This is a genomic window from Flavobacterium ginsengiterrae, assembly GCF_039539785.1.
Lineage (GTDB): Bacteria > Bacteroidota > Bacteroidia > Flavobacteriales > Flavobacteriaceae > Flavobacterium > Flavobacterium ginsengiterrae.
This window is the reverse complement of sequence record NZ_BAABDU010000003.1, coordinates 946,655-1,408,027: the sequence shown is the minus strand read 5'-3', so window position 1 is coordinate 1,408,027 and position 461,373 is coordinate 946,655. Positions and strand designations below refer to the sequence as shown.

Here is a 461,373-nt window from a genome sequence, read left to right as displayed (position 1 = left end):
CGCTTTCTTTTTTTGCCGTTTTTATAAAGTAATAATTTGCAGAAAGATCTGTTCTTATATAATTTGGCATTTGAGCGTTATTATATCCAGAATATTCTTTGACAGGATTGTTATTTACAAAATACCATGAAGTTGGCATTGTGAATCTGTTTCCTGAACCAAATATCTGTGTTATTCCAAAATTCCATTTCGCATTTAAATCATACATTCCCACAACCGAAAGATTATGACGACGGTCGTATTTTGCAAAATAGGTTTTTCCGTTGTTTAACTCATCGAAATTTCTTTCAGACCAGCTCAAAGTATAACTTAGCCATCCGGTAAATTTTCCATTGCTCTTTTTCAGCATCATTTCAAAACCGTACGCGTTTCCTTTTCCAACATACAAATCATTTTTAAGCGTCGTAATTTCATTAAATTGAGTTATTCCATAGGGATATTCGAGCAAATTTTTCATCGAACGGTAAAAACCTCCAAAAGAAGAAGAAAAATTTCGGGTAATGTTTTGATTCGAGCCAACAGAAAACTCATTAGATAACTGTGGTTTAATACCGTTAGAACTGGCAATCCAAAAATCAGTCGGAATACCTACACTTGAAGTGGTTATTAAACTTAAATACTGATATTGTCTATTGTAAGAAGCATAAAATGAATATTTTTCATTAGCAGAATAATTCATTACAACCCGCGGCTGAAAATGAACATAAGAATCAGATCCTGAAGTATAATAATTAATTCTAAGTCCTAAATCAGCACTAAGATTCTCAAATAATTTAGGTTTAGCATTTATAAAAATTGCAGCTTCATTAGCATCAATTTTTCTTTGAGAATAATTATCTATGGTTGTTAGATTTTCTACATCTACTTTTTGAGGCTGTAAATCATGATAAGCATATTGCAATCCTGATTCAAACGGAATATTGTGAATTGAAAAATTTACAGCATTTGTAAACCCAAAATCCTTAACATAAGAAGAAACTCCAAATCGAATTGTGGCTTGTTCCATATGTAAATCATTTGAATATTGACTAAAATAAACAGAATTAGACATACTTACTTTTGGCGAAAAAGTAGTTGTTAAAGATGGAGAAACTGTAAAATTGCTCCACTTTAAACTGGTTTTAAGCGCTAGATTTTCATCTTTTATTTTGAGTTCATCTGCGCTAAAAAAAGCGGTTATCGAGAACAAATTCTTTTTTGAGACCTGTGATAAAAAAGTAATATTAGCATCAGAAAAACCATATTTCATATTTTGAACATCGTTATTTGATCCTGATTTTAATATAGGCCCTACAATTTCATCTATATAGGTTTTTCTTCCGGAAATATAGAATCCGGTTTTATCATCGACAGGAACAGCCAAAGTTAACTGCGATGCCAAAATTCCAACATTTCCCTGAATTGAAAACTCAGAAGGTATATTTTTATTAGGAAGTAAAAGCGTTGTAGAACTTAAACGTCCGCCATATTTTGCGTTTGAACTTGATTTGTCAAACTCCACACTTTTAATATGATCTGCATTGTAAAACGGAAAAATACCAAGTAAATGCGACATTCCATAAACCGGAGTTCCATTGTAAAGAATTGCATTATGACCGGGATCGCCGCCACGAACATACAAATAACCATTTGCATCGCCGGAATTTTGCACTCCGGGTGTTAATTGTAAAAGTTTTATAACATCTGTTGTTCCTAAAAGAGTTGGAACAGCATTTAATTCTTTTAGATTAAAAGAAAGTTTTCCGCCAGATAAGTTTTTGATTCCGCTTTTCTTTTCGTTTGAAATGATTACTTCTTTTAAATGAGAAATATCTTTTTCTAAAACTATAGAAATCACAGTATCACTAATGATATTGAAATTAATTTTTTTTGAAATGTAATCTAAATGATCAATTTTTATAAGTAATTCACCCGAAGAAACATTCTCTGAAAAATTGCCTGAAGAATCAGTTACAACTTGCATTTGTTTTTTATTGACATCTAAAAAAACATTTACGCCAGCAAGATTTCGGCTGTCAGAAGATTTTACATTTCCCGTTATCTTTACAGTTTGTGCAAAGATGCCGGAGAAAGAAAATAAAAAGAAGAGAATAACTGATTTCGACACTTAATTTTAATAAGAAAAGTGCGAAAGTAAACAATTATAACCCAATTACATCAGGTTATAATTGTTTTAATATAACTTATTTCAATTTATTTAAATACATATTTACTACATTATCTAAACCAAGATAAAGTGCTTCTGAAATTAAAGCATGACCAATAGATACTTCTAATAATCCCGGAATATTTTGCTTAAAAAACTGAATATTATCCAAACTTAAATCGTGTCCGGCATTAATTCCTAAACCTAATTCATTTGCAAGTTCTGCAGCTTTTACATACGGGTCAATTCCGTTTTTGTTTCCTAAATCATATTGATGTGCAAAAGCTTCGGTATACAATTCAATTCGATCTGTTCCTGTTTTTTTTGCTCCTTCAATCATTTCTAAAACAGGATCAACAAAAATCGAAGTTCTGATTCCGTTTCTTTGAAATTCCTGAATTACTTCGACTAAATAATCCTGATTTTTGACAGTATCCCATCCGGCTGAAGATGTTATAGCTCCAATAGCATCCGGAACTAAAGTAACCTGATCTGGCTTGCATTCTAAAACCAAATCAATAAAATTGTGCTGTGGATTTCCTTCAATATTATATTCTGTAGTAACAACTGCTTTTAAATCGCGGGCATCCTGATAACGTATATGACGTTCATCCGGACGCGGATGAATCGTGATTCCCTGCCCTCCAAATTTCTGAATATCGGCTGCTACTTTTAATAAATCAGGAACATTTCCGCCTCTGGCATTTCGAAGCGTTGCAATTTTATTGATATTTACACTTAACTTTGTCATATAAATAGATAATTAATTCTAGTAGTACTATATTTGTTATGACAAAAATACAAAGTAAAACGCAGCTGTTTTTGGTATTTTTTGATTATTTTGCATCAAATATCTTCAATTGATTTATGACAGAAATTACAAACTATATCACAAACGATTTCAGAGCGATTGATAGTCAGGAAACGATAGCCTCGGTTCAGGACTTTTTTATCGATGTAAATTTTTCTCATTTCCCGGTTTTAGAAGATGGGATCTTTATTGGAAGCATCTCTTCTGATGATGTCGAAACCTTTGACATAGATAAAAAAGCAATCGACTATAAATATACTTTAGAACGTTTTTTCGCCCGAAAATCAATGATTTGGCTGGATGTTCTTGAAATTTTCGCAAAAAACCACACTAACCTTCTTCCTATTCTTGATGAAAACAATAATTATATCGGCTATTATGAGATAGAAGATATTATGAAGTTTTTTCAGGAAACTCCATTTTTAAAAGAACAAGGAGGCATTATTATTGTTCAAAAAGGTCTTTTAGATTACTCTATGAGCGAAGTAACACAGATTGTAGAAAGCAATAATGGTAAAATTTTAGGCTGTTTTATTTCTGAAGCCGATGTAGAAAATGTTCAGATTACTGTAAAAATAGGTATAGGTCCAATTAATGAAATCATTCAGACTTACAGAAGATATGGTTATGAAATTATTTCAGAACATCAGGAAGACAATTATATTAACAGTTTAAAAGAACGTTCTGATTACTTAGACAAATATCTCAACATATAAATTATTAATTTGCCAATGAGAGAAATTAGTTAATTAGATAATTTTCTCATTTCTCTAATCATCTAATTGACAATTATCTAATTACAATGAAAATAGCCATTTACGGACAATATTATCAAAACAGTACTGAACCTATTATAAAAGACATTTTCTCCTTTTTCAACTCCAATAATGTGGAAATGGTAATCGAAGAAAATTTCCTTAATATGCTTTACGAAAAAGAACTTGTAAAAAAAGAGTATAAAACTTTTTCTCCAAGTACTGCCTTAGATAATAGTTTTGAAATGCTGATAAGTATCGGTGGCGACGGAACTATTTTAAGAGCTGCTGCTTTTGTTCGTAATTCAGGAGTTCCCCTTTTGGGAATAAATGCCGGCCGATTAGGTTTTCTGGCAAAAGTGCAAAAGGAAAACATTGAAAGTTTACTACAATATGTTATAGATCAAAATTATTCCACTTCAGAAAGAACTTTGCTCGGACTAAGCTGCGAACCTTATAATGAAGCTTTTGAAGAACTTAATTTTGCAATGAATGAAGTTACAGTGAGCCGTAAAGACACCACTTCGATGATTACTGTAGAAACGTATTTAAATAACGAATATCTAAATTCGTATTGGGCAGACGGCTTAATTATTTCAACACCAACAGGCTCTACCGGCTACTCATTAAGTTGCGGCGGACCTATTTTAACGCCGGATGTAAAAAGTTTAGTAATCACGCCAATTGCTCCGCATAATTTAACCGCCAGACCACTTGTAATTCCAGACGATACCGAAATTACACTTCGCGTAACAGGCCGAGAAGACCAGTATTTAGTTTCGCTGGATTCAAGAATTTCTTCAGTAAAAAATGAATCAGTTCTGAAAATCAAGAAAACCGATTATAAAATAAAAATGGTTGAAATCCCAGGCGAAACTTTCTTAAAAACATTAAGAAACAAATTACTCTGGGGAGAAGACAAGAGAAATTAAACTCTTTTCTTATTATAACTATACGATAATACTATATTTTCTCGTTCTGCATGTAGTGAATCATCATTAAATGTCTCAAAATCATAACGTAAATTGAAAAAAAAGCACATTTAACTAAAGGAACGTTGATTCGTATCGATAATTATTATATTTGCACGCAATTCTGAATTAAATGAAGAAAATTTTTAATTTATTGTTATGTTTATTCCCTTTTATTACACTGCACGCTCAAATCAATGAGCTTGGTGTTTTTATAGGTGGAAGTAACTTTGTTGGTGATGTAGGAAGTACAACTTACATTAACCCTGATAAAATAGCTCTTGGTGTTTTATACAAATGGAATAAAAGCCCTAGACACTCTTATCGTTTTTCTTATACTCAATCTACAGTTGCAGCAAACGACTTTGATTCTGATGAAACAGGGAGAAACAGAAGAGGATATCGTTTTAAAAACAATGTAAAAGAATTTTCTGCAGGTTTAGAATTTAATTTCTTCGATTTTAATCTCCATGATTATCATACAAAAGTTACTCCTTATATATATTCAGGTTTAAGTTTTTTTCTGTATGATGGTTTATACAGATATACAACAAACCCAAATGATATAAGAAGTATTAATTCAAACTCATTTGCTATACCTATAACATTAGGCATAAAATCAAACATAACACCACACTTTGTATTAGGAGCTGAAGTTGGCGCACGATATACTTTTACAGATAATATCGACGGAAGTAATCCAAACACCAGCAATCCTAATATTCTAAAATTTGGAAATTTAAATAATAATGACTGGTATGTTTTTTCAGGTATTACTTTAACGTATACCTTTGGACAAAAACCTTGCTACTGCGCAGAATAATAAAATGAATTTACTAGACTCAATAGATCAAACAAACTTACCAAAACATCTGGCCATTATCATGGACGGAAACGGACGCTGGGCCAAACAACAAGGCTTTTTAAGAGCTTTTGGCCATGAAAACGGTACGAAATCTGTAAAAAAAACAATTACAACTTGTGCCAAACTTGGTATCGAGTACTTAACCTTATATGCTTTTTCTACAGAAAACTGGAATCGTCCAAAATTGGAAGTTGAGGCATTAATGAAAATATTAATCAATTCTTTAAAAAAAGAACTGGTTACGCTTCAGGAAAATAATATCAGACTTAATGCAATTGGAAATCTTGAGAAATTACCAAAATCTGCACAAAAAGAGCTTTTAGATGTTATTGACAAAACTAAAAATAATACAAGACTAACCCTAACACTTGCTTTAAGTTACGGTTCCAGAGAGGAATTGGTAAACGCCGTTAGAGCAATTAGCGATAAAGTTAAAAATAATATAATTTCAATAGACACTATTGACGATTCAATTATAAATGAGCATCTTTACACGCAAAATTTACCTGACGTAGATTTATTAATACGAACAAGTGGAGAACATAGAATAAGTAATTTCCTGCTGTGGCAGATTGCCTACGCCGAATTGTATTTTACTAATGTCTTGTGGCCAGACTTTAAAGATCAAGATTTATATGAGGCTATTATTAGTTATCAAAAAAGAGAACGTAGATTTGGAAAAACCAGTGAACAAATTAAATAAGTTTTTAGTGTTACAAAAAAGAATACCACAAATAATCTGTACCCTTTTATTATTGGGTAGTTTTTCACAAGTTAAAGCTCAAGAAAGAGTTCCTTTTGATCAAGGAAAAAAATATATTCTGGCTAAAGTTTCTGTTGTTGGTAAAATAAGCTTCAATGAGCAAACCGTAGTAACGTTTTCAGGACTTCAAAAAGGTCAGGAAATTACCGTACCAGGTGAAGAAATTACAGGCGCAATTAAAAAGTTAGGTAAACTTGGTCTTTTTGACGAGATTGCTTTTTATATTAATAAGGTAGAAAACGATAGTATTTATTTAGACTTAAATATTATCGAACTTCCTAAATTAAATGATGTTAAAATAACAGGCGTTAAGAAAAGTAAAGTCGAAGGATTAATTAAAGACAATAATTTAACCAAAAATAAAATTGTCAACGAAAACTTAATCACGACAACTAAAAATTACATCGAAAACAAATACAAAAAAGATGGTTTTTATAACACAAAAGTTGTTATTACAACCACTCCTGATACTACTGCAGGAAATCATGTAAACATGCTTGTAAGGGTTGACAAAGGCGACAAAGTTAAAATCAGCAGTATTGATTTTACCGGAAACAAACAACTTACCGACAGCAAGTTAAGAGCGGCCATGAAAGACACTAAACAAAAAAATGTACTACGTGTTTTTAAAGCTTCAAAATTTATCCCTGAAAAATATAAAACCGATTTAGAAAAGGTTATTTCGGCCTATAAAGAAAAAGGTTACCGTGATGCTCGTATAATTTACGATTCTGTTACTTACAACAAGAAGAAAAATATGCTTGCCATTAAAATTGATGTAGAAGAAGGTAACAAATACTATTTCGGAAACATTAAATTCTTAGGTAATACTGTTTACTCAGATCAGCAGTTAAACCGTTATTTAGGTATTAAAAAAGGTGAAACATATAATGGTGTTTTATTAGAAAAAAGAATTGCTGATAACACAAAACCAGACGGAGAAGACATTACAAACTTATACCAAAACAACGGTTATTTATTCTCTAAAATTAATGCTGTAGAGGTAAAAACGGTAAATGATACAATTGACTTTGAGATTAGAATTACTGAAGGTCCAATTGCATATTTCAACAAAATATATGTTACTGGTAACGATAAAACAAATGACCACGTAATTTATCGTGAATTAAGAACCAAACCAGGAAACAAATACAGTAAAGAAGAATTAGTAAGAACAATTCGTGAAATTGGACAGTTAGGATTTTTCGACCCTGAATCTATTAAACCAGAATTCAGAAATGTTGACCCTGCTGCCGGAACAGTTGACATCGAATATCAATTAGTAGAAAAAGGATCTAGCCAGGTTGAGCTTCAAGGAGGTTATGGCGGTGGTGGTTTCATTGGAACCTTAGGTTTATCATTCAACAACTTCTCTGCAAGAAAATTATTTGACAAGGATGCATACAAACCGCTTCCAATGGGAGATGGTCAAAAAGTAGCACTGCGTTTACAAGGAAGTACATATTTCCAAACGTACAGTTTATCGTTCTCTGAGCCTTGGTTTGGAGGAAAAAAACCAGTACAGTTCAGTTCATCTATTTCATATAGTAAACAGTTCAATTACAATTATGCATCAAGAGATGTTAACAGAAGCCAAAGTTTTAATATTTTTACTGTACAAGTTGGTTTAGCGAAACGTCTTACAGTTCCTGATGATTATTTCGTACTTTCGCAATCTGTAAGTTACCAGCATTATGATTTAAATAATTACTTTACTGGATTATTTACATTTGGTAATGGAGCGTCAAGAAACTTAGCTTACACTATTGGACTTTCAAGAAGCAACAAAGGGGTAAATCCAATTTTCCCAACTTACGGTTCTGAATTCAGTATTTCTGCAAAAGTAACTCCTCCATATTCTTTATTCAATAATATTAATTATGGAGATTTAGAAAACCAAAAAGAATATAAAACTCAGTATACAGGAACTACTACAACAACAGGTATAGATGGACAGGCAATAAATCCGGGTGATTATACAAAATCCGAAACAGTAAATGGCCAGTCTGGAGTTGTAAGCGTTGGATCTGATTTTAAGAGTGCAGATACAGATGTTGGAAAAGTCGATCAAAAGAAATACAACTGGTTAGAATATTATAAAGTTAAATTTAAAGCAGACTGGTATACTAAGATTTACGGTAAATTAGTTTTAAGAACTTTAACTGAATTTGGTTTCTTGGGAGCGTATGATCAATCAAGAGGAGTTGTTCCATTTGAGCGTTTTTACTTAGGAGGAGACGGAATGGCGCAGTATTCTATGGATGGTAGAGAAACGATACAGTTAAGAGGTTATCCTAACAACTCGCTTACACCAATTATTGAAGACAGAAATAGTTCAAGATATGGACAGCAGATTGGAGCAACAATTTATAATAAATTCTCTATGGAATTACGTTATCCAATTACATTAAAAGCGTCAGCATCTATTTATGCATTAACGTTTTTAGAAGCAGGTTCATCATATCCAACATTCAGAGATTACAACCCGTTTGATCTGAATCGTTCTGCAGGTGCAGGTTTACGTGTATTCATGCCAGCATTTGGATTATTAGGTATTGATTTTGGTTATGGATTTGATGCTCTTCCGGGATCAACAACAAATAAAGCTAATGGTTGGGAAACACACTTTATCATTGGACAACAATTTTAGAAATAATACGTTTGGTTAAAAATCGACAAATAAAGTAATGTTATGAGAAAACAATTTTTATTTATATTTTTAGCCTTGATTGTAGCTAATACAAGTCAGGCACAAGGCAAGACAACTAGAATTGGTTACATTGATATGGAGTATATTCTGGAAAATGTTTCTGATTATAAAGAAGCAAAATCGCAATTGGAGTTAAAAGCCCAAAAGTGGAAACAAGAAATTGAAGCCAAAAAATTAAATATAAATTCTCTCAAAGAAAGTCTTAAAACTGAAAAAGCTTTATTGACAAAAGAATTAATCGAAGAAAGAGAAACTGAAATCAAATTTCAGGAAACTGAAATGATGGATTATCAGCAAAAGCAATTTGGAGCCGATGGTAACTTAATGCGTCAAAAAGCTGCTTTGGCAAAACCAATCCAGGATCAGGTTTTTACTGCTGTTCAGGATATTGCCGAAGCTAAAAATTATGATTTTATTTTTGACAAATCATCAGACTTAACAATGCTTTTCAGTAATAAGCGATTTGACATAAGCGATCAGGTGATTCGTATTTTAAACCGAACTGACAAAAGAGAACAATTGTCTAAAAAACAATTGAAAGAGCAGGAAGCCAAAGAAAATCGCGAAAATGAAATTGATGAAAATCCTGCAATGGCAGATCGTCAAAAAGTATTAGACGATAGAAAAGCGGCAAGGGAAAAACTAATTGAAGACAGAAGACTGGAACAGGAAGCTAAGAAGAAAGAATACGACGATAGAAGAAAAGCTATACAGGCAGAAAGAGAAGCGAAGAAAAATGGCACGGTTTCTGAAACTGCTAAAACAACAACCGAAGCGGCAAAAACAACAGAAGCGGTAAAAACAGATGCAACGGCAAAACCGGCATCAACATCTGAAACAACTACTGCGCCGGCAGAAACGGCAGCAAGTAAAGCAGAAGAAAGACAAAAACTTTACGAACAGCGTAAAAAAGAATTAGAAGAAAGAAGAAAAAAAATACTCGAAGAACGAGAAGCGGCTAAAAAAGCAAAAGAAGCCGAAACACAAAAAACAAATACGACCAATAATTAATTAATATTTTAAAAATGATGAAACAAATCAAAACTTTACTAATTGCTGCAATACTAGTTTTAGGAGCAAGTAACACAATGAACGCACAGGCGAAGGTTGCCCATGTTGATGTTAGCGAGATTATGTCGAAAATGCCTGCGATGCTTGATGCTCAAAATCAACTGCAAAAATTAAGTGGGACATATGATGCTGAATACAAAAAAATGGTTGACGAATACCAAACTAAAATCAAAAAGTACGAAGCTGAAGCTGCTACAGTTACAGAAGCTGTAAACGGTGACCGTTCTAAAGAAGTTCAAGATATGCAAAAAAGAATTGTTGATTACAGAGACAATGCACAAAAAGAACTACAACAAAAAGAAACTGATATCGTAAAACCATTAATGGAAAAAGTAAAAGCTTCTATCCAAAAAATTGGAAAAGCTAAAGGTTTCCAATACATCTTAGATGGTTCTACTTTATTATTAGCTGATGGTCCAAACATTACTGCTGATGTAAAAAAAGATTTAGGTTTCTAATAAAAACCTTAATTACATAAAAAACGGCTCAAGCTTAAAAAAGTTTGAGCCGTTTTTATTATGAAAATATATTAAATTCAAAAAAAAATGAGCCTGATACCAGACTCATTTTCTTCAATACTAAAAGTGTATTAAGTTCTTGGAGGACATTTAGTTCCTGATGGAAAACATTCCCAAATAGGTTTTCTATCTTCAAATCCAACAATACAAGCTATACCATAGCACTCAGGAGCATTTCCTCCATTAATTTTTTTAAGCTCTTCTTTTGTCAGCTTTTCAGATGACAGTTTTTCGATAATTTTCATAATGTTATTGTTTTTTGGGTGAAGTATAAATATAGTATTTTATTTACAATAAAATATCTTTTTATTTAAAAAAACCAAATTGCAGAGAAAGTAAAAAATATTAATTTTGTAGTATGACAAACAATAATCCTATAGGCGTTTTTGACTCTGGAATTGGAGGAACCTCCATTTGGAGTGCCATTCACGAGTTACTTCCGAACGAAAAAACCATTTATTTAGCAGACAGCAAAAATGCTCCTTACGGCCAAAAAACCAAAGAAGAGATTGTTGCGCTGAGCAAAAAAAATGTCGAATTTTTATTAGAGAATAATTGCAAACTCATAGTTGTCGCCTGCAATACTGCCACGACAAATGCCATTAGAGAACTCCGTAATGATTATGATATTCCGTTTATTGGAATCGAACCGGCCATAAAGCCGGCTGCTAATAATTCGAAAACTCAGGTTATTGGAATTCTTGCTACAAAAGGAACACTAAACAGCGAGTTGTTTAATAAAACTGCCGAGATGTTCCAGCATACAACAATCATTGAGCAGGTTGGGCATGGATTAGTACAATTAATTGAAGATGGCAACTTAAATTCGCCAGAAATGACTCAATTGCTTGAAACCTATTTACAGCCTATGATTGATGCTAATATCGACTACCTTGTTTTGGGCTGTAGTCATTATCCTTATTTGATTCCGCAGATAAAAAAAATACTTCCCGAACATATACAAATTATAGATTCCGGAGAAGCAGTAGCAAGACAGACTCAAAATATTTTACGTGAAAAAGTTGGATTTACAGATGCTGTAGATAATAATGATCCTGTATTTTATGTAAATTCAAATCCGGCAGTACTAAAATCTATTTTAGAAGACAAATATCCGGTAATCGAAAAAGATTTTTAAGTTTATTCAAATTTTCTTTTCACAAACCAAATTCCGTCTAAAGATAAATTAAGAGACAATTTATGATAGTTTTCTTTGATTAAATCATTTGATATTCTTCCTTTTTGGCCGTAAGAATAGGAAATATTTACAGCCGAAAAGGTGTTTTCAATTGGCAGTCTGATTCCAATAGAAATCGATGCATCATTTATCCTTTTGCCGTCAACTTCGAGATAGCCGGTATCAAAATTAGCGCCGGCAGAATACTGCACCCTATCCCAATACTTCCTGAAATTTCTTTTTTCATTAAAATAAGTAAGACCAAAAGCAAATCTGTCCTGATTTACAAATTCACCATATAAATCAGACTGTCGCGTATCTTTCCACAAACTTTTGTGATAGTCTAATGTGGCATTTACAACATTCTTAAATTTTTTACTAATCCCCACTCCTATTTCTAAAGGCAGGTAATAGTCATCAGTATCTGAAGCAATATCTGATTCTATAGAACTGTAAACATCATCCGCAATAGTTTCAACTGATTGTATTTTTGAACTTCTAATTTGCGATGGCAGCTTAACCGTTGCTCCAATCGTAAATGTTGAATCAATTTTATACTGCGTTCCTATAGTTGCCCTCAAACCATTATAATCTGTTTTTTTATGAATGTTTGTAACCGAGTTTAAAATTAAAAACGTTCTATCGTCAACAACATTTCCAAACAGCAAAGAAGCAGAAGCCCCAACTGATAATTTTTCAGTTATGCGATATCCGTATGAAAAATCAAAATTATTCAATCCGCCGGTACCGCCAGCCGTTAAATAATAAGATTCATTACTATCTGTAATAGGCAGTTTTAAATTAGAAATTTTATAGGATGCGCTTGAATACGGACGTAATGCAACGCTAAATCCAGATCTTTTTGTAATGGGAAACGCAAAGGCAAGATGCGAAAACTGGAAATTATTACGTTTTTCACTTCTGGAACTATTTTGATATGTTGTTGCAATTGCCTTTCCCCCAACATCCAGCATAAAATGATTCAACGGCATAGATCCTAATGAAGCCGGATTGAGGTTATTGATAAAACTACTAGACGGCAAAGCAATGCCCGAAGATCCAATTGAAGGAATGGAACCAAAATCAGAATCGTACAAACTGCCCACACCATATAACGAATATGGTGAACTTGATATACTTTGAGAAAATGAAGTAAGCGACATTAAAATGAAGCAGCTTAAAAAAACTATTCTATTTTTCATTTAATATGAGATGTAATAAACCTTAATTTGAATTTTATTTTGCGAATGCTTTTGATCTCCTAAAACAAGTCTGTTGACTGATTTAGAAATTCCCGGCAGGGTTAAGATCAATGCTGATCTTGAGTCTGATGTTTTTAGCATTTCTTTTTGAAGAAAATTTCCTAACGGAATTGTGTATCCAATATTTTCATTGAATTCGTCGCTTTTCTTATTTAAAATTCCATAAACAGAAGATCCGGCAGAATTAAGCAGAGTACTGCTGATTCTGTTTAAATTATCTCCCACGTAAACGCGTAAGGAATCAGCTAATGGATATTTAGTAGAATAAGAATTATTAACCGGCTTGAGAAATAATTGTGCATCGACAATAGCACCGTTATTAGAAATGTATTTAAACTGTTTTATGTTTGGAAAATCAATCCTGCAGGCCACTCCGGTTCCAGACTGAATAAAACCCTGGTTGCCGGTAAGCGAACTCGAAAGTCTTTGACTCGAAATAGGCAGATTCTGAATTATGGTTCCTGTTTTATCCAGCGAAACAGCATTAAATTGTTTCGAAATATCTGCAATCGTAAAATCCAAAATAAACGAAGCATCGTCATTGTCTGCCTGATATTTAGAATAATACAACCGGACTTTACTTGTTGAAACATTAAAACCTATCGCACTTGATGAATTTGTTCCTGACGGCACCAAAACCAGCCCTTTTAAATATTCAGTAAAATTGTCCAGACCTGTGATTTCTCTTTTTTTAATTTTTTGAAAAATATCTTCCCCAAAAACATCGCTCATTCTAATATTAATAGAATCTTTTTCGTTTGGTCTGGGTTTATATGAAATTGTTCCTAGAACCTCGTCACTGTAAGTCAGACTAGAATTATTATAAAAGCTTTTATCATCTATATTGGGTTTAACCTTTTGAGTTAAACGATGAATATCAAATTTTTGAACCTGCGTTGTATCGCCATAATAATAGTTATCATATTTTAAAATCATCGAAATAGAATCGAAAACAAAATTAACCGATTCTGTATCTGATCCTGAATTATTTAAAGTATAAGAACTTCCTGAAAGCTGGAAATAACTGTTCGATTTTACTTTCCCAAAAACAGGATCATCATAATTTCCAATTAAAATTCGGCTTTGACTGGAGGTTACAAGCGAATCGAAATTTATGGTAGACATTTCTACAGTAACAGTATCAACCATTACTACTTTATTATTGAGAGAAAGATAATCAGCCCCAACAACAAACTCTCCGGCATCAGTATCTGTACCGCATGAAAAAATAGTAAATGCAAAAAGCAGCATTAATAAAAACTTGCCCATAATCAATTTTTTGGGCAAATATAAAAGGCACTATTCTGCACTTCACTATAACATATACAGTCGCGCATATTTAGACTATAAATGACAATAAAACATCTACAATACACAAAGTGGTTCAAATATTAGATTCGACCTTAAAAAACGGGATTTAGTCTATCAAAAAGCTTCATACATATATCTTCTTTTTTTTAAAACCTTCACCAAACTACTTTTGAGCCAATAAATAAGTAATGAAAATAAGGTTTATAATTTGTTCCGTTTTTTTAATGTCTCTATTGAATGTGAAAGCTCAGGAAAAGTTTTCTTTTAATGTGGATTTAAAAACTGAACCAACCGATAAGGTTGATTTTAATGAAACAAATGCAGGTGTGTTTTTCAGCAAAACAATAAATCAAAAAAGCAGTATAAAAAACACACTGCAGTACACAAATCTGAATTTAAGTTATGATAAAGATACCTTTAAAAGCATCGATCAGTTACGCCAGATTCAGAATAAATTTGAGTTTTCGTATGAAATTTTTAAGGTATCAAAAGTGAATTTTTCGCTTACACCAACAGCTAATTTTCAGCATAATTTAGATTTTTCAGATGTGTCGCTTTTAGGAAGTCTTGAAATCAGCCGGCAGCTAAATTCTAAAACCGTTGTTAGTATTGGAGCCGCCAGAAGTACCGTTTTTGGAAATCCTAAATTTCTGCCTTTAGTCTCATTACATTATAACATAAACGAAAATGCGAATCTGCTCATTGGTTTTCCAGATTCAAAAATTTCATATTCAAATAATATCCGAAACAAGTTCAGCTTAAACAATAGTTTTAACGGAAGCTTTTACAATTTAGATGTTCAGAATAATACCAATAATAATGTTGCAAAAGCATCACTTTCGCAAATGACAACCTCATTTGAGTATGAAAGAAATGTCGAAAAAAACTGGTTTTTAAATTTTAAAGCCGGATATGATTTTGACAAAAAATACAAATTAACCGACAGTAAAGATCATACCATTCATGATTATAATATTGGCAATGGTTATGTTTTAGGAATTGGGATCAAATACAAACAATAAATAAATTTAAACACTATGAATAATTTAAAAAAAGGAATATTATTCGCAACCCTGCTTTCGAGCCTGTTTTTTGTAAGCTGCAGCAACGATAATGACGATGATGATTTGGTAGGAAACTGGATTAAAAAATCAGCTTTTGACGGCCCTGCGAGATCTAGTGCGACAAGTTTTGTAATTGGAGATTTTGCGTATGTGGCAACAGGTTATACCGGAGATGAATATTTAAAAGATTTATGGGCTTATAATTCTAATGGTGATTATTGGGAACAAAAAGCCAATTTTACAGGCGTGGGTAGAAGCTCTGCATCAGCATTTGCTTTAAATGAAAAAGGATATCTTGGTCTTGGTTATGACGGAACTAACAGATTAAAAGACTTTTACCAATATGATCCGTCAAACAATTCATGGACTCAAAAAGCTGATTTTGAAGGAACAGCTCGTTACGGTGCTGTAGGTTTTCAGGCTGCCGGAAAAGCTTTCTTTGGAACGGGTTATGACGGAAATTATCTGAAAGATTTTTATCAATATGATGACGCTTCTAATACATGGACTCTGGTAAATGGTTTTGGAGGTAACAAAAGACGTAACGCCGCTGTATTTGTAATCTCAGATAAAGCTTATTTAGCAACTGGAGTAAACAATGGTGTTTATAAGGAAGATTTTTGGGAATTTGACCCAGCTGCAAATACCTGGACCAGAAAAAGAGACATAGATAAAGATACAGATGATGATTATTCCTGGAATGATGATTATGCCATTACAAGATCAAATGCTTCTGCTTTTTCTATGAACGGATTAGGTTATATTGTGGGCGGTGAAAACATAAAAACTGCTTGGGAATATAATCCTTCTACAGACCTTTGGACAGAAAGAACAGCAATGGAAGGCGCTACCAGATCAGATGCTGTAGGATTTGCCATTAACAATCGCGGTTTTTACTTACTGGGAAGAGTGGGTTCAACTTACTTTGATGACGTTTGGGAATTTAGACCGCAAGATGAACAAAGTGACGATGACAATTAATACTCTTAAACCATTCTTCTGGAGTAAAATCCGGAAGAATGTATTACTCTTTCTTCTTCTTTTTACAATTGCATCTTGTGCAAAAAAAGAAGTATTAAAAACCGAAACATTTAAAACAAATTCAGGCTGGGGATATTCTATTTCATATCAAGATAAAATTATCATTAGACAATCGATAATCCCTGCTGTAAACGAAAATAAAAGCTTTTCGACACAAGAAGATGCTTTAAAAACAGCCCGACTGGTTGTTAAAAAGCTCAATCAAAACTTATCTCCAACGGTAACCGAAAATGAATTAATTTTATTAAAAATAAAATTATAAATGAAAATAGATACCATCAAGAACACGAACTCAAATAAAATATTGTTCCATTTTATGATTTGGCTTTTCTTTATCCTGACTTCTTTAATTCAGTTTTACGAAAGTCCTTTTAGGATCAATAATGACTTTTATGTACAATGGACAAGCGGCATTATCTTGTTTTATTTGAACTATTTTTACTTGGTGCCTGCCTTGCTTTTGCAAAAAAAATACTGGCAGTATTTTCTATTTGCCTTTACGATTATTGTCATTTTTATGGCGATAAGAATAAATTATTTTATTCCGGAATTCAGACATTTAAGACCAGACAATGTAGTTCCGGCAAGAATGATTCCCAGAGATCCTCATTTTATTCCAAACGGGAGAGTTATGAGAGTCGAAATGAGACAGCCGCTTTTTTTTAAAATAGGCCCTTCATTTTTTTACATTTTAATCCTGACGATAAGCGCTATTATTAGAACCTTAACAGAGTTCTACAATAATCAGCAGAATAAATTAATAGCCGAAACCCACAGAACGAATACAGAATTAATATATCTGCGCAAACAGACCAATCCGCATTTTTTATTTAATTCCCTAAACAGTATTTATTCTCTTGCGCACAAGAAATCTGATTTGGTCCCTGATGCCATCGTGACATTGTCTGAACTCATGCGCTATATGCTGTATGAAACAGATAATAAAACGGTGGCTTTAGAAAAAGAAATTAATTATATCCAGAATTATATTGATTTACAAAAACTCCGTCTCAACAATATCGAAGACATTTTTATAAACGTACACGGAGATACTAAAAATAAATTCATAGAACCTTTGCTCTTAATTTCATTTGTTGAAAATGCTTTTAAATATGGAACCGACTACAAAGGCGCGGCTCATGTAAGAATTAAAATTTTCATTTCTGAAAACGATCTTGATTTCTGGATTGAAAATACAATTGAAAATTATGTAAAGGATCCTGAAAATTCAGGAATTGGATTGGTAAATATTCAAAACCGACTTGATCTGCTTTACCCAAACGCGCATGAACTAACTATTAACCAGGATAATCAATTTTACCGAGTGCATTTAAATCTAAAATTAGATAAAATTCAAACCGCAGTAAATTAAACAATTTGATTATGGACAGAAAAAAATTTATCCGAAACGGTCTTTTAGGCATTACTGCTTTAGCCGGCGCCACTAAAATATTAGAATCCTGCTCAAAAAGCGACAACGATGATTCTGTTATAGATACTGATTCATCTTCCGGAGATGGAACCTGTACCGTTTCTCCATCAGAAACAAAAGGTCCTTTTCCTATCAAAACACCAAGTCAGCTGGTTTTAGAAAACATAAAATCTGACCGAGTGGGAATTGCGCTTCTTATAAATTTAAAAATTGAAAATAAAAACAATGATTGCGCACCGCTTTCTAATGTTTTAGTAGATGTATGGCATTGCGATAAAGATGGAAATTATTCTGAATACGGCGGTACCCAAATGCAGCAGACAGATTATACTTCTGTTCATTTTTTAAGAGGAAGACAAACTACAAATACCAGCGGAGAAGTTTCGTTTATATCTATTTATCCGGGCTGGTATCAAGGGCGCGCGCCTCATGTGCATGTCGAAGTTTTAACAAGCAGCGGTTCATCATTATTAGTTACTCAAATTGCTTTTCCTGAAACCATTTCAAGTGATGTATATTCGAGTACAAATTATGCGGCACATGGACAAGCCGACACATCGAACACAAAAGACAATGTTTTTGCAGACAGTCTTGCGAGTGAATTAGCCACAATAACCGGAAATTTAACTGACGGATACACGTTAACCAAAACCATAACGGTTAACGGATAATTTTAAACAAACCAGTATTTTATGATAATTTTAAAACTTAATTTACTGGTTTAAAACTACTTTTGACTGCCAAAATAAATTTAAAACTTAATTTTCTACAAATGAAATGTGTAATTATAGATGATGAACCTTTAGCAGTTGAATTGTTAGAAGATTTCGTGAAAAAAGTAGATTCTCTGGAATTAGTCAATACTTTTAATAACGCTATCGATGCTGTTTCATTTATAAATCAAAACAACATCGATTTGATTTTTCTGGACATTCAAATGCCTCATTTCTCTGGAATAGAGTTTTTAAATACAATAGAAAAAAAGCCTTTGGTAATTTTTACAACCGCTTATTCTGATTATGCAGTAGAAGGTTTTAATCTTGGTGCAGTAGATTATTTGGTAAAACCAATTCCGTTTCATCGTTTTCTAAAATCGGTTGTACGCGCACAACAGATAAATAATCCTGCAGCTCCGGTTCAGGCCGTTTCTGAAACCACTGCATCGCCAGAAGTTGAACAGGATTTTATGTTTGTAAGGGCTGAATATGAAAATGTAAAAATGAATTTTTCGGATATTTTATTTATCGAAGGTTTAAAAGATTACGTGAAAATTTACACCACAGACAATAAATTCACGCTTACTTTAATCAGTTTAATCAAATTAGAAAATCTGCTTTCCAGCAAAGGATTTTCGAGAATTCACAGATCTTATATCATCAATATAAAACACGTAAAATCAATTCAGAAAAATAAAGTTTTAATCAGCGATAAACGAATTCCTATCAGCGAAAGCTACAAGAATGCTTTCTTCGAAAAAATCAATTTATAGATTAAACTCTAAAAAATTCCAAATTCCAAATTCCAAATGAATCACGACTCTTGGAATTTGGAATTTTTATTTTGAAATTTTTACTGTTCGTTTTTAAACCAACCGGAATACATTACATAATTATTCGAAATACGTTCTATTTCGCCCGCAAAATCAGACTGATCTATATCTTTTACTTTTTTTGCAGGAACGCCCGCAAAAATAGTTCCCGACGGAACTACTGTATTTTGAGTTAAAACTGCTCCAGCCGCAATAATCGAATTACTTTCTACAACGCAGTTATCCATTACAATTGCGCCCATTCCAATTAACACATTGTCGTGAATCGTGCATCCGTGTACAATAGCATTGTGGCCAATAGAAACGTTGTTTCCTATAATTGTTGGATGTTTTTGATACGTACAATGAATTACGGCTCCATCCTGAATGTTTACCTTGTTTCCTATTTTGATAAAATGAACATCGCCGCGCACAACAGCGTTAAACCAAACGCTGCAAGAATCTCCAAAAGATACATCTCCCACAATAGTGGCATTTTCGGCAACATAACAATCTTCCGGTATAGAAGGTGCTTTTCCGTTTACAGATTTAATAACCATATTTTTTCTAATTAACTGCAGGACAATTACAATCGTAACGTTCCTTTCTGCATAATAAATTAATTCCTAAAGTAATCTGGTGATAACCGCCAGTATCAAACTTTACATCGCCTGTAACTTGAGAATATGTATAAGCAAACATAAAGTTTTTATAATTTACGCCCACAATTGGCGTAATGTATTGCAATTTTTGAGATGAAACGCCGCTTCCTGAACTAAACTGTGCGCCGTCAAAACTTCTTCTATATGATAGTGCCGCCCACAAACTTCCAAAGTCCATATTTTTATAAGCTTTCATATTCAAATCAATAGATTTTTGTTTAGTCTGATCGAAATACTGAAACAAAATAGAAGGTTCCCAGGTAATTTTATCTCGTTTTCCAAATACATATCCGGCACTAAAAAGAAACTTTCTTAAATTATCACTTTCATAATCTGTATACAATTCACGTCTGGTTTCTAAAACTCCCTGAACGGTTGCATGCGCATAAAAATCAAGAAAATTATACGAAGCTCCAATGTCTAAATTGAAATAAGAATCTTTTTGAATAGAGCCAAAAACAATAGGATCAAAAACATTTCCAAATTTGGTTTCGTCTAATTGATTTTGGATTAATCCGCCGCTAATACCAAATGAAAGCTGATTTAAATCGAGTTCGTCTCTCGAAAACATAATATGATGTGCATAAGTAAGCTTTACTCCTTTTTCAGAATGGTATCCGTTTTTATCATTAAAAACAATAATTCCAGCTCCCGATCTCTCGCCCACTCTGCCGTTAAAACTTAAAGTTTGAAGCGAAGGCGCATCTTCCTGACCAAACCACTGTTTTCTGGCTGTTAATCTGATTTTTGCACAGTTTGCAGCGCCCGCCATAGAAGGATGAATTAAATAATAGTTATCAGACAAATAATCTGAATAAACAGGAATTCCTTCTTGCGAATAGGTAAAGAACGTGGTAATTAAAAACACAAATAAAAACTTGATTTTTAATTTCATAATGGTTAGTTAGTTTAAATAATTTTTGCTCTCTTTATAATTTCGTACGAATTATTTGAAAAGAGTCTTAATTATTTTATTAAAAAATCAAATATAGGTATTAGTAGAAAATAACTTTATTAAATTTGCAAAAAATTACTACCATGACAAAAATCACTATAAAAGAGACTCAAAATCCAACGATATTGAAGTTTGAATTTGAAGATTTTATTACTCAAAATCAAAACTTTGAATTCAAAAACATTGACGAAGCACAAGCTTCACCTTTAGCACAGCAGTTGTTTTATCTTCCGTTTGTAAAAACTGTTTACATTTCAGGAAATTTCATTGCAATCGAAAGATACAGTATTGTAGACTGGGATGACGTAAAAGATGCCGTTGCAGAACAAATTACAGCATTTGTAGACAAAGGCGGTGTTATCATTAAAATTGACGAAACTAAAGCAAAAAAACAACCTATTACGGTTTACGGAGAAACAACTCCAAACCCTGCAGCTTTAAAATTTGTAGTCAGCAGAATGTTAACCAGAAATGCGGTTGAATACAAAAATATCGACCAGACTGCTTCTTCTCCGCTTGCGCAGGAATTATTCAAATTTCCTTATGTAAAAGAGGTATTTATTGACGAAAATTATATTTCGGTTACGAAATATGAAATCAACGACTGGCAGGAGATTACTTTAGAATTGAGAACATTTATTAAACAATTTATCGAAAACGGAGGAACTGTTTTAGATGAAAGTTTAATTCAGACTGCTGCTAAAAATGATGTAACCAAAGATGAGGCTTTTGACAAGCTTGATGTTACTTCTCAGCAGATTATTAATATTTTAGAAGAATACGTAAAACCAGCTGTTGCTGCCGATGGCGGTAATATTGCATTCGATTCTTATAATGAAGACGACAAAACGGTAAAAGTGATTTTACAAGGTGCTTGCAGCGGTTGTCCTTCTTCAACTTTTACTTTAAAAAGCGGTATCGAAAATATGCTGAAAAGCATGCTTAATGACGAGGCCATTAAAGTTGAAGCTTTAAATGCATAAAACTTTTTTAATAAGTATTAAAAAGCGCCTCAATCGAGGCGCTTTTTTTATTTCATTTATTAGCTATTTATTATTCTAAAGTTTAATTATAATTCTCGAAAAACAATTAATATTGTAATCTAAACTAACCAAATCAAAACCATGGGATTAACTTCATTTTTTTCTAATTTATTTGGCTCTGCAAAAGATACGACTAAAGATTTTGCTGAACACGCAGAAACTACAGTTGAAGAAATTAAAGATGCTGCAGAACCAATATTTGAAAATGCTGCCGATTTAATAAACGATGTATTTGATTCTATAAAAGAAGTAATATCAGAAAACACAAATCCTGATTATGAATTTGCTTCAGAAACGGTTGTCGATGTAAGCGAAGATGCGGTAACAGATTCTGATTCTGAAGAATCAGATAAATAAGCAGTTTTCAAATTAACAGATAATTATTTTATATTTGCCGCGCTAATATGCCTTCTTTATTTAGAAGGTTTTTTTTATATAAAATGATGTACATCAATCCTGAACAGTTAAGCAGTTACTTAACTAAGTTCATTAATCTTTTAATTGATTATTCGCCAAAATTAATCTCGGCATTTGTAGTTTTATTTGTTGGTTTATACGCCATTAAACTAATAAACAGAGTTATTAGAAAAATAATGGTAAAGAGAAATCTGGACCCAACATTAACAAAATTCCTTGCCGACATTTTATTATGGGCTTTACGAATTTTATTATTTGTAACATTTATTTCTAATCTCGGAATCGAGACTTCATCATTCGTTGCTATTTTAGGTGCTATGGGTCTTGCTGTTGGTTTATCGCTGCAAGGTTCGCTTTCTAATTTTGCCGGCGGTATGCTTATTATTGTTTTTAAACCTTTTAAAGTTGGCGATACAATCGAAGCTCAGGGCGTTATTGCTACGGTATTAGAAATTCAGATTTTTGTTACCAAAATGCTTACCGGAAATAATCAGACTGTTTTTGTTCCTAATGGAGCTTTATCTAATGGAACAATTATCAATTATTCTATGCAGGGAGAAAGAAGAGCAGATTTAACTTTTTCTGTTTCTTATGATTCTGATATTAAAAAGGCTAAAGATATTTTATTAGATGTTTTAAACAAAAACCCAAAAGTGCTTCAAAAACCGGCACCGGAAGTTTTTGTTAAAAATTTATCTGCAAGTTCAGTTGATTTTGCGGTACGTCCTTGGGCAAAAAATGCCAATTACGGATCTGTTTTTTCTGAAACTCTGGAAGATTGTAAAACAGCTTTAGATCAGGCAGGAATTTCTGTTCAGCCGTTTACACTTCAAAAATAAAAATAGATTACTGCTTTTTAGGCAGTGTCATCATAAAATCTTTTAAATAATAAGGTTCAAAATAAGCGACATCGACAGTGTCGCTTTTTTGGTATTTATCGTAACTGATTTTACTCATTTCGTTTGCCGAAGGATATTTGATTTCTTCTAAAAACACAAAGTTTTCTTTGGTTAAAACCGGTTTGCATTTTTCGGCACAATCACCAACAAAATAAAGTGTTTCTTTATATTCTGAAAAAGAATTTTCGTCTATTATTTCGGCCTGAATCTCTCTTTCCATTTCTAAACCGGCAGTAAAAATTTCGCTGTAAACTTCCATTCTTCTGGCATCCAGCATTGGAATAATTTTTCCTTCAGAAACATTTGCTTTTGATGCTAAAGTCTTCAATGTATCAACAGCAATTAACGGAATATTTAATGCATAACACAATCCTTTTGCAGCCGAAACTCCAATTCGTAATCCTGTATAAGATCCCGGACCCTGACTTACTGCAATGGCATTTAAATCCTTAACTAAAATTCCAGATTCAGCAATTACTTCTTCAATAAAAACATGAAGTTTTTCGGCATGCGAATATCCTTCTTCGGCAATTTCCTTACAGAGAATAGTCTGCCCGTCTTTTGCGATTGATACAGAACAATTTTTAGTAGCGGTTTCGATGTTTAGGATAAAAGACAATGTGTATGATTTTAAAATTAATTATGCTGTTAAACCAAGCGAAGCCGAAGCTTTTTACTTATCAGCATTCGACTTCGTTTAATTTTACAAATATCTTATTATTTTTTCGGAGTATCAGCTTTTTTCAGCTTTACTTTATCTCCGGAATTTAGTTCTTTAGAAACGGTTGTGTAAGGTCCCGTAATTACAATATCACCCGGTTTTAATCCAGACATTACTTCAATATTGGTATCGTCCTGAATTCCGGTTTTAATAATTCTTATTTTAGCTTTATCTCCTACTTTCACAAAAACGCATTCGAATTTTTTATCGCTTTTTGGAGTTACTTTTTTCTCGTTTGGATCTTCAACTTTAAAATCAGAAACGGCAGTTGTATCTGATTTTACAACAACAGAACTAATAGGTACGGCCAATACATTGTTTTTTGTTGTCGTAATAATATCTACCGTTGCGGTCATTCCTGGTCTAAAAGGCGAATAAGAATCTGGTTTTCCTTCTAATAAATCCTGATAAGATTCTTTTAGAATGCGTACTTTAACTTTAAAGTTGGTAACCTGATCTGATGTTAATGTTGTACTTGCCGAATTTGAAATACTGGTTACAACACCTTTAAATTTCTTTTTTAAATAAGCATCAACTTCAACATTTGCTTCGTCTCCAATTTTGATCTTTACGATATCATTTTCATTAACATCGACTTCAACTTCCATATTGTTAAGATTCGCAACTCTTAAAAGCTCTGTTCCGGCCATTTGCTGCGTTCCTAAAACACGTTCTCCTAATTCTACATTTAATACTGAAATTGTACCATCTGCAGGAGCGTAAATAGTAGTTCGGCCTAAGTTATCTTTAGCTTCAGTTACAGATGCCACAGCACTCTGAACATTATAGTAAGAAGATTGTTTGGTTGCTTTTGCAACTTCATAAGTCGAAATGGCTTTATCCCAATCTGATTTTGAAATCACTCCTTTGTCATATAACGTTTTATTACGTTCGTAATTGGCTTTAGCTTCTTTAAAACTAGCTTCAGACTGCACTAATCCTGCTTTTGTTCCAGATAAATTAGCTACAGATCTTTCTAGTCCTGAAGTATATAAATCAGGGTTTATTTTAACTAATAAATCTCCTTTTTTTACAACCTGACCTTCTTTTACATTTAACGCAATAATTTCACCGGAAACCATTGATGAAAGTTTTACTTCAATTTCTGGCTGGATTTTTCCGGTTGCCGAGACTGTTTCAATAATTGTCGAAGCCACAACTTTTGAAGTTTCGACTTCTTTTCCTTCATCTTTATTTCCTATTACTCCCGCTTTAGAAAGACCTACTAATAATGCAATTAGAACTACTGCCCCGCCAACTAAGAAGTAAACTGTTTTTTTTGACATAATAAATTATTTTGTAATAATTGGAACAATTGGAATTCCGAAATAGAATTCAAGTATTTTAATTTTGAACATGTAATCGTATTTCGTTCTAATAACGTCAGACTGAGCATTGGTAAGCAGAGTTTGTGCCTGTGTAAAATCAAATGAATTCATTAAACCTACATCGTACTTTTCTTTAGCATAATTGTAAGCCTGCTGTCTGGCTTCTAAAGTTACTGTTGAAGATTCATATGTGTTTAAAGCACCTTTTGCGTCTGTAAATGCAGTGTAAACGTTACGTTGCAAATCTAAACTTTTTTGCTCTAAATCTATTTTAGATTTCTCTAAACTTACCTTATTTCTTTCAACATTATTTCTGGCTGAGAAACCATTAAAGATAGGAACGCTTAACTGGAAACCAAAATTGTGTCCTTTGTTATCACTAAACTGAGTTAAAACCGGATCCGGACCTGCATAAATTGGGTTTCCTGCTCCATCGGTTCCAATTAGTCTGTCACTGTAACTGGCACTTGTGCTAAAAGAATAGAACCCCCTTAAAGTTGGCTGATAAGCTCCTCTTGCAATCGTAACATTTTTTTCGGCAATTTCAAGATTAGTCTGTGCTAATTTTAACTCTGTACGAGTTTCTTTTGCTTTATTATAAATATCAATTGGGCTTTGCGCCATGATATTATTTTCATCTTTTACGTTTGTATCGTCAATTACATCAAAGTCAGCAAATTCTTTTAATTGTAAAAGCTGTGCCAGACTTAATTTTGAAATTAATAAGTTATTTTCAGAAACTGTAATATTTTGTTTATCTGTAGCAACAGTAGCTTTTAAGTCAAACAAATCACCACGCGGAATTGTTCCTGCATTTACCATTTCTTCAGAACGTGCAAAACGTTTTTCATCAATAGCCAATTGTTCTTTTTTAACTTTTAAGTCTTCCTTATTTGATAAAATCTGCAGAAAAGCATTGGCTACATTTAATGAAATATCTTCCTGCATTTTCAACAATTGATACTTTGAAGCTATAATAGAAAGCGTGGCTCGTCTATATGCATTTTGATTTTGCAGACCTTTGTAAATATCGACATTTGCATTTACTCCTAATGAAGAATACTGAGTTGTTTGTGTAGTCGCAATATTGGTTACAGGGTTAACGTTCAAACCAATATTCCATGAATGTGAAGCATTACCATTTACAGTTGGCAGATAACTTCCTAAAGCTCCTTTTTTATCAATATTTGCTGTTTTTACATCCAGCTCAGATAATTTAATCGTAATATTATTGTCTAATGCATATCTTACGCATTCTTCAAGTGTCCATTGTTTTGTTTGTGCATTTCCGGCTAATCCAAAACCGAATAACATGGCAAAAACAAGGCTGTTATATTTATTTATTTTCATATATTTTGAATGTAAGCGCAGTAACCAGACTACGCAAATTTAACATTTTTTAAAACCAAAAAACTCTTTAGAATTTCAAATTATTTTTTCTCTTTTTCATCGATCAAACCCTGATTCCAGATTTTAATTTTATCTTTGTTTTTGATCCCGCTTTTAACCTGAACGTAAATTCCGTCGCTTACACCCAGAACTAAATCTCTTCTTTGAAATTTTTGAGGTGCAGTCTCAACTTCAACATACGGTTTTTGAGTTTTTTTATCAAACTGTACTAATGATTCTTTTATTGCCATAACCTTTTCGGCTTTTTCAAGAATAATAGAAGCATTGGCACTTAATCCGGCTCTAATAAATGTTTCGTCTCTGTTTTCTAATCTTGCTTTTATTTCAAACTGAATCGCTCCGTTTTCTACCACACCTTTTGGCGCAATATCTGTAAGAACTGCTTCAAATTTTTTGTTTTCGATAGCACCAACTGTAATTTCAATTGGCATTTTTTCTTTGATTTTACCAACTTCAGATTCGTCAATTTTTCCAATAAAAATCATTCTTCCCACATCGGCAACACTTGCAATTGTAGTTCCTTCGTTAAAATTATTACTTTCAATAACCTGATTTCCAACTTTTACAGGAACTTGTAAAACCATTCCGTTTACGGTAGAACGAATTAAAGTATTCGCATAATTTCCTAAAGATGAAGTTGTTCCTGTTTTTACGATATCTAAACTTTGTTTAGCCGATGCATAAGTCTGTTTTGCTTGTTTGTAAGCTACTTGTGCGGCATCAAAATCGTTAGCAGAAATTACATCTTTTTCAAAAAGTGTTTTTTGTCTTTGATAGATTTTCTCCTGATTATCTAAAGCAATTTTTGCAGTCTGCACCTGATTTTGTGTGCTGCTTACATTCGATACATTTGCTACAACTCGAATTTTAGCAATCATATCTCCAGCTTTGATTTTTTCTCCGGCTTTAATATAAACCTCTTCAATAATACCTGAAATATTTGGTTTGATTAGGACCTCTTCATCAGGCTGAATGTTACCAGTAGCAATTGTATTTTTTACTATAGTTTTGATTTCTGCTTTCTCCGTTTTAAAAATAATTGGTGATTCCTGGTTCTTCGCATATAAATAATAAAGCGCTCCAAAAAACACTACAGCAATTAAAATTAAAATGGTTACGGTTACTCCTTTTTTCATTTTGTTTTCGGTTTAATCGATTATTTTTGATTGATAATTTTATTCTGTTCGTAAAGCATCTACGGGCTTTACATTAATTGCGGTCTGCGCCGGAATAAATCCTGCCAGCAAACCAGATCCTACTAATATTATTAAGGCAACAAATACAACACCTAAATCAACACTTGGATTGGCAAACATAGTGTCGTTTCCTGCAGGCATTGAATCTAGCACCATATTTAAAATGGCTATAATTCCGGTGGCTACAGCAATTCCTAACATTCCTGAAATGATGGTTAAGAAAATAGATTCTGCTAAAATCTGTCCTCTAATCGCTGCCGGAGTTGCTCCTAAAGCTCTTCTAATTCCAATTTCTTTGGTGCGTTCTTTAACCACAATGAGCATAATGTTTGAAATTCCAATAACGCCCGAAATTAAGACTAAAGTTCCTACGAAATAAGCAATAATCTTTAGAATATTAAACAAACTCTGCACTTTATTAAATTGTTCATACAAATCAAAATTCCCAACTGCTCTGTCATCTGTTGGATTTACTGAGTGAAGTGCTTTTATAATTTCCAGAATTTTTGGTTTTAATTCTGTTATCGAAGTTTCATCTTTTGCAGTAAGCGCCATCCAGCCCACTTTATCGCCGTAATTAAATGCCTGCTGAAAGGTCGTAAACGGAATAAAAATATTTTTTTGTTCCTGTTCTGCATTTCCTCCCTGCTGTTTGGATTTATAAACACCGACAACCATAAAGTTAATGCCATTGATTTTTATATAAGTTCCAACAGCTTCTTCTTCTTTTCCGTAAAGTTCGCTGATAACTCCTTTACCAATTACGGCTACTTTTCGTTTTTCAAGAATATCCTGCTGGTTTACAAAACGTCCTTTTATAATATCCATTGGCTGTTGTTTAATCAGCTCCGGATAATCACCATAAATCGTAAATGCAGAAGTTTTTGTACCTCGAACCACATTATTAGTTCCGTTAAAATCTCCTAATTGGTTTCTTGGTGAAACATATAATAAATCCGGCAGTGCCGCTTTTAGAGCTGTAACATCGCTGTTTCTAAAATCGTAACGACGTGTTTTTGGAAGTCCTTTATACGCTTTTGATGTTGTCTGACTCCACATAAACATGGTGTTTGTAGCAATTCCGTCAAAACCTTTTTTAATACCGTTTTCAAGTCCGTTACCTGCAGCAAGTAATATTACCAAAATAAAAATTCCCCAAAAAACACCAAAAGCCGTCAGAATAGTTCTGAAAGGATTGGCCGTTAAGGCCTGTAAAATCTCATCCCAATTATCTTTCTTAAACATAATTATTCGTCTCTAAGTGCTACAATAGGTTTAATTTTGGCTGCTCTGTAGGCCGGAAAAAATCCTGCCAAAGCACCTGCAAACACTAATAAAAATAGTGTTGTTAATGCCACGCTGAAATCTACTTCAGGATTTCTAAAATATTCACTCTGAACCATTGGCCCCACAAATTCCAGCAATAATAAACTTGCCAAAAGACCAACAAAACCAGCAATTGTGGTAATAAAAATAGATTCGTGAAGTATCATGGCGATAATCGAAAACGGAGAAGCTCCTAAAGCTTTTCTAATTCCGATTTCTTTTGTTCTTTCTTTTACAATAATCAGCATAATGTTACTTACACCTACTACTCCCGCAATAATAGTACAAATACCAACCCACCAAAAAAACAATCTGATGTAAAGATTTAAATCATAAAACTGCTTCGCATCTTTTACTGAATTGTAAACTCCTACGCCACCGTCATCATCTGGAGCAACCATGTTTTTACTTTTCAATAAATCTTTTAAATCCTGTGTAAACTTTTCAGATTGTGCCAAAGCTTCATCATAATCACTTGTTTTCTTTAAAGTAAAAAACAAATTACTGATTTTATCACCTCCGCCAAAAGTTCTCTGCACAGTCGTCAAAGGCAGATAAGCTCTTGTTTCTTCTCTTTCTCCTCCCGGATCTGTAAAAACTCCAATTACTTTAAAACTAATATTGTTTATTAAGATTTCTTCGCCAATTGCGTTTTTGTCTTTCAATAAATCATTTTTCAGCTTCATTCCAATAACAGCAACCTTTTCGTTATTTTGTAAATCTTTACTGTTTACGTAACGTCCCTGAACTATTGTTAGGTTTTCAATTCCTCCATAATCAGGATCGACACCTCTAAATTGATAACTTCCGGATTCTTTACCATACGAAAAAGACTGTCCCCAATAATTTTGCGTAGAAGCTCTTAAATCTAGTTTATCTTCAAACTTTTGAGTAGACTGATTATAATCACTGTTTCGAAACTGAATCTGTCTTCCGGGATTCAATCCTTTATATTCTTTTGTTGTTGTACCAGACCAAACTTCGATAATTCCGGCGGCATCACGTTCAAATTGTTTTTCAATACCGTTTTGAAGTCCTTTTCCGGCGCCCAGTAAAATCACCAGAATAAAAATTCCCGACGCTACCGAAATTCCCGTTAGAAAAGTTCGGAGGCGGTTTTTTGAAATGGCTTCAAATATTTCCTGCCAGCGTTCAATATTAAACATAAGATGAAGCTCTAACTTGTTCAACCATTTTATCGTCTATGATTAGTCCGTCTTTCAGGACTACGTTTCTTTTGCACATTGCAGCAATATCCGGCTCGTGTGTAACGATTAAAATCGTTTTTCCTTCGTCATTAATGCCTTGAATAAGTTCCATAACTTCATACGATGTTTTGGTATCTAACGCCCCCGTAGGCTCATCTGCAAGTAAAACTTTTGGGTTAGAAGCTAATGCTCTCGCAATCGCCACACGTTGTTTCTGACCTCCCGAAAGCTCGTTTGGTAAATGGTGTGAATGAGATCCTAAACCAACTTTTTCAAGGTATTTCATTGCAATTTCATAACGCTCTTTTCTTTTTACACCTTGATAATACAAAGGCATAGCCACGTTATCTAATGCAGATTTGTAATTTATTAAATTGAAAGACTGAAAAACAAAACCCAAAAATTTGTTTCTGTATTTTGAAGCCAATGTTTCGTTTAATTTTTTAATTGGCGTTTTGTCTAAAATATAACTACCAGAATCGGCTTCATCAAGAATTCCTAAAATGTTAAGAAGAGTAGATTTTCCAGATCCGGATGATCCCATAATTGCGACTAATTCTCCTTCGGCTATATTAAAATTAATCCCTTTCAACACATGTAATTCCGAACTCCCCATTTTATAGGATTTGTGCAAATCTTTGATTTCGATCATGATATTGTTAAATTTTTAAAACAATAATAATATTTTTTATAAGTAAATTATGATAATAAAACGTTAATAATTTTATCATAGTTTTTAAATAAGACGGCAGTTGTTATCAAATGTTACACTTTCTTAAAATAATTTAATACTTTTCTTAATTTTGCTTCACTCAAAAAAATCATAACTATGAAATTTTTTTCAAAATTCTCTGTGTTTGCGGTAACTGCAATACTCTTCAGCTGTTCTACAACACAAAAGTTAGAAACTCTTAAACCAGAACCAGACGATGCCAGTCCTTTAGTTTATGATGCCAGCCCGTCGTTTATCAATCTTCCTATTACGGTTAAATTAAATGACATTGAAAATCAGACCAATTCAATTTTAAATGGATTGATTTATGAGGATAATGATATTGAAGACGATGATATTCAAATGAAGATCTGGAAACAGGCTCCAATAAAAATTCAAAATGACCCGGCAAATCCCGATAAGAAAATTAAAACAATCCTCCCTTTAAAAGCCAATATAAAATACCGAATTGGAACTAAAAAACTGGGCGTTGAACTTTATGATACACGCGAGTTTAACCTAAACGGCGTGATTACTTTATCCAGCGATGTTGCTTTAACAAACTGGAAATTAAACACTAAAACCGAATTTAAATCTCTAGACTGGAGCGAAAGCCCAACAATGACTGTTTTTGGAAAAAACATGCCAATTACTTATCTAATTAATCCTGCTATTTCAATTTTTAAATCCAAGCTGGAACATAAAATTGATGATGCAATCGAAGAATCTATGGATTTTAAACCGAATGTTTTATCGGCTTTAGAGAAAATCTGCACACCGTTTCAAATGAGTGATACTTATGAAAGCTGGCTTAGAATTGTTCCTGTTGAAATTTATTCTACAAATGCAAAACTTAAAAAAGATTCTTATGTGTTAGAAATGGGAATGAAATGCAACATGGAAACCATTGTGGGTAAACAACCGGAATCTAAGTTTAATGCCAGTAAAATTGTATTGAAACCAGTAACCAAAATTCCAAATCAAATTTCGGCTAATATTGCCGCTATTTCCAGCTATGTTGATGCTTCAAAAATTATGACAAAGAATTTCGCCGGACAGGAATTTGGTTCAGGAAGCAAAAAGGTTACTGTAAAAAATGTTGCAATCTGGCATAAAGAAGGCAAAATGATAATCGCTCTTGATGTTTTAGGCTCTATAAACGGAACATTGTATTTAAACGGAATTCCGCAATATAATGCACAGACAAAAGAAATTTATTTTGACAAATTAGATTATGTTCTGGATACCAAAAGCAAATTAATGCGAACAGCAAACTGGCTGGCACAAGGCTATGTTTTAAGAAAAATGGAAGAAAGCTGTCGCTATTCTATACAGCCTAATTTAGAAGAAGGCAAAAAAAGCATGGCTTCGTACCTTAAAAATTATTCGCCAATGCCGGGTGTTTTTGTAAACGGAAAAATGGAAGATATTCAGTTTGACAAAATTCAGCTGACCAATCAGGCGATTATAGCGTTCATAAAAATAAACGGAACGGTAAATGTTTCGGTAAACGGATTAAAATAAAAAAAAGGCAGAATAATTATTCTGCCTTTTTCTTTTTAGACTTGTACATTCTATAAATGAAATAACCAATTATAGCTACAAGTAAATACGGAATTATCATTAAAAAAACGATTCCGTCATTTACTGCTTCTGCTTTCTTAATGTTCGAATCTCCTGCAAGCGCGGCGCGGCACATGGCGCATTGAGCATTAGAAGAAATTCCTATTAGGAAAATACAAATTCCGAGAATAAAAGTTTTAATTCTCGAATTTGGCTTCTGAATAATATTTTTTTTAGTTTGCATAATAAGGTGAAATCATTAAAAATACAACCACTCCCGTTACAGCAACATAAAGCCAAATTGGAAATGTGATTTTAGCAATTTTTCTGTGCTTGTCAAACTTTTGCGCAAGTGCACGCACATAAGTAATTAAAACAAGCGGAATAATAGCTATTGAAAGTAAAATGTGAGTTATTAAAATAATAAAATACACTAATCGTAATGAACCTACTTTCGCGCTTTCTACAGCATCAAGAATTCCATCATGGTTTATATCGCCAAATTTAGTAGAGTCTGATGTCATGTGGTATGCAACATACATTACCAAAAATGCTAACGACAACGCAATGGCAAAAGTCATTAAACGTTCATGAAGCTTTAATTTACCATTTTTAACAGCAATAACTGCCCATACTAAGACTATTGCAGTAATACCATTTGTAGTAGCATAAATTGGAGGCAGAAATGAAAGCGGTTCAACATTAATTCCAAAATCTTTTAATTTGATTCCAAAAAGGATGGCTACAACAACCGGTATAACAATTGAAACAGCAACAATGTATTTATTGTATTTTTTCTCTAATGAATTATCTTCCATTTTATTCTTCTAATAGTATTTTTATGTCTTGTTGAATATCTCTAACACCTTTTTTATCTAAACCATCGTAGTAGATATTCGGGTTTCCAAATTCGTCTTTTCTACAGCGAATATTTCCGTCTTTATCAATTAAAGCAAATAATCCGGAATGTTCGAAACCGCCGCTTACTTTTGAATTTTCTCCGGCATAAAGATTAAATCCTTTGTTAGACAAATCCATAATCGTGGCTTTGTCTCCGGTTAAAAAGTTCCATGTTGAAGATCTCACACCTAATAATTTTGCATGATCTTTTAAAACCTGTGGTGTATCATGAACAGGATCTATTGTTATAGAAACAATTCCAAAGTTTTTGTTCCCGAAGAATGTTTTTTCGATTTCAAGCATGCTCATATTCATCTTTGGACAGATTGACGGACATGTAGTAAAGAAAAATTCCAGAACATATACTTTACCTTTGTATGTTTCATTTGAAATTTTAACGTTATCCTGATTCGTTAATTCAAATTTTGGAGCCGGACCAATCGTTAATAATTTAGCATCTTTTGAGCTTTTAGAACCTACATTATCTAATCGATTTCCTTTTACAACATCTCCGTTTTTAATTCTATCAACAATTTTTGGCACTGCATAGATTCCGAAAATCAAAATAATAAACGAAATCCCGATGTAAGATTTATTTTTGAACATTATTTAATAAGTTTAAAGTTGTTTTGTGGCATTGTGGTTCTTTTTTAAAGCAGCACGGTATTCATACAAAATGATTTTAAAATCATCAAGCATTTCATTACTCAATTCTGACGGATGGAAAGTGTCATATCCTTCTTTATACTCGTCCTTTTTATCTTTATCACTGCCTTTACGACCTCTTAAGTTTCTTTCTTTATCTACAATAAAAACATTTGAAGTTCCAAGCTTATCATCTAGTTTCCCTTTTAATTGCAGCTGATTATAAAATGCTTGTATTTCTTCTGGTGAAGCAAAAACAAAATTCCATCCCGAAACATCTGTAAAAGGCTTAAGAGCATCAACCAGTTTTTGAGCTTCTTTTTCTGTGCCAAGCGGACAGATAACTACAAACTGAAGATCTTCGAAACCATGATAGCGTTTGTAGATTTTTTCGTTAAGGTTAAAGTAGTTACCTCGGCTGCTTAAAATATCAGAACCCGAAAAACCTAAAACCGTAATTTTTTTATCGAGAGAAACTTTCTTGCCGTCAAGAGATTTCCAGTTTCCAAAGTCGGCAATTTTTGGAGTAATTACAGGAAGTTTTGTAAAACTATTTACACCTGATGCAAAAAACAAATAGGCTACAATTGGCAAAACAAAAAGTACAAAAAGAACTATATTTTTTTTCATTGTTTTAACAGAAGTTATTGAGGTACAAAAATAAAAAAAGCTCCGTTAAACGGAGCTTCTTTTCGAATTAATATCATGTTAAAAATTCCATTTAATAGTAGAATCTTTAAAAACCCCATAAATATAGTGTCCTTCTGTTAACAGGATGAACAATAAATATAATACTAGGAAAATAACTGGTGATACAACAGACCATCTAAGGCTGCTTTTTTCACCTTCCATGTGCATAAATGCCCATACAATATAATAAGCTTTGAATACTGTTAAGATATAAAATATCCAGTTTAACAAATTCAAACCGATAAAATGTGTAAACTCTAATGATTTTGGTTTATAGATACCTAAAATAACTTCTACTGTAGTTACTACTGATAGTAATGCGAAAACAAACCAGATTCTTTTTGTATTTGATACGTGCTCGTGTGACATAATAATTAAATTCTAAAATTAAACTAGGTAGAAAACTGTAAATACAAATACCCAAACTAAATCTACGAAGTGCCAGTATAAACCAACTTTCTCTACCATTTCGTAGCTTCTTCTTTTCTCGTAAGTTCCTAATAATACATTAAAGAAAATAATGATATTAATGATAACTCCAGAAAATACGTGGAATCCGTGGAATCCTGTAATGAAGAAGAAGAAATCAGCAAATAATTTATTACCGTATTCGTTTCTAATTAAGTTTGCACCTTCTACTACATATTTTGCCTCTGCTAAACGAGTTTCAGACTCTTGTCTTGTTAAAACTGTTTTCTTTTTATCTTTAGTAAGAGTTTCAGTTCTTACCAATATATCTGGATGTGCTTTAAAACCAGCCTGAATTTCTGCTACAGAATATGTTGGCAGGCTTTGTGCATCTTCCATGAACCAAGTAGTTTTGCTTCTTGTTAAAGCTTCTCTTTGTTCTGGCAATTTTACTGCAAAATCCGCAAGAGCAACTCTCGTTCCATCTGCTTTAACAAACTGCAATAAGCTTCCACCGTGTGTTTCAACTGCACCATATTCTCCTTTAATGAAGTTTTTCCACTCCCAAGCTTGTGAGCCCACGAAGATCAAACCTCCAATAATAGTTAAGAACATATAAACAGCAACTTTTGTTTTCTTTAATTGGTGACCTGCATCAACAGCTAAAACCATTGTTACAGATGAGAAAATCAAGATAAAAGTCATTAAGGCTACATAATACATAGGAGCCGAAACACCATGCATAAAAGGAAAGTGAGTAAACACTTCATCAGCCAATGGCCAAGTTTCAATAAATTTAAATCTAGAAAAACCATAAGCCCCTAAGAATCCTGAAAATGTTAAGGCATCTGATACGATAAAAAACCACATCATCATTTTACCATAACTTGATCCTAACGGCTGGATTTCATGACCGCCTCCCCAAGTTTTTTCGTCGTTGTTTGCAGTAGTAACTGTCGCTTCCATAAAAGATATTCGTTAAAAAGTTCCCAAATTTACGTTTTTTTCTTATTTAAAGAAATATAAAAACAAAAATAATAACACCCACAAAAGGTCTAGAAAGTGCCAATACATCGCACCTAGTTCTATTCCAAGAGTTTGAGTCGAATTGTATTTTTGTTTAAAATGATTATAAATTATAATTAAAAGTGAAATAAGTCCGCCCGCCAAGTGCAATAAGTGCATAAGTGCAATTACATAAAGGAAAGTTGTAGTAATAGAGCTACCCTGGCCTGTCATGTAATAACCACTGTCAATTATCTGTCCGAAACCTGCAAATTGCAAAACTACAAATGAAACACCTAAACCTAATGTTGCCAATAAGAAGGCTGTAGCTGCAGTTCTGTTATCTTTTTGAATTGCTTTTTTTGCCAGAAAAAATGTAACACTGCATCCAATAATAACTGCAGTACTAAAATAAAACGCAATTGGTATTTGAAAATTAGTCAACCAGTCTGCTCTTGATTTACTTACTACAAATGCACTTGTAAGTCCGGCAAACATCATGGTCATACTAACCATTGCAAATAACAAAATCAGCTTTGCCGATTTTGATTTTCTTACCTGCTCATCGTTTGTTGTTAATGTCATTTCCATAACTATCTTAAAAATTTATCTACTATAAACACAATCTGCAATAATGAAATGTATGACACACTCACTAACATTAATGTTCTTGCCGCTTTTGGTGTTCGCAATTGATACAAACGAACTGCATAAAACAACATCCATAAACCTAATAAAAACACTAAAACTGCAGCGACCGGCGAAATAAACAATTGTCCTGTATACCCTAAAACCGGTAACAAAGAAGCAATTATTAACCAAATCGTATACAAAATAACCTGTAAAGCGGTTTTTCTATCTTTTTTTCCGGTTGGAAGCATAAAGATACCTGCTTTTGCGTAATCATCATACAAAAACCAGCCTATTGACCAAAAATGAGGAAACTGCCAGAAAAACTGAATTAGAAAAAGTGTTCCGGCTTCGATGCCAAATTCTCCTGTTGCGGCAACCCATCCTAACATAAATGGAATTGCTCCAGGAAAAGCACCCACAAAAACAGATAATGAAGTTACGGTTTTTAAAGGTGTGTATATACTGGTGTATAAGAATATCGAAATCGCAGCAAACATCGCCGACTTAGCATTGATTGTATAAAGAAGCACAATTCCAATAATAGTAAGGAGACTTGCAACGATTAATGCTGTAACTTTTGACATGCGCCCGGAAGCAACCGGACGATTTTTTGTTCGATCCATTAATGAATCGATATCTTTTTCGATTACCTGATTGTAAGCATTTGAAGCTCCAACCATACAGTAACCTCCAATTGCCAAAATAATCAAAACACTCCATTGAAATGGATGTTCGTCATTAACTCCTAATAAATATCCGGCTATTGAAGAGAACAAAACACTAATAGCCAAACCAGCTTTAGTAATCTCTTTGAAATCCAGAAATATTGATTTTATTGAAAATGTATTTTTAGCAGCGTTCAATACCGTAGTCTTTGTATATTTTTTTTGAGTGCTGCAAATGTACAAATTAGATTGTAGAATTTAGACCTATAAATTTAGATTTTTTTCAATAAAACCTTTACAGAATAGGAACTTGCCAATCTTTAACACTATTATTTCGAAAAATCTTATTAAATCCTAGTAATCAAAATACCAATTAAAGATATCCGAACGCAATCCGATAGTAAACCATGTTGTACTTTGCTTAAAAGTTGTTGCCGTTTCCTGAGTTGGATCAAAGTTTCTGTAAATAAAACTTCCAAATAATTTTAAATTTGTTATTGGGTTTATTAAATATCCTCCCTGAATATCTGCTATAAAAACACTGGTTTTGTTACCCTGCCCTACTTTAACTCCTTTATCATACGGACGTTTTTCGTCATAACTTTTATAAATATTTCCTCCGTAATTATAGCTGTCCTGAGCATTATCAAAATCTAAACCTCTTGTTCCCATCGTAAATTTAGCATCGGCAAAAAGACGTCCTTTATGGTAGCGGCCAATTGCAACTAATTCATTGAAATTCCCGCCCCATTGGTGTCCAATACTTTGATTATTATGTCCATAATTTGTAATAACAGCACTATGAGAATACACATAAGGACGAACATGATTATATTCTAACTGCAGCAACAAGTCTTTAACTTCAAAGGCGTTAAAATATTTCGCTCCTAACTGATATCCAAATTTATTCTTCCAGCTTTGTTCTCCAGCTCCCATATCGCTTACAGAGAATTCATCAAGCAAGAACTGAGCATACAGATTTACATTATTGCTCCATTTATATTTCGCTGTTGCTCCTAAGAGAGCGTTTCCGCTTTTTGATGAAGAACCAAATTCGACTGAACGATAAAAAATAATCGGATTTACGAAATTTATATCAAAACCTCTGTTATTGGTATCTGTCCAGACTACAGACTCAAAGAAACCTAAATTTAATCTATTAGAAACATTCCAGCTTAAATAGTGATTAGCCATAAACTTTGTGGCATACGTTTTCTCTGCCGTTACTTCTGGGCGCACATCTTTAAGCCACATGTACGTATTTGTATATTTTATTTTCCAAAAAGTAGTATTGATTTTAAAATATGGATAAGGACTTGCTCCATCACTTTCCAGTAAAGAACGATATCCATCACCTATAAAATTTCGGCCGTAACCTAACTGAAAATCAAAAATTCTGCTTGGCGCAAATGTAATATTAGCTTCTGCCAAAGGAAAATCATAAGCATCTGTTTTAAATCGTTTTGCAATTCCCATTCCCGGAATAATCGCGGGATTCCCACCAGAAGGTTTTAAAGTTTCTGCATAATCATTATAATAACCTGCAAATCGTCCCTGACTTTCAAAAACTGTTGTGGTAAAGTTTATTTGTTTTCCTAAACCTCCTCTAAAATTTAATGCACGTGTATTAACATACGAATAAGAGGCATCTAGATCTGAAGCTTTTCCTAATTGCAAATCAACAATTGGATTTAACGCCAGCCAGTAATCTTCTCCCTGAATCTGCACCATATTTTCATTCCACCATTTTCTTCCAAGCCAGGTCGAAACATTTTTTTGCAGAGATTGATTTACTGCTTTTAAATTGTAATACTTTGAAACCTCGGCATACGTATACGGTTTTGAAGCGGTGTGATTATTACTTCCTACCTGATTCATTGCCCCGTCGAACTGCGCATAATAACTATGAGAGAATGGAATATTTAAATGACTATCAAATTCCGGCATATTGTATTTTTTATATACAATACTATCCAGCTCTGTCATTGGTTTTTCAATTGGCTTTAAAATTTCGGATGCAGCCAAAGCTTCGGCAGCAATCTGATCGGCATTTTTTAAAGGAATATCGATTGTAATGGTATATTTTGAGTAAGTAGGTCTTCCGTTATAAGTCGAAGGTTTAATTTTTGGAAACTTTCCAAAAACACGTTTTGCTTCTTCTGCCAGAGGATCGTTTATCGCATTTACATAAATTACTTTAAATTCACCATTTGCATCAACTTCAAAAAGTACTCTAACTTCACCTTTGTAATTATTTTGCTTAAGATCTGCCGGAACTTCAAAATTATTGTAGACAAAATCCTGCACTTCTCTGTAAAAACAATTTTCAAGATTTTTAGCCTGCAGGTTTTCACAGTTTGGAAAAACTGGAAACTGCTCAGCCGTAAAACCTTGTTTTATATTTGTTTCTTGGGAAAAAACAAATAAGGGAAAAATGATAACAAAAGATAAAAAAAACTTATTCACGTAAATTTGGGGCTTTTATTAGTATTGATTTGTGGTATTTTCTCGGTTCGCAATTGCTTTTGCCGCCGAAGTTCCAATTCGCTTAACTCCTAAACGAATCATTTGTATGGCATCTTCATAAGAACGCACACCGCCGGCCGCTTTAATTGGCAGAGGCGAAGCATTTTCTAACATCATAATTATTGAAGGAACCGTTGCTCCGTTTGGCAGATTGTTTTCTGTTTTATAAAAACCTGTAGATGATTTTACAAAAACCGAAGCATAATCATCTTCTTTAAAATTCGATATAACTACATTTTTTATTAAAACGCAAAGCTGAATAATTTCTTTATCCGTTAAGGCAGCTGTTTCAATAATCCATTTTACTGTTTTATTATTTGCCAGTCCTATTTGTGTACCAATTAAAACTTCTTGTTTTACTAAAGCAGTATCTCCATTTTTAAACGCTTCATAATTACACACAAAGTCTAAATCGTCGGCACCATTTTCTATGGCTTCGTTTGCTTCTTTAATTTTGGTTTCTAAGCTTGATTTCCCTTCTGGAAAATCAATTACTGTTCCTACAAGCAAAGTCGAATCTGCTTTCAGGATCATTTCTTTTGCCAGACTCACATATTCCGGACGAATCATTATAAGCTTAAATCCTTCCTGAATTGCTTCTAAAATTGCATTTTTAACAACAACATTATTTTCCTCTTCCGAAATTCCGGCCTGAGATGCTGTTTTTAAATACGTTGAATCTAAGTATTGCTTAATATTCATACTATTGAAGTTAGATCGAATGGCGCAAAAGTACATTATAATTCAGAAAAAATACGTTTTTCTAAAGCTTGATTTTTTTCCAATAAAAAACCCACCGAAGTGGGTAATTATATTCTTATATTCTGTCGATCTGTTTTTTTAAAGCTATCGCTGTAAAAACGGCCACAATTGCTCCGAGTGCATTTGCTAAAACATCGGTTACATCTGATGCTCTTGTTACTGTTAAAACACTTTGCAGGATTTCGATTGTTATTCCGAAAAAAACCGAAAATATAAACGAAATAAAGTAAGCTTTATAATCATTAACATCTTTTCCTTTTAGTTCTTTTTTAAAAAACACAATCCAGGAAATTGTAAAACCAAAATGAAAGCAAAAATGCACTATCTTGTCAATGCTGGGAAAATTAACTACAGGAAGATTACTTGAATCTGTTAAACAAAAATAAGCAATAACTCCTGAGCATAGTATTGCCCAGATTAACAATAATTGTTTAGGCACCGATAAGTTGTTTATAAGCTTCGTCAGATAATAAAGTATCTATTTCTGATGCGTCAGCAATTTTAATTTTAATCATCCATCCAGCTCCGTAAGGATCAGAATTTACCGTTTCAGGAGCACTTTCTAATTCCTCATTAAAAGCAATAATTTCCCCTGTTAAAGGTAAAAACAAATCAGAAACTGTTTTTACAGCTTCAACTGTTCCAAAAACCTCATCTTTAGTAAGTGTCTGATCTAAAGTTTCTACTTCAACATACACGATATCTCCTAACTCTTTTTGCGCAAAATGAGTAATTCCTACAGTCGCTACATCGCCTTCGATGCTAACCCATTCGTGATCTTTTGTGTACTTTAAATTTGCTGGTATGCTCATAATAGTATGTTTGAAAATTGATATTTTAATAATTCTGCAACAAATGTAATAATCTTCTAATAATAATGGTTTAGAAACCGAAATTTAATTTCCGAAATTATATCGAAGCGTAAAACCCGATCTGATATTTGTTAACGGGAATGATGTTGATATAACTGCTTTTGAAAACGAATGATCGTAATAGAATATTGCCGTTAAGTTTTTACTAAATGAATAATCTGCTGTTAATTTCAACGACCAGATATTCTGCCCCGCCGCAAGCTGATTATTATCGTAATCCAGGTAACGAACTAATGTCGCATTATTTCTTAAAGAAAAATCAGCTTTAATATTAATATCACTTTTAATGATTCCGGTAGGATTATCAGCCAGTCTTGATGAAAAAATAACATCTTTAAAACGGTATCCAAGACCAATTATATATTCCATTCCTTTTACCTCTGTCAATAAGTTATTATCAAAACTCATCGATAAAGCTCTGTCTTTTTTAATTTCAGAAAGAACGCGCAATGAGCTTTTCAACTCAAAATCCATTCTGATAAGCGGGCTAAACTGCTCAACTAAATTGACATTTGACATGATAATTTCATTGTAGAAATTGGTATTCACATCCTGCACTTTTGGTGAGCTGTTAAAGTCAAAGTTAGATCTAAACTGATTTATTGTATACGATGCTCTGTAATTATGCTGCAATGAAAAACGCTTAAACTTATCTTTGAAGAATTTGTAACGCATTAATCCATTATACTTAATACTCCAGTTTGGAATTGGGAAACTTCTAAAAATATTCGTTGAAGAACTTGAAGCATCTGCGCCTGTATATGCTGCTAAGAAAGCTGGCAATAAAACAGCCTGATTACTTTTTGTATACCCAATAGGATATCCCTGATTAGCTACATAAACAGCATAGTTTGGATCTGTTTCTGCCGGAATTGGATTATTAGCATCTCCATATCTCGGAATTGCCACTCCTGAACCATAATGTCCTTCTGCCAGACGATTGGCAATTACTAAACGATTATTTCTAAAATCATCAAATGCTGCAGATTCGTATTCATCACTTGTAGAAAATGCTGTTTTTATCATAACAGTCGATATAGAGAACATTCCGTAAGTGTAAGGTGATAATGGTTTGTATTCATTTGTTGACGGATCTACGCTGTATTGTTCTGAAGTGTTTTCAGAATATGAACGATCCATTGACAAATCAACTTTTAAATCCGGCAGTAAATCAATATTTGCTGTAACTTTTAATAGTTTATTAGAAACCTGTGTAAAGCTTTGATTGAAATCCTGATATGTTGTTAACCATCCTCTTTTTGCAGCTTCATAACGTACATCGTCCTGACTTCCAAAAATGAATCCTAAACTTGGTTTAGAAGTTCCTAAGAAACCAACACTTGGCGTATAACCCGGTAAAACAGTTCCGCTGTTTTTAGTATAGTTTATCTGAACGTTTTTAATACTTGTCAAAACACCAATTAAACCATCATAAAACGGACTAGAACTTACTACTGGTTTTGCTGTATTTACAATTTTTTCACCTGGTTTTGGCGGCGCTGCCGGTTTCGGTTTTGCTGCTTTTTTTGCTCCGGGCGTTAAACCCAAATATTTATACAGCATATTCATATTAAGGGTTGTGGTAAGTGTGTTTGAATTTGAATTCTGGATTGTATTTCCTAAATCAAAAACATTTCCATTTGGATCTTCGTATTCAGAAAATGCTGTCGAAGAACGCTGCCACATATAATCTGCCGTGTATGAATAACTAGCCTTAACAAAGCTGAAAATTGGAATTTTATTAATTGGAATTTCATAGTTTAAAACCAATTGCTGTGCATGCTGATTAGGAGTTCCCAAATCAAGATAATCATCCCAGATATTAAAATCTTCTTTTGGCGAATTATCATCATTTAAGAAATTTCTAACGATATTATTTGATGTTGCAGAATAATTTAGTTTTAAAGATTTGGTAAGATTAAAACCAAATCCGTATTGATAATTAAATGCAAAATTTCTTCTGTACAACGGATCAAGACCAATTCCCTCAACCTCAACTTCTCTAAACTGCTGACGGTTGCTTTGTCTTAAAATATTAGTATTAAAAGATATATTTGAAGGAAGGTAATTAAAATTGAAATCACTTAGCAGTTTCCAATATTCACTTTTCTTCATAAATTTATTACTCTTAAACGGAACCACCTCTTTTGGCTGAAACGTATAAGCATAATTTACAGCTGTATTTGATTGTTCATCTTCATAATCTGCAACTTCATAATCATGTCGTTCTACCTGATTGTATGATTGCGAGAAAGTAAAATTCTCCACATCATAAACATGCGGTTTCTGCTCTGGCGCTCTGTCTTTTCTAACACCAATAAAATTGATGCTTTTACGTTTTGTGTAATCTATAGCACGAGTTCTTATATTGTCTTTTTCTGCCTGATCTGTAGTTTCTCTAATTAACTGATCTAATTTAATATCCTGATTAAACGGATCGTATTCTGGTGTAATTACTTCTTCGCCAATTGCGTAATTAAACGGTAGGTTTATTCCCCATTTTTTAGGAAGTAATTTTCCTAAATTTAAGTTTGTTACAATATTATACTGTTGTACATCTTCACGATCTCGCTCGTTGGCACCTTGTTCTAATGAACCAAAACCAATTGTACTTTTTCTACCCGTTGCAGAAACAGTTGCAAAATCGGCCATATTGGTATCAATATTTAATATTGCCGCCATACCGCCTTTGTTTTCTAAGTCGGCCAAACGAAGTTCATTAAACCAAACCTCTCCTTTAATATCTTTATGGTCAGCCCTGCTTTTTACACCCACCATTAAATTTCGTACCAAACCAAAGTTAGGATTACCTTTAATACCTAAAGTTAACTTGCTGTCACCGTCACCACCATCTAAATCTGGATCATTATCTGGATAGTAAATTCCATTGATATCTCTTTTAGAAGAATTAATATCAATATTCATTGCTTTGATTTTCATTCTTGTTAATAAATCAAGAGCTAGATCAATACTGTTGGCATCCATCCAAACTAAATCTGGACTTATCGTACAGCTTCCTCCCGTTTTAGTAACTTTTAACGGAATTTCAACCTGATAGAAGTTTTGTGTAAAGTCATTTCCAAAACGAATAAAACCAATCATTTCGTCATCTTCTAAAGTAACCTCATTTGGCAGAGATTCTGCGTGTAAAAACATTTTCAGTTTTTTGTATTGACGCATGTCAACACTTACGTTTTTGAAAACTGCTCTCGAATCCTGATATTGTAATCCCGCACCGCCTACTCTAACTGCTAATGCCTGTTCGTTTTGATTAATAACCGTATTATTGTTATACAACTGCTCTCTTCGTACTCCTGGAGGCATTACATAATTTACAGGACATTTTGTTCCGTTTTCCTGAATATTAACCGCTGCAACATCAAATTCTACCCCGTCATCATCTGGGTTTTGATCGTTTGCATCAAGTGTTCCTGTATATCTTCTCCACTCGCCTCTTACTAAATCTAACGCTCCAAAACGAACAGTCATCTGATCGTTAAATCCAGTCATAAACATACGCATGAAACGAATAGATCTAAAATCTGTAATATTTCCAATTGTATTTTGCGGTTGTGAAACAGGAATTTTAAACTGAATCCATCTTGCATTTGTTGTTCCTCCGTTTGGAAGATCGACATTTGAGACTTCTCTAATATCAGTAACATAATTTTCTCCTACCTGCATTCCCGGTTTTACATCAATGCTGTATTCATAATATGCATTAATGGTACTCATGGTGTTGTCACGGTTAATATCCTCAACATCCGGAAGCGTTGTAGAACCACGATTAGGATCATTAATACTTACTGCTGAGTTTCCTTCGGTTCCATTATAGTTTTTATATCTTTCTAAAACACCGCCATCTGCATTTAGGTAATATGTATAATCATCTGCTGCGGGATCTGATTCTCCTGCATAATTAGTATATACAGAACCTTCTCTTGAACTTGGAAGACCATCTAAACCAACGTCCTGATTTTTTCTGTTATCTGGATTGGTATCAAAAGCATAAATTAACGACTGCGATGCCGGAACGTCTCCCCAAAGCGGCTGCGGATTTACCATAACCTGATCTGGACCCAATCCGTTTTCATATTGTTTTCTTCCGTCTTTTAAAACGTCTTCAGAAATCTCACCTAAATTGAAATAAATTTTACCCGCATTTGTTGCCGGAGACTGACCAGTTCCTACATAAGGATCGAGAACCCAAAATTGAATATATTCTACATTTCCCTGCTCAAAGTTAGTAGAGTTTAAAGCACGCATAATCCCTCCAAAATTGGTTGACGGATTACTTGATGAGAAACTTGGATTATTATTATATGGTCCTCTGTCTGACGGATAGTAGGTTAAGTCAAGTGTATTAACAACCTGAATTTGTCCTTGTGCAATATCTGTATTTGGATATAATTCTCGACTGTAAACTCTTCTGGTGGTATTTAATGATAAATCATCATTTGAAATACCTGATGGTTTTGAAGAATAAAATACCGGATCGATTGTATACCATGATAATTTTGCTCTTTTGTAACCATATTCTAAAGTATTAGAATTAGCGTTAAAAGTATTATCGTTTAATGAATTAATAAATGGTGTTGAAGCTAAACTCCACGCATAAGCAGAGCGCATATCAATTGTTGACTGCGAACCTTCGAAATCATCAACATAAATTGTAGCTTCTCCTTCAAACTCACTTGCTTTTGGCGCATCTGGTTTTAAGAAAGCAACTTCTCCTCGAATAGAAAGATTTGACGGTACATCTGTATCAATGTTTGGAAGTTTGTTTGCTAAACGAGTCAAGAATGGAACTTCTGTTGAATAGTTACCATTAAATCCAAAAATGGTGTTGTTTACAGATTCCTGACCATAACTTGATTTTTGAGTAAATGGTCTTTCTGTCATTTTTAAATAGGTACCGCCAATGACAAAATTATCAGAAATTTTATGTTCGATATTGAATCCCATAAATCTTCTGGTTTGCTGGCCAAAGATGGAATTGTTTTCAAGTGAAACTTCAATTGGTGTATTTGAGGCCTGAAGTGAAGGATCAAGAATTTGTACTCTTCCTAATTGATAATCCACACTGTAATCTATTCCCTCTACCAAAACACGTCCTGCAGCTGTAACCACTACTGAACCTTGCGGTACGTTAAAAGCACCAATTGGAATGCCGTTGCTTCCAGATGACTTGTATTTCCCTCTAAGTAAGAATTTGTTTTTATCGCTATCCTGCAAAGCTCCAGCCTGTGTATTTCGATACATATTTCTAAATACATATTTCTGCTGATTCGCATTATACGTTGTAGGATCGTTGTAATTTTCTCCTCCACTTGTTTGCAGTTTATTGAAAATCAATTCTCCAAAAGGTTCTTTTGTTGTAAAAATGACACGCCCGTTTTGTACATCGACAGTTACTCCCGGAATGTAATCGAAGAAACCATCTCCGCCGGCTTGCGGGTCATTATTATAATTTAAACGGTCTAAGTTGAAAACATTCAATAAAGGTGTATCTGCAACCTTCATATCTGCCGTTGGATTTGAAGGGAATGTCGATCCCTGAACTGGTGTAATATAGTTTATTGGCGACGGATCTGTATAAAGAATGTTTAATCTAAAATCATCCTGTTTAATTTGATATGCCTGAGGAATTTGATAAACGTTTTTCATCATCAGGTTCCAAACCGGATTTTTAACGTTTGTCAAATTACTTTTCAACATTTTTAAAACTAAACTCTGCGTAATAATCGCTTGATTTGTGTTGTTACTTCCTGTAACTACAGTTGCATCGACACCATCACTTCCAAATTCTCCAACCTGATATACTTTTCCTCCTACAGTATATTCAAAAGCTACAGCCAGAATTTCGTCATTTGCCAAACGCTGTTGCAAAGAAATATAACCCAGCTGCGGGTTGAAAGTATATTCGTTTGTTGTTAATTTTCTGGCATTTTCTAATACAGAGTAATCTGTGGCTTCACTTACGTTTGTATTATTGAAACCTGATTTTGCTGTTACGATTTCTCGAATATTAGAGTTCAGAAAAGATCCTGCCTGACCAATTGTAGCCGGATCGTATTTGTTATTGGTATTACTAGTTGGACTGTCAATTGGATTATTGAAGAATCCCGCTGTAGAACTTATTACAACAACTTCATTGTCTGGAACTCCAGTAACCTGAGCTTCTCCTAAATCCTGAAGTGCTATAATATTTCTTAAATTGTTTCCTCCTCCGGTTGTCGTTACACGATTTTGTTTGTTGGTTACCCAAATCTCTAATCTTGTAATTTGAACACGGCTGTCAATAAACGGATAATTTTTTAATGAAGCATCGTACTTATTTCTAAAATACTGTGAAAGAAAGAAGTGACGATCATTATCGTAATCGAGAGCAAACAAATCAAAGTTTTGAACTGTTCCTCCGTTTTCTGCTACTACGCTTTTTGTCTGTGATTTTTGTTCAGAGAAAACACCTGTAACGGTTGTTCTTCCAAACTGTAATTGTGTTTTTACCCCAAATAAACTCTGTGCGCCCCGAATAAGCGTACTGTTAAGAGGCATACTTACGTTACCAACTTCTACTTTTTGAATAATATCATCTTCAGAAGGAGTATAGGCCAGTTTAAACAGGTTTTGAAAGGCAAAAGTTGATTGTGTATCATAATTGGCATTTACTTCCAGTCTTGTTCCTATTTTCCCCATTAAACTCATACTGATTCGCTGGTCAAAATCAAAAGTAAGACTCGATCTGTTTCGGGGTGAAAATGCCGGGTTATCTTGTTTGGTGTATCGAACACCCAAGTCCATTTCGACAGAACCTGTAGGTTTTACATCAATGGTATTGCTTCCAAATACGCTTTCAAAAAGACTTGAATTAATGTAATATCTTGGCAGTAAATCTTTTTTGGCAGCTTCGGCTCCGGTTTTTTTACCGTCAATAGCATCCATTTTTTTTCTGAAATAATCTCTTCTTGATTCTTTCAAAAGTAAATCTTCGTATTCCTGCGGTGTTAAAACTAAAGGATAATCTATAGAAAAACCATCTACAGATTTGGTATAAATGTAGCGGTCTGTAACCGGATCGTATTTGTAAGCGGAAAGTATGCTTGGTGGATTTTCTAACTCCATTTTCCCTACAGAAAACTGAGTCTTTGTTGTATCTTGAACCGCCGGTTTTACTTGTGACCGCAAAACGTTACCACAAAATAAAACCAGTAAAAAAATACAAATTTTACGCATACAAATTGGTTATATAAATTGGTTTTATAAGCTTTTTAAAGCCTTTTTGATGATGGTTTCTACAGTAGCTTCAGGATCTTCTTTTACGATTTTCTCCACTACTTTTTCAGAAGTTTTGCGAACGAATCCTAAAACTTCCAAAGCAGATAACGCTTCATCTCGATTTGTATTGTTTTGGACAACAGAAACTTCGTCCAAATCGTACAACTTTAACACTTTTTCCTTTAAATCAAGGATTACTCTCTGTGCAGTTTTGTTTCCAATTCCTTTTATAGACTGAATTACGCCTACATCTCCTGAGGCAATCGCATTGATAATTTGTTTTGGTTCTATTGAAGAAAGCATCGTTCTGGCAATACCAGCTCCGATTCCTGAGACCGAAATAAGCATTCTAAATATCTCACGTTCAGATTTTTCGACAAAACCGTATAAAGTATGCGCATCTTCTTTAATTTGAAGATGCGTATACAATTTTATAAAATCAGCATTAGGAATTAATGAAAAAGTATGTAATGAAATATTTACATGGTATCCTACTCCGCCGCAATCAATTACAACTTCTGTGGGATTCTTTTCAACTAATTTTCCCTGCAAATGTGCTATCATAATATAATTTAGTAAGATTTCAAATATAGTAAAAATGCAATAAAAATAGGACAATATTATTTTGTCCTATTTTTTACTGGATTATTTTGCTAATTTGTTCTTTTTATTTTCTTTTTCCTGAGCGTCAATAACCGCGATTGCTGCCATATTAACCATTTCTTCAACGCTTGCTCCTAATTGTACAATGTGAACTGGTTTATCCATTCCCATCATAATCGGCCCGATAGAAGCTGATTTATTTAATTCTTTCATCAGTTTATAAGTAATATTAGCCGACTCTAAGTTAGGGAATACCAGCGTATTTACTTTTTTACCTGCCAATTTAGAGAATGGGAATTTTTCCTGAAGCATTTCAGAATTTAAAGCAAAGTCTGCCTGAATCTCACCATCTACGACCATATCCGGGTGATTTTTGTGTAAATAGGCAACTGCATCTCTCACTTTTGAAGCATTTTGATGAGATGATGAACCAAAGTTTGAGTAAGAAACCATTGCAATTACAGGCTCAATTCCGAACATTTTTGCCGTTTTAGCTGTCATAAGTGCAATATTTACTAAATCTTCAGATGAAGGGTTAATATTGATTGCTGTATCTGACAAGAACATTGGTCCGCGTGATGTAAGCATCATATTAGCAGTTGCTATAAGTGAAGCTCCGTGTGCTTTATCGATCAGTTGAAGCATTGGTTTTACAACACTTGGATAACTTCTAGAATAACCGGTAACAAGTGCATCTGCTTCTCCTTCGTTTACCATCATGGCAGCGAAATAATTTCTTTCGCGCATAAACTTCTCAGCATCAAGTTTAGAAACGCCTCTGCGCCCTCTTGACTGCCAGAAAGATTCTGCAAATCGGTTACGTCTTGCTTCTTCACCATCCGTTTTTGGATCAATGATTTCAAGCTCGGCATCAAAGCCTAATTCAGCTTTTAACTCTAAAATAGTTTCTCTGCTTCCTAATAAAACCGGAATACCAATTCCGTCTTCGTGCACAATTTGTGCTGCTTTTAATACATTTAATTGATCTGCTTCTGCAAAAACAACTTTTTTAGGATCTAATTTGGCACGGTTTGTAATTAAACGCACCATTTTATTATCGTTACCCATGCGCTCACGAAGTTTGTCTTCATAAGCTGCCCAGTCAGTAATAGGATTTTTTGCTACTCCAGATTCCATTGCTGCTTTTGCAACTGCAGGTGCCACAACGGTAATCAAACGCGGATCAAATGGTTTTGGAATGATATATTCTTGTCCGAAACCTAATTTTGTCGCTCCGTAAGCTACGTTAACCTGCTCTGGAACCGGTTCTTTTGCTAAAATAGCCAATGCTTTTACAGCAGCCATTTTCATAGCTTCGTTAATTTTTGTAGCACGTACGTCTAATGCTCCTCTAAAAATATAAGGGAAACCTAAAACGTTGTTTACCTGATTAGGAAAATCAGAACGGCCTGTAGCCATAATAACGTCTTTGCGGGTTTCTACCGCTAAATTATAATCGATTTCCGGATTTGGATTTGCCATTGCAAAAACAATCGGATTTTTTGCCATTGATAATAACATCTCAGGCGATAAAATATTTCCAGAAGACAAACCAATGAAAACGTCTGAACCTTTTACAGCTTCAACCAATTCAATTTTAGCTCCATCTATAGCATATTTTAATTGTAAATCTGAAAGTGAAGGATTGTCTTTTGTTAAAAGCCCTTTACTGTTGTACATTAAGATATTTTCTACTTTTACACCTAATGATACATATAAGTCTGTACAGGCAATTGCAGCAGATCCCGCTCCCGAAACTACCATTTTTACATCTTCGGCTTTTTTGCCTGCTAATTCAAGTGCATTGATTAGGGCTGCCGATGAAATAATTGCTGTTCCGTGCTGATCATCGTGCATTACCGGAATATCTAATTCTTCGATAAGTCTTCTTTCGATTTCGAAAGATTCCGGTGCTTTGATATCTTCAAGGTTAATACCTCCAAAAGTTGGAGCGATATTTTTAACCGTTTGAATAAATTCTTCTACGTTTTTTGTATCAACTTCGATATCAAAAACGTCAATATCAGAGAATATTTTAAATAATAAACCTTTTCCTTCCATTACAGGTTTTCCTGCTTCCGGCCCAATGTCTCCCAGTCCTAAAACTGCTGTACCGTTTGAAATTACAGCTACTAAATTTCCTTTTGCTGTATATTTGTAAACATCTTCAACGTTTTCTGCAATTGCTAAACATGGCTCTGCAACTCCCGGCGAATATGCCAGCGATAAGTCTCTCTGGGTTGCGTATTTTTTTGTTGGAACTACCTGAATTTTTCCTGGAGTTGGCTCAGCGTGGTACTGTAATGCCTCTCTTTTTTTACTCTCTTTGTTCATTATTTTAGCTTTTATTCTAGCTTACAAAGATATAAGTCTTAGTTTAAAATGGTGAGCTTTTACTGCTTTCTTTTGTTAAAATATCAAAATAGAATAATCAAAAAAAAATAGTCCGCAGCGAGGGGACTATTTTTAAAAGTATTTTTATAGAAGTGTTTATTGTGAGATATAAGAGTTTAAGTGATGAATTGTATCTTTTTGGATTTCTATAATAGCCTTAACAACATCGCTTATAGAGATAATTCCAACAACAATTCCGTTTTCTAAAACAGGTAAGTGTCTTATTCTTTTTGAACTCATGAGTTCCATGCAGTCATCAATATTATTTGAAAGCTGTACCGAAAAAACGTTGCTTTCCATAATTTCCTGCACCAATGTTTCTTTGGATGATTTGTCTTTTAAAACAATTTTTCGGGCATAATCTCTTTCAGATAAAATTCCTTTTAAGTCGGTTCCGTCAATAACAAGAATGGCTCCAATGTTCTTTTCGCCCATAACTTTTAAGGCTTCATAAACAGTTGTTATTGAACGTACTGAAAAAACATTTCTCCCTTTTGCTTTTAGTATTTGGTCTACTGTCATAATCTCAAAAATTTTAGTTTTATAAAGTTATGATAAAAACAGACACGATTTGCACCAAAAACTACTTTTAATACTTACAACTAATTCATTTTAAACAAAATACATCAAAATTTAGGTTTTCAAAATTATACATTAAAGAAAGAAATCATTTAGGGTTGTTTTTTGAAGAAATATGTTTTTTTTAACGTTTTGATTTGCAACATAAACCAATTCAATATTTTACACATAAATTACTGAATTGTCCCTACAGGACAAAATGGGTGTGGATATTTTGCTACCGACCAGTAACTCCTAACGGAGTTCTTTTTGAATTCTATAGAAGACTCCGTTAGGAGTTACAGGTTGGTAGCACAGTCGGTAGAAAAACATATACAACCCTGCCTCAAAAATATCCCGTAGGGATTTAATTGTAAAATAGTCTATTAATTTATTTGGGGTTTTCTGAAAATATCTTACTTATTAATACACTAGATTCTATTTTCAATGAATCTGCTATTGAAAAAAGCAGGCTGATAGTAATATTTTGCTGTCCTTTTTCAATACGCTGAATAGTTCTTGCATCAACATTACATAATGTTGACAATTGTTCTTGTGTGATCTTTTCTTTTACTCGAAGTTCCTTTATCAGTAGACCTAATTTAATAATCTCTGACTCATATTTATTATTTTCCACAATCAAATCTATTAAACTGTGGAAAAATTAAGCACGACATATATGTCGTGTTATTAAATATAGTCTTATATTTACAAAAAAAATATCATGCAAACCAATGAAATTAAAAATTTAGAATACCTTAAAAAGTTAACAGCAATATACTTTCGAACGCTAAAACCAGCGAATGATGAAACAGGAAATAATATAGCTAAAATTAAGTTTGTCAATTATTATGAATTAGGATGTGTAATAACCAATATGTTAAAAATGTGCATTTTGGCACTTGATCATGATGCACACAAAATTTCAATGACAAATCGAAATCAAATCAATGTATCTTTAATTTTGGAAACCGTTTTAGAAATGTTTCCTTTGGATGAATTTGAGTTTTTGAGTGAAATCAGCGATTTGGTTATTGAAGATTCTAAAAATGTTAATGCATAAAACTATAATAATATAATGTTACATTGCTAGGCTCAAAAACATATTGTCCCTACAGGACAAAATGCTTGTGGAAATTTTCTTGCTACCGACCTGTAACTCCTAACGGAGTTCTTTTTAATTTCAAATGTTTTCTATAAATATTTTACCCCGCTGGTGCTTTTGTTTATAAATATTAGGAATGATCGGATTTTTAAAATCATCTGATTGTTTAATATAAACTGAATCCTGATGCTCCGGAGGAGTAAAATATTTATAGATTAAAACATAGATCCCTGTAATAAAGCTCCTGCGGAGCGAAACATATCTCACCCAGCTGGGTCATGCACAATTCAGCCATTACAAACTTTATTTGCCTCGCTGAGGCTGATCGCAATTGTCTAATTGTTTTTTATAAAATATTATGTTTCTATAAATTTGTAGGAAATTAAAAAAGGCTGTTTGAAAATAATTTCAAACAGCCTTTTAATTTTATATAATTACAAACTCACGATTATAAACTCGCTTCGTCTGTTTTGTTGATGTTCTTGTTCTGTACATTTTACACCATCGGCACATTTATTTACTAATTGTGTTTCTCCAAATCCTTTTGCTGTTAAGCGGTTTTCGTTGATTCCTTTACTTACAAGCCAGTTTTTAGTTGATTGTGCACGTTTGTCAGATAAAATCTGATTGCTTTCTGTTGACGAACGGCTGTCGGTATGCGAACGAATATCTACTTTAATGGTTGGATATTGGTTTAACATATCAACCATTTTTTGCAATTGTGGTTCTGATGTTTTTTTGATTGTAGCTTTTCCAAGATCAAAAAAGTTCATTGGGATTTTTAAAAGTTTCCCTAAATCGGTTCCAACTGCAATTGTTACTTTAACCGGTTTAATCGAATTATTTGTTTTTATTACAACCGGAATTGCAGTAATTGGTTTTGGTTTCTTTTCTAAAGCAATTGGCAGAGAAACTGATCCTGTTGCTTTTTTAAGAGTCGTAGTAACTTCTTTAAACAAATAATCTTCTTTTGATGTTTTTATGAAATATTTTTTACCACATTTTACATTCGAAAAAACATAATTTCCATTAGCATCTGATTTTGCTTCGACTGCTGATTTTCCCATTTCATCAAATAAAATCAGGGCAACATTAGAAAGAGGTTCGTTTGTTTCCTGATCTGTAATTGTTCCAGAAATCTGCTGTTCGCAAATTAATCTTCGGTTTTCTGTAAATCGGTACACATCGTCAAGTCCGTGGCCGTTTGTTCTGTTAGAAGAGAAAAAACCGTTTCTGTTTTTGCTGTTAATGATAAAAGCAAAATCGTCTTGTTTGCTGTTTATGGGTTCTCCAACGTTTTGAACTTCATCAAAAGTTCCTTCTTTTGTTATTTTAGAAACATAAATGTCAAGTCCGCCAAGACCCGGACGTCCGTCGCTGGCAAAATAAAGTTCGTTTTCATCAGATATAAAAGGAAAAGTTTCTCTTCCTTCTGTATTAATTTCAGGACCTAAATTTTCAGGTTTCCCATAAGTTCCGTTTGATTCGATACTCACTTTAAAAATGTCCGAAAGCCCTAACGTTCCCGGCATATCTGATGCAAAATATAATGTTTTTTCGTCAACGCTTAATGCCGGATGTGCCACGCTGTATTCGTCGCTGTTAAATGGAAGTTCTTGTACTTCTTTCCATTCGTCGCCAATTAAAACGGCTTTGTAAATTTTTAAAAAAGTTACTTTATTTTCGTTTTGTCTTCTTTTGCCGTTTACAGAATTGTTTCTTGTAAAGTACATCGTTTTTCCGTCTTTTGTAAAAACAGGCGTAGACTGATTGAAATTTACTTTTAGGTTGTTTTTATGAAACAACATTGGTTTTCCTATACTTCCGTCTGGATTTAAATCGACTGCATATAAAGTTGAAATGGCTTTATTTGTCCATTTAAAATTTTTCTTTACTATAGAACCCGTGTCTCTTGCTGATGTAAATATTAATTGATTTCCTAAAATAGTGCTTCCGTAATCTGAGTCTTTTGAATTGATTCCGGCATCGGCAATATCAAATCGGCCTGAATTTGATTTAATATCTTCCAGATAATTTCTATTTTTTAAGAATAAAACGGCTCTTTTATCTGAAGATGCTTTTTGGCTGAATTTTTCTAAAATCTCGTCGGCTTTTGTGTAGTTTCCTTCTGATTTTAAACATTGTGCATATTTATACAAATATTCTGCTTCCTGATTTTCATTTAGAATAAATAATTCCTGATAATATTTTAAGGCTTCTTTTAATTCTCCTATGTTGTAATAGGAATTAGCAAGTCTTTGAAAAACTTTTTCGTCTCTGAATCCTTTTTCAACTAACTTTTCATACGCTTTTATAGCATCCGCGTAAGCGTAACTATCGTATTTTTTATCTGCATTTTTTATACTGGCTGTTTGGGCATTTGCCATGAAAAAGCAAAAGAACAAAAAGTGAAAAAGTAATTTTTTAATCTTCATAATTTATCAATTAAAAGAATCTTGGTGAGGTTAGTTTGCTGTAATTGTTGAAGAAATCAAAACGAAGGAAAATTTCGTGTGATCCTGAATTGTATCTTCTTAACTGAGTAGTTTCGTGATCGTAACCGTACCCAATGTACATTCCTTTTGTTACCTGAAATCCTGCCATGGCACTTACTGAAGCGCTCCAGCGATAAGCAAGTCCTAAAACGAATTTATCATTGAACATAAAGTTACCCGAAACGTCTACCTGCAAAGGTGCTCCTTCTACCATTTTTGTTAATAAAGCCGGTTTGAATTTGATGTATTCTAAACGATCAAGATTGAATACATAACCTGCCATAAAATAGTAGTTTATTTTTTCTTTGAAAATAGCTGTGTCATTATCATCGTAACGGTTGGTTTCGATAAAATTTGGAACAGAAAGTCCTACGTATGCTTTATCTGAATGCCAATAAATACCAGCTCCAATGTTTGGTGTAAATTTGTTTTTGATGTCCTGAAAAAGTTCGTCGTTTTGATCTTCATAACTAAGTTTACTAGCATCCAGATTAAAAAGATTTGCGGTGGCTTTAATACCAAAAGACAGTTTAAATGACTCTGAAGTTGGCACGCTGTAAGACAAATCAGCCGATAAAGTATTTTCATTAGTTGGTCCGATTTTATCGTTTACCAATGAAACTCCTAATCCCAGATTGCTGTTGTTTAAAGGTGTGTTTAAAGAAAATGTGCTGGTTTCCGGCGCTCCGTCAAGACCAATCCATTGGGTACGATATAATCCAAAAACACTCATTACGCCGCGCGAACCTGCATAAGCCGGGTTGATTTCGATTGTATTGTACATATATTGTGTAAACTGAGCATCTTGCTGCGCTGAACACACAATGGTAAAAAACATAAAAATTAAACCTAATTTTTTCATCTTAAAGATTTTAAAAAAACGGCTCAGCTGTAGAGCCGTTTGTATTTTTTATTTATTAATGTATAAATAGCCTGATTTTTCGTGCGGGTTTGAGTCGCTGTCTTTGTACTTCAGGATGTAGAAATAGGTTCCTACAGGAAGTCCTTCAGATTGTTTCATGGTTGTACGTCCGTATGAATATCCTTTGAATACTCGGTCTTCATTATTATATCCTGCTACATCAAAAACCAATACTCCCCAACGGTTGTAAATTTCTACCGTATTATCTGGATAACATTCTAATCCCTGAATATAGAAGCGTTCATTTTTCTGATCTCCGTTTGGAGAAAAAGCATTAAGAACTTTAATCATACATCCGTTTAATGGCAGAACTGTTGGTTTATCATCAGTATTGCTGGAATCGTCTGACTTATCTTCTACGGTAACACCTCTTTCACTTTTTCCTGTCGCTGTTGCCTGATTTGTTACGCTTCCTGCATTAATATCGCTTTGTTTTATCGTGTAAACTCCGGTAAAGTTATTTTCATCAACTTCATTCACATCTAAATTTATTGGCTGTCCTGTCATTACAATTCCCGGCAATAGATCTGAAATGGTAACATTTTTTAAAGCAACGTTTCCTGTATTTGTAATTTTAAACTTGTACGTAATGGTTTCTCCTGCATTTGCAACGTTATTGTTATTCTCGTCGTTGAATACGGCAGTTTTTACAACTGCTATTGCCGGAACTTCTACAAATACATTTAATGTTGCTGTGCTGCAGTTATTAGGATTTGCTTTTTCGCAAACCTGATATACTATCGTATACGTTTTTCCTGGTGTGTTTGGTTTTACGTTTACAGTTCCATCGGCATTAAATTCAAAATTTGAATCTCCAGACAGGTTTTTAATTACAACATCAACCGGATTAATTGGCAGTCCGTTTAATAAATCGTTGTCTAAAACATTTACAAATTCAAGAGAACCGTTTATTCCGTCAACAGCTACAAGAGCATCATCTGTTAAAACAAGTGTCTGCTGTGGTTCTACAGGCGTTACTGTATTCTGAACGACCACCGTTACAACTGCCTGAGCACAATTTGACGAATTTAAACTGCATATTTGATATGTAAGTTGATAACTTCCTGATGGCGTTCCAGCTTTTACACTTACAGATCCGTCAGCATTAAGAACTAAATTTGCATTTGGCAGAATCGTACTTAAACTTACATCTGATGGATTAAGCGGTAATCCGTTTAATTTGTCATTATCAAAAATATTAGTTCCTGTATTGTTTCCTTTGCTTGTATCTACCGGACCTGCTGTATCATTGTTTGCAATAATTATAAATGTTGGTCTTGCGTTACATTGCGCTGTTGGCTGCGGATAATTTACAGAAACACTTGCTGTAGGATTTACAGAGAATTCCATAGTAACACCTGTTCTTGTATTTTCAAATCCGTCTGCACCTTCTGTCCATTGTCCGTTTGCAAATAACCATCCCGGCCAGTCTACTCCGTTATCATTGCTGTCAACAACTGCTCCCGGCCATAAAACAGTACCACTTAAAGGCATATTTGTTTGAGTTGCCACAACATTATTAGCGCTGTCAATCCATTTAATCGTAACCAGATTCGTTGGCGTGAAATTATCAGCTTTCACAGTATAAGATACATACGGAACATTGTTAGAACAAAAACTATCAGCCGTAACAGTTATAGTTGGTTCGTCTACAGTAACTGTAACTACAGCTGAAGTGCAATTTGTATCATTTAATACTTCACAAATTTTATAAGTCAGTTCATAAGTTCCTCTTGGAGCATTTGGTGCTAAAGTAACTGTACCGTCAGGGTTTAATGTTAAGAAACCTTTTGGATCTGCAATTTCTATTGATAGTTTTACATCATTAGATTTAACTGGTGATCCGTTGTAAGTATCATTATCAAAAACATTTACAATAGTCTGCGGTTGATTTATTCCTACCACTGATAGATTTTCATCTGGGTTTGCAATTAAAGTTCCTACAGTAACTTCAACGGTACTTTTTGCCGTATCACAGTTTCCTGTATTGGTTACTTCACAAATTCTGTACTCGATTTCGTAAGTTCCTTTTGGTGTATTGGCAGGAATTGTTACTCTTCCGTCAGCTTCTAATACAAACCCCGCAGGAAGGTTTACTTTAGATAAAATAACTTCTCCAGAATTTTCTCCAATCACAGCCTGAGCTCCGTTTAATTTGTCATTTAAAATTACCGAAACTGTTGTTGTACCGCCAATACTTCCATTTACTGAGCCTAGGTTCTCTGCAACTGCAACGATTGCCGGAGCTGTAACCGTAACCTGTACTTTGTTTGTACTGCAGTTTCCAGTATTTAAAACCTCACAGATTTCGTAGGTAACTTCATAAGTTCCTGCCGGTGCGTTTGGTTTTAAAACTGCATTTCCGTCTGCTCCGATTGTTAAATATCCTTTTGGATCTGTACCTGCTGTCAGTTTTACATCTGATGGGTTTAGTTTTGATCCGTTGTAGGTATCATTATCAAAAATATTGATAAGGGTTTGAGATGAACTTCCGCCTGTAACTGAACCTGCGTTATCTAAGTTTGCTACTAAAACGCCTGCTGTCACCACAACTGTTGATGTTGTTGTTGAACAGTTTCCTGCATTATTGTTATCGCAGATTTCATAAGTTACATCGTAGTTTCCTTCTTTTACGCCTTTGGCTACGGTGATAGTTCCGTCGGCATTGATCGTTAATCCTGCTGGAGCTGTTCCTGTCAACGTTACTTCTCCGGGATTTGATCCGATAACTGCCTGAACTCCGTTTAATTTATCTGAAGCAATTAATGAAGTGGTTGTTCCTCCAACTGATCCGTTGATTGGACCTAAAGTTTCTTTTACGGCTAGGATTCCAGGTGCTGTTACCGTTACCTGTACTTTGTTTGTACTGCAGTTTCCTGCATTTAAAACCTCACAGATTTCGTAGGTAACTTCATAAGTTCCTGCCGGTGCGTTTGGTTTTAAAACTGCATTTCCGTCTGCGCCGATTGTTAAATATCCTTTTGGATCTGTCCCTGCTGTCAGTTTTACATCTGATGGGTTTAGTTTTGATCCGTTATATGTATCATTATCAAAAATATTGATAAGGGTTTGAGATGAACTTCCGCCTGTAACTGAACCTGCGTTATCTAAGTTTGCTACTAAAACGCCTGCTGTCACCACAACTGTTGATGTTGTTGTTGAACAGTTTCCTGCATTATTGTTATCGCAGATTTCATAAGTTACATCGTAGTTTCCTTCTTTTACGCCTTTGGCTACTGTAATAGTTCCGTCGGCATTGATGGTTAATCCTGCTGGAGCTGTTCCTGTTAACGTTACTTCTCCCGGATTTGATCCGATAACTGCCTGAACTCCGTTTAATTTATCTGAAGCAATTAATGAAGTGGTGTTGCCTCCAACTGATCCGTTGATTGGACCTAAAGTTTCTTTTACGGCTAGGATTCCAGGTGCTGTTACCGTTACCTGAACTTTGTTTGTACTGCAGTTTGTGTTATTTAAAAGTTCGCAGATTTCGTAGGTAACTTCATAAGTTCCTGCCGGTGCATTTGGTTTTAAAACTGCATTTCCGTCTGCGCCGATTGTTAAATATCCTTTTGGATCTGTACCTGCTGTCAGTTTTACATCTGATGGGTTTAGTTTTGATCCGTTGTAGGTATCATTATCAAAAATATTGATAAGGGTTTGAGATGAACTTCCGCCTGTAACTGAACCTGCGTTATCTAAGTTTGCCACTAAAACACCTGCTGTCACCACAACTGTTGATGTTGCTGTTGAACAGTTTCCTGCATTATTGTTATCGCAGATTTCATAAGTTACATCGTAGTTTCCTTCTTTTACGCCTTTGGCTACTGTGATTGTTCCGTCGGCATTGATCGTTAATCCTGTTGGAGCTGTTCCTGTCAACGTTACTTCTCCCGGATTTGATCCGATAACCGCCTGAACTCCGTTTAATTTATCCGAAGCAATTAATGAAGTGGTGTTGCCTCCAACTGCTCCGTTGATTGGACCTAAAGTTTCTTTTACAGCTAGGATTCCAGGTGCTGTTACCGTTACCTGAACTTTATTCGTGCTGCAGTTTCCTGCATTTAAAAGCTCACAGATTTCGTAGGTAACTTCATAAGTCCCTGCCGGTGCATTTGGTTTTAAAACTGCATTTCCGTCAGCGCCGATTGTTAAATATCCTTTTGGATCTGTGCCTGCCGTCAGTTTTACATCTGATGGGTTTAGTTTTGATCCGTTGTAGGTATCATTATCAAAAATATTGACAAGGGTTTGAGATGAACTTCCGCCTGTAACTGAGCCTGCGTTATCAAGGTTTGCCACTAAAACGCCTGCTGTCACCACAACTGTTGATGTTGCTGTTGAACAGTTTCCAATATTGTTGTTGTCACAGATTTCATAAGTTACATCGTAGTTTCCTTCTTTTACGCCTTTGGCTACTGTGATTGTTCCGTCGGCATTGATCGTTAATCCTGCTGGAGCGGTTCCTGTCAACGTTACTTCTCCAGGATTTGATCCGATAACCGCCTGAACTTCGTTTAATTTATCTGAAGCAATTAATGAAGTCGTGTTGCCACCCACTGAGCCGTTGATTGGACCTAAGTTTTCTTTTACAGCAAGAATTGCCGGAGCTGTAACCGTTACCTGAACTTTATTCGTGCTGCAGTTTCCTGCATTTAAAAGCTCACAGATTTCGTAGGTAACTTCATAAGTTCCTGCCGGTGCATTTGGTTTTAAAACTGTATTTCCGTCTGCACCGATTGTTAAGTATCCTTTTGGATCTGTGCCTGACGTCAGTTTTACATCTGACGGGTTTAGTTTTGATCCGTTGTAGGTATCATTATCAAAAATATTGACAAGGGTTTGAGATGAACTTCCGCCTGTAACTGAGCCTGCGTTATCTAAGTTTGCCACTAAAACGCCTGCTGTCACCACAACTGTTGATGTTGCTGTTGAACAGTTTCCAATATTGTTGTTGTCACAGATTTCATAAGTTACATCGTAGTTTCCTTCTTTTACGCCTTTGGCTACTGTGATTGTTCCGTCGGCATTGATCGTTAATCCTGCTGGAGCGGTTCCTGTCAAAGTTACTTCTCCAGGATTTGATCCGATAACTGCCTGAACTCCGTTTAATTTATCCGAAGCAATTAATGAAGTGGTTGTGCCTCCAACTGCGCCGTTGATTGGACCTAAAGTTTCTTTTACTGCAAGAATTGCTGGAGCATCAACTTTTACTTCTACTGTTGTTGTACTGCAATTTCCAGAATTTGCAATTTCACAAATTTTATAATCGAATGAATATGTTCCTTTTGGTGTATTTGGTTTTACTGTGACTTTGCCTGTTACAATATCAAAAGTTAAAACTGAAGGCAATGCAGAGGCTAAAGTTAAATCAACCTCACTTCTCACTACAGCATTACAATTAAGCAGATCATTTGCTAAAACATTTAAAATTGCTGTTCCTCCCGTGTATCCGTTAATTGAATTTACTTTATCTTCATTTGCTACAATTGGTCCTATAACTTTTACTGTCTGAGTACAAGTTTGTGTATTTCCTGCTGCATCTGTCGCTGTCCATGTTACTGTTGTGTTTCCTAATGGAAAGCTTGTCGGAGCGTTGTTGCTTACTGTCACTGCTCCACTGCAATTATCTGATGTTGTAGGAGTACCTAAAACTACTCCTGTTGCTGAACATGAATTCGCATCTGCTGAAACCGTGACATTTGACGGGCAGGTAATTGTTGGTTTTTGAGTATCATTTACTGTTACCGTTTGTGTACAAGTCTGTGTGTTGCCTGCAGCATCTTTTGCTGTCCATGTTACAGTTGTGTTTCCTAATGGAAAGCTTGTCGGAGCGTTGTTGCTTACTGTTACTGCTCCACTGCAATTATCTGATGTTGTAGGAGTACCTAAAACTACTCCTGTTGCTGAACATGAATTCGCATCTGCTGAAACCGTAACATTTGACGGGCAGGTAATTGTTGGTTTTTGAGTATCATTTACTGTTACCGTTTGTGTACAAGTCTGTGTATTTCCTGCAGCATCTTTTGCTGTCCATGTTACTGCTGTGTTTCCTAATGGAAAGCTTGTCGGAGCGTTATTACTTACTGTTACTGCTCCGCTGCAATTATCTGATGTTGCAGGTGTTCCTAAAACTACTCCTGTTGCTGAACATGAATTCGCATCTGCTGAAACCGTAACATTTGATGGGCAGGTAATTGTTGGTTTTTGAGTATCATTTACTGTTACCGTTTGTGTACAGGTCTGTGTGTTTCCTGCAGCATCTTTTGCTGTCCATGTTACAGTTGTGTTTCCTAATGGAAAGCTTGTCGGAGCATTGTTACTTACTGTTACTGCTCCGCTGCAATTATCTGATGTTGTAGGAGTACCTAAAACTACTCCTGTTGCTGAACATGAATTCGCATCTGCTGAAACCGTAACATTTGACGGGCAGGTAATCGTTGGTTTTTGAGTATCATTTACTGTGACTTTTTGAGTCGCTGTTTCAACATTCCCATTTCCATCATTAAAGCTCCAAGTAACAGTATAAGTCCCTTGTGCGTTATATGTTAATGGATCTGTAGTTGTTCCGGTAACTGTACCAGCACAATTATCTGTAGTTGTTGGAGCTGTTACTGATGCTGAGCATTGTCCGGTAACGTCTGCCAAAACTGGTTTTGCAGGTTTATCTGTATCACTAACTTTAACTGTTGAAGCAACAGAAGTTTGTTCACATCCTGTTGAACCGTTTCTTACTTTTACTTTATAATTTCCATCTGAATTTACAGCCAAAGTAGAAGCTGTTTGACCAGAAATAACAACATCATTTTTATACCACACATAAGTTGGCGAAGCAGCATTTGTCACTGCTGTTAAAGTTGTATTTAGACATGCTGTTAAAGCTCCGGTTATTGATGCTGTTGGTAATGGGTTTGGCGTTGTTGAAACACTAGCGCTGTTATTAGCAGGATTACTATCTGCAGTTGTTGCTGGCAATGAAGCTGTATTATTGTAAACCCCAGATGCATTAACTTTAGCAGTAATTTTTAAAGTTTCTGTAACTCCTCCGTTAACATCTCCAATACTCCAAACACCTGTTGTTGAGCTATAACTTCCTATCGATTGAGTTGAGCTTACAAATGTATAACCACTAGGAAGTAAATCGTTTATTGAAACCCCTGTTGCATTGTTAACTCCTAAATTATTCAGTTTTATTGTAAATTCAACATTAGATCCTACGCAAGGTGTTGCAATATCTACCGTTTTAGTAACACCTAAATCTGTACATAAAGTAACTGAAACTGGTTTTGATTGTGTCTGAGCGCCACAAGTTAAAGTTGAAGCTACTGAATATGCTCCGGTTTTAGTCGCTGTATAAGTATCTGAATTTGCACCTGCAATAGCCACACCATTTAGGTACCATTGATAAGGAGAAAGTCCAGATTGTGTTTTTAATAATGCTGAATTATTTGAACAGCCTCCACCTGAAATATAAGTAAAAGTTGGTTCTTCTGGCTGAACGGCAAAATTTGAGAAAAAGCCAGCCATAGAGAAACCTCCATCTTGCTGTACAATTGAAACCGTTAATTTAGCATTACTTTCAATAGAAAGAAAGTTAGGGCTTCCAATTTGTTTACTGTTAAAGTTAATCAAATACCAGCCTGTTGTTCCTATTTGATAACGAGCAGAAACGCCAGAAATAGTAGAAACATCTTTTCCATTTACCTTTACAACCTCGCTTCCGCTTCGTAAAAGTATATAACCGAAATAATCTAAAGTTCCTGATCCATAATTTCTAAATTTTGCTGTCTCTATAAAATTAGATCCACCGCATTCAGACACTGGTGCAATAGTTGAAATATCAACCTCACAACCTTGTGCAGTTCCTGAATAAACAGCAACTCTCTCACTTGCAACAATGTGAGATGCTGTAAAACTTACATCTTTAACTCCATTTATAAAAGTGTAAAAATTTCCTGCTTTTGCTAAAGTCACAGTAACTGGAGTACCTGATAATGTTCCGTTAGTCGTATAACTTTCTATTGTTACTTTTGTATTATCTTTTGTAGCCACAACAGTAGTCTGTTCTGCGATATTATTTCCTGTTCCTCGTTCCAAAAAATATTCTGTCCCTAAAACTGCTTCAGGCGGAATTTGATTATATGCGCTATCGCCACAACCACCTGGAGTATCAATAGCTGCTGAAGTATTCATTACGACAGGATTAGAAGACTCTACTAGTGATCCAATGTTTGCTTTAAATAAATAACTCTGCCCAGTATTTAATGTAGCTGTAACTACACCATTAATTTTTATTACTGTATTATTGGCTGTCGCCATAATGGTATAAATAGGGCGCTGGTCTCCATAACCATTAAAATTCCCTAAGGAACCATCTCTATAGTATCCTACCCTAAATCTTATTCCTAAGCCCGCATCTCCAAAGCTTGTCAAAGCTGCATTACCTTTAATATCTTTGTCAACATCTTTACCTGATAAAGCATCAGAAGCTACGTTTCTTAAATTAATAGATATTGGAGCACTTCCTCTTACAATTAATCCTGCTCCATCTAAAACCGTATCAAAAACATACGCTTTAGTTGTGCTCGGAGTGCCTATAAATCTATATACTGCAGGTGTTCCTTTAACTGCTGTTAAATTTGTTACTAATGTTCCATCACTTTTTGAGACACTAACACTTACATTAGTTGTAGAATTTGTCGCTATAACAATTTCATTAGCATCATTAAAATACTGCCAAGGTGCAGGTGCTATATAATGCGTAGTATAAAACTGAGCAGAGGCACTATAGCTCAATAAAAGAAATAATAAAATAAAGAAATTAGATTTAAAAAAATTAAACCCATTAAAAGTAGAGTTACGCATAGACAGACTCGGTATTAATTTGAGTAATAGAAATTATTGCTGAAATCCTTAAACTGGTTTTCAGGTTATAAACGAGATACGAAAAAATTGAAGGGATAGTTTTTAGATTATTGAAAATTGTTTTTTCAAAATCAAAAAAGTAATTATGCAGCGTTTTGACCATAATGTATTTGGCTCAAGACACAAATGTCTCTCGGTTAAATTAGTAGTTTTGGAGCAGCGAAAGTATATAAACACCTCATTACTAACTACATTAGTCGACAAACTACTTGGAAAAACGTTGAAATACACTTTTAGTTAAAATTAATTAACTTTAACAAGTCGATAAAGATGATAATTTGACAATAAAATAACAGAAATTTCTTAATTTTTTAAATAAATGTTAGTTTATTATAATTTCATAGATAAAAAAGCAAAATTATCTTACAATTAATATTCTTAAAAGAGTAATAAAAAACATTATATAATTCTGATTACCAACAATATAAATCAAAGCGATTTATAAAAATAGCAACAGTAATTTTTTATAAAAAGTAGGACTTAATTATTTCATTGTAAAAACTTAATGTTTCTTTTAAGTCCGTCAAATTTTGTTCTTTTAATGGGAGAATTTTTAAATACTACTCGAAAAGTTTCTTCGGTAATTTCGGTCCAATCCTTTTTAGAGAAAGAAAGTAAATCAGGATTTGGATTAAATAGTGGTTCTGAATGAGGTTTAGAAAATCTATTCCAAGGGCAGACGTCTTGACAGGTATCGCAGCCAAACATCCACTCATCAAATTTTCCTTTCATGTCATTAGGAATATTTTCCTTGAGCTCAATTGTGTAATAAGATATACATTTACTTCCATCTACAATATAAGGAGCAAGGATTGCTTGTGTGGGACAAGCATCTATACAAGCAGTACAAGAGCCGCAATGATCGGTTACTGCATGATCATATTCTAAGTCGAGATCTAAAATAAGTTCGGCTATAAAATAAAAAGAACCAACTTTTTGAGTTATCAAATTGCTGTTTTTTCCAATCCAGCCCAAACCGCTTTTTGCCGCCCAGGCTTTGTCTAAAACTGGTGCCGAATCAACAAACGCACGTCCGGAAACTTCACCAATATTTTCCTGAATCGAATGTAGAAATTCTTTCAATTTTTCTTTTATCACAAAATGATAATCCTGTCCATAAGCATATTTGGAGATCTTAAAACTCTCATCATTTTGAGTTTCAGATGGAAAATAATTCAATAAAAGAGAAACAACACTTTTTGCATCATCAACCAGCAATGTTGGATCCAGACGTTTGTCAAAATGATTTTCCATATAAGCCATTTGGCCGTTATGGTTGTTATTTAACCATTTTTCAAGACGCGGTGCTTCTTTTTCTAAAAAACCAGCTTTAGAAATTCCACAAGAAATAAAGCCTAATCTTTTGGCCTCTTCTTTTATAAATTTTGAATATGTTTCTTTAGAATTTATACTCATCGTTTACAGAATGAAACTTTCACGTTAACTGGTTTCAGCGTTATCAGCGGATTAAATTTAACTATATCATCATCTGATTTAATGACATATTTTTTTACAATTTGAGATATTGTAAGACACATTTCATAAATAGCAAATCCAGTTCCAATACACATTCTTGGTCCTGCTCCAAATGGATAAAAATACTGCATGGAATCCTTTTTTTGGTCACCAAGAAAACGTTCCGGAATAAATTCGTCCGGATTAGTCCAATATTTAGGATTTCTGTGAAGTTCATAAAAAGAAACCCCAATTAAAGTGTCTTTTTTTATTTTGAATTTTGCCAGAATATCATCTTCAAGATTCTGCCTGTCAGTAATCCATGCAGGCGGATACAGTCGCATAGATTCATTTAAAACAGCATTTGTGTAAACCATTTTTTGAAGCTGTTCGATAACATTATCCGTTTGTAATTCAAGCTCAATAATTTCATCAAAAATCTTTTGCTGCACCTCAGGATTTCTTCCTAATAAATGCAGTGTAAAAGTTAAAGCATTCGCAGAAGTTTCATGTCCCGCTATAAATAAAACTTTGATTTCATCAATCAATTGTTCTACAGACATACCTTCACCAGTATCTTCATATCTGGTTTCTAAAAGCATATTCAATAAATCATTTACTTCCTCTCCCGAAGCTTTTCTTTCTTCAATAATTTCTTTGATGATACTGTTATTTTCTTCTGCCAATTTAAGATGTTTCTTAACCTGACCACTCAAAGAAAACCACCAAGCTTTATGAGGAAGCCTGATTTCTTTAATTAAAAAATTCTGAACTTCCTCAATAATAAATTTTATACGACGAAATTTACTTTCTGCTGCTGAAAGCTGAAATAGAGATTTGGCAACTACATTAAACGCAAGCTGACTCATGACAGGAAAAAGATCGATTGATTTTTCTTCCTCCAAATTAACAAGTTCTAAAGCGATAACAGCATTCATATTATCAACAAGCTGATTCATTTTTTGTTTATGAAAAGCAGGTTGAATTAAACGTCTTTGTTTTAACCAAAAATCACCATCACTGGTTAAAAGTCCTTTTCCTAAATATTTAGAAAGATAAACTGATTGAAATTTAGACTTATGATAATTCTTTTGATTCTTAACTAAAATATGTTGTGCAACTTCATTATCTCTCGACAATATAATATATTTTGAAAAGCCAATTCTAATAGAAAAAGAATCTCCTAATTCTTCAAAATATCTTTTATGAAAAGGAATCGGATTTCTTCGAACGCCTTCGGCATCTTTAAAAAACCTTAATATTGATATTTTTTTAGGGTAAATATATTTTCCATTAACAGACATAACAACTAGAATAAACCTCCTTGAATGTTAGTGTTTATTTTTCCTAAGTGTTTATATGCTTTTTCGGTAACTTCACGACCACGCGGAGTACGCATAATAAATCCTTCCTGAATTAAGAAAGGTTCATATACTTCTTCAATGGTTTCACTGCTTTCAGATACTGCTGTTGCTAAAGTAGAAAGTCCAACTGGTCCACCTTTAAATTTATTAATAATAGTCAATAATATCTTATTGTCCATTTCATCAAGTCCATGAGCATCAACATTCAATGCTTTTAGAGCATATTTAGAAATTTCCAGATCAATAGTTCCGTTTCCTTTTATCTGCGCAAAATCCCTAACTCTACGCAATAAAGCATTTGCAATACGAGGAGTTCCACGACTGCGGCCAGCAATTTCTATTGCGGCTTCAAGATCAATAGGCATTTTTAAAATTCCCGCACTTCTTTCAACTATTGTAGTCAAAAGCTCTGTAGAATAATATTGTAAACGCGATGAAATTCCAAAACGTGCCCTCATTGGAGCCGTTAATAATCCAGAACGAGTTGTTGCACCAATCAAGGTAAAAGGATTCAAATTGATTTGAACTGTTCTGGCATTTGGACCAGATTCAATCATGATATCAATTTTAAAATCTTCCATTGCTGAGTATAGGTATTCTTCAACAATAGGACTTAAACGATGAATTTCGTCTATAAATAAAACATCTCTCTCATCAAGATTAGTCAGTAAACCAGCTAAATCACCCGGTTTATCCAAAACTGGTCCAGAAGTAATTTTAATCCCAACTTTTAATTCATTAGCCAGGATATTAGCCAATGTTGTTTTACCAAGTCCGGGAGGTCCATGAAATAAAGCATGATCTAATGCTTCACCACGCTGATTAGCAGCAGCAACAAAAACTTTTAAATTTTCTAAAACCTGGTCCTGACCGGCAAAATCATCAAATGACAGCGGACGCAATCTTTTTTCAAGATCTAATTCTTCTGAGTTATATCCTTTTGTTGTAGGATCAAGATTTTCATTCATCTTACAAAGATATAGAAAGTAATTAGTTTTGTAAAATAGTAAAACTGAACGTTTACAACTTTAACTAAACAAAAAAGACTGTCATTTCTGACAGTCTTTTGCAAATTTTATTTTAGTGGTGTAAAACTTGTTCACCTTCTTTCATTGGTACATTTTGAGGAACAAAATCTACATCATGATTTGGGTTACTGTAGTCATACGGCCAACGGTATACGTGAGGAATTTCTCCAGGCCAGTTTCCGTGGATGTGTTCAACTGGAGTAGTCCACTCTAAAGTTGTAGATTTCCATGGGTTTTGAACTGCTTTTTTACCGTAGAAAATACTGCTGAAGAAGTTATATAAGAACACTAACTGGAACGCACCTCCTACAAGAGCAAATGTTGTAATTAAAACATTCACATTTTGTAAATCATCGAATAATGGGAAGTTTGTATTTGTATAATAACGTCTTGGTAAACCAGCTAATCCAATAAAGTGCATTGGGAAGAAAACTCCATAAGCACAAACTGCAGTAATCCAGAAGTGAATATAACCTAAGTTTTTATTTAACATTCTTCCGTACATTTTAGGGAACCAGTGGTAAATACCAGCAAACATTCCGTAAAGTGCTGAGATACCCATTACTAAGTGAAAGTGAGCAATTACGAAGTAAGTATCGTGAACGTTAATATCTAAAGTACTATCTCCTAAAATGATACCTGTTAAACCTCCAGTAATGAAAGTAGAAACCATTCCAATAGAGAACAACATTGCAGGGTTAAACTGTAAGTTACCTTTCCATAAAGTTGTAATCCAGTTAAACGCTTTTACAGCAGATGGAATTGCAATCAATAGAGTTGTAAAAGTAAATACAGATCCTAAGAAAGGATTCATACCCGAAATAAACATGTGGTGACCCCAAACGATAGTAGATAAAAATGCAATTGCAAGAACTGACATAATCATCGCTCTGTAACCAAAGATTGGTTTACGAGAGTTTGTAGCCATAATTTCAGATACAAGACCCATTGCTGGTAAGATTACGATGTAAACCTCAGGGTGACCTAAGAACCAGAATAAGTGCTCAAACAATACAGGAGAACCTCCTTGGTAATGTAAAACTTCACCAGCGATGTAGATATCAGATAAGAAGAATGAAGTACCAAAACTTCTGTCAAAAATCAATAATAAAGCTGCTGATAATAATACTGGGAATGAAATAACACCAATAATAGCTGTTACAAAAAATGTCCAGATTGTAAGAGGAAGTCTAGTCATAGACATTCCTTTAGTTCTTAAGTTAATTACAGTAACAATGTAGTTTAGTGATCCCATTAAAGAAGAAGCAATAAAGATAGCCATTGAAACTAACCATAAAGTCATACCAGTTCCAGAACCTGGAATTGCTTGTGGTAAAGCACTTAATGGAGGGTAAATTGTCCAACCTGCAGAAGCTGGTCCAGCTTCAACAAATAAAGAACATAACATTACTACAGCAGATAAGAAAAACAACCAGTATGAAATCATATTCATGAATCCAGAAGCCATATCTCGCGCTCCAATTTGAAGTGGAATAAGTAAGTTACTAAAAGTACCACTTAAACCAGCCGTTAGTACAAAGAATACCATGATGGTACCGTGAATTGTAACTAACGCAAGATAAATATCATTTGCCATTACACCGTCTGGTGCAAACTTATCTCCTAATAAAACATTGAATATTTTAAAAGACTCTTCTGGCCACGCTAATTGCATTCTGAAAAGCAAGGACATTGCAATACCAATTACTCCCATAACAATACCAGTAATTAAGTATTGCTTAGCAATCATTTTGTGATCAATACTAAAGATATATTTAGTAATGAACGTGTCTTTATGATGATGTTCGTGCTCGTGATCGTGTCCGTGATCGTGACCGTGCGCTTCTGCTGACATATATGTGTACTTTAAATTTTCTTAATAATATTATTTCATAGCTACTTTAGCTACAGCTGCTTTAACAGTATCAACAACCGCTTTTACAGTATCTTTTACTTTAGCAGTAGTATCTGTTGCACCTTCAACTCCTTCAGCTGGTTTTTCAGCAGCAGCCGCCGCTTTAATATCCTGAGCTAAAGTTGTTTTTTCGCTTAACCATTTTTTGTAATCTTCCGGAGTATCAACAACAACTTTCATTTGCATGTTATAGTGTGAAGCTCCACAGATTTTATTACATAATAATAAATAATCAAATGTATAAGGATCTAAAGCAGTACCTCCTTTTGCAACTAACTCAACACTTTTTTCAGCTCTAAGTTTATTGATGTTTGCCACTTTTTCAACCATAAATGGCAACTCTCTATATTCTGCTGTAGTGTAAGTTGGAACAAATGCAAACTCAGTAACCATACCTGGTACACAGTTCATCTGCGCTCTAAAGTGAGGCATATAAGCTGAGTGTAATACATCTTGAGAACGCATTTTGAAATGTACTTTTTTACCTTTAGGAATATGTAATTCAGAAACTACTATATCATCTTGAGCGTTAGGATCTGACATATCAACACCTAATGTATTAATACCTTCAATTAAACGTACGTTAGCCTTTCCTAAAACATTATCTTGTCCAGCATATCTTGCAGTCCATTTAAATTGCTGAGCATATAATTCAATTTCGATTACATCTTCATCTTTATCAACGAACATGATGTTATTCCAAGCGTATAATCCATAAAGAATTAAACAAGCCAAAACAACAGATGGAATAATACTCCAGATTGCCTCTAATTTATTACTATCAGCAAAGAATAATGCTTTTTTATCTTTATTCCCTTTATATTTAAAAGAAAACCAGTATAATAAACCTTGTGTAATTACCTGAACTGTAAAGATTAAAACCCAAGTAATATTCATTAAACTATCTACTAAACCACCGTGCTCAGAAGCAGGAGTATGAAGTGCCAAATTACCCCATTTTAGTAAACCATAAATAGTAAATATATAAATGAATGCTAAAAAGCCAAACAAAATATATCCCTGAATGTTATTGTCATTATCTGATGCAACTTGAGAATCGTCCGAAGAAGATCCTACTTGAGTAAGATCAAATATCTTGGTCAATTGCCATAATGCAACTGCTAATAAAACTAAAACTATAATTACCAACAAACTTGTCATCTGTTTACTTCTTTAAATATTAATAATGAAAATGTTTACTTTCTTCAATGAAAGGATTTCTTTTTGCAAGCAAAGGAGATTTCGTTAATGCAGTAAATACAACAAATATAAATAATCCTAAGAAGAAAAGAATAGACGCAATTTCAGAAACTCCAATAAACCATTTGTCTCCAACTGTACCAGGCATAATCATATTAAAGAAATCAACATAGTGACCTAATAAGATTACAATACCTGCCATAACTACAACCCAGTTAAGACGTTTGAAGTCTGTATTAATTAATATTAACAATGGGAAAACAAAGTTCATAACAACCGCTCCAAAGAAAGGAAGGTTATACAATTGAATTCTTGTTACAAAATAAGTTACCTCTTCTGGAATATTAGCATACCAGATCAACATGAACTGAGAGAACCATAAGTAAGTCCAGAAAACACTAATACCAAACATAAATTTAGCTAAATCGTGAATGTGGCTGTTATTTACATACTCTAAATATCCTTTTGATTTTAAGTAAATTGTTATTAAAGCAATTGAGGTAATACCACTTACGAAGAAAGATGCGAAAACATACCATCCGAATAAAGTACTAAACCAGTGTGGATCAAAAGACATAATCCAGTCCCAAGACATGATAGACTCTGAGACGATAAAGAATACTAAGAATCCAGCAGAAGCTTTAAAGTTCTTTTTGTAGTAAAGATCATCATTTGCTTCATCTTGGGCTAAACAGTTTTTTCTAGAGATATAACGATATAAATTCCATCCCGCTAAGAAAATAGCAGCTCTAACAATCCAGAAAGGAAAATTTAAATATCCTGATTTTCCAGCGATGATAGCATCATAATTTGCACTCTTAGGATCAGTAACTCCTTCACCTAACCAAACAAATATATGGTTAAAATGTAATCCGCATAATACTAAAATTATGAAGAAAATTATAGAACCAGCAGGTAAGTAAGCTGTAATTCCCTGCATAACTCTAAATAAGACAGGAGACCAGCCAGCCTGAGCTACTTGTTGAATAGCATAAAATGCTAAAACTCCCATAGAAAGCAGTAAGAAGAAAATACATGCTACATATAATGCAGACCAAGGTTTGTTTTGCAACTGGTGCAATACGTGGTTTAAATGTTCCGTGTGTTCATCAGCAGCACCTACTTTTGCATGCTCACCACCTTTATGTTCTTCATGTGAAGCCTCTGCTGCTTCATGATGTCCTGCTTCTTTATGAGTAGCCTCTGCAGACTCTCCATGTGCAGTACCATGAGCTCCGTGAGCATCAGCTGCTAGTATTTTTTCAACTTCTTGAATATCTTTAGGTGCACTTAAAAAACCATACCCAATTCCTAATAGTCCTAGAACCATTAAGATGATAGAAAAAGTTTTTAATTTACTTGAAAATGTATACATATCTATTACGATCAGTTTGTTCAACAATTATAATTGGCTTTTTAGTTTCAGAACATAGTCAGCAACTAACCAACGTTCGTGAGCACTTAATTGATTTGCATGTGAACCCATTGCATTTAAACCATAAGTCTCAACATGAAAGATACTTCCTTCAGTGATTTCTCTGTCTTTATAGCTAGGCACCCCAAGAAATTTTTCTCTTTCAACCAATTTACCTTTACCGTTTCCAGTAGCACCATGGCAGCTGATACAGTAAATCTCGAAAAGTTCTTTTCCTTTTCCAGAGTTTTTATCTTCTTCAGTTAAAGGTGATTTTAAATTAGCTTTCGCTGCTTCATACCCTGCTGTCGAATTTTCATATTCATAAGGTTCAAAACCTCTATTTATAGTTCCTTCTACAGGAAGCTGTCCTTCTTTTCCTCCTTTAAATATTTTAGCTTCTGTATATGGCTCGTAAGCAACAGACTCATACATATTTGGGAAATACTGATAGTTTGGTGCCGAATTATTGTGGCAAGATGAAACTAAAATAGTTATACCAACTAAAAGTGTTATTTTATATATCCTTTTCATAGCTACAATTAATTCTTTTCAATTACTTTAACTTCTACAGCTCCAGTTCCTTCAAAGAAAGAAACAAGTTCTGCTTCGTTATCATTTACAGCAACCTCCATTAAGAAATGGTCATCTGTTGTTCTTACATCAGGATTTTCAGCCTGCTTAAATGGCCATAATCTACTTCTCATGTAAAAAGTGATTACCATTAAGTGCGCAGCAAAAAACACAGTCATTTCAAACATAATTGGCACAAAAGATGGCATGTTTTGAATGAAACTAAAACTTGGTTTTCCACCAATGTCCTGTGGCCAGTCATGAATCATGATATAACTCATCATTGTTGTTGCAACAGAAATACCAACACATCCATATAGGAAAGCACAAATTGCTAATCTTGTTGGTGCTAAACCCATGGCTTTATCCAATCCGTGAACTGGGAATGGAGTAAAAACCTCTTCAATATGATGATGAGCAGCTCTGGTTTTCTTTACTGCATCCATCAAAATATCATCGTCATTATAAATGGCGTATATTACTTTATTACTCATGATGTGAATCTTTATTTGCTCTTTCTCTAATGTAATTATCTCCTGTTCCTTTCAAAATTGTTTTAACCTCCGCCTGAGCAATTACAGGGAATGTTCTAGAGTATAGTAAAAACAATACAAAGAAGAAACCAATTGTTCCGATGAAAATTCCAATATCAACAAATGTTGGTGAGAACATTGTCCAAGAAGATGGAAGATAATCTCTATGTAAAGAAGTAACAATAATTACGAATCTTTCAAACCACATACCAATATTTACTACAATCGAAATAATGAATGAGAACATGATACTAGTTCTTAATTTTTTGAACCACATGAACTGAGGAGAAAATACGTTACAAGTCATCATAGACCAGTAAGCCCACCAGTAAGGTCCTGTAGCTCTGTTTAAGAATGCATACTGTTCATATTCTACACCAGAATACCAAGCTACGAATAACTCAGTGATGTAAGCTACACCAACAATAGACCCAGTAATCATGATAATGATGTTCATTAACTCAATATGCTGTAATGTGATATAAGCTTCAAGGTTAGAAACTTTTCTCATAACGATCAACAAGGTATTTACCATTGCAAATCCAGAGAAAACCGCTCCAGCAACGAAGTATGGAGGGAAGATTGTTGTATGCCATCCTGGAATTACAGAAGTAGCAAAGTCCATAGATACAATTGTATGTACAGAAAGTACAAGTGGAGTAGCTAAACCAGCAAGTACCAAAGATACTTCTTCAAAACGCTGCCAGTCTTTTGCTCTACCGCTCCATCCAAAACTTAAGATAGAATAAACTCTTTTGTTAAATGGAGTAATAGCTCTATCACGAAGCATAGCGAAATCAGGAAGTAGACCAGTCCACCAGAAAACTAATGATACTGAAAGATAAGTTGAAATCGCGAATACGTCCCAAAGCAATGGTGAGTTAAAGTTTACCCATAAAGATCCAAACTGGTTTGGAATAGGTAAAACCCAGTATGCTAACCATGGACGACCCATGTGAATGATTGGGAATAAACCTGCCTGAACTACTGAGAAAATAGTCATTGCTTCCGCAGAACGGTTAATAGCCATTCTCCAACGCTGACGGAAAAGTAAAAGTACTGCAGAAATCAAAGTTCCCGCGTGACCAATACCAACCCACCAAACGAAGTTAGTAATATCCCAAGCCCAACCAACTGTTTTATTTAATCCCCAAGTTCCGATACCGGTAGATACGGTGTAAATTATACAACCTAACCCCCAAAGGAAGGCTACTAATGCGATTGTAAATACAATCCACCATTGTTTATTTGCAGGTCCTTCAACAGGCGCTGCCACATCTACAGTTACATCGTGATATGATTTATCACCTATAACTAAAGGTTTTCTAATGGGTGCTTCGTAATGAGACGACATAATCCTTTATATTGTTTCTTAATTAATAATTTTACTAAGTGTTTCTAACTTTTACGTGATAGAAAACATTTGGTTTTGTACCAACATGTTCTAATAAATGATACATTCTATCGCTTTCTGCCAATTTAGCAACTTCGCTTTCTTTATCATTTACATCTCCAAATACCATAGCACCAGAAGAACAAGCTGCAGAACATGCACAAGCATTGTTGAACTCGTCTTTACCTACTACTCTGCCTTGACGTTTAGCTTCAAGGATTACAGCTTGAGTACTTTGGATACAGAATGAACATTTTTCCATAACTCCACGAGAACGAACGTTTACGTCTGGATTTAATACCATACGACCTAAATCATCATTCATGTGATAATCGAATTCACTGTTTTTGTTGTATAAGAACCAGTTGAAACGACGTACTTTGTATGGACAGTTATTAGCACAGTAACGAGTACCAACACATCTGTTATATGCCATGTGGTTTTGACCTTGACGACCGTGAGAAGTTGCAGCAACCGGACAAACTGTCTCACAAGGTGCGTGATTACAGTGTTGACACATTACAGGCTGGAATGCTACTTGCGGATTAGCTCCTGGTTTCTCCATTTCATTAAATGTAGATAATGAACTAGATAAACCTGCAATTCCTTCTTTTCTTTCGTTATCACCTTCAAAAGTACTTTCAGAAGAATAGTATCTATCGATACGTAACCAGTGCATATCACGGCTTCTTCTTACCTCTGCTTTCCCTACAACAGGAACGTTGTTTTCAGCATGACAAGCGATAACACATGCTCCACATCCAGTACAAGCATTTAAATCGATAGAAAGATTAAAATGGTGACCTGTAGTACGATCAAACGATTCCCATAAATCAACCGTAGTAGCTTCTACTTCTTGGTGATCTAAAGATACCATTGGCTGTTCGTTCCAATGTTTTGCATCTTGAGTATTGAAGATCTCTAAAGTAGTCTCTTTAATAATATCTCCTCTACCCATTAAAGTTTTCTGTCCTTGAACACAAGCAAACTCATGCTCTCCACTTGCCTTAGCAATGTTGATAGACTGAACACTATTGAAATTTTTATATAAAGCGTAAGCGTTTAAACCTACTTGCATTTCTTCTTTTAAAGCAGCTTTACGACCATAACCAACCGCTAAACCAACTGTACCAACAGCTTGTCCTGGCTGAACAATTACTGGAACATTGTCTAATTTAAGACCGTCTGCAGTAGTAATAGTTGCATAACTACCATTTAATCCTCCATTTGCAACAATTTCATTAGATAATTTAAATTTCTCAGCATCAGCTTGTGAAACTGTAACATAATTATCCCAAGAAACTCTTGTAATTGGATCTGGAAACTCTTGTAACCAAGGGTTGTTTGCATGCTGTCCATCTCCCATACCTGTCTTAGTATATAATACTAATTCTAGTTCTCCTGAAGACTTTGATTTAGAAAGCAAACTTGCAGCACCAGCGTAGTCATAAGAACCTCCAGCTAAAGCAGAAGACCCTACCACAAAAACTCCGTCATGTAAAACTTTATTCCAAGAAGAACCAGTAATGATTGTTCCAGAATTAGCTTTTAAATAATCATAAAAGTTTCCAGGTGTTCCATTTACTGACAATAAAACGTCTTGAAATTGTTTTGTATCAAAAATAGGACGAATAGTAGGCTGAGTTAAACTGTAAGTACCTTTTGTAATTTCAACATCTCCCCAAGACTCTAAGTAATGAGGCGCAGCAGCAGCGATTGTAGATTTAGCAGCAGTTTCATCTTCTTTTAAAGAGAATGCAACTGAAGTTTTAACTTTTTCTAACCCAGATACAAATGAAGCAGAATCAGCCAAAGTATAAACAGGGTTAACACCACTCATGATCAAAGTATGAACACTTCCAGCATTCATGTCTTTAATTAACTGAGCTACAACAGCATTAGAACCTTTTCTAATTTGTCTTGTACCAGCTGTACTAAAAGCTTCACTAGCTAATGCCTGATTAATAGCTAAAACTAATAATTGTGCGTTTTTATCTTCAATTCCAGATACTAAAACACCTTTTGTACCTGCAGCTTTTAATTGCTGTGCAGCTTTTACAACCTCTGCTTTAAATGCACCATCTAAAGCAACAGGAACAGAAGCACCAACAACAATATTGTATATTTGAACTAAAGCTTGTTTTTGAGCAGCAGTAGTCATTGGAACACGCTTATCAGCAGCTGCTCCAGATAATGTCATATTTGATTCAAACTGGAAGTGACGAGACATTTTTCCGTTTTGCGGAATACGTCCTTTAGCATATCCAGCATCATATCCACCACCTTGCCAGTCTCCTAAGAAATCAGCACCAACAGATACAATTAATGACGCTTTTGAAAAATCATAATCTACTAAAGCTCTCTCTCCGTATACAGTCTCGAATGCATCTAATGCATCAGAAGAAGAAACTGCATCATAAACAACATGCTTAGCATTTGGATTTTTAGCGATAAATTCAGCTATTAATTTCTCAGTAGTTGGGCTCGCTAATGTATTAGTCAATAATACTACTTGACCTCCTTTAGCTTTAGCATCAGCTAAGCTTGATTTAATTTTTAAATCAACTGCTGACCAACTGCTGTTTTTTCCATCCAATTTAGGCTCTTTCAAACGCATACTATCATATAAACCTAAGATAGACGCATGAATTCTTGCATTTGCCGAAAACTTAGCACCAGCAATGGTGTTGTTTTCAATTTTAATTGGACGACCCTCACGAGTTTTTACCAAAAGATTAGCAAAATCAAAACCGTCAAATACAGTAGTTGCATAATAATCTGCAACCCCAGGAATGATTTGCTCTGGTTGTAATACATAAGGGATAGACTTGTGCACAGGACCCTCACAAGCAGCAAGTGTAACTGCCGCAGTACTAAATCCTACGTACTTTAAAAAGTCACGACGTGAAGTTCCAGATGAAGCTAAAGCATCTGCATTCCCTAGAAATTCTTCTGTAGGAATCTCTTCAACAAACTCGTTATTTCTAAGCGCCTCAACAATAGAGCTATTTTCTAGCTCCTCAACACTTTTCCAGTATTTTTTGTTTGATGACATTGTATATATATATTAAAATCTTAATAATTCGATTAATAGTGGCATTTACCGCATTCTAAACCTCCCATTTGCGCTGCAGTTAATTTCTCTACACCGTATTTTTTAGAAAGTTCAGCATGAATTTTTTCATAGTAAGCGTTTCCTTCCATCTTAACATCAGTTTTTCTATGGCAATCAACACACCATCCCATTGTTAATTTAGAGTATTGCTTCATGATTTCAAATTCTTGTACAGGACCGTGACAAGTTTGACATTCAACACCTGCAACAGAAACGTGTTGTGAGTGGTTGAAGTAAACAAAATCAGGAAGATTATGAATACGAACCCATTTTACTGGCTGTGTTTTTCCTGTATAAGCTTGTTTAGTCTTATCCCATCCAACAGCATCGTATAATTTTTGAATTTGAGCATCATAAAATGCTTTGCTGTATTCAGCGGTAGCAGTAGTTTCAGCAACTTCAGAAATATTTTTATGACAGTTCATACAAACATTTAAAGAAGGAATACCAGCAGTTTTACTTACACGTGCAGCAGAGTGACAATATTTACAATTGATCTCATTATCTCCAGCGTGAATTTTGTGTGAATAGTGAATTGGCTGAATTGGCTCATAGTTTTGATCAACACCAACCTGCATTAAGTATCCGTATACAAAATAACCACTAGCCAAAAGAAGGAATATTGAAGTAACTAATACTAAAAATTGGTTTTTAGCAAAAGCTTTCCAGATTGGAGTTCTACCTTCTTTTGGAGCAACTTCAATTCCGTTATTACTAGCAACTTTAGTTAATACTTTGTTCACCATGAACAACATAACAACTAAAATAGCCATTACAAGAGCAAGAGCCCCTAAAATAATATTGTTAGAAATTCCGCCACCCTCAACGTTTGTTCCAGGAGGAGTAGCAGCACCGCCTGCAGCTGCAGCTGGCTCAGCTTTTACTTCAGAAGTATAAGCGATAATATTATCAATATCACCTTCAGATAATTGAGGAAAAGAGGTCATTACCGCTTTGTTGTTTTCCTCAAAAAGTTTAACAGCAACAGGATCTCCTGATTTAATCATATCAGAACTGTTGTGTACCCATTTGTAAATCCAGGCCATGTCATGCTTAGAAGCAACGCCTCTTAAAGCCGGACCAGTTGATTTAGCATCTAATTTGTGACATGCAGCGCAATTTGCATTAAAAAGTTCTTTCCCTTTTACCGGATCACCACCAGATGCAGCAGCCGGAGCAGCAGCTTCAGTCGCCGCAGGAGCTGCAGCAGGATCTTGAGCAAATGAAGTTAGGGAGAAAATTAACGTTAGCGATAAACTAAGTAATAATTTTCTTGAGATCGAATTATGGTTACCCACCTTTTTCATATAGTATAATAATTATCTACTAATTTTTGGTATGATTTTTTCTGTAGTAAATCAGACAAAAATTAATACCTTCTTTTAAAACTTGCACAAAAATACGACTTATGAACTATTCTCAAAACCTTAAAATACTCTTAAATATCAATTTATATCAATTCTAAATAATATTAAAATTTCGCATACAAACTTTAAATAGTATTTTTGCATAAAAACCATCACATTATGAGAATTTTAAGCTCTTCAAAAAACGTTTTCTTAACATTAACTTTATTCACTTTAGCATACAGTAATCATGCTCAAAGCCAAAATTTAACATTGAATCAAGATCCTAAATTTGAACAGTTATTGAATGACAAACGTAAATTTAACACATCAATAAGTACAAACGATTCTTATAGAATTCAAATTTTCAGCGGTAAAAGTGAAGAGGCCAAAAAGACATTATCCGACTTTAAAAGAGAATATACTAACATAGACGGAACTATAATATTCAACACTCCAAATTACAAAGTGATTGTTGGGAATTTCAAATCCAGAATCGAAGCAGAAAGAAATCTGATTGATATTAGAAAAAAATACAAGAGCGTATTTTTACTAAAACCAGGCAAATAATTAAGAATAAAAAAAGCGAGATAGTTATCTCGCTTTTTTTATGTCTACAAATACAATAAAGTACTTCACTGACACATCATTTCATTATATCAGCTCGTTTTATAATCACAATAAATCAACCACAACAACTACTATATCACAAGTCGTTTTCTACACAAAATACAACCACCTTTAGCAAATAAAAAAGTCTCAATTAAAATTGAGACTTAAAATTTATTAAGCTTAAAACTAATTTTCCCTATCAAAAAACTAGTTTACAACCTTAATGCCGTCTGCCAAAAAACGAACTTCTTCTTTCGGCAGATTGATAGCATCTATTTCAGCTTTGGTCTTTTTAGCGTCTTTTGCATAGTGTTTTAATTCATCAACAGACGTAACTTTTCTTTCAGCATTCCCCTGTAAAACCACATTTTTTCCTTTTAAAGTCGTTGGAACAAAAAACGCATAATCTTTCATCTTTACAAAGAAAGAAGAACCATCTTCTGTTTTAAGAGTTATCCAGCAGCCTCTTTTTTTACACACATCAGTCACCTCCCCTTTTACTGCAATTCCTTCTGCTTTTTGAGCACTTTTTAATTCTGCCTCTAATTTTTCAACAGATACCGCTTTACTAACAACAGCTCCCGAAATATCTGCTCCATAAAAATCCCCAACCAAGGCATTTCCTGCTGGCGGCGCTGCCTTTTCCACATCCTCTTGAGAAAAACACAAAGAAGAAAAACCAAAAAACAAAACGATTGAATATATTGATAATTTCATATTGTATAAATTTTAATTATTAGATCAAAAATAAGATTAAAATTCAACATCAGTAAACTGTTTTCAATTTAAAAAACTGTAAAAACAAAAACTGCAAAAAGACCATAAAAAAAGTCCCAATTTTCATTGGGACTTTAATATGAATTATTGAATATTATTTCAATTTCTTTTTGATCGCTACTTCGTGGTAAGCTTCAATTACATCGTTAATTTCGATGTCATTAAATCCTTTTATCTGAATACCGCAGTCGTAACCTTTTGTTACTTCTTTAACATCATCTTTGAATCGTTTTAAAGCAACTAGCTCACCTGTATGAACAACAACTCCATCTCTAATAACTCTAATTTTAGAAGTTCTAAGAATTTTACCATCAGTTACCATACATCCTGCGATTGAACCAACTTTAGAAATTTTGAAAATCTCACGAATTTCAGCCGTTCCTAAAACTTCTTCTTTCATTTCAGGAGCAAGCATTCCTTCCATTGCATCTTTTAAGTCGTCGATAGCCGCATAGATAATAGAATAGTAACGGATATCGATTTCTTCTTTATCTGCAAGCTGTCTTGCATTTCCTGCAGGACGAACGTTAAATCCAATAATAATTGCATCTGAAGCAGAAGCAAGGTTAACGTCGGTTTCAGTAATTGCACCAACTCCTTTATGAATGATATTAATTTGAACTTCTTCTGTAGAAAGTTTAGAGAACGAATCTGATAATGCTTCAACAGACCCATCAACGTCTCCTTTAAGAATTACGTTTAATTCTTTAAACTGACCAAGAGCAATACGACGTCCAATTTCATCAAGTGTAATATGTCTTTGAGTACGTACTGATTGTTCACGCATTAACTGAGAACGTTTAGATGCAATTTGTTTTGCTTCTTTTTCATCTTCAAATACATTGAACTTATCACCCGCAGTTGCAGCTCCGTCTAAACCTAAAACAGATACCGGTGTCGAGGGACCAGCAGTTAAAATCGTATGCCCTCTTTCATCATGCATCGCCTTAACTTTACCATGATGTTTTCCTGCAAGCATATAATCTCCAATTTTCAAAGTTCCTGCCTGAACTAAAATTGTAGAAACATATCCTTTTCCTTTATCTAAGTAAGCCTCAACTACAGTTCCCTGTGCCGCTTTATTTGGATTAGATTTTAAATCTAAAATCTCTGCTTCTAATAATACTTTTTCCAGTAATTCTTTTACTCCTAATCCTGTTTTTGCAGAAATATCGTGAGATTGGATTTTTCCTCCCCAATCTTCAACAAGTAAATTCATACCAGCTAATCTTTCTTTAATCTTATCCGGATTAGCATTTGGTTTATCAACCTTATTGATCGCAAAAATAATTGGTACACCAGCTGCCTGAGCATGGCTAATCGCCTCTTTTGTTTGCGGCATGATATCGTCGTCAGCAGCGATTACAATAATTGCAATATCTGTAACCTGAGCTCCACGTGCACGCATCGCGGTAAACGCCTCGTGACCCGGAGTATCTAAGAATGCAATTTTTTGTCCATTATCTAAAGTAACTCCATACGCCCCAATATGCTGCGTAATACCTCCAGACTCACCAGCAATAACATTTTCTTTACGAATATAATCCAGTAAAGATGTCTTACCGTGGTCAACGTGACCCATTACGGTTACAATTGGCGCTCTTGTTACTAAATCTTCTTCTTTATCCTCAACAACTTCAATTGCCTCCTCGATGTCAACAGTTATAAATTCAACATCATAACCAAATTCATCAGCAACAATTGTTAATGTTTCAGCATCCAGACGCTGGTTCATGGTTACCATGATACCAAGAGACATACAAGTTCCAATTACTTTAGTAATCGGCACATCCATCATAATCGCGATTTCACCAACAGTAACGAATTCTGTAACTTTAATAGTCTTACTTCCTTCGTCAAGAGCTCTTTGCTCATCATCAGATTTCTGACGGTGTGTTTCTCTTTTATCTCTTCTATATTTTGCCGCTTTAGATTTACCTCCTTTACCCTGAAGTTTTTCAAGAGTTTCTCTAATTTGGTTTTTCACTTCTTCTTCCGTAGGCTCCACTTTTGCTACAATTGCAGGGCGGTTTCCTTTTACAAAACCTGGTCTTGCATTTCTGTTAGCATTAAAACCTCCACCTGTATTAGGTGTAATTTTATTAGGATTTGGAGTTCCCGGCGCATTCCCTGCAGCAGGTTTTGGCGCCCCTGGCGTACCAGGTTTAGGAGCAATTCTTTTACGCTTATTTTTATTAGCATTGTTATTATTATTCCCAACACCAGGAGTTCCCGGTTTGTTTGGGGTAATTTTTGGATCTTCTTTTTTCTTCTTAGGCTTATTAAATTGAGACAAGTCAATAGTCTGCCCAGTAAGAGTAGTTCCTGATAACTTTTGATATTGAGTAGTGATCGTTTCCTCAGCAGTTGTTGGGTCCGTTGAAATAATCGGCTCCTGAGCTGTCTTAGAACTTTCAGCTTTTACTTCTTTCTTCTCAGTAATAATAGGTTTTTCTACCTTTTTCTCTTCGGAAACAACAGGAGCAACAGACTCAGGCTGTACTGTTTCTTTTTGAACAGGTTTTTCTGTTTGAGATGGAGTAACAGTTTTAGGCTCTTCAGTTTTAACCGGCTCTTCTGGAGTAACAGCAGGTTTCTTTGGATTTAAATCAATTTTACCCACTTGTACAGGTCCGGAAACAACCGCTCTTGCTTTGATTATTTCTTGTTGTTTTTGACGCTCCTCTTCTTGTCTGCGTTTATCCTCAATTTCTTTTTCACGCTCTACACGCAACGCTTCTTTTTCTTTTCTTTTTTCTTCTCCAACCTCTTTAGAAGCTTCTTTATTCCCCTTATCGCCCGCAAATTGGCTCTGAAGGATATTAAATTCACTGTCAGAAATTTTCGCATTTGGATTTGCATCAATAGCAATACCCTTATCTTTTAGATAATCTACAGCTCTTTCTAACGAGATATTTAACTCCCTTAAAACCTTGTTTATTCTTATTACTCTCTCTTCAGACATATAACCTTTTTATTATTACCTTTTTAGTTGTGTTGTTAGAGCAGACTTCAGCTATCGCTTAACTATCAAACTCTTCTTTTAGTATTTTCATAACATCCAGAATCGTTTCCTCTTCTAAGTCTGTTCTTCTTACTAAATCTTCTACGTCGTGTTTCAGGATACTTTTTGCTGTATCCAAACCTATTTTAGCAAACTCTTCAATTACCCATTCTTCGATTTCATCTGAAAACTCTGTCAACTCCACATCGTCCTCATCTGCAACAGTACCGGCAACATCTCCTTCACGGATAACATCTAATTCATAACCTGTCAGCTGACCTGCTAATTTAATGTTGTGTCCACCTCTACCAATTGCTTTAGAAACTTCTTCTAATTTCAAGAAAACTTCAGCTCTTTTTGCTTCTTCGTCAATTTTGATTGAAGAAACTTTTGCAGGGCTTAGCGCTCTAGTAATAAACAATTGAATATTGTTTGTATAATTTATTACGTCAATATTTTCATTTCCTAGTTCACGTACAATTCCGTGAATACGAGAACCTTTCATTCCCACACAAGCTCCAACCGGATCAATTCTGTCATCATAAGAATCTACCGCCACTTTTGCTTTCTCTCCCGGAATACGAACTACATTTTTAACTGTAATTAAACCGTCGAATACTTCAGGTATTTCCTGCTCAAATAATTTCTCTAAAAACTTCTCTGAAGTTCTAGACATAATAATTTGAGGTTTATTTCCTTTTAATTCAACGCTTTCAATAATTCCGCGAACATTATCTCCTTTACGGAAAAAGTCAGATGGAATTTGTTTTTCTTTTGGAAGAACAATCTCATTTCCTTCATCATCCACCAAAATTACAACTCTTGGACGTACATGATGCACTTCTGCGGTGTAAATATCGCCAATAATATCTTTAAATTGCTTATAAAGATTTGTATTATCGTGTTCGTGGATTTTAGAAATTAAGTTTTGACGCAAAGCCAAAATAGCTCTTCTTCCTAAATCAATCAATTTAACCTCTTCAGAAACCTCTTCACCAATTTCAAAATCCGCCTCGATCATTCTTGCTTCAGTCAAAGTAATTTCTTCGTTCTCAAAATCAAGATCTTCATCAGCAACGATAACTCTTCTTCTCCAAATCTCCATATCTCCTTTATCAGGATTTATAATGATATCGAAATTATCATCAGAACCGTATTTTTTCTTTAATGCATTTCTAAACACGTCCTCCAAAATTGCCATAAGCGTTACACGATCAATAAGTTTATTATCTTTAAACTCTGAGAATGAATCGATCAATGCTAAATTTTCCATGCGAATTCTTTAATTAAAATGTTACTGTAACAACTGCCTCTTTTATCTCTGTATAAGGTATCTGTTGTTCTTTTTGAACTGTTTCTTTTCCTTTTCCTACTTTTTTAGGTTCTCTTGCCTTCCAAGACAAAATTATAAAAACATCGTTAGCTTCTATCAATTCTGCTTCGATTTTTTCATTATTTGTAGTAACAATCAGCGTTCTACCAATATTTTTCTTGTATTGTCTTATTAATTTCAAAGGAGATCCTACCCCAACTGATGCCACTTCAAGTGAAAAATCCTGCTCTTCACGATCCAGATTATTCTCTATTGCACGACTAATATCAATACAATCCTGCAGCGCTACTCCATTATCTCCGTCTAAACCAACGCTAATTTTAAAAGAATCCGAAACAGCCAGATCAATCAAAAAGATCGATGGCTTTTCCAGAAGCGCTTCTGTAATTAATTCGTTTACCTTTTCCTTAAATGTCATAATTTTATAAAAAGAGGGGACACTTAGTCCCCTCATTATTTAGATTTTAATAAATAACGGTGCAAATATAGTGATTTTTTTATAAATCAAATAAATAGATTGCTGCAAAAATATTCGCTATCTTTATAATACCAAATATTAACAGATTTTTTAAACCCTTAACCCTAAAATCATGAAACGAATTTTAGTACCTACTGATTTTTCAGAACACGCAGAGCATGCTTTAAAAGTCGCTGCGCAAATTGCCAAGAAAAACAATTCCGAAATTATTATTTTGCACATGCTGGAATTACCACATCAGTCAAACGATGCAATATTTGGAGGCGTCAGCATACCAGAAACCATGCTTTTTATGCAAAAAGCAAACGAAACCCTGGACAAGGTTTCTAACAGTCCTTTTTTAGACGGAATTTCGGTAACTGAAATGGTAAAGATGGACAAACCTATTCACGGCATAACTCAGGTAAGCAAAGAACAAGACATTGATCTTATCGTTATGGGATCTCACGGCTCATCTGGCATGGAAGAACTTTTAATTGGATCGAATACTGAAAAAGTAGTTAGAAATTCTGAAATTCCTGTTCTTGTAATAAAGAAAGATATTTCAAATTTCAACATATCTAACATAGTTTTTGCTTCTGACTTTACAGAAGAGACTAAAAAACCATTTGAAAAACTTTTAAACTTCACCAAATTCTTTGACGCAAAAATACACTTAGTTTCCATCTGCACACCAAACAGCTTTAAACCAACGCATGTAACAGAAAAAGCATTACAAAGTTTTGTAGAAGGATTTAATCTTAGCAATTATTCAACACACATTTACAACGATACTAATATTGAAAAAGGAATAATCAATTTCTCAAACAGTATAAATGCAGACATTATCGGAATGTGTACACACGGAAGAACTGGTTTTGCTCACTTCTTTAACGGAAGCATCAGCGAAGGATTAGTAAACCATTCTGTAAAACCTGTTTTAACAGTAAAGATTTAAACGTTTTTTTTTCAGAAAAAATATTCCATAAAAAAAGCCTCTCATTTCTGAGAGGCTTTTTACGTTGGTCTACTAGGACTCGAACCTAGAAAGACGGCACCAAAAACCGTAGTGTTACCATTACACCATAGACCAGCAGTGCGGTTAAGCGGGTGCAAAATTAAAACTTTATTTCGTTTATGCAAATTTTCAGCAAAACTTTTTTTGCATAAAAAAAGCTTCTCATTTCTGAGAAGCTTTTATGTTGGTCTACTAGGACTCGAACCTAGAAAGACGGCACCAAAAACCGTAGTGTTACCATTACACCATAGACCAGCAGTGCGGTTAAGCGAGTGCAAATTTAAGGTTTTATTTAGTTTGCACAAATTTTTTAACCAAAAAAAATCACTTTTTTTGTTTTTTTTCACTTTCCAATTCTCATCAACATCAAAAACACCTTATACACAACACATTACTCTTAACATATAGTTTTATAGAATTTTTTGTTAATGCTCGTTTCTTTACATAAAAAAACATTTTCTTTGTAGGATTGAAAACATACAAAATTTTAACACCTAAATATGGCACAATTCAATTTCAATAAATGGAATACAATTATTGGTTGGTTTGCATTTGCAATCGCTTTAATTACTTACACACTAACTGTTGAACCTACAATGAGCTTTTGGGATTGTGGCGAATATATTGCTACAGCGGCTAAATTAGAAGTTGGCCACCCTCCTGGAGCACCTTTATTTCAAATGATGGGGGCTTTCTTTGCAATGTTTGCTATAGATGCCCAGCATGTAGCCGTAATGGTAAATATGATGTCTGTTTTTTCAAGCGCCTTTACAATTTTATTTATGTTTTGGTCTTCGTCTATGATTTTAAAAATGATCGTAGCACGTTTTGCAGAAATTGATCAAAACAATTCAATTGTTATTTTAGGAAGTTCTTTTGTTGGAGCATTAGCTTATACTTTTTCAGATAGTTTCTGGTTTAATGCTGTTGAAGCCGAAGTTTACGCAATGGCTTCTTTATTAATTGCACTGCTTTTCTGGCTGGGTTTACGCTGGGAGCAGGACATGGACAAACCAAAAGGAAACAAATGGCTTTTAATCATTTCGCTGGTTATTGGACTTTCTTTTGGAGTTCACTTCATGGCACTTCTAACAATTCCTTCTATTGGATTTTTATACTATTTTAAACATTACGAAAAAGTAACTATTAAAAACTTTATCATTGCTAATATTGTTGTAATTGGAATTTTATTATTTATTTTCAAATTACTTCTTCCTTTAACAATGGCTTCTTTTGGTAAAACAGAAGTTTTCATGGTCAACAGCCTTGGACTTCCTTTTAACTCAGGAACTATTTTTGTAGTTTTAGTTTTAATTGCTTTCTTCTATTTTGGATTAAAATTCACGAAACAAAAAGGATTAATTTTCTACAACACCATTATCCTTTGTATCTTATTTATATTAATTGGTTTCTCTACCTGGATGATGCTTCCGGTACGTGCAAATGCTAATCCGGTAATTAACGAAAACAAACCTTCTGATGCTGCCGAGGTTTTGGCATATTACAATCGTGAGCAATATGGTGTAAACCCTTTGTTTTACGGCCCTCAATACACAGAAGTTTTTGCAGGACTTGATGCTAAAACGCCATATTTAGACAAAAAGCCTAATTACGAAAGAGATTACAAAACAGGTAAATATATCATTACCAATAATTATAAAAACGCAGAACAAAATTCTGATGACAATCAAAAAACAATTCTGCCAAGAATGTGGAGCACCGAAACAGGACACATTCAAAATTACATCAGCTTTACAAATCCTCCTAAATTCAAAATCAATCCAAATTATGATTATGAGGATGATTTAGCAAAATATGGTATCGATGCAAGTCAGTTAACCGAAGAAGAATACAACAAAGCAATCGCCCAGCTTCGTAATGAAGTAGAAAAAACAGTTTCTGAATTTAGACACGCTTACGCTCAAAAACAAATTGACAATGAGGGTTATATTAAATTCTTAAGAAGCTACGGTGATTATTTAACAATCGAAAAACCAACAGCTGCCGACAATTTCAGTTTTATGTTCGAATACCAATTTGGATATATGTACTGGAGATATTTAATGTGGAATTTTGTTGGACGTCAAAGCGATGTTCAGGGAAAATACGACAACTTAGACGGAAACTGGATCAGTGGTATTAAAGCTCTGGATTCGCTTCATTTAGGCTCCCAGGACAACCTTCCTTCTGATGTATTAAACAACAAAGGACGAAATGTTTACTATTTCCTTCCTTTTATTTTAGGGTTAATTGGATTAATGTATCATGCCAATAAAGACCTTAAAAGTTTTTATGTTCTTTTAGCTTTATTCTTGTTTACAGGAATTGCATTAAAAATATACTTGAACGAAAGACCTTTTGAGCCTCGTGAAAGAGATTATGCTCTTGTTGGATCTTTCTATGTTTTTGCCATCTGGATTGGTTTTGGAGTTTATTCATTATATGAAAGCTTTAAAAAGTATGTTGCTCCAAAAATTGCCGGACCAGTAATCATTGCCGGAAGTTTATTAGCAGCTCCTGTTTTAATGGCTTCTCAAAACTGGGATGACCACGACAGATCAAACAGATATACTGCTGTTGCAATGGCAAAAGCATATTTAAGCTCTTGCGATAAAGATGCAATTTTGTATACTATTGGAGATAACGACACCTTCCCGCTTTGGTATGCACAGGAAATTGAACATTTTAGAACCGACGTGAAAATTGTAAATACAAGTCTTTTCATGACAGACTGGTATATCGATCAAATGAAGGCCAAATCATACGAATCAGATCCGCTTCCAATATCTTTTAATCACAGTCAATATGTGGGAGATAATCTTGATTATGTAGCGTATATTCAAAAAATTGACACTCGCTGGAACATTAAAGATTTTATTGATTTTATTAAAAATCCAAAATCTACTGTTGGGTTACAAAACGGACAGACAATTCATTTCTACCCTACCAATAAAATCAGAATTAATGTTGACAAAAACACCATTATCAAAAATAAAGTAGTAAACTCAAAATACAATGATTCGATTGTTCCATACATGGACATTACGATTAAAGGAAATGCACTTTACAAAAACAGATTAATGATGCTGGATATTTTGGCTAATAATGACTGGAAACGTCCAATTTATTTTAGCGGTGGTGCTTTTGACGATGAAGATTATTTATGGCTTAAAGATTATCTGCAATTAGACGGAATGGTTTATAAATTGGTTCCAATTAAAAACCCGCCATCTAAAGACGGAGGCCCTATGGATATGGGACAAATTGACGCTGATAAAATGTATGATATTGTAATGAAATGGGATTGGGGTAACAGCGAAAGTGAAAAAATCTATCACGATCCGGAAACAAGAAGAAACAGTATTACATACCGTACAAACTTGTCTCGCCTGATGAATGAACTTATTGCTGAAGGCAAAATCGATAAAGCTAAAAATGTTATCAATTTAGCCATTACAAAAATGCCTTTAGACAAGTTTGGTTACTACTCGTTAGTTGAACCATTTGCAGGAGGTTATTATAAAGTTGGCGAAACCGCAAAAGCTCACGATTTATTAGACAAATTAGTGAATAAGTACAGAGAAAATCTAGACTATTACAAAACGTTGAGCCCTTCAGACCAAACAGATTTAGCAATTGATATTATTACAGATATTGAGCGCTACAGAAGTTTACTGCATGTTATGAAAGAGAACAATGACAAAGTATTCTATGATAAACATAAAACAACTTTTAATACGTATGTAAATATTTTTGAGCGTTTTGGACGTGAAAAAGAATAATAATATACGAAAATTATATTGATTAAAAAAATGCAGCGCTTCTTGATATAAAGCGCTGCATTTTTTATTTTTACTGTATCTAAATCAATTAAAATGAGCTTTTATTGGGTAAAAACTAATTCATTTATAAAAAAGATATTTTCTAAATATTACTGGGATATTCCAAATAATGAAAAGAAAGTATACTTAACATTTGATGACGGCCCTACCCCAGAAATCACAGACTGGGTTTTATCTGAATTGAAAAAATTCGACGCAAAAGCTACTTTTTTCTGTATTGGAAAAAATATTAAAGCCAATTTATCTTTATTTGAAAAACTAATACGAGACGGACATTCTATTGGAAATCACACCATGAACCATGTAAACGGCTGGAAAATTCAAACTAAAGATTATATTGAAAATGTCAAAAATTGCGCTCAGATTTTAGAAGAAGAAATCAAACCCAACAATTTGATATTCCGTCCTCCTTATGGAAAAATCAAAAAAGCGCAGTCAAAAATTCTACGAAAATTAGGCTATAAAATAATTATGTGGGATGTTTTGAGCGCCGATTTTGACCAATCGATCACTCCTGAAAAATGTCTTGAAAACGTAACTAAAAACGTAAAATCTGGAAGTGTAATTGTATTTCATGACAGCATTAAGGCTTCACCAAATTTAAAATTTGCTCTGCCAAAAACACTGCATTTTTTAAAAGAAAATGGATATAAATTTGATATTATTCACTAATAATATCGTTTCAGAGAGATTTATTATACGTCGAATTGATCCTGTACAATTCCTATAAGTGTATTCGCATCCAATTCTCCGGATTGTCTCCAGATCATTTGTCCTTCCTTATATATCATTAAAGTCGGAAGTCCTTTAATTCGTAATGCTTCGGCTAATTCCTGATTTTTATCAACATCAATCTTAATTACCTTAGCTTTGTCGCCCAGCGCAGCCGCAACATCCTTTATTACCGGATGCATCAATACTGATGATTCGTTCCAATCTGTGTAGAAGTCAATTAACACCGGAACCTGAGCATTTATTAGTTCTCCAAATTTTGACATAAAACCAAAAATTTAATTCTTTTAATCTATTAAAAAGATATAATTAATACAAATGTAGCATTTTTAACGAATTAAGCCACATTCTTGCCCTTTTTTAGTTCAATCACTGTGATTTCAGGCATAATTCCAACTCTTCCCGGATAGGCATGAAAACCAAATCCTCGGTTAACATAAACGTATCTTCCGGCTTCTTCGTATAATCCCGCCCATTGTTTATAAATATATTGTGCCAGACTCCATTTAAAATATCCCGGAATTTCAATTCCAAACTGCATTCCGTGTGTATGGCCGGCTAAAGTTAAGTGAAAATTCTTAGCGTGATTTTTAATTTCGGCATCCCAATGGCTTGGATCATGACTCATTAAAACTTTAAAATCATCTTTATGAAGATTTTCTGAAGCTTTATTTAAATCTCCTGCTTTTTTGAAATTTACACCCCAGTTTTCGACTCCAACCAAAGCAATTTTATCTTCGCCTTTTTGAATGTATTTGTTTTCATTCAACATTAAATCAAAACCTATTTTCCCATAGAGTTTTTTAATTTCGGCGAAGTTTTCCTCTTTCTCTTTTTCAGAAGGCCAGGTTACATATTCTCCATAATCATGATTTCCTAAAACAGCAAATTTTCCGTATTTGTAATCTTTAATTCGGTTAAACGTTTCAAGCCACGGATGCATTTCTTTTGCATGAGTATTTACAATATCTCCAGTAAACAAAATCATGTCAGATTCCTGCTGATTAATCAAATCAATAGCATAATTAATCTTTTCAGGATTATCAAAACTACCGCTGTGCACATCTGAAATCTGTGTTATTTTAAATCCGTCAAATTCATCCGGAAGATCCGGAAAATAGATCGTCTGCTTAAATACTTTGAAATTATACTTGCCTTCAAAAATTCCGTAAATCAATGATAAAAACGGAACTGCTGCTAAACCCAAAGCTATCTGGCTGACAAACTTTCGCCTGTCCGGCATCATTTCTTTGCGCGGTGTATGATAAACGAAATAATTTAGAATACTTGCTCCAATTCTAATAATATCTTCGCCAAACATTATTAAGGTAAGAACAATTTTTGGCACATAAACCAACAACATTAATCCTGTAGTAAACATAAACTGTTTAGTCTGCCCTACTGAACGATCAACCTGAGAAAATGAATAGATAATGAATAACAGAATAAGCACACTTATGACCTGATAACTTATTAAAACCCATCTGAATTTAATTAAAGTGCGAAAGGCTTGATAGGAATAGAACTCAATAAATACTAAAAGAGCACATAGAATTATAAAACGAAAGATCATTTATTTACAGTTTTCAGCAAAGTAACAAAGAATGAAAATTTTATTGCTTTTTATTATCAAAAATTTAACTCAAATAATAGCAAAAGCCGATAGATTTCTCTATCAGCTTTTGCGACCAAATTATTCAAAACCTTTATTCTACAACAAGCCCTGTTGTATTATTTTTGAGCTTTTGCCGCTTCTGGCTTAGCTTCTGCTTTTTTAGCTTTTTTGTCTGCTTTTTTCTCTTTTTTAGCGGCTTTTGCTTCTTTTGCCGGAGTTTCTTTTACTGGAGCGGTTTGAGCGTTAACCATTGCAGTTGTTCCTAAAACTGCCACTGCTAATAAAATTAATTTTTTCATGATTGTAGATTTTTGATGATTATTTCATTATTTATACTTCAAAGGTAGAACTGGCAGATGAAGACAAAATGAAGATTAACCCAATCTGAAAAAATTAACTTTTAATTGTGTTTTTGCTCTTCGGGAAACAGCAATGTAAAGGTTGTCCCCTCATTTATAACCGAAGTAACTTTTATTTCAATATGATGAAAAACTGCAATACTTTTTGCAATAGCAAGACCCAACCCCTGCCCTTCCTGATCTGAACTTACTCTGGCAAAACGATTAAAGATATTTTCGATCTGTGATTCGTTTAACCCAATTCCAGAATCAGTAATAGAAATAAAATATTGATTTTCTGCAAATCCGTCAGATACTATAATACTACCTTCTGGCTTATTATACTTTATAGCGTTTGTAATTAAATTATAAATCAAAATATGAATTAGGGTTTTGTTTCCTTTAAAACAAAAATCATGTTCCATATTATTGATAAACTCAATCCCTTTATCTTCAATTCGGTCTTGTAAATCTTCTTGCAAATCTTGTATCATTTCCTGAAACATGACAACTTCATTTGCTTCATATTGATTATTTTCAATTCTGGAAATCAAGAGAAGATTATTGATGATTTTTTTCAGCATATCGAGCGTCTTCAGTGAACCGGCAATTTTATCAACCGCATTATCATCTAAAGAATCGTTCTGTAATAAATTTTCGAGTTTATTTTTTAATAAAGCAATTGGCGTTAAAAGTTCATGCGAAACATTCGAAATAAATTGTTTTTCTTTTTTAAAAAGTTCAGCAATACGATCCATCATTTGATTTAAAACCAAATCAAGCTCTCTAAAATCTCTGGATTTAGCATTTATAGGCGTATGATCAAAAACTTCCGGTTCGTTAACCCGTCTTATTTTGGTATCTATAATCTTGTAAAAAGGTTTTAAAAGATATTCGATATAAAAAGTATCTGCCAAAAAAGTCACTAAAAGAATAACAACCAAAACCACTATTATAAAAAGTTTTATAATAAAAGTAAGGTCTTTAACCTCGCTCAGACTGCTTCCAATTTCGAGTTGATAATCTTCGTTTTCATAACTAAAATGATGCTGCAGAATTCGATATTCATTTTCTTCACCTTCAATAATTCGATATTCATTACTAAAAGTAGTTTTCTTTTGATGGGGTTTAATAGGTGCTCTCGAAAGAACTAAAAACTCGCTGTGAAGTGTAGAAAACTGCGAGTAGGTTTCGGTCGAATCGTCTTCATTTTCAATAAAATCATTAATTTCCTGCTGATTTAAATGATCTATAAATTTCTTCTTCTTTTCAATTAAACCATTATTTATATGTCTGTAAACGACATTTTCGACCAAAATAGGAAGCATCAGCCATAAAATTAAAATCACCAGTAATCTGGTTAATGCGTTAAAAATGGCTAATTGATGTTTTATTTTCACAAAAAACTATTTATTCATTAATACGATAACCCACATTTCGAACTGTTTCAAACCAATCTATAGAAGTATGTTTGTCTAATTTTTTTCGAAGATTGCGAACATGAACATCTATAAAATTAGAATCTGAATTTACTTCAAGAATATCACCCCAAATATGTTCTGTTAACTGCAATCTTGTAATGACACGATTTTTATTTAGAACCAGATACTGAAAAATGTCAAATTCCTTTTTCGTTAAACTTAAAGGAACCTCATTAAAACTCACTTTATAATCCTGAAGCTGTAATAAAAATCCGTGAATACTTAGATTGTTTAAAGTAAAACCATGAATTCTGCGGATTACGGCAAACAATCTGGCTGCTAATTCTGTTAAGGCAAAAGGTTTTGTCAAATAATCATCAGCCCCAAGATGAAGTCCGTTAATTCTATCGTCCAGTTCACCTCGGGCAGTAAGCACAATTACTGCAATTTTTGATTTTGTTTTTCGAATTGTCTGCAAAACCTCAAAACCATCTCCATCCGGCAAACCAAGATCAAGCAGCATAACATCATAATCATTACTGCCAAATTCCTCCAGCGCATCGGCGCAGTTATGAGCAATTTTACATATATAACCAGCGGTGCATAAAAAGTCGTAAACTTCAACAGCAAGTTCTTTATTATCTTCAACAATCAAAACATTCATAAACAAAGGCATTTAAACGCAACTAAAATTAATCAATTATCAAAAGTCCAGCCGCACATTATTAAAAAATTAACGAATGAAAAAAGCTGATAAATTTCTTCATCAGCTTCTTCAATCGCATTCATCATAATTATTCCTGTTTTGCCTTCGTTACAATGCTTCGAAAACAAAACGAGAGCAATTATTATTTTTTTACGTTAGCAGTTTCTTCTTTTGGAGTTTCTGCTTTTGCTTTTTTATTGCCTTTATGGTGGTGATGTTTTGTAGCTTTTACTTCTTTTGCCGGAGCCGCCTGAGCTGGGGTTGTTTGAGCACTAACCATTACACTTGTTCCTAGAACTGCTGCTAATACAATAAATAAATTTTTCATGACTTTAAGTTTTTAAATTAATAACTTTTTTATTCTAAATTACTTTTCTGTTTATTTTTTTACTTTTGTTGTTTCTGCTGGAGCTTCACTTTTTACTGATTTTGTTTTTTTATCAGATTTGGTTTTAGCTTTTTTTGGAGCTTTAACTTCTTTTGCCGGAGCTGTTTTACCATCTTTTGCAGGAAATGCATGAACCATTGCACTTGTGCCTAAAACTGCTGCTAATACCATCAATAAATTTCTCATGATTTCTAAATTTTAAATTATAATTATTTTTATTTTACAGATCAAAATTACCTCTGTAAGATGAAGAGAAAATGAAGAAATCCCTGAATAAAAAAATTTAACTTGACATTAACTCTTTGCCGTTTCTAACACTATATAAGTAATAGAAGCGCATTAATATCTTTAATTAATTACAATCAATTTAGACGTATCACTGTGCGTCTCTACTAAAATGAACTTATATCACTTATATGGTTCAATCAAAATTAATTTTCAAAAGCAGCATCGTTTTTTAAAACCCAATTGTTTATTTTTACAGACTAATATTTTTAATATGTCAACTCAAAAACGCCTTTTTCTTCTAGATGCTTACGCACTAATTTTTCGTGGTTATTATGCCTTTATTAAAAACCCGAGAATCAATTCAAAAGGAATGGATACATCTGCAATTATGGGTTTTATGAACTCACTTTTGGATGTTATTAAAAGAGAGAAACCGGATCATTTAGCTGTTGCTTTCGACAAAGAAGGAAGTCATGCAAGAACAGAAATGTATTCTGACTATAAAGCTAACCGAGACGAAACTCCAGAAGCAATCAAAATTGCTGTTCCTTATATTCAGGAATTATTAAGAGCGATGCATATTCCGATTATTGAACTTGCCGGATGTGAAGCTGATGACTTAATTGGAACTATTGCCAAACAAGCCGAAAAACAGAATTACAAAGTTTTTATGGTAACTCCCGATAAAGATTTTGCACAATTGGTTTCTGAAAATATCTTCATGTACAAGCCTGCTCGTATGGGTAACGGAATCGAAATTTGGGGAATTCCAGAGGTTTTGGCAAAATTTGAAGTCGAAAGACCAGAACAAGTTATCGATTTTCTTGGAATGATGGGTGATGCTGTCGATAATATTCCAGGATTACCGGGTGTTGGAGAAGTTACTGCGAAAAAATTCCTTAAAGAGTTTGGTTCTATGGAAAATCTTTTGGCTAATACCGATAAGCTTAAAGGTAAAATGAAAGAGAATATCGAAGCGAATAAAGATAAAGGTATTTTATCTAAAAAGCTTGCCGCAATTATATGCGATTGTGATGTTACATTTAATGAAGAAGATTACGAACTTTCACGTCCAGACATCGAAAAAACCGATGCTATTTTTCAGGAATTAGAATTTAGAAGAATGGCAGAACAGTTTGATAACTTATTTAAAGTTGGAGGCGGGAATGAATTAAATAATAACACTCCTTCTGACGCCAAATTATACAAAAAACCACAGCCAAAAAACGAAGACCAGTTTGATCTTTTTGGAGGTGGAGGAACAACTCTTGACGAAAGTGCCGAAGCAGCAAGAAATTCATTTTATAGTACTTTAGAAAACACAGAACATTCATATCAGACTATTCAGGGCGATTTAGGAATTAAACTGCTTTTACAAAATTTACAAAAGCAAACGGCAGTTTGTTTTGATACCGAAACTACAGGAATTGATGCTCTGCATGCAGAACTTGTAGGAATGTCTTTTGCTTATGAAAAAGGAAAAGCATTTTACGTTCCGGTTCCGGAAAGTCAGGAAGAAGCTCAGGCTTTAGTTGATAAATTTGTTCCGTTTTTTGAAAATGAAAACATCGAAAAAATCGGTCAGAACTTAAAATACGATTTAAAAATCCTTTCTAATTACGGTGTTACTGTAAAAGGAAAACTTTTCGATACCATGATTGCGCATTATTTAATTAATCCGGATATGCGTCATAATATGGATATTCTGGCAGAAACGTATTTAAAATATTCACCAAAATCTATTGAAACTTTAATTGGTAAAAAAGGAAAAAATCAGCTTTCTATGCGTGATGTTCCTTTAGAAGATATTAAAGAATATGCTGCAGAAGATGCTGATGTTACTTTACAATTAAAAGAAATCTTTACAACCGAATTAGATAAAACCGAAACTAAAAAACTTTTTGATGAAATCGAAATTCCATTAGTAAGCGTTTTGGCAGATATGGAAACAGAAGGTATTCGTTTAGACGTTGATTTCTTAAAACAAATGTCTGGTGAAATGGACATTGAAATCAAATCATTGGAACAAAAAATCTATGAAACTGCCGGAGAAACCTTCAATTTAGCTTCTCCAAAACAATTAGGAGATATTCTATTTGATAAACTAAAAATTGGCGGCGCTAAACAAAAGAAAACCAAAACGGGTCAATATGCAACTGGCGAAGAAGTTTTGACGTATCTGGCAAACGACAATCCAATTGTAAAAGACATTTTAGACTGGCGTCAAATGGTAAAACTGCAGAGTACTTATATTCTAGCTTTACCGGAACAGGTTGACAAAAAAACACTTCGAGTTCATACTGATTATATGCAGACTGTTGCTGCAACAGGACGTTTAAGTTCTAATAATCCGAACTTACAGAATATTCCAATTCGTACCGAAAGAGGACGCCAGATTCGTAAAGCCTTCGTAGCACGCGATGAAAACCACACTTTAATATCTGCCGATTACTCGCAGATTGAACTTAGAATTATTGCAGCCTTAAGCGGCGAAGAAAATATGATTAAAGCTTTTCAGGACGGAGAAGATATTCACCGTGCAACCGCTGCAAAAGTATTTAATGTTGCCTTAGAAGAAGTTTCACGCGAACAAAGAAGTAATGCAAAAACGGTAAACTTTGGAATTATCTATGGTGTTTCGGCTTTCGGATTAAGTAATCAGACTTCCCTTTCAAGAAGTGAAAGCGCTGCTCTGATCGATGCTTACTATAAAACGTATCCTCGTTTAAAATCTTATATTTCAGATCAGGTAGATTTTGCTCGTGAAAAAGGTTATGTACAAACGATTTTAGGACGTCGTCGTTATTTAAAAGACATTAATTCTGCTAACGCCGTAGTAAGAAGCGCTGCAGAACGAAATGCCGTAAACGCGCCAATTCAGGGAAGTGCTGCCGATGTAATTAAAATCGCAATGATCAACATTCATAAAAAACTTCGCGACGAAAACTGGAAATCAAGAATGCTGCTTCAGGTACATGATGAGCTTGTGTTCGATGTTCACAACGACGAACTCGAAAAAATCCAGCCTATGATTAAACACGAAATGGAAAATGCATTTAAAATGTCGGTTCCTTTAGAAGTTGAAATTGGTTTAGGAAAAGATTGGTTAGAAGCACATTGATAATTTAGATTTTTACATTTTGTGTTAAATTTATATGACAGACGATTTTAAGCCACCTATAGAAACCCGAACAACAAAAGAATTACTAGCAATAGCCGGTGCTCCAAAAAAATGGAATTCGAGAGTTCATAAATTGGCAATAGATGAGCTTTATAATCGAAAAGTTGATTTAAAATTAATCAACCAAGCCAAATATATTGAAACAAAGAAAGAAAATCTTGAAGTTCTAAAAAAGGCAAAAGAAAGCTACGATATAACAGATTTCATTTTTAATTTAGGCGGAACGCTTATCGAAATTATCTTTTCCTGGGATTTAGAAAAAGAAGGATATTTGCGAAAAGCAGAGCAGCAAAAGAAATTTAGAATCGCATTATTATTTCTACTTGCATTTATTTTGCTTTTCATTTAAAATAAAAAAACCATTCCCTGCGGCGAATGGTTTTCTTATTTTATTTCTTTCTCGTAGACTCCAATCCCTATTTAAATTTTTCATTGATTTCTGACTCTCAAAACAATATTTATATAATCAAAAAAAGTAATATCACTATGTTTATCAATAGAAAACATTGAAAGCCATACCAACATTCAAATTTAATTTCTTTTTATTATAATTATAAAATTGTAAGAATTAAACTTCTTTTAAATACATTTGTTGACTTCAATAAACCCAAAAATTAAAAATGAGATCAAAATTTAAAACGTTTTTTTTCTATCTATGCTTTTTGTATTCCGCAATCGCTTTTTGTCAGGAAAAAGCATATTATTTAGAAGGAACTCTTGGAAAAAGCAGAATATTTATGAGATTTGAGATTTATAAAGATGATACTACTCCAAATGCTGTTTACTTCTATCAAAGCTCATTAAAAGACATTAAGCTGGAAGGAAAAATGAAGGACGATAATAACTTCACTTTTTATTTCAAACCTAATGAGACTGTCGTTGAAAAATTTTATTTGAAAAAATCAGGAAATAATTTCGATGGTTTTTGGTATGATGCAAAAGATAAAAAATTACCTGTTCATCTTGAACCTGTAAATTTCGCTAATTACAAATCGAATCTAAAAATTAGGTTTGATGACGAAAAACTAAACTTTGTAAAATACAAATTTCTTGATTTTAAAAAACAGAAAACCACAACTTATAACAACAAAGAATTTGTCTGATATTCTGAAAAACACTGCGATTCTGATTTCTTTAGGCTTGGAAACAATTTTTCAGATAAAAACAAAGCTGTCATTAATCCTATTTTAGAAGAAATTCATGTTCAGAATACATTAAGCCAGCTGAATTGTTCTTCAAATTTCGAGTATAGCAATGGTAATGGAATTGAAGGATCTGCAACTATCAATTTTTTAAATACAAATCTTTTAGGTTTTGAAATTTTCTCTTCTTATTACTGCGGAGGGGCGCATCCGGATTTTGGAGGAAGCGGCTATCTTGTTGATTTAAATAACGGCAAACAATATGAAATTGATGATATTCTTGCTTTTGATAAAAGTGTAACTGGCGACAAAGAAAATAATTTTGATGCTTTTTCAAAATACAGAAGTGATTTCTTTGCTCCTAAACTATTAGCTGTAATTAATTCTGAACATCATTTTGAAAAGCCAAAAAATGTTGATGATGATCCTTGCGATTATACTAACGAAGAATATTGGGACTTTCCTTCCTGGAGTTATACAGAGAAAGGAATTCAATTTACACCCATTTTTTATAGAGCGGCAAGAGCTTGCGAAGATTCTTTTTTAGTTCCCTTTGAGAAATTAAAAAAGTATAAAAATCCTAAATTCCCTTACGAACTAAAATAAAAAAAATCCATTCAAATGAATGGATTTTTTGTTTCTTATTTTTTTCGGGTTGATTCTCTTTCTTTCAATTTTGTTTTAATAACGATAGTTTCGTAATCAGACGTTTCGCCTTCAGGTTCTTCAAGCCTTTGAATAAGTCTTTTTGCCGCTACTTCTCCAATTTCAATTCCGTGCTGACTTACAGTCGTTAAACTTGGAGATAAACGTCTTGAAGCCAAGATTCCGTCTGCAAAACCAATAATCGAAATATCTTCCGGAACTCTAAATCCTTTTTTCAAACTTACTCTTAAAGCAGCAACCGAATCATTTTCATCTAAAGCAAAAATTCCGTCAACTTTCTCATCTAAAATTCCTTCAATTCTGCTTTTCATATCTTCTTCAGAATCTGTACGAAGTATGATTTTTTCGTTTACCGGAATATTATTATCCTTTAAAGCTTTCAAATAACCATCGGCTCTTAATTTTCCAATACTTAAATTATCTACAGAAGAAATTAGGGCAATATTTTTACATCCTAAGTTTATTAAATGCTGTGTCGAGTTTAAAGCCGAGTCGAAATCATCTACAACCACTTTATCGCAATCTACTTCATCTGCAATTCGGTCAAACATTACAATTGGCGTACCGTCGTTAATAATTTCAGAGAAGTGATTATAATCCTGAAGTTTTTGCGCTTCTTCTGAAACAGAAAGAATAAAACCATCAATTGTACCGTTGCTAAGCATTTCAAGTGTATGAACTTCTTTTTCTAAAGATTCGTTAGAAATACAAGTTATAACATTGTAACCTTTTTTGTCTGCTACTTTCTCAATACCGCTAAACACCTTTGCGAAAAAAGAGTTTAATATATTAGGTATAATTACACCAATTGTTTTGGTTTTTCTATTCTTTAAATTCAGACCAATAACATTCGGCTTATAATTTTTGAGTTTGGCATACTCCTTAATCTTCACCTTCGTCTGCTCACTTATTTCCGGACTGTCGTTTAGCGCCTTAGACACTGTTGACACAGAAACACCTAGTTCCTTCGCAATTTGTTTTAGAGTTGCTTTAGCTTTCATCTAATAAAAGTTTATGTAATTAATACAAATATAGTAGAATTACCGAAAATAAAACAAAAAACAACTACCAGTATTTCAAATTATGCTGTCTATTCGAAATAATTCTAAAAAAGAACGATTTTCTGAAACCGCACTTACAAAAATTTCGTTAATAACCTTAATACGATGTTATTAACCTTAATAAAAAACCTAAATTATGAAAAATGAAGTTAAAATTCATGAAGTTAACCCTTCACTGGATAGCAGAAGAAGCTTTCTAAAGCTCAGTGGATTAACGTTAGTTACCGCAGGTTTGGTTTTAGCTGGCTGCAGCGACAATGATAATGACAATAATATGGAGGACAATTCCTTACCCGGAGTTAAAAATGGTGTTTTTGACTTAGGATCTGGAGATTTTGGTGTTCTAACTTATGCTTATGCTTTAGAACAGCTGGAAGCCGATTTTTATACTAAAGTAGTAAACGCCTCAAGTTTTAATACTGTATTTAATGATACTGAACGTCAGGTTCTAACCGACTTATACCATCATGAAGTAATTCACAGAGATTTTTTTAAAGCTGCTTTAACCGGAGCACTTCCTGATCCTAGTTCTCAATTACTTCCTTCTTTAGCCTTTAGCTATGGCTCTTTAAATTTTAACAGCCGTACCGAAGTTTTAGCTACCGCAAAAGCACTTGAAGACACAGGCGTTGCCGCTTATAATGGTGCGGGCCGACTTATTAAAAGTGCAGATTATTTACTATTAGCCGGAAAAATTGTTTCTGTAGAAGCCCGACACGCTTCTGCAATTCGAAGTTTAATTAATCCTAATTCAAAAGATTTTGCAGGAGACGATATTGTGAGCACTTCAAGCGGATTAGATGCCGCAAAAGATCCGTCAAAAATCCTACCAGTTGCAGCAGGATTCATTACTACAAAATTCACGGCCAAATATTTACCTTAATCTTAACTAGCTAAAACTTAGAAATTATGAATATTTTAAAACTTATAGAAACCTTTACTGATGATAATTTAATGAAAAGCACTGGCTCAAGAAGAGACAGTTTTACTCAGTTTGGGAATATTGGAAAAAATCTGGCTCTGGCGTCAATTCCTTTCGGATTATCAGCATTAACCAGTAAAGCATTTGCAAAAGATATTACAGCAACTCCAGCCACACCAATTGGAGCTTTGCAGTTTGCTCTGACATTAGAATATCTTGAAAACGAATTTTATGCCATGGCATTAGACTCTGGTGTAATTCCGGCTTCTGAAAATGGCGGACGCGATTTAAAAGTTTTTCAGCAGATTGCTGCTCACGAATCAGATCACGTATCTTTTTTAATTGCAGGACTAGGCGGAACAGCAAGTGCCAACTTTGTTCCTAAACCTACTTTTGATTTTACAGTTGGCGGTGCATTTGATCCTTTTAATGATTATCCAACCTTTCTGGCATTGGCACAAGCTTTTGAAGATACTGGTGTCAGAGCCTATAAAGGTCAGGCAGCAAATTTGATATCTGCACCAGATTTACTTACAGCTGCTTTACAGATTCATTCAGTTGAAGCCCGTCATGCTTCAGAGGTAAGACGCTTACGCGGATTAAAAGGATGGATCTCTAATGCTGAAAGAGGTGCAGGAATGCCCGCGGCGACACAAGCAGTTTATGATGGCGAGGGCGTAACAATGCAGGCAGGTTTTAATACTGCATCAGCATTTGGCGCTGCGGCAGGTTCAGAAGCTTATGATGAGCCGCTTACAACACAGCAAGTAGTCGATATTGCTAATATATTTATAGTGTAATTAAAAAATAATTCAAAAGATTAAAGCACCTTTGCAGTAAAATGTCAAGGTGCTTTTTTTATGTCCATTTAATTCAAAAACTGAATGCCTGATTTTCAGCCAATAAAATATTCTTTAAGGTATTTGGTTTTAAAATAATTAATTGTACTTTTGCATCCCCTTTATTGGGGATGGAATGTTTAATTAAAATAATATTATGGACGCATTAAGCTACAAAACAGTTTCGGCAAACAAAGGCACTGTAACTAAAGAGTGGATTGTTGTTGACGCTGAAGGTCATAACTTAGGACGTCTTGCATCTAAGGTTGCTATGATCTTAAGAGGTAAGTACAAGCCAAGTTACACACCGCACGTTGACTGTGGAGATAACGTAATTGTTATCAACTCAGAAAAAATTAACCTTACAGGTACAAAATTGAATGACAAAATTTACATGCGTCATACAGGTTACCCAGGAGGACAAAGAACTTTAACTGCTAAAGTATTGCAAGCTAAAAACCCTGCATTATTAGTAGAAAAAGCAGTAAAAGGTATGTTACCTAAAAACAAATTAGGAGCAGAACTTTTCAGAAATCTAAATGTTGTTGTAGGAGCTGAGCACACTCACGGAGCTCAAAAACCTAGAACTGTTAACCTAAATGATCTTAAGTAATGGGAGTTATTCACAAAATCGGTAGAAGAAAAACCGCTGTTGCACGTGTATACGTTTCTGAAGGAACTGGAAACATCACTGTAAACAAAAAAGAATTCGCAACTTACTTTCCAACTGCAACTTTACAATACAAAGTTTTACAACCGCTTTCTATGACAGAAAACGCTAGTAACTTTGACGTAAAAGTAAACGTTTACGGAGGTGGTACAACTGGTCAAGCAGAAGCTGTAAGAATGGCATTAGCACGCGTAATGTGTGAAGTTAACGCTGAAAACAGAGCTATCCTTAAGCCAGAAGGTTTATTAACAAGAGACCCAAGAATGGTTGAACGTAAGAAATTCGGTCAGAAGAAAGCTCGTAAGAGATTCCAGTTCTCTAAACGTTAATATTACCTGTCTTGTTCAGATGGGACAAGACATTATCAATTATTTATTGAAATTAAAAAACACAGTTATTGTTGCTCTCCTATCGAGGTAGGATATAGTTTAGCATCTAAATGTATAAAGCCAGAGAAATCGCCATTTATACATTGCTAATCAACAGAACGTAAACTAGTACAAAAATGGCAAACAAAATAGAAGTAAAAGAATTACTAGAAGCAGGTGTTCACTTCGGACACATGACTAGAAAATGGGATCCAAACATGGCTCCTTACATTTATATGGAGCGTAATGGTATTCACATTATCAATCTATATAAAACTGCAGCTAAAATTGAAGAAGCTAACGAAGCTTTGAAAAAAATCGCTGCATCAGGTAGAAAAATCTTATTCGTAGCTACCAAAAAACAAGCAAAAGACATCGTTGCTGATAAAGCAAAAGCTGCAAACATGCCTTACATCACTGAAAGATGGCCAGGTGGAATGCTAACTAACTTCGTAACTATCAGAAAGGCAGTTAAAAAAATGTCTTCTATCGATAAAATGAAGAAAGATGGTACTTTCAACACACTTTCTAAAAAAGAGCGTTTACAAGTTGATCGTCTACGTGCTAAATTAGAGAAAAACTTAGGTTCAATTGCTGATATGTCTAGACTACCTGCAGCATTGTTCGTAGTAGATATCAAAGCTGAACACATCGCAATAAAAGAAGCTCAAAAATTAAACATTCCAGTTTTCGCAATGGTTGATACGAATTCTGACCCAAGAGAGGTTGATTACGTGATTCCTGCAAATGATGACGCTTCTAAATCAATTGACAAAATTTTATCTTTAGTAACTACTGCTGTAATCGAAGGTCTATCTGACAGAGGTGCAGAAAAAGAAGTTGAAGCTGCTGAAGAAGCTCCTGCTGTTGAAGCTGAAGCTGCTCCTGCAACTGAAGAATAAATCAAATTTTAAATTCCAATTTTAAATTCCAAAATCCAATAGAATTAAAAACGTTATGTTGATAATTTAGTAAAATTGGAATTTGGGATTTAAAAATTGGAATTTTTATTTTTAACACTTAAAATTCAAAATATTATGTCAACAATTACTGCTGCAGACGTAAATAAATTAAGACAATCTACAGGTGCCGGAATGATGGACTGTAAAAAAGCTTTAGTTGAAGCTGAAGGAGATTTCGATAAAGCGATCCAAATCCTTAGAGAAAAAGGACAAAAAGTTGCTGCTAACCGTTCTGACCGTGAGTCTTCTGAAGGAGCTGCTGTTTCTTTTATCAATGCAGACAACACTAAAGGAGCTATCATTACTTTAAACTGCGAAACTGACTTCGTAGGTAAAAATGAAGCTTTCGTAACTTTAGCTAAAGATTTAGTTGAAAGAGCTATCAACTTCTCTTCTAAAGAAGATTTCTTAGCTTCTGATTTCAACGGAATTACTGTTGCTGAAAAATTAATTGAGCAAACTGGAGTTATTGGTGAGAAAATCGAAATCGGTGGTTTCGAAATTTTAGAAGGTGCTTTCGTTGGATCTTACGTTCACGTTAACAAAATTGCTGCTTTAACAGCTATTTCTGCTAAAGTTGACAACGCTGAGACTTTAACTAAAGATATCTCTATGCAAGTTGCTTCTATGGGAGCTGATACATTATCTTACAAAGATTTTGATCCTGCTTTCGTTGAATCTGAACTTGCTGCTCGTATTGCTGTAATCGAAAAAGATAACGAAGAAGCAAAACGTTTAGGAAAAACTTTAAAAAATGTTCCTAAATACATCTCTTTCTCTCAATTAACTCCTGAAGTTATCAAACAAGCAGAAGAAGATGCTAAAGCTGAATTAAAAGCTGAAGGTAAACCAGAGCAAATCTGGGACAAAATCCTTCCAGGAAAAGTACAACGTTTTATCTCTGACAACACTACGTTAGATCAAGAAAAAGCGTTACTTGACCAAAACTTCATCAAAGATGACAGTAAAAAAGTAAGTGATTATGTTAAAGGATTCAACGTTGAAATCACTGGTTTCAAAAGAGTTACTTTAGGTTAATATATTATTTTTTCAATATTAAAAAGCCCCGAATATTTAGTTATTCGGGGCTTTTTTATTTTTCAACATTTAGTTTTCTATCGGAAAATTTCTGGCTCGCATTAACGCATCAGATTGAGGAGCGTGTCCTCTAAAGTTCTCATACATGGTTTCATTATCAATTGTATTTCCAACGCTCAATACAGTCTCATAAAGACGTTTAGAAACCACTTTATCAAAAGGTCCGTCTGCTTCAAGAAAAGCTTCGTAAGCATCTGCATTAATTACATCTGCCCATAAATAACTGTAATATCCTGCCGCATAGCCGTCGCTTGAGAATATATGCGCAAACTGCGGAATCCTGTGTCGCATTACAATTTCAGAAGGCATATTAATTTCTGCTAAAACTTTTTTCTCAAAATCATGCGGATTAATAGTTTCTGTTGTTAAATGCAGTTTCATATCTACAAACGAACTCGAAATTGTTTCTACAGTTGCAAAACCTTCATTAAAACTAGCTGCCTTTTCTATTCTTTCCACTAATGACTGCGACAGAGGTTCATTTGTTTTATAATGAAGCGCAAACTTATTCAACACTTCAGGAGTTGCCAGCCAATGTTCTAATAATTGCGACGGAAACTCCACATAATCTCTCGCCACCGAAGTTCCCGAAAGAGTTGGATACGTTACATTAGAACATAAACCATGAAGTGCATGCCCAAATTCATGAAACAAAGTTGTGGCATCATCCCAGGAAATCAAAGTCGGCTCATTGCTGCTTCCTTTTATAAAATTGCAGTTATTTGATACTATCGGTAATATCTTTCCGTTTATTTTCTGCTGATCGCGATGCGAATTCATCCAGGCGCCAGAACGTTTTCCTATACGGGCATAAGGATCAAAATACCATAATCCAATTGGTTCCCCAGTATTTTTATTATTCACTTCCCAAACTCGTACATCTTCATGATAAACCGGAACATCAAATAATTGTTTAAAACCTAAATCAAATAATTCTCCAGCAGTCCAGAACATTGATTCACGTAAATTTTCTAACTGTAAATATTGTTTGATTTCGTTCTGATCTAAATCGTATTTTGCTTTACGTACTTTTTCGGCATAAAAACGATAATCCCAAGGCTGGATTTTAAAATCCCCTCCTTCTCCATCAACCATTTCCTGCATCGCCGCAACATCATTCTTCACTTTATCAACTGCAGGTTTCCAAACAGATTCCATTAAATCCAAAGTCTTCTGAGGATCTTTAGCCATTTTATCAGACAAACTCCATTCTGCGAAGTTATTAAAACCTAAAATTTTTGCTTTTTCAGCTCTTAATTTTAAAATCGATACGAGAGTTTCATTCGTATCATTTTCATTCTTATTATCACCTCTTTTTATAAAAATATCAAAAGCTTTTTCTCTCAGATTTCTTTGATTCGAGAAAGTTAGAAATGGTTCAATTGAAGACCTTGTATTTCCTATACAACCCAAAATATTCAGTTTTCTTTCTTTTGCTTCGGCAATAGCTGCATTTTTAAATTCTTCCGGCAATCCGTCAAAATCAGCTTCGGTTTTTAATTCTAAGTACTGATTGTTTTCTTCAGCTAATAATTTCTGGCTGAACAGAGTAAAAAGCCCTGCCAGTTCCTGATTAATTTTAGCAACTTTTGCTTTATCCTCTTTATTTAACTGCGCTCCTTCTTTTACAAAATCAGAATAATAAACCCAAAGCAGACGCTTTTGTTCGGCATTTAAATCTTTATTTTCCGATTTGTACAAAGCATCAATTCTTGCAAATAACGTTTCATTTTGATATAATTTATCGCTGATTTCAGCGAGTTTAGGAGACATTTCTGTGTCAACCAAATTAAATTCAGGGCTGCTTAAATTTGATCTGTAAATTCCATAAACTGCATGAATCCTGTTTAATTTTTCACCTGAAAGCTCTAAAGCCGTCATTGTGTTTTCAAATGTTGGAGATTCAATATTGCTGGCAATTGCTTCAATCTCATCCAATTTTTCCTGAATAGCAAATTCAATTGCCGGTTTAAAATCTGAAATATTATATTTTGTAAAATCTGGAACGCCTCCGTATGGACCTGTCCATTGCTGAAGCAAAGAATTTTCTAAATTTACTTGTTCTTTCATAATAAATAATTAATTAAACTGCATAAAATTTTCTAACCTAGAAATCACAGCAGAATCTCAAAATTAATTAATCAAACTCAAACTTCAAATGAGACAGATTATAAAGATTAATCCTTTTCTAAGATTTGAATAAATAACTTAAATTTGAGCATCATTTTTACTACATCTTATGTTTAAAACCCGAAAAGAAATTGTCTTCGTAATTTTAGCAGGAATATTTATAACCAATGCCGTTGTTGCGGAACTTATTGGAGGAAAACTAATTCAGATTGGTCCTTTTGTAATGAGCATAGGAATTCTGCCCTGGCCAATTGTTTTTCTAACCACAGATTTAATCAATGAATATTTTGGAGAAAAAGGCGTAAAAAAGCTTTCATTCATAACAGCCTGTTTAATTGCCTATGCTTTTTTAATACTCTTTATGGCTATTACAATTCCTGCAGCAAAAGGAATTAGTCCGGTAAACGACGAACAGTTTCAGGCCGTTTTTGGACAAAGTATGTGGATTATTATTGGAAGTTTAATTGCTTTTATGGCTTCCCAGCTTATTGATGTCTGGATATTTTGGTTTTTTAAAAACAAAACCGGAGAAAAGAAAATATGGCTGAGGGCAACAGGATCGACCGTAATTTCACAATTGTTTGACTCTTTCATTGTACTCGGAATTGCTTTTTGGCTTCCGGGAAAAATTGATTTCGACACTTTTATATCTTCTGGCTTAATTGGATACACTTTTAAATTAGCAATAGCAATTTTACTTACTCCCGCTATTTATCTGGGTCATCATCTAATCAAGAAATATTTAGAAAACGAAAAAGAAGAAAAGTAATATAAATTCAAAAAAAGCATCTAAGAAAGAGATTACGATTTTAAAAACAGGTATAAATACGGGTATTGAAATTCAACAAGTTATAATTAAATGTTAAAGGAACACCAAAAAACATATTTTTTATTTGACCGAAATTTTATTTTTGCCAAAAATATTTAACAAATAAAATCGACCAAAATGAAAAAATTAAGCATTCTTTTCGTATCAGTTTTAACTTTAGGATTAGCAGTAACATCTTGCAGCAGTGATGATGATAATAGTGGATCAATTGAAGGAAAATGGGCTCCAGTAAAAATGGGAACACTTATCAATGGACAAGAACTTTTAGTTGCTATTCCAAATGAAGGGAAATGTGATAGTGATATTACAGAATTCAAAACAGACGGAAAATTCACAGAACTTTCTTATGAATTCTACGATAATAAATGTAACTCTTCAACTGATAACGGAACTTGGACATTAAAAGACAAAACTTTATCAACAACTTACAGTGGAGATACTACTGCAGAGACATTTGAAGTTCTAGAATTAACTAAATCTACATTGAAATTAAAATATACTGAAAAAATTGATAATAGCAATAGTATGATTCTTATCACCCTTTTTGAAAGAAGATAATAATATTTCCCCTAAATCTTACAAAACCTCAAATCGTAATTGATTTGAGGTTTTTTTATACATTTGAAATAAAAAAATGGAACCAATAAGATGCGGCTGGTGTACTTCTAGCGATTTATATAAAAAATACCATGATGAAGAATGGGGCGTTCCCGTGTATGATGATCCCACATTATTCGAATTTTTGATATTAGAAACTTTTCAGGCTGGCTTAAGCTGGATTACCATTTTAAATAAAAGAGAAAATTTTAGAATTGCCTTTGATAAATTTGACTATAAAAAAATAGCGAATTATTCTGAAGACAAGATCGAAGAGTTAATGCAGAATACGGGAATTATCCGAAATAAATTAAAGATAAAAGCAGCCGTTTCAAACGCTCAGGCTTTTATGAAAGTTCAGGAAGAATTTGGAACTTTTTCCGATTACATATGGAAATATACTGATGGAAAACCTATTATAAACAATCTAAAAACTTCAAAAGAAGCTCCTGCGACAACACCGCTTTCAGACGAAATCAGTAAAGATTTAAAGAAAAGAGGTTTCAAATTTGTCGGTTCAACCGTGATTTATGCCCACATGCAGGCTACTGGAATGGTAAACGATCACACCGAAGACTGCTGGACAAGAACGACTTAAAAGCAGTTTCAGGTTTCATTTTTTCAGCTCCGTTGATGAACTTGAAACCTGAAACTTGAAATTTTAAAACAAAATTTATATATTTGCTTCACACTTTAGGGGTGTCTGCATTATGCAGGCTGAGATTTTACCCTCTGAACCTGATCTAGTTCATACTAGCGTAGGGAAAAGTAAGATGACTTCTATGCGCGCGCCTGCGTGTATTTTGCAGCCATTCCTATTGTGTATCTATACACTAAATTCAAAAAGGAATGGAACTAAAAATCAATCAACAAATTAAACAATTCAATGTTGAATCGCTCAGCGTTCAGGCATTGCTCGATCTCGAAATTCCGCACAAACAAAACGGAATCGCCGTTGCGATAAATAATACTGTCGTTCCAAAAACTAATTGGAACCAACACTTCGTATCCGAAACTGACGAAATTTTAATTATTTCTGCTACTCAAGGGGGATAAATATTTTCAAATTCCTCCCGATAGCTATCGGGGCCAAATTCCAATTTTTTATTCTGTGTGTAGACGCACTGCTGTGCGTCTCTACGGAAACCTGAAACTTCAAACTTGAAACAAAAAAATTATGAAAGAAGAACAAATATCCAGAACCCCTTTTCCGAATTCAGAAAAAATATATATTGATGGAGAAATTCATCCAATAAAAGTCGCAATGCGTCAAATAAAATTAAGCGATACAAAACTATCTAATGGCGGAATCGAGAAAAATCCTCCCGTAACCGTTTACGATACCTCTGGTGCTTATACCGATCCAAATATTGAAATTGATATTAGAAAAGGATTGCCACGCTTACGCGAAAGCTGGATTCTTGACCGAAATGATGTCGAAATTTTAGACGAAATCACCTCAGATTATGGTTTAAGCCGATTAAAAGACGAAAGCCTGAATCATCTTCGTTTTGAATATTTACATCAGCCAAAACGTGCTAAAAAAGGCGCCAACGTAACGCAATTATATTACGCCAAACAAGGCATTATAACTCCAGAAATGGAATATATCGCGATTCGTGAAAACCAACGTATTGAACTTTTAAACGAGCAAACTAAAGCAATGCAATGTCAGCACAGCGGACATAGTTTTGGTGCCAATACTCCAAAAAGCAAAATTACTCCAGAATTTGTTCGTTCTGAAGTGGCTTGCGGAAGAGCTATTATTCCAAACAATATCAACCATCCTGAAAGCGAACCAATGATTGTGGGTCGTAATTTCTTAGTGAAAATTAATGCCAATATCGGAAACAGCGCTGTGACTTCAAGTATTGAAGAAGAAGTCGAAAAAGCCGTTTGGGCTTGTCGTTGGGGAGCCGACACGATTATGGATCTTTCTACAGGGAAAAACATTCACGAAACCAGAGAATGGATTATTCGTAACTCCCCTGTTCCAATTGGAACTGTTCCTATTTATCAGGCTTTAGAAAAAGTAAAAGGAATTGCCGAAGATTTAACTTGGGAAATTTTCCGTGATACTTTGATCGAACAGGCAGAACAAGGAGTTTCTTATTTTACGATTCACGCTGGAGTTTTACTTCGTTACATTCATTTAACTGCCAATCGCGTTACCGGAATCGTTTCCCGAGGCGGATCAATTATGGCAAAATGGTGTTTATTTCATCATAAAGAAAACTTCCTATACACGCATTTTGAAGAAATCTGCGAAATCATGAAACAATACGACGTGGCTTTTTCTTTGGGAGATGGCTTACGTCCAGGTTCGATTGCTGATGCAAATGATGCTGCACAATTTGCTGAATTAGAAACTTTGGGCGAACTGACAAAAATCGCTTGGAAGCACGATGTTCAGGTATTTATCGAAGGGCCAGGACACGTTCCGATGCATATGATTAAAGAAAACATGGACAAACAATTAGAACATTGCCATGAAGCTCCATTTTATACTTTAGGACCATTAACGACTGATATTGCTCCGGGTTACGACCACATTACTTCTGCAATTGGCGCAGCAATGATTGGCTGGTACGGATGCGCGATGTTGTGTTATGTAACGCCAAAAGAACATTTAGGCTTACCAAATAAAAAAGACGTAAAAGACGGCGTGATTACGTATAAAATTTCGGCTCATGCTGCTGATTTAGCCAAAGGACATCCGGGAGCACAATATCGAGATAATGCATTGAGCAAAGCTCGTTTTGAATTCCGTTGGGAAGATCAGTTTAATTTGGCTCTCGATCCAGATACTGCAAGAGAATTTCACGATGAAACACTTCCTGCCGATGGTGCAAAAGTGGCGCATTTCTGCTCGATGTGCGGACCAAAATTCTGCTCTATGAAAATATCTCAGGAAATCAGAGATGTCGCTACCGCCGAAAAAGGAATGCAGGAGAAATCAGAGGAATTTATTGAGCAAGGGAAAGAAATTTATATATAGTGAAATGAGATTTGTAAAATGTGAAATGTTTTTGATTTTCACATTTTACATCTCACAAAAAGCTTTTTACAAATATGATTGTGATTACTAATCCTGCTTTTGTTCAAGATGAAATTCAAATTCTGCATTCTTTATTAGAAGAAGGATTGTCTTTGCTTCATGTTCGAAAACCTGATTTTTCTAAAATAGAAATGGCAAAATTTCTTCATCAGATAAAATTAGAATTTAGGGATAAATTGATTTTACACAGTCATCATGATCTAGCAGAAGATTTTGGAATCAATCGAATTCATTTTTCTGAAAAAGAAAGAAGAAATCAAAGTTCTCCTGCAAGGTTTCCAAAACCTTGTAGGTATAAAAACATATCAACATCAACACATTCAATAGAAGATTTTAATTCATTAGAAAATTTTGATTATGCTTTTTTAAGTCCCATTTTTAAAAGCATTTCTAAAGAAAATTATTATCCTGAAAAAGATCTTTTTGGAGAAATCAAATTAAGAAAAAATAGAAAAACAAAAATGATTGCTTTAGGCGGAATTGATTCAGAAAACATTCAGCAGGTTTTAGAAAACGGCTTTGATGATGTCGCGCTTTTAGGAAGTATTTGGAAAAATGAAAATCCATTAAAACAATTTAAATTATGTCAAAAGATCGCCCTTTCGTACTCACAATTGCCGGTTTAGATCCTTCAGGAGGTGCCGGAATTTTGGCTGATATCAAAACATTTGAACAGCACAAAATCACTGGTTTTGCTATTTCAACAGCGAATACCATTCAGACCGAAAATCAGTTTTATGAGATTCAGTGGACTGATTTAAGCTTTGTACTTCGATCAATTGAAACATTGTTTTTAAATTATAAAATCAGCGTCGTGAAAATTGGAATTGTTTCTTCTTTGTATGATTTAGACCGAATTATTTCTACTATAAAAGAGTTTTCTTCGACAACAAAAATCGTTTGGGATCCAGTTCTAAAATCAACTACTAAATTTGATTTTATGGATATTAAAAATCATTTAGACTTAACTAAAATACTTTCAAAAATCGATTTAATTACACCTAATTATCCTGAAATGAAAATTCTTTTTCCTGATTTTATTTTAACGGAGAATCAATTTCCAACGAATGTTCTTTTGAAAGGCGGGCATAATGAAAAAGCACTTGGAACAGATCGATTATTTTTAAAAAATGAAGTTTTAGAATTGCTTCCGTCAAATAAAAACTGCTCTGAAAAACACGGTTCAGGTTGTGTGCTTTCATCAGCTATTGCTTCCAATTTAGCATTTAATCAAATGATAAAAGAAGCCTGCCAAAATGCTAAAATCTATATCGAAAATTACCTCAGTTCAACTCCAACCTTAATCGGATATCATTATGTATAGCAAACTTCAATATATCTCGCAGGGCGATACTATCGAAAAACAATTGTACAACATTCACAATGCACTTGACAACGGATGTACTTGGGTGCAAATGCGATTTAAAAACCAATCTCAAAAAGATGCTTTTACTTTAGCAGAAGCGGTAAAACCTTTATGCGAAAAATATGCTGCCAATTTTATTGTGAACGACAATCTTAATCTTACCAAACAAATAGATGCCGACGGAGTTCATTTAGGTTTAACCGATACCAAAATCGACGAAGCAAGAGTATTTTTAGGGACTTCTAAGGTCATTGGCGGAACGGCCAATACTTTTGAAGATATTCAAAATCACGTTAAAAATGGCTGTGATTATATAGGCTTAGGCCCTTTCAGATTCACAGCTACAAAAGAAAAATTAAGTCCGATTTTAGGATTATCTGGTTATTTTGAGATTCTTCAAAAACTGAAAAAAAATAAAATTGATATTCCTGTTTATGCCATTGGCGGAATTACATTAAGAGATATAAATCCATTAATGGAAACTGGAATTCACGGAATTGCCGTTTCTGGAATCATTACCGAAAGTGATGAAAAAGAAAAACTGATTCAACAACTAAACGAAAAATTATATGCAAACATCATTGTTTAATATAGGAGACAAAGCTTTCAAATCCCGTTTGTTTCTGGGAACAGGAAAATTTGGTTTGAATGAAGAAATGGAGCAGGCTGTTTTAGCTTCAGAAAGCGAATTGGTTACGGTTGCTTTAAAACGAATTGATTTTGAAACTGATACTGATGCTATTTTATCTCATTTAAAACATCCAAATATCAATTTATTACCAAATACTTCTGGAGCAAGAAATGCTAAAGAAGCCGTTTTTGCGGCTCAACTTGCTCGCGAAGCATTAGAAACCAATTGGGTAAAACTGGAAATTCATCCAGATCCAAAATATTTAATGCCTGATCCAATTGAAACTTTGAAAGCCACAGAAGAACTGGCTAAACTTGGATTTATAGTGTTGCCGTACATTCACGCTGATCCTGTTTTGTGCAAGCATTTGGAAAGCGCCGGAACTTCGGCTGTAATGCCTTTGGGTTCGCCAATTGGGAGTAATAAAGGTTTAAAAACTATAGATTTCCTTGAAATTATAATCGAGCAAAGCAATGTACCGGTTATTATTGATGCAGGAATTGGAGCTCCTTCTGATGCCGCAAAGGCAATGGAAATTGGCGCTGATGCAGTTTTGGTTAATACTGCAATTGCGGTTGCTGGAAATCCAAAATTAATGGCTGAGGCTTTTAAGGAAGCGGTTATGGCCGGGAGAAAGGCTTTTGAAGCTAAAGTTGCAAATCAGCAGAACTATGCCTCGGCTTCTAGTCCTTTGACTTCATTTTTGTATGACTAAAAATATTTAACCGCAAAGATCGCAAAGATAAGCGCTAAGAACGCAAAGCTTTGCGAACTTTGCGTAAATCTCCGCGTCTTTGCGGTTAAGAACGATGAAAACATTCAAATCTATTTTTGAGCAATATAATTGGGATGAAATCCAATCCAGAATATACAAAACAACTTCAAAAGAAGTCGAACGAACTTTGGCTAAAACCAAACGAAATCTCGATGATTTTTTGATTTTGATATCTCCTATTGCTCAAAATTATTTAGAACAAATGGCACAGCAATGTCATGAAATCACAAAAAAACGTTTTGGGAAAACGATTCAAATGTATGCACCACTTTATTTGAGCAACGAATGCCAAAATATATGCACGTATTGCGGATTTAGTTTAGACAATAAAATCAAAAGAAAAACCCTTTCTGACGCCGAAATAAAACTCGAAGTTGAAGCATTAAAAGAAACAGGATTTGACCATGTTTTATTGGTTACAGGCGAAGCGAATTATACTGTAAATATTAATTATTTCCTGAATGCGATTAATTTAATCAAAGAGAATTTCTCTATTATTTCTGTTGAAGTTCAGCCGCTTTCTACAGAAGATTACGAACGTTTGCATGAAGTGGGAGTATATTCGGTTTTGGTTTATCAGGAAACGTATCATCAGGATGTTTACAAAAAGTACCATACCAAAGGCAAAAAATCAAATTTTGATTACAGGCTAGAAACTCCCGATAGAATAGGTTCTGCCGGAATTCACAAAATTGGTCTTGGAGTTTTATTAGGGTTGGAAGACTGGCGAACTGACAGTTTCTTCAATGCCTTGCATTTGGATTATCTGCAAAAAAAATATTGGCAGACGAAGTATTCAGTTTCTTTTCCGCGTCTTCGCCCAGCCGAAGGAATCATTGAACCGAATTTTATTATGGATGATAAAGATTTGACACAATTAATTTGTGCTTATCGATTATGGAATGAAGATTTGGAAATTTCGATTTCAACAAGAGAAAATGAAAAATTTAGAAACAATATTATTCCAATTGGTGTTACGAGTATGAGCGCGGGTTCTAAAACCAATCCAGGCGGTTATGTTGTTGATCCGCAATCTTTGGAACAATTCGAAATCAGCGATGAACGTTCTGCTGAGGAAATTTCAAAAATTATAAAAAATAAAGGTTATGAACCCGTTTGGAAAGATTGGAGTAAAAGCTACTTTTAAAAAATTCCAACCTTTTTAAATTCCAAATTCCAATCAATCTAAAATCTAAAATCAGAAATCTAAAATTAAAACATGAGTATCATACAAGAATTCCTTCGTTACAACAGACAAACCATTCTTCCTGAAATTGGCGATGAAGGTCAGGAAAAATTAAAAAAAGCACGGGTTTTAGTCATTGGCGCCGGCGGTTTAGGCTGTCCAATTTTACAATATCTTTCGACAGCCGGAGTTGGTTTTATTGGGATTATGGATTTTGATATAATTGAAATTCATAATCTTCATCGACAGATTTTATATACCGAAAATGAAATTGGAAAACCTAAGGCGATTGTTGCCAAAGAAGTCGTTTATAAATTAAATCCGTTGATTGAAGTTGAAGCTATTGAAGAGAAATTAACTGCTGAAAATGCTTCAAAAATTATAAATCAGTTTGATATTATTGTAGATGGTTCTGATAATTTTTCGACTCGTTATTTAGTCAATGATACATGTGTAAAACTTAAAAAACCTTTAGTTTACGGAAGTATTTTAAAGTTTGAAGGGCAAATTGCAGTTTTTAATCATAATGGCAGTAAAAATCTACGTGATTTATTTCCTGAAATGCCCGATCCAAAAGATGTTCCGAATTGTAATTTGAACGGCGTTTTGGGAACTCTGCCAGGAATTATCGGAAATATGATGGCGCACGAAACCTTAAAATTGATTCTCGAACTGCCTTCATTAAAAAATGAAATAATAATTTTTAATACATTAAACTGGAATTTTACGAAGCTGAATTTCTAAAAAACAACCTCATCACCTACTTTTATAATTCCGGAATTCAGACTAACAATATCAGTACCAAACAAAACAGAATTATTAACGTTTCTGTATTTACTTAAAGTTTTAAGAGGTTCTTTTTTTACAATTCCTTTCTGCGGATCATTGTTTACCATAATACATCTGCCACAGGGTTTTATATTTTTAAACTGAACTTCTCCAATTTTAAAAGTCTTAAAATCATCTTCTTCATGAGCCCTTTTTGTACTCACAACAATATTGGGACGAAATCTTTTAACAGTGATTTTTTCTTCTAATTTTTCATTCAAAAAGTCAAGGCTTTCGGTTCCAATTAATAAATATGGGTAACCATCAGCTAAACTCACATTGTAAGTTTCCTGCGTTCTTGAACTTTCGTGTTTTCTAGCACCAATTTTATTGATTTTAACCAATCTACATTCAAAACCTAATTTATCACTAAACCATTTTGAGGTGTTTTGGTTTACTTCTACAACTTCACTTTTATCTTCCCAAACCTTAGTTTCTATGGGGTTTTCTAAATATTCGTTAATAGAAAATTCATGTGTTTCTCCTTCAAAAGTAATTTGTATTTTATCTCCTAAGATCTGAGGATAAAACTGACTCATTATTGGATATTCTCTTTGCGTAACATGAATATTTTCAGAGTTAATCAGCATCCATCTTCGGTCGTTTTCAAAGCCCATTTCTTCTGCATTGGCACTTTCTAAACTAATGCCTGCTAAACTTTTTATTGGATAGATATAAATTTCTTTTACGATATAAATTGCACTCATTTCTATTTACTTTTTAAAATAGTCATAAATTCTTCACGATCAATTTCGCGACAGCCCAAACTTTCCAAATGCGGATTATAAACCTGACAATCAAGTAATTTGTAATTTTCTTTTTTCAAATATAAAGCTAAAGCTATAAAAGCAGTTTTTGAAGCATTTGAAACTTTAGAAAACATACTTTCTCCGCAAAAGACATTTCCTTTTCCCAAATCAATTCCGTACAAACCTCCAACTAAAACATCATCCTGCCAAACCTCAACAGATTTAGCAATTCCTTCTTCATTCAATTTACAGTAGGCATCAATCATTTCATCGGAAATCCATGTTCCGTTTTGACCTTCTCGTTTGATTTTCTGACAATTAGAAATTACTTCTCTGAAATTTTTGTTATAAGTTACCTTAAACATTTTCTTATTCAGAATCTTTCGCATGCTTTTAGAAATGACGAGTTCATCAAAAAACAATACCATTCTAGGATCTGGTGCCCACCAAAGAATTGGCTCTCCTTCATTAAACCAAGGAAATATACCGCTTTTGTAAGCCAATTGCAGACGTTCTGGACTTAGATCGCCTCCAATTGCCAAAATACCTTCTTCGTCGGCTTCGGTAACTGGCGGAAAAAATAAATCGTTGAATAAGTAATACATAAGTTTAAATTCCAATTTTTAAATTCCAAATTCCAATCTTTAGAAAAACTTTATTAAAGTTATATTGAATACAAAAATTCCAAATTCCAAAGCTTTACTGTTTGGAATTTGGAATTTATAAATTGAGATTTGAATTTTCTTAGAACGGTAAATCGTCTGGTTCGTCTTCGTTTAAGTTTGTTGCTGGAGCGAAAGCTTCTGCTGCAGGAACTGAAGGCGTTTGTGCTGGTCCTTCTGGTGCCATTCTTTCGATTCTCCAACCTTGAATACTATTGAAATATCTGGTTTCTCCTTGTGGATTAACCCATTCTCTTCCTCTTAAATTGATAGAAACTTTTACTGCCTCTCCTTGTTTATAGCTGCTTAATAAATCGCATTTATCTTGTGTAAATTCGATTAAAATGTGCTGTGGATACTGCTCATCTGTAGTAACTACTAATTCTCTTTTTTTGAATGAAGCACTAACTTGCTGCTCAGGATTAACCACTTTTACTTTTCCTATAACTTCCATCTTCGTCTATAATTAATTATTATTTCTATTCTTATTTTTTAGCTAAAAGCACTTTCCAGGCAGACTCGACATCATGATTATCGAGATATTTTTTGGCTTCTAAATGAACTTTTTCCTGATCATCTGAGCTTAAAACTCCTTTTACTGAAAAATTTTCTTTCACAAATATACTAACTTCTTCTTTTGTAGGCAAGGTTTCGACATTGCCTAATTTTCCGAGGTCATTGCCGTCAAACACAGGACTTTCTCTAATAAAATTTGGTATTGCATCTACTCCAACTCCCAAAGTTGTTAATGGTTTTGCGACTTCAAAAAGGCCTTGATTGGATCTCGAATACCAATTTCCGCCAAGTCTTGAAACCAAATCTATTTTATGCTGATCGATTGAACCGTTTTCGTCTAAAATTGATTCATGAATGTGAATTTTTACTACTTCACACAAAATCAGATTTCCGGCACCTCCTTCTGTTCCTAACGGAATAATCTGTGTAATCTTGCATTCAAATTGTACCGGTGATTCTTTTACTCTATATGGTTTTACAAAATCTGAAGGAATCTGCGTTAAACCAGCTTTGATAAATTCATTTACACCATCTGCATATTCTGTACTTGCCAGCGATGTCTGCTGTACGATATCATAATTAACAACATTTATTACTACTTCTTTTGTAGCTTCGGCATTAATTAAAGTATGTTTTACGGTATTATCCCGAACACGTCTTGAAGGCGAAAAAACCAGAATTGGCGGATTAGCACTAAACACATTAAAAAAACTAAAAGGTGATAAGTTAGGAATTCCTTTCTCGCTTATTGTACTTGCAAAAGCAATTGGCCTTGGGCCTACAGCACTTTGAAGATAGCCTTGTAATTTTGCTGTTGGTATCTCTTTTGGATCGATGCTAATCATAATTTTTCTGTTTAACCAAACCTCATTTTGGTCATACAAAAGTATAGAAAACCTTCAATTCGAAGAAATAGTTTTAAAAGATAAAATCAAAAATCTTTTAAGGCCCTGCAAAATATAAAATGTGTTTATTTCGTTATATTTATACCTCAAAATTTAGTTTATGCGCTTTTCTGAAAGTAGAAATACAACTCGTTGGGTAATAATTTTCATATCCTTTTTAATCATCTCACTGATTCTCTGGAACACTTATACCTTTTTTCAAATTTTCAAGAACGAGGAACGTTTAAAAATGAAGCTTTTTGTGAATGCACAAATTACAATTGTAAATGCTGACGAAAATACCGATGTAGCGCTTCCTCTTCAAATTATTAACAACAACACCTCAATTCCGGGCATTGTTATACTGTTTGATAAGGTTGTGAGTGCCACAAATGTTCCGGAAGAAATTCTTAGCAACAAGAAAAAAAGAAACAATTACCTCAAAAAATTAAGAAACGAAAATGAACCTATAACTTTTGAATATGCTCCCGGAAAATATCAAACTTTATATTACGGGAATTCGGCTTTACTTAACAAACTTAAATATTATCCGGTAGCGTTACTGCTCATTATTTTCTTGTGTGTGGCTTTGATTTACAATTTTTACAAAAGCACAAAAATAGCGACACAAAATAAACTGCTGGCCGGAATGGCAAAAGAAACAGCGCATCAAATTGGAACACCTTTATCGTCTTTAATTGGCTGGGTTGAGATTTTAAAAACCGAATCTATTGATCAATCTATAACAACCGAAATTGAAAAAGATGTTGAGCGTTTACAGACGATTACAGATCGTTTTTCTAAAATTGGTTCTGTTCCGGTTTTAGAACCGCATGATGTTGTGGCAGAAACTTTAAATACTTACGAATATTTACAATCGCGTTTTTCTAAACAGGTCACTTTTTCTTATCAGGTTCCTGAAAAGCCAATTTTTGCTTTGATTAATCCAACACTTCACAGCTGGACTGTAGAAAATCTAGTAAAAAATGCTATTGACGCCATGAAAGGAAAGGGAACTTTAGACCTGCATATCGAGAAAGATGCTCATCATATAAAAATTAATGTGAAGGATTCCGGAAGCGGAATTGCTAAAAACCAATTCAAAACCATTTTTGAACCTGGTTTTACAACTAAAAAACGCGGCTGGGGATTAGGACTTTCTTTAACCAAAAGAATTGTAGAGGAATATCATAACGGAAAAATTAAGGTTTTGCATTCTGAAATAGGAAAAGGAACTACTTTTCAAATTTTATATGAAACCACGAATCCCGTTTAAAATCTGGAATAAAAAAAGCACCAACTTTGTTGGTGCTTTTTTTATGTTATGCTAAATCTTAAAGATTAGATTGAATATCTTTTGCTAAAGCTTCAAATTCTTCTTTTGAAAGTGATACTTTATTTTGAAAACGCATTTCATCCATATGGTTTAACGGAATCAGGTGTACGTGGGCATGAGGAACTTCTAAACCAACAACTGCAATTCCAACTCTTTTGCAGGGAACTGTTTTTTCTAAAGCTGCTGCAATTTTCTTAGAGAATTTCATTAAACCTAAGTACAACTCATCATCCATATCAAAAATCTTATCGATTTCTTGTTTAGGAATACAAAGCGTATGTCCTTTTGCATTTGGATTTACATCTAAAAAAGCTAAAAAATTATCATCTTCAGCAATTTTGTAAGCTGGAATCTCTCCGTTTACTATTTTAGTGAATATTGAACTCATTATTATTCTTTTATTTTTTAATCGTTTTACCGATTATAATATCAAATTTACTCTCTTGTAATTTCAAGAATTTCGAATTTCAAAGTACCGTTTGGCACTGTAATTTCGGCAATTTCACCAACAGATTTCCCTAACAAGCCTTTTCCAATAGGTGATGTTACAGAAATTTTTCCAGTTTTTAAGTCTGCTTCACTTTCTGCAACAAGTGTATATTTCATTTCCATTCCGTTGCTTTGGTTTTTAATTTTTACATTAGAAAGCACCAAAACTTTCGAAACATCTAATTGAGATTCGTCGATTAATCTAGCATTTGCATATACTTCTTCAAGTTTTGCAATTCTCATTTCTAATAAACCCTGTGCCTCTTTTGCAGCATCATATTCAGCATTTTCAGATAAATCTCCTTTGTCTCTTGCGTCTGCTATATCTTGAGATGCCTTAGGACGCATTACACTTTTTAAATGCTCTAATTCATCTTTTAATTTTTTTAAACCGTCTGCGGTGTAATAAGATACTTTACTCATAACTTCATCGTTTATATAAATAGAAAAAATCCCATCGGGACGGGATTTTGTATTACAAATATACTATTATTTTTAATAGTACATAATTATATGTTAATCATATAAAATTCAAATCTAAATAAATTATTTTTGTTTCACTAATTCTTATTAAAATAATGAAAAAAATCTGGCTCTTAATTCTTTTCGTTTCTGTACTTTTCTCATGCAGTGACAGCGAACGCAGTAATAAAAATCCGTTTATACCTAGTTATTCTGTTAATCTATCTGTAGATACGAATCTGCCTGCATATTCAAATCTTAAATATGTGAGTAATGCAGTAATTGTGCCTAATTATGGTGCAAAAGGAATTATCATTTTTAATGCGGGAAGCGGATATAATGCTTTTGACGCAGCATGTCCTAATCAGGAAATAAGTTCATGTGGTGCAATGACAATTGATGGCATCAATGCTGTTTGTTCATGCGATAAAACTTCTTACAGTTTATTTACGGGACTTGGTTCAAAAGAGTATCCTTTAAAACAATACAAAGTTCAGGTAAACGGAACAGTGATTCACGTTTATAACTAAAATAAAAAAAGCCTGAAAGTTTAAATTTTCAGGCTTTTTTATTTTTAGAATTTTAATGTTAATCCGGCTAAGAAATTAATTCCCGCCTGTGGATAATAGTAAGGATAAATATCCCACATTGCTCCATTTGAAACATATTTTTTATCTAAAATATTATTTACCAAACCAGTTATTGTAATAGATTTAAATACTGATTTTGGTTTTATTTCATAAGAAATATTCAAATCGTTTACGAAATAATCTGCCAGTTTCGCTTCTGGAAGTTCAATATTGTTCATGTATTGCTCTCCAACATACTTTTGCAATAACGAGATGTATAAGTTCTCAATAGGTTTATATACAATGATGTTTCCGGCAATAACTTCTGGCGAGTACGCAATTTTTGTTGTTCCGTAATATTGTCCTTCAACAGCCAGATCAACATTTTTATTACTGCTTAAAGTGAAATTTGGTCTAATAATGAATTTTTCTGAAAGCGAGATTGTTGCATCAAATTCAAATCCTAAACGGTAACTTTTTTCGGTATTAGCACGAATTGGCGCTCCAACATCATCTAATCTTCCCGTTAAAATTAACTGATCTTTATAACCCATATAATAGAAATTAGAATTCAACTGAACTTTCTCTGAATTAAATCTCCATCCTAATTCAAAATCATTAAGTTTTTCAGGTTTTACATTTCCACCTTCATAATCTGTTCTGTTTGGTTCACGATTTGCACGAGCGTATGAGAAGTACAATGTGTTTTTTTGATTAATTTCGAAATTTAGACCTGCTTTTGGATTAAAGAAATTGAACGTATCATCAACTATACCTGTTTCAGCACTATTGGCCTGGTAACGAACTCTACGGTATTGTAGATCGCCATAAAAGCTTAATTTTTCAGTAAGCTGATAATTTGCTTTTGCAAAAACATTTCCATCAGTTTTTGTTGAGTAATCATCATAATAGTGATCTCCTAATTCTGACTGCGAAGCATATCTGGCCCAGATTACTTTTCCAAAGTGATCACCTTCATATTTATTCCAGCCTCCGCCAAGAATAACATCCAGTTTTTCTTCTTTGTATTTTACAGAGAAAGTAGTTCCGTAAAAATCATTATCTAACCATTTCTGGCGAACTAAATCTGTTGTTGTAATGGCTCCAACAGGTTGTAAACCGTAGTCTGCCATATCTGCATCTTCTTTATAATTATCATAATATCCCTGCCCTTTCGTATAATGCAAAGCAAAATTAGTACTCCACTTATCAGAAAAAGATTCACTCCAATGCAATTGATAATGATTTTGTTTGTAATTATCAGTTTCATTGTCATAAAATCGGGTATTACCAAATTCATCTGTATACATTCCTGCAGAATTGAAAGTTCTGTTTTTATTTAAAGTTTCAGCATCAATTCCATTCCATGATTGGTATGTTTTTTCAGTTCCTCCAAAAACCAATGCTTTAATTAAAGTAGTTTTTCCAACATAAGTTCCTTGTAAGAAATACGATTTTAAATCAGAACTGGCACGATCTACATATCCGTCAGATTTAACGGTAGACAAACGTCCTGCAAGTTCAAAATGATCATTTAATAAACCTGTACTGAATTTTACAGTATTTTTATTGGAATTAAAACTTCCAAATGAGCTTGAAATTTCTCCGGTTGGCTTAGAAGCATAACTATCTGTAAGCATGTTTAAACTCGCTCCAAAAGCAGAAGAACCATTTGTAGATGTTCCTACTCCTCGCTGCAACTGAAGACTTTCTACAGAAGAAGCAAAATCAGGCATATTTACCCAAAAGGTTCCCTGACTTTCAGCATCATTGTAGGGAATTCCGTTGATGGTAACATTTACACGAGTTGCATCGCTGCCACGAACTCTGATCCCGGTATAACCTATTCCTCCTCCTGCATCAGAAGTTGTTACAACAGAGGGCAGATAATTCATTAAAACCGGAATATCCTGTCCCAGATTTCTATATTTAATTTCTTTTTTATCCATATTACTAAACGTAACCGGCGTTTTTGAAGTAACGCGAACAGCAGAAACTAATACATCGTCAAGCTGATTAACTTTAGTTGAATCTTTTTCCTGCGCAAATGAAGAAAGAGAAAAGAGAATAGAAAATAGAGTAAAGAGAATAGATTTAGTTCTATCAGGTTTTTGAACCTCAAAATCTTTACAGCGTAGTACCTTGGTACCTTTAAAAAAAGTTTTCATCCGTAAATAAATACGAATAAAAGGGGGAATTATTCTTTTGTTAAATTAATAAATGTGTTTCACGACAAAACAAAGTGTGCACGCTCGATAGTGTCGTTTTTTCCCTTAGCAACATTACTCGCTCAGGTTCTTTGGGTATGATCTCAGCTCGTTATTTAGAGCACCCCTTTGAGACAGTGCAAATATAATGTTAAAAATATTTAAAAGCACAAAAAACAAATTCCAAATTCCAAGTATTTGAGTTTTGGAATTTGGAATTTGAAATAATTGGGATTTAATCTAGATTTGGTTTTCTTCTTGATTGTTTCAAATCAGATATATTCTTTTTATCCTTAATTCTTTTTTTAATTACTGCCTTTGGCACTTTTGTCGCTTTTCTGATCTTAGGAACATGCAGGCCTTTTTTAATAATATCAAAAAAACGCTTTGTAACGATTTCTTTATTTTTAAGCTGACTTCGGTCTTCATCACAGTTTAAAATCAAAATATTTTCTGAAGTTAATCTTGCCGATAAATTTTCTTTTAGCAAAAGTTTTTCATCATCAGACAAAGCTTGCGAGGCTTCTAAATCAAAAGTCAAAACAACTTTAGACGAAACCTTGTTCACATTCTGTCCGCCAGCGCCACTGCTTCTTACGGCTTTAAAATTTAATTCTGATATGATTTTATCGTTATCCATTATTGTGGCTGATGCGCCGGTTTTAATAAATCGTTTACCGTTTTTACAGGATTAAAAGTAATTAATGGCACAGCCACAAAAACTGTTAACCAATTTGCCATAGATCCATTCCATAGACCTGGTAATTCGTAACTTTTTACAGCTTTTCCTTCAACACTTTTCTCAACAATAAAACCAGATTTTTGATCTACGAATTGTTTAAGGTTGAATTTTTGACCTTTATAATTTTTTATCCCGCAGACTAAATCTACCGGATTAAAGTGTGTTGCTTCGGCTAAAATTTCGAGTTGTTTCTTGTTAGTTAAATCGACCTGAGAAGTTTCGACAATTTGTAAAGATACTTCTCCTTTGTCATTCATTACCCAAAATGGTCCGCCGCCAGGTTCACCTTCATTTTTAACCATTCCACATACACGAATTGGTCTATCAAGAAGTTCTTTTATTTTCTCAATTTGATTTTCCAATGTGAATTTATTAAAGTCACTTGATAAATCAGTATTTAACCTTACTTTTAAAAAGCTTGTAATTTCTGCAATTCCTTCTTTATGAATTTCCTTTTTTTCTATCGCTTTTAAATAGCCAAAAACTTTTTGCTGAATAGTAATTAATATTCCTGCCAAAGCTTTCTTATATAATGTAATTTCGTTTATATGATTTTGAATTACATTATCGATATTCTTGACAAAAATAATATCGGCGTCAAGTTGATTTAAATTATCAATCAAAGCTCCGTGTCCGCCAGGTCTAAAAACTAATTTGTTATTTTTATCCCGAACTAATTTGTTATTTACGTCAACAGTTACAGAATCTGTTTTTTTACTTTGATATGAATAACCAACATTTATTTCAATAGCAGATTCATTTTCAATTTTCTGTTTGAGTAATAAAATAGATTCTTCAAACAAATTTTGATGTGCTTCAGAAACAGTAAAATGCAAATTAGAAACTTTCTCAGAAGTTGCATAATGCACGCATTCATTTAAATGTTCTTCTATAGGAATCGCAATATGAGTGTTATATTCGTGGAAGGGCAAAACTGCCTTTGGTTTATTTGCAAAATCAAAATAATCTGAAGACAATAATATTTTTATAAAATAATAATTTTTATAGTCTCTGCTCAAAGATTCAAAATTAGGATAAATTTCTCTCAGCTTTTGATCTACTGATTTAAAGAATGGAAACTTCTCCATTGCCACAATAAAAATTGGAAGTTCACTATCTTTCTTTCTATTGATATAAGCATTGATAGTTTCGTTGTTGATATCAAAATCATTTAGAAAAGCAGTCAGAAACTTAAACATTCGGCTTGCTGCACCAGATGCGGGAACAAATTTTTTAAGTTTAAATTTTGATTTCTCAGCATCGTAAAAAAGAGCTTTTTCCTGAAATTCATTTTCAGAAAGACTTAAAATTCCATTATGTGTTGTAGCTGGACTTACCAGATTACTTTTTGGAATTCCGTTTTTAAAAATATCCAATTGTTTAAAAACATTTTCAAAATCAGTTCCATTATTATAAATCTCAACAAAATCCTGCGATGATAGTCCTCTTTCTTTTGCCAATGTCAAATTATTAATAATGGCAACAGCTATTGCTAAACGAGTTTCTTTATCGCCGGATAAGGGTATAAAAGGTTTTTTGTTATCTATTAAAGTTTGTTTAAATACAGAAAAAACGGTTTCTCTACCTTCTGCTTTATCTCTAATATCATCTTTTTCCCAAGGAACATCAATATCAGTAAGGAAAAATAAATCATAATCGTGTTTTAATGCTGCTTCATTTAAAAGCGGATCGCAAAAACCATAATACACTTCAGAGAAAACTTTTGTTACCATCAAATTAGTGTCGCAAAACAGATACTTTTTGGCTTCGGCAATCTTTTCATTCTCTAATGCCATTTGTCCGTAAGCAATAGGCATCATATCATCAGCCGTACATATATGCTGATTTTCTTCCCATTTTTCTTGTAAATAGTCGCGTGCAAATTCAGGAACCCATTCGGTTTCGTAATACTCTGCAAGCTGTTTTGCTAAAGTTGTTTTACCTGTACTTTCAGGTCCGAACAAAGCAATTTTTATGATAGTTGTTTTTTGCTGTCTAAGATCTTTCTCCATTCTAAATAAGCTGAAATAGCCAAAATTGTAAAAATTATATATTGAAGTGACAGCATCCCTAAGCCCCGATAAGCATAAAGAGGCACAACAATAATATCACCTATAATCCAAAGTGTCCAGTTTTCTATTTTTTTTCTGGCCATATACCACATTCCGGCAAAAAATATTCCAGATGAAATCATATCAACGTAATTGTCGGGATGAATTTCGTAATCAAAATATTTATAAATGCCGAAAACTACAAAAATGGTCACAATAAACAGTAAGATTCCGATTATTTTTTCATTAAAATTTGTACGGGTAATCGGCAGATTATCTTCAACAGTTCCTCCTTTTGCCCAAACATACCAGCCGTAAATACTCATTATAGAAAAATACGCATTAATAATCATATCTCCAATATAACCAGCCACATAGAGTAAATAAACCGATATTGCCGTTGCAATTAATCCTGTTGGATACACCCAGATATTTTCTTTTTTAGCAAACCAAACACTCAAAATACCACAGACAAATGTTATAAACTCTAAGGCAATATGCCATAGCGGAGCATTTTTGTAACTATCTAAAAAGAAATCTATCATTAAACTGGGTATTTAGGCGTTTATTGTTCAAAAAAACGACTGTTGTTTTCAAAAGCAGTTCCTATAACAACAAGATCTGCGCCAGCCTTATATGCTTTTTGAATTCCGTGCAAATCTACGATTCCTCCTCCAACAATAACAGGAATTTCAACATTTTGAGAAATCAGTTCGATCATTTCTGTTGGCACGGGCTGTTTTGCACCGCTTCCAGCTTCTAAATAAATCAATTGATTACCTAACATTTCTCCTGCCTGTGCGGTTGCCAGAACCAAATCAAGGTTTTCACGACTCAAAGGTTTCGTTTTGCTAACGCGTGCAACAGCAGTTTCGTTACCACTTTCGATTAAAATATATCCTGTCGAAATGACTTCCAAATTTGTTTTTTTCAAAATTGGCGCTGCCTGAACCTGATATTCGATTAAATAATCCGGGTTTCGTCCGGATAATAACGATAAAAACAAAATACCATCGGCCTGAGGAGAAATCTGCGAAGGATCTCCTGGAAACAGTATAACCGGCAAATTGGTTTTCTTTTTTAGTTCTGAAATCAATTCACCTAAAATATTATTCTGCACAATACTTCCGCCAACAAAAATATGGGTTGCCGGCGACTGATTAATTTGATCAATTAAATGATTTAAATTTTCCAGTATAATTTTATCCGGATCTAAAAGTACCGCCAATAATTTCTGACCATTACTTTTAGCCTCTAAAATTTGTTGTCTAATAGTGAGTATTTGTCCTTGCATTGCGGGTGTAAAAGTAAAAGTTTTTTAATGCAGAAGAACTATTTTGAATGAATTATATTTGTCAAACGTCTTTTAATAAAATAAATAATACATTATGATTACAGTTGAATTATTAGAGAAATATGGCGTAAGCAAAAAAACTTTTGATCGAAATGATATTATTTTTGAAGAAGGAAATCTGCCCTTAAACTATTATCAGATTATTTCTGGTGAAGTTAAAATGAGTAATTATAATGATGATGGACGTGAATTTATTCAGGGAATATTCTATAAAACCCAGTCTTTTGGTGAACCTCCTCTATTTTTAAACCAAAAATACCCGGCAAATGCAATTGCGGTAGAAAATGCCGAGATTTTTATTCTTCCTAAAGAAAACTTCATGAAGCTTTTAGAACAAAATCCAAAAGTGAGCATTAAAATAATCGAAAATCTTGCACAGCGATTGTATTATAAATCAGTTATGGCTGCTGAAATTTCAACGCACGAACCAGAGCATCGTGTATTAAAACTAATTGATCACGGAATTGCATATTTCAATTTTCAAAAAGATAAAAACGGTTACCTAATCAATTTTACAAGACAGCAAATTGGAGATTTAACTGGCTTACGTGTAGAAACCGTTATAAGAGCAATTAAGGCACTTGAGAAAAAAGGCGAACTGAAGATTATTAATCGAAAAGTATACAGATAAAATAATTCTCGTTTTATGATTTTAATCATAAAATGAACATCGAATGTGGGCGTACATTTGTCATATAAAAATCTGAATATCATGACACTATATCAAACCACATTCGACATTTTCAATAAAAATTATATGGGTTCTGCTGCAATGGCAGTAATTGGGCAAAGCTGTTTAGGAGGCGCTGCTGCAATGTACGTTTTATCAAACGGAACTTCTATTCTTCAAATGGTACAACTGGCAATTATTGTTTTAGCTTGTATATTTGTAAACACTTCAATTTTAGCTCAAATGAAACATAAAGTTGTTTTTAATCTTTTAATTTTGAGCTCAGTTTTAAGTGTAGTATTTATTCTTATAAACACTTTATTGCTGTGAAAAAACAAATAGAAAATAGAGCTGACGTAAATTTTTTAGTCAACCATTTCTACGATAAAATAAGAGCCGATGAAGAAATCGGCTTTTATTTTAACGAAATGATTTCTGATTGGGATGCACATCTCGAAAAACTAACAGATTTTTGGGAAACCAATCTCTTTGGGATCCGAAAATACAAAGGAAATCCGCACGCCGTTCATAATGAAGTGGACGCTCATTTTGACGAAAAAATCACCGCAAACGAATTTGGAATCTGGCTTAATCACTGGTTTCAAACAATAGACGAATATTTTGAAGGCGAAAATGCCGATACTTTAAAAAGACGTGCCAGAAAAATGAGCACTTTTTTGTTTATGAGTATGTTTCAGCACAGACAAAAAGAAAGCGAAGTTTAGCTATTTATGTCTACCTTTTGAGGGACTTGGAATTTGGAATTTTCAAATTGGAATTTCAATTTTCAAAAGCATAAACCAACGTAAAATTCTCTATTTCGAGATAATGCACATCAAAATCTTTTACTAAATCATCAAAATACAGACTTGCAGAAGTCTGTTTTTCGTTTAAAGAAAAGTCTTCAACACAAATATGATCTTTAAAACTAATTCCTTTTTCATTTCTGATTTTAAAGATTGCTTCTTTGGCTCCCCAGATTACGGTTAATTTCTTTATATAATCTTCCGTTAAATCTGGCTCCAGATAACTGCATTCATAATCAGTAAATTTATCCGCGATTCTGATGATTTTTTCACGTTGCAATTCCATATCAATTCCAACAGTTTCTTCACTAATAATTATCGCTGCATAATTGTACGAATGCGTTATTGAAATATAGTTATGGCAGTCAAAATAAGGTTTTCCGAATTCATCATAATGTAAATCCTTATCTGTAAAACCCATTTCCTGAATCAGCATTCTCACGCTTAAAAAAGCACGCTGATGAAGTTCCGATTTCATTCCGTCCAATCTTCGTTGAGTCTTTTCTTTTAAAGTCACTTGACTGTACAATTCGTCAAAAGATTCTGTAATCTTCCAAATTAAAATCTTGGTGTTCTCGTTGAATTGTATGGTTTGAAATAGAGGCATTTTGAACTGTTTGTTGTTTTTTTAATAAACCATAAAAGTTATATAAGAGAATATAACTTTGGGCTAAAATATTTATTAAGTAAATTTAAGTATCTGTACTAAATCTGCACTTTAAGAAAAGCAAAGATACATTTAAGAATCTTTTTTTAATGAACTTATATCACTTATATGGTTAAAAACGATTCCTAAACTAACATTCTAAAGATTAAGAAATTAAAGATTTCACAAATCTTACAGAAAGTAGTAAAAATAAAAAGCTATTATGTAAATTTGCAAAAAATTATACATATACAAATATAATATAAATGAGTACTACAACTACGCCTTATGTGGCTTTCAAAGTAAAAGATATTTCTCTAGCGGCTTGGGGAAGAAAAGAAATTGAATTGGCTGAGGCTGAAATGCCAGGTTTAATGGCACTTCGTGCTGAATATAAAGATGAGCAGCCTCTTAAAGGTGCTCGTATTGCTGGATGTCTTCACATGACTATTCAGACTGCAGTTTTAATCGAAACTTTAATCGCTCTTGGTGCAGAAGTTACTTGGTCATCTTGTAACATTTTCTCTACTCAGGATCAGGCTGCTGCTGCAATTGCTGCTGCCGGAATTTCTGTTTACGCTTGGAAAGGTCTTAACGAAGAAGAATTTGACTGGTGTATTGAGCAGACTTTATTCTTTGGTGAAGACAGAAAACCATTAAACATGATTCTTGATGACGGTGGAGATTTAACAAACATGGTTATCGATCGTTACCCAGAATTAGTTCCTGGAATTAAAGGTCTTTCTGAAGAAACTACAACTGGTGTTCACAGACTTTACGAAAGAGTAAAAGCTGGAACTCTTCCAATGCCTGCAATCAACATTAACGATTCTGTTACTAAATCTAAATTTGACAACAAATACGGATGTAAAGAATCTGCTGTTGATGCTATTCGTCGTGCAACTGACTTAATGTTGGCTGGAAAAAGAGTAATTGTTTGCGGATACGGTGACGTAGGAAAAGGAACTGCAGCTTCTTTTAGAGGTGCTGGTTCTATCGTAACAGTTACTGAAATCGATCCAATTTGTGCTTTACAAGCTGCAATGGACGGTTACGAAGTTAAAAAATTAGATACTGTAATTGCTAATGCTGATATCATCATTACTACTACAGGAAATAAAGATATCGTTGTTGGAAGTCATTTCGAAAAAATGAAAGACAAAACTGTTGTTTGTAACATCGGACACTTTGATAACGAAATCGACATGGCTTGGTTAAACAAAAACCACGGTGCGTCTAAAATCGAAATCAAACCTCAGGTTGACAAATATACTATTGCTGGAAAAGATATCATTATCTTAGCAGAAGGTCGTTTAGTAAACCTTGGTTGCGCTACAGGTCACCCAAGTTTCGTAATGAGTAACTCATTTACAAACCAGACTTTAGCTCAAATCGAATTATGGAACAATGCTGCAGCATACAAAAATGAAGTTTACATGTTACCAAAACATTTAGATGAAAAAGTTGCTGCTTTACACTTAGCTAAATTAGGCGTTGAATTAGAAACTTTACGTGAAGATCAAGCAGCTTATATTGGTGTAGAAGTTCAAGGTCCATTCAAACCAGAATACTACAGATACTAAGAAATTTTAGATTTCTAAGTTTAGATTTCAGATTTCTTTACTATATCAAACCCGACAGGTTTTAAAACCTGTCGGGTTTCTTTTTTCTAATTTAATTTAACAAGACATTTACAGCTTTTTTCATTTATAACTTTAAATTTGAAATTCAATTATAAAAATGACAGAAGAAAAAATCTTGCCCGATGCATTCAAATTAAACGCCGAATTAATAGATAATATTAATACAATGAATTTCGAGAATTTAAAAAACAATTTCGGAATCAATACGGCTGTTTTTGAAGAAATCAAAGAAGAATTATTCGAGTATTTTGAAACTCAAAATTTACCAAAACTCAAAATTCTTAAAACTCATTTCAGTATTTTCAAATACGATTCATCTGAAAATTTTGGTATTGAAGCAAAAATTTTCACTGCAGATCACAAAGAAACCGAATTAACTTTACATACCGAATTCTGCAATAATAGCTTACAATTCAAGTTAATTGAAGTAATGTAGCATTACCTTTAAAATTTAAAATACTAATAAATGATCGAGACAATTATATATGATTTACATGGTTCAAAAGAAATGTCTTTTACCTGCATTCATATCGCGGCTGCAATAGATTCAAAAAATCAAGTTGGATTTTTCTATTCAGAAGCCGAGGAAGATCTTCCTCAAATTGCTTGGTGTAGTTCTTGTGAACAATACCTGCTGGATAATAATGAAGAATGGACTGATACTTTTGAAACCTTAGCCGATTTTAAGATGTTATGCTCTGATTGTTTTGAAGAAGCAAAAAACAATGAATTACAAGCCTATATCAGATAAATATATTTTTATGAAAAAAGTTATCATCCTCGTTTTACTTCTCAGTTTGAACTCTTCAGCATTTGCTCAAACCAATGATATTTGGACGTCTTTTCCAAATAAAGACACTACACTTATTGGTTTTAAAGACAAAAACGGCACAATAAAAATCGAACCAAAATTTACAGGTTTTACAATTGCCCGTGAATTCGAAAATATCATTGCTGTTTCTGAAGAAGAAAACGGAAAATGGAAAAGTTATTATTTAACCAAACAAGGAAAAGTTGTTGGGAGAGACAGTTTGTATGTTTTTGATAACGGACCAGATTGTGAAAATGAAGGCTTCATAAGATTTACAGATCGTAAAACGGATAAAATGGGAATCTTTAACAGCGAAGGAAAAATTGTAATTCCTGCCGAATATAACGGAGTATCAAAAGTGCAAAACGGAATTATTGCTGTTCTAAAAGATGCTGAAAAAAAGCAAGACGGCGAACATTATTTCTGGACTGGCGGAAAACAGTTTCTAATAGATATAAATAACAAAATCCTGGTCGAAAATTTCAAAGACAGTAACGATCTAAATTTTTATTCATTAGAAAAATCAAAAGAACCAAGTAAAGACCAAACTAGAGAAAGTTTTCTGGGAGTCGACGGCATATATTATTCATTTATTAATTATGATAAAGATTTCAAACATTGGCTTAAAAGCACTTTTTTACCCAATTTATCCAAAGCTGGTTTAGAAAACCATTCTTTTGATAAAATTACCTATTGGAAAGAACCCGACGGCTGGATAAACGAATCTAAAACCAAATTTATAGAGCAGAATTACACTCTTTTAAAACTAAAATTACAGCAGTTAAATGCAAAAAAAACAGATTACTTTATTTCTTCTGATGGATTAAATCAGTTTATTTATGAATCTGAGGAATACAGCATATATTTCAACAATTGTAACGAATCTAAAGACTGGCAATATCCCACTATGGATATTGTAATAAATCCGAAAAACAAACTTGATTCCGGACAGGATCATTTTGAATTTTTAAGAACCGAAAACGGCTATAAATTGATTAGTGTTTCTTTTGCAAAAAATGATCTGAAATAATCTTTTTACTCCGCCTTTTTGTAAGATTAATATTTGATATTTTTGTAGTAAAATTTAAAATCTTAATCAATGTGGTACAATATCTTGACTTTTTACAGCAAGCAAGAAGGTTTAAAGGAAGAATCCAAAATAAGATTTGACGGCAAGAATTCACTCCCAAATGAAATTTACATCCCAGAAGAATTATTTGAGTTATTAAAATTTTCTAATGGTGGAGGAATTATAAATAATGAAAGGGAGTTTGGTTATTTTTCATTAACTGAAATTGAGAGTTTTTATAAGGAATACCAATTTGATATTTATACCCCTTTATTTTTACCTATTGCATTTAATGGAGGTGGAATTTTCTATGTCTATGATTTTAGAAACCAAATTGATATAAAAATTGCTGCGGTAAGTTCTGGTGATTTGGATTATGAAAGCGCTGTAATTATAGGTAAAACATTAAAGGAAGTCCTGAGCAAAACAAACAATATAGAAGATGAATTATATACTTCTATGTAAAAACGAAAGAGCTTTTTTTTAAATAAAGTTAGAAAAAGAATCTTTAATCAATCCACCGCATTTTGTGTCTCTTCTAAATACATAGTATTTTACCTTTGCAAAAAAATAAACCATGAAGAATTTTCTATTTCTATTTCTTGCTATAATTTTTGAAATCATCGCAACCTCAGCATTAAAAAAGTCTGAAGAATTCACTAAACTTCTGCCGAGTATTATTACTGTAATTGGTTATTGCGGTGCGTTTTATTTTTTGAGTTTTGCTATTAGAACAATTCCTGTTGGTTTTGCTTATGCAATTTGGTCTGGTGTTGGCATTGTTTTAATCACAATAATAGGCGCAGTTTTCTTTAAAGAGATTCCGGATTTACCGGCAATTGTAGGTTTAGCACTAATTATACTTGGCGTTATTGTGATTAATGTTTTTTCTAAAACTGTGGTCCATTAAATTTAAATTTTCAAAATGATTTTTAGAAACGCCACATTTTCTGATTTGGAAGAAATGCAAAAACTCTATGTTGAAACCATTCAATCTGTCTGTAAAAATGATTATAACGAAGAACAAAGAAAAGTCTGGAGTTCAGGAATAAATAATACCAAAAGATGGATTGAAGTTCTAAACACACAATTTGTTCTATTGGCTATAATCGAAAATCAAATTGCTGGTTTTGGAACTTTAAAAGATGGAAATTATATTGATTTTTTCTATATTCATAAAGACTTCCAAAGACAAGGAATTGCAGATAACCTTTTGAATGAATTGGAAGTCGAAGCCAAAAAACATAATTCAAAAATCATAACTTCAGATGTCAGTATAACTGCAAGACCATTTTTTGAAAAGAAAGGATTTGTTGTAAAAACTGAACAAAAAAATATTCGACAGAATGTTGAATTGATTAATTATAAAATGAAAAAGAGATTATGAATTCTTTTAAACCAAAATATCAGGAATTTATAAACGAAAACTTTAAAGGGCTAAAGTTAAGAAAACCATTATTTTACAACTGGAAATTTGGACTTCGTTTTAACCTGCAAGCGGAAAATATAAACACTGAGAAATACTTTGAAGAAGTAAACAAACGTGCAGTGGCAATTTTTGAAACTACTTTTTCTAATACCGATAACATTTTCTTAATCCTTACAGATTACAAATTCAGAAGAAAAAAAATAAGATTTTCAAACTATATATTCAACCAAATTGACAACCTTAAGAAACAAGAGATATCTTATTCAAAAGTCAAAAAATTATATGAGCCAAATGATGAATTAGATATTAGAAATATTGCCGCTATAAAACTTACTACTAAAAGATTGAACTATAGAAATATTTTATCTGCAATTGCAAATTCAGATTTTCTATCAAGACAACCAAGATATGATAAAAGAGGAGTATTTACAGATGCTGAAATTTACATTATAAATATTGACAAAAAAATAATATTCAACATGTATGATGATCGTGGACTGGATATTATATGTACAGATAAAGATACTATTTTTCCTATTTACAAAAAATATAATGATTGGATACTAGACTTTGATAGAAAAAAAATAGATAATCTATTTGTATAAATTAATTTGTACTTTTTCGTTTGTATTAATTGAAATGATTGTGATGAATGTTTTTTCTAAAACTGTGGCGCATTAAGACATATTGCCGCAAAGACGCTAAGACACAAAGTTTTTAATTTTAAGCTTTTACCAATCTTTGTCGAGCTGCTTGCGGTCCTTCGACTTCTCTCAGGATGACCATACTGAGAAAAAGAACTTTGTGTCTTTGCGACTTTGTGGCAAAAAAACTTTGCGAACTTTGCGTAAAACCTTGCGCTCTTTGCGGCTAAAAAAACAAAGCAAGTTTCGGATTTTATACCTCTCAAAACCAATCGATATTTGTATTATAAAATTGAATGAAGATGAACACACAGGAAAACATCAATTATAATCGTATCGCCGAAGCTATAGATTATATCAAAGCAAATTTTAAAGATCAGCCCAATCTTGATGAAGTGGCCGAAAAAGTACATTTGAGCCCGTTTCATTTTCAGAGACTTTTCAGCGAATGGGCAGGTACGAGTCCGAAGAAATTTTTGCAATATACCAGTATCGAACACGCAAAAAAATTACTAAAAGAAAATCAGATTTCTGTTTCTGAAACGGCTTTCGAAACCGGACTTTCCGGCACAAGCCGTCTCCACGATTTATTTGTAAACATAGAAGGAATGACGCCTGCCGAATATAAAAACGGTGGAAAAAACCTTTCTATCAATTATAGTTTTGCCGAAAGTCCGTTTGGGAATATCATTGTCGCTTCAACTCAAAAAGGCGTTTGTTTTATGGCTTTCGCCGAAGATGAAACCGCTGGATTTATTGTATTAAAAGATAAATTCCCAAATGCTCAATTCTCTAAGAAATTGGATCTAGCACAACAAAATGCACTCTTTATTTTTCAAAACGACTGGAGTAAATTATCTGAAATCAAACTGCATTTAAAAGGAACCGATTTTCAACTGAAAGTTTGGGAAACTTTGCTAAAAATCCCAATGGGACAACTCTCGACTTATGGTGCAATTGCAAATCAAATTGATAAACCAAATGCTTCACGAGCAGTTGGAACAGCGATTGGAAGCAATCCTGTTGCATTTCTAATTCCGTGTCACCGTGTGATTCAGTCTTCAGGAACATTTGGCGGTTATATGTGGGGAAATACTAGAAAAACAGCTATTATCGGTTGGGAAGGCGCGCAACTAAATCTATAATTTTTTCGCCACAAATTCGTGAATTGCTTCGCCAGTTCGCTATCGCTCGAGTCGTGGCGGAAAAACTTACTCCAAAACACCGCAAGTTTCGGATTTTTTAGCTTTTTCTATTTTAGAAACTTTGTATTCTAAAATCATAGAAATGGAAAAATTAAAAAACAAAACTGCTTTTATAACTGGCGGAACCAACGGAATGGGATTTGCAACAGCACAGGAATTCATAAACAATGGTGCAAAAGTAATTATAACCGGACGCAGTGAAAAAACCGTAAATAAAGCTGTTGAAGAATTAGGCAAAAACGCCATCGGAATTGTATCGAATGCAGGACAATTATCAGATATTTTCGAACTGCAAAACCAAATAAAAAAGTATACTGACCAAATAGATATTTTGTTTGTAAATGCAGGATATGGTAAATTCAATTCTATTGAAAATGTAAGCATCGAAGAATTTGACGAGGTTTTTAATATGCTGGTAAAAGGAACATTTTTTACTGTACAGCAAATTTTACCTTTAATGTCTGAAGGAGGTTCGATTATTTTAAACACTACTTTTTTAACTGATATCGGGCAACCCAATATGTCGGTTTATACAGCTGCAAAAGCTTCGGTTCAATCCTTTATCAAAACCTTTGCTGCTGAATGTACTTCAAAGAAAATCCGGGTAAACAGAATCAGTCCGGGGTATATTTCTACTAACATTTTTAATAATACCGGCATGAGTCAGGAAAACATTAAAAGTACAATTGATGCTGTTACACCTACTCTTCCGTTTAAGCGTTTTGGAGAACCAGCCGAGATTGCCAAAACCGCTTTATTTCTTGCCTCAGACGACGCTTCGTACATTCATGGAATCGAATTAAGAGTCGACGGAGGTCTATCAAAAACAAACTCATGAAAACAAAAATAGAATCTCTTAATTGGGAAAATATAACCGAATCTATGCACGAAAATGGATTCGCCATTATTCCGAATGTATTGAATAACGAACAATGTGAAGACTTAAAATTTGATTATGATAATCCAAATTTATATCGAAAAACAGTTGTTATGGAGCGTTATCGGTTTGGTTTGGGCGAATACAAATATTTCAATTATCCGCTTCCGGATTTAATTCAAAATATCAGAACTTCTATTTATCCAAATCTGGCTCCAATTGCTAATGCCTGGATGAAAGCTTTAAATATTAATACCGTTTTTCCTAAAACGCATGAGGAACTTTTAAAACAATGTCATGAAAACGATCAATTAAAAGCAACGGTTTTGATTCTAAAATATGGCAAAAGCGGCTTCAATACTTTACATCAGGATTTGTATGGCGATGTTTATTTCCCGATTCAAATTGTGCTTTTTTTAAATGAACCTGATAAAGATTTTACGGGAGGCGAATTTGTTCTAACACAGCAAACGCCAAGAGCGCAATCTAAAGCTATTGTTTTGAAACCTAAAAAAGGTGACATTTTAGTTTTCACAACCAATTTCAGGCCTGTAAAAGGTTCAAAAGGATATTATAGAGTAAACATGAAACACGGTGTAAGCGAAGTTCATTCGGGAGAAAGATTTACGCTTGGGATTATTTTTCATGATGCGTTAACTTAAGGTACAGAGAGACAAAGTTACAAAGGTGCAAAGATTAGAGCCTTTGTAACTCTGTTCCTTTGAATCTTTGCAACTTAAAAAACAATGATTCAACACAATAAAATTTCAGATTCTGATCTTCGGAATAAAATTAAAAATGGCGAAATTTGCTTTGGTGGCAATCGAAAGCTAAAAATCTACGGAACTTTAAAATGTTCTTCTGGAAAACGAATGAGACGCGAAAATCGGGTTTTCTTTTTATCTGAAAGTGAAGCCAGACAAAATGGTTTCAGACCTTGTGGACATTGCATGAAAACCGAATATCTAAACTGGAAAAATGGACTTATTTAATCCTCAAATAGACGAAACAACAAATCTGCTTCCGAAAGATGGAACAGTAAATTACTATGGAAAACTGTTTTCAAGAAAAGATGCTGATTTTTACCGTGATGTTTTATTAGAAACAATCGAGTGGAAAAATGACGAGGCCATTATTTTTGGAAAATTGATTTTAACCAAACGAAAAGTAGCCTGGTACGGCGATCAGGAATTTGAATATACGTATTCAAACACAACTAAAAAAGCACTGCCGTGGACAAAAGAGCTTTTAGAATTAAAAAAAATCATTGAAGAAAAAACCGGCGAAACTTTCAATTCCTGTCTTTTGAATTTATATCATTCTGGCGAAGAAGGAATGGCGTGGCACAGCGATGCCGAAAAAGATTTAAAGAAAAACGGAGCAATTGGTTCTGTTAGTTTTGGCGCCGAACGCAAATTTGCTTTTAAGCATAAAGAATCTAAAGAGACCGTTTCTATGATTTTGGAACATGGAAGTTTATTGGTTATGAAAGATGAAACTCAGACGCATTGGTTACACAGACTTCCACCAACTAAAACAACCCAAAAACCCAGAGTAAATTTGACTTTTAGAACTATTGTAAGATAGAAATGTTACTTCTTTTTTGCAGCAACATTTTCATACGAACGTATTAAAGCATCTTCAAACATTTCTGGTCTTACTCTCGAAAGTTCGACAATTGTCCAGCCCTGCTGTCCCCATTTATTTGGAACGGGATAAAATATCTTTTCGCTGGAAGAACAAAAAACTGATTGATCTATTTCGTTTAATTTTAAAACCGCTTGATTATTTTTTTCATCAAAAGTGGCAAAAATCTTTTTCTTAATTCTAAAAGAAGTTTTCTCAAAGTGAGGTTCTTCCGCTGCATCTGGAAATGACATTGCTAATTTTCTAAATTCTTCAATTGAAACCATAATTATCATTTTTAAAGATTAAAGCTTATTTTTTACCAGCCTTGATTTAGTCCGTTTTTAAGAACTTCATCGTATTTTTCTTTATCAAAAGAATACAAGTTTGGGGCTTTGTGTGCTACATTACTTTTCTTTTCGTCCAGTTTCTTTAAGATGCCGATATTGGTGATTTTTCTAAGAAAGTTTCGTCTGTCGAGTTTTTTATCTAAAATGGTTTCATACAATTTTTGCAGTTCAGGAATTGTAAATTTTTCCGGCAATAAATTATAACCTATTGGCATTAAATTCAATTCGACTCTTAAAGTATCAAGTGCTTTATCCAGAATTTCACGATGATCCAAAATAAGATTGGGAACTTCTTTATGATCAATCCATTCTACAATTTCATGCGGGTTTATTGGATTTGGAAAAATTTTTGAAAAATCAACTAATGCATAATATCCAATGGTAACAAAACGTCTCGTTAACCATTTTCCCTGCTCAGGATTAATGTTTAAATATTCTAAAAGTTCATTGTCAAAATGATTTTCATTTCTCTTAATTTTTCCAAACGTAGAAAACTGTCTCAAAAAAACACCTTCTACTCCGGTTCTTTCGTTTAACACTGTCACTGCTGCAGTATCAATATCCTCATTTATGGGTATAAAACCGCCTGGCAAAGACCATTGTTCATTATGAGGAACCTTAATAAGCAATACTTTTAACTGATTATCATGAAATCCAAAAATGACACAATCTATAGAAAGTCCCGGCTGGTAATTTTCACTATTATCTAATATAGATTTTATCATTTATTGTTTAATGAGTTCTGTTTTCGAGTTAATTGAAGTATGCAATTTACTTTATTTTGAAAAACTGTAACCTAATTTTTAAAAATAAGTCTTTATAATATAAATCATATTATTGAAAATTTTAAAAGTGTACAAATCACAATTTAAGTTAAAATTACTCAATTAATCAAAAAAATAAGTACATTGCGTCATAATAACACATTAAGCACTTAAATTGTTAAAAATCAACTTTTAAGCAAGAAAATACTTTCTAAAACCAAGTTTAAAAAGAGGAAAAATAAACAGAATTTTAATTAAGAAGATTATGATTACAAGCCCATTAAAAAATATCAACCAAAGAATTAAAACTAAAATCTGGTCTTCTTTTGGATTCGTCTCAAAAACTTATCTTCTTGAAGCTTCTTTAAAATACAGCGAAGAGCAGGAACGAATTTTTAACGAGGTAATTGAGCGAGAAGTTAAAAATAAAAAAACTAAACGAGAGGCTCTTGATAAAGCTCTACTTGAATCTTATAAAGGAATTGGCGCTATGGATTTTATTCATACCGTTTTAAAATAAACTCTAAAATCTTCTATATAATACATTTAAACCTCACACAATTGTGAGGTTTTTTATTGCCGATAAGTTTTACAAAATATATGAAAAAAATCTCTTAGTATTATTTACTTTTGTCTGTTCCTAGTAAGAATATACACCAATAAAAATTAGATATTTATAAGCATGGAAAATACAGTAGATTTAGAACATTACAAAATTCAGAAACCTGAAAACTGGGCTCCAAACATTGATGACAATCAGTTAATTGAAAATATAAAAGAATCCGATTTTTCAAATAAACAAGTCGAAGAAGGAAGAGATTTCTGTTATCTTTTAGATAAAGTTTATTATACAAGCGACAACGAAAACAGCGAATATGCGTGCGTTGCTTATACACTTAACGAGCCATCAAATCTGGAAAGTGCATCTGCAAAAGATATTATTGTAGAAGAAAATGAAACATACATTATTCATAGAATAAGTGTTTTACGAGAAGGTGTTTTAATTGATAAAATTGCCGATACTAAAATTAAGGTGCTCGACAACGAAAACCAAAGTGAAGGCGGTATTTTAAGTAGCAGTAAAAAAGTAAATATTACCATAAAAGATCTTCGTCTTTATGATGTTTTAATTACAGAAGATTCGAGAGTAAAAGTATTTACAGATCGCGATTTTATGCGAAAAGAATTTCTAAAGTACGTATTTGTTACTCCAAGTACTTACTGGGCTTACGGAACTTATAAATTTACATTTATTAACGATCGTAAAGATACTGTTGCATACAAAAAAACATTTTTTAGAGATGAAGAAGGAAATGTTTTAGAACCTGAAATCAGTTATTTACAAAAAGGTGAAAGATTTGTATTTGAAGAAGAAAACTATATTAACTTTTTTGATACCAATAGAGAAATCGCACCATTTATTGATTTTGCAACAAATAGCAGCTGGATTGATCTTGCCAATTATATTGCACCTCTTTATGAAGATGTTTACAGCAAGGCTTCTTTAAAAGAATTTGCTCCTAAACTGGTTGAAAAACTAGATGCAATTGCAGATAAAGATGAACAATTACAATTTGCTGTCGATTATGTGCAAAACCATGTTTATTACACTTATAATGCTGACGAAATGAACGGTCACAAACCACAGGAACCAGCCATTACGTATGAAAACAAACAAGGAGACTGCAAAGCAAAATCGGTTTTATTGAAAGTGGTTTTAGATTACCTGAATGTTGATTCGTCTGTTGTCTTGGTAAACTTTAATACAGATCACTACATTACACATTATCTTCCGTCTTTACTGACTTTTAATCACGTAATTTTAAAAATCAATTACAAAGGCGAAACCTATTTTATTGATGCAACTTCAAGAGATGAATTTGGATTAATTGAAAATCGCGGTTTTATCTATTTTATGCATTATCTTGAAGTAAAACCAAATCAGGGACTGCAAATTAGAGAACCTCATAAATTCTCTTATTATGGCATTAATGAAAAAGTAGATTTCAGCGCTCAAAACAATATTGGACAGTTAAAATTGGTTACGACATACAAAGGAAATCGTGCTAATTATATGCGTAAATATTTTAAGAATACGAATAAAAGAGAAATTGTTGACAGTTGGAACAACTTCTTATTTTATACTTTGAATTATTCAAATGACAGAAACGGAACTGACATAAGAACTATTTTTAAAAATGCTGCTCTTGATATTATAAGCGATGATAAAAAACTGAATGAATTTACGATTCAATATCAGGCCGAAATTGATAATCCATATTTTACAGATCAGCAAAAAAATCGCTTTTTAATGTATTTTGACCGAAATATGGTTAAAAATGGTGCGAGAGATTTTATGCATACTGATATTCCTTTCTGGCATAATTTTGACAACGAAAAGTACGAAGTCAATTTAACAACAGATCAAAAAATTGATGTTCAGGAAAAATATACTATTCAGGAAAGTACCATCAATAATCCTTATTTTGATTATACAAGCCGCAAGAAAGTAACTAAAAATGGTGCTTCAATTTATATTGATTTTAAACCATTAGTAAATCTTGAAATTCCTCAAAAAGATTTTGAAGATTTTAGAAATGCTCATCATGAAGTTGCTGACAGCAATTTTGGAATTGGAATTGACATAATTGAGCAAGGACTTTTAAATATGCTGAAATACAATTTTAAAAAGCGTCTTAATAAATAATTGTAATAAAAAACGGGGTCTTATTGAGACCCCGTTTTTTTCAACTTTATTCTATACTAATTCGCCAATAATTCAAAAGCTGATTTCAATTTAATATCTGCAGACGAAGAACCAATCATAAGTTCAAAATCTCCAGGTTCTGCCGTCCATTCCATTTTATTATTGTAAAAAGAAAGTTTTTCTTTATCAATAGTAAATTCGATTGTTTTAGATTCTCCTGCATTCAGTTTCACTTTTTGAAAATCTCTTAATTCTAAAACCGGGCGTACTACAGATCCAAATTTATCTTTTAAGTATAATTGAGCTACTTCTTCTCCAGTCGCTTTTCCGCTGTTTTTTAATTGAAAAGAAACTTTAATTGTTTCATTACTTTTAATTTTTGATGACGATAATTTTAAATCAGAGTAATCAAATGTTGTATAACTCAATCCGTAACCAAAAGGGAATTTAGGTGAGTTTTTTAAATCAATATAAGCCGAAACATAGTTTGTTTCGTTCTCATTTTTTGCAGGTCTTCCGGTACTAAAATGATTATAGTAAATTGGCACTTGTCCTACTTCTCTAGGAAAAGTCATAGGCAGTTTCCCCGACGGATTGTAATCTCCAAATAAAACATTTGCAATTGCATTTCCGGCTTCGGTTCCTAACCACCATGTGTACACAATAGCTGGAACATTATCTGCTGTCCAGTTAAAAACTAAAGGTCTTCCGGCATTTATTAAAACTACAACAGGTTTTCCTGTTGCCTGAATTGCTTTTACTAAATCTTCCTGAACGCCTGGTAAATGCAGATCGCTTCGGCTTTTTGCTTCACCACTCATGTCACGTCTTTCACCAATACTTAAAATAACAACATCGGCTTGTTTTGCCGCTGCTACTGCTTCTGCAAATCCATCTTTGTTATTTCCTTCAATTTCACAGCCTTTTGCATAAATTAATTTTGTGTTTTTACCCGCTTTGTTCTGCAGACCGTCCCATTGAGAAACTATCCATTTGTTGTAATCAACTTCTGGAAGTTCAACAGACCAAAAGCCCATATTTTCTTTATATTCTTTTACCATTGGTCCAATGAATGCAATCGTTTTTACATTTTTTGAAATTGGTAAAGTCTGATTTTCATTCTTTAATAAAACGATACTTTTCTCTGCAACTTCAAGTGCCGCTTTTCTGTGTTCCGGATTATTTAATGCTTTCTCTTCACGTTTTCCATCAGAATATCTGTAAGGATAATCAAATAAACCTAATTCAAATTTCTTTCGAAGAATACGTTTTACTGCATCATCAATTAAATCAACAGAAACTCTGCCTTCTTTTACTAACTGAGCTAAATTATATCGATACGCATTACTTTCCATATCCATATCGCTTCCGGCAGTAATGGCAGAATAAGCAGCTTCTTTTAGATCTTTAGAATAGCCGTGAGCAACCATTTCTCCAATTGAACCCCAGTCAGAAACTACAAATCCTTGGAAATTCCATTTTCCTTTTAAAATATCGCGTTGTAAATGTGCGTTTCCTGTTGCCGGAATTCCGTTAATATCATTAAATGAATTCATGAATGTTGCTGCTCCGGCATCTAAAGCGGCTTTAAAAGGCGGTAAATAGGTTTCCCACAACATTCTTTCGCTCATATCGACAGAATTGTAATCTCTTCCGCCCACACCTGCTCCATACGCTGCAAAGTGTTTTACGCAGGCCATTACAGAATTCAGGTCTCCTAATTTATTTCCTTGAAAACCTTTTACTCTTGCATAAGCAATTTTAGAGCCTAAGTATGTATCTTCTCCAGCTCCTTCCATTACACGTCCCCATCGCGGGTCACGGCTAATATCTACCATTGGTGCAAATGTCCAGTGTATACCACTCGCCGCCGCTTCAGTTGCTGCTACTCTTGCTGCCAGTTCTATAGCTGGTAAATCCCAGCTTGCCGCTTCTGCTAACGGAAGCGGAAAAGTTGTTTTGTATCCGTGAATCACATCCTGACCAAATAACAACGGAATTTTAAGTCGTGACTGCATCGCCAATTCCTGATATTGTCTGGTATATTTTGTTCCGATGATATTAAGCATCGATCCAATTAAACCGGCTTTTATTTCAGCCTGTTTGTTTGGGTTAATGGTTATTGGTCCTGTTGCCTGATTATCACCTGTGTATTGATTAAGCTGACCAATTTTTTCTTCAATTGTCATTTTTTTCAACAGATCATTTACTTTCTGATCTATTGTCTGCTGCTGTGCTCCCGCAAAAAGCGAAATCATAAGCAAGGCAAATGTGGTTATTTTTTTCATGAAAATAGTTTTGATTACCAAACATAAGTGGCTACGGCACCTGCGTTTAGTGAAGTTGAAATTTGTTTTTGATTGTATTTTATATTGAATGTTTCTGCTGAAGCTCCATCATTTTCTACAATCAGAACAATTTTTCCTAACGGAGTTCTGAAAGAAATATTGTGTAAATTTCCTACAATATCACTTCCAATTCTTACAGAACCTTCCGGAACGAATTTAGAAGCGTGTCCAATGATATAATATCCTACTTCTCTTTTTATATTCTGATTTTGATCTATCATTAAGGCACCTTTACACGTTGAGCATCCGCCCGGTGTAAAAGGTTTGTAGTATTCATCGTTTGCTAATCCCCACGAAAGAGCATTTTTACTCCAGTTACGCATTGAACCAATTACCACATTTTTTACACTCCACTTTAAATCGTTTTCAAAACTGCTTTTTGATCCTGTATATTGCTCTGTAAAATACAAATCTTTATTTGGAAATTCATTATGAACCGTCGTTAAGGCGCTAATATCGCCTTCATACAAATGAAAAGCTGATCCCGCTACAAAAGGATTTGCTTTGCTGTCTCTTAAAATCGTTAAAGGATATTCTGGTTTATTGCAGTTATGATCGTAAACAATAATTTTTGTTTTTATTCCTGCCGCTTTAAATGTCGGTCCTAAATGATTTCCAACAAAATCTGCCTGTTGTTCTGCCAGCATTAATAAACTTGGATTATTACCCGGATGCAATGGTTCGTTTTGAGGCGTAATTGCATCGATGACAATTCCGTGCGATTTCATTGCCTGAATGTATTTTACAAAATACTGCGCATATACTGCATAGTATTTAGGCTGTAAGCTTCCTCCTTTTGAACTTCCGTTGTCTTTCATCCAAACCGGAGGCGACCATGGAGAACCCATTATTTTAATATTCGGATTTATTTTTAAAATATCCTGTAAAACCGGAATTACATCATTTAAATCCGGTCCTAAATTGAAATGTTCTAATTTTAAATCCGTTTGCCCTTCCGGCATATCATCATACGAAAAAACTTTTTCATTCAAATCAGATGCACCAATACTAATTCGAAGATAACTTAAACCAATTGCGTCATCATTTCTGGAAAATAGTTCCTGAAGCAGAGCTTCTTTTTTAGCTTTATCCAGTTTCATAATCGCCTGAACACTTCCTCCTGTTAAAGAAAATCCAAAACCTTCTATGGTTTGAAATTTTTGAGAAGGATCTACCTCAATGGTTTGGTTTGAATTAGTTTCTGATGTAAAAACTAAATCCGCTTGTTTTTTTAGTTTTGAAGTTTCATCTGTTGTGGTAATCCATGATTCTGCTTTTCCAGAACTGGACGCCATACTTTTTGAAGATCCGCATTTTATCTGCACTGCAATAAGAGGCAGTAAAAGTAAGATTTGAAGTTTTTTGTTAATGTTTAGCATTTTTAATCTATTTCAATTAAAACAGGCAAATGATCCGACGGATATTTTAAATCTTTAGAATCACTCAGCACTGCATGTTTTTGAACTGTAAGTCCGCTGTTTTTGGAAATAAAAATATAATCCAATAACAATGTAACAGGTTCGTTATGTTTAAAATCATTGAATGTTCCTGATGGTCCAAATGTTTTTTCTTTTGACACATCTTTGGTATCATCCATTACTTTTTTTATTTCAGCAATTTGAGCTGTTTCTGGTTCCGAGTTAAAATCTCCCATTAAAAAAGCAGGATAATTTTTTGTATCTAGTTCTTTCATTTTTGAAAGAGCCAGTTGAACGCCTTTTACTCTCGCCACTTCACCCATGTGATCCAAATGCAGATTAAAGACGTAAAATGTTTTTTTTGTTTTTAAATCTTTAAAAAGACCATAAGTACAAACTCGGTTACAAGTTGCATCCCATCCTCTTGAAACTACATTTGGTGTTTCTGACAGCCAAAAAGTATTAGAATCTAATACCTTAAAACGGTCTTTTTTATAATAAATCGTACAGGCTTCGCCTAATCCTCCTTCTTCTCTTCCAATTCCAAATTTGTTGTAATTTGATAAAGCCAATGCAATGTCTGTTACCTGACCAGGCGTTGCTTCCTGAACGCCAAAAATATCCGGACTGTAAAATTGTATTTGAGAAGTAAAATAATCTTTTCGGTTTGGCCATGCATTTTCTCCGTCAGAAGCAACATCTAAACGAATATTATAGGTCATAATTTTTAAACTTTGACCATAAAATGAACCGCTCACCAAAAGGAGCATTACTACCAGAACAATTGAATTTATCTTTTTCATCTTTAAAAAAATTTAATCCGTAAAGCTAATGTTTCCAAAATCTTAAAGAAAAAAACTTATTTAAAAGTTATGTTAATTAAAGCTGCATTTCATACTTATTAACTTAAACCTGTAAAATCATAAAACTTTACAGGTTTAGGTAATTTATTTCAATAGAAAGTCCTTTTTCTGATCTCCAATTTGAATTGTAAAAGTTCCTTTTTCAGAAATCCATTTTAGATCTTCATTTACAAATTGCAGATCTTTTTGGTTTAAAGTAAATTTTACAGTTTTAGTTTCATTTGGCTTTAAATCGATTTTTTCAAATCTTTTTAATGCTTTAACCTCAGGGGTTATTGAAGCAAAATTGTCTGACAAATACAATAAAACAGATTCTTTACCTTGCACTTTTCCAGTGTTGGAAATATCTACCGAAACATTAATTTCGTCTGTTTTATTGATTTCTGTTTTGTCAATTTTTAAATTAGAATAACTAAAAGTGGTATATGACAACCCTGTTCCAAACTCAAATTGAGGCAGGTAACTTTTCTCATACTTAGCGTCGTTATTTTGTTCGCCTTCAGAAATACTTTCGGTATATTTTCTATTGTATTTTTCTAATGAGTTAGGATATCTTGGATAATTATATGGCAGTCTTCCGCTTGGATTTACATCGCCATACAAAATATCAACTAATGCTCTTGCTCCTTCATTTCCCGGAAGATAGCATTGAACAACAGCGTTCATTTTGTCTTCAAAATTGCTTATTAATCTTGGTCTTCCTTCATTTAAAACCAAAATAATCGGCTTATTTAGTTTTGCTAAAGCCAAAGCCAGTTTTATTTGAGAAGCACTCATGTAAAGATCGCTGATGTCTCCAGGAGTTTCTGTGTAGTTTTTTTCTCCTAAACATAAAACAATTTTAGAAGCGCTTTTTGCTAATTCTACTGCTTTTTGAATTTCGGCATCATCTTCTTTTTCAAGATCTGCGCCGGCAGTATATAATACATTTTCTTTGCCTAATTTATTTTGAAATGCTTCTAAAATGGTGAATTTATCAGCTGCATAGGTATCTGAGTTTTCACCCTGCCAAGTGTATGACCAGCCTCCGTTAAGGTATTTCATACTGTTGGCTGTTGCACCTGTAACTAATATTTTCTCGGTTTTATTTAATGGTAAAACAGCGTTATTATTTTTCAATAATGTAATTGATTCTGCAGCTGTATTATATGCTTCCTGAATATGTTCCTGAGAACCAAATTTTGGATAATCTTTTAAATCAGCTACAGTAGTTTGAAATAAATTTAATTCATATTTCATCCTTAAAATTCGTGTTACAGCATCATCAATTCTAGACATTGGAACTTCACCTTTTTTTACTAAATCAACTAAATCAGTGTAAAAAGAAAATTCTTCCGGAACCATGCTCATGTCGATTCCTGCCATAACAGCAATGCGCACAGCATCTCTTTTTGTTTCTGCAACTTTATGTCTGGTGTTCAGATAAATAATGTCTTTCCAGTCTGTTACTACAACTCCCGAAAAACCAAGTTCTTTTTTAAGTATATCTGTAATTAAATGTTTACTGGCATGAACCGGCGTTCCGTTAATTTCTCCTGAACTCACCATAACACCTTTTGCACCAGCTTTTATTGCTGCCTGATATATTGTTAAATCGTATTGTCTTAAAATACGTTCAGGGATAATACTTGGCGTTCTGTCTTTTCCTGTAGTTGTGCTTCCGTAACCTATATAATGTTTCATACAAGATGCAACACTGTATTTAGACCCTACATTATTTCCCTCAAAACCGTCAACTAAAGCAACAGCCATTTTTGAAGATAAATAGGCATCTTCTCCAAAAGATTCCCACATTCTTGACCAGGCTGGATTTCTTGGAAAATCTAAATCTGGTGAGAATATCCATGGAATTGAAGAAGCTCTGGTTTCATAAGCCGAAATTTCTGCTCCGCGTTTTACTAATTCTGTATTAAATGTCGCTGCTAAACCTATTTGCTGCGGAAAAAATGTAGCTCCTGCTGTATAACTTGCTCCATGAATTGCATCTATACCGTACAAAACTGGAATTTTAAGTCTTGTTTTATTTGCCTCATTGGCAATTGCAGTCATGGTTTCCTGCCATCTTTTAGTTGTTGGCGCTCCGGGATTTGGAACATTTAATATTGATCCAATATGATAATCCTGAATTCCTTGTTTTAATTTAACAGCATCAAAATAACCTGGCTTTTTAGTGTCTTCAAAATTGGTTACTGTAATTTGGGTCATTTGTCCCACTTTTTCTTCAAGTGTCATTTTTGACAATAATTCAGAAACTTTAGCGTCTATTTCTGCTTTATTTTTTACCTGCTGACTCCATGCTGCTCCACAAAAAAGAAACATAAGTGCAAAAAACTTTATATTTTTCATTTTATGATTTTAAAATTAATATAAAATAGAAATCTTAATAAACCAGCGTTTGCATTGCATGTGCCGGTATTGAAATTGTATGTTTTTGAGAATCAAAAGTGATCGTGTATATCACATTTTTTTCTGACTGATTCATTACTATTGTTGCAATTTTTCCATCGGTATTTTTAAACGAAGTACTCAAAAGTTTATCGTTGCTTACAGTTTCTTTTATTCTTTTAGCATCTGGGCGAATAAATTTTGAAAAATGACCAATATAATAATACATTGGAGTATAAATTAACTCTCCGGAATTTGTATCGGCATGAATGGGAGCAAAACAAAAATTACCAACATGATTTGGTCCTCCATTTTGATCTAAAAGAATATTCCAGTCTGTCCAGCCAACTGTTCCGTTATTGAAATCATTAATCATATTGATTCCGTAACGTTCTGCATTGCCCCAAAACTGATATTTATTTGAATCAAATTTTTCGATACAGCCTTCTGTAAAAATTAAATTTTTGTTTGGAAAATTTTCATGAACCCAGCCCACTGATTCAAATTTTGGAGTTCCTCCGTTCCATGTTTCATACCAGTGAAAACCAATTCCCCAAGCATATTTTGAAACATCTGGATCTGAAAACACTAATTGTGCTCTTTTTTCGAGCATATCACCTCGGTTATGATCCCAGATAATTACATTTTTAGAGCTAAGTCCTTCCTTTTCTAAGGTTGGTCCTAAAAAGTTTTTAAGAAAATCTCTTTCGGCTTCTGGAGTATAAATACATGATTCCCATCGTTGTGTTGCCATTGGTTCATTTTGAATCGTTAATCCCCAAATTGGAATTCCTTCTTTTTCGTATTCTTTTATAAATCTGGCATAATAATTTGCCCACGATTGTGCAAACTCTGGCAATAAAACGCCGCCGTGTAAAATATCATTATTGCTTTTCATGAAAGCTGGGGGACTCCAAGGACTAACAAATAATGTTAATTTTCCGCCGGCATTTTGAATTGCTTTTTTAAGTAATGGAATTCTAAATTTTCTATCGTGATCGATATTAAACGTTTTTAAATCTTTATCACCTTCACTAATATAAGTATAACTTTCACTGCTAAAATCACAGCTATGAATATTTGTTCTTGCCAGAGAATATCCAATTCCTTTATTTTTATCATAATAGGCCGTTAGAAATTCCTGCTGTTTTTTTGCCGGTAATTTTGCAAAAACTTCGGCACTTGCATCGGTTATAGCGCCTCCAATTCCAAGAAAAGTCTGGAAAGTTTTAGCTTTATCTATCTCGATAAAAACAGTTGGGCTGTCTGTTGAAGATTCATTTAAAATCAAATTATTTGAAAGCGATAATTTTAAATTTGAATTTTCGGCAGTTGTGTAAACTTCAATTTTTTTATTTGAATAAGACGAAATATTTTTTGAAGTTCCCGTTTGTTTTGATGAAGAACATCCTAGCTGCGAAATAATTATCGAGGTTAGTAATATACTTTTTATAGGTTTCATGTGCTTTAAATAATAAAACTTGCAATACAGTAATTAATATACTAGTGTTTGTATAGCATGTGCAGGAATTTTGACAATTGTTTTTTCGGCAGCAATAATAAAATTGTATGTAATTTCATTATCGGTATTGTTCATTACAATTGTTGCCATTTTACCATCTGGATTTAAAAATGAAGTACTTTGTAAATAACTTCTGCTTACTGCGGAACTTACTCGAACTGCATTTGGACGAATGAATTTTGAAAAATGTCCGATATAATAATATGATGGTGTGTAAATTAGCTCACCAGTAGTAGTATCTGCATGAATTGGCGCAAAACAAAAATTTCCAACGTGATTTGGTCCTCCAAATTGGTCTAAAAGAATATTCCAATCTGTCCAGGCAACAGTTCCGTTATTAAAATCATTAATCATCGATGTTCCATAACGTTCTGCATTTGGCCAAAACTGATATTTTGCAGCATCAAATCTTTCAACACATCCTTCTGTAAACATTAATTTTTTATCCGGATATGCTTCGTGTACTCGGGCTACATTTTCAAACATTGGCTGTGCGCCTGTCCATGTTTCATACCAGTGAAAACCCAATCCCCAAACATATTTTGACGCTTCAGGATCTGAAAAAATTACATTTGCTCTCTGCACCATCAAATCTCTGTTATGATCCCAGGCAATGATTTTTACATCTCCAAGGCCTTCTTTTTTTAATGTTGGCCCTAAATAATTTTTAAGAAAATCTCTTTCTTCATCTGCTGTATATAAACAAGATTCCCAAGTTTGAGTTGCCATTGGTTCATTTTGTACCGATGTTCCCCAAATTGGAATTCCTTCTTTGTTATATGCTTTTATAAATTTGGCATAAAAATTTGCCCAAGGCTGAAAATATTCGGGAAGTAATTTTCCGCCTTTAAGTACACTTTGATTACTTTTCATAAAAGCGTTTGGCGACCAAGGCGTAGCATAGGTAACTAATTTTCCGCCTGCCGTTTTTATTGCTTCTTTGATTAATGGAATTCGGTATTTTCGATCATGATCTATAGAAAAAGTTTTTAATTCTTTATCTCCTTCTTCGATGTAAGAATAGCTTGCACTGCTAAAATCAGAACTCTGAATCGTTGTTCTTAGCAATGAATAACCAATTCCTTTTTGTGCATCGTAATAAGCATTTAAAAATTCGGCTTGTTTTTCTTTAGATAATTTTGCGAAAATTTCAGCGCTTGCATCTGTAACAGCGCCACCAATTCCCATAAAAGTTTGAAATTGTTTTGAAGGTTCTACAAAAACTGATATTTCAGTTTCTATAGGTTGTTTTGAAGCTGTAAAGCTTAAATTGTCTGTTGCAGTTAGTTTTAAATTAGTATTAGCTGCTGTAGTGTAAACTGTTATTTTTTTGTTGGCTGTTGTAAATTTCTGTAACTGTTTTTGATTCTTTTGAGAGAAAACAGATAAAGAAAAACATAAACAAGTGGTAATAATAAACGTAATTTTTTTCATTGTATATGTTTTTTTAGGTAGTAGACTTTTGAGTTTTAGGCATCACTATTTAAAAAATAGCCCATAATCAAAAAGAATATGGGCTATTCTGACAACCAAACTTAAACTTAAACTTAACTCAAATTATATTAACAAGTGAGCTTGTTGAAGGTTAGATTATTCCGATTAATCTATCATTCGGCTCAAATATTAACGTATTTATTTTTTTAATAATTTTGATTTTGAACCATTTTAGTGTTGTTAAACTCACTATAAGGAATTGGGAATACTTCATTTTTATTTGCAGTAAATCCTTTAAAAGCAAGTTTTGCTGCCGCCTGACCTGTTCTTACTAAGTCAAACCAACGGTGTCCTTCTCCTGCAAGCTCTAATCTTCTTTCTTCATAAATTGCATTTAATGAAACTGGTACTGGTGCTAAACCAACTCTGTCTCTTACAGCGTCAAGTAATGCTTGTGCTCTTGCTCCTGTTCCTCCTAAAGCTTCTGCTTCTAATAAGTAAGTATCTGCTAAACGAATTACATAGGTGTTAATACCAAAGTTTAAGAAAGGGTTTGCCGCTTTAATATCATCATTAACTGGTGCATATTTTATAAAATGGTATCCTGTCTCGTTGTAACTGTCAGTATACGTTATAAGCCTAGTTGGATCAGGTTTGTCAAGTGGAATACTAGTATTACCTCTTAAAACACCTGTATTAATTATAGTAGAAGCGAAACGAGGATCACCTTGCATTGCAGTAACCAATTGTGTACTAACAACACAAAAGCCCCATCCATTAATATAATCTGGTAGTAGTGCTGCAATTCCAACCTCTGTTCTATGATAATCTCTAATACCCATTAATTGAGCAGCTACGTTACCTTCGTCATCACCTCTTTCAAAGTTACCCCAATCAGCATTTGATTTATCTGAGTAGCTGATTTCAAGAATAGATTCGCTGTTAAACTCATGTTTTTTATCCCATAATTCAGCAAAATCTTCCATTAGTTTGTAACCAAAACTACTAGTACCGCCTGGTGTACCATTTACTAAAGCTAACTGTGCCGCAGCTTCAGTTTTTTTATTGTCATACAAATAAACTTTTCCTAAAAGTGCTGTTGCAGCACCTTTTGTCAAACGGCCTAATTCATTAGCTGGTAATGTCATTGGCAAATTTGGGATTGCTTCGTTTAAATCTTTTTCAATTTGAGCATAAACATCTGCTGGTGCAGCCTGCATAACCAAAGGAATTTCTTCTTTTGTTAATGGTGTCAGGATTAATGGAATATTTTTAAACATTCTTACAAGGTCAAAATAGTAATAAGCACGTAAAGCTTTTACTTCTGCCATGAATCTTGCTTTTTTAGTTTCATCCATAGGAATTCCAGGAAGCTTAACTACCATAATGTTACATCTTGCAACTCCTTTGTAATAATCTGCCCAGATTGCCGGCGGAATGTTAGTTGGAGTAATAGAATAATTTGATGCTACCTGAAGTCCTGGCTGGTCACCTGCTCCTCCACCTCCTGCATAAAAATCATCTGATGCAGAATTTAAAAATAACAAAGGTGCATTCTCCATAGCTCCGGCGTATTTGCCCAATTTATCATAAGCAGCTACTAAACCAGAATAAGCTTCTGTTTCATTTCTGTAAAAATCTTGTTCTAGTACTACCCCATCACCTTTTACTTCCAACTTTTCATCTGTATCGCACGATGCAAGTGCCAATAACACTCCAAAAGCGATAAATGATTGTTTAAAACTTATAAGTTTCATAATATTTTATTTTTTTAATTAAAATTGCAAATTAACTCCTAACATGTACGATTTTGCCTGAGGATAATATCCTCTGTCAACACCTTGTACGTTGTTCATTCCAGCTGTAGTAGGCCCTCCAATTTCAGGATCAAAACCAGTATACTTAGTAATTGTAAATAAGTTTTCTCCAGTTAAGTACAATCTTACTTTTGTTAATGAAATACTGTTTATCCACTCTTGTGGGAATGAATAACCAAACTGAATTGTTTTGAATCTGAAGAAATCACCTTTCTGTAAATTAAAATCAGATGGATTTGTAAAGTTTTTGTTAGTATCGTCAACAGTAACTCTAGGATAAGAATTTGTTGATCCTGGTCCTGTCCAACGACCTAAAACTTCTGTTTGGTAGTTCGCATTTGTAATATCTAATCTTCGTAATCCCTGATAAATCATGTTTCCGCCAGCTCCTTGACCAAAAACTAATAAATCAAATCCTTTGTAGTCTAAGTTTAAAGTTAAACCGTAAGTAAATTTAGGTAATGAAGTTCCTAAGAAATCTCTATCGTTACCATCAATTTTACCATCTCCGTTTAAATCCTGCCAACGGAAATCTCCTGGTTTTGCGTTTGGCTGAATTACTGTACCAGATGCATTTTTATAATTGTCGATATCTGCCTGTGTTTGGAAAATACCGTTTGTTTTAAATCCGTAAAATGAGTTATAAGCCTGACCAACCTGAGTTCTGTTGATTTCATAAGAAGTTGATTGTACTGTTTCATCTCCCGCAATAAAATTCACCCCTTTATCAATATAAGTGATTTCATTTTTGATATAAGAGAAGTTTCCGTTTACAGAAAGATTCAATGCACCAATTTTTTTGCGGTAACCTAATTCAATATCAACACCTCTGTTTTCCATATCTGCTAAGTTGGCATAAGTATCACCACTTGCTCCAACATATCCAGGAATTGGCACTTTCATTAAGATACCTGATGTTTTTTTGTTAAATAAGTCAACGCTTAAGTTAAAGTCATGGAAAAGTGTACTTTCAAAACCAATGTTTGCTTGTTTTGTTTCTTCCCATTTTAAATCAGGGTTAGGAATAGCGTTAGGGCTTTGTCCTGGTACTGGTGTTCCTCCAATAGTGTAATTTCTTTTGTTACCAATAGTAGAAAGGTATAAGAAATCAGGAGAAGAGTCATTTCCTGTTACACCATAACCTCCTCTAATTTTTAAGTTAGTTACAACGTTATTTTCTTTCCAGAAACCTTCTTTAGATGGTACCCATCCAAGAGATACAGAAGGGAAAGTCCCGTATTTGTGGTTTGGTCCAAATCTTGTAGAACCATCACGACGAATAATACCAGTAAAAATATATTTCTCTTTATAATCGTAGTTTAATCTTGAGAATAAAGACTCTACTCTGTGCTCAACTGCTGTTGAATTGTAAGCATTTACAAATTTATCAGACAATGGAATATCAACATTGAAAGAAGCTTCAGCGTGAGTTGTTGCAGGAACACCTTGGTAAGTAGCATCGTTACCTGATGTAATACCATCTACATAAGTACCTTTACCAATTAAGATACTGAAATTGTGATCACCAAGTTTTTTAGTATAGTTTAAAGTATTTTCCCAGTTCCAGCTAAATGATTTTTTGTATGATCTGAACAACTCATTTTTATCTCTTTTTGTAGCTCCGTTTAAGTAGTACACTGGAGTAAAGTTATCAGAACCATAATACGCTAATTTTGCACCAGCAGAAGATTTAAATTTTAAACCTGGTAATAATTCAGCTTCAATAAAAACGTTACCAACAAAATTTTCAGCAAAATCATTATTTCCTAATCTTGTCTGTGTATATGCTAATGGGTTTGTGTTTTCCTGAGTTACAATAGTAGAAATACCATAGTAATTTCCATTTGCATCTTTTAATGTATTTGGGTTAGCGTAAATTGAACCCGGACCAGTTTTAGAAGGATCTTTTTCAATAACCGGAGTCAATGGATCTAAGTTAATTGCAGATGCCAATGGACCTCCAAATTCGTCATTTGTATTACCAATTCCAATAGTTTTTTCATTAGAATATCCTAAAGTCTGACCAATTTTAACAAATTTTCCAATTTTATGATTAGAGTTTAATCGGATATTTTTTCTTGTATAATTAGAGATATCAGTAGTAACAATACCTTCCTGATCTGTAATACCAAAAGACATATAGAATGTAGAAACATCATTACCTCCGCTGAAACTTAATTCGTGTGAAGTACGCTGTGCATGGTTGTTAAAAATAGCATCCTGCCAGTTTGTACCTTTACCATAGTTTATAGGCTGACCACTTCCGTCTAAAGTTGGAAACAATGGTGCTTTACCTCCGTTAGTATATGCTTCATTCATGATTGTAACATATTGAGAAGCATCTAACAAATCGATTTTCTTTGCAGCTTGAGATGTTCCTGCAAATCCAGTGTAGTTTACAGAAATTTTTCCTGCTTTACCTTTTTTAGTAGTAACAATGATAACCCCTGCCGCTGCACGAGAACCGTAAATAGCTCCAGAAGCACCGTCTTTTAAAACCTCGATAGATTCAATATCTGATTGATTCAAATATCCTATACCGCCGTTGTCTACAACAACACCATCAACAACCCATAGAGGATCATTATTGTTTAAAGTAGTAAATCCACGAATCCTGATTGTCGAAGCAGAGCCTGGCTGACCTGCATTAGCTGCAATAGAAACCCCAGAAACTCTACCTTGTAAAGACTGCTCAATTCTGGTAATTGGCAGATTTTCTAAATCTTTTCCTTTTACACTAGAAATTGCACCAGTAACTACGCTTTTCTTTTGAACACCATATCCAACAACTACAACTTCATTTAAGTTTTGAGATTCTGGCAGAAGTTTTACAGCTATTTTGTTTCTTCCATTTACTGCTTCCTGAACAGTAACGTATCCAACAAAACTAATTGTTAAAGTTCCATTAGAAGGAACATTGATTTGAAATTTTCCATCAAAGTCAGAAGCAGTAGCTTTATTAGTTCCTTTAATTAAAACTGTTGCTCCCGGGACGGGCATTCCACTTTCATCGTTAATAGTTCCCGTTACCGTAACATCCTGAGCCATTGCGATAACTGAAAACAATAGAGATGAAATACAAAAGATAAGTAATTTTGTTAATTTCATTTTTCTAAAAATTTTGGTTAATTAATTAGTAATTTGATGCAATAATAAAGTTAAATTTTTACTATTGGTAATTAAAATTCATTACAAAAACACATCAAACTAAATTTTAATACATTACAAAAACACATCATTTTTTTTATAAAAAACTGATTTTTAAATATTTAAATAAAAAATAATGGATGTTATTAAAATGTTAATTATAAAAATAAACACTACATTTATTGAAAAACAATTATTTTAGCTTTTATTGAAAAAAATCAAGAAAAATCATGGATTAGAAACTTCATTATTCATCATTAAATCAAAAAATAAAACATTACCTATAAAAATATACCACTAAAATTATGAAATTCATAAAATCATTTTTCTTAAATTTTGTAGTAATAAGCTTACCCTTGGTTATGCTTGGGCAAGTGAAAAATATTGGTTTACCTCAAATAAAAAATTATAAACGAACAGAATATAAAGGAGGAACACAAAACTGGAATATTGATCAGGATAAAAATGGAAATATCTATTTTGCAAACAACAGTGGACTGATTCAATTTGACGGATCGACATGGCACAAATATTCACTGCCAACCGGAACAGCAATTCGAAGTGTAAAAATTGATTCTTTAGGAAGAATATTTGTTGGAGGAAATGATGAATTTGGATATTTCAAAAGTGACTCAAAAGGTGTATTAAAATATCATTCTCTTTCAAAACTGATTGACAAAAAAGCTAATAAAAACATCAACCTGATCTGGAGAATACATATATATAAAGGAGAAGTAATATTTCAATCGTTTACTAAAGTTTTTTTCTATAAAAACAATAAATTAAGATTTATAAACGCTCCAAATAAATTTCAGTTTTCATTTCTTGTCAATAACAAACTATACTTTCAGGATAAAGTTTTAGGAATTCTTGAGTATAAAAACCAAAAATTAACTGCCTTAAAAGGTTCGAATATTTTTAATGATAAAGAAATATGGGCTGTATTTCCTCTCCCAAATAACAAACTCCTAATGGCAACATTAGAAAAAGGATTATTTGTTACGGATGGAAAATCTGTTTCGCCATGGAATACTGAAGCTAACGAATTCATCAAAAAAAACACATCACTTGGCGGCTGTATAATAAAAAACAAGTTTATAGTTCTAAATTCGGTTTTAAACGGATTTATTGTCTGCGATTTAAACGGAAAGATAATCCAGCATCTTAATCGTCAAAAAGGTCTTCAAAACAACACCATTCTAACGTCATTTGTAGATAGCAAAAACAACTTATGGCTTGGACTTGATAATGGTATCACATTTGTAAACGAAAATTCACCTTTTACTTTTTTTGACTACAGTTATAATATCGGAACAGTTTACTCATCAGTTATTTACAACGGAAATTTATATGTTGCCACAAATCAGGGATTATTTTACCATCCATGGACCAAACCTTTTAAAGACGAACCTTTTAATAAAGTTGAAGGAACTATAGCACAAGCCTGGAATGTTCAGGTAATAAATAACACTTTATTGTGCGCCAGCAACAGCGGTGCTTTAGTTATTGATCATAACAGAGTATCTAAAGTGTTGGATACGAAAGGATATTTTGGTTTTAAACCCATTCCTAACCACGAAAATTATGTAATTGGTGAAAGTTACAATGGTTTTTCAATATTTAAAAAGGGAGCAAATGGAATGGAATTCGTAAACCAAGTTGAAGGATTTGACGAAACTACCAATACATTTGAAATAGCAATGGATGCCAATTATTTATGGCTGAAGAAAGATCCTTACTTATATCAAATGGTACTTTCTGACGATTTAAAACGATTCGATTATATTAAAAAACACAGTCAAATTTCATCTAAATATAAAGGAATTGGAAGTTTGCAATATGTAAATAAAAAAATATATTTTCAGGTTAAAAATCATTTTTACAGATTTTCTCAGGAACAGGAATCCTTTTTTGAAGACACAAAAATCAGCTCATTATTTAAGGATATCCCTCCTATAAAAACATTAATAGAAGATTCATCTGGAAATTTATGGTATTCATATAACGAATCATTGGGTGTATTAACGAAAAACTACAATGGCAGTTTTACCAAAAACCAAGCACCCTTTTCGAACCTTACAGGTAATCTTGTAAACAATTATATTTCCATAAATACAATTGATCCAAGTAATATATTTATTGGGCTAACCGATGGATTAACACATTATGACTCAAAAATTTCTAATTCATTTATTACAAAACCAAAAGCTTTTATTGAAAGTTTTTCTTTTCCAGAAGACACTATTCTAATAGGAAATCTAAACAACACTGCAGAAAAAGAATTCTCTCTGCCATACAGTTCCAACCACGTAAAGTTCACATTTTCATCTCCAACTTATGAAAATCAGGAAAACGTAATGTATTCGTATAAGTTAGAACCGTTTGATGATAATTGGAGAAATTGGTCAACTCTTGCTATAAAAGAATACACTAATTTAAGAGAAGGCAGTTATAAAATGAAAATAAGGGCAAAAAACAGTTACGGAATAGTTTCGGACATCAGCCAGGTAAATTTTACCATTTCACCTCCATGGTACCGTCATTTTCTAGCATATCTATTATATTCTGTTTTGTTTTTAGCCGGAATTTATATTACATCAAACCGAATTCAGTCAAAAATTAGAAAAACAAAATACTACGAAACAATAGAACAAAGAAGATTATATCTTGAAAAAGAATCGAAAATCAGACATGAACAGCACGAACTAGAAAAAGAAATCGAAAAGCTAAAAAATGATAAGCTTCAAATAAAAATCCTGGCAAAGGATAAAGAACTTGTGAATAATTCTCTTCAGGTTGTAAAGAAAAACAAGGTTTTAAATGGAATTATTCACAAACTAAAAGATATTGATACTAATATTCTGGATGATACAACAAAATTCGAATTTAACAAACTGCATAAGAGCATCGTAAAAGAAGTTAATACGGACAAAAGCTGGAAAGATCTCGAAAAACACATCAAGAATGTTCACTTTGAATTTTTGAAGCGTTTAAAAGAAAAATATCCAACTATTTCGCCGCGTGAACTTGATTTATCAACCTATTTGTTAATGAATATGTCTACAAAAGAAATTGCCGAAATCATGAATATTTCCGGCGGCGGTGTAGAACTTGCGCGCTATAGGCTAAGAAAAAAATTAGGCTTGAATAAGAAAGAAAACCTAATTGGCTTTTTAATGAGTATATAAAAAAAATATCCGACTTGAGTCGGATATTTTTTTTAAGATATATAATCTAAAGTACGTTCCAGCGCCATTCCTCTGGATCCTTTTATTAAAATTGTATTATCAGTAAAATGAACCGTTTTTAGATAATCAGCAAAAGCATCAAATGTTTCATAAAACTGAATGTTTTCATTTGAAATTTTATTCTCGTAAAATGATTTTCCAATCAAATAACATTTAGACTTATCCTGATTTGATAAAGATTCGACAATAGCTTTATGTTCGTCGTGGCTTTCATTACCAAGTTCGAACATATCACCCAGAATCATGATTTTATTTTGATTTTCTAACTGAAGAAAATTAGTAATTGCCACTGCCATACTACTCGGATTTGCATTGTACGCATCCAGAATAATTTGATTTGTACCTTTATTTAATAACTGAGATCGGTTATTTGCCGGAATATAGTTTTCGATTGCCTCTTTTATCAAAGTATCTTCAACATTGAAATATTTCCCAATTGAAGCCGCTGCATTAATATTATTCGCATTGTAAAGTCCTATTAAATGAGACTCAACTTTAAAATCAGCATATTGTACAATAACAAAAGGATTGGCTTCAATACTTTTAATATTTAAGTCAGCAGACTCTTTATTAATTCCAAAAGTAAAAGATTTAATTCCGGTTGATCTTTCAATTTGAATAGGATCTTCCAGATTTACAAAAACAGTTTTATCATTTTTAGACAAATACTTATACATCTCACTTTTGCCTTCAATAACACCTTGCACTCCTCCAAATCCTTCTAAATGTGCTTTTCCAAAATTAGTTATATAGCCATAATCCGGCTGGGCAATTTCGCACAAAAATTCTATTTCCTTTTTGTGGTTTGCTCCCATTTCTACAATTCCAATTTCTGTTTCTTTAGTAAAAGAAAGTAAAGTCAAAGGAACTCCAATATGGTTATTTAAGTTTCCAATTGTTGCTTTTGTTTTAAACTTTTTAGACAAAACAACATTAATAAGTTCTTTTGTAGTGGTTTTACCATTACTACCAGTAAGAGCAACGATTGGTAGTTTTAAATAATTACGGTGAAATTTTGCCAGTTCCTGAAGCGTTTCTAAACTATTTTTAACCAAAATAGTTCTGTCATCAACAAAATACGATTCATTATCTATAACAACATATAATGCACCTAAATCAAGCGCTTCTTTAGCAAAAGTATTTGCATCAAAATTTTCGCCTTTTATAGCAAAAAACATAGAATCTTTTTCAATTTTTCTAGTATCAATTGAAAGAGAACTGCATTTTAAAAACAAGTTATGAATGTCTTGAATATTCATTTAATTTTATTTTAATAGATCATAAAAGTAGAAAAAAAAGAATAAAAAAATTCCAAATTCCAGACTGAATATGCAGTTTTTGGAATTTGGAATTTTCTATATTAGAATTTCTAAAATCTTAGTTTCTTGGTGATTTTCTTCTTTCAGTTTTAGCACCTACTCTAGACATTGCACATCTGAAACCAATGTAATCAGTTGCCATATCCTGAGGGAAGTATCTTCTTTGAGCTGGATCTAACCAATAAGCTCTGTCTCTCCAAGATCCTCCTTTGTAAACTCTTACTTTATCATCGATTAAAGTAGTACGTTTACTAGAGTTATCATATTTTCTGATCATTTTTCCTAAACTATCAGTAGTGATGTTATGTTTAGGAGAATTGTACATTGCCTGATCTGCTTTTGATCCTGACTCAGAATCTCCAAAGTCAAAATATCTTGAAGATTGTTTATCACCATCTCTGTAATTGATATTATCACTTGTACTGAAGTTTGTTCTCAAGTAAGTTTCTTGTTCATCAACAGGAACCTGAGCAATTTCTCCAGGAAGATTTCTAGCAATAACTTTTCCGTTACTTAAAGTATCGTATTTAATAGTTGCAGTTGAAACGATTTCTAACTTACCATCTTTACCAATTTTGTTTTTAGCATATTGATTACCTCTGTAGTAGTTGAAATCATTTGCTTCATTATCAATAATAGGTCTGTAAACATCGGCAACCCATTCTGCAACGTTACCTGCCATATCGTATAATCCGAAATCATTAGCAGCATAACTTTTTACAGCGTTTGTGATATCTGCACCATCATCTGACCAACCAGCAATTCCACCGTAATCACCGTTTCCTTGTTTAAAGTTAGCCAATTGATCACCTCTGTTTTTACGTTTGTTAGAACGTGTATAATCTCCAGACCAAGGATATTTCTTTTGTCCTTTGTAGATATTATATTCTCTTTGTCCAACATCTGCCGCAGCAGCATATTCCCATTCTGCTTCAGTAGGAAGTCTGTACTCTGGTAAAATGATTCCAGAAGAACGTTGTGCGTAAACATTTTTCTCTTCAGGAACTGCACCATCTTTACCTGGTCTTGGTCTTCTTCCGTTAGGGTTTTTCTTTAAAACTAATTCTTCATTCCCACCATAAGTTGTAGATGGAGAAGCAACGTAAGCTTCAGTATTAAATAAACTTTCTGCACTTACATCATTTGTTTTTGCACCTTTTTTAAGATATCCGTTTTTCTCTAAAACAGCTTCGTTCACACGGTCTGTTCTCCATTTACTAAATTCAACTGCCTGAATCCAGTTAACACCAACTACAGGATAGTTAGCATAAGATGGGTGTCTTAAATAGTTATTAGTCATCGTTTCGTTGTATCCTAAACGATTTCTCCATACTAAGGTATCAGGAGATGCACCTTCGTAAATATTTTTGTAATTTTCTTCTGTTGGAGGGAAAACTTTCTTTAACCACTCTAGGTATTCTAAGTACATACCATTAGTAACTTCGGTTTCATCCATGTAGAATGATTGAACGTGTTGTTGAGTTGGAGTGTTATTCCAATCGTGCATAACATCATCCTGTACTTTACCCATTGTAAACGTACCTCCTTCAACAAAAACTAAACCAGGACCAGCCTGTTGTTTTTTACCTGCATTTCTAGCAGCCGTTCCATTCTGACTATCTACATCCCAGCCAGTTGCTCTAGAAGCGTGAGTGGAACTAGATTTTTTGCTACAACTAGCCGTGCCCAACATCAATACCATTGACATCATTAACTGCAAGACTACAATTTTGTTTACTTTCATACTCATTCTTAGGTGATAAATTTAGGTGCTGCAATATAATAATTAACATTTAATTAGCAACATCTGTTCTAATAATTTTATTTCACTGTTTTTTCCCAGAAAATAACCTTTAGTTACGAACGCAAAAATATACTTTTTATTATTTACTGTAACATGAAATACTATATTTTTACTTACTAATTTTTTTTTGATTAAATTTCGTTTTTGAAACCAATGAAACAAGCCCTAATCCTATACTTTATCTTCATTCCAATACTCTCATTTTCTCAGGTAAATGGGGACTTCACGATTGATTGGCAAAACAAAAAAGAAACAAATTACGGCGAGAGTAAAATCACAATTCCATACTTTTCCGGAGACGGTTTTCGCTTCGACATTACAAAAAAAAGCATAACATTACTCCTAAATCTGAATCAATCTAACATTACAAACGGCAGTTCTGTCGAACTAACCGGAGTAAATTATGAGACAATTTCAAAAGCCGAATTAGGAGATTTATTACTCGAAAACATTCCGGACAAACTTAATGAAACGTTAAAAATTACAAATTCACGAGACATAAAACAGGTTTTTCTTTTTCTTTCACCTTTAATTAAAGAAGGAAATAGTTTTAAAAGAGTCAAATCTTTTTCTTACACGATTCACAACTCAGCAGTAAGAAACAGTAATTCTTCGAGCTTTCAAAAATCGGCTGTGGTTTCAAATTCTGTTTTGGCTTCTGGCGACTGGTATCGCTTTTATATCGAGAAGTCGGGCGTTTATAAAATCTCAAGATCTTTTTTACAAAGCCTCGGATTTGATGTGGGAAAAACAGATCCAAAAAGAATCAAAATTTACGGTAACGGCGGACGAATGCTTCCACTGGCAAACAGCGTTTACTATCCCGAAGATTTAGAAGAAAATGCAATTCAGATAATCGGCGAAAGTGATGGAGTTTTCAACAATGAAGATTACATCCTTTTTTATGGTGAAGGTGTTGAAAATTGGGACTCCGAAAATCTAACAAACCTTAATTTATACGATACTAAATCCTATTATTATATTACCGCTTCCGGAAATGAAGGCAAAAGAATTTCCAACCTAGGACAGCCTTCCGGAAACAGCACTTTGGAACTAAACACGTTTGATGACTATCAATTTCACGAAATTGACCAGACCAACATCGCCCATTTAGGGCGTCAATGGCTGGGAGAATCGTTTGACATTAATCAGGACCAGGAATTCAGCTTTAACTTTCCCAATCTTGACACAACAGTTCCTGTAAAAATAGAATTAAATGCCGCAGCAGCAGCGTTTGCAGCCACTTCATTTAACGTTTCCGCAAATGGACAAAATATTGGAACGATTAATATAGGAAGTATTACTGCAAATTCAGATATTAAATATTTAGACCAAAAACTACCAAACAACACCACATTTACCGGTGCAGAAACCATAAAAATTAAACTTACCTATAATAATAATGGTGTTCCGGGATCAAAAGGCTATCTGGACTACATTAATCTTACCGCAAAAAGAAAACTTCTGGGAACAGGAAAACAATTTAAATTTCAGTATGATTTAGCAGGTTCTTCAACAGGCATTGTAAATTATAACATAGGAAACGCATCTGGAATTTCTCAAATTTGGGATGTAACTGACCTATATAATGTATCAAAAATTGAAAACGCAAATCAAACAGCTTTTAGCTTTAAAGCTGCTTTAGGCGAAATTCGAAAATACATTGCAATTGACGCTTCGGATTATTATACTCCATTAAAAGAAAGCCAGTCAAAAGTAGCCAATCAAAACCTTAAAGGAACTATTTTTAAAAACAGCCAAAACAACTTTCAGGATATTGATTATGTAATTGTAACCCCAAAATCATTGTCGTCGCAGGCAGAAAGATTAGCCAGTTTTCACCGCACCAATTCTAATTTAAATGTAAAAGTCATTTCACTTGAAAACATCTATCAGGAATTTTCTTCGGGAAAGCAGGACATTGCTGCTATTAGAAATTTCATTCGATACATTTACAACAATGCTTCTTCTTCAGACAAAAGAATAAAATATTTAAATCTCTTTGGAGATGCTTCATTCGATTATAAAAACCGAATTTCCAACAACAATAACATTGTACCTATATACCAATCCTTAAGAAGTAATAGTGTTGGTGAAGCCGGATTTGCTTCTGATGATTTTTTCGGACTTATGGATTCTAACGAAGGCGTCGTTTCTTCACCTTTTGGCGGAATTGATATTGCCGTGGGAAGAATGCTCGTTTCAGACAATGCACAAGCCCAGGAAATGGTTAATAAGGTTTTAGAATATCATGACACAAAATCATACGGAAACTGGAAAAACAATATTGTCTTGATAAGCGATGATTCCGACAAAGCCTCTGACGCCACTTTACAAGCTCGTCAAAACAGTTTAGCCGATAAAATCGCAGCTGAAAAACCTTTTTTTAATGTCGACAAAATTCTTCTCGATTCTTACACACAAGAAGCTTCTGCGGGCGGTGCGCGATATCCAAAAGCAAGAACCGACTTTTTTAATGATTTTGAAAAAGGCGCTTTAATCTTTAATTATCTGGGGCATGGCGGTGAAGACGGACTGGCAAGTGAAAGAATTTGGGAAAAAGCTGATGGCCAAAACCTAAACAACCAATACAAATATCCATTATTTATAACCATTACCTGCGAGTTTTCAAGATTTGACGATCCTTCGAGACCTACAGCTGGAGAATATGTTTTTTGGAATCCAAAAGGAGGTGCTATTTCTATGTTGACCACTATTCGTGAAATAGGCCAGCCAAATGCCGAAAATTTTAATGACATTTTAAATAAAAATCTTCTTTCATACGGCTCTAATCAATATAACAGTATTGCTGAATCTCTTAGAATTTCAAAAAATGAAAGTCCTAGCTCATCAAGCAATGTTGTAGTATATCTTGGAGATCCTGCTTTGATGCTTGCAATTCCAAAACCCCGAATTAATTTAACGAAAATTAATGATATTGTGATTTCTCAGTCAATTCCTGATTTTAAATCATTGGCAAAAATTAAAATTTCGGGCGAAATAACAGACGAAAATAATGTTCTTTTAAGCAATTACAATGGCGAACTGGCAACGGCAATTTTCGACAAAATGATTACTTCGTCAACCTTAAATAATGATGGATATAGTCCTGCAATGTCATTTAAAACTTTGGGAGAAACCATTTTTAGAGGAAACGCCACCGTTACCAACGGACAATTCGAATTTAGCTTTGTAGTACCCAGAGATATTCGTATCCCGGTAGATAATGGCCGAATTAGTTTTTATGCCAAAAAAAATCAGGCATTAGAAAATCAATCCGGTTATAACACCGCAATTAAAATTGGCGGTATAAACGAAAATGCCCCTCAGGACAATATAAGTCCAAAAGTTAAGTTATATATGAACGACGAAACATTTGTATCTGGCGGCATTACAAATGCATCTCCATTTCTTCTGGCCTTTTTGGAAGATGAAAACGGGATAAATACTGCCAGCGGAATTGGTCACGATATTATAGCTGTACTAGACGGTGATGTCAGCAATCCTTATATTTTGAATGATTATTATCAGACAAAATTAGATGATTATACAAACGGGAACCTGCGTTTTCCGCTTAGAAATTTATCGGCAGGACTGCACACCATAACTTTTACAGCATGGGATGTATACAATAATCCCGTAACAAGCGAAATACAATTTGTAGTTGTAGGCGATGAAGAATTAACATTAACACATGTTCTTAATTATCCAAATCCATTTTCAACCTATACTCAGTTTTGGTTTTCACACAACAGACCTTACGAGCCCTTAGATGTTCAGGTTCAGGTTATGACCATTACAGGAAAAATTGTTTGGACTAAGAATCAGATTATCACAACAGAAGGTTTTTTATCAAGAGAAATTACGTGGGACGGAAGGGATGATTTTGGAGACCGAATTGGAAAAGGAGTTTATATTTATAAACTCACGGTTAAATCTAATTTAACAAATAAAAAAGCAGAAAAATACGAAAAACTTGTCATTCTATAATATTGTATATATTTGTAACATAAATACCATTAAGCCCACAAATGAAAAAAATATCGTTTCTATTAATTTGCTTATTAACTATTACATTCGCAAAAGCCCAAGATATTGAGCGCCCAATTACAACTGGAGTACCGTTTTTATTAGTCGCAGCCGATGCGAGAGCTGCAGGTTTAGCAGATCAGGGTGTTGCTACTTCTTCAGATGTTTTTTCTCAACAATGGAACCCCGCTAAATATGCATTTGCAGAAGATGCTCAGGGACTTTCTATCAGTTACACTCCTTATTTAACAGATCTAGCCAATGATATTTCTCTGGGTCAGGTAACGTATTACAACAAAATCAACGACCGAAGTGCATTTGGAGGTAGTTTTCGTTATTTTGGTTTTGGAGGAATTGAGTTAAGACAAACCGGAGATCCTAATGAACCTACAAGAGAAGTTAATCCAAACGAATTAGCTCTTGATGGATCTTACTCATTAAAACTAAGCGAAACATTCTCGATGGCTGTTGCTGCAAGATACATTCGTTCTAACTTAAAAGTTGCAACAGAAGATGTAGATGCATCAGCTGCTAGTTCATTTGCTGTAGATGTTGCTGGTTTTTATCAGTCAGAAGAAATTGCTTATTCAGATTTTAACGGAAGATGGAGAGCTGGTTTCAATCTTCAAAATCTTGGACCAAAAATAAGTTATGATAATGACGACATGAGCGCCAACTTCTTACCTGCTAACTTAAGACTTGGAGGTGGTTTTGATTTTATTTTTGACGAATATAACAAACTTGGAGTAAGCGTTGAACTTACTAAACTTTTAGTTCCAACTCCTCCGGGACCTGGAACACCTTACGATGCTAATGGTGACGGTGATTTTACAGATCCGGGAGACATCACTCAGGCTCAGGCAGACGAAGCAAACTATAAAAAATATAAAGATATTGGATGGGTATCTGGGATTTTTAAATCTTTTGGAGATGCGCCAGGCGGATTTAGCGAAGAACTGAAAGAGATAACTTATAGCGCTGCGGCAGAATATATGTATCAGGATGCATTTGCAATGCGATTAGGATATTACCACGAAAGCCCTATGAAAGGAGCAAAACAATTCTTTTCTTTAGGTGCCGGATTTAAATACAGCAAGATAAAAGTTGATGTTTCATACTTATTCTCTGCATCAAAAGTTAAAAATCCTTTAGAAAATACACTTCGCTTTTCTTTAACCTTTAACTTTGGCGACAAATACGAGACTTATTAAAGAAAACACATAAAAAAATAATAACAATCCAAATTCCTGACTTTTTAGGAATTTGGATTTTTTTTCCTCAAAATAAAAATGAAAGAAATAAGCATAACATCGTCGTTTACTATTTACGATAATATCAACGAACTTCCTCAGGACATACAAGATTTAATGAATCAGGCAGTCGAAGTTCGCAAAAAAGCCTATGCGCCTTATTCACAATTTAAAGTTGGAGCCGCTTTACTGCTCGATAATGGAAAAGTAATTTTAGGATCTAATCAGGAAAACGCAGCATACCCATCAGGATTATGCGCAGAAAGAACTGCGATTTTTTATGCCGGAAGTGCATATCCGGAATCTAAAATTTTAAAAATGGCTATCACAGCTGCTTCAGACACAAATCAAACTCAGGCTCCAATTCCACCTTGCGGCTCTTGCCGTCAGTCAATTGCAGAATACGAAATCAAGCAGGACACCCCTATTGAAATTTATTTTATGGGAGAAATTGGGGAAGTTTACAAATCTGCCTCCCTTAAAAATCTTCTTCCTTTTATGTTTGATAAAAAGTTCTTGTAAAAAAAAGCCAAAAAGTATCGTTTAAATTTTACTTCTTAGATGTAATGTCTTATTTTTGCATCCCGACCTTTCGGGCGCAAATTTGTGGGAGGAAACTATTTTGCGTTACAGGCACAATAATCGATAACACAAACAACTTTAGCAAAAGAAAGAATTCAGATGAAAGAAGTTACAAAAGAGGTATATTTAAAGTGGTATGAAGACATGCTGCTTTGGAGAAAGTTTGAAGACAAACTTGCAGCGTTATACATTCAACAAAAAGTTAGAGGTTTTCTACACCTATATAATGGTCAGGAAGCTGTATTAGCAGGCGCATTGCACGCTATGGATTTGACCAAAGATAAAATGATTACGGCTTACAGAAACCACGTTCAGCCAATTGGTATGGGAGTAGATCCTAGAAACGTAATGGCAGAACTTTTAGGAAAAGCAACAGGAACTTCTAAAGGTATGGGAGGTTCTATGCACATTTTCTCTAAAGAACATGGTTTTTACGGAGGACACGGTATCGTAGGTGCTCAAATTCCTGTGGGAGCTGGTATTGCTTTCGCTGATAAATATTTTAATACAGGTGGTGTTACCATGACTTACTTTGGTGACGGAGCTGCCAGACAAGGTTCTCTTCACGAAGCTTTCAACATGGCAATGTTATGGAAACTTCCGGTTGTATTTATCGTTGAAAACAACGGATATGCAATGGGAACTTCTGTAGAAAGAACTGCAAACCACACTGACATCTGGAAATTAGGTTTAGGTTACGAAATGCCTTGCGGACCTGTTGACGGAATGAATCCTGTAAAAGTTGCCGAAGCAATGCACGAAGCTATCGAAAGAGCTCGTCGCGGAGACGGACCAACTTTCCTTGAAATGAAAACGTACCGTTACAGAGGACACTCAATGTCTGATGCACAATTATACCGTTCTAAAGAAGAGGTTGAAGAGTACAAAAAAATTGACCCAATTACTCAGGTTCTTGATGTAATTTTGGATCAAAAATATGCTACACAAGAAGAAATTGAAGTAATTGACCAAAGAGTTAAAGACTTAGTTGAAGAATGTGCGAAATTCGCTGAAGAATCTCCATATCCAGACTTACAACAATTATACGATGTAGTATACGCACAAGAAGACTATCCATTTACACCTCATAAACTATAACATCATGGCGATTAAAGTAACAATGCCTCGTTTGAGCGATACTATGACGGAAGGAACGGTAGCGACTTGGCTTAAAAAAGTAGGCGACAAAGTAAGCGAAGGAGATATCTTAGCTGAAATTGAAACAGACAAAGCAACAATGGAGTTCGAATCTTTTAACGAAGGAACTCTTTTACATATCGGAATTCAAGCTGGAGAAACTGCTCCTGTTGATTCATTATTAGCCATCATTGGTAACGAAGGAGAAGATATTTCTGCTCTTTTAGCTGGTGGTGACGCTCCTGCTGCTAGTTCCGAAGCTTCGGAACCAAAAGCGGATGCTCCTGCTGCTGAAACAAAAACAGAAACTGCAGCTCCTGCTCCCGAAGCTTCGGGACTAGCAGCTGAATTACCAAAAGGAGTTGTAGTAGTAACAATGCCTCGTTTGAGCGATACTATGACAGAAGGTACAGTAGCAAGCTGGTTGAAAAAAGTTGGCGATACTGTAGCTGAAGGTGATATCTTAGCAGAAATTGAAACAGACAAAGCCACTATGGAGTTTGAGTCTTTCAATGCTGGAACTTTATTATACATTGGAATTCAAGAAGGAAACACTGCTCCTGTTGACAGCTTATTAGCTATCATTGGACCTGCAGGAACTGATATTTCTGGAATTGCTGAAAATTATACTGCCGGAGGCGCTGCACCTGCAAGTGCTCCTGCTGCTGAAGAAACAAAAGCTGCTCCAGCTGCTGAAAAAGCACCGGAAGCTGCTGCTGAAACTTCAAACGGAAGAATTTTAGCTTCTCCATTAGCTAAAAAAATTGCTTCTGATAAAGGAATCCAATTATCTCAGGTAAAAGGATCTGGAGAAAACGGACGTATTGTAAAAAGCGATATCGAAAACTTTACTCCATCTACGCAAGCTGCTCCTGCTTCTAACGCTTCTGCACCTGCAAAAGCTGAAGAAAAAGCTGCTCCAAAAGTATTTGTTCCTGCTGGTGAAGTTTTCACAGAAGAGATCAAAAACTCTCAAATGCGTAAAATCATTGCTAAACGTTTATCTGAGTCATTATTCACTGCTCCTCACTACAACCTAGTGATCGAAGTAAGCATGGACGAAGCTATGCAGGCAAGAGCTGCAATCAACAGCGTTCCAGATACAAAAGTATCTTTCAACGATATGGTAATCAAAGCTTGTGCTTTAGCATTGAAAAAACACCCAAAAATCAACTCTACTTGGAAAGAAGATGCTATCATTATCAACCACCACGTAAATATTGGTGTTGCTGTAGCAGTTGAAGACGGATTAGTTGTTCCTGTATTGAAATTTACAGATGCTATGAGTTTATCTCAAATTGGCGGAAACGTAAGAGATCTTGCCGGAAGAGCTAAAAACAAAAAATTAGGACCACAAGAAATGGAAGGAAGCACATTTACAGTTTCTAACCTTGGAATGTTTGGTATTACTGAATTTAATTCAATTATCAACCAACCAAACTCTGCAATCCTTTCTGTAGGTGCAATTGTTGAGAAACCAGTAGTTAAAAACGGTCAGATCGTAGTTGGAAACACAATGATGTTATCATTAGCATGTGACCACAGAACTATCGACGGTGCAACTGGAGCTCAGTTCTTACAAACATTAAAACAATACATCGAAAGCCCAGTTACAATGTTGGCGTAATCGTTGTTAATTTTATAATTAAATCCCGTTTTGTTTGTTCAAAGCGGGATTTTTTGTTTAATTTTCCTTCTTAAACCCAATACTTCATAAAAATGAAAAAACTAACCGTTCTAATTTTGTTTCTTTCTGCACTTGCCTGCCAGAAAAAAGAACAAACCGAAAAAACGACAGCCGTTGTCGACGAACACAGTTATTCTAAACCAGAACTTGCTGTTGTAAAACACCTTGATCTTGACATTAAAGTAGATTTTGATACTCAGACTATTTCAGGAAAAGCATCTTGGACGATTGACAATAGCAGCAAAGGAAATGAAATTATTTTCGACGAAAACACGCTAAACATTACAAAAGTAACTTTGGGTGACGACGAAAAAGAAACCAAATTCGAACTAGGAAAAGATGTTGAGTTTCACGGAAAACCACTTCATATTACTATCGAGCCAAATACAACCAAAGTCAACATCTATTATAACACCACAAAAGATGCTGTTGCGTTACAATGGTTAAAACCAGAACAAACAGCAGACAAAAAGAAACCTTTTGTATTCTCTCAGGGAGAAAGTGTTTGGTCACGTACCTGGATTCCTTGTCAGGATTCGCCGGGAATTCGTTTTACTTATAATGCAAAAGTTACTGTTCCTAAAGATTTATTAGCCGTAATGAGCGCCGTAAACCCTCAGAAAAAAAACGACACAGGAGTTTATACTTTTAAACAAGACAAAGCAATTCCATCATATTTAATGGCAATTGCAGTTGGAGATATTGAATTTCAGTCTATTGACAATAGAACTGGAGTTTATGCTGAACCTTCTGTTTTAAAAAGCGCCGCTTACGAATTTTCAGAATTAGGTAAAATGGTAAATGCTGCCGAAAAATTATACGGACCATACCGCTGGGGACGTTACGATGTTTTGGTTTTACCTCCAAGTTTCCCTTACGGTGGAATGGAAAACCCAAATTTAACTTTCTTAACTCCGGGCGTAATTGCAGGAGATCGTTCGCTTACAAGTCTTTTAGCTCATGAATTAGGACACAGCTGGAGCGGAAACTTAGTTACAAACGCAACTTGGGATGATATCTGGCTAAACGAAGGTTTTACAACTTATGTAGAACATAGAATTGGAGAAGCTATTTTTGGCAAAAAAGAATTCGAAATGCAGAATGTTATCACTAACAAAGAATTAGTTGATAACGTAGCAGAATATGGCGATACAAATCCAGACACCAGATTAAAAGTTAGTTTAACGAATAGAAATCCAGATGACGGAATCAGCCAAATTCCTTATGTAAAAGGTTATGCTTTTTTAAGAGTGATTGAAAATGCCGTTGGACGTGAGAAATTTGATCCGTTTATCAAAAATTATTTTGATTCTCATGCATTCAAGTCAATTACAACAGAAGATTTCGTAAAATACATTAACGAAAATCTTATTAAAGGAGACAAAACTTTAGCAGATAAAATCAAATTAGAAGACTGGATTTACAAACCGGGAATTCCATCTAATATAGTTCCTGTAAGTTCAGCAGATTTTGACGCTATTGATAAAATCCAAAGCAGCTGGAGAGAAACTGGTGTTGCAGGTTTAAGCAAAAAAATCACGACAACAGCAGAAAAACAGCATTTTATAGATCATCTTCCGGCCAATATTACACCAAAAGAAATGGAAGCAGTTGACAAAGAATTCAACTTTACAAAAGGCGGAAATTTCATTATCAAACGCCAATGGTTTGTTCAGGCAATTCGTAACGATTATAAAGCAGCAAATCCTGCAATCGAACAATTTTTAATTGGAAGCAGCAGAACAGGATCTGTAATGATGCTTTACAAAGAAATGGCAAAAACTCCAGAAGGAAAAACGTGGGCAAAACAGATTTTCGATAAAGCAAAATCTGGTTATCATGCTACTACCGTTCAGGCGGTTGAAGGTATTTTGAAATAGTCTTTTAATCAAAGTTCTAGTCACAGTTCTCAGTCGCAGTTTTCAGTTTTAATTACTGATTACTGCGACTGAAAACTGTAACTTTTTTATTTATTCTTCGCTTCAATCCATTTAGACATATACATCGTGCTTTTATACGCATGATGCTGCAATAGATTACCCATAAAATTATGAAGACGATGATTTTCTGAATCTTCCAATAATTTTTTTACCATTGAAATTAACGAATCAGCATAATCACTTGTTTGATAACATTTATTAATGATTTCGATTCCGTTTATTTGAGATTGTTTCCAAAGATTTTCATCCTGATAAAGTTTAATCGCTTTTTTAGCAAATTCGACAGGATTGTCTTCAACAAACCCATTCCAAGATAAATCAGAATGCATGGCTTCAGAACCAACAGAAGTTGTTACACTTGGCGTTCCGCACTGCATCGCTTCTAATAATTTACCTTTTAAACCTGCACCAAAACGAATTGGCGCTAAAACCACTCTCGCTTTTTTAACCACTTCATTAGCATCTTCTGCCCTTCCCATTATATAAAATCCATTTTTAGGCGAATGGAGCTGCAAGACTTTCTGTGAAGGATATGCTCCGTAAACTTCCAAAACAGCATCTGGAAAATCTTTTTTTATGAAAGGCCAGACGGCTTCTTTTAAATATTGAACCGTATTCCAATTAGGTTCGTGAAGAAAATTTCCAATAAACACAAAATTCTTGCGGTCTTCAAAAGCAGGAAGTTCAAAAAGCTCCTTTTCTTCCATTCTATTCACTAAAAAAGGCAGATAAAACAATAAATCAGCATTTATCCTGAAATTCTCTTCTAAAATTTTCATTTCAAACTCAGAAATAATCAAAGACAAATCACATCTTAAAATACTGGCAATTTCGCGCTTTGCCACTTCTTCAGACAATAAATCAACAAGCTCAAAAGTTCGGTTTTCTTTAAAAGCTTTTTGCCTTGCAGTCCTTAAACAGTGTAAATCTTCGGTATCTAAAATTCGGATTGCTTTCGGGCATTTTTCAGTCACACGCCAGCCAAACTGTTCTTCGATCATAAATCGGTCAAACAAAACCACATCGGGATTTAATTCCGCCACAAAATCATCAAAACTTTCAGAATTGAGTTCGATGCTTTTTTTAATAACTCCAAATTCAGATAAATCAACCATAAAATCACTGTCTTGCGCGGCGCTTGCAAAAGTAATTTCAAAGCCGTTTTGCTTAAAAATCGAAATCAGCTGCATCATTCTTCCGCCTGCTGCAGAAGAATTTGGCTCAGGCCAGACAAACCCAATTATAAGAAGTTTTTTTATCTGATTCATGGTACTTTTTTTGAACATACAAAATAATACTTTTTTAAGCGTAATCCCTCGACATTTCCTGATTTTTAGCAATAAAAAACACTAATTTTGCACGAACTAAAATGCCGGGAAATTATGTTGGGATTAAAATTAGCTACAGACCCTCGATGGGTAAATATTGTGGAGTCAAACATTGAAGAAATTTTGACAGATCATGCATGGTGCGAACAAAAAGCTGCTTCAAATGCCATAAGTATCGTAACCTATAATTCTGAAATAGAAGAATTAGTAACCGAAATGCTGGAAATTGCCAGAGAAGAACTGGAACATTTTCAAATGGTTCATAACATCATCAAACAGCGCGGATTAACTTTAGGACGCGAAAGAAAAGATCATTATGTAAATGAACTTTTAAAATTTATGAAAAAAGACGGAAGCCGTAGAGATGCTCTTTGTGACCGTTTATTATTTTCTGCTATGATCGAAGCCAGAAGCTGCGAACGTTTTAAGGTCCTTTCAGAAAATATTCAGGATCCTGAACTGGCTAAATTTTATCGTGATTTAATGATTTCAGAAGCCGGACATTATACTACTTTTTTAGGGTTTGCCCGAAAATATCAAGACAATATCGACATCGACAAACGATGGAAAGAATGGATTGAATATGAAGGTTCTATTATTACCAATTATGGTAAAAATGAAACCGTTCACGGATAACAAGCCAAAACTTTTCTCATTGCCCCAAATCAATTAAAATACCGCATCTACGCCTATATGTCTAAAATTACTTCAAAACCTTTTTTATTAAAAACTGCTAAATATACCGGAATTACACTTGTCGTAATTTTAACATTACTTTTTTTAACCCCGATTCTGTTTGCTGATCAGATTAAAGAAAAAATAAAAAAAACAGCAAACGAAAGCTTAAGCGCAGAACTTAATTATTCAGATGTTTCTGTTTCATTCTTTCAGCACTTTCCATCTTTAACTTTAACCTTAACCGACTTACAATTAAACGGTTCTGCGCCGTATAAAAATGAAAAGTTCATTACCGCAAAAGAGGTTTCTTTTGGTATTGACGTTATCAGTTTAATTTTTGGTAAATCAGCAAAAATTGACGAAATCTATTTATCAGATTCCTTTATTAATGTAAAAGTAAACCCAAAAGGAGAAGCAAATTACAATGTCTATAAATCCAATACACAAGATTCTAAATCTGAAGACAGCACTAATACAGCTTTAAAACTAGACAGAATAGAGATCCTAAATAGTAAAATTATTTATGACGACCAATCGACCAAAGTGCATTTTGATGCTTTTGGCTTTAATTATTTAGGAAAAGGCGATTTAGATAAAGCCGTATTTGACCTTCATTCAAAAGCAAAAATTGAGAAGCTGAATATCATTTACGATAACGAACCTTACTTAATGAACAAAAAGGTAAATGCCGACCTGATTACTCAGGTCAACATGAACTCTTTGTCATTCTTTTTTCAGCAAAACAATTTAAAAATCAATCAGCTTTCAGTTGATTTTAAGGGTAATTTTGATTTCCTTAAAGATGGCTATAACATGGATTTTGTTATTAAATCTGATGATAGCGAGCTCTATGATGTATTTACAGCTTTCCCGCCAAAATACGTTACCTGGCTCTCTAAAACGGAGTTAAAAGGAAACACCAATTTACTTTTGACCTTAAAAGGAAAGTATATAGCATCGCAAAACATTGCGCCTGATTTGAATTTTGATTTAAAAATAGAAGATGGCTTTATAAACTACGACAATAGTGATTTCCCGGTTTCGGACTTAAATATCGAGATCAAAAGCAAGCTGCCTTCATTAAAGCCAAATTTACTAATTGTAGATGCCGCAAATTTATCATTAAATGTAGGTGACGATTATTTAAAATCGAGATTTTACTTAGAAGGAATAGACGCACCAAAAGTAGATGCTGAATTTAAAGCTAAAATGGACCTTGCAAAACTTAATAAAGGAATAGGAGTTCCAGGTCTAACACTAAGAGGTATTTTGACTGGAGATGTTAAGGCAAAAGGTATATTTGATAGAAAAAATAAGCTTTTCCCTGTTGCAAACGGTACAATCGATTTAAAGAATGGATTTGTAAAAACAAGTTACTACCCTAACCCTATTACAGATATTGAGTTTAAAACTACGATTGAGGATAAAAAAGGAACGTTTCAAGATCTAAAATTAAACCTTAAACATGCTCAATTTACTTTTGAAGGAAAACCATTCTTTGTTCAGGCATTGTTAAATAATTTTGACGACTTAAATTACGATGTTACAGCAAAAGGCGAACTTGATGTAAAAAAGATATACAAAGTTTTCTCTCATAAAGGATTAAGTTTAGATGGTTTTATAAAAGCTGATTTGGCTTTGAAAGGCAGGCAAAGCGACGCCATAAATGGAAACTATAACAAATTAAACAATAAAGGAACTCTTGAAATTCGAAACATAGGGATTGCTTCAGAATTTCTGCCGCAAAAATTTATTATAAGAGATGGTCTTTTTAAAATCGATCAGGATAAAATTTTATTTAATAATTTCCTTGCATCTTACGGACAGTCTGATTTTAAAATGAATGGTTATTTGCAGAATGCTATTAACTACGCAACAAGAAAAAACGGAATTCTAAAAGGTTCGTTTACTGTCGCTTCGAAATTTATTAATGTAGACGAATTTATGTTTAACAATACCCCAGCCACTCATGCAAAGAGCAAAACTAAGCAATCTGGGGTTATCATAATTCCTGATAAATTTGATTTAGAACTTACGGCCAATGCTCAAAAAGTTTATTTTGACAAATTAATACTTGAAAATGCCGGCGGCAGCCTAAAAATAAACGACAACAAACTTACAATGCAGCAAACAGGCTTTAACTTAATTGGCTGTCACGTTGTTATGAATGGAAGTTATCAGGCTGTTGACACTCAAAATGCTCATTTTGATTATAAAATCAAAGCATCTGATTTTAACATAAAAAGAGCTTACAATGAAATAGACGTATTCAGAAAAATGGCAAGCGCTGCAGAAAAAGCACAAGGAATTGTTTCGCTTGACTATCAACTGCGAGGCAGATTAAACGGAAATATGAACCCCGTTTACCCTTCTCTTACCGGCGGCGGAATACTTTCTGTAAAAGACGTAAAAGTTAGAGGTCTAAAAATGTTTAGTGCTGTAAGTAAACAAACAGGAACTGAATCTATGAAAAATCCTGATGTTTCTAAAGTTGATATCAAAACAACTATCAAGAACAACATCATGACCGTAGAACGCTTTAAATTTAAATTTGCAGGCTTTAGACCAAGAATTGAAGGAACAACAAGCCTGGACGGGAAACTAAACTTAAAAATGCGTTTAGGATTACCTCCTTTCGGAATTTTCGGAATTCCATTAACAGTCACAGGAACACAGGATAATCCAAAAATAAAAGTCGGCCGCAAAACGGAAGAACCAGAATAAACAAAAAACACAAATTACCTTTGTCAAAGCTCAAAACTTTGACAAAGGTTTTTTTTTAGTTTACAAACAAAGTTTTAGAAATATACAAAATACCTTTTCCCATAAGCCATAGCAAAGCTGCAGCTCCAAGTAATTTCCACGCCCATATTTTACTGGTTTTTCCGTTAGGAAAAAATGAAAACAGCTCTAAGTATTTTATAATTATATAAATACTCGCCGCAATTATAGCAAACCATATAAGATCATTTATACGAACATGAAAACCGTATAAAAAAACAGCCGACAGAAAAAGAACCGTCACAAACTGCAGGTAATAATAGTTGTTAAAACCAATTCTGTAATTCTCTTTTGTAGATAAAACCAAAAACGAAAACAATAACAAAACCGTCAGAGCCGATATTACATTATAAAAAAGCGGATTCCATTGAAGAGCCAGCACGACAACGGCAATAAGCGCTATAACGGTAAACCCCCCAAGCGAGCTGATACTTCTTGTTCTGTTGTCATTTTTAAAAGGAAACAAAACAGGATATAAATATTTCTCTAAAAATCGCCAGAACGGCAAAGCATAAATTGCTGCAATTCCAGACAAAACTATTTCATAGTTATAAAAAACATCTTCCGGAACTTTGTACAATATATACAAAAGCGCCAGCGTAAGCACAAACGCAGGAATACAAACCGTTTTTACAGTTTCCCAGGGATCTGTTCCCCAAAAATTATGTTTTAGCTTAAAAGCATATTTATTAATAAAATATTCTCTTGTAAATATTGCTGTAGACTGACTCCAAAGCAAACATAATCCTACGTGAATAATAACGGTGCGAAATACAAATTCTTCAACAGTACAGCCGTAAAATATACAAATCACACTTATTATCAGCAATTCATAAGTAAGCAGAACAGGAGAAAACAAAAATCTGAATAAAGGCGCAAGATGTTTAATTAAAAAGTCAATAAGCAGATTCCAGTACTTTTTAAACAATGCAATAACGGCGCAGATAGCAATAAAAGCCGATAAATAAAACATCCAGTTGGTGAGCAGCTGCGTCTGCATCCAAAATTGAATTGCCGAGTTTTTTGGAGCAGTGTATAAAACCTGAGAATTAGCATAAACCTGCAATGCCAGCTCATCTCTTACTTTATCGTCTAATTTTGGAAATTCATTTTTATGTTTCAGCCAAAATTGATTTGTATTAAAACCATTCTTTTTAAGAACTGCAAATTCATACAAAACACTTTTCTGTTTATCATTTAATGAACTTAAACTACCGCTTACGCTGTCTGAAACAGATTTTCCATACATACTGAAGTTCAACAGCAGTATAAAATATATTATTTTTTTCAACTTCTAAATTTTAAAATATCAAAAGAATTAAAAATCCTCGACGACAAATATAAGTTTTAAAGTCTTTCAAAAAATACAAAAACAAAAAACCCGATCTTTTCAGATCGGGTTTTGTAAAAAGTAATCTTTATGATTATTATGCCTCAAATGGAATAATAGATACATAAGATTTGTTATCTCTTTTCTTTTGGAACTTAACAACTCCATCAACTTTTGCATGTAAAGTGTGATCTTTACTAATGTAAACGTTTTCACCTGGATTGTGTTTAGAACCTCTTTGTCTTACGATGATGTTCCCAGCAATAGCAGCTTGTCCACCATAAATCTTAACGCCTAGACGTTTTGATTCTGATTCTCTACCATTCTTCGAACTACCGACACCTTTCTTGTGAGCCATGACGTATGAGTTTAAATATTGTTATTATTCTTTAGTAGTCTCTTTTTTTGCTTTTGGAGCTGCTGCTTTTTTTGCTTTTGGAGCTTCTTCAGTAGCTGCCGGAGCTTCTTCTGCTACAACTGCTTTTTTAGCTGCTGCTTTTTTAGTTCCACCTGCTGCAGTAATACCTTCAATTACAATTTGTGTAAGATATTGTCTGTGACCATTTCTTTTTTTGTATCCTTTTCTTCTTTTCTTTTTGAAAACGATAACTTTATCACCTTTTAAGTGTTGTAACACTTTAGCTTCTACTGAAGCACCTTCTATAGCTGGGGCGCCTAAAGTTACATTTCCGTTATCATCTAATAAAAGAACTTTGTCAAAAGAAACTTTTGAACCTTCTTCGTTAGCTAAACGGTGAACATAAACCTTTAAGTCTTTGCTTACTTTAAATTGTTGCCCTGCTATCTCTACGATTGCATACATACCAAATTGATTTATTGATTTTTAAGGTTGCAAATATACAACTAAAAATTTACTGTGCAATCTCTTATTCTAAAAATATTTATTTCTCTTTAAAGTCTGTTTTTCAAGCACTTTTAGAATAAAATCCCGACTTAATTATATGTAAATTACTGTTAAATTTCAAACTGCTATTTTGAATTTTAGAAAACATCCATAAAAAAGGTTACTTTTGATGTAACTATAAACAATACTTGAATACCAATATTTATATAGGTATAAAATTTATTAATCTTTATGAAAAATTCAATAATGATGTTAAGTGCTGCACTAATGCTTGGCGGAGTGGCTCATGCTCAAAAAGTAGCTTTTGAAGAATATAATCTAGACAATGGCATGCATGTTATTCTGCATAACGATCCATCGGCTCCGGTGGTTATTACCTCTGTAATGTATCACGTAGGCTCAAAAGATGAGCGCCCGGATCGTACGGGTTTTGCACATTTCTTTGAACATTTATTATTTGAAGGAACACAAAACATCAAACGAGGCGAATGGATGAAAATCGTAACCGCAAACGGAGGTGTTAACAATGCCAATACATCTGACGACAGAACCTATTATTACGAAGTTTTTCCGTCTAACAATTTAGAGCTTGGTTTATGGATGGAATCTGAAAGATTAATGCATCCTATTATCAATAAAATTGGAGTTGAAACGCAAAATGAAGTTGTAAAAGAAGAAAAAAGAATGCGTTACGACAATCAGCCTTACGGAAATATTCTGCCTGAGGTTAAGAAAAATATGTTCAAAAATCACCCATACCGCTGGACAACTATCGGCTCTATGAAAGATTTAGATGCTGCAACTTTAGAAGAGTTTCAGGCATTTAATAAAAAATTCTATACGCCAAACAATGCCGTTTTAGTAGTTGCTGGAGATTTTGACACTACAAAAGCCAAAGAATGGGTTCAAAAATATTTTGGACCAATTCCTAAAGGTGAAGTCGTTAAAAAACAAACTTTTACCGAAGAACCAATAACACAGACAATCAAAGCAACTTATGAAGATCCAAACATACAAATTCCAATGGTTGTGGCTTCATACAGAACGCCGTCTATGAAAACAAGAGATGCGAGAGTTCTGGATATGATTTCTTCTTATTTGAGCGACGGAAAAAGCTCTAAACTATACAAGAAAATTGTAGACGATAAAAAAATGGCACTGCAAATTGGTGCTGTTGGTTTTAGTCAGGAAGATTACGGAACTTATATAGTATACGGACTGCCAATGGCGCCAAACACGACAGCCGATATTTTAAAAGAAATAGATGAGGAAATTGTAAAATTACAAACCGATCTTATTTCTGAAAAAGATTACGAGAAATTACAAAACAAATTCGATAACAACTTTGTAAACGCCAACTCAAGCGTAGAAGGAATTGCCGAAAATCTGGCTTCTTACTACTTATTGTATGGAGATGTAAATTTAATTAATACCGAAATCGACATTTACCATTCTATTACAAGAGAAGAAATCAGAGAAGTGGCCAAGAAATATCTAAACCCAAACCAGCGTTTAATTTTAGATTATGTTCCTTCTCCAAAATCTCAGAACTAAGAATTATCGAATCATGAAAAATATACATACTTTTTTAATCCTTTTATTCCTAACTGGAATTATGCAAGCACAAGATCGTCCACAACCAAAACCAGGAAACCCGCCGGTAGTAAACATAAAAAAACCTCAGACATTTGTTTTAGCAAATGGAATGAAAGTGTTAGTTGTTGAAAACCATAAATTACCTCGTGTAAGTTTTAACCTTACATTAGATAATGCTCCTTTTACCGAAGGAAACAAAAAAGGTGTCGACGAATTAACAACCAGTTTAATTGGTAACGGAACTAAAAAAACTTCAAAAGAAGCTTTTAATGAAGAAATTGATTTTTATGGCGCCAACATCAACTTCACCTCTCACGGTGCTTTTGCAAGCGCACTTTCTAAATATTCCGGTCGTGTTTTAGAACTTTTAGCCGAAGGCGCTTTACAGCCAAATTTTACGCAGACAGAATTTGAAAAAGAAAAAGCAAAACTTCTTGAAGGCCTTAAAGCCGATGAAAAAAGCGTTCCTGCTATTTCAAACCGCGTGGTAGATGTTTTAGCTTTTGGAAAAAATCATCCTAACGGCGAATATCTTTCTGAAGAAACTGTGAAAAACGTTACTCTAGCCGATGTTGAAAATAATTACAAAACTTATTTCGTTCCAGAAAATGCATATTTGGTCATTATTGGAGACGTTAAGTTTAAAGAAACCAAAACGGCTGTAGAAAAACTTTTCAGCGGATGGAAAAAACAAGCCGCTCCAAAAAACACGTATCCAAATCCGGAAAACGCATCGAAACTTCAAATTGATTTTGTTGACGTTCCAAATGCTGTACAATCAGAGATTTCTTTGGTAAATACAGTAAATTTAAAAATGAGCGATCCTGATTTTTTCCCTGCTGTAATTGCAAATCAAATTTTAGGAGGCGATTTCAACAGTTATTTAAACATGAATTTACGCGAACAGCACGCTTGGACATACGGCGCAAGTTCAAGCATTGGAAGCGGTAAATATGTAACCAAATTCAAAGCTTCGTCTGCAGTTAGAAATACCGTTACAGACAGCGCTGTGGTTCAGTTTATAAAAGAAATTAAAAGAGTCCGCACAGAAAGAGTCGATCCAGAAGTATTAAGAAACGTAAAAGCCGGATATATTGGCCGTTTTGTAATGCAGGTCGAAAAACCTCAGGCCGTTGCGCGTTATGCTTTAAACATTGAAACAGAAAAACTTCCGGCAGATTTTTACGAAAAATACATTCAAACCATAAATAATGTTACTGCCGATGATATTTACCGCGTTGCAAACAAATATTTCTTACTTGATAATATGCGAATTGTTATTGTTGGTAAAGGTTCTGATGTAATTCCTGGTTTGGAAAAACTTCAGATTCCGATGTATTATTATGACAAATACGGAAATTCAATCGAAAAACCAGCTCTTAAAAAAGAAGCTCCCGCAGATGTTACCGCAAAAACTGTTTTTGAAAACTACATTAAAGCAATTGGCGGAGAAAAAGCTGTAACAGCAGTTAAAACGCTTAATATGACCGGAACAACATCTGTTCCTCAGGCTCCGGGACCGCTTACTTTTGTTTCTAAATTAGATTCTAACGGAAAAATGATGGTTTCGCTTTCTATGGGAACCATGGCTTTAATGAAACAAGTTGTAAACGATAAAGGCGCTTATATCGAGCAGCAGGGACAACGCAAAAAACTGGAAGGCGACGATTTAAAAGAAATGAAAGCAAACGCCGCTCCTTTTGAAGAATTGAAATTGGTAAAAAGAACTGATTTAAAAGTGAACAGCATTGAGCCAATTAACGGAAGCGATGCTTATGCTATAAAAGACGGCAACACAACACATTATTATGACGTAAAATCAGGATTAAAAGTAGCAAAATCTAAAGTTCGCGAACAAGGCGGAAAATCAGTTACACAAATCACAAACTTCAACGATTACAGAGAAGTAAAAGGTGTAAAAGTTCCGTTTAACCTGGTTCAGAATATTGGTTTTGAACTTGATATTAAAATGACTGATATTAAGATAAACGAAGGAGTTTCTGATGCAGATTTTCTTTAAAAGATGCTAAAAATAAGGTTCTAAGATTCTGAGATACTAAGGTTCTAAGATTTTATTTTAGAAAGCAAGAAAGGCTGTCAATTATGACAGCCTTTCTTGTTTGATTATTCAACATCCAGATAAGGATTTAAGATTTCGGCTAACTCGTTGAGCCAATAAAAACCTTCCAGTAAACCTTCCTTTTCAATCTCGAGTGTTTCGCAATCCCTAAGAATACTTAAAGTAAGTATGTAATTTAGTTTTCGGATTGTTTTTGCCAGAAGATCTGGATCAATCGAATTGTTCAAGAAATACTGCAATCTCAGTTCTGTTTCTTTTGAAAGAGTGTTTGTAATCATAATTTTGACGATTAGGAAAAATTAAAAAACCCGCATAGCTAAGGTGTCCTACGCCGTCAAAAGCGTTACGGTTGTTTCCAATACCGCCACCATACCACGCGGGCAAAATTTTCTTTGATTTCATAAATTGACGTTTAGGACTTCAAAGATATTCAAAAAGAACGAAAAAGACTACAATTATTTATAGATTTAAAATATTACTCAGAGTTTGTCATTTCGACGAAAGGAGAAATCACACGCGGGATTCGACACAGATTGTCGACTCCCTTTGCGGAATTTCTAGTGCGATTTCTCCTTTCGTTGAAATGACAAAAATGCGTTCAAAAAATTACTTTTTTGCTGATAAATAAACTCCAATCAAAATTATAAAAGCACCAAAAAACTGAATTGGCGTAAGCATTTCATTATCTAATAATCCCCAGAAAAAAGCAACAATAGGAATTAAGTATGTAACCGATGTTGCAAAAACGGGAGACGATATCTGAATCAATTTAAAGAACAAAATATTAGCAATTCCGGTTCCTAAAACACCTAATATCATCACAAATAAAATAGAATGCTGTGTTTCCTGTAAACTTAATTTCTGCGAAATATCTGTGGCTCCCAAAATAATCAGAGCCGGAATAAGCAAAACCATAAAATTTCCTGTCGTTATACTTACCGAATTTAAATCAGGAAGATATCTTTTAATCAAATTTACGTTTATAGCATAACATATTGTGGCAATAACAACCAAACCTACATAATAATAGTTTTGTTCCGGATGCGACGAAGCACCGCTTAAAACCAATAATAAACATCCTGCCAAACCCACAAAAACGCCCCAAACTTGTCTTTTTTGAAATTGAATTCCAAATAAAACAGCACCCAAAACCAATGTATTCAAAGGTGTAAGCGAATTCATTATAGCAACAATCGAACTATCGACCTGAGTTTCGGCAATTGCAAAAAGAAAAGCCGGAGTAAATGTTCCAAAAAAAGAAGTCAGGGCAACAAATTTCCATTGGCTTTTAGAAATCTTCGACAAACTTTTAAAACCAAAAATAAGCAAAAACAACGCAGCAAATATAATTCTGAAAGCGCCAACCTGAACTGCAGACAAGCCTACTAATCCTCTTTTTATCAAAATAAAAGAACTGCCCCAAACCAAAGACAATATTAATAAGTAGACCCACTTTAATTGTTTTGCATCCATAAAATGTATTTTACTGCAAATTTGTACTATTTTTAGGAACTGACCTCTCGTTTTTTATTAATTTTGCAAAGCACACAATTACTTAATTAAAATTAATTATAATGAAATTTACAAAAATCGTTGCCGCATTAGCTATTTCGGGTTTAGTATTCGTAAGCTGTAAAAAAGAAGAAGATAAAAATCTGGCTAACATTAAAAATATAGAAACCGAAGCTCCAAAAGCACACGTAGCAATTGCTGCAGAAAATGTTCAGACTGCAAGTTTTGAAATCGAAGGAATGACTTGTGCAATGGGATGCGCTAAAACTATTGAAAAAGAATTATCTAGTTTAGACGGTGTTGAAAAAGCAACTGTAGATTTCGACAAAAAAACAGCAACTGTTGTATTTGACAAAACGGTTCAAAATTCTGAATCATTAACTAAAGTTGTTCAGGAAACAGGAGACGGAAAAACATATAAAGTTTCAAACTTTAAATCGTAAGTTTAAACTTGATCAAAACAAAAACGGCGTTCAAATTGAACGCCGTTTTTTATTTCTTTTATTTCTTATTTCCACTTTAAAGTTTCCATTAATCGCTGCATATCATTTTTAATATAACTCGCCGCAGGCATAATTGAATCAAAATTAGGTTTTGCATAAAAATAAACCGATCCTGCTATGAAATGTTTTGTACTGTCGGTAACATAAAACTGAGAGTTTGTAGCCGCGTTTCCGTTAACCTGATAAAACATTCCGTAAACCTTTTTTTCCGGGTTTAAATATGGTTGTTCTAAAATATCATCGGCTTTAATTACGTGTTCGTAAGTAAGTTTTTGAGCATCTTTCAAAAGCTTTTCGATATTGCCGTTTACTGGTTTATAAGTCAGGTAAATGGTTGCTTTCATTTTTGGATATGTAATAGCAAATCCACAGTCTTTTTCGCCCTTAATAACCGCGTCTTCATTCATCTGAAAAACAAATGGGCAGTTATTCTCGAAATTAACATATTTAGCTTCCGGATAATCTAATCGAAGAAAACTTCCAGGTTTTGGCAGTACTTCATCTTTACAGCTTACAACCGTTAGTGTGAGCAAAATGGTACTTACTGCTATTATTTTTTTAAACATTATTCTATTGTTACTTTTATTTGTTTTACGCGCTTTTTGTCGACGGTTTCAATGGTAAAAACACAGTTTTCAAAAGCGACTTTCTGATCTTTTTTAGGAAAATTGCCCAGAATTTCTAAAATAAATCCGGCCAGAGTTTCAGCTTCACCTTTATGAGACTCAAAAACATCTTCATCAACATCTACAATCCTGTAGAAATCTTTCAGGTTAATTTTTCCTTCAAAGAGAAAATTCTTTTCGTCGATTTGCGAGAAATTTAAATTTTCGTCGTCAAACTCGTCACTAATATCTCCTACTATTTCTTCGATTACATCTTCTAAAGAAACCAGTCCCGATGTTCCGCCATATTCGTCAACCACAATGGCAAGGTGGCTTTTAAGACTTTGGAAATCTTTTAAAAGATTATCGAGCTTTTTATTTTCGGGAACAAAAAATGGTTCTCTTAATAACGAAGCCCAGTCAAAATCGTCTTTATCAATATGCGGCAGTAAATCTTTAACAAACAAAACACCTTCTATCTGGTCAATATTGTCACGATAAACCGGAATTCTCGAAAATCCTTTTTCTATAATTTTAGGATAAATTGCCGAAAATGTTTCTGTTATTTCCAAAGCAAATATATCAATCCTTGGACTCATAACCTGCTTGGTATCTGTATTTCCAAAAGAAACAATTCCTTCCAGAATTTTTTGTTCCTCGGTTGATGTTCCTTCAGAATCTGTTAATTCTAAAGCCTGAGAAAGCTGATTTATCGAAAAATTATTTTTTTGTTTTCCTAACTTATTATGCAAATATAAGGTAACACTTCGCATGGGCAAGCTTATTGGCGAAAGCAATTTGTCTAAAATAGAGATTGAATACGCAAAACGTTTGGCAAATTTCACATTGTTTCGGCTGGCGTAAACTTTTGGCAGAACTTCTCCAAACAATAAAATAAGGAAAGTAACAAGTATTACTTCTAAAATGAATTTTAAAGCCGGAGATTCAATGGCTTCAAAAATATTTCTTCCCATGAAAGAAAACAAAATCACTACGCCAATGTTTAAAAAATTATTGGCGACTAATAATGTGGCTAAAAGTTTTTTGGGTTTATCTAAAAGATCAGAAATAATTTTTCCTTTTGAACCATTTTCCTGAATGGTATCGTCAATATCTTTTTGTGATAAAGAAAAAAGTGCAACTTCTGCACCTGAAACAATTGCTGACAAAAACAGCAAAATAAATATTCCGACAAAACCAATTATTAAATTGGTGTCTAAAGTTGTAGTAAAAAGTAAACTGGGCTCCGGGTCCAAACTATATAAAATTAGTTAAACAATCAAAAAGGCAAATCATTTATTGGCAAGCCTTCATTAGATGCATCAAAGTTAGTATTTTTTGCGGATTCCTGCTCTTGATTTGGTTTATGATTTGCAGTTTCTTTTTTGGTAGTCAAGAAAGTAAACTCAGTAACCTGAATTTCGGTAGTATATTTCGTTGTACCGTCTTCTGCCTGCCATTGTCTCGATTTTATACGTCCTTCAATATAGATTTTATCTCCTTTAGAAAGATATTTTTCGCAAATCTCAGCTGCTTTATTGCGCACCACAAGATTATGCCACTCAGTTGAAGTTATTTTCTCATTGGTAGTTTTATTAATATAAACTTCATTAGTTGCCAGCTGAAAACGTCCGATACAATTTCCTCCATCGAAATAATGCATTTTCACATCATCGCCCAAATGACCAATAAGCATGACTTTATTTAATGTTCCATTCATAATTAATAGCGGTATTTCTACCAAAGATACATTTTTTTAGCAAATTAATTCCTGCTTTTCTAAAAATTGTAAAAACAGGGCAGCAAAGGAAATATTTTAGCTAAACTTAAGCAATAATTTTTTAAAGTCTGCTGATTTTATTTTTCGAATACAGCACAGACCTTCAAACAGATGTTAAGTCTTAATAATATCTTGTTAAATTTAAAAAATAATACTGTATTTTTGAAATATGAGAAAAATTGAATTTGTAAGCTGTCACAAACTTCCCGAAAGATCTTTTTTCTATAAAGGAAAACAATTTCCTTTTTGCGCAAGATGTACCGGCATTTATGTTGGCTACTTCATTTTCATTCCGCTTTTATGGTTCATAAAAATAGATATTTACTGGGCCTTGCTTGCAATTGCACCAACAATGATCGACGGTCTTACACAAGCTTATTTTAATAGAGAAAGCACTAATTTCCTTCGTTTTTCAACTGGTATTTTAGCGGGTTACGGTTTAGCCGGACTTTCTGATTTTATTGCCTATTGGACAGTTTATTGCTTTACTCACTTCATTTTAAATTAACTACTAAAAACTATATAATTATGTCTGAAGAAAACTCAAATTTTGATGAATTCGAAAAGAAAAACGACAAATCACAACAAGATCTAAGTACTGGACTTAAAGTATTATCGTTTTGTATTCCGCTGGCGGGGGCAATTATTTATTTTGTAAAAAAGAATGATGAACCTGTGGCTGCAAAATCTGCCTGTAATATGGCTTTAATTGGTTTTGCTGTTGGAATCGTTGTGAGAATAATTCAATACGCCGCTGCAGGAGTATAAATATGAAAACCGACTTTTAGAGTCGGTTTTTTTTATAACTTCTCAATAAAATTGTAGATCACTATAGGAAAAGGGAAAGTTTTAATTTTCTCAAATTCGATTCCATCCTTTATTTCCTCTTTTATTTTTATTTTCCAAAACTGAATATGCAGATGCTGGTGCGAAAGTTTGTGAATTACTGTTGCTTCACTGCATTCTTCAATACCTATTATAGTATATATAGGAAACATTTGTTTTTTGACAGCATTCGATATATAATCAAAATCTTTAATCTCGTTTGTTTCCAAAAGCGGAAACTCGTATAAATTATGCCAAATGCCTTTTGTGGTTCTTTTTTGTATTACAGAATTTCCGGTAGCATCTTCTAAAACAAAATAATTAAAAAACCGATTGGTAATTTTTGTCTTTTTTATTTTAACAGGAAGCTCGTTAACTTTCTTTTTCTGCAAAGCCAGGCAGCTTTCGTTAAAAACACAAATATTACAATTTGGATTTTTGGGCACACACTGCAGCGCTCCAAACTCCATTATTGCCTGATTAAACGTTGCAGGATCATCTTTGGGCATTAATTCATAAGCCAGCTGGGCAAATTCTTTTTTAGAGGCCGGCAGCATTATATCTGAATCAATATCAAAATAACGGGAAAGAACCCTAAAAACATTTCCGTCGACAACAGGAACTGGTTCATTATAAGAAAACGACGCAATGGCTGCGGCCGTGTATTCTCCTACTCCTTTTAAAGTAAGAAGCTCTTTATAAGTCTGCGGAAAAACTCCGTTTAGCTCGTAAGCGATATATTTTGCGGTATTGTGCAGGTTTCTAGCTCTTGAGTAATATCCTAGCCCCTGCCAAAGTTTTAAAACTTGTTCTTCTGAGGCATCTGCGAGATCAAAAATCGTAGGAAATTCTTTTGTAAAAGCAAAAAAGTAAGGCATTCCTTGCACAACTCTAGTCTGCTGCAGCATAATTTCTGAGAGCCAAATATGGTATGGATTGGCTGTTTTTCGCCATGGAAGATCACGTTTATTTTGTAAATACCATTTTATCAGTCTGTTATGAAAAACCATGCTTAAATCCTTAAATTGCAAAAGTAAATGTTTATGTAATTAAAATTTAACGAATTAGCTTGATTAATTATTTTTTTAATTCCTATATTTGCAAACTCAAAAAAATAGTACACCATTTATAAAATAAAATAGGAAAGAAAATGACGAAAGCAGATATCGTAGCGAAAATTTCAGAGAAATTAGGTCTTGAAAAAGGAGATGTTCAAGCAACAGTAGAAACTTTTATGGAAGAAGTAAAAACTTCTTTAGAAACAGGAGACAACGTTTACCTAAGAGGTTTTGGTAGTTTTATTGTAAAAACCAGAGCTGAAAAAACAGGTAGAAATATCTCTAAAAACACTACAATTAAAATCCCAGCACACAACATCCCTGCTTTTAAACCAGCAAAAGTATTTGTTGAAGGAGTTAAAACAAACAACGAAGCAAAATAATATTAATTAACATAAAATCTGACACGATATGCCAAGTGGTAAAAAAAGAAAGAGACATAAGGTAGCTACTCACAAACGTAAAAAAAGAGCGAGAGCTAACCGCCACAAAAAGAAAAAGTAGTTTTAAACTACTTTTTTCTTTTTAAAAGTTCATTGAAATTGAAAATTAGTATTCAGTCATCAGTATTTAGTGTTCAGTCCACTGATTACTTAGAACTGCAAACTGCCAGCTAGTTTTCGCCGGGTATAATACCTGTTTAAAATATTGTTTAATCCATCTGTAGAATAAGATTTTAGATTTTAGACTTAAGATTTTAGATTTTTTAATCTATGCTCTTCTCTCTTTCTCTATTTTCTGAAAAAAACAGATAAAAATTTACAGTGTGAATAAAGAATTAATCATTAGATCTAGTTCTGAAGCAGTAGATTTTGCCTTATTAAAAGATGGAAAACTAATTGAATTACACAAAGAAGAAGAGAAAAGCAACTTTCAGGTTGGTGATATTTTTATTGCTAAAATCAGAAAACCAGTTGCCGGATTAAATGCTGCTTTTGTAAATGTAGGTTTCGAAAAAGATGCCTTTTTACATTATCATGATTTGGGTCCAAACTTAGCTTCTCAGTTGAAATTCATAAAACTTGTAAGCGCAGGTAAATTAAAAGATTTCTCCCTAAAAACCTTTCAGTTTGAAAAAGAGATTGACAAAGATGGCATCATTACTGATATTTTAAGTGCCAATCAATCTGTCTTAGTTCAAGTTGTTAAAGAACCTATATCAACCAAAGGCCCAAGAATAAGTGCTGAGCTTTCTCTTGCCGGAAGATTTATTGTTCTAGTTCCTTTTTCTGATCGAGTTTCTATTTCACAGAAAATAGAAGACAAAAAAGAAAAGGATCGTCTAAAAAAACTTGTTCTATCGATCAAACCTAAAGGATTTGGTGTTATTGTTCGTACAGTAGCCGAAGGCAAAAACGTAGCCGAATTAGAAAAAGATTTGCAGAACCTGCTTGGCAGATGGTCTGCAATGTGTAAAAAATTACCAACTGCTCATCATCCATCAAAAGTATTAGGAGAGCTTAACAGAGCTTCTTCAATATTAAGAGATGTATTTAACGATACCTTCAGCGGTATTCAAATAGATGATGAAGAGTTGTACCATCAAACGAAGGAATATCTGCAGGAAATTGCACCTTCAAAACAATCGATTGTTAAGTTTTATCAATCAAATGACACTCCCATTTTTGAGAAATACAATATAGAGAGACAAATCAAAACTTCTTTTGGAAGAACTGTTTCAATGAGTAAAGGGGCTTACCTTATCATCGAACATACTGAAGCTCTTCACGTTATAGACGTAAACAGCGGAAACCGTTCTAACAAGGCAACTAACCAAGAAGACACAGCCATGGAAGTGAATATGATTGCTGCTGCAGAAATCGCAAGACAACTTCGTCTGCGTGATATGGGCGGTATAATCGTAGTTGATTTTATCGATATGTCGAATCCAGAAAACAGGAAAGTTTTGTTCGACTTCTTGCGAGAAGAAATGAGCGACGATAAAGCAAAGCATAAAATATTACCGCCAAGTAAATTTGGTTTAGTCCAGATTACCAGACAGCGAGTAAGACCAGAAGTTAATATCAAAACCAGAGAGGAAGATCCTAATAAACATAATGGTGAAATTGAAGCTCCAATTTTAATCATTGACAGGATCACCGCTGATTTAGAAAGACTTTTAAAAACCCACAATAAGGTTGTATTAAATACACACCCGTTTGTGGCTGCATACCTCAGCAAAGGTTTTCCATCATTACGTTCAAAATGGTTTTTTGAACATAAGAAATGGGTGAAAATCATACCTCGTGACGCTTACACGTATTTAGAATATCATTTCTACGATAAAAAAGGAAATGTTATTTCAGAATAAAATAAGAAACCGCCTTTCGAAAGACTGGCGGTTTTTTTGTTTTTATTTGTCTTATACTTGTACAAAAAAAACTTTTAAGAGATATAAAAATAACAAAGCTTATTTATTTTTGAAGTTCTTAAAATTAATCTTTCAGCATATGCAGATCAGTTTTCGTTCCGGTTTTCTAATACTATTTTTTTGCTTATTCTTTTTAAAATTATCAGCTCAAAACGATACTATATTTTTTGACAAAGACTGGAAAATTTCCACTAAAGAAAACGCTCTGTATTATAGAATAAATCCCTTAAAAATAAAAACAAAAAAAGCTATTGGATATGAAACCGGCACTGATTCTCTTTTTGTAATTAAGGATTATTATATAAACAATAACAAATTACAATTCAAAGGCTATTCAATTGATAAAGATGCTAATTATTTAGCCGGAAAAGCCGTTTGGTATGATGAAAATAACCGCGAATCGTATTCTCAGGATTTTAATTACAAGCAAACCTATTATCATTCTAATCGTTTTCAATTTCCAGAGTCATTAATCCTGAATTTATCCTATTCTTATGCTCAAAGAAATCAATTTACAGCTGGTTTAGAATATTGGAAATGCGGATCTGGTGAAACTAAGGCATTTTTTGGAATTGGATATGGAATAACCAGTTATAATAACAAATATTACGGATTACCTGATTTACATCTTTCTGTAAACAGAAATTTATTGTTTATTAAAGCCGGAACTTCAAACAGGCACGCTTATGCATTAGCAGGAGTATCTGCTTTTAATATGATGGATCTGGGAATTGGATATTCATTACCCTATAGTAATATAAACAATCCTGTAATTAAGGGTTTTACTTTTGGCATTACTTTTAGAATCACTAAAAATCCTGATGCTTACCAAAAACTAAAAATAATGTAATATTATTTATTCCCTTACAATCTCAATTTTCCTTCTAATTTCATTTCCAGAAGCATCAACAACGGTAATATAATGTATTCCGGTTGTAGGTGTAATTGGCAGTTCGTGAAAGGTTTTGGTTGTGGCTTTATACACATTATCAACATACCAAAATAGTTCCTTATCTCTTTCAGAATAGGCCACTTTTAAAATTACGGGCTGCACATTGCTGTTAAAATCCTTTGTTAAATAGATCTTACTGTTTGCCTTTGGATAAATAAAATCCATCGTAGTAGTTTGTGTTGCTTCGCATCCTTCTTTAAACGGTGGCAAAGGCAGGTATTCAATATGCTGGCTCTTGTAATACCAAGCCATAACGGGAGGCAGCACAAACCAGTTTTTGGTAATGATATTATCTACATTTTCACAACTGCTATTAACCTGAAATTGTTCTGTTTTATCTAGATGAATAGTTTTATGATATGGACAAACCTTTGTCGATTTTCCTTTTTTAGAAACCCATTGTTTTATTTTCGGACAATTGTCTTTTGCCAGATAACCGCTTAAACGGCAAACCTCAACTTCTGCCAAATCCTGATAAGGTGTATCAAACCATCTTTGTCTCGGCAGTAAATTAAACACATCAAACAAAACAGGTGCCGCACTGGTAACTCCTGTTAAGGTAGGACGACCTTCTCCAGTTGCGTTTCCTACCCAAATGCCGACAACATATTTTGAATTTGTTCCAATAGCCCACGCATCTCTGTTTCCAAAACTGGTTCCGGTTTTCCAAGCAATTTTAAGCGAACTGTCATAAAACTTCCACGCTTCATCTCCTTCCGGTCTGTTCACTTCTTCCATTGCCTTGTAAGTGAGCCAAATTGATCCTGCACCTAGAATATTCTTTTGGTTGGTTTCTGAGCCAAAATCAGGCTTAAAATCGTTTTTATAATTAAGTTCAGTAAATTCGCTGGTTCTGTATTTTCCATTATTTTTAGTGAAATAATTAACCGTAGACGAAAGATTTGCATAGGTTCTACACAAATCCCACAAATTACTTTCTGCTCCTCCCAAAATAAGCGACAATCCGTAATGATCTGGTGTTTTATTAATATTCTTTAATTTGAATTTCTGCAGTTCTTCATAAAACTTATTTACACCGAAATCCTGAAGCATTAATACTGCCGGAATATTTAAAGATCGTGATAATGCACGATGCGCAGGAACAGCTCCGTCAAAAGTTAAATTAAAATTTTGGGGCGTATAGCCTGAAATCTGCGTTGGAATATCTGCAATTAAAGTATTTGGCAATAACTCTCCGTCATCGAGCATGGCACCGTACAAAAGCGGTTTTAAAATACTTCCTGTACTTCGTGGAGCATCTATAATATCAACATCTTTTTGGTGATCTGAATCTGCAGGAGCATTTCCCACATAACTCATTACATTTCTGCTCTGAACATCAATAACCAAAATCGCCAGATTATGAACTTCATTCTGTTTATATTGATTGTAGTAATATCTCGCAATTTGATTAACTCTGTTTTGCAGTGCGTAATCAATTGTAGTTTTTACTCTGGTTCCCTCTTCGCTCTTTGCGACTCTCTGCAATAAATGAGGTGCAATTTGAGGCAGGTCGTATGGTTTTTGAGGCAATGGTTCTTCTATCGAAAGTTCGTACGTCTGTTTGTCTAATATACCTTCCTGATGCAGTTTTAATAAAAGTCGGTTTCGCTTATTTAATAGTTTTATCTGATTTTTTCCGGGATAAATCAAACTTGGCGCATTTGGTAAAACTGCCAGAACCGCATTTTCTGCCCACGACAACTGATTGGACTGAACGCCGAAATAACGCCATGAAGCCATTTCAAGACCCACTACATTTCCTCCAAATGGCGCATGCGCAGCGTACATTTCCAGAATTTCATTTTTAGAATAGCCCAATTCTAATCTCGTGGCAAGAATAATTTCGATTAGTTTTTCAAAATAGGTTCTGTTTTTTCCTTTTCGCGAAAGCCTTATAACCTGCTGTGTCAGTGTACTTCCACCTCTGACTACTTTTCCGGCTTTTCGATTTTGTTTAAAAGCATTAATCATTGCTCCGGGATTAAACCCTGGATGCTTATAGAAATACTCATCTTCAAAATACACAATGCATTTCTTGAATTTATCAGGAACGCTGTCCTGAGCAGGAAAACGCCATTGTCCGTCTCTGGCAATTTTAGCACCAAGCAGTTCCCCTTCTTTACTTTCTATAACGGTCGAATAGGGTTCTTTGAATAAAGTTCGGGGTATCGAAAAATAGTAAATCAGCAAGAGCAGAAATGCAATTGCTGATTTTATCTTATTCTTTTTTATCCAGTTTATAATGCGTTGAAAGAACGCCATAAGTTTATTTTTCAATACTTGTTGTTTTACCGCAAAGACGCAAAGATATACGCAACGTTCGCAAAGTTTTCTCTCACAGATTCCGCAGATTTAACTGATTTTATTTTATCTGCTTGATCTGCAAAATCTGCGGGAAACTTTTTAATCACATTTTTTTTCGCCACAGATTACGGAAATTAAAAGGATTTTAAATCTGTGTTAATCCATTTAATCTGTGGCTAATATTTTTTACTTCACAACCTCAACCCAGAATCCTTTAGTTCTAGCTAAGAATGTATTATCGTACATCGCTTCGCATTGCAATCCCGGAAGGTAATAATTTCCTAAATACGATGCATTCAAGAGAATACGGAAAACTTTAGTTTCTCTCGCTTTCATTCCAAAATAGAAATTAGTTCTGTCATCGCGGATATCAATATAATCAGCAATATTGTTTACTGCATCTCCGTAATCTGTAAAGCGTGTATTTACAATTTCGAAACCTGAAGGCAGAATCTGCGATAATGCTACATTCTGTACACTTTCTCCTCTTTGATTTTTAATCGTAACCTCAGCAACAAATTCCGTTCCCTGATTAATTCTTGAAACATCAATAACACTTCCTTTTCTGTTTTTGAAAACAATAGAAGCCGCAACATCACTCTGAACAGCATTTTCCTGTCCAATTGGCAATATACCAGTATTTAATACTCGTACATATACCGTATTGGCTTTATTGTTTTTCAGTGTGATGCTATTTGTGCCAGAAGCAACAGACAAACTGCGATCTGCAACCGACTTACTTGTGTTTATTGATTCTCCTTTTCCGTTTTTGCTAAACTGAATATTGATTCCTTTTGGCCCGTTGCTAACAGCAAATTTTGACATTGCATACAAACAATAAGCCGTTGTCTGTGTACTCATCCATTGGTTAGCCGACATTTCTTTGGCTAATTTTGATGCTGTCGCAAAAGCTTTTTGTTTTTGGTCTAGCAACAGCATTGTTTCCAGAGCCATTGCTCTGTTTCTTTCGCTTGAACCATAATAATAGTAGCTATAACCATCTGAACTTCCATCAATACTAGTTTTTAAGAACAAACTTTGTCCCGCTGATTTTTGACCTGCTAAAACATAAGCTGCTGCTAAACGAAGCATACTTTCATTTGAAATACCTTTTGTTTCACGCAATCTGTTCATTGATGATAAATCAGCATTTCCGGCTAAAGCCAATGTGTATAATCTGTATGCCTGAGCCAAATCATTTCCGTATTTTGGTTCAAAACGCCATTGCTTCGCTTCTTTTTGTTGATATGAAAGCCATTTTGATTTGAAATTAATTGGCAATACATATCCTTTTTTCTCTGCTTCAATCAAGAAATGTCCTGCGTAAGAAGTTCCCCAATCATCTGCAACAGCATTTCCTTGCCAGTAAGGCATTCCTCCGTTTGATAATTGGAAATTTCCTAATCGTGCAATTCCTGCTGCTATATTTTTCTGAATTAAGTCTTTTCGTTTCGTATCAATATCTGCTACATCGCCCAAGTATAATTGAGGGAAAACTGATGAAGTTGTCTGTTCTACACAACCATGAGGATACTGAATCAGGAATTGTAATCTTCCATTCAAATTCATAGACGGCATTGACGAAACTTCAAGTCTTGCTTTGTTGCTTCCTGCAATTCCAAATGTTTTCCACGAAATTGTTTTTGAACTGTTTGGCGACAAAACTACATCTGTAAAAGTACTCGTAACCGGATTTGGATTCGTCATATCGATTTCAACATCATAAACTGATTTTTCACTTCCTGATGTCGCAATAACCTGAACTTTTGCAATTCCGGTTGCAGAACCTACAACCAAATTAAAATACGCCATTTTTTCGTCTGGCTGTGCAAAACTTAGTTTTTGAACCGCACTTCCTGCTATTTTCAATCCGTTGCTGGTTTTTACCTGAACGTTAACGTTTTTAATTTTACTTTCGGTTGCAAAGACTGTTACCGGAAGTGTTACTTTCTCTGAAGGTGAAATTTTTCTTGGCAGCGAAGCTAAAACCATCAACGGGCTCTTCACTTGCGTTGCTTTTTCTACACTTCCGTATGCACTTGTATTGGCATCTCCTGCTACAACCATTGTTCTAACTGAACCAATGTATTTTGGAAGTTTTAAATCATGTGATTTTGTTTCTCCTTTTCCTAATTTAAATGGTCCGTAATATAATACTACCGGTTTAAAACGATTCGCTTTTTTAGCTTTTCCGCCTCCTAAATCCTGGTCACCACCAATACTAAAAATCTGATTTATTTTTCCTCCGTAAGCACCAATTACATCGTCGTAAACGTCCCAGGTTTTTACGCCCAATGCTTCACGAACATAGAAACTGTCCCATGCATTTGGTGTTTTAAAACGAGTCAGGTCTAAAAGTCCTTCATCTACAACGGCAATTGTATACGTCATTTCTTTACCTGATTTTTCGCCCACTTTAACCGTGAAATTTTGTTCCGGTCTTAAAACGTCAGGCATAGAAAGTGTTGGTGCCAGAATTGTATTTTTATCTACCACTTCAATTGGCACAATTCCGTACATACGAATTGGCGAATCATTTTTTGTTGAAGCATGGGGCTGTAACAATGTAATATTGAAATAAACATTTGGAGCCATGGCTCCCGTAATTGGAATTTCAACCTTAGTTTCTCCCTTTTTAGTTTCAGCCCAAATAGTCTGTACAACTCGAGATCCGTTTTCTACAGAAATTAAAGCACGTCCGCCTTCACTTGAAGGGAAAGAAATCTGCGCTTTTTCTCCCACAGCATAGTTTTTCTTATCTGTAGAAAAAACTAACATATTAGCAGTCGAAGCGTCTCGGTTACGCGTTTTTCCAGACCAGATTGGCCAATCTATATTTACAGTTAAAGAAGTCGCGTGACCGCTGTTTGCATCTTCTACACGAATTAAATAGCGTCCCCATTCTTCATCGGCTAAAGCAAACTGAAAACTTCCTCTTCCGCTTGAATCCGTATCAATTGTAACTGATTTATAAGATGTAGTCGAATTTGAAGAATTATAGTTGGATAAATTATCACTTGAAGAATCCCACCACCATCTCCAGTCTACTTTGTAAATTCTTACTTCAAGATCCCGAACTGCTCTAGGTCTTCCGTTCTCATCTACAGTAACAACTTCAAAACGATTATTAGTTCTGGTTTCAAGCATATTATACTTGTTTAACTCTGGCGATTTTATACCTACATACGTTTTGTATGGCGAGTATGTTGTCGACATAACATCTGTACTAAAATCACCGCCTTCTTCATATACTTTCGTAATAAATGAAGCTCGAAGCATTCCTGGAGCCTGACCTTGTAATCTTGGCTGAATGTTTACAGAAGCTTTTCCGTTTTCGTTTAATTTCCCAGAAAAAACATTGATTTCTTCTGTACTAAACTGACGTGCTAAATCATCAAAAGTATATTTTTCATATCCTTTAAAAGTAGTGGCTTGCTGTGAAAATTTAGCCTGCATTTCTACATTTAAGTTTTTAGCAATTGCTCCATGAAGCCATGTTACTTCAAGATTATCTGTATTTGGGTATGAAGCCGAAAGAGTTTTTCTGCTAAACGTATTTTTGATTTTTAAACGATTTGGTTTAATCGTTTCAATCTTAATGCTTTTATAGAATTTTGCGCCACCCACACTTACCATAGCTTCCCAGTTTCCTGTTGGAGCATCTTGGTTTGTTGGCACTATAAAAGCATAATGATTTAATTCATTTGTTTTTTGAACGGTTTGATAAACTGTTTTTCCGTTTGGATCATTTAATCTAAATTTAATTGGATGCGACTTTGGAAGTTTGTTCGCAGCATCATTTAAGATAAAAGACAAATACAAATTATCGCCCGGACGCCAGACACCTCTTTCTCCGTAAATATATCCTTTTAATCCTTTTTGAAGTGTTTCACCGGCTACATCAAAATTACTTACTGATAATGAAAGTCCGTCGTCGAGTTTTACATAAGTCGACTGATCGCCTAAAGTTACAATGGCAAAATAAGCGAATTTATCCAGCTGAAAAGAAGCAATTCCTTCGCTGTTCGTTGCCTCAGTACCTAATTTTTGCTGTTGGTAATTGTACAACTCAACTTTTGCGTTTGAAACAGGCTCAGTTGTAACAATATTATTTACCGCAAATAAGTACGATTTATTTTCTCCTCGTTTTGCAATAACACCTAAATCTGAAGCCAGAATATTGGTTGCAATTCTTGCATTATAATAATATGATCCAGAGCAGGGATCTTCACTTTCTCTCCAGTCATAATCGTCGTAGTAATAGTAATCATCGTATGAATTACCACTGTAATTTACGTCGTTTTCATCTACTTCTTCTTCCTCTGCTTCGTCATCATTTGCGTCTGATGATTCACATTTATAAAGTGAATATTTCTTTTTGTAAACAAATTCAACTCTGTAAATTGCTCCCGGTTCCGGCTTGATGATTTTAGATAAATCTAAAGCATAAGTATTCCACTTGGTGAGATTTACAAGAGTACTTTCTCTTAAATTTATAGTCGTTTTTGCAATTGGCTGTGCTACTTTTTTAAGATTTTGTGCGCCGTTTAATTCATTGTATTGTAAAAACTGCAGAATATTGTTTTTGTAAATTTTATATACTTTTACATCAACCGCACTTAGATTTACAGCTTCAAAATTCAGTTTTAAATTATTTGAACTTGGCAGAATAGTTCCGTTTTTCACAAAGCGAACACTTGGTTTTATTTGGTCAAAAGATATTTTCTCAGAATAATTTTCTTCCATTTTTTTGCCATACTGGCTTTCAATTCCCTGAAAAACTTCAAGCAGAAGTTCTCCGGTAACGACTTGTTCCGGTTCTTCATCAGGAACAACTTCTACAATATCTTCAACCGGAGCTGCGACAGAATCTACAGAAACAGCTGCTGAGTCTACAACAACTGCGGCAGAATCTACCGCTGCGGCGTAAACCGGTTCTTCTACAACAACAGGTGTTGGTGTTTCTTTTTTAGAAACAGTTTGATTTGAAAAATATACTTTTAATAAATTTCCTTGTGTAGAAAATTTTAAATTATTGGTATTTTGAATAGAAACCAATCCGGCAAAATCCTGCCCTTTTTCCAGAGGTTCAGAAAAGTTTATTAAAACCTGCTGATTGTTTCCGTCAGGAACTTCAACTTTTACGACTTTAAATTCATTGATACTGGTAACCGGAAAATCGATCTGGCCTTTTTGGTCAATATCAAAATCATTTCCATCGTATATAATTTCAACATTTGAAGCTTCAGACTTACGCTGAATACTGTCTATTATAAAACGAAATTCTTTAGCCGGACCAGATGTTTTCTCAAATTTAATTTTAAGATTACTTCCTTCCTGTTTAGCCTCTACAAGTTTTTGAGCTGTTTCAAGATCAATATTATCAGCAGTTTTTAAAACACAGTTTAAATATTGATATTCTTTACTGTATGACTGTATATCACCAGTATTTATGGTAAAATCCTGTTTGATTGTTTTAACCGTAAAATTAAATTTAGAAAGTTCTTTTTCTTTCTCTTTTGGTATAGCTGTCAGTTTATCTAAGTTTAAAGTAACCTGATATTCTGTACCCATTTTTAGTTTTTTCTCTGGAATAAAAGCTAAAGTATTCGTTGAAAGCGCTATAACTTTTCCGCTTACACTTGGCGAAATATCAAACAAATCATCGTCTAATTCCTGATTAGGTTTCCAATCGTTTTTATCGAAAGCCAAAACCACACGAATATCAGAATCTGCAGAAACGATACCACCTGTAAAACTGGTAATATAATCTTTAAATAACGAAAAATCTGAATTGAAATCTGCAGCTGATTTTCGTCCGCAGGATTGAAAAATAAAAAACACAAAAAATACGAGAGATAGTCCTTTTGCTTTCACTTTTATTTAGAGTTAAATGGGTTAACAAATTAAAATTTTAAGACGATTTGCCATTAAAAGCCAGAATAGCAAAATACGAATTAAACCTCGATAAAAGTAAAATATTTTTCAATATTTTTATACAGAAAATTCTCTAATTTAATTATTTAACTTTTGTTGAAAGTTTTACGAAAATGAAAGGTGATTACTTGTGTCAAAAAGAAGCTTTTATTATAAAATAAACGGATCTCTGTTTACATCTACAATGCTAATTTCAGATTCTTGTTCACATTGATCAAATTCATCAATACCATTATTAAGTATTGATAAATATTCTGAATCATAAATGGGTACAACCCAGATAAATTCTGTATTGAATGCTTCTTTACATATTATTTCAGAAAAATTTTCATCTTCACCACGCAATTCATCAAACAGTATTGCTTTAGTTTTCCATTCATTAGGTGCTAAGCGAGAAGACATTACTCTTGGTATATTTAAAACATTACTAATATTAAATACAGTATGCGCAGCAATATCTAGCATATAATTAAATACAGAGTCAAGTGTTGTATTCCCTAAATCACAAGGAAGTGTAAAAATGTATTCGCATCTAACTTTTCCAGAAAGTCCGCTTTGGAGAGAAAGTCCAACAGTTGCAACACGACAGATTTTATTCTTTTTGTTACAAGGAAAATAATATACATATATTTTTTCGTTAACTTTTTCCCTTGTAGAGATTACCCGATATTCAGGCATTCCCCAATATTTAATATAATTATTTAAAACTACACTGTGATAAATATCAAAAATAAATTCTTTTTCTCTATCTAAAAGTTCATTCATATCTTTTCTATAAAATTTCAAAATTCTTTTTAACGATCAAATATGTCTATGAAAAAATACTATTCCATTAAGTTGATATTTAAAGTTCTGTTCCCAATTTTGACAAAACTTTATCCATTTCATCAAAATGTTCTTTGGAATTGGCTGAATAAAATATTTGATTTGTATTTGTAGATTCAACTACAATTACATCATCATCATAATTCCCATAAAAATTTATTCCGCAAAGCCACTGTGTAAGTGAGTATCCTTTGTTCTTGAAATTATCGATAATAAAATTTATCTCTTTATCATCTAATTCATAAAACCCTTCTGAAGTAAAATCCAGTGCAAATCCTGCTTGTAAATATGCCATTGCCGTAAAGAAATCTATCAAAGTTTCGGTTTCCAGATTCCATTCTTTTTCATCATAACTCATATATACCGGCGGATTTGGTTTTGACAAATCATCTTTATGAATTCCCCAAACACAGGCACGCTGATTTTCTGTGTAAAAAATCAGGTATTCATCAGTCGCATAATTTATTAAACGATCTGCAGTTACCAATGAATCCTGTGACTGATTAAGTTTAAAAATCTTTCCTAATTCTGTATAATAGTCAACAAACACTTCCGGAAGATTACCAAAGGCATTTTTAACAATTTGAATTTCATCATTAGAAAATCCATGAGGTTCTGCAATATGAAATAACTTTTTTATGGTTGAGAAATCTGTCATGTTTTTAAATTAATTGCTAATAAATCGTCTTGGTAAATTTATAAAGATTATGATTCACAGATCCATATCCAGCCTTCATGATGAAAAAAGAATGCAATATTATTTTCTTTACAAATAATCAAGCTGTCATCTTCTGCCTTTGAAATATTAAGAGGCTCCATTAAGGATATTTGAGCATACAGACTTACATAAGTGCCTCTTTTAATTCTTTTTTGCTCTATAATTTCATTTACTCTTTCAACCGCATTCTTTTCTACCAAAGAACATTTCTCGTTTAGATGCTTTTCTAATCCATGAAATTTATCTACAAATTTATCCCACTTTCCAGATGCGAGATAATTCCATCTTTCCTGTCTGCTCTTTTCGATAAATTCGGAAATAAAATATAATATATCATCCATTTTGGCCGTAAGGGGTTAAATTAGTCGAATTGAATACTGCTTAAAATTTCTTCGACATTGCTTTTTAATGAATCACTCATTTTTTGTGATTTACAATTTTTAATTACAGTTTCAAGTAAATCTGCCCGATTGTTAATTTTACAAATAACGGCTGAAAAAATCGTTGGGTATGAATATGAATATGGCACTGACAAAATATCATTTATAGCTTCCAGATTCCCCATAAAAATATTTAACATCCTTACAGATATCGTTAAGTTAATCTGCTCAATCATTTCTAAAACTTTTTCTTCGATATTATCATACTGATAAAACGAAATAACACCATAATCCTTGAAGAAAGCAAGTTTCTTTAATTCTCCGGAATAAAAATTGAATACACCATTTGTCTTTAAGAATTCTAAATCGATAAACGAAAGTTGCATTTTTTCTATTTCTTGCAGAAAAGAGCAGGATAAAATTTTTGCTTCAATTACAAAAGAAGAAACAACTCCAATTCGTTCATGTTTACCCGTTAACTGGCGTATTGTTATTTCTCCAATTTTTGTATCTTTTAAATTTATGCTAAGAGTATCTTTTTTGAAAGTTTTTTCAAAATCATAAGGAAAAAGCAATAAACCATCTTTTAATATCTGCTTTTTGATTTGTGAGCGAAGTTTTTTTTTCAGTTCATTTTTATCCTTGGACATGTCTCTTCTGTTTAAACAAATTCATAAATCATTATTCTCAAATCAGGAATTTGTTATTTTTTATTTCAATAATGAACGAAGATGAAGCTGAAACAAAGGTTTATCTTCAAATCTCGTTGTAACAGTAATCACAAATCCAATCATTTCAATGTCTTTAAATCTATGGTGATAAACAATTTCATCAGGAATGGTTTCTAAAATTATTTCATTAAAAACCTCTTCATCTTTTTGAAAAACTACTAAACTTAAAGTAAACCTATCCAGATCAATAGCACATTGAAGTTTACATTTTATATTATATTTTTTAAATGTCCTTTCTTTAAAAATCCATTCATTCTTATAATTATTTTTCTTCAGTTCTTCAAGCCACAAAAACATTTCTTCGATTGGCAGTTTATAGTTTTTTGCACAATTATTCAAACCAGTTTTGAGTAAATTAGAATAATAGTCTCCTAAATCTTTTCTTTCAATTTTTCTACATTCATTCATATCGAAAATAACGCCAACTGAAAGTGCAGAAGAACTATTGAGATATGTTCCTTTTGGATTAGTCATTCCAATTACACATATTTTATTAAACCCACTAACAGGAAATTTGAGTTTTTGTAAATTTCGTGCCAGGTAATTACAAATATGGCGAGTCTGGTTTCTAACAATCGATAAATCTTCATTACGATCATTAAATTCGACTAAGTCAGGATAAAGAAAAATATTATTTAAAATCATAAATTGTATATGAGATGTCTTTTTTAATAAACTTCAAATATACAATATAAATAAATTCCTACAATATACTATTTCCTCCTTTCCAGAAAAAATCGTTTCATTAAATCGGCTGCTTCGTTTGCCATTACACCGGAAACAACTGTGGTTTTGGGATGAAGTTTTGTTCCCATATTTAGAAATCCGCGCTGTTCGTCGCGTGCACCAAAAACAATTTTCGAAATCTGACTCCAGTACAAAGCGCCAGCACACATTTGGCAGGGTTCAAGAGTTACATAAAGCGTACAGTCTTTTAAATATTTTCCGCCCAGAAAATTAGCTGCCGCTGTAATTGACTGCATTTCGGCGTGAGCGGTTACATCATTAAGTAATTCGGTTAAATTGTGGCTTCTGGCGATAACTTTATCAGCTACGACAATAACAGCTCCCACAGGAATTTCGCCTTTTAAGTAGGCTTCTTCGGCTTCCTGTAAAGCTTTTTTCATAAAATACTCGTCGGTAAAAGGATTTTCCATGAATACAAAAATAGGTTTTTAGAACTTATTTTTATTACATTTAATTTCTGATATTTGAACATGGAAAAAAAACATAAAATAACGGTACGCGGAAAGTATTCCAAATTCTTTTTACTGGCGTTATTTTTAGTTATAGGAACTTTTTTCGGCTGTCAAAACAAAGAAGATAAAAAACAGGAAATTGAGAATACCCAAGTTATTACCGATACTTCGACAACAAAATCTACTACAGTAGACAAGACTGAAATAAACAACAAAATTCCAGATCAAACGCCTGAATCTCAAATTAAAATAGGCGAAATAAAAAATGTAAAGCCTGAAAAAGATAACAATTCTAAACCTGAAAAAAAATCAAATCCAGAAGCTGAAAAAGCGGATAATAAGCCCAAAACTATTTTAAAAGAAACTGCTGCATCTGGAGAAACTTCTTCGCAGATTAATGCTGAATTTCCGGGCGGTATTGATCAGTTTTATACTTTTTTCATGAAAGAATATAAAAAACCGGAAAGTGTATATTACTGGAAACTCAATTTTAAACTTGCTTTTGCAGTAGAAAAAAACGGCAGCATGTCATTTCTTGAATGTTCTCCGCCGGTTGAAGAACCTATGGAAAAAGAAATTATACGAGTTTTGAGTTTATGTCCTAAATGGCAGCCGGGAGAATTAAACAGAAAAAAAATCAGAATGCAGTATTCGCTGCCTATTTCGCTGCATAACACTCAGTAAAAATAAATTTAAAACCGTAAATTTGCTTTTTACCTTACAATGAAAAGCGATTTACTTTCAAATATATACAATCCCTCAGATTTACGTCTTTTAAAAGAAGAACAGCTTACTCAGCTTGCTCAGGAACTGCGCCGTTTTATTATTGATGTAGTTTCTGTAAAAGAAGGTCATTTAGGAGCCAGTTTAGGCGTTGTAGAACTTACAATTGCTTTGCATTATGTTTTTAATACTCCCGATGATTTACTGGTTTGGGATGTGGGACATCAGGCATACGGACATAAAATCCTGACGGAAAGAAAAGATGTTTTTCAAACCAACAGACAAATCGACGGAATTTCCGGGTTTCCTAAACGTACCGAAAGCGTTTACGATACTTTTGGCGTTGGACACTCTTCAACTTCTATTTCGGCAGCACTGGGAATGGCGATTGCTTCTAAATTGAAAGGCGATTTAAACAAACAGCATATTGCGGTTATAGGCGATGCTTCGATTGCCAGCGGAATGGCATTTGAAGGCCTAAACCATGCCGGTGTAACCGATGCCAATATTTTAGTTATTCTAAACGATAATGCTATTGGTATTGACCCAAGTGTTGGTGCTTTAAAAAAATATCTTACTGCTGTTAAAAACGGAAAAAATCCGCGTCAGAACAATATCATTAAATCTTTAAATTTTGATTATTCTGGTCCTATTGATGGTCATGATCTTCCGAAATTAATTAAAGAATTAAATCGTTTAAAAAAGATAAAAGGGCCAAAATTCCTTCATATTGTAACCACAAAAGGAAAAGGTTTGCAGCAGGCAGAAGAAAATCAGGTAAAATATCATGCGCCTGGGAAATTTGATGCTTCAACCGGAGAAATTCATTTAAAATCTGAAGAAAATCTTCCGCCAAAATATCAGGATGTTTTTGGTTTAACTATTTTGGATTTAGCCAGAAAGAATGAAAAAATAATTGGAATCACACCAGCCATGCCATCAGGAAGTTCTCTTAAATTTATGATGGAAGAACTGCCGGAACGCGCCTTTGATGTGGGTATTGCTGAACAGCACGCTGTAACGCTTGCCGCCGGAATGGCCACTCAGGGAATGATGGTTTACTGTAATATATATTCTACTTTTTTACAGCGTGCATACGATCAGGTTATTCATGATGTGGCACTCCAAAATCTGCCTGTTATTTTTTGTCTGGACAGAGCGGGTTTAGTAGGCGAAGACGGCGCAACGCATCATGGTGTTTTTGATATTGCTTATCTGCGTTCCATTCCAAATCTGATTATGTGTGCTCCAATTAATGAAATTGAGCTTCAAAATATTTTATATACAGCCCAGTTAGGTCTGAATAATCCTATTGCAATTCGTTATCCAAGAGGACGCGGTGTTATTAAAAATTGGGAAGTAGAAAATTTCGGACACTATGAAGAAATAAAAATCGGCGAAGGAGTATGTCTAAAAAATGGTACAAAAACCGCTGTATTATCTACCGGAACAATTGGAAATAATGTAATCGAAGCTTTAGCAGAATGTGAAAATGCCAACACTATTGCCCATTACAGCTTTCCTTTTATTAAACCGCTAGATATCAATTTATTAAACTCAATTTTCAGTACTTTTAAAAACATTATTACCATAGAAGACGGGGTTAAAAATGGAGGTTTTGGAAGTGCTGTTTTAGAGTTTGCTGCTGCCCATAATTTTAAAAATGATATCGAAATTTTAGGTGTTCCGGATGAGTTTATTGAACACGGAACCGTACCACAGCTGCAACAATTGTGTAAAATTGACGTTAAAAGTTTAATAAAACTTTTTTCTAACGGCACAAAATAATTATTTTGCGGCACCTAAAAAAAACTAAAAACCTAATGAGATTATTACGTTCCACTCTCCTGCTTTTGCTGCTTTTGTGTACGTCTAAGAATTTTGCTCAGATTATACAAACGACATTAGCCCCTAATCAAGCGCCTAAACCTCCTTCTAACTGGACACAAAAAAACCAACTTGGACTTGACCTTTCACAAATTGCCTTTTTAAACTGGAGTGCCGGGGGTACAAGTTCTATTTCCGGATTATTTAAAGGTGAATTTTCAAGAACTTATATAAAAGGAAATCATAAATGGTTTAATGAACTTATTGCGAAATATGGTCTAAATAAACAAGATGATATTGAGTTAAGAAAGACTGATGACGCGGTTCAATTTAACTCAACGTATGGTTTTAGAAAAGACAGTGTTTCAAACTGGTATTATTCTGCGAAATTTAATTTTAATACACAGTTTGCAAATGGTTACAATTATCCTAATAGAGATGTACCTATTTCCAGACCTTTTGCACCGGCATATATCTTTCTGGGAGCTGGAGCTGAAAACTCTAATAAAGCAAAAAACAGAACTTTTTATTTCTCACCTATTACGTTAAAAACCACATTAGTATTAGATCAAAATTTAGCTAATCAGGGTTCTTTTGGTGTTAAAAAAGCCGTTTATATAACTGATCCGCTAGATCCTTCAAAGCAGATTTTAGTTGAAGAAGGCCAAAAAGTAAAAGCCGAGTTTGGTATACTTTTAACTGCTTACATGAAAAGTGAAATATATAAGAATATTTTTTATGAAAACAGACTTACCTTATATACTGATTATCTAAATCGTTTCGGAAATGTCGATATTGATTATGACACACGCCTTGATCTGGTTGTAAATGCTTATGTAAAAGCAAATATTGGTGTCCATTTAATTTATGACGATGATATCAAAAACAAAAAGGATGTTGTTGATCCTGCTACCGGAACAAAAACTCAAATTAATGAAGGTCCAAGAATGCAGTTAAGACAAGTTCTTGGTGTTGGTGTAGTTTATGCTTTTAAATAGAAAAAACTCAAATTATTAAAAATAAAAAAACCGCTCGTAAATATTTTACGGGCGGTTTTCTTTTATAAATATTCGAATATTAATTCTTTTTTCTTCCCTGAATCATTTCGTACAATTCCAGTGCATTTCCATCTGTTAAAAGCGAAACGTAATGACAAATATGAAGCAGACGTTCGTATAAATTGCCTTTCTCTAAATGATGTTTTTCAGGAAGCATTTTCAAGATCAGTTTATCATAATTAGATGCCGTTCCTTCGTATTTATTGTTAAAGGCGGTAATAAATTTATCCAGCAGTGTCTGAATGATTTGATAACCCACAATTTCTTTTTCAATTACTTCTCTGCTTTGGTAGATTTTATCAACGCTCAGTTTAATAATATCGTCCATCTGAGCTTTGTATTTACTTTTCTCGGTTAAAGCAAAAGGGAAATTTCCAGCCAGAATAGCTTCTTCATTTTCAACAAAAACATCAACAGCATCATTAATCAGTGCTCCAATTGCTAAAGCACGCAGATAACTAATTCTGTCTTCTTTGGTTTCAAGCATGTTGTATTTTTCGATTCCAATATTGTCTTTTACTAATTTAATAAGATATTCAAGAGCATAATCTTCAGAAACCAAACCCAGATTTATACCGTCTTCAAAATCGATAATGGTGTAACAAATGTCATCGGCAGCTTCAACTAAATAAGCCAAAGGATGTCTTTCAAAACCAATATCGCCTTCTTCTTTATTAGGAATAAGTCCCATATCTGCCGCAACTTCTTCAAAAAACGCTTTATCAGATTGAAAAAAACCATACTTTTTATCAGAAATATTATTTGTTGGTTTTTTCGGAAGACTTTCTTTTGGGTATTTCATAAAAGCGCCGAGAGTAGCATAAGAAATCCTAAGTCCGCCTTCAATTCCCGGACGGCTTGCTGTTAATACAGAGAAACCATTTGCATTTCCTTCAAAATCAATTAAATCCTGCCATTGTTTTGCTGTTAGCTTATCTTTGTATTTTAATCCTTTTCCACTCGAAAAATATTCTCCGATTGCCTTTTCACCAGAATGTCCAAAAGGCGGATTTCCAATATCATGCGCTAACGAAGCCGCTGCAACAATGGCTCCAAAATCGTTCATATGATAACCGTGAACTTCTTTTAAATAAGGATATTTTTCGATTATTTTTTTTCCAACTAAACGGCCTAACGATCTTCCCACAACCGAAACTTCTAAACTGTGTGTTAATCTGGTATGTACGAAATCTGTTTTTGAAAGCGGAATTACCTGAGTTTTATCTTGTAAAGAGCGAAATGCAGCCGAAAATATAATTCGGTCATAATCGACTTCAAAACCTAATCGTGTATCATCTTGCTCTGCACGTAATCTTTTGATTGTATCTCCCTGACGTTTTAATGATAAAAGTTGTTCCCAGTTCATTTCTTTATTTTAGATTTCTAATTTTAGATTGTGGATTCTACTCCAAAAATACATTTATTTTAGGATTTTCTTTTGCTTTTAAAACTCTAATGCGGTGCTGTGTTTGATTTCTCCCATTACAAAAATACTGTTTGTATTTCCAATGTTTTCAATGGTTGATAGTTTGTTCATTACAAAATCCTGATAACTAGCCATATCCTGAACCAGTATTTTAAGCATAAAATCGTAATCGCCGGCAATATTATAACATTCTATAATTTCCGGAAGCGCCACAATATCTTTTACAAAATTGCTTCCCACGTTTTTGGCATGCTCTTTTAATCGAACATTACAAAATACAGTCATGCCTCTGTTCATTTTTTTCTTGTCTAAAAGCGCTACATATTTAGTTATATAACCATCTCTTTCCAGCCTTTTTATACGCTCATAAACAGGAGTTACCGTAAGAAATAATTTAGAAGCAAGGTCTTTTGTATTAATATTTGAGTTTTCCTGAAGGTGTTTCAGGATCAGCAAGTCGGTTTTATCAAGATTTTCCATAGTTTTTTTTACGGTCAAAGGTTCGCTTAGCAGATTTACACAGTAATAAAATCTTTAAATACTCATTATAAAAATACATTTTACTGAAATAAATCTCAAATATAAGTTATAAAACCTACAATCGTAAATTTGTTCAGTAAAAAATACTGAAATTAAATGAAAACAAATAATTTAGGTTATCCAAGAATTGGGAGCAACAGAGAATTAAAAAAAGCCAGCGAATTGTACTGGGCTGGAAAAATTTCTGCCGATGAATTAATTGATGCTGGAAAAGAAATCCGAATTAAAAACTGGCATTTACAATTAGAAGCCGGAGTAAATTTAATTCCGTCTAACGACTTTTCTTTTTACGATCAGGTTTTAGATTTAACTTTAACTGTTGGCGCAGTTCCTGAACGTTATACTGCATTTGCCAAAACAAACTCTTCTCTTGATTTGTACTTTGCAATGGCAAGAGGTGCACAAAAAGACGGACAAGATGTTGTAGCAATGGAAATGACAAAATGGTTCGATACAAACTATCATTACATTGTTCCTGAATTTACAAAAAACCAAAAATTTGAATTGTTTTCAGAAAAAATAATCAATGAATTTAAAGAAGCCAAAGATTTAGGAATTGTATCTAAACCTGTTTTAATTGGACCAGTTTCTTATTTACTTTTAGGAAAAGAAAAAGAAGAAGGTTTTCACCGAATTGATCTTATTGATGCTTTACTTCCGGTTTATTTCGAAATTTTGGAAAAACTACAATCTGAAAATGCAGAATATATTCAGCTTGACGAACCGTTCCTTGCTTTAAATTTAACTGACAAAGAAAGAAGCGTTATTACAAAAGTTTATAACGAAATCAACACTCGTTTCCCGAACCTTAAAATTATTTTAGCGAACTATTTTGACTGTTTCGGCGAAAATCTGGAAACTGTTTTAGCACTTCCGGTTGATACTTTACATTTAGATTTAGTTCGCTGCGAGCTTCAGTTAAATGATATTTTAGAATCTGGAAAACTGGCGTCAAACGTAAATCTTTCTCTTGGAGTTGTTGACGGAAGAAACATCTGGAAAAACGATTTCAAAAAATCATTGGAATTAATCAAAAAAGCTGTTGACGCGGTAGGTGAAAACAGAGTTTTAATTGCTCCTTCATGTTCCTTAATCCATAGTCCGTGTGACTTAGAGTTAGAAACCACCGATCAGACTCTTACACCTGAAATTAAACAATGGCTTGCTTTTGCTAAACAAAAAATCAACGAAATTGTTCTTTTAAAACAATTTGCTTCTGGTGAAGTTGACATTAAAAACTCTCCTGATTACGAAAGAAACGTAATGGCAAACGAGAACCGCAAAACATCAAAATTAATTCACAATAGCAAAGTAAAAGAGCGCGTAGCAGCAATCACAGCTTCTGATGACAAACGTAAAAGTACTTTTGCTAAAAGACGTAAAAGCCAGATTGAAGCTTTAAACCTGCCTTTGTTTCCAACCACAACTATTGGATCTTTCCCGCAGACTGCAGAAGTAAGAAGCTGGAGAGCAAAATTCAAAAAGGGAGAATTAACAACAGAACAATATAACAATTTAATCGAAAAAGAAACCGAAGCTGCTATTCGTTTTCAGGAAGAAACCGGGATTGATGTTTTGGTTCACGGAGAATTCGAACGTAATGATATGGTTGAATATTTTGGAGAGCAATTAGATGGATTTACGTTTACAAAAAATGGCTGGGTTCAAAGCTACGGAAGCCGCTGCGTAAAACCTCCGGTTATTTATGGCGATGTTTCACGTCCAAATCCAATGACAGTAAAATGGTCTCAATATGCTCAATCTTTAACCCAAAAATGGGTAAAAGGAATGCTTACAGGCCCTGTAACGATTTTACAATGGTCATTTGTGCGAAATGATCAGCCTCGTTCTGAAACTTGTACACAAATTGCACTTGCTATTCGCGATGAAGTTGTTGATTTAGAAAAAGCCGGAATCAAAATTATTCAAATTGACGAGCCTGCCATTCGTGAAGGTCTTCCGTTAAGAAAAGAAGAATGGGATAAATATTTAGACTGGGCTGTAAAAGCGTTCCGTATTTCTGCAAGCGGTGTAAACGACGACACTCAAATTCATACACATATGTGTTACAGCGAATTTAATGATATTATTCAAAACATTGCTGATATGGATGCCGATGTTATTACAATTGAATGTTCTCGTTCGCAAATGGAACTTTTGGATGCTTTTGCCAACTTTAAATATCCAAACGAAATTGGTCCCGGAGTTTACGATATTCACTCACCGCGAATTCCGTCGAGAAAAGAAATGGTTGGATTATTACAAAAAGCTTCGGCCGTAATTCCAGTTGACCAGCTTTGGGTAAATCCTGACTGTGGCTTAAAAACACGTCATTGGGACGAAACCAAAAAAGCATTAATAGAAATGGCAGCAGCAGCTCAGGAAATGAGAGCAGCAGTTAAGACTCCTGTAAACTAATAGTTTTATTTAGAAATATTTTTGTTTTTTGCCGGCAAATGAAGTCGAATAGTAATGATTCGGTTTGTCTTCATTTTGCCGGCTTTTTATATTTAGAAAATCTTACAAAGAATAAAGGATACTATAAATCCTAAAACAAACCATATAACTTTAGTCATCATATTTTCTCTGTTTATTTCTTCTCGTTCAATATTTCTGATTTTCATAACAATTTATTTTAACAATTTTTGCACAATATTACAAAGAGCTTAGAATCAAAATAGACTCAATCGGATTATTTAGTATCACAATAAGCTAAATTTTCCAATGAGCTGATTTTATTTTATAATCATTATTCAAAAAATAAAAGCACTCATTACTGAGTGCTTTATGTATTATTGTAAAGTTAACTTTTAAAAGTTTTTTGAAATTCCAATAGTTACGGTTTTTCCAAAATTAAAGTAAAAAGAGCGCTCATCGATATCAATATTATCGTAACTAGAGCTCGTATAACCCAATCCTCCAATACTGAAATTTAAACCAAACCCTTTTTTCATGTTGATAAAAAGAGCAGGAGTTAAATCTGTATAAAAACCATTTGCCTTATTTTCAGATATAAGATTGTTATTATCATAAGCTTTCCCTTTACTAGTACGAAATCCAGCGCCTAAATCTGCAAAAACAGAAAAAGTTTCACTTAATGGCATTGTGTAACGTACAAATGCACCGGTACTAAAATTATTATTTTTAATTTCACTCATCTGAGCGTCTTGTTTTGATGAGCCGATTGCAAATTCAACACCAGCTGTCCAGTTATCATGAAACTGATAACCTACTTTAGGAGAAAAACCAAAAGCATTCATTGTTGTTTTACCTGTTACAGCTTCAACTGTACGAGAAGTATATTCAACATTTCCTCCAACTAAAATTGTTCCCTTTTGAGCATTTGCAAAGCCAAAAACCGACAATGCAAGAATAAGTAGCATTTTTTTCATATGTTTATATTATTAAGATTTCACATACAACAAACAAGAAAAATACCAAGAAACAGAAGTAAGGAGTTTAGTAACAATTAATTAAAAAAAGCACCTGAAAAACGTCTCAAAATTTAAAAAATCAAAAAGAAATTGTTAGCATAAAAAAAAGCACTCCAATTGGAGTGCTTTTCTGAAATTGAATATATCTAAGATTAGAAGTTTTTAGAAATTCCAATGTTAAATGTTTGTCCAAAGTTGAAGTAGAATTTGCTGTAATCAGCTCCGTTATTATCAAAGCTTAACGTTTCGTATCCTAAACCACCAATGCTGAAGTTAAGACCAAAACCTTTTTTCATGTTAATGAAAAGAGCTGGTGTTACTCCTACATACATACCGTCACCTTTGTATTTTGCGTAAGCATTTCCTGGTCCGTATACTTTATCTTTTTGAGTTTGAAAACCTGCTCCCATGTCAGCAAAAACAGCAAAAGTTTGACTTAATGGCACAGAATAACGAACAAATGCTCCTAATTTGAAGTTGTTGTTTTTTTCTTCGATACCAGCAGTTGTTTCGTCGTTAGATGAACTTACTGCAAACTCTCCCCCTACTGTCCAGTTATCATTAAATTGGTAACCTACTTTTGGAGAAAAAGTAAATGTGCTAGTTTTGTCTTCGCTAAATCTGTATTCTGATTTTTCAGAAGTGTAACCGATGTTTCCACCAACTAAAATTGTTCCTTTTTGAGCGTTTGCAAAACTGCAGATAGCTAAAGCAGCCATCACTAAAATTTTTTTCATAATTTGGGTAATTTTATTTTTAGCATTCCTTTAACAATAACAATGCCGTGAACACTGGGCTGGTTATTTTTTTTATATTTTTTTTAAGAGACGAATTTTTAGCAATCGAGACTATTTCTGTTTACTTTTGTAACAAATAAAAAGTCATGTCGATAGAAGTAAACAGTATATCAAAAAGTTACGGAGAGCAAAAAGCTTTAAATGAAATTTCCTTTAAAATTGAGAAAGGAGAAATCGTAGGATTCTTAGGACCAAACGGAGCCGGAAAATCTACTTTAATGAAAATCCTAACCACTTATTTACTTGCAGACAGTGGCTCAGCCCTTGTAAATGGTCACGATGTCATGACAAACACAAAAGCAGTACAGCAGTCGATTGGGTATTTACCAGAGCATAATCCGCTGTATTTGGATTTGTATGTTCGTGAATATTTGGCATTTAATGCCGATGTTTATAAAGTGCCAAAATCCCGAATTGAAGAAGTAATTCAACTGACAGGACTGACACCAGAAAGCCATAAAAAGATCTCTCAGCTCTCAAAAGGATATCGCCAGCGTGTAGGACTTGCAAATGCTTTATTGCACAATCCCGATGTTTTGATTTTAGACGAACCAACTACAGGTCTGGATCCTAATCAGTTAATGGAAATTCGAAATGTAATTAAAAATATTGGTAAGGATAAAACAATTTTTTTGTCAACACATATTATGCAGGAAGTAGAAGCGATTTGCGATCGTGTCATAATTATTGACAAAGGACAAATTGTTGCCGACAATAAATTAGACCATTTAGTTACCGCAGATAAAGAACAAGTAATTGAGGTTGAGTTTGATTACCAGATAGAAGAACAGCTTTTAGCGAAACTGGAAAACATTTCTTCATACAAAAATACGCATGACATGACTTGGGAACTAACTTTTGTTACTGACAAAGACATGCGCCCTGCCATTTTTGATTTTGCGAACGAAAATGGTTTAAAAACATTACAGCTAAATCAAAAAAATAAAAATCTTGAAGCTGTGTTTAGAGAAATAACAAAATAAACACTCCGTTTACAACCTCAGTTTACATATATAACCAATTTATTCTTCGGGATAAATTGGTTTTCTTTTTTTTGGAAATCCTGATTTCTCTTAATAATTCCTTTCATTTTTAAAATCGTTATTAACTCGTTATCAAACGATTGGCATTCTTTTAAACAAATTTTAACTATTTTTATTTAGACTTGTTATAAATAGTGTTATATTTGCCAAGCAAAAACTTAATAATACCATACCAATGTTACCTTTCATCGATTATATAAAAATCTTCTTAAGCTCAATTTTACATCAAACAGAAAATTTTCAAAAGAAAGTTTCAGATAAAATTGAACAAATCGTTTTACAATAAATATACAAGCCTATTACAAATTAAAAGCCCAAAAACGACATGAAGAATATTTTAACCTCAATTATGCTGGCATTTTCCGTCTATTCCTATTCGCAGACAGAACAGGAAAATGACAGTATAGTTGAAACCTCAATTAATGTTTTAGATGAAATAGTGATTACAAAAAAGAAAGTTTTATATACTCAAAAATCAGATCGACTTGTTTTTAATGTTGAAAACAGCATTGTCTCTGAAGGCGGAACCGCATTAGATGTTTTATCGCGAGCGCCCGGAGTTGTAGTTTCTCAAGATGGAGATTTATCTATTCGTGGACAACAGGGAGTTGCTGTAATGATTAATGGCAAATTAACACAGCTTTCGCAAAAAGAACTTGCCAACTATTTAAAATCGACAACTTCATCAAATATTAAGCAAATTGAGGTTATTACTAATCCATCTTCTAAATATGATGCTGCCGGAAAAGCGGGAATTATCAATATTATTTTAAAGAAACCAAGTAATTCAGGATTAAAAGGAACAGCATTTACCAGTTATGCGAGAGGCCGTAAAAACAGAACAAATTCTGGAATGAATTTAAGTTACAATAAAAATAAACTGGGCGTTTACGGAAATTACAGCTACACTTTTAGAGGTGAAGAAGAGCGCAAAAAATTTAATCAAACACAATATACAGATGAAACCCGTCAGCAGGTTTCGACAACAAATCATCAAACATCAATAACAGATGAGCCGCTTACATCTAACAATTTTAAAATTGGAACGCAATATGAGATTTCTCCAAAAACCAATATTGAAGCGTATGTAGATGCTAAAATAGGACGTTATGAAAATACGGCCAATGGAACAAATAGTGTTTTAAACTCAATGAATCAACCTCAGTTTGATGCCATAACTTATAATGACAGCAAAGAAAAATGGTTCGATTATACCTATGCTTTTTCCGGAGTTCATAAGTTTAACAATGAAGGAAAAAACATGTCTTTTGATTTTGAATATGAAACTTCAAAATTCAGGTCAAATCAGTTTCAGAGTGCAGATGATCAAGGTTCTTCAAGCGCAACTCCGGTTAGCGATAGAAGAGGATATATTCCGTCTCAATTAAGAGTTTTTACCGGAAAAGTTGATTTTACAAATCCGCTTACAGAGAAACAAACTCTTGAATGGGGTTTTAAAGCCAGCATAAAAAACAATGATAATCCATCGGTTTATGAATATTTAGATAATAATCAATGGCTGATAGACGCTAATTCTACCAATCACTTTGAATATAAAGAGCAAATTTATGCGGCTTATGCCAATTATAAATACCGAATTGGTGATTTCAACATTCAGGGCGGTTTGCGAACAGAATATACAGCAATTGATATTTTACAAAAAACTTTAAACGAAGAACATCAGGACGATTATTTAAAATGGTTTCCGAGTCTTTCTTTAAAATATGAATTTACCAGCAGTCATTCTGTACATGCTTCATACAGTAAAAGAATTAACAGACCAAGCCAGTTTGACTTAAATCCGTTCCGTTTTTATGATGATCCTTTTAACTATTCGCAGGGAAATCCAAATTTGGTTCCAGAAATTACGCATGCTGCAGAAATAGGATATGCCTGGAAAAGTGCTTTTATGGCTTCATTGTACTTTAACACTACCAAAGATGTTTTTACAGAAGTTTACAACTATGATCCAAGCAGCAATATAACAGTAACAACACAAATAAACGTATCGAAATCATACAATTATGGAGCTAATATCACGCACACTGCTGAGCTTGCTAAATATTGGTCTGTAAACACACTTTTTAATGTTTTTGAAAATCGTTTTATGGGCAACATACTTAATTCATCTACAATTACACCTATTGTAACTGCAAATTTAAGTGTACAAAATTCGTTTACTATAACCGAAAGCTTAAAAGCTGAAGCCAATGCACAATACCAGTCAAAATCAAATCTGGGAGTTTACCAAAGAGATGGATTTTTTGATTTAAGCATTGGAGTTTCAAAACAGATTTTGGCAGGAAAAGGAAACTTTAAACTAAATTTTACAGATGTTCTTAATACGAACAACTTTTACATAAACTCGGTAGTTGGACAAACTGCGATTAATAAACGATACGATCTGGATAATCGTATTGCTACATTAGCCTTTACATATAGAATTTGAATCCCTTGAAACTTGTTTTTTTGTTTTTTATTTTTTTTTGAAAAAAGAGCCTGCTAATTTCAGCAGGCTCTTTTATTTTGAGTTTTACAGATCAAAATCTTCAAGAATATTTTTCATTTCTTCCATCACAATTTTAATATCCTGTTCCGTTGTTCTCCAGTTTACAAAAGACGCTCTGATTCCTTTTTTATTTTCATAAACAGTTGGCGTCATAAATACTTTTCCGGTATAATTCAGTTTCGCTAAAAACTTAGAAACCTTATCCTGATTATCATCACCTTTAATTGTAAAACAAACATTATTTAAGCGAATTGGCGCCAGCAATTCAAAATTATTATCTTCAATAAGTGCATTTGCAAAATGAAGAGCCAGCTGCGTGCTTTTTTCAATAATATCACAAAAACCTTCTTTACCATACGCAACTAAAGAAAACCAAACCGGCAAAGCTCGTAAACGTCGTGAATTCTCCGGAAGCACGTTTAAATAATTAAAATTCTCCAGCGGATCTCCTAAATAAGGAGCATTTGAATTTTGAAAAGTTTCAATTTGAAGATTTATATGTTCTTTTTTAATTAAATAAAAAGCACTTTCATAAGGAACATTCAGCCATTTATGACAGTCAATTGTAATACTGTCTGCTCCTTCCCAGCCTTTTACATAATGCTTGTATTTCTCTGAAACAGCTGCAAAACCGCCAAACGCACCATCAATATGCCACCAGAAATTGTATTTTTCTTTTAATCCTGCAATTGCTTCAAAATCATCAAAATCAGCAGTGTTTACAGTTCCGGCACTCGAAATTAAAATAAATGGTTTCCCATTTAAAGCTTTCATTTTTTCTTCTAAATCAGCGATATCCAGAGCTTCTCTGTTACCTTCAATTGTTTTTACTAAAGTGTAATTCTGGCTTCCAATTCCAAGCATTGAAAGTGATTTTATTGAAGAAGAATGAGGCGTTGCAGTTAGAATATTAATAGTTTCAGAAATTCCGTTTTTGGCAAAATCTTTTCCAAACTGCGCTCCAAACCATTGTCTGGCAACCGCCAGAGAAGTAAAATTAGACATCGTTGCCCCGGTTACAAATCCGCCCAAAAACGAATCCGGAAGTTCTAATAATTGAAGTAATAAATTAATGGTTTCAAATTCTATTAAAGCCGAATTCCCTCCCTGAGAAGTTACAGACTGCGTATTTTGATCGTAAACCGATGCCAGCCAGTCGCCTACAATAGAAGCAGGAGTCGATCCGCCTGTTACAAAACCCCAGTAACGCGGTCCGGGAGAAGAAACTAATAAAGGCGCTAATCTTTGTTTAAACTCTTTTAAAGCTTGTTCTGAACCTATTCCTAATTCATTTAAAACACGTTTAGGATCAATTTTATTTTGGTTTGAAGTTGGAATATCATCAAGGTTGTTTAGAAAATCAATTCCTTGTTGTTTTGCTTTTTCTAAGATATTTTCTAAATCGTTTAGATCTTGTTGTAATATAGAATTCATAAGTTTATTGTATTAGTTATTTTCACGCAGATCGCGCGGATAAAAGCAGATTAATAAAGATTTTATTTTTTATAAAGAAGTTACCACTTTGTCTTTTCAGAGAATCTGGAAACCATCATTGAAGCTATTACATCACCATTTGCATTTAACAAAGTAGCGATTGGATCAACAAGAGTACCTAAAATCATGGCGACCGGAAGTGCCTGTTCCATTGGGAAACCATAAACTGTTATGGCTAAAACTTCTCCAATATAACCTCCGTTTGGAATACCTCCTTCGACTATAGAAACAATAACTGTTATTCCTAAAGCCAAAAGTATTGTTGAAGGCTCGGTGAAATCTTTTCCAAACATGGCAAAAAGAAAAGTAATTTTTAAAATAGATGACATACTCGAACCGTCTTTATGCAAAGGCGCACCAAGCGGAATTACCAGATTTCGAACGTGTGCTGGAATTCCCATTTTTTGTGCAGCATCCAAATTTGCCGGAATTGTCGCAATACTGCTGCAAGTTCCAATTGCGGTTAAAGATGGCGTGATATTATTGCTCCAAAAAACTTTAAAAGCTCGTTTTCCGCCAGCAATAAAAGCATATAAACTGAAAAATGTAAAGAAGTAAAAAATACAAGCTGCATAATAAACTGCCATAGGTTTTGCATAAACACCAAACAATTGCGGGCCAAAAATACCAACCTGATAAGCAAAATAAGCGCCAAGTCCGACTGGGGCAAATTTCATTATAATATTTAAAAGCTGTTTCATGACTTCGTTTCCAGAATCCAGAAAGCTCTTAAAACCATTTCCTTTTTCTCCCGATTGTAAAGTGGCAAAACCAATTAAAAACGAGAATATAATTAACGCCAGCATGCTTTTACGCGATAATAATTCGAAGAAATCATTTGTTGTAACCAACTTTGCAATCTGATCTCCGACAGAACCTGACTGAATATTTTCAAAGGGAACTTTGGTAATGGCAATATCCTGATGAATTGGAAAAAGATAAACCGCAAAAATCATGACGATTGCCGAAATCAAAAGCGTACAAAGAAAAACTAAGATCATTATTCCAAATAATTTTCCAAGCTTTTCTTTCTGTTCCAAATTCGCAACCGACGAACCAATTGTAAAAAATATCAATGGAATAATGGCCGTAAAAAGTAAATTCAGGAAAATATCTCCAATTGGTTTTATAACCAAAACTTTTTCGCCAAAAACCAATCCAAAAATACTCCCAACTATAATACCTCCAAGAAGCAATAAAATACTGCTGTAACTCTGTAGAAAATTGATTTTTTTTACTTCCATAATTTTTAAAGTATTACAATCTAGAAACCAAAATGAAAAAATGAAAGTACTAAAACGCGGCTGAAAAATTTAAACACGCAGTTTAAAATGATTTAAACGACTTTTCTAAAACAAACGTTGTAAAAGCTCTTTCTACCAATTCGCCGGTTTTGCTTTTTACCTTTTCGCTCTGTGTTTCGGTATAAACGATTTTGAAATCGGATTTTCCAATTAAATCCTGTGCTTTTTGAGTGCTGTAAAGTTCAAACTCAAATTGCGTAAACGGCAGTTTTTTCATGAAATCTTCTTCAGCAAAAGTCAGACAGAAGTTTCCATTTGGTTTTAAAACTCTGTAAATTTCTGCAAGTAATTCTTCTGGCTTTTGCCAAAAATAAATAGTATTTACAGAGAATACTTTATCGAAAGATTCATCTTCAAACGGAATTTTGTTGCCATCATAAAGCGAAAAGAAAGCTTGTTTTTGAGAAACAAAATTTCGGTTAATCTGGCGTGCTTCCTGAAACATCAGTTCCGACATTTCAAGTCCGTAATATTTTAAATCTTTTCCTTGTTCGAATAAAAATTCAACGTGTCTCGCGTTTCCGTGACCTAATTCGAGAATTTTATTTTCTTTTGAAATATTTAAATTTTGAATGGAATGTTTGGTCATATTGATGTTCGTTTCGTTCATCATATTTCCCATTTCAATTCCTTTTTCGCCTGAAGGATTTTTTAATTGTGAGGCTATGGCTTGTAATTCTTCTTTTTCCATGATATGAAAATTTAAACTTCTAAATTAAACAAAATCCTTGAATCAAATTCCAATTTTTGAAAATCCAAATTCCAATTTTCCCGTAATCTTGTCATTTCGACGAAGGAGAAATCTCCGCGAGTAACTCGACAATCTCAGGAAAATCTTTGCGGAGCTACTCGCGGAGATTTCTCCTTCGTCGAAATGACAAAACTAGGCGTTTTAAAAATTAATAAACCTTAAAAAACTTTACTCGCAATCTGTCTGATATTCTCCGATTTCCCCATTGAATAATAGTGTAAAAATGGAACTCCGGCTGCTTTTAATTCTAATGATTGCTGAATCGCCCATTCGATTCCCACTTGTTTGATTTCAGCGTTATTTTTGCATTTGTCTACTGCATCGATTAAATCTTCTGGTAAATCGATTCTAAAGATTTGAGGGAGAACTTGTAAATGTCTTTGAACCGCAATTGGTTTAATTCCAGGAATAATTGGAATTGTGATGCCCATTTCTCTTGCTTTTTCTACGAAAGCAAAATATTTAGCATTGTCAAAAAACATTTGTGTAACTACGTAATCTGCTCCAGCGTCAACTTTCTCTTTTAATCTTTTTAAATCCGATTGTAAAGACGGTGACTCTAAATGTTTCTCCGGATAACCCGCAACACCAATACAGAAATCAGCTTTGTTGTCTGCATCAATTACTTCGTGCAGATATTGTCCGCAGTTTAAATCTTTAATCTGTTTTACCAAATCAACTGCATAATGATTTCCACCGTCTTTTGGTGTAAAAGATTGTTCATGTTTCATTGCATCGCCACGAAGCGCCATTACATTGTTGATTCCTAAATAATGACAGTCAACCAGCATATATTCGGTTTCTTCTTTTGTAAAACCGCCGCAAAGCAAATGCGGAACAGTGTCAACATTATATTTATGTTTTATAGAAGCGCAAATTCCAAGCGTTCCCGGACGCATACGAGTCAGTTTTTTGTCTAAAAGTCCGTTGCCTTTATCGATATAAATATACTCTTCGCGAGAAGTCGTTACATCAATAAACGGCGGATTAAACTCCATTAACGGATCAATATTGTCGTATAATTCCTGAATACTTTTCCCCTTTTGAGGCGGAATAATTTCAAATGAGAATAATGTTTTTCCTTTGGCGTTTTCTATATGTTCTGTTACTTTCATTATTAGATTTTTGTTTCAAAGTTTTAAGTTTCAGGTTTCAAGTTCTCTACTGTAACTTGAAACCTGAAACTTGAAACCAAAATAACTTTTCGTTAATCTGCTATATTAGGGTTTAACCATTTCATTGCGTAATCCAGCGGTACATTTCGGCGTTTAGCATAATCTGTAACCTGATCTTCTTTTATTTTTCCGAGACCGAAATATTTACTTTTCGGATTTCCAAAGTAATAACCAGAAACCGATGACGCCGGCCACATTGCCATACTTTCTGTTAAGGTTACTCCAATTTGTTTTTCAACATCTAAGAGTTTCCAAATCGTTGGTTTCTCCAAGTGATCCGGACAAGCTGGATATCCTGGCGCAGGACGGATTCCTTTATACGATTCTTTAATTAATTCTTCGTTGGTTAAAGATTCATCTGAGTCGTAACCCCAGAAATCTTTACGTACTCTTTCGTGAAGATATTCAGCGAAAGCCTCAGCAAAACGATCGGCAAGCGCTTTAACCATAATCGAATTATAATCGTCAAGGTTCTTTTCGTATTCTGCAGCCCATTCGTCAACACCAAAACCTGTTGTTACACAGAAAGCCCCCATATAATCATCAATTCCGCTTTCTTTTGGCAGAATAAAATCAGCTAAAGCTGGATTTGGAGCGCCTTTTGTTTTTTGAGATTGTACTCTCAAAGTCAAAAACTTCTCTAATACTTTTCCGTTTTCATCACGCAATTCGATATCATCATCGTTTACCTGATTGCAAGGAAAAATTCCATAAATACCTTTTGCTTTTAGTTTTTTCTCTTCCAAAATCACTTTCAGCATTGCCTGAGCATCATTGAAAACTGAAGTTGCTTGTTCACCCACAACCTCATCGGTTAAAATTGCCGGATATTTTCCGTACAATTCCCAAGTCTGGAAAAATGGTGTCCAGTCGATATACGGAACTAAAACATCCAATTCTATTTCGATAGTTTGAGCGCCAATTTTCTTTGGTTTCGTCGGAGTATATTCAGACCAATCCAATTGTAATTTATTTTTACGAGCATCTTCAATCGTAAGGAAGTTTTTGTCTCTCGAACGATTTAAGAATGTTTCTCTAAACGAATCGTATTCTGCACGAATATCTGCTGCGTATATTTTTCGGTTATGATCTAACAGGTTTCCTGCAACAGTAACGGCTCTCGAAGCATCGTTTACGTGAATTACAGTTTCTCTGTATTGAGGCGCAATTTTCACGGCTGTGTGCGCACGCGAAGTGGTTGCCCCACCAATCATAATTGGGATTTTAATTCCTTGTTTATCTAATTCTTTGGCTAAGTAAACCATTTCGTCAAGCGAAGGTGTGATCAGTCCGCTTAATCCGATAATGTCTACTTCATGTTCGATCGCCGCAGCAATGATTTTCTCTGGAGGCACCATTACACCTAAATCTACAATCTCGTAATTATTACAAGCCAAAACCACCGAAACGATGTTTTTTCCAATATCGTGAACGTCGCCTTTTACGGTTGCCATTAGGATTTTTCCGTTTCCTTGTTTGTCTCCGGCTTGTTTGCTTGCTTCGATAAATGGCAATAAATAAGCCACCGCTTTTTTCATTACACGAGCCGATTTTACTACCTGAGGCAAGAACATTTTTCCGCTTCCGAATAAATCTCCAACGACATTCATTCCAGCCATCAAATTGATTTCAATAACTTCAATTGGTTTTGTGGCAGCCAAACGTGCTTCTTCAACATCTTCTTCAATAAAAGCATCAATTCCTTTTACCAAAGAGTGCGTAATACGATCCTGAACCGATCCTAAACGCCATTCCTGAACGGCTTTTTCGTCGCTTTTAACTTCGCCTTTTACATTTTCTGCAAAATCCAAAAGTCTTTCAGTCGCGTCGTCACGTCTGTCAAGAATTACGTCTTCTACGTGTTCTAATAAATCTTTCGGAATATCATCGTAAATCGTTAACATTTCTGGGTTAACGATTCCCATTGTCATTCCTTCTTTAATGGCGTGGTATAAGAAAACCGAATGCATCGCTTCACGAACCACATCGTTTCCTCTAAATGAGAACGAAACGTTACTCACCCCACCGCTTATATGTGCGTGTGGCAAATTCTCACGAACCCATTTTGTTCCTCTAAAGAAGTCCAATGCGTTCAATCTATGCTCTTCCATTCCTGTTGCCACTGGGAAAATATTCAAATCGAAGATAATATCCTGCGGAGGGAAACCTACTTTGTTTACCAAAATATCATAAGAACGCGCACAAATTTCGACACGACGATCGTAATTATCAGCTTGACCTACTTCGTCGAAAGCCATGACAATTGCCGCCGCACCATAACGTTTGATTAATTTGGCATGATGAATAAAAGCTTCTTCTCCTTCTTTTAACGAAATGGAGTTTACAACGCTTTTTCCTTGTACTACTTTCAGACCTGCTTCAATAATTTCCCATTTCGAGCTGTCGATCATAATCGGCACTCTCGAAATATCGGGTTCTGCTGCAATTAAATTTAGGAATTTAGTCATGGCAGTTACACCATCCAACATTCCTTCGTCCATATTGATATCGATAATCTGCGCTCCTCCTTCTACCTGCTGTCTTGCGATATCAAGTGCCTCATCATATTTCTCTTCCTTGATTAATCGAAGGAATTTTCGCGAACCGGTAACATTTGTACGCTCCCCAACGTTTACAAAAACACTTTCGGGCGTAATAATCAAAGGTTCTAATCCTGATAATACAAGGTCTCTTCTTTTTTCAGTCATTTCTTTTTAAAGTTGCTAAGCTTCTAAGAGGCTTAGGTTCTAAGTTTTATTGTATATTTTTTAGGCTTTTAAACCTCTAATCTTTTTTATTTGGGCGTGTCCTTCGGCCGGGCTATCCGTTGCAAGTCCTCGCTCTTCCTTCGTCAGGCTGTGGGCTTTCCACTTCTATCCCTCACGCAGACTCGGTTTCATAATTATATTTCGAGTTAATTATTCATAAAAATAATCTGATTTTGGCATTTTTTTTATTTCTTCTTTTTTGTCTAAAATGTCCCAAATCATCTTATATAAATCAAGAAAAGGCTTCACTTTTTTCTCATTTAAATCATCAGTAAATCCATTTTCATAACTCACATATTTCTTTTTGCCGCTCATAAAAACCGATATGCTATTTTGAAAACTGGGCATTCTAACTTTAATGGTTCCAGATTTTCCCGTTGGCTCAAAAATCGTTGGCATATTAAAAAAATCGACTTTCTTAATAAACTCAAAAATTCTCCTTTTTTCCTCTAATGTTAATTCAACTTTTACTGTTTTTTCCTCATTTAAATATTTTCTATAAAAACTATTAAACTGAGAATTATATGCATCATTTCCTCCACTGTTAATCACAAAATAAAAATCAGACGGTATTTCTTGTGTCGCTTTTAACGAAGCTTTTTCACTTCGGAAACCAAACAAACCAAAAAGTATAAAAACAACTGATATTATTCTTAATTGTTTCATCAACAGTAATTCTCTAATTAAGCAAATATCGGCGCTACTCTCGGCTTATAATCCTTCGCAACTTCTGCCATTAATCGAATGTGATCTGGAGTTGTTCCGCAGCAACCGCCAATGATATTAATTAAATTATCGTCTAAATATTCTTTGATAAAAGCCTGTGTTTGTTCAGGTGTTTCATCGTATTGTCCGAACGCGTTTGGCAATCCTGCATTTGGATGCGCTGAAACGTTGAACTGTGTATGTTGTGATAATGTTTTTAAATATGGTTTCAACAAATCGGCTCCTAAAGCGCAATTGAAACCAACGCTCAATAATGGAATATGTGATACTGAAATCAAAAATGCCTCAACTGTCTGCCCAGAAAGTGTTCTTCCTGAAGCATCTGTAATCGTTCCTGAAACCATGATTGGCACATCGATATTGCGTTCGTCTTTTACTTCTTCAATGGCAAAAAGTGCTGCTTTTGCGTTTAATGTATCGAAAATTGTTTCTACTAAAAGTAAATCGCAACCTCCGTCTAATAAAGCTTCTACTTGTTGTTTGTAAGCAATTCTTAAATCATCAAATGTCACGGCTCTGTAACCTGGATCGTTTACGTCTGGTGACATACTTGCTGTACGGTTTGTTGGTCCAATTGAACCAGCTACGAAACGTGGTTTTGCCGGATTTTTAGCTGTGAATTCGTCGGCTACTTCACGGGCAATTTTTGCCGATTCGTAGTTTAATTCGTAAACCAAATCTTCCATGAAATAATCGGCCATACCGATTGTGGTTCCTGAAAAAGTATTGGTTTCTACGATATCTGCTCCTGCTTCGTAATAGGCAGCATGTACAGCGCGAATTGCTTGCGGTTGTGTAAGTGATAATAAATCGTTGTTTCCTTTTAACGGATGCGGAAAATCTTTGAAACGTTCGCCGCGAAAATCTTCTTCTGAGAAGTTGTAGCGTTGTAACATGGTTCCCATTGCTCCATCCAGGATCAGGATTCTTTCTTTTATTGCTTCTTTTATTGACATACTGTTTTGCCTTTTGCCACGAAGACGCTAAGACACTAAGCTTATTTAATTCTTTAATTAGACCTGACAGTTTTAAAAACCTGTCAACTCTAAAGGATATCTTGATTTTTAATTCCAAAAGTTCACAATTGTGGCTCTTTAGCCCCGATTGAGCCGGTATCCTCGCAACGGAGTGGAGAGATATAGGCGAAAGCGGGAACCCATGACGGCAAAAATGCGTCAATGATTCGCTCCTTTCACTAAATTTTATTTCAGTGAAATTTTGTTGTAATGTTGTCAGGAAAAGTTTTGAGAAATACTGTTTGTATTTGTGTTATCTATCTTAGTTACTGTGTTTACAGTGTAAAGTAGAATTTAGCACCTTCTTTATGGTAAAGGGTTGCTAAGGTTTCATTGGGTCTATCCCTCCGCCTTTCGTGATAACTTTCAATAAAATTATGAACGCTGCAAAGTAACGACATAAAGCGGTTAATTGCAAGCGTTTTTTAAAGTTTCTAAGAGGCTAAGGTTCTGAGGTTCTAAGTTTTTTGAAGATACTAAGTTACTAGGCTGAAAAAGCTCAAAGTTTAAAAAAGAAAAGCTCAAACTTTATTTACAAAGTTTGAGCTTTTCTTTTAAATTTTTCCGTCTCAATTAAAAGTTGAGCTTATTTTCTTTTGATCAGAAAGTTTTTAAAAACTTCTGTCCCAATTCAAAAATGTATCTATGACTTCTTGATGATCTGTAAATTCATTATCTGTCATACTCATCTCATTTTCAATGTTGGCATTTTCTTCTAGTAGTGTTTCTTCATCCCAATTCATAATAGATAATTTTTAATACATTTCTAAAGTTAGCATTTTATCTTGATTCTTCAAAATTTTTCTTTTCAAGGTACAAAGCTACTATCTCAATATGTTAGGTCAAAGGAACTAAGATTAAGTTAATGTGATGTTTTTTTTAAGCTACTAAGGTTCTGAGTTGCTAAGCTACTAAGTTTAAAATCTTTGTTTTGAATTATTTAATATGTAAACACAAGATTGTAGAACATAGCCCACAGTTTCAACCGTGGGGACGCAATGCAAATCAAGATACGTACTTCAACAACACGCATCCCACGGTTGAAACCGTGGGCTATGTTTGAATTTGATTGTCTAATATGCTCCAGAGGAGCAAAATATTTATAGAAAAATAATTTGAACATCAAAGTCGCTCCTCTGGAGCTCTATTGATACGGATATTTATTTCTTTTCTATAAATATTTCATCCCTCTGGGATTTTTTTGTTTTAATGTTTAGGCTTTCGTTTTGTTCCTCTAAAGTTGATAATTTCAACAATGTTTGCTTCTTTATTTATTCTGTAAACTAAATAATTATTTTTATCTACAATTGCTTTATGTAAAGAGGTTTTTCTTGAAGATTTTGGAAATTGTTCCGGATTGTTTTTTATCTGATTGATTACTTGTTGAATATTATTTTCCAGATTCAAAATTTCTCTGGCTGTCCACTTTGCTTCTAAATAATCGAGAACTTTATTAAAACCTTTTACGGCTTGTGAAGTCCATTCAATTTTTAATGCCATTTTGAAAATCTTTTCATCACCTCTTCATGGCTCGTCAATTCTCCTTTATCAGCTTGTTCAATTCCTAACTGAATTTCTTCTTGCTCTGATTTGGATAAATCGTCAAACCAATCATTTTGATTTGCTTTCAAAACCAATTCGAGTTTTTCCAATACGCTTTCATCTTCAACCTTAACCAACTCCTGAATAAACTGATATTTTCTTGCTTCTAAATTCATGGTAACAAAATTTATATAATCACAAAGATACGTTTTTTTAAGGTTCTGAGATGCTAAGCTTCTGAGGTACTAAGCTAAAAAAGCCCAAACTTTAAAAAGTTTGGGCTTTACTATATAAAAATCTTAGCACCTTAGTCTCTTAGAACCTCAGTACCTCAGACTAAACTATCGCCTTCACAACCGCCTTTGGCGCCTCTTTACGAGTTCCGTCAAAACCGTCTACACCAGAAACTGTTGTATATTTCAATACATATTTTTTACCTGGATTAATGATTCCGTATGCTGCTTGGCACATTAATGTTGCTTCGTGGAAACCGCAAAGGATTAATTTTAATTTTCCTGGGTATGTGTTGATATCTCCGATTGCGAAGATCCCTGGAATATTAGTTTGGTAATCTAAAGCGTTGTTTACTTTGATTGCATTTTTCTCGATTTCTAATCCCCAATCTCCAATTGGACCTAATTTTGGTGTTAATCCGAAAAGTGGAATGAAATAATCACAGTCGATTTTACGGTGAGCTCCGTTTTCTTCAATATCCAAAGATTCTACGTGTTCTGCACCGTTGATTCCGATAACTTCTGCCGGAGTGATTAATTTGATTTTTCCAGCTGATTTTAATTCCTGTACTTTTTCTACAGAATCTAAAGCTCCTCTAAATTCGTTTCTTCTGTGAATTAAAGTTACTTCTGAAGCTACATTTGCTAAGAAAATTGACCAGTCTAATGCTGAATCTCCTCCTCCTGCAATAACAACTCTTTTATCTCTGAATTTCTCAGGATTTTTGATGAAGTATTTTACTCCTTTATCTTCATAAAACTCGATATCTTCGATAAGTGGTTTACGAGGTTCGAAACTTCCTAAACCTCCAGCGATAGCAATAACTGGCGCGTGGAATTTAGTTCCTTTGTTTGAAGTTACGATGAAAGTTCCGTCTTCTTGTTTTTCGATTGTTTCTGCACGCTCTCCTAAAGTGAAACCTGGTTCAAATTGTTTGATTTGCTCCATTAGTCCGTCGATTAGGTCTCCAGCTAAAACTTCTGGGAATCCAGGAATATCATAAATTGGCTTCTTAGGATATAATTCTGAAAGCTGTCCTCCTGCTTGTGGTAAAGCATCTAAGATGTGACATTTCAATTTTAATAATCCTGCCTCGAAAACGGCAAATAAACCTGTTGGTCCTGCTCCAATTATAAGTATATCTGTTTTAATCATTATGTTGTTGTTTATAATCATTCTTAATAACGCAAAGAAACAAATAAATCCTTGGACTGTCAATGATTTTTATCATTTATTTCTTTCCGAAACTTTTTTACTCTTTATTTTTTAATGAAGAAGTGATCTCATTCATCCTTTTAACCTTTTCTTCAAAATTGCCTTTAAGCGTTTTTCGGTATTCGTTTAGGTTCTCAACCATTTGATTGATGTCTTCTGGAATTACTTCTTCAAAAAACTCTCTTAATCTTTTTGCCGTTGTTGGCGATTTTCCGTTAGTCGAAATGGCAATTTTTACATTTCCTTTTGTTACAATTCCGCCTAGATAATAATCACATAAATCTGGCGTATCGGCGATATTGCATACCAAATAACGCTTTCTGGCCAAGTCATAAACTCTTTTATTGACTTTTAAATCGTCTGTACAAGCGATTACCATGTGGCGCTTTTTAAGCATTTTCTTTTTAAACTTCGATTCGGTTAATTTAATCGAAGGATGTTTTTCTGCTAAGACTTTAATATCCAGATGGAAATCTTTTGCTACTACCTCAACATTTGCATTCGGACTTGACTTGAGCAAGAAAGAAAGCTTTTCCAGACCTACATTTCCTCCACCTACAATTAGTACATTTAAATTGTGAAGCTTTAGAAATATTGGATATAATTCGTTTTGTTCCATTTTAATTTATTTTCACCTAATCAAAATTAGATGATTTTCTTCAATCGATCATTTTTTTCCAACGAATTGGTTCTGACGGAACATTTTATCCAACTCCTTCTTTTGACAAAACTCTTCGTAAAATCCTTTTAATTTATGGCTTTCGCGAACCACTTCGCCTAAAACGATAATGGCCGGAGAACCTAATTCTTTTTCTTTTACGATTTCTAAAATTGAATCTACAGTTCCTACGCCAACTTTTTCTTCCGCTGTTGTTCCGTTTTGAATGATGGCAACTGGCAGATTTCCTTTGTTTTCTTTTTGAAACAAATCGATAATCTGAGGCAGTTTGTGCATTCCCATCAGGATTACAACTGTTGCAGATGATTGTGCCGCCAAAGCTACATCTGAAGATAATTTCCTGTCGGATGTTGTACCTGTAATCGCCCAAAAGCTTTCTGAAACTCCTCTTTTGGTAATCGAAATTCCAAGACTAGCCGGAACGGCAACTACTGATGAAATTCCTGGAACAACTTCAGTTTTGATTCCGAAGCTTTCTATGAATTCGATTTCTTCGCTTCCTCTTCCAAAAATAAAAGGATCTCCGCCTTTTAATCGCACGACATTTCCATAAGTCAAAGCATTATCTACAATCAATTGATTGATTTGATCCTGCGTATAACTGTGGTTTCCTTTTCGTTTTCCGACAAATAATTTGATGGAATCTTTGGGAGCGTGCGCTAAAATTTCTTCGTTTGCCAAAGCATCATACAAAACCACATTCGCTTCAGCCAGCGCTTTTACGGCTTTAAGCGTAAGCAGTTCCGGGTCGCCGGGACCTGCGCCAACTAAAGTTACTTTGGGTTTTAGGATATTATGCATTTGCTAATTCTTGTGCTCTGAATGTTTCGATTTTATCAAAGAAAACTGCTCCTTGAGCAATATAATCTTTAGCAAAAGTTTCAGATGGTTCATTCTTATTGATTTGATATACCAAATCTTTAAAAGTTGAATTCAATTCGATTTTATTGGTATCGATAAAAACAGTGTCAAATAAATCTACAATTCCTGCGTGGTGGTTTGTTTTTTGGTTTTCTGCCAATAATAAAGCTTTTGCTCCATTTACAAATCCTGCGTAAGCATGATAAATTGCATCTGACCATTTTTTCTCGTCGAAAGAATCCTGAGCTAAAATCAATTTCTCTTTAGCTTCAAACAATAAAGTCGCTACTAAATCGATCACAACACCAGCACATTCTCCAACTCCAACTGCTTTTACGTAGTTATCGGCGTTACCCCAATCCACAAAATCGGCTTCTGTTAAATTGGTTACATCAGATAATGGTTTTAAGATTTCGTAGAAGTATTTCTCTCCTTTTAAGTCATAATAGTTAAGGAATTTTTCTCCATTAGCATTAGCGTCAAAATCATTTAAGATGGTACGCAAAGCTTCTGGCCCTCTACGGCTTGGAATTTTGATTACTTTATCAGCAAAACGTCCTTGTCCGTTCCCTAATCTTCCTCCGCCCAATAAAACCTGTAAAGCCGGAGCTACTAGTTTTCCTGAGTTGATAGACATTCCCTGAAATCCGATTGCAGACATATTATGTTGTCCGCACGCATTCATACAGCCCGAAATTTTGATTTCGATTTCGCGGTTGTTTAAATACTGAGGATATTCTGCACTTAAAACTCTTTCTAACTCTTCTGCAATACCGGTACTACTTGCAATCCCCAAGTTGCAAGTATCAGTACCCGGACATGCCGTAATATCTCCAACTGAATTATATCCTAAATGAACAAAGTCAAGTTTGGCTAATTCTTGATAAAAGAAAGGAAGATTTTCCTCTTTTACGTGACGTATTACAATATTTTGACGCAATGAAAAACGCAATTCGTTTGCTGCGTAATTTTTAATTAAATCTGCTAATAATCTGGCTTTATCCGTATAAAAATCTCCTAATAAAACTTTGATTCCGATAGCATAATATCCTGCTTGTTTTTGTGCAATTACATTCGATTTTTTCCAAGCTTCATAAGCTTTTGTATCTTCGATTGTAACTTGTGGCACTTCTAAAACTGGTTCTGCAATTGGTCCATCAAAAGCAGTTGTGTCGATTTCGTATGTTTCAAAAGCGATTGCTTTTTTCTCTTTTTCAACTAAATCAAGGAAAACATCTCTTCCCATTTCTTTGATTAAGAATTTCATACGCGCTTTCATTCTCTTTGCACGTTCACCGTATCTATCGAAAATACGGATGATTCCTTCTGCTGTTGGAATGATTTCGTTAACTGGTACAAATTCAGAAAGTAATTCTGCATGCGCTGGCTGAGATCCTAAACCTCCGCCGAACATGATTTTAAATCCTTTTTGTCCGCCTTTGATTTTTGGAATGAACCCTAAATCGTGTAAATAGCTCAAAGCAGTATCTTCATCTGAAGAAGAGAACGAAATTTTGAATTTACGTCCCATTTCCTGACAGATCGGGTTTCTTAACAGATATTGAAAAAGTCCGTGTGCGTAAGGTGAAACATCAAATGGCTCGTTTACATCTACTCCTGCTAATTCGCTTCCTGTAATATTTCTAACCGTATTACCGCAAGCTTCACGCAAAGTAATATCGTCTTTAGCCAATTCTGACCAAAGTTCAGGTGTTCTGTCTAGACTCACGTAGTGAATCTGAATATCCTGACGCGTTGTAATATGCAAACGTCCTGTAGAATATTTATCTGAAACTTCCGTAATTCTTCTCAATTGCTCGCTGGTAACTTTTCCATAAGGCAATTTGATACGAATCATCTGAACACCTTCCTGACGCTGACCGTAGATTCCACGCGCTAAACGAAGACTACGAAAACGCTCATCATCAATTTTTCCTCCACGGAATAAGTGAATCTTTTTTTCTAATTCGATAATCTCCTTCTGAACTATCGGGTTTTCTATTTCTGTTCTAAAACTTTCCATTTCCTTGTTAGTTTGTAGTTTATGGTTAATTGTTTATGGTTGCTGTTGAGAGAAAACTATCAACTACAAACCAAAAACCATCAACTATTTAATGAATCCTACTCCTGCTGTTGTGTTTGTCGCTGTATCGATCAAGATAAAAGCTCCGTTTGATTTGTTTTCATTATAAGAATCAAAATACAATGGCTTGCTTAATTTGATTGTTACTTCTCCAATTTCGTTGATCGCTAATTGTGAAGCTTCTGTTGTTCCAGAATAATCTGTTGCAATTGTATTTTTGATGCTTTCTACTTTTGCTAAAACTCTGTTGGTGTTGTGCTGAACCAAATATTTTGTTCCTGCAACCAGTTTTTTACTGTCCATCCAGCAAATTGTTGTTGTAATATCTTTTTCAATTTTTGGAAGTTCAGATGATTTTACAATCATATCGCCTCTTGTCACATTGATATCATTTTCTAATTCGATTGTAATTGAAGATCCCGCTGTAGCTTCGTCAAATGATTTATCGAAAAAGTGAATTTTTGAAACTTTTGATTCTGTTAAAGAAGGAAGAACTGTTACGGCATCTCCAACTTTAATTGAATTTCCGTATAATTTTCCTGCGTATCCTCTAAAATCATGGTATTCTTCTGTTTTCGGACGAATAACGGTCTGAACCGGGAAACGTGCTTTTCCTGCTTCGTAAACATCATGAGAATGCAATCCTTCTAAATGTTCTAAAACTGTTTGACCTTCGTACCAAGGCATATTTTCCGATTTATCCACAACGTTTCCGCCGTTGATTGCACTTAACGGAATATAGCTTACATTTTGTTCTTTGAAAGTACTTTTTGCATTTAATGCCTCAAAATCAGTTTTGATTTTATTAAAAACTTCTTCTGAGTAATCAACTAAATCCATTTTATTGATGGCAACAATTACTTCCTTTACTCTCAATAAATTATTAATGAAAAAGTGACGGTAAGTTTGCTCAATAACTCCTTTTCTGGCATCGATCAAAATGATAGAAACCTGAGAAGTTGAAGCTCCTGTAACCATGTTTCTCGTATATTCTACGTGACCCGGAGTATCGGCAATAATGTAACTTTTCTTTGCTGTCGAAAAATAAATGTGTGCAACGTCAATCGTAATTCCCTGCTCTCTTTCTGCCACCAATCCGTCTGTTGCAAGCGAAAAGTCAAGATAATCGTATCCTTTTTGTTTACTGCTTTTCTCGATTGCTTCGATTTTATCTGTTGTCAATGATTTTGTATCGTACAATAATCTTCCGATTAAAGTACTTTTTCCGTCATCTACACTTCCTGCTGTTGCTATTTTTAAAACGTCCATTCTGTAATATTTTGTTTCAGGTTTCAAGTTTGAGGTTTCATGTTTTCTCGAAACTTATAATCTGTATGTTTTTGTTTTTTTGATTTTTACTTTTAAAATTTCGTTCCGAATTGCATTCATAATTCACAATTCATAACTCATAATTATTAAAAATACCCTTGTTGTTTTCTTTTCTCCATTGCAGCTTCAGAACGTTTGTCATCGATTCTGGCTCCTCTTTCAGAAATGGTTGATGATCTAATTTCACCCACAACTTCTTCGATTGTTGCTGCGTAAGATTCAACAGCGGCTGTACAACTCATATCTCCAACGGTTCTGAAGCGAACAATTCTTTCTTCGATTTGTTCGTCTTCTTCTTGGTACACAAAAGGAGAATGCGACCAGATTAAACCGTCTCTCAAAAAAACTTTTCTTTTATGTGAAAAATAGATGGAAGGAATCTCGATTTGTTCTTTTTCGATATAACTCCAAACATCTAATTCTGTCCAGTTTGAAATTGGGAAAACACGCACGTTTTGTCCATTTTCAATTTTTCCATTCAAAATATCAAACAACTCAGGTCTTTGATTTTTCTCATCCCATTGTCCGAAATCATCACGAACAGAGAAAATACGTTCTTTAGCTCTTGCTTTTTCTTCATCACGACGCGCACCACCAATACAAGCATCAAACTTAAATTCTTCAATTGCATCTAAAAGTGTTGTTGTCTGTAAGCTGTTTCTACTAGAATATTTTCCAGTTTCTTCAACCACTTTTCCTTCATCAATAGCATCCTGAACATTACGAACGATTAACTCTAAACCTAATTCTTCTACCAATTTATCTCTGAAAGCAATTGTTTCAGGAAAATTATGTCCCGTATCTACGTGCAATAGAGGAAACGGAATTTTAGCAGGAAAAAATGCTTTTTGCGCTAAACGCACCAATGTAATAGAATCTTTTCCTCCTGAGAAAAGTAAAACCGGTTTGTCAAACTGTGAAATTACTTCTCTGAAAATGTATATCGCTTCACTCTCTAAAGCGTTTGTTTTTAATACTGAACTCATTATTGTTGTTATTTTTTTGTTTCAAGTTTGAGGTTGTTTGAATCTCAGACTCGTTATTCTTTATTCTATAATCTATTTTCTATTCTCTCTGCCGGTTTACTCTTTTTTTGCACCATGTAAACCGCATTCTTTATGGCTTGATTCCCACCACCATCTTCCAGCTCTGATATCTTCTCCTGGGAAAATTGCTCTCGTACAAGGCGCGCATCCAATACTTACGAAACCTTGTTTATGTAAAGCATTCTGCGGAACATTATTTTCAGAAAGATACGTTTCAACTTCTTCTAAAGTCCATTTTAATAATGGATTGAATTTGATGATTTCGAAACCTCCATCGTATTCAAATAAATTCAAATCGCTTCTGTTTTCTGATTGTTCGGCTCTTAAACCTGTAATCCAAACTGAATTTCCTGCTAAAGCTTTTCGTAACGGAACTACTTTTCGAATAAAACAGCACTCTTTTCTGTTTTCAACTGAATCGTAAAAACTGTTTGGTCCTTTTGTCTGAAGCAGATTTTCTACTGATGCTGCTTCTGGAAAATAAACTTCAATTGGTCTTTTGTATTTTTTTAATGTCTTATGAAAAACATCATACGTTTCCTGAAATAATCTTCCTGTATCTAAAGTAAATACCGTAATATCGGTATTACTTTTAGCAATAAAATCAGTAATTACCTGATCTTCCTGACCGAAAGAAGTCGAAAAAATTACTTTTCCCGGAAATTCGTTTGCTAAAAAAACTAAGGTTTCGTCAAGCGAAAAGTCTTTTGTTTTTTCTAATAATTCTTGTACAATACTCGCACTCATAATCTCTTCCTTTCTAAAATTATTTTTTAAAATAATTTAGATAATGTTTTTAAACTCAATACTATAATTAGAATTCCAACTGCTATCATCATTGGCTTTCTTTTAATTCTATTTACTAAAAATGCTGCAATTGGTGCTGCGATTACGCCTCCGGCAATCAATCCAATGATAACTTGCCAACCATGAATTCCACCAAAAAGCATGAAAGTGATTCCACTTGCAAATGAAATCGCGAACTCAGCAGCATTAACAGATCCAATCGTATATTTCGGATTTCTTCCTCTTCCTAACAAAGTTGAAGTTACAATCGGCCCCCAGCCTCCGCCTCCAACTGAATCCATAAAACCTCCAAAAACAGCTAAAACACCTAATTTTTTAGTTTTCTTTTTTTCAACGTTTTTCTTCAACGCTTTTTTGATGATAATTGCTGCCAAAACAATCATGTAAACAGCTATAAATGGCTTAATTACATCTCCATTAATAACATCAGACAATAAATAAGCTCCAGTAATTGAACCCAAAACTCCTGGAATCAACAAATGCCTTACCAATTTTTTATTGATGTTTCCAAAACGATGATGCGAAAGCGCCGAAGCTCCTGTTGTAAACATTTCTGAAACGTGAACTGCTGTACTGCTTACTACTGGTGGCACTCCGTAAGCCAACAAAAACGAGGTTGAAGTCGCTCCATACCCCATTCCTAATGCTCCGTCTACCAATTGAGCAAAAACTCCGATCAAAAAGAACGCTAAAAGATTTTCATCAAATCCCTGAACAAAACCATTCCACGAAAATTCAGCGTGATGGTTATAAATTAATGTAGCTACCAAACCTAACAACAAAACCACAGGTATTACGACCCATAAATTTTCCTTTAACAAAGCATTAGACTTTACCGCAGTGTTGTTTAACTTAAGTTCATTTTCCATATTTTAAGAATTTGTTTTTGTTCTTAAAAATCCATTACCCTATCGGCTTAGTAGATTACTTTGCAAATGTACTACATATTTCGAAATATCAAAACAATATATTTACTTTTTTGCATTAGCTATTACCTTATAAACCAACACAGAAGATATTTAAAGAACGATTAGTAAATTAATTTAACAAATTATGCACTGCTCCTTAAAATCTTAACAGCGCAACCTTATTTTGTGATTTGTAAAAATAAACATTTAATCTCTACCAAATCTATAGGATAATTATAAAAATGTTATTATTTTAGCGCCAAATTTTTTTTATGGATTTTCAGATTGGTCTTGTCATTGCAGGTTTAGTAGTGGGTTTTATTGTTGGGTTAACTGGTGTAGGAGGCGGTTCTTTAATGACGCCTATTTTATTATACTTTAATATTCCGCCAACAACAGCCGTTGGAACAGATTTACTTTACGCCGCATTTACTAAAGCCGGAGGAATTTTTGTTCACAATAAAAAAGGTAATATCAATTGGAAAATCACAGGATGGCTTACTTTAGGAAGTGTTCCTGCCGCTTTGATAACTTTATGGATACTGCATAGCATCAAAACAGATATCGAAACTATAAATCGTGTTATCAAACAAAGTTTAGGCTGGGCATTATTATTTACCTCTGTTGCTATTATTTTCAAACAGAAATTAATGAAGTTTTCACAGAAACATGCCGGAGATAAATTTCACAGTGAAAGTACGACTCAAAATATGCTGACAATTGGGATTGGAGTTTTATTAGGAGCAACCGTAACTTTGACTTCAATTGGTGCCGGAGCTTTAGGAACAGTAACTTTATTTTTCCTTTATCCTTTATTACCAACTCCTAAATTAGTAGGAACAGAAATCGCACATGCCGTTCCATTAACTTTGGTTGCGGGAATTGGTCACGCATCTATGGGAAATTTAGATTTGGGATTATTAGGACAATTATTAATGGGATCACTCCCAGGAATCTACATGGGAAGTATGTTAAGCGGAAAAGTTCCGGATCAGTTTCTTAGAAATGCCATTGCAGTAATGCTTTTTCTTGCTGGATATAAATTGATATTTTAGGTTCAAGTTAACCATATAAGTCAGGTAAGTTCATTTAACATACTTTCGGCATACAATTAGACGCACTGCTCTGCGTCTCTACAAAATAAACTTATATAACTTATATGGTTTAAAGATTAAAAAGCGATATCTGCCAGAGAATTACTTTCTAATATTTTAAGGGTATTATCCCGAACTTCTGTCATTAAACGTCTTGCAGCACAGGTAGTTTCATCATCACAATCATCGCATTTTTCGTAGAAATTATGACTGGCACAAGGTAAAAGCGCAATTGGTCCTTCAAGAATTCTATAGACTTTGGCCATACTAATGTCTTTTGGATCCTTGATTAAATAATAACCACCGCCTTTTCCTTTTTTGGCTCCAAGAAAACCGGAATTTCTTAAAAGCAATAAAATACTTTCTAAAAATTTAATCGAAATATGTTCACTTTTGGCAATTTCGGCAATTTGAACTGGTTCGTTATTTTCGCGTCTTGCTAAATAAGTCAAAGCTTTAATTCCGTATTTTGTTTTCTTTGAAAGCACGTACTATATTTTAGATTTTAGAATGTTGATTTTAGATTTGACCAAATTATCAACCATCCAAATTTTATTAGAAAACAAAAATAGGTTTTTTAAATGACTTATACTCTACTTAATCTATCTTATTTAAAAAATGACTGGTAATCAAAATAAAAAACGATTTTCAATAGTATTACTTACTATCAAAAATCGTTTTTATATAAGTCTGAGTTCAATCTAAAATCTGAACTCTAAAATCAAAATTATTCAAGCGCTTGCTTTAAATCTGCAATTACGTCTGCTACGGTTTCTAAACCTACAGAAACACGAACCAAACCTTGCGTGATTCCAACCGCTAATTGATCTTCTTCAGATAATTTGCTATGTGTTGTTGATGCCGGATGCGTTACAATCGTTTTAACATCACCAATATTTGCCGAAAGTGAACATAGCTTAATTTTGTTCAGGAATTTTCTTCCCGCTTCCAGTCCGCCTTTAATTTCGATCGCAATAATGTTACCGCCTAAAAGCATTTGTTTTTTGGCAATTTCATATTTTGGATGTGATTTCAAGAATGGATATTTCACACTGTTTACATTCGGATAGCTCTCTAAAAATTCAGCTACTTTTAATGCATTTTCGCAATGTTTCTCTACACGAACCGATAAAGTTTCTAAACTTTTTGACAAAACCCAAGCATTAAATGGCGACATTGCCGGCCCTGTATTCCTTGAAAACAAATATATTTTACGAATTAATTCTGCATCTCCAACTGCAACTCCTCCTAAAACACGACCTTGACCGTCTATTAGTTTTGTTGCAGAATGAACCACAATATGCGCACCATATTTAATTGGCTGTTGAATATACGGCGTTGCAAAACAGTTATCAATGATTAAAATCAAATTGTGTTTTTTTGCAATTTGCCCCAATAATTCTAAATCAATTACATCTACACCTGGATTTGTAGGCGTTTCAGCATAAAGAATTTTAGTGTTTGGTTTAATGAAACTCTCAATTGTTTCCGGCTTATTGATATCAAAATACGAAGTTTCAATTTTCCATTTTGGAAAATATGTCATGAACAATGCATGAGTAGAACCAAAAACGCTTCCTGCAGAAACGATATGATCTCCTGATTCTAACAAAGCTGCAAAAGTCGAGTAGATTGCCGCCATTCCGGTTGCAAAAGCATAACCTGCCTCAGCACCTTCCATTGCACAAACTTTATCTACAAATTCTGTTGTGTTTGGATTACTGAATCGAGAGTAAATATTACGAACTTTTTCTTCTGTAAAAGAAGCTCTCATATCCTCAGCATCTTCAAATATAAAACTTGATGATAAGTACAAAGGAGTTGAATGTTCCTGAAATTGTGTTTTTTCTAAATTTGTTCTAATGGCTTGTGTTTCAAAACCAAATTCTTCTGTATTCATTGTGTTGTTTTGTTTTTTGTTTCAGGTTTCAAGTTTCAGGTTGTTTACTGAACTTGAAACTCAAAATCTTTAGAGAAATTCTCTAATTGACTAATTTTCTAATTTTACAAAGCTTCGTTATTTAAAACTACTTTGTATTTTATTGTTGCTGTAGGCTCAACTGTTTTCGCCACTGAACAGTATTTCTCAAAAGAAAGCTGTGCTGCTTTTTTAGCTTTTTCTGGATTGATTTCTCCTTCTAAATAGAAAACCACATCGATTTCTTTAAAAGGTTTCGCTTCTTCTATTTGAACTCTTGTTCCTTCAACCTCAGCATTAAAAGAAGTAATTTCCTGACGCTGTTTCTTCAAAATAGAAATCATATCGATAGCACTGCATCCTGCAACGCCCATTAACACTAATTCCATTGGACTTGCACCTAAATCGCTTCCGCCAAATTCAGCTCTGCTGTCAACGTCAACTATATGTCCGCGCTCATTTTTTACTTTGAAATGAAAAGCGTCATTTACTCTGTTTAAGGTTACTTTCATTGTGTTGTTATTTTTTTGTTTTGTTGTTTTAATTGAATTTCTCGCTGTTTTGTCATTTCGACGAAGGAGAAATCTCCACGACGATATTCCGCACACATTGGAAATTCTTTGTAGAGTTTCTTGCGGAGATTTCTCCTTCGTCGAAATGACAAACTGTGGCGAAAACTATGCAAAAAATCTAAAATCTACATTCTAAAATCTAAAATTACCCTTTATCAGATAATCTTAAAATATCTCCAAAAACGCCTCTCGCTGTAACAGCAGAACCTGCACCGGCTCCTTGAATAACGATTGGACGATCTCCGTAAGATTCTGTGTAAATTTCGAAGAATGAATCAGAACCTTTTAATCCGCCCAAAGCGGTATCTGATGGAACTGAAACTAATTTTACTTCTAAATTTCCTTTATCATTTTGCAAATCACCAGACAATTCACCAATGTATCTTAACACGTGATTTGGCTGTTGTTCTGCTTTTATTTTAGCGTAAATTGGGTCAAATTCTTTTAATTTCGTCAAGAAATCAGCAGCGCTTCCTTCACGTAAATGCTCAGGAATCAGGTTTTGAATTGAAATTTCTTCAAACTCATTCTGTAAATCTAATTCTCTTGCCAAAATCAATAATTTTCTACCAACATCGTTTCCGCATAAATCCTCACGCGGATCTGGTTCTGTATATCCGTTGTCAATTGCTTCTTGTAGAATTTCGCTGAATGGAGCATCTTTTGCAGAAAAATTATTGAATAAATAACTCAATGTTCCTGAGAAAACTCCTTTTATTTTCGTGATATTTTCACCAGAAAGATGCAGTAATTTTATGGTATCAATTAACGGTAATCCTGCACCAACATTGGTTTCGTATAAATAATTCTTTTGATTTTCTGCCAATGCTTTTCTCAATTCTTTGTAAAAACCGTAGCTTAATGTATTGGCAACTTTATTTGAAGAAATCAAATCGAAACTGCTTTCTACAAGCGGAATATAATTTTCAACGAAAGATGCGCTTGCTGTGTTATCTACCGCAATTAAGTTCTCTAAATGATATTCGTTTGCATAAGCAATAATGTCATTCAAAGTATAAGCTTCACCTTTGGTTTCAATGTCATTTTTCCAGTTTGAAGTTACGCCATTTTTATTTAAAAGCAGTTTTTTAGAATTGGCAATTGCAAAAACATTCAGTTTAACATCTTTACGTTTTTCAATCGATGAAGCCGATTCCAGAATTTGATTAATCAAAGTTCCACCTACTAATCCGTGGCCAAAAATGGCGATGTTGATTTTTTTAGAAACTCCAAAAATCTCTCCGTGAATTACGTTCAAGGCTTTGTTTAGTTCTTCTTTTTTAACAACTAAACTCACGTTTTTACCAGTAACAGTGTTGTTGAATAAAATAGGAACAATTTTGTTTTTAATTAAAGCTGTGTAAGGTTTGTGGAAAGTACTTAAATCCTGACCAATGATTGAAATTACAGATACGTTATCGGTTACTGTAATCTGGTTTACATCTTTAGAATAAAAGTCATTTTCGAATTCTTTTTCTAATTCGACCATTGCCAGAGTTGCTTTGTCTTTTGCCACAACAAGTCCAATTCCTCTTTCTGAAGAACCCTGCGAAATAATGCTTACGCTGATGTTGTGATCGCCCATAACTTTAAAGATTCGGGCATCGACTCCGGCTTTTCCAAGTAATCCGCGTCCTTCAAGATTTACCAAAGACACGTTTTCTAAAACAGAAAGTGTTTTAATTCCCTCTTTTTGAGAATTTGAAGTAATTAATGTTCCGTGGTTTTCGTGATTGAATGTATTTAAAATACGAAGCGGAATGTTCTTTTCTAATAACGGAATAATGGTTTTTGCATGAAGAATTGTTGCTCCAAAATTAGCCAGCTCATTTGCTTCATTAAACGACAGAAACTCGATTTTTTTAGCATCAGCTACTAAATCCGGATTTGCTGTATAAATTCCGTCAACGTGCGTAAAGTTTTGTAATTCTTCGGCATCTAAATAATTCGCAATTAACGAAGCTGTGTAGTTACTTCCGTTTCTTCCTAAAGTAGTTGTGTCGTTGTTGTTGTTTGAACCAATGAAACCTGTTACAATATTTACCGTTTCGCCGTTATGCAATTTGAAATAATTAATTACGTTTTTCTTAGAAAGCTGTTCTAAAGGCTGTGCATCACCAAATTTAGAATCTGTTTTTAATAATTCTCTTGTATCAACAAAATTGGCAGGTATTCCTTTTTCAACTAAAATAGAAGTCAATAATTTAGCCGAAAGCAATTCTCCTTTTGATAAAATCTGATCTTTAATTTTACTGCTGTAATCTCCAATTAAGCTTACACCTTCAAAAAGTTTATCAAGAATATTAAATTCTTCTGATAAATCTACCTGCGGATAATCTGATGTTTGGTATGCTTTAAAACTTTCTAAAAGAGGTTTGTAGTTTCCGTTTTTTGCAGCAATTCTTAGAATATCTTCTAATTCATCTGTTGCATTACCGCGGGCAGAAACTACTACGGCAATTTTCTCGCCTTGATTTACTTTATCTGAAATGATCGAAACTACTTTGTTAAGTCCTTCTCCGTTTGATAATGATTTACCTCCAAATTTTAATACTTTCATTTTATTTTGCTATTGTTTCTGCCTTAAAAATATCGGCAAGTAAATGATCTAATTGTTTGTACTCGATTAAAAAAGCGTCATGTCCGTGAACCGAATCTATTTCGCTGTAAAAAACATTGTTTTTAAATTTCTTTAATTCATTGTAGGTTTCCAGATTTTCTTTTGGCGTAAAAAATAAGTCTGAATTTATAGCTACAATATGAATTGAAGCATCTGATTTGGATATTAACGTTTCGAAATCCTCACTATTTCTCGTAATATCTATGGTTTTCAGCAATTGGTTCATCAATTTGTACGATGATAATTGGTAGCGTTTTTGAAGTTTTTTACCGTGATGCGCCAGCCAGCTTTCAATATTAAAAATTAAAAGATCCTGATTGATTGTTCTTTGAAATTTTTCTTTGAATGATTCCGGCGAACGATAACACAACATGGCATGAATTCTGGCATCTTCAATTGGTTTTGAAGAATTATTCAGGATTTGTTCCTGCAAGTAACAATTGGCAATCATCCAGTCAGTCGATTTCCAATCGGTTGCAATAGGAATTAAATGTTCTGTAATATTTGGCTCCAAAGCCAGGATTTCCCACGCAACGCCTCCGCCAACAGAACCGCCAATAATAGCAAATACCTGATTGATATTTAATGTTTTTAAACCTTCAATAAAAATTTTAGCAATATCTCTGGTTGTAAAATCCTGATAATTTTCGATTATAAAAGAATCTGTTCCGTTTCCTGGAACATTAAATGCCAAAACAGTAAATCTATTTGTATCGATGGTTTTACCGTCTCCAATTAAATCACTCCACCAGCCGTTCTCGCCGGTTACCTGTGCATTTCCTGTTAAAGCGTGATTTACCAGAACGATTGGTGCTGCATGCAGAGGCTGGCCTGCAAGTGTAAAACTTAAAGGCAATGATGAATATTGTGCACCACTCTCAGTGATGAAATTATGAATTATAATGGGACTTGGTATATTTTCCAATTTCAAATCTTTTTATTTTTGATTTGTATGTGGAAATATTAGAAAGAAAGTCTAGAGTGAAACTAGAAAAATTCTTGTTGTTATCTTTCCACGTTTGGGTGTGGTAGAATGCAGCACCTTCTTCGAATTAACGAAGGGTTGCTAAGGATTCACAGGGTCTAATCCCTCCTCCTTTCTTTATAACATTTTCAATACGTTTTTGAACTTAACGGTGCAAATTAACTACTAATTTCTTAAACTAACAAATTTTATCGAAACTGATTGCTCAATTTCTTAGATATAATTCAATCAGAAACTATTGTACGCACAAAATTACCGAATGTTATATCCAGTAATATCATGCAGGTTTTACCCTAATTTTTGTGTGCTTTTCAATTTAGATGAAAAGGGTTTCATTTTCTTTAGAATACATCAAAAATAATAATGAATTTGGTGTTTTTTTCTCCGCTTTTTTTCCTGTTTCAGTTATTCCGAAACTTGGGTGGATTAACTCATTTGTTGGCGGCGGATTGTTTCTTTCTATTTTGTTTCTGAATAGTTTTTTTCTTAAGTATGTAATTGCACTCATGATATTTAAGTTTAAGTTAGTTTATTTTTAAATCTTTATATTTTCTTTAATTCTTTGTTATAGCAGCCAAAAGGAATAAAAAAACCCTTTTGGATTTTTAATACCAAAAGGGTCTAAGTTTTTATAGAACTTATATATACTTTTAGTATCAACAGACGCATACACAAATACGTGCGACATTGAACATTTTGTTCATCTGTAGGGACTTATTCATTTGCGATTTGACTGTTATTTGAAAAAATTTCTGCATTTATTCTTTTTGTAAGCTTTTTTAGACTTGATTATGATCTAAAAGCATTTAATAATTTTAACAATTATCTGTCTGTTTTTAACAGACCTTACTTGTCTTACAAATTTGCGAATATTTTTTCAATATTCCAATTTACAAAAGCTTATTTTTTCTAAAAAAACGTTAAAAAACAGCTTTTTACCGCTAAAAAACATCTTACAAATTTACTTTTTGAATTAAAGAAAGTCAAATCTTACAAAAAAATATCTAACTTTCTGTTTCAATCTATCAAAGAACTAACTAATATTGAGATCCACTTAGAGCCAGACTGCCTCTTTATTTTTTATTTTTTCAGCAACTTTTAAAATATCTGTAATTAAACCTCTTGAAATTGCTTGTTTGCACGGAGATGCACTTTGAAGCACAATTGGAGTACCGGCATAAGATTGTGTGTAAATTTCAAAAATAGAATCTGATCCTTTTAACTGGCCTATCGCAGAAGTTACAGGTTCTGAAACTAATTTTACTTCTAAAGTATTTTTTTCGACATTAAATTCTCCAATATATCGTAAAACATGATTTTCTTTTTGGGCAATCTTAGCAATTTTAAACGCTTTATCGATCGCGTCTTTATTTAGTATGCCATTTTTCTCTAAGTGTTCTTCTTGTATCAGAGCATTTATTTTAATATCTGAAAACTCAAATTCTTTCCCTATTTCTCTTGTCAGGATTAAAAGCTTTCTGGCAGTATCATTTCCCGACAGATCTTCTTTAAATGTTGATTTCATCAGTCCTAAAAGACTCGCATCTTTTAAAATGGATGAAAAAGAATTGTCTTCGGCAGAAAAACGATTAAAGACATAGCTTAGATTATCTGAAAATACGCCTCTTATTTTTGTGATTTTTTCGCCGGAATAGTATAAATCTCTTAAAGTTTGCAAAACAGGAATTCCTGTATCGACTGAGGTTTCATATAGAAACTCTTTGTCGTATTTTTTAAGATTTTCTCTCAGCTGTTTATACAAATCGATTGGAAGTGTATTAGCTTTTTTATTTACGGCTACGATATTAAATCCGTTTTCGATTAGTGTATTATAATGTCTAACCAATTCATCACTGGCCGTTGCATCGACTGCAATTAGATTTTCAAACTCGTTTTCTTTGGCAAATTCAACAATATCCTCAACTCTAAAAGGAACTGCCAATTCTCTAAAATTAGTTTCCCAGGAATAACCAACTCCTTCTTTTTCAAAAAAAGCTACTGTAGAATTGGTAATTATTGGAAAATGAAAATCAACATTTTTGCTTTGCAGAAAAAATTCCTGACTTTCGATGATTTGATTAATCAAGGTGCTTCCTATATTTCCTATTCCAAACAGGATAATATTTATTTTAAGCTTTGACATAATTTTAATTTTTAAAATATATCTATGTTATTGAAACCATATAAGTAATTTAAGTTCATTTAATTCATAAAACATGCACTGCAGAGCGCCTCAACTAAAATGGACTTATAGTACTTATATGGTTTATTTTTTATCTCTAGTGCTTTTTCATAAAAAATCACCTCTAGCAGAACTCAAACCGCTAAAGGCAATTTTTCAAACAAAAAACAAAAAAACCTAATTTTTATTGATGCTGTACTGCGATTGGGTTACGCTTTCAAAAACCGCTTGTAAATCAGCAATTAAATCTTCAACATCTTCTATTCCAACAGAAAGTCGGATTAAATCTTTTGAAACTCCTGTAGACAATTGATCATCTTCAGACAATTGCTGGTGAGTTGTGCTTGCCGGGTGAATAATCAGCGATTTGGTATCGCCTATATTGGCTAAGAGAGAGAACAACTTTGTTTCGTCTACTACTTTTTTAGCAGCATCAAAACCTCCTTTTAATCCAAATGTAATAATACCGCTTTGGCCTTCTGGAAGATATTCTTTTGCTAAATCATAATATTTATTGTTTTTTAGACCCGGATAATTTACCCAGACTACCTCATCTTGTTTTTCTAGCCATTCAGCCAGAACCAAAGCATTTTCGCTGTGTTTTTTAATTCGGATTGGAAGTGTTTCTAATCCCTGAATAATTTGAAAAGCATTGAACGGACTTAAAGCTGCTCCGAAATCGCGCAGTCCTTCAATTCTTGCTTTTGCAATAAAAGCGGCGTTTCCTAAAGCTTCGTGATATACTAATCCGTGATATCCTGCAGAAGGTTCTGTAAATTCAGGGAATTTTCCGTTGGCCCATTCAAAATTTCCGGCGTCGATAATAACACCTCCTAATGATGTTCCGTTTCCGGAAATATATTTTGTTAAAGAGTGAATTACAATATCGGCACCGTATTTAATTGGGTTTAATAAATAAGGTGTCGCAACTGTATTATCTACTATAAATGGCACTTTGAATGCTTTGGCTTCTGCCGAAATTGCTTTTAAGTCTAATACATCTAGTTTTGGATTTCCTAAAGATTCTACAAAAAATGCTCTTGTGTTTTCTTTTGCTGCTTTAGTAAAGTTTTCTGGTTTTGAAGGATCTACAAAAGTGGTTGTAATTCCTAACCGAGGCAGTGTTACACTTAATAAGTTATAAGTTCCGCCGTATAAACTGTTTGATGCCACGATATGATCTCCGGCTCTTAATAATGTCAATAAAGTTGTAGAAATGGCTGATGCTCCAGATGCTGTTACGACAGCTCCAATTCCGCCTTCGAGCGCAGCAAGACGCTGTTCGAGAACATCGTTTGTTGGATTGTTTAATCTTGTGTAGATAAATCCGGCTTCGGCTAGACCAAATAAATTAGCGGCATGATCTGCGTTATTAAATACGTATGATGATGTTTGATAAATTGGCACTGCTCTAGTTCCTGAATTTTTAGTAACATCGTGTCCTGCGTGTAATGCGTTTGTTGCAAATTTTTGTGTACTCATGATTTCTTAGTTTTTTAATATTGTTAATACGATATATTGATATTGTGATTTAAAATTAGTTTGAAAGAAAAAAGTCTTCATATTCCTCAAGATCATACATTTGCAACAGTAATGATTTTTGATTTACATATTGTTCTAGATTTAATTCTACAACTTCTTTGATCTGTTCTTCTGATTTATTTTGGTTTTGCTGAGAATCGTTTCTCAACAAATATTCTACTGCAATTGAATTTAGTGTTTTCATGATTTTACAATTTAAAAGTGTTGAAATGAAAAAAGCCCTTTCGGATGGCGACCAAAAGGGCTTATAGCTTAACTATAACAAAGATTATCTCTTTTACTTTTGGCAACAGCAAGGTTGGATGCACATTTGCATCATACTACAACACATCATATTTTTACCCGCTGCTGCTTTCATTTTATTTTAAATTTTAATTGTTTTCTTTTTTAAACTCGACTAATTCGATAGAGTAAATGTAATAACTATTTTTTTAACTGCCAAATATTTTTTTTATTTTTTGATATTAAATTTCAATTATGAATAAAATCGGGCAGTCAGAGTTTTATTATTATTGAAATTTTAGCCGCAGACCAAAGGATTACAATGATTTGAAATCAATGCTAATTCTTAATCTCAATAATCTGCGGCTGACTTTTTTATATTAGAATTTAAAGCTTAAACGTGCAAAACCAAATCTTCCGTTTAATCCAAACTGTGATACTGCTCTTGAATAAGCAAACTGATTAGCGTTTGACAAGTCAGTACTTGGTGCCGGAGATAATGTTGGTGTTGTGTTTGTAAATGCCGGAGTTGAAGGATTATTTCTATCCGGATAAACATCTCCTATATTATTAAACCCTACAGTTGCTCTAAAATGTTCGTTAATTTGATATCCAAAAGATAAATCCGTAACTAGTTTTGCACTGTATTCAGGATGTTCGTATACAGAAGAAAAACCATCTAAATTAACATCTGTTGCTCCCGGATCTGTAACTTTTCCAAAGTAGCTGTTTCTTAAATAAATATCCAGTTTTTTAATACTGAAAGTCGTTGTTAAGTTGGCTTTTAATTTCGGAATTGCTTCCTCTAAATAGATTCGGCTTGATTCTGGAAAGAATGAATAAATATATGGATCTCCACCTGCATCAATAATAGATTGCGGTACATTTAAAGCTCCAACTCTTTTTGTTTCATTATAACTTAAAGCAAAATCGTTTCTGATTACAAAATCCTGAATTACATCATATTTTTGAGAAATAACCAAATCAATACCTTTTGTTTCAGAGTCAATTCCGTTTGTCCAGAACGAAGCTCTCTCTACTCCTTTTAAATCAAATGCCTGTTGAAACAATGTTAAAGCATCTTTTTGTGTCTGCGATGTTGCTGCATTTATCTGTGCATCTGTTGGTCTTGCATATTGTCCAGATAATACAATTCTGTCGTTGATTCTGGTGAAATAAGCATCTGTAGAAATTGTGATGTTTGCTTCCGGAATTTTAAATGTAAATCCTGTACTGATGCTTTTTGATTTTTCTGGTTTTAGATTTTCTACACCAATACTTTTTGCTGCCTGAGAATCATTTGTAAAATATCCAACCTGATAAGGAGAACCGTTAATAAACTGAGTTGAACTTGACTCAAAATATTTTTGCTGTAATGACGGCGCTCTAAAACCTGTCTGACCAGAAACTCTCCAATTTATATTGTCAGTAATTTTTAAAAGTGAAGCCAATTTAAAAGTTACTGTACTTCCAAAATCCGAATAGTTTTCATAACGTGCAGCTCCGTTAACCAGCCATTTTTCAGTTGCATTTAATTCTAAATCAATATAAGCAGCACCGCTTTGTCTGTCTTTTTCTTTAGCATCTGAAGGCTGAAATCCAGAAAACCCCTGTGCTCCTGCGCCGCGTTTGTTACCAAAGAAGTCTGTTACAATTAAAGGTGAAGTACTTGGCAGAATTCCGGTTACTAAAGCTCCATTTACATCATATAAACCATAAGAAGCTTCTTCTCCTGCTTTAATTTGATAATTTTCATATCTAAATTCTCCTCCAAAAGCAACGTTCAATCCTGAAAGAACATCCAGTTTTTTACTGAAATCTAAATTAGTTGTGCTTTGTAAAAATGAAACTTTTCCGGCATCAAAACTAGAAGGAGAATTGGTTCCTAAAGTAGCATTAATAGTATTGTTTACATCATAATTAAATGAGTTTGTTCCTAAGTTTGTACTTAAATCAGTATCAAAACCAAATACTTGTGTATTTACTCCAAGTGCTGCAGAAGCATCTAAAATTTTGGATTCAATTTCCGGTAAAAATCCGTTTTGATATACTTGTGTAAAAGTTCCTGAACCATTTGGAAGTCTGTTAAAAGCATACGATTTACCGTTTCTATATGAAATTCCTCCAAAAGAATATAATGAAGTTGTTTCTGTTAAAGGATATTTGGCATTATAGTACGCTTGTCCAGAAGCCAGTTCAGACTGACCTACACTCATATTATAATCTGCTCTCTGCTGTCCTCTGTAAGCCAGTTCATTATTAGTAACATCAAAGTTTAAAGCAGTCTGCATTTGTGCGATAGTTGTTGCAGATGCGATTGCGTTTTGCTGCGCTGTCGTAAAATAGTTTACCTGAGGCGCATACTGCTGTAACGAACTAATAATTTGTGCAGAATTTGAAGTTGTATTAATATTACTGAACAATGAATTAATTTCTACTCCATTTTGAGCTGCTCTGTTTTCTACAGCATTGTAGGCATTAAAAATTCCGTTACTTCTAATTCCTGCGCGGCTTGTTGCTTGTCTTGTTACACCAACAGCGGTAAGGTTTAAGTAACTTCCTTGTTTTCCTAAAGATGTCCCGTAGTTTAAATCAATCTGTGTTGTTTGTCCATCAGACCCTCCTTTAAAGTTATTAGACCCTGATGATAAATTAGCTCCGTACTGAACTCCACCAGAAAGATAGTTGGCGTTTTTCTTTAATACAATATTAATTACTCCCGCGATGGCATCAGAACCGTATTGTGCCGCGGCTCCGTCTCTTAAAACTTCAATTCTTTCGATAGCAAAAGATGGAATTGCATTTAAATCTGTTCCTACAGATCCTCTTCCCGGCGATCCGTTTATGTTAACCAGAGCACTAGTGTGTCTTCTTTTACCGTTTACCAGAATTAAAACCTGATCTGGCCCTAATCCTCTTAACTGCGCAGGATCAACGTGGTCTGTTGCATCTGCTGTCGATGTTGCATTACTTGTAAATGAAGGCGCAACGTAATTTAAAATTTGAGTTACACTGGTTTGCGGTGCTCCTTTTGTAATATCGGCAATATTAAAAACATCGACCGGAACCGGTACGTCTGTTTTTACTCTGTTTTTGCTTCTAGATCCAATTATAGTAACTTCTGACAATTCATTATTCTTTAAAGAATCCTGCTCGGTTTTATTATCCTGAGCATAAAGGCCTGAAAATGTCACAAGACCTAAAACGATTAGTACATTTTTTTTCATTTCTTTTTAGTGATTAATTTGTTTTTGGCTTAAAAAAAATCTTACAGGTTTATTTTTTGAACAAAAAAAACCTCTGCTTCCGGCAGAGGTTCTATATATGTTAAAAAGCTACAATAGAGTCTCTGCGGATCACTCCGGCATCTTACAAGACATCATATTGCAAATTGTAAATTTCATTTTTTGTTTTTGTTCTGATATTTTAACGAAGCAAATTTGCGAACTATTTTTTAATCAGCCAAACAAAAACTTAAAAATTTTCTATTACCCTATCAAAATAGTATACTTCTGTTAAATTTCTGCTATAAAAAATAAAAAAAGTTGAACTTTAATTTGCAAATCAAAATGGTTTTATACCTTTGCACGCGAATACAGAGGAAAAATTTGTACTGATTGCAACCTCTTCATAATGAAACGGTTCGTTATGAATGCTGAAACTAAGATTTCAGTAGTAAAAAATGCTAAAGCAGGAACTCTCCTTTAGCACTTTCAGCAATTACTTTTCCTCGCTTAATGTTAATTTAATAAATTATTATGGCTTATTTATTTACGTCAGAATCTGTTAGTGAAGGGCATCCAGACAAAGTTGCAGATCAAATTTCGGATGCTTTAATTGATAACTTTTTGGCATTTGACGCTGACTCAAAAGTAGCTTGCGAAACTTTGGTTACTACAGGTCAGGTTATTTTAGCAGGTGAGGTAAAATCAAATACTTATCTTGATGTACAACAAATTGCACGTGAGGTAATCCGTAAAATTGGATATACTAAAAGTGAATATATGTTTGAAGCTAATTCTTGTGGAATTCTTTCTGCAATTCACGAGCAGTCTGCAGACATTAACCAAGGTGTTGACAGAGCTAAACCAGAAGAGCAAGGTGCCGGAGATCAGGGTATGATGTTTGGTTACGCTACAAACGAAACAGAAAATTATATGCCATTGGCACTTGATTTATCTCATAAATTATTACAAGAGTTAGCTATTTTAAGACGCGAAAACAAAGAAATCACGTATTTACGTCCGGATGCTAAATCTCAGGTAACTTTAGAATACAGCGACGATAACAAACCAACTCGTATTGATGCTATTGTAATTTCTACACAGCACGACGATTTTGATGAAGAAGCTGCCATGCTTTCTAAAATCAAAAAAGATGTTATCGAAATCCTGATCCCTAGAATTATAGCTAAAAATCCGGAGCACGCTCATTTATTTAACGATAAAATTAACTACCATATTAACCCAACAGGAAAATTCGTTATTGGAGGACCTCACGGAGATACTGGTTTAACAGGAAGAAAAATTATTGTTGATACTTACGGTGGAAAAGGTGCTCACGGTGGTGGTGCATTCTCTGGAAAAGATCCAAGTAAGGTAGACAGAAGTGCTGCTTATGCAACACGTCATATCGCTAAAAATTTAGTTGCTGCAGGTGTTGCTGACGAAATCTTAGTTCAGGTTTCTTATGCAATTGGAGTTGCTGAACCAATGGGAATTTTCATTGAAACTTACGGAACTTCTAAAGTAAACTTAACTAACGGTGAAATCGCTAAAAAAGTAGAAGCTATCTTTGATATGCGTCCTTACTTTATCGAACAAAGATTAAAATTAAGAAACCCTATTTACAGCGAAACTGCTGCTTACGGACACATGGGACGTAAACCAGAAACTGTAACTAAAACTTTCTCTGCTCCGGGCGGAAACGAAAAAACAGTTACTGTTGAATTATTTACATGGGAAAAACTTGATTTTGTTGACCAGGTAAAAGCTGCATTTGGATTATAATAAATTCAAACGATTATTAATTTTTAAGCTTTAGAGCTAAATTTCTTTTAATCTTACTTCATAAATATCCCGAATTCTATTTGTTTAGAGTTCGGGATTTTTTACTTGTTTATTTGATTGTATTCTCTTTTCTTTGTACAAAATAACTTACTAAAAATGAGCAGACTTCCTTCATTACAAAAAGTACTTAGCACCACTAAAAAAACGATTTTCAGATTTCCATTAGAAACCCTTACAGCAATTTGCGGGACTATATTCTCTATTTTGCTCATTAATGAAAATAATTCGCAATCTGAATACTTTTACTCAAAAGCAATAATGAGCAGTTCATTATGTCTTGTTTGGTTTGTATCTGTTTCGCTCTTTTTTAGAGCTAAACACAAAAATAATATTCTTCGTTATTTAGTTAGTTTAGCTTTTGGAGGTTTGTTAACTGCTTTTGTCTTTAGCTTTCACGAAAGAGTTTCCGAAATAGAAATGCAGCAGTTTTTTGTTCTCAACTTATCTTTGCATTTATTAGTTTCGTTTGCCGGTTTTCTGCCAAGAACATACAATCAGGAAGAATTTTGGGAATTTAACAAACAGTTGTTTTTACGAATATTAACCGCCGGATTATACAGTTTTGTTCTCTATGGCGGTTTATCATTAGCCATATTAGCCATTGATAAATTGTTTAAAGTCGAATTTGATAGTAAAATTTATGGATATTTATTTGTAACAATTGTCGGACTTTTTAATACCATTTTCTTTTTAAGCGGTGTTCCCGAAACTAATAGTAAAGAAGTTCCGCTTGTATTAAAATATCCAAAAGGACTTAAGAATTTTACACAGTTTGTTTTACTGCCACTTATCAGTATTTATCTGGTGATTTTAATTTGTTATGAAGCAAAAATTGTGTTTACGCTTTCACTTCCTTTTGGGTGGGTTTCTTATCTTGTTCTGGCCTTTGCCATTATTGGAATTCTTTCGTTTTTATTGGTACATCCTGTTGCAAACGAAAGCGGTAATTTATGGATGCGGACTTTTAACCGATGGTTTTATTTCTTACTGATTCCGTTGTTAGTATTATTATACTGGGCCATTTTATACCGAATTAATCTTTACGGGTTTACGCTTCTTCGTTATTATGTTTTATTATTATCGGTTTGGCTATCTGTAGTTATTTTCTATTTCTTACTTAATAAAAATCCTAAAATAAAATTTATTCCTATAAGTATGTGTCTTGCAGGTTTATTTTCAATTGTAGGACCACAGAGTGCCGATTCTGTATCTAAACACAGTCAATTATCTCGTTTCGAAAATTATCTTAAAGAATCTGAAGGCAAAAAACTGACTTTTGAACAAGAACAAGAGTTAAGCAGTATTGTATATTTATTGTATTCAAATTATGGTTTTGAAATCATGCTTCCGTATGCAGACAAGAAATTAGATGCTCTTTATAAAAAAGATAAGGAGCCAGGTTATTCTCAAATTATGGAAGCGCTTGGCTTTAAATATCGATCTGAATATGATCGAAAAGACAACATAAGAGATTCATTTTATTATTATTCGTATGAAAACAACGAAAGTGCTATAATTGATATTCATGGTTATGATTTTATTATCAATATATACAAAAACAATCCGTTCGAGTCTAAAAATGCTTTCGTTATTGGCAGTAAAAAATATGTAATTAAAACAAAAGAACAAGATTACGGTCAGGATTTACTCATCAATGGAGATGTAATTCCTTTAAAAATTAATGATTTCATACGTTCAGAATCAAAATTTGACGACGACAATTCTAACTCGGAAATAAAAATTAAACAAAAAGTAGAAACATCAAAATACAAAGTTTTACTAACTTACGTACATGCAAACGGCTCTATTGAAAACAATAAAAAAATTCCAAAAAACTACCAGATCAAAGTAATGGTTGGAATTAAAAATTAAAAACAAAACCCCGACAAATCTGAATTTGTCGGGGTTTCTTTTATTCTATTTTTTACTTAGTAAGTTCCGTTTTGCATTTTAGCTAATACGTTTTTAATTTCTTCAGCCGTTGTGTCATCTGCATTATCGTTTAAACATTTTACAGCTAAAGTCTCCGTTGCGATTGCTTTTTCTTTTTGTCCGTCTTTATAATACAATTGTCCCAGCGTATCTAAGTAATATGGATTATTTTTAACAATGGCTAAACTGCATTCTGACCATTTGATCGCTTTTTTTAAATAATCTGAATACTGTGGGTTTTGTACCGTAAGCCATGCTGTATTATTTAACAGGTCTGAATGGTATCTTTTAAATGAGTTCCAATCAAAATAACGCGAATCATCACCAGAAAAGAGATTATTTAGTGCTACTATTACATTTCCTCTTTTGTCTGACAAAAACTTCTCGTAGTAATTATCTAATTCTTTAAGCAAAAGAACTTGTTTGTTTGAATTGGCATTTGCCCCATTTAATAAATAATAAAAATAGTTCCTTTGACATTCAAAACTTGCTTTTCCAGTATTTATAAGTTTTTGACAAACAGAAATAATTTTATTTTCGTCTTCAACTTTATTATTACGCAGGGCATTAAAAATAATATCACTTAAATTATTGTATCCGAAAGCCTCTGGATTTTCTTGATACCAAACTTTATATGATGCATCTACATCATCAAAATGGTTAATTAGATAGTCAATTGAAAGATAATCAGTAGTATTCATAACTTTGTTTTTACTAAAAACAGCTCTTGTCCACCCTTTATCTCTAATTTCATTTAAAATGATATTTGCCAATTTTAAATTAGTCGTTTTATCATTTAGATGTGTTTCAATAATTTTTTTCCAGATTTGATTTACTTCGTTATCATCAGCCTGGATTTTTAGAACTTTAAAATCTTTTATATTAGGATCTGTACTATCATAATCATTGTCATAATCATAATAATTGTAAGGTGAAGTTAAATTTATAACCAAATCAAATGCATTGATAAGGTCATTATCCAAGGATTTTTTATTTTTAACAACTTTATTAAATTGTATGATTGCATCTGCTTTTACAACTTTTTTAAATAAATCAGAAGAATTACTTAATCTATAAGAAATGTCGTTTAAATTTACATTAGCCGAAGCTAAAATAACACCGTCCTGATTAAGAATTAAAACTGCCGGACCAGCCTCAGAGATTTTATTAGATTTTAACCATTTTTTATCATAGTCAGAAACTAAATAATAATTGTACAAATCATATTTAGCATTATAACCGTCTTGCATTTGCCTGCTCAAATCGTTTTCCTGATCGTTTATAAAAGCATCAAAATCTGCTTTTGCTGTGGAACTTTTTCCGTCTGAATAAACTACTAGAAATTTATTTTTTGCTTCTTTAGTTACAGATAAAGCAGCTGCTAAACTATTTTCAATTTTTAATTTAAACTTAAAACTGTTAAGATCTGTCGAGTACTTTTCTGCCAACGTTGAATCCATTGCAGGAGTATTTTGTAAAGAATCATAATCGTTATTCTGATTTATTGGTTTTCCAGGATAAGTCCAATCAAGAACAATTTGATTTTCAATTGCAGCAACTTTTGGCTTTTCTTTTACTTCAACAAAATCTTTTTCATTTACAAGAGTAAATGAATTTTGGTCATACGTATTAAAAACAATTCGATTCATCTTTTTGTCGAAATAACCTTTAGAATCTTTATCTTCTATGTTTTTATTTGGTATAATTTTAATTTCAGATACATCTTTAGGAATTTCATACTTCGAAACTCGTGTCCTTCTTGTTTCATAATTATAGCCTTCTACTGCCAGATACAAATAATCAGCTTTGTCAATTCCAAATTTTACTTCAAAACTATTTGAATCTGAACCATTTTTTTTCTGAATATCCGTTATTTTCTGATAATTAATTGGTCCATTTCCTTTTTGAGTACCTATGTAATAAGTAAAATAGTAATCATTTGAAAAATTAATTTTAATTTTTTTCGCATTTTTTTCTCTTTTAAAATCGAGATTAAAACTTTCTTGATTTGCATCTTTTTTAAAAAGGGTAATAGAATCTCCTTCTATTTTATATTTACCTCCCTCCATGATCAGGTAATAATTATTATTATCTAATAAATCCAATCCTACTGAGCCATATTTGTCAGCAGACAAGTAAACACCTTTTACCGCATTGTTTGTTTGCGAAAAAGACGAAAAAACTACTGTAAGGGATAACACAATACCCCATAAAAAACTACGCATGCTTTAATTTTATATTATTAATATTAAACGCAAAGGTATTTGATTATCAATCCCTAAAGGATTAAAAATATGTTAATTTGTAATCTAAATACTACTTTTTAGATTCTTTATAAATAAAGGGCTGTCTAAAAATTTTAGACAGCCCTTTTTATTGCTTTATAATAGTTTTACGACTTTTAGTAAGTGCCGTTTTGCATTTTAGCTAAGACAGCTTTCATTTCTGATGCTGTTTCTTCTTCAACTTCATCATTTAAATATTTTACAGCTAAAGTCTGGGTGGCAATTGCTTTTTCTTTTTGTCCGTCTTTATAATATAACTGACCAAGAGTATCTAAATAGTACGGATTGTTTTTAGATATCTTCAAACTATACTCAGACCATTTAATTGCATCTTTAATAAAGTTTGAATTCTGAGGTTTTACTACAACTGCCCAAGCTGCATTGTTGCAAATATCTGAATGGTAATCTTTAAATGAATTCCATCCGTCATAAGAATAGCTTGAACTTGAATCTAATCCTGAAAAAATAGCATCTAATTTTTCTATTGGACTTGCCCCTGCCAAAGTCGCATCAAAATAGTTATTAAACTCTCTTAAATATGTTGTGTTAGAACCGTCATTATCTTCAATTTGAGCTAAATAGTAGAAATAATTTCTATACGCATCAAAATTCCCTTTTCCGGATGCAATGATTTTTTTATAAACAGAATTAACTTTCTCTTTATTTATTTCTCCTGTTACTCCATCCTGAGAAGCATAAACATTTTGCTGTAAAGCATTAGAAACTTCAGATACTGCGTTTCCTACAGTATGAATCGCTGATTCGTCGCTTTTATATGCTGTACGATTGTTTTCAATTTCATCAGAATGTTTTAACAGATAATCAATTGCTAAGAAATCAGTATCGTTTAAAATTCTGTCTTCGTTAAAAAGCTGTTTTGTAAATCCTTGATTTTTGATTTCCTTTATAATGGTTTCAACCAAAACCATGTTTGGTTTGGTATCTTTTTGATGCGCTTCAATTAATTTTTTCCATAACTGAGCTACTTCTTTTTTATTTAGAGTTGGTTTTGTGATTACAAATTCAGTAGAATTAGGGTCACTAACTGTAGATTCTAAATCGTAGTCATATGAATATTCTAATAAAGCCCCTTTATTAAAAGCAGTGATTAAATCTGCATCACTTGCTTTTTTGTTCTTTAATGTTTTATCAATTGAAACAAAAGCATCTGCACGCTGTAATTTTCTGTAAAGATCTCCATAATAGCTAAATTGGTATTGCTGTGCTGCTAAATCAGATTTGGCAATTCCTAAAATATCTCCCTGAGAATTTAAAATAAACAAACTTGGATCGTTTGTTATTTTGTTATTTTTCAGCCATTTTTTATCGTCGGCTCCAGCCAAATAATAATTATAAACATCATATTGAGCATTGTAGGAATCGTACATATTGTATCCTGTCTGTGTTTCCTGATCTTTTATAAAAGTGTCAAAACCTTCTTTTGCTGCTTTTTTGCTGTCATAATAAACTACTAAAAACTTATTGTTCTTTGCTTCTTTTGTTGCAGCAAGTGCTTTTGTTAAGCTGTTTTCAATTTTTAATTTAAAGTCGTATTTTGAATAATTTGGAGAGTAAGCAGAATCGACCGCCACAGCAACACTATCAGTTGGATATAAGCTTGAATTATCGTACGGTAATGAACTTAGTTTTCCTGGATAAGTCCAGTTCATTATAGTTTGTTTTTCTACAGGAACAACTGTTGAAACTTTTTCAGGCTGTACATTTTTTTCGTTTACAAACACTAACGCATCTTTTTCTGACAGTTCATAAACTTTAAGTTCATTTGTTTTTCTGTCGTAAAATCCGTTAATATTCATAGTACCTAAAAGTTGTAAGTTATAATCAACTTTTATTTCAGAAACGTCTTTTGGAAGAGCATATTTGCTTACATCGCTTTTTCCGTTGTAATCTTCATAAACCAGATATAGAAAATCTGTTTTGTCAATTTCAAATTCTACATCAGTTTTTGTCCATTCCGGATCTACTTTCGTTTTAATATCAGAAACTCTTTGGTACTGAACAGTTTCAGATCCTTTTTGAGTTCCTACATAAAATGAATAATAAGAAGGATTTATAAAATTAATCTTGATTTTTTTAGCTTTTTTATCATTTTTAAAAGTAAGATCAAATCTATTTTCTGCAGTAGCTTTTTTTGTAAAAACTAATGAGTCTCCTTTTATTTCGTAATCGCCGGTATAAAAGACTAATTCGAATTTATTATTATCTAATAAATTCATTTTTATTTTTTCGCCTTTATTTGTACACAAATAAGTTCCTTTTTCAAGACCATTTGTTTGAGCAAATGAAACAGACATTCCGGCAAATAAAAGTGATACACCCCAAATAAAATTGCGCATGACTAAGTTTTTTGTTTGTTAATAATATAGCGCAAAGATATTTGATTCTTATTTAAAGAAATCATAAAAAATCATAAAATTTGCAGTCAAAATACTACAAATTGTATTTCATTGAAAATATGATATAACGAGGCTGCACTGTATATTGTGAAACTCTTGTAGAAAACTGCGAAAAGCTGTCGTCGTTAAGAAATTTTGTATTTAATAAATTGGTTGCAGAAACTTTATATTCCCATTTACTGTTTTTCTTTTGGTAAATCAAACTGGCGCTTAAAAAATCATATTCGTTATCTACTGTTTTATTTCCGTTATAATAATGGTAGAATTCATATTCTGAAACGAAAGAAAAACTATCTAAAAAGTAATAATCTAATCTTGCAAAAGGTTTGTCTGTATAAAAGGTAGAACCGCTGTATTTGTTTACCAGCAGATTGTAGCCAAACTCGATATTAGGAAGTTTTTTGTAATTAGTTGAAGCTCTTACGGTATAGCTCTGTACAAAACTTTCTGTTGTGGCTATTTTTTCGTTTTGAATGTTATTGAATTTTGACCAGTTAAGACTTGCACTTGCCGATGCTTTATAATTTTTAAGGAAAGAACGTCCGTAAGTTCCCATTCCCGAAAAAGTTTCATCGGCTAAATTAGAATTATAAGGAACAGAAGTTTGATTAATTCCGTCAAAATCAGCTTTAGTTTTTACGGCATCTACTTTTCTTGTATAAGTTGCGTTGGCAAAAATATTCTCAAAATTGAACATATTATATTTGAAATAACGAAGCGAATGCACTTGTGAAGTAGCATTTTCTAATGTCCTGTTTCCATGAAACAAACTGCTGTAATCAGACAAAACTTTTCCTGCTGCTAATTGATTAATATCTGTAAAATCGTTCGTTAAAGAGAAATTATACGTCAGTGTTTCAGATTTTTTTATTTGATATAAAGCAAAGAAATCCGGCAGCACTTTTACAAAATTTAAAGAATAATTACTTCCTAACTGCTCATTTGTCATTTGATACGTATGTAAACTAACGCCGGGCGTAAACGTAAATTTTCCGGTTAGAATTTTATAGTGAAGACCTAAAAACGCATCGTTAAAATTATAATTTACATCGTTATTATTCGTCGAATCGTTCAGATCATTTCTGTCTCCGTTATCTAAAATCTGGAAAATATGAGAATTAAAATTCTGATGCGAATACGTATTTCCAATCGTAACATTGATATTGCTTTTTGGCGTTACCATATAATAGTAATCCAGTTTGGCATCAATTTTATTGGTTTTTACAAATCGATTCTGATTAAGATCGTTTCGGTTTTGTCCAGAAGTGTACCCCAGCAAATCAAAAGGCTGTGTTCTTAAATTGGCATTATAAAACGGATTTTCATCCTGATATAAATGCTGCATTTCAAAAGCAAAAACATTTTTATCGCTCTGCGTATAATACAAACTCAAATTTTGGTTTATAGAAGTTGGGTCCTGCTTTTTGGCTGTAAAAATACTTTCGGCATCAGAAACATTATTTACAATCGATTCGCGAAGTAAATCTGTATCTTCATTTTGTTTTGATAATTTGGTTAAAATGTCATAATCAAACTGAAATTTCGTGTTAGGCTTATAAGTTGAACTTAATTTAAAAAGTCCCAAATTATTTTTTTGATGGGTTTGTTCGTCTCTCTTCTGCTCATCTCCAGAATCCAGAATCGTAGTCTGGGATTTGGTTTCTAAATCTGTTTTTGAAGAAGAAAGAATTCCAAAACCGCTCAAAGTCCATGCTTTTGTAGGCGAATACGAAAAGTTTGTGGCTCCAAATTGAGTCTCAATTTCTTTAGCCCGATTGTTTCGCAACACCGAAATTCCCAAATCATTCGATGAAACATTAAATGCGCTTCCTCCTTTTTTCATCATATTTTTAAACCCTCCGGTAAACTTAAAATAATCCTGAGCCGTAAGTGGCAGTTCGCCAATATTATTAAAATTGGTAATTAAATTAATGCTGTATTTTGGGCTGTAATAAAACAATTTCGGGTTTATAATATAACGGCTGTCAAGTTCTGCAACGCCAATTCCGGCAGTTACATCGCCAAACCAAAAGTTCTTTTTGCCATCTTTCAGCTTAATATTCATCGCGACATTTTCCTGATCGTTTTCAAGACCTTTTAATGCGCTTACTTCATTAAAGTTTCGTAAAACCTGAACTTTATCAATAGCATCTGCAGGAATATTTTTAACACCGAGTTTCGTATCGCCGTCAAAAAAGTCCTTTCCTTCTACCATTAACTTGCTTACTTTTTTTCCTTCAACCTCAATTTCACCATCAGCATTTACCTCAACACCCGGCAGTTTTTTAAGGACATCTTCCAGTTTTTTTTCGGTTCCGGATTTAAAAGAATCGGCGTTGTAAACAATCGTATCGCCTTTTATAGAAACCGGCATTTCACGAACGATTTCAACACCTTCAAGTTCAATTCCCGCGCCGTCCATAACAATATTCTGCGCTATGTTTTCTGTTTTAGTTACAAGGGCAATTTCTTTCGATTTCATGCCCAGATAACTTACTTTAACGGTGTAAGAAGTATTGGGTTTTAAAGTAAGCTGAAATTTTCCTTTATCATTCGTAATTCCGTACGAATCCATTGCTTTTGTTGTATTGTTTACAGCCATAATATTGGCCATTTCCAACGGATTTTTCTGCTCATCCTGAATAAACCCATCAAAACGAACACTTTGAGAAAATGAAATAGAAGTAATTAAAAAGGCGAAGAAAAAATATAATTTATTCATTAAGAAAAACTTAGAATGTAGATAATAAAGAAATAGGGAATTTTACCTTCCCATTGGAGGTGGTCCGCCCATTCGGCCGCGGTTCATTTCTCTAAATTCTTCCATTTTTTTAATCACGGTTTCGTCATACTCTTTTTGAGAAACGGTTTTTCCTTTTTTAGAAGGTTTTATTTCTGCTTTCTCTTTTGCATTCAAAACAATTTTAGAGCATAAAATAGTGGTTTTTCCATCATTAACTTCCAGAATTAACCCCGGAAGTCCCCAGTAATTTTCTGGCCCTTGATTTACCGGAATTTCAGGCGTATACCATGCTGTAACCACTATTTCTTTTGGAATTTCGAAATTGTCTTCAAAATTTGTTTTGGTTTCTCCCGAAGTTTTCTTGGCTTCGTCAGCTTTTTTAGCGTCGTTATTTTTAGGTCTGAAGTTTCTAAAATCAGTTTTACTGGCTTGTTTTACCGCTGTTGCTTTAAAGCAGTTATAACCTCCAATTTGTTTGGTTTCCTGTTCCATTTTCCAGTTTAATTTTGGCAGAGAATCTACCACCAGAAATTCTTTTCCCATAAATTCCTTGTCAACTGTATAAGTTTTAGCTTTTACATCTTTATAAAATGTTCCGCCGCCGCCCATAAAAGAGTTCATCATGACTCTCATACCGCCGGTGCCTTGTCCGGGAGTTTCCAGTTTTTCTTCTTCTTTATATATAGAAGCCGTTTTGTCAAAATTTAGTATGAAAGTCTTCTCAAGCATTTGTTTCATTCGTTCTTCCATGTTTTTCTGCATCTCCGGAGTTATATCACGATTTCCTGCTCGCATTCCTTCAAATTTTGGAGCCTGAGTTTTAGATTCATAAACAGCCATTCCCTGAAAATCTTTTTGTGCCTGAACCTGCGTAAAAGCAAGTACTAAAAGTAAATATGATAGTTTTTTCATTTGATATGTTTTTAGCTGATTGTAAAGTTCATTTACAACTTACAATCAAATTTATTATTAATTTTAAAATACTGAAAGTTAAATATATTAATCCCAAAATGCTATCGACAAAACCGGATTTTTGTAAGACTGTTGGAATTTGGAAAGGTTTAAACTAAAAAACAGGCTTTAACGGTCCATTTTAAATATTCTTTAAGGTAGTTTTTGTATTTTGGCTGTTTGAATTATATATTATGAGTAAAACACTGCGTCACATTTTATTACTGCTGTTTACCGCATGTTCTTTCTCGACTTTTTTTGGGCAGAGCCAAAAAATAAATGCTGTTTTAGTTTCTAAATTTAATGTTGATATCGACGATTTTATTGGTTTTGATTCTTTTGGATATGGTTATGATATTAAAAACAATGTTTTTAGAAAGATTAAAGGAAACGAAATCTTTGAATACAAAAATGTTTCTTTGGGAAATATCTCGAAAGTCGATATTCAAAATCCGCTTAAGATTGTACTTTTCTATGAAGATTTCAACAGCGTTGTGCTTCTCGACAATCAGCTGAATAAAATGACTGAGATTAATTTTTCTCAAAATCCAGTTCCCATTGTGGTTAATGCAATTGGAATGTCTACTCAAAACCAGCTTTGGATTTTTAATGCTTTAAACCAACAGATAGGTCTTTTTGATTACTTAAAAAATGAATACAAAACGGTTTCTATTCCGCTAACAGAAGGCATAAAGTATTACCAAACGGACTTTAATACTTTCTATTGGATTGACAAAAAAAACAATTGGTTTTCTTGCGATATTTTTGGAAAAATTTCGAGTTTAGGCAGCGTTTCTGATTTTGATAAAATGGAAATAATCTCTCCTAAAAAATATATTTTCAACGTTGGTAACTCACTGTATTTTAGAGACATTAGCAAAGAAAAAACAAACCCCGCATTTGAAATCGAAATTTTAGAAAAAACGTTCAACAAATACTATTACAAAGACCAAATTTTATCTATTTTTACAGCTAAAGAAATTGTAAATTATAAAATCGTAACACCGTAATGCACATAGCGATAGCAGGAAATATAGGCGCAGGAAAAACTACATTAACCAAATTATTGGCCAAACATTTTAAATGGGAGCCTCATTATGAAGATGTAGTCGATAATCCGTATTTAGACGATTTTTATCACCAAATGGAACGCTGGTCATTTAATTTGCAGATCTATTTCTTAAACAGTCGTTTTCGTCAGGTGCAGCAAATTCGCGAAAGCGGTAAAAAAATCATTCAGGACAGAACGATTTATGAAGATGCGCATATTTTTGCTCCCAATTTGTATGCTATGGGGTTAATGACAAGCCGTGATTTTGCAAATTACACGTCTTTGTTTGAATTAATGGAATCTCTTGTAAAAGCTCCGGATTTATTGATTTATTTAAGAAGTTCAATCCCTAATTTAGTGGGGCAGATTCATAAACGCGGACGTGAATATGAAAACTCTATTTCTATCGATTATTTAAGCCGTTTGAACGAAAGATACGAAGCCTGGATTCAGACTTATACTAAAGGAAAGTTATTGATTATCGACGTCGATAACATTAATTTTGTGGATAATCCGGAAGATTTAGGAGATATTATAAACCGTATTGATGCTGAATTGAACGGATTATTTTAAAAACCAAACTTACTTCGTCTGTTCCGCCCTATCGGGCTCAAGTCACAGATTTACACTAATAAAAAAAGCCTCTAAATAATTTTAGAGGCTTTTTTTGCAAAAGAAGCTTTTTTCTTACTTTTGTAAAATTAAATATTATAAACATGAATGAGTCAATATTTAAATTATTGCAGTCTGACAAGATGAATAAATGGCTCCCTAAAGACAAAGATGCTCATAACAAAGTTGCTCTTGGTTATTATTTTGGGTTCTTTTTCGCCAATGGTTACGAAAAAGAGAAACGAGCAAGAGCAGTTTTAGTCGCTCAAGATTATTGAGATTTATGTGGTAAAGAACTTAAGTGGATGACACATCCCAGAAACTTTAATTGGAGAAAAATACCCAAAGATTATAATTTATCCGATTGGCTGTCTAAATATCCTCAAGATGATTGGGTCTGGCAAATGATTTTTCATGGAGGACGTGTAAAAACGGAAGCCAGCAGCTATATGATTACTGGTTTAGGAAACTCACGCCAAACATTCAGTACTAGTTATCTCTATTTACACGTTCCTCTGGACTGGTTTTTAAATAATCCTTCACAAGATCCTACAACATTATATATTCGATGGGCAGAAATGATGCAGGCCGAACACGGCACTGCGGGTATTGGCTTAATCCCTGCAAAAGATGAAATTATTAAAGGAGAAACAAGCCGTTTTGCCGTTGAGTTCAGCCGGATATTTCCAGGAGCTGAACTATGTGATCCCTTAAGTCAATCAGGAAAAGTATTAAAAGGATTGTTGTCTGTTAACTGGCTCAATAAAATTAATGATCATTATATTAAAGAACTGGGGGGAACAGAAAAAATTAAACACGAATTACAAGGTACAAATGCTAAAATTTATCTCTACGATGGAGGCGCTGTAATTGCTGCAGGACCGCAGGCAGAATTGTGTGAGGAAAATGAGTTAACCATAGTTCCAAAATCGTATCAAGTTGCTGCAAAATTACTTAAACCACTACGAACAACTTACGGATGGGGATTTTGGGGAGCTAATAATGAAAATGTACTTGAATGGCTGGCACGATTTGATACTAAATAAAAATGCCTCTAAAATTTTAGAGGCATTTTCTTTTTTTAAAATACTTTGTCAAAATTTAAAACTTTGACAAAGTTATTATTTTGCCGCTTCCACTTTTGCTAAAACTTCTTCTTCGGTTCCTTCAAAAACTTCTGTTGTGGTTTTACCATTTTCTGTTTTGGTAACCGTTCCGGTTGTTTTTCCGTTTATATTTTTTACTTCAACGCGTACAGATTCACTTTGAGTATGAGAATATTTTCCAGTCGTATCAAAATGAGCTAAACATTTTGCCGTTTCTTCTGCAGAACAGCCTTTTTCTTTACACATTTTAATACATTCTTCTTTTGTCATTCCAGACATATCGCCGCATTTAGATATTCCTGCATGCATTTCTGTTTTCGCACAGCAAGAAGCTTTTCCTGCAATATCTGACGGAGCACCATGTCCTTCACCTAAAATTGGAGCAATTACTAATCCAATTAAACAAGTCAATTTAATTAAAATGTTCATTGAAGGTCCAGAAGTATCTTTAAACGGATCTCCAACTGTATCTCCGGTTACAGCCGCTTTATGCGCATCAGAACCTTTGTACGTCATTTCGCCGTTAATCATTACTCCGGCTTCAAAAGATTTTTTAGCATTGTCCCAGGCACCTCCTGCATTGTTTTGGAAAACTGCCCAAAGAACTCCAGATACTGTAACTCCAGCCATATAACCGCCAAGCATTTCAGCAATCAGCTGGTTATTATCTGAATAAACTAATTTTCCTAACAATACAATCGCAATTGGAAAACCAATAGTTAAAATTCCAGGAAGCATCATTTCGCGTAAAGCGGCTTTAGTAGAAATTTCAACACATTTTCCATATTCAGGTTTTCCGGTTCCTTCCATAATTCCGGCAATTTCTTTAAATTGACGGCGAACTTCGTAAACCATATCCATTGCTGCTTTTCCAACTGAATTCATAGCCAAAGCTGAAAAAACAACCGGAATCATCCCGCCGACAAATAACATCGCTAAAACAGGCGCTTTAAAGATGTTAATTCCGTCAATCCCTGTAAAAGTTACATAAGCTGCAAATAAGGCCAAAGACGTTAAAGCTGCAGATGCAATTGCAAACCCTTTTCCGGTTGCGGCAGTTGTATTTCCTACTGAATCTAAAATATCTGTTCTTGTGCGGACTTCTTTTGGCAGTTCGCTCATTTCGGCAATTCCTCCCGCGTTGTCAGATATTGGCCCGAAAGCGTCAATTGCTAGCTGCATTGCTGTTGTAGCCATCATTGCAGAAGCCGCTAAGGCTACTCCGTAAAATCCTGCTAAAGCATACGAAATCCAGATTGCCACAGCAAACAATAATACGGTTGGGAAAGTAGAAATCATTCCTGTTGCCAATCCAGCAATTACGTTTGTTCCTGCTCCAGTAGATGATTTTTGAACGATGGCCAATACTGGTTTTGTTCCTAATCCTGTATAATATTCTGTTACTGATGAAATTGCACCGCCCACAATTAATCCGACTAATGTAGCATAGAAAACTCTCATAGATGAAATTTGCTGCGATCCTTCACCAAAGAATTCCATATTCATAACTTCAGGAAGCATATGCTGTACTAAAAAGAAACAAGCCACGGCAGTTAATATAATAGAAACCCAGTTTCCTATATTTAATGCTTTTTGTACTTGTGCTTCTCTGGCATTATCATCTGTAATTTTTACTAATAAAGTTCCAATAATAGAAAATAGAATTCCGAAACCGGCAATTGCCATCGGAAGTAAAATTGGACCGATTCCGCCGAAAGCATCATTGATACTTCCGCCCATATCTTTTATTACATAGTTCCCCAGAACCATTGCAGCTAAAACTGTTGCTACATAAGACCCGAATAAATCAGCTCCCATACCTGCAACGTCTCCTACGTTATCTCCAACGTTATCTGCAATTGTTGCCGGATTTCTTGGATCATCTTCCGGGATTCCTGCTTCTACTTTACCTACTAAATCGGCACCAACATCGGCCGCTTTTGTGTAGATTCCACCTCCAACACGTGCAAACAAAGCGATTGATTCTGCACCAAGAGAAAATCCTGCAAGAGTTTCTAAAACAACTGTCATTGTATCAGTATCTTTCCAGACTCCGCCAGAAAATAAATTAAAGAAAATGATAAAGAAAGCAGTTAATCCTAAAACAGCCAAACCTGCAACTCCAAGTCCCATTACGGTTCCGCCGCCAAAAGAAACTTTTAAAGCCTGCGGCAAGCTTGTACGTGCAGCCTGAGTTGTTCTTACGTTTGTTTTAGTTGCTATTTTCATTCCGATATTTCCAGCATAAGCTGAAAATAACGCACCAAAAATAAATGCTACTACGATTAATAAATGGGTTTTTACTCCCGGAATAAAAGTAATTCCTGCCAAAGCTAAACTGGCAATAATTACAAAGATGGTTAATAGTTTGTATTCGGCTTTTAGGAAGGCTAAGGCTCCTTCGTAGATGTAATCTGAAATCTCTTTCATTTTACCGTCTCCAGCGTCTTGTTTTAAAACCCAAGTCCTTTTTATTCCCATGAAAAGTAATCCTAAAACTGCCATAACAATTGGCAGGTAAATCATAAATGCATTCATAATATAGTAATGGTTTTGGTTAATAGTCAACAATCTAACTGAAACGAATTTAAACAAAAAAGCAATACTCCTGACGGCAGTATTGCTTTTTTTATAATAGAATAAGGTTAAAATTATTTAATACTAAATAATCCAGCCGGTTTATTTTCAATATCATCAAAACGTTTTGTACACTCAGCGATAATAGCGTAAGCTTCGTTAACGTCTCCCCATCCTTCTACATCTACTTTTTTGTTTTCAAGGTCTTTGTAAACCTGGAAGAAATGCTCGATTTCTTTTACTAAGTGAGGATTAATATCAGAAAGATCGTTTAATGAATTCCAAATTGGATCTGAAACTGGTACACAAATAATTTTTTCATCTGGTCCTTTGTCATCTGCCATGTGGAAAACACCAATTGGTTTTACTTCCATAACACATCCAGGGAAAGTTGGTTCGTTTACTAAAACCAATACATCAAGAGGGTCACCGTCAAGAGCTAAAGTTTCTGGAATAAATCCATAATCTGCAGGGTACATCATTGAAGAGAATAACATTCTGTCGAAACGCATTCTTTTGATTTCAAAATCGTACTCATATTTATTTCTGCTTCCTCTTGGTATTTCGATTAATACATCGAAAGTCGTTAGTTTGTCTGCGGTCATTTTCGTTTTTTATTATTTCTAAAAATTTCGATTGCAAAAGTAAACTAAAGAATCCCTTTTTACAATAAAAAAAGTACTTTAATCTATGTATTTACATATTAATTACAATACTTTTCTTTTTATATAACAGATAGTTAATATGTAATTTTCCTGTTTCTCTTTGTTAGGTAATGATGCCAGAGCAAATATGTGGCATAAGATCGGTACGGACTCCATTGTTGTGCATGAATTTCCATCTCCAGCTTATCGTGAATATCAAATAATTCTTTTATGGTATTTACAACTGCAATGTCGCCAAGCGGCATCAAATCGGGCTCTTGAAGACAAAACATTAAATAAATATCTATAGTCCAGTTTCCAATTCCTTTTAGTTTAATTAATTCTTCTCGGACTTGTTTTGCAGGTTTTGAAGCTAAACTTTCAATATCTAATTCTTTGCTAAGAACGGCTTCTGCCAAAATTTTAATGTATTTTGTTTTTTGGCGGCTTACACCCAGATTTCTAAATTCTTCATCAGATAAAACGGCCATGTTTTCGGGATTGCACGTTTTATACGCTTTAATTTTTAAGAATGTGGATTTCGCCGAATCTATAGAAACCTGCTGTTCAAGGATTAATAATACCAAGGTTTCAAATCCCTGTGGACGTTTTGGAATTGGCGGAAGTCCATATTTTTCGATTATTTCACGAAATATTGGATTTTTATTGGTTAAAAAATCAATGGCTTCCTGCATGATGATTATTTTTTAATCTATTTCAAAAGTAAATAAATTTTGCAAATTACTCCCAGTCTGTCATTTCGACTGAAAGGAGAAATCTCACTAGAAATTCCGCAACTATAATTGACAATCTTTGTGTTTACTAGTGCGATGTCTCCTTTCAGTCGAAATGACAAAAATTAAAATAAAAAAAGCCGCAAAAGAAAAACCTTTGCGACTTTGTAACTTTGAATCTTTGCAGCTTAAAAATAAAATCCGAATGATCCTTTTACTGCAAATTTATGGGCGTCAGGCATATCAAGATAGTTTCCTCTCCAAGAAAAATCAATTCGGAATACTTTAAAGATATTTCCAATTCCGGCATGATATTCATAATATACTTTTTCTGGTGCATTATATGGTAATCCCGAAGCATTGATAGCGCGGTTGGCATCAGAAATTGTTCCATGAACGGCTCTTACACCAACAAATTCACGCCAATTGAGCTTTCTCATAAAAGGAACTCTGGCAAATAATCTTCCTCCAAAGTCATGATTCCACTGCAAGGTTGTATATTGATCTGTAACGAATTCGTAGAAATTCAAGTTACTGAATGTATTTTCGATTGTAAAATAGGTCTGGTTACCCGGAATTACACTCATCAATCCTAACGGAATTGTACCGAATGTTTTTCCTGTCTCCAAAATGATATTAGATCTTCCTAAAGGTCCAATAATAATAGGCTGTTTATAGAAAACCTGTATTTTTTCGTAAGCAAAATCACTGTCTAAAACTCCTTTAAGTCCATAACTAAAGTTTACAAAGAAATGGCTGAACGGACTGTCTACTAAATCTCTTTCAACTCCGTAACCAATAGTTTTACGGTTTGGCATATATTCAAACTGAATATTGGCTTCAGATTGTTTTACATCACTTTTTACAACTCCCGTTGGGTTTGCTGTACTTGGAAGCGTTGTGTAATAATCTAAACTAAAAGTTGGCGACGCTGACTCTAATGTTCGATATGAAAATCCAGCCTGAACAACAAAATTCTTTTTCGGTTCCATTTCTATCGAAATGTTGCTCAAGTTAATGTTAGTCAGTTTTCCGTTGCTTCCGGTTGTAAACAAGGCAGAAGACGCAAAACTTCGGCCTAAAATATCATTTGTCGTAGTTAAACTCGCTCCAATCTGCTCGATATCGCGCCTGTTTCCTCCGGAAATAATAACTCGTTTTTTCTTATCGACCATCCATTTTCCGGAAACACCATATTTGAATTTGCTGTCGTCAAATCCATAAGCTGTGTAAGCTTGAATACGCCACGGATCATTTGGTCCAAAATAAGTTCTTCCTCCAACTCTTAATCTTAATCCCTCAACTTCATTATATCCAAACGTAGAGAAAATGGGGCCATAATCAAAGTTTTTAAATTCAATATAACCACTTCCTAAAATCGAGACGAGATTATAGAGCTGCTTAAATCGCTTGACGGTCTGCAGTGTATCGAGCATTTTATAAATACCCGCTTCATCTTTATTTAATTTCTCAAAACGATTTTCTTCCCAAAATTCCGGCGGTCGATCGTAGACTGCATTGTCTATAAAATTGACTTCTTCTTTATAGAATTTTTCGGGTTTTTGAATGTTGAATTTATGACCTCTGAATAAAGTCGTTCGTTTTCCATAAACACCTTTTGATTTTTCTTTTTTGTTTAAAGCAAAATCAGACATCATGTAATCACGTGTTAAAAGGAAAACAGAATCGTTTTCTACTTCAAACTCCTGCTCTATGTAAATATCTTTCACCCAGTTAATATTGGCACTTTTAGTAACACCCATATTAATTTTTTTGATGGCAAAAGTGGTGTCATTAACCCAAAAATCTCCTTTAAAGGTTAATTCATTTTTACGTCTTGGATAGAAAACAATATTAAAACACCATTTTTTATCAATATAAGCACTGTCTTTTAAAACATAATTATATACATCGATTCCGGTTCTTGAAAGCGGGCTTGTAAAACTTTTATCAAAAAATTTAAGGTGATTATCATAGATATTGTAATCTGAATAAAGATCTTTTACGAAAGCTAAAATCTGCTGATTTCCGTTAAAACCAGACATTTTATTTCCGACAAGATTTTCTTTTACCTTCTTTAATTTGTTATCGCCGTAAACATCATAAACCGATTCGTTGATGAAAATTGGCAGATAGGTTTTTCCGGTAACATCTGAAGTATCAACATGATTAAATACAAATTCCATACCTTTAAAAAGCTTGTTTTTCATGAAAGCACTATCAATAGTATTCATGTCAAATTCTACTTTTTCGTATTTCTGCATCTGATATTGATTAAACTGGTAAAGTCCGTTTTTACGTTTTCTTTCCCATATTTTTCTCAAAATATCAATTGCCGGATTGTTCTTTTTAGATGTCTTTCCGGTAAAAATTACCACTTCACTAAGTGCTTCAGGTTCACTTAAAACAATTTTGAAGTTATAATTTACAGCTTTATCCAAAGGAACTTCTTTATCTGAAAATCCTGCAGATGAAACTAATAAAGCGGTATACGTATTTGGTGATTCTAAATAAAAACGTCCGTCTTCATTTGAAACGATTCCGGTATTAGAACCTTTAAAAACAACATTTGCAAAAGGTATTGGCTGATTTGATTTGTCCAAAACAACTCCACTCACCTTAGTTTGTGCAGTAACAACATTTGCAAAAGCAAATACGATAAATAAGAGAAGCAGCGTTAATTTGTTCATTATCATGTAAAAAAAAACTTCACCAATCCATGTTGTCTGATGAAGTTTTATGAGTATTTTTTATATGTATTACTTGTATAATACTTTCTTTACTGCTTTTACTACATCACCAGCATTTGGCAACCAGTCTTTAAGCAATACCGGAGAGTATGGTGCAGGAGTATCTGCAGTTGTAATACGTTGAATTGGCGCATCAAGGAAATCGAAAGCCTGCTCCTGAACGATATAAGAAATCTCAGAAGAAAGGCTGGCAACCGGCCAAGCTTCTTCAAGAATTACTAAACGATTTGTTTTTTTAACAGATTTAAGAATTGCATCTTTATCCATAGGACGAACTGTTCTTAAGTCGATAATTTCACAAGAAATTCCTTCTTTAGCTAATTCATCAGCAGCGATAAAAGCTTCTTTAATGATTTTTCCAAAAGAAACGATAGTTACATCTGTTCCTTCACGTTTAACATCAGCAACACCAATTGGAATTGTGTATTCTCCGTCTGGCACTTCACCTTTGTCTCCGTACATTTGCTCAGATTCCATGAAAATAACTGGATCATTATCACGAATAGCTGATTTTAAAAGCCCTTTTGCATCGTAAGGAGTTGAAGGAACAATAACTTTAAGTCCCGGTGTGTTAGCAAACCAGTTTTCTAAAGCTTGTGAGTGAGTAGCTCCTAATTGACCAGCAGAAGCTGTTGGTCCGCGGAAAACGATAGGCACATTAAATTGTCCCCCTGTCATTTGACGCATTTTAGCAGCGTTATTTATAATTTGATCAATACCAACTAAACAGAAGTTGAATGTCATATATTCTACAATTGGGCGGTTTCCGTTCATTGCAGAACCTACTGCAATTCCTGAAAAACCAAGCTCAGCAATTGGAGTATCGATTACTCTTTTTTCACCAAACTCAGCAAGCATTCCTTTTGAAGCTTTGTAAGCTCCGTTGTATTCTGCAACCTCTTCTCCCATTAAATATATGGATTCATCGCGACGCATTTCTTCGCTCATCGCTTCGCAAATGGCCTCTCTAAATTGTATTGTTCTCATATTTTTTATTGTATGTTGAATTTTCTGAAGAGCAAAAATAAATATTTTAAATAACTTAAATGCATAAATTGAATTTAAAATCGCATGAACTTCTTTCAGTATTGAGCATTTAACTTTTTTAACTTAATTGTGATATTTACGAAATCGATATAATAGCGTATAATTCACACTTAATCTGCTAAAATATTTTTTAGACAAACTTTTATCTATTTGTTGAATTCTTGTTTCTCCAAAATTCATTCATCAAAACGAAAAAAATCAAAAATTAGTATTTATCAGACAAAAATTAATTTACCGCGAGATAGTCAATCATTGCAAATTTCCTAACAATCAGATAAAATGACTGTTTTTTTTAGTTTTAGATTCCGATAAAAATCACTCAAAACTGCATAATCAGCGAAATCGTAATAGTTTTAAAAAATATTATGCATGCATAGTATAATTATTCCAAATTAAATTCTAAATTTGTAAAAGCATATTATAAATTCAAAATATATACTTATGAAAATACTAGTTTGCATCAGCCATGTGCCTGATACTACTTCAAAAATTAACTTCACCAATGGTGACTCAGAATTTGACACTAATGGCGTACAATATGTAATTAACCCTAACGACGAATTTGGTCTTACACGTGCTATCTGGTTCCAAGAACAACAAGGAGCAAATGTAACAGTTGTAAACGTTGGAGGTCCTGATACTGAACCAACATTGCGTAAAGCTTTGGCAATTGGTGCAAACGAAGCAATTCGTGTAAACGCAAACCCAACTGATGGTTTTTTTGTTGCTAAACAATTAGCAGAAGTAATTAAAAATGGTGGTTACGACTTGGTAATTGCAGGAAAAGAATCTTTAGATTATAACGGCGGAATGGTTCCTGGAATGATTGCCGGAATTTTAGGTTCTAATTTTTTAAACTCTTGTACAGCTTTAACTGTTGACGGAAATAACGTAAAAGCAGTTCGTGAAATCGACGGAGGAAAAGAAACTGTAAGTACTACGCTTCCATTAATTATTGGAGGTCAAAAAGGTCTTGTTGAAGAAAAAGATTTACGCATCCCAAACATGAGAGGAATCATGACAGCGAGAACTAAAGCTCTTACTATTCTTGAGCCAGTTGATGCTCCTGTTAATACAAAAGCGGTTAAATTTGAAAAACCAGCTCCAAAATCAGCTGTAAAATTAATCTCTCCAGACAACTTAGACGAGTTAATCAACTTATTACACAACGAAGCGAAAGTAATCTAGTATTCAGTAATCAGTTTTTAGTATTCAGTCTTCAAAAAATCTGAAATCTAAAATCTAAAATCTAAAATTATTATGTCATTATTAATATACGCAGAATCTGCAGAAGGAAAATTTAAAAAAGTTGCTTTCGAATTAGCTTCTTACGCTAAAAAAGTAGCTGAATCATTAGGAACAACCGTAACAGCTGTAACAGTAAACATCAGTGATGTAAGCGAGTTAGCAAAATACGGTGTTGACAAAGTATTAAAAGTAACCAACGATAAACTAGCTGGTTTTAACGCAAAAGCTTACGCTGATGTTATTAAACAAGCTGCTCAAAAAGAAGGTGCAAAAGTAATTCTACTTTCTTCTACAACAGACAGTATTTATCTTTCTCCGCTTGTAGCAGTGGCGTTAGAAGCTGGTTTCGCTTCAAATGTAGTTGGATTGCCAGTTAGCACTTCTCCATTTCAGGTAAAAAGAAATGCTTTTTCTAACAAAGCTTTCAACATTACAGAAATAAATACAGATGTAAAAGTATTGGCACTTGCTAAAAACTCTTACGGAATTTTTGAAAGCAATGGCGCTGCTGCTGCTGAAGATTTTAATCCATCAATTGGAGACAATGACTTTGGAGTAAAAGTAGACTCTGTAGAAAAAGTTACAGGAAAAGTTTCTATCGCTGATGCCGATATCGTGGTTTCTGGCGGACGAGGATTAAAAGGTCCAGAAAACTGGGGATTAATCGAAAATTTAGCTTCAGTTTTAGGCGCTGCAACGGCATGTTCAAAACCGGTTTCAGATTTAGGATGGAGACCTCACAGTGAGCACGTTGGACAAACAGGAAAACCAGTAGCAACGAACTTATACATTGCTGTAGGTATTTCTGGAGCTATCCAGCATATTGCGGGTATTAACTCATCAAAAGTAAAAGTGGTTATCAATAACGATCCTGAAGCGCCTTTCTTTAAAGTTGCTGATTATGGTATTGTAGGAGATGCATTTACAATTGTTCCAGAATTAACAGAGAAATTAAAAGCTTTTAAAGCTCAGCATTCTTAATTCAAGAATTCTCTTAAAAAATATAGCTGCCTAAAAACAAGATGTTGTATCTTTGTTTATAGGCAGCTTTTTTGTTCCATATTTTTTGATTAAAATTGCACTTTTATTTTCCAATCAAAAAAAGTATCAAAATGAGGCACTAAGTGCCTTTTTTACAATTATATATGAGTCTAGTAAAACTATCCATAAAAGGAATTTCATACAGTCAAACTCAAAATGGCGCTTATGCCTTAATTTTGAATGAAGTTGACGGCGAAAGAAAATTACCAATCGTTATTGGTGCTTTTGAAGCCCAGTCAATTGCTATTGCTTTAGAAAAAGAAATAAAACCACCTCGCCCGTTAACACACGATTTATTTAAAAATTTCGCCGAAAGATTTGATATCGTGGTAAAACAAGTTATTATTCACAAATTGGTTGACGGTGTTTTTTACTCAAGCTTAATCTGCGAAAGAGATAAAATAGAAGAAATTATCGACGCAAGAACGTCTGATGCCATAGCATTAGCATTACGTTTCAACGCACCTATTTTTACATACAAAAACATTCTTGATAAAGCCGGAATTTACTTAAAATCAAATACAGCAGATTCTGATCAGGGTTCTCAGGAAATTGATGATGTACTTTCAAATCCGGAAACTTTTGGACACGAAGAAGAAAGTAATCAATCCGGTGAAGTCTATGCTAAGCACAGTCTTCAGGAACTAAATGAACTTTTAGATCAGGCTGTTTCTCAGGAAGATTATGAAAAAGCTGCAAAAATAAGAGACGAAATTTCTAGAAGATAAAATCTTAATTGAAGATTTTAGATTTCAGATTAATATTAGATTTACAAAATGAAACAATACTTAGATTTAGTAAAACACGTTTTAGAAAACGGTAATCAAAAAGGTGACCGAACAGGAACTGGAACAAAAAGTGTTTTTGGCTACCAGATGCGTTTTGATTTAAGTGAAGGTTTCCCAATGGTTACAACTAAAAAACTCCATTTAAAATCAATCATTTACGAATTGCTTTGGTTTTTAAAGGGAGACACCAATATTAAATATCTTAAAGAAAACGGCGTAAAAATCTGGGATGAATGGGCTGACTCTAATGGTGATTTAGGTCCTGTTTACGGACACCAATGGCGCAATTGGAACAGCGAAGAAATTGATCAGATTTCTGAATTAATTACTGAATTAAAAACAAATCCAAACAGCCGTAGAATGCTTGTATCGGCTTGGAATCCATCAGTTTTACCAGATACAAAAAAATCATTTGAAGAAAATGTTGCCAACAACAAAGCAGCATTGCCTCCATGCCATGCCTTTTTTCAGTTTTACGTAGCAAGTCCAGATCCTGAAAAAGGTGAAACAAAAGGAAAACTTTCCTGCCAGTTATATCAGCGAAGCGCCGATATATTTTTGGGAGTTCCATTTAATATTGCTTCATATGCATTATTCACCATGATGATTGCGCAAGTGTGCGATTTAGAACCAGGTGAATTTATTCACACTTTTGGAGACGCACATATTTACAATAATCATTTTGAACAACTAGAACTGCAACTAACACGTGAGCCAAAACCATTACCAAAAATGATTTTAAATCCTGAGATTAAAAACATTTTTGATTTTGATTATGACGATTTCACACTTGTCGATTACGATCCGCATCCTGCCATAAAAGGAAGTGTTGCTATATAAATAAAAATAAAAAATCCGCTTGAATTATTCAAAGCGGATTTTTTTATACAACTACTACTCCGTTTTCACTTCCGGCAAAATCATTCCATTTGTAAAAGTCAGCTTCAGGATCGTTTACATAATTTCCGTCGATCAGATATTTAAATTCGTAAATAGCATCTTTAACCAAATCATAAGTTGCCTTAAAAGTTCCGTTTTTTAGCTTACTTAATGCTCCTTCAGATGCATCCCAGTTATTAAAATCGCCAACGACTGCTGCCGAATCAGCATCTTTAGCATCAATAGAAAATGTAACTTTAACAACTGGTTTCGTTTTGATAAATTGTTTTTTCAAAGACATAACTATTTAGTTTTTAGATTTATATGCCCTAAATTAAGTAAATTCCGTCAAATAGTCGTCACGCTTACGGCCGATTTGCGATAATACCAAAAACAGCATACTTTTTTAATTGCATTCATAATTTAGAACACTTAAAATTTTGTATTTCAAATTGATAAGCCGTTTTATAGCAAATATTCTACACGCAAAATATTGTCTTTCAAAAATAAATTTTAACTTTATAATCTCATTTTTATCTTATGGAAAAAGAAGCGCACGAACAATATGAGTATGCCCGAAGACGATTAAGACAAAAAAAGGTCTTATATTTTCATTTTGTTCTTTTCCTCTTAGGAAGTTTATTTTTATTTGTTGCTAATAAGTTTTTCGGTTTTGGCGAAGGAACAAATCAAAATTGGTGTATCTGGATTGTTACCGCCTGGCTTTTTATCTTCATATTACACTTCATAAAAGTCTACATAACAGATCGTTTTATGAATAAAAAATGGGAAAGAGAACAAATTGACAGACTTGTTGGTTTACAGCAAAAAAGAATTAGTCAATTAGAATCAAAGATAAACGACGATACTGAGAATAAAATTTAGTTACAGCATACCATGATTATAATGATAGCGGCTGTTGCCGAAAACAATGCTCTTGGAAAAAACAATGAGTTAGTATGGCATTTGCCAAACGATTTTAAAAGATTTAAGTCGCTTACGACTAATCATCATATTATTATGGGAAGAAAAACTTTTGAAAGCTTCCCAAAACCCTTACCAAACAGAACACATGTTATTATAACACGCCAGACTGATTATAATCCTGAAGGCTGTATTGTGGTTGACAGCATGGAAAAAGCTCTCGCTGCCTGCCCGGAAAATGAAGACTCTTATATTATTGGCGGTGGTGAAATTTACAATTTGGGTATGCCTTATGCTGACATAATTGAAATTACCAAAGTGCACCACACTTTTGATGCTGATGCTTTTTTTCCTAAAATCAGCAAAAACGAATGGCAGTTAGTAGAATCTGAAGAAAATTTTAAAGATGAAAAACATCTTTATGATTATACTTATGAAACTTACATTAGAAAATAAATAAAAAAACATCCTCTTTTGGAGGATGTTTTTTAAAAAACGATTGATTTTAGCCTTGACTTGCTCAAGAAAATAGTTTTTGTAAAATCACAAATGTCAAAGTAACATTTGAATAACTGAATAACATTTAATGTTAATTGAGATAAATCTCAAAAACGTCTTTAATAACAAATACCACTAAGATATTAAAGACAAGAAAATTAAAATTTCCAAAAACAAATTTAATCCTAAGAACGTACTTCGCACTTTTAAAAATAGTATTCCCCCAAGAACAACACTTTTAAAAACTACTCACTTGAACAACTGGTTACCAGTGCAAAAAAAATAACCTGTTGATTAAGTCAAATGAATCTGTCAATCATTTAAAACTTTTAATCATTTTTACTTCAACAAAGTTGTGCATAAAATCAGTGCGGCACAATACCCACTTTTGGTGATTTTTTAAAAATACCCACTTTTGGTGATGCCATGAAAAATTTAAAAAAGTCGATTTATAGTGTTGTTTTAAAACATTTAATTGACATTTTAAAAAACTCAATTACAGTTAAACTAGATTGTTTATATTTGCGTAAATTATAATAATGTCTGAAAAAATAACTCCATATAAAGATTCTTCTTTAGGTAAAAAAGAGCAGGTTGCTCAAATGTTTGATAACATTTCCGGGAACTACGATAACCTGAATCGCGTAATTTCATTTGGTATTGATACTAAATGGAGAAAAAAAGTATTGAAATTAGTTTCTAACACTAAACCAAAGGTAATTCTTGATATTGCTACAGGAACTGGCGACTTGGCCATTTTAATGGCGCAGACCAGAGCAGAAAAAATTATTGGTCTTGATATTTCTGCAGGAATGCTTGAAGTAGGAAAAAAGAAAGTGGAAGAAAAGAAACTTTCTCATGTAATAGATTTAGTTTTAGGAGATTCTGAAAACATTCCTTTTGAAGACAATTACTTTGATGCTATTACAGTAGGTTTTGGCGTGCGTAATTTTGAAAATCTTGAAAAAGGTTTTGCCGAAATTCTAAGAGTTTTAAAACCAAATGGAATCTTCGTTATTCTGGAAACCTCTGTACCTGATAAAACACCATATAAACAAGGATATAAATTTTACAGCAAAAATATACTGCCCCTTATTGGAAAATTGTTTTCAAAAGACAATTCAGCTTATGGATATTTGTCTGAATCTGCAGCTGCTTTTCCTTACGGCGAAGCCTTAAACAATATTTTAAGAAAAACTGGGTTTATAGATGTTGTAGCAATGCCGCAAACTTTTGGTGTAGCAACCATTTATTCAGCATCTAAAAAATAGTATGAGAAAAATTGTAATCGTCATTTTATTGGTCTTAACGACAAAAGGATATTCTCAATTTGCTAAAAGCATGTTTAGCAAAGACCCTATTATTAACCTTGAAAACTGGCAGAAACAACGCCTTTATTTTGGTTATTACTTAGGTTTTAACAGTTTCGACTTTAAATTCGATTACAAAAATCCTGTACAGGAAGATATTCAGGTAAAAAAAACTACCGGATTTAATGTTGGTGTTGTAGCCGATTTAAGACTTCAGGAATATATAAATCTGCGTTTTGAACCAGGTTTATACTACACAAAACGTGATTTATATTATCCTAATTTTACTCAGGAAAAAGACTATTTGCGCGAGGTAAACAGTACTTATATTCATTTCCCGTTATTATTAAAATTTTCAGCTTTAAGAACCGGAAACATTCGTCCGTATTTAGTTGGAGGTATGTCAACTACTTTAAATTTATCAAGTAATTCTAAATCTTCAGATGACAACTTTGAAGGAAAATTTAGAGCAAAACAATGGACTGCTGCTTACGAAGTTGGTTTTGGAATTGATTTCTTTACAGAATATTTTATCTTCTCACCTTCAATACGAGGAATGTTTGGTATTACCGATGAATTAATTCGCGATAAACCTATAAACGGACCAAGCCCGTGGACAGACAATATTGATTCGATGAAATCAAGAGCAATTTTAATAAATTTCACATTTCATTAAAACAAAATCTTAACTATTTCGTTTAAATTCACTAAGAATAATTGCTGTTGCAGTAGCTACATTTAAACTTTCGGTTTTTTGCAGCTCTCCAAATCTTGGAATTGTCAGTCGGCTGGTCACCATTTTCTCAATCTCCTCCGAAATACCATTGGCTTCATTACCCATAATAATGATTCCGTCTTGAGGTAAATTTGATTGATAAATAGTATCCCCATCCATAAAAGTTCCAAAAACAGGAAGTTTTGTCTGACTTATAAAAGTTTTAAGATCAACATAATTTACGTTTACTCTGGCAATAGAACCCATGGTGGCCTGTACTACTTTTGGATTATATATATCGACTGTTTCTTTAGAACAAACAATTTGTCTTATTCCAAACCAGTCACAAAGACGCATTATGGTGCCCATATTTCCGGGATCGCGAATATCGTCTAAAGCCAGAATCAAACCAGAATTAATAATTTGATTTTCAACAGGCATTTTAAAAACCGCCAGACAGGAATTTGGAGTTGTTAAAGCACTTATTTTTTTAAGTTCTTGTTCATTAATAAGAGTTCGTTTTGAAGATTGAACTTCTTCAAAATCATTTAACGTTGTGTATAAATGTTCTAATTCAAAATTGGATTGCAGCAATTCCTGAATTACTTTTACTCCTTCGGCAAAAAATAATTGATTCGCAAAACGCTGCTTTTTTTGATGTAAACCTGATATAAGTTTTATTTGGTTTTTACTAACCATAAAATAATGTACTTTTGAATTAAATATTAAAAAACACTTGAAAAATAATTCCACAAAAATAACAGCATTTATTCTAATAGCAATACTTATTTGCGCCTGTAATGCTGTAAAAAGAGTTCCAGATGGAAAAAATCTTCTTGTAAAAAACAATATTCTTGTAAACGGAAAGTCTACAAACGACGAAAATGCATCGAACCAGCTTTATCAAAAACCTAACGGAACATTATTAGGATACAAGCTTCGTTTAAATTTATATAATTTGGCAAACTTAAATCCTGATTCGAGCTATCAGGCTAAATTTAAAAATAATCCCGGCTTATATGAGCGTCAGGCTAAATTTTTATCTGCAAAACAGGTAGACAGACTTGGTCAGTCTTTTTTGTATAAAGGAATTCATGAGTTTTTAAAAAATACCGGAGAACCGCCTGTAATTATCGATACAGCGAGAACTAAAAAATCTTTGCAGCGTTTAAAATTTTATTATTTCAACAATGGTTTCTTTGATGTAGCAACTGATTATACTATAGATAGTGTTGGCAGAAAAAAAGCACAGATTAACTACAATATCATTACCGGACCAGGATATATTCTTGACACCATTAAAACTAAGATTTTAACTCCTGCTTTAGATTCTTTATACAAGACGAGCACTGAACCTTCATTTTTAAAATCAGGAAAGCAATATAAAACTTCTGATTTTGAGGAAGAAAAAAACCGTATCACAACCTATTACAGAAATCACGGAGCATACTTTTTTCAGCCTACTTATGTAACTTTTGACATTGATACAATTGGCAAAAAAAATAAAGCCGATGTAACATTAATCATCAACAATAACAATATTCAGGAAAGAGATTCCAGCAGAACTGAACCCTTTAAACTGTACAAAATCAGCGACGTAAATATTTATACTGACTACTCTCCTGCAAATTCAAAAAGCAAGGTTAACGATAGTACAACGTATAACAACTTTAATTTATACAGCTATAAAAAGCTAAAATACAAACCTCGTGCTATTACTGACGCTATTTTTATTACAAAAGGAAGTACATTTTCTGACACGAGAACTACACTTTCTTCACGATATTTAAACAACCTTAAGATATTCAATTATCCGTCTATACAATATGAAGTAGACAAGCGTGATTCTACTGCACAATCATTGATTGCAAAAGTGTATTTAACGCCAAGAAAAAAATATAGTTTTGGAGCCACATTAGATGTTACACATTCTAATATTCAGGATTTTGGTATTGGAGCCAGTATTTCAGAAACTATTCGAAATGTATTTAACAGAGCCGAAACATTAGAAATATCAGCACGTGCCAATATTGGTTCTTCAAAAGATATGGCCAATCCAAATGATAACTTTTTTAACGTTTCAGAATATGGATTGGATTTAAAACTGAATTTTCCAAGAATTCTGATGCCGTTTGGAACTGAAAAAATTATTCCGAAAAGAATGATTCCTTCTACTTCAATTGCTGCAGGTTTTTCTAAACAGCAAAATATTGGTTTAGATAAAGAAAATTTCACTGGAGGTATCGCTTACAATTGGTCTCCAAAAAGACGAAATACTGTAAAATTTGATTTATTAAATGCACAATATGTTCGAAACCTAAATCCTAATAATTATTTTAATGTTTATAAATCTTCTTATAATGAATTAAATAATATTGCGGGAACTTATAATACTTCCGCGACAAATCTTGATGAGAATGGAAACCTGATAATTCCTGAAGGAACAACAAATTTTACTAATCAGGTATTAACAAATCAAACAGCTTTAACTCCTGACAACCCATCATATAAAGATGTAGAAAGTATTGAAGAAAGAAGAGTGCGTTTGACCGAAAATGATTTTATTCTTTCTACCAGTTATACTTTTACCAAAACGACTAAGACAGATTTAGCAGATAATACTTTTTATCAGTTTAAAACTAAACTTGAATCTGCCGGAACTTTATTATCTGCCGTTTCAAGCATTGGTAACTTAACTAAAAATGCAAACGGCAATTATGAAATATTCAATTTAGAATATGCCGAGTACATTAAAGGAGAATTTGATTACATCAAACACTGGGATTTTGGTAAAGAAAAAGTATTAGCCGTGAGGAGCTTTTTTGGAATCGCAATTCCTTTTGGAAACTCTAATTATATTCCGTTTTCACGAAGTTATTACTCTGGAGGTTCAAACGATAATAGAGCATGGCAGCCTTATTCTCTTGGTCCCGGAAGTACAAATGCCTTAAATGACTTTAACGAAGCCAATATGAAGATTGCACTTAGTGCTGAATTTCGCTTTAAAATCTTTGGCGATGTTAAAGGCGCACTCTTTGCAGACGCCGGAAATATCTGGAATGTGCTCGATAATGTGATTGACAACAAGGCAAGATTTAACAACTTAAACGATTTAGATGAAATTGCTTTGGGTTCAGGATTTGGTTTAAGATACGATTTAAGCTTTTTTGTTATTCGCTTAGATTTAGGCTTTAAGACTTATAATCCGGCGCATGACAAAGGAGACAGATGGTTTAAAGAATACAATTTTGGACACTCGGTTTTAAATTTTGGAATAAATTATCCGTTCTAATGCTAATTAATTCTTATTTTTGCAACCTAAAAACTAAAAACAACTATAAAAAAAATTACAATGGCACACAACATTAAACCAGGAGTAGCTACAGGAGATCAAGTTCAAGAGATCTTTAATTATGCGAAAGAGAAGGGTTTTGCTCTTCCAGCAGTAAACGTTACTGGATCTAGCACAATTAACGGAGTTCTTGAAACTGCAGCAAAACTAAACGCGCCAGTTATCATTCAATTTTCTAACGGTGGAGCACAATTCAACGCTGGAAAAGGATTATCAAATGCAGGTGAAAAAGCAGCAATCGCAGGAGGAATCGCGGGAGCAAAACATATTCATACTTTGGCAGAAGCTTACGGTGCAACTGTAATCTTACACACTGACCACTGTGCAAAAAAACTTTTACCTTGGATTGATGGTTTATTAGATGCTTCTGAAAAACATTTTGCAGAAACAGGAAAACCATTATTCAGTTCTCACATGATCGATTTGTCTGAGGAGCCAATCGAAGAAAACATCGAGATCTGTAAAGAATACTTAGCTAGAATGAGCAAAATGGGCATGACATTAGAAATCGAACTTGGAATTACAGGTGGTGAAGAAGATGGTGTTGATAACTCTGATGTTGACAGCTCAAAATTATACACACAGCCGGAAGAAGTAGCTTACGCTTACGAAGAACTTTCTAAAGTAAGCCCTAAATTTACTATCGCTGCTGCTTTTGGAAACGTTCACGGTGTTTACAAACCAGGAAACGTAAAATTAACTCCAAAAATCTTAAAAAATTCTCAGGATTTCGTACAAAACAAATTCAACACAGGACACAATCCAGTTGATTTCGTTTTCCACGGAGGTTCAGGTTCTACTTTAGAAGAAATTAGAGAAGGAATCAGCTACGGAGTTATCAAAATGAACATTGATACTGATTTACAGTTCGCATACACTGAAGGAATCCGTGATTATATGGTTAAAAACCTTGACTACTTAAAATCACAAATTGGTAACCCAGAAGGTGCAGATGCTCCAAACAAAAAATATTATGACCCAAGAAGATGGGTTCGTGAAAGTGAAGTTACTTTCAATGCAAGACTTGAGCAAGCTTTTGCAGACTTAAATAACGTAAACACGTTATAAAAAGTATTCAGTGTTCAGTTTTAAGTGTTCAGTTTTGAATACTTAAAACTGAATATTACTGAACACTGAAATTTTTATTACTGAACACTGAATACTAAAAGAAATGGCTTGGTTTAAAAGACAAGAAAAAGGGATTACGACCGCGACAGAAGACAAGATGGACGTTCCGAAAGGATTGTGGTACAAATCTCCTACTGGAAAAATTATTGATGCAGACGAATTAGCGAGAAATTTATTCGTTAGCCCTGAAGATGATTTTCACGTTCGAATTGGAAGCGCAACCTATTTTGAAATTTTATTCGACAACAACGAGTTTGTTGAGTTAGATAAAAACATGACTTCTAAAGATCCTTTGCATTTTGTGGATACAAAAAAATATGCAGAGCGTTTAAAAGATGTAATGGAAAAAACTCACCTAAAAGACGCTGTTCGTACCGGAGTAGGAAAATCTAAAGGAAGAGAACTTGTAATCTGTTGTATGGATTTCGCTTTTATTGGTGGATCTATGGGAGCAGTTGTAGGTGAAAAAATCGCAAGAGGTATTGATCACGCGATCAAAAACAAATTGCCTTTTGTAATGATTTCTAAATCTGGTGGTGCTCGTATGATGGAAGCTGCTTATTCGCTTATGCAATTAGCAAAAACTTCTGTAAAATTAGCTCAGTTAGCCGAAGCTAAATTACCATACATCTCTCTTTGTACAGACCCAACAACAGGAGGAACAACGGCTTCTTACGCTATGTTAGGAGACATCAACATCTCTGAGCCTGGTGCTTTGATTGGTTTTGCTGGTCCGCGTGTTGTACGTGACACTACAGGAAAAGATTTACCAGAAGGTTTCCAAACTGCTGAGTTCTTATTAGAGCACGGTTTCCTTGACTTTATCACGCCTAGAAAAGAATTGAAAGATAAGATCAACTTATATATCGATTTGATTCAGAATAATGATATTAGATAGTTTTTAAAACTATTTAGAAATATGAAATCCCATTTGCAAATTGTAAATGGGATTTTTTTTACATGTGTCGTTCCTACGGAACTTTATTGAATTCGGAAATTCATTTTCAACGGAATAAATTCCGTTGCTACAAAATAATTCATTCCTACGGAATTTTTATCGAGACAAAAGACTTAAAAACTTTACTTCTCTGAATGCAAATAAAAACTCAGAACCTTAGTAAATCAGCATCTTAGAAGCTTAAAAAAAACCTACATCCCTGTTCTAATAGCTTCCACCGGATCTAAATTTGCTGCTGAAATAGCAGGAAGAATTCCCGAGATTAATCCAATAAGCGCTGCTAAAGTTGTTCCCAGCATTATATTTCCAAAACTTAAAACAAATTCAAAATCAAGTGCTTTAGTTAGGATTATGGCAATTCCCCAAACCATTAATAATCCAATAATTCCTCCAATAACGGAGAGAATCACAGCTTCAAACAAAAACTGAAATAAGATAAACTTGTTTTTTGCTCCCAACGATTTTTGAATTCCAATTAAATTGGTTCTTTCCTTAACCGAAACAAACATAATATTCGCAATTCCGAAACCGCCTACTAAAAGAGAAAATCCGCTTATAATCCACCCTACTACATTCATTTGGCCTAAAATTCCGTCGATAAAATCTGTAAATCCAGAAAGCACATTGATAAAAAAGTTATCCATTTCTCCAGCTTTCATACCACGAATAGTTCTTAGTTTTTGCGTAACTTCTGCCTTGTATGCTTCCATATCAACACCTTTTACAGGTTTTAAAATAATCATGGGCGTCATTGCATCGCTGTCGCCATACATTCTGCGTAAAAAATTCGCAGGCAGATAAACTGATGTATCGTTACTGTCTCCAAAAAAACCTGCTCCTTGTTTGGCAATAACTCCAATTACCGTAAATCGCTGTCCATACAAACGAATATTTTTTCCTATTGGATCCATACTTCCAAAAAGTCCTTCGGCAATATCATATCCCAAAACAATAACTGCTGTCCCGGAATTTGATTCGGCTTCATTATAAAATCTTCCTTTGTCAAAACTTAAACCGTCAATATCGGCCATTTCAAACGAAGACGGATTTATTTTAACATCTGCAACTGTTTTAGAATCATATTTTAATGTTTCTTTATTTACCCAAAGCTGATATCCAACCTGATCTGTATTATTCAGTGAGTTTTTTAAAGCCACGTATTCGTCATATTTTACATTTGGAAACTGCTCTCTCTTCCATTGTGGAATTTCAGAAGGTCCAAAGCTGAATTTCAATAAATAAATCGTATTTTTATCTAAACTGCTTAAATCTTTAGAGATTTTTTTATCTAAAGAATCAACTGCGGCCAAAACAGCAATAATCGAAAAAATACCAATTGTAACCCCCAGCAGAGATAATAAAGTTCGTAATTTATTATTTCGCAAAGCATTAACAGCAAAGCTTAGACTTTCTTTCAATAATCTTAAATAAAGAAGCATATAGTAGTATTTTTCAACAAAGTAAAATTCAATAATTTAAAAACAAAAACCTAATAAAAGTTAACTTACTCATCAGTAGATTTTTTTCCCATTTTGTTACAACAATTACTTTAAAATAATATATAAAAAAACTACTTTTGCAGTCTGAAAATCATAACTACACAATGAGCACAACTAAAAAAATACAATCAGCGTTAATATCTGTTTTTTCGAAAGATGGATTAGAGCCAATCGTTAGAAAATTACACGAGCAAAACGTAACACTTTACTCAACTGGAGGAACTGAAGATTTCATTAAAAACCTTGGAATTCCGGTAGTTCCTGTAGAAGATATTACTTCTTTCCCAGAAATTCTTGGAGGAAGAGTAAAAACACTGCACCCAAAAATTTTTGGAGGAATCCTGAATCGTCAGGACAATGAAAGTGATGTGCAGCAAATGAAAGAATTTGATATTCCTCAAATCGATTTAGTAATTGTTGATTTGTATCCTTTTGAAAAAACAGTTGCTTCTGGTGCAAGCGAACAAGATATTATTGAAAAAATTGATATTGGCGGTATTTCTTTAATTCGTGCCGGTGCTAAAAACTTTAAAGACACTGTAATTGTAGCTTCTGTAAATGAATACAGCTTGCTTTTAGATATTATTACAGAACAAAACGGAAGCACAACTTTAGAAAACAGAAGATTGTTTGCTTCTAAAGCTTTCCACGTTTCATCTCACTATGACGGGGCTATCTTTAACTACTTTAACACAGACGAAACAATCTACAAAGAAAGTATTGCTGACGGCCAAGTTTTAAGATACGGTGAAAACCCTCACCAAAAAGGATTCTTCTTCGGAGATTTTGACGCTATGTTCAAAAAAGTTCATGGAAAAGAATTATCATACAACAACTTATTAGATGTTGATGCCGCAGTAAATTTAATTGCTGAATTTAAAACTGACGGACCAACATTTGCAATCTTAAAACACAACAACGCTTGCGGATTAGCTTCTAGAAAAACAATCAGCGAGGCTTATTTGGCGGCTTTGGCTTGTGATCCTACTTCTGCTTTTGGCGGAGTGTTAATTTCTAACACAAAAATTGATTTAGAAACGGCTCAGGAAATCAACAAATTGTTCTGCGAGGTTGTAATTGCTCCAGCTTATGATAATGAGGCAATTGAGGTTTTACAAGAAAAGAAAAACAGAATTATTTTAGTTCAAAATGAAGTTGAATTACCATCTCGTCAAGTAAGAACTTGTCTTAATGGTTTGTTAATTCAGGACAGAAATAATATTACAGATAATAAAGAGCATTTAAAAACCGTTACAATTACAGAACCTACTGCTCAGGAGATCGAAGATTTGATCTTTGCTTCTAAAATCTGCAAGAATACAAAATCAAACACTATTGTATTTGCTAAGAACGGAACATTGATTTCATCTGGAACAGGTCAGACTTCAAGAGTTGACGCATTAATTCAAGCTGTTGACAAAGCAAAAGCTTTCGGATTTGATTTAAATGGTGCTTCAATGGCAAGTGATGCTTTTTTCCCATTTCCTGACTGTGTAGAATTAGCTAAAAAAGCAGGAATAACTGCTGTAATTCAGCCGGGAGGTTCAATAAAAGACGAATTAAGCATAAATTATTGCAATGAAAATAATCTTGCAATGGTATTTACAGGAACACGTCATTTTAAACATTAATTTGTTTAACTTTGTTCGATAAATTATTTTATAACATTTTAAACCCCTAAAAAACTTATGGGATTTTTTGATTTCATGACCGAGGATATTGCGATAGACCTTGGAACCGCAAACACTTTAATCATTCATAATGATAAAGTTGTCATTGACAGCCCCTCTATCGTGGCACGTGATAGAGTATCCGGCAAAATCATCGCTGTTGGTAAAGAAGCCAACATGATGCAAGGTAAAACGCATGAAAACATTAAGACCATAAGGCCTTTGAAAGATGGTGTAATCGCCGATTTCGATGCTTCGGAAAAAATGATCAACATGTTCATTAAAAGCATTCCTGCATTAAAAAAGAGAATGTTTACTCCTGCATTGAGAATGGTAGTTTGTATTCCGTCTGGAATTACAGAGGTTGAGATGCGTGCTGTAAAAGAATCTTGTGAGCGTGTAAACGGAAAAGAAGTTTACTTAATTCACGAACCAATGGCTGCCGCTATTGGTATTGGTATCGACATTATGCAGCCAAAAGGTAACATGATTGTTGATATTGGAGGTGGTACAACTGAAATCGCTGTAATCGCTTTAGGCGGAATTGTTTGCGACAAATCTGTAAAAATTGCAGGTGACGTTTTTACAAACGATATCGTGTATTACATGCGTACACAACACAACCTTTTTGTAGGAGAAAGTACTGCTGAGAAAATCAAAATTCAAATTGGAGCGGCTATCGAAGATTTAGACGGACCGCCAGAAGATATGTCTGTTCAAGGTAGAGACTTACTTACGGGTAAACCAAAACAAGTTGATGTTTCTTACCGTGAGATTGCAAAAGCATTAGATAAATCTATTCAGCGTATTGAAGATGCTGTTATGGAAACATTATCTCAAACTCCGCCAGAGTTAGCAGCAGATATTTACAACACTGGTATTTATTTAGCTGGTGGTGGATCTATGTTGAGAGGTCTTGACAAACGTATTTCTCAAAAAACAGATTTACCGGTTTATATTGCCGAAGATCCATTAAGAGCAGTTGTACGTGGTACAGGAATGGCACTTAAAAACATTGCAAAATTTAAAAGTATCTTAATCAAATAAGATCTAAAAATAACAATCAATATACTTTTATTAAGGTCAGATTTTTAATATTTGACCTTAATAAAATTGAAACCTTAAAGCATATCCTGAAACAAAATAACCAGACAAGAAATGCAGCAAATTTTTAATTTCATTATAAGAAACAGTAATCGATTACTGTTTTTGCTGCTTTTAGGTATTTCGTTGGGTCTCACAATTCAATCACATTCCTATCACAGAAGCAGAGTAATCAGTTCAGCTAATTTTTTAAGCGGAGGTGTTTATGAAAGAATCAATCGTGTAAACGAATACTTGAATTTAAGAGCAGAGAACGACGAACTTGTACTTGAAAACGCAAGGCTAAAAAGTCTTTTATTCAATAAAGAAGACACAACAAAAGCGCCGTTGCCGGATAGTATAAAAGGTGTAAAACCTGCTGATATTATCGTCTCTAAAGTGATTCACAACTCATACAATACTCACGAAAATTTTATCACACTTAACTCAGGAAAAAAAGAGGGTGTTAAACAAGATATGGGTGTTATAAACAGCTTAGGAATTATTGGTGTTATCGATAATACTTCGGCAAATTACTCAACTGTAGTGAGTATTTTGAACATGAAATCGCATATCAATGCTAAAATCAAAAAATCAAATCACTTTGGTTCTTTAACCTGGGACGGAAAAAGCACTGGATTTGTTCAGTTAGAAGATGTTCCTAGATTGGCTTCTATTCGAAAAGGTGACACTATTGTTACCGGAGGACAATCGGTAATTTTCCCTGAAGGCATCAATATTGGTACTGTTCAAAAAATTTACATTAAAAAGAATACAAGCTATTACGTGATCGATGTTAAGTTATTTAATGACATGACAAATCTAGGACACGTATACATTATTAAGAGTAAAGACAGAGAAGAACTTATTAATTTAGAAAACAAAAGCAAGGAAAAAAATGAGTAGCGCTTTGTTAGTAAATATTTTTCGATTTATTATGCTGCTGGCAATTCAGGTTGTTATTTTTAACAACATGAATTTTTTAGGCTACATAAGTCCTTTCCCGTATATTTTGTATATTATTTTATATCCGGTAAATAGTAATCGAGCGGGACTTATTGTTTCGAGTTTTCTATTAGGATTGGTAATGGATATGTTTTGCAACTCAGGCGGAATTCATGCTACAGCCTGTGTTATATTAGCTTATTACAGGCCTTACTTCTTTAAATTTGCATTTGGTTTAAGTTACGAATATCAAACTATAAAACTAAATGAATCTTTAACCCCTGAAAGGTTCTCTTTTATACTAGTATCTGTTTTATTACATCACATAGTACTTTTTACGCTGGAAGCTTTTCAGTTTAAGTTTATAATAGACATTTTACTGCGAACGCTTTTTAGCACCATTTTTACGATAATCACTTCAATTATAATAATTTATATTATTAAGCCCAATAAACGATGAGAAAAGTTCTGCTGCCCTCTTTAATTATTATTGCAGCATCTTTGCTAGTGATTCGGATATTTTATCTGCAGATTATTGACGATTCATTTAAACTGAAATCAGAAAATAATGCGATTAAAAAAGTCTATGACTATCCTGAACGCGGTTATATTTACGATAGAAATGGTAAATTATTAGTTGCCAATCAGGCATCTTATGATATCATGGTTATACCGCGCGAAATTGGAAAGGATATCAATATAGCAGAGTTTTGTGCACTGCTAAATATCACTCGTGAAGATTACGATAAAAGAATTGCAAAGGCCAAAGTTTACAGCCCAAGGCTTCCATCTGTTTTCTTATCTCAGCTAAACAAAAACGAATTTGCCGCTTTTCAGGAAAAAATCAGAAAATACGAAGGCTTTTATTTTCAAAAACGTTCACTTCGTGATTATGAAGTAGATTACGGTGCCAATATTTTTGGTTTTATTACGCAAGTAAACGAAAATTTAATTGCCAAAAATCCATACTATAACAGTGGAGATTTAATTGGAAAACAAGGTGTTGAGCAAAGCTACGAAGATATTCTACGCGGCGTAAAAGGTGTAAAATACATTCAAAAAGACAAATACAACCGAGAAATCGGCCCATATAAAGAAGGAAAATACGATACGATTGCTGTTGCCGGAGAAGACATCAACTTAACCATTGATGCCGAACTTCAAAAATACGGTGAAGAGTTAATGATTAATAAACGAGGCGGAATTGTTGCAATTGAACCAAAATCTGGTGAAATTCTCGCATTAGTAACTGCACCGTCTTATGATCCAGGCATTTTAGTTGGAAGACAAAGATCTAAAAACTACACCCTTTTATACCACGATTCGATTGCAAAACCTTTATATGACAGAGGGCTTCTAGCTGAGTATCCTCCAGGTTCTCCATTTAAAATTTTAACTGGTCTTGTTGCACTGCAGGAAGGAGTTGTTAATGAACAAACTACCTTCATGTGTCATCACGGATTTAGTTATGGAGGTGGGCGTTTCATGAAATGTCACGGTTTTGGACCTCATCAATTACATAATGGAATTTATAATTCTTGTAATACCTATTTTGGACAGGCATACATGCTGACTATAAACAAGTATAAAGATCCGGGACAAGCTGTTGATGTTTGGAGCAGTCACGTAAAAAGTTTTGGTTTAGGTCAATTTATGGGATATGATTTACCAATTGGTAAAAAAGGAAATATTCCAACATCAAAAACATATAAAAAAATATATCCTAACGGAGGTTGGAGAAGCTCAACTATTGTATCGAACGCCATTGGGCAGGGTGAGGTTTTAATGACCCCTATTCAGCTCGCCAATATGATGGCAACTGTTGCCAATCAAGGATATTATTATACGCCTCATATCATTAAAAAAATTGAGGGCGAAAAAATTGACACTAAGTTTACAACAAAACATGTAACCACTATTGATCAAAAATATTTCCCGCCGGTTATCAGCGGTTTATTTGATGTTTACAACAAAGGTACAGCTTATTCCCTTAGAGTAGAAGGAATTGACATTTGCGGAAAAACAGGAACAGCTGAAAACTTTGCAAAAATCAATGGTAAAAGAACACAGCTTAAAGATCACTCTATCTTTGTAGCTTTTGCACCAAAGGACAATCCAAAAATTGCAATTGCAGTTATGATTGAAAACGGAGGTTTTGGAGCAACAGTGGCCGGACCAATCGCGAGTTTAATGATCGAAAAATATTTAAGACATAAAATTACACGAACTGACTTAGAAACCAGAGTATTAAACAAGAGTTTACTTCCTGAGTACGCTAAATTAGGCGGGTTAAATGAAGCCAGCAAAATAGAATCAGTTCCTAAAGATTCTGTTTTACAAGCCAAAATCATAAAACCAAAAGCACCTGTTACAACAGCACCAAAAACTGAAGTTAAAAAAACAGCAGTAGACACTACTAAGAAAAATTAAGAAAGATTATTTCAAATGAAAAATCAAAGTGTAAAAAATAATATTGACTGGATAAGTGTCTTTATCTACATTGCGCTGGTAACACTGGGGTGGCTGAATATTTACTCATCATCGTTATTATCAACAGATGGAACATATCAAAAACAATTAATTTTTATTGGATGTACTATTCCATTAATTTTTGTTGTGCTTTTTGTTGACGGAAAGTTTTATGAAAAATATGCCAGTATTATCTTTGGTGTTGCCCTTCTATCTTTGGCCGGATTATTTTTATTTGGAAAAACCATTGCAGGACAACGATGCTGGTATGCTATAGGAAGTTTTACACTGCAGCCATCAGAATTTGCAAAAGCAGCTACATCATTGGCGTTAGCCAAATATTTAAGTGACACGCAAATTAACTTAAAAGAAACCAATAGACAGCTGCAAGCGCTTGCAATTGTATTTTTGCCGGTAATGCTTATTTTACCTCAGCCCGATCCAGGAAGTGCTTTGATCTACAGTGTTTTTATTTTGGTTTTATTTAGAGAAGGATTGCCTTCATGGTATGTATGGACTGGTTTTATTACTATTCTCTTATTCGTACTTACATTAGTTTTAGAACCCTATGTTGTAATATTAATAGCGCTTGGGGTACTTATTATTATACATTTTAAAGGAAGAGCCGTTGACAGAAATATTATCTTAAGCGCCATTCTATTGGCTCTTATTTCTGGATTTGTACTTTCAGTAGATTATGTATTCGACAACGTATTTAAACAACACCATAGAGACCGTTTTAATATCCTTTTAGGAAAAACAGTCGACATGAAAGGTATTGGTTATAACACAAATCAGTCTGAGATCGCTATTGGATCTGGCGGCTGGTTAGGAAAAGGTTTCTTAGAAGGAACACAAACAAAAGGTGGTTTCGTTCCTGAACAACATACTGACTACATTTTTACAACTGTTGGTGAAGAATGGGGATTTGCGGGTTCTTTAGTTGTTATTTTACTTTTTACAGGTTTATTTTTAAGAGTAATATATTTGGCAGAAAGACAAAAAACCAAATTCAGCAGGGTTTATGGTTATTGTGTTGCCGGAATTCTATTTATACATTTCTTTGTAAATATTGCTATGGTAATTGGAATTTTTCCAACCATTGGAGTTCCTCTGCCCTTCTTTTCTTATGGAGGTTCCGGACTTTGGGGATTCACAATTTTGCTGTTTATTTTCTTAAAAATGGATGCTAATAAGGTTAATGAGTGGTAGTTTTTTTAAAGCTTCTAAGGCACTAAGATGCTAAGGTGCTTAGTTTTTTTTTTCGAGAGTCAAAGTGAAAGAGGTTTATAATCACTACGTGATTCAATTTAAAATTCAACAATTGTTACTACATAAAAAAAGTCCGAAGTTTAGAGCTTCGGACTTTTTTGATTTTGTATTGAGTTATATTTTTTCAACTGGTTTTTTCTTTAAAATCTTTAGAAGAACCGGGAATGTCGAAATTATAATAATAATAATAATAATGTATTCAATGTGATGTTTTAAATCTATTCCTTGTTTTAAGAATACTCCGTACAAATAATGTCCGGCAAAAATTAAAATGAATGACCATAAGAATGAACTCAAAACATTAAAAAACATAAATTTCTTTTTATCCATAGAAACTATTCCGGCAATAATTGGAGCGAAAGTTCTAAAAATGGGAAGGAAACGAGCGTAAATAATTGCTTTTCCTCCGTATTTTTCAAAGAAATCTTTTGACTGCAAAAGATATTTTTTCTTAAACCAAAATGTATCTTCTTTTTTAAACAAATAATAACCACTTTTTGCTCCAAACCAATAGCCGGTCATATTTCCTAAAACCCCCATAATGGCAACGGCAGTTGAAAGCAAAAAAACATTTATAAAATCACTTGGAATATAAACAACATTTTGAATTAAGTCGCGGCTGTAAATACCAGCTAAAAACAGTAAACTATCTCCCGGTAGAAAAAAGCCTGCGAAAAGTCCTGTTTCTGCAAATACAATAAACAGCACAATAAATAACCCAATCTGAAAACCTCCGATACTTAAAGTTATATAAAATTCAGGGTTTATTAACTGGGTCCAATCAAAATTACTCATAAAATGAATTTGGTTAATTTATAAGTTCGTGAAATTAACAATAATTTGCTTTAACCACAATTAAAACCCATATTTTAAAGATAAATTAACTATTAAAAAAGCCCGAATTATTAACTCGGGCTTAAAAAATTATTTTTCTCTTTCGTATTTACAGCAAGAATGCAAATTCTCATAATCAGCATCTGTCGCTTTAACTTCTTTTGTATCATGGCCTGCCTTTGCAATTGCCAGATTTAAATCTTTTGGCGAAGATTTCTCTTCATTTAAAATTACAGCTAATTGATGCGAACTTACATCCCAAGACGCTGTTTTAACTCCCGGAACACCGTAAGCCGCTTTTTCAATACGTTTCTTGCATTGCTCGCAATTGCCATTTACTTCTGTTGTATATTTTAAATTTTTGTTCTTTTTAGTTTGTGCCTGAGCCGAAAATCCTAAAAAAGTGATCATCGCAATTAAAATCAAATTTTTCATTTGTCTGTTATTTAATGTTATAATTTATTATTGTTTATTTTATCTTAAATCGTAATCCTGCATAATACATTTGCCCAAAAATTGGAGCATACGCTACAGAAGCGTCAAAATTTGGCCCAAAAGGATCATTTGCTCCCAAAATTGCTTTTTGCTGTTTGTAGTTACCTATGTTTTCTCCTCCAACGTATACTTCAAAAACAGGTGAAAAAACTCTTGTTACCTGAGCATTCATTACTACATAAGAAGGTGAAAAATCAGGAAACTGATCTTCTGCCGGATTTGAAGCTGTATAAGGCAGCTGCTGTTTTCCTGACCAGTTAAAAGTATAATCAAACTTCCACTGTTTATTATCACTTACATTTGTTTCAAATTCTAAGTTTCCAAGAAAACGATGTTTTGCCTGAAGCGGACGTTGAAAAGTTCCTCTCAAATAATCAGTTTGAATATCATAGTATTTATAAGCTGTTCTTAAATTTAAATTATGAATAAGCTCATAATTAAACTCAACCTGAAGGCTGTTTGCAAAAGAGCTTCCTTTCAAATTATAGAACAAAACATCCTGTGGACTCTGCATTAAATCGACAACGGCTTGATTTTGAAAATCGGTTCTGTAAATATCAAATCCAGCTTCGGCGTTTTTATTAAAAATTTTAAACTTCTGCGAAAAGCTGATTCCGTAATTCCAAGCAATTTCAGGATTCAAACCATAAATTTTTCCGCTGTTATCTAAAATTGAGAACGTTCTTGAACTTGCGAAAAGCTGCTGGTTTTCTGCAAAAATATTAGCCGAACGTTTTCCTCTTCCGGCAGAAAAACGAATTACTCCATTTTTCCACGGATTATATCGTACGTGTAAACGCGGTGTTGCAAAAAATCCTAGACGATTATGATTATCAACTCTACCGCCTAAAATAATACTAAAATTATCAGTGTTGTCATACGTGTATTCAAAGAATGCACCAACTGAATTATCAATTCGGCTGTAATCATTCGCATTTACAAATTCCTGATACTGATCGTAAGAGAAATTCAAACCAGTAGTAAATTTATGCATCGTATTATTAATAATCGAATTGAAGATTAAATTAGAATAAAAACTATTTTGTTTAATATCATACAGATTTAATCCAAAATAAGAATCTTGTCTATGTGTATTAAATGCATTTTGAAATCCAATACTCTGGTACGGCATATCTTTAAAAACGTATCCAATTTTTGTAGAAACATCAAAGCGCTCTGTGTTAATTTCAGATCCCCAATGATTGGTTGTACCGCGATCACGGTCTTTATCAAAATCAACTTCACCAGTTTGCTTTTTATCATTCATATATCTAAAATTGATAAAACTTACCAAACCGCTTTCGGGATCATAATATTGGTAACGGTTTAAAACATTGATTTGTTTTCCTAACGGATTATCTAAAAATCCGTCATCATTCATATCATTTTTTGCCACACGTGCATTTCCATGAACAAATAAACTCGTTGCCCATTTATCTGATAGTTTTTTATTGAAATGAGTATTCAATTCAAATCTTGAATCGGTTGAACCATAGGCATTCAGAAAAAACGGAATGTCGCTTAAAGGTTTTAAAAGCTCAGTATTAATTTGTCCCGAAATACTTTCGTAACCATTTATAACACTTCCGGCTCCTTTAGTAATCTGAACACTTTCAATCCATGTTCCGGGTGTAAAAGATAATCCATACGCCTGTGAAGCACCGCGTACCGAAGGAATATTTTCTTCGGTAATCATTAAATACGGACTTGTTAAGCCCAGCATTTTGATTTGTTTGGTACCCGTTAAAGCATCAGAAAAATTTACATCAATGGATGGATTGGTTTCAAAACTTTCTGCCAGATTGCAGCAAGCCGCTTTTAAAAGTTCTTTACTCGTTATTAATGATGTATTTGATGTAAGCGTATACGATTTTTTAATTCCTTTTTGCTTTTTCGTAATTTTTACTTCTTCTAAATCTTCTTGCGAAAACACAGAAACTGAAAGCAAAAACACCACAAAAAGCATGATATTTTTTTGCATAAAAAAGATTTTAATGTTTTTAGAAATTGTGTTTAAAACTTATCTGTTAAGAAAAAGTTCAAACAATACGGTACAAGCCATACAAAGAAGGCTTGATTCTAAAAAATTAAAATCAGGAATAAAAAATGTATTGATTATATAACTTGAATAAGGGGGGCGCATTCGCATCAGAATAATACGAAATGATTTGATTGTTTTTGAAATTTGGAACAGCCAGAAACGTAATTGGTTTGTATTCCTGAATTACAGCCGGAAATGCCAGTTGAAAAAAGAATACTTTAAAAGTGGCGTCATCTGATTTTTTTTCAAGATGAACAACTTTGTCTTTACAGCAAGACGATTTTCCCTCCTTATCGCCGCAGCATTTTTTTTCTGGTTTAGCTGAAACACTTGTGTTTAAAGATACCGAAGCTATTTTTCCGCCGCAATAATGCACATCAAAAGCAAATCCTGTGTTGGAAACCAACAATAGGAATGCTAAAAACAATACGGTGCATTTCTTTAAACTCATACGGCAAAAATACCTAAAATAGCTTGAATAAAAATTAAATGAAATGTTATTTTTTCAAATTTTGAAATTGATAATAAAATGCAGGAATAAACAACAGCACAAATATGGGCTGAATTATAAACCTTCGCACATAAAAAAGAAGCCACGTGTTTTCTGGAAAATAGAACAGAACTATAAAAAACATGGCAAAAAGCAGTATTCCAAAAAATGAGTATAAAAAGATACTGAAATTCAAAACTCCCCTATCTTTAAAAAGCACATAAATCAAAAGAAGTGATAAAAAAGTATTAAGTGCAAAACGAAACAGCAGATTATAAAAAAGCTTAAATAAATCAACATTCGGCAAAGGCTGTTCTTTAAACGTAGATTCGAAATAAACTAAAAAAGGATCGTAAAAAAGCGTCTTTTCAAATGCTCTTATTAACCCAAAGCAGAAAACAATTATTACCGAAATGAAAATTGCTTTTTTATGTTCTAAAATTTTATTTAGCATATTTTGAGAATTTATTTACCCAAATAACCCATAAAAGAAAAACAGAACCGTAAATAGCTAACGGAAATAAAACGCCATGTAAAAGATGTGATTTTTCTGGAAAATGAAATAGCAAAACGGTTAACAATGCAATACGAATTACATTTAAAATATAAACAACAACAATTCCAAATAAAATATAAAGCAGTGTCGTCTTTAGTTTCCCGGAAAAAGCCAGTACAAACGATATGAACAAAATGATAACACTAACTGCGTTACAGCCTTCAACGATACGAATTTCGTATTTATTATTAAACCACACCTCCAGCCAAGGAGAAGAAAACCCCTGCTGCACTTTAATATCATAATTCAATGCCAGAAGCAATTGCTCGACATTATGTCCAACCCAGCCAGTAACGGCATCTACTTCACCTGCATTAAGGCTGTTTAGATAAAATTTATAAGCAACAGTAAGTGCAATGTAAGCAGTAAAAAATGTACCTATAAAAATTAAAAACGGCTTGAATTGGATTAGATATTTTCTCAACAGATTTTTTTTTCAAATTTATGTATTTTTTGAGTTCAGCTTTAAATACTTTTGTATAAAATTTTCAAATCATGATATTTCAGAAATTACAACCAAAAATAAGCGCTATTATAGCTGATAACAATAAAGTTAGAGACGAAAAATTATTAGCTGTATGCCAGCTTTTAAACGAAAATGTAGAATACTACAATTGGGTAGGATTCTATTTTGCGAATCACGAAAACAAAACACTTCATCTTGGACCTTATGTGGGTGCCGAAACAGATCATACTGTTATCCCTTTTGGAAAAGGAATCTGCGGTCAGGTTGCCGAAAGCAATGCTAATTTTGTAGTGCCGGATGTTAAAGCACAAGACAATTATATTGCATGCAGTTTAACTGTAAAATCAGAAATTGTTGTTCCCTTATTTGTAAATGGAGTAAACATTGGCCAGATCGATATTGACAGCCATGTTATTGATCCTTTTACAGAAGCTGACGAAAGATTTTTGGAGTTTGTGAATCAAGAAGTTGCTAAATTATTCTAGAAGTCCTATTTTTAGTAAAAAATAGATCTGAATGAAAAGAAACATCTTTATATTTTTGCTTCTGATAATTTCAGTTAGTCTCTCTGCACAAATTGGTATGGTGTCTAAAAAAATCTTTTTAGACTCATTAAGCCGCGAATGCAAACCAGAAAATCAAATGTACACCAGAGTAATTACGAATTATTCACAACAAAGCGCTCGTTATGTTGTAACTGACTTCTATAAAAACGGAAGAAAGAAAATGACCGGCTGTACTTTGGATCGGGATGTTTTGAAGAAAGACGGCGAGTTTATTTATTATTTTAAAAACGGCTCAAAAGAATCTGTTGTCAATTTTAAAGAAGATCATAAAGAAGGTAAAGAAATTAATTGGCACGAAAACCAAGCTAAAAAGTCTGAGAAACTGAATGTTTGGAATCCGAAAACCAAAACGTCTCAAACCTTGCTTTTGAATTTTTGGAATGAAAATAAAGAACAGACTGTTACAGATGGAAATGGTGAATATGAAGGAACCGAAGGTTTTATAACGCAAAAAGGAACCATAAAAGACGGACTTAAACAAGGCGTTTGGCAGGGTACAGACTCTTTAAACAAAATTACCTTTATTGAAAATTATGATAAAGGAATTTTGATTTCCGGAACTAAGACAGATGAAAATAATGTGAGTTATACTTATCCGTCGAAGCAGAGAGAAGTTGCTAAAAAATCGGCTTCAAATCATTAAAAACGAAATCTTTAGTCCCTATTTTAAGATTCTTTTATTTTTGTTTGATTTTTTTGTTTTTTTAATCTAATTTTGCACCCGTCTTACAAAAGTTGTAGGCATACATAAAAATCATTAAATAATATTGGAATGTATTTAAGCAAAGAAAAGAAAGAAGAGATTTTCGCACAACACGGTGGTGCAACAAACACTGGAAGCGCAGAAGGTCAAATTGCATTGTTCACTTATAGAATTTCTCACTTAACTGAACACTTGAAAAAAAATCGTCACGATTATAACACTGAGCGTTCTCTTGTACTATTAGTAGGTAAAAGAAGAGCTTTGTTGGATTACTTGAAAAAGAAAGATATCAACAGATATCGTGAGATTATCAAAGTATTGAATATCAGAAAATAATCAATATAAGGAAAGAGGTGCGAGAGTGCCTCTTTTTGTTTTTACAAAATAGAAGTCTGACAGGGCTTTGTACAAGAAAAAAAGTTTGGTTTTTCATTGGGTTTTAGATAACAACAACTACACACAACAACAACTACAACACAACTAAAACCCATTGTATAATCAATAAGGAAAAAATTTATGATTCCACAATTATTTGTAGAAAAAATCGATTTGGGTGATGGCAGAAGCATCACAATCGAGACAGGACGTTTAGCAAAACAAGCTGATGGTTCTGTAGTAGTTAGAATGGGAGATACGATGATACTTGCAACTGCAGTATCTGCACGTACTTCTAACCCAGGCGTTGATTTTTTACCATTAACGGTAGATTATCGCGAAAAATTTGCAGCAGCTGGTCGTTTTCCAGGTGGTTTCTTCAAGAGAGAAGCTCGTCCTAGCGACAGTGAGGTATTAACAATGAGATTAGTAGACCGTGTTTTACGTCCGCTTTTCCCAGACGATTACCATGCTGAAACTCAGGTTATGATTCAATTAATGTCTCATGACGAAACTGTTATGCCAGATGCATTAGCAGGTTTAGCTGCATCTGCAGCATTAGCTGTATCTGATATTCCATTTTACAACTTAATTTCTGAAGTACGTGTTGCACGTATCGATGGAAAATTAGTGATCAACCCAAGTAGAGAAGAATTAGAAAAATCTGACATCGACATGATGATTGGTGCTTCTATGGATTCTGTAGCGATGGTTGAAGGTGAGATGAAAGAAATTTCAGAAGCTGAAATGATCGAAGCTATTAAATTTGCTCACGAAGCTATTAAAGTTCAAATTCAAGCTCAATACCGTTTACAAGAAGCTTTTGGTAAAAAAGAAATTCGTACTTACGAAGGTGAGAAAGAAAACGAAGAAATTTACAAAAAAGTAAAAGAAGCGGCATACGATAAAATTTATGCTATTGCAAAAGTTGGATCTGCTAAACATGAAAGAGGCGTTGCATTTGCTGAAGTAAAAGAAGAAGTAAAAGCTTTATTTACTGAAGAAGAATTAGCTGTTGATGGAGATTTAGTTTCTAAATATTTCTACAAAACAAACAAAGAAGCTGTTCGTAATGTAGTTTTAGAATTAGGTGTTCGTCTTGACGGTAGAAAAACTACAGACATCAGACCAATCTGGTGTGAAACTGATTATTTACCAAGAGTTCACGGTTCATCTTTATTTACACGTGGAGAAACTCAAGCTTTGGCTACAGTAACTTTAGGAACTTCTAGAGAAGCTAACCAAATTGATTCTCCATCTGAACAAGGTGAAGAGAAATTCTACTTACACTATAACTTCCCTCCTTTCTCTACTGGTGAAGCAAAACCACTAAGAGGAACTTCAAGAAGAGAAGTTGGTCACGGTAACTTAGCTCAAAGAGCATTAAAAAATATGATTCCTGCAGATTGTCCTTATACAATCCGTGTTGTTTCTGAGGTTTTAGAATCTAATGGTTCTTCTTCTATGGCAACGGTTTGTGCAGGAACAATGGCTCTTATGGATGCTGGAGTTCAAATGGTAAAACCAGTTTCTGGTATTGCTATGGGATTAATTACTGACGGTGAGAAATTTGCTGTATTGTCTGATATTTTAGGAGATGAAGATCACTTAGGAGATATGGACTTTAAAGTAACTGGAACTGCTGACGGTATTACAGCTTGCCAAATGGATATCAAAATTGACGGATTACGTTACGATATCATGGAACAAGCTTTAGCTCAGGCTCGTGATGGACGTTTGCACATTTTAGGAAAATTAACTGAAACTATTGCTGCTCCAAGAGCAGATGTTAAAGCTCATGCGCCAAAAATCCTTACCAGAACTATTCCTGGAAACTTTATTGGAGCATTGATCGGACCTGGTGGAAAAGTAATTCAGGAATTACAAAAAGCTACTGGAACAACTATCGTTATTAACGAAGTTGACGAGCAAGGTGTTATCGAAATCTTAGGTACAGATCCTGCCGGAATTGAAACGGTATTAGCAAAAATTGCTTCTATTACTTTCAAACCTCAAATGGGAGAAGCTTACGAAGTGAAAGTAATCAAAATGCTTGATTTTGGAGCTGTTGTAGAATATACTGCTGCACCAGGAAACGAAGTTTTACTTCACGTTTCTGAACTAGCTTGGGAACGTACAGAAAATGTTGCTGACGTAGTTAAAATGGGAGATGTTTTCCAAGTGAAATACTTAGGAGTTGACCCTAAAACTAAAAAAGAAAAAGTGTCTAAAAAAGCACTTGTTCCAAGACCTCCACGTGAGGAGAAAAAAGAGTAATCAGATCTTAGTTTACTAAAGGTTTATTCATAGAAAACCCCAATTCATTTATTTGAGTTGGGGTTTTTAAGTTTTAAAAGATATATACTTTAAGGATTTCCCATTTTATTTAAATGTTTAAAATGTGAAAACATCATTTCCAACAATGTTTTATGATGATAAGGCTGTTGGTATTCTTTTGTTGTTTTTTCGATTATCTCATTTATTTCACTGTAATTGGTGTGACAGATATTTGGAAAAAGATGATGAGCTGCATGACAGTTCGAACCTCCGCTTAAAAATCTTGCCCAGCCTTTATCTGCATTCCAATCACAACTGGTATATAATTGATGGACTGCCCACGTATGTTCCAGAAATTCTCCTTCGGGTTGTGGATAATCTGCTCCATCAAAAAAATGAGTTCCTACAAGCATTATAATAAAAACCAAAGAGGTAAAAGCACTAGCTGTAAAATAGGTAATCACAATAAAGCCCCATGAAAAATCAGCAAATAGCAATGGCAGAACCAGTACAAGCGTAAAATAGAATACTTTATAGATAAAAAATCTAAAATACAGACCTGCCTTAGATACGCCTCTTTTCATCCAATCATATTCTTCTGAAAATAGATATACCCAATCACTCATAAAAACGGAGTGTAACAAAGTAAACATATAAACGAAGGGTGCATAATAAGCCTGATATTTATGTTTTGGCTTCCATGCATGCGTTGGGCTTAATCTTAAAAAAGGGTTTTTGTCTATATCAATATCACTTCCTTCTACATTTGCGTATAAATGATGCGAACGAATATGTCTTAATCCCCATAAAAGTGGATCTATACCAACCGTAAGGAAACTAAAAAAATGCAATACCGAATTTGCTTTTTTGTTTTTGAATGCTGTATTATGAGAAGCATCGTGACCAAAACTGAAACCTATTAATAGGCCCGATAATTGAAAAACGACATATATTATCCAAAAACTTAATTTACTTATTGAATCTAAAAACAAAAGAGAATAACTGGTATAACATACAAGTGTCCAAAACAGACCTTTAAACCAAAATCTTAAATCCCCATACGAAACATTTTTACCTTCTAATTTTGCGTGCACTCTATTTTTTAAAGTAGTAAAGAACACCTTTTCATCTTCTGACTTATTGAAATACTTAGCTTTCATAAAAAAAATATTTATTATTTACAGGACAAACCTATTGCAATAATCACAGATGTATTTGCTGAAAACAATAAAATAAATTATTAAATTTGTGATTATCGCAAATCATGAAATATCAGCAACAGTTTTTAAAGGCCATCCGAAGTAAAATTCCAAATTCAGTTTCATTAATTGATGAAATCGCTTCTGTCTTGGAAATAAGCTATGATGCCTCCTACAGACGAATATCACAAAAAAGCAAATTTTCTATAGACGAAACAATTCGATTAGCGGATCATTTTAAAATTTCGCTTGATAATTTATTTTCGGGAAAAGAAAAGGTAATCGTAGAAAAGACAATTGAAATAGAAACATTAAAAGATATGCTTCACTATTTCAAATCATCGGCAGAACAAATAGCATTGTTAACCCGAAAATCGAATACCGCATTATATTATTCAGCAAAAGATATTCCGTTGTTCTATTTTATGGACGGAACAATATTATCAAAATTCAAAGCATATGTCTGGCTGAATCTTTTAAATAAAGAACAAAAAAATATCGCATTTGAGAATTTTGTAATCGATGAATCGTTTTCAGAACATATGCATAAAATAAAAAGCACTTATGAAAATGTAATCGTAAATGAAGTTTGGAATGACACAACCATTAATAGCAGTTTACAGCAAATTCTTTATTTTTATGAAGCAGGACTTTTAAATCTAAAAAATGCAAATGCTCTTTGTAAGGACTTAAAGAGAATTATGAATGTGATACAGGAAAAATGCAATAACGATCCGAATTTTGCTCTTTATTACAATGAACTTATATTATTAAATAATAATATGCTGATAGAGACAGAAGAAAAACTAACCATGTTTGTACCTTACACGCTCCTTGGTTATTTTATTACAGATAATGAAAACAGCTGTAAAAATGTTCATCAGTTTTTTAAACAACAAATCGCAAACTCAATACCTTTAGGACAATCCGGTATTAGAGAACAAAATCTGTTCTTTAATCGATCCATAAGAAAAATAGATTACTATCTGGAAAAAATAAATTCTCAAGTAGATTTATTTAATTGAGAATTAAATTTAGAAAACCCCAATTCATTTATTTGAGTTGGGGTTTTTCGTTTTTTAATCATAGCGTAATCTTAATATTACACATTCTTTGATGAAGAAAATGTAAAAATTATAAAAAAACAGGGCAAAACTTACATTTTTTTAAAGAAATAAAATACCTTTAGAGTTCCAAAAATAAATTTATTAACCCTAAAAACCTTATCTATGGACTTAACACGTTATAAAGTTATCCAAAACACAAAAATCAACAGCAAGCCATTTGTATTCAAAGACACTAAACACCTGCAGCATCCACTGCCTCCTTTGGCTTCAGTTGAAAACTTCATAAGCCCTGGTGGTCTGCCAACATTAAAAGTTAGAGTTACCTTATATATAAACTCAGAGTTTGTTCAAAAACCTATCGTTTCTGTACCAACTTTAAAAGATTCAGCACTTGAAATTTATTTTGATTATGACTATACTGAAGATACACCTGAAACTTGCGATGTTTGGTATGTAGAAATAGATTATTACTCTACAGATGCAACTCAGGTAAAAGATGTTATCACTTATCTTAGAAACGTTGACCCTGAAACTTCTAGAGGTACAAGAACTGGAGTAGGCGAATAATTCTTTTTATAAATACAAAACTAAAAACATCATTTTTAATCCAAAAAATGATGTTTTTCTGTATCGATATATAAAAGTTATGAGTAAAACTAACTTCTTTTTTTTATTATTTTTTCTTTATTCCTGTTGTGTATTATCCAATAACCAATCGGTAAATTATTTATTAAATATTGAAAGTAAAAAACAAGCTAAAATATTTAAAAACGAAATCTTTTTTAAAAACGCACAATACTATTTTGAAGCAAACAATTGGGACTCTACTCTGGTTCACTCGATGAAACATCTTACTGTAAGCAAAAACAAAGAGTTAAACGATTATTGCCATTATTTTAGAGGTTTCAGCCTTAGCAGAAAAAAATTATTTAAGGAAGCACGAGCAGAATTAACGTTAATTTCGAAAAATTTTCTTTTTTACCCATTAGTAAATAAATTACTTGGTGAAATTTCTTTAGAACTAAAAGAATTTCACAAAGCAATTGAGTATTTCAATAAAATTGAGAATCTTACTGATAATAAACAAGGAATCAGAACAAGTATAATCTATCAAAATATAGGTGTAAGTTATTTACATCTCAATCAATTTAAGAAAGCTGAAGATTATCTTTTTAAGAGCAAAGCAATTGAAGAAAAAGAAGCTAATAATTCGATTCTTATTAAAATATATATGAATATTGCGAATCTGTATTATCTTCAATATAAAGACGACTTAGCCATTCCATATTTTGAAAAATCATACGAATTATCTAAAAAGGTAAATGATTACAATAAAAAATGGGAAACATCATTAAACATGGCTGTAGTTGAAGAAAACAGAAACAACTACAAAAAAGCTCTGGTTTATAGAAAAGAATCTGAACAGTGGCAAGATTCCTTAAACAATCAAAATAAAATTTGGGCAGTTGCTGATTTTGAAAAGAAATTTGCCGTTGCGCAAAAACAAAAACAAATCAAAGTCCTTGAAGTCGAAAATAAATTAAAAAACACCCAGCGAAATGCTTTATTTTTCTCAGCAATTGGTCTTTTATTAATTTTAACGGGAGGTGTTTATTTATACGCACAAAAAGTACGAAATAGTAAAATTATCTTACGCCAAAAAAACAAACTTGATGAACTTAATGCAACAAAAGATCAGCTTTTTTCTATTGTAAGTCATGATTTACGTTCATCTGTAAATGCATTAAAAACCAGTAATTCTAAATTATCTGCCACGCTGGAAACTAAAAATTATGATGAATTAAATCATCTAATTGTTCAAAACAGCGGTATTGCAAATGGAGCTTACAGCCTTTTGGATAATTTATTACATTGGGCTTTACTGCAAACAAAACAATTGTATTTTCATAAAGAATCGATTCACTTATATTCTGTTATACAACAAATCGAATATAATTATAAACCTTTATTACTAGACAAAGCCATTACGTTTGAAAATCAAGTTTCAAAAAACATCTTTTTATTTGTAGATCTTGATTCTTTAAAAATTGTATTTAGAAATTTATTAGACAATGCTATAAAATTTTCGAAAGAAAACGGAGAGATAACCTTTTCTGCAAATGAAATCGATGCTGATTTTTGTCAGGTGATTATTCAGGACACAGGAATTGGAATGAGCAAGAATACCATCGATGAATTGCTTCACGAAGGCGAATTACTGGCTAAAAAAGGCAATTCGGAAATCATTGGGACCGGTTTGGGTTTACAGTTATGCAAGCAGATGATTAAAAAAAATAGCGGCACATTTGAAATTGAAAGTGAACTCAACAAAGGAACTAAAATGATATTAAGTTTCCCAAAAACCAAATGAAATGGATAATATTAATGTTTTAATTATAGAAGATACACCTGAGCAAAGTGATGCTCTTGTTAAAGTATTACGCGAAAACAATTACAACATAGCAGGAGTAGCTGCAAACTTTACAGATGCTTTAAAGCTGTTTTATGAAACTCCGGTTGATGTAATCATTATTGATGTTTTTCTGGATGGAAAACCGGAAGGAATAACCTTTGCCGAATCTATAAATATAATTCCGCAGGCATCAAAACCATTTGTGTTTTTAACAAGTTCTCAGGACAGGCAGATTTTTGAACGCGCAAAACTTACCAGACCATTCAGTTTTTTAATGAAACCTTTTAATGAACTGGAAATTTTGTACGCTATAGAAATGGCAGTCGAAAAGTTTTACGAACAAACCAATGTATTCCTAAGCGAAGAACAAAACACAGTTATAAGCAACGATTCGTTATTTATTAAAAAGAAAAACTCATTAAAAAAAGTAGCTCTTGACGATATTCTTTATATCGAAGTTGAAGAACGTTACTGTAATATTATTACCGAAAAGGAGAAGTTTGTTATCTTGATTTCGCTGACAAAAATCAGTGAACTTCTTGATAAGAATAAATTCATAAAAACACACCGAAACACAATCGTAAATTCTTCGAAAATAGAAGAGATTTTCCTAACAGACAATCTTATCATTTTAAAAGGAAATCATCGAATAAATTTGAGCGATACTTACAAGGATTTCATAAAAAACATGAACATTCTGTCTTAAGTATAAAAATACACCTAAAAACTAAATCCTCTTACTGCAAGAGGATTTTTTGTTTTGAAAGAAAAAGTTTAAAAGCTAAATGTTTTCTCATACTTCATGACACAAAAAAGAGCTTTTATGACATTTTCATAACAATTTCACTGCTTGGAAACTAATTTTACCCAACCTAAATCAAAAACATTGATAGATGAAAGAAGCAACAATAAAACAACCTGAAATGAAAATTTTACCCGTAATAAAAAAAGTTATAAAAAATCCGTGGGTTGGTGTTGCAGTTTCATTAGCTTTTATTATTCCAAGTTTATACAAGATTTTGGACGATGTAACTGTTTTAAGAGTAGAATATATTCTACTTGCTATTTTTTTTCCTTTATATATAAAATCATTAAAGAAAATATTTGACGAAATCCTTGACGGTACAGATGATTCTTACGAATAAATAACATCTGAAAAACTCTTTTTGCCCAAAAATTTTCTACACAAAACCCTTATTTCATGCTAATGAAATAAGGGTTTTGTCACAAAAAATAAATTTTTTATTACATTTTAACAGTTTTGCCCTTTGTTTATAATCTTTTTTTGATAATTTTAGACCTTCCAAAACAATCATCAAAAACCATCAAATCCTTTGAAAAATTATCAAAAAAAAATCATTTTCCTCATTTTATTTGGATTATTCTTAAACATTTCTGCCATTCAAAGCCAAACAAGCAACGATATCAATATTTATAATTGGTTTGATAAAACTGTTGGCAAAAACAATCTGGATATTAACAATGGCGTACCGCACACAAACCCTTTCAGACTAGTTGACGACAGGCATCTTTACCTTGTTGACAAGTATGAAATTGGTAAAATTACTTACGACGGACAAGATTATTACGATGTAAAACTAAAATATGATATTTTTCGAGATGTTTTAGTTTTAAATCCTTATGGAGAATCAGAAAACACCGGAATAAATCTTAACAAAAGTAAAGTCGAATCTTTTTCAATTGAAAATAAAAACTTTATCAAAATTGATAAAAAAAGTGAGACCGTTCCAGAGTTTCTTCCTGGTTATTATGAAGAAAGTGAAATTACCCCGGATTTTATTTTCTATATAAAACATCATAAAGATCAGCAGAAAATTGCTGCAGAAACAGGCGTGTTTTATTTTTTTAAAGAAAACAATTCTTTTTTTGTAAATCTTAAAAACACAATCTATCCTATTAAAGGTAAAAATGATGTAATCAAGCTTTTTCCAGAACAAAAAAAACAAATCAATGGGTTTTATTTAATGAATAGAGAATTAAAAAAATCTGATTTAAATCAATTCATGAAAAATTTAATGAAATATATTTCTAACTCTCTTTCTATTCAAACTAAATAAGACAAATGAAAAAAATTTTACTTTCCATTATTATTTTACTCTCATTTCAATTGTCTATTGCTCAGAATTCTAATGAGAAATTATCTATTACATTTAAAGACGAAACTTTAGAAAATGCCTTAAAACGCATTGAAACAGCAACATCTTTGAAATTTTATTTTGATCCTACCTGGGTAAAATCAAATAAAGATTTGATCTCCGGCACTTATACAGATTCGAAAATTGATGATATCCTTAACTCAGTTTTAAGCAAAACAGATTTAAATTATATTGTTCTGAAAAACAAGGTAATTTTAACTCTTAACAGCACTATTCACGATACTCTGCCATCGAATTATTTTACAGATGCCCCAGTTGAAACGAATCAAAACAAAGGAAATGATCATACAGATAATCCTGTGTTTTACCAGCAATATGATTCTTTAAACAGTTACAGCGTTACTAAAAAAGCTTCAATTGTTTTTATAGGAAAAGAAAATAAAGACAACATAAAGAAAAATTACACTGTTTCTGGTTCTGTTAAAAATGAAGAAACGGGAAAAGCAGAAGCAAATATCTATATTAAAGTAAGAAACAAAAACATCAGCACATCTAGTGATCCTGATGGAAACTACACGTTACAGCTCCCGAGAGGAATAAATGTGATCGAAGTAAAATCTTTGAGCCATAAAGAAGTTGTAAGAACTTTAATGGTTTATGATGACGGAACATTTGATATTAATGTTAACGAAAGATCTAACCAGTTAGACGAAGTTGTAATTAAAAAGAAAGGTCAAAAAACAACCGAAACAGCTATTTCTGGTTTAGTTTCAATTGATATTGAAGGAATTAAAAACGTTCCGTTAATACTTGGTGAAAGAGACATTTTAAAAGTTGCTACCACTTTTCCTGGTATTAAAACAACCGGAGAAGGATCTGCTGGATTTAATGTTCGAGGAGGAAAAGACGATCAAAACCTTATTCTTTTAGACAATGCTGTTTTATATAACCCACAGCACTTTTTAGGTTTCTTTTCGGCCATTAATCCATATACAGCAAAAAAAGCAGATATTTATAAAGGAAGTATTCCGGCAGATTTTGGAGGAAGATTATCTTCTGTATTTGACATTGCTACAAAAAACGGAAATCCTGAGAAATTTTCTGGAGAAGGCGCCATTGGCCCTATAACTTCAAATCTTACGTTAAGTACGCCAATTCAAAAAAATAAATCAAGTATTATTTTTGGAGGACGCGCAACGTATTCAGACTGGATTTTAAAATCTCTTGACGACGAAAATTTAAAAAACAGCCAGGCAGGTTTTTATGATGGAATTCTTAAATATAACAATGCAATTAATGCAAATAATAATATAGAAGCAACAGCTTACTACAGTCATGACCGTTTTAGTCTAAGTTCAGATTCTATCTATAAATACAGCAACAGACTTGCATCATTAAAATGGGATCATACTTTTAACAAAAAAAGCAAAGCTGCTTTAATCTTCACAAATAGTGAATATAAGTTTAATATTGATTATGATTCTGATGATGTAAATTCATTTGATTTTGGATACAAAGTAAACGAATCACAATTACAGTTAAAGTTCAATTATCAATTAACGCCAAAACATAGTTTATCTTATGGTTTAGCGAGCAAACTATACAATATTTCTCCTGGCTATCAGCACCCTACAAAACCTGAAGCAACATTAATTGCAACAGATATTGAAAAAGAAAGAGCACTTGAATCTGCCGTATATCTAGCCGACAGTTATAAATTTAACGACAAATTATTGCTTGATTTAGGTTTAAGATATTCTTTCTATGCTTCTTTAGGAGAAGGTAATGTAAATTCATATCAGCCCGGATTACCATTAAGCAACGAAACCATAACAGGAACAACGCATTATGACAAAAATGAAGTTATAAAAACCTATGGCGGTATAGAGCCTCGTTTAGCGGCACGTTATTTTATTACCGAAGATTTCTCTGTTAAAGCCGGTTATGATATGACCCGCCAATACATTCACTTATTGTCAAGCAATGTAACGCAGTCTCCTACCGATACATGGAAATTATCTGATTCAAATGTAAAACCTCAAACAGCGCAGCAGGTTTCTTTAGGTCTTTTTAAAACTTTACAAGACGAAGAATACGAAGTAAGTCTTGAAGGATATTACAAAAAATCGAAAAACATTTTAGATTATAAAGTTGGAGCACAACTTTTATTAAACCAAAATGTTGAAACTGAATTATTGCAGGGTGAAGGAAAAGCGTATGGTGTTGAGTTATTATTAAAGAAAAACACCGGAAGATTAAACGGCTGGATTGGTTATACTCATTCTCGTACGTTTATTAAACTTGACAGTCAGTTCAGCTCTGAAAAAGTAAACAATGGAAGCTTTTTCCCGGCAAATTTTGACAAGCCTCATGATTTAAGTGCGATTTTAAATTATAAATTTACAAGACGTTACAGTTTATCAACCAATTTCATGTATCAAACCGGAAGACCTATTACGTATCCTATTGGTACTTTTCAATATGGAAATTCGGAATATACGTTATATAGTGATAGAAATGCCTATAGAATTCCAGATTACATTCGTTTAGATATTGGAATTAATATTGAAGGAAATCATAAAATTAAAAAGTTAGCGCACAGTTTCTGGAACATTTCAATTTATAATGTTTTAGGAAGAAATAATCCATACTCTATCTATTTTGTAACAGATCAAAATGGAAAAGTAAAAGGATACAAAACATCTATTTTCTCAATTCCTGTACCAAGTATTACTTATAATTTTAAGTTTTAATGAAAAATTATAAATATTACAATATTGTAATTTTAATTATACCTGCCCTCTTACTTAACGGATGTACTGAGACATATCCGTTAGTAACCAACAGGTATGAAGATGTATTAATAGTTGAAGCTAATCTAACCAACGAACTTAAAAAACAGGAAATAAAACTCACTAAGTCTGCAAGGTTTGAAGACGAAAGTTATCTTACTGAAAGCGGTGCAGAAGTTTTTATTACAGATGATACAGGAAATCAATTTAATTTTAGTGAAGATTCAGATAAATATGTTTCGACTGTAGAATTTCAGGCAGTTCCAAACACTAAATATCAATTACACATTAATACCAAAGACGGCAGATCTTTTGCATCATCGCCTGAAACCCTTACTACAATAACACCTATGCAAAGTGTAGTGGCTGCTATTGAACAAAAAGATGATGTAAATGGTGTTGGTATTCGTGTAAACAGTTTTGACCCTACAAGTACATCAACTTATTATAGATTTGAATTTGAGGAAACCTACAAAGTTATTGCACCAAAATGGCTGCCAATAAAACTTCAGTGGAACAATGGTGCTCCCGCTTTCTCACCAAATTCATCTGACACCAAAACCTGTTATGGTTCTAAAAAAAGTGTAGAGTTAATGCTGTTAAACACAAACAAGTTAAAAGAAGACCGTGTAGATTATTTAATTCGATTTATTAGCGATCAGGATTACATCATTACACATAGATACAGCATTTTGGTTAAACAATACGTAGAAAGTCTGGGCGCATATAATTATTATAATACATTAAATAAAACAGCAGCATCTGGAGGTACGATTGTTTCTCCTACTCAACCTGGTCTTTTATTGGGTAATTTAAAATCAATTAATAGTGACAGTAAAATAGCAGGATATTTTGATGTTTGCTCTGTATCGACTGAACGAATGTATTTTAATTATGAGGATCTTTTCCCTGGTAAATTTCCTCCTCCGTATTATACCGACTGTACACAATTTTGTTATGCAGAAGAACCTAATAATCCTGTTCCCTGCACACACTGCTGCTATTATGGACAAGATGAACCTCTGGGAAAAATAACCTACTTTTCAGGAGATGGCATCAATACCGTTGAAACATATTGGGTTGACGCACCATGTGGAGACTGTACAAAAATTGCATCTAATATAAAACCTATATTTTGGGTGGATAATTAAAAATGATGATTTCTTAATAAAAATCATAATCATATTAAAAAAGAATATGTTCCGGCAATGAAATTTCATTTTATAAAAAATATAATACTTTTATCAATTCTTGTAACCTTATTTAGCAGGTGTACAGAAGCATATCCGTTAATAACTAACAGATATGAAGAAGTACTGGTGGTTGAAGCGAATTTAACAAACGAACTCAAAAGACACGAAATAATGCTTACTAAATCTGCAAAGTTTGAAGATGAAAGTTATCTTACTGAAAACGGAGCAGAAGTTTTTATTACAGATGATGCGGGTAATCAATATAATTTTAGTCAAGATTCTGATAAATATGTCTCAGATGTAGAATTTCAGGCAGTTCCTAATACCAAATATCAATTACACATTAAAACCCAAAATGGCGGCTCTTTTGAATCTTCGCCAGAAGCACTTACCACTGTAACTCCTATACAAAGTGTAGCAGCCTCCGTTACAGAAAAAGACGGCGTAAATGGCGTTGCCATTCGTGTAAAAAGCTTTGATTCCGGCAGTACATCAAACTATTACAGATTTGAATATGAAGAAACCTATAAAGTTGTTGCCCCAAAATGGAGACCAATAAAAATTGAATGGAATTCAGCTACGCAAGCTCCGGATTTTGTACCAAATTCACCCGACACCAAAACCTGCTATGGTTTTAAAAAAAATGTAGAAATATTGCTAGAATCCACAAACAACTTAAAAGAAGACCGAATAGATTATTTAATTCGGTTTATTAACAGTAAAGATTACATTATCACAAACAGATACAGTATTTTGGTTAAACAATACATAGAAAGTAAGGCGGCATATGATTATTACAATACATTAAAAAAAACAGCAGCATCTGGAGGTACTATTGTTTCTCCTACACAGCCGGGCTTTTTATTAGGCAACCTAAAATCTGTTAACAGCAACAGTAAAATAGCAGGGTATTTTGATGTTTGTTCTGTATCGACAGAACGAATTTATTTTAACTATGAGGATTTATTCCCTGGTAAATTCCCGCCTCCTTATGTTGTAGACTGCAACGAATTTTGCTACTCAAGTGTAGAAGAGTTCGTTCCTGTTCCTTGTACAAATTGGGGACATTATGCAGAAGATCTATCCCGAGGGAAAATTGCCTATTATTCAGGTACCGGAAGCAGTGGCGGCTTTACGTATTGGGTTGATGCTCCCTGTGGAGATTGCACTACAATTGCCTCTAACATAAAACCTCCTTTTTGGGTAGACAATTAAAAAAAACAATGATTTCTTAATAAAAATCAAATTTAGATTAATACAGAATATATTCAAGCAATGAAATTATATACAATAAAAAACACCATTCTTCTATCACTTCTTACCATCCTGTTTAGCGGATGTACAGAAACATATCCTCTTTTAACTAACACTTATGAGGAGATAATAGTTGTAGAAGCCACATTAACAAATGAGCTTAAAAAACAGGAAATAAAAATCACTAAAACTTCAAAATTTGAAGATGAAGGTGTACAGGTAGAAAAAGGTGCCAAAGTTATTGTCAAAGACGATCAAAATCATGAATACATATTTGAAGAAAACAATGGTATTTATGTCTCACAATCTGAATTTGAAGCTGTATCCGGCACAAATTACACATTGGAAATAACAACAAGAGATGGAAAAATTTACCAATCTACACCTCAAACTTTAACAACAGTTAATCCAATTCAAAGCATTACGCCGGCACTTGCAACAAATAAAGACAATGAAACTGGTATTCAAATAAATGTTAACTCTTACGATGCAACAGGAACTTCAAAATATTATCGTTATGAATATGAAGAAAGCTATAAAATTGTTGCACCAAGATGGTCATCATTAAAAATTATTGCCACTGGTCCACAATCTGTTGATTTAATTAATAATGATCCTAATACAAGAATTTGTTATTCAACAAAAAAATCAACAGACATTATTTTGATGAATACCAACGAACTGACAGAAGATCGCGTAAACATGCCTGTAAGATTTATTGAAGAAAACAACTTTATCATTGGTCATAGATACAGCATATTAGTAAAGCAATATGTGGAAAATTTTGAAGCATATACATTTCATAAAACCTTGAAAGATATTGCCAGTTCTTCCAGTGTTTTATCTCCAAAACAACCAGGTTTAATTTCAGGAAACATTAGATGTATTAATGATTCTGGCACTAAAGTCATTGGCTTTTTTGATGTAGCTTCTTTTTCAGAGACAAGAATATTTTTTAATTACACTGATTTTTTCCCAGGCAAACCTGCACCCTACTTTAATACCTGCGACGACATTCCTTTTAAGTTTTGTTTTGGAGGAGAAGACTGTGAAGGAGAAACCATGATCTATAACATTAGTGGAGAACTCATGACTTATATAGGAAACAGCGGCATAAATTATAAATTAGTAGACGCAGTATGCGGAGATTGTACATCATTTTCATCTAACATAAAACCTTCATTTTGGACAGAATAAACCACTTAATTTTATTGTTTGTATTAATTAATACACAATTAAGCAGCGCACAACAAACTATCACTGTAGATGAAACTATTTTTATTCATCCAAATGCGACTACACTTATTTCTGGTGAAACATTATTGTATAAAGTCTATTGCTTAAAATCAGACAAAACACCAAGTAATATTAGTAAAGTTGCTTATGTAGAATTAGTTGATGATACTAAAAAATCTGTTTTTAAAACAAAAATTTCTTTACAAAACGCAAGCGGTCAAGGAGATTATTTTATCCCGACAACTTTAAAAACGGGAAGCTATAAACTAATTGGTTATACTAATTGGATGCTAAACAAGGCTAGTACAGAATTATTTCAACTAAACATTAATATTGTCAATCCTTACAAAGTTGACGAAAAAACGGTTGCTGCAAACATTTTAGCAAATGGTTCAAATAACGCTGATGAAGTTTTAACCAATGAGAATGTTTCGCTTAAACTAAACAAAAAAATGTTTTCAAATCGCGAATTGGTAGACTTAAAAATTCAGTCATCAAATAATAATTTTGTAGACGGAACTTATTCTCTTTCTGTTAGAAAACTAGACAATATTCCAACTCAAAATCATATTTCTGCAGTAAAATTTTCTTCAAATACTTCTTATCCTGTTGTATTAGATTTACAAAAGCAAGATCAAAAAATTATTCTGCCAGAAGTTAGAGGTGAAATTATTTCGGGGAAAATCTCTGCAAAAAATAATAGTGATAAAATTGAAAATATTTCAGTAGGATTATCTATTCCGGGAAAATCATTTGCATTTGAAGTAGTAAAAACAGACCGCGACGGAAACTTTATTTTTAACGTAAGCAAAACATTTTTTACATCGAATATTGTTATCCAGATTATTGATGAAAAGGCAAATAATTATGATGTTGCAGTAAACAACGGACCAGAAATTGATTATTCTAAAATATCTTTCGAAAAAGATTCTAAGTTATCTTATACCTTTAAAGAAAGCCTTTTAGAAAGATCTATTTCAAGTCAGGTTGAAAACGCTTATTATCATAAAAAAGTAGATAATATTGAGAAAGCTCCAACATCAGAATCTTTCTATTATCCTATTGCAAAAGAATATATTTTAGATGATTATACCCGATTTAAAACTTTAAAAGAAACTATAACTGAAGTTGTTGTTGAAGTTTACTCTAAACAAAAAGATGACAAAACATATCTTCATGTAAACGATCCTAGTATTTTTCCTCAACTTCCAGAATCTGCACTTGTTTTAGTCGATGGATTATATTTAGAAAACCAAAATGACCTGCTGACTTATAACATGAAAAATGTTTATAAAATAGAGCTTATTGTAGGAAGATATTACGTTGGTTCAAAATCATTTAACGGTTTAATTAGTTTTACAACTTTTGATAAAGATTTTAAAAGCACACAGACAGGTTCTTTTATTGCAAAACCAACTGTTTTAAGACCGCAGCCAAAAAAGATTTACAACAAAGTTAAATATGAAAATGCTGCCGATAATGAAAGAATTCCAGATTTTAGAAATCAATTATTATGGAATCCAGATGTGCAGCTAAATCAGGATTCTGAAACTTCATTTTATACTTCTGACCTATCTGGAACTTTTGAAATAAGACTTGAAGGATTTACAAAAAACGGTATTCCAGTTTCTATTAAAGAAAAAATAGAAGTTCAAAATACAAATACGAATTAATTTTTTTTAGAATTAAAAAATCATAAAACACTCAAAACCTGTCTATAACCAGACAGGTTTTTTTATTTTTTCAAAAAAAGCAAAATTTTTTCGATACAAATTGTAACTTTTTTGATACTGCGTACGTATAACTACTTGGACACTTAAAAAATTGAGGAGACACATAAGATGAGACAACTTAAAATCACCAAGCAGGTAACCAATCGTGAAACTGCATCGTTAGATAAATATCTACAAGAAATCGGAAAAGTTGACCTAATTACCGCTGATGAAGAGGTAGAATTAGCACAAAGAATAAAGGCTGGTGATCAAAGAGCTTTAGAGAAATTAACAAAAGCCAACCTACGTTTCGTTGTATCGGTTGCTAAACAATATCAAAATCAAGGATTAACTCTTCCTGACTTAATTAATGAAGGAAACTTAGGTCTTATCAAAGCTGCACAACGTTTTGATGAAACTCGTGGTTTTAAATTCATTTCTTATGCCGTATGGTGGATTCGTCAATCGATTCTTCAGGCTTTGGCAGAACAATCTCGTATTGTTCGTTTACCATTAAACAAAATTGGTTCTATCAATAAAATCAACAAAATGTATGCGTTATTAGAGCAGTCTAATGAGCGTCCGCCTTCTGCTGAAGAAATTGCAAAAGAACTTGACATGACGGTTAATGACGTAAAAGAGTCTATGAAAAACTCTGGTCGTCACTTATCAATGGATGCACCTCTTGTTGAAGGTGAAGATTCTAACCTTTACGACGTATTACGTTCTGGAGAATCTCCAAATCCAGACAGAGAATTAATTCACGAATCTCTTCGTACTGAAATCGAGCGTTCATTAGAAACATTAACTCCAAGAGAGGCAGATGTTGTTCGTTTGTATTTTGGTCTTGGCGATCAGCACCCAATGACTCTTGAAGAAATTGGAGAAACTTTCGACTTAACTCGTGAGCGTGTTCGTCAGATTAAAGAAAAAGCAATCCGTAGATTAAAACATACTTCTAGAAGTAAAATTCTTAAAACTTATCTTGGCTAATCACCAAATTTCCAAAAAGAAAAATTCTAAATTCTATTTACTTGGAGTTTAATGTAAATTTTCTTAAATTGGATATTAAAGCAAACAACAGTTTGATTGACTGTTCGTTTTTTGATTGATGATTGAAACTCCGGCTGATTACCGGAGTTTTTTATTTTATTTTTTACCATTAAGAGATTAAGAAAGTTAAGCTTATGAAACTTAATTAACTCAAAAAAAAAGCTAATTAAGTCTTTAGTTAATGCCTTAATGGTTAAAAAAAACCTGTGGCCTTTGCGTAATTCTTTGCGCTCTTTGCGGTTAAAAAATTATCTTTGTAAAGAAAAACAACACACTACAATGAAAAATACATTTATTGCTCCTTCTGTACTTGCTGCCGATTTTGCAAACTTGCAGCGCGATGTCGAAATGATAAATAACAGTCAGGCTGATTGGTTTCATATTGATATTATGGATGGAGTTTTTGTTCCAAACATTTCTTTTGGAATGCCGGTTTTAGAAGCTATTTCAAAACATGCAAAAAAATATATCGATGTTCACTTAATGATTATTGATCCTGATCGTTACATTAAAACTTTTGCTGATTTAGGAGCAAATGGATTAACGGTTCATTACGAAGCCTGTACACATTTACACAGAACGCTTCAGGCCATTAAAGCCGAAGGAATGAAAGCTGGCGTTGCTATTAATCCGCATACTAATATCGATCTTTTAGAAGATGTAATAAACGATATTGACTTAGTATGCATTATGAGTGTGAATCCTGGCTTTGGAGGACAGTCTTTTATAGAAAACACTTACGATAAAGTAAAGAAATTAAAAGCTTTAATTACACGCAAAAACGCTTCGACATTAATCGAAATAGACGGTGGTGTAACCAATAAAAATGCAAAACAGTTAGTAGAAGCCGGAGCAGATGTTTTAGTTGCAGGAAGCTTTGTTTTTAAAGCCGAAAACCCTATTGAAACAATCGCTGATTTAAAAGTCCTTACTACATTTTAAGTTTTAAACAGAATATAAATTTAAGCCGAAGTAATAACTTCGGCTTTTTTGTTAGACTGGAAAAATTTCAGCCTTTCTATAACCTGTTAGTGAAATATTTCGGTGTTTTTTAAAAAACTTATTTAAGTGACTCTCATCAGAAAAACCAAATTCATTTACAATTTCATTAATCCTCATATCACTAAATTTTAAACGATGTTCAATTAATCGGATTTTATAATTTGAGATAAATGACTGAATCGTTTCTCCGCAATGAGTTTTAAAATAGTTACCTAAATACGTATCTGATAAATCAAATTGATTTGCAATTACTGAAATCTTTAATTTCTGTGGAAAAAAAATATTAGTCTGAATATAATTAATGATTTCCAAAATCCTTTTGTCTGCATTTTCTTTTAAACCGGCAGGTTTAATTTTTGCAATATTTCTTGCGGCAATTACAATCAGAGCATTTATATAATGTGTGATTAAATCTTCGTCATAAATATCCTTATTTTTTATAGCGTGAATTAGCGAATCTGAAATTGATTTAACCAAAAATTCATCTTCTTTTCGTTTTAAAATGCAGCCAGATAAATGAGTGGCATAATACAATAAACATTCTATATGATCAATACTTTTAGATTGATATCTTTTTAGATATTCACTATTAAGTTTTACCAGTAAGAACTCTGTTGTATTTATAATATCAAATGTATAATGATCATTTGGTGTAAGCATCATTAGATTTCCTTTTTGATAAGATATTGCATTTCCGTTAATGTGAAGAAATCCCGATCCGGAAATAACATAAACCATTTGAAAAAAACTAAGATGTAGATTGACGAGCGGACATTCCTCTACTTTTTTGTAAATAACTTCAAAAGACTGATGTATATTTTCTTTTTTCATACTGCAAAAGTACTTATTTATCCTTTTTTTGTACTGACAAATACGTTTTATTCAGTTTATTTTTGATAAAAATATTTTTAAAATGAAACAAAAATTTTATACTCGTAAAAACTCTATTGCCTTAACTGCTATCTGCCTCGCTACCTTAATGTTTTCTCTTGAAATTTCAAGTGTGCCGGTAATACTTCCAACGCTTGAAAAAATATTAAAAGCCAATCTAAAAGACATGCAGTGGATTATGAACGCATACACAATAGGCTGTACTAGTGTGTTAATGGCGACAGGAACTCTGGCAGATCGATATGGACGAAAACGTATCTTAATTATTACTTTAATTTTATTTGCAGTTTCTTCTTTAATCTGTGGCGTCGCACAAAATACATCTGTGTTAATTGTTAGTCGGTTTTTTCAGGGAATAAGCGGCGGTGCAATGTTAATTTGTCAAATCGCTGCGCTCTCTCATCAATTTCAGGAAGGAAAAGAACGCAGTAAAGCTTTTGGAATCTGGGGAATCATACTTGGTATTGGATTAGGTTTTGGACCAATAATTGGCGGCGCAATTGCAGCAATATTATCATGGCAATGGGTCTTTTTAATTCATGTACCTCTTGCGCTTCTAGCTGCAATTCTAGTTTATAAATATGTAGAAGAATCTAAAAATGCTGATCCAAAAAAATTAGACACTTGGGGAATCCTTACTTTGTCTCTTTCTGTTTTTGGTTTAACTTATTTTATAACACAAGGTTCAGATCTTGGTTTCTCTAATCCAATAACTCTAAGCTCTATAGTTATTACAATAATAAGTTTTATTCTGTTTTTATGGATAGAAAAAACAAACCCCTACCCCATGTTTGACTTTTCTATATTCAAAATACGCAATTTTTCTGGTGGAATCTTTGGTTCGATTGGCATGAATTTCAGCTTTTGGCCTTTTATAATTTATTTACCTATTTATTTTCAAAGCTGTTTAGGATATGATGTTGTTACGGTTGGTCTTTCTCTTCTTGCATATACACTGCCTACCTTAATTATTCCTCCTTTCGCCGAGTTACTGTCAGCTCGGTATCGTTCAGGAATCATAGTTCCATTAGGGATGTATATAATAGGATTAGGATTTATTTTAATGAGATTTGGAGTAGCCGCAGAACATGCCAGCTGGATTACAATGCTTCCCGGATCATTACTAGCCGGAATAGGATTAGGCTTAACTAATACACCTGTAACTAATACAATAACTGGCTCAGTTTCTGCAAACCACGCAGGTATTGCTTCCGGAATAGACATGAGTGCGAGATTAATTACCCTGGCTGTAAATATTGCACTAATGGGCTTTTTATTAGTAAAAGGTATTTCCTCTTATTTAGACAATGTCTTTTCAAACTCTATTGATACAGCAACATTACATTCTATTGCAGAAAGAATTGCAGCAGGAAATTTTTCATCTCTCCATGAGGATTTTCCTGCGCTTAACAAATTAGATTCATCTAAAACAATTATCCACAACTCGCTTTCTCACGGTTTTGAAATTATTCTTTTATATGGTGGCATTGGAGTTTGGGTTCTAGCATCTATTAGTTTTATGACATTTAACTTTAAAAATAAAAAATAATTATCGATTAAAAATCCTTACTGCTTTTTAAGTTCTTTAAATTGGGAAAAAAGTCAATTCCTGTCATTTTCTCCAACGTTTCAATTGGAACTACAAAATCGTAAATAGACTTATCGCTGTCTGCGTTTGGAACCAAAAAAGCAATTGCTTTATGCTCTTTTCCAGACTTAGCCAGAACAATTTTATAAAAATATTTAGGAACAGAAACTCTCTCTGTTCCTATTTTTTTATCTGAATCTTTTAAAACACCGCCAGTAACTACATAAATATCATTGTATTTGTCTGCCCAATAACGTGTTTTTTGTTCAATTCTATTCCAAATACCGCTGTTAAAATCATGTTTTTGAGGCGAAATATTCGAAGTGTAAAAAGTATCATCATAAGCCTCTTTACTAAATTCCATATCACCAGCCGGACAAAGATGTCCTTTGTCATAACCAGATTTTTTATAATTTCTCCAATCAGCAGAGCCTGTTGTTACTTTTGGATCCTGAATAAAATACGGTCTTTTGTAGTTCCCGTTTTTTAAATATTCTTTCTTTAATTCGTAAGCAACCCATTCTGCCTGCTCAAATTTTTCATTATAAGATAATGTATAATATTTATGCTTAATAACTTGATTTGTAGTTGAGGTTGGTTCATAAGAAACAGAATACAGTAAACCTGTATTACTTTGATCCGAAACAAAGTTTTTTTGCTCCTGTACAATTGCTTCTGTATGCGTTACATTTTCTTTTTTACATGAAAATGCCATAAATGCCACTAAAAAACAAACTAAAATATTTTTCATAATATCTATGCACCTAAAAAAACGCTTCAAAAAAATATTTTTAAGAAGCGTTTTAATAACAAATTAAATTTCTCTAATTAAGATTTTACTAATTTTTCCTTTTTCATTTTAGGAGAAACTGCTGCTTTTACATAAGAAGGAGATTGCAAATCATCTAATACATTTAATGCTTCTTCTACATAAACATCTTTAGATAAAGCCTGGTGCCAAGCTTCTCTTTTTTCTTTTAAAGTAGCATCGTTATTCATTTCCTGCACTTCATAAGGTAAAGATTTAAAAACTAAGTTGTTTTTGTAATCAGAAATTGGTTTGTATTTTTTACCTTCATTTTCAACCTGTTCCTGAGTTTCTTTAAAACTCTTAATGTTCAGGCTGTATGTGTTTTCTTTATTTTTAACATCAATCCATTTTGCATTATCTTCAATTAATTTAAACTGAGGATTAACAGCAATTCTAGCTCGGCTTTTCTCGATAGCTTTACTAAAATTTTGGTTAGAAGTCCAAGTGCTGTAATCAGCTGGATCAATTTTATCCCATGGCATTGCATTGTCAATATCACGCTCACCCATTTTTAAATAAGCATAACGATCCGGCATTACAACGTCACTGTGAACACCTTCTAATTGAGTAGAACCACCATTGATTCTATAGAATTTTTGACCTGTAATTTTCAACGCTCCTAAATCGCCGTAGTTAGCATTACGAACAAATTGGTTCAAATCAAGTACATTTTGCACCGTTCCTTTACCATAAGTTTGTTTACTTCCAATGATAACACCACGTTTGTAATCCTGAATTGCCGCCGCTAAAATTTCAGAAGCCGAAGCAGAGAAACTGTTTACCATAATTACTAATGGCCCGTCCCACTCGATTTTTTTATCTTTGTCGTATAAAACTTCTTTCTTTTTTCCTGCAGATTTTACCTGAACAATTGGACCTTGCTCGATAAACAAACCGGCAATATCAACAACTGTAGAAAGAGATCCTCCACCGTCATCACGAACATCAAGAACAATTCCGTTAATGTTTTCTTTTTTCAGTCTTTCTACTTCAAGAGCAATATCTTTTCCGGCGTCGCGTCCGTCTTTATTTTCAAAATCGATATAAAATTTAGGAAGATAAATAACTCCGTATTTCAATCCGTCTTTTTCAACAATACTTGATTTTGCATATGTTTCTTCAATTTCAACCACATCTCTGATAATTGAAATTACTTTGATGCTTCCGTCAACTTTTTTAACCGTAAGTTTAACCTCAGTTCCTTTATGACCTTTGATTTTTTTGACAACATCATCAAGACGCATACCAACAACATCCACAGGCTCTTCGTTTCCTTGTGCTACTTTTAAAATTAAATCACCAGCCTCAAGTTGTTTTCCTTTCCACGCAGGTCCGCCTGAAATTAATTCATCAATTTGAGTAAAATCATTTTTCTTAGTTAATCTTGCACCAATTCCTTCTAATTTACCGCTGATATTTACATCAAAACGATCTTTTTCTTCGGGAGCAAAATAACTTGTATGCGGATCAAAACGAGTCATGATCGAATTTAAATACACTGAAAACCAGTAATCTTTATTCAGATCTTTAATAACACTAAAATTATCATCTAAAGATTTTAAAGAGCTTTCGCGCGTTTCTTTCTCTAAAGCTTCAAAAGATTTTTCTTTGTAAGAAGGATCTTTTTTCTTCTTTTCCTCTTCAATTTTTTGTTTTGTTACAAGCGAAGAAAGCGTAGATAACTTAATTTGTTTTCTCCATCTTTCATTAATTTCATTTAAATTTTTCGCATACGGAATCGTCTCATAATCTGCATTAAAAGTCTCATCTGTAGTATAATTGAAAGGCTGCGCTAAAATAGTTTTATAGCGTTTTTTGCTCTCTTCCATTCTCTTCATTAATCTTGTATAAGTTAAATTAAAGAATGTTAAGTCTTTATTTAAAAACTGATCATCAAGCATTAATTCATACTGCTTGAACTCATCAATATCCGACTGCAGAAAGAATCTCTTTGAAGGGTCTAATGCATCGATATAATCCTTAAAAATACCTTTTGAAAATTCGTCATTTATTTCGGCCGGACTATAGTGTCCTTTTTCAATAACAAAAGCCAGTAATTCTAAAAGTGTCTTGTCTCTATTTGGGTCCGGATCATCATTCTTATCTGCATTCATTTTAAATGCAAACAAGGTCAAAGACAAACATAATACGGCTATAAGTATTTTATAATTTCTTTTCATAAACTTAATAATAGCATTCATCAAATTTTTTAATCTAAGTTACGGTAAAAACTATGCCAACATGCCAAGATCAGTATAATTTTTTGTTAAAGATATAAAAATGTTTTTCGCTGAAAAGTGTTCCTGAATTTAGTTTACAATTTTTATTTATTTGTTAGTAATCTACCAAAATCTGTTACTACATTTGCTTTTACAAGCTTTAATTTTGAAAAATCAAAAATAGCAATCTTATCATGAAAGACGAAAAACCCTTAATATTAGTAACCAACGACGACGGAATTCTGGCCCCTGGAATCAGAGCTTTAATAAGCGTTATGGAAACAATTGGCGATGTTGTAGTGGTCGCTCCAGACAAACCTCAGAGTGCAATGGGACATGCCATAACTATAAATAACACTTTATTTTTAGATAAAATTTCTAAAGATGATGACACAGTTACAGAATACAGCTGCTCTGGAACTCCGGTAGATTGTGTAAAATTGGCAGTTAATGAAATCCTAAAAAGAAAACCTGATTTATGTGTTTCAGGTATTAATCACGGATCAAATTCGTCTATTAATGTTATTTATTCCGGAACAATGAGTGCGGCTGTCGAAGCCGGAATTGAAGGTATACAGGCAATTGGTTTTTCTCTTTTAGATTTTGACTGGAATGCTGATTTTGAACCTGCTAAGACGTTTGTAAAAACAATAGTTTTAGAAACTTTAAAGAATAAACTTCCCCCAGGCGTAGTTTTAAATGTCAATTTTCCAAAATTAAAAGAAAAGGAAATTAAAGGAATCAAAATCTGCCGTCAGGCGAAGGCTTACTACGCACAGAAGTTCGACAAAAGACAAACTCCGTTTGGAAAAGATTATTACTGGCTGACAGGAAAATTTACCAACGAAGATAACGGCGAGGATACAGACGAATGGGCTCTTGAAAACGGATACATTTCTGTTGTTCCTGTTCAGTTCGATTTAACGGCACATCACACTATGCAGCAACTTAATACCTGGAAATTAAATGGATAAAAAAGACGTTTTGATTGGTTTTTTAGTTGGAATTTTTACCGCACTTTTAGGCAGTTATTTGTTCATCAAATTCTTTACAAATTTTGATATTTCGACAGGAATTCAAACCATAAAAAAAATGGGTTATCTGGGCAAAATAATTACAATTGGAACCACTTTAGATCTGGCCGTATTTTTAATTCTTTTAAACCGAAATAAAGAAATGATGGCAAGAGGCGTGATTTTAGCCGTGATTGTTCTGGCCATTTCAACTATATTTATTTAAATCTTATCTTTGTGCTGCAATAAAAAATTGTTGATATGAAATACTACATCATAGCCGGCGAGGCTTCTGGAGATTTACACGGTTCAAATTTAATGAAAGCATTGTACGAGGAAGATCCTCAGGCCGACATTAGATTTTGGGGCGGTGATTTAATGCAAAAAGCCGGCGGAACATTGGTAAAACATTATCGCGATCTGGCTTTTATGGGATTTGTTGAAGTGCTTTTTAACTTAAAAACCATTTTAAACAATATTAAAATCTGCAAAAAAGATATTGCCGAATTTAAACCTGATGTGATCATTTTTATTGATTACCCGGGCTTTAATATGCGCATTGCAAAATGGGCTAAAGAACTCAACTATAGAACTCATTATTATATTTCTCCTCAAATCTGGGCATGGAAAGAAAACCGTATCAATGCCATAAAACAAGACGTTGACAGAATGTTTGTGATTCTTCCTTTTGAAAAAAGTTTTTATGAAGATAAACATCATTTTCCGGTAGATTTCGTTGGGCATCCATTAATCGACGCGATTCAAAATCAGCCTGCTTTTAACGAATCAGCTTTTAGAGAAGAAAATAAATTAGGCGAAAAACCTATTATTGCCGTTTTACCGGGAAGCCGTAAACAGGAAATCACCAAAATGCTGAGCGTAATGCTGAGTGTTGTTGATGATTTTCAGGATTATGAATTTGTAATTGCAGGTGCGCCAAGTCAGGATTATGAATTTTATCAGCAGTTTATAAAAAACAAAAACATTGCATTTGTTTCCAATAAAACCTATGATTTACTGCGTTCTTCAACAGCAGCATTAGTAACATCGGGAACTGCAACTTTAGAAACTGCACTTTTTAAAGTTCCGGAAGTTGTATGCTATAAAGGAAGCGAGATTTCATACCAAATCGCCAAAAGAATTATCACTTTAAAGTACATTTCGCTTGTAAATTTAATTATGGACCAGGAAGTTGTTACTGAATTAATTCAAGGTGAATGCAATTCAAAACGAATTAAAGAAGAATTAAACAAATTACTTGAACCTTCTTATCGTGAAAAACTGTTGAAAAATTACGATGTTTTAGAACAAAAACTTGGCGGAATTGGTGCCAGTAAAAAAACCGCAAAACTTATCGTAGCTGATTTAAAATCTTAAAATATTACTGTTTTGAAAAAATTATTCGCTTTTCTTCTTTTATCAATCGTACTGGTTTCTTGTAAATCAACGTCTACTGCTGTAAGCAAAAATGAATCGAAAAGCGAATCAAAAAAAGAAAACAGATATCTTGTAAAAAATTTAATCGACAAAGCAACAGACAATATTGGCGTAAAATACAAAGCCGGAGGCACGACAAAAAGCGGTTTTGACTGTTCTGGTTTGGTTTACACCACTTTTGAATCTGAAAATATAAAACTGCCAAGAAGCTCTTTTGAACAAGCCAAAATTGGAAAAGTAATTCCTTTAAATGATGCCAAAAAAGGAGATTTAATTTTCTTTAAAACCAACAAAAGCAGGCAGATTAATCACGTTGGACTTATTACCGAAGTGAATTCAGATGAAATAAAGTTTGTTCATTCTTCAACCTCAAAAGGCGTTATAATATCTTCTACAAAAGAAGCCTACTACAAGAATTCATTTGAGCAGGTAAACAGGATAATTGAATAAAATATATTTATTTTCTTACAAATATTTAATACTTTTACTTCATGAAAGTATTAAATTTTCCTTTGGTTAAAATTACGATTGCGTTTATTTTTGGGATTTTAGTTTGTTATTATTGTCAGCCTTCACTGTCTGCTTCGTTTGTTTTTCTTGGAATTACAGCGACCTCATTCTGTATTTCATTTTTTCTTTCTAAAAGAAACAAAAAGACCGGTATTTTCTTTACAATAAACAGTCTGCTAATATCATTTTCCGTTGGAATCAGTGTTTTGCTTTTTCATACTGATACTTTCGATAAATCAAATTACACACACACCAAAACGGCTTTTGAAAAACCTCAATTTATAACTTTTACATTACGGGAAAAACTAAAAAGCAACGATTACAACGATCGATACATCGGTCTGATAAATAGCATAAACAACACGAATTATTCAGGCAGTATTATTGTCAATGTTCAAAAAGACAGCTTAAAAAATCCTCTTATAATTGGAAATAGTATTCGAGTAAAAACGACTCTGCAGAAAACTTCTTCCAGCAAAAACCCAAATCAGTTTGATTACGCACAGTATTTAGCCAACAAACAGATTTATGCCCAATTGTACTGCAAAAAATCAGAAATACAAATCAGCAGAACACTTCAAAAAGACATTTGGTATTATTCCGGACGTCTGCATTCTCGAATTCTTAAAAATCTTGAAAGCGCTCATTTTAGTAAAGATGAAATGAATGTTGCTCTGGCTTTAATTTTAGGACAGCAACAGGAAATTTCAGCAGATATAATCAAAGATTATCAATATTCCGGCGCTACGCATGTTCTTTCGGTTTCAGGGCTTCATGTAGGCTTTATAATGCTTTTTATAATGTTCATTTTAAAGCCCATTCCTAATACCAGAAAAGGTTCTGCGATAAAACTGGTTTCAATACTTATTTCATTGGCGGGATTTGCTGTTATTTCTGGTTTGTCTCCTTCTGTATTGCGTTCTGTAGTTATGTTTTCATTTGTGGCCATTGGAAATCATTTGCGCAGAAGCGGTAATATTTATCACACTTTACTGGTTTCTATTTTATTGATTTTACTTTTTGAACCCTATTTTCTATTTGATGCCGGTTTTCAACTCAGTTATCTGGCTTTATTTTTTATTGTCTGGCTTCAGCCGGAGTTAGATAAGATCTGGAAACCAAAAAATAAAATTATCGTTTATATCTGGAATGCAATAACGGTTTCTTTTGCCGCTCAAATTGGCACGTTACCGCTGTGTTTGTATTACTTTCATCAATTTCCGGGATTATTTTTTGTTACTAACATAATCATTCTTCCTGTTCTTTCTTTTATAATGATTGCCGGAATCATTGTTATGATTATTGCCATTTTTAAAAGCCCGCCTGATATACTGGTTTATATTTTCGAAAAAAGTATTTTTATTTTAAACCAGCTCATTCACTATGTAGCCTCTTTTGAATCTTTTGTTATTCAAGGTATCAGTTTTAATTTTTATTATCTGATTACATTATATCTTGTAATAATAAGCACCACGATCTGGTCAAAAAAACCGGGTTATAACAAACTGCTGGTAGTATTTATTTCTGTAATTTCATTTCAGCTTTCTTTACTTTACACCAAAAAAGAAATTTCAAACCAAGAGGAATTAATCGTTTATAATGTAAAGAAAAACACTTTAATTTCTACAAGAAACGGACAAAATATAACGCTTTTTGCAAGTGATACTACAACAGACAAAAGTACAAAAAACAGCATTTTTAACTCCTATTTGATTGGCAATTTTGGCGTTTTGAATAAATCGAAGCAAATTAAAAATGTGCTTTTTTTTAAAGGTCATAAAATTTCGGTAATAGACAGCACAGGTATTTATGAAAACAAAAAAAATCCCGAAATTTTAATTTTAACCCAGTCTCCCAAAATTAATCTGGAAAGGTTACTTACAGAACTCCATCCGGAAATAATTGTTGCTGACGGATCTAATTCGTATGCATTACAAAAACTGTGGCAGACAAGCTGTAATAAAAAAAATATCCCTTTTCATGCCACAGCCGAAAAGGGATTTTATCGATTAAATTAATCTTTTTTATTCTTCTGGATTTAAAATCAAATTAGAATTTGTTATCCATGTATTTACACCTCCGGAACTATAGGTAAGTTTTCCTAATGTATTAAAATTCGTTTTTCCTTTTCGAAGTGTCGCACTTGCATAACAAACCTCAGGAAGATTAACAACTCCAAAAGCGTTCTTCAACATTAAACTTTGCTCTCTCACTTCACTTGCTATATTCGGATCAGATAAATCAAGTTTTACCAAAATCACATTTTTACGTGACCATTTTTCAAAATCAGCAGTTTTAAAAACTTCATTTTGCAATGCTTCAGCTGCTCCGGCGGCGGTAAATAAAATCAGCATAGGCTTTCTTTGTTCATTACTCACATTAATGGCCTCAGTCATATCAGTCTTCCATTCCAGATTTTGAGATTGGGCTAAATTGGCAATTAGTAACAATAGTAGGATAAGTAATTTTCGGCTCATAAATTATTGGTTTTGGGGTTAGGTTTATAAAACTAAATTAACATAAAACCGGCACCAAACAATAGTCTTTAAAACAAATAGTTACAAAAAAAGACATTAAAACGAAATTCTCTTTTTAACACTTTAATCTTTGAAAAAAATTGAAAAATTACCCTGTTAAAATATTAAATGTATAATTTACATTTAATATTATTTCTTAAAAAATATCCCTTTTCAAAATACATTGAAAAGGGATTCTACAAATTAAACCAAGAAACTTAATTTAAATTTATTACTCACTCGGATGCAGGATATTATTTGATTCTGCAATCCATGACTTTGCCCCACCCGGCTTATAAGAAATTTTTCCAAGAGCGCTAAAAGTCGTTTTATTTTTTCTTACCGAAGCGATAGCGTAACATACTTCTGGTAAATCCTGAACGCCAAACGCATTTTTTAATCTTACATTTTGTTCTTTATCTCCATCAGAAGCTGTTTCATCAGATAAATCCAGCTTTACCAGCACCACGTTATCACGCGACCACACAGCAAAATCCGGGGTTTTAAAGATTTCATTTTGAAGATTTTCTGGTACACCTGAGGCAGTGAATAAGATCAACATTGGTTTTTTTTGCTCATTGCTGATGGCTATTGCATCAGTCATATTAGTTCTCCATGCAAGGGTTTGTGCCTGAACAAAAAATGAACCTAAAAAAAACAGTAGGATAAGTAGTTTTTTAGTCATATTATATTGGTTTTGGTTAGTATAGCGCGACTAAATTAACACAATATTTTAATTATCCAAATTATATAACCTTAAAAAATACATTATATGTTTTTTTATACATAAATAAATATATAAATAATAATTTCGAAAAGAATTTATGAAAACCTTTTCTTACTAAACAAAAAAACTCCTTACATTGCTGTAAGGAGTTTATATAGTATTTATAACTCTAAATTTCTTTATTAAGACTTTTTTGGATGAACAATACTTTCTGCAACTGTCAGCCATGCCGACGGACCTCCGGCAACATATCCGGTTTTTCCAAGACCTTTAAAATTAATCTTTCCGTCTTTAGATTCAGCACTCGTAAAGAATACTGTTGGAAATCCCTGAATTCCAAAAGCCTGCTGTAATTCATTATTCTGGCTTTTTAATTCCGGAGTCTGAGCTACTGCTCTTGGATAATCTAATTCTACTAAAACAACATTATCTGAAGCCCATTTTTTGAATTCTGCAGTCTTTAAAACTTCATTTTGCAAACGAATGCACCATCCGCACCAATCACTTCCGGTAAAGAACATTAACATTGGTTTCTGCTCTTTATTACTTATCGTGATTGCTTCTTTAACATCAGTATACCATTTTAGTTCCTGAGCCTGACCAGCAAATGCTCCAACTACAAATAAGGCTATCAATAATATTCTTTTCATAATGTATTATTTTTCGCAAATTTAAACAAAAAACAGATTGAAAAAACAGTTTCTGCTTATTTTACTTCCTGCATTAATCTTCTAATTAACGGGGTTGCAACAATCAAAATTACTCCGGCAATTAAAGAATACAATGCTAATTGATAATATCCGTCTGTATAAGCGATAAGTTTAGACATTAACGTAGTCCCTGTATTAGCATCAGATATTTCTGCTCCTAATTTTCCTGCAGCAAACTGACCAAAAGCACTTGACAAGAACCATAATCCCATCATCATTCCAAACAATCTTTTAGGTGATAATTTTGTAATTACCGACATTCCTATTGGACCGATACATAATTCTCCCAGTGTATATACAAGATATCCTAATGCAAAAACATCAAGAGAACTTAATCCGTTTTCATCTACAAAAAATCTGGCGCTGTAAAAAACAAAGAAACCTGCAGCAAGCAAAATAAATGACAAACCAAACTTAATAACCGTATTTGGTTCAATTTTTCGCTTAGCCATAAGTATCCATAACAATCCTACCAAAGGGCTGAAAATAACAACATACAACGAATTGATACTATTATTTACCACATTTGGATCAATATGAAAAAACAACATTTTGTTAGATAAATTATCTTTTGCAAACAGTGACAATGAACCTCCTGACTGCTCAGAAATTGCCATAAACATAAAATATCCAAAGATGAATACAAATGCCGCTAAAAGTTTTCTTTGCTGCTTTGGATCCTTTAACATTATCAATTCATAAGCAAAATATCCTAATGCCGCTATTCCCATAGTATACATAAAGTACTCTGTAAAATCAGAATTGATAACCATGATATAAACTAATGGAATCACAACAAAAGAACCAACGTAAACTGCTATTTCGTAAAGATTACGTTTTTTAGGCGCATGATTTTCTAATGGGGAATTTCCAATTGGCGCTAAGTGTTTTTTCGTTAAAAGAAAAGTTATAACTCCAATTATCATAACAATTGCCGCCGATAGAAAACACAAGCTCCATGAATAGTTTTTTCCTAAATAAATAGGAATTGCTCCTCCAAGCATTCCTCCAATGTTAATTCCGGCATAAAACAATCCGTAACCAGCATCACGACGACCGTCGCCTTCATGATACAACTCTCCTACCATTGAAGAAACGTTTGGCTTAAAGAAACCTGTTCCAATAATAGAAAGTGTTATTCCGTAATAAAAGAAATCATGCGGAGATGCTGCAATAAGCAAATTCCCAAGAATCATTACAATTCCGCCAAAAAGAAGCGATTTCTTAAAACCTAAAATTTTATCTGCAAAAATTCCTCCAATAAAGGTAAACGCATAGACAAAAGCCTGAATCGCACCATATTGAAGATTTGCTTTTCCTTCTAATAAACCCAACTGGTCTACCATAAAAAAAGCTAAAACCCCGCGCATTCCGTAGAAACAAAAACGTTCCCACATTTCAACCAAAAACAAGTACCACAATTGTTTTGGGTACTTGCCTTTAAAATTTTGAATTTCTTCTAAAGTAATATTGTTTTCCATTTTATTATCTAACACCGTGCATTAATTTTTTCAATAGTGGTGTTAAAGCAAATAATAAAATTGCAGCAATACCTGTCAAGACTACAAAAACCATAAAAAATTCATATAAATTATGGATTTCAAATCCTGCAAAAATTGGATTTTGAGCACTAATTTGGTGGTGATCCAACAAAGTCAACTGGTCCGCTGAAAGTGTTACTTTTTTATCTAAAACTGCTTGTAAATCAATTCCAAGCTCTTTTGCTTTTGCAAATTTATCCCCAGTTGCAGGTAAGATAGAACCTAAAGTTCCTCCTAATGCATATCCAGATGCATTAGACAAAAAGAATACTCCGTATAATAATGATGCAAAACGTTTTGGAGATAATTTTCCAACCAATGATAATCCAATTGGAGATAAACACAACTCAGCACATGTATTTAAGAAATATAATAAGATAAGCCATTTAACTAATAAAAGTCCTGAATTTCCAATATAAGAAACCTGAGTTGCAATCATTAAGAAACTCATAGAGATAATTACTAATCCGGCAGCAAGTTTTACCGGAGAAATCGGCTCTTTGCCTTTTGCTCTTAAAGTATCCCAAAGAATACTAAAAGGAACTGCTAAAAAGACAACAAACATTCCGTTAAAAATCTGCACCATCGATGGTGGCATTGCCCAGCCAAAGAAATGTCTGTCTGTTTGGTTATCTGCAATAAAAGTTAAAGAAGAACCTGCCTGCTCAAATGCCGCCCAAAAGAAAATAATAAAAAACGACACGATGTAAATTACAATAATTCTGTCTCTTTCAATTTTAGTTAAAGAAGTATCAGAAATAATTAATCCTGCTAAAGCCAAACCACTTGAATAAATCAAAGTATAAATCAAGTTCTGACCTACAACATAATGAAAAAAGAATCCTAAAGCGATAAATGCAATTCCTGCACCTATTAAAGCTTTTGTAGAGAAGTTTGCTTTTTGCGCTTCTCCTTCTTCAAAATCCGAAGCATCATTTTTAGAAGGAAGTCCTCCTAAAGCTTTTCCTTCCGGAGAAACTACATATTTATTTTTTAGGAAGTAAAAAAGAATTGTACCTAATAACATTGCAACAGAAGCTGCCATGAATCCCCATCTAAAAGCGTGGATATCTCTAATTCCTCCTGCATCTTTAACATCTCCTAATAAAGGACAGATTGACTGACCTAAAAATGCTCCAATGTTAATACCCATATAGAAAATAGTAAATGCACTATCTAATTTTGTTTTTTCTTGTTTTGGATACAAACTTCCCACCATACTAGAAATGTTTGGTTTGAAGAATCCGTTACCAAAAACAATTACTCCCAATGCAGAGTACATAATAATTTTAGCCAAATCTAAATTAGATTCGAAGACACTTCCGCTGGTAAACAAAAGCATTTGTCCGGTCGCCATTAATAATCCCCCTAAAAGGATACAGTTTCTGTTTCCTAAATAACGATCAGCAACAAAACCTCCAAGCATTGGAGTTAAATAACAAAGTCCAAGGAAACCTCCGTAAATTAAAGAAGCCTCTTCTTCCTTCATCAATAATGAATTCACAAGGAATAAAGTTAATAAAGCTCGCATTCCATAAAAATTGAATCGCTCCCACATCTCCGTTCCAAACAATACCCAAAGCCCTTTTGGATGCGCGGTTTTTACTTGTGTTTCTCCCATATTATTCACTATTTAATTAGGTTTATGTATTTTAGATTATAAATTTTCTTTGATGAAATTGGTCATTTTATTGTAAAGCTGAACTCTTGTTTTTCCGCCATAAATACCATGATCTTTATCTGGATAAATCTGAGAATCAAATTGTTTGTTCGCCTGAATCAACGCTTCCATCATCTGCATTGTATTTTGAACGTGAACATTATCATCGCCAGAACCGTGAATCAACAAAAATTTACCTTTTAATTTATCAACGTGATTTATTGGAGAGTTTTGATCGTATCCGCTTGCATTTTCCTGTGGTGTCTGCATGTATCTTTCTGTGTAAACGCTGTCATAAAAACGCCAGTTTGTAACCGGAGCAACAGCAATTGCCATTTTAAATACATCACTTCCCTGGAAAATACAGTTAGACGCCATAAAACCACCATAACTCCATCCGAAGATTCCAATTCTTGAAGCATCAACATACGGATAAGCACCAATTACTTTTGCTGCATCGATTTGATCTTCAACTTCATATTTACCTAATTCTTTTTGAGTCACTTTTTTGAAATCAGCACCTTTATAACCTGTACCTCTTCCGTCTACACAAGCCACGATGTAACCTTGCTGTGTTAATGAAAGAAACCAGTAATCGTTAGAATTGTTCCACTGATCTGCTACCTGCTGTGATCCTGGTCCAGAATACTGGAACATGAATACAGGATATTTTTTTGAAGGATCAAAATCTTTTGGTTTTAAAATCCAAGCGTTTAATTCATTTCCTTTTGCTGTTTTTAAAACAAAAAATTCTTTTGAAGGAAGATTATATCCTTTTAACTTATCAGCAAGTGCCTGATTGTTTTCGATAACCTGAATTTCTTTTCCTGTTTTAGCCTCATTTAAAGTATACGTTGTAGGTTGTGTATTACTTGAGAAAGTAGTGATAAAGTATTGGAAATTTGGACTGAAAGTAGCTGCACTTGTTCCTTTTTTAGAAGACAAACGAACTTTGTTTTTTCCGTCTAAACCAATTTTGTAAAGATCTCTGTTTATAGAACCATTTTCTGTAGACTGATAGAAAATAGTTTTTGTTTTTTCGTCGAAACCGTAGTAAGAAACAACTTCCCAGTTTCCTTTTGTAACCTGATTTTTAAGTTTTCCGGTTTTATCATATACATAAATATGATTAAAGCCGTCTTTTTCGCTTGTCCAGATAAAACTGTTATCTTTTAAGAAAGTTAAATTATCAGTAATATCAACATAAGCTTTGTCTTTTTCATTTAAAACCACTTTTGCCGAAGCTGTGTTTCCATCAATAAATAATAAATCAAGATTATCCTGATGACGGTTTAAAACCTGAGCCGACAATATATTGTTATCATTTGTCCACTGCATTCTTGCAATGTAAAAATCATTATAATTACCTAAATCTACTTTTTTAGAAGTATTTCCAGCCGCATCATAAATATGTAATGAAACTACAGAATTTTTTTCTCCTGCTTTAGGATATTTAAAAGTATCAATTGTTGGATATAAATCCTTGTGAAACATTGACATTGAAAATTCCGGAACCTGGCTTTCATCAAAACGAATGTAAGCTAGTTTTTTACTGTCTTTACTCCAGTCAAATGCACGTACAAAGGCGAATTCTTCTTCGTAAACCCAGTCAGTAATACCGTTAATTACAGCATTTTTCTTTCCGTCAGTTGTAACCGCTGTTGATTTTTTTGAAGCAACATCGTATATATAAAGGTTATTTTGTTTTGCGTAAGCAATTTTGGTTCCATCTGGAGAAAATGTTGGTTCCTGAATTTGAAAATCAACAAGTTTAGTTAGAGATTTTGCTGCAATATCGTATAAGAAATAATCTGCAGTAAAAGAGTGACGGAAAATTTTAGTTGAATTACAAGCAATTAAGATCTTTTTTTCAGAAGCATCAAAAGTATAGCTGTCAATTCCGTCGGCAAGTTCTTTGTAGTTTTTGGTATCAATAAGATTCGATACTTTTTTAAGCGTTGCAAAGTCGTATAAATCAATCTGCATGCTCCTGCTCGCCTGGTCAACATTTAAAACAGTATATTGATTTGTATTTTTCAGCGATTGAAGTTCGTCCATTCCTTTAGCCCGGAAAGTACCGCCAAAAACATTTTCGACAGTTATTTTTTGCTGTCCAAAAACGACCGCAGTTAAAAATAAAAGTACTGCAGTAAATTTACTTGTATTCATTAGAATTATTTTAAATATAAAAAGAGCCCAATTTTAATAAAAAAAATAAACATAATACACATTTTAAGTGTTAAATGTTAAAAAAAATAACGATTGCGTATTTTGATCTTTAAAATACATTGCAAACAAAAGTCTTAAAATAGTATCTTTGCCGCAACATTATTATTTAATATATTGAGAATGAACAACGCTGTTGCCGGATTTTCTAAATTATCCAAAAAAGAAAAAATTAACTGGATTGCCAATGAATATTTTTCGACTCCCGAAGAGGCATTAAATATTATAAGAAATTACTGGAATTCAGACGAAAAGCTCCAACAGCTTCATGATGAATTTATTGAGAATACCATTACGAATTTATATATTCCGCTTGGTGTTGCCCCTAATTTTTTGATTAACGGAAAGTACAAAACCATTCCAATGGCCATTGAAGAAAGTTCAGTTGTGGCTGCCGCATCAAAAGCAGCAAAATTCTGGGCTTCAAGAGGAGGCTTTAAAGCCACTATAATTGATACGGAAAAAATTGGTCAGGTTCATTTCAATTTTAATGGTGATGCCGAAAAACTGCAATCGTTCTTCGAGCAGATAAAACCTAAATTTTTCTCTGAAACACAAAGCATTACCAAAAACATGCAGGAGCGTGGCGGCGGTATTTTAGATATTCATTTAAAAGATAAACGAAATTTACTCGAAAATTACTATCAGCTTCATGCCACTTTTGAAACAAAAGACAGCATGGGGGCCAATTTTATTAATTCTTGTTTAGAGCAGTTTGCATCTACTTTAAAAGAAGAATTTCAGAATTCTGATTTATTTTCAGAAGAAGATACGCTGAATGTCGTTATGAGTATCTTATCTAATTATGTACCGCATTGTCTTGTTAGAGCCGAGGTTTCGTGCCCGGTTGAAGATTTAGCAGAAAAACATATTCAAAACCCGCAGGATTTTGCAGAACGTTTTGTTCAGGCAGTTCAGATTGCCGAAGTAGAACCTTTTAGAGCTGTAACGCACAATAAAGGTATTATGAATGGTGTTGACGCTGTTGTACTAGCTACAGGAAATGATTTTAGAGCCGTAGAAGCCGGAGTTCACGCTTACGCTTCAAAAAACGGACAATATGCGAGTTTATCTCATGCTAAAATCGAAAACGGAATTTTTACCTTTTGGTTAGAAATCCCTTTAGCTTTAGGAACTGTAGGCGGGTTGACTTCACTTCATCCTTTGGTAAAATTATGCCTTGAAATGCTTGAAAAACCTTCTGCAAAAGAATTAATGGAGATTACAGCTGTTGCCGGATTAGCACAAAATTTTGCCGCACTTCGTTCTTTAACCACAACAGGAATTCAGGAAGGACACATGAAAATGCACCTTAATAATATCATCAATCAATTTGAAGCAACAGACGAAGAACGTCGTTTAATTAAAGCTCATTTTAAAAAAACAGCCGTTTCTCACAGTGCTGTAGTTGAGTTTATCGAAAGTTTAAGAAAATAATTAGAAGCCAATCCCGCTATTCGTTACAATCTTTTATGCCGAACCCCGGCACAAAAGGATTTTCACTTCTATCGGGGCTAAAAAATACGTATGTCAACAACCTTTTACAGTAACGGAAAATTATTCATCTCTGGAGAATATTTAGTTTTAGACGGTGCAGATGCATTTGCACTTCCAACCAAATTTGGTCAAAATTTAGTTGTAGAAGAAGGAGAAAACCAAATTATTGAATGGAAAAGCTACGACTACGATAAAAAGCTTTGGTTTGAAAATACAATTACTTTTGATGAAGTTAAAAATAATATTAAAGCTGACGTAGAAACTGTAAAAACAACTTTAGTCAACATTCTGCACGAAGCTTATCTTTTAAATCCTGAATTTATTCAAAATTCCAAAGGATATAAAGTAACCACAAATCTAACTTTTCCAAGAAACTGGGGATTAGGAACATCTTCGACTTTAATTAATAATATTGCGCAGTGGACAAAGATTAATGCTTTTACACTGCTTAAAAACAGTTTTGGCGGCAGTGGTTACGATATTGCCTGCGCACAAAACAATACTCCTATTATATATAGAATTGAAAACAATGCGGTTGAACCTGTAGTTTTTAATCCGGATTTTACTCAAAACATTTTCTTTGTTTATCTTAATAAAAAACAAAGCAGTAAATCAGCTATACAAGCTTACAACAAACACAAAGATCAAAATTTAGCCAAAAGCGTTGCCGAAAATAATAAAATCACTAACACCATTTTAAATGCTAAAACCTTAAAGGAATTTGCGCGTGCAGTCGAAAAACACGAAATTCATTTAAGTAATATCATGGAAATAAAAACAATCAAAGAAATTGCTTTTCCTGATTTTGACGGCACTATTAAAAGTCTTGGCGCGTGGGGCGGGGATTTTGTTATGGTTCTTTCAAAAGAAAATCCGAAGGATTATTTCGCATCAAAAGGATATGACACAATTCTTTCTTATGATGAAATGATTTTACAGGAGTAATTTTCAATCAAACAGAAGAATTAAAAATTCACTTTTTGATCGTTTTCAACAGGTTGTGATTCTAAACGCCGTACTTTTTCATTTTCCAGTTCGTTTGACTCTATAAGAGTATTATGTAAGCGTTCTGCCATTTTCTCGATGCTGTTTGTAATAGAATCATATACCAGCTCCATACGGCGGTGTTTTTCTTCTTTTACTGCTTTTAAAACATCTTCTACAAAAACTTTATCGTATTTCTCTGCAACAGAATCACGTGTATTAGTAAGCCTAATAACATAATCATTGCTTAATATGGTGACTTTGAAGTGCTGTTCTTCATTACTTAAATAATATTTTCCGCCCAATTCATCAACATTGATGTCGGTACTGCTAACTTTTAAAAGTTCGGTAATAATTCCAAAAATGTGATTTTCAATTTTAGAATATACTTTAGGTTTTCTTCTTAAAAAACTAAACTTATAAAACATTAAATGTTTGATTATTATAATAGTGGTTTATAATTCTCTTTAGAATCTGCATTAACAAATGTTTGTTAAATTTTGCATTTGTTACAACAAAAATTCCGACAAATTAACTGTAATAATTTTATAATCACAAATTTTTAAGGTTATATTTCCATAATTCCCATATAGTTAAGAAAATTGCATAAAACAATTACTACAAAATAAAAAAGCAAGAAAAACCCGAAACATTCATTAGAACGTTTCGGGTTTCAAATTTTGTATATTTATTTAAAGACTAGTAATTAAATTGTAATCTGTTGTCTTCAATTTTAGCATTGTTTTTCAAAGCTGGTAAAATTCTGCTTGCATCATTTCCGCTTTGAGCTTTTACTTTTGCAACATATTCTGCGTGGTTTGCAAGAGCAGGAGCTTTTACAGTTTTGATGTTTTTAACTACATACACTCCTGTATTTCCTTCAATTGGAGCAGATAATTTATTAGTAGTTAAAGCAAATGCAGTACCTACTACTTGTGGCTCTTGTCCAACTCCGCCTGGTAAAACAGGGTTATCTAAAGTAACATCAGCAGCTTGTTGTACAGCTACACCAGCACTTTTAGCAATAGCTTCCATGCTTGAACCTGTCATTTTAGCTTTTAATATTTCAGCTTTTTTCTTGTTTTTCAAGATTGGCTCAACGTAAGGTCTTGCCATAGTAACAGAAACTAAACCAGATTTGTTTTCACCTTTGTACTGAGCAATAACGTGTCCGATATTAGCTAATTCAAAACGCTTAACATCACCTTTATCTGTTTCTTTATCAAATGCCCATCTAATGATGTTTCTTTGAGCTCCTAATGGTCCAAATTGCTCATCCATAGCTTTTGCAGAAACAGGACCTTCAACTTTTAAACCTAATTCTTTTGCAGTTGCAGCAAAGTCTTTATCTGCAGCTTCCATTTCGAATTTAGTAGCTAATGTAAATACTTTATCAGAAGTAGCTTCAGATGGCTCGATTTTTTGAGCAATTGTAGCTAAACGAATTCCGTCTTGTTTATCTGTAATTTTGATAACGTGGAAACCGAATGGAGTTTCTACTAAACCAACTTTTCCAATTCCGTTGTTGAATACAAAATCATTAAATGGTTTTACCATTTGGCCTTGACCAAAATATCCTAAATCACCACCTTGCTGTGCAGATGAATCATCAGAACTTGTAAAAGCAAGCATCATGAAGCTGTCTGGGTTTGACTGAACTTGTGCTAAAATTTCTTCAGCTTTAGCTTTAGCTTCTTCTTTAGTTCTCTTTTCTTTTTGGTTTGGTGTCTGAGAACCTTCGTAACCAATTAAGATATGACTTGCTTTTGCATTAACACCAGCTTTAAATCCTAAAGATTTAGAGATAGCATAATATTTGCCATACACATAAGGACCGTAAATAGCTCCTGCAGGTAAGCTGAATAATTTGTCAGCATCTACAGCTGGTAAAGCATTTTTAGGAACATATGTAGAATCGTAAGGAACATCAGAATTTGCGTTTACAAATTCAGCAATGTTTGTTGCGTTTCTAAATCCTGGCAATGAATCGTTTTTACCTGTTTTAGCGTTGTAAACAACACTTCCAGATAATAAGGCAGTAATTTTAGCTTTAATATCAGCTTCGTCTTCTTTTGAAGCTTTATCCTCAACTAAAACGTATTGAATTTCACGAGTTTCATCCGCTTTGAATTTTTTCTCGTTTTTCTTCATATAATCTACGATATCTGAATCAGAAATTTTTACTTCACTGTCTTTTATAGAAGAATATAAAGCTCCGGCGTAAGCAAAGTTTACTTTGTTAGCTTCCATTTCATACTTTAACTTTCCTTCACTAGCAGTTGTGTAAAGTCCAGATTTTACTAAAGTATTGTAGATTTGAAATTTTGCATTTAATTCAGCATCTTTTTCTTTATCAGAAATATATTGTGCTGCCTCAGGATTTGCTTTAAAATAGTCTTTAAATTTAACTACATCAAACATACCTGCTGCGTTTAAAAACATAGGGTTTTTACCAATATTTGGGTCTGATTTTAAAACTTCAATTAAGTGTTTTTCACCAACTCTCAATCCTAATTTATCAAACTGAGTTGATAATAATGCGATTGAAACTTCTTGATCCCAAACTCTGTTTGCAGCTTCAGTGGAAGTAATTCCTTGACCACTTTTTTCAAGATTACTAACTTTAACTCTAAAGTCTTCAAATGAAATATCTTTTCCATCGATGCTTCCTACATCTTTTGAACTTTGACCAAATGTTCCTCTAGTAAATAGATCTTGTATTATAAATGCAAATAATGCAAGTGCAATAACTCCTATCAATAAAGCGGAACGCTGTCTAATTTTTGCTAAAACTGCCATTTTAATTATCGTTAATTTTATATTCAGTTTGCGAAAATACAATTATCTAGTTAATAACAATACAACTAGCGTTTTATTTTACACAATTTTTTTTAATTATTTAAAAATTCACTCTTTTATTGTCAGTTTGACCAATTCAATTTTCTTATTTGAGGCCTGCTCAATCTTGAAATGAAACCTGTCAATCACAATTTTATCTCCTTTTTGAGGGATTTCTTTGGTAGAGTTTACAATAAACCCGCCTAATGTTCCGTATGAATCTTCTTCGGGAATCATTAATTTATAGGTTTCATTTAAGTATTCTACATCTAATCGTGTAGAAAACAAATATTTACCTTCTCCAAGTTCTTGTTCTATCAATTCTTCGTCTAAATCGTGTTCGTCTTCGATTTCTCCAAACAATTCTTCTACAATATCTTCAATTGTTACAATTCCTGAAGTTCCTCCGTATTCATCTAAAACCACGGCAACATTTTTTCGCTTTTTAATTAAAATATTCAAAGCGTCTTTTATTAAAATGGTTTCTGGCACAAATTCAACGGTCATTAAAACCGATTTTATCGTCTGCGGTTTTTTAAACAAATCAAACGAATGCACATAACCTACAATATCATCAAGAGAGTTTTGACTTACTACAATTTTAGAATATCCGGTTTCAATAAAAAGATCTTTTAAGTCTGATACAGTGTCGAATAAATCTATTGCAACAAGCTCCGTTCGCGGCGTCATGATATCGCGCGCTTTTACTCCGGAAAATTCTAAGGCATTTTGAAAAATCTGAATTTCAGAATCAACTTCATCATCATCTTCAACAGAACTCATTTGCTCAGTAATATAATTTCCCAGTTCTACTTTGCTAAAATACAACTGCACCTGATCGCCTTCGGTTTTAAAAAACTTCCTTAAAACAAAATCAGATATCCAGATAAAGAATGTTGAAATGTAATAAAAGAGTCTGTAAAAAAGATAAGCAGGAACGGCAAAAATCTTAATCAGCGAGTTAGCATAAATCTGAAAAAAGACTTTTGGAAAAAATTCAGCCGTAATTAAAACTATAAATGTCGAAATTAATGTCTGAATCAGAATTGTAGTTAAGTCCGAAAATTGATACCCAAGAGCCGTTATCCATCTAAGAACAGCATCTCCCATATAAAATCCGTAAACAACAAGCGCTACATTGTTCCCAATAAGCATTGAAGCAATAAATTTTGAAGGATTCTCTGTAAGTTTGGTTAGAATTTGAGACAGGAAATTATCTTGTTTTTTTTCAATTCCAAGATAAATTTTGTTTGAGGAAATAAACGCTATTTCCATTCCCGAAAAAAAGGCAGATAGTATTAAACACAATATTATAATACTAATTTCCATTTTTATTGTTTTTTATTTCGATCGTTGTATTTATTAAGAAACCTTCTCCTAAAGAAAAACATAAATACCGCCATTCCGGCAATAACAAAACTTAGAGGATAAGCTTCGTTATTTTCGTTAAGTTTTACTATTCCATCATATATAAAGTAAACTCCAAATAAGATGTAAACGTATTGTGTATATTTTAAATATCCCATAATTATAATTCTTCGTCTGTTTCAAATTCACCGCTGATTCGCTGCGAATTAATCACTTTAAAATCTTTGCTAAAATCAATTCCCTGACCAAAAGAAACTCCTTTAGCATCTGTAAGTTTAAATTTTCTTTCGGTATAAAACCATTCGTTTTTCTGGTCAAAAAACATTTGTTCTGTTTCCAGAACCTGTCCTGCTTCTGAAGTAATTTTCACTTTTCCCTGCAAATCTATTATACTGGTGTTTTTATACGAAACAGCATAATTAGATCTTATAAATGTACGTTTTTGTTTTTTGTCGTATAAGGTAACATCAATTCCTTTAGGAAATTCTGTAAAAGGAAAGTCAAGATTAGAATAATCCAGCATTTTTGGGCTTATCAAAATTCCGGTTATTCTTCCTGAGTCTGTATATTTAATATTTACAGTATCAGCATCACTTCCGGGAACAAATTCAGAGAAGTTAATTTTTTGAACTTCTTTAAAATTACTTTCGCATCCAAAAAACAGTGTCACAGCAAAAACTGTGACAACGCTTATAATATATCTCTTTGGTAAATTCATTTGCCAAATGTAATAAATTGTAACGAGCTTATACAAACATATAACTTTATGTTTAGTTGAATTTGCTCTTCACAAACCATTTATCATTAAATGAGAATCCAACACTAAAGTTAACGTAGTTTTCCTGAACTAAACCAGAAGAAATAGTTCCTCTTTTTCCAAACTCAATTCCAAGATTTACATTTGAGAAATAACCCGGAATTGGGATTCCTGCTCCTAAAGTCATTCCAACATCTTTTATTGATTCGTTGTTAACAATTAAACCAATTTTCTCGTATTTTAAACCTGCACGGTATGTAATTCTGCTTAAATAACTTGTAAAAGAAGTGTAGTTTGGAATATAGTAACCTCCAATAGCATACTTAGCATATTTTTCGTACTGAACGTTGCTCATTGCATTGTAATAATTACTCAACTGACCTTCTCCCTGAAAAGACAACGAAGTACCTACTAACCATTTTCTTGATTCACCAATACCGGCGCCAATAGTTAATTTGCTTGGAAGTTTTAATTTATTTGTCGTTACAGGATATGTGTAAGGGTCTGGATCGCCGCTTACATTAATTTCTCTTGTATTATCTGAATTTAAATCGCCAGAAAGGGTATAGCTTAAACTTGTAAACAGATTTACTTTATTGTAAATCTTTGTTTGGTACATGGTTCCAAAATCAAAATTTACACCTGAAATTGTAGAAGTATTTGCTTCTGATGTACCATTTTGAATACCTGTTACCTGTTCTATGCTTGTGGTAGTGATTTTTCCAAAGTTATACTGAACATCAGCTCCAATAGTCCAGTTTGGTTTAATTTTATATCCTAAACCAAAATATACTTTATTAATACCTCCTTTTCCGCTTAATTGTGAGCTTACTGCTCCTTCTGTAGCTGTATTATCTTCTAAAATTTTATATCCAACAGAAGATAATGGAATTAAACCAAACGACATTCCAAATTTTCCTAATGGAATTCCTACTGCTAAATAATCAAAAGTTGTTCTTTGTGCTTTTGCAGATTGAGCATCTGTTTTTAATGTTGAAGTTCCAAAAGTACCTCCTACAGTAAAAGTAGTCTGCATTAAACTGGCATAACTTGCCGGATTTTCAATATTCAGGTGAATACTATCCTGCTCAACAGCAACGCCCGCCATAGATCTGTACTCTAAAGTTCCTTTAAATTTGATATCTCCAATTCCGTAGAAAGAATACGGGGATGCAGTACCTTGTTGAGCGAATGAAACGAACGATATAAGCAAACAAGCACTTATTATAATTTTTTTAATCATTGTCGATTTTATATTGATATGTTTGGCTCAAACTCTCTAGAAGGAAATTTGAATTGGCAAATATGGTATTTTTTAATCGTTTAGCCAAAAAATCTGCATCGCCACCCGTTAAAATTATTATAAAATTTGCAAAGTTCGATCGATATTCATCGATAAAACCGTCAATCTCATAGACGAAACCATTAACAACTCCAGAATGAATGGCCTGTGCTGTAGAGTTCCCAACGTATGAATCCGGTTCTTCTAAAGTCAGCAAAGGCAGTCTGGCCGTAAAGTTATGCAAAGCTTCATAACGCAGACGCAGTCCCGGAGAAATGGCTCCACCCAGATAATTATCATTTTCGTCGATAAAATCGTAGGTTATACAAGTTCCGGCATCTATAACTAATCTGTTTTGTTTAGGAAATTGCAAAGTTGCTCCCGCAGCCAAAATCATTCGGTCGATTCCCAGCGTTTTTGGTGTTGCATATTTATTATGAAAAGGAAAAACATCTTCGTGTGTAAAAAAATGAACGTTTAACTTTTTTTCAAAAGTCAAAAATGATTGTTTTTCGACGTTTCCAACCGAAGCAACAACCAAATCGGAGCAATTTGGAAATTTTTCTAAAATTTTTTCGATTTTTTTTTCAAGCTCATTCTTTTCAAAAACAAAATACTCTAAAACAGTACTTGCTTCAAAGACAGCAGCTTTAATTCTGGTATTTCCAACATCAACAGTTAAAATCATTTTTTCTTTTTGTTTCTGCGAAGATACGAATTGATTTTTTTTATAAAATGTTTTGGATAAACGGAAAATGATTCTATCTTTGCACCCGCATTGAGCACAACACGGTACCTTAGCTCAGATGGTAGAGCAATGGACTGAAAATCCATGTGTCCCTGGTTCGATCCCTGGAGGTACCACAAAACCCGAATAGAAATATTCGGGTTTTTTGTTTTTTATAATATTTTATAAATGCACTATCTTTATATACTCTATTCTAAATCATCTCAAAAGTTTTATATTGGCGAGACTAATAATCTGGAAGAAAGAATTTCGAAACATAACACTCATATATATTCTAATTCTTTTACTAAAATTGCCAATGACTGGGAAATTGTATTAACTTTTAATTGTTTCAATAGAGATGAAGCACTATATCTTGAAAACTTTATTAAAAGAATGAAAAGCAAAGTGTTTAACAAAAAAATAATTAATGACCCATCAATTCTAAAGGATATTTTATCTAAAAGATAACATACATGTGTCCCTGGTTCTCCCGAAGCCTCGGGACTGGAGGTACCACAAAACCCGAATAGAAATATTCGGGTTTTTTGTTTTTTTATACTCTTTTAAAAATATTTAAACGCAAGGACACAAAGGAAAAACGCAAAAGGTTCGCAAAGTTTAATTATAACATTGCGAACCTTTTGCGTAAAACTTTAGCGCACTTTGCGGTTAAAAAAACTATTGATGAAACACAGAAACCGCTGGGAAATAATATCCAGAAAAACTTACTCCTGAAGTTTTAGCACCAGAATCTGCATTAAAGAAATACAAATTATTGTTTGCAAAATTAGCTCCAAATCCAGAGTCTACTGTATTGACAACTAAAGTATTTTTCTTTCTATCATATCCAATTCCGGCTCCATACAAGATATTTACTCCAGTTAAAGTAATAAACGGTTTCGTTAATGAAGCTGCACCTCCAGTATACTTATAAATTTCTTTACCTCCGTTAAAACTTGCGTTTTTAGCAATAAAAACATCATTTTTAGCCGCAGTAATAGATCCGGGATGCCATGCTCCCCAGCTTCCATAAGCTTGAAAACCTAATGCCGTTTCTGTTATTTCTAGAGTATTAGAGTCTATATTTATAAGCTTTGTACCGCCTGCTGCCCAAACTTTTTTATCATCTGTAACGGCAAATCCTAAAACCATTCCCGAAATAGTTTTTTCTACAGCCAGTGTCGAAGCATTAATAACAAGAACACCTTTTGAAGCAGACAATGCAAAAATGTAATTATTCACTTTTACAATATCTCCTACCTGTCCTGTAATACCTTCAATTTGTCCGCCTAATTCCATTGTATTTAAATTAAGCTTAAATATTCCTTTTCCAGAAGTAAGCAACGCCTGATTTTCGTCTATTGCTTCTATTGCGCGCCAGTCATTTCCGCCTTTTGCTTCGATTCTTTTTTCTTCTTTAAGCGAATAAGCATCGGCTACGACAACAGGACCGCCTACTTTTGAGACTAAGAATAGTTTTTTGTTAATGATTGTTCCAAATTCTAATGTTGATGATTCTGGTTTTAAGTTTTTATCCGGATTTACTTTTACAAAAACACTGTCTTCAATTGCTTTTGTATCGTATCTGTAAAAGCCAACTGTTCCCGTTCCGTGTCCGAACCAGCCTTCATTAATCATAAAAAAACCATTTTCATAAGTGCCCCAAGTGTGAATATCGTATGTAAGTGTTACTTCTCCTCCGCTATTTTTGGCAGTCATATTAATTTTAAAATCGCCTCTCGTTTCCGGATTAAAAGTATAAGTAGAATCAGAGCTTACTACTTTTCCATCAACTGTCCATTCGAAAGATAAATTATTTCGATCTTTTATTTTTGAACTTAACTTAAGTGTTTTTCCAATTGTCAAAGTATCTTTTAACTGCTGTTCGCCGTTTATTACTGGAGGAGCTGTAAAATCATCATCGTTATTACATGAAGTTACTAATGCTGCTAAAGAGGCAATTGCAATTAAATGCCTGAAAAAAAATTGGGTTTTCATTATTAAATATTTAAAAAATTATCACTTGGTTTAACCGGCAGTACATTTTTATGCATAGAATAATGCTGCAACAAATGGTACGACGATTTGTTTAAATGATTTTTTAGCAGAGAAAAAGGAAAATCGAAAAAGAGAAAATTCCCGAAAAGGGAACTGTTTTGCGATATCATATTTGCAGAAAAAAAATCTCATAAACTTTATTTTAGCTTACGAGAATAGAATGACGAAACAAATACCTGTTCACAAAAGTGAAAAAGTACCGTTCTTAACGCCAGCTTCAATCCCCGAAAGCTATTATTACTATAAAAATGGCAGGTCTTCTGACTTGCTCCCTACACCCAGCCTTCCCTTTCTAATTGAAAAGTGACATATTAAAGGGTTTCAGTTAATGAGCTTACAGCTGCGGGACAGTTTTGGATTTTCACCAAATTCCCTTTTAATGTCAATATTTATCTAAATATGACAACCATTTTCTGCTTTAAATTTTGAGCTGCAAAACTAGTGTTTTCTTTTTTAAGAAAACGAGCTGGATTTGTAATTAAAGGTTTAAAAACATTCAGAATTTTAATTTATGAAGAACTAACTTACTAAAGAAACAAGATGTTAACAATTGAGATGTTTTTGTTAAAAAAGTATCAACTAAATAAAAAAATATCTTATATATTCGTAAAATCGTATTTTAATTTTTTAATTATTATTAAAACCACAGGACGTTTTATGAGCAAAACTTCTACTAAAGGTATTTGGAAAGTTATTTCCGCCTCTTCTATGGGAACTATGATTGAATGGTACGATTTCTATATTTTTGGGAGTCTGGCCGTAGTAATCTCCACTAAATTTTTTCCGAGTGATAATCCAACAGCCGCATTTTTATCGACTTTGGCCACATTTGCGGCAGGATTTGTCGCAAGACCTTTTGGCGCTTTATTTTTTGGAAGACTTGGCGATATTATAGGTCGAAAATATACTTTCATGGCGACTTTATTACTCATGGGAGGTTCGACATTTTTAATAGGCTGTATTCCCAGTTATGAAACGATTGGTTTTCTGGCGCCTTTATTAGTTCTCATTCTGCGTTTATTACAAGGTTTAGCTCTTGGCGGCGAATATGGCGGCGCGGCTACTTATGTTGCCGAACATGCTCCCGTTGGACAAAAAGGATACTGGACATCGTGGATTCAAACTACAGCAACTGTTGGTTTGTTTATTTCTTTGATGGTTATTCTGGCTACAAAAAGTGTTCTTTCTGCCGAGGATTTTGACCTTTGGGGATGGCGTGTTCCTTTTTGGGTTTCTATTGCCATGGTTGGCGTTTCATATCTAATTAGAAAAAATATGGATGAATCACCCGTATTTGCAAAAGCTAAAAAGGAAGGAACTACAAGCGCAAATCCGTTAAAAGAAAGTTTTGGAAACCGATACAATTTAAAGTTTGTTCTTTTGGCTTTATTTGGAGCCACTATGGGGCAAGGTGTTGTTTGGTATACCGGACAATTCTATGCTATGAGTTTCATGAAAACGGTTATGAATATAGATTCCTCTCAGGTCGACAGTTTACTTGGAATTGCTTTGTTAATTGGCACTCCATTTTTTATCGTTTTTGGATGGCTGAGTGACAAAGTGGGTCGGAAATATATTATGATGTCTGGAATGCTGCTGGCCATTTTATTTTACAGACCTATATATAAAATGATGTACAACACAACTGATATAAACCACAAAACCGAAATTATAGAACAAACCTCACAAAATATTGAGACAGCAAAAAATAACGACGTAATTACCACTATTTCAAAAACCTATAGCGATGGAACTACGTATGTAGAAAAGAAAACAGACTTTGCCGATGGAAAAAAATCACAAAGCAGTGTTACTGTAAATATCAATTCCGGCGATGAATGGACTTTAATTTTTTTAGTTTTCATTCAGGTTTTATTTGTTACAATGGTGTATGGACCAATTGCTGCATTTTTAGTTGAAATGTTTCCAACTAAAATCAGATACACTTCAATGTCACTTCCTTATCATGTTGGTAACGGGATTTTTGGAGGTTTACTGCCCGCAATTTCAACCTATTTTGTAACGCATTCAAAAGCGGCCGGAAAAAGCGATTTTTATCTTGACGGACTTTGGTATCCTATTATCATTGCCTCGATCTGTTTTGTAATTGGAATGATATACGTAGACAATAAAAATAAAATTAATCATCTTTAAACATTTAAGAACATGAATACAATCAAACAAGCTTTAGGGGTTTTATGGGTTATTTTGGCAGTTGCGGCCGCTTACTTTTGCGTGTTTGAATTTGGCTTACCTAAATTATTATCAGATCAGCAGGATGATTTAGTCTTTGGAATTATTATTCTTTTTATTCTAACGCCTCTTATTGTTTTGGGCTTAGGAACATTTGGTTATTTTGCCGTTATTGGAGAATACAACGATAAAAAGAAATAACAAAAACAATAAACAACTAAACCAGAAAAGGGCTGTCTGCAATAAAGCAAAACAGCCCTTTCTCATTACTAACCAAACCAAATTTTTAATCTGTCAGCGATATATTTTTAAAGTTTATTTTTTGATAAACTTCATAACTTGGGTTTTCTGATTTTGATCTACAGCTTTTACTATATATAATCCTGTTTGTAATTCGCTTACGCCAAATTGAAAATCAGCATTTTCATTTGATGTAAAAGTTTTAACCAATTGTCCTGATATTGAATAAATCTGAACTTTTGCAACAGCAGTATTTAAAGTAAAATAGTTTGAAACCGGATTTGGAAATAAACTTACCGCAGCTGTTTTTTCAAAATCTTCAATAGCCAGATTTGCGGTTTTGTTTCCGTAAATTCTGTATTCGCCGGCTGGTAAATTTATTGGCGCATTTACATCGGTAACATTTATTGAAGTATTATCCATTAAATTATACCACGTTCCAGCATACGGAAAACCTGTTGGAGTATTTTGAGCCGTTGTATCAAAATTAGCCAGAATCAACACATCTTTTAATTGTGCCGAAGTCAGGCTTTCATTAGTAATTTTAATATTTACTGTCAGTGAATTTGCGTTAGTCATTACGGCAGTTCCTAAAAACACCGGTTCTGTCTTTTTTAAGGTTATCATTTTTGCCCAATCGTTGTAAATTTTACTGCGATTTGAATTGCCAAGCCAGTTATTTACCCATTGAGGCTGTGGTTTTGTATCTAATTTACAATCTCCGCCAATGGCATCAAAATCAGTATTAACGGTATTATCATTACATGTAAAAATGGAATTTTCCCAGCCTAATTCTCCAAAATGCCAGATCATTTTTGGCCCGGGAACTAATAATGAAACAGCTCCAACTGCTGACATTCTTTCCAATGCAGTATTTAATGCTTTGACACTATAAGAACCATTTACTGCTCCATATTGTACATTTTTATACATCAAACGTTCTTCATCGTGACTTTCTGCATAACCTATTAAACGGTTTGCAGCAAAACCGCGATTTGAACTCAGCATTCTCGAAATATTACTATCTGAAGCATATCCCATTGACAATTGATTGTATTCATTTGTCATTTTTCCCCACATCATAATTCCTTTACTTGGCGTTTCTGTAACTTTATAATCTGCCCATTGTTTTTCTTCGGCATCAGAACCTAGATGTTCAAAAATTGTATAATGTGTTGGATCTAAACTCCATGAATAATCAGCATATTTTTTCAAAATATCTACTCGATCCTGCTGGTAGGCATCTGTACAAGCATTGTCAGAAGCGGTACAAGCCTGAGTAAATCCTTTCGTTAAATCCCATCGGAAACCATCAATTTTATATTCCTGAATCCATTGTTTAATAACTCTTTCTACATAATATTGTGTTTTTGCAGATTGATGATTAAAATCTTCACCCACATTATAACTGTGTTTTGCTACAGTATTAAAATATGGATTTTCGGCTGTTGGTGAGCCAAAACCGTCGCCATCAGGATCATTCATCCACATTCTTACCATTGGGTTTCTTCCAAATGCATGATTTAAGGCAACGTCCAGAATTACAGCAATTCCGTTTTGATGACATAAATCGATAAATTCTTTAAGTTTATCTGAAGTCCCATAGAATTTATCCAAAGCCATATGAAACGAAGTATTATAACCCCAGCTTTCGTTTCCTTCGAACTCCATAACCGGCATTAATTCGATGGCATTTATTTTAAGATTTTTAAAATAATCTATTTTATCAATTAAACTCTGATAACTTCTCGCTGCATCAAAATCGCGAACTAAAACTTCATAAACCACTAATTTTTCTTTTTCGGGTTTTGTAAAATTTTGTACCTGCCAATTGTATGGAGTCTGACCTGTTCTTAAAACAGTAACTTCAAAAGTTTGTCCCACTGGATAAACAGGTATATTAGGATAATTTACTGAAGGAATCCAAGGGTCATCATAAGGAGATAATACTAAAGTTGAATATGGATCGGCAGTTTTTACAAGAGATGGAGAATTTGCCAGCGGTGTAGCATCAACTACCCAATATTGATACGTATTATTAACCCCAGAAACCAATCCGGTTAATTCCAGCCAAAATTTTCCAGAAACCGGATCTTTTTTCATGGCATACGCCGAAGTTGGCTGCCAGTTATTGAAACTTCCTGCAACGTAAACAAAATCTTTAAGCGGTGCATCCAGAACCAAAGTTGCTTTTGTAAAATCAGCAGGATTGTAATTAATTCCGTCTGCTAAACCTGCAGGCATTGTTTCTGAAACTGTATTTGGATTAACAACTGCCGAAAACTTCTTTACAATTGTAGTTCCTGCCTGAGTAACACTTAACTCGTAAGTTTGATTATTTGTTATGTTAGTATGAGAATAAGAATAGTTTGTTGTACTCGCATTGGTATTTATTACTGCTCCGTTTGATTTTAAAGAATAACTTGCAGCGCCATTGGTATTGGTTGCTGCAATATTAAAATTAGCACCGGAAGCAATAATTGTAGTACTGTTTTCAACTGGAGAAGTCAGACTGACCTGAAAAGATCCCACTTCGACTGTTATATCCTGTGATTTTTTATCACCGGTTGCATCTTTTGCTTTCACTAAAAATCCTATTCTTCCAATTCCGTTTCTGCCGAAATATACTGAAGGCGTAAATGTTTTAGTGTAAGTATCTGTTCCTGCATTATAAGTAAACTTGCTGGCTTCATCAGAGGCTGTCCAGGAACCGTTAGAAGAAGAATCCATTTGATTGGCGTCGTTTACATCATAAGACCATGACCAAAGATATAATGCATGAGTTGCCGCAATTCCCCATGAAGTTTCGTTTATACTGTTTCCATTAATTGTAATAGTAATAGGCGTTGTATCTTCAAATGTTGCTGGATTTATTGAATAAGTTACTGTTTGAACCTGTGGAAAAACAGTTACTGCCATCAATAAAAATATTGATAGTAAAGTTTTTTTCATAATCAGTGTGGTTATTTGATTAGCTAGTTTGATTAAAAAAGGGCTATCCAGCAGATAGCCCTTTTTCAGTTATTAACTGAAGTTTTATTGATTTGGAATCATCAAATAACTTCCGTCTAAATCATTAAAATAAATTAGATATTTAGATTTTGCCACTGGAATATTATCTCCAGTTCCTCCACCAGAGAAAGCAGTTTTACCTCCCCATGAAACATCCCAGGCGTCATTTGCTCTGAATTTCATTTCACCATCATTAAGTGAAGTTACGCCCAATGTCCAAATGTGTGCATTGAAAGATGATTTTACCATTGCAGTAGAAGCATCCCATCCTTTAGCAGTAGCACTTCCTATAATCCCCACAGTTGTATATGTTGCAGCACCTGCTCCACCAGCGTATGGTTCTAAAGTATAAGTTAACTTTTGAACATCCATTTTGAAAGTGTAATAACCATCTGCAGCAATTACAAAACTTGCAGGATCTGCATCGCCATCAGTTGCTCTGTAAGCTAAAGAGCCTCCACTACCACCATACATTGGCGCCCAGCTGCCTAAGTTTTTAATTGCTTTAAATGCTCCCGCCTTAAAAAATCCTGTAAATTTATATTCATTAGCATTTGTAGCGCTTCTAAACAGGATTTGATTTCCTTTATTATTATCCCATCCAGAAACAGTTGCATCTCCAACTAAATACCAGTCATTAAATTCATAAGGAACTTTGCCAACATAAGGAGTTACAGTAATTGAGATCAAACCTTTTCCTACTTGTACAAATCCTCCAGATACATTTGAAGCAATTTTCACATCATAATCTGCTGCAACTTCTGGCTTACCACCAAGATCAATTGCAGCTTGATTTAAATCTTTTGCTAAAATTGAAGCTTCAGTAAGATTGGTTGTAGCAGCAAGCGTTTTTGCTGCAGTAAAGTCTCCTCCTTTTTTATCAATCAACAAAGTATATTTTATTACTACATCTGTTGAATATTCCGCAGCTGACCAAGTAATCTTAACTGCTTCTTCTTGCGCTTTTTCAACATCCAAAACATAAGTTTGTCCTGTTGCTGGTGCAGTAATCTCAGGTATTGTAACAGAATCCAGAACTGGTCTTTCATCTACAGCATCAGCATTACATGAAACCGCTAATACACCAATAAACGCGATTAAAATTTTATATATATTTTTCATATTACTATTTTATATAAATATTAATAACCAGGATTTTGTTTCAAAGTTGGATTTGCCTGAATTGTTTTAGCAGGAATTGGCATTAAATCTCTAAAAGATTCTGTTGCTCCACCATTCATTGTTCCACCTTTCCATTGCCAGATTTTAGAACCTCCTGTAAATTTTCCAAAACGAATTAAATCTGTTCTTCTATGGCACTCCCAGAATAATTCTCGTCCTCTTTCTGCTAACAGAAAATCAAGAGTTAAATCTGCACTTGATATTTGTGTTGCTTCTGCTCTAGTTCTGATTTGATTAATATAACCAACCGCAGTTCCTATATTACCTGTACTAGCACCTCTTACAACTGCTTCTGCATACATTAAATAAGCATCTGAAATTCTGAACATTGGGAAATCTGTATCTGGAATATCAGCTCTTTGAGCAGCTGAACCATCTGCTTTTTTATTAATATATTTTGTTACAGCATAACCATCTGTAAATGTTGATATATTAGTAATATCCAGAGCTTGTCCATCTGTATAGAATGTACCTCTTTTATCTCCAGTACCAGTTACATCAGGGAAAAGTGCAACAAACTCTTTACGAGTTCTAGTTCCCTGCCATCCACCATCCATTCCTCTTGAAGCTGCATCCATACTTCCTCCAATTGAAGCATGAAGAATAAAACTCATACCTCCACCTGTTGCTCTAATAGCAACACCATCACTAATGATTGGGAATATAAATTCATTCTGAGCTCCATTTTTGTCATTATCTGCTGAAAATAAATAAGCATAAGGAACATTTGCAAATGTATATCCTGAATTAATGATTTCACTACACAAAGTAGCTACTTCATTATTTCTTTCTGTTCCAGTATATACTTTAGAGTTTAAATAAATTTGCGCTAATAAAAATTTAGCTGCAACTTTATCAATTCTACCATATTCATTTGCTCTTGCAGCTGGAAGACTACCATCTAAATCTTTCAATTCAGATTCTACAAAAGCAAAAACTTCTGCTCTTGTTTTTTGCTCTGGATAAAAGAACCCTACTGGATCAGCTTCTGTTGTAATAGGCACATTACCAAATAAGTCCATTAAATTAACATAAGAAAATGCCCTTAAGAAACGAGCTTCTGCTCTAAAGGTTGCAATTTCCCCTTTTAGACTTGCATCAACACCTCTTGCTTCTAATTTTTCATCCGTAGTTTGTCTTAAAAACTCATTTGCCAAACTAATATGATACGATGCTCTAGAGTAAGTTCCGTATAAGAACTCATTTACAGGAGACCAAGTCTGCGTATTTAATGTTGGTAAAGTACCATCTGCCCATGCAATAACCGCCTCATCTGTTGGAAGCTCTTGAGTTACAAAAAGTAAACGTAAGTAACTGCTAAAATCCCCACCTAAACCAGATATATCAGCAGCTCCATCACCATCATTACCTCCTACATATAAACCAGCGTATAATTTTGCTAATACTTGCTTGTAAGATGCCGGATCTTGGAAAAAGGTTTCAGATAAAAACTCATCATCATCCTTTGGGGTCACGTTTAAATCGTCAGTACACGAAGTCAACGTCATACTTATTCCTAGAATGAATAGGAAAAAATAAGATATATATTTAAATGATATTTTCATTTTGTATGTTTTAAAATTTGTTTTTCAATGTACTATTAGAAACTTGCATTTACTCCAAACAAGAATGTTCTCGCTCTTGGGTAAACATTACCGTCTATTCCGTTGAATTTCTCCGGATCTAATCCATCATATTTTGTAAGTACAAAAACATTTTGAACACCAGCAGAGAATCTCAATGAAGCTGCTTTTAATAAAGCTTTATCTAAAGTATAGCCAATTGTAACATTATCCAATTTAATAAAAGAAGCATCTTTTATATAATAGTTAGACAAGTAACGTTGTGTACCATTATCTTCAAATTTAAAACCTGTGTTCAAATAATCCGCGCTAAGATTAGATAAATCATGATCTCTTCTCAAAGCCTGATCTGAATAGCCTAAGTTAGAATTTACGTTATCAAAGATGTAATTTCCTAAACTTGCTCTCCAGTTCATTGTAAAATCAAACTTTTTGTAGTTTAAAGTAGAGAATAAACCAAATGTATAATCTGCAGTTGGTTTTTTGTATCTGTAACGATCAGATGCATCAATTTTACCATCTCCATTTCTGTCTACATAAGCACCCGCAATTGGTTTTTTATTAGCATCATATAATTGCTCGTACACAAAGAATGAGTTTGGAGCATATCCAACTGTATTAATCAATATTTTGTTTCCATTTCCTCCTTGAATGTTATCACCAACTTCGTAACCTTGGAAACCAGGAACAGTTTGTCCTAAACTTTCAATTTTCTGATCTAAATAAGTAGCATTAACAGCAACATTCCAAGTCAAATTATCTTTTTTGATAATATCTGACTGAAGACTGAATTCAAGACCTTTTGTTCTTAAGTTACCAATATTGTTGAATCCTTGGTTTCTTAAGTTAGCACCATCTGGCACTAATACGTCTGCTAATAAGTCAGTTGATTTTTTGTCAAAATAGTTAAGCGAACCCGTAATTCTATCGTTTAGAAATCCAAAATCAACCCCGATGTTCATCTCAGCCAATTCTTCCCATTTAATATTTTGGTTATACCCTTCAGGTCTCGCTGTTCTGTAAACAACACCGTTAAATACATACTGTGTACCAACTGTGCCTAGAGTTACCCTTCTTAAATAATCATACTGTGCAGAAATATCCTGCTGCCCTGTTGTACCATAACCAACTCTTAATTTTAAAGTAGAAAGCGTAGCATTATCTTTTAAGAAAGCCTCTTCAGCAATATTCCATGCAAAAGCACCTCCCATAAAGTTACCCCATCTATTTTCTTCAGAAAAACGAGATGTTCCGTCTCTTCTGTAATTTAAAGTCAATAAATATTTACTATCCCAACCTAAATTTAAACGACCAAAATAAGACTGTAAATTGATATCTGGATCAGTGATAACATCTTCATTTCTAGTTTCAACTGGCTGTGTAAGCGCTCCTGATTGGTATTTTTCTTTTTGAAACAATTGGTAGTTATATCCAGCTGTAGCGTCTAATTTAAGTTTTCCTAAATTTTTAGTATATACAAAATAGGTATTTAAGTTTTTATTTTGAAGATCATCAGTATAAGTATCATAGTTCCCTAAATTCACATAACCTACTCCGGTAAAAGGAACTGGTTGAAATCCTAGAATACTCTCTGTACTTTGTCTGTTATAACCGCTGCTGTCAAATCTATCAATACCAGCTTCGGCAACAAATCTTAAATCTTCGAAGAAATGGAATTTATAATCTAAGCTGATGTTACCCCATTTTCTGGTAGATTTAGATCTTTTATCCTCTTGGTTCAATCTTGCAACTGGGTTTTTAGCTGGTAATAATGCAATATTTCCGTTTGGTTCTAACCATTCAAAATATCCTCCATAACGAGAACCCGCCTGATAAGGAGACTGCGTCGGATCAAAACTAATTGCTGAACCAATAACAGCATTTTCATCCTGAAATTGATTTTTGCTGAAAGATAGATTTCCGCTAATATCAATTTTTAAGTGATTGTCAAATAACACTGGGTTTAACGATATCGATGTCGTAGTTCTTTCAAAAGAAGTGTTTCTTAAGATTCCAGGATTATCAACATTTCCAACAGATAAACGTACTGGTAATTTATTGAATAATGCACCACTTACAGAGATGTTATTATTTGTTGTTAATGCAGTATGGAAAATTTCTTTCTGCCAGTTAGTACTTGCAGTTCCCATTGTTGCTTTTTGCTCTTCATTTCCTAATGTGTTTACCAAATTACGGAATTGATCTGCATTTAAAACATCAACTGTATTAGCGATTGTATTAACACCAACTTGTGAGCTAAAGTTAACTTTTACACCACCTTTAGTTCCTTTTTTAGTTGTAATTACAATTACCCCATTTGCTGCACGAGAACCGTAAATAGCTGCTGCAGAAGCATCTTTAAGAACTGTAAATGACTCAATATCATTAGGATCAATAGTAGAAAGAATACTTGTCGCACCACTTGGAACAGCATTGCTTAAAGGAAGTCCGTCTAAGATAATTAATGGATCGTTAGAAGCACTTAAAGAAGATCCTCCACGAATTCTAATATCTGCTTTTGCTCCCGGAGCTCCTCCTCCAACAACATTCACACCGGCAATACGTCCTCCAATCAAACTCTCTGGAGTTACGTTGATACCTTTATTGAATTCTTTAGCAGAAATTTGAGAAACAGATCCTGTTGCGTCTTTTTTCTTAACAGTACCGTAACCCACTTGTACTACAACTTCCTGCAATTGGTTAGTATCTTCTTCTAAAGAAACGTTTAATGTTTTTTGTCCGGCAAAATCAATCGTTTGCGTTTTGTATCCAATAAAAGAAACAACGATTTTACTTCCGTTTTTAACATTTGACAGCTGGTAATTACCATCAAATCCTGTTGATGCTCCATTTGGCGCACCTTGTACATTTACATTTACTCCTGGTATTGGCTGACCTGTTGCTTTATCGACAACAGTCCCGCTTAAAGTGTTTTGAGCTAACACTGTAAACGGCAACAATAGGAATAAAAATAACAACTTTTTGTAAATTGTTTTCATACTTTTTGTTTAAATTAGTTTGAGTTTGTGATTGTTAGTTAAGTTTTTAATTTTACTTCGAATTTCAAAATTATGAATTTATTAACATGCTCGACCAGACACAATTTTTATTGCTTTACGAAAACGTGGTAGTGTTGAAAACTTTCTATTTTTTGTAATCTTTTCGTATGAAAATTGTCAATTATAAAAATTTCAGATACCTTTATTATTAATTAGATTTTTTTCAATCCCTGCCATGAAACGTAAAATAACCCTAAAACAGATTGCAAAGGAACTAGACGTATCAATTTCAACTGTCTCAAAATCACTTAGAAACAGTCTTGAAATTGGCGAAGAAACAAGACTAAAAGTTCAGGCTTTTGCGAAGTTTTACAACTACAAGCCAAACAACATTGCACTTAGTTTAAAAAACCGAAAAACCAAAAGTATTGGCATTATCATTCCGGAAATTGTACATTATTTTTTCTCTACAGTAATTAACGGAATTGAACAGGTTGCAAACGAATACGGATACAGTGTAGTAATCTGTGTTTCAGACGATTCTTTCGATAAAGAAGTTCTAAATATGGAAATGCTTGCCAACGGAAGCATCGATGGTTTTATCATGTCGCTTTCTAAAGAAACACAGTTTAAAGGCGACTTTCATCATATCACAGAAGTTATTAATCAGGGAATGCCTGTAGTAATGTTTGATCGTGTTACCAATGACATTTTATGCGATAAAGTCATTATTGATGACAAAGCTGCTGCTTATGAAGCTGTTCAAAGTCTAATAGATAATGGCCGCAAAAAGATTGCTCTTGTAACTACTGTAGATTATGTAAGTGTTGGAAAACTAAGAACTGACGGGTACGAAAAAGCACTTCTTGACAACGGAATTCCTTTTAACGAAGATTTGATCATAAAAATTGAAGATGTAGAAACCTGCGAAATAACCATAAGTCAGCTTTTACACGAAAGAGCCTTTGATGCTGTTTTTGCTGTAAACGAACTTTTTGCTGTAACTATTATCAAAACAGCTAATAAAATGGGATTAAAAGTTCCTGATGATATTGCGGTTATCGCATTTACAGACGGAATAATTTCAAAATACTCTACTCCAACCATTACAACCGTAAGCCAAAGCGGTGAAAAAATGGGAAACAAAGCAGCTAAAATGCTAATTGAAAGAATTGAAGCCGAAGAAGATGATGATGAAGAACATACAGAAAATTACATCACAGAAGTTATAGAAACACACCTCATAAAAAGAGAATCTACTGACTAAAATTATAAAAATCAACTTATTACAAAGCCATAAATAATTTTTATGGCTTTTTTATTAGCATTAATAAAAAAATAATTTATACTTTTACGCCCGTCAAGGCTTTTAGTTTTACTTCGAAAAAAACAGCAAGTTTTGATAAGCAAAGCGCTTATCGTATAATTTTTCAAATTACGATAATGGAAAAGCGTAAATTAAGTTTCTGGGAAATTTGGAACATGAGTTTCGGTTTCTTAGGAATACAAATGGGGTTTGCACTTCAGAATGCAAATGCCAGCAGAATTCTTCAAATTTTTGGTGCCGACGTACATGAACTTTCGTGGTTCTGGATTATTGCTCCCCTTATGGGATTAATAGTACAGCCGATTATTGGTCATTACAGCGATAAAACCTGGGGAAGATTCGGAAGACGAAAACCTTTCTTTTTAGTGGGAGCCATTTTAGCTTCGGTAGGATTAATTTTAATGCCGCAAGCCAATATTTTCATTTCTGTTTTACCCGCTTTATGGGTTGGAGCCGGAATGTTAATGATCATGGATGCCTCTTTCAATATTGCTATGGAACCTTTCCGTGCTTTAGTTGGAGATAATTTAAGAACAGATCAGCGTACTGCGGGTTTTAGTATTCAAACTTCACTAATTGGTTTTGGAGCCGTAATTGGTTCAGCACTTCCTTACATCTTAACGAAATATTTTGGTGTATCAAACAGTTCAGTTCCAGGAAGCGTACCATTAAATTTAACTTTGTCTTTCATAATTGGTGCTGCCGTTTTAATCGGTTCAATTTTGGTGACTTTATTTTCTACAAAAGAATATTCGCCAGAAGAATTGGCTCAATTTGAAGATCCTCAAAATGAGGAAGAAGTTAAAGAAGAAGAAAAATCAAAACTTACAGACATTTTTACTGATTTTGCAAAAATGCCAACTACCATGCGTCAGCTTAGCTGGGTGCAGTTTTTTTCATGGTTTGGGTTATTCGGAATGTGGGTTTTTACCACTCCGGCTATTGCACATCACATTTACGGTTTGCCTTTAGAAGACACTTCAAGTCAGCAATATCAAGATGCAGGCGACTGGGTTGGAATTCTATTTGGTGTTTACAATTTAGTTTCGGCAATTATCGCTCTGTTTTTCCTGCCGTACATCGCTAAAAAAATCGGACGAAAATCAACACATTCTCTCTCTTTAGTCATTGGAGGAATCGGATTAATTTCTATTTATTTTATGCCTAATGAAGACTGGGTTGTACTTCCTATGGTTTTAATCGGCGTGGCTTGGGCAAGTATTTTGGCAATGCCATACGCTATTCTTGCAGGATCTATTACGCCTAAAAAAATGGGTGTTTACATGGGAATCTTCAACTTCTTTGTTGTAATTCCGCAGATTGTAAACGCACTTATTGGCGGTCCAATTGTAAAATATCTTTATAATGGCGATGCCATTTATGCTTTGATTACCAGCGGTGTCAGCTTTTTAATTGCTGCAGCATTGGTTTATAAAGTTAAAGACGTAGACGACATCAATATTAAATCATAAATAAGAATCACACTACTTATATGAAAAAAGCATTCATATTCGATCTTGACGGAGTAATCGTAGACACCGCCAAATATCACTTTTTAGCCTGGCAGAAAATCGCTCAGGAATTAAATATAAATTTTACACACGAAGACAACGAACTTCTTAAAGGAGTGAGTCGTGTTCGTTCTTTAGATATCATTTTAGGATTAGGAAATGTTGAAGCTTCTCAAGAAGACAAAGACAAATGGTTAATCCAGAAAAATGAAGAATACTTATCTTATTTAGTTGACATGGATGAAAGTGAGATTCTTCCAGGGGTTTTAAAAGTCCTAAAACTATTAAAAGAGAAAAACCAGGGAATTGCATTGGGCTCTGCCAGTAAAAATGCAAGACCTATTTTAGAAAAAACAGGGATTCTGTCTTACTTCGATGTTATTGTTGACGGAAACGACGTTACCAATGCAAAACCAGATCCGGAAGTTTTCTTAAAAGCGGCTCAGTTATTAAACATTGATCCAAAAAATTCAATTGTATTTGAAGATTCTGTTGCCGGAATTCAGGCAGCGAATATTGCAGAAATGGTAAGTGTGGGAATTGGTGAGGAAACAATTTTACATGAAGCTGATTTCATTTTTAAAGATTTTACCCAAATCGAAACAAGCTTTATTAACGAATTAATTAGTAAATGAGATAATGCGACAATTAGATAATTCACTTTTGAGACAATTATCTAATTATCAAATTGGCACATTTTCTAATTCAAAAAAATCATTCATCAATCACCCGAGAGCTTTGCTCGAATTGGCGAAGCAATCATAAATCACAAAAAACACTTTAAAAACAAATGAATCAAGATTATATAAAACCAGACAATTGGTCCGTAATAGAAGAAGGATTTGATGCCGAGAGAGTAAAATCGTCTGAAAGTCTTTTCAGCATCGGGAACGGTGCAATGGGACAGCGTGCTAATTTTGAAGAAAGCTATTCGGGCGAAACTTTTCAGGGAAGTTACATTGCCGGAATTTATTATCCAGACAAAACAAAAGTGGGCTGGTGGAAAAACGGATATCCGAAATATTTCGCTAAAGTATTAAACGCGCCAAACTGGATTGGAATCGACGTAAAAATCAACGAAGAAAATCTGGATTTGAACACATGTACAGAGGTTAGAAACTTCCGCAGAGAATTGAATATGAAAGAAGGTTGGTACAACCGTTCTTTTGAAGCTGTTTTGAAAAATGGAACAGAAATCGCGGTAAATATCCGTCGTTTTCTTTCAATGGATTTAGACGAAGCCGGAGTGATCAAATACGATATTACACCTTTAAACAAAGATGCAAAAATCGTTTACAAACCGTACATCGACGCTGGAGTTACCAACGAAGATGCCAACTGGGAAGAAAAATTCTGGGAACCTTTGGAAGTTAAAAAAGGCACAAACGAAGCTTTTGTAACAGCGCAGACTTTCAAAACGCATTTTAAAGTTACAACTTTCATGCACAATACGATTTTGGCAAATGGTGAAGATGCACATATTTCGCCTTCAACAATCGACTCTACAACAGATAAAGTTCAGTATACTTACGGAACTATTATTGCAAAAGGACAAACCTCAACAATCCAAAAAATTGGAGGTTACACGGTTTCTTTAAACCATGAAAATACTTTGACCGGAGCCGAAAAAGTAATTAAATCTGCTGTTGCTTTAGGTTACGAAACCTTGCTTCAAAACCAAATTGATGCTTGGGCAAAAATCTGGGAAATGTCAGATATCACTATCGAAGGCGATGTTAAGGCACAGCAGGGAATTCGTTTCAACATCTTCCAATTAAATCAAACCTATTCAGGAAAAGACAGCCGATTAAATATTGGTCCAAAAGGTTTCACTGGAGAAAAATACGGCGGATCAACTTATTGGGATACTGAGGCGTATTGTATTCCATTTTATATGGCAACAAAAGATCAGCAGGTTGCAAGAAACTTATTAACGTATCGTTACAATCAATTGGACAAAGCGATTGAAAATGCGAAAGACAATTTAGGTTTCAAAAATGGTGCAGCTCTTTATCCAATGGTTACCATGAATGGTGAAGAATGTCATAACGAATGGGAAATCACACACGAAGAAATCCACAGAAATGGAGCGATTGCTTTTGCGATTTACAACTACAACCGCTACACGGGAGATTACTCTTATATTCCAGAAAAAGGATTAGAAGTTTTAATCGGAATTGCTCGTTTTTGGCATCAGAGAGCTTCTTTTTCTAAAGATAAAAATCAGTACGTAATTCTTGGTGTTACAGGTCCAAACGAATACGAAAACAACATCAACAATAACTTCTACACCAATTATATTGCAAAATGGTGTATTGATTTTACTGCTGAACAAATTGAAAAAGTAGCTAAAGAATATCCATCAGATCATAAAAGAGTTTTAGACAAAGTAAATCTTTCGTCTGAAGAAATTAAAGAATGGAAAAAAGTTGCCGATGATATGTATTTCCCAGTTTCAGAAGAATTGGGTGTTTATTTACAACAAGACGGTTTCTTAGACAAAGATTTAGTTCCAGTAAAAGATTTAGATCGTTCACAAAGACCAATCAACCAGAAATGGTCTTGGGATCGCGTTTTACGTTCACCATACATCAAACAAGCAGACGTTTTACAAGGTTTCTATTTCTTCGAAGACCATTTTTCGAAAGAAGAATTAAAACGCAATTTCGAGTTTTACGAATCATTTACGGTGCACGAAAGTTCGCTTTCACCTTGCGTACACTCGATTCAAGCTGCAGTTTTAGATAAAATGGACATGGCATATACCTTTTATTTAAGAACGTCACGTCTAGATTTAGATGATTATAATAAAGAAGTTGAAGAAGGTTGTCATATCACGTCAATGGCTGGTACATGGATGAGTATCGTGGAAGGCTTTGGAGGAATGCGCGTGAAAAACGACCAGCTTCATTTCTCTCCAAAAATTCCAAAAGAATGGAAAGGGTATTCATTTAAAATCAATTTCAGAAATCAAATTCTGAAAGTTGCTGTAAATCATAACGAAACAACTTTTACTGTTGACGGCGATCAAGATTTAACAATTATCGTTAACGGAAATCCTGAAATTGCAAGTAAATTTGTACAAATAAATTAAATTACAATACTCTAAAAATCTAAAAAACATGAAAAACTTATTTTTCGCAAGTTTAGTTCTGTTTGCGGTTAGCACAATTGCTAAAGCACAGCAATTAAAATCGCCCGAAGGAAAGTTCGTAATGGAATTTTCGCTTCAAAGCGATGGAACTCCAACTTACAATTTAAAATACAAAAACAAAGAAGTTGTAAAAACCAGTAAATTGGGTCTTGAACTTAAGGACGACAAAAAATCTTTATTAAATGACTTTACAATTGCTGACACCAAAACTTCAACTTTTGATGAAACCTGGAAACCGGTTTGGGGAGAAGTGGACCATATCAGAAATCATTATAATGAATTAGCAGTTACTTTAAACCAAAAAAGTACCGACAGACAAATCGTAATTCGTTTTCGTTTGTTTGATGATGGTTTAGGTTTCCGTTATGAATTTCCAGCACAAAAGAATCTTACTTACTTCGTAATCAAAGAAGAAAGATCTCAATTTGCAATGACTGGAGATCATACGGCTTTCTGGATTCCTGGAGATTATGATACTCAGGAATACGATTACACAAAATCGAAATTATCAGAAATCAGAGGTTTATCTCAAAAAGCATATACAGCAAACGTTTCTCAAAAGTCTTTTTCGCCAACAGGAGTTCAGACTTCTTTGATGTTAAAAACAGCTGACGGAATCTACATCAACCTGCACGAAGCAGCTTTGATTGATTATTCTTGTATGCACTTGAATTTAGATGATAAAAACTTAGTTTTCGAATCTTGGTTAACGCCAGATGCAAAAGGAGATAAAGGTCACATGCAAGCGCCAAATCATTCTCCTTGGAGAACGATTATCGTGAGCGATGATGCTAGAGAAATCTTAGCTTCAAAAATGACATACAACTTAAATGATCCTTCAAAAATCGATAATACTTCTTGGATTAAACCAGTAAAATATATTGGTGTTTGGTGGGAAATGATTACTGGAAAAAGCTCTTGGTCATACACAAATGATTATCCAACAGTTCAATTAGGAGTTACAGATTTCGCAAAAGCAAAACCAAACGGAACGCATGGTGCAAACAATGCTAACGTAAAAAAATACATTGACTTCGCTGCTGCAAATGGTTTCGATGCTGTTTTAGTTGAAGGATGGAACGAAGGCTGGGAAGACTGGTTCGGACATTCTAAAGATTATGTTTTTGATTTCTTAACGCCATACCCAGATTTTGATGTGAAAGGTCTTCACGAATACGCAAAATCTAAAGGTATAAAAATCATCATGCACCACGAAACTTCAGGATCTGTTCGTAACTACGAGCGCCACATGGATGCAGCTTACAAATTCATGAACGATAACGGATACGATGCTGTAAAAAGCGGTTACGTAGGTGATATTTTACCAAGAGGTGAAAACCATTACAGCCAATGGATTGTAAACCACTACCAATACGCAATCGAAAAAGCAGCTGATTACAAAATTATGGTAAACGCTCACGAAGCCGTTCGTCCAACAGGAATTGCAAGAACGTATCCAAACTTAATTGGAAACGAAGCAGCAAGAGGAACAGAATACCAAGCTTTTGGAGGTTCTAAACCAAATCACGTGACTGTTTTACCTTTTACAAGATTAATCGGAGGTCCAATGGATTACACGCCTGGAATCTTCGAAATGGATATCAGCAAAATGAATCCTGATAACAAATCGCATGTAAACAGTACTTTGGCTAACCAATTGGCTTTATACGTGACGATGTACAGCCCGTTACAAATGGCTGCTGATACTCCAGAAAACTACAATCGTTTTCCAGATGCTTTCCAATTCATTAAAGATGTGGCTGTAGACTGGTCAGAAAGTAAATATATCGAGGCTGAGCCTGGAGATTTTATCACAGTTGCTCGTAAAGCAAAAGGAACAAACAACTGGTTCGTTGGAAACGTAAACGGAGAAACTCCACGCACATCAAACATCGATTTCAGTTTCCTTGAAAAAGGTAAAAAATACACAGCTACAATTTATGCTGATGCAAAAGATGCGCATTACAAAACAAATCCGCAGTCTTATACGATCAAGAAAATTGCTGTAACTAATAAATCAAAATTATCTCAGTTTTCTGCTCCTGGAGGAGGATATGCGATCAGCATTATTGAAACGAAATAATTTAAATTAACCATATAAGAAATGTAAGTCCATTTAAATAGAAATCCCCCAGTTTTGCCTTAAATGTTCTTACATTTCTTATATGGTTTAAATTTTACTTCACTATGAAAAACCAAAAAACATCACTTATCTACAAACTAATCCTTTTAGTTTTGTTGTTTTCCGCTTCCGCGAAAGCGCAAATCCAAAAAGTAGAACCGCCTTTCTGGTACGCCGGAATGAAAAATCCTGAACTACAGATTATGTTCTACGGAAAAAACATTGCACAATACGAAGCTTCTGTTTCTAACAATGTTGCTATTAAAAATGTAGAAAAAACAGAAAACCCTAACTACGTTTTCATTACCATCGACACACAAAATCTTAAAGCTTCAGAACTTACTTTTTCTTTTAAATTGAAAAACAAAGTTGCTTTCACTCAAAAATATTCGCTTAAAGAAAGAAGAGCCAATTCTGCCGACAGAAAAAGTTACGACGCATCAGACATGATGTACTTAATTATGCCGGATCGTTTTGCAAACGGAAATCCTAAAAACGACAGTGACCCTGTTTTAACCGAAAAAGGAAACCGTCAGGATCCAAGCGGACGTCACGGCGGCGATATCGAAGGAATTATCAAAAACTTAGATTACATTTCGTCTCTTGGTGCAACAACAATCTGGAGCACGCCATTATGTGAAGACAATGACAAACAGCATTCGTACCACACGTACGGACAATCTGATGTTTACAAAATCGATCCGCGTTATGGAACGAATGACGATTACGCTCGCCTTTCTGCAGAAATGCACAAGAAGAATATGAAATTGGTTATGGATTACGTAACCAATCACTGGGGAATCACACATTGGATGATGAAAGATATTCCAACCAAAACTTGGTTCAACCAATTTGAAACTTTCACTCAAACACACCACAGACGTGAAGTAATTACAGATATTCACGCCTCAAAAACAGATCAGGAAGTTTGTGTTGACGGTTGGTTCGTGCCTTCTATGCCAGACTTAAATCTAAGAAATCCGCTTGTGGCAAAATACTTAACACAAAATGCCATTTGGTGGATTGAATTTGCCAATTTGGATGGTTTCCGTGTAGACACTTATAACTACTCAGACAAAACTGCAATGGCCAATTGGGCAAAAGCAATTACAACAGAATATCCGAACTTTAACATTGTGGGTGAAATCTGGATGCACAATCAGGCGAATTTAGCGTTTTGGCAGAAAGACAGTAAAGTTGGAGCTATTGAAAACTACAATTCGAACCTTCCAAGTGTAATGGATTTTACGCTTCAAAGTCAGATAACTTCGGCTTTCAACGAAGACGAACCAAACTGGGACAGCGGATTGATTAAATTCTACAACAATTTTGCAATGGATTTTCTATATCCAAATACCAATAATATTTTGGTTTTCAGCGAAAATCACGATACAGACCGTATGAATGATAAGTTTAAATATGATCTTCCGAAATACAAACTGGCCATGACTTTATTGGCAACTGTACGTGGAATTCCTCAGATTTATTACGGTTCAGAAATCGGAATGGGCGGAGATAAAGGTAAAGGAGGCGACGCTGATATTCGTCAGGATTTCCCAGGCGGATGGGCTGGCGATAAAAACAATGCTTTCACAAAAGAAGGCAGAACAGCGCAACAAGCAGCTTACTTTGATTTCACTTCAAAATTATTCAACTGGAGAAAAACAAACGAAGCGGTTCACTTCGGAAAAATGACACATTATATTCCTGAAAACAACACATATGTATATTTTAGATATACAGATGCAAAAACTGTTATGGTCGTTTTCAATAACAATGCAAAAGAGCAAACAGTAAAAACAAACCGTTTTAAAGAAAACATCAAAAACTTTAAATCTGGAAAAGATGTTATTACAGGAAAAACATTCGATTTAAGTTCTGAAATTACATTGGAGCCAAAATCGGCTGTAATTTTAGAGTTAGAATAATCACAAAGTTGCTTTGTAGAGACGCACCGCAGTGCGTCTAACGCAACGTATATCCACATAGATTGAAATTTATTTTCTATGTGTTAAAACTTTGTAGACAATCTGACGTAAGACGCACCGCGGTGCGCCTCTACAGTTCGTTGTCTTCCAAAAAAATTTTTAGCCACAGATTAAAGGATTATCACAGATTATTTTAAAAAATCATTTTAATCTTTTTAATCTGTGGCTATTTATTTTTCAGCAGAAATTTTAATAATACTTTGTTAAATCAAATATTTATGAAAAAATACACTTTCCTTTTTTTATCTTTAGTATTCATAATGATGAGTTGTTCTGGCTCAAAATCAGTTTCAATGAATACAGATACTTCAAAGATACCTTTCGTTTGGGAAGGTGCAAATGTTTATTTTTTACTTACAGACCGTTTTTATAACGGGGATACATCCAACGACATCAATTTTAACCGAACCAAAACTCCCGGAAAACTACGCGGATTTGAAGGCGGTGACATTATCGGAATTACCAAAAAAATCGAATCAGGTTACTTCGACAAACTCGGAATCAATGCGATTTGGCTTACGCCGATTGTCGAGCAGATTCATGACGGTGTCGATGAAGGAACGGGTTTAAGTTATGGTTTCCACGGCTATTGGGCGAAAGATTGGACGGCTTTAGATCCAAACTTTGGAACAAAAGAAGATTTAGCTAATCTCGTTAAAAAAGCACACGAACACGGAATCAGAATTGTTCTCGATGGCGTTATCAATCACACAGGCCCAGTAACTCCAGAAGATCCCGTTTGGCCTTCTGACTGGGTTCGTACTGGCGTTGTCTGCGATTATAAATCTTTCGAAAATACTACAATGTGTACGTTGGTTGAGAATCTTCCAGATGTCAAAACCGAGAGTACTCAAAATGTAGAACTTCCTCCCCTTTTGATTGAAAAATGGAAAAAAGAAGGTCGTTACGAAAAAGAAATTGCTTCTTTAAATGCCTTTTTTGAAAGGACAGGTTATCCAAGATCTCCTAAATATTATATCATAAAATGGCTTACCGATTATATAACGGAATTCGGAATTGACGGTTACCGCGCCGATACCGTAAAACATACAGAAGAAGGCGTTTGGGCCGACTTTAAAAAAGAATGTGATTACGCTTTCGCGAATTGGAAACAACATCATCCTCTTCAGGTTTTAGATCAAAATCCGTTTTATACGATTGCTGAAGTTTACGGTTACGGAATCAGCGGCGGACAGGATTATGATTTTGGAGACCGAAAAGTAAATTACTTTCAGAACGGATTCAACAGCATGATCAATTTTGAATTTAAATGGAACGCCGGGCAAAGCGATTATGAGACTTTATTTTCTAAATATTCGAATGCATTAAATAACGATTTGAAAGGATATTCTGTCCTTAATTATATGTCTTCTCACGACGACGGACAGCCTTTTGACGCTAATCGTGTAAAAGGTTTTGAAGCAGGAACGAAACTTTTGCTTTCGCCAGGAATGTCGCAGGTATATTACGGAGACGAATCGAATCGCTCTTTAGTAATTGAAGGAACACAAGGTGATGCAACTCTACGTTCCAACATGAATTGGGATGATATTCAGAACAATTCAGATACAAAAAGAATGCTTTGGCACTGGCAGAAGTTAGGACAATTTAGAAGAAACCATCCTGCAGTAGGCGCTGGAATTCATTCTAAAATTGAAAGTGAACATTATTTGTTTTCAAGAGCATATTCTAAAGGTAATTTTACAGATAAAGTAATCATCGGTTTAGATTTGCCCGAAGGAAAAAAAGAACTTCCAGTAAACTCCATTTTCGAAAACGGAACCAAATTAAAAGATTGTTTTTCAGATCAAGAAGTCGAAGTTGTTGATGGAAAAATAACTATTGATAGTGAATACGGAATAGTATTATTGGAAAAAATTTAAGTTTAACCGCAAAGCACGCAAAGAAAAATCGCAAGGTTCGCAAAGTTTTTTTAATTCTTTGCGAACCTTGCGTAAAACTTAGCGAACTTTGCGGTTAAATTTTTATCACATACAAATGCTAAAAATAGCACATCGCGGAGCGAAAGCATACGAACCCGAAAATACACTTAAGGCTTTCCAAAAAGCATTAGACTTACATGCAGACGGAATCGAACTCGACGTTCATCTAAGTACTGATGGACATATTATCGTAATGCACGACGAAACCATCGACAAAATGACCAACGGAAAAGGAGAAATAAACACTTACACTTTAGCCGAATTAAAGTCATTTTTGATTGCGGACAAATTTCAAATTCCAACTCTAAACGAAGTTTTTAATTTAGTCGACAAAAAATGTTTCATCAATGTTGAGCTAAAAAATGCTGATACTTCAACACAAGTTGTTTCTTTAATTGAAGAATACATCAAAGAAAAAGACTGGAAATACGAACATTTTATCGTTTCAAGTTTTGACTGGAATTCGCTAAAAGAAGTTCAAAATTTAAACCCAAACATTCCAATTGGTGTTTTAACAGAAGAAAATATCGATACCGCTCTGGCTTTCGCCGAAAATATAAAAGCATACGCCATTCATCCTGATTTTCAGTTGTTGAATAACGAAAACACAAAAACTATTCAGGAAAAAGGTTTCAAAGTTTTCCCCTGGACAGTAAACTCAGAAGAAGAAATTCAAAAAGTAAAAAGTTACAACGTAAACGGAATTATCTCTGATAATCCAGACAAAATATAAAGTTTAAGTTTTAGCCACGAATTGCACAAATTTTCACGAATTAATTTATGAAATATAATCTGTTGCAAAAAACTTAGTCAAAGTTTAAAACTTGACTAAGTTGCAAAACAAAAAAATCCTTTTAATCTGTGTAATCTGTGGCAAGAAAAAAATTTAGTGCCCATTCGTGGCTCGAGCGATAGCGAACAGGCGAAGCAAATTCGTGGCAACTCAAAAAAAAATATGATTAAAAATTTCGACATAATAATTGTTGGCGGAGGCGCAGCAGGATTTTTTACGGCAATCAATATTGCTGAGAAAAACCCGAAACTAAAAATCGCCATCTTAGAAAGAGGAAAAGAAGTTCTTTCTAAAGTCCGTGTTTCTGGTGGCGGGAGATGCAACGTTACGCATGCTTGTTTTGAACCAAATGAATTAGTGAAGTTTTATCCGCGCGGGGAAAAGGAACTTCGTGGACCATTTCATCAATTCTGTTCTGGAGATACGATTGAATGGTTTGAAAAACATGGCGTTGAATTAAAAATTGAAGACGACGGAAGAATGTTTCCCGTTTCAAATTCATCCCAAACTATTATCGATTGTTTCTTAAAAGCAACCGAAAAACTAGGCATAAAAGTATTGACAGGTCAAAGTGTACAATCGATTTTCAAAAAAGAAAATCATTGGAAAATTGATACACAAACCGATAATTATGCTGCCGAAAAGCTGATTATGGCAACCGGAAGCAATCCAAAAATCTGGGAAATGCTTCAGGAACAAGGGCACGCGATTGTAAGCCCCGTACCTTCCCTATTTACTTTCAATATCAAAGATTCTAGAATTAAAGAGTTACCGGGAGTTGCTGCACAAGTTACCGTAAACGTAAAAGATACTAAACTAGAATCGACCGGACCATTATTAATCACGCATTGGGGAATGAGTGGTCCTGCAATTTTAAAACTTTCGGCTTGGGGCGCACGTATTTTGCATGATAAAAATTATCAGTTTACGATTTTTGTGAATTGGCTTAATGATGTTGATACTGAAGACGCTGAAAAAATACTAAAAGACTTAAAACAGGAACACGCTAAAAAAGCAGTTTCTAAAAAATCTCCCTTCGATTTTCCGAACCGTTTGTGGGAAAGTTTGGTTTTGGCTTCTGAAATTAATGAAGAAACAAAATGGGCGGATTTATCTAAAAATCAATTGCAGAATTTAGCTCTGCAACTTACAAAAGCCAAATTTCAGGTTAATGGAAAAAGTACTTTTAAAGAAGAATTTGTAACCGCAGGCGGAATCGATTTAAAGGAAATCAATTTCAAAACTATGGAAAGCAAAATTCATCAAAACCTTTATTTTGCTGGTGAAATTGTAAATATCGATGCGATTACAGGAGGTTTTAATTTTCAGAATGCCTGGACAAGCGGATTTATTTTGGCACAAAATATTTAAAAAGAATGAAATTTAAAGGAATTATTTTCGATTTAGACGGAACATTGGTCAATTCATTACACGACATTTCAGATGCGATGAATATTGTCTTGACAGGTTTAAATCATCCAACTCATAGTTATGATACGTATCAATATTTTATAGGAAGCGGTTTGCGAAATTTGGTCAGCAAAGCTTTGCCTTCAACTCATAATAGTGACGAACAGATCGAAATTTGTTTTGACTGTATGATCAACGAATATCGTAAAATCTGCACGTTAAAAACAAAACCTTACGACGGCATTTTAGATTTATTAAATAATCCTGCTTTGGAAAATATCAAAATGGCTGTTTTTTCTAATAAAGCAGATGAATTGACGAAAAAAATAGTTTCAGAAATTTTCCCTGAAAAATTTGATTCTGCAATTGGTTTGAGCACTGAAGAATTGAAAAAACCAAATCCGTTTGAGGCTTTAGCGATTAGTAAAAAATGGAATTTAAGCCCCGAAGAAGTACTTTTTGTCGGCGATTCCGATATTGATATGCTAACGGCAACAAATGCTAATATGTTTCCTGTTGGCGTTACCTGGGGTTACAGAACCGAAGAAGAATTGAAAAAAAGCGGCGCCAAAAAAGTAATCCATAAAGCTTCGGAATTAATTGATATTCTTTAAAATGAATTCTTCATTACAAAAACAAATTACAGCAATTGCTTCTTTTTCTGAAAATGAAATAGAGAAAATCGCGTCTTGTTTTGAATATGAAAAATATAAAACCAAAGAATATTTATCCGAAATGGGAAAAATCAGCAACAGGATTTTTTTCATTCTCAACGGATTGGCGAGAGTTTATTATCTAAAAGACGGCAAAGAAATCACAACCTATTTAAGCTGTGATGATGGTTTTATTGCTTCGTATTCCAGTTTTATAAATCAGACACAATCTTTTGAAAACATTCAGTGCATTGAGGATTGCGAAGTCCTTTCGATTACGTTCGAAAAAATGCAGTTTCTATATAATGACATTCCGAATTGGGAACGTGTCGGGAGAATTTTAGCCGAGCAAAATTACCTTTGCATGGCAGATCGCGTCTTAAAACTCCAGATGATTCCTGCCAAAGAAAAATATTTAACTTTTCTGGAATCGGCTCCAGCCAAAATAATTCAGCGAACGCCTTTAATTTATATTGCATCTTTTCTCGGAATAACAGCAGAATCTTTGAGCAGAATTCGTCAGGATATTTCTTAACATTTATCAAGTGTATTGAAAAATCGAATTCGAATCTTTGCGAAATAAAATTTCAAAAAGATGAAGAATATTGCCCAAGACGTTTTCCAAATTCCTTTATTACCTCGTAACGCAATAAATTGTTATTTGATTGAAGATGTTTTAATTGATGCCGGAATTCGAACTTCTGCTAATAAAATATTGACCTCAATCAAAAACAAACCAATTACCAAACATGTATTGACGCATGCCCATGCCGATCATCAGGGAAGCAGCAAAGTAATTTGCGAAGCACTAAACATTCCGCTTTTATGCAGCGAACCCGAAAAAGAATTTGCTGAAAACGGAAACGTAATTACAGAATATCCAAATCCGAATCATATTGTTTCTAAATTTCAAAAAAACTTCTGGGCAGGAAAAGGACATCTCGTTTCCGAAACTTTAAAAGAAGGCGATCAAATTGGAGGATTTACAGCGATTGAAACTCCAGGGCATTCCAGAGGTCATTTATCTTTTTTTAGAGAAAAAGACGGTGTTTTGATTGTTGGCGATGTTTTGACAAATATGAATTTATTAACTACAAAGGTTGGGCTTCACGAGCCTCCAAATTTATTTACTGCAGATAAAAAAACAAACAGAAAATCGATTCTAAAATTAGCATCTCTGAAACCTAAAATATTATGTTTTGGCCACGGGCCGGTTTTGTTTAACAATGGAGAACTAGAAAAATTTTCAAAATGGATTTCTAAATAATTAACAAGAATTTACAGAATCAGTAAGTTTTCATTAAGAGTATTCGAATAATTTTACTCTCAACAAATTAATCCGTGTATGAGAGTAAAATTACTTACCACAATTTCTATTTTCACTTATCAGCTTACTGTTTCTCAAACCGAAAAAATGCTTCACGGGAAAGTAGTTTCCCAAAATGTAATTTTAAAAAACGTCGAAGTCATTAATAAAACTGCAAAAACAAGCACAACAACAAATGCATTGGGAGAATTTTCTATTGCAGTTAAAGTACAAGACAGTTTATTGTTTTTTTCTAAAGATTATTTATTCACACGATTAAAAATTACGGCAAAGCAAATTGAAACCAACAATTTGGTTGTTACTATGATTCCGAAAGCAGAAGAATTAAACGAAGTAATTGTTACACATGCCTTAAAACCTGTTTTTCTTAGCAAAGAAGATCTAAATGAAATCAAACTAAATGCTCATAAATCAAAAGAAGGATTAAAAATTCAAGGTTATAATGAGGTAAAAGGAACTCCTTTTGATGCAGATTTCATTCGTTTAGGCAAAGAAGTTTATAACTTATTCAAAAAGGACAAAGAACCAAAAAAGAAAACTCCAGAAATGGATTTTAGAACATTCATTGCCTCAACCTGCCCTGAAAATTTCTTTAATAAAGATTTAAAATTAAAGCCCGAAGAAAAAGAGCTTTTTCTTCAATTCTGCGAAGCCGATCCAAAATCTCAAACGCTTCTGGAAAATCCAAACATTCTGGCTACTATGGAATTTTTGTATAGTAAAAATGATGAATTTAAGAAACTGAAAGCCGAAATTAAAAACTAAAGTTTGATGAAAGGAAAACTACTTGCCACAATTTCTTTTTTTACTTATCAACTTGGTATTTCTCAAACGGAAAAATTACTAAAGGGAAAAGTTCTTTCGCAGAATACACCGCTTAACAAAGTAGAAGTAATTAATAAGACCGCTAAAATCAGCACTAAAACAAATGAGTTGGGAGAATTTTCAATTTTGGTAAAAGCGCAGGACAGTCTTATTTTTTTCTATGAAAATTCTTTTTTCTCAAGGCTGCAAATTTCTCAGGACAATATTAACCAGAATAATCTAATCGTGAATACAGCCCTTAAACCTGAAGAATTAAATGAAGTTATAGTAACTAAAGTCGAATTTGATAAAGTTAAGTTTAATGCTGATGCTGTCGCAGATGTATTAATTGCTAAAAATGCCAAAGATTTATTCTGGAATACAGGAGTTAGTGATAATTCAATTAGAGAAGCGCTTCGGATTTCATTCCCTTTAAAAGGTAAGCCGAAGAAAAAAACTGAACTTGACGATGATCGTTTTAAAAAATTAGCATTTGCTTATTGTCCTCCCGATTTTTTCATCAAAAATTTAAAACTAAAACCCGAAGAAAAAGAACTTTTTATTGATTTTTGCGACGCAGATCCAAAATCGAAAACGCTTTTAGAAAATCCAAATGTATTGACTGTTATGGATTTTCTTTACTTAAAAAATGAGGAATTTAAGAATTTGAAGTAGTCTTAAAAACTTGAAACAAATAAAACCTGAACCTGAAACAAAATCTACTTATTCAACCACCAAATACTAGCATTTAAAACTGTTGCAAATCCAACCCAAGCCAAATATGGAATCAGCAAATAACCCGAAATTTTATTGATTTTGATGAATTTTAAATACGTTTCATAAATCATAAGCCATAAAAGGATAATTTCGATTAAAGCCAAAAGTGGATTTTTTAATCCGAAGAATAAATACGACCAGATTGCATTAAGTATTAATTGAATCAAAAAGAAAAGCAGAGCTTTTTTTACTTTTTCGGTTTGCTCGTTTATTTTGTCCCAAACCAAAGCCGCTGCAATCGCCATAAAAATGTAAAGCATTGTCCAAACAGGCATAAAAATCCAATTTGGCGGATTAAAAATTGGCTTCTCAATGGTTGGATACCAAGATTCTACACTTGGTCTTGTTACCATACTGGCAGAATATCCTACTGCTAAACAAACGATTAAAGCTATGATAATTTTGACTGTTTTATTCATTTTGTAAAATTTGTATTCAAAAATAAGCAAAAGAAAAATGAAACCATAGAAGTAATATAAGTTCATTTAATAAAGGCGCTTTATATTTTCTTATATAACTTATATGGCGAAAAAATTTAAAAACTATCTTTGCCAAAATTTTATAATTCATGTTAACAGCAGCTGATTTTATTCCATCTCAATATACTTCAACAATCGAAAACGGAAACTTTGAATGGAGTGCTCCAAGCAACATTGCATTGGTAAAATACTGGGGAAAAAAAGATAACCAGATTCCAGCAAATCCATCAGTAAGTTTTACGCTTAATAATTGCAAAACGATTACGAAACTGGCTTTTTCAAAAAAAGAAAATCAGGGAAATTTTTCTTTTGATTTACTTTTTGAAGGGAAACCAAAAGAAGATTTCAAACCAAAAATTCAGAAGTTTTTAGAAAGAGTTGAAGTCTATCTGCCGTTTTTGAAAGACTATCATTTTACGATTGATACTCAAAACACATTTCCACACAGCTCAGGAATTGCATCTTCGGCTTCTGGAATGGCGGCTTTGGCAATGAATTTTATGAGTTTAGAAAGAAAACTAAATCCGGAAATGACTGATGATTATTTCTATCAAAAAGCTTCATTTTTAGCTCGTTTAGGTTCAGGAAGTGCCTGCCGAAGCGTAAAAGGAAATGTAGTTGTATGGGGAAATCAAGCGAATATTAAAGGAAGCACCGATTTATTTGGTGTTGAGTTTCCATATACAATCCACCAAAATTTCAAGAATTTTCAAGACACTATTTTATTAGTTGATAAAGGCGAAAAACAAGTTTCGAGTACCGTTGGCCACGATTTAATGCACAATCACCCGTATGCAGAAAGACGTTTTGCACAGGCACACGAAAATCTGGATAAATTAATCCCCATTTTTGAAAGCGGAAATATTGAAGAATTTATCAAAGTTGTAGAAAGTGAAGCTTTGACTCTGCACGCCATGATGATGACTTCTATGCCATATTATATTTTGATGAAGCCAAATACGCTTCAAATCATCAATTCAATTTGGAAATTTAGAACCGAAACTCAAATTCCGGTTTGTTTTACACTAGATGCCGGCGCCAATGTTCATGTGCTTTATCCTGAAAATGTTAAAGAAAAAGTATTACAATTTATTCAGTCAGAATTAGTTGTTTTTTGTCAGAATGGTCAGTACATTTGCGACGAAATTGGAAACGGTGCAATTGCATTATAATTTTGCGTATCTTTAATCAATAATTGAATTTCGAATTGAATGACATTATTAAATTAAGACCCAAATAAAATAAAGAAAGACATAAAATAAATCATGAAAGGACCATTATTTTACTCAAAAATATTACTCTTTGGAGAATACGGAATCATCCGCGACTCTAAAGGACTTTCTATTCCTTATAATTTTTATAACGGTGCTTTGAAAAAAAGCGAAGAACCTTCGGCAGAAGCTCTATCATCAAACAAAAGCTTAAGAAGTTATGCTTCTTATCTGGAAGTTTTACAAACACAGCAGCCGGATTTGGTTACTTTCGATTTAGAAACTTTAAAAAATGATGTCGAAACCGGAATGTATTTCGATTCTAGTATTCCGCAGGGATATGGTGTTGGAAGCAGCGGTGCACTTGTTGCAGCTATTTATGACAAATATGCAGCTAACAAAATCACGGTTTTAGAAAATCTTACACGTGAAAAACTATTACAGTTAAAAAATATATTTTCTCACATGGAAAGCTTTTTCCATGGAAAAAGTTCAGGCTTGGACCCTTTAAACAGTTATTTGAGTATTCCAATCCTGATTAATTCTAAAGATAATATTGAAGCAACCGGAATTCCAACTCAAAGTTTTGACGGAAAAGGCGCTGTCTTTTTGTTAGACTCTGGAATTGTAGGCGAAACTGCTCCAATGGTTAACATTTTTATGGAAAACTTAAAAGACAAAGGTTTCCGTACAATGCTGAAAAACCAGTTTGTAAAATATACTGATGCCTGCGTAGAGAACTTCCTGCATGGCGATATGAAATCTTTATTTACTAATACTAAAAAACTTTCTAAAGTAGTTTTAAACAACTTTAAACCTATGATTCCGGAACAATTTCATGGAATCTGGCAACACGGAATTGACACCAACGATTATTACCTAAAACTATGCGGTTCTGGTGGTGGTGGCTATATTCTTGGTTTTACAGAAGATTTAGAACGTGCAAAAGTTTCATTGAAAGACTACAAATTAGAAGTTGTTTATCAGTTTTAATTCCTTAAAAGCCGAAGTTATTTGAGTATATTTTTATAAGTTTTCATCCTAAAAGTTATTTATTATGAAAAGTATTTTAAAAATAATTAAAGCAACTTTTTTAGGAGGAATACTATTTTTAGCACCTTTAGTAGTACTTCTTATTATTCTTGAAAAAGGATATCACATTATTCAAAAAGTAACACTGCCGCTCGTACAAAATCTGCCCAGGGTTCATGTTTTAGGAATTGCACTTCAGGAACTTATTGGTGTACTTATCATAATCGTAATCTGTTTTGCTGCAGGTTTACTGGCACGAACTGCCAGAGCAAAAAAACTGATTTTAAAATTAGAAAACGGCATTTTGAGTTTTGTTCCCGGATATTCGTTTATGAAAAGCATGAATGAAAATATTATGGGATTTGAATCGAAACAAGATTTAAAAGTAATTCTTGTTCCTACTGATGCCGGCTGGCAATTTGCGTTTTTAATAGAACAAATTGACGAAAACAACTTTACTGTTTTTGTTCCGGATGCACCAAATCCGTGGAGCGGATCAGTTGTTTTTGTTGAGAAAAAAGACATTCGCGAAATTGGAATCACCCAAAAAGAAGCTTTGTCCTGCATACGAAAATTAGGCTATGGGTCTAAAGAATTGTTAAAAAACAAGTTCTAAATTTTAGTTTCAAAAAATATCCATTAACTTCAAATTTAATTTAATCCACAACTTATAATCTATGTTAAGCAGACAGCACAAACTTTTAGTAATGAAAATTGTTAGTTTGTTCTCTGTTGTACGCGGTTATAACATTCCTATTATTATTCTGGCGCAGTATTTATCGGCGATATTTATTTTGGCTCCAGAAAAAAGAGCCTTAGATATTTTGTTGGATTTTTATTTGTTTTTAATTGTTTTTGCTTCTGCGGTTACAATTGCTTCGGGATATATTATCAATAATTTTTACGACAGTCAGAAAGATTTAATTAATAGGCCAAATAAATCTATGCTGGATCGTTTGGTGAGTCAGAAAACAAAATTAACGGTTTATTTCAGCCTTAATTTTCTGGCAGTTTTAATGGCGGGAATTGTTTCCTGGCGTGCTTTCTTATTCTTTTCGGTATATATATTTTTTATTTGGTTTTATTCTCATAAAATAAAAAAGTATGCCATTATTGGAAACCTAATGTCAGCATTACTTGCTGTAACGCCGTTTTTTGCCATCTTACTATATTTTTACAATAAGATTTCATTTGAAGAAATCGAAAATCATATGGGGCATTTTGTGGTAATTTCTGCTCATGCTGTTTTCTTATTTTTACTGTTACTAATTCGCGAAATGATTAAGGATTTAGAAAACCTAAAAGGGGATTTAGTCAGCGATTACAGAACGATTCCGGTTCTTTACGGTGAAAAAGTATCGAAACAGATTATTACGATTTTGACCATTTTAACCGTTTTTCCTGTTTATGTATTAGTCAATGTTTACGATGTTGGCTATATGGACATTTACTTTTATGTTTGTTTTGTTTTTTTACTTTTTTTTCTTCTTTATTTATGGAAATCAGATTCGAAAGAGCAATACCTTAAACTTCATAATGTACTTAAATTCCTTATTGTTTCTGGTGTTTGCTGCATTGTTTTAATCAATCCAAGTGTTTTATGGCATGGGAGGGAATTTATTTCTAATTATTGAGTTTTTGATTTTTACTGATTTATCATAAACAGCCAAATTCTTAATAAGGAGCGGATTGTTTGATCTTAGCCCCGATTGCAGTGGAAATCCTTTTATTTTTTTCTTTAAAAAATAAAAGATTGAAACGAAAAGCGGGAAATTATGTTTAAAAAAAAGCCAATTGCAGTGCTTCTAAAAAAAACTAATTTTTACAGCTATTAATCTAACAACATTGAACTTAAGATTTATTAGCAGGAAAAAACTATCTTTGCACAAATTAATGATTTTATGAACAATAAGGAAGGCAACAATAAACGAGGCGGATCTAGACCAAACAATTCAAGATCAAACTCTAACAAGCCAAAACCTGCTTTACCAAAACGCGCGCAGGGACCGAAAAAAGTGAAACCTGAAGTGAAGGCAGCTCAGGAAGCAGCGGCAGAAAAATTTAGAAAGCAAAATCAGCCGGCTAAGAGACAAAAAGCGTCAGACGAAATTCGTTTGAATAAATATATCTCAAATTCAGGGGTTTGCTCGCGTCGTGATGCCGATTTATATATTCAGTCTGGAAACGTTAAAGTAAATGGCGTTCCGGTTACTGAAATGGGTTATTTAGTAAAAATAAATGATGTTGTAAACTTTGACGGTGTTACGCTTACTCCTGAAAAGAAGGAATATATTTTACTGAACAAACCTAAAAACTTTACTACATCTATGGATGAGGGACAGGAGTTTCGTAACGTTCTGGAACTTGTACGCGGGGCAACTAATGCAAAAATTACCGCTGTAGGAAGAATGGATAAAAATACTACGGGATTATTGTTGTTTACAAACGACAATGATATGATTCGTAAGTTTACTTTACCAAATCAGAAATCATCTAAAATTTATCAGGTTTCGTTAGATAAAAACCTAAAGTTTGAAGATTTGGAAAAAATTAGCAAAGGATTGTTTATTGACGGACATCGTGTTGCTGTTGAAGAAGTAAGTTATATTGATAAAGAACCAAAAAGCGAAGTGGGCTTAAAACTAAGAACTTCAAATGTAAAAGTGGTACGCGCTATTTTTGAACATTTAGATTATGATGTTCTGCGTATAGACCGTGTTTCGTTTGCTGGTTTAACAAAGAAAAATCTTCCTAGAGGTAACTGGCGATTCTTGACAGCTCAGGAGGTTATCAATTTGAAAAACGCATAAATCTGCTCAAGATTTAGTAAATATAAATCCTGTTTTACTTTTGTAAGATGGGATTTTTTATTTTTTAGAAGCTAAAAAAGTTGTGTCCGAAAAGGGTAAAGATTGATCTTCCGATGTTTTGATTTTTTTCTTCGACAGATTCGTAACAAGAAAATCCAAGGATGATTTTTATTCCGGGTTGAATACTGTTTAAAATGTCTCTTTTTTGTTCTTCTAAAAGGAGTTTTAGACTATCAAGTAACTGAATGTTATTTTTAAGATAAGAGACTACAAGGAGTGCAGAGAAGTTAAGTATTTCGCGGGCTGTTTCGCTTTTGATGCCGACTTCGTTTGAAATCATTTCAGAAATTCGGCCTTTTTTGTTGGTAAAAATTTCTTTTAGTATTGGATTACCTTCTACACGGTAACAATCGTCGACTGATAAAATTCTGCCGGAAGCAAAATCGACTTCCTGATAAAAACTTGAATTATCTTCAATATGCAAAACAATTCCTTTATAAAAACCGGATTCTTCTGCTTTGTTATAGAGACCCATTAAAACTGTACCTATCGAAACATCAATTCCCTTGATTAAGAGTGCATCATTTTCAAAATAAAACTTGTTTAGTTTTGAAACAACATTAGAAGAAATAAATCGTCTAAGTTCAATTTGTAGGTTTGGGGTCATACTCATAACTTATTAAGATAATTATTTATACTTATTCAAAATAATCGATAAAGTGGGGCTTTTTATCGTTTATCAGGATAAAAATATAAAATATTTTAACATATCCAAAAAATAAGTTAAGAATTTACTCTGTAGATTATGAGCACTTTAACATAAAAAACTTGAAATACCTCTAATTACAAAGGCTCAACAGCTAAAACACTTAAAAATGGGCTGATTGAAAATTTTAAAATTTTTCTTAAAAAAATTAAAAAATAAGAAAAAAGCTAAACATTTGTTACATAATTAAAATAATAAGTTTCGATATTCCCATGTCGTATGTATAAAAATCCCAAAGTAAATTATACAGAACATAAAGTTTATAAAACTCGAAGCCAGAAATCCAAGAAGAGATCCTGTAGCAGCTTTCAACGCTCGTTTATGGTTTGTAGAATCATAAATTATTTCGCCAATTAAAGCACCTACAAAAGGGCCTATTATAACTCCAAAGGGAATTGGAGCAAGAATTCCAATTATCAAACCAATGTTTGTCCCCCATACTCCGTATGAGCTTCCGCCAAATTTTTTAGTTCCTTTTGCAGGGATTATATAATCTAAAACTGTAATTACTATAGTAAGCAAAAGTGTAATTCCTAAAACCCAATAATTAGTATCGACCGCTTTTGTTAAGTTCAAAAGCAGCAATCCAACCCAGCAGCTCGTAAGTCCTGGCAAAACAGGAAGAAAACTGCCAAAAACACCAACAATCATGCATATAAAACCTAGTGTAACTAATAGTAAATCCATATTTTTATGTAATTTTGCGCCTTGCAATTATTTTGTGCGTTTTATAAAAATAGAAAGAAAAAATAATAAAATCTCTTTTAAAACAATTTTGATTTGTTTTCCTTCGTTTTTATTATTTAAAGAGCACGTTTCCCCAAAAAAATAATTGTATTTTTATACCACATTTTTTTAGTTTATCCAATTCACAGTCAAAACCTTGAAGCATTTTTTCTTATTTATAGTTTTTATATTTTTTAATTCTTGTCAATATTTTGAGAAGAAGGTTCCGTCTGAAAAAGAATTACTTCAAAAGGAACTAAAATCAATTAACTGGAAAGAAGTTGACGAATACCCAACTGTTGCTGACTGTGAAACAATTACTGACAAAAAAGAACGTCAAAAATGTTTTTTTGATGTAATGGCGCAGCTTATTCAGGAAAAATTAAATGTTGACAGTTTATCGATCATTTATCCTGATCTTGATACTATACAGGTAAAAGTGACTATTTTTCCAAATTCAAAAATGAAATTTGAACCAGAATTTCAAAAAGATTCTGTTGCCTATGACACCATAAGAATCGATAGTATTCTGCATGCCCGATTAGTTGATTTTCCTAAAGTAAATCCGGCTATTAAAAGGGGACTTCCGGTAAAAACACAATTTATTCTGCCTGTAATTATTAAAGCAAAAAACGAAAAGTAAATGCTTTTTATAAGTGATTTGCTTACTTTTCGAATCTTCGGCCCTTCCATTCGTAAGAACCAAATAAGCTGTATAAAGCTACACTTGAGCTAAAAAACGGATATAATATACTACTGAGGAAAAGACTTTTAATTTTGGTTTTGGTTAAAAATTGATTGGTTACAAAAAGTAAAACAAAATCAATTGCAAATTTAGAAAAAGCAAAAATCACAAAAATTGGATACGACCAAAGTCCAAAAAGAAAAAAGAAAAAACCAATTACAAAACTTAGATTTCCAAAGAAAACAATTAATCCTAAAAACTTACCAAAAGTACTTTTATACGAACTTGTTTTGGCCGCCCAGCGCACTCTTTGATAAAATAGTGATTTCCAGTTTTCGGTTGGTTTTGTGGTTACAATTGCTTCATAAGCCTTTAAATAATGAACTTTATTTGGGAACTTTTCAATTGCTTTTTGCAACAGAAAAACGTCATCGCCGCTGGCAATTTTATCATTTCCTTCAAAACCATTTAATTCTTCAAACAATGATTTTTGGTAAGCAAAATTAGCTCCATTGCACATAAAACCTTTATTTAAGCCAAAACTTCCTATTGTCGCTCCCTGCAGACTCGTTAAATCTAACTGTTGAAAATGATCTAAAAATGATTTTTTGCATTTATACGTTACAGCGCCAGCCAGCATCGAAACATTGTTTTCTTGAATGTAATTATCAAATGTCAAAAGCCAGTTTTTCGGAACAATGCAATCGGCATCGGTTGTAATAACCCAATCGGTTTTTACATGCAGCATTGCGGTTGTAATTGCATCTTTTTTTGGTGAAGCTGAAACCCGAATATTGTCGATTTGTGAAACGTCAAATTTGAAATGTGAAATGTGGAATTTCTCGCTAGAATTATCATCTACTAGGATTACTTTAAACAAATCCTTTGGATAATCTAAAGCTGAAAAACTCTCTAAAAGTATTGGCAGATTTTCTTTCTCATCTCGAAACGGAACTATAATTGTAAAACTTGTTTTAGGTACTAAATCTTTTTTTTGATACTTTTTTACTTTAAAAAAACCATAAATAAGCAAACTAATGCTTATAATATAAATTCCTAATATGGCAAATAAAGTAAAAATCATTCTGTCACTTTAGTTTTAAAATTCAATACAAAATAACTTCCTAAAACGACTGGTAAAACAACATTTAGAAACCACATAAGAGTACTGATAAAAATAACAATCCATTCGTTTACGCCCAGAATCCCAAAGAAATAAATGGCAACACTGCCTTTTACCGCAAAATCCAAAAACTGAAAAGTAGGCAGTGAAGATGCTAAAAAGTAAACCGATGTAATTGCTGCCATTAAAGTTAAATAAGGTAAATCAACATCAAAACCTAAAAACAAAAAGTAATACTGATGCGAAAAAACCAAATAACGGCAGATTCCTAAAACAATATTTTTTTGATGAACCGGTTTTGGAATTTCATTGATTTTATGAATCAATTTTTCGATTGAATATCCTTTGACTTTGATTTTTTTAATTGAGAACAACAGAACTAAAATCAATAAAAATCCGCCAAATAAAATCATTACCGTTTTGGTTGTAATAACATTAAATTGTGCATTAAAATACAGAAGTCCAAAGATTCCAAAAACGATTGTTAAAATCATCTGGATTCCGTTGCAGATTAAGTTTAAGAAAACGACTTTTTTGGCTTCAGATTTAGGATAATACAATGCTTTTCCAGCATACTCTCCTACTCCGTTCGGCGTAAAAATTCCGGCTGTTAATGCGGCTAAAACCTGTTTTGTAGCTTCGTAAAGTGATATTTTATGAATAACCTGAGCGAGATTCTGCCATTTTAAAATCTCGAAATAACGATTCAAAACACTCAAAAGCAAGATAAAAGAAATCCCTAATACGGATTGATTTTTCTTGAACAAAATCATAAACTTCTGCCAGTCTAATTTGTCGTTTTGTGCCAGCTGATTGTAAATAAAATAAAATGCGCCGCCAACAATTAAAAGTTTGGCCAGAAGAACTAGGAATTGCTTAGCTTTGTGAGGAATTGAAATCATGCCGCAAAAGTAATTGAATTTGAGAATGCGGCAATTTGAAAATGAGAAAATGAATCGTTTCGTTTTTCAAAAACTTGAAACTTGAAACAAAAAAACTTGAAACAAAACTCTTTTGACACAAGAACGCATCATATTAGGTATTGACCCCGGAACCACAATTATGGGTTTTGGATTGATTAAAGTCATTAACAAAAAAATGGAATTTCTGCAATTAAACGAACTGCAGCTTTCCAAATATGACAATCATTACCAAAAACTTAGAGTTATTTTTGAAAGAACGATCGAACTAATCGAAACACACTGTCCGGACGAAATCGCGATTGAAGCACCTTTCTTTGGCAAAAACGTACAATCGATGCTAAAACTTGGCCGGGCTCAAGGCGTTGCAATGGCAGCCGGACTTTCAAGAGGTATTCCGATTACAGAATACGAACCTAAAAAAATAAAAATGGCAATTACCGGAAACGGAAATGCCAGTAAAGAACAAGTTGCTAAAATGCTGCAACAGCTTTTAGGTTTGAAAGAATTACCTAAAAATCTCGATTCAACTGATGGTTTGGCCGCTGCAGTTTGTCATCACTTTAATTCTGGAAAAGTTATCGCCGGAAAGAGTTATTCCGGCTGGGATGCTTTTGTGAAACAAAATGAAGATAGAGTTAAGAAATAGTGGTCAGTGGTCAGATTTTTAGTGGTGAGTAATTTTAGTTGCCAGATAATGTTTTATAAAGATTTTTCTTTCAAATATTTTAAAAAATTTATCTTTGACTCTAAAAAGTAAAATGAGATTTCAAGATTTATTAGCTTATAAAAAGTCATTTTCTCTAGCAATGAAAATATTTAATATAACTAAACAGTTTCCAAAAGAAGAGACTTATTCATTAACTGATCAAATTAAGCGTTCATCAAGAAGTATTCCCGTAACAATTGCTGAAGCTTATAGAAAACGTATTTATCCAAAACATTTTTATAGTAAATTAACCGATTCTGATGGCGAAAATTCTGAAACACAAGTTTGGCTTGAATTTGCTCTTTCATGTAAATATATTTCACTTGAATTATATCAAGAACTTTTAAATGAAAGTACTGAAATAGGAAAACTAATAAATTATATGCTTTTAAACCCAGGAAAGTTTGGAGTAAAAGTTAGTGATCAGTAGCAGATTTTTTTAGTGTACAGCGACAAGTAGTGAATACTAAAAATCTGATCACTGCACACTAATTTAAACTGATCACTAAAATCCTGAACACTGAACACTAAGAAAAATGAGCGGCATTTATATTCATATTCCATTTTGCAAGCAGGCTTGTCATTACTGCGATTTTCATTTTTCGACTTCTATGAAGAAAAAAGATGAGATGGTTTTGGCTTTGGCCAAAGAAATTGCGATGCGTAAAAGTGAATTTGAAAATGAAATTGTAGAAACTATTTATTTTGGAGGCGGGACACCCTCTGTTTTGTCTTCTTTTGAAATCAACTTTCTAATTGAAGAAGTTTACAAAAACTATAAAGTTTCCGAAAATCCTGAAATTACGCTCGAAGCCAATCCGGATGATTTATCTACAGAACGAATTTTAGAATTATCTAAAAGTCCAATAAATCGTTTAAGCATTGGAATTCAGTCTTTTTATGAAGATGATTTGAAGATGATGAACCGCGCTCATAATTCGGCGGAAGCCAAAAAATGTCTAGAAGAAGCTACTAAATATTTCGATAATATTTCGTTGGATTTAATTTACGGAATTCCGGGTTTAACTGACGAAATGTGGAAACAGAACATTCAGACAGCTTTAGATTTTGGCATTCCGCATATTTCAAGTTATGCTTTGACGGTTGAGCCGAAAACAGCTTTAAGCAAATTAATTCAAACCGGAAAGGTTGCTGAACCTCAGGATGAAGCTGCTTCAAACCATTTTAATATTTTGGTAGAAATGCTTCAAAAAAACGGTTTTATTCACTACGAACTTTCGAATTTTGGGAAAGAAAATTACTTCTCCAAAAACAATTCGGCATATTGGCTGGGCAAAAAATACATCGGAATTGGTCCTTCTGCGCATAGTTATGATGGCGAAAAACGAGGATGGAATATTGCCAATAATTCACTTTATTTGAAAGCAATTCAAAACGATGAACTTCCAATCGAAACTGAAATTCTAACGAAATCAGATCGTTATAACGAATATATCATGACAGGATTACGAACAATTTGGGGCGTTTCTCTGGAAAAAATAGAAAAAGAATTTGGAATTGAATATTTGAATTATCTCAAAACACAATCTCAAAAGTTCTTAAACGACGATTTACTTTCAATAGAGAATAATATTTTAAAGCCAACGTCAAAAGGAAAATTTCTAACAGATGGAATTGCTTCAGATTTATTTTATTTGGATGTTGAAGTTTAACCGCAAGGTTCGCAAAGAATTACGCAAAGAACGCTGTTTAAATTGTAAGAATAAATTTATATTTTAAAAATTAAAACATTACATTTGAGTTTTAAAAATTATTGAAACTCGTTATGTCAGAAAATGATTTATCGCGAATTGTATTTCATTCAGCTTTAAAAGTTCATCAAACATTAGGTCCTGGCCTCTTAGAAAGTGCTTATGAGGAATGTCTATTTTATGAGCTAAAAAAATTAGATCTCAAAATAGAAAAACAAAAAGCATTACCGTTAATTTACGAAGAAGTAAAATTAGATGTTGGTTACAGATTAGATATTTTAGTAGAAAATAAACTAATTTTGGAAATAAAGGCAGTCGATTGTTTAAATGAAATTCATTTTGCTCAGTTATTGACTTACTTAAAACTAACAAATTGCAAACTAGGCTTATTAATCAACTTCAATGTTTCTTTAATAAAAAATGGAATAAAAAGAGTAGCAAACAATCTTTAATAAAAATCCTTGCGTCCTTTGCGTAATTCTTTGCGAACCTTGCGGTTAAACCAAACTTATGAAAGCAAAAATCAACAACTTCGAAATAGACTTATCAAAACCCATTGATATCTCGATTCCTTTAACCAATACAGATGAAAATCCGATTGCCTGGTATATCGAAAAACCGGTTATTGAACCTGTAGTTTTTGGGGATTGGATTGGTAAAGTTTCGGAAGGGAAATCATCAACGAATTTTAATAATATTTTCTTCAATCCGCATGGACATGGCACACATACAGAATGTCTGGGACATATTACAAACGATTTTTACAGCATTAATCAATCGTTGAAACAGTTTTTCTTTACTGCAAAATTAATTACGGTTAAACCTGAAAAACAAGGCGAAGATTTTGTGATTACTAAAAATCAAATTCAGAGTTTTATTGCCGAAAAAACAGAAGCTTTAATCATCAGAACGCTTCCAAATCAGCTGGATAAAAAATCAAGAAAATATTCAAATACAAATCCGCCATATCTTTCAGAAGAAGCTGCGATTTTCATCCGCGAAAGCGAAATTCAGCATTTATTGATTGATTTACCAAGCGTGGACAAAGAACATGATGAAGGAAAATTATTGGCTCACAAAGCCTTTTGGAATGTAAAAGACACGCATAATTTAAATTCTGATGCTCGTTTTAAAGCTACAATTACAGAAATGATTTATGTTCATGATGAAATCGAAGACGGAGATTATATTTTAAATTTACAAATCGCTTCATTTGAAAATGATGCGAGTCCTAGCAAGCCAATTTTATACAAAATTTTAGATTTTAGAATGTAGATTTGGATTTCTACTTCAATCTAAAATCTACATTCTAAAATCAGAAATCTAAAATGATAGAAGTTTCAACAGATAAAACAAAACTCGATGTTCCGTTTATACAGAACTTTTTGAAGGATATTTATTGGGCTGCCGGAAGAACTTTAGAGGAAGTTCAAAGGACTATTGACGCTTCAGTTTGTTTTGGAATTTACCTTGAAGGAAAACAAATTGGTTTTGCACGCGTGATAACTGATTATGTCGTCTTCGCTTATTTAATGGATGTTTTTATTACTGAAGAACATCGCGGAAAAGGCTATTCATCAATTCTAATCGATGCCATGATGAAAGAACCGCAATTACAAGAAGTTAAAATATGGCGTTTGGCCACAACCGACGCTCATTTTTTATATGAAAAATTTGGATTTACAAAACTAGCGCATCCTGAAAAAATGATGGAAAAAGTAATCAAATGAAAACAGTCTTAAAACTCGAAGAAGCCGCTTTATTTATTCTCGGAATCTTTTTGTTCAACCGTTTAAATTATGAATGGTGGTGGTTTCTGGCTTTAATTTTGGCTCCAGATTTATCGATGATTGGTTATGCTTTCGGAAACAAAACCGGTGCATTTCTGTATAACATCTTTCATCATAAAGGAATTGCACTTTTAATTTATGCTGCAGGCTGTTATTTAAGTATCGAAATGGTGCAGTTAGCTGGAATTATTTTATTTTCACATTCTGCAATGGATCGTATTTTTGGTTACGGCCTTAAATATGAAAAAGGCTTTAAATACACACATTTAGGTGAAATTGGTAAATAAAGAAATATGAATTTAGATACGTTTTACGAGTATTGTCTTTCTAAAAAAGGGGTCAGCGAACATTTTCCTTTTGATGAAGATACTTTGGTTTTTAAAGTTGGAGGAAAAATGTTTGCTCTATCTTCCCTTTCACAATGGGAAAAAAATGAGCAGTCGGTAAATTTAAAATGTGATCCCGATCGTGCACAAGAACTCAGAGCCGAATATGACGAGATAAAACCAGGGTTCCATATGAGTAAAGTACATTGGAATACCGTGGCTTTAAACGGAAATCTGCCTGCAAAATTTGTAAAAGAACTCATAGATCATTCGTACGAATTAGTTTTCAAAAGTTTGACAAAGAAAATTCAGAATGAAATTATTGACTCGAGGTAAATTTTTTACCGAACAGGCGAAGCAATTAGAAAATTAGGCATTACATTTGTAGCGTCAGTAAAAAAATTCGGCAGCTTAGCCGCTTTGAAACTTAGCAACTTATAAAAATGAAAGAACAATTTAAAAAGTTTTTAAACGAAGAACAAGATCCAAAAGCGATTGAAAAAATCACTTCGAAACTTACAGATTTATTAATGAAAGGCGAAGAAGTTGGATACATCGCAGTGCAAAAAAAACCTGCCATTACTGTTTTTCCAGATAGTATTGTATTAACAAACAAACGTATCATTATCTGCAAGCCTAAAAATTTAGGTCTTTCTATGGATTTTACTGATTATACTTGGGATGATATTGCAAGCACTTTTGTAAAAGAAAACATTTTAGGTTCTGAATTTTCATTTGGAACAAAAACAGATTTAGCGGTTTCTATTGATTATATTCCTAAAATTCAGGCTAGAAAAATTTATACTTACGCTAAAGAACAATTGGATTTATTGAAAAATCCGGTTCAGACTGCAGCTCCAATTCAGGAAATTGTGGAAGAAGCAGAACCAGAAATTGAAGATGAAATCGAAGAAGTAGAAACAGAGGAAGTAACAAGTTTTGCTGAAATTCTGCCTTCTGCACCTGTTTATGAAACAATTGAACCAATTCAGCAGGCGCCAGTATCAACAGGAGATCGTAAATTAAGCGAATTATCTAAAGAAGAGCTTTTTGACAAATTACAGAATTACAAAAAACTTCTTGACAATGGTTTAATCATGCAGGGAGAATACGATGCTTATAAAAAAGAAATATTGAGCTACATGTAAACTTAACCGCAAAGAGCGCTAAGACTTACGCAAGGTTCGCAAAGAAAAAACCCCATCAGACTTAACTGATGGGGTTTATTTTTTATAAACTGTGCGAGCTTTGCGGTTAAATCTTAAAGAGTTGCCTTCTGCTTATCTAAAAAGCTATTCGATTGAAGCTCCAACAATTCTTTTGCATTTTTACGCTGCAAATCGTAGAGACTTTTATCTTCTGAAATATCTGCATAAACCCTGTCGTGCATTTCGGCACTTGTTTTTACCAATAATTCACGTTTATATTTATTTTGATCTAAAGTTGCTTTCATTGCCGTTTCGGCTTCTTCCTGTTTGAAATCAAATTCTCCTTTTGGTGCTAATAATTTAGCAATAATTGGAGACGTTTCAATAGCTAAAAATAACAGCATAATGAAAAATGACGGAAGCCAAGGCAGTTTGTTCAATGCATTTATACGCGCCATTAATCCGTCGAAACCTTCGATAATGGGCTGTGTCTGCGAAACTTTTTTGTCTAAGTCAGCCTGCAATTGTTTTCCAGTCTTTTCTTTTTCAGTAATTTTGGCTTCGTTTGTTGTTTTTAGAGCAGCTAATTCTTTAAGCGCTGCATCGTGTTTTTCACGTTTTTCTTTATAAACCGGACCTTTTCCAAGTTTTTTAGTTCCTGTCGTTCCTTCGGCTTCAGTAATATAAACAGAATATAAATCGTTTACTTCTTTCTCTTTTTTAAGAATATCGGCTTTTAGTGCAGCAATTTCAGCTTTGTTTTTATCTAAATCTGATTTAAAATAATTGCCAACCTGTTTTTTATTTGCCAGTTCCATTTCATTTTTTTCTTTCAATAAAACGGTATTGATTTCTTTTTCAAAGATTTTAATTTCCAAAGGTTTAGAAATTACAATGGCAATAATAACGGCTAAAATAATACGCGGAGTCGCCTGCAGAAATTCATCCATAAAGCGGTCTCTTTTTTTAATCGTAGAAACGATAAATCGGTCCAGATTAAAAATCAGTAAACTCCATACAAATCCAAAAATAAGAGCTGGATAAATAGAATCGAAAACGGTAAAAAGTGCATAAGCACTGGCCAGAAAAGCCATAACTGCTGTAAAGAAAACCGTAGCGCCAATACCAACATATTTGGTTTGTTCGCCTTCAGAGCAGTTTTCGAGGAGATCTCTGTCTGCACCCGAACATAGGATAAAAAATTGTTTTAACATGATTGATGATTTTTGATTGTGATTGATACGGCAAATTTAACGCCAAATTTTTAATTAAAGCCAAATATTATTTTCTTTTTAATTGTGAATCAATTATTTGATGTCTTTAGTGTTATTTAAAGATTAATAAATTTTAGAATAAAACGGGTAATCATAACACTATATTAATTTTTTTTCAAGGGTTTAATAACACAGGGGCTTTAGCTTCGCACCAACTCAAATTAAACGAAACACAACGATGAAAAAATTCTATTTATTAACTGCATTTTTATTATTGACCTTAACAGGTTTTGCCCAAAAAGCAATAATATCAGGAAAGATATTAGATGCCGATGACAAACTGCCGCTGCCTGGAGCTATGGTTCAAATTACGGGCGAAAAAAAATATACCGTTTCAGATTACAACGGTCGTTTTGAAATTTTAAATATTAATGAAGGTATTTATAAAATTGAAGTAAAATATATTGGATATACTGCTTTAACTCAAGAAATAAAAGTTGAACAAGGAAAAAATAACGTAATCGATTTTGCTCTTAAAGCTTCTGAAAATGAATTAAAAGAAGTTATTGTTGGAGACATTTTAAAAGGTCAGGCAAAAGCACTGAATCAGCAAAAAAACAACAAAAACATTGGAAACGTAATTTCTTCTGACCAAATGGGTCGTTTTCCGGATGCCAACGTGGGAGACGCTCTTAAACGTGTTCCGGGAATCACGATGCAGAACGATCAGGGTGAAGCGCGTAATATTATTATTAGAGGTTTGGCTCCGTCTTTAAACTCGGTAACTTTAAACGGTGATCGTATTCCATCAGCAGAAGGGGATAACAGAAACGTACAAATGGACTTAATTCCGTCTGATATGATTTCGACAATTGAAGTAAACAAAACCCTGACATCAGATATGGATGCTGATGCGATTGGAGGTTCTGTAAACTTAATTACAAGAGCCACTCCAAATGGAGAAAGAATTTCTGCAACGCTTGCCGGAGGATATCTCCCAATTCGTGAACATGCTTCTTATACAGCTGGATTTGTTTACGGAAACAGATTTTTAAACGATAAATTAGGAGTAGTTTTCAGTGGTTCATACAATAACGTAGATTACGGTTCTGATAACATCGAAAACGAATGGGTAAAAGATGATTTTGGAAACCAATATTTACAAGCGTCTGAGATTAGAAAATATGATGTACAGCGTATTCGCCGAAGCGGATCTGTTGCTTTAGATTATAAATTCAACGAAAACAATACCATTTTTGCCAATGCTATTTATAACTGGAGAGATGACAGAGAAAACCGTTTCAGAACTACTATAGATGATATTGAACCTATTTATAATGGTGAAGAAATCACAGGTTTTGAAGGTCGTGTAAAACGCCAGACAAAAGGAGGTTTAGATAACAGCCGTAACAAAAACAGACGATTAGAAGATCAAAGAGTTCAGAATTACGCTATTCGCGGAGAACACTTAATCAATTCCACATTAGATTTAGACTGGTCTGCTAATTATGCAAAAGCAAGAGAATACCGCCCGGGAGAGCGTTATATCGAATACCGCCAAAAAGGTCTTGACGTATTTGAAAACCTAACAGACACAAGATTTCCTTTGGTTACAACTGTAGGCGAATCTATAGACGAATTTAAATTTGATTCGGTTACTGAAAACACAGATGAAACTAGTGAAAGTGAATTTGGTGCAAAAGTAAATATCCGTTTCCCATTCTCTGTAATTGCAGGAGAAAAAGGAAGATTAAGAACTGGTCTTAGACTTCGTTTAAAAGAAAAAGAAAGAAATAATATGTTCTATTCTTACACACCAATTAATGATGATATGGAATTATTATCGCAAGTTCCAACTTCTTATTATGACGGACAAGGATTTAATCCGGGAAGTAAATACGTGCCAGGAACCTTTGCTTCTGCATCTTATTTGGGTGGTTTAGATTTAAACAATGCTGCATTATTTGATAAAGAAACAGATCCGGCAGAATATTTAGCCGTAAACTACAATGCAAAAGAAAGTATTTATGCTGCTTATGTAAGATGGGATCAGGATTTTAATGATAAACTTTCTATGGTTTTAGGTTTCCGTATGGAAAACACGCACATTGATTACACAGGTAACCGTGTATTAGATGAAGAAGAATTAGAAAGCAAAATCAACAATACAAACTCTTATACTAATTTACTGCCAAGTATTTCATTTCAATACAACGCAACAAAAGATTTAGTTTTAAGAGCTGCAGCTACAACAGCACTGGCAAGACCTAATTATTATGCATTAGCCCCGTATGTAAACAATATTGCTGCAGACAAAGAAATTACAGCAGGGAATCCAGATCTTAAAGCTACCTATTCATACAATTATGATTTCATGGCAGAGAACTATTTCAAATCTGTTGGTTTAATTTCTGGAGGTGTTTTTTACAAAAGATTAAATGATTTTATTTACAACTACAGCGACAATCAATATACTGATGCAAAATTTGCTGCAGATTTTCCAAATCAGGCAAATCCAATTCCAGCTGGAGAAAACTGGTCTTTCTTACAATCAAGAAATGGAGAGAATGTTGATGTTTACGGATTTGAGGTTGCTTTCCAGCGTCAGTTAGATTTCTTGCCTGGTAAATTCCTAAAAGGTTTTGCAGTTTACTTAAATTATACTTATACAAAATCTAAAGCAAAAGGTATTGCTGATGAGGATGGAAACGAAAGAAACGATATCAGCCTTCCTGGAACAACGCCTCATATGTTTAACGGATCTTTATCTTGGGAAAACAAACGTTTTTCTGCCAGAATTTCAACAAACTTTACATCTGATTATTTAGATGAATTAGGTTCTGAGTCTTACAAAGACAGTTATTATGACAAACAGTTTTTCTTAGATGCAAATGCTTCTTATAAAATTACGAAACAACTTCGTGTTTTTGCCGAAGCTAATAACCTAACAAATCAGCCGTTACGTTACTATCAAGGAGTTGCTTCACATACCAAGCAAGCAGAATATTACCAGCCTCGATATAATTTCGGATTGAAATTAGACTTGTAATCTGTACTTTTTAAAATTCTTAAATTAGACAGAGTTTAAATGCTCTGTCTAATTGCATTAAAATATAACATAATGAAAAATAAATTTTTAGTTGCTTTTTTACTTTTTACTGCTTTATTCACGGCATGTAAAGACGATAAATTAGCTCCAATTCAGCCAAATGCCGTAAAACCTACAGCAGTTACAGAAGCGTTGCCTCATGATACTGACGATCCTTCTATTTGGATTAATCCTGCCGATGCTTCAAAAAGTATTATTGTAGGAACTGATAAAGATACCGACGGAGGTTTATATGCTTTTGATTTGAATGGAAAAATTCTTAAAAAATCAATTACTTTAAAACGTCCAAACAACGTCGATATCGCTTACGGATTAATCATTGATGGAAAAAAAGTAGACGTTGCCGTCACTACTGAACGTGAAGAAAATAAAATCAGAATTTTTAGTTTACCTGATTTAGAACCAATCGACAATGGCGGTATTCCTGTTTTTGAAGGAGAAACGCAGCGCGACCCAATGGGTATTGCTTTATACACACGTCCAGCAGACGGAAAGATTTTTGCCATTGTAGGCAGAAAAACCGGACCATCTGGAACTTATTTATGGCAGTATGAACTTTCTGGCAACGGAAAATTTGCTGTTGCAAAAGTAGTTCGCAAATTTGGAGCATACAGCGGTAAAAAAGAAATCGAAGCGATTGCCGTTGATAACGAATTAGGAACGGTTTTATATTGTGATGAACAATTTGGAATTAGAAAATACAAAGCAGATCCTGCTTTAAACGACAATAAAGAATTAGCTCTTTTTGGACAAAAGGATTTTAAAGCTGATAATGAAGGTATCGCTATTTACAAAAAAACAGATTCTACGGGTTACATTTTAGTATCTAACCAGCAGGCTAATACTTTTATGGTTTATCCAAGAGAAGGTGCAAACGGAAATCCAAACAGTTATCCTTTATTGGCAGAAATTCCAACTTCTACAGTAGAATGTGACGGTGCCGATGTTACAAATGTAAACTTAGGGCCAAAGTACAAAAACGGACTTTTCGTTGCCATGAGCAACGGAATGACTTTTCATTACTATACTTGGGATTTAATCCAAAAACGTATCGACGAAGCAAAAAAATAAATCCTTGAGTGTTCTCAGTCGCAGTACTCGTGTTAGTGTTTATTTTTTTTTACTGCGATTGAAAACCAACAAAAAAGCTGTTCATTTCTGAACAGCTTTTTTACTTTGAATTAGTAAGTCCTTTTATTCTGTAATCGGTGCGCCTGCTAAGATTTCAGCATTGGCAAACTCTTCAAATTTCGCAAAATTAGCTTTAAATTTCTGTGCTAATTCTAACGCTTTTTTATCATATAAATCTTTGTCTTCCCAAGTATTTCTAGGATTTAAAATTTCACTTGGAACATTAGGACAAGATTGTGGTTTTGCAATTCCAAAAACTTTGTGGTTTTCAAACTCAACATTATCCAGTTCACCGTTTAATGCTGCGGTAATCATAGCGCGGGTATATTTTAACTTCATACGGCTTCCTGTTCCGTAAGCTCCTCCTGTCCATCCGGTGTTGATTAACCAAACTTTTACATCAGCATCTTTCATTTTTTTGCTTAGCATTTCAGCATATTTAGTTGGATGCAAAGGCATAAATGGCGCTCCAAAACAAGCTGAGAAGTTTGGCTGAGGCTCTGTAACCCCTGCTTCTGTTCCGGCAACTTTTGCAGTATATCCAGAAATAAAGTGGTATGCTGCCTGACCCGGAGTCAATTTAGAAATTGGAGGCAGAATCCCGAAAGAATCTGCAGTAAGGAAAAATATGTTTTTTGGGTTATGACCAATAGAACCCGGCTGAATATTGTCAATATGTGTTATTGGGTAACTTACACGAGTATTTTGAGTAATTGAAACATCATCATAATCTACTTCATTTGTTCCCGGTTTAAAAACCACATTTTCTAAAAGAGCTCCTTTTTTAATCGCTCTAAAAATGTCTGGTTCATTTTCTTCAGATAAGTTGATTACTTTAGCGTAGCATCCGCCTTCGAAGTTAAAAACCGTATTTTCAGCAGTCCATCCGTGTTCATCGTCTCCAATTAATTTACGTTCAGGATCTGCAGATAAAGTTGTTTTTCCTGTTCCTGATAAACCAAAGAAAATTGCAGTATCACCATCTTTTCCTACGTTAGCGCTGCAGTGCATTGGTAATGTATTTTCAAAAACCGGCAAAATGAAGTTCAAGGCAGAGAAAATTCCTTTTTTCATTTCTCCTGTATAACCAGTTCCGCCAATTAAAGCGATTTTTTTAGTAAAATCTAAAATTGCAAAGTTAGACTGACGCGTTCCGTCTACAGCAGGATCTGCCATAAAACTAGGCGCACAAACCACTGTCCACTCCGGAGTAAAATTTGCCAATTCAGATTCTTCCGGTCTTAGGAACATGTTGTAACAGAATAAGTTTGACCATGCTGTTTCTGTAACCACACGAACATTTAGTCTGTAATTTGGATCTGAACAAACATACGAATCACGAACAAAAACCTCTTTGTTTGATAAAAATGCTGTTACTTTATTATATAATTTCTCAAAAGCTTCTGGTGTAAACGGAATATTTACATTTCCCCACCAGACTTTATCTTCTGTAATGCTGTCTTTTACAATAAAACGATCTTGTGGAGAACGTCCTGTAAATTCACCTGTATTAATTGCCAAAGCACCTGTAGAGGCCTCAACACCTTGTCCTGACTGCACAGTTATTGCATGTAACTCATCTGCTGATAACTGGTAACGAACCGTTGCATTTTCTATTCCTAATTCTTTTAACGAAATCGATTGCGCGAAAAGTGTGTTATTGTCCATAAATTTAATGTTGTGTGTGTTATTTTTTGGGTGCAACAAAATATAATTTTACTTAATCCTGAACGTAAAGTCCAAGTTTGCAAATTGTTATATTTTTTATCAAAGAAGATAAAAAGCAATAAAAATTCACATAAGTAACCTTATATGTTAATTATGAGACAAAATTAAAGATTAATTTTAATACAGAATTTTTTTTTCGGGATTTTATGATTTTTTCCTCAAAATAGTAAGAAATAATACCGCCCAACCTATAATTAATAGGAATCCGCCCAAAGGTGTTGCGAATACGATAATTTTAGAATCAAAAACTGTAAGATTTTTTGTAGCTAAAATATAGATTGATCCGCTAAAAAGAACAACACCGGCAACAACCAGATTGTAGATTGTTTTTACGGTTTTTTCTGCGATATCTTTTCGGGTAGAAAGAAAAAGTAAAAAGAGTGCGTGATACATTTGGTAACGAACACCAACTTCAAAAGTGTTTAACTCGTCGATGGTTAAATATTTTTTTAATAAATGGGCTCCAAAAGCACCAAAAATAATAGCTAACATCCCTATAAAAGCACCAGTTAAAACAATTTTTCTTTTCATATTTTCTAAACTTTAATTTTAAACAAAAATACTTCATCCTAATCAATTTTCGTTTGAGTTTCTCAAATATTTCAATGCTTAAAAGCGTTTTTTTTACAAATATTTGAAATAAAAAAATATCATTTTTTAAATAAAATTTGTTATATTTATAACATTTAAATATGTTTGTGTTAAAATATTGTAATTATGAGAAGCGTTTTAATAATTGGAGCCGGCAGATCTGCTTCATCCCTGATAAATTATCTGCTTGCTAAATCAGAAACTGAAAACCTGCATCTTGTTGTAGCTGATTTGTCTTTGGCTTTAGCCGAAAAAAAGACACAAAAACATCCTAATGCGACTCCTATTGCTTTAGATATTTTTAATTCAGCAGAAAGACGGGCTGCAATTGAAAAAGCTTCAATCGTAATTTCGATGCTTCCGGCACATTTACATATTGAAATTGCAAAAGATTGTGTTCAATTTAAAAAACATCTTGTAACGGCTTCTTATATAAGCGATGCCATGCAGGCGCTTGATGAAGAGGTTAAAAAGAATAATTTGATTTTCATGAACGAAATTGGTCTTGATCCGGGAATCGACCACATGAGTGCCATGAAAGTTATTGACGAAATCCGGTCAAAAGGCGGTAATATGTTATTGTTTGAATCATTCTGCGGTGGTTTAGTGGCTCCGGAATATGATAACAATTTATGGAATTACAAATTTACGTGGGCACCAAGAAACGTCGTTTTAGCCGGACAAGGCGGTGCTGCTAAATTTATTCAGGAAGGTACTTACAAATACATTCCATACAGCGCTTTATTCCGCAGAACTGAATTTCTTGAAGTAGAAGGTTACGGAAAATTTGAAGCTTATTCTAACCGGGATTCGCTTAAATACCGTTCGGTTTATGGTTTAGATGATGTTCTTACTTTATATCGAGGAACAATTAGAAGAGTTGGTTTCTCCAGAGCATGGAATATGTTTGTACAACTGGGAATGACGGATGACAGTTACATTCTTGAAGGTTCTGAAAATATGAGTTACCGTCAGTTTATTAATTCTTTTCTTCCGTATCATCCAACTGATTCTGTTGAAATTAAAACGAGATTGATCTTAAAAATCGATCAGGACGATATAATGTGGGATAAACTTTTGGAACTGGATTTATTTAACCCAAACAAAAAAGTAAATCTGCCAAATGCGACTCCGGCTCAGATTTTAGAAAAAATCTTAACGGACAGCTGGGCTCTTGAACCAGAAGATAAAGATATGATTGTAATGTATCATAAATTTGGTTACGAACTAAACGGCGAGAAAAAACAAATCGATTCGAAAATGGTCTGCATTGGCGATGACCAGACTTATACTGCAATGGCAAAAACTGTAGGGCTTCCGGTTGCAATGGCAACTTTGTTAATCTTAAACGGAAAAATCACAACCCCGGGTGTTCAGCTGCCAATCAAAAAAGAAGTTTACGAACCTATATTAAAAGAGTTAGAAGAGTATGGCGTTGTTTTTAACGAACAAAATGTACCTTATTTTGGATATAATCCGGATTTATTTTAATCTGGATTCTTCATTTTTTTTTAGAATTTTTTTTAGTTTATTTTTCCGCTTCTAAGGTTTTAGAAGCGGAATTTTTCTTTTTTTAAGGCTCAAAGAGGCAGAGGTTCAGAGGGACAAAGATTCTTAGAATTGGCTTTAGTTTACAATTTTAAACACAAAGCATAAAACCTCTGCTCCTTTGAACCTCTGCCCCTTTATACCTAAATAAAAAATTTATTTCTCAACTTGAACAGTAATTGGCAGACTATACATTACTCGAACAGGTTGTCCGTTTTCAGAACCCGGAATCCATTTTGGTGAAAGTTTTAGAACACGTATTGCTTCTTCTCCTAAACCATAACCGGCATCTTTTACAACTTCAAATTCAGATAAACTTCCGTCTTTTTCAACCATAAACTTCATTTCTATTTTTGTTTGAATTTTATTTTTTGAAGCTTCGGCAGGAATTTTAAAATTCTGACCTATAAACTTATAAAATTCTGTCATACCGCCAGGAAATTCAGGTCCGCTCACGCTATTGGTATCAAAACGAACATTAAATCCTTCTTTCATTTTTGTACTTGTGCCAGATTGGGCAATCGCGTCTTCTGAAAAAGCTAAAAGCATTACAGCATAAACGGCGCATACTGTAAAAATTTTCAATACGCTTTTAATTTGAGATTCTTTTTTAGTCATCATAAGTAAACGTTTTTTGGTTATTTGATAATTAATATTACTTGCCAATGGAACAGTTTGCTTGTTCGAAACAAAATCAAGAAGCATATTTTGGTAATTTCTTACTTCTCCAAATTGTTTATTTACAGCTTCATCGGCTAAAAATTCGTGGTTAAGTTTAATCGCTTTTATAAAATAAGGAATAATAGGATTTACCCAAAATACAATTCTGAGTACTTCAGCAAAAAGAATATCCAGCGTATGTTTCTGTTCTAAATGGGCTTTTTCGTGCGCGATTAATTCTAATGGAATTTTTCCTGTTTCAAAATCTGTTTTATTAACAAAAATGGCATTCAAAAACGAGTGAGGCAAAACAGCTTCATGAGTTAAAACTACTTTTACGCCATTTACAATAAGGATCTCTTTTCTTTTTAATTTTATAAAAAATGAAATTAGGTTTAAAACAAAACGAAAAGCCAGTATTATGGAAACAATAACATACACACGAATTAAAATGTAGAAAATGTTATACATAATATAATTTTCATTCAACGGAACACGACTTGCCCGAATCACGATTTCGTCTAGTTGAATGGAATTTATCCCTGTTTCAAACATGGTTTTTATTGAAAACAGCTGCAACGGAATTACAAAACTAAAAACTAGACTTCCAAGAAGATACGCACGATTAAAACGAAACATTTTTTCGTTTTCTAACAACAATTTATAGACTGCATAAAAAACAAAAAGCAGTACTCCTGATTTCAAAAAATAGGTTATCATTTTTTCTTTTTTTGAATTTCTGAATCGATTATTTTTTTAAGATCTTCCAGTTCCGAAGCACTCAAATTGGTTTCGGTAGTAAAAAACGAAGCAAACTGCGATGCCGAATTATTAAAGAAATTGCTGATGAGTCCTTTTACATGTTTCGAGAAATAATCTGTTTTTTTTACCAAAGGATAATATTCTCTCGAATTTCCAAATTCGTTGTAAGCAACAAATTTCTTATCAATCATTCGTTTTAAAAGCGTTGCCACGGTTGTTGTTGCCGGTTTTGGTTCCGGATAAGCTTCGAGCAAATCTTTCATAAAAGCTTTTTCAAGCTTCCATAAATGCTCCATTAACTGTTCTTCTGCGTTTGATAATTGCATATTTTTCTAAGGTTCTAAGGTTCTGAGCTACTAAGTTTCTGAGATTTTAAGTTCTTTCTTAATTCTTAATATTTTCAAGTTTTTCTGTTTCTGGCAGTTCTTTTTTATATTGCTCCAAATTCCATTCAATATTCATTTTTGCTGCATATTCGGCCATCGATCCAAGTCCCACTTCGGCGCGCCTTTTATCTACATTATCAGGGTCTATCATTGGCGATATGTACATTTTATTGGTCTTTTTATTCTTTGCCGCCTGACTGCCGTAAATTTGTCTTCTACCTTCTCTCAAAGCGACTCTGTCTTCTACATATGCCAGATTTCCTGCACTTGCATTGCCATTTTTTACCGCTTCTCTCAGCATAGGTAAATACTTTTGCTGATATTGTAAATCAGAATGCTGAATAACTAAAAACAAAGTTTTATTTCCCTGCTCGCCTACAACATTTTTTCCAAGCCAGCCTCTTTCGTCCAGTATTTTCATAACCTTAATAAGGTTAATACTGTCTTTTTTTCTCATGATTTTACCAATGCTGTCAATTTTCTTTTTATCAGGTTTTGAAGCCTTGTAAACATTCATAAACTCGCCTCGGATTTCCTGATCTTCGGTATAAATTTCTGCAAGTTGTTTTTCCAGAACCTTATCATAATTAACCCCAATAATATCTAATTTCTTCTGCAGTTTTTCGATTGTCTTTTTCCATTCTTTTTCTCCATGAAGACGTTTTAAATCATTATCAATTTGAATATGTGTAATATTTTCATATCCTTTATCAATTGCCAGATTCAGCCATTTAAATGCTTTTTTGTTTTCTTCTGCCTTAGATGCGGCACAGCCTGCATTGTAAAAATCTACAAATGATTTTTGCTCCAGCTTAAAAGCTTTACTGTAATAATTAACAGATAATGTATAGTTTTCTGCCGTGTAGCAAGAATCTGCTTTTCGAACCCATTCTTTATACGTTTGAGCGTTTAAAAAACTGAAATTCATTACAAGTAAAACAAAAACAATCGATTTTTTCATAGATTAAAAGTTAGTGGTTTAGTTCGTATTTTGTTCTGATATTAATTGTCCGTTGTCGTAATTTTTAATGCTTTTTAATTTCCCTTTATCCGAATAAAATTTCCATTCGCCAAAATAAAACCAATGCATTTCGACTGAATTCGTTTCTAATTTCGTTTTTCCTTTCGATTCTAATTTTCCGTTTTCATAATACGTTTTAACAATACATATTCCGTTTTTGTATTTCTCTGTTTTGTAAATTTTACTATTAATATACGCTTTCCACTTTTTTACCGGAAGATCATTTTTGTAATGCTCGATATATACATATTGCCCCTCTTCTTCCATATTAATACTTACCCATTTGCCTTCTTTCTTTTTATCTATTTTTTGATTGATGGGTTTACTTTTGCAGCTTAAAAGCATTAATCCGCAGAACAATACTAAAAAAAGGGTTTTTAAATTCATTTGTTCTACAATTATAGATTCGTTTCTACAAATGTAGAATAAAATTTCAAACACACAACTTTTCGCACAAAAAAAAATCCGCTTATCTATCTAGAAAGCGGATTTATTAAACTATTACTATTTGATAAAGTTACAAAACTGTGATAAAAGCATCCCTTTGGGTTGCATCTATCCTTATCGGAATCTGGCGCATTTGCGCAACTGATTTTCCATTAATAGATGCCGGAATCCATCTTGGCGAAAGTTTTAAAACCCGTTCAAGTTCTTCATTTATTCCGTATCCCAAATCATTAAAAAGATAAATATCTGCTAACGAACCATCTTTCTCTACCGTAAAATTTAAAACAATAGTTCCTTTACTCTTTTTTCTAACTGCTTTTGGAGGTATTTTAAATTTATCCTGAATAAATTGAACCATTGCAAAAGTACCTCCCGGAAAACTTGCAGCTATTTCAACAGAAAGATAAACATCTGACGCTTTTACAGTTTCTTCTTTTTCCTGAGCCGTAATTTTGGCATTTACAAATAACAGCAAAATGGCAAAAATTAATCCTTGGCAATATTCTTTATTCAAAACCTTCATTTTTTATGTAAATACATTTCTATAAAAATATAAAATTATTGATTCTATTCATTCGTTTTTTAACCGCAAAGCGCGCAAGGTTTTTTTAGGATACAATTATAAACGCAAAGTTCGCAAAGCTATATGAATAAGCTTTGCGAACTTTTATAAATCTTACTTAAAAAACTCTTAGCGAGCTTGCGTAAATCTTAGCATTCTTTGCGGTTAAAAACCTATTTAGAAAGCTCTACAAAATACTTGTAAAACAACGGAATCGTCTCAATACCTTTCAGGTAATTAAAAATCCCGAAATGTTCGTTTGGCGAGTGAATCGCATCGCTGTCTAAACCAAATCCCATTAAGATGGTTTTGCTTTTTAATTCTTTCTCAAACAAAGCCACAATTGGAATACTTCCTCCAGAACGAACCGGAATCGCAGGAACTCCAAAAGTTTCTGTATACGCTTTATTTGCCGCCTGATAACCAATGCTGTCAATTGGCGTAACATAACCTTGTCCGCCGTGGTGTGGCGTTACTTTTACCGTAACTCCAGCCGGAGCAATACTTGTAAAATGTTTCGTAAACAATTCTGTAATTTCTTCCCATTCCTGATTTGGAACCAAACGCATTGAGATTTTAGCAAAAGCTTTACTCGCAATAACCGTTTTTGCACCTTCTCCGGTGTAACCGCCCCAGATTCCGTTTACGTCTAATGTTGGACGGATTGAGTTTCTTTCGTTGGTTACATAACCTTTTTCACCATAAACATCGGCAATGTTTAAAGCATTTTTATATTTTTCAAGGCTGAAAGGCGCTTTTGCCATTTCGGCTCTTTCTTCTGCAGATAATTCCTGAACTTTATCATAGAATCCCGGAATTGTAATATGATTATTTTCGTCGTGAAGCGAAGCAATCATTTTTGCCAAAATATTAATTGGGTTCGCTACTGCTCCACCGTATAAACCTGAGTGTAAATCGCGGTTTGGACCTGTAACTTCTACTTCAACATAACTTAAACCTCTTAAACCTGTCGTAATCGATGGTTGTTGGTTCGAAATCATTCCGGTATCTGAAATTAAGATTACGTCGTTTTTCAGTTTTTCCTGATTGCGCTCTACGAACCAAGCCAAACTTGCAGAACCAACTTCTTCTTCTCCTTCGATCATGAATTTTACGTTGCACGGAAGTTCGTTGTTCTGAACCATATATTCCAATGCTTTTACGTGCATGTACATTTGTCCTTTGTCGTCGCAGGCTCCACGGGCGAAGATTGCGCCTTCTGGGTGAATGTCTGTTGTTTTAATAACCGGTTCAAATGGCGGAGAAGTCCACAATTCTAACGGATCCGGCGGTTGTACGTCGTAGTGACCGTAAACTAAAACCGTTGGAAGATTTGGATCTATTATTTTTTCACCGTAGATAATTGGGTAACCTGGAGTGTCGCAAGTTTCGACATAATCGCAGCCTGCTTTTGATAAACTTTCCTTAACAGCTTCTGCTGTGTCAATAACATCTTGAGAGTATGCAGTGTCGGCACTAACCGACGGAATCTTTAATAATTCGATCAATTCATTGATAAACCGATCTTTATGTTGTTGAACGTAGGACTTAATATTTTCCATTTAAATTATTTTTATAGAAAATCAAAAGTACAAAAAAGAGAATTAAAAAAAATTTTCAAAAAATGCTTTGATAATTCAAAAGTATGCCTATCTTTGCACCCACAATTACCGCGGATATGGCGAAATTGGTAGACGTGCCAGACTTAGGATCTGGTGCCGCAAGGCGTGTAGGTTCGAGTCCTATTATCCGCACAAAAAAAAGCTTCTGAAGATTTTTCAGAAGCTTTTTTGTTTTTTAGAAAACATAAATTTCATACAATCTTGTCATTTCGACGAAAGGAGAAATCTTCACAAGAAACTCCACAAAGTTTGATTTAGATTGTAGAATTACTAGCGAAGATTTCTCCTTTCGTCGAAATGACAAACTTTGAGTATTATTTAATTTTGTCTTTTCATACCAAAAAATTCATTTCTAACGTTCAATTCCCTTCTTCACAATTTCCAAAACCTCTTCTTTTGTCATAAACGAATTCATGAAATCTTCGAGGTTTCCTTCGTTGGTTACTTCTCTAAAAAAGACTTCATGATCTGTGCCAAATAAGGTTGGATTTTCTGGATTTGGGTCAGATAAGGCGATGTAGAAATTATCTGGAAAACCGTAGCTTGTTACAAGCAGAATTAAATCTGGCGTTGGGTCGTTGGTTACTTTTATGATTTCGCTTAAATCAGTTTCTTCTTCATCTGTAAAATCAGAATTCCATTCTTTATAATCTTCTGTACCTTCTTTGAATGGAGTAAATGGCGTAACTTCCCAAAACATTTGTCCAAATCCTTCTGTGGTTAATCGGAAATATTTCTGAATCAGTTTATCATAAAAAGCCTCTTTATCTGCTTTAAAAAGCGCTTCATTTTCATCTACAAAATCTCCTATTCCATAAATAGGTTCCTGATTTTCGGCAGAAGCCCACGGCGCATCTTCAGGCCTTTGATACAAAACGGTATTAAAAGTTATAGACTGTAAATCTTCCTGAAGAGAATTTCCTTTTACATTATCGATATTTCCACCTAATTTTTTTATCTGTTCTAAAATTTCCTTTTTCATTATATTTCTTTTTAAACGATTCAAAAGTAAGAATTTTCAATAAAGCGAAGATTACTAAACTTTATTTAACGTTTTCAATCATCTTGACGAAAGGAGATTAAAACATCACCAACAAATGGACATCATGAAAAAAAAATTGTGGGGACAATTTAAATTTTCGCTGGTTTGTTTTGTTTTCTCCTTTCGTCGAAATGATTAGTTTTTAATCAACATCTAAATAAGGATCGAGAACTTCTGCCAATCTGTTGAGCCAGTAAAAATTATCGTCTATATTTTTTATTTCAGATTCTAATGTTTCGCATCCGCGCATTGAACACAACGAAAGCGCATAATTAACTTCACGAATTGTCTTTGCCATATCTTTTGGATCTATAACATTCATAAAAAAGTCGTTTAGTCTGATTTCAACTTCATTAGAAAAAACCTCTGTAGCCATTATCTTATTTTTTATTTGAGGCAAATATAATAATTTGTGAGCACAAATGCCTTCATGTCAAAAATAAATCTCTTGACTTTTGAAATATGAATATTTCAGAAGAAACTTATATTATAAATCTTGGAATTCACATTAGACAATTACGTGAAAAAAAAGACCTATCGCAACAAGCTTTAGCTGACGATTCCGGCATGACTAAATCTCAAATAGCAAGAATAGAAACTGCTAAAATTAATACCTCGGTAAAAACTCTTGTAAAAATTGCAAAAGGTTTAGATATTGAACCTAAAGAGTTGTTGAATTTTTCTGTAAAATAAAACTTTACTTTTCGGCGAAAGCCATTTCTTCAAAACATAAAAAAACCTCCAGCTAAAACAGGAGGCAATTCGTATAGTTTTGTCATTTCGACGTAAGGAGAAATCTTCGCCAGTAGCTCCGTTCCAATAGGTCAATCTTTGTCGAGTTTCTTGCGAAGATTTCTCCTTACGTCGAAATGACAAACTTTGTGGCAACGCACTTTAAGCAAAAAACCTTTGCCAAAGTTTAAAACTTTGACAAAGGTTTATAGTATCGATTTGGAATTTGGGATTTAAAAAATTCGAATTTTATTTCCCTAATATCTCAATAATCTTCTCCACATTCACTTCGCTGTAATCATTAATATAAAAATCACAAGGCGGAAGTTCTTCTTTTGTATGCGTACTCAAAACGCCTACGACTTTCATTCTGGCATTTAATCCTGCTGTAACGCCCGAAAAAGAGTCTTCAAAAACCACACAATCAGAAGGAGAAACGCCAACTCGCTCTGCTGATTTTAAATAAACTTCCGGATTTGGTTTATGAAACGTAACGTCTTCGCTGGACATCATCGAATCCATTTTTTGGTCGAGTTTGAGGAAATTGGCAATTAAATCCAAATTTGCTCTTGGTGCCGATGTAGCAACGGCCGTTTTGAATCCGTGGGATTTTAATTCTTCCAAAAACGTCATGTAATTCGGAATCGTTGCGACTTTGTCTTTATAAATCTCACGAAACATTCCTTCTTTTTCGTCTTCTAGTTTTATCAGTTCTTCTCCTTCAATAGTACGTTTGAAGAAATGCGACATGATATAACTATTGTGTTTTCCGTACATGTGTTCTTCAAATTCCTGATTGGTATACGGAATTTTATATTTATTGAAAAACTCTTCAAAAGCTACGACATGATGCGGATTTGTATGGCAGATTACGCCGTCCATATCAAAGATTACACATTTTTGGCTCATAATTATTTTGTTGTTTTTAAAGGTCTGCAAGGTAAGGAAATGTGGGTTTTACCGCAAAGCAACGCTAAGGTTTTCGCAAAGATTCGCAAAGAGTTTTTTTTTGAATCTCGCAAAGTCGCAGAGGCGCAAAGTTTTGTTTCACGCAGATTTTAAAAGATTTAAGCAGATCGCGCAGATTATTATAAAAAATCATTTTAAATCTGCTCTAATCTGCAGAATCTGCGTGAAACAAAATCCTTTTAATCCTATTAATCTGTGGCAAAAATAAAAACTTTGCGCCTTTGCGAGATTAAAAGACAAAGATTGGCAAAAACTTGAAACCTGAAACTTGAAACAAAAAATTACCCTATCCAAATTTTACTTTTAACCAAAGTCATCGTTTGTCTTAAATGCTGGTTGCAGGCAATTAGAATAATTAAAATTACGAGGCCGTAACCTACAATGGTATAAATTTCCATATCAGCCAATAAAGTCGATTGTTTGGTTATAGTTCCGAAAATCTTTTTCATAGCAAGAACATTGGCATTATCTGCAGAATATCCTTTTGCAATAAAACTCTGCGTTGCTGTGGCGATGTTTTGTTGTGCTTCGGGATTTTCGCCCGTTACGAACTGACTTAGTTTTAAAAAGTGTTTTTTGTTTAAGAAAACCATCGCATTCTGCATGACGCAGAAACCAATTGTGCTTCCCCAAAAACGTCCAGAAACCCCAACAATTCCCGAAGAAACCGCCATATTTGCCGGAACCGATGATGTGGTAAATAAGATGAGCGGAACAAATAAAAACCCAACACCGATTCCTTGCAAAATATAGGGAACAATAATATCGCTCAGCGCCACATCGGGCACAAAAAGAAACGTAAACCAAAAATGAAATATAGCAATAAGCGTAAAACCAATCATAAAAATGATTTTGGTTGAAACGGATTTCATCAGAAAAAAAGCAGCTAAAATTAGTCCGATTACATTTCCTAATCCGTTAATATATTGCACGCCCGCCACACGCGACGGATCCCAATTCCAGATCGAGAACATCGCTGAATGACACAAACTTAGTGTCGCCCGGCTGATGTAAAATAAAAAAAACAATAAAAATCCAATTCTAAGATTGGCATATTTTAAGACTTCAAAATCGAAACTTGGTCGTTTTACCAAACGTTCTTTAAAAATGAATAATCCGCCTGTTATAAGCGAAATCATCAGCATTAAAACCATTTCTGAAGATTCGAACCAATATTTTTTCTCGGCATAAACAAAAAAGTAGGCACCGCAAAGAATAGAAATTAAAACCAAAAAATAACTCATCCAATCGATCTGATACAACGGGATTTTCTTTGTTATTCGGTGCCCTCTAAAAGTAACCAAGATTAAAAAAACGTTTAAAACCTGCAGCCCGCCCGAAACATATAACATATATTTCCAGTCGTAATGATCAAGGAACCACACGGCGATATTCATTATAAATGGCGTCGACAAAAGCAATGAACCGTAGTAAAACGAAAATCCAATTATAATGGCATTTTTAGAATTAAACTGCTCAATCAGCAATTGTCTAATTGTAATTACAGGAAGCGCCATCAGGATTCCTTCCAAAACTCTCATCAATAAAAAAACCGAGAAATTGGTAATATAAGCCGATGTAACAATCGTAATTCCTATAAGTGAATAAACCGCCATCAGGTAATTTTTGGCAGGAAAAAAACTTGAAAATCGGCTTTCTATTAAAATTGTGGCGAGTAAAGTTCCGTAGGTAACGCACATCGCAAACTGTAGATCTTCTGGTTCAATATCCAGAAAACTTGCCGCATAGGTTACGTTTGATGTATAAACTCCCAATAAAATCATGGAATGCAGCAAACAGACGAACAATATAATAATGATCGCCCAGCGCGGCACCCAGGATTTAAATATACTTTTATCTTCCATTTTATTTGTGTGCAGCAACAATCGTAATGTTCATTCCTGCTCTTAAAAAATCGGTTTGTTTATCGTTGTCTTTTAACTGAATTCGAACTGGAATTCTTTGTTCGATTTTTACGAAGTTTCCTGTTGCATTATCTGGTGGCAGTAAAGAAAATCTCGCACCACTCGCAGGCGATAACGAAGCAATTGTTCCTATGAATGTTTTGTCGTTTACAGCATCGGCCTTGATTTCGACTTCCTGACCAACGGTTAAATATTGTAATTGTGTTTCTTTAAAATTGGCCGTAATCCATTTTTCTTTACTTACTATTGAAAGCAACGATTGTCCTTCTTTTACCATTTGTCCCGGTTGTAAAGTTCGTTTTCCAATCCAGCCGTCGTAAGGCGCAGTAATAATGGTATACGAAAGAAATAATGCCGCATTATCTACAACAGCTTGTTTCGATGCAATATTCGTCTGCGTTGTTGGCACATTGGCTTCGGCAACAGAAGTGCTTAAAGCAGAAGAATGAATTCTGTTTTTCATTTCCTGAAAATGCGCCTGAGCGGTTTCGTAATCTGCTTTTACTTTTTCTAACTGTTGCGATGTTGCCGCTTCTTCTTTAACCAAAGCCTGATATCTTTCGAATTCTAATTTTGTTTTCCAAAGATTCGATTTAGCAGCGTCTAATTGCGATTCGTTAATTTCCGTCGCACTTGCTGTATTTACAGCATTTTTCTGAGCCACAACACTATTTTGTTTCGCATTTTGAACATCCGCCAAAGCAACATTCAATTTTGATTGATATTCTCTGTTATCAATTACCACCAAAGTATCTCCTTTGTGCACAAATTGGTTTTCGTTAAAACGAACTTCCTGCACATAACCTGTAATTCTCGACATAATCGGCGTTACATATTGTTCCACCTGTGCGTCATTGGTTTCTTCGTGATTTCGGTTAAAAACATAAAACCAAATCCCTAAAATAACCCCGCTTATAACCAGCGTACATGCAATAATTGTTATCAATATATGAAACGTTTTATTTCTCTTAGTTTCATTTTTTATCTTAACCATAAACTTTATATCTTTTAATTTCTACACCGGATTAATCCCGAAGTTTCGGGACGGCGCTACAATATGAATCGTTCCTCCGGAACTAAAAATCTGTATTTCTTTTCTTCACCGGATTAAAATCCGGAGCTACAACATGGATCGTTCCTCCGGAACTGAAAATCTATATTCTTTATTCTATTTTCTATTTTCTATTTTCTTCTAACTTTTCACTTCTAACATCTAATCCAGAATCTAACTCTGCGAAAGCATTCCTGCCGTATGCATCAGTTCATAATGTTTTAAAACGGCATCTAAATGAGTTGAGATTTTATTGTATTTCGCCTGAAGCAAAGCATTATCTGCATCAACCATTTCGGTAATTAAAACCAATTGATTTAAGTATTTTAGCTTTACAATTCGGTAGTTTTCTTCGGCTAAATCAAGCGCTTTGTCTACAACTACAAACTTTTCAAGGATTTCCTGATATTGCGTATGCTCTTTAAAAAGCTGATCCTGAATTTCATCTTTTACAATTTCGGTCTGCATTTTCTGCATGTCGATTTTCGTATTGGCTTTTGCCACTTTGGTTTTGTTTTTATACAAGGCCGAAAGATCAAAACGAGCCTCGATTCCAACCTGACCTAAAGTGTACAAATACGGATTTGGCGGAAAGAATTTGTAGTTTGGATAATAAAAACCATAGTTACCAAAGAAGTTTACGCTTGGCAGATAATTTCCTTTTACCAATTGCAATTCGGTTTTACTGATTTTTAATTCCTGACTTGCAATTCGCATTTCTTCGTTCTGCATCGCTTTATTTAAATAAAAATCATACGGATCTAAACCGTTCATTTCGTCCAAATTTGAAGTTGTGTCGATGGCAATTTCCTCGTTTTCCGGAAACTGAATCAACGTCTTCAGATCGTGAAGTGCGATTTTGATGTTTTTGGAGTTTGTCAACGCATTCAATTCGCGATCTGAGAGTTGTAATTCGGCACGAATGACTTCATTTTTAGTCACCGTTCCGTGTTTCTGCATGGATTGGACTTCTTTTAATCGGCTTTTCTCTTCTTTAATGTTTTCTTCAAAAATCTTTTGAAGTTCCATCATTTTATAAATCGCCAGATAGTTGGCCACAACCTGCAGTTCGATATCATTTTCTGTTTTCTCCGATTTTATTTTAGCAATTTCGCTTTCATCATTCGCAATTTTAATCGCATTGTTGATTTTGTTTCCAACGTAAATTGGCATTTTAAAAGTCGAATTTACCTCGTAGATTTCAGGAATCGCTTTGGTTACTTCTTTTCCGCTAAGAAAACCATCGCCTTTAAATTCGGTAATGTTGGTAATTCTGGAGTACATTCCGTTAAGTTGTACGTCTGGCAGTCTAAGTTCTTTTCTTTCTTTGATGTTTTGCTCCGAGAGCGTAATGTCCATTTGAGATTTCAGGACTTTTTTGTTGTTTTCCTTTGCAAGCTTCATCGCTTCTTGTAAAGAAACCGAATGAACTTCCTGCGCTTGTAAACTATTGAATGTTAATACAATTAAAAAAATCAATAAAATTTTGAGAAAACAATCTTCTTTAGAATTTGTTGTTTTAAGGAACATGAATATTTAACTATTTGATGCTGCAAAGTTCCTTCATTTTTTCGTTGACTGATAATTATAAAAAGCCAAGAACATATTCATTTCAGCCAAACGTTAAAATTTCTATTTCCGAAAACGTTATATTAAAATATTGAGATCCAAAAGGTTAGAACTGATTTGTTTATTTTGGGGTTTTGTGCAGATTATCAACTATTTAGTTTGTTCCAAAATCTCTTCTCCATTTAGGTAATCAGAAGGTCTTTGGCCCAGAATTTTAAAAAAGGTATTACTGAATGTTGGAACGCTGTTATAACCGACTTCCTGCGCGACTTCTTTTACCGAAAGTTTTCTTTCTAATAAGAGTTCGATAGCTTTTAAAATTCTTCGAATAGTATAATATTGAATGAATGACATTTTGAGATCTTTCTGAAACAAACGCGATAACGATCTTTCGCTATAACCAAACTCGTGCGCGACATTCGAAAACAAAATTGTTTCTCCCAAATTATTCTCCACATGACGCAGAATTTTACCTAAACGCTTATCTTTTGGCTGTGGTAATTCTAATGGAAGATTCGTCGGACAGATTTGCGGTAAAATGGCTTTTATAGCTTTAGCAATGCTGAAATTAGGCGTTTCTTCTTTGAGATCACCGTTCCATCGATTGGTAAACATCATCATTTGAAGCAGTAAATTATTGACTGGATAAATACCTTCGCTTTTATAAAATTCATCTTCATTTTTTTCAACTGGAAAATATAAATTCCGCATCATCACGTGTTCCGACTTCGGTTCGATGCTATGCTCTAATCCAGCAGGAATCCAAATAAAATGCCTGGCAGGCAGAAAGTATGATTTGGTTTCCGTTGTTACAAAAACTACATCGCCTTCTGCGTAGAGCATTTGTGCTTTTTCATGTTTGTGTTTTGGAACAAACAATTCGCCCATTATATCGTGATGACAATAAATGCTTTTTTTATCGGCATCTACTTTAGTGAGATAATATTGGTCTACTTTGAATGTTGATTGTTCCATTTTGTTTTTTAACCGCAACGAGCGCTAAGGTTTACGCAAAGTTCGCTAAAATTCTTTATTAGATGAGGAAATATGCTCGTAAAGTCGCGAAGAAACAAAGTTTTATTTCGCGCAGATTTTACTGATTAAAGCAGATTATTTTGCAACTCGAATAGCTGTCAAATCATCACATGTTTTTAATTCACTTGCAATTATTTCAGTCATAGATAAAAATTCCTTAACAAAATCATTATAATCATGTTTTAGATACAATCTTCCTGTCTCACTTATAGCAAGTACACCTGGATAATAGTATCCCAAAGTTCCTAGACATAAACATTTTTCTTTTGCAAATTTAGATATTGCGTGATAATCCTTTGTAGAATAGCATTTAGACGCTTCTTCTACATTTAAATTGAAGTCAAAATCATAGAATATTTCATCACCAGCATCTTTATATGTAAATTGTATATATGGCTCTAATCCTGTAAACTCTTCAATAAAATTTAATGCTTTTGTTGTTAATTTGATATACCTATTATAAGCCTCCGTTTGATAGTCAGAAACATCTACTTTTCGTTCTTCATACCAACCAGCCATCTGTAAAAAAGCTAAATACTGCTTTTCTCTTGATAATTTCTTTATATACATCTAAAGTTGCTTAAAAACAATTCTTAATATTTTTGATTGTTTAAAAAATGAAAGATTTTTCTCAACGCAAATATAAAAAAGATTTATTAATTGCTTACTTAAGGTCAAAAAAAAAGTCTTTCCTTAACGGAAAGACTTTCTAAATTTAAGCGGTCTGGACGGGACTCGAACCCGCGACCCCATGCGTGACAGGCATGTATTCTAACCAACTGAACTACCAAACCCTGCTTGTATTGTGAGTGCAAAAATACAACAGAAACTGGATTCTGCAAGGGTTTTTACAAATAAAATTCAATAAATTTTTAATGAGCTAAATTCCAATATTTTAAAAATTGACGTTTTTACATAAAAAGAAGAATTTTCTTTATTATTTGTTTTTTTAAACCGCAAAGCACGCAAGGTTAAAAGCACAAAGTCCGCAAAGCTTAAATTAAACTTTGCGGACTTTGCGAAAATCTTAGCGCCTTTGCGGTTAAATAATTTTGCAGTAAAAATTGGAATTTGGAATTTTTCCCGAGTCTTCGGATTTTGGAATTTACCTTTTCACAAAAGGTCTTAAATCAAAAAAGCCATCCACAAAGTGGAAAGCTTTTCATTGGTCTAACTACTAAACCGAGCTGAGAGTTACAAAGTCTCAGCAAAACAACACAACTAATCTTAGATACCGTATTTGGGCAAAAAAGCCTTTCTGTTACGAAAGGCTTTTCCCAATATTGCGGTCTGGACGGGACTCGAACCCGCGACCCCATGCGTGACAGGCATGTATTCTAACCAACTGAACTACCAAACCTCTGCGTTATTGCGGTTGCAAAGATATAACAGAATTTCATTTCTGCAAGCATTTTTATAAAAAATATTTAATTTTTATTTAAAATATTATCCAAAGTTTTGTTTTTCAACCAAATAAGTCGTCAATATTTTTTCAAAATTATCGCCAACATTGACCGAAACGTACTTAATCTGGTTCTTCGCGCAGGTTAAAGACAACTCTTTAAAGTACGCTTCTGCCCTTTTTTCGTATTCTGCTTTTATATTATCAGCAAAAATAGAAACCTCATCGCCTGATTCTAAGTCGATAAACTTTCTCGGCGTATTATCAAAATCAAATTGCAATTCGGTTTTGCTGTCTACAACGTGAAATAGAACGACTTTATGTTTGTTGTGTTTTAAATGCTGTAAAGCATTAAATAACTTTTCATCGTCTGCCGACTGAAACATATCGGTAAACAAAATAATCATCGAACGGCGGTGCATTTTCTCTGCAATTTGGTGCAGATACGTAATAGTATCCGTCGTTTTTTTGACTTTTGGCTGTTCTAATAATTGTTCCAGTTTATTTAAAAGCATTCGGTGATGACGATCGCTTCCTTTTTCTGGAGCATAATATTCGTAATGATCTGAGAAAACGCTTAAACCAACGGCATCGCGCTGTTTCTTTAAAATATTCATTAAAACTGCCGAAGCCAAAACCGCAAAACCAATCTTCTTTTCATAAAAAGGCTGATTCGATTTCAGTTCAGGGTAATGCATCGACGACGAATTGTCTACAATAATATGACAGCGCATATTGGTTTCTTCTTCAAAACGTTTGGTGTACAAACGATCGGTTTTGGCAAACAATTTCCAATCGATATGTTTAGTGCTTTCGCCCGCATTATAGACTTTATGTTCGGCAAATTCAGCCGAAAATCCATGAAACGGACTTTTGTGCATTCCGGATATAAAACCTTCCACAACCTGATTTGCCAGCATTTCCAGATGCTGAAAACTCGAGACTTTCTCTATTTCCGATTCAATTTTCATTCGGTTTCTTTTTTAATATTTTGTGCTTTATAAAGCAAATCTGCCGCCTGAAACAATTTACGTTTCAAGATCGGACTAAAATTAGGGTTTTCTTTTAAAAATCGCTGTACTTCATCAAAAGCATATTTCGACGAATATTTCCCAATTGTATTATCCAGCCAGTCTTTTGGAAAGAAAATATCTCCCGTGCGCTGGATTTCGTCTACCAAATCTAGTGAAAATCTAATATATTTCTGCGCACTTTCCTGACGAAGCGGATGATTTACATTGGCAAGACCAACAGAAACCCAGGATTCTTTCTCGCGATTCGCGTCGTCTTTTAAAGATTCTATAAATGCATTTCGAACTGATTCGTCTTTAGATAAAGATGGAAGCAAAAATTGAAAACGTTTCTTTTTATCTGGATTTGTGATGGTTGTTCTGGTTTTTTCCAAAATTTCATCGGCTTTTTCATGTTTAAAAATAGCCAGATTCATGGCGATATTGGTATAGTCGTCTTCGTTTAATTTTAAATTCTGAATCACAATTTCTTTATTCCAAATCTGGTATAATCTAGCTTTCGCCGAATCTGAATACGCAATTGAGCTGAATAATCCGAATAAAGTCTTTTTAATATTAGCCGATAAATTGGTTTGCAAACGAGTGTAAAGAATATCTTCAAGCGATTTTTGAACTTTGTTTTGTTGTTTTTGAGTAAAAAATTTCCAATAAATGGTATTTAAACTTCCAGATGCAATTCGCAGAACCAATTCATTTTCTTCGGTTTGAATTCCTTTTAAAAAACATTCAAAAGCTTTGTCTGCCGAAATGTTTCCAATTAAAGTATTTTCAAATAAATTACTGTAAGTAGAAGCTCTGGCAACCTCATCTTTTAAGTCTGTAATTTTATTTAAATTATTTCCGTCAAGCGGAAAAATACCATATCCAAAACCATTATAATTGTAAATTACAGCAATTGGTTTTTCAAGACTGACAGCTTCTTTTAAAACCAATTTTTCTGTTCCAATATTGGCATTTAAAATCTTTACTTCATTGGCATATATTAAACCTATTTGAAAAACCTGAGGCCAGACATTTTTGGATTTATCTTCTGCCTTTTGCTGAATTTCAAACTTTTTAATTCGGTTTTGTTTATCGTATTCGATCTTATCCGTAAAAATGGCTCTTCCGGATTGGTTTACCCAGACTTCGCTCCATTTTTTCATATCAAGCGGTGTTTCGGCATCTAAAAGTTCTACGAGATTATTCCAGTCGGCATTATCGTTGGCATATTTGTCAATGTATTTTTGGATTCCTTTTTGGAAAGCTTCTTTTCCCATCGAAGCTTCAAGCTGACGCATCATAATGGGCGCTTTGTTGTAAATTATGGCACCGTAAAGTGAACCTGCATCTTTTAAATTCGCCAAATGCTGTCGTATAGGATGCGTTCCCAACGATCGATCTTCTGCGTAAGCGCTTGGATAATGTGCTGTAAAAAACTGCAGATTATGATTGACTTTTGGAAAAATTGGATTCATGATTTTATCTGCCATAAAATTGGCAAAAACCTCTTTCATCCACACATCATTAAACCATTTCATAGTCACCAAATCGCCAAACCACATATGAGAAGTTTCGTGTGCTATGAGTTTTGCACGGTTTAGTTTTTCACTGTCGGTAGCGCTGTTATCCAGAAATAAAGATGATTCTCGATATTGAATTGCGCCTACATGTTCCATTCCGCCATATTGGAAAACCGGAATTGAAGCAAAATCGAGTTTTTTAAATGGAAATTTGTAGTTTGTATATTTTACTAAAAAATCCAGTGACTGCTGATGAAGATTGAAAATCGTGTCGGTACTTGCTTTTATTTTTTCAGCGTTATTTTCACGATAGAGCATTGTCATTTCTCCCGAAGTCTCGGGACCTGGCTTTTTTGTAACGCTTTGAAATTTTCCGGTTACAAAAGAGAACAAATATGTACTCATTTTGTCTGATTCTTCAAAAGCATACGAAATGAAATCTCCTTTTTCAACCTTCTCTTTGACATCGGCTCCAGCCAAAACTGACCAATCTTTAGGAACAGAAAGACTCAGTTTATAAACCGCTTTTATATCGGGCTGATCGAAACAAGGAAATAATGTACTAGCACGATCCGGAACTAATAAAGTGTATAGAAAATCATCGTTTCGGTTTAAAGATAAATTTCCGGCTATAAACGAAATTTTGATTGTGTTTTTACCCGAAATCAAGTTTTCTACAGGAATTATAATGTGTCCGTTTTCATGAACAATGGCAATGTCTTTTCCGTTTGCAGATATTGATTTTATGTTTTGAGATTTCTCTTTAAAATCTAAAAGAAGAGGTTTACTTAAATCAGATACAATAAGATCTACAACTAAATCTGAATTGATATTTTCGTTTTTCTGATTCGGAATTTCAAATGAGAGTTTATAATGAACATCTGAAATCTGGTGTTTACGAAACTGCGCTAACTGTTCTGAAACTCCATTTTCAAAAAACACACTTTCTTTTTCTTTTGACTGTGAAAAGCCATTTGTAATCATCAAAACAAAACAAAGAAAGGTGTAGATTATTTTCATTTTAAAGGAATATATAAGATTCGTTAAAAATAAAAAAAAAGTCTGCCACGAATCGCACGAATTCTCATGAATTTTAGTTTCTACTTTTGAACACAGCATCAAAAACGTATACAATTCATGTAATTCTCGGCGAAAAAAAATAAAAAAAGGTTTGATTATGCATCAAACCTTTTTAACAAACTCACTAATTTAAACTATCCAAAAATAAAATTATTCCGTTTGTTGAAAATCAAAGCTTAAATCGCCTGCATTGTAATTTGCAGAAACATTGGTTGGGAAAGTTTGTGTTGTACCAGAAAGCCATCTGTACTCATTAAAAGTAATATTTCCGGCCACGATTGGATACGTTACGTTACTATTATCGGCTTTGCTCTTTTTATACCAGTCATTAGAATTCATGGTAATCATGTATTTTTTATCTTTTTCTAAAGCCAGTTCGCTGATTTCTTTATTAACCTGCACATCTGCTGCAGCAACATTTAAAGTTTCTGTACGAAGCACTGTTTTTGCTGTATAGTCCCAGATCGTTACTCGAACAGAAGGATTCGTTGCCGGCAGTTTTAAAGTAAGTGCTTTGATTTTTCCTTTTACTGTTGGCGTAAATACCAACCCAAATTCGTAATCGCCTGAGTTTACAAAATTACTTACTGTAGTAAATCCTGTTTGTGTATAATAAACCGATAAAGGATTTTCTGTCTTAAATTCCGGCGTATTGTCTTTATCGTCATCACTGCTGCATGAAACAGTTAGAATAGCTGCAGACAGAATTGTAAAAAGTGTTTTTAAAGTTTTCATAATAAATTGAATTTTATTCGTTTCTGATTTGGCTGGTTATTTGATTTTTAAGGCTGAATATTGAATTGCGCACAAACTTCTTCGTAACTCATTTTAGAGTAATCTGTTTTTACTGCTTTAGATGTTGCAGCGGCAGCGCCTCCAGGAATCAAAATATAACGATAAGTAAGGCTTGCCGGCAATCCTACGGTTGTTCCGTCGGCAGCATGTTTAAATCTGAATATTTTGATTTTATTAAGGCTGGCAATAGCTGTAATAGTATTAGCATATCCTCCTGCTGTTGACGTGTAAGGAAGCGTATAAATATTAGTTCCAGACCCAAAAGACATGTATACTAATATGGTTCCTTTTGCCATAATATCTGCTGATAATTGCGGCACATCAAAAGAAGTAGATAATCCCGAAGTACCGTCTATAGTTTCTGCTGTACCTGCCGGAGCACTAATCCAGCCGCTAAAAATAACATTTGCAGATCCTGTCGCTCCAGTTGGTCCCGCCGGCCCTGCAGGTCCTGCAGGTCCTGTTGCACCATCGGCTCCGTTAGCTCCGTCTGTTCCATCATCGCTGCTGCATGAAATGGCTAAAATCGCAAATAAAAAAACTGTAAAAATGGGTTTTGAAAATTTCATAATAATTTTGGTTTTTAGATTGTCAAATGATTCATATTTAACTCAATAACATTATTTTTGTAAAACTCAAAAGCTGTATGGGATAGCTTTTTACAGCTCTTGAATTAATTACAAGACAAATTTGCGTCAATAAAATCCTAGTAAAAACAGCGAATAGACAAACAACATTTTAAATAGACAGACGACATAAAATAAGTTTGAATGATGAAAAAATACACTTGTATTATTATTGATGACGACGAAATCGACAGACTTACTGTATTATCTTTTGCCAAAAAATTTCCAATTCTGGATATTTTGGGTGTTTTTGAAGATCCGGAAGATGCGCTTCCATTTTTAGAGAAAGAAAAAGTAGATATTTTGTTTCTGGATATCGATATGCCGGGTTTAAACGGAATTGAATTTAGAAAACAGGCACTGGAAATTCCGGTTTGTGTTTTTATAACCGCGCATCCGGAACACGCTGTAGAAAGTTTTCAGATAGAAACTTTAGATTTTATTGTAAAACCATTAAAACTGGATCGTTTTACACAAACCATGAATCGTATCGAAGAGTTTATGGAAATTAAACTCAAAGCTTCTCTTTTTGAAGCCAGCATAGGCGGCGATACGATTTATATAAAAGAAGGTCACGACCAGACGAAAGTAAAACTGCATGAAATTTTATATCTCGAAGCTTTAAAAGACTATACTTTAATTATTACCGATAAAAAAAGACATTGTGTTTTATCGAGCATTGGTAATTTATTAAAAGAAGATCATTTTCAGTCTTTTATACGCATACACCGAAGTTTTGCCGTGCAGAAACAGTTTATCCAGAAAATGAATTCGACAGAGATTATTTTAAATAATAATGTCACAATTCCTGTTGGCAGAAGTTATAAAGACAATCTAAATTTGATTTAAATGAGGCAGGTTCTGTTTTTGTTTTTGCTTTTTATCACTTTTTCTGTTTTTGGACAGCAGGAACCCAATCTGGCAAGATTAAAAACCACAGACGAAAAACTAAAAGCCTGGCTTAAATACGCTAAAGAAGTTGATAACGCTGAAAACTATCCAAAACTGGTTGTTGTTGCACAAAAAGGAATTGAACTTTCTAAAAAACACAATGCTTATACTTCTAAGTTCTATTTTTTAAAAGGAAAGGCTTATGAATTTAATAATAACCAAAATAAAGATGCCGCTATTAACTACGAACTGGCTTTAGAATATGCTCAAAAAGCCCGACATCTTAAAAATGAAACTTCTGCCTTAATGCGTCTCAGTTACGCCTATTATGCGTTGAATGAAACTGCAAAAAGAGAAAAATTAATATATTACATTAAAAAGGTTCTTGACACCACAAAAAGCACTTATACAAAATCTGTTCTTTACGGAAGTGTTGGTGAATATTATCTTGACAATGCGGCGTACGAAACCTTTATTGGCTATCAGCTCAAAGCCATTAATTATAAAAAACAGCTCGAAAAAAGTGTCGCAAATGATGAAGTAATCGGGGTTTCATACAGTCAGATCGCTGCAGCATATACCAAAATGAAACAGTATAACAAAGCAATAGAATATTTAAACTATGCACAGCCTTACATAAAAACATCTGCATACATCAGCGCTTTTTCATGCAATTATTATTTGCAGTGTTTTGTTCCTTTAAAAAATCTTGACAGCATAAAAAAATACTATAACCTTATTTACACCTATCCGGACAAAAAAGATTCTTTATTTCTTAATCTAAGTTTTGCCAACCGAAGCGTTTCTGAATATTATGCTAATGCAGGACAGATAAACGCCGCTTTTAATTATGCCAAAAAAGCTGTTACACTAGCTCAAAAATCAACTGATGAAGATATTATTATGGAGTCTAATGCCATAATGGGAAGGGTTTTATATGAAAAAGGAGAGTATAAAAAAGCAATTGAGATTTTAAAGACTGCCTCAAAAAACGCTTTATCTTTTGATAAAGAATCTTTTGTAAAGATCAACAAAAAACTCTCTCAGAGTTACGCCGCGCTGGGTTTGTGGAAAGAAGCCTATCATTACAACGAAATTTACAGCAAGTACAGCGACGAAATGATGCAGGAATCTGCCAAGCAGAGTATTGCCAATGCCGAAGCCCGTTATCAGAACAAAACCAAACAGCAAAAAATTCAAAATCTTTCTTCTGAAAATACAATTAAAAACATCCAGATTGCCGATGCCCGAAAACAGCGTTTGTATTTAATATCCGGACTCGCTTTGGTTGCTATAATTGGATTATTATTATTCAGGCAGAATCAAATCAGAAAGAAAACCAATTTAAAACTTCAAGCATTGAATCAGGAACTTGATGAAGCTAATAAAATCAAGGCGAGATTTTTTAGTATATTAAACCACGATTTAAGAAGTCCAATTTCAAATTTGATTCATTTTTTACATCTGCAAAAAGAAAATCCGGAATTAATAGATGAAGAAACTGCTCAGCGAATGCAGACTAAAATAATTTCGGGTGCAGAAAATTTGTTATCGTCTATGGAAGATATTCTGCTTTGGAGTAAAGGACAAATGGAAAATTTTAAACCGCATTTTAAAGAAATTGAGGTTAAATCTATATTTGAAGATACACAGAAACATTTTTCGGGAATTGAAAAGATCGAAATTTCATTTGAAAATCCTCAAAACATTATTCTTCATACCGATGAAAATTACCTGAAAACTATTATTAGAAACTTAACCGGAAATGCCATAAAAGCGCTTGATAAAACTCAAAATCCAAAAATAATCTGGAAAGCGGGCCAAAAGGATAATCAATTTTATCTTTCGATAACTGATAACGGACCGGGAGGAACGCAGGAAAAATTTAAAGCACTTTACGACCAGTCTGAAGTTATAGGAATTAAATCCGGTTTAGGACTGCATTTAATTCGTGATCTGGCAAATGCCATAAACTGTAAAATAGAAGTTTGTTCAAAACCAGATTTAGGAACAACATTTACCATTTTATTCCAATAAAAAAGGCTTGAAATATAATCAAGCCTTTTTTATATAAATCATAATCTTACGATTACAACAAAGCGTCTAAGCTGTCAGCGTAGGTTTGTTTAGGAGCTACTCCTACTTGTTTTCCTACTACTTCACCGTTATGGAAAACCAAAACAGTTGGTATGTTACGCACACCGTATTTCGCAGCGAATTCCTGGTTAGCATCTACATCTACTTTACCAACAACTACTTTACCTGCATATTCTTCGCTTAATTGGTCAATGATTGGACCAACCATTCTACAAGGACCGCACCATGCTGCCCAAAAATCCACCATTACTGGTTTATCTGATTTTAAAACTACTTCGTCAAAAGTAGCATCTGTTATTGCTAATGCCATAATTATTTTCTTTAAGGTTATCTTCAGTTCCTGTCTCGGGGAGACTTTTTTAATACTTTCAGAACTGAGGTACAAAGTTAAAAATTAAAAACAAATCATACACTATTCAAAAATTAGTTTTGATTATAAATGCATCGTCAATAGTTATAATATTCACATGTGCTTTATTTACAAGCCTTAATATGCTGTAATACAAATCATTTTTTATTAGTATCTTTAATCATCCTGAAAATACCACATTTATGAAGGAAACTTTACACAAAATAAAAACCTTTTCAAGATCTGAACGTTTTAAAAAATACGCCAAACGCTTCGGATTTACTATTTTAGGATTAATCGCAATATTATTATTGGCTTACGGCGGATTATCAATTTATTTCAATCAGAATAAAACCGAGATCATTGCCAAAATCAACACTAAAATCAATGAAAACATAAACGGAAAGTTTCATATTGGCGATTTTCATTATAAGTTTTTAACCGGTTTCCCCAATTTTACTTTAGCTTTAAAAGATGTTGAAATCAAAGATAATAAGTGGGACACGCATCATCATACTTTATTAAAAGCCAACGAAATCGAAGCGCGTTTAAACGTTTGGAGTCTGCTAAGAAAAGAAGTCAACATTCATAAAATCCTTATTAACGACGCTTCTATTTACATTTACAAAACCAAAGACGGCTATACAAACTCAGATATTTTTAAACCTAAAAAGAAAAAATCTGCTAAAAAATCCGAAACCGAAACTACAATAGACGAAATCTATTTGAATCAGGTTCATATTACGATCGACAACAAACTGGGCAATAAATTATTTGATTTTGATGTTCACAGCTTAAAATCAAAAGTAGATTATGACGATGATAATTGGAATACTAATTTGTTTTTGGAAACCAAAATAAACAGTCTCGCTTTTAATACCGTACACGGAAGTTTTGCCAAAGAAAAAGAACTAAAAGGAACTCTGGCCGTGACCTATCATGCCGACAAACAAAAAATTGATGTTTCGACCAAAGACCTTAAAATTGGTTCTGATGCATTTGATATTATTGCCTTTTTTAATATTGGAAAAAACAATTCGCTTTTCGGCATCAATATAAATACTCGCATTTTATGGCAAAATGCATCTAATTTATTGTCGGGTAATATTAGTTCTAAACTCAATCGTTTCGATTTAAAGAAACCAATTGATGTAAACTGCGATCTAAAAGGCGATTTAAACGTACACGATGATCCAAAAATTGTGGTTCAGGCTTTGTGCCGAGACAATGAACTTACTATTCCCGACGGACGAATTGACAAATGCAGTTTTAAAGGCATTTTTACCAATAATTTTAAGCCTAAAAACGGATTTAACGATCCAAATTCGGCTATTATTTTAACCCGTTTTTCGGGAGAATTTGAGAATATTCCGCTTACGATGCCGCAAATGGTAATTAATAATCTCGAAAAACCTATTGCAACCGGAATTGTAAGCTCTGATTTTGATGTTGAAAGACTCAACGAAGTAAGTAACGAAAAATGGATTCATTTTACCGAAGGCCACGCAAAAGCCAATTTAAAATTTCAGTTTGATATTGTCGATTTGTATATCAAAAAACCCAAGTTTATTGGCAATGTCGATGTCGATAATGCTTCGTTTCATTATATTCCAAAGAATGTTCAGGCTGTAAAAACCAATATTCACCTTAACTTTACAGAAAAAGCATTATTTATTAAACAAATTGCCTACAAACATAAAATGAACACCATTTTTATTGAAGGCAAAATCGATAATTTCCTTAATTTATATTACGATGCACCCGAAAAAATGCTCGTAAACTGGAAAATTTATTGTCCAAATATTGATTTGAAACAGTTTTTGGGCGTTTTGGCTTCTTCACAAAAAAAGAAAGCCGAAGCTAAAAAAAGTGCAAAACCCACAATTTCAAATCATCTTCGAAATGTAATCGAAAAATGCGCTGTAGTTATCGATATTAAAGCTGATAAAATTAATTACAATAAACTAACGGCGACAAACACAAAAGCAAGCATTCAAATGCTGGATTCGAAATTGGTAATCAAAAACGGATCTCTGCACACTTCTGGCGGAAATATTACTTTTAGCAGTGAAATTGTACCTAACGGAAAAAACTATGCTTTTAACTCGAATGCACAGGTAAATAGAGTTGATATTGCGAGTTTCTTAAAGTCATTCAATAATTTTGGCATTACATCTTTCAGTCCAAAAAACATAAAAGGAAAGCTTACCAGCAAAGCAAACGTAAACGGATTTATAAATAGTCAGGGCGAACTTATTACAAATTCGATGCACGGAAAACTTGATTTCAATGTCACTCAGGGCGCTTTGCTAAACTTTGAACCTATAATGAAAATTGGAAAATTTGCTTTTCCGCTTCGCGACGTCGAAAATATCACATTCAGCGATTTATCCGGACACCTTAATATGCGCGGGGAACAAGTCGATGTAAACAATCTTACCATAAGTTCCAGCGTTTTAAATATCGATGTCGACGGCGTTTATTCTTTTGGTCGTGGCACAAATCTCGCACTTACGATTCCGCTTCGAAATTCTAAAAACGACGCCAGTCTCACAAAATCTGAACGAGAAGCCGTACGCGAACGCGGTATTGTTCTGCATTTATTAGCTGTTGATGATAATGGGAAAATGAAGATTAAATGGGGGAAGAAGAATAAGTAAAATCATAATCCTTTGTCATTTCGACGAAAGGAGAAAATAAAAAAGCCACTATAACCAGTGGCTTTTTCAATTTTATAAATCATTCAACATCCAGATAAGGATTTAAAACTTCGGCAAATTCGTTTAGCCAGTAAAAACCTTTTTCGAGATTTACAGTTTCTGACTGCAGGGTTTCGCAGTCGCGAATTAAACTTAAAGCGATTAAATGATTAATTCTTCTGATTTCTTTTGCAAGACTTACAGGATCGACTGTTGTGTTGAAGAAATCAGCAATTCTGGATTCTGTTTCTTTAGTAAGCGTGTTTACACTCATAATCTGAAATTTTAAGGAATATAAACCCGCATGGGTTAGCTGTCCTACGCATTTCAGAGCGTTGCAGTTGTTTCCAATACCGCCAGCGTACCACACGGGCAAGAAGTTTTGTTGTGTTCATGTTCTGAAATTTTTAGGACTGCAAAGATATTAAAAAAGCCTTGCTGATTACAAAGGTTTCTTACAATTTAGTTTAGGGTTTTAGTTGTGATTTCTCATTCGTCAAAATGAAAAAATATTCAGAAAATTTTCATAATATTTTATTAACTCCCTTGGCTTTTCCTTTTAAAATGGATAAGTTTGAGAAACAATCATTAAATATAAACCGTTATGAAAATTCAAATCAACACCGACAAACACATTGAAGGACATCAAAGATTAGAAAACTATTTTTCTGAAGAATTAGAAAAAGGTTTAGCACGTTTTGAGGATAAAATCACCCGAATCGAAGTACATTTTGGAGATGAAAATGGAGAGAAGTTTAGTGTAAACGATAAAAAATGCGTGCTTGAAATACGTCCGGTAAAATTACAGCCAATCACTGTAACAGAACATGCAGAAACTCTTGAAAAAGCTTTTAACGGTGCTTTGAGTAAAGCTAAAAAATCACTTACTACTACTTTCGAAAAACAGAAAGCGTATTAAAAATAATTTTCAGTTTAGTTTATAAACCATATAAGTTATACAAGTCCTTAAAAAGCGTTTTGCTTTGAACTTATATAACTTATATGGTTTTGTTTTTTATAGTAATCTTTATGATTTTGGCAGAGGCGATCCAACTGGAATATCACAGCGGTGTCCTGGTTGTCCGTGAGCAGGGTTCATTCCTTCTGCTACAGTTTGAGCAGGCTCAGTGCTTAACAATGCAGGAACCGGATTTCCTGCGGGCGGTGGTGTAACTGTAAAGTTTTTAGTTGCTGTTCCGCTTTGAGCTGTTGAAGTTGTAGATGCAGTAGTATTAGCTGCCGGAGAATTTAAAGGCGCTCCAACAGGAATATCACATCTGTGTCCTGGCTGACCATGCGGCGGATTCATTCCTTTTGCCGTTTTTACAGGCGCTGCCGTTGTAGTAACTACATTTTTTTGATTTGGATTTACCTGAACCGTTTGTGTTGTTTGCGCTGGCGTAGCCTGAACTTGCTGTGTTGGTGCAGAGTTTAACGGTGCTCCAACTGCAATATCGCAACGGTGTCCTGGTTGTCCGTGAGCCGGATTTAATCCTTTTGTATCTCCTAAAACTGTATTTGGATTTGCAGTTTGTGTATTCTGAACAACTGGAGCTGCTGATTTAGTCGTATCTTTTGCAAGTCCAAGTCTTATTAATTCAGATGTTGCAGTGCTTTCCTGCGGTTCTAATTCTTTTTTGCAGGAAATAAAAACCAATGAAGAAATAACAAGTGAGCTTATAATGATTTTTGAATTCATAGTAGTGTATTTTTGAAGCTTTCAAATATACTTGTTTTTTCGGGATTACACTATATAAGAAATATAAGATAATTTTAAAGTTTAACTTTGAATTGCTTTGGAATTTATCATGTAAAGTGATAAATTTTTATTCCACGCAGATTTTACAAATTTAAGCTGATCAACGCAGATTGATTAATTTAAAATCTGTCTGAATCTGTAAAATCTGCGTGAAACCCTTCTCTTCATTCAAAATCATTCTTAACTTTAAACTTTTAATTTATATCTCATGAAAAAAACAATCCTACTTTTATTATTAGCCGTTTCTTTTGCAAATGCTCAAACCGACAAAGATCAAATCAACAAAACTTTAGATGCGTGGCACAAAGCAGCGGGCGACGTAAAATTTGATGCGTATTTTAATGTCTTAGCAGATGATGCTATTTACATAGGAACTGATGCAACCGAAAACTGGACTAAAAAAGAATTTTCTGTCTGGGCAAAACCATTTTTTGACAAAGGCACAACCTGGAATTTTAAAGCTCTGGAACGTCATATCTTTTTTGACAAATCTGGAAAACTGGCTTGGTTTGATGAATTGTTAGATACACAAATGAAAATCTGCCGCGGATCTGGTGTTTTGGTAAAAGTGGGTAAAGAATGGAAAATTCAGCACTATGTTTTATCAATGACCATTCCTAATGATGAGGTTGATGCTGTAACTAAGATTAAAACCCCAATTGAAGACGCTTTGATTGCGAAGCTTCAAAAAAAATAAACATTTTTCAGTTTTATTCTTATAAACATAACTTTTTTAGCACCTTACAAGTTAAAATATCGAATTAATTATAATGTAATTGATAAAATAAGGCGTAATTTAGGGTATCAAAATAAAATAGTCACAAAAAAACGGGTAGGATTTTATAAATTTATTTAAAATAAAAACCTACCCGCTATTTTAACAGCCCTTAAAACTAGAATATTTAATTTTTTATAACTTTGACCCCAAAAAAAATAGGGTTCAACAAAGTATTTTAAAAATGAAAATAGAAAAACGCTGGATTATCTCCTTCATTATGATAAGTGTTGTATGTACGATAGGTGCATTTTGGCCAACAGTAACAGAAAACAACTATGTTTTATCAGAATTTGGAACTATAGATCATATTATCCCTGCAGATGTTGCCTGGATGCTTACTTCTAGCTGTCTGGTTTTGATTATGACGCCTGGATTATCTTTTTTTTATGGCGGAATGGTAGGTAAAAAGAATGTTATTTCTACCATGCTTCAAAGTTTTATATGTCTGGGAGTTGTAACGCTTTTATGGGTTGTAGTTGCTTTCAGTCTTGCTTTTGGAGAACCGGTTGGTTTTGGTTCCGGCGATCATTTTTACAGCTTTTTTGGAAATCCTATGACATTTGCTTTTATGGATTATGTGGGCGTTTTGCCTCATAAACAATTGGCAAGCACGATTCCGTTTATGCTTTTTGCACTGTTTCAAATGAAATTTGCCATTATCTGTCCGGCCATTATTACGGGTTCGTTTGCAGAACGTGTTCGTTTCATTTCTTACTTAGTATTCATCAGCTTATTTACCATTTTTATATATGCTCCTTTATGCCACGCTGTTTGGTACCCAACAGGTGTTTTAGGAAGCTATTTTGGCGTAAAAGATTTCGCAGGAGGAACCGTTGTACACATGAGTTCTGGTTTTGCAGCTTTGGCCGGAGTTATTGTTTTAGGCAAAAGAAAAAACAGCCAGCATATTCCAACTAATATTCCGTTTGTATTATTAGGAACCGGAATGCTTTGGTTTGGATGGTTTGGTTTCAATGCCGGATCTGCGCTTGCTGCTAACGGAACTGCCGCTATGGCTTTTGCCACTACCACTACTTCATCTGCCGCTGCTATGTTAACATGGATTTTCTTCGACAGAATGAACGGAAGAAAAGTCTCGGCTCTTGGTGCTTGTATTGGTGCAGTTGTAGGTTTGGTTGCGATTACGCCAGCTGCAGGATTTGTATCAGTTCCGGAAAGTATGTTTTTTGGATTTGTAACGGCTTTGGTTTCTAATACAGCTGTAAACTGTAAATATTCAAAAAGATTTGATGATACTCTTGATGTTTTTGCATGCCACGGTGTAGGCGGAATTATGGGAATGATTCTGACTGCTATTTTTGCTCATGGAGAAAACGCAAGTTTACTTCACGGCGGATGGAATGTTTTCGGTCACCACATGATGGCATTAGTTTTAGTTTCTATCTTTACTTTCTTTGGAGCTTATTTCTTATTTAAAGTAACTAATTTCATTATTCCGCTTAGAGTTTCAGAAGAATCAGAACATATTGGATTAGATTTATCTCAGCACGATGAAACACTTGATCCTAAAATGTTAGCCGTTCCTGAAACCCCGGAATACAGCTAAAAACTTACATTAGAATAGCCAAAAATTCACGAATTAATTCAACATAAATTCGTGATAAAAATTTGCCACAGATTATATTGATTCGCACAGATTTTAAAATCTATTTAATCTGTATAATCTGTGGCAAAAAATTAATAGTGCATAATTCGTGAATTCGTGGCAAAAAAAAACATTTACACATCTTCATTCGTTTATATTCCTTAATTTTGCCCAAAATTTTTATAAAAGTGGGAAGTAAAAATAAACTTAAAAGATTCAGAGAAAACGAAACATTTCAAAACGTTTTTCAGCCAACTCGCGAAGAAGTTGTTGGTGATTTAATGCCTTTAAAAGGAAAATGGAATTCTGATTTCTTTAAAAATGACAATCCTCTGGTATTAGAATTAGGATGTGGAAAAGGTGAATACTCAGTTGGACTGGCAGAAAAATATCCCAACAAAAATTTTATCGGAATTGATATTAAAGGTGCTCGTTTCTGGCGCGGTGCTAAAACTGCTGTAGAAGACGGACTGCATAATGTGGCTTTTGTTCGTACTCAAATCGAATTAATCAATCATATTTTTGCCGAAGGCGAAGTAGACGAAATCTGGATTACTTTCCCAGATCCGCAGATTAAATACAAAAGAACTAAACACAGAATGACCAATTCTGAATTTCTAAAATTGTATAAAAAAATCCTGAAAAAAGACGGTGTTGTAAATCTTAAAACCGACAGCGAATTTATGCACGGTTATACACTTGGATTGCTTCATGGTGAAGGCCACGAAGTATTGTATGCCAACCATAATGTTTACAAAAATGAAGGAAGTCCTGAGGTTGTAACTTCAATCCAGACATTTTATGAAAAACAATATTTAGAAATTAACAAGGCAATTACGTATATTCGTTTCAAAATTAAAGACTAATTTAATTTTACCCTTATTTTTAACTGCTTAAACAACTGAATGGTATATCTTACTCCAATACTTTCAGGCTTTATCGCCGCTGCAATTGGGATTATTCCTCCGGGATTAATCAACATGACGGCAGCCAAAATAAACCTGAAAGAAGGAAAAAAGAATGCCTTTTGGTTTGTTATAGGTGCTGTTTTGGTAATTTTTTTTCAGGTTTATGTTGCGGTTTTATTTGCTCGCGTAATCGACAACAGACCCGATGTTGTAACACTGCTTAGAGAAGTAGGTTTTGTTATTTTTTCGATCCTGACGATATACTTTTTGTTTATTGCCAAAGAACCGAAATCGAAAAAGAAATCTGCCATTAAAAAAAGCAGCAAAAAGAGCCGTTTCTTTCTGGGAATGCTGCTTTCCGGATTAAACTTTTTCCCAATTCCTTATTATGTCGTTGTAAGTGTTACGCTGGCTTCGTACAATCTTTTTGTATTCGAAAACACAATAATTTTCACCTTTGTTTTAGGTTCTGTATTAGGTTCATTTGCCGTTTTGTACAGTTATATTGCTTTTTTTGGTAAAATCGAAAAGAAAACCGATTATCTAATGCGTAATATGAATACCATTATTGGAAGTATTACAGGTTTAGTGGCCATTGTAACGCTTTTTAATATTCTAAATTATTATTTCGGATAATTTTCTTTTGCCAAAGATTAAAACAATTAAAATGATTTTCTTTTTTAGTTGAAAAATTTCTCGCAGATTTTGCAGATAAATAGTAATTTTAAAATCCTTATAACTCCGTTAATTTGCTGCAATTATGGCTGAAGAAAATTTTTTCGAAAGAGTATACGCTGTCGCCAGACAAATTCCGTACGGAAAAGTAACTTCTTATGGTGCTATTGCAAAAGCTTTAGGCGCAGCACGTTCTGCACGAATGGTAGGCTGGGCTATGAATGCATGTCATAATATGGACGATGTTCCGGCACACAGAGTAGTAAACCAAAAAGGACTTTTGACAGGAAAACATCATTTTGAAGGAACTAATTTAATGCAGCAGCTTTTAGAAAGCGAAGGCATTGAAGTTGTCAATAACCAAATTGTTGATTTTGAAAAACATTTCTGGAAACCAGAAGTTGAAATATAAAATAAACTGAGATTTTACTGCAAAGCACACAAGGTAAATAAACGCAAAGGTTCGCAAAGTTTATTTTAAGCTTCGCGAACCTTTGTGTAAATCTTAGCATGCTTTGGGGTAAAAAATACACCTGACGAAATCAAATCAAACAAATTACAAAACTCGTTTTATCTTCATCGGTTTGATAACTTAAATAACCGCCGTGCGCTTCAATAATGTTTTTAGAGAGCGTTAAACCAATTCCTGCGCCGTCTTTTCTGGTGGTAAAAAACGGCAGAAATACTTTGTCCTGAATCTCTGGATCAATTCCTTTTCCGTTGTCTGAAATAGTGATAAAGAAACGATTGTTTTCAGTATAACTCGACACATACATTTTCTTTTCGTCTTTCTCTTTTAAGGCATAAACGCTATTGGTAATCAAATTAATAATTACCTGTTCCATCTGATTTTTATCGATCATAATTGAACGCGAGCTGTGAATATCGTTTATCAATTCAATGTTTTCTGCTTTCAAAATTGGGCTCATAATTCGAAGACAATCTTCAAAAAGGGCATTTATCGGCGTCATTTCCTTGGTTGGCGTTGGCAGCATCGCCAGTTTTCGATAATTTTCTACAAAAACCTGCAAATGGTCACTTCGGTTTATAATGGTCGAAATACTGCTTTTAATATCATCAAAATCATCTTCTTCCAGACTTTCCTGATCGACAATATGAAGTAAATTCTGCGAAAGCGCGCGAATTGGCGTCAAGGAATTCATTAATTCATGCGAAATAATCTTCATTAAATTTATCCACGCTTCTTTTTCTTTTTTCTCGATAACACGCTGAATACTGTCTAAAAGGATAATGAAATATTCTTTGTTATACGTTTGGGTTCTTGAAGTCTGAAGCATAAAAGTCTGCAAATCCTGCTCTTCTATTTTAATAGAAATTGCCGATTTTAATTCACTGAAATCTGTTTTTTCGATTTCTGCACATAACGAAGGAATATAGTTTTTAAGATATTTCCAATGACTAACTTTTGGGACTTTAAATAAATCCGAAAAACAGTCATTCATCAAAAAGATGTTCCAGTCGTCATTTTCTTTTTCAAGAATTATAGCCGCTGTTTCTATATTATTTAAAAGCGAACGGTAAATAAGTTCTTTTGAAGTTTGTTCCTGCTCCCGGATTTTTAAAGTTTCGTATAGAAGATACAGCGTTTGAAAATTGTCCTTTTTATTTTCTTGCGGAAAATTAGTTGAAAAATCATTATTAAGAATCGAAAGCAGTGTTCTATCGTAAAACTGAAGTTGATTTTTGACAAAAAAGTACATTTCGGCCAGCATTAAAAAAACGAAAAATCCAACCAAAAGTGCGTTGTAATAAAACGTTTTATAAATCAGGAAAACGCAAAAGAAAAAGAGTATCATTATAAATAATACCCTCACAAATAATGCATTATAAAACTTCCAATTTTTCATTTTTTTATGCTTAATAATATTGACGAAAATTTAACCGCAAAGGTCACAAAGATTTACGCAAAGACCGCCACATAGCTTAGTGAACTTAATAAAGCAATTACAATCGCTCCAAAAAATGCTTTGCGCACTTTGCGGTTAATTTAAAACTTTACTCAATTCTTTAAATCGTATTTTTCTATTCTTCTGTACAAAGCAGCTCTCGACAAACCTAGTTCTTCGGCGGTTTTGCTTATGTTTCCGTGGTGTTTTAAAAGTGCTTTTTCGATTGCGGTTTTCTCCATTTCAGATAATGGATTTTCATCATTTTCCTGTATATCTTCAAAATCCAGAATATCCAAATCAGTTATCGAAATAATATTATTATCAGCCAGAATCAAGGCTCGTTCAATTTTATTTTCCATTTCTCTCACATTTCCTTTCCACGGATATCTTTCGAGATAAGCAGCTGCATTTTCCTCAAAACGCCATCCCGAAGCTTCGGGACCATGATTGTATTTTTGAGCAATATTTTCAAGAATAAAATTAGCCATAGGAACAATATCGTCTTTTCGCTCGCGCAATGGCGGGAGGTTTATTTCCATCGTATTAATTCTGTAAAGCAGATCTTCTCGAAAAGTTTTACTTTTTACCTCAGCTTTAATATCATTATTCGTAGCCGAAATTATTCGCACATTTAAAGGTCTTGCTTTACTTTCACCTAAACGCGTTACCGTTTTTGTCTGCAGCACATGTAATAATTTTGACTGAAGATGAAGTGGAATATTTCCTATTTCATCCAGAAAAATAGTTCCGTTCTGCGCCATTTCAAACCTTCCGGGAGTATCTGTTTTGGCATCTGTAAAAGCACCTTTTGCATAACCAAAAAGTTCGCTTTCGAACAAATTATCACTTAAAGAACCTAAATCGACATGAACAAAAGGAGCTTCTTTTCTAGTAGAATTTTGATGAATAAACTCTGCAAAAACATATTTTCCGGTTCCGTTTTCTCCTAAAATTAATACGTTGGCATCTGTTTTTGCAACTTTTTCTGCAATGGCATACGCTTGTTTTATTTTTTGCGAATTTCCGGTAAAATAGCGTTTTTCTGTTTTTTCAATTACTGTTTTTTTGCTGTTTTTTCGACTTTCGGCAACTGCTTTGTCAATAGTTTCTAATAATTTTTCGTTATGCCACGGCTTTAAAACATAATCGTAAGCGCCTATTTTAATGCCTTCTACGGCAGTTTCGATTTTTCCAAAGGCCGTCATTAAAATTACAATTGTATTGGGCGAAAGTATTTTTATTTCTTTCAGCCAATGAATTCCTTCACGCCCGTCTTCAAAACCAATTCGGTAATTCATGTCCAGCAAAACCACATTGATCTCATTTTCATTTAAAATTGAAATGATCTTTTTGGGACTATTGGTTGTAAAAATGGTTTCAAAATGTTTTTTCAAAATCATCTTTGCCGAAAAAAGAATTTCTTCCTGATCGTCAACAACTAATATTTGGGCTTGCTTTTTTCTCATGCGGCTTTTTATTTGTCCGATTTCGAACGATCAACTGTTCATTATCGAACACTCTTTTTTAAAACGTTTTTTAGAGCTTCTTTAAAATCAGTGCTTTACAAAAAATAAATTTTATGGCACAGTATTTACCTATTGATTATCAGTAAATTATTTAAAAAATGGACAAGGTAATTCCTCGTAAAAATAGAAAATTTAGATATCTCACAATAGCAATTGGAGTTTTTTTAGTTTTGGCTGTCATCATCTTTTTTTCTTTTAATTCGAAAAGAAGTTTAAATGTAAAAGCCGATGAACTTTCGGTTCAAAAAGTCGAAAAAGCTTTTTTTGAAGATTTTGTTGTTTTTCAGGCAAAAGTTGAACCGCTTAACGTAATGCTTGTAAATGTTACAGAAGGAGGATCTGTAAAAGAGATTTTTGTTGAAAACGGCGCCACAGTTACAAAAGGACAATCACTTGCCCGTTTATACAACCCAAATACTGAATTGAATTATTTAACTCAGGAAACGGCAATTATTGAGCAAATCAATAATTTGAATACAGGAAAACTAAACATTCGTAATCAGGAATTAAACCTAACTAAGGATTTGGTTTTAATTGAACACGATTATAATGATGCCAAAAGATTATACGACGTAAATGCCAAATTGTTTGCTAAAGATGTAATTTCTAAAAACGACTGGAATACATTTAAAGAAAGTTTACGTTTTCAGGAGGAACGCAAAAAAACCATTCAGCAGAGTATTCAAAAAGAAAAACAAACGAATCAGGTTCAGATTTCACAAATTAACCGTTCGATTCAAACTATGGAAAAAAGTCTTGATATTTTAAGAAACAACAAAAAGAACTTTTTAATTACCGCTCCAGAATCTGGCCGATTAACTTCTTTTGAACCAGTTTTAGGAAAAACGTTTCAGGCGGGAGAAAGCATTGGAAAAATCGACTCAAAACAAGGTTATAAACTTTCTGCTAATGTCGATGAGTTTTATCTGGAAAAAATTCGTGAAGGCTTAAAAGGTCAGGTAGAATTTAAAGGAAAAACACTTGAAGTTATTGTTACGAAAGTTATTCCTGAAGTAAAAAATGGTCATTTTATTGTAGAATTAGCTTTTGCATCAAAAGAAAATATTGTTTTGCAAGATGGTTTAAGTTTTGGCGTAAAGCTTATCTTATCTGAAAAAAATAAAATTCTGGTGGTTCAAAAAGGAAGTTTTAACCAGGAAACCGCCGGAAAATGGATTTTTGTTGTAAAAGGAAACAAAGCCGAAAGAAGAAATATAAAACTGGGAAGAGAAAATCCTTCTTATTATGAAGTTCTGGAAGGTCTGAAAGAAGGCGAATCTGTAGTAATTTCGTCTTATTCAGATTATAAAGATATTGAAGAACTATCAATTAGTTCAGAATAAAAGTTTCAGGTTTCAGGTTTCAAGTTACGAAAACCTGAAACCTGAAACCTGAAACCTGAAACTTGAAACTTGAAACAAAAAATCAAAAAATATAAGATATCAATCATCAATCAAAAAACGAATTAATAACTAATCCTAAAAAATTATGATAACGATACAAAATTTAACCAAAGTTTTTAGAACAGAAGAAGTTGAAACTGCTGCTTTGAGCGGTATTAATTTAGAAATCAAAAAAGGTGATTTCCTAACTATTATGGGACCTTCTGGCTGTGGAAAATCGACTTTGTTGAATATTATAGGACTTTTAGACAGTGCAGACAGCGGCAGTTATAAACTGTTAGATCAGGAAATGATTGGCTTAAAGGAAAAAGGAAGAGCGCAGGTTCGTAAAGAAAATATTGGTTTTATTTTTCAAAACTTCAACTTAATCGATGAGCTTTCGGTTTACGATAATATCGAACTGCCTTTGCTTTACAACAATGTTAAGGCTTCTGACAGAAAACAAAAAATTGAGGCTATTGCCGAAAAACTAAATATTTCTCATCGTTTAAAACATTATCCGCAGCAGCTTTCGGGAGGACAACAGCAAAGAGTTGCCGTGGCAAGAGCTTTAGTAAACGATCCTAAAATTATTCTTGCCGATGAGCCAACAGGAAATCTTGACAGTAAGAACGGTAATGAGGTAATGGAACTTTTAACAGATCTGCACGCAAAAGGTGCTACGATTTTGATGGTTACCCACTCTGATTATGATGCTTCTTTTTCACAAAGAACAATTCACATGAAAGACGGAGTTATATTTTCTGAAAAATTAAATCAACGAAATGTTGATGTTTTTATGGACGCTAAATAATTAAATGATGATCAAAATTATTGTTACTGCACTTGTGGTTCTGGTAGAATTTGTGTGCAAAATTTTCACTCTTCTTTAAGAGACATTTATCTAAAAACCAATAACGAACTAAAATAATATACCATGATTTTTAACTGGTTTAAAATATTTATTTATCATTTAAAACAAACCAAATTGTTTTCGTTTTTAAATGTTTTAGGATTAAGCATTGGGATTGCCAGCGTAATTTTTGCCATCTTATACTGGAATAATGAACACTCTTATGACCAATGGAATCCAACAAAAGAAGAATCTTATATGGTTCTGAATAAAATTGGAGGATCTGGAGATATCTGGGCAACCAACTCTATTCCGTTTGGTGAAACCTGCGAAGCCACTATTCCAGAAATTGAATCTCTTTCTTTTTTTTATACCTGGTATGATGGAGCACCCATAAAATATAATGGTAAAAAGGTAATGACTAAAAAAATCACTATTGCCGATAATCATTTTTTTGATATTTTTCCTTTCCCAATTATAAAAGGCGCCAAATCTAATATTCTAAAAGAAAAAAATAGTGTTGCCCTGTCAGAAGAATCAGCTCAGCTTCTTTTTGGAAATGAAGATCCTATTGGAAAATCTGTTACTTATAACAGTAACGTTTATATCGTAAAATCGGTTTATCGTTTAGTTACACCTTCATCTATAGAGCCTTCTTATGTTTTTGGCGGTGTAAAACGTGATAACGATAAAGATCAGTGGGGAAATTTCAATTACGGCATGATGATTAAAATCAAAAAAGGAGTTGATCCTGCTTTGGTTTTAAAGAAAATGCAAAATGTAAACTATGTAAACAGAACTCTAAAAGATGCTAAAGCAGCGGGGATTTCTGTAGAGAAACATATCAAAGAAAATGGTGAAACGACCGTAATGATGGACCAGTTAAAAACAGTGCGTTTACATGGAACAAAATCGGCAGGTGACCGCAATTTTCCCGAAGGCCGCGGTAATTTGCAATTGCTGTACATTATGGGCGGTCTGTCTCTTTTGATTCTTATACTTTCATTGGTAAATTATATCAATCTGGCAACAGCATCGGCTATAAAACGCGCCAAAGAAGTTGGTGTGCGTAAAGTTGTAGGCGCAACCAAAAAACAGATTATTATCCAGTTTATATTTGAAACTGCTATTATTGTGGTTCTGGCCATTTTATTTGCTCTGGCCATTGTCGAACTTTCACTTCCTTATTACAATAGCTTTTTGAGAAAAACTCTGACTATGAATGGCGGGGAATTTTACCTGCAGCTTATTTTTATTTTTGGATTAGTAATTGTCTGTGCGGGTATATTTCCTGCCATTTATATCTCGAATTTTGAAACCTTAAAAGTTTTAAAAGGAAATTTTTCAAGAAGCAAAAGCGGTATCTGGATTCGAAATTCGATGTTAATTTTTCAATTTGGAATTGCTGCCTTTTTCATCATTGGAGCATTAATCGTAAATTCTCAGGTTGATTATATGATGAATAAAGAACTTGGTTTTAGCGGAGATCAGGTTATTAGTATTCCGTATAATACTCCGGATCGTCTTAAAAGAACAGATCAATATTTAACAGCCAAACAGGAAATTAAGAAAATTTCAGGCGTTCAGGATGTTACTACTTTTGCAGGATCTTTTGGAGGCAGTACCAATTCTAGTTCAGGATTTACACATAATGGTATTTTTGTGCAGCCGCGAAATGTCGAAATGGATTTTGGTTTTCTTAAAATGATGAAAATCAAAATAGTTCAGGGCCGTGATTTATCTCCTGAGTTTGCATCAGATACCGTTAATAGTATGCTTTTCAACGAAACTCTCGTTAAAGCTCTAAATCTCAAAAATCCAATTAATACAATTATTACTTCCGGATGGGGGAATGAGAAAGGAAATATGAAATTTAAAATTGTTGGTGTTGTAAAAGATTTTCATATTACAGGTTTACAAAACAAAGTACCGCCAATGGTTTTTGTTAATATAAAAACTTTAGAATGGAATAATTTTAATAATGTCTTTGTAAAAGTTTCCCCCAATAATTTAAAGGAAACTTTATCAAAATTAGAAACATACTGGAACAAGAACGTAAATCCTGATTATCCTTTTGAATATGAATTCGTTAATAAAGGTTTTGCCAAAACTTATGAAGAACAGATAAAACAAAAAAACTTATTTTTTATTTTAAATTTAGTTGTAATTACAATTGCTGTCTTTGGATTGTTTGCTTTGGCATCATTTTCGATGGAGAGAAGACTGAAAGAAATTGCGATTAGAAAAACATTAGGAGCAGAAACAGATATTCTGTTAAAAGAATTATCAAAACAATATATTGCTTTCTGCGGTATGGGATTTTTAATTGGAATTGTTCCGGCTTATATTTTATTACAAAAATGGCTGGAGGATTTTGCTTTCAGAGTTAATATTTCAGCAGTTCCGTTTAGTATTGCATTGGTTTCATTATTAGTCCTTACCTTAATTATTGTAACGGCTAAAGCATATCAGGTTACTAAAATCGATATTTTGAAATATTTAAAATATGAATAACTTGTAGACCATTTTTTTAAAAACCCTCGTTGGAAATCAAAATCCAGCGAGGGTTTCTTTTTTATTTTAAAGCTACAGAATCTGAATACAGGAGTTTATCCAGACTTTTATCGCGATCATACACATCAGGATAAAAACCTACTTCGCCTTCGTCGTTTACCCAGGCTGTAAAATAACCTATATAAATAGGAATCTTATTTTTAAGCATGCAGGTTGTTTCTTTTTCTCCGCTCATAGCATTATTGATTTTATCAACCGGCCAGTCGGGATTATCTTTTAATATTTCTATTGCCAGCTGTTTAGCATCTCGTACGTTAATGCATCCGTGGCTGAAAATACGTTTTTCAAAATCGAACAAACTTTTTGCGGGTGTGTCGTGCAGATAAATATCGTTTGGGTTAGGAAACATAAATTTTACTAATCCTAGCGAATTATTAGGTCCCGGTTTTTGTCTTACAGCACCACCATTCCACTCCATATTATGCTCTGCCAGATAATTTTTATCTTCGGCCATCTTAAGTTTCAGTTCATTTTTTATAATGCTCGCAGGAACATACCAATAAGGGCTAAATACAATTCGGTCGATATTACCGCTAAAAATTACTGTCTCAGTCATTCTGGTTCCCACAAAAACATCCGAAACCAAATCATATTTTCCGTTTTTTACATAAACCAATCTAAATGAAGGAATGTTAACCATAACATATTCATCTGCTTTTGCCAGCTGAGTCGGAATCCATCGGCATCTTTCCATATTAAGCATAATAGTTCGGATTCTATTACCAATAGGTTCATTCATTTGAGCAATATGATCTTTGTCTATCGTATAATTCAATTTAAGACCATAACGTTTTTTATACTTCAAAACAGCATCCATCAGTTCCTGATCATAGTACTGGCTTTTTGAATTTTCTTTTAAATCTCCCACAACATATAAACGTTCTCTGATTTGCTGAACCACTTTACCGCTGTCTAAAGGTTTTAATTCTTTGAAATTAGCTTCATCAATATCAATTTTTTTCCACAGTCCGTTTTTTTCAATAGTTCTATATCTTTTTAATGCATCCTGAAGCTTATAGTATTGTCCAAAAAGCAGATTTTCATCTTTATTAAGTCGGCTTGGATCGCCCATAAGCGAATCTAAAATCCTGTCGTAAGAAATAGTTTTTGTAGGCAGGAACCAGCCTATTTTTTTCAACGTCTGCGCATCAACACCAGAGTAAACATTACTGGCATAAAAAACATACATATTAGACAAAAGAAGTTCAGTATCTTTTTGCGGCAGTTTGTTTGAAACCGTTTCATTAAAAACATCGTCTACCAAATCCATATACGGCATTTTGGCTTTTATTCCCTGTTCATTTAAAAGCCCAACTTTATGATACAGTAAAGCACCAAATTCGCTCACGCTTTTATCATCATACCAAATCGTTTTGTATTCTTTCTTTTTATAAAGATCCTCAACATCTTTTTGATATTGTTTCAGCTTGGGATATTTCGCGTAAAAGCTGTTTATAGAAGCCGCATCGATTGTTCCTAAAACAATTCTGGAACTGTTTTTAAAAACATTATCAAATTCTCTGATTTCATTTTTCAGATTTAAAGTACTGCCAGCTGAAGCAAAAGAAAACAATAAAAAACTACAGGCAGTAATTACAGATAAAGTAAAATTTCGCATATTTTTAAAGTTTAAATTTTTAAACATTATTTAAAAAAATATCGAAAACTCATAAAGAAGCTCCAAAAACAAGTTTTCATACTTTTTTGACTATTTGGAAATCTTCGATTTAGGGACTCAAATTTAATCAAGAAAAATGACATTTTTGCATTTATTGAAGTAAATTTCATACGAATATTTCAAATCAAAAAACTTTAAAAGTTCAGGTTTTAAAACCCGTATTTTGATTTTTGATATCATTTTTAAAATCATTTTGATCATTTTGACCAATCTTAATATCAATAAATACAATTTAAAAGCGTTTGAATCCGAACTTAATCTGTTATCTTTGCAGTCTGAAATCAGTTTAAATTAACATTGAATTCTAAATTGATTTTTTTCCATACACATATAGCATAACAAAATGAAATTAGATAGAAAAGAAATTCTTAAAGCTCTAGAAACAATTACTATAGCTGGAGAAGGGAAAAATATGGTTGAAAGCGGTGCGGTTGCGAACGTACTTACTTTTGGCGACGAAGTTGTTGTCGATTTAGTATTGCACACGCCTGCCATGCATATCAAAAAAAGAGCAGAAGACGATATTAAAAAAACAATTCACGAATTAATATCTGCCGATGCAAAAATTAAAGTAAACATTAAAGTTGAAACACCAGAAAAAGCAGAAATTAAAGGTCGCGCTATTCCTGGAATTAAAAATATTATTGCTGTTGCTTCTGGAAAAGGAGGAGTTGGAAAATCAACTGTTACAGCAAACCTTGCCGTTACACTTGCAAAAATGGGCTTTAAAGTAGGTGTTTTAGATGCCGATGTTTATGGTCCGTCTATGCCGATTATGTTTGACGTTGAAAACGAAAAACCGGTTTCGATTACTGTTGATGGAAAATCAAAAATGAAACCTATTGAAAGCTACGAAATTAAAATGCTTTCTATTGGATTTTTTACAGCGCCAAGCCAGGCTGTAATCTGGAGAGGTCCAATGGCCGCAAAAGCATTAAACCAAATGATTTTTGATGCTGATTGGGGAGAATTAGATTTTATGCTTTTAGATTTACCTCCGGGAACAGGAGATATTCACCTTTCTATCATGCAGTCGCTTCCAATTACCGGAGCTGTTGTTGTAAGTACACCTCAGGCCGTGGCTCTTGCTGATGCTAAAAAAGGAGTTTCTATGTTTATGCAGGATAACATTAATGTTCCTGTTTTAGGTATTATTGAAAACATGGCTTACTTTACACCAGAAGAATTGCCAAATAACAAATACTATATTTTTGGTCAGGAAGGAGCAAAAAATCTTGCTGCAGATTTAGATGTACCATTTTTAGGAGAAGTGCCTATTGTACAATCTATTCGTGAAGCTGGAGATTACGGACGTCCTGCAGCATTGCAGACTGCTTCGCCAATCGAAAGTGTTTTTGAAGAAATTACACGAAATGTAGTGCAGGAAACTGTAAACAGAAACGAAAGTCTTCCGGCTACTGAAGCAATCAAAATTACAACAATGGCGGGATGCTCTGCTGTGAAGAAAAATTAAATTAATTGAGATAATGAGAAAATTAGATAATCAGGCACATCTGATTATCTAATTGACCAATTTTTAATATAAATAAGATAATGAGAAAAGAAGATCATTGGATAAAGAGTTATCTAATTTTCTAATTGACAAATTTTCTAATTAAAAAAGTTATGACAACAGAAGAATTAACAAATAATGTTTTATTGGCTCTTGACGAAATCAGGCCATTTTTGAAATCAGACGGCGGAGACATTACACTAATTTCTATCGACGATGATAAGCATGTAAAAGTTCGTCTTGAAGGCGCCTGCATTAGCTGTAGTGTAAATCAAATGACACTTAAAGCTGGAGTTGAAACGACTATAAAAAAATATGCACCACAAATTGAGACTGTGGTAAATATTATGTAACAAAAGTGATATTTTGGCCTTCAATTTGTTTTTAATGAATTAACAAGAATAATAGGCCTTTATATAATAACTTTTGTAAAAATTCAATAAAAAGCTTAATAATTGCAGTTTTTTGAGGATTTAGCAAAAAACTATACGAAGATTTAAGAGTTTTAGTTAACTATTTGTTACGTTTTTAACTTAAATTTGTGACATAACCTAAATCTTAAATCTATGAAAAAGTTTTACGCTCTATTTTTATTATTGTTTTATGTTACAGCAAATTACGCTCAAAATAAAACAATTGTTGTTGACAAAGCTTGGGTAAGCGAATCTGAAGAATGGTCGGATTTTACATATTCGGGAAAAATTGTTTTTTCGATTAATCCTAACGATGTCCCGGGAACTTTAAGTATTGGAAACTATGATTTTCTATACGACTTTGTTGACGGAAAAGGGAAATTTGCAAACAAAGCAACTTACAGTGCTGCTCAGTTTTCAAATCCAAGAAAAATTTCATCAAGTACTGACAAACAAGGCGTTTTAAACTCGACTTATGAAGGTACATTAATTTTTCAATCAGATAGAGATTATTACTCGGTTATTGCAGTTATTACAATTCTTGAAAAAAGCGACAGTGTTTTAGGAGTAAAAATGCGCCTTAAAGAAGGTAACAGAAAGGAGTACGCATTTAGCACTAAACCTGCCAGTTAGTATAAATACCAGGATTTTTTCACGTTATAAAATCCTGCCAATAAATCCCCATAATAAATGGATGTATTAATTAAGATTAAAGATCGAGAAGGAGTTATACACGAATTACAGGCTCCAACTGATATGGCAATGAATATAATGGAGTTATGCAAAGCATACGAACTTCCTGTTGAAGGAACCTGCGGAGGAATGGCTATGTGCGCTTCCTGCCAGTGTTATGTTCTAAATGATGTTGCATTACCGGAAATGGGTGACGATGAAGAAGCCATGCTGTCGGAAGCATTTTATGTTAAATCTAACAGCCGTTTAGGTTGTCAGATACCAATTACAGAAGATTTAGAAGGTTTGGAGTTAGAATTAGCTCCTGAATATTAAAAAATAATAAAGGCGGGAATTTATTGATTCCCGCCTTTTTTATGTCTACTGATATCTTAAACCCGACAGGTTTTAAAAACCTGTCGGGTTTATTGTACGCAGTTATCTTTGTCTAAGTTTAAAACTTTGGATAAAATTAAAATAGCACAAGTCGATATTATTAACTATTTTTTATTATGCCTTCAAATTCACTTATAATTTGATTTTCCTCTTTTTGCAGCCATTCAAGGTGTCCAAATAATTTATTAAAATCATTTTTAGCTTTTTTTATTGTTTTAAAATCTCGATAGTTCGAGTAGAAAATTGGTTTCTTACTTTCGCCAGCAACATAATTAAAATCAAAAAAGTATGCCCATACATATAAATCAAACTTTATTAATTTGATATGATAAGGAGCAGGCTCAATAATTATTTTTTCTCCAATATATCTGGAAGGAACTCCTTTTGAATAATAAAAATTAAAATTACTTTCTAATAAGTTTGTCTCAATTATTTGAATTGGCTGAACTAGGATAAACTCATCCAGAAGTTCATAAAAAATATCAAAAGCTTTTCGTTCATCTTTATTACATTTTTCCAGAATAATATGAAGCCAATGCATACTACTACTATGTTCTATTTCTAATTTTCTACGCAACCAGACATTGAAATGTTCAAATGGTGGAATGCTTTTAATCCTTACATTTAAATTAAATCCAAAAAGAAAATTACTCAGACCGGTTAATGTAATGTCATCTCCAAAATACATTGCTGGTCTTAGCCGAATAAGCTGAGCCATCTCAATAGTCGATAATGTTTCGGGATAATTTTTCATTTTTTATTCTTAAGCTTTCTAAATCGTTTACTTTAAGACATCTTATTATTATTTTTAGGTTTTTACCAATGCTGAAAGCGTTGAACTAAACAATATTCAAAAATATCAGCAAAATATTAAATACACAGACTAAAAAAGACATAATTACATCAAAATAAGCCAATTTTATAAATACAAAAAAACCGTAATTACGGTTTTCTCTTTATAACAATTTTCTTTAAGCTCTTAATAGCAAATCAATCTTGAATTAGGATTATATTGTTTAACAACATTGCAAAATAAGCCATGTATTTTCAAACTTCTCTTTTCTTAAATCGTCGTCTTTTATCCAGAAATACAAACGTCCACAATCACCCCACATCATTCCTGCTTCATCTTCATTACTGTCAATTTGAAAAAGTAAGTTCCAAGAATCTACATTTTTAGCTAAATCTGCTGCGTTTGAATCATCATACCCTGATTGATTACCACAGTATAGTCCATTTGTAACTAATTCGCACTCTAATTCCATTCCACCCTGAATATTATCAGAATGTCCAAGTATTTTATTGATGATTTCTCCTTGCTTTATTTCTTCTTTTATTTTAAAATATTTTTCTGTATCGTCCTCATTCATTTCAATTCCTTCCATTAGATTGCTAAAATAATCTGGAAGATTAAAGGTGTTTTGAAAATTTAATTTGCAACTGTAAAAACCATGATAATCTTCCAAATCTGCAGGTCTTTTTTTTCGTTCCAGATTTTCTAAACTACCTTTGTAAAAATAAACTTTAGAACAATCTTTGTCTTTTGGGTCAAATCCCCATGTTGACTGCTCTGCATCATAAAAGAAATATAAAATACCTTCATTAGGCAATTTGTTATCTAAATCAAAAGCTTTTATTTCTGCTAAATTAATTTGAGCCACAAATGACATGGGTTTTTCTTTAAACTTAAACCAATCTATCTCTTTTGGCAAATCAGGACAGCCGCCAATTTTTGACTGTCCAATAAAAATATCATTTTCATATGCTTTTTCCAGATAAACATTTATTGCGTTTTTTATCTTAGATTCAGCAATATTCCAAAATTTAGAAAGTCCATTTCTGTCAAACAATTCTTTTATTTCTTTTACATCCATAATATTTTTTCTCAAAAATAGATTTTTGCAAACTTACACATAGCTCAAAAACATCATAAATATATCAAGATAAGCCATTTATAAACCACAAAAAAACCGTAATTACGTTTTACTGCAATTACGGTTTTCTCTTTATAACAATTTTAATTAATCTCTCAATTATACCAAACCTGCTTTAATTAAATATTCAGCAATTTGAATCGTGTTTGTCGCAGCACCTTTTCTTAGGTTATCAGCAACAATCCACATGTTTAATGTATTTGGCTGGCTTTCGTCACGGCGGATTCTTCCAACAAAAACATCATTTTTACCTTCTGCATATAATGGCATTGGGTATGTAAATGTATCTAAATTATCCTGTACCACTACTCCATCTGTATTATGAAGGATTTCACGAACTTCGTTTACATCAAAATCGTTTGTAAACTCAACGTTTACGGCTTCGCTATGTCCGCCTACAACTGGTACACGAACCGCAGTTGCTGTAACTCTAATCGTGTTATCACCAAGAATTTTTTGAGTTTCGCGAACTAATTTCATTTCTTCTTTAGTGTATCCGTTTTCTTCAAAACTGTCGCAGTGAGGAATTGCGTTTCTATGGATTGGATATTTGTAAGCCATATCGCCCTGAACTCCTGCATATTCGTTTTCTAATTGTTTTACCGCTTTTACACCAGTTCCTGTAATAGATTGGTAAGTAGAAACAATGATTCTTTTAATGTTGTATTTTTTATGCAATGGAGACAACGCCAAAACCATTTGAATTGTAGAACAGTTTGGGTTTGCAATAATTTTATCTTCTCTTGTCAAAACATCAGCATTGATTTCTGGAACTACTAATTTTTTAGTCGGGTCCATTCTCCATGCCGAAGAGTTATCAATTACAGTTGTTCCGGCAGCAGCAAATTTTGGAGCCCATTCTAAAGATGTATCTCCTCCGGCAGAGAAAACAGCGATATCTGCTTTCATATCAACAGCCGTTTGTAATCCTACTACTTTATATTTGGTTCCTTTGTATTCGATTTCTTTTCCTACTGATCTTTCAGATGCAACAGGGATTAATTCTGTAACAGGAAAATTTCTTTCTGCTAAAACTTTAAGCATTACTTCGCCAACCATTCCGGTAGCACCTACAACTGCAATTCTCATTTTTATATTTTTAAATAATCAATTAATCTAATTTGTATAGCAAAAATAAGTAATATAAAACTTTTGACAAGGCGATTCACAAAAAATAACAAAATGTTATAATTTAAACATTTTGTAAAAAAACCGCCTCGTTAAAAGGCGGTTAAGTTAGACTTAGTGTAGCGGTATATTGTATTATTGTTTATTTTTCAAAAGATCTCTAATCTGCGTAAGAAGTTCTTCCTGAGTTGGCGCAGCTGGTTGATTCGGTGCTGGCTCTTCTTTCTTTTTAAGACTGTTCATTCCTTTAATAACAAGAAATAAAACAAATGCCACAATGATAAAATTAATTACAGCCGAAAGAAACAGACCGTACTTTACACCTCCAAATGCCGTAAGATCCTGAATTTTTTCTAAATGCGCTGCTTCTAGAGCTGGCT

General features: G+C 33.6%; 394 protein-coding genes, 6 tRNA genes, 1 pseudogene and 4 riboswitches (2 of these 405 only partly in view). Of the genes and pseudogenes, 189 read left to right on the top strand and 212 right to left on the bottom strand.

The features are described from left to right. Together ABD859_RS08970 and ABD859_RS08965 are read right to left on the bottom strand one after the other, a co-directional pair. Positions 1-2,107, bottom strand: partial view of a TonB-dependent receptor gene (locus ABD859_RS08970; protein ID WP_345143145.1) — the 5' portion only. It extends 161 nt beyond the left edge of the window; the window shows 2,107 of its 2,268 coding nt (coding positions 1-2,107); its start codon is at positions 2,105-2,107; the stop codon falls past the left edge of the window. Positions 2,108-2,183: 76 nt separating this feature from the next. Further along, positions 2,184-2,897 (bottom strand): pyridoxine 5'-phosphate synthase, encoded by a 714-nt coding sequence (locus ABD859_RS08965; protein ID WP_345143143.1) that lies wholly within the window; start codon positions 2,895-2,897, stop codon positions 2,184-2,186. Positions 2,898-3,013: 116 nt separating this feature from the next. On the opposite strand from ABD859_RS08965, the gene ABD859_RS08960 reads away from it, so the two are divergent. From ABD859_RS08960 to ABD859_RS08930, 7 genes are all read left to right on the top strand, one after another. Continuing rightward, positions 3,014-3,673: a CBS domain-containing protein gene (locus ABD859_RS08960; protein WP_345143141.1), complete on the top strand. Its 660-nt coding sequence runs from the start codon at positions 3,014-3,016 to the stop codon at positions 3,671-3,673. Positions 3,674-3,759: 86 nt separating this feature from the next. Continuing rightward, positions 3,760-4,644, top strand: coding sequence for an NAD kinase (locus ABD859_RS08955; RefSeq protein ID WP_345143139.1), 885 nt, complete (start codon positions 3,760-3,762; stop codon positions 4,642-4,644). 172 nt (positions 4,645-4,816) lie between these two features. Beyond that, positions 4,817-5,506 carry a type IX secretion system protein PorG gene (gene porG, locus ABD859_RS08950; RefSeq protein WP_345143136.1) on the top strand — a complete coding sequence of 230 codons (690 nt, stop codon included), beginning with the start codon at positions 4,817-4,819 and terminating at the stop codon, positions 5,504-5,506. Positions 5,507-5,510: 4 nt separating this feature from the next. Further along, the gene (uppS, locus tag ABD859_RS08945; protein WP_345143133.1) at positions 5,511-6,251 is read left to right on the top strand and encodes an undecaprenyl pyrophosphate synthase; all 741 of its coding nucleotides are present in this window, start codon (positions 5,511-5,513) and stop codon (positions 6,249-6,251) included. Further along, a complete protein-coding gene (locus ABD859_RS08940; RefSeq protein WP_345143131.1) occupies positions 6,184-8,961 on the top strand; it encodes a BamA/OMP85 family outer membrane protein in 2,778 nt (925 codons plus the stop codon). Before uppS ends, ABD859_RS08940 begins: the two co-directional genes overlap by 68 nt. A gap of 42 nt (positions 8,962-9,003) precedes the next feature. Beyond that, positions 9,004-10,032 (top strand): OmpH family outer membrane protein, encoded by a 1,029-nt coding sequence (locus ABD859_RS08935; RefSeq protein ID WP_345143128.1) that lies wholly within the window; start codon positions 9,004-9,006, stop codon positions 10,030-10,032. Between the two features lie 14 nt (positions 10,033-10,046). Next, complete coding sequence (locus tag ABD859_RS08930) at positions 10,047-10,550, top strand: OmpH/Skp family outer membrane protein (RefSeq protein WP_345143126.1); 504 nt, start codon at positions 10,047-10,049, stop codon at positions 10,548-10,550. A 131-nt stretch (positions 10,551-10,681) separates the two neighbouring features. Here the strand turns inward: ABD859_RS08930 and ABD859_RS08925 are convergent, their stop codons facing one another. Continuing rightward, complete coding sequence (locus tag ABD859_RS08925) at positions 10,682-10,855, bottom strand: class IIb bacteriocin, lactobin A/cerein 7B family (protein WP_345143123.1); 174 nt, start codon at positions 10,853-10,855, stop codon at positions 10,682-10,684. A gap of 113 nt (positions 10,856-10,968) precedes the next feature. On the opposite strand from ABD859_RS08925, the gene murI reads away from it, so the two are divergent. Next, positions 10,969-11,748 carry a glutamate racemase gene (gene murI / locus ABD859_RS08920; RefSeq protein ID WP_345143120.1) on the top strand — a complete coding sequence of 260 codons (780 nt, stop codon included), beginning with the start codon at positions 10,969-10,971 and terminating at the stop codon, positions 11,746-11,748. Between the two features lie 2 nt (positions 11,749-11,750). Here murI and bamG (ABD859_RS08915) read toward each other — a convergent pair whose 3' ends face one another. Together bamG (ABD859_RS08915) and ABD859_RS08910 are read right to left on the bottom strand one after the other, a co-directional pair. Beyond that, on the bottom strand, positions 11,751-12,989 hold the full coding sequence (bamG, locus tag ABD859_RS08915; protein WP_345143117.1) for a BamG family beta-barrel-assembly machinery protein: 1,239 nt from the start codon (positions 12,987-12,989) through the stop codon (positions 11,751-11,753). Then, on the bottom strand, positions 12,990-14,318 hold the full coding sequence (locus ABD859_RS08910) for a DUF4270 family protein (RefSeq protein ID WP_345143114.1): 1,329 nt from the start codon (positions 14,316-14,318) through the stop codon (positions 12,990-12,992). It lies immediately after the preceding gene. Between the two features lie 230 nt (positions 14,319-14,548). Here ABD859_RS08910 and ABD859_RS08905 point away from each other — a divergent pair, with 230 nt between their 5' ends. The 6 genes from ABD859_RS08905 to ABD859_RS08880 all read left to right on the top strand — a co-directional run bounded on the left by ABD859_RS08905 (position 14,549) and on the right by ABD859_RS08880 (position 19,386). Continuing rightward, positions 14,549-15,382, top strand: coding sequence for a DUF6268 family outer membrane beta-barrel protein (locus ABD859_RS08905; protein WP_345143111.1), 834 nt, complete (start codon positions 14,549-14,551; stop codon positions 15,380-15,382). A 15-nt stretch (positions 15,383-15,397) separates the two neighbouring features. Further along, positions 15,398-16,405: a Kelch repeat-containing protein gene (locus ABD859_RS08900; RefSeq protein WP_345143108.1), complete on the top strand. Its 1,008-nt coding sequence runs from the start codon at positions 15,398-15,400 to the stop codon at positions 16,403-16,405. After that, complete coding sequence (locus tag ABD859_RS08895) at positions 16,395-16,727, top strand: DUF4907 domain-containing protein (protein WP_345143105.1); 333 nt, start codon at positions 16,395-16,397, stop codon at positions 16,725-16,727. The genes ABD859_RS08900 and ABD859_RS08895 overlap by 11 nt, the downstream gene beginning before the upstream one ends. Beyond that, complete coding sequence (locus ABD859_RS08890) at positions 16,728-17,837, top strand: sensor histidine kinase (RefSeq protein ID WP_345143102.1); 1,110 nt, start codon at positions 16,728-16,730, stop codon at positions 17,835-17,837. It begins immediately after the preceding gene. A gap of 11 nt (positions 17,838-17,848) precedes the next feature. After that, the gene (locus ABD859_RS08885; RefSeq protein WP_345143100.1) at positions 17,849-18,568 is read left to right on the top strand and encodes a dioxygenase family protein; all 720 of its coding nucleotides are present in this window, start codon (positions 17,849-17,851) and stop codon (positions 18,566-18,568) included. 101 nt (positions 18,569-18,669) lie between these two features. Beyond that, the gene (locus ABD859_RS08880) at positions 18,670-19,386 is read left to right on the top strand and encodes a LytR/AlgR family response regulator transcription factor (RefSeq protein WP_345143098.1); all 717 of its coding nucleotides are present in this window, start codon (positions 18,670-18,672) and stop codon (positions 19,384-19,386) included. A gap of 80 nt (positions 19,387-19,466) precedes the next feature. Here the strand turns inward: ABD859_RS08880 and ABD859_RS08875 are convergent, their stop codons facing one another. Together ABD859_RS08875 and ABD859_RS08870 are read right to left on the bottom strand one after the other, a co-directional pair. Continuing rightward, positions 19,467-19,985, bottom strand: a complete 519-nt coding sequence (locus ABD859_RS08875) for a gamma carbonic anhydrase family protein (RefSeq protein ID WP_345143095.1) — start codon at positions 19,983-19,985, stop codon at positions 19,467-19,469. A 7-nt stretch (positions 19,986-19,992) separates the two neighbouring features. Further along, a complete protein-coding gene (locus ABD859_RS08870; RefSeq protein ID WP_345143092.1) occupies positions 19,993-20,982 on the bottom strand; it encodes a PorP/SprF family type IX secretion system membrane protein in 990 nt (329 codons plus the stop codon). Positions 20,983-21,125: 143 nt separating this feature from the next. Here ABD859_RS08870 and ABD859_RS08865 point away from each other — a divergent pair, with 143 nt between their 5' ends. From ABD859_RS08865 to ABD859_RS08855, 3 genes are all read left to right on the top strand, one after another. Beyond that, positions 21,126-22,025, top strand: a complete 900-nt coding sequence (locus ABD859_RS08865) for a NifU family protein (protein ID WP_345143089.1) — start codon at positions 21,126-21,128, stop codon at positions 22,023-22,025. A 141-nt stretch (positions 22,026-22,166) separates the two neighbouring features. Continuing rightward, positions 22,167-22,442 (top strand): hypothetical protein, encoded by a 276-nt coding sequence (locus ABD859_RS08860; RefSeq protein WP_345143086.1) that lies wholly within the window; start codon positions 22,167-22,169, stop codon positions 22,440-22,442. Between the two features lie 86 nt (positions 22,443-22,528). Next, the gene (locus ABD859_RS08855) at positions 22,529-23,341 is read left to right on the top strand and encodes a mechanosensitive ion channel family protein (protein WP_345143897.1); all 813 of its coding nucleotides are present in this window, start codon (positions 22,529-22,531) and stop codon (positions 23,339-23,341) included. Between the two features lie 7 nt (positions 23,342-23,348). Here the strand turns inward: ABD859_RS08855 and tsaB are convergent, their stop codons facing one another. The 7 genes from tsaB to ABD859_RS08820 form a co-directional block, all read right to left on the bottom strand. Continuing rightward, positions 23,349-24,020, bottom strand: a complete 672-nt coding sequence (tsaB, locus tag ABD859_RS08850) for a tRNA (adenosine(37)-N6)-threonylcarbamoyltransferase complex dimerization subunit type 1 TsaB (RefSeq protein WP_345143083.1) — start codon at positions 24,018-24,020, stop codon at positions 23,349-23,351. A 98-nt stretch (positions 24,021-24,118) separates the two neighbouring features. Further along, on the bottom strand, positions 24,119-25,408 hold the full coding sequence (locus ABD859_RS08845) for an efflux RND transporter periplasmic adaptor subunit (RefSeq protein ID WP_345143080.1): 1,290 nt from the start codon (positions 25,406-25,408) through the stop codon (positions 24,119-24,121). Positions 25,409-25,414: 6 nt separating this feature from the next. Continuing rightward, positions 25,415-26,800, bottom strand: coding sequence for a TolC family protein (locus ABD859_RS08840; protein ID WP_345143077.1), 1,386 nt, complete (start codon positions 26,798-26,800; stop codon positions 25,415-25,417). Between the two features lie 80 nt (positions 26,801-26,880). Further along, entirely contained in the window at positions 26,881-27,996 is a 1,116-nt protein-coding gene (locus ABD859_RS08835; protein ID WP_345143074.1) for an efflux RND transporter periplasmic adaptor subunit, read from the bottom strand. Between the two features lie 39 nt (positions 27,997-28,035). Then, complete coding sequence (locus ABD859_RS08830; RefSeq protein ID WP_345143071.1) at positions 28,036-29,301, bottom strand: ABC transporter permease; 1,266 nt, start codon at positions 29,299-29,301, stop codon at positions 28,036-28,038. A 2-nt stretch (positions 29,302-29,303) separates the two neighbouring features. Beyond that, positions 29,304-30,548, bottom strand: coding sequence for an ABC transporter permease (locus ABD859_RS08825; RefSeq protein WP_345143068.1), 1,245 nt, complete (start codon positions 30,546-30,548; stop codon positions 29,304-29,306). After that, entirely contained in the window at positions 30,541-31,242 is a 702-nt protein-coding gene (locus ABD859_RS08820; RefSeq protein ID WP_345143066.1) for an ABC transporter ATP-binding protein, read from the bottom strand. Before ABD859_RS08820 ends, ABD859_RS08825 begins: the two co-directional genes overlap by 8 nt. A 177-nt stretch (positions 31,243-31,419) precedes the next feature. Between ABD859_RS08820 and ABD859_RS08815 the strand changes: the two genes are divergently transcribed. After that, on the top strand, positions 31,420-32,826 hold the full coding sequence (locus ABD859_RS08815) for a DUF4403 family protein (protein WP_345143063.1): 1,407 nt from the start codon (positions 31,420-31,422) through the stop codon (positions 32,824-32,826). 16 nt (positions 32,827-32,842) lie between these two features. On the opposite strand, the gene ABD859_RS08810 is transcribed toward ABD859_RS08815, so the two are convergent. From ABD859_RS08810 to ABD859_RS08730, 17 genes are all read right to left on the bottom strand, one after another. Next, the gene (locus ABD859_RS08810) at positions 32,843-33,109 is read right to left on the bottom strand and encodes a hypothetical protein (protein ID WP_345143060.1); all 267 of its coding nucleotides are present in this window, start codon (positions 33,107-33,109) and stop codon (positions 32,843-32,845) included. Continuing rightward, positions 33,099-33,683, bottom strand: coding sequence for a DUF420 domain-containing protein (locus tag ABD859_RS08805; protein ID WP_345143057.1), 585 nt, complete (start codon positions 33,681-33,683; stop codon positions 33,099-33,101). Before ABD859_RS08805 ends, ABD859_RS08810 begins: the two co-directional genes overlap by 11 nt. A 1-nt stretch (position 33,684) precedes the next feature. After that, the gene (locus ABD859_RS08800; protein ID WP_345143055.1) at positions 33,685-34,371 is read right to left on the bottom strand and encodes an SCO family protein; all 687 of its coding nucleotides are present in this window, start codon (positions 34,369-34,371) and stop codon (positions 33,685-33,687) included. 12 nt (positions 34,372-34,383) lie between these two features. Next, complete coding sequence (locus ABD859_RS08795) at positions 34,384-35,040, bottom strand: hypothetical protein (protein WP_345143053.1); 657 nt, start codon at positions 35,038-35,040, stop codon at positions 34,384-34,386. A gap of 78 nt (positions 35,041-35,118) precedes the next feature. Further along, positions 35,119-35,469, bottom strand: coding sequence for a cytochrome C oxidase subunit IV family protein (locus ABD859_RS08790; RefSeq protein WP_012023737.1), 351 nt, complete (start codon positions 35,467-35,469; stop codon positions 35,119-35,121). Positions 35,470-35,487: 18 nt separating this feature from the next. Next, positions 35,488-36,474 carry a cytochrome c oxidase subunit 3 gene (locus ABD859_RS08785; RefSeq protein ID WP_345143048.1) on the bottom strand — a complete coding sequence of 329 codons (987 nt, stop codon included), beginning with the start codon at positions 36,472-36,474 and terminating at the stop codon, positions 35,488-35,490. A gap of 42 nt (positions 36,475-36,516) precedes the next feature. After that, positions 36,517-37,104 carry a cytochrome c oxidase subunit 3 gene (locus tag ABD859_RS08780; protein ID WP_345143045.1) on the bottom strand — a complete coding sequence of 196 codons (588 nt, stop codon included), beginning with the start codon at positions 37,102-37,104 and terminating at the stop codon, positions 36,517-36,519. A gap of 2 nt (positions 37,105-37,106) precedes the next feature. Beyond that, positions 37,107-38,009, bottom strand: coding sequence for a heme o synthase (gene cyoE / locus ABD859_RS08775; protein ID WP_345143042.1), 903 nt, complete (start codon positions 38,007-38,009; stop codon positions 37,107-37,109). Between the two features lie 156 nt (positions 38,010-38,165). Beyond that, entirely contained in the window at positions 38,166-40,277 is a 2,112-nt protein-coding gene (locus tag ABD859_RS08770) for an energy transducer TonB (protein ID WP_345143039.1), read from the bottom strand. Positions 40,278-40,295: 18 nt separating this feature from the next. Continuing rightward, positions 40,296-41,039, bottom strand: a complete 744-nt coding sequence (gene deoC / locus ABD859_RS08765) for a deoxyribose-phosphate aldolase (protein WP_345143036.1) — start codon at positions 41,037-41,039, stop codon at positions 40,296-40,298. 115 nt (positions 41,040-41,154) lie between these two features. Then, positions 41,155-41,538 carry a VanZ family protein gene (locus ABD859_RS08760; protein WP_345143033.1) on the bottom strand — a complete coding sequence of 128 codons (384 nt, stop codon included), beginning with the start codon at positions 41,536-41,538 and terminating at the stop codon, positions 41,155-41,157. Continuing rightward, positions 41,531-41,911, bottom strand: a complete 381-nt coding sequence (gene gcvH, locus ABD859_RS08755; RefSeq protein ID WP_345143030.1) for a glycine cleavage system protein GcvH — start codon at positions 41,909-41,911, stop codon at positions 41,531-41,533. Before gcvH ends, ABD859_RS08760 begins: the two co-directional genes overlap by 8 nt. A gap of 84 nt (positions 41,912-41,995) precedes the next feature. Beyond that, positions 41,996-49,207: a T9SS outer membrane translocon Sov/SprA gene (sov, locus tag ABD859_RS08750; RefSeq protein ID WP_345143027.1), complete on the bottom strand. Its 7,212-nt coding sequence runs from the start codon at positions 49,205-49,207 to the stop codon at positions 41,996-41,998. Between the two features lie 24 nt (positions 49,208-49,231). Then, positions 49,232-49,813, bottom strand: a complete 582-nt coding sequence (gene ruvA / locus ABD859_RS08745) for a Holliday junction branch migration protein RuvA (RefSeq protein ID WP_345143024.1) — start codon at positions 49,811-49,813, stop codon at positions 49,232-49,234. Positions 49,814-49,894: 81 nt separating this feature from the next. Further along, the gene (locus ABD859_RS08740) at positions 49,895-52,186 is read right to left on the bottom strand and encodes an NADP-dependent malic enzyme (RefSeq protein ID WP_345143021.1); all 2,292 of its coding nucleotides are present in this window, start codon (positions 52,184-52,186) and stop codon (positions 49,895-49,897) included. Between the two features lie 156 nt (positions 52,187-52,342). Then, positions 52,343-52,768, bottom strand: coding sequence for a CBS domain-containing protein (locus ABD859_RS08735; RefSeq protein ID WP_345143019.1), 426 nt, complete (start codon positions 52,766-52,768; stop codon positions 52,343-52,345). A gap of 427 nt (positions 52,769-53,195) precedes the next feature. Next, a complete protein-coding gene (locus tag ABD859_RS08730; protein ID WP_345143016.1) occupies positions 53,196-53,441 on the bottom strand; it encodes a helix-turn-helix domain-containing protein in 246 nt (81 codons plus the stop codon). A gap of 87 nt (positions 53,442-53,528) precedes the next feature. On the opposite strand from ABD859_RS08730, the gene ABD859_RS08725 reads away from it, so the two are divergent. Beyond that, positions 53,529-53,867 carry a hypothetical protein gene (locus ABD859_RS08725; protein WP_345143013.1) on the top strand — a complete coding sequence of 113 codons (339 nt, stop codon included), beginning with the start codon at positions 53,529-53,531 and terminating at the stop codon, positions 53,865-53,867. Positions 53,868-54,343: 476 nt separating this feature from the next. Here the strand turns inward: ABD859_RS08725 and ABD859_RS08720 are convergent, their stop codons facing one another. The 14 genes from ABD859_RS08720 to ABD859_RS08655 form a co-directional block, all read right to left on the bottom strand. Beyond that, positions 54,344-56,344, bottom strand: coding sequence for an OmpA family protein (locus ABD859_RS08720; RefSeq protein WP_345143011.1), 2,001 nt, complete (start codon positions 56,342-56,344; stop codon positions 54,344-54,346). Between the two features lie 10 nt (positions 56,345-56,354). Then, entirely contained in the window at positions 56,355-57,266 is a 912-nt protein-coding gene (locus ABD859_RS08715; RefSeq protein WP_345143009.1) for a PorP/SprF family type IX secretion system membrane protein, read from the bottom strand. Positions 57,267-57,314: 48 nt separating this feature from the next. Next, positions 57,315-66,122 carry an HYR domain-containing protein gene (locus tag ABD859_RS08710; protein ID WP_345143006.1) on the bottom strand — a complete coding sequence of 2,936 codons (8,808 nt, stop codon included), beginning with the start codon at positions 66,120-66,122 and terminating at the stop codon, positions 57,315-57,317. A 618-nt stretch (positions 66,123-66,740) separates the two neighbouring features. Then, positions 66,741-67,667 carry a tRNA epoxyqueuosine(34) reductase QueG gene (gene queG / locus ABD859_RS08705; protein ID WP_345143003.1) on the bottom strand — a complete coding sequence of 309 codons (927 nt, stop codon included), beginning with the start codon at positions 67,665-67,667 and terminating at the stop codon, positions 66,741-66,743. Beyond that, a complete protein-coding gene (locus ABD859_RS08700; protein ID WP_345143000.1) occupies positions 67,664-69,010 on the bottom strand; it encodes a cytochrome P450 in 1,347 nt (448 codons plus the stop codon). The genes queG and ABD859_RS08700 overlap by 4 nt, the downstream gene beginning before the upstream one ends. Positions 69,011-69,015: 5 nt before the next feature. Beyond that, positions 69,016-70,038: a Holliday junction branch migration DNA helicase RuvB gene (ruvB, locus tag ABD859_RS08695; RefSeq protein WP_345142997.1), complete on the bottom strand. Its 1,023-nt coding sequence runs from the start codon at positions 70,036-70,038 to the stop codon at positions 69,016-69,018. A gap of 112 nt (positions 70,039-70,150) precedes the next feature. Continuing rightward, positions 70,151-71,953, bottom strand: a complete 1,803-nt coding sequence (locus tag ABD859_RS08690; protein WP_345142994.1) for a cytochrome c oxidase subunit I — start codon at positions 71,951-71,953, stop codon at positions 70,151-70,153. Between the two features lie 30 nt (positions 71,954-71,983). Further along, entirely contained in the window at positions 71,984-73,174 is a 1,191-nt protein-coding gene (locus tag ABD859_RS08685) for a cytochrome c oxidase subunit II (RefSeq protein ID WP_345142991.1), read from the bottom strand. A gap of 19 nt (positions 73,175-73,193) precedes the next feature. Further along, complete coding sequence (locus ABD859_RS08680; RefSeq protein ID WP_345142988.1) at positions 73,194-74,588, bottom strand: quinol:cytochrome C oxidoreductase; 1,395 nt, start codon at positions 74,586-74,588, stop codon at positions 73,194-73,196. A gap of 27 nt (positions 74,589-74,615) precedes the next feature. After that, positions 74,616-75,161, bottom strand: a complete 546-nt coding sequence (locus ABD859_RS08675) for a c-type cytochrome (RefSeq protein WP_345142985.1) — start codon at positions 75,159-75,161, stop codon at positions 74,616-74,618. Positions 75,162-75,169: 8 nt separating this feature from the next. Beyond that, the gene (locus ABD859_RS08670; RefSeq protein WP_025572651.1) at positions 75,170-75,694 is read right to left on the bottom strand and encodes a DUF3341 domain-containing protein; all 525 of its coding nucleotides are present in this window, start codon (positions 75,692-75,694) and stop codon (positions 75,170-75,172) included. Further along, positions 75,687-77,087, bottom strand: a complete 1,401-nt coding sequence (nrfD, locus tag ABD859_RS08665; protein ID WP_012023712.1) for an NrfD/PsrC family molybdoenzyme membrane anchor subunit — start codon at positions 77,085-77,087, stop codon at positions 75,687-75,689. Before nrfD ends, ABD859_RS08670 begins: the two co-directional genes overlap by 8 nt. Positions 77,088-77,121: 34 nt before the next feature. Next, positions 77,122-80,181, bottom strand: coding sequence for a TAT-variant-translocated molybdopterin oxidoreductase (locus tag ABD859_RS08660; RefSeq protein ID WP_345142978.1), 3,060 nt, complete (start codon positions 80,179-80,181; stop codon positions 77,122-77,124). Positions 80,182-80,213: 32 nt separating this feature from the next. Further along, entirely contained in the window at positions 80,214-81,548 is a 1,335-nt protein-coding gene (locus tag ABD859_RS08655) for a cytochrome c3 family protein (protein ID WP_345142975.1), read from the bottom strand. Between the two features lie 219 nt (positions 81,549-81,767). On the opposite strand from ABD859_RS08655, the gene ABD859_RS08650 reads away from it, so the two are divergent. Further along, a complete protein-coding gene (locus ABD859_RS08650; protein WP_345142971.1) occupies positions 81,768-82,157 on the top strand; it encodes an SPOR domain-containing protein in 390 nt (129 codons plus the stop codon). A 249-nt stretch (positions 82,158-82,406) separates the two neighbouring features. On the opposite strand, the gene ABD859_RS08645 is transcribed toward ABD859_RS08650, so the two are convergent. From ABD859_RS08645 to rimP, 4 genes are all read right to left on the bottom strand, one after another. Beyond that, positions 82,407-82,916, bottom strand: a complete 510-nt coding sequence (locus ABD859_RS08645; protein ID WP_345142968.1) for a DUF4920 domain-containing protein — start codon at positions 82,914-82,916, stop codon at positions 82,407-82,409. Between the two features lie 154 nt (positions 82,917-83,070). After that, positions 83,071-85,941, bottom strand: a complete 2,871-nt coding sequence (gene infB / locus ABD859_RS08640; RefSeq protein ID WP_345142966.1) for a translation initiation factor IF-2 — start codon at positions 85,939-85,941, stop codon at positions 83,071-83,073. 58 nt (positions 85,942-85,999) lie between these two features. After that, the gene (gene nusA / locus ABD859_RS08635; protein ID WP_345142964.1) at positions 86,000-87,253 is read right to left on the bottom strand and encodes a transcription termination factor NusA; all 1,254 of its coding nucleotides are present in this window, start codon (positions 87,251-87,253) and stop codon (positions 86,000-86,002) included. Between the two features lie 13 nt (positions 87,254-87,266). Continuing rightward, positions 87,267-87,731, bottom strand: coding sequence for a ribosome assembly cofactor RimP (gene rimP, locus ABD859_RS08630; protein WP_044047587.1), 465 nt, complete (start codon positions 87,729-87,731; stop codon positions 87,267-87,269). A gap of 172 nt (positions 87,732-87,903) precedes the next feature. On the opposite strand from rimP, the gene ABD859_RS08625 reads away from it, so the two are divergent. Further along, the gene (locus tag ABD859_RS08625; protein WP_345142960.1) at positions 87,904-88,728 is read left to right on the top strand and encodes a universal stress protein; all 825 of its coding nucleotides are present in this window, start codon (positions 87,904-87,906) and stop codon (positions 88,726-88,728) included. 64 nt (positions 88,729-88,792) lie between these two features. On the opposite strand, the gene ABD859_RS08620 is transcribed toward ABD859_RS08625, so the two are convergent. Beyond that, positions 88,793-88,863 (bottom strand) — tRNA-Gln (locus ABD859_RS08620). A 109-nt stretch (positions 88,864-88,972) separates the two neighbouring features. Beyond that, a tRNA-Gln gene (locus ABD859_RS08615) sits at positions 88,973-89,043 on the bottom strand. 245 nt (positions 89,044-89,288) lie between these two features. Between ABD859_RS08615 and ABD859_RS08610 the strand changes: the two genes are divergently transcribed. Next, complete coding sequence (locus ABD859_RS08610; RefSeq protein WP_345142957.1) at positions 89,289-92,570, top strand: glycosyltransferase family 117 protein; 3,282 nt, start codon at positions 89,289-89,291, stop codon at positions 92,568-92,570. A gap of 93 nt (positions 92,571-92,663) precedes the next feature. Continuing rightward, the gene (locus ABD859_RS08605; protein WP_345142954.1) at positions 92,664-93,302 is read left to right on the top strand and encodes a polysaccharide deacetylase family protein; all 639 of its coding nucleotides are present in this window, start codon (positions 92,664-92,666) and stop codon (positions 93,300-93,302) included. A gap of 23 nt (positions 93,303-93,325) precedes the next feature. On the opposite strand, the gene ABD859_RS08600 is transcribed toward ABD859_RS08605, so the two are convergent. From ABD859_RS08600 to ABD859_RS08570, 7 genes are all read right to left on the bottom strand, one after another. Next, positions 93,326-93,628: a thioredoxin family protein gene (locus ABD859_RS08600; protein WP_053474396.1), complete on the bottom strand. Its 303-nt coding sequence runs from the start codon at positions 93,626-93,628 to the stop codon at positions 93,326-93,328. Between the two features lie 71 nt (positions 93,629-93,699). Then, positions 93,700-94,935 carry a metallophosphoesterase gene (locus ABD859_RS08595; RefSeq protein WP_345142950.1) on the bottom strand — a complete coding sequence of 412 codons (1,236 nt, stop codon included), beginning with the start codon at positions 94,933-94,935 and terminating at the stop codon, positions 93,700-93,702. A gap of 158 nt (positions 94,936-95,093) precedes the next feature. Next, positions 95,094-95,276 carry a hypothetical protein gene (locus tag ABD859_RS08590; protein WP_012023698.1) on the bottom strand — a complete coding sequence of 61 codons (183 nt, stop codon included), beginning with the start codon at positions 95,274-95,276 and terminating at the stop codon, positions 95,094-95,096. 101 nt (positions 95,277-95,377) lie between these two features. Next, positions 95,378-96,715 (bottom strand): sensor histidine kinase, encoded by a 1,338-nt coding sequence (locus tag ABD859_RS08585; protein WP_345142945.1) that lies wholly within the window; start codon positions 96,713-96,715, stop codon positions 95,378-95,380. A 10-nt stretch (positions 96,716-96,725) separates the two neighbouring features. Beyond that, positions 96,726-97,400 carry a response regulator transcription factor gene (locus tag ABD859_RS08580; protein WP_345142942.1) on the bottom strand — a complete coding sequence of 225 codons (675 nt, stop codon included), beginning with the start codon at positions 97,398-97,400 and terminating at the stop codon, positions 96,726-96,728. 184 nt (positions 97,401-97,584) lie between these two features. Beyond that, a complete protein-coding gene (locus ABD859_RS08575) occupies positions 97,585-97,770 on the bottom strand; it encodes a hypothetical protein (RefSeq protein WP_345142940.1) in 186 nt (61 codons plus the stop codon). Between the two features lie 51 nt (positions 97,771-97,821). Beyond that, a complete protein-coding gene (locus tag ABD859_RS08570) occupies positions 97,822-98,016 on the bottom strand; it encodes a hypothetical protein (RefSeq protein WP_345142937.1) in 195 nt (64 codons plus the stop codon). 313 nt (positions 98,017-98,329) lie between these two features. Between ABD859_RS08570 and polA the strand changes: the two genes are divergently transcribed. The 3 genes from polA (at position 98,330) to ABD859_RS08555 (ending at position 102,342) form a co-directional block, all read left to right on the top strand. Beyond that, positions 98,330-101,179, top strand: coding sequence for a DNA polymerase I (gene polA, locus ABD859_RS08565; RefSeq protein WP_345142934.1), 2,850 nt, complete (start codon positions 98,330-98,332; stop codon positions 101,177-101,179). A 34-nt stretch (positions 101,180-101,213) separates the two neighbouring features. Continuing rightward, on the top strand, positions 101,214-101,588 hold the full coding sequence (locus ABD859_RS08560) for a hypothetical protein (protein ID WP_345142931.1): 375 nt from the start codon (positions 101,214-101,216) through the stop codon (positions 101,586-101,588). Between the two features lie 271 nt (positions 101,589-101,859). After that, entirely contained in the window at positions 101,860-102,342 is a 483-nt protein-coding gene (locus ABD859_RS08555; protein WP_345142928.1) for a hypothetical protein, read from the top strand. A gap of 680 nt (positions 102,343-103,022) precedes the next feature. On the opposite strand, the gene ABD859_RS08550 is transcribed toward ABD859_RS08555, so the two are convergent. Further along, the gene (locus tag ABD859_RS08550; protein ID WP_345142925.1) at positions 103,023-104,048 is read right to left on the bottom strand and encodes a LacI family DNA-binding transcriptional regulator; all 1,026 of its coding nucleotides are present in this window, start codon (positions 104,046-104,048) and stop codon (positions 103,023-103,025) included. 196 nt (positions 104,049-104,244) lie between these two features. Here ABD859_RS08550 and ABD859_RS08545 point away from each other — a divergent pair, with 196 nt between their 5' ends. From ABD859_RS08545 to tsf, 6 genes are all read left to right on the top strand, one after another. Further along, a complete protein-coding gene (locus ABD859_RS08545) occupies positions 104,245-104,991 on the top strand; it encodes a ferritin-like domain-containing protein (RefSeq protein ID WP_345142922.1) in 747 nt (248 codons plus the stop codon). A 26-nt stretch (positions 104,992-105,017) separates the two neighbouring features. Then, complete coding sequence (locus tag ABD859_RS08540) at positions 105,018-105,830, top strand: ferritin-like domain-containing protein (RefSeq protein WP_345142920.1); 813 nt, start codon at positions 105,018-105,020, stop codon at positions 105,828-105,830. Positions 105,831-106,026: 196 nt separating this feature from the next. Then, on the top strand, positions 106,027-106,482 hold the full coding sequence (rplM, locus tag ABD859_RS08535; protein ID WP_125722248.1) for a 50S ribosomal protein L13: 456 nt from the start codon (positions 106,027-106,029) through the stop codon (positions 106,480-106,482). Then, positions 106,482-106,868 (top strand): 30S ribosomal protein S9, encoded by a 387-nt coding sequence (rpsI, locus tag ABD859_RS08530; RefSeq protein WP_008466792.1) that lies wholly within the window; start codon positions 106,482-106,484, stop codon positions 106,866-106,868. Before rplM ends, rpsI begins: the two co-directional genes overlap by 1 nt. 176 nt (positions 106,869-107,044) lie before the next feature. Next, the gene (gene rpsB / locus ABD859_RS08525; protein WP_095927954.1) at positions 107,045-107,809 is read left to right on the top strand and encodes a 30S ribosomal protein S2; all 765 of its coding nucleotides are present in this window, start codon (positions 107,045-107,047) and stop codon (positions 107,807-107,809) included. Positions 107,810-107,944: 135 nt separating this feature from the next. Next, the gene (gene tsf / locus ABD859_RS08520; RefSeq protein ID WP_345142910.1) at positions 107,945-108,907 is read left to right on the top strand and encodes a translation elongation factor Ts; all 963 of its coding nucleotides are present in this window, start codon (positions 107,945-107,947) and stop codon (positions 108,905-108,907) included. Between the two features lie 69 nt (positions 108,908-108,976). Here the strand turns inward: tsf and ABD859_RS08515 are convergent, their stop codons facing one another. After that, on the bottom strand, positions 108,977-111,037 hold the full coding sequence (locus ABD859_RS08515) for a M3 family metallopeptidase (protein WP_345142907.1): 2,061 nt from the start codon (positions 111,035-111,037) through the stop codon (positions 108,977-108,979). A 169-nt stretch (positions 111,038-111,206) separates the two neighbouring features. Between ABD859_RS08515 and ABD859_RS08510 the strand changes: the two genes are divergently transcribed. The 11 genes from ABD859_RS08510 (at position 111,207) to ABD859_RS08460 (ending at position 120,283) form a co-directional block, all read left to right on the top strand. Next, positions 111,207-111,866 carry a queuosine precursor transporter gene (locus ABD859_RS08510; RefSeq protein ID WP_345142904.1) on the top strand — a complete coding sequence of 220 codons (660 nt, stop codon included), beginning with the start codon at positions 111,207-111,209 and terminating at the stop codon, positions 111,864-111,866. A 177-nt stretch (positions 111,867-112,043) separates the two neighbouring features. Next, positions 112,044-112,484, top strand: a complete 441-nt coding sequence (locus ABD859_RS08505; protein ID WP_345142901.1) for a lipocalin-like domain-containing protein — start codon at positions 112,044-112,046, stop codon at positions 112,482-112,484. Positions 112,485-112,560: 76 nt separating this feature from the next. Continuing rightward, on the top strand, positions 112,561-113,121 hold the full coding sequence (locus ABD859_RS08500) for a DNA-3-methyladenine glycosylase I (RefSeq protein ID WP_345142898.1): 561 nt from the start codon (positions 112,561-112,563) through the stop codon (positions 113,119-113,121). 87 nt (positions 113,122-113,208) lie between these two features. Next, a riboswitch (TPP riboswitch) is annotated at positions 113,209-113,305 on the top strand. A gap of 67 nt (positions 113,306-113,372) precedes the next feature. After that, positions 113,373-113,579, top strand: a complete 207-nt coding sequence (gene thiS / locus ABD859_RS08495; protein WP_345142895.1) for a sulfur carrier protein ThiS — start codon at positions 113,373-113,375, stop codon at positions 113,577-113,579. A gap of 121 nt (positions 113,580-113,700) precedes the next feature. Continuing rightward, positions 113,701-115,521, top strand: coding sequence for a phosphomethylpyrimidine synthase ThiC (gene thiC / locus ABD859_RS08490; RefSeq protein ID WP_345142892.1), 1,821 nt, complete (start codon positions 113,701-113,703; stop codon positions 115,519-115,521). 74 nt (positions 115,522-115,595) lie between these two features. Then, positions 115,596-116,207 (top strand): thiamine phosphate synthase, encoded by a 612-nt coding sequence (locus tag ABD859_RS08485; RefSeq protein WP_345142889.1) that lies wholly within the window; start codon positions 115,596-115,598, stop codon positions 116,205-116,207. After that, the gene (locus tag ABD859_RS08480) at positions 116,165-116,905 is read left to right on the top strand and encodes a hydroxymethylpyrimidine/phosphomethylpyrimidine kinase (RefSeq protein ID WP_345142886.1); all 741 of its coding nucleotides are present in this window, start codon (positions 116,165-116,167) and stop codon (positions 116,903-116,905) included. Before ABD859_RS08485 ends, ABD859_RS08480 begins: the two co-directional genes overlap by 43 nt. Further along, complete coding sequence (locus ABD859_RS08475) at positions 116,898-117,536, top strand: thiamine phosphate synthase (protein WP_345142884.1); 639 nt, start codon at positions 116,898-116,900, stop codon at positions 117,534-117,536. Before ABD859_RS08480 ends, ABD859_RS08475 begins: the two co-directional genes overlap by 8 nt. Further along, positions 117,517-118,293, top strand: coding sequence for a thiazole synthase (locus tag ABD859_RS08470; RefSeq protein ID WP_345142881.1), 777 nt, complete (start codon positions 117,517-117,519; stop codon positions 118,291-118,293). Before ABD859_RS08475 ends, ABD859_RS08470 begins: the two co-directional genes overlap by 20 nt. 94 nt (positions 118,294-118,387) lie before the next feature. After that, the gene (gene thiH, locus ABD859_RS08465) at positions 118,388-119,500 is read left to right on the top strand and encodes a 2-iminoacetate synthase ThiH (RefSeq protein ID WP_345142878.1); all 1,113 of its coding nucleotides are present in this window, start codon (positions 118,388-118,390) and stop codon (positions 119,498-119,500) included. Positions 119,501-119,572: 72 nt separating this feature from the next. Continuing rightward, positions 119,573-120,283 carry a HesA/MoeB/ThiF family protein gene (locus tag ABD859_RS08460; RefSeq protein WP_345142875.1) on the top strand — a complete coding sequence of 237 codons (711 nt, stop codon included), beginning with the start codon at positions 119,573-119,575 and terminating at the stop codon, positions 120,281-120,283. On the opposite strand, the gene ABD859_RS08455 is transcribed toward ABD859_RS08460, so the two are convergent. The 4 genes from ABD859_RS08455 to ABD859_RS08440 form a co-directional block, all read right to left on the bottom strand. Continuing rightward, the gene (locus tag ABD859_RS08455) at positions 120,280-121,074 is read right to left on the bottom strand and encodes an MOSC domain-containing protein (RefSeq protein WP_345142872.1); all 795 of its coding nucleotides are present in this window, start codon (positions 121,072-121,074) and stop codon (positions 120,280-120,282) included. The genes ABD859_RS08460 and ABD859_RS08455 overlap by 4 nt on opposite strands. Before the next feature lie 2 nt (positions 121,075-121,076). Next, positions 121,077-121,721 carry a leucyl/phenylalanyl-tRNA--protein transferase gene (aat, locus tag ABD859_RS08450; protein ID WP_345142869.1) on the bottom strand — a complete coding sequence of 215 codons (645 nt, stop codon included), beginning with the start codon at positions 121,719-121,721 and terminating at the stop codon, positions 121,077-121,079. Between the two features lie 139 nt (positions 121,722-121,860). Further along, positions 121,861-122,232, bottom strand: coding sequence for a DUF3127 domain-containing protein (locus tag ABD859_RS08445; RefSeq protein WP_012023670.1), 372 nt, complete (start codon positions 122,230-122,232; stop codon positions 121,861-121,863). 31 nt (positions 122,233-122,263) lie between these two features. Beyond that, entirely contained in the window at positions 122,264-123,139 is an 876-nt protein-coding gene (locus ABD859_RS08440; protein ID WP_345142865.1) for a flavin reductase family protein, read from the bottom strand. Positions 123,140-123,299: 160 nt separating this feature from the next. Here ABD859_RS08440 and ABD859_RS08435 point away from each other — a divergent pair, with 160 nt between their 5' ends. After that, a complete protein-coding gene (locus ABD859_RS08435; protein WP_345142863.1) occupies positions 123,300-124,454 on the top strand; it encodes a sensor histidine kinase in 1,155 nt (384 codons plus the stop codon). A gap of 58 nt (positions 124,455-124,512) precedes the next feature. Here the strand turns inward: ABD859_RS08435 and ABD859_RS08430 are convergent, their stop codons facing one another. Together ABD859_RS08430 and greA are read right to left on the bottom strand one after the other, a co-directional pair. Then, on the bottom strand, positions 124,513-124,902 hold the full coding sequence (locus tag ABD859_RS08430) for an HIT family protein (RefSeq protein ID WP_345142861.1): 390 nt from the start codon (positions 124,900-124,902) through the stop codon (positions 124,513-124,515). Between the two features lie 47 nt (positions 124,903-124,949). Further along, positions 124,950-125,426: a transcription elongation factor GreA gene (gene greA / locus ABD859_RS08425; protein ID WP_012023666.1), complete on the bottom strand. Its 477-nt coding sequence runs from the start codon at positions 125,424-125,426 to the stop codon at positions 124,950-124,952. Between the two features lie 155 nt (positions 125,427-125,581). Here greA and ABD859_RS08420 point away from each other — a divergent pair, with 155 nt between their 5' ends. Beyond that, the gene (locus tag ABD859_RS08420) at positions 125,582-125,995 is read left to right on the top strand and encodes a Rieske (2Fe-2S) protein (protein WP_345142857.1); all 414 of its coding nucleotides are present in this window, start codon (positions 125,582-125,584) and stop codon (positions 125,993-125,995) included. A gap of 44 nt (positions 125,996-126,039) precedes the next feature. On the opposite strand, the gene ABD859_RS08415 is transcribed toward ABD859_RS08420, so the two are convergent. The 5 genes from ABD859_RS08415 to ABD859_RS08395 all read right to left on the bottom strand — a co-directional run bounded on the left by ABD859_RS08415 (position 126,040) and on the right by ABD859_RS08395 (position 132,328). Next, entirely contained in the window at positions 126,040-128,202 is a 2,163-nt protein-coding gene (locus ABD859_RS08415) for a TonB-dependent receptor (RefSeq protein ID WP_345142854.1), read from the bottom strand. Between the two features lie 274 nt (positions 128,203-128,476). After that, positions 128,477-128,881, bottom strand: a complete 405-nt coding sequence (gene arfB / locus ABD859_RS08410) for an alternative ribosome rescue aminoacyl-tRNA hydrolase ArfB (protein WP_345142851.1) — start codon at positions 128,879-128,881, stop codon at positions 128,477-128,479. Then, positions 128,881-130,995 (bottom strand): DUF4301 family protein, encoded by a 2,115-nt coding sequence (locus ABD859_RS08405; RefSeq protein ID WP_345142848.1) that lies wholly within the window; start codon positions 130,993-130,995, stop codon positions 128,881-128,883. The genes arfB and ABD859_RS08405 overlap by 1 nt, the downstream gene beginning before the upstream one ends. Further along, positions 130,956-131,579 carry a nicotinamide riboside transporter PnuC gene (gene pnuC, locus ABD859_RS08400; protein ID WP_345142845.1) on the bottom strand — a complete coding sequence of 208 codons (624 nt, stop codon included), beginning with the start codon at positions 131,577-131,579 and terminating at the stop codon, positions 130,956-130,958. The genes ABD859_RS08405 and pnuC overlap by 40 nt, the downstream gene beginning before the upstream one ends. Before the next feature lie 20 nt (positions 131,580-131,599). Further along, the gene (locus ABD859_RS08395) at positions 131,600-132,328 is read right to left on the bottom strand and encodes a phosphoglycerol geranylgeranyltransferase (RefSeq protein WP_345142842.1); all 729 of its coding nucleotides are present in this window, start codon (positions 132,326-132,328) and stop codon (positions 131,600-131,602) included. Positions 132,329-132,422: 94 nt separating this feature from the next. Between ABD859_RS08395 and ABD859_RS08390 the strand changes: the two genes are divergently transcribed. The 3 genes from ABD859_RS08390 to ABD859_RS08380 all read left to right on the top strand — a co-directional run bounded on the left by ABD859_RS08390 (position 132,423) and on the right by ABD859_RS08380 (position 133,783). Then, positions 132,423-133,019 (top strand): Crp/Fnr family transcriptional regulator, encoded by a 597-nt coding sequence (locus tag ABD859_RS08390; RefSeq protein WP_345142839.1) that lies wholly within the window; start codon positions 132,423-132,425, stop codon positions 133,017-133,019. Positions 133,020-133,100: 81 nt separating this feature from the next. Next, on the top strand, positions 133,101-133,388 hold the full coding sequence (locus ABD859_RS08385; protein ID WP_345142836.1) for a hypothetical protein: 288 nt from the start codon (positions 133,101-133,103) through the stop codon (positions 133,386-133,388). Next, positions 133,385-133,783 (top strand): group III truncated hemoglobin, encoded by a 399-nt coding sequence (locus ABD859_RS08380; RefSeq protein ID WP_345142834.1) that lies wholly within the window; start codon positions 133,385-133,387, stop codon positions 133,781-133,783. Before ABD859_RS08385 ends, ABD859_RS08380 begins: the two co-directional genes overlap by 4 nt. A gap of 55 nt (positions 133,784-133,838) precedes the next feature. Here the strand turns inward: ABD859_RS08380 and ABD859_RS08375 are convergent, their stop codons facing one another. Further along, complete coding sequence (locus ABD859_RS08375) at positions 133,839-134,471, bottom strand: 4'-phosphopantetheinyl transferase family protein (protein WP_345142832.1); 633 nt, start codon at positions 134,469-134,471, stop codon at positions 133,839-133,841. 305 nt (positions 134,472-134,776) lie between these two features. Between ABD859_RS08375 and ahcY the strand changes: the two genes are divergently transcribed. From ahcY to ABD859_RS08310, 13 genes are all read left to right on the top strand, one after another. Next, positions 134,777-136,093: an adenosylhomocysteinase gene (ahcY, locus tag ABD859_RS08370; RefSeq protein WP_345142830.1), complete on the top strand. Its 1,317-nt coding sequence runs from the start codon at positions 134,777-134,779 to the stop codon at positions 136,091-136,093. Between the two features lie 157 nt (positions 136,094-136,250). After that, the gene (locus tag ABD859_RS08365) at positions 136,251-136,589 is read left to right on the top strand and encodes a hypothetical protein (RefSeq protein ID WP_345142827.1); all 339 of its coding nucleotides are present in this window, start codon (positions 136,251-136,253) and stop codon (positions 136,587-136,589) included. A 30-nt stretch (positions 136,590-136,619) separates the two neighbouring features. Continuing rightward, positions 136,620-136,904: a hypothetical protein gene (locus ABD859_RS08360; RefSeq protein ID WP_345142824.1), complete on the top strand. Its 285-nt coding sequence runs from the start codon at positions 136,620-136,622 to the stop codon at positions 136,902-136,904. A 10-nt stretch (positions 136,905-136,914) separates the two neighbouring features. Beyond that, positions 136,915-137,994, top strand: a complete 1,080-nt coding sequence (locus ABD859_RS08355) for a WG repeat-containing protein (protein ID WP_345142821.1) — start codon at positions 136,915-136,917, stop codon at positions 137,992-137,994. A 69-nt stretch (positions 137,995-138,063) separates the two neighbouring features. Continuing rightward, entirely contained in the window at positions 138,064-138,498 is a 435-nt protein-coding gene (locus ABD859_RS08350; RefSeq protein ID WP_345142818.1) for an SMI1/KNR4 family protein, read from the top strand. Between the two features lie 112 nt (positions 138,499-138,610). Further along, the gene (locus ABD859_RS08345; protein WP_345142815.1) at positions 138,611-138,943 is read left to right on the top strand and encodes a DMT family transporter; all 333 of its coding nucleotides are present in this window, start codon (positions 138,611-138,613) and stop codon (positions 138,941-138,943) included. Between the two features lie 15 nt (positions 138,944-138,958). Beyond that, positions 138,959-139,420: a GNAT family N-acetyltransferase gene (locus ABD859_RS08340; protein WP_345142812.1), complete on the top strand. Its 462-nt coding sequence runs from the start codon at positions 138,959-138,961 to the stop codon at positions 139,418-139,420. Further along, on the top strand, positions 139,417-140,067 hold the full coding sequence (locus ABD859_RS08335) for a DUF3885 domain-containing protein (RefSeq protein WP_345142809.1): 651 nt from the start codon (positions 139,417-139,419) through the stop codon (positions 140,065-140,067). Before ABD859_RS08340 ends, ABD859_RS08335 begins: the two co-directional genes overlap by 4 nt. Positions 140,068-140,408: 341 nt before the next feature. Next, positions 140,409-141,251, top strand: a complete 843-nt coding sequence (locus ABD859_RS08330) for a bifunctional helix-turn-helix domain-containing protein/methylated-DNA--[protein]-cysteine S-methyltransferase (RefSeq protein ID WP_345143893.1) — start codon at positions 140,409-140,411, stop codon at positions 141,249-141,251. A gap of 142 nt (positions 141,252-141,393) precedes the next feature. After that, positions 141,394-142,149: an SDR family oxidoreductase gene (locus tag ABD859_RS08325; protein WP_345142806.1), complete on the top strand. Its 756-nt coding sequence runs from the start codon at positions 141,394-141,396 to the stop codon at positions 142,147-142,149. After that, positions 142,146-142,850, top strand: coding sequence for a 2OG-Fe(II) oxygenase (locus tag ABD859_RS08320; protein ID WP_345142803.1), 705 nt, complete (start codon positions 142,146-142,148; stop codon positions 142,848-142,850). The genes ABD859_RS08325 and ABD859_RS08320 overlap by 4 nt, the downstream gene beginning before the upstream one ends. Positions 142,851-142,934: 84 nt before the next feature. Next, entirely contained in the window at positions 142,935-143,180 is a 246-nt protein-coding gene (locus ABD859_RS08315) for an Ada metal-binding domain-containing protein (RefSeq protein ID WP_345142800.1), read from the top strand. Next, positions 143,167-143,775: an alpha-ketoglutarate-dependent dioxygenase AlkB family protein gene (locus ABD859_RS08310; protein ID WP_345142797.1), complete on the top strand. Its 609-nt coding sequence runs from the start codon at positions 143,167-143,169 to the stop codon at positions 143,773-143,775. The genes ABD859_RS08315 and ABD859_RS08310 overlap by 14 nt, the downstream gene beginning before the upstream one ends. A gap of 5 nt (positions 143,776-143,780) precedes the next feature. Here ABD859_RS08310 and ABD859_RS08305 read toward each other — a convergent pair whose 3' ends face one another. Beyond that, on the bottom strand, positions 143,781-144,101 hold the full coding sequence (locus ABD859_RS08305; protein WP_345142794.1) for an MmcQ/YjbR family DNA-binding protein: 321 nt from the start codon (positions 144,099-144,101) through the stop codon (positions 143,781-143,783). 32 nt (positions 144,102-144,133) lie between these two features. After that, positions 144,134-144,889 carry an NUDIX hydrolase gene (locus ABD859_RS08300; RefSeq protein WP_345142791.1) on the bottom strand — a complete coding sequence of 252 codons (756 nt, stop codon included), beginning with the start codon at positions 144,887-144,889 and terminating at the stop codon, positions 144,134-144,136. A gap of 304 nt (positions 144,890-145,193) precedes the next feature. Between ABD859_RS08300 and ABD859_RS08295 the strand changes: the two genes are divergently transcribed. Next, positions 145,194-145,448 carry a hypothetical protein gene (locus ABD859_RS08295; protein WP_345142788.1) on the top strand — a complete coding sequence of 85 codons (255 nt, stop codon included), beginning with the start codon at positions 145,194-145,196 and terminating at the stop codon, positions 145,446-145,448. A gap of 162 nt (positions 145,449-145,610) precedes the next feature. Beyond that, positions 145,611-147,635: a transglutaminase-like domain-containing protein gene (locus tag ABD859_RS08290; RefSeq protein ID WP_345142785.1), complete on the top strand. Its 2,025-nt coding sequence runs from the start codon at positions 145,611-145,613 to the stop codon at positions 147,633-147,635. Positions 147,636-147,691: 56 nt separating this feature from the next. Here ABD859_RS08290 and ABD859_RS08285 read toward each other — a convergent pair whose 3' ends face one another. The 8 genes from ABD859_RS08285 to ABD859_RS08250 form a co-directional block, all read right to left on the bottom strand. After that, entirely contained in the window at positions 147,692-149,923 is a 2,232-nt protein-coding gene (locus ABD859_RS08285; RefSeq protein ID WP_345142782.1) for a glycoside hydrolase family 3 N-terminal domain-containing protein, read from the bottom strand. Positions 149,924-149,937: 14 nt separating this feature from the next. After that, entirely contained in the window at positions 149,938-151,362 is a 1,425-nt protein-coding gene (locus ABD859_RS08280) for a glycoside hydrolase family 30 protein (protein ID WP_345142779.1), read from the bottom strand. Between the two features lie 2 nt (positions 151,363-151,364). After that, entirely contained in the window at positions 151,365-152,204 is an 840-nt protein-coding gene (locus tag ABD859_RS08275) for an endonuclease/exonuclease/phosphatase family protein (protein ID WP_345142775.1), read from the bottom strand. 144 nt (positions 152,205-152,348) lie between these two features. Beyond that, entirely contained in the window at positions 152,349-154,610 is a 2,262-nt protein-coding gene (locus ABD859_RS08270) for a glycoside hydrolase family 3 N-terminal domain-containing protein (protein ID WP_345142772.1), read from the bottom strand. 34 nt (positions 154,611-154,644) lie between these two features. After that, positions 154,645-156,111, bottom strand: coding sequence for a glycoside hydrolase family 30 protein (locus tag ABD859_RS08265; RefSeq protein WP_345142769.1), 1,467 nt, complete (start codon positions 156,109-156,111; stop codon positions 154,645-154,647). Positions 156,112-156,144: 33 nt separating this feature from the next. Further along, a complete protein-coding gene (locus ABD859_RS08260) occupies positions 156,145-157,605 on the bottom strand; it encodes a glycoside hydrolase family 30 protein (protein ID WP_345142766.1) in 1,461 nt (486 codons plus the stop codon). Positions 157,606-157,811: 206 nt separating this feature from the next. Then, positions 157,812-159,362, bottom strand: a complete 1,551-nt coding sequence (locus ABD859_RS08255; protein ID WP_345142763.1) for a RagB/SusD family nutrient uptake outer membrane protein — start codon at positions 159,360-159,362, stop codon at positions 157,812-157,814. Positions 159,363-159,380: 18 nt separating this feature from the next. Continuing rightward, positions 159,381-162,530 carry a SusC/RagA family TonB-linked outer membrane protein gene (locus tag ABD859_RS08250; protein ID WP_345142760.1) on the bottom strand — a complete coding sequence of 1,050 codons (3,150 nt, stop codon included), beginning with the start codon at positions 162,528-162,530 and terminating at the stop codon, positions 159,381-159,383. Between the two features lie 344 nt (positions 162,531-162,874). Between ABD859_RS08250 and ABD859_RS08245 the strand changes: the two genes are divergently transcribed. After that, the gene (locus ABD859_RS08245) at positions 162,875-165,757 is read left to right on the top strand and encodes a helix-turn-helix and ligand-binding sensor domain-containing protein (RefSeq protein WP_345142757.1); all 2,883 of its coding nucleotides are present in this window, start codon (positions 162,875-162,877) and stop codon (positions 165,755-165,757) included. A 32-nt stretch (positions 165,758-165,789) separates the two neighbouring features. Here ABD859_RS08245 and ABD859_RS08240 read toward each other — a convergent pair whose 3' ends face one another. Then, positions 165,790-167,076, bottom strand: coding sequence for a UDP-N-acetylmuramoyl-tripeptide--D-alanyl-D-alanine ligase (locus ABD859_RS08240; RefSeq protein ID WP_345142754.1), 1,287 nt, complete (start codon positions 167,074-167,076; stop codon positions 165,790-165,792). Between the two features lie 118 nt (positions 167,077-167,194). After that, the gene (gene gldJ / locus ABD859_RS08235) at positions 167,195-168,880 is read right to left on the bottom strand and encodes a gliding motility lipoprotein GldJ (protein ID WP_345143890.1); all 1,686 of its coding nucleotides are present in this window, start codon (positions 168,878-168,880) and stop codon (positions 167,195-167,197) included. A gap of 213 nt (positions 168,881-169,093) precedes the next feature. On the opposite strand from gldJ, the gene porU reads away from it, so the two are divergent. From porU to ABD859_RS08205, 6 genes are all read left to right on the top strand, one after another. Next, the gene (gene porU, locus ABD859_RS08230) at positions 169,094-172,930 is read left to right on the top strand and encodes a type IX secretion system sortase PorU (protein ID WP_345142751.1); all 3,837 of its coding nucleotides are present in this window, start codon (positions 169,094-169,096) and stop codon (positions 172,928-172,930) included. Positions 172,931-172,971: 41 nt separating this feature from the next. Then, positions 172,972-174,180 carry a type IX secretion system outer membrane channel protein PorV gene (gene porV / locus ABD859_RS08225; RefSeq protein WP_345142748.1) on the top strand — a complete coding sequence of 403 codons (1,209 nt, stop codon included), beginning with the start codon at positions 172,972-172,974 and terminating at the stop codon, positions 174,178-174,180. A 78-nt stretch (positions 174,181-174,258) separates the two neighbouring features. Beyond that, a complete protein-coding gene (gene cdd, locus ABD859_RS08220) occupies positions 174,259-174,741 on the top strand; it encodes a cytidine deaminase (protein ID WP_345142745.1) in 483 nt (160 codons plus the stop codon). Between the two features lie 159 nt (positions 174,742-174,900). After that, complete coding sequence (gene pdhA / locus ABD859_RS08215) at positions 174,901-175,899, top strand: pyruvate dehydrogenase (acetyl-transferring) E1 component subunit alpha (RefSeq protein WP_095928018.1); 999 nt, start codon at positions 174,901-174,903, stop codon at positions 175,897-175,899. A gap of 4 nt (positions 175,900-175,903) precedes the next feature. Then, positions 175,904-177,565: a pyruvate dehydrogenase complex dihydrolipoamide acetyltransferase gene (locus tag ABD859_RS08210; protein WP_345142741.1), complete on the top strand. Its 1,662-nt coding sequence runs from the start codon at positions 175,904-175,906 to the stop codon at positions 177,563-177,565. A gap of 92 nt (positions 177,566-177,657) precedes the next feature. Next, on the top strand, positions 177,658-179,505 hold the full coding sequence (locus ABD859_RS08205; RefSeq protein ID WP_345142739.1) for a hydrolase/aminopeptidase: 1,848 nt from the start codon (positions 177,658-177,660) through the stop codon (positions 179,503-179,505). 86 nt (positions 179,506-179,591) lie between these two features. Here the strand turns inward: ABD859_RS08205 and ABD859_RS08200 are convergent, their stop codons facing one another. Then, a complete protein-coding gene (locus ABD859_RS08200) occupies positions 179,592-180,833 on the bottom strand; it encodes a glycosyltransferase (protein WP_345142737.1) in 1,242 nt (413 codons plus the stop codon). Positions 180,834-180,947: 114 nt separating this feature from the next. Here ABD859_RS08200 and ABD859_RS08195 point away from each other — a divergent pair, with 114 nt between their 5' ends. Next, a complete protein-coding gene (locus tag ABD859_RS08195) occupies positions 180,948-181,529 on the top strand; it encodes a MiaE family protein (RefSeq protein ID WP_345142735.1) in 582 nt (193 codons plus the stop codon). Positions 181,530-181,586: 57 nt separating this feature from the next. Continuing rightward, positions 181,587-184,295 (top strand): AsmA family protein, encoded by a 2,709-nt coding sequence (locus ABD859_RS08190; protein ID WP_345142732.1) that lies wholly within the window; start codon positions 181,587-181,589, stop codon positions 184,293-184,295. A gap of 55 nt (positions 184,296-184,350) precedes the next feature. Here the strand turns inward: ABD859_RS08190 and ABD859_RS08185 are convergent, their stop codons facing one another. The 3 genes from ABD859_RS08185 to rplU all read right to left on the bottom strand — a co-directional run bounded on the left by ABD859_RS08185 (position 184,351) and on the right by rplU (position 186,505). Further along, entirely contained in the window at positions 184,351-185,643 is a 1,293-nt protein-coding gene (locus tag ABD859_RS08185) for a hypothetical protein (protein ID WP_345142729.1), read from the bottom strand. 136 nt (positions 185,644-185,779) lie between these two features. Beyond that, positions 185,780-186,040, bottom strand: a complete 261-nt coding sequence (gene rpmA, locus ABD859_RS08180) for a 50S ribosomal protein L27 (protein ID WP_008466657.1) — start codon at positions 186,038-186,040, stop codon at positions 185,780-185,782. A 24-nt stretch (positions 186,041-186,064) separates the two neighbouring features. Continuing rightward, positions 186,065-186,505 carry a 50S ribosomal protein L21 gene (gene rplU / locus ABD859_RS08175; protein WP_057121326.1) on the bottom strand — a complete coding sequence of 147 codons (441 nt, stop codon included), beginning with the start codon at positions 186,503-186,505 and terminating at the stop codon, positions 186,065-186,067. A gap of 273 nt (positions 186,506-186,778) precedes the next feature. Between rplU and ABD859_RS08170 the strand changes: the two genes are divergently transcribed. After that, the gene (locus tag ABD859_RS08170; RefSeq protein ID WP_345142724.1) at positions 186,779-188,101 is read left to right on the top strand and encodes a M16 family metallopeptidase; all 1,323 of its coding nucleotides are present in this window, start codon (positions 186,779-186,781) and stop codon (positions 188,099-188,101) included. Between the two features lie 13 nt (positions 188,102-188,114). Beyond that, on the top strand, positions 188,115-190,163 hold the full coding sequence (locus ABD859_RS08165; RefSeq protein WP_345142721.1) for a M16 family metallopeptidase: 2,049 nt from the start codon (positions 188,115-188,117) through the stop codon (positions 190,161-190,163). Between the two features lie 104 nt (positions 190,164-190,267). Here the strand turns inward: ABD859_RS08165 and ABD859_RS08160 are convergent, their stop codons facing one another. Both ABD859_RS08160 and ABD859_RS08155 read right to left on the bottom strand, forming a co-directional pair. After that, positions 190,268-190,501: a hypothetical protein gene (locus tag ABD859_RS08160; protein WP_345142718.1), complete on the bottom strand. Its 234-nt coding sequence runs from the start codon at positions 190,499-190,501 to the stop codon at positions 190,268-190,270. Between the two features lie 328 nt (positions 190,502-190,829). Next, positions 190,830-191,696: a DMT family transporter gene (locus ABD859_RS08155; protein WP_345142715.1), complete on the bottom strand. Its 867-nt coding sequence runs from the start codon at positions 191,694-191,696 to the stop codon at positions 190,830-190,832. A 101-nt stretch (positions 191,697-191,797) separates the two neighbouring features. Between ABD859_RS08155 and ABD859_RS08150 the strand changes: the two genes are divergently transcribed. Continuing rightward, entirely contained in the window at positions 191,798-192,178 is a 381-nt protein-coding gene (locus ABD859_RS08150; RefSeq protein WP_345142712.1) for a heavy-metal-associated domain-containing protein, read from the top strand. A 65-nt stretch (positions 192,179-192,243) separates the two neighbouring features. On the opposite strand, the gene gldD is transcribed toward ABD859_RS08150, so the two are convergent. From gldD to ABD859_RS08135, 3 genes are read right to left on the bottom strand one after another with little or no spacing between them, the layout of a single operon-like run. Continuing rightward, a complete protein-coding gene (gene gldD, locus ABD859_RS08145) occupies positions 192,244-192,804 on the bottom strand; it encodes a gliding motility lipoprotein GldD (RefSeq protein ID WP_345142709.1) in 561 nt (186 codons plus the stop codon). Continuing rightward, the gene (locus ABD859_RS08140; protein WP_345142706.1) at positions 192,804-194,099 is read right to left on the bottom strand and encodes a gliding motility-associated protein GldE; all 1,296 of its coding nucleotides are present in this window, start codon (positions 194,097-194,099) and stop codon (positions 192,804-192,806) included. Before ABD859_RS08140 ends, gldD begins: the two co-directional genes overlap by 1 nt. A 23-nt stretch (positions 194,100-194,122) precedes the next feature. Next, on the bottom strand, positions 194,123-194,563 hold the full coding sequence (locus ABD859_RS08135) for a single-stranded DNA-binding protein (RefSeq protein ID WP_345142704.1): 441 nt from the start codon (positions 194,561-194,563) through the stop codon (positions 194,123-194,125). Between the two features lie 229 nt (positions 194,564-194,792). Here ABD859_RS08135 and ABD859_RS08130 point away from each other — a divergent pair, with 229 nt between their 5' ends. Beyond that, entirely contained in the window at positions 194,793-195,131 is a 339-nt protein-coding gene (locus ABD859_RS08130; protein WP_345142703.1) for a DUF2085 domain-containing protein, read from the top strand. Positions 195,132-195,151: 20 nt separating this feature from the next. Beyond that, complete coding sequence (locus ABD859_RS08125) at positions 195,152-195,391, top strand: hypothetical protein (protein ID WP_345142700.1); 240 nt, start codon at positions 195,152-195,154, stop codon at positions 195,389-195,391. Positions 195,392-195,423: 32 nt separating this feature from the next. Here the strand turns inward: ABD859_RS08125 and mutY are convergent, their stop codons facing one another. Next, on the bottom strand, positions 195,424-196,458 hold the full coding sequence (gene mutY, locus ABD859_RS08120; RefSeq protein WP_345143888.1) for an A/G-specific adenine glycosylase: 1,035 nt from the start codon (positions 196,456-196,458) through the stop codon (positions 195,424-195,426). 140 nt (positions 196,459-196,598) lie between these two features. On the opposite strand from mutY, the gene ABD859_RS08115 reads away from it, so the two are divergent. The 3 genes from ABD859_RS08115 to ABD859_RS08105 all read left to right on the top strand — a co-directional run bounded on the left by ABD859_RS08115 (position 196,599) and on the right by ABD859_RS08105 (position 199,727). Continuing rightward, positions 196,599-196,889 (top strand): HU family DNA-binding protein, encoded by a 291-nt coding sequence (locus ABD859_RS08115; RefSeq protein WP_007805026.1) that lies wholly within the window; start codon positions 196,599-196,601, stop codon positions 196,887-196,889. Positions 196,890-197,272: 383 nt separating this feature from the next. Then, complete coding sequence (locus tag ABD859_RS08110; protein WP_345142696.1) at positions 197,273-198,817, top strand: Rne/Rng family ribonuclease; 1,545 nt, start codon at positions 197,273-197,275, stop codon at positions 198,815-198,817. A 139-nt stretch (positions 198,818-198,956) separates the two neighbouring features. Then, positions 198,957-199,727, top strand: a complete 771-nt coding sequence (locus ABD859_RS08105; RefSeq protein ID WP_345142693.1) for a hypothetical protein — start codon at positions 198,957-198,959, stop codon at positions 199,725-199,727. A gap of 6 nt (positions 199,728-199,733) precedes the next feature. Here ABD859_RS08105 and pbpC read toward each other — a convergent pair whose 3' ends face one another. The 8 genes from pbpC to ABD859_RS08065 form a co-directional block, all read right to left on the bottom strand. Beyond that, on the bottom strand, positions 199,734-202,109 hold the full coding sequence (gene pbpC, locus ABD859_RS08100) for a penicillin-binding protein 1C (protein WP_345142690.1): 2,376 nt from the start codon (positions 202,107-202,109) through the stop codon (positions 199,734-199,736). Between the two features lie 213 nt (positions 202,110-202,322). After that, entirely contained in the window at positions 202,323-208,013 is a 5,691-nt protein-coding gene (locus ABD859_RS08095) for an alpha-2-macroglobulin family protein (protein ID WP_345142686.1), read from the bottom strand. A 210-nt stretch (positions 208,014-208,223) separates the two neighbouring features. Next, positions 208,224-208,838, bottom strand: coding sequence for a suppressor of fused domain protein (locus ABD859_RS08090; RefSeq protein ID WP_345142683.1), 615 nt, complete (start codon positions 208,836-208,838; stop codon positions 208,224-208,226). A gap of 79 nt (positions 208,839-208,917) precedes the next feature. After that, positions 208,918-209,556, bottom strand: coding sequence for a hypothetical protein (locus tag ABD859_RS08085; protein WP_345142680.1), 639 nt, complete (start codon positions 209,554-209,556; stop codon positions 208,918-208,920). Positions 209,557-209,603: 47 nt separating this feature from the next. Then, positions 209,604-209,957 carry a hypothetical protein gene (locus ABD859_RS08080; RefSeq protein ID WP_345142677.1) on the bottom strand — a complete coding sequence of 118 codons (354 nt, stop codon included), beginning with the start codon at positions 209,955-209,957 and terminating at the stop codon, positions 209,604-209,606. A 20-nt stretch (positions 209,958-209,977) separates the two neighbouring features. Further along, positions 209,978-210,646, bottom strand: coding sequence for a hypothetical protein (locus tag ABD859_RS08075; RefSeq protein WP_345142674.1), 669 nt, complete (start codon positions 210,644-210,646; stop codon positions 209,978-209,980). 60 nt (positions 210,647-210,706) lie between these two features. Next, positions 210,707-211,372 (bottom strand): hypothetical protein, encoded by a 666-nt coding sequence (locus ABD859_RS08070; protein WP_345142671.1) that lies wholly within the window; start codon positions 211,370-211,372, stop codon positions 210,707-210,709. Between the two features lie 68 nt (positions 211,373-211,440). After that, on the bottom strand, positions 211,441-211,884 hold the full coding sequence (locus ABD859_RS08065; RefSeq protein WP_125722166.1) for a nucleoside deaminase: 444 nt from the start codon (positions 211,882-211,884) through the stop codon (positions 211,441-211,443). A 60-nt stretch (positions 211,885-211,944) separates the two neighbouring features. Here ABD859_RS08065 and ABD859_RS08060 point away from each other — a divergent pair, with 60 nt between their 5' ends. The 3 genes from ABD859_RS08060 to ABD859_RS08050 are packed head-to-tail and all read left to right on the top strand — an operon-like array spanning position 211,945 to position 215,474. After that, positions 211,945-212,610, top strand: a complete 666-nt coding sequence (locus ABD859_RS08060) for a hypothetical protein (protein WP_345142668.1) — start codon at positions 211,945-211,947, stop codon at positions 212,608-212,610. 39 nt (positions 212,611-212,649) lie between these two features. Continuing rightward, positions 212,650-214,437: a 1-deoxy-D-xylulose-5-phosphate synthase gene (locus ABD859_RS08055; protein WP_345142665.1), complete on the top strand. Its 1,788-nt coding sequence runs from the start codon at positions 212,650-212,652 to the stop codon at positions 214,435-214,437. Positions 214,438-214,472: 35 nt separating this feature from the next. Continuing rightward, entirely contained in the window at positions 214,473-215,474 is a 1,002-nt protein-coding gene (locus tag ABD859_RS08050) for a DUF3078 domain-containing protein (RefSeq protein ID WP_345142663.1), read from the top strand. 79 nt (positions 215,475-215,553) lie between these two features. On the opposite strand, the gene ABD859_RS08045 is transcribed toward ABD859_RS08050, so the two are convergent. Together ABD859_RS08045 and ABD859_RS08040 are read right to left on the bottom strand one after the other, a co-directional pair. After that, positions 215,554-216,900 carry a deoxyguanosinetriphosphate triphosphohydrolase gene (locus ABD859_RS08045; RefSeq protein WP_345142661.1) on the bottom strand — a complete coding sequence of 449 codons (1,347 nt, stop codon included), beginning with the start codon at positions 216,898-216,900 and terminating at the stop codon, positions 215,554-215,556. A gap of 78 nt (positions 216,901-216,978) precedes the next feature. Then, entirely contained in the window at positions 216,979-217,440 is a 462-nt protein-coding gene (locus ABD859_RS08040) for an Lrp/AsnC family transcriptional regulator (protein ID WP_042566180.1), read from the bottom strand. 156 nt (positions 217,441-217,596) lie between these two features. Between ABD859_RS08040 and metE the strand changes: the two genes are divergently transcribed. Beyond that, complete coding sequence (gene metE / locus ABD859_RS08035) at positions 217,597-219,918, top strand: 5-methyltetrahydropteroyltriglutamate--homocysteine S-methyltransferase (RefSeq protein WP_345142656.1); 2,322 nt, start codon at positions 217,597-217,599, stop codon at positions 219,916-219,918. 392 nt (positions 219,919-220,310) lie between these two features. Here the strand turns inward: metE and ABD859_RS08030 are convergent, their stop codons facing one another. Both ABD859_RS08030 and ABD859_RS08025 read right to left on the bottom strand, forming a co-directional pair. Further along, positions 220,311-220,892: an outer membrane beta-barrel protein gene (locus ABD859_RS08030; protein ID WP_345142653.1), complete on the bottom strand. Its 582-nt coding sequence runs from the start codon at positions 220,890-220,892 to the stop codon at positions 220,311-220,313. Positions 220,893-221,086: 194 nt separating this feature from the next. Continuing rightward, positions 221,087-221,671, bottom strand: a complete 585-nt coding sequence (locus ABD859_RS08025; RefSeq protein WP_345142650.1) for an outer membrane beta-barrel protein — start codon at positions 221,669-221,671, stop codon at positions 221,087-221,089. A gap of 146 nt (positions 221,672-221,817) precedes the next feature. On the opposite strand from ABD859_RS08025, the gene gldA reads away from it, so the two are divergent. Continuing rightward, positions 221,818-222,714: a gliding motility-associated ABC transporter ATP-binding subunit GldA gene (gldA, locus tag ABD859_RS08020; RefSeq protein WP_345142647.1), complete on the top strand. Its 897-nt coding sequence runs from the start codon at positions 221,818-221,820 to the stop codon at positions 222,712-222,714. A 385-nt stretch (positions 222,715-223,099) separates the two neighbouring features. Then, positions 223,100-225,223, top strand: coding sequence for a TonB-dependent receptor domain-containing protein (locus ABD859_RS08015; protein ID WP_345142644.1), 2,124 nt, complete (start codon positions 223,100-223,102; stop codon positions 225,221-225,223). A gap of 84 nt (positions 225,224-225,307) precedes the next feature. On the opposite strand, the gene ABD859_RS08010 is transcribed toward ABD859_RS08015, so the two are convergent. From ABD859_RS08010 to ABD859_RS07925, 18 genes are all read right to left on the bottom strand, one after another. After that, positions 225,308-226,717 (bottom strand): pyridoxal phosphate-dependent decarboxylase family protein, encoded by a 1,410-nt coding sequence (locus tag ABD859_RS08010; RefSeq protein ID WP_345142641.1) that lies wholly within the window; start codon positions 226,715-226,717, stop codon positions 225,308-225,310. Between the two features lie 80 nt (positions 226,718-226,797). Next, on the bottom strand, positions 226,798-228,021 hold the full coding sequence (locus ABD859_RS08005) for a dicarboxylate/amino acid:cation symporter (RefSeq protein WP_345142638.1): 1,224 nt from the start codon (positions 228,019-228,021) through the stop codon (positions 226,798-226,800). 82 nt (positions 228,022-228,103) lie between these two features. Further along, positions 228,104-228,772 carry a class I SAM-dependent methyltransferase gene (locus ABD859_RS08000; protein WP_345142635.1) on the bottom strand — a complete coding sequence of 223 codons (669 nt, stop codon included), beginning with the start codon at positions 228,770-228,772 and terminating at the stop codon, positions 228,104-228,106. A gap of 218 nt (positions 228,773-228,990) precedes the next feature. Beyond that, positions 228,991-229,947: a methylenetetrahydrofolate reductase [NAD(P)H] gene (metF, locus tag ABD859_RS07995; protein ID WP_345142632.1), complete on the bottom strand. Its 957-nt coding sequence runs from the start codon at positions 229,945-229,947 to the stop codon at positions 228,991-228,993. 92 nt (positions 229,948-230,039) lie between these two features. Next, positions 230,040-232,715: a methionine synthase gene (metH, locus tag ABD859_RS07990; protein ID WP_345142629.1), complete on the bottom strand. Its 2,676-nt coding sequence runs from the start codon at positions 232,713-232,715 to the stop codon at positions 230,040-230,042. A 210-nt stretch (positions 232,716-232,925) separates the two neighbouring features. Continuing rightward, positions 232,926-233,441 (bottom strand): hypothetical protein, encoded by a 516-nt coding sequence (locus ABD859_RS07985; RefSeq protein ID WP_345142625.1) that lies wholly within the window; start codon positions 233,439-233,441, stop codon positions 232,926-232,928. Positions 233,442-233,458: 17 nt separating this feature from the next. Then, on the bottom strand, positions 233,459-234,457 hold the full coding sequence (locus ABD859_RS07980; RefSeq protein ID WP_345142622.1) for a homocysteine S-methyltransferase family protein: 999 nt from the start codon (positions 234,455-234,457) through the stop codon (positions 233,459-233,461). A gap of 310 nt (positions 234,458-234,767) precedes the next feature. Beyond that, positions 234,768-234,883: riboswitch (SAM riboswitch) on the bottom strand. A 245-nt stretch (positions 234,884-235,128) separates the two neighbouring features. Continuing rightward, positions 235,129-235,260, bottom strand: a complete 132-nt coding sequence (locus tag ABD859_RS07975) for a hypothetical protein (RefSeq protein ID WP_345142619.1) — start codon at positions 235,258-235,260, stop codon at positions 235,129-235,131. Positions 235,261-235,723: 463 nt separating this feature from the next. Next, complete coding sequence (locus tag ABD859_RS07970) at positions 235,724-236,017, bottom strand: type II toxin-antitoxin system RelE/ParE family toxin (protein WP_345142617.1); 294 nt, start codon at positions 236,015-236,017, stop codon at positions 235,724-235,726. Next, positions 236,008-236,235 carry a hypothetical protein gene (locus ABD859_RS07965; RefSeq protein WP_345142614.1) on the bottom strand — a complete coding sequence of 76 codons (228 nt, stop codon included), beginning with the start codon at positions 236,233-236,235 and terminating at the stop codon, positions 236,008-236,010. The genes ABD859_RS07970 and ABD859_RS07965 overlap by 10 nt, the downstream gene beginning before the upstream one ends. A 160-nt stretch (positions 236,236-236,395) precedes the next feature. Further along, a complete protein-coding gene (locus ABD859_RS07960; protein WP_345142612.1) occupies positions 236,396-237,448 on the bottom strand; it encodes an NAD(P)/FAD-dependent oxidoreductase in 1,053 nt (350 codons plus the stop codon). Positions 237,449-237,545: 97 nt separating this feature from the next. Continuing rightward, the gene (locus ABD859_RS07955; protein ID WP_345142611.1) at positions 237,546-238,127 is read right to left on the bottom strand and encodes a precorrin-2 dehydrogenase/sirohydrochlorin ferrochelatase family protein; all 582 of its coding nucleotides are present in this window, start codon (positions 238,125-238,127) and stop codon (positions 237,546-237,548) included. Between the two features lie 48 nt (positions 238,128-238,175). Next, on the bottom strand, positions 238,176-238,988 hold the full coding sequence (gene cobA, locus ABD859_RS07950; protein ID WP_345142609.1) for a uroporphyrinogen-III C-methyltransferase: 813 nt from the start codon (positions 238,986-238,988) through the stop codon (positions 238,176-238,178). Next, positions 238,981-241,071, bottom strand: coding sequence for a HEPN domain-containing protein (locus tag ABD859_RS07945; RefSeq protein WP_345142606.1), 2,091 nt, complete (start codon positions 241,069-241,071; stop codon positions 238,981-238,983). Before ABD859_RS07945 ends, cobA begins: the two co-directional genes overlap by 8 nt. A gap of 84 nt (positions 241,072-241,155) precedes the next feature. Then, a complete protein-coding gene (locus ABD859_RS07940) occupies positions 241,156-242,400 on the bottom strand; it encodes a sulfate adenylyltransferase subunit 1 (protein ID WP_345142602.1) in 1,245 nt (414 codons plus the stop codon). A 146-nt stretch (positions 242,401-242,546) separates the two neighbouring features. Then, positions 242,547-243,446 (bottom strand): sulfate adenylyltransferase subunit CysD, encoded by a 900-nt coding sequence (gene cysD / locus ABD859_RS07935; protein WP_057117574.1) that lies wholly within the window; start codon positions 243,444-243,446, stop codon positions 242,547-242,549. 96 nt (positions 243,447-243,542) lie between these two features. Next, positions 243,543-244,253 carry a phosphoadenylyl-sulfate reductase gene (locus ABD859_RS07930; RefSeq protein WP_345142599.1) on the bottom strand — a complete coding sequence of 237 codons (711 nt, stop codon included), beginning with the start codon at positions 244,251-244,253 and terminating at the stop codon, positions 243,543-243,545. Between the two features lie 26 nt (positions 244,254-244,279). Beyond that, a complete protein-coding gene (locus tag ABD859_RS07925; protein WP_345142596.1) occupies positions 244,280-245,182 on the bottom strand; it encodes a TSUP family transporter in 903 nt (300 codons plus the stop codon). A 311-nt stretch (positions 245,183-245,493) separates the two neighbouring features. On the opposite strand from ABD859_RS07925, the gene ABD859_RS07920 reads away from it, so the two are divergent. Next, a complete protein-coding gene (locus ABD859_RS07920) occupies positions 245,494-246,276 on the top strand; it encodes a sulfite exporter TauE/SafE family protein (RefSeq protein ID WP_345142593.1) in 783 nt (260 codons plus the stop codon). A 116-nt stretch (positions 246,277-246,392) separates the two neighbouring features. Here ABD859_RS07920 and ABD859_RS07915 read toward each other — a convergent pair whose 3' ends face one another. From ABD859_RS07915 to ABD859_RS07870, 10 genes are all read right to left on the bottom strand, one after another. Further along, complete coding sequence (locus ABD859_RS07915; RefSeq protein WP_089354631.1) at positions 246,393-246,803, bottom strand: RrF2 family transcriptional regulator; 411 nt, start codon at positions 246,801-246,803, stop codon at positions 246,393-246,395. 239 nt (positions 246,804-247,042) lie between these two features. Continuing rightward, complete coding sequence (locus tag ABD859_RS07910; RefSeq protein ID WP_345142577.1) at positions 247,043-248,215, bottom strand: trans-sulfuration enzyme family protein; 1,173 nt, start codon at positions 248,213-248,215, stop codon at positions 247,043-247,045. Between the two features lie 104 nt (positions 248,216-248,319). Beyond that, positions 248,320-248,745, bottom strand: a complete 426-nt coding sequence (locus tag ABD859_RS07905) for an OsmC family protein (RefSeq protein ID WP_073408333.1) — start codon at positions 248,743-248,745, stop codon at positions 248,320-248,322. 205 nt (positions 248,746-248,950) lie between these two features. Further along, positions 248,951-251,365 (bottom strand): bifunctional aspartate kinase/homoserine dehydrogenase I, encoded by a 2,415-nt coding sequence (gene thrA, locus ABD859_RS07900; protein WP_345142573.1) that lies wholly within the window; start codon positions 251,363-251,365, stop codon positions 248,951-248,953. A 1-nt stretch (position 251,366) separates the two neighbouring features. Beyond that, entirely contained in the window at positions 251,367-252,350 is a 984-nt protein-coding gene (locus ABD859_RS07895) for an alpha/beta fold hydrolase (RefSeq protein WP_345142570.1), read from the bottom strand. Positions 252,351-252,427: 77 nt separating this feature from the next. Beyond that, a riboswitch (SAM riboswitch) is annotated at positions 252,428-252,536 on the bottom strand. A gap of 190 nt (positions 252,537-252,726) precedes the next feature. Beyond that, a complete protein-coding gene (locus ABD859_RS07890) occupies positions 252,727-252,918 on the bottom strand; it encodes a hypothetical protein (RefSeq protein WP_345142567.1) in 192 nt (63 codons plus the stop codon). A 546-nt stretch (positions 252,919-253,464) separates the two neighbouring features. Beyond that, positions 253,465-254,553, bottom strand: coding sequence for a homoserine dehydrogenase family protein (locus tag ABD859_RS07885; protein WP_345142564.1), 1,089 nt, complete (start codon positions 254,551-254,553; stop codon positions 253,465-253,467). A 216-nt stretch (positions 254,554-254,769) separates the two neighbouring features. After that, complete coding sequence (locus tag ABD859_RS07880; RefSeq protein WP_345142562.1) at positions 254,770-256,074, bottom strand: O-acetylhomoserine aminocarboxypropyltransferase/cysteine synthase family protein; 1,305 nt, start codon at positions 256,072-256,074, stop codon at positions 254,770-254,772. Between the two features lie 55 nt (positions 256,075-256,129). Further along, a complete protein-coding gene (locus ABD859_RS07875; RefSeq protein WP_345142558.1) occupies positions 256,130-256,318 on the bottom strand; it encodes a hypothetical protein in 189 nt (62 codons plus the stop codon). Positions 256,319-256,736: 418 nt separating this feature from the next. Next, the gene (locus ABD859_RS07870; protein ID WP_345142555.1) at positions 256,737-259,583 is read right to left on the bottom strand and encodes a TonB-dependent receptor plug domain-containing protein; all 2,847 of its coding nucleotides are present in this window, start codon (positions 259,581-259,583) and stop codon (positions 256,737-256,739) included. 531 nt (positions 259,584-260,114) lie between these two features. Here ABD859_RS07870 and metK point away from each other — a divergent pair. Next, positions 260,115-261,365, top strand: coding sequence for a methionine adenosyltransferase (metK, locus tag ABD859_RS07865; RefSeq protein WP_345142552.1), 1,251 nt, complete (start codon positions 260,115-260,117; stop codon positions 261,363-261,365). A gap of 156 nt (positions 261,366-261,521) precedes the next feature. Further along, complete coding sequence (locus ABD859_RS07860) at positions 261,522-263,297, top strand: DUF4153 domain-containing protein (protein ID WP_345142549.1); 1,776 nt, start codon at positions 261,522-261,524, stop codon at positions 263,295-263,297. A 56-nt stretch (positions 263,298-263,353) separates the two neighbouring features. Here ABD859_RS07860 and ABD859_RS07855 read toward each other — a convergent pair whose 3' ends face one another. From ABD859_RS07855 to ABD859_RS07840, 4 genes are all read right to left on the bottom strand, one after another. Further along, entirely contained in the window at positions 263,354-265,582 is a 2,229-nt protein-coding gene (locus ABD859_RS07855) for a hypothetical protein (protein ID WP_345142547.1), read from the bottom strand. Positions 265,583-265,758: 176 nt separating this feature from the next. Beyond that, positions 265,759-267,999: a hypothetical protein gene (locus ABD859_RS07850; protein ID WP_345142544.1), complete on the bottom strand. Its 2,241-nt coding sequence runs from the start codon at positions 267,997-267,999 to the stop codon at positions 265,759-265,761. 94 nt (positions 268,000-268,093) lie between these two features. Then, a complete protein-coding gene (locus ABD859_RS07845) occupies positions 268,094-270,781 on the bottom strand; it encodes a carboxypeptidase-like regulatory domain-containing protein (protein WP_345142541.1) in 2,688 nt (895 codons plus the stop codon). Between the two features lie 42 nt (positions 270,782-270,823). Continuing rightward, positions 270,824-271,714 carry a GLPGLI family protein gene (locus ABD859_RS07840; RefSeq protein ID WP_345142538.1) on the bottom strand — a complete coding sequence of 297 codons (891 nt, stop codon included), beginning with the start codon at positions 271,712-271,714 and terminating at the stop codon, positions 270,824-270,826. A 233-nt stretch (positions 271,715-271,947) separates the two neighbouring features. Between ABD859_RS07840 and ABD859_RS07835 the strand changes: the two genes are divergently transcribed. From ABD859_RS07835 to ABD859_RS07820, 4 genes and pseudogenes are all read left to right on the top strand, one after another. Beyond that, positions 271,948-272,763 carry a hypothetical protein gene (locus ABD859_RS07835; RefSeq protein ID WP_345142535.1) on the top strand — a complete coding sequence of 272 codons (816 nt, stop codon included), beginning with the start codon at positions 271,948-271,950 and terminating at the stop codon, positions 272,761-272,763. Continuing rightward, positions 272,763-273,377, top strand: a complete 615-nt coding sequence (locus ABD859_RS07830; RefSeq protein WP_345142532.1) for a deoxynucleoside kinase — start codon at positions 272,763-272,765, stop codon at positions 273,375-273,377. Before ABD859_RS07835 ends, ABD859_RS07830 begins: the two co-directional genes overlap by 1 nt. Before the next feature lie 143 nt (positions 273,378-273,520). Then, on the top strand, positions 273,521-273,694 hold the full coding sequence (locus tag ABD859_RS07825; protein ID WP_345142529.1) for a hypothetical protein: 174 nt from the start codon (positions 273,521-273,523) through the stop codon (positions 273,692-273,694). 21 nt (positions 273,695-273,715) lie between these two features. Continuing rightward, positions 273,716-274,462 (top strand): annotated as a pseudogene (locus tag ABD859_RS07820) (type VI immunity family protein); the annotation flags it as partial. A 75-nt stretch (positions 274,463-274,537) separates the two neighbouring features. Here ABD859_RS07820 and ABD859_RS07815 read toward each other — a convergent pair. The 5 genes from ABD859_RS07815 to ABD859_RS07795 all read right to left on the bottom strand — a co-directional run bounded on the left by ABD859_RS07815 (position 274,538) and on the right by ABD859_RS07795 (position 282,214). Further along, positions 274,538-277,060, bottom strand: coding sequence for a sodium-translocating pyrophosphatase (locus ABD859_RS07815; RefSeq protein ID WP_345142523.1), 2,523 nt, complete (start codon positions 277,058-277,060; stop codon positions 274,538-274,540). Positions 277,061-277,173: 113 nt separating this feature from the next. Further along, the gene (locus ABD859_RS07810) at positions 277,174-277,704 is read right to left on the bottom strand and encodes an inorganic diphosphatase (protein ID WP_057121406.1); all 531 of its coding nucleotides are present in this window, start codon (positions 277,702-277,704) and stop codon (positions 277,174-277,176) included. A 134-nt stretch (positions 277,705-277,838) separates the two neighbouring features. Continuing rightward, the gene (locus ABD859_RS07805) at positions 277,839-278,438 is read right to left on the bottom strand and encodes a DNA-3-methyladenine glycosylase family protein (RefSeq protein ID WP_345142519.1); all 600 of its coding nucleotides are present in this window, start codon (positions 278,436-278,438) and stop codon (positions 277,839-277,841) included. A 227-nt stretch (positions 278,439-278,665) separates the two neighbouring features. Continuing rightward, a complete protein-coding gene (locus ABD859_RS07800; RefSeq protein WP_345142516.1) occupies positions 278,666-281,167 on the bottom strand; it encodes a DUF5686 and carboxypeptidase-like regulatory domain-containing protein in 2,502 nt (833 codons plus the stop codon). Positions 281,168-281,236: 69 nt separating this feature from the next. Next, positions 281,237-282,214, bottom strand: a complete 978-nt coding sequence (locus ABD859_RS07795) for a pyruvate dehydrogenase complex E1 component subunit beta (RefSeq protein WP_109191633.1) — start codon at positions 282,212-282,214, stop codon at positions 281,237-281,239. A gap of 501 nt (positions 282,215-282,715) precedes the next feature. Between ABD859_RS07795 and ABD859_RS07790 the strand changes: the two genes are divergently transcribed. The 4 genes from ABD859_RS07790 to ABD859_RS07775 all read left to right on the top strand — a co-directional run bounded on the left by ABD859_RS07790 (position 282,716) and on the right by ABD859_RS07775 (position 286,191). Further along, positions 282,716-283,462 carry an electron transfer flavoprotein subunit beta/FixA family protein gene (locus ABD859_RS07790; RefSeq protein ID WP_345142511.1) on the top strand — a complete coding sequence of 249 codons (747 nt, stop codon included), beginning with the start codon at positions 282,716-282,718 and terminating at the stop codon, positions 283,460-283,462. A 72-nt stretch (positions 283,463-283,534) separates the two neighbouring features. Next, a complete protein-coding gene (locus ABD859_RS07785) occupies positions 283,535-284,503 on the top strand; it encodes an electron transfer flavoprotein subunit alpha/FixB family protein (RefSeq protein ID WP_345142508.1) in 969 nt (322 codons plus the stop codon). Between the two features lie 164 nt (positions 284,504-284,667). Then, the gene (locus ABD859_RS07780; RefSeq protein WP_345142505.1) at positions 284,668-285,291 is read left to right on the top strand and encodes a bifunctional nuclease domain-containing protein; all 624 of its coding nucleotides are present in this window, start codon (positions 284,668-284,670) and stop codon (positions 285,289-285,291) included. A gap of 48 nt (positions 285,292-285,339) precedes the next feature. Beyond that, positions 285,340-286,191: a thymidylate synthase gene (locus ABD859_RS07775; RefSeq protein WP_345142502.1), complete on the top strand. Its 852-nt coding sequence runs from the start codon at positions 285,340-285,342 to the stop codon at positions 286,189-286,191. A gap of 43 nt (positions 286,192-286,234) precedes the next feature. Here ABD859_RS07775 and ABD859_RS07770 read toward each other — a convergent pair whose 3' ends face one another. After that, complete coding sequence (locus ABD859_RS07770) at positions 286,235-286,531, bottom strand: isoamylase early set domain-containing protein (protein ID WP_345142500.1); 297 nt, start codon at positions 286,529-286,531, stop codon at positions 286,235-286,237. A gap of 239 nt (positions 286,532-286,770) precedes the next feature. On the opposite strand from ABD859_RS07770, the gene ABD859_RS07765 reads away from it, so the two are divergent. The 4 genes from ABD859_RS07765 to porT all read left to right on the top strand — a co-directional run bounded on the left by ABD859_RS07765 (position 286,771) and on the right by porT (position 289,638). Continuing rightward, positions 286,771-287,115 carry a 2TM domain-containing protein gene (locus ABD859_RS07765; protein ID WP_345142497.1) on the top strand — a complete coding sequence of 115 codons (345 nt, stop codon included), beginning with the start codon at positions 286,771-286,773 and terminating at the stop codon, positions 287,113-287,115. Between the two features lie 12 nt (positions 287,116-287,127). Continuing rightward, positions 287,128-287,610 (top strand): dihydrofolate reductase, encoded by a 483-nt coding sequence (locus ABD859_RS07760; RefSeq protein WP_345142493.1) that lies wholly within the window; start codon positions 287,128-287,130, stop codon positions 287,608-287,610. A 581-nt stretch (positions 287,611-288,191) separates the two neighbouring features. Beyond that, positions 288,192-288,923: a bifunctional demethylmenaquinone methyltransferase/2-methoxy-6-polyprenyl-1,4-benzoquinol methylase UbiE gene (ubiE, locus tag ABD859_RS07755; protein WP_345142491.1), complete on the top strand. Its 732-nt coding sequence runs from the start codon at positions 288,192-288,194 to the stop codon at positions 288,921-288,923. 1 nt (position 288,924) lies between these two features. Continuing rightward, a complete protein-coding gene (porT, locus tag ABD859_RS07750; protein WP_345142488.1) occupies positions 288,925-289,638 on the top strand; it encodes a type IX secretion/gliding motility protein PorT/SprT in 714 nt (237 codons plus the stop codon). A 9-nt stretch (positions 289,639-289,647) separates the two neighbouring features. On the opposite strand, the gene ABD859_RS07745 is transcribed toward porT, so the two are convergent. Then, positions 289,648-290,376, bottom strand: coding sequence for a TrmH family RNA methyltransferase (locus tag ABD859_RS07745; protein WP_345142485.1), 729 nt, complete (start codon positions 290,374-290,376; stop codon positions 289,648-289,650). A 37-nt stretch (positions 290,377-290,413) separates the two neighbouring features. Here ABD859_RS07745 and tamL point away from each other — a divergent pair, with 37 nt between their 5' ends. From tamL to accD, 3 genes are all read left to right on the top strand, one after another. Then, a complete protein-coding gene (tamL, locus tag ABD859_RS07740) occupies positions 290,414-292,969 on the top strand; it encodes a translocation and assembly module lipoprotein TamL (RefSeq protein ID WP_345142482.1) in 2,556 nt (851 codons plus the stop codon). Positions 292,970-293,029: 60 nt separating this feature from the next. After that, positions 293,030-294,097, top strand: a complete 1,068-nt coding sequence (fbaA, locus tag ABD859_RS07735) for a class II fructose-bisphosphate aldolase (RefSeq protein ID WP_035645669.1) — start codon at positions 293,030-293,032, stop codon at positions 294,095-294,097. Between the two features lie 103 nt (positions 294,098-294,200). Beyond that, the gene (accD, locus tag ABD859_RS07730) at positions 294,201-295,055 is read left to right on the top strand and encodes an acetyl-CoA carboxylase, carboxyltransferase subunit beta (RefSeq protein WP_026728501.1); all 855 of its coding nucleotides are present in this window, start codon (positions 294,201-294,203) and stop codon (positions 295,053-295,055) included. 251 nt (positions 295,056-295,306) lie between these two features. Here accD and ABD859_RS07725 read toward each other — a convergent pair whose 3' ends face one another. Then, a complete protein-coding gene (locus ABD859_RS07725; protein WP_345142477.1) occupies positions 295,307-296,554 on the bottom strand; it encodes an ABC transporter permease in 1,248 nt (415 codons plus the stop codon). 164 nt (positions 296,555-296,718) lie between these two features. Here ABD859_RS07725 and purH point away from each other — a divergent pair, with 164 nt between their 5' ends. The 6 genes from purH to rodA all read left to right on the top strand — a co-directional run bounded on the left by purH (position 296,719) and on the right by rodA (position 303,993). Further along, the gene (gene purH / locus ABD859_RS07720) at positions 296,719-298,245 is read left to right on the top strand and encodes a bifunctional phosphoribosylaminoimidazolecarboxamide formyltransferase/IMP cyclohydrolase (protein WP_345142474.1); all 1,527 of its coding nucleotides are present in this window, start codon (positions 296,719-296,721) and stop codon (positions 298,243-298,245) included. A 57-nt stretch (positions 298,246-298,302) separates the two neighbouring features. Then, positions 298,303-299,331: a rod shape-determining protein gene (locus tag ABD859_RS07715; protein ID WP_008466528.1), complete on the top strand. Its 1,029-nt coding sequence runs from the start codon at positions 298,303-298,305 to the stop codon at positions 299,329-299,331. A gap of 111 nt (positions 299,332-299,442) precedes the next feature. Continuing rightward, a complete protein-coding gene (gene mreC, locus ABD859_RS07710) occupies positions 299,443-300,273 on the top strand; it encodes a rod shape-determining protein MreC (protein ID WP_345142471.1) in 831 nt (276 codons plus the stop codon). Further along, a complete protein-coding gene (locus tag ABD859_RS07705; RefSeq protein ID WP_345142468.1) occupies positions 300,266-300,772 on the top strand; it encodes a rod shape-determining protein MreD in 507 nt (168 codons plus the stop codon). The genes mreC and ABD859_RS07705 overlap by 8 nt, the downstream gene beginning before the upstream one ends. Continuing rightward, positions 300,769-302,742, top strand: a complete 1,974-nt coding sequence (gene mrdA / locus ABD859_RS07700; protein ID WP_345142465.1) for a penicillin-binding protein 2 — start codon at positions 300,769-300,771, stop codon at positions 302,740-302,742. Before ABD859_RS07705 ends, mrdA begins: the two co-directional genes overlap by 4 nt. 15 nt (positions 302,743-302,757) lie before the next feature. After that, entirely contained in the window at positions 302,758-303,993 is a 1,236-nt protein-coding gene (gene rodA, locus ABD859_RS07695) for a rod shape-determining protein RodA (protein ID WP_345142462.1), read from the top strand. A 174-nt stretch (positions 303,994-304,167) separates the two neighbouring features. Here the strand turns inward: rodA and ABD859_RS07690 are convergent, their stop codons facing one another. From ABD859_RS07690 to xrtF, 6 genes are all read right to left on the bottom strand, one after another. Continuing rightward, positions 304,168-304,848, bottom strand: coding sequence for a DedA family protein (locus tag ABD859_RS07690; protein WP_345142459.1), 681 nt, complete (start codon positions 304,846-304,848; stop codon positions 304,168-304,170). A gap of 129 nt (positions 304,849-304,977) precedes the next feature. Next, a complete protein-coding gene (locus ABD859_RS07685; RefSeq protein ID WP_345142456.1) occupies positions 304,978-305,322 on the bottom strand; it encodes a heavy-metal-associated domain-containing protein in 345 nt (114 codons plus the stop codon). Between the two features lie 34 nt (positions 305,323-305,356). Continuing rightward, positions 305,357-307,363, bottom strand: coding sequence for a TonB-dependent receptor plug domain-containing protein (locus ABD859_RS07680; protein ID WP_345142453.1), 2,007 nt, complete (start codon positions 307,361-307,363; stop codon positions 305,357-305,359). A 112-nt stretch (positions 307,364-307,475) separates the two neighbouring features. Continuing rightward, entirely contained in the window at positions 307,476-307,874 is a 399-nt protein-coding gene (locus ABD859_RS07675) for an HYC_CC_PP family protein (protein WP_345142450.1), read from the bottom strand. 46 nt (positions 307,875-307,920) lie between these two features. Further along, on the bottom strand, positions 307,921-308,367 hold the full coding sequence (locus ABD859_RS07670; RefSeq protein WP_345142447.1) for an exosortase F system-associated membrane protein: 447 nt from the start codon (positions 308,365-308,367) through the stop codon (positions 307,921-307,923). Then, entirely contained in the window at positions 308,357-308,893 is a 537-nt protein-coding gene (gene xrtF / locus ABD859_RS07665; protein ID WP_345142444.1) for an exosortase family protein XrtF, read from the bottom strand. The genes ABD859_RS07670 and xrtF overlap by 11 nt, the downstream gene beginning before the upstream one ends. Positions 308,894-308,964: 71 nt before the next feature. On the opposite strand from xrtF, the gene ABD859_RS07660 reads away from it, so the two are divergent. From ABD859_RS07660 to ABD859_RS07645, 4 genes are all read left to right on the top strand, one after another. Then, positions 308,965-309,420 carry a GAF domain-containing protein gene (locus ABD859_RS07660; protein ID WP_345142441.1) on the top strand — a complete coding sequence of 152 codons (456 nt, stop codon included), beginning with the start codon at positions 308,965-308,967 and terminating at the stop codon, positions 309,418-309,420. A gap of 31 nt (positions 309,421-309,451) precedes the next feature. Then, complete coding sequence (locus ABD859_RS07655) at positions 309,452-310,144, top strand: toxin-antitoxin system YwqK family antitoxin (protein WP_345142438.1); 693 nt, start codon at positions 309,452-309,454, stop codon at positions 310,142-310,144. 129 nt (positions 310,145-310,273) lie between these two features. Further along, a complete protein-coding gene (gene rpsO, locus ABD859_RS07650; RefSeq protein ID WP_111288334.1) occupies positions 310,274-310,540 on the top strand; it encodes a 30S ribosomal protein S15 in 267 nt (88 codons plus the stop codon). Between the two features lie 180 nt (positions 310,541-310,720). Then, complete coding sequence (locus tag ABD859_RS07645; protein WP_345142433.1) at positions 310,721-312,856, top strand: polyribonucleotide nucleotidyltransferase; 2,136 nt, start codon at positions 310,721-310,723, stop codon at positions 312,854-312,856. An 89-nt stretch (positions 312,857-312,945) separates the two neighbouring features. Here ABD859_RS07645 and ABD859_RS07640 read toward each other — a convergent pair whose 3' ends face one another. Next, positions 312,946-314,016, bottom strand: coding sequence for a fatty acid desaturase family protein (locus ABD859_RS07640; RefSeq protein WP_345142430.1), 1,071 nt, complete (start codon positions 314,014-314,016; stop codon positions 312,946-312,948). 104 nt (positions 314,017-314,120) lie between these two features. Here ABD859_RS07640 and ABD859_RS07635 point away from each other — a divergent pair, with 104 nt between their 5' ends. The 13 genes from ABD859_RS07635 to rpe all read left to right on the top strand — a co-directional run bounded on the left by ABD859_RS07635 (position 314,121) and on the right by rpe (position 329,834). Continuing rightward, positions 314,121-315,080 (top strand): hypothetical protein, encoded by a 960-nt coding sequence (locus ABD859_RS07635; RefSeq protein ID WP_345142427.1) that lies wholly within the window; start codon positions 314,121-314,123, stop codon positions 315,078-315,080. A gap of 204 nt (positions 315,081-315,284) precedes the next feature. After that, on the top strand, positions 315,285-315,689 hold the full coding sequence (locus ABD859_RS07630; protein ID WP_345142425.1) for a hypothetical protein: 405 nt from the start codon (positions 315,285-315,287) through the stop codon (positions 315,687-315,689). Between the two features lie 79 nt (positions 315,690-315,768). Next, the gene (locus ABD859_RS07625) at positions 315,769-317,493 is read left to right on the top strand and encodes a tetratricopeptide repeat-containing sensor histidine kinase (RefSeq protein WP_345142422.1); all 1,725 of its coding nucleotides are present in this window, start codon (positions 315,769-315,771) and stop codon (positions 317,491-317,493) included. Position 317,494: 1 nt separating this feature from the next. Continuing rightward, entirely contained in the window at positions 317,495-318,241 is a 747-nt protein-coding gene (locus tag ABD859_RS07620) for a LytR/AlgR family response regulator transcription factor (protein ID WP_345142419.1), read from the top strand. A 187-nt stretch (positions 318,242-318,428) separates the two neighbouring features. After that, complete coding sequence (locus ABD859_RS07615; RefSeq protein WP_345142416.1) at positions 318,429-318,680, top strand: hypothetical protein; 252 nt, start codon at positions 318,429-318,431, stop codon at positions 318,678-318,680. 189 nt (positions 318,681-318,869) lie between these two features. Then, entirely contained in the window at positions 318,870-319,613 is a 744-nt protein-coding gene (locus tag ABD859_RS07610; protein WP_345142413.1) for a hypothetical protein, read from the top strand. Between the two features lie 5 nt (positions 319,614-319,618). Next, positions 319,619-322,405 carry a TonB-dependent receptor gene (locus ABD859_RS07605; protein WP_345142410.1) on the top strand — a complete coding sequence of 929 codons (2,787 nt, stop codon included), beginning with the start codon at positions 319,619-319,621 and terminating at the stop codon, positions 322,403-322,405. Beyond that, entirely contained in the window at positions 322,405-323,595 is a 1,191-nt protein-coding gene (locus tag ABD859_RS07600; RefSeq protein ID WP_345142407.1) for a DUF4249 domain-containing protein, read from the top strand. Before ABD859_RS07605 ends, ABD859_RS07600 begins: the two co-directional genes overlap by 1 nt. Positions 323,596-323,652: 57 nt before the next feature. After that, positions 323,653-324,852, top strand: a complete 1,200-nt coding sequence (locus ABD859_RS07595) for a DUF4249 domain-containing protein (RefSeq protein ID WP_345142404.1) — start codon at positions 323,653-323,655, stop codon at positions 324,850-324,852. A gap of 60 nt (positions 324,853-324,912) precedes the next feature. Continuing rightward, positions 324,913-326,088 (top strand): DUF4249 domain-containing protein, encoded by a 1,176-nt coding sequence (locus ABD859_RS07590; RefSeq protein ID WP_345142402.1) that lies wholly within the window; start codon positions 324,913-324,915, stop codon positions 326,086-326,088. Then, a complete protein-coding gene (locus ABD859_RS07585; RefSeq protein WP_345142399.1) occupies positions 326,076-327,800 on the top strand; it encodes a hypothetical protein in 1,725 nt (574 codons plus the stop codon). Before ABD859_RS07590 ends, ABD859_RS07585 begins: the two co-directional genes overlap by 13 nt. A gap of 168 nt (positions 327,801-327,968) precedes the next feature. After that, complete coding sequence (locus ABD859_RS07580; RefSeq protein WP_007804760.1) at positions 327,969-328,832, top strand: sigma-70 family RNA polymerase sigma factor; 864 nt, start codon at positions 327,969-327,971, stop codon at positions 328,830-328,832. Positions 328,833-329,171: 339 nt separating this feature from the next. After that, positions 329,172-329,834, top strand: a complete 663-nt coding sequence (rpe, locus tag ABD859_RS07575) for a ribulose-phosphate 3-epimerase (RefSeq protein ID WP_345142396.1) — start codon at positions 329,172-329,174, stop codon at positions 329,832-329,834. Between the two features lie 51 nt (positions 329,835-329,885). Here rpe and ABD859_RS07570 read toward each other — a convergent pair whose 3' ends face one another. Next, positions 329,886-330,725, bottom strand: coding sequence for a helix-turn-helix domain-containing protein (locus tag ABD859_RS07570; RefSeq protein WP_345142393.1), 840 nt, complete (start codon positions 330,723-330,725; stop codon positions 329,886-329,888). A gap of 82 nt (positions 330,726-330,807) precedes the next feature. Between ABD859_RS07570 and ABD859_RS07565 the strand changes: the two genes are divergently transcribed. Further along, complete coding sequence (locus tag ABD859_RS07565) at positions 330,808-332,334, top strand: MFS transporter (protein ID WP_345142390.1); 1,527 nt, start codon at positions 330,808-330,810, stop codon at positions 332,332-332,334. 7 nt (positions 332,335-332,341) lie between these two features. On the opposite strand, the gene ABD859_RS07560 is transcribed toward ABD859_RS07565, so the two are convergent. Together ABD859_RS07560 and ABD859_RS07555 are read right to left on the bottom strand one after the other, a co-directional pair. Then, a complete protein-coding gene (locus tag ABD859_RS07560; RefSeq protein ID WP_345142387.1) occupies positions 332,342-333,124 on the bottom strand; it encodes a DNA/RNA non-specific endonuclease in 783 nt (260 codons plus the stop codon). 77 nt (positions 333,125-333,201) lie between these two features. Next, positions 333,202-335,385: a carboxy terminal-processing peptidase gene (locus tag ABD859_RS07555; RefSeq protein ID WP_345142384.1), complete on the bottom strand. Its 2,184-nt coding sequence runs from the start codon at positions 335,383-335,385 to the stop codon at positions 333,202-333,204. Positions 335,386-335,597: 212 nt separating this feature from the next. Here ABD859_RS07555 and surE point away from each other — a divergent pair, with 212 nt between their 5' ends. The 5 genes from surE to ABD859_RS07530 are packed head-to-tail and all read left to right on the top strand — an operon-like array spanning position 335,598 to position 340,381. Beyond that, on the top strand, positions 335,598-336,377 hold the full coding sequence (gene surE, locus ABD859_RS07550; RefSeq protein ID WP_345142381.1) for a 5'/3'-nucleotidase SurE: 780 nt from the start codon (positions 335,598-335,600) through the stop codon (positions 336,375-336,377). After that, positions 336,370-336,642, top strand: a complete 273-nt coding sequence (locus tag ABD859_RS07545; protein ID WP_345142378.1) for a hypothetical protein — start codon at positions 336,370-336,372, stop codon at positions 336,640-336,642. Before surE ends, ABD859_RS07545 begins: the two co-directional genes overlap by 8 nt. Positions 336,643-336,677: 35 nt before the next feature. Next, on the top strand, positions 336,678-337,793 hold the full coding sequence (gene lpxB / locus ABD859_RS07540) for a lipid-A-disaccharide synthase (protein WP_345142375.1): 1,116 nt from the start codon (positions 336,678-336,680) through the stop codon (positions 337,791-337,793). 12 nt (positions 337,794-337,805) lie between these two features. Then, positions 337,806-338,303 (top strand): C40 family peptidase, encoded by a 498-nt coding sequence (locus tag ABD859_RS07535; RefSeq protein ID WP_345142373.1) that lies wholly within the window; start codon positions 337,806-337,808, stop codon positions 338,301-338,303. 41 nt (positions 338,304-338,344) lie between these two features. Further along, a complete protein-coding gene (locus tag ABD859_RS07530) occupies positions 338,345-340,381 on the top strand; it encodes a ComEC/Rec2 family competence protein (RefSeq protein WP_345142370.1) in 2,037 nt (678 codons plus the stop codon). A 6-nt stretch (positions 340,382-340,387) separates the two neighbouring features. Here the strand turns inward: ABD859_RS07530 and ABD859_RS07525 are convergent, their stop codons facing one another. The 6 genes from ABD859_RS07525 to ABD859_RS07500 all read right to left on the bottom strand — a co-directional run bounded on the left by ABD859_RS07525 (position 340,388) and on the right by ABD859_RS07500 (position 347,686). Next, positions 340,388-340,840 (bottom strand): thioredoxin family protein, encoded by a 453-nt coding sequence (locus ABD859_RS07525; protein ID WP_345142367.1) that lies wholly within the window; start codon positions 340,838-340,840, stop codon positions 340,388-340,390. Positions 340,841-341,111: 271 nt separating this feature from the next. Continuing rightward, positions 341,112-341,564, bottom strand: a complete 453-nt coding sequence (locus ABD859_RS07520; protein ID WP_012023503.1) for a thioredoxin domain-containing protein — start codon at positions 341,562-341,564, stop codon at positions 341,112-341,114. Positions 341,565-341,788: 224 nt separating this feature from the next. Continuing rightward, positions 341,789-342,256, bottom strand: coding sequence for a thioredoxin family protein (locus ABD859_RS07515; protein WP_345142365.1), 468 nt, complete (start codon positions 342,254-342,256; stop codon positions 341,789-341,791). Between the two features lie 56 nt (positions 342,257-342,312). Beyond that, complete coding sequence (locus tag ABD859_RS07510) at positions 342,313-343,797, bottom strand: peptide MFS transporter (protein WP_345142363.1); 1,485 nt, start codon at positions 343,795-343,797, stop codon at positions 342,313-342,315. Between the two features lie 4 nt (positions 343,798-343,801). Further along, a complete protein-coding gene (locus ABD859_RS07505) occupies positions 343,802-345,478 on the bottom strand; it encodes a peptide MFS transporter (RefSeq protein ID WP_345142360.1) in 1,677 nt (558 codons plus the stop codon). A 36-nt stretch (positions 345,479-345,514) separates the two neighbouring features. Beyond that, positions 345,515-347,686 carry a S9 family peptidase gene (locus ABD859_RS07500; RefSeq protein WP_345142357.1) on the bottom strand — a complete coding sequence of 724 codons (2,172 nt, stop codon included), beginning with the start codon at positions 347,684-347,686 and terminating at the stop codon, positions 345,515-345,517. Positions 347,687-347,866: 180 nt separating this feature from the next. Between ABD859_RS07500 and ABD859_RS07495 the strand changes: the two genes are divergently transcribed. Beyond that, the gene (locus tag ABD859_RS07495) at positions 347,867-349,180 is read left to right on the top strand and encodes a hydroxymethylglutaryl-CoA reductase, degradative (RefSeq protein ID WP_345142355.1); all 1,314 of its coding nucleotides are present in this window, start codon (positions 347,867-347,869) and stop codon (positions 349,178-349,180) included. 90 nt (positions 349,181-349,270) lie between these two features. Further along, on the top strand, positions 349,271-350,185 hold the full coding sequence (locus ABD859_RS07490; RefSeq protein WP_345142352.1) for a GYDIA family GHMP kinase: 915 nt from the start codon (positions 349,271-349,273) through the stop codon (positions 350,183-350,185). 20 nt (positions 350,186-350,205) lie between these two features. Here the strand turns inward: ABD859_RS07490 and ABD859_RS07485 are convergent, their stop codons facing one another. The 7 genes from ABD859_RS07485 to ABD859_RS07455 form a co-directional block, all read right to left on the bottom strand. After that, positions 350,206-350,652 (bottom strand): hypothetical protein, encoded by a 447-nt coding sequence (locus tag ABD859_RS07485; RefSeq protein ID WP_345142349.1) that lies wholly within the window; start codon positions 350,650-350,652, stop codon positions 350,206-350,208. A 271-nt stretch (positions 350,653-350,923) separates the two neighbouring features. Next, on the bottom strand, positions 350,924-353,023 hold the full coding sequence (locus ABD859_RS07480) for a peptidylprolyl isomerase (RefSeq protein WP_345142346.1): 2,100 nt from the start codon (positions 353,021-353,023) through the stop codon (positions 350,924-350,926). 108 nt (positions 353,024-353,131) lie between these two features. After that, positions 353,132-354,391, bottom strand: coding sequence for a hemolysin family protein (locus ABD859_RS07475; protein WP_345142344.1), 1,260 nt, complete (start codon positions 354,389-354,391; stop codon positions 353,132-353,134). 2 nt (positions 354,392-354,393) lie between these two features. After that, on the bottom strand, positions 354,394-354,588 hold the full coding sequence (locus ABD859_RS07470) for a hypothetical protein (protein ID WP_345142341.1): 195 nt from the start codon (positions 354,586-354,588) through the stop codon (positions 354,394-354,396). 2 nt (positions 354,589-354,590) lie between these two features. Further along, positions 354,591-355,148 (bottom strand): LPS export ABC transporter periplasmic protein LptC, encoded by a 558-nt coding sequence (gene lptC, locus ABD859_RS07465; protein ID WP_345142338.1) that lies wholly within the window; start codon positions 355,146-355,148, stop codon positions 354,591-354,593. A 52-nt stretch (positions 355,149-355,200) separates the two neighbouring features. Next, positions 355,201-356,430, bottom strand: a complete 1,230-nt coding sequence (gene bamG, locus ABD859_RS07460; RefSeq protein ID WP_345142335.1) for a BamG family beta-barrel-assembly machinery protein — start codon at positions 356,428-356,430, stop codon at positions 355,201-355,203. Then, a complete protein-coding gene (locus ABD859_RS07455; RefSeq protein ID WP_345142332.1) occupies positions 356,423-357,157 on the bottom strand; it encodes a type III pantothenate kinase in 735 nt (244 codons plus the stop codon). The genes bamG (ABD859_RS07460) and ABD859_RS07455 overlap by 8 nt, the downstream gene beginning before the upstream one ends. Positions 357,158-357,260: 103 nt before the next feature. Between ABD859_RS07455 and ABD859_RS07450 the strand changes: the two genes are divergently transcribed. Both ABD859_RS07450 and ABD859_RS07445 read left to right on the top strand, forming a co-directional pair. After that, positions 357,261-357,333 (top strand) — tRNA-Phe (locus tag ABD859_RS07450). Positions 357,334-357,385: 52 nt separating this feature from the next. After that, on the top strand, positions 357,386-357,667 hold the full coding sequence (locus ABD859_RS07445; RefSeq protein ID WP_345142329.1) for a GIY-YIG nuclease family protein: 282 nt from the start codon (positions 357,386-357,388) through the stop codon (positions 357,665-357,667). 210 nt (positions 357,668-357,877) lie between these two features. Here ABD859_RS07445 and ABD859_RS07440 read toward each other — a convergent pair whose 3' ends face one another. Further along, on the bottom strand, positions 357,878-359,197 hold the full coding sequence (locus ABD859_RS07440) for a DUF5074 domain-containing protein (RefSeq protein WP_345142327.1): 1,320 nt from the start codon (positions 359,195-359,197) through the stop codon (positions 357,878-357,880). Between the two features lie 293 nt (positions 359,198-359,490). Further along, positions 359,491-359,683, bottom strand: a riboswitch (cobalamin riboswitch). 231 nt (positions 359,684-359,914) lie between these two features. On the opposite strand from ABD859_RS07440, the gene ABD859_RS07435 reads away from it, so the two are divergent. Further along, the gene (locus tag ABD859_RS07435) at positions 359,915-361,411 is read left to right on the top strand and encodes an MFS transporter (protein ID WP_345142326.1); all 1,497 of its coding nucleotides are present in this window, start codon (positions 359,915-359,917) and stop codon (positions 361,409-361,411) included. Between the two features lie 12 nt (positions 361,412-361,423). Then, positions 361,424-361,651, top strand: a complete 228-nt coding sequence (locus ABD859_RS07430) for a DUF6814 family protein (RefSeq protein ID WP_345142324.1) — start codon at positions 361,424-361,426, stop codon at positions 361,649-361,651. Positions 361,652-361,765: 114 nt separating this feature from the next. On the opposite strand, the gene ABD859_RS07425 is transcribed toward ABD859_RS07430, so the two are convergent. The 4 genes from ABD859_RS07425 to ABD859_RS07410 form a co-directional block, all read right to left on the bottom strand. Beyond that, positions 361,766-364,642: an alpha-amylase family glycosyl hydrolase gene (locus ABD859_RS07425; protein ID WP_345142321.1), complete on the bottom strand. Its 2,877-nt coding sequence runs from the start codon at positions 364,640-364,642 to the stop codon at positions 361,766-361,768. Positions 364,643-364,726: 84 nt separating this feature from the next. Beyond that, positions 364,727-365,824 (bottom strand): SusE domain-containing protein, encoded by a 1,098-nt coding sequence (locus ABD859_RS07420; RefSeq protein ID WP_345142318.1) that lies wholly within the window; start codon positions 365,822-365,824, stop codon positions 364,727-364,729. Between the two features lie 20 nt (positions 365,825-365,844). Further along, positions 365,845-367,449: a RagB/SusD family nutrient uptake outer membrane protein gene (locus tag ABD859_RS07415; protein ID WP_345142315.1), complete on the bottom strand. Its 1,605-nt coding sequence runs from the start codon at positions 367,447-367,449 to the stop codon at positions 365,845-365,847. A gap of 35 nt (positions 367,450-367,484) precedes the next feature. Further along, positions 367,485-370,466, bottom strand: a complete 2,982-nt coding sequence (locus tag ABD859_RS07410) for a SusC/RagA family TonB-linked outer membrane protein (RefSeq protein WP_345142312.1) — start codon at positions 370,464-370,466, stop codon at positions 367,485-367,487. Positions 370,467-370,701: 235 nt separating this feature from the next. On the opposite strand from ABD859_RS07410, the gene ABD859_RS07405 reads away from it, so the two are divergent. The 14 genes from ABD859_RS07405 (at position 370,702) to ABD859_RS07340 (ending at position 388,173) form a co-directional block, all read left to right on the top strand. Next, on the top strand, positions 370,702-371,733 hold the full coding sequence (locus ABD859_RS07405) for a LacI family DNA-binding transcriptional regulator (RefSeq protein WP_345142309.1): 1,032 nt from the start codon (positions 370,702-370,704) through the stop codon (positions 371,731-371,733). Positions 371,734-371,909: 176 nt separating this feature from the next. Further along, positions 371,910-373,265, top strand: coding sequence for an MFS transporter (locus ABD859_RS07400; protein WP_345142306.1), 1,356 nt, complete (start codon positions 371,910-371,912; stop codon positions 373,263-373,265). Positions 373,266-373,285: 20 nt separating this feature from the next. Then, positions 373,286-373,939, top strand: coding sequence for a beta-phosphoglucomutase (pgmB, locus tag ABD859_RS07395; RefSeq protein ID WP_345142303.1), 654 nt, complete (start codon positions 373,286-373,288; stop codon positions 373,937-373,939). Positions 373,940-374,094: 155 nt separating this feature from the next. Further along, on the top strand, positions 374,095-376,398 hold the full coding sequence (locus ABD859_RS07390) for a glycoside hydrolase family 65 protein (RefSeq protein ID WP_345142300.1): 2,304 nt from the start codon (positions 374,095-374,097) through the stop codon (positions 376,396-376,398). Between the two features lie 28 nt (positions 376,399-376,426). Next, positions 376,427-378,541: a glycoside hydrolase family 97 protein gene (locus ABD859_RS07385; protein WP_345142297.1), complete on the top strand. Its 2,115-nt coding sequence runs from the start codon at positions 376,427-376,429 to the stop codon at positions 378,539-378,541. A gap of 104 nt (positions 378,542-378,645) precedes the next feature. Next, the gene (locus ABD859_RS07380; protein ID WP_345142294.1) at positions 378,646-380,508 is read left to right on the top strand and encodes a glycoside hydrolase family 13 protein; all 1,863 of its coding nucleotides are present in this window, start codon (positions 378,646-378,648) and stop codon (positions 380,506-380,508) included. A gap of 278 nt (positions 380,509-380,786) precedes the next feature. Then, the gene (locus ABD859_RS07375) at positions 380,787-382,451 is read left to right on the top strand and encodes an alpha-amylase family glycosyl hydrolase (RefSeq protein ID WP_345142291.1); all 1,665 of its coding nucleotides are present in this window, start codon (positions 380,787-380,789) and stop codon (positions 382,449-382,451) included. Positions 382,452-382,566: 115 nt separating this feature from the next. Next, positions 382,567-383,244, top strand: coding sequence for a glycerophosphodiester phosphodiesterase (locus ABD859_RS07370; RefSeq protein WP_345142288.1), 678 nt, complete (start codon positions 382,567-382,569; stop codon positions 383,242-383,244). Positions 383,245-383,466: 222 nt separating this feature from the next. Further along, entirely contained in the window at positions 383,467-384,675 is a 1,209-nt protein-coding gene (locus ABD859_RS07365; RefSeq protein ID WP_345142285.1) for a BaiN/RdsA family NAD(P)/FAD-dependent oxidoreductase, read from the top strand. A gap of 5 nt (positions 384,676-384,680) precedes the next feature. Then, on the top strand, positions 384,681-385,328 hold the full coding sequence (locus tag ABD859_RS07360; RefSeq protein ID WP_345142283.1) for an HAD family hydrolase: 648 nt from the start codon (positions 384,681-384,683) through the stop codon (positions 385,326-385,328). Position 385,329: 1 nt separating this feature from the next. After that, positions 385,330-385,902, top strand: a complete 573-nt coding sequence (locus ABD859_RS07355) for a Crp/Fnr family transcriptional regulator (RefSeq protein ID WP_345142280.1) — start codon at positions 385,330-385,332, stop codon at positions 385,900-385,902. Positions 385,903-385,962: 60 nt separating this feature from the next. Next, positions 385,963-386,634, top strand: a complete 672-nt coding sequence (locus ABD859_RS07350) for an MBL fold metallo-hydrolase (RefSeq protein WP_345142277.1) — start codon at positions 385,963-385,965, stop codon at positions 386,632-386,634. Between the two features lie 78 nt (positions 386,635-386,712). Beyond that, positions 386,713-387,459, top strand: coding sequence for a hypothetical protein (locus tag ABD859_RS07345; protein WP_345142274.1), 747 nt, complete (start codon positions 386,713-386,715; stop codon positions 387,457-387,459). A 6-nt stretch (positions 387,460-387,465) separates the two neighbouring features. Beyond that, complete coding sequence (locus ABD859_RS07340) at positions 387,466-388,173, top strand: peptidase associated/transthyretin-like domain-containing protein (protein WP_345142271.1); 708 nt, start codon at positions 387,466-387,468, stop codon at positions 388,171-388,173. A gap of 44 nt (positions 388,174-388,217) precedes the next feature. Here ABD859_RS07340 and ABD859_RS07335 read toward each other — a convergent pair whose 3' ends face one another. Continuing rightward, positions 388,218-388,694, bottom strand: a complete 477-nt coding sequence (locus ABD859_RS07335; RefSeq protein WP_345142270.1) for a TspO/MBR family protein — start codon at positions 388,692-388,694, stop codon at positions 388,218-388,220. Between the two features lie 149 nt (positions 388,695-388,843). On the opposite strand from ABD859_RS07335, the gene ABD859_RS07330 reads away from it, so the two are divergent. The 5 genes from ABD859_RS07330 (at position 388,844) to ABD859_RS07310 (ending at position 393,807) form a co-directional block, all read left to right on the top strand. Then, the gene (locus ABD859_RS07330; RefSeq protein ID WP_345142267.1) at positions 388,844-389,926 is read left to right on the top strand and encodes a diphosphomevalonate decarboxylase; all 1,083 of its coding nucleotides are present in this window, start codon (positions 388,844-388,846) and stop codon (positions 389,924-389,926) included. 93 nt (positions 389,927-390,019) lie between these two features. Further along, positions 390,020-390,958 (top strand): mevalonate kinase family protein, encoded by a 939-nt coding sequence (locus ABD859_RS07325; protein ID WP_345142264.1) that lies wholly within the window; start codon positions 390,020-390,022, stop codon positions 390,956-390,958. Positions 390,959-391,022: 64 nt separating this feature from the next. Continuing rightward, positions 391,023-391,613 (top strand): DUF502 domain-containing protein, encoded by a 591-nt coding sequence (locus ABD859_RS07320; RefSeq protein ID WP_345142261.1) that lies wholly within the window; start codon positions 391,023-391,025, stop codon positions 391,611-391,613. A 61-nt stretch (positions 391,614-391,674) separates the two neighbouring features. Beyond that, on the top strand, positions 391,675-392,631 hold the full coding sequence (locus ABD859_RS07315; protein WP_345142259.1) for a geranylgeranylglycerol-phosphate geranylgeranyltransferase: 957 nt from the start codon (positions 391,675-391,677) through the stop codon (positions 392,629-392,631). A 267-nt stretch (positions 392,632-392,898) separates the two neighbouring features. Next, complete coding sequence (locus ABD859_RS07310) at positions 392,899-393,807, top strand: pseudouridine synthase (protein WP_345142256.1); 909 nt, start codon at positions 392,899-392,901, stop codon at positions 393,805-393,807. Between the two features lie 64 nt (positions 393,808-393,871). Here the strand turns inward: ABD859_RS07310 and ABD859_RS07305 are convergent, their stop codons facing one another. Then, positions 393,872-394,474 (bottom strand): DUF937 domain-containing protein, encoded by a 603-nt coding sequence (locus ABD859_RS07305; protein ID WP_345142253.1) that lies wholly within the window; start codon positions 394,472-394,474, stop codon positions 393,872-393,874. 285 nt (positions 394,475-394,759) lie between these two features. Continuing rightward, positions 394,760-395,260 carry a DUF456 domain-containing protein gene (locus ABD859_RS07300; protein ID WP_345142248.1) on the bottom strand — a complete coding sequence of 167 codons (501 nt, stop codon included), beginning with the start codon at positions 395,258-395,260 and terminating at the stop codon, positions 394,760-394,762. A 196-nt stretch (positions 395,261-395,456) separates the two neighbouring features. Between ABD859_RS07300 and ABD859_RS07295 the strand changes: the two genes are divergently transcribed. Beyond that, positions 395,457-395,942, top strand: coding sequence for a hypothetical protein (locus ABD859_RS07295; RefSeq protein ID WP_345142245.1), 486 nt, complete (start codon positions 395,457-395,459; stop codon positions 395,940-395,942). 22 nt (positions 395,943-395,964) lie between these two features. On the opposite strand, the gene ABD859_RS07290 is transcribed toward ABD859_RS07295, so the two are convergent. Next, positions 395,965-397,068, bottom strand: a complete 1,104-nt coding sequence (locus tag ABD859_RS07290) for a glycosyltransferase family 2 protein (RefSeq protein WP_345142242.1) — start codon at positions 397,066-397,068, stop codon at positions 395,965-395,967. After that, positions 397,065-398,009, bottom strand: a complete 945-nt coding sequence (locus ABD859_RS07285) for a hypothetical protein (protein WP_345142240.1) — start codon at positions 398,007-398,009, stop codon at positions 397,065-397,067. The genes ABD859_RS07290 and ABD859_RS07285 overlap by 4 nt, the downstream gene beginning before the upstream one ends. A 112-nt stretch (positions 398,010-398,121) precedes the next feature. Between ABD859_RS07285 and ruvC the strand changes: the two genes are divergently transcribed. The 9 genes from ruvC (at position 398,122) to ABD859_RS07240 (ending at position 403,712) form a co-directional block, all read left to right on the top strand. Continuing rightward, positions 398,122-398,676, top strand: a complete 555-nt coding sequence (gene ruvC / locus ABD859_RS07280; protein ID WP_345142237.1) for a crossover junction endodeoxyribonuclease RuvC — start codon at positions 398,122-398,124, stop codon at positions 398,674-398,676. A gap of 112 nt (positions 398,677-398,788) precedes the next feature. After that, positions 398,789-399,166, top strand: coding sequence for a four helix bundle protein (locus tag ABD859_RS07275; RefSeq protein WP_345142235.1), 378 nt, complete (start codon positions 398,789-398,791; stop codon positions 399,164-399,166). Positions 399,167-399,272: 106 nt separating this feature from the next. Continuing rightward, on the top strand, positions 399,273-400,409 hold the full coding sequence (gene hemW / locus ABD859_RS07270; RefSeq protein WP_345142232.1) for a radical SAM family heme chaperone HemW: 1,137 nt from the start codon (positions 399,273-399,275) through the stop codon (positions 400,407-400,409). Between the two features lie 113 nt (positions 400,410-400,522). Continuing rightward, positions 400,523-400,900, top strand: a complete 378-nt coding sequence (locus tag ABD859_RS07265) for a GxxExxY protein (RefSeq protein WP_345142231.1) — start codon at positions 400,523-400,525, stop codon at positions 400,898-400,900. Between the two features lie 58 nt (positions 400,901-400,958). After that, a complete protein-coding gene (locus tag ABD859_RS07260) occupies positions 400,959-401,723 on the top strand; it encodes a cyclase family protein (protein ID WP_345142228.1) in 765 nt (254 codons plus the stop codon). Between the two features lie 53 nt (positions 401,724-401,776). Next, a complete protein-coding gene (locus ABD859_RS07255) occupies positions 401,777-402,178 on the top strand; it encodes a GNAT family N-acetyltransferase (protein WP_345142225.1) in 402 nt (133 codons plus the stop codon). After that, positions 402,175-402,525: a DUF4260 domain-containing protein gene (locus tag ABD859_RS07250; protein ID WP_345142223.1), complete on the top strand. Its 351-nt coding sequence runs from the start codon at positions 402,175-402,177 to the stop codon at positions 402,523-402,525. Before ABD859_RS07255 ends, ABD859_RS07250 begins: the two co-directional genes overlap by 4 nt. A gap of 6 nt (positions 402,526-402,531) precedes the next feature. Beyond that, positions 402,532-402,900 (top strand): MmcQ/YjbR family DNA-binding protein, encoded by a 369-nt coding sequence (locus tag ABD859_RS07245; RefSeq protein ID WP_345142220.1) that lies wholly within the window; start codon positions 402,532-402,534, stop codon positions 402,898-402,900. A gap of 107 nt (positions 402,901-403,007) precedes the next feature. Then, the gene (locus tag ABD859_RS07240) at positions 403,008-403,712 is read left to right on the top strand and encodes a PH domain-containing protein (protein WP_345142217.1); all 705 of its coding nucleotides are present in this window, start codon (positions 403,008-403,010) and stop codon (positions 403,710-403,712) included. A gap of 113 nt (positions 403,713-403,825) precedes the next feature. On the opposite strand, the gene ABD859_RS07235 is transcribed toward ABD859_RS07240, so the two are convergent. After that, complete coding sequence (locus ABD859_RS07235; RefSeq protein ID WP_345142214.1) at positions 403,826-404,926, bottom strand: DUF4407 domain-containing protein; 1,101 nt, start codon at positions 404,924-404,926, stop codon at positions 403,826-403,828. Positions 404,927-405,164: 238 nt separating this feature from the next. On the opposite strand from ABD859_RS07235, the gene ABD859_RS07230 reads away from it, so the two are divergent. Then, positions 405,165-407,975 carry a TonB-dependent receptor gene (locus ABD859_RS07230; protein WP_345142212.1) on the top strand — a complete coding sequence of 937 codons (2,811 nt, stop codon included), beginning with the start codon at positions 405,165-405,167 and terminating at the stop codon, positions 407,973-407,975. 72 nt (positions 407,976-408,047) lie between these two features. Beyond that, positions 408,048-409,106, top strand: coding sequence for a phytase (locus ABD859_RS07225; protein ID WP_345142209.1), 1,059 nt, complete (start codon positions 408,048-408,050; stop codon positions 409,104-409,106). Between the two features lie 123 nt (positions 409,107-409,229). Here ABD859_RS07225 and pckA read toward each other — a convergent pair whose 3' ends face one another. Further along, on the bottom strand, positions 409,230-410,834 hold the full coding sequence (pckA, locus tag ABD859_RS07220; protein WP_345142206.1) for a phosphoenolpyruvate carboxykinase (ATP): 1,605 nt from the start codon (positions 410,832-410,834) through the stop codon (positions 409,230-409,232). A 204-nt stretch (positions 410,835-411,038) separates the two neighbouring features. After that, positions 411,039-411,425, bottom strand: coding sequence for a DUF423 domain-containing protein (locus ABD859_RS07215; protein ID WP_345142205.1), 387 nt, complete (start codon positions 411,423-411,425; stop codon positions 411,039-411,041). Positions 411,426-411,611: 186 nt separating this feature from the next. Here ABD859_RS07215 and ABD859_RS07210 point away from each other — a divergent pair, with 186 nt between their 5' ends. Beyond that, on the top strand, positions 411,612-412,976 hold the full coding sequence (locus ABD859_RS07210) for a saccharopine dehydrogenase family protein (protein ID WP_345142202.1): 1,365 nt from the start codon (positions 411,612-411,614) through the stop codon (positions 412,974-412,976). Positions 412,977-413,189: 213 nt separating this feature from the next. On the opposite strand, the gene ABD859_RS07205 is transcribed toward ABD859_RS07210, so the two are convergent. The 6 genes from ABD859_RS07205 to ABD859_RS07180 form a co-directional block, all read right to left on the bottom strand. Further along, positions 413,190-414,413 (bottom strand): M56 family metallopeptidase, encoded by a 1,224-nt coding sequence (locus ABD859_RS07205; protein ID WP_345142199.1) that lies wholly within the window; start codon positions 414,411-414,413, stop codon positions 413,190-413,192. Beyond that, complete coding sequence (locus ABD859_RS07200) at positions 414,410-414,781, bottom strand: BlaI/MecI/CopY family transcriptional regulator (RefSeq protein WP_026726910.1); 372 nt, start codon at positions 414,779-414,781, stop codon at positions 414,410-414,412. Before ABD859_RS07200 ends, ABD859_RS07205 begins: the two co-directional genes overlap by 4 nt. Before the next feature lie 58 nt (positions 414,782-414,839). Then, positions 414,840-415,802, bottom strand: a complete 963-nt coding sequence (locus ABD859_RS07195; protein ID WP_345142197.1) for a DUF6624 domain-containing protein — start codon at positions 415,800-415,802, stop codon at positions 414,840-414,842. 18 nt (positions 415,803-415,820) lie between these two features. Continuing rightward, positions 415,821-416,249, bottom strand: coding sequence for a toxin-antitoxin system YwqK family antitoxin (locus tag ABD859_RS07190; protein ID WP_345142194.1), 429 nt, complete (start codon positions 416,247-416,249; stop codon positions 415,821-415,823). 130 nt (positions 416,250-416,379) lie between these two features. Beyond that, entirely contained in the window at positions 416,380-416,823 is a 444-nt protein-coding gene (locus ABD859_RS07185) for an energy transducer TonB (RefSeq protein ID WP_345142191.1), read from the bottom strand. A 221-nt stretch (positions 416,824-417,044) separates the two neighbouring features. Then, entirely contained in the window at positions 417,045-418,433 is a 1,389-nt protein-coding gene (locus tag ABD859_RS07180) for a dipeptidase (protein ID WP_345142188.1), read from the bottom strand. 110 nt (positions 418,434-418,543) lie between these two features. On the opposite strand from ABD859_RS07180, the gene ABD859_RS07175 reads away from it, so the two are divergent. Further along, positions 418,544-418,625, top strand: a tRNA-Leu gene (locus ABD859_RS07175). Positions 418,626-418,845: 220 nt separating this feature from the next. On the opposite strand, the gene ABD859_RS07170 is transcribed toward ABD859_RS07175, so the two are convergent. Further along, positions 418,846-419,475, bottom strand: coding sequence for a hypothetical protein (locus ABD859_RS07170; RefSeq protein WP_345142185.1), 630 nt, complete (start codon positions 419,473-419,475; stop codon positions 418,846-418,848). 202 nt (positions 419,476-419,677) lie between these two features. After that, on the bottom strand, positions 419,678-419,911 hold the full coding sequence (locus tag ABD859_RS07165; protein WP_345142182.1) for a hypothetical protein: 234 nt from the start codon (positions 419,909-419,911) through the stop codon (positions 419,678-419,680). Between the two features lie 86 nt (positions 419,912-419,997). Between ABD859_RS07165 and ABD859_RS07160 the strand changes: the two genes are divergently transcribed. Further along, entirely contained in the window at positions 419,998-420,228 is a 231-nt protein-coding gene (locus tag ABD859_RS07160; RefSeq protein WP_345142179.1) for a helix-turn-helix domain-containing protein, read from the top strand. Positions 420,229-420,516: 288 nt separating this feature from the next. On the opposite strand, the gene ABD859_RS07155 is transcribed toward ABD859_RS07160, so the two are convergent. The 12 genes from ABD859_RS07155 to ABD859_RS07100 form a co-directional block, all read right to left on the bottom strand. Next, positions 420,517-421,176, bottom strand: coding sequence for an HAD family hydrolase (locus tag ABD859_RS07155; RefSeq protein ID WP_345142176.1), 660 nt, complete (start codon positions 421,174-421,176; stop codon positions 420,517-420,519). 341 nt (positions 421,177-421,517) lie between these two features. Continuing rightward, the gene (locus ABD859_RS07150) at positions 421,518-423,101 is read right to left on the bottom strand and encodes an MFS transporter (protein WP_345142173.1); all 1,584 of its coding nucleotides are present in this window, start codon (positions 423,099-423,101) and stop codon (positions 421,518-421,520) included. Position 423,102: 1 nt separating this feature from the next. Then, complete coding sequence (locus ABD859_RS07145) at positions 423,103-424,155, bottom strand: HlyD family secretion protein (RefSeq protein WP_345142170.1); 1,053 nt, start codon at positions 424,153-424,155, stop codon at positions 423,103-423,105. A 231-nt stretch (positions 424,156-424,386) separates the two neighbouring features. Beyond that, positions 424,387-425,691, bottom strand: coding sequence for a TolC family protein (locus tag ABD859_RS07140; RefSeq protein ID WP_345142167.1), 1,305 nt, complete (start codon positions 425,689-425,691; stop codon positions 424,387-424,389). Between the two features lie 240 nt (positions 425,692-425,931). Then, positions 425,932-426,756: a helix-turn-helix transcriptional regulator gene (locus ABD859_RS07135; protein WP_345142164.1), complete on the bottom strand. Its 825-nt coding sequence runs from the start codon at positions 426,754-426,756 to the stop codon at positions 425,932-425,934. A gap of 135 nt (positions 426,757-426,891) precedes the next feature. After that, complete coding sequence (locus ABD859_RS07130; protein WP_345142161.1) at positions 426,892-427,386, bottom strand: SUKH-3 domain-containing protein; 495 nt, start codon at positions 427,384-427,386, stop codon at positions 426,892-426,894. Positions 427,387-427,536: 150 nt separating this feature from the next. After that, a tRNA-Asp gene (locus tag ABD859_RS07125) sits at positions 427,537-427,610 on the bottom strand. Positions 427,611-428,102: 492 nt separating this feature from the next. Next, positions 428,103-428,176: transfer RNA gene (locus ABD859_RS07120), tRNA-Asp, on the bottom strand. A gap of 86 nt (positions 428,177-428,262) precedes the next feature. After that, positions 428,263-429,189 carry a DUF58 domain-containing protein gene (locus ABD859_RS07115; protein WP_345142159.1) on the bottom strand — a complete coding sequence of 309 codons (927 nt, stop codon included), beginning with the start codon at positions 429,187-429,189 and terminating at the stop codon, positions 428,263-428,265. Next, positions 429,186-431,771: a M1 family metallopeptidase gene (locus ABD859_RS07110; protein WP_345142156.1), complete on the bottom strand. Its 2,586-nt coding sequence runs from the start codon at positions 431,769-431,771 to the stop codon at positions 429,186-429,188. The genes ABD859_RS07115 and ABD859_RS07110 overlap by 4 nt, the downstream gene beginning before the upstream one ends. A 210-nt stretch (positions 431,772-431,981) precedes the next feature. Then, positions 431,982-432,566, bottom strand: coding sequence for a hypothetical protein (locus ABD859_RS07105; RefSeq protein WP_345142153.1), 585 nt, complete (start codon positions 432,564-432,566; stop codon positions 431,982-431,984). Positions 432,567-432,613: 47 nt separating this feature from the next. Beyond that, on the bottom strand, positions 432,614-433,195 hold the full coding sequence (locus tag ABD859_RS07100) for a hypothetical protein (RefSeq protein ID WP_345142150.1): 582 nt from the start codon (positions 433,193-433,195) through the stop codon (positions 432,614-432,616). A 201-nt stretch (positions 433,196-433,396) separates the two neighbouring features. Between ABD859_RS07100 and ABD859_RS07095 the strand changes: the two genes are divergently transcribed. Both ABD859_RS07095 and ABD859_RS07090 read left to right on the top strand, forming a co-directional pair. Continuing rightward, on the top strand, positions 433,397-434,101 hold the full coding sequence (locus ABD859_RS07095) for a LytR/AlgR family response regulator transcription factor (RefSeq protein WP_345142148.1): 705 nt from the start codon (positions 433,397-433,399) through the stop codon (positions 434,099-434,101). Next, positions 434,102-436,180 carry an ATP-binding protein gene (locus ABD859_RS07090; protein WP_345142145.1) on the top strand — a complete coding sequence of 693 codons (2,079 nt, stop codon included), beginning with the start codon at positions 434,102-434,104 and terminating at the stop codon, positions 436,178-436,180. A 52-nt stretch (positions 436,181-436,232) separates the two neighbouring features. Here the strand turns inward: ABD859_RS07090 and trxA are convergent, their stop codons facing one another. Then, positions 436,233-436,571, bottom strand: a complete 339-nt coding sequence (gene trxA, locus ABD859_RS07085) for a thioredoxin (protein ID WP_345143885.1) — start codon at positions 436,569-436,571, stop codon at positions 436,233-436,235. A 221-nt stretch (positions 436,572-436,792) separates the two neighbouring features. On the opposite strand from trxA, the gene ABD859_RS07080 reads away from it, so the two are divergent. Further along, complete coding sequence (locus ABD859_RS07080; protein WP_345142142.1) at positions 436,793-439,249, top strand: AsmA family protein; 2,457 nt, start codon at positions 436,793-436,795, stop codon at positions 439,247-439,249. A gap of 79 nt (positions 439,250-439,328) precedes the next feature. On the opposite strand, the gene ABD859_RS07075 is transcribed toward ABD859_RS07080, so the two are convergent. Then, positions 439,329-439,562, bottom strand: coding sequence for a hypothetical protein (locus ABD859_RS07075; RefSeq protein ID WP_345142139.1), 234 nt, complete (start codon positions 439,560-439,562; stop codon positions 439,329-439,331). Positions 439,563-439,892: 330 nt separating this feature from the next. Between ABD859_RS07075 and ABD859_RS07070 the strand changes: the two genes are divergently transcribed. Beyond that, positions 439,893-440,207 (top strand): HPF/RaiA family ribosome-associated protein, encoded by a 315-nt coding sequence (locus ABD859_RS07070; RefSeq protein ID WP_345142136.1) that lies wholly within the window; start codon positions 439,893-439,895, stop codon positions 440,205-440,207. A 108-nt stretch (positions 440,208-440,315) separates the two neighbouring features. Here ABD859_RS07070 and ABD859_RS07065 read toward each other — a convergent pair whose 3' ends face one another. Continuing rightward, positions 440,316-440,987: a hypothetical protein gene (locus ABD859_RS07065; protein WP_345142133.1), complete on the bottom strand. Its 672-nt coding sequence runs from the start codon at positions 440,985-440,987 to the stop codon at positions 440,316-440,318. Positions 440,988-441,255: 268 nt separating this feature from the next. On the opposite strand from ABD859_RS07065, the gene ABD859_RS07060 reads away from it, so the two are divergent. The 5 genes from ABD859_RS07060 (at position 441,256) to ABD859_RS07040 (ending at position 445,426) form a co-directional block, all read left to right on the top strand. After that, entirely contained in the window at positions 441,256-441,744 is a 489-nt protein-coding gene (locus ABD859_RS07060) for a nuclear transport factor 2 family protein (protein WP_345142131.1), read from the top strand. 262 nt (positions 441,745-442,006) lie between these two features. After that, entirely contained in the window at positions 442,007-443,392 is a 1,386-nt protein-coding gene (locus ABD859_RS07055) for an ammonium transporter (RefSeq protein ID WP_345142128.1), read from the top strand. A gap of 227 nt (positions 443,393-443,619) precedes the next feature. Further along, a complete protein-coding gene (trmB, locus tag ABD859_RS07050; protein ID WP_095929742.1) occupies positions 443,620-444,297 on the top strand; it encodes a tRNA (guanosine(46)-N7)-methyltransferase TrmB in 678 nt (225 codons plus the stop codon). A gap of 39 nt (positions 444,298-444,336) precedes the next feature. Continuing rightward, positions 444,337-444,975 carry a LysE family transporter gene (locus tag ABD859_RS07045; RefSeq protein ID WP_345142126.1) on the top strand — a complete coding sequence of 213 codons (639 nt, stop codon included), beginning with the start codon at positions 444,337-444,339 and terminating at the stop codon, positions 444,973-444,975. Between the two features lie 124 nt (positions 444,976-445,099). After that, positions 445,100-445,426 carry an MGMT family protein gene (locus tag ABD859_RS07040; RefSeq protein WP_345142124.1) on the top strand — a complete coding sequence of 109 codons (327 nt, stop codon included), beginning with the start codon at positions 445,100-445,102 and terminating at the stop codon, positions 445,424-445,426. Positions 445,427-445,556: 130 nt separating this feature from the next. Here the strand turns inward: ABD859_RS07040 and ABD859_RS07035 are convergent, their stop codons facing one another. Together ABD859_RS07035 and ABD859_RS07030 are read right to left on the bottom strand one after the other, a co-directional pair. After that, complete coding sequence (locus ABD859_RS07035) at positions 445,557-446,882, bottom strand: sensor histidine kinase (protein WP_345142122.1); 1,326 nt, start codon at positions 446,880-446,882, stop codon at positions 445,557-445,559. A 152-nt stretch (positions 446,883-447,034) separates the two neighbouring features. After that, positions 447,035-448,390, bottom strand: coding sequence for a sigma-54-dependent transcriptional regulator (locus ABD859_RS07030; RefSeq protein WP_345142119.1), 1,356 nt, complete (start codon positions 448,388-448,390; stop codon positions 447,035-447,037). A 158-nt stretch (positions 448,391-448,548) separates the two neighbouring features. Between ABD859_RS07030 and ABD859_RS07025 the strand changes: the two genes are divergently transcribed. The 3 genes from ABD859_RS07025 (at position 448,549) to ABD859_RS07015 (ending at position 453,199) form a co-directional block, all read left to right on the top strand. After that, positions 448,549-449,793: an efflux RND transporter periplasmic adaptor subunit gene (locus tag ABD859_RS07025; protein ID WP_345142116.1), complete on the top strand. Its 1,245-nt coding sequence runs from the start codon at positions 448,549-448,551 to the stop codon at positions 449,791-449,793. A gap of 145 nt (positions 449,794-449,938) precedes the next feature. After that, the gene (locus ABD859_RS07020) at positions 449,939-450,646 is read left to right on the top strand and encodes an ABC transporter ATP-binding protein (RefSeq protein ID WP_345142114.1); all 708 of its coding nucleotides are present in this window, start codon (positions 449,939-449,941) and stop codon (positions 450,644-450,646) included. 123 nt (positions 450,647-450,769) lie between these two features. Next, complete coding sequence (locus ABD859_RS07015) at positions 450,770-453,199, top strand: ABC transporter permease (RefSeq protein ID WP_345142112.1); 2,430 nt, start codon at positions 450,770-450,772, stop codon at positions 453,197-453,199. Positions 453,200-453,260: 61 nt separating this feature from the next. On the opposite strand, the gene ABD859_RS07010 is transcribed toward ABD859_RS07015, so the two are convergent. After that, positions 453,261-454,877 (bottom strand): L,D-transpeptidase family protein, encoded by a 1,617-nt coding sequence (locus ABD859_RS07010; protein WP_345142109.1) that lies wholly within the window; start codon positions 454,875-454,877, stop codon positions 453,261-453,263. A gap of 403 nt (positions 454,878-455,280) precedes the next feature. On the opposite strand from ABD859_RS07010, the gene ABD859_RS07005 reads away from it, so the two are divergent. The 4 genes from ABD859_RS07005 to ABD859_RS06990 all read left to right on the top strand — a co-directional run bounded on the left by ABD859_RS07005 (position 455,281) and on the right by ABD859_RS06990 (position 457,871). After that, positions 455,281-456,411: an Mrp/NBP35 family ATP-binding protein gene (locus ABD859_RS07005; RefSeq protein ID WP_345142106.1), complete on the top strand. Its 1,131-nt coding sequence runs from the start codon at positions 455,281-455,283 to the stop codon at positions 456,409-456,411. Positions 456,412-456,563: 152 nt separating this feature from the next. Further along, positions 456,564-456,803 carry a NifU family protein gene (locus ABD859_RS07000; RefSeq protein WP_012023406.1) on the top strand — a complete coding sequence of 80 codons (240 nt, stop codon included), beginning with the start codon at positions 456,564-456,566 and terminating at the stop codon, positions 456,801-456,803. A gap of 213 nt (positions 456,804-457,016) precedes the next feature. Further along, positions 457,017-457,496 (top strand): hypothetical protein, encoded by a 480-nt coding sequence (locus ABD859_RS06995; protein WP_345142102.1) that lies wholly within the window; start codon positions 457,017-457,019, stop codon positions 457,494-457,496. A gap of 57 nt (positions 457,497-457,553) precedes the next feature. Then, positions 457,554-457,871, top strand: a complete 318-nt coding sequence (locus ABD859_RS06990) for a 2Fe-2S iron-sulfur cluster-binding family protein (RefSeq protein ID WP_091490641.1) — start codon at positions 457,554-457,556, stop codon at positions 457,869-457,871. A gap of 160 nt (positions 457,872-458,031) precedes the next feature. Here the strand turns inward: ABD859_RS06990 and ABD859_RS06985 are convergent, their stop codons facing one another. The 4 genes from ABD859_RS06985 to mscL form a co-directional block, all read right to left on the bottom strand. Continuing rightward, the gene (locus tag ABD859_RS06985; RefSeq protein WP_345142099.1) at positions 458,032-458,685 is read right to left on the bottom strand and encodes a hypothetical protein; all 654 of its coding nucleotides are present in this window, start codon (positions 458,683-458,685) and stop codon (positions 458,032-458,034) included. Positions 458,686-458,947: 262 nt separating this feature from the next. After that, positions 458,948-459,820 carry a YwqG family protein gene (locus ABD859_RS06980; RefSeq protein WP_345142097.1) on the bottom strand — a complete coding sequence of 291 codons (873 nt, stop codon included), beginning with the start codon at positions 459,818-459,820 and terminating at the stop codon, positions 458,948-458,950. Positions 459,821-459,964: 144 nt separating this feature from the next. Next, on the bottom strand, positions 459,965-460,954 hold the full coding sequence (locus ABD859_RS06975) for an aspartate-semialdehyde dehydrogenase (RefSeq protein WP_345142094.1): 990 nt from the start codon (positions 460,952-460,954) through the stop codon (positions 459,965-459,967). Between the two features lie 174 nt (positions 460,955-461,128). After that, positions 461,129-461,373, bottom strand: partial view of a large conductance mechanosensitive channel protein MscL gene (mscL, locus tag ABD859_RS06970; protein ID WP_345142090.1) — the 3' portion only. 139 nt of this gene lie beyond the right edge of the window; only the last 245 of its 384 coding nucleotides appear in the window; its start codon lies off the right edge, out of view — the gene reads right to left on this strand; its stop codon occupies positions 461,129-461,131.

What these genes read in the sequence shown, in the direction of transcription:
- ABD859_RS07390 (WP_345142300.1), top strand. Translation starts at nt 374,095, where the DNA reads ATGAATCAAGATTATATAAAACCAGACAATTGGTCCGTAATAGAAGAA.
- ABD859_RS08570 (WP_345142937.1), bottom strand. Translation starts at nt 98,016, where the DNA reads ATGAGAAATTTATTGATGGTATTAGCAGCAGTTTTAGGCACAAGTGCA.
- pnuC (WP_345142845.1), bottom strand. Translation starts at nt 131,579, where the DNA reads ATGATAGATTTCTTTTTAGATAGTTACAAAAATGCTCCGCTATGGCAT.
- ABD859_RS08470 (WP_345142881.1), top strand. Translation starts at nt 117,517, where the DNA reads ATGCAAACATCATTGTTTAATATAGGAGACAAAGCTTTCAAATCCCGT.
- mrdA (WP_345142465.1), top strand. Translation starts at nt 300,769, where the DNA reads ATGAGAAAAGTTCTGCTGCCCTCTTTAATTATTATTGCAGCATCTTTG.
- ABD859_RS08840 (WP_345143077.1), bottom strand. Translation starts at nt 26,800, where the DNA reads ATGAAAATAAATAAATATAACAGCCTTGTTTTTGCCATGTTATTCGGT.
- ABD859_RS08005 (WP_345142638.1), bottom strand. Translation starts at nt 228,021, where the DNA reads ATGGAAGTAAAAAAAATCAATTTTCTACAGAGTTACAGCAGTATTTTA.
- ABD859_RS07760 (WP_345142493.1), top strand. Translation starts at nt 287,128, where the DNA reads ATGATTATAATGATAGCGGCTGTTGCCGAAAACAATGCTCTTGGAAAA.
- ABD859_RS07060 (WP_345142131.1), top strand. Translation starts at nt 441,256, where the DNA reads ATGAAAAAAACAATCCTACTTTTATTATTAGCCGTTTCTTTTGCAAAT.
- ABD859_RS08835 (WP_345143074.1), bottom strand. Translation starts at nt 27,996, where the DNA reads ATGAAAAAAGGAGTAACCGTAACCATTTTAATTTTAATTGCTGTAGTG.
- ABD859_RS08270 (WP_345142772.1), bottom strand. Translation starts at nt 154,610, where the DNA reads ATGAAAAATATAAAGTTTTTTGCACTTATGTTTCTTTTTTGTGGAGCA.
- ABD859_RS07235 (WP_345142214.1), bottom strand. Translation starts at nt 404,926, where the DNA reads ATGTTAAAACAATTTTTTATCCTATGTTCGGGTGCAGACAGAGATCTC.
- ABD859_RS07285 (WP_345142240.1), bottom strand. Translation starts at nt 398,009, where the DNA reads ATGATTTCAATTCCTCACAAAGCTAAGCAATTCCTAGTTCTTCTGGCC.
- ABD859_RS07170 (WP_345142185.1), bottom strand. Translation starts at nt 419,475, where the DNA reads ATGAAAAAGGAAATTTTAGAACAGATAAAAAAATTAGGTGGAAATATC.
- ABD859_RS07780 (WP_345142505.1), top strand. Translation starts at nt 284,668, where the DNA reads ATGAGTCTAGTAAAACTATCCATAAAAGGAATTTCATACAGTCAAACT.
- ABD859_RS07640 (WP_345142430.1), bottom strand. Translation starts at nt 314,016, where the DNA reads ATGAAAGCTAAGTATTTCAATAAGTCAGAAGATGAAAAGGTGTTCTTT.
- hemW (WP_345142232.1), top strand. Translation starts at nt 399,273, where the DNA reads ATGAGCGGCATTTATATTCATATTCCATTTTGCAAGCAGGCTTGTCAT.
- ABD859_RS08555 (WP_345142928.1), top strand. Translation starts at nt 101,860, where the DNA reads ATGAGATCAAAATTTAAAACGTTTTTTTTCTATCTATGCTTTTTGTAT.
- ABD859_RS08265 (WP_345142769.1), bottom strand. Translation starts at nt 156,111, where the DNA reads ATGAAACCTATAAAAAGTATATTACTAACCTCGATAATTATTTCGCAG.
- ABD859_RS08190 (WP_345142732.1), top strand. Translation starts at nt 181,587, where the DNA reads ATGTCTAAAATTACTTCAAAACCTTTTTTATTAAAAACTGCTAAATAT.
- ABD859_RS07135 (WP_345142164.1), bottom strand. Translation starts at nt 426,756, where the DNA reads ATGGAACAATCAACATTCAAAGTAGACCAATATTATCTCACTAAAGTA.
- ABD859_RS07725 (WP_345142477.1), bottom strand. Translation starts at nt 296,554, where the DNA reads ATGCTTCTTTATTTAAGATTATTGAAAGAAAGTCTAAGCTTTGCTGTT.
- ABD859_RS08195 (WP_345142735.1), top strand. Translation starts at nt 180,948, where the DNA reads ATGTTGGGATTAAAATTAGCTACAGACCCTCGATGGGTAAATATTGTG.
- ahcY (WP_345142830.1), top strand. Translation starts at nt 134,777, where the DNA reads ATGAGTACTACAACTACGCCTTATGTGGCTTTCAAAGTAAAAGATATT.
- rpe (WP_345142396.1), top strand. Translation starts at nt 329,172, where the DNA reads ATGAAAAATACATTTATTGCTCCTTCTGTACTTGCTGCCGATTTTGCA.
- ABD859_RS08335 (WP_345142809.1), top strand. Translation starts at nt 139,417, where the DNA reads ATGAATTCTTTTAAACCAAAATATCAGGAATTTATAAACGAAAACTTT.
- ABD859_RS08885 (WP_345143100.1), top strand. Translation starts at nt 17,849, where the DNA reads ATGGACAGAAAAAAATTTATCCGAAACGGTCTTTTAGGCATTACTGCT.
- ABD859_RS07500 (WP_345142357.1), bottom strand. Translation starts at nt 347,686, where the DNA reads ATGAATACAAGTAAATTTACTGCAGTACTTTTATTTTTAACTGCGGTC.
- ABD859_RS08385 (WP_345142836.1), top strand. Translation starts at nt 133,101, where the DNA reads ATGACACTATATCAAACCACATTCGACATTTTCAATAAAAATTATATG.
- metE (WP_345142656.1), top strand. Translation starts at nt 217,597, where the DNA reads ATGAAAACAAATAATTTAGGTTATCCAAGAATTGGGAGCAACAGAGAA.
- rimP (WP_044047587.1), bottom strand. Translation starts at nt 87,731, where the DNA reads ATGACATTTAAGGAAAAGGTAAACGAATTAATTACAGAAGCGCTTCTG.
- porV (WP_345142748.1), top strand. Translation starts at nt 172,972, where the DNA reads ATGAAAAAAATATCGTTTCTATTAATTTGCTTATTAACTATTACATTC.
- ABD859_RS08415 (WP_345142854.1), bottom strand. Translation starts at nt 128,202, where the DNA reads ATGAAAACTTTTTTTAAAGGTACCAAGGTACTACGCTGTAAAGATTTT.
- ABD859_RS07600 (WP_345142407.1), top strand. Translation starts at nt 322,405, where the DNA reads ATGAAAAATTATAAATATTACAATATTGTAATTTTAATTATACCTGCC.
- ABD859_RS08015 (WP_345142644.1), top strand. Translation starts at nt 223,100, where the DNA reads ATGAAGAATATTTTAACCTCAATTATGCTGGCATTTTCCGTCTATTCC.
- ABD859_RS08155 (WP_345142715.1), bottom strand. Translation starts at nt 191,696, where the DNA reads ATGGATGCAAAACAATTAAAGTGGGTCTACTTATTAATATTGTCTTTG.
- ABD859_RS08720 (WP_345143011.1), bottom strand. Translation starts at nt 56,344, where the DNA reads ATGAAGATTAAAAAATTACTTTTTCACTTTTTGTTCTTTTGCTTTTTC.
- ABD859_RS08690 (WP_345142994.1), bottom strand. Translation starts at nt 71,953, where the DNA reads ATGTCAGCAGAAGCGCACGGTCACGATCACGGACACGATCACGAGCAC.
- ABD859_RS07290 (WP_345142242.1), bottom strand. Translation starts at nt 397,068, where the DNA reads ATGATTTTTACTTTATTTGCCATATTAGGAATTTATATTATAAGCATT.
- ABD859_RS07980 (WP_345142622.1), bottom strand. Translation starts at nt 234,457, where the DNA reads ATGTCAATAAAAGAAGCAATAAAAGAAAGAATCCTGATCCTGGATGGA.
- ABD859_RS07840 (WP_345142538.1), bottom strand. Translation starts at nt 271,714, where the DNA reads ATGAAAAAACTATCATATTTACTTTTAGTACTTGCTTTTACGCAGGTT.
- ABD859_RS07180 (WP_345142188.1), bottom strand. Translation starts at nt 418,433, where the DNA reads ATGGAAAATATTAAGTCCTACGTTCAACAACATAAAGATCGGTTTATC.
- ABD859_RS07825 (WP_345142529.1), top strand. Translation starts at nt 273,521, where the DNA reads ATGAATGAGTCAATATTTAAATTATTGCAGTCTGACAAGATGAATAAA.
- ABD859_RS07435 (WP_345142326.1), top strand. Translation starts at nt 359,915, where the DNA reads ATGAGCAAAACTTCTACTAAAGGTATTTGGAAAGTTATTTCCGCCTCT.
- ABD859_RS07870 (WP_345142555.1), bottom strand. Translation starts at nt 259,583, where the DNA reads ATGAAAAAAAATGTACTAATCGTTTTAGGTCTTGTGACATTTTCAGGC.
- ABD859_RS07560 (WP_345142387.1), bottom strand. Translation starts at nt 333,124, where the DNA reads ATGAAAAATATTTTAGTTTGTTTTTTAGTGGCATTTATGGCATTTTCA.
- ABD859_RS08815 (WP_345143063.1), top strand. Translation starts at nt 31,420, where the DNA reads ATGAAATTTTTTTCAAAATTCTCTGTGTTTGCGGTAACTGCAATACTC.
- ABD859_RS08395 (WP_345142842.1), bottom strand. Translation starts at nt 132,328, where the DNA reads ATGCAAGGACAAATACTCACTATTAGACAACAAATTTTAGAGGCTAAA.
- ABD859_RS07245 (WP_345142220.1), top strand. Translation starts at nt 402,532, where the DNA reads ATGAATTTAGATACGTTTTACGAGTATTGTCTTTCTAAAAAAGGGGTC.
- ABD859_RS07400 (WP_345142306.1), top strand. Translation starts at nt 371,910, where the DNA reads ATGGAAAAGCGTAAATTAAGTTTCTGGGAAATTTGGAACATGAGTTTC.
- ABD859_RS08040 (WP_042566180.1), bottom strand. Translation starts at nt 217,440, where the DNA reads ATGGAAAATCTTGATAAAACCGACTTGCTGATCCTGAAACACCTTCAG.
- ABD859_RS07265 (WP_345142231.1), top strand. Translation starts at nt 400,523, where the DNA reads ATGTCAGAAAATGATTTATCGCGAATTGTATTTCATTCAGCTTTAAAA.
- ABD859_RS07105 (WP_345142153.1), bottom strand. Translation starts at nt 432,566, where the DNA reads ATGAAAACTTTAAAAACACTTTTTACAATTCTGTCTGCAGCTATTCTA.
- ABD859_RS08290 (WP_345142785.1), top strand. Translation starts at nt 145,611, where the DNA reads ATGGAAAATACAGTAGATTTAGAACATTACAAAATTCAGAAACCTGAA.
- ABD859_RS07680 (WP_345142453.1), bottom strand. Translation starts at nt 307,363, where the DNA reads ATGCAAAAAAATATCATGCTTTTTGTGGTGTTTTTGCTTTCAGTTTCT.
- ABD859_RS08860 (WP_345143086.1), top strand. Translation starts at nt 22,167, where the DNA reads ATGGGATTAACTTCATTTTTTTCTAATTTATTTGGCTCTGCAAAAGAT.
- sov (WP_345143027.1), bottom strand. Translation starts at nt 49,207, where the DNA reads ATGCGTAAAATTTGTATTTTTTTACTGGTTTTATTTTGTGGTAACGTT.
- deoC (WP_345143036.1), bottom strand. Translation starts at nt 41,039, where the DNA reads ATGAATATTAAGCAATACTTAGATTCAACGTATTTAAAAACAGCATCT.
- ABD859_RS07945 (WP_345142606.1), bottom strand. Translation starts at nt 241,071, where the DNA reads ATGGAAAGTTTTAGAACAGAAATAGAAAACCCGATAGTTCAGAAGGAG.
- ABD859_RS07005 (WP_345142106.1), top strand. Translation starts at nt 455,281, where the DNA reads ATGAAATTAGATAGAAAAGAAATTCTTAAAGCTCTAGAAACAATTACT.
- ABD859_RS07340 (WP_345142271.1), top strand. Translation starts at nt 387,466, where the DNA reads ATGAAAGGAAAACTACTTGCCACAATTTCTTTTTTTACTTATCAACTT.
- ubiE (WP_345142491.1), top strand. Translation starts at nt 288,192, where the DNA reads ATGTCTGAAAAAATAACTCCATATAAAGATTCTTCTTTAGGTAAAAAA.
- ABD859_RS07880 (WP_345142562.1), bottom strand. Translation starts at nt 256,074, where the DNA reads ATGAGTACACAAAAATTTGCAACAAACGCATTACACGCAGGACACGAT.
- bamG (WP_345142335.1), bottom strand. Translation starts at nt 356,430, where the DNA reads ATGATTAAAAAAATTATAATAAGTGCTTGTTTGCTTATATCGTTCGTT.
- ABD859_RS08245 (WP_345142757.1), top strand. Translation starts at nt 162,875, where the DNA reads ATGAAATTCATAAAATCATTTTTCTTAAATTTTGTAGTAATAAGCTTA.
- ABD859_RS07130 (WP_345142161.1), bottom strand. Translation starts at nt 427,386, where the DNA reads ATGTATATAAAGAAATTATCAAGAGAAAAGCAGTATTTAGCTTTTTTA.
- polA (WP_345142934.1), top strand. Translation starts at nt 98,330, where the DNA reads ATGTCAACTCAAAAACGCCTTTTTCTTCTAGATGCTTACGCACTAATT.
- pckA (WP_345142206.1), bottom strand. Translation starts at nt 410,834, where the DNA reads ATGGACAATAACACACTTTTCGCGCAATCGATTTCGTTAAAAGAATTA.
- ABD859_RS08455 (WP_345142872.1), bottom strand. Translation starts at nt 121,074, where the DNA reads ATGAGTGCAATTTATATCGTAAAAGAAATTTATATCTATCCAATAAAA.
- ABD859_RS07070 (WP_345142136.1), top strand. Translation starts at nt 439,893, where the DNA reads ATGAAAATTCAAATCAACACCGACAAACACATTGAAGGACATCAAAGA.
- ABD859_RS08325 (WP_345142806.1), top strand. Translation starts at nt 141,394, where the DNA reads ATGGAAAAATTAAAAAACAAAACTGCTTTTATAACTGGCGGAACCAAC.
- ABD859_RS08430 (WP_345142861.1), bottom strand. Translation starts at nt 124,902, where the DNA reads ATGAGTTCAATATTCACTAAAATAGTAAACGGAGAGATTCCAGCTTAC.
- ABD859_RS08785 (WP_345143048.1), bottom strand. Translation starts at nt 36,474, where the DNA reads ATGGAAGCGACAGTTACTACTGCAAACAACGACGAAAAAACTTGGGGA.
- ABD859_RS07625 (WP_345142422.1), top strand. Translation starts at nt 315,769, where the DNA reads ATGAGTAAAACTAACTTCTTTTTTTTATTATTTTTTCTTTATTCCTGT.
- ABD859_RS07985 (WP_345142625.1), bottom strand. Translation starts at nt 233,441, where the DNA reads ATGAAACAATTAAGAATAATATCAGTTGTTTTTATACTTTTTGGTTTG.
- ABD859_RS08715 (WP_345143009.1), bottom strand. Translation starts at nt 57,266, where the DNA reads ATGAAAAAATTAGGTTTAATTTTTATGTTTTTTACCATTGTGTGTTCA.
- ABD859_RS07385 (WP_345142297.1), top strand. Translation starts at nt 376,427, where the DNA reads ATGAAAAACTTATTTTTCGCAAGTTTAGTTCTGTTTGCGGTTAGCACA.
- ABD859_RS08500 (WP_345142898.1), top strand. Translation starts at nt 112,561, where the DNA reads ATGGAACCAATAAGATGCGGCTGGTGTACTTCTAGCGATTTATATAAA.
- ABD859_RS07190 (WP_345142194.1), bottom strand. Translation starts at nt 416,249, where the DNA reads ATGAATTTAAAAACCCTTTTTTTAGTATTGTTCTGCGGATTAATGCTT.
- ABD859_RS08065 (WP_125722166.1), bottom strand. Translation starts at nt 211,884, where the DNA reads ATGGAAAATCCTTTTACCGACGAGTATTTTATGAAAAAAGCTTTACAG.
- ABD859_RS07345 (WP_345142274.1), top strand. Translation starts at nt 386,713, where the DNA reads ATGAGAGTAAAATTACTTACCACAATTTCTATTTTCACTTATCAGCTT.
- ABD859_RS08700 (WP_345143000.1), bottom strand. Translation starts at nt 69,010, where the DNA reads ATGTCTGTTAATGGAAAATATATTTACCCTAAAAAAATATCAATATTA.
- ABD859_RS07095 (WP_345142148.1), top strand. Translation starts at nt 433,397, where the DNA reads ATGATGAAAAAATACACTTGTATTATTATTGATGACGACGAAATCGAC.
- ABD859_RS07410 (WP_345142312.1), bottom strand. Translation starts at nt 370,466, where the DNA reads ATGAAAACAATTTACAAAAAGTTGTTATTTTTATTCCTATTGTTGCCG.
- ABD859_RS08625 (WP_345142960.1), top strand. Translation starts at nt 87,904, where the DNA reads ATGAAACGAATTTTAGTACCTACTGATTTTTCAGAACACGCAGAGCAT.
- ABD859_RS07545 (WP_345142378.1), top strand. Translation starts at nt 336,370, where the DNA reads ATGGATAAAAAAGACGTTTTGATTGGTTTTTTAGTTGGAATTTTTACC.
- ABD859_RS07785 (WP_345142508.1), top strand. Translation starts at nt 283,535, where the DNA reads ATGTCATTATTAATATACGCAGAATCTGCAGAAGGAAAATTTAAAAAA.
- ABD859_RS08810 (WP_345143060.1), bottom strand. Translation starts at nt 33,109, where the DNA reads ATGCAAACTAAAAAAAATATTATTCAGAAGCCAAATTCGAGAATTAAA.
- fbaA (WP_035645669.1), top strand. Translation starts at nt 293,030, where the DNA reads ATGGCACACAACATTAAACCAGGAGTAGCTACAGGAGATCAAGTTCAA.
- ABD859_RS07415 (WP_345142315.1), bottom strand. Translation starts at nt 367,449, where the DNA reads ATGAAAATATCATTTAAATATATATCTTATTTTTTCCTATTCATTCTA.
- ABD859_RS07365 (WP_345142285.1), top strand. Translation starts at nt 383,467, where the DNA reads ATGATTAAAAATTTCGACATAATAATTGTTGGCGGAGGCGCAGCAGGA.
- lpxB (WP_345142375.1), top strand. Translation starts at nt 336,678, where the DNA reads ATGAAATACTACATCATAGCCGGCGAGGCTTCTGGAGATTTACACGGT.
- ABD859_RS07685 (WP_345142456.1), bottom strand. Translation starts at nt 305,322, where the DNA reads ATGAAAAATTTGATTTTAATTGCGATGATCACTTTTTTAGGATTTTCG.
- ABD859_RS07300 (WP_345142248.1), bottom strand. Translation starts at nt 395,260, where the DNA reads ATGGATTTACTATTAGTTACACTAGGTTTTATATGCATGATTGTTGGT.
- ABD859_RS08085 (WP_345142680.1), bottom strand. Translation starts at nt 209,556, where the DNA reads ATGACAGATTTCTCAACCATAAAAAAGTTATTTCATATTGCAGAACCT.
- ABD859_RS08545 (WP_345142922.1), top strand. Translation starts at nt 104,245, where the DNA reads ATGAAAAATGAAGTTAAAATTCATGAAGTTAACCCTTCACTGGATAGC.
- ABD859_RS07315 (WP_345142259.1), top strand. Translation starts at nt 391,675, where the DNA reads ATGTTAAGCAGACAGCACAAACTTTTAGTAATGAAAATTGTTAGTTTG.
- ABD859_RS07055 (WP_345142128.1), top strand. Translation starts at nt 442,007, where the DNA reads ATGAAAATAGAAAAACGCTGGATTATCTCCTTCATTATGATAAGTGTT.
- ABD859_RS08075 (WP_345142674.1), bottom strand. Translation starts at nt 210,646, where the DNA reads ATGTCCAAGGATAAAAATGAACTGAAAAAAAAACTTCGCTCACAAATC.
- ABD859_RS08560 (WP_345142931.1), top strand. Translation starts at nt 101,214, where the DNA reads ATGACAGACGATTTTAAGCCACCTATAGAAACCCGAACAACAAAAGAA.
- ABD859_RS07485 (WP_345142349.1), bottom strand. Translation starts at nt 350,652, where the DNA reads ATGTTTTATAAGTTTAGTTTTTTAAGAAGAAAACCTAAAGTATATTCT.
- ABD859_RS07405 (WP_345142309.1), top strand. Translation starts at nt 370,702, where the DNA reads ATGAAACGTAAAATAACCCTAAAACAGATTGCAAAGGAACTAGACGTA.
- ABD859_RS07615 (WP_345142416.1), top strand. Translation starts at nt 318,429, where the DNA reads ATGAAAGAAGCAACAATAAAACAACCTGAAATGAAAATTTTACCCGTA.
- ABD859_RS08435 (WP_345142863.1), top strand. Translation starts at nt 123,300, where the DNA reads ATGCGCTTTTCTGAAAGTAGAAATACAACTCGTTGGGTAATAATTTTC.
- ABD859_RS08660 (WP_345142978.1), bottom strand. Translation starts at nt 80,181, where the DNA reads ATGTCATCAAACAAAAAATACTGGAAAAGTGTTGAGGAGCTAGAAAAT.
- ABD859_RS07890 (WP_345142567.1), bottom strand. Translation starts at nt 252,918, where the DNA reads ATGAGTGCAATTACATACTTAAGAAAAAAACTATTCAGAAACAAAATA.
- ABD859_RS07360 (WP_345142283.1), top strand. Translation starts at nt 384,681, where the DNA reads ATGAAATTTAAAGGAATTATTTTCGATTTAGACGGAACATTGGTCAAT.
- ABD859_RS08135 (WP_345142704.1), bottom strand. Translation starts at nt 194,563, where the DNA reads ATGAATGGAACATTAAATAAAGTCATGCTTATTGGTCATTTGGGCGAT.
- ABD859_RS08875 (WP_345143095.1), bottom strand. Translation starts at nt 19,985, where the DNA reads ATGGTTATTAAATCTGTAAACGGAAAAGCACCTTCTATACCGGAAGAT.
- ABD859_RS08600 (WP_053474396.1), bottom strand. Translation starts at nt 93,628, where the DNA reads ATGTCAAAATTTGGAGAACTAATAAATGCTCAGGTTCCGGTGTTAATT.
- ABD859_RS08725 (WP_345143013.1), top strand. Translation starts at nt 53,529, where the DNA reads ATGCAAACCAATGAAATTAAAAATTTAGAATACCTTAAAAAGTTAACA.
- ABD859_RS08820 (WP_345143066.1), bottom strand. Translation starts at nt 31,242, where the DNA reads ATGATCGAAATCAAAGATTTGCACAAATCCTATAAAATGGGGAGTTCG.
- ABD859_RS07010 (WP_345142109.1), bottom strand. Translation starts at nt 454,877, where the DNA reads ATGCGAAATTTTACTTTATCTGTAATTACTGCCTGTAGTTTTTTATTG.
- ABD859_RS08895 (WP_345143105.1), top strand. Translation starts at nt 16,395, where the DNA reads ATGACAATTAATACTCTTAAACCATTCTTCTGGAGTAAAATCCGGAAG.
- ABD859_RS07765 (WP_345142497.1), top strand. Translation starts at nt 286,771, where the DNA reads ATGGAAAAAGAAGCGCACGAACAATATGAGTATGCCCGAAGACGATTA.
- ABD859_RS07090 (WP_345142145.1), top strand. Translation starts at nt 434,102, where the DNA reads ATGAGGCAGGTTCTGTTTTTGTTTTTGCTTTTTATCACTTTTTCTGTT.
- ABD859_RS06985 (WP_345142099.1), bottom strand. Translation starts at nt 458,685, where the DNA reads ATGAAAAATTATCCCGAAACATTATCGACTATTGAGATGGCTCAGCTT.
- ABD859_RS08685 (WP_345142991.1), bottom strand. Translation starts at nt 73,174, where the DNA reads ATGACAAGTTTGTTGGTAATTATAGTTTTAGTTTTATTAGCAGTTGCA.
- ABD859_RS07025 (WP_345142116.1), top strand. Translation starts at nt 448,549, where the DNA reads ATGGACAAGGTAATTCCTCGTAAAAATAGAAAATTTAGATATCTCACA.
- ABD859_RS08460 (WP_345142875.1), top strand. Translation starts at nt 119,573, where the DNA reads ATGAGTATCATACAAGAATTCCTTCGTTACAACAGACAAACCATTCTT.
- ABD859_RS08355 (WP_345142821.1), top strand. Translation starts at nt 136,915, where the DNA reads ATGAAAAAAGTTATCATCCTCGTTTTACTTCTCAGTTTGAACTCTTCA.
- ABD859_RS08045 (WP_345142661.1), bottom strand. Translation starts at nt 216,900, where the DNA reads ATGAACTGGGAACAACTTTTATCATTAAAACGTCAGGGAGATACAATC.
- ABD859_RS07505 (WP_345142360.1), bottom strand. Translation starts at nt 345,478, where the DNA reads ATGGGAGAAACACAAGTAAAAACCGCGCATCCAAAAGGGCTTTGGGTA.
- ABD859_RS07675 (WP_345142450.1), bottom strand. Translation starts at nt 307,874, where the DNA reads ATGAGTTTAAAGAAATGCACCGTATTGTTTTTAGCATTCCTATTGTTG.
- ABD859_RS07745 (WP_345142485.1), bottom strand. Translation starts at nt 290,376, where the DNA reads ATGGTTAGTAAAAACCAAATAAAACTTATATCAGGTTTACATCAAAAA.
- ABD859_RS08365 (WP_345142827.1), top strand. Translation starts at nt 136,251, where the DNA reads ATGACAGAAGAAAAAATCTTGCCCGATGCATTCAAATTAAACGCCGAA.
- ABD859_RS07715 (WP_008466528.1), top strand. Translation starts at nt 298,303, where the DNA reads ATGGGATTTTTTGATTTCATGACCGAGGATATTGCGATAGACCTTGGA.
- ABD859_RS07040 (WP_345142124.1), top strand. Translation starts at nt 445,100, where the DNA reads ATGGCTGAAGAAAATTTTTTCGAAAGAGTATACGCTGTCGCCAGACAA.
- ABD859_RS07480 (WP_345142346.1), bottom strand. Translation starts at nt 353,023, where the DNA reads ATGGCAGTTTTAGCAAAAATTAGACAGCGTTCCGCTTTATTGATAGGA.
- ABD859_RS08320 (WP_345142803.1), top strand. Translation starts at nt 142,146, where the DNA reads ATGAAAACAAAAATAGAATCTCTTAATTGGGAAAATATAACCGAATCT.
- ABD859_RS08855 (WP_345143897.1), top strand. Translation starts at nt 22,529, where the DNA reads ATGTACATCAATCCTGAACAGTTAAGCAGTTACTTAACTAAGTTCATT.
- ABD859_RS07620 (WP_345142419.1), top strand. Translation starts at nt 317,495, where the DNA reads ATGGATAATATTAATGTTTTAATTATAGAAGATACACCTGAGCAAAGT.
- ruvA (WP_345143024.1), bottom strand. Translation starts at nt 49,813, where the DNA reads ATGATAGCACATTTGCAGGGAAAATTAGTTGAAAAGAATCCCACAGAA.
- ABD859_RS07590 (WP_345142402.1), top strand. Translation starts at nt 324,913, where the DNA reads ATGAAATTATATACAATAAAAAACACCATTCTTCTATCACTTCTTACC.
- ABD859_RS08800 (WP_345143055.1), bottom strand. Translation starts at nt 34,371, where the DNA reads ATGTTCAAAAATAAATCTTACATCGGGATTTCGTTTATTATTTTGATT.
- ABD859_RS08000 (WP_345142635.1), bottom strand. Translation starts at nt 228,772, where the DNA reads ATGGAAAAAGAAGAATTACAAGCCATAGCCTCACAATTAAAAAATCCT.
- ABD859_RS07335 (WP_345142270.1), bottom strand. Translation starts at nt 388,694, where the DNA reads ATGAATAAAACAGTCAAAATTATCATAGCTTTAATCGTTTGTTTAGCA.
- ABD859_RS06990 (WP_091490641.1), top strand. Translation starts at nt 457,554, where the DNA reads ATGGATGTATTAATTAAGATTAAAGATCGAGAAGGAGTTATACACGAA.
- ABD859_RS08300 (WP_345142791.1), bottom strand. Translation starts at nt 144,889, where the DNA reads ATGATAAAATCTATATTAGATAATAGTGAAAATTACCAGCCGGGACTT.
- ABD859_RS07850 (WP_345142544.1), bottom strand. Translation starts at nt 267,999, where the DNA reads ATGCGCAATTTTATTTGGGGTGTATCACTTTTATTTGCCGGAATGTCT.
- ABD859_RS07380 (WP_345142294.1), top strand. Translation starts at nt 378,646, where the DNA reads ATGAAAAACCAAAAAACATCACTTATCTACAAACTAATCCTTTTAGTT.
- ABD859_RS08605 (WP_345142954.1), top strand. Translation starts at nt 92,664, where the DNA reads ATGAGCTTTTATTGGGTAAAAACTAATTCATTTATAAAAAAGATATTT.
- ABD859_RS07570 (WP_345142393.1), bottom strand. Translation starts at nt 330,725, where the DNA reads ATGAAAAAAGAAAATATACATCAGTCTTTTGAAGTTATTTACAAAAAA.
- ABD859_RS08360 (WP_345142824.1), top strand. Translation starts at nt 136,620, where the DNA reads ATGATCGAGACAATTATATATGATTTACATGGTTCAAAAGAAATGTCT.
- ABD859_RS07845 (WP_345142541.1), bottom strand. Translation starts at nt 270,781, where the DNA reads ATGAATAAATTATATTTTTTCTTCGCCTTTTTAATTACTTCTATTTCA.
- ABD859_RS07670 (WP_345142447.1), bottom strand. Translation starts at nt 308,367, where the DNA reads ATGCTAAATAAAATTTTAGAACATAAAAAAGCAATTTTCATTTCGGTA.
- ABD859_RS08280 (WP_345142779.1), bottom strand. Translation starts at nt 151,362, where the DNA reads ATGCTAAACATTAACAAAAAACTTCAAATCTTACTTTTACTGCCTCTT.
- ABD859_RS07970 (WP_345142617.1), bottom strand. Translation starts at nt 236,017, where the DNA reads ATGGCATTAAAAATTGAATGGACTTCACAAGCCGTAAAAGGTTTTAAT.
- ABD859_RS07110 (WP_345142156.1), bottom strand. Translation starts at nt 431,771, where the DNA reads ATGAAAATAATCTACACCTTTCTTTGTTTTGTTTTGATGATTACAAAT.
- ABD859_RS07455 (WP_345142332.1), bottom strand. Translation starts at nt 357,157, where the DNA reads ATGATTTTAACTGTTGATGTTGGAAATACCAGAATTAAAGCTGCTGTC.
- rplM (WP_125722248.1), top strand. Translation starts at nt 106,027, where the DNA reads ATGGACGCATTAAGCTACAAAACAGTTTCGGCAAACAAAGGCACTGTA.
- ABD859_RS08030 (WP_345142653.1), bottom strand. Translation starts at nt 220,892, where the DNA reads ATGAAAAAAATGCTACTTATTCTTGCATTGTCGGTTTTTGGCTTTGCA.
- pdhA (WP_095928018.1), top strand. Translation starts at nt 174,901, where the DNA reads ATGAAAGAAGTTACAAAAGAGGTATATTTAAAGTGGTATGAAGACATG.
- ABD859_RS07195 (WP_345142197.1), bottom strand. Translation starts at nt 415,802, where the DNA reads ATGAAAAAATCGATTGTTTTTGTTTTACTTGTAATGAATTTCAGTTTT.
- cdd (WP_345142745.1), top strand. Translation starts at nt 174,259, where the DNA reads ATGAAAGAAATAAGCATAACATCGTCGTTTACTATTTACGATAATATC.
- ABD859_RS08910 (WP_345143114.1), bottom strand. Translation starts at nt 14,318, where the DNA reads ATGGGCAAGTTTTTATTAATGCTGCTTTTTGCATTTACTATTTTTTCA.
- ABD859_RS07065 (WP_345142133.1), bottom strand. Translation starts at nt 440,987, where the DNA reads ATGAATTCAAAAATCATTATAAGCTCACTTGTTATTTCTTCATTGGTT.
- rodA (WP_345142462.1), top strand. Translation starts at nt 302,758, where the DNA reads ATGAAAAATCAAAGTGTAAAAAATAATATTGACTGGATAAGTGTCTTT.
- tsf (WP_345142910.1), top strand. Translation starts at nt 107,945, where the DNA reads ATGTCAACAATTACTGCTGCAGACGTAAATAAATTAAGACAATCTACA.
- ABD859_RS08295 (WP_345142788.1), top strand. Translation starts at nt 145,194, where the DNA reads ATGATTACAAGCCCATTAAAAAATATCAACCAAAGAATTAAAACTAAA.
- ABD859_RS07515 (WP_345142365.1), bottom strand. Translation starts at nt 342,256, where the DNA reads ATGAAAAGAATATTATTGATAGCCTTATTTGTAGTTGGAGCATTTGCT.
- rplU (WP_057121326.1), bottom strand. Translation starts at nt 186,505, where the DNA reads ATGTATGCAATCGTAGAGATAGCAGGGCAACAATTTAAAGTAAGCAAA.
- ABD859_RS07325 (WP_345142264.1), top strand. Translation starts at nt 390,020, where the DNA reads ATGAAAGGACCATTATTTTACTCAAAAATATTACTCTTTGGAGAATAC.
- ABD859_RS08830 (WP_345143071.1), bottom strand. Translation starts at nt 29,301, where the DNA reads ATGTTTAAGAAAGATAATTGGGATGAGATTTTACAGGCCTTAACGGCC.
- ABD859_RS08960 (WP_345143141.1), top strand. Translation starts at nt 3,014, where the DNA reads ATGACAGAAATTACAAACTATATCACAAACGATTTCAGAGCGATTGAT.
- ABD859_RS07430 (WP_345142324.1), top strand. Translation starts at nt 361,424, where the DNA reads ATGAATACAATCAAACAAGCTTTAGGGGTTTTATGGGTTATTTTGGCA.
- ABD859_RS07420 (WP_345142318.1), bottom strand. Translation starts at nt 365,824, where the DNA reads ATGAAAAATATATATAAAATTTTAATCGCGTTTATTGGTGTATTAGCG.
- ABD859_RS08025 (WP_345142650.1), bottom strand. Translation starts at nt 221,671, where the DNA reads ATGAAAAAAATTTTAGTGATGGCTGCTTTAGCTATCTGCAGTTTTGCA.
- ABD859_RS07165 (WP_345142182.1), bottom strand. Translation starts at nt 419,911, where the DNA reads ATGGCTACAGAGGTTTTTTCTAATGAAGTTGAAATCAGACTAAACGAC.
- rpsO (WP_111288334.1), top strand. Translation starts at nt 310,274, where the DNA reads ATGTATTTAAGCAAAGAAAAGAAAGAAGAGATTTTCGCACAACACGGT.
- ABD859_RS07520 (WP_012023503.1), bottom strand. Translation starts at nt 341,564, where the DNA reads ATGACTAAAAAACTACTTATCCTACTGTTTTTTTTAGGTTCATTTTTT.
- ABD859_RS07355 (WP_345142280.1), top strand. Translation starts at nt 385,330, where the DNA reads ATGAATTCTTCATTACAAAAACAAATTACAGCAATTGCTTCTTTTTCT.
- ABD859_RS07660 (WP_345142441.1), top strand. Translation starts at nt 308,965, where the DNA reads ATGATATTTCAGAAATTACAACCAAAAATAAGCGCTATTATAGCTGAT.
- ABD859_RS08160 (WP_345142718.1), bottom strand. Translation starts at nt 190,501, where the DNA reads ATGATTACAAACACTCTTTCAAAAGAAACAGAACTGAGATTGCAGTAT.
- ABD859_RS08445 (WP_012023670.1), bottom strand. Translation starts at nt 122,232, where the DNA reads ATGGAAGTTATAGGAAAAGTAAAAGTGGTTAATCCTGAGCAGCAAGTT.
- ABD859_RS07875 (WP_345142558.1), bottom strand. Translation starts at nt 256,318, where the DNA reads ATGAAAACACTAAATTCAATTGCAGTAGAATATTTGTTGAGAAACGAT.
- metF (WP_345142632.1), bottom strand. Translation starts at nt 229,947, where the DNA reads ATGAAAGTAACAGAACATATAGAAAACGCCAAAGGAAAAACATTATTC.
- cobA (WP_345142609.1), bottom strand. Translation starts at nt 238,988, where the DNA reads ATGCATAATATCCTAAAACCCAAAGTAACTTTAGTTGGCGCAGGTCCC.
- ABD859_RS08305 (WP_345142794.1), bottom strand. Translation starts at nt 144,101, where the DNA reads ATGGTTTCAATTGAAGAATTTAGAAAATTAGCAATGTCATTTCCAGAT.
- ABD859_RS08170 (WP_345142724.1), top strand. Translation starts at nt 186,779, where the DNA reads ATGAAAAATTCAATAATGATGTTAAGTGCTGCACTAATGCTTGGCGGA.
- ABD859_RS08795 (WP_345143053.1), bottom strand. Translation starts at nt 35,040, where the DNA reads ATGAAAAAAAATATAGTTCTTTTTGTACTTTTTGTTTTGCCAATTGTA.
- ABD859_RS08485 (WP_345142889.1), top strand. Translation starts at nt 115,596, where the DNA reads ATGATTGTGATTACTAATCCTGCTTTTGTTCAAGATGAAATTCAAATT.
- ABD859_RS07375 (WP_345142291.1), top strand. Translation starts at nt 380,787, where the DNA reads ATGAAAAAATACACTTTCCTTTTTTTATCTTTAGTATTCATAATGATG.
- ABD859_RS08125 (WP_345142700.1), top strand. Translation starts at nt 195,152, where the DNA reads ATGTCTGAAGAAAACTCAAATTTTGATGAATTCGAAAAGAAAAACGAC.
- porG (WP_345143136.1), top strand. Translation starts at nt 4,817, where the DNA reads ATGAAGAAAATTTTTAATTTATTGTTATGTTTATTCCCTTTTATTACA.
- ABD859_RS08115 (WP_007805026.1), top strand. Translation starts at nt 196,599, where the DNA reads ATGACGAAAGCAGATATCGTAGCGAAAATTTCAGAGAAATTAGGTCTT.
- ABD859_RS08680 (WP_345142988.1), bottom strand. Translation starts at nt 74,588, where the DNA reads ATGTATACATTTTCAAGTAAATTAAAAACTTTTTCTATCATCTTAATG.
- ABD859_RS07260 (WP_345142228.1), top strand. Translation starts at nt 400,959, where the DNA reads ATGAAAGCAAAAATCAACAACTTCGAAATAGACTTATCAAAACCCATT.
- ABD859_RS07855 (WP_345142547.1), bottom strand. Translation starts at nt 265,582, where the DNA reads ATGCGTAGTTTTTTATGGGGTATTGTGTTATCCCTTACAGTAGTTTTT.
- ABD859_RS07565 (WP_345142390.1), top strand. Translation starts at nt 330,808, where the DNA reads ATGAAACAAAAATTTTATACTCGTAAAAACTCTATTGCCTTAACTGCT.
- nrfD (WP_012023712.1), bottom strand. Translation starts at nt 77,087, where the DNA reads ATGTCGTCTCATTACGAAGCACCCATTAGAAAACCTTTAGTTATAGGT.
- ABD859_RS08350 (WP_345142818.1), top strand. Translation starts at nt 138,064, where the DNA reads ATGTGGTACAATATCTTGACTTTTTACAGCAAGCAAGAAGGTTTAAAG.
- greA (WP_012023666.1), bottom strand. Translation starts at nt 125,426, where the DNA reads ATGAGTAAAGTATCTTATTACACCGCAGACGGTTTAAAAAAATTAAAA.
- ABD859_RS08870 (WP_345143092.1), bottom strand. Translation starts at nt 20,982, where the DNA reads ATGAAATTAAAAATCAAGTTTTTATTTGTGTTTTTAATTACCACGTTC.
- ABD859_RS08055 (WP_345142665.1), top strand. Translation starts at nt 212,650, where the DNA reads ATGAAAAGCGATTTACTTTCAAATATATACAATCCCTCAGATTTACGT.
- thrA (WP_345142573.1), bottom strand. Translation starts at nt 251,365, where the DNA reads ATGAAAGTATTAAAATTTGGAGGTAAATCATTATCAAACGGAGAAGGA.
- ABD859_RS08510 (WP_345142904.1), top strand. Translation starts at nt 111,207, where the DNA reads ATGTTTAAAACCCGAAAAGAAATTGTCTTCGTAATTTTAGCAGGAATA.
- ABD859_RS07795 (WP_109191633.1), bottom strand. Translation starts at nt 282,214, where the DNA reads ATGAGAACAATACAATTTAGAGAGGCCATTTGCGAAGCGATGAGCGAA.
- ABD859_RS08165 (WP_345142721.1), top strand. Translation starts at nt 188,115, where the DNA reads ATGAAAAATATACATACTTTTTTAATCCTTTTATTCCTAACTGGAATT.
- ABD859_RS08845 (WP_345143080.1), bottom strand. Translation starts at nt 25,408, where the DNA reads ATGTCAAAAAAAACAGTTTACTTCTTAGTTGGCGGGGCAGTAGTTCTA.
- ABD859_RS06995 (WP_345142102.1), top strand. Translation starts at nt 457,017, where the DNA reads ATGAAAAAGTTTTACGCTCTATTTTTATTATTGTTTTATGTTACAGCA.
- lptC (WP_345142338.1), bottom strand. Translation starts at nt 355,148, where the DNA reads ATGAATTTACCAAAGAGATATATTATAAGCGTTGTCACAGTTTTTGCT.
- ABD859_RS08930 (WP_345143126.1), top strand. Translation starts at nt 10,047, where the DNA reads ATGATGAAACAAATCAAAACTTTACTAATTGCTGCAATACTAGTTTTA.
- ABD859_RS08345 (WP_345142815.1), top strand. Translation starts at nt 138,611, where the DNA reads ATGAAGAATTTTCTATTTCTATTTCTTGCTATAATTTTTGAAATCATC.
- ABD859_RS08645 (WP_345142968.1), bottom strand. Translation starts at nt 82,916, where the DNA reads ATGAAATTATCAATATATTCAATCGTTTTGTTTTTTGGTTTTTCTTCT.
- ABD859_RS08825 (WP_345143068.1), bottom strand. Translation starts at nt 30,548, where the DNA reads ATGTTTAATATTGAACGCTGGCAGGAAATATTTGAAGCCATTTCAAAA.
- mreC (WP_345142471.1), top strand. Translation starts at nt 299,443, where the DNA reads ATGCAGCAAATTTTTAATTTCATTATAAGAAACAGTAATCGATTACTG.
- ABD859_RS08590 (WP_012023698.1), bottom strand. Translation starts at nt 95,276, where the DNA reads ATGAAAAAATTAATTTTATTAGCAGTGGCAGTTTTAGGAACAACTGCA.
- ABD859_RS07020 (WP_345142114.1), top strand. Translation starts at nt 449,939, where the DNA reads ATGATAACGATACAAAATTTAACCAAAGTTTTTAGAACAGAAGAAGTT.
- murI (WP_345143120.1), top strand. Translation starts at nt 10,969, where the DNA reads ATGACAAACAATAATCCTATAGGCGTTTTTGACTCTGGAATTGGAGGA.
- thiC (WP_345142892.1), top strand. Translation starts at nt 113,701, where the DNA reads ATGAAAGAAGAACAAATATCCAGAACCCCTTTTCCGAATTCAGAAAAA.
- ABD859_RS07510 (WP_345142363.1), bottom strand. Translation starts at nt 343,797, where the DNA reads ATGGAAAACAATATTACTTTAGAAGAAATTCAAAATTTTAAAGGCAAG.
- ABD859_RS07100 (WP_345142150.1), bottom strand. Translation starts at nt 433,195, where the DNA reads ATGAAATTTTCAAAACCCATTTTTACAGTTTTTTTATTTGCGATTTTA.
- ABD859_RS08200 (WP_345142737.1), bottom strand. Translation starts at nt 180,833, where the DNA reads ATGAATCAGATAAAAAAACTTCTTATAATTGGGTTTGTCTGGCCTGAG.
- ABD859_RS08240 (WP_345142754.1), bottom strand. Translation starts at nt 167,076, where the DNA reads ATGAATATTCAAGACATTCATAACTTGTTTTTAAAATGCAGTTCTCTT.
- ABD859_RS08105 (WP_345142693.1), top strand. Translation starts at nt 198,957, where the DNA reads ATGCAGATCAGTTTTCGTTCCGGTTTTCTAATACTATTTTTTTGCTTA.
- ABD859_RS08610 (WP_345142957.1), top strand. Translation starts at nt 89,289, where the DNA reads ATGGCACAATTCAATTTCAATAAATGGAATACAATTATTGGTTGGTTT.
- ABD859_RS08595 (WP_345142950.1), bottom strand. Translation starts at nt 94,935, where the DNA reads ATGATCTTTCGTTTTATAATTCTATGTGCTCTTTTAGTATTTATTGAG.
- ruvB (WP_345142997.1), bottom strand. Translation starts at nt 70,038, where the DNA reads ATGAATGAAAATCTTGATCCTACAACAAAAGGATATAACTCAGAAGAA.
- ABD859_RS08880 (WP_345143098.1), top strand. Translation starts at nt 18,670, where the DNA reads ATGAAATGTGTAATTATAGATGATGAACCTTTAGCAGTTGAATTGTTA.
- ABD859_RS08505 (WP_345142901.1), top strand. Translation starts at nt 112,044, where the DNA reads ATGAAAAAATTAAGCATTCTTTTCGTATCAGTTTTAACTTTAGGATTA.
- ABD859_RS07330 (WP_345142267.1), top strand. Translation starts at nt 388,844, where the DNA reads ATGTTAACAGCAGCTGATTTTATTCCATCTCAATATACTTCAACAATC.
- gcvH (WP_345143030.1), bottom strand. Translation starts at nt 41,911, where the DNA reads ATGAGCATACCAGCAAATTTAAAGTACACAAAAGATCACGAATGGGTT.
- ABD859_RS07215 (WP_345142205.1), bottom strand. Translation starts at nt 411,425, where the DNA reads ATGAAAAGAAAAATTGTTTTAACTGGTGCTTTTATAGGGATGTTAGCT.
- ABD859_RS08315 (WP_345142800.1), top strand. Translation starts at nt 142,935, where the DNA reads ATGATTCAACACAATAAAATTTCAGATTCTGATCTTCGGAATAAAATT.
- ABD859_RS07015 (WP_345142112.1), top strand. Translation starts at nt 450,770, where the DNA reads ATGATTTTTAACTGGTTTAAAATATTTATTTATCATTTAAAACAAACC.
- ABD859_RS07960 (WP_345142612.1), bottom strand. Translation starts at nt 237,448, where the DNA reads ATGATTAAAACAGATATACTTATAATTGGAGCAGGACCAACAGGTTTA.
- ABD859_RS07655 (WP_345142438.1), top strand. Translation starts at nt 309,452, where the DNA reads ATGAAAAGAAACATCTTTATATTTTTGCTTCTGATAATTTCAGTTAGT.
- ABD859_RS07775 (WP_345142502.1), top strand. Translation starts at nt 285,340, where the DNA reads ATGAAACAATACTTAGATTTAGTAAAACACGTTTTAGAAAACGGTAAT.
- ABD859_RS07030 (WP_345142119.1), bottom strand. Translation starts at nt 448,390, where the DNA reads ATGAGAAAAAAGCAAGCCCAAATATTAGTTGTTGACGATCAGGAAGAA.
- ABD859_RS07770 (WP_345142500.1), bottom strand. Translation starts at nt 286,531, where the DNA reads ATGTCTTTGAAAAAACAATTTATCAAAACGAAACCAGTTGTTAAAGTT.
- ABD859_RS08255 (WP_345142763.1), bottom strand. Translation starts at nt 159,362, where the DNA reads ATGAAACTTATAAGTTTTAAACAATCATTTATCGCTTTTGGAGTGTTA.
- ABD859_RS08935 (WP_345143128.1), top strand. Translation starts at nt 9,004, where the DNA reads ATGAGAAAACAATTTTTATTTATATTTTTAGCCTTGATTGTAGCTAAT.
- ABD859_RS07630 (WP_345142425.1), top strand. Translation starts at nt 315,285, where the DNA reads ATGGACTTAACACGTTATAAAGTTATCCAAAACACAAAAATCAACAGC.
- ABD859_RS06975 (WP_345142094.1), bottom strand. Translation starts at nt 460,954, where the DNA reads ATGAGAATTGCAGTTGTAGGTGCTACCGGAATGGTTGGCGAAGTAATG.
- ABD859_RS07525 (WP_345142367.1), bottom strand. Translation starts at nt 340,840, where the DNA reads ATGAGCCGAAAATTACTTATCCTACTATTGTTACTAATTGCCAATTTA.
- aat (WP_345142869.1), bottom strand. Translation starts at nt 121,721, where the DNA reads ATGTATTACTTATTCAACGATTTATTTTTTCCGCCAGTTACCGAAGCC.
- gldD (WP_345142709.1), bottom strand. Translation starts at nt 192,804, where the DNA reads ATGTTTAAAAAAATAATAGCAGTAAGTACCATTTTGCTCACACTAACG.
- ABD859_RS08780 (WP_345143045.1), bottom strand. Translation starts at nt 37,104, where the DNA reads ATGGAAATGACATTAACAACAAACGATGAGCAGGTAAGAAAATCAAAA.
- ABD859_RS08790 (WP_012023737.1), bottom strand. Translation starts at nt 35,469, where the DNA reads ATGTCACACGAGCACGTATCAAATACAAAAAGAATCTGGTTTGTTTTC.
- ABD859_RS07320 (WP_345142261.1), top strand. Translation starts at nt 391,023, where the DNA reads ATGAAAAGTATTTTAAAAATAATTAAAGCAACTTTTTTAGGAGGAATA.
- ABD859_RS08260 (WP_345142766.1), bottom strand. Translation starts at nt 157,605, where the DNA reads ATGAAAAAAATTACGTTTATTATTACCACTTGTTTATGTTTTTCTTTA.
- thiH (WP_345142878.1), top strand. Translation starts at nt 118,388, where the DNA reads ATGAAAACATTCAAATCTATTTTTGAGCAATATAATTGGGATGAAATC.
- ABD859_RS07635 (WP_345142427.1), top strand. Translation starts at nt 314,121, where the DNA reads ATGAAATATCAGCAACAGTTTTTAAAGGCCATCCGAAGTAAAATTCCA.
- ABD859_RS08965 (WP_345143143.1), bottom strand. Translation starts at nt 2,897, where the DNA reads ATGACAAAGTTAAGTGTAAATATCAATAAAATTGCAACGCTTCGAAAT.
- ABD859_RS07230 (WP_345142212.1), top strand. Translation starts at nt 405,165, where the DNA reads ATGAAAAAATTCTATTTATTAACTGCATTTTTATTATTGACCTTAACA.
- gldA (WP_345142647.1), top strand. Translation starts at nt 221,818, where the DNA reads ATGTCGATAGAAGTAAACAGTATATCAAAAAGTTACGGAGAGCAAAAA.
- ABD859_RS08480 (WP_345142886.1), top strand. Translation starts at nt 116,165, where the DNA reads ATGTCAAAAGATCGCCCTTTCGTACTCACAATTGCCGGTTTAGATCCT.
- ABD859_RS07885 (WP_345142564.1), bottom strand. Translation starts at nt 254,553, where the DNA reads ATGTCAAAGCTTAAAATAAATATTATCCTGTTTGGAATAGGAAATATA.
- ABD859_RS07310 (WP_345142256.1), top strand. Translation starts at nt 392,899, where the DNA reads ATGAACAATAAGGAAGGCAACAATAAACGAGGCGGATCTAGACCAAAC.
- uppS (WP_345143133.1), top strand. Translation starts at nt 5,511, where the DNA reads ATGAATTTACTAGACTCAATAGATCAAACAAACTTACCAAAACATCTG.
- ABD859_RS07860 (WP_345142549.1), top strand. Translation starts at nt 261,522, where the DNA reads ATGAGCAGACTTCCTTCATTACAAAAAGTACTTAGCACCACTAAAAAA.
- ABD859_RS07150 (WP_345142173.1), bottom strand. Translation starts at nt 423,101, where the DNA reads ATGGAAGATAAAAGTATATTTAAATCCTGGGTGCCGCGCTGGGCGATC.
- ABD859_RS08375 (WP_345142832.1), bottom strand. Translation starts at nt 134,471, where the DNA reads ATGCCTCTATTTCAAACCATACAATTCAACGAGAACACCAAGATTTTA.
- ABD859_RS07250 (WP_345142223.1), top strand. Translation starts at nt 402,175, where the DNA reads ATGAAAACAGTCTTAAAACTCGAAGAAGCCGCTTTATTTATTCTCGGA.
- ABD859_RS08275 (WP_345142775.1), bottom strand. Translation starts at nt 152,204, where the DNA reads ATGAAAAAGATAAATTCAATTGTTCTGGTAGTAATGCTCCTTTTGGTG.
- cysD (WP_057117574.1), bottom strand. Translation starts at nt 243,446, where the DNA reads ATGAGTTCAGTATTAAAAACAAACGCTTTAGAGAGTGAAGCGATATAC.
- ABD859_RS08675 (WP_345142985.1), bottom strand. Translation starts at nt 75,161, where the DNA reads ATGAAAAGGATATATAAAATAACACTTTTAGTTGGTATAACTATTTTA.
- ABD859_RS07555 (WP_345142384.1), bottom strand. Translation starts at nt 335,385, where the DNA reads ATGAATGCTATTATTAAGTTTATGAAAAGAAATTATAAAATACTTATA.
- porU (WP_345142751.1), top strand. Translation starts at nt 169,094, where the DNA reads ATGAAACAAGCCCTAATCCTATACTTTATCTTCATTCCAATACTCTCA.
- ABD859_RS08130 (WP_345142703.1), top strand. Translation starts at nt 194,793, where the DNA reads ATGAGAAAAATTGAATTTGTAAGCTGTCACAAACTTCCCGAAAGATCT.
- ABD859_RS08515 (WP_345142907.1), bottom strand. Translation starts at nt 111,037, where the DNA reads ATGAAAGAACAAGTAAATTTAGAAAATTCTTTGCTTCAGCAATGGACA.
- ABD859_RS07470 (WP_345142341.1), bottom strand. Translation starts at nt 354,588, where the DNA reads ATGGGATATTTAAAATATACACAATACGTTTACATCTTATTTGGAGTT.
- ABD859_RS08405 (WP_345142848.1), bottom strand. Translation starts at nt 130,995, where the DNA reads ATGGAGAAAGATCTTAGACAGCAAAAAACAACTATCATAAAAATTGCT.
- ABD859_RS08440 (WP_345142865.1), bottom strand. Translation starts at nt 123,139, where the DNA reads ATGATTAGCATCGATCCAAAAGAGATACCAACAGCAAAATTACAAGGC.
- ABD859_RS08540 (WP_345142920.1), top strand. Translation starts at nt 105,018, where the DNA reads ATGAATATTTTAAAACTTATAGAAACCTTTACTGATGATAATTTAATG.
- ABD859_RS07035 (WP_345142122.1), bottom strand. Translation starts at nt 446,882, where the DNA reads ATGAAAAATTGGAAGTTTTATAATGCATTATTTGTGAGGGTATTATTT.
- ABD859_RS08150 (WP_345142712.1), top strand. Translation starts at nt 191,798, where the DNA reads ATGAAATTTACAAAAATCGTTGCCGCATTAGCTATTTCGGGTTTAGTA.
- ABD859_RS08925 (WP_345143123.1), bottom strand. Translation starts at nt 10,855, where the DNA reads ATGAAAATTATCGAAAAACTGTCATCTGAAAAGCTGACAAAAGAAGAG.
- ABD859_RS08390 (WP_345142839.1), top strand. Translation starts at nt 132,423, where the DNA reads ATGATTACAGTTGAATTATTAGAGAAATATGGCGTAAGCAAAAAAACT.
- ABD859_RS07690 (WP_345142459.1), bottom strand. Translation starts at nt 304,848, where the DNA reads ATGAGTAATTTTGATTGGACCCAGTTAATAAACCCTGAATTTTATATA.
- ABD859_RS07445 (WP_345142329.1), top strand. Translation starts at nt 357,386, where the DNA reads ATGCACTATCTTTATATACTCTATTCTAAATCATCTCAAAAGTTTTAT.
- ABD859_RS07910 (WP_345142577.1), bottom strand. Translation starts at nt 248,215, where the DNA reads ATGAATACAGAAGAATTTGGTTTTGAAACACAAGCCATTAGAACAAAT.
- ABD859_RS07115 (WP_345142159.1), bottom strand. Translation starts at nt 429,189, where the DNA reads ATGAAAATTGAATCGGAAATAGAGAAAGTCTCGAGTTTTCAGCATCTG.
- ABD859_RS08285 (WP_345142782.1), bottom strand. Translation starts at nt 149,923, where the DNA reads ATGAAAAAAATAACCACATTTGCCTTGCTTATGATTTCGCTTTTTGCG.
- rpsI (WP_008466792.1), top strand. Translation starts at nt 106,482, where the DNA reads ATGGGAGTTATTCACAAAATCGGTAGAAGAAAAACCGCTGTTGCACGT.
- ABD859_RS08575 (WP_345142940.1), bottom strand. Translation starts at nt 97,770, where the DNA reads ATGAAAAATTTATTTATTGTATTAGCAGCAGTTCTAGGAACAAGTGTA.
- accD (WP_026728501.1), top strand. Translation starts at nt 294,201, where the DNA reads ATGGCTTGGTTTAAAAGACAAGAAAAAGGGATTACGACCGCGACAGAA.
- ABD859_RS08060 (WP_345142668.1), top strand. Translation starts at nt 211,945, where the DNA reads ATGGAAAAAAAACATAAAATAACGGTACGCGGAAAGTATTCCAAATTC.
- ABD859_RS07705 (WP_345142468.1), top strand. Translation starts at nt 300,266, where the DNA reads ATGAGTAGCGCTTTGTTAGTAAATATTTTTCGATTTATTATGCTGCTG.
- pgmB (WP_345142303.1), top strand. Translation starts at nt 373,286, where the DNA reads ATGAAAAAAGCATTCATATTCGATCTTGACGGAGTAATCGTAGACACC.
- ABD859_RS08205 (WP_345142739.1), top strand. Translation starts at nt 177,658, where the DNA reads ATGAAAAAACTAACCGTTCTAATTTTGTTTCTTTCTGCACTTGCCTGC.
- ABD859_RS07815 (WP_345142523.1), bottom strand. Translation starts at nt 277,060, where the DNA reads ATGAATGCATTTATGATTTACCTGCCAATTGTTATGGCAGTTTTAGGA.
- ABD859_RS08050 (WP_345142663.1), top strand. Translation starts at nt 214,473, where the DNA reads ATGAGATTATTACGTTCCACTCTCCTGCTTTTGCTGCTTTTGTGTACG.
- ABD859_RS07940 (WP_345142602.1), bottom strand. Translation starts at nt 242,400, where the DNA reads ATGGACGTTTTAAAAATAGCAACAGCAGGAAGTGTAGATGACGGAAAA.
- ABD859_RS08210 (WP_345142741.1), top strand. Translation starts at nt 175,904, where the DNA reads ATGGCGATTAAAGTAACAATGCCTCGTTTGAGCGATACTATGACGGAA.
- infB (WP_345142966.1), bottom strand. Translation starts at nt 85,941, where the DNA reads ATGTCTGAAGAGAGAGTAATAAGAATAAACAAGGTTTTAAGGGAGTTA.
- ABD859_RS08070 (WP_345142671.1), bottom strand. Translation starts at nt 211,372, where the DNA reads ATGATTTTAAATAATATTTTTCTTTATCCTGACTTAGTCGAATTTAAT.
- ABD859_RS07790 (WP_345142511.1), top strand. Translation starts at nt 282,716, where the DNA reads ATGAAAATACTAGTTTGCATCAGCCATGTGCCTGATACTACTTCAAAA.
- ABD859_RS08090 (WP_345142683.1), bottom strand. Translation starts at nt 208,838, where the DNA reads ATGAATGAACTTTTAGATAGAGAAAAAGAATTTATTTTTGATATTTAT.
- ABD859_RS08655 (WP_345142975.1), bottom strand. Translation starts at nt 81,548, where the DNA reads ATGAAAAAGGTGGGTAACCATAATTCGATCTCAAGAAAATTATTACTT.
- ABD859_RS07000 (WP_012023406.1), top strand. Translation starts at nt 456,564, where the DNA reads ATGACAACAGAAGAATTAACAAATAATGTTTTATTGGCTCTTGACGAA.
- ABD859_RS08805 (WP_345143057.1), bottom strand. Translation starts at nt 33,683, where the DNA reads ATGGAAGATAATTCATTAGAGAAAAAATACAATAAATACATTGTTGCT.
- ABD859_RS07905 (WP_073408333.1), bottom strand. Translation starts at nt 248,745, where the DNA reads ATGAAAGTAACCTTAAACAGAGTAAATGACGCTTTTCATTTCAAAGTA.
- ABD859_RS08940 (WP_345143131.1), top strand. Translation starts at nt 6,184, where the DNA reads ATGAGGCTATTATTAGTTATCAAAAAAGAGAACGTAGATTTGGAAAAA.
- mutY (WP_345143888.1), bottom strand. Translation starts at nt 196,458, where the DNA reads ATGGTTTTTCATAACAGACTGATAAAATGGTATTTACAAAATAAACGT.
- ABD859_RS07925 (WP_345142596.1), bottom strand. Translation starts at nt 245,182, where the DNA reads ATGGAAAATGAACTTAAGTTAAACAACACTGCGGTAAAGTCTAATGCT.
- ABD859_RS07930 (WP_345142599.1), bottom strand. Translation starts at nt 244,253, where the DNA reads ATGAGTGCGAGTATTGTACAAGAATTATTAGAAAAAACAAAAGACTTT.
- gldJ (WP_345143890.1), bottom strand. Translation starts at nt 168,880, where the DNA reads ATGAAAGTAAACAAAATTGTAGTCTTGCAGTTAATGATGTCAATGGTA.
- metK (WP_345142552.1), top strand. Translation starts at nt 260,115, where the DNA reads ATGGCTTATTTATTTACGTCAGAATCTGTTAGTGAAGGGCATCCAGAC.
- ABD859_RS07370 (WP_345142288.1), top strand. Translation starts at nt 382,567, where the DNA reads ATGCTAAAAATAGCACATCGCGGAGCGAAAGCATACGAACCCGAAAAT.
- ABD859_RS08740 (WP_345143021.1), bottom strand. Translation starts at nt 52,186, where the DNA reads ATGAACAAAGAGAGTAAAAAAAGAGAGGCATTACAGTACCACGCTGAG.
- ABD859_RS07255 (WP_345142225.1), top strand. Translation starts at nt 401,777, where the DNA reads ATGATAGAAGTTTCAACAGATAAAACAAAACTCGATGTTCCGTTTATA.
- ABD859_RS07240 (WP_345142217.1), top strand. Translation starts at nt 403,008, where the DNA reads ATGAAAGAACAATTTAAAAAGTTTTTAAACGAAGAACAAGATCCAAAA.
- ABD859_RS08580 (WP_345142942.1), bottom strand. Translation starts at nt 97,400, where the DNA reads ATGAATGTTTTGATTGTTGAAGATAATAAAGAACTTGCTGTTGAAGTT.
- ABD859_RS07075 (WP_345142139.1), bottom strand. Translation starts at nt 439,562, where the DNA reads ATGAGTGTAAACACGCTTACTAAAGAAACAGAATCCAGAATTGCTGAT.
- ABD859_RS08900 (WP_345143108.1), top strand. Translation starts at nt 15,398, where the DNA reads ATGAATAATTTAAAAAAAGGAATATTATTCGCAACCCTGCTTTCGAGC.
- ABD859_RS08330 (WP_345143893.1), top strand. Translation starts at nt 140,409, where the DNA reads ATGAACACACAGGAAAACATCAATTATAATCGTATCGCCGAAGCTATA.
- ABD859_RS07490 (WP_345142352.1), top strand. Translation starts at nt 349,271, where the DNA reads ATGTCAACAACCTTTTACAGTAACGGAAAATTATTCATCTCTGGAGAA.
- rpmA (WP_008466657.1), bottom strand. Translation starts at nt 186,040, where the DNA reads ATGGCTCACAAGAAAGGTGTCGGTAGTTCGAAGAATGGTAGAGAATCA.
- ABD859_RS07810 (WP_057121406.1), bottom strand. Translation starts at nt 277,704, where the DNA reads ATGACCGCAGACAAACTAACGACTTTCGATGTATTAATCGAAATACCA.
- ABD859_RS07965 (WP_345142614.1), bottom strand. Translation starts at nt 236,235, where the DNA reads ATGAATTTAGAAGCAAGAAAATATCAGTTTATTCAGGAGTTGGTTAAG.
- ABD859_RS08010 (WP_345142641.1), bottom strand. Translation starts at nt 226,717, where the DNA reads ATGAATTCTATATTACAACAAGATCTAAACGATTTAGAAAATATCTTA.
- ABD859_RS07595 (WP_345142404.1), top strand. Translation starts at nt 323,653, where the DNA reads ATGAAATTTCATTTTATAAAAAATATAATACTTTTATCAATTCTTGTA.
- ABD859_RS08250 (WP_345142760.1), bottom strand. Translation starts at nt 162,530, where the DNA reads ATGAAATTAACAAAATTACTTATCTTTTGTATTTCATCTCTATTGTTT.
- arfB (WP_345142851.1), bottom strand. Translation starts at nt 128,881, where the DNA reads ATGGATAACGATAAAATCATATCAGAATTAAATTTTAAAGCCGTAAGA.
- rpsB (WP_095927954.1), top strand. Translation starts at nt 107,045, where the DNA reads ATGGCAAACAAAATAGAAGTAAAAGAATTACTAGAAGCAGGTGTTCAC.
- ABD859_RS07210 (WP_345142202.1), top strand. Translation starts at nt 411,612, where the DNA reads ATGAGAAGCGTTTTAATAATTGGAGCCGGCAGATCTGCTTCATCCCTG.
- ABD859_RS08955 (WP_345143139.1), top strand. Translation starts at nt 3,760, where the DNA reads ATGAAAATAGCCATTTACGGACAATATTATCAAAACAGTACTGAACCT.
- ABD859_RS07080 (WP_345142142.1), top strand. Translation starts at nt 436,793, where the DNA reads ATGAAGGAAACTTTACACAAAATAAAAACCTTTTCAAGATCTGAACGT.
- ABD859_RS07920 (WP_345142593.1), top strand. Translation starts at nt 245,494, where the DNA reads ATGGATTTTCAGATTGGTCTTGTCATTGCAGGTTTAGTAGTGGGTTTT.
- ABD859_RS07955 (WP_345142611.1), bottom strand. Translation starts at nt 238,127, where the DNA reads ATGGAACAAAACGAATTATATCCAATATTTCTAAAGCTTCACAATTTA.
- surE (WP_345142381.1), top strand. Translation starts at nt 335,598, where the DNA reads ATGAAAGACGAAAAACCCTTAATATTAGTAACCAACGACGACGGAATT.
- ABD859_RS08475 (WP_345142884.1), top strand. Translation starts at nt 116,898, where the DNA reads ATGTATAGCAAACTTCAATATATCTCGCAGGGCGATACTATCGAAAAA.
- ABD859_RS07975 (WP_345142619.1), bottom strand. Translation starts at nt 235,260, where the DNA reads ATGAATTGGGATGAAGAAACACTACTAGAAGAAAATGCCAACATTGAA.
- ABD859_RS07800 (WP_345142516.1), bottom strand. Translation starts at nt 281,167, where the DNA reads ATGAACAAATTAACGCTGCTTCTCTTATTTATCGTATTTGCTTTTGCA.
- ABD859_RS07425 (WP_345142321.1), bottom strand. Translation starts at nt 364,642, where the DNA reads ATGAAAAAAACTTTACTATCAATATTTTTATTGATGGCAGTAACTGTT.
- ABD859_RS07160 (WP_345142179.1), top strand. Translation starts at nt 419,998, where the DNA reads ATGAATATTTCAGAAGAAACTTATATTATAAATCTTGGAATTCACATT.
- ABD859_RS08310 (WP_345142797.1), top strand. Translation starts at nt 143,167, where the DNA reads ATGGACTTATTTAATCCTCAAATAGACGAAACAACAAATCTGCTTCCG.
- porT (WP_345142488.1), top strand. Translation starts at nt 288,925, where the DNA reads ATGAGAAAAATTGTAATCGTCATTTTATTGGTCTTAACGACAAAAGGA.
- ABD859_RS08340 (WP_345142812.1), top strand. Translation starts at nt 138,959, where the DNA reads ATGATTTTTAGAAACGCCACATTTTCTGATTTGGAAGAAATGCAAAAA.
- ABD859_RS07305 (WP_345142253.1), bottom strand. Translation starts at nt 394,474, where the DNA reads ATGACCCCAAACCTACAAATTGAACTTAGACGATTTATTTCTTCTAAT.
- ABD859_RS07200 (WP_026726910.1), bottom strand. Translation starts at nt 414,781, where the DNA reads ATGCAATTATCAAACGCAGAAGAACAGTTAATGGAGCATTTATGGAAG.
- metH (WP_345142629.1), bottom strand. Translation starts at nt 232,715, where the DNA reads ATGACTGAAAAAAGAAGAGACCTTGTATTATCAGGATTAGAACCTTTG.
- ABD859_RS08735 (WP_345143019.1), bottom strand. Translation starts at nt 52,768, where the DNA reads ATGACAGTAGACCAAATACTAAAAGCAAAAGGGAGAAATGTTTTTTCA.
- ABD859_RS08890 (WP_345143102.1), top strand. Translation starts at nt 16,728, where the DNA reads ATGAAAATAGATACCATCAAGAACACGAACTCAAATAAAATATTGTTC.
- ABD859_RS08420 (WP_345142857.1), top strand. Translation starts at nt 125,582, where the DNA reads ATGAAAAAAATCTGGCTCTTAATTCTTTTCGTTTCTGTACTTTTCTCA.
- ABD859_RS07605 (WP_345142410.1), top strand. Translation starts at nt 319,619, where the DNA reads ATGAAAAAAATTTTACTTTCCATTATTATTTTACTCTCATTTCAATTG.
- ABD859_RS07830 (WP_345142532.1), top strand. Translation starts at nt 272,763, where the DNA reads ATGCACATAGCGATAGCAGGAAATATAGGCGCAGGAAAAACTACATTA.
- ABD859_RS07805 (WP_345142519.1), bottom strand. Translation starts at nt 278,438, where the DNA reads ATGCAGGAAGCCATTGATTTTTTAACCAATAAAAATCCAATATTTCGT.
- ABD859_RS07350 (WP_345142277.1), top strand. Translation starts at nt 385,963, where the DNA reads ATGAAGAATATTGCCCAAGACGTTTTCCAAATTCCTTTATTACCTCGT.
- ABD859_RS07155 (WP_345142176.1), bottom strand. Translation starts at nt 421,176, where the DNA reads ATGAGCCAAAAATGTGTAATCTTTGATATGGACGGCGTAATCTGCCAT.
- ABD859_RS07475 (WP_345142344.1), bottom strand. Translation starts at nt 354,391, where the DNA reads ATGGAAATTAGTATTATAATATTGTGTTTAATACTATCTGCCTTTTTT.
- ABD859_RS07045 (WP_345142126.1), top strand. Translation starts at nt 444,337, where the DNA reads ATGGTATATCTTACTCCAATACTTTCAGGCTTTATCGCCGCTGCAATT.
- ABD859_RS08650 (WP_345142971.1), top strand. Translation starts at nt 81,768, where the DNA reads ATGAGAATTTTAAGCTCTTCAAAAAACGTTTTCTTAACATTAACTTTA.
- nusA (WP_345142964.1), bottom strand. Translation starts at nt 87,253, where the DNA reads ATGGAAAATTTAGCATTGATCGATTCATTCTCAGAGTTTAAAGATAAT.
- ABD859_RS08550 (WP_345142925.1), bottom strand. Translation starts at nt 104,048, where the DNA reads ATGAAAGCTAAAGCAACTCTAAAACAAATTGCGAAGGAACTAGGTGTT.
- ABD859_RS07440 (WP_345142327.1), bottom strand. Translation starts at nt 359,197, where the DNA reads ATGAAAACCCAATTTTTTTTCAGGCATTTAATTGCAATTGCCTCTTTA.
- ABD859_RS08905 (WP_345143111.1), top strand. Translation starts at nt 14,549, where the DNA reads ATGAAAATAAGGTTTATAATTTGTTCCGTTTTTTTAATGTCTCTATTG.
- ABD859_RS07645 (WP_345142433.1), top strand. Translation starts at nt 310,721, where the DNA reads ATGATTCCACAATTATTTGTAGAAAAAATCGATTTGGGTGATGGCAGA.
- ABD859_RS07580 (WP_007804760.1), top strand. Translation starts at nt 327,969, where the DNA reads ATGAGACAACTTAAAATCACCAAGCAGGTAACCAATCGTGAAACTGCA.
- ABD859_RS08080 (WP_345142677.1), bottom strand. Translation starts at nt 209,957, where the DNA reads ATGGATGATATATTATATTTTATTTCCGAATTTATCGAAAAGAGCAGA.
- ABD859_RS07835 (WP_345142535.1), top strand. Translation starts at nt 271,948, where the DNA reads ATGAGTAAAACACTGCGTCACATTTTATTACTGCTGTTTACCGCATGT.
- bamG (WP_345143117.1), bottom strand. Translation starts at nt 12,989, where the DNA reads ATGAAAAATAGAATAGTTTTTTTAAGCTGCTTCATTTTAATGTCGCTT.
- ABD859_RS07205 (WP_345142199.1), bottom strand. Translation starts at nt 414,413, where the DNA reads ATGATAACCTATTTTTTGAAATCAGGAGTACTGCTTTTTGTTTTTTAT.
- ABD859_RS08865 (WP_345143089.1), top strand. Translation starts at nt 21,126, where the DNA reads ATGACAAAAATCACTATAAAAGAGACTCAAAATCCAACGATATTGAAG.
- queG (WP_345143003.1), bottom strand. Translation starts at nt 67,667, where the DNA reads ATGAGTATAAATTCTAAAGAAACATATTCAAAATTTATAAAAGAAGAG.
- ABD859_RS07145 (WP_345142170.1), bottom strand. Translation starts at nt 424,155, where the DNA reads ATGGTTAAGATAAAAAATGAAACTAAGAGAAATAAAACGTTTCATATA.
- ABD859_RS07275 (WP_345142235.1), top strand. Translation starts at nt 398,789, where the DNA reads ATGAGATTTCAAGATTTATTAGCTTATAAAAAGTCATTTTCTCTAGCA.
- ABD859_RS07495 (WP_345142355.1), top strand. Translation starts at nt 347,867, where the DNA reads ATGAACAACGCTGTTGCCGGATTTTCTAAATTATCCAAAAAAGAAAAA.
- ABD859_RS08670 (WP_025572651.1), bottom strand. Translation starts at nt 75,694, where the DNA reads ATGAGTAATAAAGTAATATACGCCATTTATAATGACGATGATATTTTG.
- ABD859_RS07530 (WP_345142370.1), top strand. Translation starts at nt 338,345, where the DNA reads ATGAAAGTATTAAATTTTCCTTTGGTTAAAATTACGATTGCGTTTATT.
- purH (WP_345142474.1), top strand. Translation starts at nt 296,719, where the DNA reads ATGAGCACAACTAAAAAAATACAATCAGCGTTAATATCTGTTTTTTCG.
- thiS (WP_345142895.1), top strand. Translation starts at nt 113,373, where the DNA reads ATGGAACTAAAAATCAATCAACAAATTAAACAATTCAATGTTGAATCG.
- ABD859_RS07225 (WP_345142209.1), top strand. Translation starts at nt 408,048, where the DNA reads ATGAAAAATAAATTTTTAGTTGCTTTTTTACTTTTTACTGCTTTATTC.